This is a genomic window from Marinobacter halotolerans, assembly GCF_008795985.1.
GTDB classification, from domain to species: domain Bacteria; phylum Pseudomonadota; class Gammaproteobacteria; order Pseudomonadales; family Oleiphilaceae; genus Marinobacter; species Marinobacter halotolerans.
Genome location: NZ_VMHP01000002.1, coordinates 804,057 through 1,265,429 on the forward strand (window position 1 = coordinate 804,057; position 461,373 = coordinate 1,265,429).

Consider the following 461,373-nt stretch of genomic DNA (forward strand, 5'->3'; position numbering starts at 1 on the left):
GCCGGGTGGAAGAGAACCAGAAAGAGAAGATGTCCGGAATGATGTCAGGCATGGGTATGCCCCCTGGCTTCAAGATGCCGTTCTGATCGGGCCGAATGAGGAAAATCCATGGCGTTTAGCCCACTGGTAGACGAATTGGTGGAGTCGTTGCGTTGCCTGCCGGGGGTTGGCCAGAAAACGGCCCAGCGTATGGCGTTTCATCTGCTTGAGCGGGGCCGGTCCGGCGGGTCGCGCCTGTCGGAGGCGCTGGATAAGGCCATGACCGGCGTTCGCCGGTGTGATAGCTGTCAGAACTTCTCCGATACGCCTGTCTGCGGTATCTGCCAGACTCCCGAGCGGCGCAATGGCACTCTCTGTGTAGTGGAAAGCCCCTCTGATCTGCTGGCAATCGAACAGGCCGGCGATTACCGGGGCAGCTACTTCGTGCTGATGGGCCACCTGTCGCCCATTGACGGCGTGGGCCCGGAAGAGATCGGCATTGAACGGCTGCTGTCCCGCATCGGCGAGGAGGGCGTGACCGAGCTGATTCTGGCCACCAATCCCACGGTGGAAGGCGAGGCAACGGCTCACTACATTGCCGACCGTCTGGATGGAAGAAACATCCTGATTACCCGGCTGGCCCACGGTATCCCGGTGGGTGGTGAGCTTGGGTACGTCGATGGCTTCACCCTGACCCACGCGTTTCGCGGCCGCAAACCGCTGTCAGATTAAATCCCCAACGAGCTTTTATATGGACGTTACCTTTTAATGGGTGTTACCTGGATTACCGACCCGGCGGCACTCGACCAATGGCTTGAGGCCAACCCGGACGAACCCCTGGCCCTGGACACGGAGTTCGAGCGGGTAAGCACCTTCTATCCAATTCCCGGACTGGTTCAGCTCGGCCTGGGTGACGAGTTCCGCCTGGTTGACCCATCCGTGGCCGAGGCCAGCGCCGGTTTCAGGTCGATTCTTGCCGACCCGGGTCGGCGTAAGCTTTTGTACGCCATGAGTGAAGACCTGGAACTGTTCAGGCACTGGCTGTCGCTGGAACCGGCGGGCTTGATCGACCTGCAGATCGGTGCGGCCATGGCCGGCGCCGGTTTTTCCATGGGTTACGCGAGGCTGGTTGAGCAGCTCTTCGGCGAGACGCTGGATAAATCCGCCACCCGCTCCGACTGGTTGTCACGGCCCCTGTCTGCCGCCCAGGAAGAGTACGCAACAGACGACATCCGGTTTTTGAGGCCGATTTACGAGTGGGTCTGGAAAGAGCTTGAGCAGAAAGGACTGGTGGATGCGCTGATTGAGGAATCCACCCGGTTTGCGGAGGACCTGGCCAGCCAGGATGATCCGGAAAATCATTACCGCAAATTGCGGGGCGGCTGGACACTCAGCCGGCAGCAGCAGGGTGTGTTGAAATCCCTGGTTTACTGGCGGGAAACGGAATCCCGCAAGCGGGACCGGCCACGAGGCCGGGTAGTGGCGGATGCGCAGCTGATCGCCATTGCCGAGAAGCTTCCGGATTCGGTTCGCGCGCTATCCAACGTGCAGGGCCTGCCGTCAGTGGTGGTTCGTCGCTACGGTGAACAGATGATCGAGCTGATTCGTGTGGCAGCCAGTGAAGATAACTCTACAATAGAGGTAATCCAGCCGCCGCTGTCCCGGCAGGATCAGATGCTCTACAAACAACTCAAGCGCTTGATGGTGGAGGCAGCCGATGCGCGGGATATTCCCGTTGAGCTGCTGGCGCCCCGTAAAAGGCTGGAAGCGGTGGTTCAGACCCGCGACCTGGGCGCCGGCCTGTTCGGTGACGGCTGGCGGCAGCAAGTGATTGCGCCGGTCCAAAGCAGACTTCAGGAAGTATTGGCGCCATGAGCGAAAAAACATTTGTATCGGTATTTCGCAGCAGCAAAAAGCCGGGTACCTATCTGTTCGTTCGGCGCGGCCAGGTATGGGAAGATCTGCCGGACAGCCTGAAGGGCATTTTTGGCAAACCGGTTCATTCCATGGATCTGGTGCTGACCAACGAACGGAAACTGGCCCGAACCGACGGGCGGCAGGTGCTTCAGGCAATTGAAGACAAGGGGTTCTTTCTGCAGATGTCGGATGAGCAGAGCGGCTATGTGGTGGATTTTCGCCGCAAACCCGAGCAGCAAAAGGGTGAAAGTGACGGATGATTGCAGAGATTCCCTTCTGGCAGCGCAAGCGTCTGGATGAAATGACCGCCGCTGAATGGGAATCCCTGTGCGATGGCTGCGGCAAGTGCTGCCTGGCCAAACTGGAAGATGAAGACACCGGCGAGGTCTATTACACCGACCTGGTCTGCCGTTACATGGATCAGGGCACCTGCGGTTGTACCGTCTACCCGCAGCGGCTTGAAAAGGTGCTCGCCTGCACTGTGCTGACGCCAGACAACCTGGCGGATTTTCACTGGTTGCCCTATACCTGTGCCTATCGCAGGCTGGCGGAAGGCCGGCCACTGGCGGACTGGCATCCGCTGCGCTCCGGGGACCCGAACTCGGTTCACGAGGCAGGGGTTTCGGTCCGGCACCGGGTGCTGTCAGAAGCAGAAGTGCCGGAAGAAGATTGGGAAGAACACATTATTCACTGGGTTATATAAATTATGCTGGATGCTCAAGCCAATTTGGCCTACGGCCTGTTCTGGGCGCTTTACGCGGTTGCCTTCGTGGTTTTCTTCTATGCGATTTCGCGCCTTTTCCGGATCATTCCGGTTTATGGCATCCGCACGCTGTTACAGGCCGCCCTTGTGGTGATACTGCTGACGCCGGTTGAATCCAGCGAGGTTGATGGCTGGTGGATTCCGGCCTGGCTCCACGGCGGGTACGAAACCATTCTTGGCAATACCGATGAGGCGGGCAGGGCGATGCTTAACCTGGGCATTGCGGCTATCATCATGCTGCTGGTCTGGGTACTGGATATGGTCCGTTACCGTCTGGTCAAACGCTGATGCCTGCCTTCCTGCTGCTGATGTTTTTTGTGTTTGCGCCACAGAGCCACGCTCAGGAAGCGCAAACCCTGCAGTTGCCCGAGCAGGGGGATGTTCGCATCATTGTGGATATCTCCGGGTCGATGAAAGAAAACGACCCGCGCAATCTTCGTCAGCCCGCCGTAAGACTGCTTGCCAGAATGATCCCGGCAGGGGCGGAAGCCGGTGTCTGGACGTTTGGCCAGTGGGTTAACATGCTGGTGCCCCACGGCACTGTGGACGAAGCCTGGCGCCAGAACGCTCTTGCCCTGTCGGAGAAAATCAATTCCGTTGCCCTGCGGACCAACCTCGGCGAAGCCCTGGAAAAGGCCAGCGATGACTGGATTGGCGGCGCGGACCTGAGCAACACCGACTTTATTCTGCTCACCGATGGCAGGGTGGATATATCCGGCGACCCGGAGGTAAACGCCAAAGAACGCGAACGGATTCTGGGCCCCTTGTTGGACCGGCTGACCGCCCGTGGCGCCACCTTGCACACTGTGGCCCTGTCTGAAGAGGCCGACCTGAAGATGCTTGAGGCGCTGGCCACCGAATCTGGTGGGCACTTCTCACTGGCGTCGTCCGCCGAGGGCCTGAATCAGGCATTCCTCAAATCCCTGAACGCGGCGGTGCCCCAGGACCAGATTCCTCTGACCGACGAAGGCTTTACCGTCGACCAGGGCGTTGAGGAATTCACCGCGCTTATTTTCTGGGGCGAGAATGAAACATCCGCGACCCGCGCGCTGACACTGACCAATCCCGGTGGCGAGCGTTTCACCCAGGGCGCTGCGCCTGGGAATATGCGCTGGGCGGCGGAAACCGGTTATGACCTGATTACCGTGACCGACCCGCAGGCGGGGCAATGGCAGATCGACGGCGAGCTGGGTGAGGGCAGCCGGGTAACGGTCGTCAGTGACCTGCGCATGGTGGTCAGCCCGATACCGCCAACCTTTAATCCGGACGAGCCGATTGCCCTTAAAATTGCCTTTTTCGAAGAAGATTCGAGAATCCAGGACCCTGATTTTCTGAAGGTGATTGACGTAATAGTGAGGCTGACTTCCACGGATGGGCGCAGCGGCTCGAAGATTCTCAGTGATGATCAACCCCCGGCCGACGGTATATACCAGGATCAGATCGACAGCCTGCCGGCGGCGGGGGACTACAATATTGAAGTCATCGCGGATGGCACCACGTTCTCCCGCCGTTTTTCGGGGATCACCCGTTTTATTGCGCCGGAATCAGCCTCCCCCACGGATGAAAAAGCAGAGCCGCAGGAAAGCGCCCCGGCCCTGGAGTCGCCAATTGATATCAGTAACCTAGAGGAGCCCCCGGCGGATCCCGTGCCGGTGATTCAGCCAGAGCCAGCGCCCGAGCCAGCCCCCGAGACATCCGCTGTGCCGATCTGGGTCTGGGGAATGGCAGGGGGAACTGCGCTTGTGTTGATCGCGGGTGGTGTCTGGTTCTGGCTGCGTCGGAAGAAGACAGGCACTGAGGAAGCTGAGGCAGGCTCCGGAGAAGAGGAGCTTCCCGAGCTGGAGGAAGACATTCCGGAGCTTGAGCCCGAGGTTGAACCCGAGCCAGAAACGGAGCCTGAGCCTCAACCAGAGCCGGAGCCGGAGAAAACACCGGAGGAGGATGAGGATGAATTCGGACTGGAGGATTTCGATCTTTCCGAGTTCGATGATCTTCCGGAAAGCGACGAGCCGGGCTCTGACGATGACGACTACCTGCCGGAAGAAGATCCTAAAAAGGGTGAATGAGCGGAGGCTGCCGCTGCCGCTCATTCAACCCCTTATCAGAAGGCTCGCTCTTCTCTATAATCTGTCGCTTATTCAAACAGTCGTTTAATCCGATTACCAGACAGGAAAACACCCCATGAAGTTTACCGGTACTGAGAAATACGTCGCGACGGATGACCTGCAGATGGCGGTGAACGCCGCGATCACCCTTCAACGCCCGCTGCTGATCAAGGGTGAGCCAGGTACCGGCAAGACCCTGCTGGCCGAAGAAATGGCCTCGGCCCTGGGCATGCGTCTGATTCCCTGGCACATCAAGTCCACCACCAAGGCCCAGCAGGGCCTGTATGAATACGACGCGGTGTCCCGCCTGCGGGACAGCCAGCTGGGTGACGAGAAGGTCAAGGACATCAGTAACTACATTATCAAGGGCAAACTCTGGGAAGCTTTCGAGGCGGACGAGCAGGTGGTTCTGCTGATCGACGAGATCGACAAGGCCGACATCGAATTCCCCAACGATCTGTTGCTGGAACTCGACCGCATGGAGTTCTACGTCTACGAGACCCAGCAGTTTGTCCGCGCCAACAAGCGCCCGGTGATCGTGATCACCAGTAACAACGAAAAAGAGCTTCCGGATGCGTTCCTCCGCCGCTGCTTCTTCCATTACATCAACTTCCCCGATCACGACACCATGAAGCACATTGTGGATGTGCACTTCCCGGGGATTCAGCAGCAGGTGGTACGGGACGCCCTGGAAGTCTTCTTTGATGTCCGCAAGGTGCCGGGCCTGAAGAAGAAGCCGTCCACCTCGGAACTGATTGATTGGCTGAAGCTGCTGATGGCCGATGAGCTGTCTGCAAAGATGCTTCAGGAGAAGGACACCAGCTCGGCGCTGCCGCCGCTTTATGGCGCGCTAGTGAAGAACGAGCAGGATGTGCACCTGCTGCAGAAGCTGGCGTTTATGGCTCGCCGCCGCGGCTGAAATTCAGCAAGAGCGACAACCTATGTTGATTGATTTTTTTCTGGAAGTCAGACGCGCGAAAGTGCCGGCCAGCCTGCGGGAGTTCCTGGACCTGCTGGAAGCACTCCAGAACCGCCTGGCCTTCGCCGATATGGAAGAGTTCTATTATCTGGCCCGCGTGTGCCTGGTCAAGGATGAACGCCATTTCGACAAATTCGACCGGGCGTTCCAGGCCTATTTTGAAGGCATCCAGAACCTGGATGACCTGATGGAAGCGCTGATCCCGGACGACTGGCTGCGGGCGGAATTCGAGAAGCAGCTCACCGAGGAAGAGAAAGCCAAGATCGATTCCCTGGGCGGCCTGGAAGAGCTGATCGAAACCTTCAAGAAGCGCATGGAAGAGCAGGACGAGCGCCATGAAGGCGGCAACAAGTGGATTGGTACAGGCGGGACATCACCGTTTGGTGCCAATGGCTACAATCCGGAAGGTTTCCGCATCGGCCAGAAGAAAGGCCGGCACGGCCGGGCGGTCAAGGTCTGGGAAAAGCGGGAATTCCGCGATCTGGACGACAGCCTGACCCTGGGTATCCGCAATATCAAGGTGGCCATGCGCCGCCTGCGAAAGTTTGCGCGCCAGGGTGCCGCGGACCAGCTGGATATGGACGACACCATTCGCTCCACGGCCCGCAATGCCGGCTACCTGGACCTGAAAATGGTGCCGGAGCGCCACAACGCGGTGAAGGTGCTGATCTTTTTCGATGTGGGTGGTTCCATGGACCCCCACGTGCGGGTCTGCGAGGAGCTGTTCTCTGCAGCGAGGATGGAGTTCAAGCACATGGAGTATTTCTACTTCCATAACTTCATCTATGAAAGCGTGTGGAAAAACAATATCCGCCGGATGAACGAGACCATCGACACCTGGGAAATCCTCAACAAGTACACGCCGGATTACAAAGTGATTTTTGTGGGCGACGCCAGTATGGCGCCTTATGAAATATCCCATCCCGGCGGTTCCATCGAGCACTGGAACGAGGAAGCCGGTGCCACCTGGTTCCAGCGGATTACCGATCACTTCCGCAAGGTTGTCTGGCTGAATCCGCTTCCGGAAAGTTACTGGGGTAGCGGGGGCTCCATGGGTATGACCCGGCAGCTGGTAAATGACCACATGTACCCGCTGACCCTGGAGGGCCTTGAGTCGGCGATGAAGCAGCTGAGCAAATAAAAAGCCGGGCAAAAAAAAGCCGATGCGTTGAGGGCATCGGCTAAGCTCGGCATATCAAACGGGGTTGGTAAACCCTTCCCCGCACTCCTTACCCTGCAATTCCGAAGCCAGTAAATGAAACCTCATTTAAAACAGTGATCTGTCTCGGGATAGCCTGATTCTGCCGTTTTCGGGATCCTGTTTTCTGCCGGCGCATGTCAAATAATCCGACACCTTTGGATGCTCATTTGGTGATCTGGATACCGTTCTTGGCTGTTACCAAGTGTTACTCTCTCAGCGAATTCAGTTACAGAAGTTTGCAAGAGGCGTTTCGCTCATGGTTGGCACCTATCAGGCAATCAGGAAATCTATTGGTGTGCTGGCACTCTGCCTTGTTCTTGCAACGGGGCAGGCAATGGCCGCCGGTGCCGGAGAGCTGGATCGCGAAATTGCACAGATCAAAGCCGATGTCGCTGCCCTCAGCCAGACGCTGTTCGATCTGGAGGAGTCTGTTCTCCATCCTGCCGATACCCAGGTTGCGGTTTTCCTTGCCATGAAAGACCGGGAAGGGCTGGCGCTGGATGCGGTGGAACTCTACGTGGACGGCAGCCCGGTCTCCTCCCGTCTTTATACCGATCAGGAGCGGGAATCGCTCCGCCAGGGCAGCATCCAGCGACTGTATATTGGCAATCTTCCCCATGGCAGCCACGAACTGAAAGCCGTGCTCACCGCTCGCTCTGCAAATGACCGTTTCATCCGCCGGGAAGTCCGCCACCAGTTCCGGAAGCGTCCGGGGGAGTCCCGTATCCAGATGACCCTGGATGCTGCTGCGCCGGATTATGAGCCTGTTGTTTCGTTCCAGGAATGGAAGTAAGCCGGAGGCCTGGTTGTGATAGGAAGGATCCCTGACCTGAACGTCATTCGCTGCCTGGCACTGATGCTTTTTCTGAGCAGTGCAGAATCGGCAGTGGCTGCGACCGGCCACCCGGACCTGGATCTGGGCCTCGCCCGGTTTGCCCTGGACACCGGTGACTACGCCCGGGCCCTGCATTACACCCGCAATCCCGAAACCGAACATGAAACCCTGATCCACGCCAGAGCTTTGCTCGAAACAGGCCGGAAAGACCATGCGATCGGGCTGCTGGAGCAGCTTACCGACGGCCAGTATTTCCGCGGCGAAGCGGCGCTTCTCAGATCAACTCTGCTGGACGGAAATAACGAAACGGCAACCCGATTGCTGGATCTGGCCGCGGAAAAGGGCCATGGCGAAACTCGGCAGCGGGCGCTTTACCGGCTGGCCGAGATCGAGCGCATACAGGGATGGCCGGAAAGGGCGGGGCAGATACTGGCATCCATGGATTCCGGTTACTGGGCGGCACTGGGCTATATGAATATCGCCGCAGACTACGGCAAGCAGGATACCAACCCGTCCCGTGCTTTTATTGCCCTGCGAGTGGCCATGGCGATGGCGGAAGAGGATCCGGACAAGGCCCGCGGTGAAGCCCTGAAGGCTGAAATGTTGGTGAGGGCCGGTCTGCTCGCGTATGAGAGCAAGGACTACGACAAGGCCATCAGCTTTCTGAAACAGGTGCCGCTGGACAGCTACAGCACGCCCCAGGCGCTGTATCTTCACGGTCTGGCACTGTCTGAAAGCGGGAAGTATCGCGATGCCATGCAGTCCTGGCATCGGGCGAAGAAATACCCGTTGGCGTTTCCGGGCGTTGCCGGCTCCTGGCTGGGTACCGGGCGCGGATACGATTTGGCGGGCTACCTTGGCCAGGCGGGAGAAGCCTACCTGTCGGCCAGCGCCACTTATGAGAGTGAACGGGTAACGCTGCGGGATCTGAATGATCTGATCCGGGAGAAGGGCGCCTACGAGGCGTTGGTGGACGACGCGGGACAGGAGTTGGGCCAGTGGTTTCTGGAGGATAGCCGCGCGCTGACCCAGCCCCGCAATGCGTACCTTCTGAGATTCATGGAGGATGCACAGGCGCAGCACGCCGTTCAGCGTGTCCATGAGCTACGGGAAATGCTTCGCCGGATGGATGACCAGGCGCGCACGCTCAAAGTGTTTCGAGATGTGTTGCAGGACCGGATGGGGAGTTCCGCAAGCCCGTCGGCGGCGCTTCCCGCTGGTTTCAAAGACACAATAGCCAGCCTCAATGAGCGCATCAGCCGGCTACGTCAGTCGGTTCCTGACGAATCTGCCAATGCCGCGGAACTCCAGCAACTCTCGGCAACCCTGAAGGATCTTCAGACATCCGCGGATCGGCTCGATCAACGCCTCCAGAACCGTGATCAAAGGCTTGATGCGCAACTGGACGTTGTTAACCAGTCCCTGAACAGGCTGGCGCAGAATCGTAAGCGTGCCAGTGATGCGCTGGGCGGCGCCAGCGCCCTGCTGGACGAGCGTGTTCTTGCCTATCTGGCAGGAGAGCGCCAGCGCATGGTGGCATCGTTGGAGAAAGCCGAGCAGCAGATTGCCCATCTTTACGAATATCTTGCCCTGCAGAATCTTGATCGGAGCTCGCCATGATCCGCTTTGGTCACCACTCGCTGCACCGTGTTTTTGGGCTTTCTCTGGCCATCCTCTTTGCGGGTGTCGCCTCTGCGCAGGAGAGCTTCCGCGTCGAGCTGGGGCGTGATGGTGAAACTATTGGCGATATGCGCCCGGTGTTCCTCGAGTTCAAAACCCAGCCGATGCCAGCTATCTCGCCGGTAGAGGTCGCCAGGCGGTACCAGAAGCTGTTTGATAACTCCGAGGAACCGGAAGTGCGGGTCGACGCCCTGGCCCGGCTGTCCAATATCCAGCGGCTGACGGACAAGGACATCAGCGTGAGCCCGGAGGAAGAGCAGCGGATCTACCGCGAGGCGCTTTCCAGCTACGAAGCGGTGCTCAACAAAGGCTCCTTCCACGGCAAGCTGGACGAGTTGCTTTACCAGATGGCCAAGGCCCACGCGTTTGTTGGCCAGATTGAGCTATCAACGGATCGTCTCGAGCAGCTGGTGGGTCTCTATCCCAGTTCGGAACTGGTGCCTGAGGCGCGTTTCAGAATTGCCGAGCGGGCGTTTGCTACCGGAAATTATTCAGAAGCCGAGGCGCAATATACCAGGCTGATTTCCGGCGAAGGGCGGGACTCGCTGAAGACCAAGGCCCGTTACATGTTGGGCTGGAGCCAGTACAAACAGGGTCAGAGCGCCTGGCCGCGGGCGGCTCGGTCATTCATGACGGTGCTGGGCGGTTTCAGTGACCAGACGCAACAGTTCACCCGGGTACCGTCCGCGGACGCCGGCCTGATCGACGACACCTTCCGCATCATTGCCTTGATGGCGGCCGAAGCCGATGGCGTTGCCTCGATCAATGACTGGTCGTCGGCGACCGGCGACACCAGCCAATTCAGCGATCTGCTTTATGACCGGCTGGCGGATCTTTACGCCACCCGTGGTGACTATGCCCGCAGCGTCGACGTCAACTACGCCTTTATTGCCGATCATGGAGACCACCCCCGGGCGCCGGCATTCTATGCCCAGGCGGTCGAGGTCTGGCGCATGGCTGGCCGCGCGGACAGAATCCGTGATGTGCGCGCCGACTATGTGGCGGCGTTCAGCCCGTCCAATCGGTACCAGAGGCTTTCGGTTGCAGATCAGCAACGGTGGGTCGACTTTTCCAGAAGGCTGGCCGATTACCACTATGACCAGGGGGAAAGCGCCACTGGCAGCGCCCGAATTAACCATTTCACGGCGGCCGCGGAATATTATGACCAGCTTGCCCCCCGGAAGGTGGACGCCGGCGAAGTTCTTCGCCTGGCTGGGGATGCCTGGCTGCAGGCCGGACAGTACGCGGCTGCACGAGTCGCTTTCAGAAAAGCCGCCTATCAGGCTCCCGGATATGCAGACGCGGCAGACGCCGGCTGGGCAGCGCTGGTTCTTGAGCGAGAGGCCCTGGACGGTGAAAACCGGCTCGACGTCTCCCTTGCACAGTTCGCCGATGAGGCCGAAAAGTGGGCGGCTACCTTCCCTGCTGATGCACGGACACCGCAGCTGAGCTCTGATCTTGCCAACCGCCTGCTGGAGCAGGATCAGTTTGTACGGGCAAGGCAGTTCGCCCAGGCGGCTATCGACCACTCCACCTCGACCGCCGCCGCAAGCTTCAGCGCCTATCTTGCACTGGGCGAAACCCATGTTGCCGAGCAATCCTTTGGCCTGGCGGAAAACGCCTGGCGCAAGGCCCTGGGCATGATTGCGACCGGCGATGTCTCGGAAGTCAGCACCGACGAAGCCAGCACACTGCGCAGACAGCTGGCCACCAGCATCTACCGCCAGGGCGAACAGGCCGCGGAAGCGGGCAAAACGGATGCAGCGGTTGCCCATTTCCAACGCATCGACACAGTTCTGCCGGGGTCTGATATTGCCATCAAGGGTCGCTATGACGCCGCCAATACTTTGTTGAAAGCCAAGCGCTGGCTGACCGCCGTCAACGAACTGACCCGTTTCCGACAGGATTTCCCCAATCACCCCCTCACAGGGATGGTCAGCGAGAAACTGGTGTTCGCCTATCTGTCGTCGGATCGTCCGATACAGGCGGCGGATGAGCTGATGACCGCCCGTGAGGGTGTAGCGCCCGCCATGGAAACCCAGCTGAGGGCGGCCGAGCTCTACCACCAGGCGGGAGCCACCGGCCAGCGCAACGAGATCTATCAGGCCTATCTGGGGCAGGGCGACGCCGCAGTGGCGCCGACAGATGCTGATACCCACGTCCTCAACCAGACGATTCGTCAGCGCCTTGTTGAATCCGCTATTTCTGTCACTCGTCTGCGCGAGCAAATGGTGTCTGCGGAGCTGGACAGTGAGTGGCATTCCGAACAGACACTGGACTGGGCAGGGCAGGCCGCCATTGCTCTGGCGGAAATTCCCGCCAACCGCTTCGCCGCAGTTGAACTTCGGGTGCCGCTAGCGGATTCCCTTGCCCGTAAGCAAAAGTTTCTTGAAGCCGCCCGTGTCCGTTACGACCAGGCCCAGCAGTTTGGTGGCGAAGCCGTCGTGTCCCAGGCCACTTATCGGAGGGCCGAGCTTTACCGTGTATTGGCGAAGGATCTGATGGCGTCGCAGGCGCCACCGGAATTGAACGAAATGGAGGCCATGCAGTACCAGATGCTGCTGGAGGAAGAAGCCTACCCGTTTGAAGAAAAAGCCATCGCCCTGCACGAGAGCAATCATCAGCGCGTGGCCGAAGGCGTGTTCGACGAGTGGGTTCAGCAAAGCCTTGATGTACTGGCCACACTCTTCCCCGGTCGTTATGAGCGCAAGGTTCGCTGGATGGGGCTGAATGCCGGCAATGTAACCGGCTATGAAACAGGCAATGAAACAGAGAGCAACTCCAATGATGACGCGTAATCTGATTCCTGTTTTCTTGTGCGTTTTATTTGCAGGCTGCGCCGCCAGTCCTTCGGGGCAAGAGCCAAAAATAAAAACGGAAGCCACGAAGCAAGAGAAACGGGTAGCGATGCAGGAGGCCCGCCTGGCCATCACCGAACAGGACTGGAACAAGGCAATCGAGTCTTATCGGACGGTCCTGGAGCTTGATCCCCACGATGCAGTGGCGGTGAACAACCTGGCCCTGCTGCTTCGGGAAAAGGGCCGATTCCGCGAGGCGGCCACGCTGTTACAGGAAGGAATCGACTATTCACCGCAAACACCGGATCTGCACTACAACCTTGCGGTTATTGCCGAGCTGTACCTGTTGGATCTTGAACTGGCACTGGCCCATTACCGCCGGTTCCGGGAACTGACGGAACAGGAAGGTCAGCTAGTCGCTGGTTGGATTGCAGACCTTGAAAGGAGGCTGGAATGAGACTGGTTGAAAGGCTAGTGCTGCGCTGCCTGATCCCGGGTTTGTCGGCACTGGTGTTGAGTGCTGCCGCTTATGCCAGTGAATCCTCTGATGCCGGCTCTGCCATGGAAACCGTGGCTCTGAGCATTGAGGGCATCAGTTCTACCTCGAGTGAGGACAGCCCCGGTGTTGTCTATATTCTGCCCTGGCAACCGCCAACCCTGCCGAGGCGCACGCGTGATGCCCTGGAGGTGGATGCCCGGGGCCTGCGCGAGCCGATGGATCCGGTTGTTTTTGACCGGCATCAGGCCTTTCATCAATCACTGAATCCCTCTGCGGATTCCCCGAATTCCCCGCGTTAGCACCAGGAGTTTTGTCATGCTGGAAACCGTTGCCCGTTTTTTTCAGGAAGGTGGCACCTTTATGTATCCCATCGCCGTGGTTCTTGCCATTGGGCTGGCTATCACGCTGGAGCGATTCATCTATCTGTCGGGGGTGCGTCGCCGTAACCGGTTGGCGTTCGAGAAGGGCATCCTGCCGCTGTTGCGCAAGCGCGACTACCAGCGAGCGATGAAGGCGGCGAATGCCTCTGACAGTGCTATCGCGGAAATCATGAGCGCCGGTATTGGTCGGTTGTTGAACAACCACCGCCGGGAGGATGTTGAGTACGCCATGGAAGAGGGCCTGATGGAGGTATTGCCGCGGCTGGAAAAACGCACCCAGTACCTGTCAACGCTGGCCAACGTGGCAACACTGCTGGGATTGCTTGGCACAATTATCGGCCTGATTGCCGCCTTTACGGCAGTTGCCGCTGCCGATCCGTCCCAGAAAGCCTCGCTGCTGTCGGAAAGTATTTCCGTGGCTATGAACACCACAGCTTTCGGGCTGATGTCTGCTATCCCGCTGTTGATGTTCCACGCCGTGCTTCAGACTCGCACCAATGAAATTGTCGACACCTTTGAAATGGCCGGCGTGAAGTTGCTGAACATCATTTCTGAAAAGCCGGAGCCGGCTGCTGCATGAGACGCAAACACCGGAAGCTCACCTCCAGCGCGGATCTGGATATCACGCCCTTCATGAATCTGATGATTGTGCTGGTACCGGTTCTTCTGCTGGGCATGGTGTTCAGCCAGATCCGCATGATCGAGCTCAACTTTCCCGGTATGGAAGCCGGACAGGCGCCGGCCGCAGAGAAACTGCAACTGGCGGTTGTGTTGATCCCCCAGGGTATGGAGGTTGTTGATAGCGAGCGCGGTGTCATCCGCACACTGCCTCTGCTGGAGGGCGAACAGGACTTCGATGAGCTGAGGTTCACTCTCCAGCAGATCAAGAAGCGGGTGCCGGACAAGACCGATATCGTATTGGAAGTCAGCCCGGACATTGACTACCAGACGCTGGTCAAAGCCATGGATACGGTGCGTTCCTACTCCACCGTGGTTGCAGCGAGCGTGGTGGAAGGTGAGCTGTTTCCGGATGTGTCCCTTGCGGATGCCGCTGAAGACCGGGTGCTGACAAGCGGGCAGGAGGGCGTATGAAGGAGTCACGCCGGGCACACCGGATGCGTCGACACTATAAAAGAAACAGCCGGACCAACCGCGCCGGTGGCCTGAACCTGGTGTCGCTGATGGATATTTTCACCATTCTGGTGTTCTTCCTGATGGTCAATTCGTCAGACGTGAAGGTGATGCAGAACACCGCCGATGTGCCATTGCCCGAGTCCAGCGCTAAGAAGCAGGCGGATGAAACCCTGATTGTTCAGGTGATTGGCTCCGCCATTCTGGTTCAGGGCCGGGAGGTGGCCCGGCTTAGCGGAATCGAGACCGGTGACCGCACCATCGGCGGGCTGGCCGAGGAGCTGGCCTATCGGCGGGAACAAGGCCTTCAGAACGGCCGTGTTGTGCCGGACGCCGGGCGGGAAGTCACCATCATGGCCGGCCGTGAAACCGATTACCGGTTGCTGAGGAAGATTATGCAGACCTGTGTCGATGAGGATTACCGACAGGTGCGTCTGGCTGTCGAGTCGTCCGGGGAGGTGGCCAATGGCTGAGGAAAAGCGTTTTCATCTGGCCCTGGCACTGATGTTTGTGGTGTTTTTGCCGCCCGCGCTGCTGATTCCCTCACTGAATCTGCCCGAGCCGGACCGGCGCGAATCGGAGAAAATCCCGCCGCAGCTGGCCCGTCTGATCGAAGAAAAGAAGCCGCCTGAGCCCGTGGTCGCCCCAAAACCGGAGCCCGAGCCGGAACCAGAGCCCGAGCCCGAACCTGAAAAACAGAAACCGGAGCCGGTCGAGGAAAAGCCGGTGGAGGTTGCGAAAGCGCCCGAGCCCCCGGAACCCGAGCCCACGCCTGAGCCGGAGCCGAAAAAGCAGGCCCCGGCGCAGACTGTAGAGAAAGCCCGGGAGAAGGCGTCCCGTTCCGGTTTGCTGGCAATGAAGGACACTCTGGCCAGCATGCGCGGCCCGGAGCCTACGAAGAAAAAAACGCTGAGTGCCAACACCGGTAGCGGGCAATCCCGCCCGGAGGAAAGCAGTGACATGGCCGAAAAGGCCCTGGCAGGCAGCGGTGGCGTTGAGGTAGAGCAGGGCATAACCCGTGACGTGGCTGTGGCGGATCACCAGGTGCGGGACGTCGAGGTAGCCGAAGAAAAGGTGGCTGCACCAGCTGAACCGAAACAGCAGGTAGCCGATGCAGGCCCCTCAACCCGGTCCATGAAGAATATCCGAAAGGTTTTCGACGCCAACAAGGCCGCCCTGAATGCCATGGTTGGACGGGAACAAAGGAAAGATCCGCTGCTTCACGGCAAGGTGCTTCTGAAACTGGTCATCGAGCCAGATGGGTCCGTTTCCAGCTGCAAGGTGATTGATTCCGAGCTGGATAATCCGAAACTGGAGCAGCGTATTGCCCTGCGGGTGAGAATGTTCAACTTTGGCGCCGCTGACGTTGAGCAGCGCGAGCTGAACTTTCCTTTGGATTTTCTGCCGGGCTGAGGGCTCTTTACCCGGCTGGTGGCTCATGCTCAATGGTTATTTTGGGCAGGCGGGGTTTGTTGAAGGTCATTTTCTGGGTGGGAGCAATGACCTTGGCTTCACCAATGACAACCTGTTCGTCGTTCTGGTTGCGAACGTCGCAGGAAAAAATCACACGGTTTTTCCGTTCCTTGCTGATCACTTTCAGGTTGATCGTCAGGGTGTCATCAAGCTTCACTGGTCGCTTGAAAGACAGGCTCTGTTCCAGATAAATGGAGCCGGGCCCGGGCATCACCGTGGCCAGGGCCGCCGAGATCAGCGAACCGCTCCACATGCCGTGGGCAATCCGCTCCCGGAACATGGATTCCGCGGCGAACTCTGAGTCCAGATGCACGGGATTTACGTCACCAGAAACTGCGGCAAACAGCACCAGTTCGTCCTCGGTGAGTGTTCGCACGTAGGTGGCCGAATCGCCCTCCTGAAGCTCGTCGTAAGTGATGTTTTCAAGGATGTCGAGAGAGTCACTCATCGTCCGCTCCGTTGAGTTGGAATTGGGATTTTGCCGTTTGCCGTTACACGCTCAAAACTACCTCATCGTTCACAAAACTGCTATTCTCTCCCGGATTTTTTAACGCTTATACGTTCGTCTTGTTGCTTTTTTAGAATAAAAAAATACAGGTCAAAGACAACGACAACAATCAAAACGCCGAACAGGAGATTGTGATGGATTTCGAGCAGTTCTATCAGGACAAGTACCCCGCTGGTGTTCCCCGCAGTGTCGATCTGAAGAAATACACAAGCATGGTTGATGTGTTCGATCAGGCGGTCAAGAAGTTCGCGGATAAGCCGGCCTTCAGTGCTGTGGGCGCCACCCTGACTTATCGTGATCTGGATACCCAGAGCCGCAATTTTGCTGCCTGGCTGCAGAACCACACGGACCTGAAACCGGGTGATCGGATCGCCGTTCAGATGCCCAACGTCTCCCAGTATCCGGTGGTTGTTTTTGGTGCCATGCGCGCCGGCCTTATTGTGGTGAATACCAACCCGCTATATACCACTCGTGAAATGGAGCACCAGTTCAACGATTCCGGTGCCAAAGCGATCGTGGTTCTGGCCAACATGGCCTACAACGTCGAAAAAGTTCTGCCACAGACAGGTATCGAGCACGTGATCGTGACCGAACTGGCGGATATGCACTCACCGCTGAAGCGCACACTGATGAACGCAGCGGTCAAGCACCTGAAAAAGATGGTGCCGGCCTACAATCTGCCCCAGGCACACAAGCTGCCGGCCGTTCTCAGTGAAGGTAGCAAGGAAAAATTCACGGCGGTTGAAAGCAAGCTGGAAGATATCGCGGTATTGCAGTACACCGGCGGCACCACGGGCGTAGCCAAGGGCGCAATGCTGACCCACGCCAACCTGGTGGCGAACCTGCTGCAGGTTCGTCCGATGATGGGTGATTCCATCGAGGAAGGAAAAGAAGTCGTGATTGCGCCGTTGCCGCTGTATCACATTTATTCGTTCACCCTGAACTGCGGCATCATGCTGGAAGCCGGCGCCCACAACGTGCTGATTCCCAACCCACGGGACATACCCGGCTTCGTCAAGGAACTGCAGAAGCACCGTTTTACCGCGTTCCTGGGCCTGAACACCCTGTTTGTTGCGCTCTGCAACAACGAAGACTTCAAGAAGCTGGATTTCAGTGGACTGAAACTGACGTCTTCCGGCGGCATGGCGCTGACCAGCGATACTGCCAAAATGTGGCAGCGCGTCACCGGCTGTGAGATCAGCGAAGGCTACGGTATGACCGAAACCTCGCCGGTTGTTACCTTCAACCCGAACGTGGCCATCCAGCTTGGCACCATCGGGCTGCCGATTGCCGATACGCTGGTCAAGACCATTGATGACGACGGCAATGAAACCCCCATCGGCGAACCCGGCGAGCTTTGTGTCAAAGGCCCGCAGGTGATGCGCGGTTACTGGCAGCGGCCGGAGGATACCCAGAAGTCGTTCACCGAAGACGGTTACCTGCAGACCGGCGACGTTGCCCTGATCCAGGAAGACGGCTACATCCGCATCGTTGACCGCAAGAAAGACATGATCATTGTGTCCGGCTTCAACGTATATCCGAACGAGATCGAAGACGTAGTGAGCGGCCACCCGAACGTGGTTGAGTGCGCGGCCGTTGGCGTGCCGGATGCCAAGAGCGGCGAAGCCGTGAAGGTGTTCCTGGTGGCGACTGCAGAAGGCGTGACTGAAAACGAACTGAAGGAATTCTGCCGTGAGCGGTTGACCGCCTACAAGGTGCCCAAATCCTTTGTTTTCCGGGATGAACTGCCGAAAACCAACGTCGGCAAGATCCTCCGTCGTGAACTGCGGGACGAGGCAAACGCCTGATCAGCCTGAACGTCTGATATCATTGCAGTAAGTTCGAAGACCCCGCTTTGGCGGGGTTTTTCGTTACTGATCCGGATTCACCAACATTGAATGACCAAGATGACGCAAGCCTCTTCTGACAAGCGCGCCGATGCCAGGGTTCTGGCGCGGCAGGCGTTGCAAAAGCCGGTGACTTTTCCCGAGTCGTTGCCGGTGTCCGAGCGCGTTGATGACATTCAGCGGGCCATCGAAAATCATCAGGTGGTGATCATTGCCGGCGAGACCGGCTCGGGCAAGACCACCCAGATTCCCAAAATCTGCCTGAACATGGGCTTGGGTATCCAGGGTCTGATCGGCCACACCCAGCCCCGACGCATTGCGGCGCGCACGGTCGCCGGACGAATTGCGGAAGAGTTGGGGGAGCGAACCGGCGAGCAGGTGGGTTATCAGATTCGTTTTACCGATACCACGTCGGAACAGTCCCGCCTGAAAGTGATGACGGACGGTATCCTGCTTTCCGAAGTTCAGCATGACCGGTTCCTCAAGCGCTACGACACCATCATTATTGACGAGGCCCACGAGCGCAGCCTGAATATCGATTTCCTGCTGGGATATCTGAAGCAGTTGCTGCCCAAGCGGCCGGATCTGAAGGTCATCATTACCTCCGCCACCATCGAGGTGGAGCGCTTTAGCGAGTTCTTCGGCGATGCGCCGGTGATTGAGGTCAGTGGCCGCACCTTTCCCGTGGACGTGCGCTATCGCCCCCTGGCCGGGGACGAGGACGATCGTGACCAGAGCTGGAGCGACGGCGTGCTGCAGGCTCTGGAAGAAATCGAGCAGCATGAGCGCAGCGAGAAGAAGCCGCCCGGGGATGTGCTGGTTTTTCTGCCTGGCGAACGGGAAATCCGTGGCCTGAGCAAGACCCTGCGCCACGCCGAGCTGCGGCACACTGAAGTGCTGCCGCTTTATTCCCGGCTGAGCAACCAGGAACAGAACCGCATCTTCCAGAGCCATCCGGGCCGTCGTATTGTGCTGTCCACTAACGTGGCGGAAACCTCACTGACGGTGCCGGGTATCCGCTATGTCATCGACACGGGCGTGGCCCGTATCAGTCGCTACAGCGTCCGCTCCAAGATTCAGCGTCTGCCTATTGAGGCGGTGTCCCAGGCCAGTGCCAATCAGCGGGCAGGCCGCTGCGGCCGGGTTGCGCCAGGTATCTGTTTTCGGCTGTATGACGAAACCGATTTTATCAACCGTCCGGAGTACACCGATCCGGAAATACTGAGAACCAACCTGGCCTCAGTCATTCTGCAGATGACCACCTCCGGACTCGGCGAGATCCGGCGCTTTCCGTTTCTGGAGCCGCCGGATCGCCGGATGATCAACGACGGTTATAAACTGCTGGAAGAGCTGGGTGCGGTGGATGGCAAGCGCCGGGTCACAAAGCTGGGTCGAACCATGGCGCGGCTGCCGCTGGATCCACGGCTGGCCCGAATGCTGGTGACCTCGTCGGAGCAGGGCAGTCTGGCGGAAACCCTGATTGTCATTGCCGGGCTCAGTGTTCAGGACCCGAGGGAGCGGCCCCAGGACAAACAGCAGGCGGCGGATCAGGCCCATGCGCCTTTCACCGACAAGGAGTCAGACTTTGTCACCCTGCTGAATGTCTGGAATTTCTTTGAGGAGCAGCGCCAGGAGCTGTCCCAGAACCAGTTAAAGAAGGTATGCCAGAAGAACTTCCTGTCCTGGATGCGCATGCGGGAATGGCGCGATATTCACCGCCAGCTGACGCTGATCTGCCGGCAACAGAAGCTGAAGCTGAATGAGCAGACGGCCAGCTATCCCGCGCTGCACAAGGCTATTGTGTCCGGGCTGCTGGGGCAGGTGGCCGTCAAGGTTGAAAAGAAGGAATACCTGGCGACACGCAATCGTAAAGTGGTGATTTTCCCGGGGTCCAAGGTGTCCAAATCGTCGCCGAAGTGGATCGTGGCTGCGGAGATTGTGGAAACCAGCCGGGTGTTCGCGCGGATGGTGGCCCGGGTCGAGCCGGAATGGATCGAGCCCCTGGCCGGGCATGTGGTGAAACGTCACTATTTCGAGCCCCACTGGGAGCAGAAACGGGCCCAGGTTATGGGTTATGAGAAAGTGACCCTCTATGGCCTGGACATTGTTCCCAGCCGGAGCATCCCCTATAGCAAGGTGGATCCGGTGGAATGCCGGAATCTGTTTATCCGCCGCGCGCTGGTGGAAGGGGATTACCAGTCGAAGGCGCCGTTTATTGCCCGCAACCGCGAACTGCTGGACTCGGTTGAAAACCTCGAAAAGAAGACACGCCGCCGGGATCTGCTGGTGGACGATGAAACCCTGGTGGAGTTTTACGACCAGCGCCTGCCCGATGACATTGTCAGCGGTGCCCATTTCGAGCGCTGGTGGAAGCAGCTGGATGCGGAAACCCTTCAATCGCTGGAACTCACGGAATCAGACATTCTCCGGCGGCCGGTGGATGAGCAGGCGGACTCCCTCTATCCGGATTATCTGGAATGGGAAGGGGTCCGGTATCCGCTGAGCTATGAATTCGAGCCCACCAGCGAGCGGGATGGAGTGACGCTTCAGGCGCCGATTATGGCACTGAAACAGTTGCCCGCCCGAAGACTGGAATGGCTGGTGCCGGGCCTTTTGCGGGAGAAGTGCATCGCTCTGGTTAAGGGCCTTCCGAAATCCCTCCGGCGGAACTTCGTGCCGGTGCCGGATTTTGTGGACGCGGCGGTGGAGAACCTGCACCCGTCCAACGAACCACTGACCCTGCAACTGGGCGAGCAGCTACGGAAGATGACCGGCGTGCAGATTCCGCCGGATGCCTGGTCCGAGTCGGAATTGCCAAATCATCTGCGGATGAACCTGCGGGTTGTTGATGACTCGGGCAAGGCCATCGCGGAGGGGCGCGAAACCGAAAGCCTCCAGAATGAGCTGGAGGGGCGCGCTCAGGATGCCTTGAGCCAGGTCACGTCCAGCCAGAAGTCCAAACCGGATGCCAGGCCGGTGACCGACTGGCAGTTTGGTAAGCTGGCTTACTCGGAGACCACCGAAAAGGGGGGCATGGAGGTGACGGTTTATCCGGCGCTGGAAGATCGCGGCGATTCGGTGCGCCAGATCCAGTGCCTGGACCGGCTGACCGCCGAGGATTCCACGCGGCGGGCCATTGCCCGTCTGATGCTGATCCGTTTTGGCAACACCCTGGAAGGGCTGGAACGAAAGCTGCCCCGTTTCAAGGATTCAGCGCTGATGTTCGCGCCGGTGGGGCAGTCCCGGGTGCTGCTGGACGACCTGCTGATTTCCACTGCCATTGAGCATTTTCTGAGTGATGAACTGCCCCGCACGGAGTCGGACTTCAATCGCTGTTTTGACCAGAAGCGAGGGGACTTTATCCCCACCCTCGAAGCGGCGGACGAGCGGCTGCACCAGGCCATGACCGGCTACCATTCGGTGATGAAGCAGCTTAAAGGCAAGATTGATCTGGCGATGGCCAACAGCATGGCCGATCTGAAATTCCAGATGCAGAATCTGGTATATCCGGGCTTTCTGGTGGAAACACCGTCCGAGTGGTTGGCGTGTTTTGGCCGGTATTTCGAGGCGGCGGGCATCCGTTTCGAAAAGATGCGGCGGGAAATGGGACGGGAACGGGAGTTTCTGCACACGTTTGAACCGCTCTGGGCCCGCTATGCAACAAAACGGGAGCAGCAGAACCGGCAGGGCGTTCGTGATCCCGAGCTGGTTCTTTACCGCTGGATGCTGGAAGAATTCCGGGTTTCCTTTTTTGCACAGCAACTGGGCACCGCCATGCCGGTCTCGGTCAAGCGGTTGGACCGGCAGTGGGAAAAGACGCGGGTTTAAGACCTTTGTCGCCGGGGGCAAAAATTGCGGATTGTGTTAGTATTTGGTGCATAACCATTAAATTTTGGTGCCATTTTCACTATTTCTGATGAGGGGTTAGCGTGATCAAAGCCGTAATCAGCGGAACCGGGCTCTACACTCCGCCAGCGACCATCAGCAACGATGAGTTGGTTGACGCGTTCAATGCCTATGTTGAGCGCCACAATTCAGAGCACGCTGACGAGATTGCCAGAGGCGAGCGCGAGGCACTCCAGCCCTCGTCATCTGCATTCATCGAGAAGGCGTCCGGCATCAAACGCCGCCACGTGATCGACAAGGACGGCATTCTGGATCCGGAGCGAATGTGCCCACGCATTCCTGACCGCTCCAACGACGAGCCGTCCGTACAGTGTGAAATGTCCATTGCCGCCTGTAATGAGGCGCTGGAGCAGGCCGGCAAGACCCCGGCCGACGTTGATGCCCTGATCGTTGCCTGCTCCAACCTGCAGCGTGCCTATCCCGCCATTTCTGTGGAGGTTCAGGACGCACTGGGAATTGAAGGTTTTGCCTATGACATGAACGTGGCCTGCAGTTCCGCCACCTTCGGACTTCAGGCGGCGGTAAACGCGGTAGAAAACGGCTCGGCACGTGCCGTGCTGGTGGTCAGCCCGGAAATTTGCTCCGGCCATCTCAATTTCCGCGACAGGGACAGCCACTTTATCTTCGGCGATGCCTGCACGGCGATTCTGGTTGAGCGGGAAGAAAATGTGTCCGATGGCCAGGGGTTCGAGATTCTCGGCACCAGTCTGAAGACCAAGTTCTCCAACGCCATCCGTAACAATTTCGGTTTTCTGAATCGGGCGGACAAGGAAGGCGTGAACAAACCCGACAAGCTGTTTGTCCAGCAGGGCAGGAAAGTCTTCAGGGAAGTGTCGCCCATGGTTGCCGAAACCATCCTTGGCCAGCTTTCATCACTGTCCCTCACTGCGGAACAGATCAAGCGCATGTGGCTGCACCAGGCCAACCTCAACATGAACCAGCTGATTGCCCGCAAGGTGCTGGGCCGGGACGCCACCACGGAAGAAGCACCGGTGATACTGGATGAATACGCCAATACCAGCTCGGCCGGCTCGGTCATTGCCTTTCATAAGCACAAGGGCGATTTTACCACCGGTGAACTGGGTGTGATCTGTTCGTTCGGCGCCGGTTATTCCATTGGTAGTGTTGTGGTGCGGCGCCGGTAGGGATTATTGGCCGATCTAGCTCGCTGCCAGCGCTCTGAGGGCGTCGGGCAGTGGGGCGGACGTACGGGATTCGCGGTCAAACCAGACGATTTTGGCGTAGCCCTCGGCGTAAAGATCCCCGGTGTCGGCATCGGTGAGGGTATGGTAAGTATCAAGACTGGTATTGCCGGCCCTGTCAGCGTATGTTCGGACTTCCACGGTTGCCGGGTGGTTCAGTTCCTTCAGAAAGGTCGCACTGGTTGTAATGATGACCGGGCCGGTGGGGTCGCCCTCAGCCCCCAGTGACAGCGACGCGAGCCAGGTAATCCGGGCCTCTTCGAAAAAGCGAAAATAAACCGTATTATTGGCGTGGCCGTAAGCATCCATGTCGCCCCATCGGAGTGCCATTGAGAGGGTGCTTACCAGGTTCCCGGGTACGGACATCGTTTTCCTCCTGTTGCGGGATTTTCGGATTCGGGGATTAGATTCATTTTCAGTGCCGGTATTTTTGTCAGAACTCACGCGAATTCACAACACCAGGTCATCGAATGAAGCAAATAGCATATCGGCACGGCGCACTGCTGGTCTTCCTGGCGCTGTTCTTGGCCCCCATGGCTGGATTTGCGCAGACAGTCCAGCCCGCTAATGGTTATTCACAGCAGGATATCGACGAGCAGACGGCGGCCGAGCGAGATCCCTACGTGGACTGGAATCGCAAGGTTTACCGTTTTAACGAGACCATCGACAACTGGTTTCTGCGTCCGGTAGCCGAAACCTACCGCGCATTTATGCCAGGGGTGGCGGACCGTGCCGTTACCAACTTCTTCAATAACCTGACGGAACTGCGTAATTTTGCCAACAGCGTTTTTCAGCTCAAGCCCAAGTCGGCGGTAGTGGCGACAGGCCGCTTCACTTACAATACGATTTTTGGCCTGGGCGGCCTGTTTGACGTGGCCACGGCATTCGAGCTTCCCGAGCAACCGGAGGACTTCGGTCAGACACTGGGCTACTGGGGTGTTGGTTCTGGCCCCTATCTGATGCTGCCCTTTCTGGGCCCTTCGAATCCCAGAGACTTTGGTGGATTTGTGACTGATAATCTTCTGTTACCGTCAGCCTGGGATCTTGCGGAGGAACCGGAGGTCTATGCGTTACGGGGACTGCAGGTTGTCGATAAGCGGGCGGACCTGATTCCGGCCGAGAGTTTCATTTCCGGCGATCCCTACATCTTCGTAAGAAACGCCTATTTGCAACGCAGGCAATTCCTGATCAACGATGGACGCACGTTCAATGACCCGTTTGCCAGTGGCAATGACGAAGATCTCATGCTGGAGGATTTCTGATCCTGATGTCTGGGGTGATGTCAGGAGTCCCGGCAGGCAGAGGCTTGAGTGATGGCAGATAGCAGAATACGGAAATTTCGCCGGATGCTGGCTGAAGCACCGCATTATGAGGCCTGGAAGGCGGCGGCGCTGGAACTGGATTTTCTGGAAGGCAACGTGGAGTGGAAGGAAGATTTCGCGTCTGACCTCTACCACTACGAACTGATCTATGACCGCCTCAGCAATCTGCGCCATTACCGCCAGCAGAACGATATGGAAAGGCTCAAACGGGCCCTGCGGGAAGGTTTGCACCACGATCTCGGCAATATGGGCAACCGCGCGCTTTACACCCGCTCCAGAGTTGGCACCAAGCATCTCATCGAAGAGTACATCACCCAGGTTTGTGAATCGCTGGATTATCTGTGTGATACCCCTGATCCGGGCTTTTCCAACGCCAACAAGCTGCAATTCTTCCGCGACACCCTGACCAGCTTCGGTAGGCCTGCGCTGTTGCTCAGCGGTGGTGCCTCTCTTGGCATATTCCATTTCGGGGTCATCAAGGCGCTCTGGGAAAAAGGGTTGCTGCCCCAGGTGGTAGCCGGTTCCAGCATCGGGGCGATTATCGCGGGTATTCTGGGCGTTCACAGTGATGCTGAAATTCCCGACATGCTGGTGCCGGAAACCCACGACCTGAGAGCCTGGAAATGGCGCGGCCTGCTCAGCGCCGTGCGCGGTGATGGCCTGATGGACCAGCAGACGCTGAAGGAGTGCCTGCGGGCCAATATTGGTGAGTACACCTTCGAGGAAGCATTCGAACGCTCCGGGCGGTCCATCAATGTGAGTGTTTCGCCGGTGCAGAACCATCAGCAGGCCCGCCTGCTGTGCGGCTATACCTCGCCCTATTTGTTGGTGTGGAGCGCGGTGCTGGCCAGTGCAGCCGTTCCCGGGATCTTCCCGCCGGTCACCCTGATGAAAAAAGACATCGCCGGCAATGTGCTGCCCTATATGTCGCGCCTGAAATTCGTGGATGGTTCGGTGGTCAGTGACCTGCCCATTGAGCGGTTGATGCACTTGTACGATGTGAACTTCACCATCGTCAGCCAGACCAATCCTCATGTGGTACCTTTCCTGAACCGCCGGGGCCGGGACGAAAAGCTGAAGTTAAGCAACATTCCGATGCACCTGCTGAAAGCGGAAGTCCAGTTCCATGGCCAGGGAATGTTCGATTATCTGCGCAAGCGGGTGAAGCCGGAATTCCTGCGCCAGATGTCCGGCCAGATGCATTCGATTCTGGGTCAACGGTACTCCGGCGATGTCACCATTGCGCCGTCCTACCGCCTGAAGGACTATCGACGGATGCTGGCCAACCCGGACCCGGCCTGGGTCCGGGAAATGATCCTTCAGGGCGAACGGGCTACCTGGCCGAAGATCTCCATGATTCGTTCCCACGCCCGGATCTCGAAAACACTGGAACGCTGCATACGCCGCCTGAAAAGCGAACAGGGCCGGGCGACCGCGGAATTGCGCCTGGTAACCCATTCCGAAACCGGGCAGTCCTGAGATGTACTACGATTTTTTCGGCTTCCGTGAGCCGCCTTTTTCCATTGCTCCGGACCCACGCTATCTCTATCTGAGCGACCGGCATAAAGAGGCACTGGCGCACCTGATGTACGGCATCCAGGGGCAGGGCGGCTTTATCGTGATCACCGGAGAGGTGGGTACGGGCAAAACCACCGTCAGCCGCTGTTTTCTGGAGAATGTTCCGGAACAGGTGGACATTGCCCTGGTGCTGAACCCCCGGTTGTCGGCCCGGGAGCTGCTGTCATCGATCTGTGACGAGCTGGAGATTGCCCATCCGGCCCAGGCCTCCATCAAAGAGCTGGTGAGCCTGATCAATGACGACCTGCTTGAGGCCCACGGCGCCGGGCGTCACAAGGTACTGATGATTGACGAGGCGCAGAACCTGTCCACGGACGTGCTGGAGCAGCTGCGCCTGCTCACCAATCTGGAAACTACCGAGAAGAAGCTTCTTCAGATCGTGCTGCTGGGCCAGCCCGAGCTCCAGGATATGCTGGCGCTGCCGGAACTGCGCCAGCTGAATCAGCGAGTCACGGCCCGGTATCACCTGGAAGGCCTTGAACGGCGGGAGATCGACGCTTACGTGCGATATCGCCTCGGCGTATCGGGTCTGAAAGGGGAGATCTTCAGCGAAGGCGCGATCAAGGCCCTTTATCGGCACAGCGGTGGTATTCCCAGGCTGATCAACCTGATTTGTGACCGGGCGTTGCTCGGAGCCTACGCCCAGGGTGAGCACCACATCACCGCGGGGCACATTCGCAAGGCAGCGGCTGAAGTGAATGGCCGGCGTACGAGAACAGGACAGGGCGGCCCCGGGAAAGGGTGGCGGATAGCCATGGTATCCGGCAGTGCCATTCTTGCGGTGATTCTCACCTTGCCGCTGCTGGGGATTAACCTGTTCGGCGAGCCACCGATGGCATCGAACGACGAAGCCGCTGCGGTGGTTGGTAATCCAGAATTTGTGGGAACCGTGGAGCGGGTGGATGGCGCCTCTGGGCCTGAATCTGACGAGCCAGTCGCGGCAGAGGAGGTAAATGCCGGGCCGGGGGAATTCACCTTTGAACATCGCCTGGAATCCCTGGCGAGTGCCTTTGATGCCCTGTTTGGCGTCTGGAACCGGGAGTTTGAGGCTTCGGAATCGCCTATCGCCTGTGATTTTGCCCAGAGCCAGGGGCTACAGTGCCTGGAAACCCGCATGTCGAAACAGGGACTGGTGTTTCTGAACCGTCCCGCGATCCTGCATTTGCGAGACAGGTCCGGACAGACCGGCTTCGTGGTGCTGCAATCCCTGAACGGTAACAACGCGCGGATTATCGGCGAGGAGGGGATTGAAAACGTGACTTTTGAGAGCGTCGAACCCTTCTGGTACGGCCAGTCCACACTGCTATGGCGGCTACCCCCCGATGAGACAGATCGGCAGATCTGGCTTAGCGCCAGCCTGATGGAACTAGTCAGCGATCAGGCCGCTAACCGCACCGAGGAGGACCGGGTCGTTCGTCTGAGCACGGAAGAGCAGGTGCGGTGGTTCCAGTCCAAGAAAGGGCTCACGGTTGATGGTATCCCTGGAGCCATGACCATTATCCAGATGAACAACGATCTGAATGCCCGGGTGCCCCGGCTCGACCGAGCGGACCGATCGGATAGCCCGGACAGAGAGCGCTGAGATGTCCTATATCCTTGATGCACTGCGCAAATCCGAATCCGAGCGTCGCCAGGGACGGGTTCCGGATCTGGGGCAGCAGGTCCAGCTTGTTCACAAGCCGAAGAAAAGATCGTCTACCGTTGCTCTGTGGATTGGCATTGGTCTGATTCTGAATGCGGTTGTTCTGGCGGTGGTGTTCTGGCAACCTCCGCAGACTTTTACAGCGACTGATCAACCGGAGCCTGCCAGCAAGTCCATGCCCATCGAATCCGAGCCGGCTCCCCGGCCAGAAGCCCAGCCCGTCGCTGAACCGGCGCCTGAGCGTGAGAGCGAACCAGAAGCTGTACGCCCGGTAGAGCCCGAGCCCGAAACCAGCGTTGTGCCGAGCGATAGGCCCGTTCCGAGAGAAAGGCCAACCATCATTGTTCCGTCGCCAGCATTGTCCGGCCAATCTCAGCCGACTGGCGAGACGGCGACCGGGAGTCAGGTCCCCCATCTTCTGGAAATGCCCCTGGCGTTCCAGCGGGCTTTGCCGGATCTGGTGTTCAATAGCCACATCTATGCGTCAGAACCGTCTTCGCGGCGGGTAATGATCAACAGCCACTATCTGAAGGCAGGGGATTCGTTTGACGGCATACGGGTGCAGACGATTACCGAAGATGGCGTGGTACTCAGTAAAGACGGCCGCTCTTTCCGGGTGGGCATTGTGAGCAACTGGACGAGCCCGGACTGATATGGCGCTGACGGACGACACCAAACAGATTATCCAGCAGGCCTACCGGGATGTGCTGGCGGGCAAGGATATCAAGGCCCGTTATGGCCAGCGACTGATGATTGCCGAAATCGCCCGTTATATGGGCGGTATCACTTCGGACGATGGCCAGCGCACCTCGCCGGCGTCGGCCTGTGTGGTGGAGGCGGGAACCGGTACCGGCAAAACCCTGGCCTATCTGATCTCTGCCATACCCGTGGCCAAGGCTTTGGGCAAAACCCTGGTGATCTCCACCGCCACCGTTGCCCTGCAGGACCAGATCGTGAACAAGGACCTGCCGGACCTGCACAAACACAGCAAGATGGATTTCAACTGGACCCTGGCCAAGGGCCGCGGCCGCTATCTGTGCATGTCGCGCCTTGAGGCGCGGCTACACGACGAAGGCAATGGCGACAGCGATACCATGCCGCTGTTCCTGATGGACGAGCCGGGCAAGCAGGAGCCGGGTACGCGGGCCTTCTTCGAGGATATGCTGGCCAGCTACGGCGCGCGGAAATGGGACGGCGACCGGGACCACTGGCCGGATCAGATTCCGGATGATATCTGGCGGCAGGTGACCACCGACCATCGCCAGTGCACCAACCGTCACTGTTCCTATTTTGACAGCTGTGCCTTTTTTGACGCCCGTAAAGACCTGGACGATGCCGACATTATTGTTGCCAACCATGATCTGGTGCTGGCTGACCTTGCCCTGGGTGGTGGCGCGATTCTTCCGGAACCGGAAAATGCCCTGTTTATATTTGACGAGGCTCACCACCTGCCGGAAAAGGCCCTGAACCATTTCGCCGCGTCTGTTCCGCTGAATTCCACGCGGCAATGGCTGAAGCAGTTATCCCAGGCGATTGGCAAGATGCAGCCGTTTTTTAGCCCTGGCACCACGGCCGCCAAAACCATCGACAAGATCAGCACCGCCTCCCGTGATCTGGACAAGGCCTTGTCGGATATCTACACCGAGGCCGAGCAGAACACCGGCTGGGAATTCAATGAGGAACGCCGCACCGCCCAGTGGCGATATCCGGAGGGCGAGCTGCCCGAGGCCCTGGCAGAGCTTGCCGGCGAATCAAAAATTGCCACGGCCACGCTGGTGCGCCAGCTGGGCGTGATGGTGGACGAACTGCAGACCGCTTTTGACGAGCGCAAGGAAAGCGATATTGACCGGGATACCGCCGAGGCGTGGTACCCGGTACTGGGATCGTTCCACAGCCGCGCCGAAGATCAGTTCCGCCTGTGGACTGCCTGGTGCGAGAACGGAAAAACGTCCGGGCCGCCGGCCGCTCGCTGGGCGATCCGCCAGCGCTGGGAACACGCCGAGGACATCACCTTCTACAGCAGCCCGGTGCTGGCTGACAGCCTGCTGTATACCCGACTCTGGTCCCGCGCATTCGGCGCCGTGCTCACCAGCGCCACCCTGACCGCCCTGGGCAAGTTTGATCGCCTGAAAAGCCGCGCCGGCCTGCCGGAGGAAAGTCGCTTTGTGGTGGTGCCGAGCTCGTTCCGGTATCAGGAGATGGCCACGGTAGAGGTGCCGGCACTGAAGGTGATGCCCACCGATGACGGCTTTACGGATGCACTGGTTCAGCGCTTGCCGGACCTGTGGGCGGGGGAGAAGGCCACGCTTGTGCTGTTTACCTCCCGCCGGCAGATGAAACAGGTTCATGAACGGCTGGCGCCGGAATACCCGGAACTGATCACCACCCAAGACGACATGGCCAAGGGCGAGGTACTCCGGCGCCACTGTGCCCGGGTGGATGAGGGCTTGCCCAGCGTGCTGTTCGGCGTGGCCAGCTTTGCCGAGGGTATCGACCTGCCGGGGCATTATCTCAGCCATGTGGTGATCACCCGCCTGCCGTTTTCCGTGCCGGATGATCCTATTGAAGCCAGCCTGGCAGAATGGGTCACCCTGCGGGGCGGCAATCCCTTTATGGAGATCACGGTGCCGGATGCGTCCATCAAGCTGGTTCAGGCCGTGGGCCGCCTGCTGAGAAAAGAATCGGATACCGGACGGGTGACTATCCTGGACCGCCGGATCATTGCCCGCCGCTACGGCCAGCTGCTTCTGGATGCACTGCCGCCTTTCCGCCGTATCATTGAGCCCTGACCATTCGCCCATAAAAAAAGAGCCAGCCCAAATGGGATGGCTCTTGTGAAAAGGGTTCGATCTGAACCCGGGCGTCGAAACAACGCGAACAAGAAGACTGAAGGCCTGAGTTTCAGAATTCTTTCTGAGGTTTCCCTCAGCGTTGGGAGAATAATAGGGGAGTAGGGGGCGTATCCGGATCGTCCAAAGGGCGTAGAGGGTGCAAAAAAGCGATTAAAAGTGTGACGCAATTCACATTTTAATTCAGTAAGCCCAGTGTTCTTGCCTTTGCCAGCGCCTCTGTACGGGAGCCGACGGCCAGCTTGCCGTAGAGGTTGCGGATGTGGGCTTTCACCGTGGTGGGTGCCACGTTCATGCTGGCAGCAATGTCCTTGTTCGCCAGCCCCTGATTGATCAGTTCCAGTACTTCGATTTCCCGCTGGCTCAGCGGCTCCAGAAGTTGCGCGTTCTCTTTGCCTGGCTTTTTGTCGGTCGCGGGGGCCTTTTCTGCCAGTTCCTGGAGCATTGTCAGCACTTTGCGGTTCCAGCGCCCGGGTGCCTGTAGCGCTGGCAGATTCAGGCACAGGCTCTGCACGGTCCGGCTTTCTTCCGCCAGTAGCCGCACAAAACCGGCCTCGGATGCCCGTTGCAGGGCCAGCGTCAGCATCTGTTCGGCCTCCTTATCCTTGCCCTCGGCCGCCAGCGCTTCACTGTAGACCAGTTGGATTTCCGCCAGGTGCCGGTAATGCTGGTCTTTTTCCGCACTCAGGCGCAGCGGTACCAGTGTGGCGGTAGCTTCTTGCGGCCGGCCCATGGCCACCTGAACCCGCGCGACGCTGATCTGGTTCTGTTCCCGGTTCAGCGGATTGGTGAAGGTTTCCGAGTTCACCTGCTGCATCCATTCTTCCGCCTGGTTAAGATGCCCGGTTGCCAGGTAGCAGCGAGCCAGGAGCGCTGAGCAGGCGGGCGGCTCGAACAGGATCTGGTCCCGCTTGCGGCGGGCTACGCTGGCGGCGTCTTCGAGGACCTCGATGGCATCCTGATAACGGCCTTCGCTGAAGGCCAGATGACCTCGTACGAACTGGATAATGACGTGCTGCCCGGGCTCGGTGCCGCTCTTGACGTGGTCCAGCAGCGGAGCAAGGTAAGACGCGGCCAGTTGCAACTGGTCCCGTTCCCGGTATATTTCGATCAGCGCACTGTTCTGCCAGCAGGAAATCAGCATGGGCTGGCGGGGATCGCTGTGGTGCTGGTCTACCCACTGACGTACGGTGGTGCAGGTTTCCAGCGCGGTGTCGATATCTCCCCGGTTGTACTGTATCCAGGCCAGGAGGCCGCCGCTGGACAGTACGGTGCTTGGCTTGCGTTCCACTTCGCCGTAGCGCACGGAAGATTTCAGCGCCTCTTCCGCGTCTGCCAGGTCGCCTTTGCCGTAGTAGTCCAGCCCCAGGCCATAGTAGGTGACCGATTTCAGGGGGATACGGGTATGGTCGATGTCCCGCAGTACCTGGCGGGTCAGGTCACTGGCGCTTTTCTCGTCGCTTCTAGACCGTGCCAGATAGGAGCGGATCAGCGATATCTCACTCTGCAGGCCCAGAGCCCCTTCGGCGTCGGGATGGGAATCGGCGACCTGCTGGTCCAGCTTGTCTTCAAGCTCGTTCAGCAGTGGATCAAGCAGTTCAACCCGGTTGGCGAAAAACAGGGCCCACACCCGAAGCATCAGCAGCTGCGGGCTTTCGGCCAGGGTTGCGGAGGGCAGGGAGTCCAGCCAGTCCAGCACCTGAAGGTGAAAGCCGGCGTGAATCAGGTTATTGCCGTGCTCGGCCAAAACTCTCGCCAGCCAGGGCCAGTCCCGATGCTGAACAATCTGCCCGATACCTTCCTGCACATGGCCGTGCTCCAGGAGCCAGTCCACTACCCGCTGCCATTTCTTCTCCGCCTCTTCCGGGGCCAGCTGTCTTGAGCGCTGCAGCAGTGCTTCCCGGAACAGGTCGTGGTAACGGAACCATTCGTTACGGGTGTCCAGGGGAATCAGAAACAGGTTTTCACGGAGTAACTGCTCCAGCAGCGCCTGGCTGTTGGAGGCACCCCGCACTGCATCACAGAGCGACGCGCATAGCCTGGGGCAGAAGGCGGTATCCAGCAGGAAATTACGGACCGGTTCGGGCTGCTGTTCCAGGACTTCTGACAGCACATAATCGCTGATACGCCGTTCATCAATATCAATCTGCGAACCCGCAACGCTGCTTTCCCCGGGGCGGTTTTCCAGGCCGCCGCCGGACAGCGCCGACAGCTGCATCGCCGCGACCCAACCCTCGGTTCTGGCACAGATCCGCCGCACTTCCGACTCATCAAGGGCAATGCCCATGGTGTCGTGGAAAAAGTGGCGGCACTCTTCCTCGGAAAACGCCAGCAGGCCCGGGTGAATGTCTTGAACCCAGCGCCGGACCCGCCAGCGGGCCAAAGGCAGGGCTGGCTCGGTGCGGGAAACGAGGGTGACCAGTACGCCGGGGGGCAGATAGTCCAGGAAATAGGACATCTGACGCTGGATGCGCGTGTCCTGAATGAAGTGATAATCGTCCAGTACCAGCGACCAGGGCGATTGATCCGCCGTCAGGGCGTTAATCAGGGCGGTGATCGGCCCTTCAAGCTCCTGCAGGGAACAATGGGCGAGGGCCTGGCGGCATTCCTCCAACCCGGTCAGACCATTGGCTTCGAAGGCCCCGACAACATACTGCCAGTAGCGGCGGGGTTCATCGTCGTGTTCGTCCAGGGACAGCCAGGCGGTTGGCCGCGCACTCTGGGCGCACCACTGACACACCAGGGTGGTTTTGCCGAAACCCGCCGGTGCCACCACCATGTTCAGACGCTTGGGTTCGGTGGCGTCGAGCAGGGAAGACAGGCGTTGCCGCACAACGGAACGAGGGTCCGCGGAAGGCCTGAGAAATTTGGTGGTTAAGAGCATCGGGTCCCTGAATGCCGGTTAAGGATTTTGATAAGCGATTGTGTGCTTTGTCACAGTTAAGTCAAGGGCGCTTTGACGGCTGCGATTTCCAGGTTTTGGTCTAAACTGTGGAAAAAGGTTGTCGGTATACCTTTAAAGAATGAAAACAGCGTCTTTTATGCGTAGCATTCTGATTTTATGGGTTAAGCGCCAGGAGCGACATAATCAATGAAACTACAACAGCTTCGGTATATCTGGGAAGTCGCGCATCACGATCTCAACGTTTCAGCCACTGCGCAAAGCCTGTTTACCTCACAACCCGGTATTTCCAAGCAGATCAGGCTGCTGGAAGACGAGCTGGGGCTGGAAGTGTTTGCCAGGAGCGGTAAGCACCTGACCCGGGTGACACCCGGTGGCGAAATCATCATTCGCGAGGCCGGGGAAATTCTGCGCCGGGTGGAAGGCATCAAGAAGATTGCCCAGGAATTCAGCAATCAGCGCAAGGGTGACCTGAGCATTGCCACCACCCATACCCAGGCCCGATACGCGCTGCCGCCCATCATCAGTGGTTTTATTGAAGCTTTCCCGGATGTGTCCCTGCACATGCACCAGGGCACGCCCATGCAGATTTCCGAAATGGCGGCGGACGGATCGGTGGATTTTGCCATCGCCACCGAGGCCATGGAGCTGTTCAACGACCTGATCATGATGCCCTGCTACCGTTGGAATCGCAGCGTGATCGTGCCCCGCAATCATCCCCTGGCCCAGGCTTCCGAGCTTTCCCTGGAAGAGCTGGCGCAGTATCCGCTGGTGACCTATGTGTTCGGTTTTACCGGCAGGTCCAAGCTGGATGAGGCGTTTCAGGCACACGGCCTGACGCCAAAGGTGGTGTTCACCGCCGCGGATGCGGACGTGATCAAGACCTATGTCCGGCTTGGCCTGGGTGTGGGCATTATCGCCAGCATGGCCTTTGATGAAACGGCGGATTCCGATCTGGTGGCGCTGGATGCCCGCAAGCTGTTCCGGCCCAGCGTGACGCGCATCGGCTTCAGAAAGGGGACGTTCCTGCGGGGGTATATGTACGACTTTATCCAGCGCTTTGCGCCGCACCTGACCAGAGAGCGGGTGGATGAAGCGGTCAGCCATCAGGGCAGCCGGTCGGAGATCGAGGAAATCTTCTCCGACGTGGAACTGCCCACTTACTAAAGGCCATTCGTGAGGACTACTCGCTGGCGATGACGTTGCCGGCGTGCAGCCCGCACTCCTTCTTGGTGGCTTCTTCCCACCACCAGCGGCCTTCGCGCTCATGCTGTCCCGGCAGGACAGGGCGGGTACAGGGTTGACAGCCGATGCTGACAAAGCCCCGGTTGTGCAGTTCGTTAAAAGGCGCTTCGCTGATCCGGATATAGTCCCAGACGTCCTTTGAGGTCCAGTTCGCCAGCGGATTGAACTTGACCAGCTGCTTTTCATCCGTGGAGAAGGCGTCGTCCAGCTGTACCACCGGCACATCATGACGGGTGCCGGGGCTCTGGTCCTTTCTCTGGCCGGTAATCCAGGCGTCCACGGTTTTCAGCTTGCGGCGCAGCGGGTTGACCTTGCGGATGCCGCAGCATTCGGAATGGCCGTCTTCATAAAAGCTGAACATACCCTTGCGGTTTACCATGTCTTCGACTTCGGCGGCGTCCGGAAACAGGAATTCGATATTGATGCCGTAATGATTGCGGACTTTCTCGAAGAACTCGTAGGTTTCCGCGTGCAGCCGGCCGGTGTCCAGCGAGAAGACCTGCAGGTTGTCTGTCATCTTGTGGGCCATTTCGATCAGGGCGACGTCTTCGGCACCGCTGAATGAAATGGCAATGTTATCGAATTTCGCGAAGGCGGCCTTGAGGATGGCTCGTGGGCTCTGGCCATCCAGATCGTCCTTCAGCTGTGCAATGTTCGTCATTGAATCAGTAACCTGCGCCAATAAATGTGGGATCAATCTATCATTAACCGCCCCGGGGCTGAAGGAATCCCGGCGTATAACCTTATAGCTGCTGCATTCGTCGGCGGTTTTTCTTATCATGGCGTTCCTGATTGACCAAACCGACTTCACCGAAACAGGAGAGAACCGTGGAACTGGCCTGCCTTGACCTTGAGGGCGTACTGATCCCCGAAATCTGGATCGCTTTTGCAGAAAAAACCGGGATTGAGGAGCTCAAGGCGACCACCCGCGATATTCCTGATTACGACGTGCTGATGCGTCAGCGCCTGAAACTGCTGGATCAGCACGGTTTCGGTTTGCCACAGATTCAGGAAGTGATCGGTGAACTGGACCCGTTGCCTGGCGCCAAGGAATTTCTGGACTGGCTACGGGAACGTTTTCAGGTGGTGATTCTCTCCGACACCTTCTACGAATTCGCCATGCCGTTGATGAAGAAGCTCGGTTATCCGGCGCTGTTGTGTCACAAGCTTGAGGTGAGCGACAGTGGGCAGATCACCGATTATCTGCTGCGTCAGCGCGATCCTAAACGCCAGTCGGTGCGGGCGTTCCAGCTGCTGAACTACCGGGTGATCGCTGCGGGTGATTCCTACAACGACACCACCATGTTAAAGCAGGCGGAGGCAGGGATTCTGTTTCATGCGCCGGAGAATGTGATTGCGGAATTCCCGCAGTTTCCGGCTGTTCATACTTTTGAGGAGCTGAAGCAGGAGTTTCTGAAGGCGAGTGCCATTCATAAAGTTGGGTGAACGCCAGCAAGCGGACGGACCCTTTCAGAACACGCTATAAATACCTCCCTGTACGCTCGGCCTCCGCCATCCCTGGCTCCGGACGGTTCTGAAAGGCTCCGTCCGCTTACTGGCTGTCTAAGCTTTCGAGGAAATCCATCAGAGGTTTCACTTTGGTGAGTGTTTCCTGGTATTCCGCCTCCGGCTCGGAATCAGACACGATTCCACCGCCGCCGCAGCAGTGAATCCTGCCATCGCCATCACAGAATAGTGTTCGAATGGCGATGTTGCTTTCCAGTGTGTCGTCCAGACCCCGGAAGAACACCGATCCGCAATAAGGTCCTCGATCATGTGGTTCCAACTCGCGGATTATTTCCATTGCGCGGATTTTCGGGGCACCGGTAATCGAGCCGCCAGGGAAGGCGTCCAGTAGCGCTTTCATGGGGGTGACGCCCGGGGCGAGCTCGCAGCGGATGTGGCTGACCAGGTGGTGGACGTTGCGGTAGGACTCGAGTTGAAACAGCCCGTCTACCTCAACGCTGCCGTTTGCCGCGTTCCGGCTCAGGTCATTTCTTAGTAGATCCACGATCATCAGGTTTTCCGCGCGATCTTTTTCCGACTGCAACAATTCCTCCGCCAGGCGGGCATCCTCTTCTGGTGTGGTACCGCGCTGGCGGGTACCTTTGATGGGGCTGGTGGTGACGGTGTTTTCCCGGATTTTCAGAAATCGTTCCGGGGACACCGACAGTACGGCCTGCTCGCCTGCCCGGATGAACGCGCTGTGGGCCGTGGGGTTGGCGTCTGACAGGGCCCGGAAGGCCTCCCAGGAATCACCGGTGCAGTGTGCCGAGAATTCTTGTGACAGATTGGCCTGGTAGCAGTCACCCGCGGCGATGTAATCCCGGACGCGTGCGACGCTTTCCTTGAATGCCTCTCTGGATTGCAGGGCGCGGAAGGGCTGGGTGATCTTGAAGGGCATGGCGAACTGCTTGCTTGGCTCTGCCAGCCACTGATTCAGCTTCTGACGGGTTGTTTCAGAGCACTGTGGGTGAATCCAGAGGTAATGTTCGGAGGTACTGCGATTGTAACTGGCGACCCAGAGGTAAAGGCCGGCGCTGAGCAGTGGCATGGGAAGCGGGCGTCGCAGGGCATGGAGCCGGGGTTCGGTGTCGTAGCCCAGTTCATAGCTTATGAATCCGATCCAGCCTCCCTGGATGCAGGGCAAAGGCTCATCGCCGTGCGATCTGTAGGGCTCAATGGATTCCTCAATCTGCCGGGCAACTGTGTCCGGCAGAAGAGGGCGGTTCTCATCAAATCTGCTGCACAGCGTTGTCGCCGCCAGGGCGGAAAACGCGGTGTGGACGCCTCGGCTGTCTCCATCACCAACGCTGCCCAGATAGACAAAGTCCGGCTCGCCGGAGGCGTGTGCCAAAAGCTGCTCATAGGTTTCGCGGGTGATCGTTTTGTAACCAGAAAGACCCAATTTACCCTCGAAAAATAGAAAGAATGATAATTCGGCCACAAAACGGCCGTTGTCTGCATGGCCGGGCGATTGCTCTAATGACAGGCCTGCCACAGTGGCCGGATCAGATGCGACGATGATTTTACCCGATTACTGGCGCATAGGGTCCAGTTCTTCCGGGAATCCTAAAATAAAAGAGGTTATCCAATGCCAATGAAACAGACGTTAACCGCGGTACTTTTCACCATTCTTTCATCCTCTGTTTTCAACGCCTATGCAGCGGATGAGGCGAAGTCCCAGGTGACGCCCTCCCCGGAGCAAATAAAGCAAGAGGCCCAGGCGAATACCAAATATCTGGCGGCGCAGGCGCTCAAGAAAGCCAAGGCCGTCATGGAAGCCTACGGGGAATTCGCGCCTTTTGGTGCAGGGCTGTTTCAGGAAGGAGAAGTCAACTTTGTATGGGCAGTGAAGCCGGGTGAGAGCACCAAGGGCATAAATCCGGTGCTGGTGCTCAATGCGGTTCGATCCGCTCTAGGTACGCAGGCGGAGGCCGGACGGATTCTTGGCTCTGCGGTGGTTTACCAGTATCGCGGAACTTCAAACGATGGTGAGCCCCGGGAGCAGATCAATATCGAGCTGGAATACCTCAATGGCTATGCTGAAGTCATCGCCACCCAGTATGAGGAAGGGCCTGAGGGCATTGAGTTTACAAAAACGACGAACAGTCAGTACGAACCGAAGGTTTTTACTGGCGACCAGACCAGCTCTGAGGCTCAGTAAATAACGTCTTAGCAATATGCCGGATACCGCTTTAATGTGGACTAGTTCAAATTGTTACGGTTTGTATGAATTACGTCAGATTGTGTGCGCAAAATCTCAGAAATGTATCAGGGCCTCTGGGAAACTGAATTTGCGGTTTGGATAAAGCCGCAAACAAAAATAGAAATATCCTTCAAGGAGAAACAAATGAAAGGCCTGAAAAAAATTGCACTCTGTTCTGCAGTGGCCCTGGCGCCATTCGCAGCTAACGCTGACCTGAAAGCCCTGAACGATTCCGCCATGAGCGACGTTACTGGCCAGGCTGGTGTGACCATCGATCTGTCCGCCAACGTATCCATCGGCGAAATCGCTTATGAAGACCAGGGCTTCCTGGCAATCTCTGACGTAACCCTCGGCGGTGCCGCTCCTGGCTCAGCTCTGGATGACATCCGCCTGACCATCGACGTCGCTGGCGCTGACCCGCAGGATGATCTGGGTGTTGCCGCTCTTGGTGCTACTTACCTTGGTGGCGCAGGTTTCAACGTGAGCAACGTTAATGAAACCGACCAAGCTGTTAGTGATGGTGACCTGGTTATCGCACTGCGCTCCCAGAGCGGTGCTCCGGTTGATTTCGGCCTGAGCATTGGCGAAGTATCCCTCAACAAGTCAGCTAATGGTGCGGACTTGGGTTCATTCTCCGGCTCTGCTGATCAGGGTACTGTTCTGGTCTCAAATCTGAACATCACCGGCGCACTTGGCCCGATTGACATCGTGGTTCAGGAAGAGTCCAACGCGATGAACATCAACGCATACTTCAATGCCGCTGGTGACCTGACAATGCCGTTCATTGGCACCAGCATGGGCTTTGAACTGCACAACCGTCGTGGTGATTCTTCTGTTACTGGCCCTGCTGGTACGCCGCTTGAAGGTGTGAGCTTTGCCCACGCTCAGGTTGACGTTGGTGTTGCCGAAGACTACTTCGCAGCTGACCAAGACGCTCTGACTGTTAACGTTCAGGACTTCTCTGGTGATCTGGACCTGACCAGCATCACTATGGGTAACGGTGTATCCATCGGTTCTGTTTACATGACCGACCTGGCTATTACCGCCGACATGACCATCTACGGTCACTAAATAGTAGGCAACAGGATACGTTAGTAACCTGTGGAAAGGCGTCCCAGCCCGTTTGGGGCGCCTTTTTTGTTTAAGGCAACACGAAAAACACAAGAACTGAACAACCAAGAATTTTCTGGAGCTGCCATGTCCTCTTTTCTGAAGATGTTTCCCGTCGCCCTGGCGTTTGGCATGTCTCCGGCTGCTTATGCCGAGCTGGAATCCATTACCGATGGCGAGCTTTCCGGTGTTACCGGGCAGAGTGGGCTGACCATCGATTACAGCGGTCGCATGAGCATGCAACAGTTTCGATATGAGGATTCCGGCGAACTGGTTGCGGAAGACATTCGTTCCGGTGGTGCAGGTGTCACCGATGCAGGACTTGCTGCCGGTTACGGCGAAAACCTTGACGATGCCCGGCTGACCTTTGATATCGCCGCCGACGGTGGGTTGGATATTCTGTGGCAATCCCAGAGTGGTCAGTCGATGGACTGGGGTTTTGTAGCAGGAACCGTCGCCGTGGGTGACGGAGCACCGGGCCCGAGAACCCGTATTTTCAGTGATCTCCAGGGCTGGGGTCAGCTGCGCACGGCGCAACACAGTGTGCTGCCAGCTTCCGAATCGGCCCTGAACCGCAGCACTATTTATAACTATGCGGCGTTTACCACGGAAGCGCTGTCATCGTCCAAAACATCCGCCACCATCGGTATTGATGGCGGTTACATTAAAAGCCCGGATTTCAGTGGCAGTGGACTCGACGAGATGGACCTGACCGATCAGATTCCGGCCTGGGCCGGTGGCCAGCGAGCCCGTTCGACAACCCCTATGGACGATCTGCGCGCCGGTTTTGCAGCGGTGGAGACCTCAACCTATGCGGTTAACGCAGGCGAGGGCGCTGCCGTCAATGATTCTCTTGCCATCGAAGTGACCGGGTTCGCAGCGGATGTGGGCGCTCAGAATATTTCCGTCGGGCAGATGGATATGGGGAGCGTGGCGCTGGACAACATCCAGATCTCGGACACGATTGTCACGCTCACGCCCTGATCAGACAGGCCGGTTCAGTCTGTTACTGTTCCGGCACCTTGATGGACAGGTCAAACCCACCGCCCGGACGTGGTGTCAGTGAGATAGGCCCTTCGTTAATAGCCCTTGGCACCTGGATGTTATCAATGCCGGGCGGGGTGCCGATGCCGAAGTTCAGGTTCTCGCCGTCGTAGTTGATCCCCAGTTGGTTATTCAGGAAGTTCTGGGTAAACGGCTCGTCCGGTATCTGTGCCTGCTGGCCAAAAATGATCGGCGGTATCTGGGGCGTGAATTCCCGGGGCGGCTGCAATCCGGCCAGTTCGTCCTGGGAGAACGCCAACGCCCGTCTCAGAAACTCTTCCTCTGCACTTTCCAGTGCGTCCAGCTTTCCTTCCTGCTCCAGTCGCGCAAGAGCCTCACGGTAGGCCTGCTCTTCCGCTTCGGTCAGTTCGGGTTCTCGGGGCGAAATGGTCAGCGTACGCAGGATTTTCTGCCTTTCCGCTTTTTCCTCACGGGACGGTTCACGGGAATCGGGGTGCACCAGGATCAGCGCAGAGTCCTCGACGTAGGTGTCTACCATTTCGTCCTGTGAAAGGGTCTGGACTCCGGCCATGGCGGCGGGCGCAGAGAGGCTGGCAAGCATCACACCCAGTCCCAGGGGGGCAAGGGAATAAAGACGTAGCGAAGTTGGCCTGATCATGGTTGTGCCTATGCAGTTTATAGAGTGCCTTATATCTAGTATTTGCCCCCTCTCACACGAATTCAAGCCTTCACGCGCTGGTTTGTGATCAGATACAGGGTAAGGTAAGTATTATTGAACTCAATGGGATTCGTCGACTCAGGGGTGACATGAAAAAACGAATCAAAAGTCGCTGGCGGCGATGGATCAACAAGCGTATTCCAAGGCGCGACAGCCAGATTTTCAGTCAGCGCAACATCTTTATTTTACCCACCGGCGCTGGCGTGGTTTTCGGCATACTGCTGCTGATCATGTTGATTACCGGCATCAACTATCAGAATAGCCTGATTTATCTGCTCACCTTTATCCTGGGAGCCGTTTTCGTGGCGGCGATGCATCAGACCCACAGGAATCTTGCCGGGCTGGAAATCACGCTGCTGAGCGGTGGCGAGGGGTTTCCCGGTGAGGCGCTGCCGTTCCGGTTTCGCGCGGTGGTCAGTGGCCACGATTCGGTAGCCCTGTCGCTGTCCTGTCATGAGGCGCGGGTGGATCAGCAGCATGTGTTCGAGTCCGAACCCGCGAATCTTTCACTGTCGCTTTTATCTGCCCGCAGGGGTTATTTCCGGCCCGATCGCATTCGTGTAGAGACCCGCTTTCCTTTCGGTTTGCTGAAGGCCTGGTCTTGGCTGAGGCCGGTGTCGGCGGGCATTGTGTATCCTGCGCCGATTCCGGCACCGGAAGTTGCAAGCACCGTTCAGGACGGCGACCGGACCGACGACGCCCGCTCCGTTGACGGCAATGACCATGCGGATATCCGCCCCTGGCGTGAGGGAGACCCAAGTCAGAGAGTGCTTTGGAAGCGTTTTGCCCGAACCGGTGAGATGGTCATAGCCGACTGGGAGGGCGAGCAGGGCAGTCCTCAATGGCTGGATTATGAAGCCTTTCGTGGTGTCGATCAGGAGCTGCGGCTAAGTTACCTGGCGTACCAGGTAATAGAGCGGATGAAGACTAACCAGCCCTTCGGACTCAATCTGCCGGGGCAGGTGATCGAACCGGATGTGGGTAAGACTCACGGCAACCGTTGCCTCAAGGCCCTGGCGGTTTTCGGGATCGAGAAGCCACGGGAGGGCGACGCTCTGCCGTTCGGGACCCGCCGCAAAGACGCCGCAGCGGGAGCAGTCGCATGATTCGCCGTTTCCGACGAAAACAGACCTCCGAAAGCCGCGCGGATCTGATTCCGGGTGCGGCCCTGATCTGGCTGATGGCGGCGTTTGCACTGCTGTTGCTGCCTCAGTGGGATCGACTTCCCGTATGGCTCACCGTCAGCTGTGTGTTGCTTGCAGCATGGCGCTGGCTGGCCCAGACGGGAAGGCTGAGGTTGCCGGGCAAGTGGTCCCGGGCGGGGCTGATGATTGTTCTGGTGGGCGTTTATGTGGCCACAGTTCAGGGCCGGTTTACGGTGGAAACCGCCTCATCGTTTTTCGTGCTGGCGGTTGGGCTGAAATGGCTGGAAACCCGCTCGGTGCGGGACTTTTACGTTCTCTTATTTATCCTGGTCTATCTGGCATCGGTGAACTTTCTGTTCCATCAGGAAATACACTGGACCATCGTTAACCTGGCCGGTGTGATGGTGCTGTTTATCGGCCTACAGGTGCTCAATGCGCCGGGCATTCCGGGGTCGGCCCGGTCGAGTTGGAAGCGGTTGGGGCTGATGTTCCTCAAAACACTGCCGGTAGTGGTGCTTCTGTTCGTGTTTTTCCCGCGGATGGCGCCTCTCTGGAGCGTGCCGCTGGTGTCGGGTGAGGCCCGCACCGGTATCAGCGACACCATGACCCCCGGGGATATTTCCAGCCTTGCCCAGAGCAGTGAGCTGGCTTTCCGGGTGACCTTTGGTGACGACATACCGGCCCGCCGAGATCTTTACTGGCGTGGATTAATTCTGGATCGGCTGGATGGCGATACCTGGCGCCAAAGTCGGGGGCAGGGTTTTCGCCGCCCCGGCGAAGTGGCACTCGACGGCGGCGTTGGCCCGTTGAAACCGAATGAGTATGACGTACTGCTGGAACCTACCTACGAGACATGGGCCTTTGCCCTGGATGGCTCCGAGGCTGTGTCCGACAATGTCCGGAAGACAGACAACAGCCTTTTCCGGTTCAACCGGCCTGCCGACACCACGCTCCGGTATCGTCTGGCGTTGCCATCGGCGCCCCGGGTTGACTCCGAATCTTTGGGTGACGCGCGCCGGTATCTGCAGTTGCCCGCGTCTGGCAACCCCCGGGCCCGGGATCTGGCGCAGTCTTTGCGGCAGCAGTCCTCCGGGCCGCTGGAATTTGCCGAGAATGTGCTTAGCCGCTTTCGGCAGCAGCAGTACTATTACACTCTCAGGCCGCCGCAAATGCCGGACAATGGCATTGACGCATTACTATTCGACGTCAAACGGGGATTCTGCGCCCACTACGCCGGCGCCATGACGTTCCTGATGAGGTCGGCGGGCATTCCTGCACGGGTGGTGATCGGTTATCAGGGTGGCCAGCCGGGGGCAGATAGTGAATATCTGATTGTTCGGCAATACGATGCCCACGCCTGGGTTGAGGCCTGGATTCAGGGGCAGGGCTGGGTGAGGTTTGACCCGACGGCGGCCATTTCCCCGGCGCGCATCGAGTCCGGTCTGCGGGAAGCAGTCCAGGAAGAGGGATCCTTCCTTGAGAACGACTGGACCTCTCCCCAGCGATATGGCGATATGGCGCTGGTGCAGTGGGCTTCCCTGCAACTGGATAAAATGAACTACCAGTGGCAGCGCTGGGTGGTGGGTTATCAGGGCCAGTCCCAGATGGACCTGATGTCCCGATTGCCGGGCGGTATCGGATTAAGGGAGCTGGGTTACGTGACGGCTGCGGTGGTCGGCGGTGCCCTGTTGTTTGCCGGGTTATTCACGGCGCTGAAAGGCCGATCTTTTGCCCGACGAGATCCGTTTTCCCGGGTTCTGAACCGGTGGTACTCGATGTGCGAAGACGCCGGTGTACCGGTGCGCTACGGAGAAACCCCTTCCCAGCAGGCCTCCCGTCTGGCGCAGGCAGAGCCATCCGTGGCCGCGTCCGCCCGTACCTTTGCCGCTCTGGTCAACAGGCATTACTATGCCGGGGGGCAGGGGGCGAACGAGGACATCGGAAGGATGAAACGGCTGCTGGCCACCCTAAAAAGGCAATTGAAACGCGCGAATTCCTGACATTGACTGAGAGGTCCATTTGAACAACTCCACCACCCCCATGCCCTGGCTGGACGAGCCCAGGGAACGGCTTCGCCAGAGTCTGGCTGACAATCGGTTGCCCCACGCTTTGCTGGTCACCGGTGAAGAAGGGGTGGGCAAACGGGCTTTTGCCGACCGGTTCGCGGCCCTGCTGGTGTGCGAGCAGCCGGACATGGCCAAGGGTGTGCGCTGCGGTCGCTGCAAACAGTGTGAGCTGGCTTCCGCGGACACCCATCCGGATATCCGTCGCTATGCCCCGGAAAAAAGCCGGGTGATCAAGGTGGATCAGGTTCGGGCGCTGTCTTCCTTTGCGGTAGCGTCCCCCCAGGTAGCAGGTCGCAAGGTGGCGGTGATCGACAGGGCGGATCAGCTCAATATCAATTCCGCCAATGCTCTCCTGAAAACCCTGGAAGAGCCTGCCTCGGATCTTGTGCTGATCCTGTTGCAGGAAAGCGGCCGACCGGTTCTGCCCACTATCCGGTCACGCTGTCAGGTGCAGGGCATTGCCACGCCGTCATCGGCCCAGGCAGCACAGTGGCTACGGGCCGAGATTGAGCAGATGGCGCTGGAATCGCCGCCAACGTCAGAACAGTGCGACCGCGCTCTGCGGCTGGCGGCCAATGCGCCCAGGCTTGCCCTGGAATACGTGACCGGCGATTTTCTGTCGTTACGGGATGAGGCCTTCGAGCAGTTCCGGAGCTTCATGAAAGGCCAGATTTCAGTGGGTGACGCGGCGAAGCCGTTCAAGACACTCGGGCTGGAGGCGTCTCTATGGCTGTTTGAAGGCTGGGCGGGGGATCTCGCCCGGATCAAGGCCGGCGGCCTTGCCAGGGACGAAGAGGCGTCCGAAATGCTCGGATTTCTGGCCAGAACCAATCCGGCCTGGCGGGCTCACGAGCTGATTGATCTGGTGCATGAGGCGCGTTCTGCAGCGGTTTATAACGTCAGCCCGGATCTGGAGGCGGGCCGGCTGCTGATTGCCTGGCAGAAACTGATGCCGGTCAAGCGCGCCGCCGGTTAGAACGCCGGTGGACATGGCCGGTGCTTGTTCTAGGCACCGGTCAGGAAGTGCTGCTATGATTGCGAAATATCGAAAGTTTTAACACAGGTGTTTTCTATGGGCCCGGGTTTTGGTGCACGCAGTGGTATTCTCACCCTGACGATCAAAGACAAGGCCGTGTTGTACGCAGCCTATATGCCGTACATCCGCCAGGGCGGTCTGTTTATTCCGACCCAGAAGCAGTACCAGCTTGGGGACGAAGTGTTCCTGCTGCTGAACCTGATGGATGAACCGGAGAAGATACCGGTGGCCGGCAAGGTTATCTGGATCACCCCGAAAGGTGCCCAGGGCAACCGGGCGGCAGGCATTGGTGTTCAGTTCAATGGCGACGATGAAACCGCCCGTACCAAAATCGAATCCTATCTGGCAGGTTCCCTGAGCTCAGATCGCCCCACCCATACAATGTAAGGCCCTCAATGAATGAAGTTGCCCAGGGCCCCGCACCTGATTGCAGAACAATTCCACAGGAGATGTCCTGGCCGCTCAGGCATCTCACCCTAGCGGGCCTTCACTGGCCCGCATCCCACACTGACAGCCACACCCCCGACACGCCAGTGCTGATGATTCATGGCTGGCTGGATAATGCCCTGTCATTTGCCCGTCTTGCGCCTGTTCTGGCACAAGATCGTAATGTTTATGCCATTGATCTGGCCGGCCACGGGCAGTCTGGCCATCGCCCGCCGGGCCAGGGTTACCCGCTGACGGACTATATTGCTGATCTGGCAGAGCTGGTCGAGACGTACTTTAACGATGACGGGGCGCCTGCAAAGGTTGATCTGGTGGGGCATTCCCTCGGGGGCATCATCTCGCTCTTCTATGCAGCGGCTTTTCCAGAGCGCGTGAGAAGGGTGGTACTTATCGACAGTCTGGGCCCGCTCACGCGTCAGCCGTCGGAAGTAATCCCACAAATGCGAAAAGCCATACGCAAGCGCTTGGCGGGGTCGGGCAGGCCTGTCGTTTATGACACGATCAAGGAAGCGGCCAAAGCCCGGGAAGGCGGCATGATTCCGCTGTCCCATGAGGCGGCCATGACGTTGATTCCCCGAAACCTGCAAGAAGTGGCGGGAGGTTATGGTTGGTCTACCGATGCGCAATTGCGCCATCCGTCCATGATCATGATGGATGAGTCCCAGGTACAGGGATGTCTGGAACAGGTCAGAACGCCGACCCGGTTTGTGCGGGCGGAAAAAGGGTTACTTGCCAGTCGGCCGGAACTGAATTTACGTGCAGAGGCGATTGCCGGGCTTGATATTGTATCCGTGCCCGGAGGGCACCATTGTCATCTTGATGGCGATATCGGGCCGGTTGCCAACGCTGTGAGGGATTTTATCAATGTTGTTTGACCATGGTAGAACCGCCATTCGTGGCATCGTTAGCCTGTTGGCACTGGTTGCCGGGTTTGCACAGGCGACCCAGGTACCGCCGGAACCCTTCGAGGAGTCGGTTCTTGAGGAAACCGTCGAGATTTCTTCACCGGGGCGGCTGGTGCTGTTTAGCCCGGTAAGGGAAGTAAGCAATGAGATTCGCTCTGCGTCGCTCGCACGGCTGCCGGTCAAGGGCAAGGGACAGCTTTTCCGGGTGTTGGACGGGGCCAGTCGCGAGGAAGCTCTGAACCATTACCTCCGCCGGCTCCGTGATCGTGGCGCGACGGTTCTGTTTGAATGTTCCGGTGTGTCTTGTGGCGGTAGCAATGTCTGGGCCAATCAGATTTTTGATCAGTCAACGCTCTTTGGTTCGAACAGGGATCAGAATTACGTGGTCGCTGGCAAGATCGATGAGAACGGGAAACCCTCGCTGACGGTTATCTACACCGTCAAACGGACCAATCAGCGTGAGTATGTGTGGGTTGAGCAGTTGGAAGCGCCCGTAGGAACGACGATTCCGGGCCTCGGTACGGGGGGATCCAGAATCAAAGGCCCCATACTGGTGCCCTGGGAGGGTGGCATTACCTTCAGCTTCGACTGGACCACCACTGACCGGCGCCTGATTAACGAATGGTCGGCCACGGAGGATGCCCGGGTGGTTCTTGTGAGCTACAGTGAACTTGAGGATGACGAATCGTTTGGCGACGCCATGAAGCGGGCCGAAAATGCGGCAGAATCTCTGACTCGTCTGCTGACAAAAACCGGTGTTCCGGAAAGTCAGCAGGAACGCATTGTTGTGGGCCCGGCCGTGGTCATTCCCAACCCCGATCGTCAGGGCAATCGGGTTGAGGTAATGGTTATTCAGAGGTGATTCCGTGACCGTCAATGAGGAAAGGAAAACCGTGGCGCTGACTCTTGGCAGCGGCGGGGCGAGGGGATACGCCCATATTGGTGCCATCGAAGTCCTCTGCGAGCGTGGCTACGATATTATTGCCATTTCCGGCTGCTCCATGGGGGCTCTGATTGGTGGCGTCTACGCCGCCGGCCGGATGAAGGATTACAAGGACTGGGTGACCGGCCTGGGCCAGTTTGATGTTTTGAAACTGCTGGACGTGACGTTTAATTCAGTAGGCGCGATCCGTGGCGAGAAGATCTTTTCCGTGGTTCGGGAAATGATCGGTGATATCCGCATAGAAGACCTTCCGCTGGCCTACACAGCGGTCGCAACCGACCTTCTGGGCCATAAGGAAATCTGGTTTCAGGAAGGGCCGCTGGACCAGGCCATTCGTGCATCAGTCGCCATTCCCAGCGTGGTCACGCCGCTGGTTCTTAACGGCCGGGTTCTGGTCGACGGGGCGCTGCTCAACCCTCTGCCCATTATTCCCACGATCTCATCCCACGCGGATCTGGTGGTTGCGGTCAATCTGAGTGGCGAAGACGATCGCCGCAACCGTATCCCCGATGCTGCCTTCCACAGCAGTGGTGAAAGCAGCGGCGAGGGCGGTGAAATGGACGAGTGGGTCAACAAGCTGCGGGACAAGGCCAGCCAACTGTTCGACTGGGACGCGCTAAAGACCTTCACTGCCAGGCGGGACCGGGCACCCGGTGACGATACACCGGTGCAGGATAAAATCGGCGAGGCGCTTGCCCGCAAAGAGGTTTCCGACAGGAAAGAGGGATCGGAAAAGAAAGACCCTGCGAAAAAGCCACTGGTCAAAAAAATCGCGGAAAAGAAAAACGAGGATCACGAAACCATCGACTGGGACAAGCTCGGTATCGGCAAGTTCGATGTGATGAACCTGACCATCGAAACCATGCAGAGCGCCCTGGCGCAGTACAAACTGGCCGGGTACCCGCCAGATCTGTTGGTGAATATCCCCAAGAACGCCAGTCGCAGCTACGACTACCATCGGGCCCCGGAGCTGATTCAGCTGGGCCGCGAGCGCATGGCCGCGGTACTGGACCGTTATGAAAAGGACATGAACAGCTCCGGACCCATGGCGCTGTAGCGCTGGAATGAAAACGCGTATACTCCGCGTTTATTTTCAGTTATCTGCCAGAGAGATTGTGTTGTGGCCGACCCCGCTAATGAACTGCAGACCGTCCGTGATTATCTTCGATATGTGTGCTCCCGCTTCTCGGAATCGACACTCTTTTTCGGCCATGGCACCGACAATGTCTGGGATGAAGCCGTTCAACTGGTGATGCGAACACTGCACCTGCCGCTTGAGAACAACACGCTTTTTCTCGATGCCCGGCTGACACTGACCGAGCGGGAACTGATCCTTCAGCGCCTGTCGCGGCGTATTGACCAGCGTATACCGCTGGCGTATCTGCTGGGTGAAGCCTGGTTCATGGGGCTGCCGTTCTACGTGGATGAACGTGTGCTGGTGCCCCGGTCGCCCCTGGGTGAACTGCTGGAGAGTCGTCTGCAGCCCTGGCTGGGAGAGCGGGAGCCGGGCCGTATTCTGGATCTGTGCACCGGCAGCGGCTGTATCGGCATTGCCGCGGCGATGGTCTTCGAAGAGGCCATCGTGGATCTCTCCGATCTGTCGCCGGAGGCTTTGGAAGTAGCAGCGGTCAACATTGATACCCATGGGGTATCAGACCGGGTGTCCACGGTTCGCTCGGACGTGTTTGATACCATTGAAGGCCGTTATGACGTTATCCTGAGCAATCCGCCCTACGTCGACGCAGAAGATATGGCGGATATGCCCGCAGAATTCCGGCATGAACCCGAACTGGGTCTGAGTGCCGGGGATGACGGACTGGAGATTGCGCATCGGATTCTGGCGCAGGCGCGGGGCCACCTGAACCCTGGAGGCCTGCTGATCGTTGAGGTTGGGAACAGTTGGGTCGCGCTTCAGGAGGCGTATCCGGACCTTCCTTTCACCTGGCTGGAATTTGAAAACGGTGGTGATGGCGTGTTTTTGCTGACGGCGGAAGATCTTGAAACTGCCGGGCTTTAACTTTAACCAAAACATTAATTATCTGATTTAAGATATTGAATTATGTCTGGAAATAGCTTCGGAAAACTGTTCACGGTGACCTCGTTTGGTGAGAGTCACGGCGCCGCGCTTGGCTGCATTGTAGATGGCTGCCCGCCCGGGCTTGAGCTTTCTGAAGCCGACCTTCAGGGCGACCTGGATCGACGTAAACCTGGAACCTCGCGCCACACCACCCAGAGACGGGAAGCGGATGAGGTGCGGATTCTGTCCGGTGTGTTCGAAGGCAAGACCACTGGCACACCCATCGGCCTGCTGATCGAGAACACTGACCAGCGCTCGAAGGACTATTCCAAGATCGCAACCCAGTTTCGGCCGGCGCACGCCGATTACACTTACATGCACAAGTACGGTGTGCGGGATTACCGTGGTGGCGGCCGGTCCTCAGCGCGGGAGACTGCCATGCGGGTCGCCGCCGGTGGCATCGCCAGGAAGTTCCTGCACGAGCGGCTGGGCACCACCATTCGCGGCTACCTGTCGCAGTTGGGCCCGATAAAGATCGAGAAATTCGACTGGGCCCAGGTCCATCAGAACCCGTTCTTCTGCCCGGACGTGGACAAGGTTCCGGAAATGGAAGACTACATGGATGCCCTGCGTAAATCTGGTGACTCCATCGGCGCGCGAATCAATGTGGTTGCCGAGGGCGTGCCCCCGGGCTTTGGCGAGCCGATATTCGATCGGCTGGATGCGGATCTGGCCCACGCCCTGATGAGCATCAACGCGGTAAAAGGCGTGGAAATCGGCGCCGGCTTTGGCTGCATCGACCAGAAGGGCACCGACCATCGGGATGAACTGACGCCGGAGGGATTTCTGTCCAATAACGCCGGTGGCGTTCTGGGGGGAATTTCCTCCGGCCAACCCATTCTGGCGAGCATTGCGCTGAAGCCTACGTCGAGCCTTCGCCTGCCCGGACGCAGCATTGATGTGGACGGCAACCCGGTGGAAGTGATTACCACCGGCCGGCACGACCCCTGCGTGGGTATCCGCGCCACGCCGATTGCCGAGGCAATGATGGCCATCGTGCTGATGGACCACTATCTGCGCCATCGCGGCCAGAATGGCGACGTCAAAGTCTCAACCCCGGACATAGGTCAAGCCTGACTTAAAGGTAGCAAGTAGGTCGGATTAGCCACAGGCGTAATCCGACAACAAACCGGAGAATGACTATCTACTGGCGCCTCTCAAACCTCTACTTCTGGTTCTTCGCTCTTTTGGGCGGCTTGTTGCCGTACTGGTCGCTTTACCTCGAAGACCAGGGTTTTTCCTACCTTCAGATCGCCACCCTCATGGCGACCATTCAGCTTACCAAAATCATCGCGCCCAACGTCTGGGGCTGGCTGGGGGATCGCACTGGCCAGCGGGTGAGGCTGGTTCGCTATGGCGCTCTGGTTGGTTCGCTTTTCTTTGCCGGGGTGTTCATGGAGCCCGGATTTTACGGGCTGCTGCTGGTCATGCTGGCGTTCACTTTTTTCTGGAACGCTATCCTTCCGCTTTATGAAGTGATCACTCTGCGGGCCCTGGGTACCGCCCGGGAGAAGTATGGCAAGGTCCGGTTGTGGGGATCTGTCGGCTTTATCGGCGCTGTCGCCACCGTGGGGGCGATTCTCGAGCTGATTCCGGTGAGCAATCTGCCCTGGCTGCTTTTACCGGTCTTTGCGGGGATTGCCGTTTCGGCTTTTCTGGTGCCGGCAGAGCAGGGTGAACGCAAGCCGCCCGCTCCCAAAGGCAGCCTGAAAGCGATCGTGACCCATCCGGCGGTGGTCACCTTCTTTTTGATGAATTTTCTGCTGCAGGTGTCCCACGGCGCCTACTACACCTTTTTCAGTATCCACCTTGAACAGCATGGCTACAGCAAGCTTTCGATCGGACTGCTTTGGTCGCTGGGGGTGCTGGCGGAAATAGGGCTGTTTCTGGTGATGCATTACCTGACCCGGCATTTCACGGTCCGGCAGATTGTAATCGCGGCCCTGGGGTTGACCATGTTCCGCTGGATGCTGATCGCGGAGCTGACAGGATTCGTGTGGATCCTTATCTTCGCCCAGCTGCTGCACGCGGCCTCTTATGGCGCGCTTCACGCGGTGTCCGTTCAGTATATTCAAGGCTTTTTCGGCAAGCACCATCACGGCCAGGGGCAGGCGCTCTACAGTGGCCTGACCTTCGGGGCCGGCGGTGCCATCGGTGCCTGGCTGTCCGGGTTCCTGGTGGAAGGGTTCAGCACCTCGGCGGCGTTCTGGGGCAGTGCCGCCGCCATTGCTATTGGCATCGTGCTGACCTGGATCGGCCTGCGGCCACCCCCGGCCGAACATGACTGATCATTGCAGTTCCGAAGCGATGGCGAGCAATGCCTTCGCCTGCGGGCTCAATGACCGGCCCTTCAGACGGATGCCGCCCAGCAGGCGACTGACATCGTAGCTCACCGGCAGGCGAACCAGGCTGTCATCCACCATGCTCACCGGCAGAACACTCCAGCCGAGCCCCACTCCCGCCATGACCTTGATGGTTTCCAGGTAGTTGGTGGGAATCTGCAGTTTTAGCGCGAGCCCCTCGTCCAGAAACAGTCGGCTGACCGTGCGATAGGTCGCGGTACCGGTTTCCGGTAGCAGGGCGTCGTACTGCGCCAGGTCTGCCAGGGCGGGTTTCTCGATGGCCGCCAGGGGATGTTCTGGTGAGGCCACAAAGGCCATGGCATCTTCCCATCGTGTGGCTACTTCAAATGAGGAACCCATACTTTCGCTCAGGGTCACAAACGCAAGTTCCGCGGTGCGCTTTTCCATCAGGTCCAGCGCGCTTTCGGAATCCATGAATTTAAGTTCCAGCGAGACGTCTGGGTATTCCCGGTTCAGTCGACGCAGCCAGGCTGGTAAGTGGTGCAGCCCGATATGGTGGCTGGCAATGACCGAGAGCCGGCCGGCAACACTGCCCCGGCGATCTGACAGCGCCAGGCGGGCGTTGTGGACCTCGTCGATAATTCGTCGTGCGTGGGGCAGCAAACGGGCGCCGGCGTCTGTCAGCCGGATCGTCCGGTTGCTGCGGTCGATGAGGCGATTACCCACCAGGTTTTCCAAGGCCGAAAGCCGTTTGCTGATCGCCGGCTGCGTCAGGTGAAGACGTTCGGCGGCCTCGGAAAACGAACCCTGGTCAATGACGTTAACGAAGGCTTCCAGGAGGTGGGCATCCATGGGCTGTATTCCAGTTCAGAATGGACAATATAAAAAAACATGAATTGAGGTTATTCTGATGCTGGCGTTACAATAGATCAACAACAGCGATTAACGAACAGGTGAGAGAGTCATGGCGGGAAAAACCTTATACGACAAATTGTGGGACGATCATCTCGTCAAACAGCGGGATGACGGCTCAGCGTTAATCTACATTGATCGCCAACTTTTGCACGAAGTAACCTCGCCCCAGGCCTTTGAGGGCCTGAGGCTGGCGAACCGCAAGCCGTGGCGTCTGGATGCCAATCTGGCAGTGCCGGACCACAACGTGCCGACCACGGATCGTGAGAAGGGCGTAGAGGGCATTGTTGACCCGGTCTCCCGGATTCAGGTGGAAACCCTGGACAAGAACTGCGACGAGTTCGGCATCCTGGAATTCAAGATCAAGGACCAGCGCCAGGGCATCGTTCACGTGATCGGGCCGGAGCAGGGCGCAACCCTGCCGGGCATGTCCATTGTCTGTGGCGACTCCCATACCTCTACCCACGGCGCTTTTGGTTGCCTGGCCCATGGCATCGGCACGTCCGAAGTCGAACACGTTCTGGCCACTCAGTGCCTAGTGCAGCAGAAGATGAAGAACATGCTGGTGCGTGTAGACGGCGAACTCGGCCCGGGCGTGACCGGCAAGGACGTGGTTCTGGCCATAATCGGCAAGATCGGAACCGCCGGCGGCACCGGCTATGCCATTGAATTCGGTGGCGATGCCATTCGCGGGCTTTCCATGGAAGGCCGGATGACCATCTGCAATATGTCCATTGAAGCCGGTGCCCGGGTAGGCATGGTGGCTGTGGATCAGACCACCATTGATTATGTGAAGGATCGTCCCTTCGCACCAAAAGGCGAGATGCGGGACAAGGCCATCCAGTACTGGAATACCCTGCACAGTGATGAGGATGCCGTTTTCGATAAAGTGGTAGAGCTGGACGGCTCGGCTATCCAGCCCCAGATCAGTTGGGGTACGTCCCCGGAAATGGTAGCGGGCGTTGGTGGAAACGTGCCGGACCCGGCGGCGGAAGAAGACCCGATCAAGCGGGAAGGCATTGTCCGCGCACTCAAGTACATGGGGCTTGAGCCCAATATGCCTCTTGCTGATATCAAGCTCGACCGGATATTTATTGGTTCCTGTACCAACAGCCGTATCGAAGACCTTCGCGAGGTGGCAAAAGTGGTCAAGGGACGGAAAGTGTCACCGACCCTGAAGCAGGCCATGGTGGTGCCGGGCTCAGGCCTGGTGAAGGTTCAGGCCGAGCAGGAAGGACTGGATAAGATTTTCCTTGAAGCCGGTCTGGAATGGCGCGACCCGGGCTGCTCCATGTGCCTGGCCATGAATGCTGACAAGCTGGGCGATGGTGAGCACTGTGCGTCCACGTCCAATCGCAACTTTGAGGGTCGTCAGGGCTTTGGCGGGCGTACCCATCTGGTGAGCCCTGCCATGGCAGCGGCAGCGGCCATTCACGGCCACTTTGTTGATGTTCGCGAAATGATGAGCGGAACGACCGGAGAGACAGCGGGAGAGCAGGCATGAAAGCGTTGAAGCAGCACAAGGGCATAGTGGCCCCCCTGGACCGGTCCAATGTGGACACGGACCTGATCATTCCCAAGCAGTTCCTGAAATCCATCAAGCGGACCGGGTTCGGCCCGAACCTGTTTGACGCGGTCCGGTATATGGATGAAGGTCAGCCTGATCAGGATTGTTCAAACCGGCCAATCAACCCGGATTTCGTGCTAAATCAGGATCGCTACAAGTCTGCCAGCATTCTGCTTGCCCGCCGTAATTTTGGTTGCGGCTCCAGCCGTGAGCATGCCCCCTGGGCGCTGGAAGACTTCGGTTTCCGGGTGCTGATCGCCCCGAGTTTTGCCGACATTTTCTACAATAACTGCTTTAAGAATGGCTTGTTACCGGTTGTTCTTGATGAAGAAACTGTTGATCAGCTGTTCTCCGAAGTGGAGTCCGAGGAAGGCTATGAGCTGTCGGTTGACCTTGAGGCCAGAACGGTGACCACGCCATCCGGGAAGGTTCACAAATTTGAAGTGGATGATTTCCGCAGGCATTGCCTGTTGAACGGGCTGGACGACATTGGCGTTACGCTTGAGGATTCGGATGTGATTCGTTCCTACGAGGAGAGTCGCCGTAAAACTGCGCCCTGGTTGTTTGGCAGCGGGATATGATCGTTTGTCGAATTAGCGTCAGTGTAATTCGCTGAAAATAAAGTTCTGTAAGGAAACACTATGCCAAGAACAGTATTAATGTTGCCGGGTGACGGCATTGGCCCGGAGATCGTTACTGAAGCAGAAAAAGTGCTTCGCAAGGTCAACGAGAATTTCAATCTGGATCTGAATTTCGAATCGGCGCTCGTCGGCGGTGCGGCTATTGATGAATACGACACGCCGCTGCCGGAAGACACCATGGCAAAGGCGCGCAAGGCGGATGCGATTATCCTGGGTGCCGTGGGCGGTCCCAAGTGGGACAAGCGTCCAATGGCCAGTCGCCCGGAAAAAGGCCTGCTGGGGCTACGCTCCGGTCTGGAGCTGTTTGCCAACCTTCGTCCTGCGATTCTTTATCCTCAGTTGGCATCAGCCTCCTCGTTGAAGCCGGAGGTTGTGTCCGGTCTCGATATCATGATTGTTCGGGAGCTGACCGGCGGCATCTATTTCGGTCAGCCGCGCGGGCTCCGTGAACTTGAGAGTGGAGAGCGGCAGGGCTATAACACCTATGCCTATACCGAATCCGAGATTCGTCGTATCGGCCGTGTCGCCTTTGAAGCAGCGCAGCAGCGCGGCAAGAAGCTGTGTTCCGTCGACAAGGCCAACGTTCTGGAAGTGACCGTTCTGTGGCGGGAAATTATGGAAGATCTGCGCCGGGAATATCCGGATGTGGAGCTTTCCCATATGTATGTCGATAACGCCGCCATGCAGCTGGTGAGGGCGCCCAAGCAGTTCGACGTGATTGTGACCGGCAACATGTTTGGTGATATCCTTTCGGACGAAGCGGCGATGCTGACCGGCTCCATCGGTATGTTGCCATCGGCGTCGCTGAACTCTGAAAAGCAGGGCATGTACGAGCCCTGTCATGGTTCGGCTCCGGATATCGCGGGCAAAGGCGTTGCCAACCCGTTGGCGACCATCCTGAGCGTGGCCATGATGCTTCGTTATAGCCTGAACGAAGTGAAAGCGGCAGAAGCCATTGAAGCGGCCGTCAGCAAGGTGCTGGACCAGGGCCTCCGTACCGCGGATATCATGTCGGCGGATGGTCGCAAGGTGTCTACCCGCGAGATGGGTGACGCCGTTCTGGCGGCTCTCTAGCCGGTTTTTCAGACGCGGATTATTCAGTTCCCGACAGCAGCGCGATGCGGCTGCTGCGGGATAATTCATCCCGTCCCTGGCAGCGATACAGACAGCGGGCGGGCATAAAATGAGGTTCAAAGGTCGCATGAAGCGAGTTGGACTTGTTGGTTGGCGCGGTATGGTGGGCTCGGTCCTCATGCAGCGCATGCGTGAAGAAAACGACTTTGCAGATATCGAGCCGGTATTCTTCTCAACGTCCCAGACAGGCAAGCCAGCGCCGGACGTTGGCAAAGATGGCGTTCCGCCCCTGCAGGACGCATTCGATATTGATGCGCTCAAAGCGCTGGATGTGATCGTTACCTGTCAGGGTGGGGATTACACCGGTGCGGTTTACCAGAAACTGCGTGACGCGGGCTGGGAAGGCTACTGGATTGACGCCGCCTCGACACTGCGCATGGCGGATCACTCCGTTATCGTACTCGATCCGGTCAACCGTAATGTCATCGATGAAGCCCTGGGCAGGGGCGTAAAAGACTACATCGGTGGTAACTGCACAGTCAGCCTGATGATGCTGGCGCTGGGTGGTCTGCTCGAGCAGGACCTGATCGAATGGATCTCGCCCATGACCTATCAGGCGGCGTCCGGTTCCGGTGCCCAGAATATGCGTGAGCTGCTCAATCAGATGGGAGAGCTAAAGGACAGTGTCGGCGCTGAGCTGGCAGACCCGTCCTCGGCCATTCTGGAGATCGATCGCAAGGTGACCGAAACCATGCGTTCTGACGGTTTTCCGACCGAACACTTCGAGGTGCCGCTGGCTGGCAGTCTGATTCCGTTTATAGACAAGCAGCTTGATAACGGCATGAGCAAGGAAGAGTGGAAAGCGGGCGTCGAGACCAACAAGATTCTGGGTCGCAGCGACAGCCCGATTCCCATTGACGGAATCTGTGTCCGGATTGGCGCAATGCGCTCCCATAGTCAGGCGCTGACCATCAAGCTGAGAAAAGACCTGCCGGTTTCAGAGATCGAGTCGATCCTGGCCCGGGCCAATGACTGGGTGAAAGTGGTTCCGAACGAGCGGGACGCAACACTCCGTGAGCTGACGCCCGCCAAAGTGACCGGCACTCTGGGCGTACCGATTGGCAGGATCCGCAAGCTGGCCATGGGGCCGGAGTATATCTCCGCGTTTACTGTGGGCGACCAGCTGCTGTGGGGGGCCGCTGAGCCACTCCGCAGAATGCTGCGGATTCTTCAGGAGCAATGACCTGTGCACGCAGAAGGCATGTTTATGCCAACTGCGTTTGATTTCAGGAAGCCCGACGGGGGCGAAGGCTGAAATATGTCTTCGCCCCTGTTATTTTTGGAACAATCATCGTTGCCGAACAACATCTTCCCCAACAATAGTGAAAAAACGGTACAAGGAGTGCGGCTGATTGATTGATAAAAGAGGTTTTATCAACAATACTTGCCAGACTGTTTGTTCAAAACATTACATAATAACGATAGAAAATTCGGCGGAAGTCATCCAACCTCGTCCGACACTGTTCTGCAGAACAGTAACGAACAACGGAGACTGGTAAGGAAAAAGCATGAAGGTACGCAAGCTTGCGGTTGCTCTGGCTCTAGCGGGAGGACTTGGATCAGGTGTCGCACAGGCGCTGGGTCTGGGGGAAATTGAGTTACAGTCCTATCTTAACGAGCCTCTGGACGCGGAAATTGACCTGCGACAAAGCGAGGGCATTGCGCCGGGCAATGTGTTTGTAAATCTCGCACCCCAGTCTGCGTTTGACAGAGTGGGCATTGACAGAAACTATTTCCTTACCAAACTGGATTTTCAGGTAACGACCGCGCCGAATGGCAGTCTTGTCGTTAACGTCTCTTCCCGCGAACCTGTTCGCGAACCCTATATCAACCTCCTGATCGAAGTGACCTGGCCGAATGGTCGTCTGATGCGCGAATACGCGCTGCTTGTCGATCCGCCGGTTTATTCGGAGGAGTCGGGCGTTGAAGAGCAGGTGTCGGCCCCGACCGTCACCCAGGCCCGTCAGCCCGAACCGCAGGCCAGGCAGACCGCTCCGCAGACAACGCGGTCGACTGCTCCAGCCCGCACCTCTGGTGCGCGCACCCTTGGCCCCACCAATTCGTCGGATACACTCTGGACGATTGCGGCACAGGTACGCCCGAGCAATGACGTGACCATGCAACAGGTCATGCTGGCGATTCAGGACCTGAACCCCAACGCATTTATCGATGGCAACATCAACCGCCTGATGCGCGGTGAAATTCTGCGCATACCCAGCGAAAACCAGATTCGCAGCCGCAGTCGCGCCGAAGCGAATCGCGAAGTGGCCATTCAGAATCGGGCATTCTCGACTCCGGATCGTACGGTCGATGCAACTGCTGACGCCGGTACGGGTCAGGATGCTGCAGCGGGTGGAGCGGCTGGTGGCGATCAGCTCCGTCTGCTGGCCGCCGACGATGCTGCTTCCCGTGATGCGACCGAAGGTGGCTCCGCCGGTGGTGGTGGAGAGCTGCCTGGTGGTGCTGACGCAGGCACTGCCGTTGCCATGGAGCAACTGGAGAGCGCCCGTCGCGAGAATGAAGAGCTGACCGGCCGGGTAGATGATTTACAGGACCAGGTGCAGACACTTCAGCGCCTGCTGGAACTCAAAAACAGTCAGCTTGCAGAAATGCAGGATGCCCAGGTTGATGGCGAGCAGCCCCAGGCAACGGATGCGGCCGAGCCGGCGGCTACTGCCGATCCCGGTGACACCGCTGAAACGGCAGAAACTGCTGATGCGGCAGATTCCCAGGCCATGGATCAGGAACCCGGCGCGGGTGAAACGGACCAGCCGGAGGCCATTGACCAGGCTGCTGAGCCAGAAACAACTGACGACTCAGGGATGGCCGGTGGGTCTGACATGACTGAAAGCTCTGACATGGCCGAGAGCACCGAACAGGCTGAAGGCGCTGCACCCGAGAGCGCAGAAGCCCCGGCCGAGCCAGCAGAGCCCGCGCCAGCGGAGCCGGCCGAGCAAGAGCCCGCCCAGAAGCCGTTCCCGGGCAACGTCATTGACATGATCGCCAACAACTTTATCTATCAGATTGCGCTTGGTGGCGGCCTCATTCTGCTTCTTCTGCTCTTGCTGCTGTTGGCCAGACGCAACGCCAATCGCGAAAAGGCGTTCTATGAACAGCTCAACGGCGATTCTGCGTCAGACGATACCGATTCGTTTGATCTTACCTTTGACGAAGACGAGGATGGATCGGAATCGAAGGAAGATGCTGATGCCATCGCCGAGGCTGATGCCTACATCGCCTACGGCAGAAACGATCAGGCCGCACAGACGCTGGAGACCGCAATCTCCCGCGAGCCAAGCCGCGCGGACCTGCGCCTGAAACTGCTGGGCGTTTACGCAGACATCCAGGACCGGGAGTCGTTTGACAAGCAGTTCCGCGAAATTGAAGCACTGGAAGATGAACACGCCACGGCTGAAGCGGAAAACCTGCGGTCTCATATGGACGAAGCCGAATCCATGCCGAGCATTGACGATCTGGAGTCTCAACTCAGATCCGGCGGCTCCGAGCCGGAAGAGCGCACCTCCTACGAGTCTGACTACAGTCTCCAGCCCGAAGAGGAATCGGAACTTCTGGAATCAGAGTTCGCGGAAACAGACTTCGAGGAGCAAGAGAAGTCTGACGATCCTGAAGCTCTGGAAGAGGATGATATCGATCTCGAGGATATGGATCTGGATCTCCCCGATACGGACGATACCCTGGTAGAGAAATCGGTGGAGAAGTCAGGTGATGATCGGGATGACCTGATTGAATATGATCTTTCCGGTCTCGAAACCGATGAGGATGAATCAGACACGTTGGATGAGACCGCTGAAACTGAGGACGGTGACGACGAAGGCGCGTTTGATTACTCATTGGACGAAGACGATCTGACGGAAGAGGACGAAGACGACCTCAGCCTGGATTTTGATACGTCTGAGCTGGAATCAGAGGACGAGCTGGATTCCAGGGCCGAAGCGGCTCCGGAAAAGAGCGAGGAAAAGCCCGCGACAGAGAAAGCCGATGCCGAATCCGAGGAAGCCGGATTCGACGGCGAGTTGGATGAGTCTTTCCTTGATGAGCTGGACGCCGAGCTCGACAAGGTGGCTGGCGAAGACGAGGCCTCAGAAGAGGGCGGTGAATCCGAGCTGGACGACCTGGAGCTGGACGTATCTGACGAGGATCTGGCCCTGATGGAGGAGTTCTCTGAATCTGACGATGACGCTCCGTCCGAGAAGCCAGCTGATTCCGAGGAAGACGAGCTCTCTCTGGATGACGAGTTGGGGCTTGAAGATACTCTGAAGGGTGAAGAGCCTGCGGACCCGGAGCAGGAAATCGAAGGTGCCGAGGAAGCAAGCGAAGAGCTGACCGAAGGCCAGCCTTCAGAAGCTCCGGAAGAGGGAGAGCCTGAGAGTGGCTCAGTTGTTCCGCCGGTTGCTTCGGACGTTGCCTCGGATGAGGAAGCCTCGGGGCGGGATATTGATGAATCCGACCTGGGTGATGACGACGACTTCGACTTCCTTTCCGGAACAGACGAGGCGGCCACCAAGCTTGATCTGGCGAGAGCCTACGTCGAGATGGGTGACGTGGACGGGGCCCGGGATATCCTGGAAGAGGTGGCCCTGGAAGGCAACGAAGAGCAAAAGGCAGAAGCCCAGGATCTGCTCAAAAACCTGTCCTGATTCGTTATAATCAGACAGCGTAAAACCGGAACGCCGGCGACCCGTGCCAGAGGTATGGGTTAGGCCGGCGTTTCTCGTGTGTGATCTATCATTTCGGGAAGTCCATTGTTCCAGCAAAGTCAGGCACTGACTACGGATATCGCTATTGGCAATGGCCGGGTGGCCATCGCCTTTGAGTACGATGGCCGGGGATTCCACGGCTGGCAGTTCCAGAAGTCCGGTGTCAGAACCGTTGAGGACGAGCTCAGCAAAGCCGTGGCAAAGGTCGCCGATCAGCCTGTAGATCTGGTGTGCGCCGGCCGTACCGACGCCGGCGTGCATGCCAGTTACCAGGTGGCCCATTTCGAGACCTCTTCAGTGCGCAATCTCCGGTCCTGGGTTATGGGTATCAATACCGCTCTTCCTCCGGAAATTGCGGTGCACTGGGCGGGGCAGGCCGTTGGTGACTTTCACGCGCGGTTTTCAGCGGTTTACCGGCGCTATCGGTACATCATTTACAACCATCCTGTGCGGCCAGGTATCCAGCAGGGTCAGGTATCCTGGGTGTATCGTTCTCTGGACGCCGGTCGAATGCACAAAGCGGCGCAGGACCTGGTCGGTGAACACGACTTTTCAGCCTTTCGCGCCGCCGGTTGCCAGTCCCGCTCGCCGATACGGTTTCTGGAGTCGATCAGTGTTACCCGGAAAGGCCACTTCGTGATAGTGGACGTACAAGCCAATGCGTTTCTTCATCACATGGTGCGCAATATTGCCGGCGCACTGATTGCAATCGGTACGGATCAGAAGCGTACCGAGTGGATTCGTGAGATACTTTCTACCAGGGACAGACGGCTTGCAGGCGTGACGGCGCCGCCCCAGGGCCTGTATCTTGTAGACGTGGGGTACCCGGTCGAGTTCGGGATTCCTGCCGCTGAATGTGGGCCCGGATTTGCCGCCCCCTGGTTCAGTGAGGATCAGAACCGGCCAATTCAGCCCACGCACATACATCGCAAATCCCGGGATTGATATGAGAACACGGGTCAAAATCTGTGGGCTTACCCGCCCCCAGGACGTCGTTGCTGCCGCGAACGCAGGGGCTGATGCCGTGGGCTTTGTGTTCTATGAACCCAGCCCCAGAAGCGTTTCCATTGAGACGGCGGCCGAACTGATCCGATCTCTGCCGGCCTTTGTCACGGCAACAGGACTGTTTGTGAACCCGGAAAGGGGTTATGTCGAGGAAGTCCTTTCAAAAGTGCCGCTGGATCTGCTCCAGTTCCATGGTGATGAGACTCCGGAGTTCTGTCAGAGCTTTCCCGCTCGCTGGATCAAGGCAGTGCGGGTTCGGAACCGTGGTGATATCGAACAGGCATTCCGGGACTATTTTCGGGCCAGTGGGATTCTGGTAGACGCCTGGGTTGCTGATACTTATGGCGGTACCGGCCAGTCTTTTAACTGGGATCTGATTCCGTCCGTGCGCCCGCTGCCGCTGATATTGGCCGGTGGTCTGGCTTCTGATAACGTGGCGGCCGCGGTTCAGCAGGTCCGCCCATGGGGTGTCGACGTAAGCGGTGGGGTAGAGAGTGGCAAAGGCATCAAGCACACTGCAAAAATGACTGATTTCATAAGTGAGGTACACCGTGTCGATGAAACTGACTGAAGAAATGTTGAGTGGATTTCCGGATGCGCGCGGTCACTTCGGTGCCTACGGTGGCCGGTTTGTATCCGAGACCCTGTTCGATTCGCTGATGACCCTTGAGAAAGAGTACAAGCGGCTCAAAAACGATCCGGATTTCCAGGCGGCCTTTGACAAGGATCTTGCACATTATGTCGGCCGTCCCTCGCCGCTGTATCTTGCGGAGCGCCTGACACGGGAAACCGGCGGCGCGCAGATCTGGCTCAAGCGGGAAGACCTGAACCATACCGGCGCCCACAAGGTGAACAACACCATCGGGCAGGCGCTGCTGGCGAGTTTTCTGGGCAAGAAGCGGATTATTGCCGAAACCGGTGCCGGTCAGCACGGTGTGGCGACGGCAACCGTCTGTGCCCGCCTGGGCCTGGAATGTCACGTCTTCATGGGCGCCGAGGATGTTCAGCGCCAGTCCCTGAACGTTTACCGCATGAAACTGTTGGGGGCCACCGTGCATTCCGTTCAGGGCGGCACCAAGACCCTCAAGGACGCGATGAACGATGCCATGCGTGACTGGGTCGCCAACGTCGATGATACCTTTTACATCATTGGTACCGTAGCCGGGCCCCATCCTTACCCCTTGTTGGTTCGGGATTTCCAGTCGGTGATCGGTCGTGAGACCCGTCAGCAGTCGCTACACCAGGCCGGAAAGCTGCCGGATGCGCTGGTTGCCTGTGTCGGTGGTGGTTCCAACGCCATTGGCATGTTCTATCCCTTCCTGACGGATGAATCCGTTCAGCTTTATGGCGTGGAAGCAGGCGGTCTTGGCATTGAAACCGGCAAGCACGCGGCGCCCCTGAGTGCGGGACGCCCGGGGGTACTGCACGGCAACCGTACTTACCTGATGGAAGACGAAAACGGCCAGATTGCTGGCACCCATTCGGTGAGCGCAGGTCTGGATTACCCGGGTGTGGGTCCCGAGCACAGCTGGCTGAAAGATATTGGCCGCGCGCACTACGTCTCCGTCACTGACGACGAGGCGCTGGACGGCTTCCGTAAACTGACACGGGTAGAAGGCATCATGCCTGCGCTGGAGACCGCCCATGCGGTCGCCTATGCCATCAAGCTTGCCGCCACCATGGACAAGGATCAGGTGGTGGTTATTAATGTGTCTGGTCGCGGTGATAAAGACATGCAGACCATTGCCAAGATCGACGGCATCGAGATGTAACGGTAGTAAAGGACGAACAGGAGAACACATGAGTCGAATTGAAGGGGTTCTTAAATCCCTCAAAGCCCAGGGTCGTAAGGCGCTAATTCCCTACATCACCGCGGGGGATCCGCACCCGGACCAGACCGTTGATCTGATGCACACACTGGTTGCCGCTGGCGCAGATATTATCGAGCTGGGGGTGCCGTTTTCAGATCCGATGGCTGACGGCCCTGTTATCCAGCAGGCCTGTGAGCGCGCTCTGGTACACGGCACCTCTCTTCGCCAGGTCGTGGGGATGGTCAAGACTTTCCGCGAAAAAGATGACAAGACCCCAATCGTGCTGATGGGTTATCTCAATCCCATGGAAGCTATGGGTTATGAACAGTTTGCCAATACTGCGAAAGCTGCGGGTATTGACGGGATTCTTACCGTGGATCTGCCGCCGGAAGAGGCGGACGAGGTGGCGCCGCTGTTCACTGAACGCGACCTGGACGCCATTTTCCTGCTGGCGCCGACAACTACGGACGACAGAATTCGTTCGATTAGTGAGCACTGTTCCGGCTATGTGTACTATGTTTCATTCAAGGGTGTCACCGGCTCTGGCAAAATTGACATCGATGAAGTGGCTGCGAAAGTGGCGCACATTCACGAGCTGACGGCACTTCCGGTGGGTGTCGGGTTTGGTATCCGGGATGCTGAAACCGCCGCTGCGGTCGGACGGGTATCCGATGGTGTAATTGTTGGCAGTGTACTGGTGGATACAATAGCCCGTAATCAGGCAGATCCGGAGCAGTTAAAGCAAGCACTGACGGATTTGCTCCACCCGATGCGTGTGGCATTGGACAACCTGACTTCCTGACGGAAACGCATGCGTGGGGATCACAGGATAGGATGAGACCATGAGTAACTGGCTGGATAAGATCATGCCGAGCAAGATTCGCTCGGAGTCCAAACAGAGAATGGGCGTGCCCGAAGGGCTTTGGAAAAAATGCCCGAAGTGCGGTGCTTTTCTCTACAAGCCTGAGCTGGACAAGAATCTCGATGTCTGCCCCAAATGCAATCATCACCTGCGGATTACCGCTCGCCGCAGACTGGACGTATTCCTCGATCCCGACGGCCGCGAAGAGATCGGTGCTGATCTTGAGCCCTGGGACCGCCTGAAGTTCAAGGATAGCAAGCGATACAAAGACCGCCTGACCCAGAACCAGAAAGCCACCGGTGAGAAAGATGCACTGGTTGCGATGCGTGGCAAAACCATGGAAATTCCCCTGGTGGCTGTGGCCTTCGAGTTCGGTTTCCTTGGCGGCTCCATGGGTCAGGTGGTTGGTGAGCGCTTTGTCCAGGCTGCCAACGTCTGTCTGGAAGAACGTATTCCCCTGGTTTGTTTTTCCGCCAGTGGTGGCGCCCGGATGCAGGAAGCGATCCTGTCGCTGATGCAGATGTCCAAAACCGCGGCGGTTCTGGAACGCATGAAGCAGGAAGGTATTCCCTATATTTCGGTTATGACCGACCCGGTATTCGGCGGTGTATCCGCGAGTCTGGCGATGTTGGGCGATCTTAATATTGCCGAGCCCTACGCGCTGATCGGCTTTGCCGGCCCGCGGGTTATCGAGCAGACGGTTCGGGAGAAGCTGCCGGAAGGGTTCCAGCGCAGTGAGTTCCTTCTGGACCACGGTGCGATTGACATGATTCTGCATCGCCATCAGATGCGGGAGCGCATTGCGGCGCTGCTGGCCAAGTTCTCCGGCCTTGAGCAGACGGCCAAGGAGCAACCCATCGAACTTGAGGTATCCGAAAGACCGGAATCCGATGTCCCCACCGAATGACCCTCCGGCCCGCGCGCCCCTGGCGCCGGGCCCGGATGCCTCTCTTGACCAGTGGCTGACTTACCTTGAATCGATACATCCGGCGGAGATTGATCTGGGCCTTGATCGGGTTCTGGTCGTGTTTCGGCGGCTGTTTCGCACTAATCCGTCTGCGCGGATCCTGACGATTGGTGGCACCAATGGCAAGGGCAGTACGGTGGTCGCGTTGGAGAAACTCCTTCAAAGCGCGGGCCGAACCACCGGTGCCTATACGTCTCCGCATTTGGAGCGTTATAACGAGCGGGTGCGGGTTAACGGCATGGACGTGTCGGATCAGGTTATGATCCGGGCCTTCGAGGCGGTTGAGGCGGCAAGGCGCTCGACGTCGCTGACCTATTTCGAGTTCGGAACACTTGCGGCATTCGTTATATTCCAGGAGGCCGGCGTCGACAACTGGGTTCTGGAGGTCGGTCTTGGTGGGCGGCTGGATGCTGTCAATATTCTGGACGCGGAGCTTGCCATCATTACGTCGGTGGATATCGACCACCAGGCCTTTCTGGGCAACGACATTGAAACCATTGGATTTGAAAAGGCCGGTATCCTCAGGCCGGGCCAGACCGCTATTTTTGCAGATCTGAACCCGCCCCGGTCCGTTCTTCAGCAGGCCAGCGCCCAGAAAGTGAATCTGCTGCGCCCGGGACATGGCTATCAACTATTGGCCTCGCCAGAGCCGGTTCCGGACGCACCGGGCCCGACGGCAACAACCTCTGACCGTTGGCTCCACATCGACCAGGACTCCACCTGCATTCGCGTGCCGGATCACGGGCTTCCGGTCTACAGCCTGGCCGCCGCCGTTGTGGCCATCCGCAAGCTGGAGCCGGAGCTTTCACCCGCTCTTATCGAAAGTACCCTCGCGAACCTTACGTTGCCCGGCCGTTTCGAGCGTGTTCAGGAATCACCGGCGGTAGTGGTGGATGTGGGGCATAATCCCCACGCTGCCCGCTGGCTGGCTTCCCGTGTAGGGGCGATCAGGCAACCCGGTCAACGGGTGTTGGCTGTGTATGGTGCCCTGGGCGACAAGGACGTGGAGGGTGTGGTTGAAGCCATGTCCGGTCAGGTTGATCAGTGGTTTTTCGGCGCTTTGGACGTGCCCAGGGGCCTCGGATGTTCTGAACTGGTTAAACGAACGGGCCAATTGAATGAAAAGCAGGTCCAGGGCTGTTTCGGGTCTGTGGAACAGGCGCTTTCGTCAGCTCTGGCGGCGTGTAGTGAGAGGGACCTGGTGCTGGTTTTCGGCTCCTTCTTCACCGTGGCGGCCGCCCGTGACGCGCTGCTTTGACGCTATCTTAAAACTTCGTCATACCACCGGTGATGTTTTGAGTTCCGAGCCCGTGACAGTTAGTATCACCGTTAAAACCGGGCACTGCCGGCAAACAGGCATCAAGAGGGGTTATTCAGCGTGGACGGACTGAAACAGCGTATCATCGGAGCACTGGTGCTGGTTTCCCTGGCCGTCATCTTCGTGCCAATGATGTTCGACGAGCCACATTCGGAGCGTCAGACCACCACCATCAAGATTCCCGAGGAGCCGCCATTCCCTGAAGTGGACATGCCGGAGCCGGATACGACAGAGCCTCCCAGTTACCGGATTGAAGAACTGGACGGTGATTCTGCTGAGCAGTCCGCCGGGTCTGGTGCTGACTCCTCGCAAAGCGCCACTGAAAGCGTCGCCACCGATTCAGCCGTTAATCAGGCTCCGGCAGAGGCGCCCGAGCCGCCGGAGGCCGTTGAAAATACATCCTCCGCTCCGGAAACAGCCGCCGAAGCCCCGGAGCAGGAGCAGCTTACCGAAGAGTTTAGTCGCTCGTTGGAAGGCGCCTGGGTGGTTCAGCTGGGCAGCTTCGGCAGCAAGGAGAACGCCACCCGCCTTCGCGAAAAAGTGCGCGAAAAGGGATACAGCTCCCATCTTCAGCAGATTACCACCGGGGGCAGCGAGCTTACCCGGGTGTTCAGCGGTCCTTTTGCCGAGAAGGCTGAGGCGGAACGGGCCAAGCAGGCGCTGGACAAGGCATTCGGGCTCAATACTCTGGTTACCACCGGCGGCAAATAAAGTCGCCGGATTTCCTTCCTATGCTGTAAGTGTGGTTTGGTCAGATAGCGTTTCCTGATAGAATTCGCGCTTCCTAATTTGCACCGGATTTTTAATGGACGCGCTGATCTGGATCGACTGGGTCATCATTGCCCTGATAGCGGTATCCACTCTCATCAGTCTGAAGCGGGGCTTTGTCAAAGAAGCTCTGTCACTGGTGACCTGGGTGGGCGCCTTTATCCTCGCCCGTACCTTCCATCCGCAGATGCAGTCACTCCTTGAAAGCACGGTGGAAACCCCGCTGGTGCGGCTGATCGCGGCGTTTGCCATTCTTTTTTTCAGTACCCTCATTGTCGGGGCACTGATCAACAACATGATCGGGCATCTGGTGCGCGTTACCGGTCTGTCCGCCACCGACCGGGTTCTGGGTATGGGTTTCGGCCTTCTGCGCGGGCTGGTGGTGGTGATTGTGGCAATTGCTTTTACCCGTTATACGCCATTGGCAGAGGATACCTGGTGGCGTACATCAATCATGATAGACCGCCTTGCGGTGGTGGAAGACTGGTCAAGACGAACCCTGGGTGACGAGTTCGCCCGGTGGCTTGGCCCGGCCGGTGAGGGCAAAGAAAGCCCCGCCGGCCAGCAGACGGATGACGCCGTGGCACCTGCGTCCGCGTCCCGTTAACATTCAGTTCAAAACGCTTGGGAGAATACCTCAGCCATGTGTGGCATTGTCGGCATAGTCAGTACCTCGAACGTCAATCAGTCGCTCTATGATGCACTGACCGTTCTTCAGCACCGGGGCCAGGACGCAGCGGGTATCGTGACCTTTCAGGACGAGCGTTTTTACCTTCGCAAGGACAACGGCCTTGTGCGGGACGTCTTCCGCACCCGGCATATGCGCCGCCTGGTGGGCAACGTGGGTATTGGCCATGTGCGCTATCCCACCGCCGGCAGCTCCAGCTCCGCCGAGGCTCAGCCGTTCTACGTCAACAGCCCCTACGGCATCACCCTGGCTCACAACGGCAATCTGACCAACGCTGACGAATTGAGCAATGATCTGTTTCGCACGGATTTGCGCCATATCAACACCAATTCGGATTCCGAGGTACTGCTCAACGTGTTTGCCCACGAGCTGCAGAAGCTGGGCAAGCTTGACCCCACCAAGGACGATATTTTTGCGGCGGTGCGGGCGGTCCATCAGCGTTGCAAGGGCGCCTACGCGGTGATCGCCATGATTACCGGTTACGGCATCGTCGGTTTCCGGGACCCGAACGGCATTCGCCCGGCCTGTTACGGCGTTCGTCATACCGACAAGGGCGATGAGTACATGATTGCCTCTGAAAGCGTCGCCCTGAGTGCTGCAGGCTTCAGGCTGGTTCGCGATATTGCGCCGGGTGAGGCGGTCTATATCGAAACCGATGGTACGCTCTACACCCAGCAGTGCGCTGAAGAGCCGCACCTGTTCCCCTGTATTTTCGAGCATGTCTATTTTGCGCGGCCGGATTCCATTATTGACAAGGTGTCCGTCTACAAGGCCCGTCTGCGCATGGGCGAAACCCTTGCAGAAAAGGTCCTGAGGGAAAATCCCGATCACGACATTGATGTGGTCATGCCGATTCCGGACACCAGCCGCACGTCGGCCATGCAGATGGCCCATCGTCTGGGGGTCAAGTTCCGGGAAGGCTTTATCAAGAACCGCTACATCGGCCGCACCTTCATCATGCCCGGCCAGAAAATGCGGAAGAAATCCGTGCGCCAGAAGCTAAACCCCATTGACCTGGAATTCCGCGGCAAGAACGTGATGCTGGTGGATGATTCCATTGTGCGGGGCACAACCTGCAAGGAAATTGTCCAGATGGCTCGGGACGCCGGTGCCCGCAAGGTCTACTTTGCCTCGGCTGCACCACCCGTTCGCTACCCGAACGTTTACGGCATCGATATGCCCTCGGTGAACGAACTGATTGCCCACGACCTCAGTGTCGAGGAAATCGCCAAGGTGATCGGCGCCGACTGGCTGCTGTATCAGGATCTGGAGGATCTGATCACCTGCGTCAATGATGTGAATCCGGATATTGAAGGCTGGGAATGCTCGGTGTTCGATGGCAATTACATCACCGGAGACGTGGATGCAGCGTATCTTGATAAACTGGAGGCCGCCAGGAATGACGAGCAACGCTTCAGCGCCGGCTCGGTCGATTCCTCCGATAACGGCATTATTGATCTCTACAACGACGAAGACTGAAACCGGCCCAGCCTGAACAGGAGCAAGCCATGACCCATTACCGCGAACAGCACGTCCTGATCCCCGAGTCGGATCTTGAGGGCATGTCCGTGGATACGCTTGCCGTCAGAGCCGGTCAGATCCGAACCGGTGAGCTTGAGCACAGCGATGCCATTTTCCCCACCTCCAGTTTTGTCTACGCCAGTGCGGCTCAGGCCGCGGCGCGATTTGGTGGCGATGAGCCGGGAAATATCTACAGTCGCTTCACCAACCCCACGGTCCAGGCGTTTGAAGCCCGCTTGGCCGCGATGGAAGGCGGAGAAAGGGCGGTCGCTACCGCTTCCGGCATGTCAGCCATTCTGGCCACCTGCATGGCGCTGCTGACTTCCGGTGACCACGTTATCTGTTCACGGGGCGTCTTCGGCACCACCAACGTGCTGTTCCAGAAGTATATGGCCAGGTTCGGGGTGGAGACCTCGTTCGTAAAGCTAACCGATCAGGCGGGATGGGAAGCGGCAGTGCGGCCGGAAACCCGGATGATTTTCATCGAGACCCCGTCCAACCCGCTCTGCGAAGTGGCGGACATGGCAAAACTGGCGGATCTGTCCCGCGCCAATGATGCTCTGTTCGTGGTGGATAACTGTTTCTGTACACCGGTACTACAGCGGCCGCTGGAGCAGGGCGCGGATATCATTATCCATTCCGCCACCAAATACCTGGATGGCCAGGGCCGTTGTGTTGGTGGTGCGGTCGTCGGTCCGGCAAAGCTTATGGACGAGATCTTTGGCTTTCTGCGTTCGGCCGGCCCGACCATGAGCCCGTTCAATGCCTGGGTGTTCCAGAAGGGCCTGGAAACCTTACCAATCCGTATGCGCGCTCACTGTGACAATGCGTTAGAGTTGGCGACGTGGCTGCAAACGCAGGATACTGTTGAGGAAGTCTACTACGCTGGCCTGACCAGCCACCCGCAACATGAGCTTGCAAAAAAGCAGCAAAGCGGGTTTGGCGGCGTTCTGTCTTTCCGGGTAAAAGGCGGCCGGGAGCAGGCCTGGGCGTTTATCGACGCCACCCGTATGATTTCAATCACGGCCAATCTGGGGGATGTGAAAACCACCATCACCCACCCGGCAACCACAACCCACGGCCGTCTGTCTGATGAAGACAAAGAGCAGGCGGGCATTACCGAAAACCTGGTCCGGATTTCGGTCGGCATTGAGTCGGTATCCGATATCAAGACCGACCTTCAGAGAGGGTTTACGGTGCTCGAAAATCATCGTCAGGGAATCGTCTGAGCATTCATGGCCGAGAGTGAAAAAGCGAAGAAAAACCAGGAACTGTCTCCGAAACAGCTGAAGTTCCGGCGATATGTCTCGCAGGGTGCCCGGGAAGGCGCCGTGATTGCCCTCATTGCCCTGTGCATCTATCTGGGTATGGCCCTGGTGACCTTCAGCCCGTCTGATCCCGGCTGGGCATCGATCGGCCATGAAACGGTAGTGCAGAATCACGCCGGTCGCACCGGTGCCTGGCTTGCCAGTCTGTTGCGGGATTTTTTCGGTGATGTGGCGTTTCTGTTCCCGGTGATGGTGGCCGGCTATGCGCTGATGCTTATCCGCCTGCGCAACAAGCCCATCGATCCCCATATTCCTCTGTTTCTGGTCCGGTTTGGTGGTTTTCTGCTGATCCTGCTGTCCGCCACCAGCCTGCTTTCCCTTTATTCCGTGTTTGGTCTGGGTGTCTCATCCGGTGGTGTGTTGGGCGCTGCCGCCTCTGAATCCATGGTCAAGTTCTTTAATCTGCCAGCAACTACCTTGTTGCTGATTGCCATTTTCCTGTTTGCGCTAACCGTTAGCACCGGGCTTTCCTGGTTCTGGCTAATGGACCGCATCGGGGCCGGTACGCTCAGGCTGGGGCAGGGCATTGCCAGCCTTTTCCGCAAATCCGAAAAAGCCAAGAAGCCTATACCCCGTGCCAATCCGAAAGCCGAGCCCCCCATCGTTCAGGATGAACTGACCCACTACCCGGCCAGCGCCTCAAAGTCCGCCAAAACGCCCTGGTGGAAAAAATTTCTTCCCGGCGGTTCCGGGAAGAAGCCGAAGCCGGCGCAGAAAGAGCGTGTTGAGCCCGCCATTGACGGGGTATCCCCCGACATTGATTACGAGCAGCCCCGCCTGGAAAGCTTCAGTTCCCGGGACGCCGGCGACGCGCCAGCCAAAGCCTGGGCCAATGGGGCGGCGAACAAGAACAGCAAGCCGGCAAAATCTCTGAAAATTTCACCGTTCAAGCGGGACGATCAGGAAAAAACCGGTAAAACGGGCGAAAAGCAGGGATCGTTGCTGGAGGATATTGAAAGCACCATTCCGCCTATCTCTCTGCTGGATCCACCGGAGGAGCGCAAGGAGCGGGGCTACTCGGAAGAGTCCCTGCAGCATATGTCCCGCCTGCTGGAAGAGAAGCTGGCTGACTTCGGTGTGTCGGTCGAGGTGGTGGAAGTCAATCCGGGCCCGGTCATCACCCGTTTTGAAATCAAGCCGGCCGCCGGGGTCAAAGTCAGCAAGATTTCCAATCTGGCGAAGGATCTGGCCCGCTCCCTGGCGGTGCTTAGCGTGCGGGTGGTGGAAGTCATTCCCGGCAAGTCCGTGGTTGGCATCGAGATTCCCAATGAAGAGCGGGAAATGGTTCGCCTGAGCGAGGTACTCAACGCCAAGGTGTTCCAGGAATCGTCTTCCGCGCTGACCATGGCCCTGGGCAATGACATCGGCGGCAACCCGATGGTCGCCAACCTGTCGAAGATGCCCCACCTGCTGGTGGCCGGTACCACCGGTTCCGGTAAGTCCGTGGGGGTGAACGCCATGATCCTGAGCATTCTGCTGAAGGCGACGCCGGAAGAAGTGCGCTTTATCATGGTCGACCCGAAGATGCTGGAGCTGAGCATTTACGATGGCATTCCCCATCTGCTGGCACCGGTAGTCACCGATATGAAAGACGCCGCCAACGCTCTGCGCTGGTGTGTGGCGGAAATGGAGCGCCGTTACCGCCTGTTGGCAAGTCTTGGTGTGCGGAACCTTGCCGGTTACAACCGCAAGGTCAGGGACGCTGCAGCTGCCGGCGAGCCGATCCTGGACCCGATCTGGAAACCGGACGAGTACCTGGCAAACGACGAACAGGAACGCCCGGAGCTGGAGACACTGCCGTTCATCGTGGTGGTAATTGACGAGTTCGCCGACATGATGATGATTGTCGGTAAAAAAGTTGAGGAACTGATTGCCCGGATCGCCCAGAAGGCGAGGGCAGCCGGCATTCATTTGATTCTGGCGACTCAGCGTCCGTCCGTTGACGTGATCACCGGTCTGATCAAGGCCAATATCCCGACACGTATGTCGTTTCAGGTTTCCTCGAAGATCGACTCCCGCACGGTTCTGGATCAGGGCGGTGCGGAGCAGCTTCTGGGTCATGGCGACATGCTCTACCTTCCACCCGGTTCCGGTTTGCCGGTGCGGGTTCATGGTGCCTTTGTAGACGACGATGAAGTGCATCGGGTGGTCAAGGCCTGGAAAGCCCGGGGTGAGCCCGTCTATGTGGACGATGTGCTTAATGGCGCCGAGGGTGAGAGTCTTCCGGGCGTGCCCACGCTCAGCGAGGGTGGCGGCGACAGTGAGGGCGATGCCCTGTTTGATGAGGCCGTCGCCTTTGTCACGGAAGGCCGCCGGGTATCCATTTCGTCGGTTCAGCGCAAGTTCAAGATCGGATATAACCGGGCGGCGAACCTGGTGGAAGCCATGGAAGCCTCCGGTGTGGTCAGTGCCGCTGGCAACAACGGCGCGAGGGAAGTCCTCGCACCGCCGCCCCCCAGAGATTAGGAGCCTATTTGTGAGAGATCGTTTCAGCAGTGTTCGTTGGCTGTCGGTGGTGTTTGTGCTGGTGCTGTCCGTCTTTCCTTTATCGGCCCTGAAAGCCCAGGAGAACAGCAAGGAGCAGGCCGCGGAACTGGCGGGGCTTCTGCAGGACTACCGCTCCTTTGAATCCTCGTTTATCCAGATTGTGGTTAACGAAAACGGCAACCAGGTTCAGGAAACCCGCGGCAAGCTGAAAGCCAAGCGTCCGGGGCTGTTCTACTGGGAAACCACATCGCCCCATTCCCAGTACATCGTTAGCGATGGTAATCAGGTCAAGGTGTACGATCCCGACCTTGAACAGGTCACCATTCACGATCTCGACGATCGCGCAGCCACCACGCCGGCACTGCTGCTCAGTGGGCAGGTGGACAATCTGAACGAGAAATACCAGGTGTCCTCCTCGGCAGAAGGGGGAGCAAACCGCGAGTTTACCCTCCAGCCCCGTAACCAGGATTCCCTGTTTCTGTCCCTGACGCTGACGTTCTCCGGTGACCGTCTGCAGGAAATGCGGATGCGGGACTCGCTGGGCCAGCTCAGCGTGCTGAGCTTCATGGATGTAACGATTAACGGCAGTATTCCGGAACAGGCCTTCACTCTTGATTACCCTGATTCGGTGGATGTGATCGGGAAAGACACCTGATGCAGGAAGGTCTGTTTGAGGAAGCGCCGGGTTTTCAGCCATTGGCAGCCCGAATGCGACCAGGCAGTCTTGATGAATACGTCGGCCAGGGCCACCTGGTCGGTCCGGGGAAACCACTGCGCCGGGCGGTCGAACAGCGCCAGCTTCATTCCATGATTCTCTGGGGGCCGCCGGGTGTGGGTAAAACCACCTTTGCCCGGTTGCTTGCCAATCTAAGTGAACTCAGCTTCGAGACGGTATCCGCGGTGCTCAGCGGGGTGAAGGAGATACGCGCCGTCGTTGAGCGGGCAAAGGCCCGCAAGCGCTCGGAAGGCCGCGACACGCTTCTTTTCGTAGACGAGGTTCACCGCTTCAACAAAAGCCAGCAGGACGCGTTCCTGCCCCATATTGAAGACGGCACCTTCATTTTCGTCGGCGCCACCACGGAAAACCCTTCCTTCGAATTGAACAGTGCGCTCCTCTCCCGCACGCGGGTCTATGTCCTGAAAAACCTGGCCGACGATGAACTGTTGGAACTACTGGACAGAGCGCTGGTGTCCGAGCAGGGTCTGAATGGCGAGATAAAAATTGAACGCCCGGTTCTGGAGATGATTGCGGCGGCCGCCGGCGGTGACGCACGCCGGGCACTGAACATCCTGGAAGTGGCCACGGACCTTGCGGAACCGGACGCGGGTGGTAACCCCAGGATCACCAGCGACCATCTTGAGCAGGTGTTGCAGACGAGTCTCAGGCGCTTCGACAAGGGCGGCGATGTCTTCTATGACCAGATCTCGGCGCTGCACAAATCCGTCAGGGGCTCGGATCCGGACGGCTCGCTTTACTGGCTGTGCCGAATGCTGGATGGCGGCTGCGATCCACTCTATGTTGCCCGCCGGCTGGTGCGTATTGCCAGCGAGGACATCGGTAACGCCGACCCCCGGGCACTGCAGCTTGCCATGGACGCCTGGCAGGCCCAGGAACGGCTGGGCTCACCGGAAGGTGAGCTGGCGCTGGCCCAGGCAGTTACCTATCTGGCGATGTCACCCAAAAGCGATGCCGTTTACAGTGCCTTTAACCAATGCATGGCGGACATCCGCAAGGACCCGGACTACGAGGTGCCGGTGCACCTGCGCAACGCCCCCACCAAACTGCTCAAAAGCATGGGCCATGGCAGCGAGTACCGCTACGCCCATAGCGAACCTGATGGCTTTGCCGCCGGAGAATCCTATCTGCCGGAAGCGATCCACCAGCGCCGTTACTACCAGCCGTTGCAGCGCGGGCTGGAAATCAAGCTGGCGGAAAAACGCGACCGCCTCGACGAGAAAAACCGGAACAGCCCGCAAAAACGCTATCCGTCTCAGTGAATTACGGCTTCTGGCCCGCCCTTGAGTCTGGAGCGGTGTAGCCACACGGCCTGTCAAAGGTATAATGCCCCTTCTTGTATTGGGCCAGTAACCCTGCGCCGTTAATCCCGATTCCATCAGAAACGACAAACTCAGGATAACCATGCTCGATCCCAAACGCGTCCGCTCGCAGACTGAAGAAATCGCCCGTCAGCTAAAGGTCAAACATTTCACCTTTGACCGGGCGACCTTTGATCAACTTGAAGAGCGCCGTCGCGCCCTTCAGGTAAAGACCGAAACCCTTCAGGGTGAGCAGAACCGTCGGTCCAAGTCGATTGGTAAGGCCAAGGCGGCGGGTGAGGATATCCAGCCGTTACTGGACGAGGTCGAGCAGTTGAAATCTGAGCGTTCGGCGGCAGAGGACGAGCTGAAAGTCCTTCAGGAGGAGCTGAACGGTTTCCTTTCGGCGATTCCCAATGTGCCTGATGAGGCCGTGCAGGAAGGGGACAGCGAAGACGACAACGTTGAAGTCCGTAAATGGGGTGAGCCCCGGTCCTTTACGTTTGAGCCGAAAGACCATGTGGCAATCGGCGAACAGCTCGGCGGACTGGATTTTGAAACCGCGACTCGTCTGGCCCATTCCCGGTTTGCGGTTATGCGCGGCCCTGTGGCCCGCCTGCACCGGGCCCTGGCCCAGTTCATGATCAACCTGCACACCGATGAGCACGGGTACACCGAGGCCTATTTGCCATACCTGGTAAACGCCGACACGCTCTATGGCACCGGGCAGCTTCCGAAGTTCGAGGCGGATCTGTTCAAGATGGAAGGCGATAACCCGCTTTACCTGATTCCGACAGCGGAAGTGCCCGCTACCAACCTGGTCAGCGATTCGATTCTGGCCGATGACGAACTGCCGTTGAAACTGGTGTGCCATACCCCCTGTTTCCGCAGTGAAGCCGGCTCCTACGGCCGGGATACCCGCGGTATGATCCGTCAGCACCAGTTCGACAAGGTGGAACTGATCCAGATCGTACGCCCGGATGAATCAGACGCAGCCCTTGAAGCCCTGACCGGCCATGCCGAGAAAGTACTGCAGCTTCTGGAACTTCCGTACCGCCTGATGGACCTGTGCGGTGGTGATATCGGCTTCGCCGCCGCCCGCACCTTTGACCTTGAGGTCTGGCTGCCGGGGCAGGGCAAGTACCGTGAAATCTCTTCCTGCTCCAATACCCGGGATTTCCAGGCACGGCGCATGCATGCCAGATGGCGTAATCCGGAAACCAAAAAGCCGGAGCCGGTCCACACTCTCAACGGGTCGGGACTGGCTGTGGGAAGAGCGCTTATTGCCGTGCTGGAAAACTACCAGCAGGAAGACGGCAGCGTTCTTGTACCTGAAGTTCTGAAACCCTATATGGGGGGCATGGAAAAGATCCAATGAGCGATAAAGTCAGTGATGCACCATGGAAGGGCGTAGGGGCCAAATCGGCCCCGGTTCGGTACAGGAAAAACCCGGTCACCGAGAACCCGAACAGCTCTGAAGGTGAAGTGGCACTGGTGGGTGCGGGGCCGGGCGACCCGGAGTTGCTGACCCTGAAGGCCTGGCGTCTGATCCAGTCTGCCGAGGTGGTGCTGTACGACCGGCTTGTGTCGGACGAAATCCTCTCCCTGATTCCCGATTCTGCCGAACGGATTCATGTCGGCAAGCAGCGGGCGAACCACACCTTGCCCCAGGACCAGATCAATAACCGTCTGGTGGAGCTTGCGCAGCAGGGACGGAAAGTCGTTCGACTGAAGGGCGGCGACCCGTTTATTTTCGGGCGTGGGGGCGAAGAGATTGAAACCCTGGCGGCTGCCGGCGTCCGATTTCAGGTGGTCCCCGGTATCACGGCTGCTTCAGGTTGTGCCGCCTATGCGGGCATTCCTCTGACCCATCGGGATTATGCCCAGTCGGTGCGGTTTGTCACCGGACACCTTAAAAACGACACCTGCGATCTGCCGTGGAAAGACTTTGTTCAGAATAATCAGACGCTTGTCTTCTACATGGGCCTGGTGGGTCTGCCCATCATATGCAGGCAGCTAATCGCCCATGGCATGTCCGATGATATGCCTGTCGCACTGGTTTCGCGGGGCACAACGCCGGAGCAAAAGGTGGTGACGGGAAACCTGTCCAATATCGTTGAGCGGGTCGATAGCCAGGCTGTCTCGCCGCCAACGCTGGTGATTATTGGTCAGGTAGTGGCGCTGCGAAGCCGCCTTGACTGGGTTGCAAGTGTACCCATGCAACCCGGCCCGGCTTAACCTCTGCGCTTGGGCAGTACGTCTTTCAGCTTGTCGCGCATCTCGTGCAATGCTTTTTCTGTGGTTTCCCAGTCGATGCACGCGTCAGTAACCGACACGCCATACTTCAGGTCCTCCAGATTTTCAGGAATCGACTGGTTGCCCCAGTTCAGGTGGCTTTCCACCATCAGGCCCTGAATGGACTGGTTGCCTTCCAGAATCTGGTGGGCAATGTCCTGAATCACCAAAGGCTGGATCGCCGGGTCTTTGCTGGAATTGGCGTGGCTGCAGTCGACCATGATGGACTGGCGCAGTTTCGCCTTCTCCAGTGCCTGTTCGCACAGGGCCACATTCACCGAATCGTAGTTGGGCTTGCCGCCACCGCCGCGCAGAACCACATGGCCGTAGTTGTTGCCACGGGTACGGATGATGGCCACCTGGCCCTGCTGATTGATGCCGAGAAAACTGTGAGGGTGTGACACGGATTTCATGGCGTTTACCGCCACGTCCAGGCTGCCGTCGGTGCCGTTCTTGAAACCGATGGCCATGGACAGGCCGCTGCTCATTTCCCGGTGGGTCTGGGATTCAGTGGTGCGGGCGCCAATGGCGGACCAGGAGATGGTGTCCTGCAGGTACTGTGGTGAAATCGGATCCAGGGCTTCGGTTGCCGTAGGCAGACCCAGCTCGGAAATGTCCAACAACAGTCTGCGGCCGATGTGCAGGCCCTGTTCGATATCAAAGGTATCGTTCAGGTGCGGGTCATTGATCAGCCCTTTCCAGCCCACGGTGGTGCGGGGCTTTTCGAAGTAGACTCGCATGACAATCAGCAGGGTGTCACTCAGCTCGTCGGCCAGTTTTTTCAGTTTCTGGGCGTACTCACGGGCCGCATCGACGTCGTGAATCGAGCAGGGGCCGACCACTACAAACAGACGATGGTCCTTGCCATCCATGATGTCATAGATGGCTTGGCGGCCTTTTTCTACGGTGTCTGCCGCTTTTTCCGACAGCGGCAATTCCTGCTTGAGCGCTTCAGGGGTGATCAATCGTTCCTGACTCGCCACATTGAGATTCTCTAGTTTGGTGCCCGACATGCTTTTGTTGTCCCTGATTCTGACCTTTGCCATCGGGGATGGTGTATAACTGAGTGCGGCAACCCCGGGGCATGTAATCTTGTTCGGCGGGGTATGATTGCGGTAAACCCCTGTGAGGTGGTTATACTGCGTTATTTAACCCACCTTTTCAACGCTTCTGACGCGCGGAGAATGGATGCAGCAAGGCAGGCAGAACAGGCCCGAATTACTGTCGCTGGAACAGGCCACAAAACGGATTGACGACGTGCTTTCGGGTATCCGGGTTCCGGACCTTCCATACCCTGTCGGCAAGCTCGACAAAGACGCGATTAGCGACTGGACGCCCCTGTTGATGTCCTGCTGGACCGAACAGCGGGACGAGCCGGTGACGCATGTTCTACGATCGGTGTCCCTGACCTGGTCCGTGCGCCAGATCAACGCTGCTTATGTCTCCGACCGGATCATGGATGTATTCCTCAAGTCCAGCGGTCTTCACCCCGAGCTCGCCCGCCGCATTGCCCGCCTGCGTTTTTTCCTGGCCTGGCGGATGAACCTGGAAGGTGCGGACGTGTTCAGCGACACCTTACTGGAATGGCTCGACAGCCTTCAGGATCTCCGGGGCTGGAGTAACAGTGGCGGGCGCTCTGCAAAAATTCTCCTGGACCAGCTGGACTCGTTGACCATTGAAGTCTCCGGCTGTTTTGAGCACGGCGACAAGGAACCGGTGATGGCGTTCTGCCGTCAGTGGAAAGAAGACGCCGAAAAGCGTGAGCAACAGACCGGGCGGCTGCGGGAGCGGCTCTTGAAAACCGAGCAGGGGGCCGCCCGTCAGCGCCGGGCAGAGCACACGGCCCGTGCCCTGATTGGCCGGGCCATGAAAGGTCGGCAGTTGCCTGAGCCTGTGGTCAGCTTTGTGATGAACACCTGGTTCGGGCTGCTCAAACAGATTGTCTGGGAAGAAGGCCTGGATGGTGAGAACTGGCGCCACGCCAGCAAACTCCTCGAATGGCTGGTATGGATCGGCGACCCGACCCTGTCTGACAGGGACAGAAACCGGCTGTATACCGTGGGCGAACAGATCGGCGATCGCATTATTGATGTCTGGAACAGGCTTAATAAAGAGCCGCTTCCGGAGCAGGCCCTTGCCGGCATTCAGGATGTGATGGTTCAGCGGCTAAGGGGCGAAACACCTGAGCTGATGTCCGCCTTGCCCCCGCCAGACCGGTTTTCCTGGGATTCTGCCTGGCTGGCACTGGAGCCGGTACCGGAGTCGGAGTATCAGGAAATGAAGCACACCTGGTATGTCGAGGGCGAAGGGGCGAAAGAGCAAAGGCGCTTCTTTCTCGCGCTGCTTGAGGATACCCGTGAGGTGCTCTGGACCAATGGCGCTGGCGTCAGGCTCGGATTGCAGCCCTGGACCCGGTTCAAGGCCGAGTTTGAAAACGGCCACCTGCGCCGGCTTCCGCCGGTACGACCGTTCGGGGAAGTGCTCGCAGAAACGATGACTGCGCTTTCCAGCGTACTTCATCGGCAGATGGTGCAACGAAAAAAAGCCGCGGAAGACGCCCGCCAGCGTGCGGAAAAGCTCCGGCATGAAAAGGAAGAGGCGGAGAAACAGCGGGCGGAGGAACGCGCTGCCAAGGAAGCGGCTATAGAGAAGCAGCGCCAGGAAGCGGAAGCCCGTCGTCAGGCCGACGAGGAGGCAGAAGCCGAACGCCTGCGCGTGGAGAAAGAGGCTGCTGCCCGTACCCTTGTCGAAGGCATCAAACTTGGGGGCTGGATCGTTGTGGAAAACAGCGAGTCGCCAACAGAACCCCAGCGGCTGAAGCTGGCAGTCAGGATTAATGCCTCCCGAAAACTGGTGTTTGTGGATCGGCTGGGGCTGAACCGTCGGGAATTCCTGGAAGATGAATTGATCGAGGAGGTCGTCGGGGGCCGGGTTCGGGTGTTGGGCGCTTCCGCGGAATTTGACGACACCCTGTCACGGGTCGTGGGCCGAATTCGTGTCGGCCGGTAAGGATTCAGCCAATAATAAAAGCCCTTAAGGGCGTTCAGGGGTAAGAACGATGAGCGATATCGATTACAGCTTTGGCAATGATGAGGATGGGGCACCCGACATACCCGGGGACAACCGCTCTGAATACCGCTTGACTGGAAGCGCACAGGTGACGCTGGAGCTGGAATCTTCAGAGCCTGAGAACGACGATAACGCAGCGGAGTCGGCAGGCCGGACGCTGGTTTCGAAAACCCGCGATCTGTCTGCCCAGGGGTTTTGTCTCACCACGCGGGAACCACTAACGGAGAATGCGTTGCTTACCGCCTGGGTCCGGCTCGATAGCGAGCCGGAGGCGTTTCAGTTGACCGTGGATGTCGTCTGGTGCCGTCCGACGTCGGCAGGCCAGTGGCTGGTAGGCCTGCGTATTCTGGAGTCGGACGACACCTCGTACCTCGAATGGGTCGAGGCCGTGGCGAGCGCTATGTCGGAAAACTGAAGGCTCAGTCCTCCAGTTCACCCATACCGGTAATATTGAACCCGCCATCGACGTACATGATTTCACCGGTGATGCCACTTGCCATATCCGAGCACAGGAAGGCAGCTGCATTGCCCACTTCTTCGGTGGTCACATTCCGCCGCAGGGGCGCCCGCCTGGCGTTTTCCGCAAGCATTTTCCGGAAGCTCTTGATACCGGACGCTGCCAGGGTTTTGATCGGCCCGGCAGAAATGGCATTCACCCGGATGCCGTCCCGGCCCAGGCTGCCCGCCATGTATCGCACGTTGGATTCCAGTGATGCCTTGGCCAGACCCATCACGTTATAGTTCTGAAGTACTTTTTCGGCACCCAGGTAACTCAGGGTAAGAAGGGCGCTGTTTTCGTGCATCATGCCTCGGGCCGCCTTGGCCAACGCGACAAAGCTATAGGAGCTGATGTCGTGAGCAATGCGGAAGCCTTCCCGGGTGGTGACGTCGACAAAATTGCCGTTCAGTTCGTCGCCCGGCGCAAAACCGACCGAGTGCACGATAATATCGATCTTGTCCCAGTGCTTGTTCAGCTCGGTAAATACGTTCTCGATTTCCTCGTCACTAGCCACATCGCAGGGGAAAATCAGATTGCTACCCCAGCCCTCGGCAAACTGCGCAACCCGGGGTTTAAGCTTTTCATTCTGGTAAGTGAATGCCAGTTCAGCGCCTTGCTGATGGAATGCTTCGGCGATGCCGTGGGCAATGGAAAGTTTGCTGGCGACGCCGACAATCAGGGCCCGTTTACCACTGAGTAATCCCATAATGATTCTCCCTTTGATTCAGTTCAGGGCATTATCCCTGAACCGGCTTGATGTGAGTAACACTCAATTGGTCGTAGTATTCCGGGCGTCAGCTGTAGAACATCGACGCATTCAGCAGTTCCCGGGTGTAGTCGTCCCGGGGATCCTGAAATATGCTGGCGGCATCGCCGTATTCCACAATGCTACCGTTCTTCAGCACCATAAGGCGGTGACTGAGCGCCCGTACCACGGCCAGATCGTGGCTGATGAACACATAGCTTAGACCATATTTTTCCTGCAGATCCCGCAGCAGATGAATCACCTGCTTCTGGACGGTTCGGTCCAGGGCAGAGGTGGGCTCATCCAGAACAATCAGTTCCGGTTGAAGCACCAGCGCCCGGGCAATGGCGATACGCTGGCGCTGGCCGCCGGAGAACTCGTGGGGGTAGCGGTGCCGGGCGTCCGGGTCCAGGCCAACGTCCCGCAGTGCCTGGATGACTCGGCCATCCTGCTCGTCGGCGGTCGCTGGTGAATGAATCTCAAGGCCTTCCCGCACAATCTCGGCAACCGACATTCGTGGGCTGAGACTCCCGAAGGGGTCCTGGAAGACAATCTGAATCTGCCGCCGATAGGGACGGAACTCCTTCTGGGTCAGAGGCCCCAGTTCCCGCCCGCCAAGCCGGATGGAGCCGGTGCTGCCGGTTAGCTTAAGCAGGGCGTGGCCTATGGTGGTTTTCCCGCTGCCGCTTTCCCCGACGATGCCCAGTGTTTCCCCACGGTTGAGGGAGAAATCGGCCTGGTCGACTGCCTGGAACCAGGTTTTTGGCCGGCCGAATAGTGATCGCCGGATGACGAACCGAACGTCCAGGCCGGATACTTCAAGCAGGGGTGTGTCCTGAACCCGCACGGCTGAGGGCGAGGCGGGCGGCTCCGCGTCCAGCAGTTTGCGGGTGTAGGGGTGTTCCGGGTTCTGAAACAGGGTTTCCGTTGGTGCCGTTTCAACCACTTTGCCCTGTTCCATAACCACCACCTGGTCCGCGTAGCGCCGCACAATGGAGAGATCGTGGGTGATTAACAGAATGGCCATGCCCAGCTTATTCTGCAGGTCTCTGAGTAGTTCCAGCACCTGCTTCTGCACCGTCACATCCAGAGCCGTGGTGGGCTCATCGGCAATCAGCAGGTCTGGCTCATTGGCCAACGCCATGGCAATCATTACCCGTTGCTTCTGGCCACCGGACAGTTGGTGCGGGTAGCTGGACAGGCGCTCTTCCGGATTCGGTATGCCTACCAGTTCAAGCAGTTCAATGCAGCGTTTGCGGGCCTCGGCATCCCGGAGCCCCCGATGTAGCGCCAGGGTTTCCGCAATCTGCTTCTCCACCGTGTGTAACGGGTTCAGGGAGGTCATGGGTTCCTGAAAGATCATGCTTATTTTCCGGCCGCGGATCTGGCGCAGACGCTTGTCGCTGATGCTCAGCATATTCTCGCCGCGGAAAAGGATGCTGCCGGAGGGATAGCGCACATGGCGCTCGTCCAGCAGGCGGAGAATCGACAGAGCCGACACTGATTTGCCAGAGCCGCTTTCGCCCACCAGTGCCAGCGTCTGGCCTTCACTGATGGACAGGGAAAGACCGTCCACCGCCGGGGCCGCCCCGTCAAAGGTCAGTGAAAGATCGTTGATTTCCAGCAAGGTCGACATATCAGTTCTTTCTCGGGTCGAATGCATCACGGACGGCTTCCCCAACAAAAACAAGCAGGGTCAGCATCACGGCCAGGGTCACGAACGCGGAGATACCCAGCCAGGGCGCGTGCAGGTTGGCCTTGCCCTGGGCAATCAGTTCGCCGAGTGAAGGCGAGCCCGAGGGTAGCCCGAAGCCCAGGAAATCCAGGGAGGTGAGCCCGGTGATCGCGCCGGTCAGAATAAACGGCAGAAAGGTCAGGGTGGCCACCATGGCGTTGGGCAGGATATGCCGGAACATGATCTTGCCGTTGCCCAGCCCCAGCGCGCGGGCCGCTTTGACGTACTCGAAATTACGGGCCCGCAGAAATTCGGCTCGAACTACATCAACCAGCCCCATCCAACTGAACAGCAGCATAATGCCCAGCAGCCACCAGAAATTCGGCTGCACGATACTGGACAGAATGATCAGCAGATAGAGCACCGGCAGGCCGGACCAGATCTCGATAAAGCGCTGGCCGAGCAGGTCCACTTTGCCGCCGTAGAAGCCCTGAATGGCGCCCACTGCCACGCCGATAATGCAGCTGAAAAAGGTCAGAGTCAGACCGAACAGCACGGAAATGCGGAAACCATAGATTACTCTGGCGGCCACGTCGCGCCCCTGGTCGTCAGTGCCGAGCCAGTTCACCGGGCTGGGCGGCGCAGGGGAGGGTACATCCAGTTTGTAGTTGGTGGTGTTGTAACTGAACGGGATGGGGGGCCAGAGCATCCAGCCGTTTGCCTTGATCTCCTCGGCCACAAAATCGTCCCGGTAGTCCGCCTCCGTCGGCAGGAAGCCGCCAAAGGTTTCATCGGACACCGTTTCGAACACCGGGAAGTAAAGTTCCCCCTGGTAGGAAATGGCCAGTGGCTTGTCATTGGCAATCAGTTCAGCGCAAAGGGACAGGCCGAAGAGCGCCAGAAATATCCATAACGCCCAGAACCCCCGGCGGTTCCTGCGGAAGTTGCGAAGGCGGCGTTGCTGGATCGGGGTGAGGGTCATGCACCCTCCCGGCTTTCAAAATCGATGCGCGGGTCGACCAGCACATAGGTGATGTCGCTGATCAGTTTCAGCACGAGCCCCATCAGGGTGAAGATATAGAGCGTGCCGAAGACCACCGGATAATCCCGGTTGAGGGCAGCTTCAAAGCCCAACAACCCAAGGCCGTCGAGGGAGAAAATCACCTCGATCAGCAGCGAGCCGGTAAAGAACAGCGACACCAGCACGCCCGGCAGGCTGGCGATCACAATCAGCATGGCGTTGCGGAACACATGGCCGTATAACACCTGTTTTTCCTCAAGGCCCTTGGCCCTGGCCGTCACCACGTACTGTTTGCTGATCTCGTCCAGAAACGAGTTCTTGGTCAGCAGGGTGAGGGTGGCAAAGCCGCCGATGACATTGGCGGTGACCGGCAGCGCCAGGTGCCAGAAGTAGTCGCCGACCTGCTGGTACCAGGTCATCTGATCGAAATCGGAGGAGGTCAGGCCACGAAGCGGGAACCAGTCAAGGTAGCTGCCACCGGCAAACAGCACGATCAGCAGAATGGCAAACAGGAAGCCGGGGATGGCATAGCCGATGACAATCGCCGTACTGGTCCAGACATCAAAGCGGGAGCCGTCGGTGACCGCTTTGCGAACGCCCAATGGAATGGAAATCAGATAGATGATCAGCGTTGACCAGAGCCCTAGGGAAATGGAAACGGGCATCTTGTCGACAATCAGTTCGGTGACGGTCTGCTGCCGATAGAAAGACTCGCCAAAATCGAAGGTGGCGTAGTCCCCTATCATTTTTAGAAAGCGTTCGTGGGGCGGCTTGTCAAAGCCGTACATGACCCTGATTTCTTCCAGCAGTTCGGGCGGAAGCCCCTGCGAGGCGCGGCTGTCACCTCCGCCAGATACTTCTCCGCCGGAACCGCCCCCGCTGGCCCGGTCCAGAGCGCCACTGCCAAACCCCTCGATTTCAGCAATCATCTGCTCAACAGGGCCGCCAGGTGCGGCCTGAACAATAAGGAAGTTCAGCAGCATGATCCCCAGCAAAGTGGGAATGATCAGTGCCAGGCGTCTGAGAATGTAGCTGCCCATTTACAGGGACTCCATGTGCAATCTGTCAGGCAAGGGCAGCATGAATCAGCGTTCGACCCACCAGTTGTCTACATCGGCGCCGTCTTTAGGGACAGTTTCCGGGCGTTTCAGGAGAGACCAGTAGGCAATCCGGTCACTGGCAAGAAACCAGTTGGGAATGACGTAATGGTGATGCAATAGCACCCGGTCCAGTGCTCTGGTGCGGTAAACCAGTTCTTCGCGGCTGGGTGCCTGAATCAGGTATTCCACCAGTTCATCCACGACCGGGTCACTGACGCCGGCAAGATTGCGGGTGGCATCGCTGTCGGCAGAAGAGCTGTGCCAGTAGCCGCGCTGTTCGTTGCCCGGGGAGTCCGACTGGGGAAAAACGCCCACGGTCATGTCAAAATTACGGGTACGCCAGCGTTGGGTGTACTGGTTTGAATCCACCAGCCGCACGGTTACATTGATGCCCAGTTTTTCGAGGTTGTTCTTGAAGGGCAGAACAACCCGTTCAAAGGTCTTCTGGAACAGCATGATTTCGAAGGCCAGCGGCTCACCCGTGGCGGTGTGGGTCATGACACCATCTTTAATCGCGTAGCCCGCCTCTCGCAACAGTTGCAGAGCGTCTCGCAGGTTGCTCCGCATGGTGCGGTCGCCCTCGGTTGAAGGCGGCTGATATTCGGTGGTGAAAACGGATTCGGGAAGCTGACCCCGATAGGGCTCCAGTATTTCCAGTTCGCGGCCTTCCGGCAGGCCCGAGGATGCCAGCTCGCTGTTCTCGAAGTAGCTATCGGTGCGGGTATATTGGCCGTAAAAAAGGTTCTTGTTGGCCCACTGGAAATCAAAGCCGTAGGCCAGGGCTCGACGGACTTTCGGGTCCTTGAAAACATCCCGGCGAGTGTTATAAACGAAGGCCTGCATGCCGGCCGGGCGATTGTGCTCAATAGCTTCTTTCTTGATCTTGCCGGTTTCAAAAGGCTCGCCTGTGTAGGCCGTCGCCCAGTTCTTGGCCTGGGACTCCACGCGGAAGTCGTAATTACCGGCGCGGAAAGACTCAAGCGCGACGGTATCGTCGGTGTAATACTCGAAGCCGATGGTGTCAAAATTAAAGCGACCTTTACTCACCCCAAGGTCCTTTGCCCAGTAGTCTTTCACTCTCTCGTAATTGACAAACCGGCCCGCCTCGAACTTGCCGATGCGGTAGGGGCCGCTGCCTACGGGGATGTTGAGTCCGTTTTCACCGAACGTGCGCTCTGCCCAGTAATGTTTCGGAAGGATGGGCAACTGGCCAAGAATCAGTGGAAGCTCGTGGTTAACCGTGCTGGAGAAATCGAAACGGACCCGATGCGGGCCTTTCACGGTTACCTTGCTGACATCATTGTAATAGCTCCGGAATCTTGGATGGCCTTCGGTTGTCAGCAGTTCAAATGAGAACTTCACGTCTTCGGCGGTAATAGGCTCGCCGTCATGGAACCGCGCTTCCTTGCGAAGGTTATAGACGACGTAGCTTCGATCTTCCGGGGTTTCAATGGATTCGGCGATAAGGCCATAGACGGAAAAGGGTTCGTCGGCAGAGGAAACCAGCAGGGTGTCGTATACATAGGTGCCAACGCCCTCTGCAGCAATACCCCTGGCAACGAAGGGGTTAAAGGAATCGTAGCCATTGGCAATGACGGCCCTTTTCAGCGTGCCGCCTTTGGGCGCGTCTGGATTGACGTAATCGAAATGATCAAACCCTTCCGGATACTTGACCTCGCCATGCATTGCGAGGCCGTGCTGTGCCTCCACTTCCGCCGCGGCAGGCGCTGCCCCGATCGCAATAAGCATCAGGCTGGCGATGATCAGGAATGGACGAAGAACCGTTTCAAAGGGCGTTGAAGCATTATGTTGTCTGGTCATAGAGCTTGCGCGTTCCTTGGGGTTCAGAGACTCTGGGACTCAAGGTTCAGAGACTCAGGGGCTGTTTCTGACATCAACGTAGAGTACCAGACTTTGCCCGGGCTGAAGATAACGCGCCGTATTCAGGTTGTTCCAGCTTGCGATGTCGCTCACATTGACAGCAAAACGGTTGGCGATGCGGGCCAGGGAATCGCCTTTGCGGACACGATAGCCCACTTTCCTGACCATGGCTTCTGTCCGGGGGGCGGAGACCATCTGCTCGGCCTGGGGTGATTTGGACCAGATCACCAGATCCTGCCCCGGCATCAGCGGGTCGCCCGGCGCCATTCCGTTCCAGGAAGCCAGCTGCCGAACACTGATTTTATGCTCCCGGGCGATATCCCAGAAAGTGTCGCCGGAACGCACGCTGTAGTCGATCCGCGTGCCTTCGGCATCCTTGTCCAGTCGCTTCTGCTTCCGGCTCAGACGTTCCGCCGCGCTCAGGCTGTACGTGCCGGATTTCTTGCTGGCAGCGGGGATCATCAAACGTTCACCGATCTGAATGATGTGGCTGTTCAGCTTGTTGACCTGCTGGATGACCGAGGCAGTCGTTCCGTAGCGCTGTGCAATGGTGCTCAGCGTGTCACCAGCGGCCACTTTATAGCTGTTCCAGGAGACGCGGTCTGAAGGGTTGATATTCTTCAATGCGGTGCGGAAGGTGTCCGCTTTTTCCCTGGGAACCAGAAGCCGGTGTGGTCCGGTGGGTGACGTGGCCCAGCGGTTGAAAGACGGGTTGAGCAGGTAAATCTCGTCGATGTCGACGTCCGCGAGCCGGGCCGCCTGGGCCAGGTCGAGCTGGGAGCCGGTATCGACAACCTCAAAATAGGGTTCGTTTGCCAGCGGCGGAAGTTCAATGCCGTATTTTTCAGGCTCCGCGATAATCTTGGCCAGGGCAATCAGCTTGGGCGCGTAGTGCCGGGTTTCCCGGGGTAGGTCCAGTGACCAGAAATCCGTCGGCTGGTTGCGGTTCCGGTTCTTTCTCATGGCGCTGGAGACCGTTCCGCCGCCACTGTTATAGGCGGCCAGTGCAAGCATGTAATCGCCGTCAAACCGGTCCGCCAGGCGTTCCAGATAGTTGAACGCCGCATCGGTTGCTGCAACCACATCCCGTCGCTGATCCTGCCACCAGGTCTGCTCCAGACCAAAGTACTTTCCGGTGGACGGAATGAACTGCCAAAGGCCGGCGGCGCGGCCATGGGAATAGGCAAAGGGGTCGAACGCGCTTTCCACAATGGGAAGCAGCACCAGTTCCGTTGGCAGGTTACGCTTCTCTGCCTCGGTCAGGATGTAATGAAGGTAACGGCTTCCCCGGTCTGAGACCCGGTCAATGTAGCGTGGGTGCGATTTGAACCAGTTCAGTTGGGATTGCACCCGCGCTTCGTCGACGTCCAGATCCATGGCAAATCCGGATCTGAGGCGTGCCCACAGGTCCGGCTCGGGCTTTTCGACTTTCTCTGGTTTTTCCTCTGCCACGGCGGTGGCTTTTGCCGGTGCGTCCAGCTTTTCCCGGGCATTTTCGGCGGTTTCTTTCATGGACGGCTCAATGGCGTCGTCCAGTTTTGTCCGGGTCGCCTTGCCGGATGCTTCCTGCGGTGACTCACCGTCGCTCTCAACGGCCTCCTTGAGACCCTCATCACCGGCTGCGACCGTCAGCTTTCTGGATTCGAGGACGTTCTCGTCGGACTCAGAAGACAGCGAGGGCAGAAACTGACATCCGCCGAGAAATACGCCGATCAGGAGAAGGGTCGGCAGGGTGTGAAGGGTCATAGTGAAACATCCGGATGGCTGGTTACAAACGCTTCAGAGTCTATGGGAAGGCTTTCTGAGCGGTCAACCAGAGTGTTGTTACGTCCCGTACATAAAACGCTACGGACGGTCAGAAATTGTCCTTCCCGTGCCTCGTCGCCGCAAACACGTCGACGTCGGTACTGCAGGGCAGCCCATGCGTGCGGGCATAGTGGCTGGCCGACTCAATCACTGCGGGGTCATCCCAGCGGAGAAAAGGATTCAGCCGCTTTTCGGTGCCCAGCGTGGACGGCACGGTCGGGCGGTCTTCATCCCTAAGCGCCCGACACTCTGACTCAAAGCTTTCCAGCCCGGCGTCCTCCGGCAGCCAGTGGCGGGCAAAACGGAGGTTGGCAAGCGTGTATTCGTGGGCACAGTAAACGGCGGTTGCGTCGGGTAATTGGCGTAACGACTCGAGGGACTGCTTCATCTGTGCAGGGGACCCCTCAAAAAGTCGCCCGCAGCCGCTTACAAAAAGGGTGTCGCCGCAGAAGAGTACCGGCCGGTCATTGACCGGGTAATCACTATAGAAAGCGATGTGATCGAGGGTATGCCCGGGTACCGGGAATACCTTGAAGGTCAGATCTTGCCAGGTCACTGTGTCGCCGGCCCGCACGGTTTCGGTGACGCCCTTAAAAGGCGAATCGGTGGGCCCAACGATTCGGCAGTCGGGATAGAGTGAGGCCAGCTTCCCGACGCCGCCGGTGTGATCCGGATGGTGGTGGGTGACCAGGATCATATCAGGGGACAGACCTTCGGCATCCAGGTGCCGGATAACCGGGTCGGCCTGGCCCGGGTCGACAATCAGGGTTTTGCCGTCTTCACTATTGGCCAGGCACCAGATGTAATTGTCACTGAAGGCCGGAATCGGCGTTATCGTCAGCATAGGTTTACCCATGTGCAGTCGGAATGTGGCTGTTATGATAGTGCATTAACCCTGTTCTCCCAACATCGCGGAGAGCCCTGAAAGGAATGCAGCCATGCGTCAGGCCGGCGAGATTGACTATACCGCGCGCCATCGTAGTTTCGAGGACTGGTTTCAGACGCCTCTCGGCCGTGCGCTGCTTGCGGATCAGAGATCACAGGTCGATCGCCTGACGGGCGAGCTCACCGGTGCCCGTCAGCTGCACGTGGCACTGAGCCATCGTTTGCCACTGGCCACGGGGAACGATTTTTCGCAAAAGCTTCTCACAACCCCGCATTGGCATGACCGGATTCCGGACGGCGTTGCTGTGTGCGACGCTGACGAACTGCCGTTTCCTGGTGACTCGATGGATCTGGTGATCCTGCACCACACCGCGGATTTCTCGCCACACCCGCACCAGGCCCTGAGAGAGGCCTCGCGGGTTCTGCGTGGCGAAGGCAGCATCCTGTTGATCGGTTTCAATCCGCTGGGGCTATGGGGTTTGAGGCGATTGGTGTCCCGCCATCGGGCCGGTCCCTGGGGTGGCCGGTTTCTGCTGAAGTCACGGATGGAAGACTGGCTGCGCTTGCTGGATTTCTCCGTTGAAACCGTGGAGTCCAGTTTCTTTCGGACACCTCTCCAGGCGTCTGCTCACCGTGACGGACGAGGCATTCTTGAGCGGATTTGTGGTAACCGGCTCCTGCCAGTCGGGGCCTATTACTGTATCCTTGCCAAAAAAAGGGTTTACTCGCGGCTGCCGCGCAAGCCGGCGTGGCGAAGCCAGAAAGTCATTCCGCTACCTGCCAGGGGAACGGTTGGCGCCTCCCGTGGTTATTCCCGATCCGACAAGTCATGAATGAGTTAACAGGGGACACTGAATGCCCGCAAAGGTAGTTGTGTACACCGATGGCGCCTGCAAGGGAAATCCGGGGCCAGGCGGGTGGGGCGCGGTATTGAATTATAACGACGCCAGAAAACTGCTTCACGGCGGTGAGCAGCAAACCACCAATAACCGCATGGAACTGATGGCAGCAATCCAGGGGCTGAAAGCCCTCAAGCGGGCCTGCGAAGTGGAGCTGTTTACCGACTCACAGTACGTTCGCAAAGGCATTACAGAGTGGATGCACGGCTGGAAGAAGAACGGCTGGAAAACAGCTGCCAGGAAGCCGGTGAAAAATGAAGATCTGTGGCGTCAGCTGGACGAGGAAGTGGCCAGGCACAAGATCAATTGGCACTGGGTAAAAGGGCACGCCGGCAATCCCGGCAACGAACTGGCAGACGAGTTGGCCAATAAGGGCGTTGAAGAGCTGATGAAGGCCTGAGCCGGGTGAAACCGGACGCCGACAGACTGTGTGTGAATCGAATTAAATGAGACAGGGCTTATGAGACAGATCGTACTCGACACCGAAACGACCGGTATCGATCCGGCGGAAGGCCACCGGATCATCGAAATTGGTTGTGTGGAACTGGAGGAGCGTCAGCCCACCGGTCGCCACTACCACGTTTATATTAATCCTGAGCGGGAGGTGGAAGCGGAAGCCATCACCATCCACGGCATTACCAATGAATTTCTTGCCGACAAGCCGGTGTTCTCACAGGTTGCCGACGAGTTCTTCGAGTTCATAAAAGGTGCGGAACTGGTCATTCACAACGCGGCCTTCGACATTGGCTTCATGGACTCCGAGTTTTCCCGGCTCAAGCCCAAGCGCAAGACTGCGGATCACTGCAGTGTGGTGGATTCTTTGGCCATTGCCCGGAAAAAACACCCGGGGCAGAAGAACAATCTTGACGCACTGTGCAAACGCTATGGGGTGGACAACAGCAACCGCGAACTTCACGGCGCGTTGCTGGACGCGGAGATACTGGCCGATGTCTATCTTCTGCTAACCGGTGGTCAAACGGCGTTGTCGCTTGATGCCAACAGTGACATGGCCGGTGGCGGTCTGGGTGTGCGGCGTCTGCCCCGGGACAGACAGCCCCTGCCCGTGGTGTCGGCGAGCGAGCAGGAAGCGGCAGCGCACGAGGAGTTCATGACCGCACTGGCCGCCAAGGCGGGTGATACGGTATGGAACCGCGTCACAGCGTCAAAATAAGTCACGTAATGTTACATTTCCACTTTCTTGAGCTACTTGAGTTTTGTGTTATAAGTAATGGTTAGTTCGCGGTTTTTCAGGACGCGGTAGATTCCGCAACAAGAACAGGAAGCGTTTATGGTTCAATCGTCTCTGGCGACGAAATCACAGTCCTTTGATCTCGTAAAAAGCGAGATTGAACAGACCATAAAGAACGCAGAATCGAGCCTTGAGCGCTTTCAGGAAAACCGCGAGAGTGGAGAGGACCTGCAGAACTGTCTGGACTTCCTGAATCAGTTGCGTGGTATTTTCATCCTGGTGGAACTGCGTGCTGGAACGTTGCTTTGCCAGGAAGCCGTAAGCATGGCCAACGACGTTCCGGTTGGCGCCAACGACGACAAGAACATTCTTCTGACCACACTCAACAGCGCGCTTTTCATCCTGCGCCGCTACGTTGAATATTACCACCAGCAGCGCGCGGATCATCCGGAACTCCTGCTACCGGTTATCAACGACCTGCGCGAAGCCCGTCGTGAGAAACCCTATCCCGAATCCTGTTTCTTTGACGTCGACGTCAAGGAACGTCCGGATTTCTGCAGCAACATAACCGTAGACGCTTTCGAGGGTAACGAAGCCGAGTACGAGGTGCTTGCCAGAAGAATGCGCCTGACCTTTCAGGTGGCCCTTCTGGGGGTGTTGAGGGAAAAGAATCCGGTGGTCAGCCAGAAGCTGTTCGGCCGTGCGGCTCGTGGTTTTGTCAGGCTTTGTCAGGGAGCCCCCATGGGGCAGATGTGGTGCCTGGTGGCCATGGTGGCTGATGCCATGCTTGACCGCAGCATGAACTTCAGCAAGGCCCGCAAGCGATTGTTCATGCGGATCGAGAAATATTCCCGGGAAGTGGTCTACGTTGGCAAGGTGGCAACCGCCAAGGATGCGCCGGATTCGCTGATTCGAGACCTGGTGTATCTGCTCTATCGCAGTGGTTCCGCCAACCCGGAAGTCACCTCAACACTGTCTGCCTTTGGGCTTGCGCCAGCGGAATTTCCCGACAGCATGTTTGATGCCCATGCCCGCAGGCTTTACGGACCCGGGACAGACGTACTGCAGTCTCTGTCCACCGCGTTACAGGATGAACTCAACCAGCTAAAAGACAAGCTGGATATAGTGGAACGTGGCATTGAGCCGGATCTGGCTGAACTGAGCTCCATTGCGGAGGCGCTCGAGCGACTATCGAACACGCTGGTCATGCTGGATCTCAACCAGCTTGGCGCGATGGCCCGTAGTGAAGCTTCGAAACTGCGCGGCTGGGAAGAGGAGAACCGGCTGCCTGCGGAGAGCGAACTCTACCTGCTGGCAGACTCCGTGCTGGGCATTGAAGATGCCGTGCTCCAGATTGTGACCCGGGGCATTACGTCGGAAACCGACGCTCTGGCCGGCGGACAGCGCACGCGCGAAGAATCCCTCTACCTCCGTGAAGCTGCCTTTGTGGTAGCGGATGAGGCCAAAAGTGCGCTGACGTTGGCAAAGCGGGCTATTACCGCCTTTATCGAGTCGGATTACGACAAACTGCACCTGGCCAACCTTCCCGGCACACTTCACAGCATCTGGGGCGGCCTGCAAATGCTGGACGACCCGGAAGCGGCGAAGGTACTGGAGCGGGTGGCCCAGTCCATCCAGCACCGCTTGCTGGATTCACGAGAGCCGCCTGCACCGCAGGTACTGGAAGCGCTCGCGGATGGCCTGACGTCACTGGAGTACTACATCGAAAGTGTCGGCCGCAGAGAGGAACGCAACGCCGACCTCCTCAGGCTGGCGGAATCGTCTCTTGATGATGTCGGCCTATGACCGGCAGTCCATTTTCTGGTTTTTAAAACAAAGAAACCCTGCCCGAAGGCAGGGTTTTCTGTTTCAGCAGGGGCGAAAAATCAGCCCATGTCGAACAGCTCGCCAAGCTTGGTAGCCAGCATCATGTCGCCTTCAGCGCGCAGCTGACCTGCCATGAATGCCTGCATGCCGTCGGTTTCGCCGGACACGATACCCTGAAGGGTTTCCGAGTTCATGATCAGGGTAACGGAAGGATCGTCGTGAGGGCCTTCAGCCTTGGTGCAGGTGCCGTCCTTGATCACCAGGTGATAGGTCTTGTCGTCCTCGATGTCGAACTGGAATACCAGATCCAGGCCCTGGGCCGCGTCAGCATTGAAATTCTGTTCTAGTTTGTCGAATACCTGAGCTACAGACATTGTTTTACCCTTTTGTATGTGTGGTATTGGCGCGTTTGGAGCCGTTTTCGCCATTCGACTTTAGGGGCACAGAAAAGCGGTGTCAAGCTCGATCGAACGCTTGTTTTAATCTCTGCCAGCGTCCGAAAAGCCGAACGCCGCTTGTACCCCTGAATACCTCGGTTACAATCGAGCGCTAAAGATCAATCCTGGAGAAAAAACTTGGAATTCCTCACAGATTTCGGACTGTTCATTGCCAAAACCGTCACCCTCGTGGTGGCGATCCTTGTGGTGGTCACGGTGATTGCCTCAGCAGCCCATAAAGACAGGGGCGACGCCAGCGAAGAAGGCGAACTGAAAGTACGCAAGCTGAACGAAAAGTACCGCAAACTTCGCGAACACCTGCAGGCAAAGCTGCGCTCTGACAGCGAGCGGAAGCGATGGGAAAAACTGCTTAAAAAAGAAGCGAAGGCAAAGCTGAAAGAGGAAAAGGCCCGACTCAAGAAATCCGGCGACGAGCAGCCCGAGGAAAGGGCCAGGGTCTTCGTGCTTGATTTCGATGGCGACATCAAGGCCAGTGACACCGACCCGCTGAGGCGGTCCATCACGGCGGTGCTCAGCGTGGCTGACCCCGAAAGGGACGAAGTGGTGGTGCGTCTGGAAAGCGGCGGAGGCATGGTCCATTCCTACGGTCTGGCTGCGGCCCAGCTGGATCGTATACGGGCCAAGGGCATCTCCCTGACGGCTTGTGTCGACAAGGTAGCAGCCAGCGGCGGCTATATGATGGCCTGTGTAGCAGACCGCATTGTCGCATCGCCCTTTGCCATCCTGGGCTCTATCGGTGTGGTGGCCCAATTGCCGAACTTCCACCGGCTGCTTAAAAAGAACGACGTGGATTTTGAAGTGCTGACGGCCGGTGAGCACAAGCGCACCATGACCATCTTCGGGGAGAATACCGAGAAAGGCAGGGCGAAGTTCCTGGAGGATCTGGAAGATACTCACGTGCTGTTCAAGGATTACGTCAGCGAGCGCCGCCCGGGGCTGGATGTGTCGGCTGTGGCCAATGGCGATATCTGGTTCGGGCGGCGTGCCCTTGAGGTTAACCTGATCGACGAGATCAAGACCTCCGACGAATATCTCATTGAAGCCTGTGATCGTGCAGACGTAATCTCGGTGACCTACCAGCGTAAACGCTCGCTGCCCGAGAAGCTTGGTCTTGCCACCAGCTCCGCACTGGAGCACACGGTGTGGCGTATTATCGGAGCGTTCCGGAATCAAAAAATCCAGTAAAACCAACGTAAACGGGGAACAATGATGACAGACACAACTGAATTCAAAGCGTGGCGGGTGGAAGAATCCGACGGCGAGTACGTTGGCTCCGAGCAGACACTCAGGGTGTCGGACCTGCCGGAAAACGAAGTGCTGATCAGAGTCACTCATTCTTCCCTGAACTACAAAGATGCGCTTTCGGCGTCCGGTAACAAGGGAGTCACCCGGGAGTTTCCCCACACGCCGGGCATTGATGCCGCCGGTGAAGTTGTGGAGGCTTCCGCCGGGCCTCTTTCCGCGGGGGATCAGGTTCTGGTCACCGGTTACGATCTGGGTATGAACACCGATGGCGGCTTTGGCGAGTTCATTCGTGTGCCTGCAGCCTGGTGTGTGCCCATGCCCGCCGGCTGGGACGCCCGCAAAGCCATGATCTACGGCACCGCCGGGCTGACCGCGGGCCTTTGCGTGAAGAAGCTTCTGGCCATGGGTGCGGCCCCGGAGCAGGGCAGGGTCGTGGTCAGTGGGGCCAGTGGCGCGGTTGGCAGCGTGGCCGTAGAAATTCTGGCCGGACTCGGCTTTGAAGTCGTTGCGGTCAGCGGCAAGGCCGAGCACGCTGATAGCCTGAAAAAACTCGGTGCCAGCGAGGTGCTCGGCCGGGAAACCTTTGAGTCCACTAAGAAGCCCATGCTCAAGCCGGTGTTCGCCAATGGTATAGATACCGTTGGTGGCGGACCGCTTGCAGAGATGCTTAAACAGATTCTGCCGGGTGGTTCCGTCTCCTGCTGCGGTCTGGTCGCCGGGCCTCAGCTGGAAACCACTGTGCTGCCCTTTATTCTGAGGGGCAACAACCTGCTGGGTGTGGATTCGGTGGAAATTCCGCTGGCGGAGAAACAGATTGTCTGGAGCCGTCTGGCAGGCGAGTGGGCTTGCCCGCAAACCGAGGCGTCCGCCCGGGATATTGGCCGGTCGGAACTGCAAAGCGCGCTGAACGCGTTCTTGAAAGGGCAGTCTTCAGGAAAGATCGTTCTGGACCACAGCCGCTGATCCTTGATAGAGAGCCCTCAGTGGTCTCGAAGGAAAGAAATCAGCGGCCTGGCCAGAGAAGGCCGGGTCAGGAAGCGCGGCGGCGGAATAGCGGAACATCGGTGTCCGTTGCCGCCTGATAGCCCTGGCTGAAGAAGTTGAGGCATCGTGCCGCTTCTTCGGCGTTCTTGTCGGCTCGAAGCACAAACCGGTCGAAACCACAGCGCTTCATGAACTGGAGCTGGTCCAGCAGCACGTCACCGATCGCCCGCAGCTCATTTCTGTATTGGAGCCGTTCACGCAGAAGCCGGGCGATACTGTAGCCACGGCCGTCCGCAAATTTGGGAAAGTTAACCGCGATCACATCCAGTTCGTTGACCACGCCGGCCAGTATTTCCGGCTCCTGGTGGCTGTCGAACCAGACACCGATATCCTTCCGGCCTTCAAAGTGCTCCTTTCCCGCCAGCCACAGGTCAGCAGGAATGAGAGCGGGTTGCTCTGGAATATCCAGGGATTCTCCGTCAGCCGGGCGTTCAACCACGACCCACTCGTCCTGAATAATGCTTCCGTCTTCAGTGATGACCTTAGGCATAAACGCGCTCCTTGAATGGATCAATCCCGATGCGGCGATAGGTATCCAGGAACGCTTCCTCCTGGGTGCGGTTGTCGACGTACACATCAATGATGCGCTTGACCACGTCCGGCATGTCATCACGGGCGAAGGAGGGGCCCAGGATTTTGCCGATGGCCGCATCGTGGTGGGATGAACCGCCAAGGCTGATCTGATAGAACTCCTGGCCCTTCTTGTCTACGCCCAGCACGCCGATGTTGCCCACGTGGTGGTGGCCGCAGGCGTTCATGCAGCCGGAAATGTTCAGATCAAGATCACCAATGTCGTACAGGTAGTCCAGGTCTTCGAACTTGCGCTGTATGGCCTCGGCCACCGGGATTGACTTGGCGTTCGCCAGTGCGCAGTAGTCGCCGCCAGGGCAGCAGATCACGTCCGTCAGCTTGTTCAAGTTGGCCGTGGCGAAGCCCATCGGTGTAATCGCCTGCCAGAGCTCGTATAGGCGGTCCTGACGGACGTCTGCCAGAACGGCGTTCTGCTGATGAGTCACCCGGACTTCGCCAAAGCTGTATTCGTCGGCCAGGTCGGCAATCTGCTCAAGCTGGCGATCACTGACGTCCCCGGGGGGGATGCCGGTTTTCTTCATGGTCAGCGTCACAATGGCGTACCCGGACTTCTTGTGGGTATCCACGTTGTTCGCGATCCACTGATCAAACCCGCGGTTTTCGAAGCGCTGAGTCGCCAGGGATGCCTGCACGTCCGGTACCTGTTGGTAATCCGGCTCGGTAAAGTAGGTCTGGAATTTGTCGATGGCCTCGCGGGTCAGCTGGGTGGGCGAATCCTTGATGTGGGCCCACTCGGCTTCCACTTTTTCAGCGAAACCTTCCGGCGTCAGTGCTTTCACCAGAATCTTGATACGCGCCTTGAACTTGTTGTCACGGCGACCGTAGCGGTTGTAGACACGCAGCACGGCTTCCAGATAGGTCAGCAGATCTTTTTCCGGCAGGTATTCACGGATAACCGGGCCTACCATGGGGGTACGGCCAAGGCCGCCACCAACGTGCACACGGAAGCCCAGCTCGCCGCTATCACTGCGTACCAGCTGCAGGCCGATGTCGTGAACCTGGATCGCGGCGCGGTCGCTGTGCTCGGATGCGTTGACCGCTACCTTGAATTTCCGCGGCAGAAACGCGAACTCCGGATGAAAGGTCGACCATTGGCGAATAATTTCGCAGTAGGGACGCGGATCGGCAATCTCGTCTGCCTGCACACCGGAAAACTGGTCCGTGGTGGTGTTACGGATGCAGTTGCCGCTGGTCTGGTTGGCGTGCATCTCGACTTCGGCCAGTTCCGCCAGAATATCCGGCACGTCTTCCACTGCCGGCCAGTTGAGCTGTACGTTCTGGCGCGTGGTGAAGTGGGCGTAACCCTTATCGTAATCGCGGGTAATGCGCGCCAGACGGCGCAGCTGGACGGACCGCAACATGCCGTAAGGCACTGCAATGCGCAGCATTGGTGCCAGACGCTGGACGTAAAGACCATTCTGGAGTCTTAACGGAAGAAATTCGTCTTCACTCAGTTCTCCGGCCAGGGCCCGTCTGGTCTGGTCGCGGAACTGCTCAACCCGTTCGGCGGCTATCTGCCGATCGTGTTTGTCATAAACGTACATAGTGGGGTGTCCTGCTGAGGCTTCTCGTATCGGAGCTAGACTGGTATGGGCGGGAGAATATCACTGGGCCATTATTGTTAAAATGATTATTTTCAAATATGTTAATCGATTTAGGTGATAAGGCCTGTCGCAGAGCCAGACCGGCTCGGGGGTAGACTCGGGCCCGCTAAACCCCTAAATTAGGCGCGTTGAGTCCAAACAAAACTGAAAACAAGTACCAACAGGGAGAACACCATGAAAAAGTCCACGACAACTGACAGCCAGGTCGATGCCATCGCCGCGATTGTGCTTGTCGGTCTGGCCGTTGCCTTCGCCGTGATCTGGGTAGCAGGCCAGTAGTTTACTGGTTTGCCAGAACAATCTTTACCACCACAACCAGCGCTATCACGAAACCTGCCGTAAAGATGATGCCCGCAATGATATAGGGCCACGGACTATGGCTTGAGAAGTCTTCCTCCCGGCGTTTATCGGATTGCACTCCCAGAGCGCCGGCGAGGACGCTCTGGAGTACTTTCAGCACACCCGGGCCTTTTTTTCGCTCAGGTTGATCTGTTTTCTTTTTCAGGTCGTTCATGTTGTCTCCCCGACTATTCGGCCGGATCGTAAGCCAGGCTGGGTGCCAGCCACCTTTCCGCTTCTGCTTTGGACATACCTTTACGCTCAGCGTAATCCTCCACCTGATCGGCGCCGATTTTACCCACCGCAAAGTACTTGGATTCCGGATGTGAGAAGTACCAGCCCGACACGGCGGCGGTTGGATACATGGCAAAGCTCTCTGTCAGCTCGATACCGGCGTTTGCAGGTGCGTCCAGCAGGCTGAACAGGGTCGCCTTCTCCGTGTGATCGGGGCAGGCGGGGTAGCCCGGTGCCGGCCGAATGCCGCGGTAACGCTCCCGGATCAGGTCGTCGTTTCGCAGTTGTTCGTCGTCGGCGTAACCCCAGAATTCCTTCCTTACCCGCTCGTGCATGCATTCTGCAAACGCTTCCGCCAGACGGTCGGCCAGTGCCTTCACCATGATGGCGTTGTAGTCATCGTTTCTGTCCTTGAATTCCAGCGAGAATTCCTCGGCACCAATACCCGTGGTCACCGCGAAGCCGCCCACGTAATCCACGGGGCCGTCACCCTCCGGTGCAACGAAATCCGACAGTGCTGCCATGGACTTGCCCTTGGCCTTTTCATCCTGCTGGCGCAGGTGGTGAAGGGTGGTCAGCTCTTCGGTGCGGGACTCATCGGTGTAAAGCACGATGTCGTCGCCCCGGCGGTTGGCCGGCCAGAAACCGATCACGGCCTTCGCCGACACACGCTTGCCCTCGATCATCTGTCGAAGAATCTCCTGGCCGTCCTCGAACAGGCTCTTCGCGGCCGCTCCACGTTTGGGATCATCGAAAATGGTGGGGTACTTGCCCGCAATGTCCCAGGAAATAAAGAAGGGGGACCAGTCGATATAGTCGACCAGTGCCTCAAGATCATAGGTTTCGAAAGTCTTCACGCCGGTGAAGGCGGGCTTCGGGGGCTGATAGCCGTCGAACGAGATCTCCGGAGCGCGGGCTCTGGCTTCCTTCAGGGAAATGAGCTTGGTTCGTTCGCCCCGATTCTTGCGGCGCTCGCGGATCTCGTCGTATTCGGTCCGGGTGTTTTCCACCAGCTTGGGCTTGGCGGTCTTGCTCAAGAGTTGGGACGCCACGTTGACGCAGCGGGACGCGTCCGACACATAGAGGGAGACGTCGTTTTTGTACTGGGGTTCGATCTTTACCGCCGTGTGCGCTTTTGAGGTGGTTGCACCGCCAATCATCAACGGAATGTTGAAGTTCAGACGCTGCATTTCCTTGGCCACGTGCACCATTTCATCGAGGGACGGGGTGATCAGGCCGCTGAGCCCGATAATGTCCACATTCTCCTTGATGGCGGTGTCCAGGATCTTGTCGCAGGGCACCATGACGCCCATATCGATCACTTCATAGTTGTTGCACTGCAACACCACCCCGACGATGTTCTTGCCAATGTCGTGAACATCGCCTTTAACGGTTGCCATCAGGATCTTGCCCTTGGCCTTCTGCCCCTCGGACTTTTCCGCTTCAATGTAGGGGATCAGGTGCGCCACCGCCTGCTTCATAACGCGGGCGCTTTTTACCACCTGGGGCAGGAACATCTTGCCGTCGCCGAACAGGTCGCCGACCACATTCATGCCATCCATCAGCGGCCCTTCGATCACCTCGATCGGGTGTTCGGCGCGCTGACGGCAGGCCTCGGTGTCGTCAATGATGTAACTGGTGATACCTTTGACCAGCGCATGCTCCAGGCGCTTTTCCACCGGCCATTCCCGCCAGGCAAGGTCTTCTTCCTGGGTCTTTCCGCCTTTACCGCGGTAGCGTTCAGCGATTTCCAGAAGCCGGTCGGTTCCGTCGTCCCGACGGTTGAGTACCACATCTTCCACCAGCTCCTTGAGCTCGGGATCAATCTCGTCATAGATCACCAGCTGGCCGGGATTAACAATACCCATGTTCATACCGGCCTTGATGGCGTGGTACAGAAAGACGGAGTGAATGGCCTCCCGTACTGCGTCATTGCCCCGGAAAGAGAAAGATACGTTGCTGACGCCGCCGGAGATGGAGGCGTGGGGCAGGTTCTTGCGGATCCAGCGGGTGGCGTTGATGAAGTCCACCGCGTAGTTGTTGTGCTCTTCAATGCCGGTGGCAATGGCAAAGATGTTAGGGTCGAAAATGATGTCGCCCGGGTTGAAGCCAATACCCACAAGCACGTCATAGGAGCGCTTGCAGATTTCGGTTTTGCGTTCAAACGTATCTGCCTGGCCGTGTTCATCGAAGGCCATGACCACCACGGCTGCGCCGTAGCGCATGCAGTCCTTCGCGCGCTTGATGAACTCTTCCTCGCCCTCTTTCAGGCTGATGGAATTCACCACGGCCTTGCCCTGGATGCAGCGCAGGCCGGCTTCGATGACCTCCCACTTGGATGAGTCGATCATCAGCGGCACACGGGAGATATCCGGCTCGGACGCCACAAGGTTCAGGAACGTCACCATAACGTCCTTCGAATCCAGCATGCCCTCGTCCATATTGATATCGATGATCTGGGCGCCATTCTCTACCTGATCCCGGGCAACACTCAGGGCTTCCTCGTACTGTTCTTCCTTGATCAGTCGCAGGAAGCGCTTGGAGCCGGTCACGTTGGTGCGCTCGCCAACGTTAATGAACAGGGTGTTTTCATCGCCGGTGAAAGGCTCAAGCCCGGACAGGCGCAAGGCCGGTTTGGGCGAGGGGATCTTCCGGGGCGGGTACTTCGCCACTGCCTCGGCGATGGCCTCGATATGATCCGGTCGCGAGCCGCAGCAACCGCCGATGATGTTCAGGAAGCCGTCTTTGGCGAAGCCCTCGATGATCTCGGCCATTTCTTCCGGGGTCTGGTCGTATTCACCGAATTCGTTGGGCAGCCCCGCGTTCGGGTGGGCGCTGACATAGGTGTCGGCCTTGCCAGACAACTCTTCCACGTAGGGCCGAAGGGCATCGGCGCCCAATGCACAGTTCAGGCCGACGGATATGGGTCTGGCGTGGGCGACCGAATTCCAGAAGGCCTCGGTGGTCTGCCCCGACAAGGTGCGGCCGGAGGCATCGGTAATGGTGCCGGAAATCATGATGGGCAGAGTCGTGCCGCTGTCCTCGAAATACTGCTGGGTCGCGTACAGGGCCGCTTTTGCGTTCAGCGTGTCGAAGATGGTTTCGATCAGGATCAGGTCGCAGCCTCCCTCGACCAGGCCTTCAACCGCTTCGTAATAGTTGTCGACAAGGGTCTGGAAGTCGACGTTGCGGTAGCCCGGGTTGTTGACGTCCGGCGAAATAGAGGCGGTACGGGATGTCGGGCCCACGGCGCCGGCCACAAAGCGCGGTTTATCGGGATTGCGGGCGGTGAAGTCATCCGCGATTTTCCGCGCCAGCTCTGCGGCGGCCACATTGAGTTCTTTGGCAATGGCTTCCAGGCCGTAATCCGCCTGGGAGAGCTGGGTGGAGTTAAAGGTGTTGGTTTCAATAATATCGGCGCCGGCCTCAAGATAATCCGCGTGAATATTGCGGAGCAGGGCGGGCTGGGTCAGGTTCAGCAGGTCGTTGTTGCCCTGGACTTCCCGATCATAGTCAGCGAACCGGTCGCCACGGAAGGCCGATTCATCCAGCTTGAGGTTCTGAATCATGGTGCCCATGCCGCCATCAAGCACGATGATGCGTTCTTTAAGAGCTTGAGACAGCTGCTCGAGGCGGGTTTTGCGATCGGTCATAGCAGTAGTTCCGGGTTTCGTGTTTGATTCAGAGGCGCGGGATGATAGCAAAAATGGGGGATGTCGTCCCGCCGACAGGTTCAAGTTCTGTCGGACATTGCATTTTTGCGGCTACCCTATAAAGCCTGACTATTTTACTGGGTCTTTCATGTTGGCGCGAACTCACTTAAAATAAATGGAGATTTCCAACAGAACTCGCAAACAGGTTGTAATTATGGCTCTGGTGACTGTGACAGACCCCGCTCGGGACTATCTCGCGCAACTTATCGAAAAGCAGGACGTGGAAGGCATGGGTGTCCGGATTTTCGTGACCCAGCCCGGTACCAAGAATGCCGAAACCTGTCTGGCTTACTGCCCGCCCAACGAGGTGGTTCCCACCGATGAGCAGGTGGACCTGGAAAAGTTCACGCTCTATCTGGACCATAATTCGGTGCCCTTCCTGGAAGAGGCCTATGTGGATTACTCGAAAGACCAGATGGGCGGCCAGCTGACCATCAAGGCCCCGAATGCCAAGGTTCCCAAAGTCGACGACGACGCGCCTCTGCCGGACCGTATCCAGTACGTGCTGGCGTCCGAGATCAACCCCAATCTTGCGGCCCACGGTGGCGAAGTTTCCCTGGTGGAAATCGCTGATGAGTCGATAGCGGTGCTGCGTTTCGGCGGCGGCTGCCAGGGCTGCAGCGCGGTCAGTCTGACGCTCAAGCAGGGCGTGGAAACAACCCTGCGGGAGCGTGTCCCGGAGATTACGGCAGTTCGTGACGTAACGGATCATTCCTACACCGAAAACGCCTACTATCAGTAATGGCTCTGCCATGCTGGTGAGCAGAAAAGCCGACAAATGTCGGCTTTTTTGTGTCTGTTCGGCCAATGCTGTTTCCAGTGTGGTCCCCCATGATCGTCACATACAGATGAACTCAGGGCATGTACCATGCCCTTCTGATGTGTGACTATTTTGTGATTGGGGCACCACTTGGTTGATGTAGCGCTTTTTTCCGTGCCATTGATGGCGGCTATCGTAGGCTGGTTTACCAACTGGCTGGCTATTCAGATGTCATTCTATCCGGTTCAGTTTGCCGGCTTCGGCGTTATTGGCTGGCAGGGCGTAATCCCCCGTAAAGCGGAGAAGATGGCCCACATCTGCATCGATCGTACGCTGCAGCAGTTCGGTGACCTCAATGCCGTTTATCAGGAACTGGAACCCGAGAAGATCGTCAAGCAGGTGGTCTCCCAGGTTGGTCCGCGCATGGACGAATACATTGACGAGGTGATGTACGAGCTGCAGCCGGTCCTCTGGGACAACCTGCCACTGTTTGTGCGCAATCGCATCTATCGCTGGGGCCGTGAGCAACTGCCGGGGCGGATTGAATCCCTGGTTGAGGACTTCGGCGACGATCTAAACGACCTGGTGGACCTGAAAGCATTGCTAAGCCGTGAGCTGGCCACCCACCCGGACCTGATGAACCGTATCTTCCAGCAGGCAGGGTCTGCCGAGCTGCAGTCGGTGATTACCCGCGGCGCCATTATCGGTGGCCTGCTAGGCGCCGTACTTGCGCCGCTCTGGGCCCGATACCCGGAGCCCTGGCTGCTCCCGTTGGGCGGTTTTGTGGTGGGTTTCCTGACCAACTGGATCGCGATTAACCTGATCTTTCGCCCGCTGCGGCCCCGACGCATTCTTTTCTGGAAAGTTCAGGGTCTGTTCCTCAGGCGCCAGCCGGAAATCAGTGATGTCTGGGCCAGGCTTGTGGCGGAGGAGCTGATCACAGTTGAGAAGGTGGCCGATGCCATGATTAACGGGCGGCATGGCGACCGGACCCGTGCCATTATCCAGAAACATCTTCGACCCCTGCTGGACAATTCGGTGATCATGAAGCTGACGGCACAGGTGACTGTGGGTATGACCGGCTACACCGACCTGAAAAAAGCCATGAACCAGAAAGCCGTGCTTGCCACATCGGATGTATTTAGTGACCCTGACTTCAACCGCGAACGGGCCCCGGTGGTGGCCGGTGTACTGGCCCAACAGATGAAAGCGCTGGGCCCGGAAGAGTTCCAGGATATTTTGCGCCCCGCGTTCAGGGAAGAAGAGTTGCAGCTGATGCTGGTTGGCGGTGTGCTTGGAATGCTGGCCGGTGCGATGCAGTTTTTGGCCTTCAACTATCTGTAGCGTTGCAGGTGGGAATTCAGAAGTTACAGGAGAATTGAGATGCCATTAGGATGGATGCTTCTGGCAGTTGCCGTTACTACCGCACTCACGGTTCTGATTGTGCTTGCCGGGTTCTGGGCAGCCGTTGTGAAGCCGTTTCTGAACCGCAAGGTAGATGACATTATCGAGGCGGCCAACCGCATTGAGCCGGGGGTCAAAAGAGGCGTCAGGGAAGGGGTGGAGGAAACCCTGCGGGATATTCCCGAGAATACCCTGAAGGAATCGTCGCGCCAGTTCAGGCGTTTCGGGTCCGGCCTTTTCGAAAACGGCCTGAGTAGCCTTCTGGGAGACGCACCACGATCATCGGATAAAAAATCCGACGACTGAACCGTCTAGAGACAGTTGGTGGGCCGGGGTAGCCCGGCAATTCGGCAGGCGGTTTTGGCAGGTGTGCCCGGAAACAGCTGCATCAGGTAGATGCTGTTGCCCTTTTCTTCGCCAAACCTTTCTTTAACTGCTTTTACAAACAGCCGATTCGAGGGCGGCGATACTTCATAATCTGCATAAAAATCACGCAGAAATTTGATGATTTCCCAATGATTGTCTGAAAGCTGGATGTTGTCTTCCGCGGCAATCACCTCTGCCACTCCGGAGTTCCACTGGGTAGCATCCTCCAGAAATCCCTCGTTGTTGCGCTCCGGCATTGGGTTATCCGTCATGGTTCACCAACTGATTACGTTTTCTGCTGTGGCCGTCAGTTCTACCATCTGTTCGAACGATACGCTCTGAAACCTTCCTGGTCTAACGGTGAGGCCTCGTGCCTCAAGGTCCGGCCCCAGTGCGAAACATTGTGCTCGTTCCAGCGTTTCGAGGTTCTCAGGTGCCTGAGCCACTGCCAGTACCCCGTTCTCGATCAAAAGCAGGCCGTCTTCCGGCCCCATGGCAGAAAGGCACAGCTGAAAACGGCTGTGCTCCGGCGATTTGTTGAGTATGTGCAGGGTTTTCAGTGCCATTATGAGTCCAGAGCCTAGCCGGCAAACGCGACATGATCGAAACGAGCGGTGAGTTCCGGGCCCGGATCCGCCAGCGTAACCTGGTCGAGCAGACTATTCTGGTCCAGCCCATATTGCTCACAGGCTGCCCGGTCTGCCAGCAACGCTTCTACGCCGAATATGGGGGCGGCGGCGAGGTTTTTCTCAACGGATTTCTGTTGCACTCCAGCCGCATCCTGGCCTTTACGAAGCCAGTTAACGCCAGGGCCGCAGAAAAGCAGTGATACCGGCTGGTCAAAGGCCGCTAAGGAGAAAGCCATATCCAGCGCCTCCCGGCCTTCCCAGGAGCCATAGGGGGCCTGGTCGATAATGATCAGTGTGGTCATGTCAGCCTCCCCGGTGGAAATACAGGACACGGGTTTGCGAGCTCACGCTATCAACCCATTCTCCGAGCCCGGCAATCTCGTAGGGAGTGCGCAGATTGCTGCTGGGCAGTTCGTAGCGCTTCATCTCCGATTCGTTGATCAGGCCCCGTCTCAGGGCTGAGGCGATGCACGCCACGGCAGGAATCCGGTTTTCCATCAGAAAGTCGGACCAGGCTTTGGAAAGGTTCAGCTCATCCGCGGGCGGAGCGCTGAGCCCGGATGCCAGGTGCACACCGTCACCGTAAAGGAACACCCGCTCGATACGCTTGTTGGCAGCCAGTGCCGCACGGGCAAAATTCAGAGCAGTACCGGGGGCCTGGGACGAGTAGGGCGCACCGGTGATCACCAACGCAAAAACCCCGGCAGGTGCCGGGGTTTCTTTCTGCTCGGGTGAGCGGTTCTTCATTCGTTGGAGAACGCGCCAATGAGGTGGAGCAGGCTTACGAACAGGTTGTAGATGTTCAGGTACAAGCCTGTAGTCGCAAGGATGTAGTTGGTTTCACCGCCATTCACGATGCGGCTGGTGTCATACAGGATGAAACCAGACATCAGGAACACGATGGCCGCACTGAGCGCCAGGCTGAAGCCGCTGATGTCAACGCCGAACATGCCGGCGACCATGGCACCAATGGCAGCCACAATGACAACCACAAGACCGGCAACCAGCATGCCCCGCATGAAACTGAAGTCTTTCTTGGTGGTCAGCACATAGCCTGACAGCGCAAAGAACACGATACCGGTGCCACCGAGGGCCTGCATCACAATCTGCGTGCCGTTAGACATGGCCAGATACATTGAAAGGATCGGGCCCAGTGAAAGACCCAGGAGGCCTGTGAAGGCAAATACAACGGCGATACCCGCGGAGCTGTTGGCGGTTCTTGGAAGAACAAACCAGATCAGCGCAAGCGCGCCCAAGCTGCAGCCGAGACTTGCACCCCGACCCATGTTGATAGACATGGATACGGCCGCCATTACGGCACTGAACAGCAGTGTCATGGCAAGCAGCGAATAGGTATTGCGCAATACTTTGGTCGCCTCAGGACTAATCGCGGCAGTGGCAGAACCACGGGCAATTGAAGTGCCCCGATTTTGCTGGACGTTATACTGTCTGTTTTCCATTCTGAGTCTTCTCCGGTTAATAGCAGCCATTTTAAACAGCTTTTGTGGCTCGGGAGCGTTGGGCGCCCCGTGCCTGATCTTACCTCTATACTAATGGTGAAATCCCAACTTTCAATCGTTTCTGACCATAAAGGCGCCGAAAGATTCCCCATGAGCCCATTAACTTACATTTATACGTTCGCCAGGGTCGAGAGGTATCAACCACACATCCAATCATGACTACGGATCATTGCAGGGCGTTGACAGCACAGGCGATTCCGGTATCATGCTCACCGCTGTCGCAATGACGGCTGTGGAAAAACGGTGGGCTGGCAGAGTGGCTTAATGCAGCGGTCTTGAAAACCGCCGAAGGTTAGTAGCCTTCCCGGGGTTCGAATCCCTGGCCCACCGCCACTTTTCCTATCCTTTCAGTTGCTTACATCCCTTTCTCGAAGTTTTCAAACGATACACGCTCCCTAAAAAAGCTGTTGAACAGCCGTCGTTCATTCTGGGCGTCCGCCAGGTCCGTGTAGGCGAACCGGATTGTTTGGCCGGGTAGTCGCTGGGCGAGGCGATGGCAATCCAGTGAGGCGATCACGCCGGGTTTGGGGTAGCCGCCGATGGTCTGGCAGTCGTTCAGCAGAACGATCGGCTGTCCATCCCCGGGAATCTGCACCGCGCCTAACGCAATACCTTCCGAAATAATGCCCGGTGGTACCTCTTTCATTGGCTTCCCGCTCAGACGAAATCCCATCCGGTCGGACTGCTGGGTCAGCTCGTATTCTTCTGTGGTCAGCCTCAGCAGGTCGTCCCGGCTGAACTGATTGAACTGGTAGCCGGGAATCAGGCGAAGGGTAAGCTCTTCCCGGTAATTCGGTCGGAAGGCTTCCGGCACTTCACGATGGGCGGTGGTGCCGATGTTCCTGTTGGCAATCAGGTACATGTCCGCCGAAATGGGGTCTATCCCTTCTATTTTCTCTCGCGGCACTACGGACTGGCTGCCGAACCATTCGGGGCTGTTGAGGCCGCCTGGTAAAGCCAGATAAAGAATCCGGCCGCAGTCTGAGTGGCCGATGGAAAGCTCGTCTCCGGCCTTAAGTGCAATCGTTCGCCACTGGCTGATGGCTGATCCGTTAAGTTCAATGTGGGCGTGGGCGCCGGTGAGCGCGACGGTGATATCGGTTTCGGCGCGAGCCTGAAAGCCGCCAAGCATGATTTCAAGGCAGGCGGCGCCGGGCGGGTTATCAAGAAGGCTGTTTGCCCAATTGAAGGCGTGAAGATCCAGCGCACCGCCCACGGCCAGGCCGTGTTGTCTGTATCCGTAGCGGCCGGTGTCCTGAACGGTCGCGCTGGCGCCGGGGCGGATGACCCGCAACGCCGGGGCTGAAGGGCTCAAAGCTCGCCTCCACGTTCCAGATAGTCTTCCCGGCTTATCGAATAGAAGCGGACTTTGTCCCCAATGCGCAGTAGTGAAAGTTCGTTGCGATCAAACAGGCGGGTAGGGCATCGACCGATAAGCTGCCAGCCACCGGGTGAACTGACCGGATAGACCGCCGTCTGGCGATTGGCAATGCCCACGCTGCCCCGGGGAACCTGCTTACGGGGTGTGTCGAGGCGTGGGTGGGCAATGGCCGGGTCCACTTCACCCATAAAGGCAAAACCCGGTGCAAACCCCATGGCATAAACCTGGCAGGTAATCGCGGTGTGGCGCGAAATGACCTCGTCCACCTCAAGATCGCAGGCTTTCGCCAGGGCTGCCAGGTCCGGCCCGGATTCCTCACTGTAATAGACAGGCAGTTCGATGGTGCGGGTTTCATCACTCGGCTCATCCTGAGAGCCCGGCACCGATTGCTCCTGCCAATGCTCCAAAACCTGTCTGACGGCGGTGGTCGCCTGCCTGAAATCAAGCTGATCGGGATCATAAACAACGAGAAGGCTGGTGTAGGACGGAACCAGGTCCTGCAGCCAGGGCCAGCGCCGGGATTCCATCAGCTGGCAAAGCGCACGAAGCTTGCCCGGTAGATCATCGCGGATGTCTTCCGCGACGCAAATCAGCAGCGTGTTTTCTGAAACCTGGCTAATCATGCCTGAGGCGTGGAGTCGAGGGTGTCCCTGATCTGGCGGATGGCAGCGAGTGCGCCTTCGGTGTCTCCGTGCACACAAAGGCTGTCAGCAGGCAGATCAAGCCATTGGCCAGAGGTACTTTTTACTCCGCCCTTGTGGGCAAATGACAGCGCCTGAGCCACGATTGCCTCAACCGACTGGTGTACTGCACCGGGCAGCCTCCGGGATACAAGCTGTCCTTCGTCGTCGTAGGCCCGGTCGGCAAAGGCTTCCAGCAAAACCGGTATGCCAACGTAATTGGCCAGTTTCCGGTGGCGTTCGTGGTGTACGGTGGCGGGGATCATTAGCGGAAGGGTGCTGTCGTACTTGTGGATCGCGCTCATGACCGCTTCCAGTGTGGACATGTCCCGCATCATGTCGTTGTTCAGGGCCCCGTGGGGTTTCACATAAGAGAGTGTCAGCCCCTCTGCCCGGCAGATACCCTGCAAGGCCCCGAGTTGATAAAGCATCAGGGCTTCGATCTCTTCCGGCGTGTGAGGTATTGAACGGCGCCCGAATCCAGGCAGATCGTGGTAGGAAGGATGGGCGCCGATTTCAACGCCGTGGGATGCGGCCAGCGCCACAGTCTTGCGCATGACGCTGGTGTCGCCGGCGTGGAACCCGCAGGCGACATTGGCCATGTCGATCAGTGGCATCACTTTTTCATCCTGGCCCATCTGCCAGGCTCCGTAACTTTCACCAAGATCGCAGTTGAGCTTCATTACATATCCCGGCCCGGATACTGGGCGTTTTTCTGGGCTTCGGCCCGCTCGAGTCGTGCTGCAAGTTCCTCCGGGTTATTCTCCGGCACCTGCCAGCCCTGAAGGTTGTCCTCGATTAGCTGGGTCAGGGCCTTGATGTGCCCGTGGCTCGCATTAAGCGCGGGGATGTAGCTGAATCCTTCGCCGCCGCCTTCCATAAAGTACTCCCGGTTTTCTTCGTCGATTTCCTCGACGGTTTCCAGGCAGTCCGAGGAAAAACCGGGGCAGAACACATCGATGGACTTTACACCCTTGCCCGCAAGGGCTTTCAGGGTCTCATCGGTGTAGGGCTGGAGCCATTCCTCGCGACCGAAGCGTGACTGGAACGTTGTCATATACTCATCTTTGCCAAGACCGAGCTTTTCTGCAAGTAGCCGGGAGGTCTTGTGGCATTCACAGTGGTAGGGGTCGCCCTTCATCAGGTATTTCAGAGGCACGCCGTGGTAGGACAGGATCAGTTTCTGGTTGCGGCCGTGCTCTTCCCAGTGCGCCCGGATATGGTCCGCCATGGCTTCGATGTAAGGCGGGTAGTCCGGATAATGGGAAATGAATCGCAGATCCGGCAACCAGCGGCGACGGGTAAAGTCGTGGGCAATGGCATCAAAAGTGGAGGCCGAGGTGGAAGCGGAATACTGCGGATATAGTGGCAGCACCAGCAGCTTGCGGACGCCCTGGTTCTGAAGCTCGTTAAGCACCTTGCCAATGCCGGGATTGCCGTAACGCATGGCAAACGCCACCACCACGTTGTTGCCGTGCCGTGCCTGAAGCTCCTTGCGGATGCCTTCTGCCTGCTTGGCGGTGTGCAGCAACAGCGGCGATCCTTCCGGCTGCCATACGCCGGAATAGGCCTTTGCGGAACGCTTCGGGCGGATGCGCAGAATGATGCCGTGAAGGATCAACCACCAGAGCGGGCGGGGCAGTTCGACGACTCTCGGGTCCCAGAGGAACTCACCCAGATAGCGGCGCAGTGCAGAAGGCGTGGGCGCGTCCGGCGTGCCGAGGTTGGTAACCAGAACGCCGATTTTCTCCGGATGATCGTGGCTGAAGTCTGTGGTGCCCGTGAACTGCATGGTTGTGGATCCTGATGAAGGTGCGACTCGGGGAATGCGTGAACCCTATTTGCCGGACTGCTGGGACATCCTTGGTGCCAGTCCGCTGATATCGTAGCCAGCATTACGGGCTTTGCCGACAATGTCTTCTACGGATTCGCGGCGGGCAGTACTCAGGGCCCAGAGAACCGTGCAGCGGGTTCCGCTGCGGCAGAAGGCAAGTACGGGGGCGTCTGCTTCGCGGATCATTTCATCAAAGTGGTCCACGTCGGAATCGAGGATGTTACCGGACTCTACTGGCTGATAGACGAATGTCAGGCCATGCTCCCGGGCAGCCGTCTCAATGTCAGCCATAGCAGGCTGGCCGGGCTCTTCCGCATCCGGCCGGTTGGCGACCAGTGTCTTGAAGCCGAGCCTGGCCAGTTCCGGGATATCTTCCACCCTGATCTGCGGTGCTACGGCAATGTGGTCGTCAATCGGTCTGATGTCCATGTGTGCTCCTGAGCGTTCGGAAGTTGGTGTCATCATGCCACAGCAGGCCACGACTGTCAGAGCCCGCTGGGTAAACCGGTCAACTCTGGCTGCGACGTTTCTCGAGCAGTTCGAATACCGCCATCCCCGCAAGCATGGCGATCACAAATACAACGGCCTTGTGTTCTCCAGCGCCCATTGCAACCAGCCCCGGACCGGGGCAGAAGCCGGCAAGCCCCCAGCCCGCGCCGAAAAGCACGCTGCCCACGACCAGGCGGATGTCGATATCGCTTTTTGTGGGCAGCCGGACGTCTCCACCGAGCAATGTCTGTCCGCGTTTGGCGGCCAACCGGAAGGCCACGATACCAACCACAATGGCCCCGACCATCACCAACGCGAGGGATGGGTCCCATTGACCGGCCAGATCAAGAAAGCCGAGAACCTTCTCCGGGTTGGCCATTCCGCTGAGTAGAAGGCCAATGCCGAACGTCAGTCCCGCGATCAAGGAAAACAGAGTAAAGGCCATGGCTCAGAAACCTCCGATAAGGTGACGGATCACGTAGACGGTGATGAATCCGGCCGCCATGAAGGTGGCGGTCGCAACCAGAGAACGTGGGGATAGGCGGGATATCCCGCAGACGCCGTGGCCGCTGGTACAACCCGAGCCATAACGGGTGCCGATGCCCACAAGCAGGCCTGCCGCGATGATCACCGGATAGCCGGCATTGATCTGGATGGGCGGCAACCCCGCGAACATCATCCATGCCAGCGGGGCAAGAACCAGGCCTGCAACGAAAGCCGCCCGCCACGGAATGTCCGTGGGCGATGTTGTGAGAATGCCTCCCAGAATTCCGCTGATACCAGCGATCCGCCCGTTCAGCAGAAGCAGGATAGCAGCAGCAACGCCGATTACCGCGCCACCGGCGAGTGCGGTCCAGGGTGTGAATTGCGCCCATGCAACGTCAATCATGACTTTTCGCCTCGTAAATATAGTTATGCCAAACAGGTCTAAGTATATAACCAAAGAAACGCAAGGAGAAGAAGAAGCAGAATAGCGGCCACAAAAAAGCCCGGCACTGATGGCCGGGCAGAGGCGTGCGAGTAGTATCCATGAAAGACTTCCAGACAACCGACGTCAGCAGGGACATCGGTATGAGTAAGTATTGTCTAAAATCTGCACAGTTCAAGCGAGGTCGCCGCTTTGTTTGATCACATTTTTTCATATTCAGGCAGTGCTTATACCAATGCGCGCCACAGCGCGATTTGAGATCCAGGAAGGCGGATCGAGCCGTCGGCGTATTTCCACAATGAACTGAAATCACCACTGGCCTGTAATACAATGAACCACGTGCCCAGTTAACGCATTTTGAGGGTTTTGCATGTCTGAAGATAACGATCAAAAGCCGGATTCTGATCAGGGTCAGGAAACCGACGACCAGCTCGCCGGGCGAATCAAGGGGTCTGCAAGGCAGATCTGGCTCGCGGGTCTGGGAGCCTATACCAAAGCGGAAGACGACGCCGGTCGGTTTTTCGAGCGTCTGGTTCAGGAAGGAGAGCAGTTGGAAACCAAAACCCGCGGCGTGGTGGAAAAGCAGATCCGTTCGGTAGAAGACCGGGTGGGCGATGTGCGCCAGAAAGCCACGGGTACCTGGGACCGGCTGGAAACCATGTTTGACGAGAGGGTATCCGGCGCCCTGCGCAGGCTAGGTATACATCGTCGTGATGAGATAGAGGCGATGGAGCGACGTATCCAGGCCCTGGAAGCAGAGATCCACAAGCTGCGGGAAAAAGACGAGGAACGGTCCGAGGAAGAATGATCAGGCATCGCCTGATCAGTTCAGGTAGTCCTGGCTCATCATCGCAATCTGTTCCTGTTCGTCTTTACCAAAGTAGGGCAGCATCAGGTACATCATCTGGTAGACCCCCCGTCCGGGATCAACGGCATCCCGATCGTCCAGATGTGAAAGGCTGTCGAAACTGCTCCAATAACAAGCGGTTAGTGTCAGTTGTTGGCATAGAGCATTAAGTTCGCCATCGCTAATGGTCATCAATTTCTGGCGACGGAAGCTTTCACAGAGGGTGCGAAAGCCGTCTGTTTTCTTCTTCAGGATCCGGCGGAACCGGGTTTGCAGCTGGTCGTACCGGGACAGCACATTGACCAGATCCTGGTAGAGAAAGCGATAGCGGGCGACCGTCTCGAATAGCAGATGCAGGAAGAAGCTGTGCTGGTCCAGGGAAATATCCGCATCTTCGGGTACCGCAAGCAGATCGACCATCTCATGCTCGTAGCTGTCGAACAGTTCTTCAACGATATCGCCCTTGCTTTTGAAATGGTAATACAGATTACCCGGGCTGATATCCAGCTCGTCGGAAATCAGAAGGGTGGTCACGTTTGGCTCGCCAACACTGTTGAACAGCATAAGGCTGGCGTTGAGTATGCGATCCCGGGTTTTGACTTTTTTCATGTCCGGCGCCCGATCTGACGATTAGAGATCAAAGCTGGCCCACACCGGACAGTGGTCCGATGGCCGCTCCATGGCACGGATATCATAGCTTACACCTGCCGTCCTTGCGCGGGCAGCCAACTGTTCACTGGCCATGATTACATCGATTCTCAACCCGCGCCTGGGATCACGCTCGAACCCGCGGCTGCGATAGTCAAACCAGCTGAAGGTGTTGTCCTCATCGGGATGAAGTTTGCGGAACACGTCTGTCAGCCCACGGCTTTGAACCTGGGCAAACCACTCCCGTTCTTCCGGCAGAAAGCTGCACTTGCCCTTGCTTAGCCAGCGCTTGACGTTATCCGCGCCAATGCCGATGTCCTTGTCAGTTGGGGAGATGTTCACGTCGCCCATCACCATCAGGTCGTCGGTTTTTGGCTTTATCTCGTCCACGTAGCGCATCAGGTCAGCGTAGAAACGCTCTTTGGCCGGGAATTTCACCGGGTGGTCCCGGCTCTCGCCCTGGGGGAAGTAGCCGTTGATCACCGTCAGGGTGCGGCCATTTACCGTAAATTCGGCGCTAATCAGTCGACGCTGGGCATCTTCCGGATCCCAGGGATAGCCCTTTTGGACCTTGTCTGGTTCTTGTCTGGAGAGCAGGGCGACGCCGTAGTGGGTTTTCTGGCCGGAAAAGTACACGTGGTACCCCAGATCCCGAATTGCCTGCTCGGGGAACTCTTCGTCGGTGACCTTGGTTTCCTGAAGACCGATCACGTCGGGGTTGAGACTTTCGATCACGGCTTCGAGCTGGTGGAGGCGAGTACGGATACTGTTGACGTTGAACGATACGAACATCATTGGCGATCAGGCCCCTGGCATGCTTCAGTGGATAAAATCGTAGAAACAGAATCCTACCACACCGTGGGCCGGGGCTGGCTTTGGCCCACGGGTCTTATTCAGCGCGTCAGTTCACATTCCGGTGTTGTATTGATCGCATAGCGGATGTGGGCGTTGTAGTTGGTGTCTTGATTCTTGCGTATATTGGTCAGGCCGAGATAGTCCGTAAGAAGCCCCTGGGCGTTGTAACCCAACAGGATCGGGTCCACCAGCCAGCCGATGACCATGCTGGAGGGACGGATGCGGAAGGTATGAGCGGCACCGATGCGGGTGTCGCTGTGGGGTTCAAGAACAAATCCGTAGTAGTCCCCGCGGGTGGGCGCAACCATCTCGAATTGCACGGATTCCCCTTCGTTTACCAGCCTATTCCAGGACTGGCGGACCAGATTATCAAAACCCGCGTCGGCGACCAGGGAAGGCGTAATATTCAGGGTCGACTTTTCCGTCGCTCCCGAGGGCGACTGCCAGATAACCCGCAGCGTCTCGTCATTCTGGTTGATGAGCTCTACCACCTCGGAGAAGTCCGGCTGCCTGAATGTCACCGTCGGCCTGAGGACAGACTGTCCATACCGCAGGGTTTTTGTGGCAAAGGTGTCGGAGCCATCGCGTGTGTAATCCACCGACTGGCTTTGGGGAACGAACAGATCGTCAGTGCAGGTACCACTGACGGTATGTGCTTCCCGGTAGATGGGCTCGCCACCGTCGATGGGCTTGGCGGTTCCCACAAACCGTAGGTCTGCAGCTATCGCAAAGGCGGGCAGTGTCAGCAGCGCAAAAAGAGTCAATGTTTTCATTGCACCAGCTCCGGATACAGCGTTTTACGAATGTAAAGCAGAAGGGGAAACACGATAAACCAGCCCAAAGCCAGAGCCGCCAATGACAGGGTCAGATCCGGCAACTGAACCGCACCCATCTTGCTGGCGGACCAGTAGGCGAACGGGCCGGCAATCGGCGCACAGACATAGGGCAACCAGGGTTTGCTGCCTATCCAGGACAGCGAATGGGACAGGGTGGTGGTAAAAGCCGCCCAGAGCCCAAGTATCCAGATAGGCGTGAGCTGAAACCCACTAACGCCGTTGTCCATGACGCCAGTATTAAACCAGATGCCGTCCAGCACCCCGCCCAGCACAGTACCCACACCGATAAACTGGAGCTCGCTCATTCGAGCCTGGCTGATGAAGGCCAGATGGACAGTCACCAGTGCCACAACGAACCCCACCGCGGCAAGCCCGGGATAGAGCACACAGGCGAACCAGCCGGCCTGGAACAGCACGAAGTTGATGACGTTACGTACAGTATCGGACTGAATCATACGCTGAGAATGGCCTCGCGCTTGTTACCGGGCTTGGCAAACACGATCTGTGATACGCCGATTGCCCGCTCGCTGAACCCGGCCTCGCAATAGGCAAAATAGAACTGCCACAGACGACGGAAGGCGTCGTCATAACGGGTTTTGTCCAGGGAATCGATGTTAGCCATGAAGCGCTGGCACCAGTCGTTGAGGGTGCGGGCATAATGATAACCGATGTCTTCGGCATGGGTCATCAGCAGATCCGAGCCGGTTCTCACGGAGCCCAGAATGGCGCCAAACGACGGAATGAAACTGCCCGGGAAGATAAAGCGCTGGATAAAATCCACGTTCTTCAGGGCCCGTTCATAGCGCTGTTCGGGCATGGTGATTGCCTGAACCAGGGCCAGGCCCGTGGGCTTCAGCAGGCGGCTGATCTGGGAGAAGTAGCTGTCCAGAAACTGCGGCCCAACGGCTTCGATCATTTCAATGGACACCAGTTTGTCGAACTGGCCTTCCAGGTCACGGTAATCATCGAACAGCAAGGTGATACGGTCTTCCAGGCCTTCGGCCGCGACCCGTTCACGGGCCAGTTCCAGCTGTTCCCGGGAAATGGTAGTGGTGGTTACCTTACAGCCGTAGTGCTTGGCGGCGTGGATGGCAAAGCCGCCCCAACCGGTGCCAATCTCGATGACCTCATCGTCTGGCTGCAGGTCCAGTTTGCGGCAGATTGTGTCCAGCTTGTGCACCGCCGCTTCTGCCAGCGTCGCGTTCTCGCTCGGGTAAATGGCTGAGGAATACATCATGGTGGGGTCGAGGAAGGTCTCGAACAGGTCGTTGCCCAGGTCATAGTGGGCGCTGATGTTCTTCCGCGACCCGTCCCGGGTGTTACGGTTCAGCCAGTGCAGGCCTTTCAGGGCCGGTTTGGTGACCCAGCTGAAACGGTCTTCAAACTGGTTCATCAGGTCGACATTGCGGGTAAAGAAGCGCAACAGTGCCACTAGATCGGGAGTCGACCAGTCGCCCGCCACGAAGGCCTCTGCGGCACCGACGCTGCCGCCGGTCAGAAGGTCTTTCCACGTACTCTGGTGGTGAACAATCAGCTCGGCCGCGGGGAAGCGGGAATCGCCGTCCCCGAACGTGAGGGAATCAGTACCCTCGTGGACGGTCAGAACACCCTGCTGAAGCCGGGAAAGCTGCTGGCACACCAGAGATCTGGCCACACGGCTGGTGACGGTGGCACGGGTGCCACGGTCAGCCGATTCAAACTGCGTATTCAGGTTCTCCATGAACTTACCTTTCCGGTTGTTCCAGTTGTCTTTGTGCTTGTCTGTGAGCCCGAGTCGTCGGGCGACACCGTTTGCCCCGAATCGTCCGAGCCGCGCCGGAAATCCGGATCCTTCCCGGGCAATTTATCGGGATGGGTGAAAAAGCGTGCCCCCTTGAGTTTCAGTTTCAACGCGTGCCAGTAAATACCGGCAGTCACCTTGAAGGCTTCCAGCGGAAACTGTCTCAGGCTTCTGTGGAGGGTTTTACGATCCAGCGGGGTGCGCTGGACCACCAAGGTTGCGTCAAACTGTTTCTCGTCGTCCTGCAGCACGTTCATGTGGATCCGCAGTTCCGGCCCACGAAAGCTGAAGGTCCAGCGGTAGTGCTGGTTCATGGGGTTGAACGGTGAGACGTGGAACCGTTTGCTGAATTCGAAGCGCTCGCTACGCCATTCTGTTGGCGAAGCGGGTTGTTGCCGACGGGTTTCGAGGCAGTAGGTGTGCCGTTCTTTCCAGGGGGTGTTGGTGATCTGGGCAAGGATTACCCTGGGAACAGCCCCCTCCGACGGCGAATCACCGCGGTCATAACAGAAATAGAAGCTGACCGGGTTGAACACGTAGCCAAAGTACCGTGGATGGGTGATCAACTGAACCGCGCCATCGGGGCGCCAGCCTGTGGCAGTTTCGACGCGGTCGCAGACTGCGTCCAGAACAGGGGCGCCCTGGTCCGGTTCCAGATAGTCCTGACGACGCAGGGACAGCCAGTTGAACTTTTCCAGGGAGAAAAAAGGGCTAATGGCGGTGATGGAATCCCATTCCCGCAGGTCCAGCGCCAGCATGCCGGTGTGGTAGCTGAACTCATGGTTCACCGGCGCCTTTCGGCGGTGGCGAATGGAACCCTCCAGCCACTGGCTTTGAAGCCGCGATTCAACGATGTGCCGGCCCCAGTCGGCGGTCATGGCTAAAGCTCCACTCCGAAGGCTCGGGCGACCCGCAGTGCGCTGCAAACGCCGTCCTCATGGAAACCGTTGAACCAGTAGGCGCCGCAGAAATGGCTGCGGTTCTGGCCGCCAATCTCGTCATATCGGTTCTGCGCCGCAACGCCCTCAAGGCTGAACACCGGATGCGCATATTCGAAGCGCTTGATGATCTTTGCCGGGTCAATATCGTGTGCGCGGTTAAGCGTGACGCAGAAGGTTTCCGGCGCATCGTGAAAATTCTGCAGAATATTCATGTTGTAGGTGACGGAAACCGGCTCGGTGCTGTGCCCGGGTATAAAGTAGTTCCAGGCGGCCCAGGCGCGACGGTTGGAGGGCAGTACCGAGCTGTCGGTATGCAGCACAACGTCATTATTCTGGAAGGGGATGGCCCCCAGAATACTGGTTTCCGCGGTGGTCGGGTCTTTGATCATTTTCAGCGCCTGGTCGCTATGGCAGGCGAATACGACCTGGTCGAAGCGCTGCTGCTCGCCATTTACCTCAACCGTCACCCCCTCCGCATCGCGTGTGACGGCCGACACCGGGCTGTTCAGATGCGTGCGCTCGCCCAGCCGGTCCATCATCGCCCGTACGTAGGTAGCCGAGCCGCCGGAGATTACCCGCCAGGTGGGGCGATCATCCACTGAAAGCATGCCGTGATTGTTGAAAAACTGCAGGAAAAAGCGGATGGGGAACTGTTCCAGCACAATTTCCGGCGCAGACCAGATAGCAGCGCCCATGGGTACGATGTAATAGTTCCGGAAATACCGTGAATAGCCGTTGCGGTTGAGGTATTCGCCCAGGGTTTCTTCATCGTTGATGGCGCCGGAGGCCAGATCTTCCCGGGATTCGTTATTGAACCGCAGGATCTCGCGAATCATTTTCAGAAAGGGAAGGTTCAGTACGTTGGAGCGCTGGGCGAACAGGGTGTTCAGGCTGGTTCCGTTGTACTGAAGGCCCGAGGAATGGCAGTCAACGCTGAAGCTCATATCACTCACTTCCGAGGCAACCCCCAGACGATCCATCAGCTTCATGAAATTGGGATAGGTCCAGTCATTGAACACGATAAACCCTGTGTTCACAGGCCATTCCTTGCCACCGGTTTCTACCATTTCAGTGTTGGTGTGGCCACCGGCGTAGTCGCCCGCTTCGAACAGTTCGACGTCATGATGTTCCGCCAGCAGCCAGGCAGTTGTGAGACCAGAAACGCCTGCACCAATGACGGCGATTCGCTGGCGGGAGTTGCTCATTCAATATTCCTTGAAAAATTTGCTTATAAAGTCTGTTAAGTACGGTCTGATTAGTTCTGCTGACGGCTCATGCTTGCGGACATGCGGTCGATCAGCCCCTGGGGCAGGGCTCCCAGAATTTTCAGGCTCCAGGTAAATCGCTTCGGAAAGGCAATTTCCCGCTTTCCCTTCTGAAGTCCCTTGACAATACGGTCCGCTGCATCCTCCGCAGACACCAGAAATGGCATGGGGAAGTCGTTCTGGTCGGTCAGCGGTGTTTTTACGAACCCGGGCGATACGACCACGACATCAATACCTTCAGCCGCCAGATCCGCACGCAGCGCGTGGGCAAAATAAGTCAGCGCCGCCTTGGAAGCGCCATAACCCTCGGCGCGCCCAAACGGGAACCACCAGGCTGAAGAACTCACGATCACCAGCGTGGCCTTCTTGCCTTTCTTCACCGTGCGACGAAGGGCGGGCAGGGCAATATCCAGGCTGCGGGCTGTTCCCACTACGTTGGTGGTGACGTTTTTCTCAATAACCTCACTGTCGTACTGACTGATGTCCAGGTACTCGCAGGTGCCGGCGTTCAGCACTGCCATATCCAGATCGCCATTGGCTTCCAGTAAGCCTGCAATAGAAGCCAGTTCCTCGCGATTGGTGGTGTCGGCGCGGGCAGTGGTCACCCGTTCTCCGCCGAAGGTCTTCAGCTCATCCAGTGCTTCCTGCCGGCGCCCGGTCACAATCAGGTGATGGCCCTGTTGCAGCATGGCTTTGGTCACGGCCTCACCGATACCCGAACTGGCGCCGGTGATCCAGATGTTAGAAGGTGTCTGCAAGTGTTGATTCATCCCGCCTGGCTCCTTATCCAGCGAATGGCTTTACCCAGTACCGGAAGGTTTTCATACAGCAGTTGTCCAACGTCGAAGTAGTCCCGGTGACTGGTCACTTTCCCGTTGGAAATCTTGAGCTGGCTGATACCGTCCACGTTCACCTGGTGTCCGTTGCGAATGCGCTTGTGGCGCAGGCGCATGATCCAGGGAATGCACACGTCACGGCCGTTGATCACCGGCTCACCGAAATCGAAATGACAGGAAATCACGTTGGCGTAGGCACCGGAAAAGTACTCCACCAGTTCGTCGATTCCCTCTACAGCAGAGAACGGATCCCTGAACATGACGTCGTGGCTGTATACATCGCGAATGTCACGGATATTGCCAGCGGACAGGTTGTTGAACAGCTGCTTGAACTTTTTGAGCGCGTCAGTAACCGAAGCGCTACCTTTACTCATTTCAATGACTGAGGCAGTGCTCATTTTGACTTCCTCCTGGTCCTGTCGAGTTGGCGGGTTTCTTCCTGAATGTGTTCGGGAATCGGTTTCATGTCCCAGATAATCCCCAGTTTGGACAGGACCCACAATCCATACCAGGTCATGTCGATTTCATACCACCGGAATCCCTGCCGGACCGACTGGGGCCAGCGGTGGTGGTTGTTGTGCCAGCCTTCTCCCAGTGTAATCAAGGCAAGCCAGCCATTGTTGCGGCTGTCGTCCGGAGTTTCGAACCGGCGCTTGCCCCAGACGTGGGACAGGGAGTTAATCGATACTGTTGCATGGAAAAGCACAACCGTAGAGATAAAGAAGCCCCACACCAACAACTGCAGCCCGTTAGTGCCCAGGTGCGGCGCTGTGGCCGCAAGAAGCTCGCCCAGACCGTAAATACCCAAGGCGGCAGCGGTGGGAACCAGTGAGTCAAACCGGTTAAGGAACTTGAGTTCCGGAAAGCGCATCCAGTCTTTCACCCGGCGTTCGTCCATGGCGAATCCGGCGTCACAAGTGAACCAGCCCACATGGGACCACCAGAAACCTCCCTGGTGCGGCGAGTGCAGGTCTTCTTCGCGATCAGAATGCTGGTGGTGGTGACGGTGATGGGCCGCCCACCAGAGCGGGCCGCGCTGGGCTGCACTTGCCCCGAGCAGCCCGAACAGAAACTGTGCTACGCGGCTGGTCTTGAACGTTTTGTGGGCAAAATAGCGATGGTAGAAGCCGGTAATCGCGAACATCCGGATAACGAAGAAGCCGGCCGCAAAAGCAATGGCAAAGGCGCTTGTTCCGGTTACCAGAACCAGCAGGCAGGCAAGGTGTAATGCGATAAAAGGAAGAACTCGGATAACGTTGAACGATCGTGATTCGGTGTCCAGGTGATCCGAACCTGCGGCCGAATCGAACCACCTCAGAATGTTTGTCAGCCAGTTTTGCACTCGGGTCATACCCTGCTTGCCTTTTGTTTCATGGTTTAAACTATAACGCGCCCATTCATACGTTTATTCACCCGCTTCTGGATGCATCCTGAATGATGATTAACAATTCTCAGTCTTCCCCAAATTTACGTTCTATCGCGGTCATCGGTTCAGGGCTTGCGGGGCTTACCTCCGCACTTTTGCTCCAGGAACAGGGGCATCAGGTCACCGTTTTTGAAAAAAGTCGGGGCCCCGGCGGACGCCTGGCGGCCAAGCGGGTTGACGGTGGCTCCGCCGATATTGGCGCTCAGTATTTCACAATACGTAACCCGGCGTTTTATCAGTTTCTGGATGAACATGCCGGAACCGATGCTTATGCACCCTGGCAGGGACGTTTCGGGTATCAGACCGCGCCGGGGCAGTGGGAGCCGTTTCCGGATGAGACTCGCTACGTCGGCGTACCCAGAATGACCGCCATTACCCGGGCCCTGTCTGCAAAGACTGATATGGTTGCCCAGACCCGGATTGCCAGGCTGGAAAGCGATGAAAACAAGACTTGGGTACTGGTATCCACCGAGGACGAACGCTTCGGGCCTTTTGACGCTGTCATCGTCACCGCACCTCCGGCCCAGGCACAGGACCTGCTTGCCGACAGCAAGCTGGTTGACCTGGCGGCGGAGCTGGATGAGCCGGTTCGCCATGTGCAGCCGTGCTGGTCCGTGGCCGTACACTTTTCCCGGCCACCGTTCGAAAGCTATGAGGGAATGCGGGTAAAGAGCGACCTTCTCAGCTGGGTGGGCAACAATTCCAGCAAGCCGGGCAGGGATGACGCCGGACAATGGTGGGTACTCCACGCGTCCTCCGACTGGTCCCGGGCCAATGTCGACAGGCCGGCGGAACAGGTGGCCGGTGACATGATTCGCGAATTTCAGTCTGTCACCGGCTCCCGACAGGAGCCGGATAACGTGGTCACTCATCGCTGGCTGTATGCAAAATCCTCTGACACCGATACGCCGGGCCACCGCTGGTTTGCGGACCAGCGAATCGGACTGGCAGGAGACTGGCTCAGTGGCGGCCGCGTTGAGGGTGCATTTAATAGTGCCAGCGGCCTGGTCGATGCCATGGGCAATATTTCCGGTTAGCGGTCCCTGGTGGATGCAGGTGGTGTGTAGAAATGGGTGATGGTGCCGTCCTGAAATTTGCTGAAAAACGCGCTGACCTCGGTAATCTTCTTCAGCGAGCGTGAGCGGTTGATGGGGTCTTTCACGAGCACCTTGATACCGTTGAAGTTGTCCTGAATATTGGAAAAGCGCGCCCGCATCGAGCAGGTCACCACCTCGTCGGGGTCCAGCGCCAGTTGGGATGCCAGCCAGCGACTGTGATCTTCGATCCCCTGGGCGGTAAGGTCCTCTCTCGTGTCGAGGTGGTTGAGCTTAACCCGGTCGACAATACAGCGGGAAAAACTGCGGGGGTGGTTGCGGGAGACTTTCCGGAAGGCCTCCCAGAAAAAGCTGTCTGTCAGGTCGGCAAAATGCCGCATATCGCTGAGGCAGGTATCAACCCAGGCGAACATGTCTGGGTCGTCCAGCACTTCATTGATTGCCTCGCGCAGCAGCCAGTCAAAACCGAGCGCCGTTTTGTGGGCGTAGACCTTGCGGTACATCTGGTGACGGCTATAAACGAAATCTTCAAGCGCCCCAAGGCCCTTCTGGGTAATGGCCAGTCCCAACCAGGGCTCCCGCACGTCCCAGCCGAACCGCAGGTTGCTGAGCAGGTGGTCCAGATTGAAGCCACCAATCGTCACGGAGGAATGAAACCCGTCCCTTAGCATGTAATCCGCCCGATCCGCATCGATTTCACCGGAGACAATGGATGAAAGCAGATCCATTACCAGTCGCGGCGTGTCGGATTTGCTGAGAACGCCGGATTCTGCATCCTCGCCGGCAATAAAGTGCCAGAAGGTGCGGGCGTGCTGACAGAAGGTTTCGCTGGGCTGGACGTCGGTGGTTTCCATTATCCCGATGACGTCCCGGGCATCCAGGCCGGCTTCTGCCATGGATACCGCCGACAGAACGTCGTGGGCCACCCGCACGGAATAGTGCTCATGCTCCAGTTCGTGGGGCTTTTCGCTGTGATAGACGGTGTAGTCCGCATCTTTCCAGAGCTCTTCAAAACGCTCGGGCCGGGCCATCAGCTCGTGGATGCGTCGGGCCTGGGTGAACTGGTGGGAGAAACTGGAATGCCCGCTGTCATGCAGCAAGCAGCCGAGGCGGATGATTTTGGCAAGATAATCAATCGCATCCAACTGATTCATGCTGAGATCGTTCTGATCACTGAGTTTGCGCTCGCGCAGGTAGGCGTCAATCATTGAGCGAAACATCCGTGTTCCAACGTACATAACACCGATGCTGTGCAGAAAACGGGAGTGGGTGGCGCCGGGGAATACCAGGCTCAGGATGTCGTTCTGGCAGATATTGCGCAGGCGCTGGAACAGCGGGTGGTCAATCACCTGGATTTCGTGCCGGTAAAGAGGAATACCGCCATGGACGGGGTCCATGATCAGTTTATCGTAGGCACCGAGCAGGTCATTGACTGCACTTCGCATGGATCTGTTCCTCCAAATTCGGTAAAGATGGCTTGTTATATCACAGGGGCATGCCAGAATAGATGACGGATGGCCGAATTTCCTTTTACCGCTGGCAGTTTAGGGCACAACCATGACATCGCGCACCGAGCGCATTCTGATCATCGACTCAGACGAAAATGCCCGTTCAGAGCTTGGCCGTTACCTGAGCGCCCGGGGCTTCTACGTTTACGATTCCCCGGACCTGGCCTCCGCTCGCTCTCTGTTTGATCGCGACACCCCGGATATCATCTTTGCCGACCTGTCCCCCGCGGCTATATCGGAGCTGGTCGGCCGCCTGGATGATGCAGGTATCTTTGCGCCTATTGTTGCTGTTTCGGCCACCCACCGAGCCGCCGATATTGTAGAAGCACTGAGGGCGGGCGCCGCCGATGTGGCGCTCAAGCCCTGCGCCGACGACAAGGGCGCCCTGGATGATGTGATCGGCAAGCTGTTTGACCGGGTTCGCGTTAACCGGCTCAATCATCTTTACCGTCAGGAGCTGGAAGAGGCCAACCGCGACTTGCGCGACGGTATTGCCGAGCTCCGCGCCGACCAGAATGCCGGACGCAAGGTCCAGCTCAAGATGCTGCCTGACCACGAACAGGTCATTTCAGGCCTTAGCGTCGACCACCTTATCAAACCCTCGCTCTATCTGAGCGGCGATTTTCTCGACTATTTCCCGTTATCCGACGACAAAGTCCTGGTTTACATCGCCGACGTATCCGGCCATGGCGCCAGTTCAGCCTTCGTGACTGTTCTGCTGAAAAACCTGACCAACCGGCTGCAACGCAACCTGCGCCGCGGGTCCAGCAGTGACATTCTGCACCCGAATCAGTTCCTGGATCGTATCAATACCGAACTGCTGGATACCGGGCTGGGCAAGCACGTTACGGTATTCGTGGGCATTATCTCGGTTTCCGAGCGAGCGCTGCGCTACTCGGTCGGTGCGCATTTCCCGATGCCGATCCTGTCTTTCGTGAGCGGCGAGACACGGTTTCTCGAGGGCAGCGGGTTGCCGGTGGGGCTTTTTGAAGATCCCCAATGGGAAGTTTACGAGGTTCCGTTGCACGAACCTTTCAATCTGATTCTGTTTTCAGACGGAATTCTGGAAGTTATCCGGGAGAAGAGCCTGGATGAAAAGGAGCGGCAGCTACTTGAAGTCGTATCTGGAGGCCGTCACACTATTGGGGCATTAAGCGATGCTCTGAATCTGGAAGAGATCACAGAGTTACCTGACGATATTGCTATCGTATCGGTGACGGACTCGAAGTCCGTTATCAATGGGCCGACGTCGACATAGTGGCAGTGAACTCAATGGCTGGTTATAAAATCCTGCAGGCGGAACAACAGGGCATTTATGTCCTCAAGTTTATTGGAGAAATCCGGCTAAACCTCTGTTCAACGCTGGACAATCTTGTTGAGTCCATCACTCAGGACCCGGACTTCAAAACCGTAGTGGTTGATGTTACCGAAACCGACATCATCGACAGCACCACGCTCGGTCTGCTTGCAAAGATCGCCATGGCCGCCAAGAAGCGCAGCCAGTTCCTACCCACACTGATCTCCACCAATCCGGACATCACCCGTATCGCCATCTCCATGGGCTTTGACAAGATTTTTATTATTGTGAAAGAGCCCGCCTCCCGCATTGAAGAGCTTGAAGAAATCCCCGTGCTCAAGGCGAGTGAACAGGAAGTCCGCGACAAGGTCCTTGAAGCCCATCGTGTGCTGATGGGCATGAACAGCCGCAACCGGGAAGAATTCAAGAACCTGGTGCGCGCCCTGGAATGCGAAGAGCCCGGCTAAAGCCCGGGCCATACCCCATTGAAGGGATAGATTATGTCTCAAAACACTGATGCCCAACCGCAGAGGCCCGGGGCCAGCGGTCAGCATGTGGCTGTACTGGGTGGCGGCAGCTTTGGTACGGCCATGGCCAAGGTTCTTGCAGAGAACGGCCACACCGTCCATTTCTGGATGCGTGATCAGGCGCAGGCCGACCAGATCCGGGAAACCGGCTACAACACCCGCTATATGCCGGATGTAAAGCTTGAGGGCGATATCCGGCCTACCATACATCTGCCGGAAGCCGTGGCGAATGCCGGCACGGTTCTGGTTGCGATTCCCAGTAAGGCATTCCGTGCTGTGATCCGCGAGAACAGCGCCGCCTTCCGGGACGGTCAGATTGTGGTCAGCCTGACCAAGGGTATCGAAGAACACGGCTTCAAGCTGATGAGCGAAATACTGGTGGAAGAAATTCCCCGCTGCCGGATTGGCGTGCTCGGGGGCCCTAATCTCGCCGGCGAAATTGTCAGCCGTGACCTTACCGCCACCACCATTGCCGCAAAAGATCCGGATGTGCGCCGGGAACTCCAGTTGCTGCTTGGCTGTGAGTATTTCCGGGTGTACGCCAATGTCGACGTTTACGGCGTGGAGCTGGCGGGCGCGCTGAAGAACATCTATGCCATCATTGCCGGCCTGGCCTCGGCTCGTGGTCTTGGCGAGAACGCCAAAGCGATGCTCATTACCCGCGGCCTTGCGGAGATGAGCCGGTTTGCCGTCAGCCTGGGAGCAAACCCGATGACCTTTATGGGGCTGGCCGGGGTGGGAGACCTGATCGTTACCTGTACTTCCTCCAAAAGCCGGAACTTCCGGATTGGTTATGCTCTGGGTGAGGGCAAGGATCTGGATGACGCCGTGGCGGAACTGGGGCAGGTGGCAGAAGGCATCTATACGCTGAAACTGGTGAAACAGAAATCCGAGGCAATCGGTATCTACATGCCGCTGGTTCGCGGCCTGCACGAGATCATGTATGAGGGCGCCTCAATCAATGCGGTGATTAACAGCCTGATGATGTCGGTCCAGAATTCCGACGTGGAATTTATCTTGCCCAGAACGATATCCCAGTGAACGGCATCGGAATTGGGAGGTTATCGTGCAACTGATCATTATGCGACACGGCGAGGCAGGTTATCACTCCCTCGATCGTCAGCGGGAGCTGACCGAATATGGCCGGCAGGCGGTGGCCGAAGTTGCAGCACAGATTGCCGAATCGCCATGGCGGCCCAGAACGCTCTGGTGCAGCCCCCTGGTCAGGGCGCGCCAGACTGCGGCCATCGCCTCCGAAATACTGAACTGTCCGGTCTACGAAAAAGAGTTCATTACCCCTGATGACGACCCCGGCAAATGCCTGGATGCAGTGCTGGAGTCGTCGGAATCCAAATTGATGATTGTGTCCCACATGCCGCTTGTGGGCAGCCTGGCTACGCTTTTTGTTGACGGACACCGACAGGGCATACCGTTGATGACCGCCCAGGCTATTGTGCTGGATATGCCGGTAGCGGGCCCAGGCTGCGCCGATCTGAAAGCGCAGTTCCTGCCGTAAAACAGTCAGGTTACCTCATGCTGCAACCAAACAGGGCTGATATCTATGAGTCAGAAACCAGACGCCATTGCGAAGCAGATTGAGTCTGTCGCCGGTAAAAAGGCAAAGCCGCCGCTGGACAAATGGCACCCGGAACTGTCCGGTGATATCGATATTGTGGTTAATCGCAAGGGGCAGTGGCTCTATCGAGGCAAACCCATGGCTCGCGAAGCGATTGTCCGGCTGTTCTCTACCATTTTGCGTCGGGAAGAAGACGGCCATTACTACCTGGTCACGCCGGTGGAGAAGTGGCGCATCGAGGTAGAAGACGCTCCGCTACTGGCTCACAGCCTGAAGGTTGAAGGTGAGGGCAGGGAGCGTGCCCTGTCGGTGACCACCAGTGTTGGTGAAGAACTTCCCATTGACGAGCAACATCCGCTCTCCGTCGGCACCTATCCCGGGACGGACGAGCCGCGGCCGGTGATACTTCTGCCCCATGGCCTGGAGGCCAGGCTGGTGACGTCGGCCTATTACGAGCTGGCCGATCTGGTGGCTGCCGATAATCCGGATCCGGACGATCCCATGGGGGTCTGGAGTCATGGAAATTTCTATCGAATTGCCTGAAACGGTTGAAAACATCAGCCCCGACCCCACTATTTCACGGTAGAAAACGCAGCATGACACTTGTTAGACTGTATTTTCACACTTGTTACCGAGCCTGGCTCTCTAACGAGGCCCGGTGGTCGTAAGTTGCTCTGTGCAGTCTGGCTGTTCATGATTACTTTCGATTACCCACTCATTCATTAAACAGTCATTGCGACACGCAAGGAGATCACATGGCCCAACCACGTGTTGTCACCATCCATTACACGCTTACAAACGATCAGGGAGAAGAGCTGGACTCCTCCCGTGTAGAAGGTCGCGAGCCTCTGTCTTATCTGGAAGGTGCGCAAAACATCATCGGTGGACTGGAAAACGCCCTGAACGAGAAAGATGCTGGCGATCAGGTGAAAGTTTCTGTCGAGCCGGGCGAAGGCTACGGCGAAGTCAACGAAGAGCTGATTCAGCCTGTTCCGCTGACTGCATTTGAAGGCGTCGATACCATCGAGCCGGGCATGCAGTTCCAGGCACAGACTCCGGGCGGCCCTCAGGTCGTTCGTGTAGTAGAAGTTGGCGATGAAACCGTCACTATCGATGCCAACCATCCGCTGGCGGGCCAGACTCTGCACTTCGACGTAGAAGTTGTGGAAGCTCGCGAAGCAACGGATGAAGAGCAGGAGCATGGTCACGCTCACTAACTGAGTAGCGACGACCTTAGCAGGCGTAGCATTTTGCTGCGCCTGGCTTTATTCCCCTCCCGATTTATCCCGATGAGCAGCCGGCTCATTCGTCTCTGCGGTCGTTCCGGCGTGCTCCGTTTCGGCTTGTTTCATTAGACTCATCCCACCTTCTAACAGCAGTGATTTGAGTCTCGGGTCTGACTGTTCCACGACGCCTGCCGCAAATGCCGTCAAAGCCGCTTCGAGAGGATTTTCTCGAATCAGGTCGCGAAGCACGTCGATCCCAGACCGTGACGTTTCGCTGGCTTTCTCGCCCGACTTGCCCCGGCGAACCGGACGCGTAAGCCGCTGAAAAACGATCGCGAGTAAAAGCAGGCAGATAAAACCCGCCAGTGCCATGGCTCCCGCTTCGCCAAGAAAGGGCGACATGGCGATGAGGGAGGCCTGAACAAGAAGGTAGAAGCCGGTGATAAGTAGGGCGGTCAGCAAGACCATCGACAGCACCACGCCTATGATGGCAGCCGCAGCCTTGCGTAACGCACCCTGAATCTGTGCTGAATCAAGCATGATCAGCGATCAAACATCTTGCCTACGAGTATGCCCGCCAGAAACATAATGACGATACTCAGGAAGGGTCGCTCTTCAATCCGGTGTTCGACATCATGGACGGCCTTATCTCCGGCATCTCTTGCACGGTGCAGGGCTTCGTCGCCTTTCTGTCTGACCTGGTCAAAAGCTTCACGGCTTTCACGACGGATTTCATCCCGAAGACTGCTGATATTGCTCTTCTGGCTTTCCGAAACGGTCTTGGTTAATTTGGACAGATCTTCGCGTAGAGCTTGCAAATCCCGCTTGACCTGTTCGTAGTCGTCCTGGGTAGTTTTGGCTTCCATAGCGTGCCTCCTTAAACAACAAAGTGTTTGTTAATTTGGCGTTTCCAAGCATCACACTTTGTACCCGTCACTGCTTATTCAGATCAGCAATCCATCAACGAGTACAATAAAAACCCTAGCACAGAAAAAGGGGGCCTGCATGCATCTTGCCAGGCCCCCTTTAGCAATCTGACGGCCCTTTTTCGGACCGTTATCTGTATGTTGGTTACATGTTCGGGTAGTTGGGGCCACCGCCACCTTCCGGCGTTACCCAGTTGATGTTCTGGGCCGGATCCTTGATGTCACAGGTTTTGCAGTGGACACAGTTTTGGGCGTTGATCTGGAATTTCAGACCACTGCCATCGTCCTTTTCAACCACCTCATACACCCCGGCAGGGCAATAGCGCTGAGCCGGTTCGTTGTACTTGGGGAGGTTCTCCTCAAGCGGAATCGTCGGATTGGTCAGCTTAAGGTGAACTGGCTGGTCTTCCTCGTGGTTGGTGTTGGAAATAAACACCGAGGACAGCTTGTCAAAGGTCAGCTTGTTATCCGGTTTTGGATAGTCGATCTTTTTGGCCTGATCGGCCTGTTTCAGGGTTGCGTAGTCTGGCACCGTGTCGTGAAAAGTGAACGGCAGGGTTCTGTGCAGGATGTTCTGCTCGAAGAACGCGATGGCGCCACCAACAAAGTTACCGAACTTGTGCATGCCCGGGCTGAAGTTACGCTCGTTGAACAGCTCCTTGTAAAGCCAGCTGTCCTTGAAACGCTCCTCAAAACTGGTGATTTCTTCACCGGCCTTGCCTTCCTTCAGCGCTTCGAACACCGCTTCAGCGCCCAGAATGCCGGACTTCATGGCGGTGTGGGAGCCCTTGATCTTGGAGCTGTTCAGGGTGCCCGCATCGCAACCCAGCAGCAGGCCACCGGGGAAGCTCATCTTCGGCAGGGAATTGAAGCCGCCCTTGGTAATGGCGCGGGCGCCGTAGGAGACCCGCTTTCCGCCTTCCAGGTGCTTGCTGATTTCCGGGTGCAGTTTCAGCCGCTGGAATTCATCGAACGGGCTCAGGTGCGGGTTACTGTAGGACAGGTCCGTGATCAGCCCGACATAGACTTGGCCGTTTTCCAGGTGATACAGGAACGAACCACCGGTGGAGCCGGATTCGTTCAGCGGCCAGCCTGTGGTGTGGATGACCAGGCCCGGCTCGTGTTTGGCCGGGTCAATGTCCCACAGCTCCTTGATGCCGATGCCATAGTGTTGCGGATCCTTGCCTTCATCCAGCTTGAAATCATTGATGAGGCGCTTGCCCAGGTGACCGCGACAGCCTTCAGTGAACAGGGTGTACTTGGCGCGCAGTTCCATGCCAGGCATGTAGCCGTCTTTCTCGGAACCGTCGCGGGCCAAGCCCATATCGCCGGTAATGATGCCTTTAACCTGGCCGTCTTCGATAATGGTTTCGGATGCGGCGAAGCCGGGATACACCTCAACGCCGAGTTCCTCGGCCTGCTCGGCCAGCCAGCGGCACAGGTTGCCAAGGCTAATAATATAGTTGCCGTGGTTGTGCATGTTTTTGGGAACAAACGCGTTGGGGATCTTGCTGGCGTTTTTCTGGTTTTTCAAAAGGAAAATGTCGTCGCGGGTAACCGGCGTATTCAGCGGTGCCCCTTTTTCTTTCCAGTCCGGGAAGAGTTCATTGAGGGCCGTTGGCTCAAATACCGTGCCGGCCAGAATGTGGGCGCCGATCTCGGAACCTTTTTCTACCACACAAACCGTCAACTCCTGTTCGGACTCCTGGGCCATCTGCATGATGCGACAGGCTGCCGAAAGGCCCGCAGGCCCACCGCCGACGATCAGAACATCAAATTCCATCGATTCGCGTTCCACGTTGGTCTCCTCAAACATTTCTATTTATGGGTGCCTTTCGACACTTTCCTGATCGTGTGCCATCAGTTTCCTGAGGCTTTTTGCTGAGCCGTATGATAGCGATTTATGGCTCTATAAACGACCGCTTCTGCCTGAAAGTGCCCGATTCGTTTCAATCAGAGGATACCGCAAAACAGAAATCAAACAAACGTTTGTTTGAAATTTGGTCCGGGCTTTGGCATTGTTCGTACAGCAGGGTACATCAAGGTTGTTCTATTGACCCCACTGACCTTTGTGGGCAGTATTATGTCGCCCTGACAGACAGCAGCCCTGCGCATTGAAGCTGTCCTCAAACGTAAACTCATTGTAGAAGAACGAGGAATCTATGAAGGTTCTGGTCGCCGTAAAACGAGTTATTGATTACAACGTAAAGGTGCGCGTCAAGCCGGACAACACCGGTGTGGACCTTGCCAACGTCAAAATGGCAATGAACCCATTCTGTGAAATCGCGGTTGAAGAAGCGGTTCGTCTGAAAGAGAAGGGCGTTGCCAGTGAAATCGTCGTGGTTACCATCGGCCCCAAGGCTGCCCAGGAGCAGATCCGTACTGCACTGGCCCTCGGTGCAGACCGTGGCATTCACATCGAGACCGATGAGGAAGTCCAGTCTCTGGAAGCAGCCAAGCTGCTGAAGAGCGTTGTCGAGAAAGAAGAGCCCAAGCTGGTTATTCTTGGCAAGCAGTCCATCGATTCTGACAACAACCAGACTGGCCAGATGCTGGCAGCACTGACCGGAATGGGCCAGGGCACCTTCGCATCCGAAGTGGTTATTGAAGGGGAGAAAGTTCAGGTAACCCGTGAAATCGACGGCGGCCTGATGACGGTTGGCCTGAGCCTGCCTGCGGTTGTTACTACCGACCTTCGCCTCAACGAGCCGCGCTATGCTTCTCTGCCGAACATTATGAAGGCGAAGAAGAAGCCTCTGGACACCATGTCACCGGCTGATCTTGGCGTTGAGATTACATCGCGTCTGTCCACCCTGAAGGTTGAGGCTCCGGCTTCCCGTCAGGCGGGTATCAAGGTAGCGGATGTAGCTGAGCTGGTCGACAAACTGAAGAACGAAGCGAAGGTGATCTAAATGAGCATCCTTGTATTTGCTGATCATGATAACAGCAGCCTGAAGCAGTCCACGCTCAACGTGGTTGCCGCTGCTAAAGCCATCGGTGGCGATATCGACATTCTGGTTGCCGGTGAAAACTGTGGTTCCGTAGGCGAAGCTGCGGCACAGGCCGAAGGCGTGAACAAGGTTCTGGTTGCGGATAATGCCGCTTACGGTCACTCACTGGCAGAAAACCTGTCAGAGCTGGTGGCAGAAGTTGGCAAGGGTTACAGCCACATTCTAGCCTCCGCAGGCACCACCGGTAAGGATTTCATGCCGCGTGTTGCAGCATTGCTGGACGTTGCCCAGGTGTCGGACATCATGCGCGTTGAGTCCGAGGACACATTCGTGCGTCCGATCTACGCGGGTAACGCCATCGCGACCGTGAAAGCGACTGACAGCATCAAGGTCATCACGGTTCGTCCCACCGCCTTTGATCCGGTTGCTGCTGAAGGCGGATCCGCGTCTGTTGAAGCACTGGACGTTGTGAAGGATGCAGGCCTGTCCGAGTTCGTCAGTGAAGAGCTTGCCAAGTCCGACCGTCCTGACCTGTCCAGCGCCGACATCGTCATTTCCGGTGGCCGCGGCATGCAGAACGGTGACAACTTCAAGATGCTGGAAAGCGTTGCCGACCAACTGGGTGCCGCCATCGGCGCTTCCCGTGCGGCGGTTGATGCCGGTTTCGTACCGAACGATATGCAGGTCGGCCAGACCGGTAAGATCGTTGCACCGCAGCTGTACATCGCGGTGGGCATTTCCGGTGCTATCCAGCACCTGGCAGGTATGGGCGATTCCAAAGTGATCGCAGCCATCAACAAGGACGAAGAGGCGCCGATTTTTCAGGTAGCTGATTACGGCCTGGTTGCTGACCTGTTCGAAGCTGTACCACAGCTGGAAGAAGAACTGAAAAAGGTTCTTTGACCATCGGCGATTGAAAAAGGCACCTTAGGGTGCCTTTTTTATTGCCTGGCTCTTATTGCCGTGGCGGTCTGTCGCGATCTTTTGACCGGCGGGCGGTCAAACGTTTTTCTTTGCGGCTGATGAACAGAGTATCGGCAATCAGATGAATCGCTTTATTGGTCGTCTGGGCCGCTTTGTATATCTGGGCGCTGGTATTGTTGTGGGTTTCCCGGGCACGTCGGGCACTTTCACGGAATTCTTCGTCGGTGGAAAAGTGGTCGATCAGGCTGAAGGTTGTGGCGGCAATCGCCTTGTGCATTTTTTCCACGGCTGAAGTGCCCTGTTTCACCGTGTCTTCAAGCAATCGGGCCCGGTTGCGGGTTTCCAGCAGCTCCATGCGACTTTTCTGGATATGACTGTTGGCCGAACGCTGGGCCGCGCGCAAGCTTATCAGGACCCGGCGGTTACGGAGGTGTATCGAGAAGGCGACCGCCAGAAAACAGGTGGTGACCAGGATTAGAACAGTGCTGGTAATGAGCAGGGCGTTCATAAAGCTCCTAGCGATAGTCTAGTTGCATGGTGACTTGAATATCCCGTTCTTCCAGCTCTTTCTGTAATTCCTTCATAACCTCCTGATACACAAGCCTTGTTACCATCACCGGTAGTCGGTCTGCAAGCACTCTGGCAGAACGGGATTCCCGGCGGGCGACGGCAATCGGATCAACAACCTGAAGCGTAAGTACCAGCTGCGGTTCCCGGGTATCATCTGGCCCATGGCTCTCTTGCAAGGCGTCCTGGATAAGGGCTTTCTGCATGCGGACCTGCCAGAATAGCCAGGCGCTGATCAGGGTGAGAATTATGCTCAACGTGAGCAGCAGGGTGGTCAATGTAAAACCTCCATTGGTGATCGTGTGTTAGTGCTATGTTTAAGCAGTGTGCGCGATTGTACAGGCGAAACGATTGGCCGCTGCGACGTCTGAAATCAACTTACAGGGAAATATAGAGAAGGAAAATGACATGATCTGGTTAAAAGCATTCATCAGCGGCTTACTCGCCACACTTATTTTCCACCAGGGCCTTTTTGCGGTGTTCTATATGGCCGGTATGGTGCCATCCGCCCCGTTTAACCTCACACCGGTTCCGCCACTGGGGGTGCCTGCGGTGCTTTCCCTGGCATTTTTTGGCGGTCTCTGGGGCATGGTTCTTTGGCTTTTACTGGGCCGGCTGAAGGGTCTGGTGTTCTGGCTGGGTAATGTGATTGCCGGTGCAATCGGACCAACGGTTGTTGCTATGCTGGTGGTGTTTCCCATGAAAGGGCTGGAAGTGACCGCCCAGACCTGGACCGGCGGCCTGGTATTGAACGGGTTCTGGGGCTTGGGTGTTGCGCTGTTTATGGTGCTGATGGGCGCAAAAGCCGCACAAAAGGCCTGAAAAACTGACGAATTACGCTAACAGGATGAAAAATGAGCGATAAAACGGACACAAACTACGACATAGTGGTATTCGGAGCGACCAGCTTTGTCGGCCAGATTCTGACTGACTATCTGCTGAAAACCTACGGTACCGATAAGGAACTGAAATGGGCCATTGCGGGCCGTTCGCAGAACAAACTGAATGCCCTCAAGGCGGATCTGGGCAAGGCCGCAACAAAACTGCCCGTGATCGTTGCAGATGCCGCTGATGAGACTGCCCTCAAGGAGATGTGCGACCAGACCCGTGTGGTTATTTCCACCGTCGGACCCTACGCCTTGTTTGGCGAGCCGCTGGTGAAAGTCTGCGCGGAATCCGGTACCGATTATTGTGACCTTACCGGCGAAGTCCAATGGATTCGCAGGATGGTCGACAAGTACGAGGACGCCGCCAAGGCCTCCGGTGCTCGCATCGTTCACAGCTGCGGTTTTGATTCCATTCCGTCCGACATGGGCGTGTGGTTCCTGCAACAGCAGGCTGAGCAGACATTTGGCGCGCCCTGTCGCGACGTTCGCATGCGCGTGAAAGCGGCCAAAGGTGAGTTTTCCGGCGGCACCGTGGCCAGTCTGGTCAACGCCGTGAAAGAGGCCGCTGCAGATCCAGCGTTGCGCAAAGAGATGGCCAATCCTTTTTCAATCTGTCCGAAGGGCCATCGCTCCGAAACCCGCCAGCCCAATCTTAAAGGGGCTGCTTATGATAGTGAGCTGGGCGTCTGGCTGGCACCCTTTGTGATGAGTGCGATCAATAACCGTATCGTTCATCGCTCCAATGCATTGCAGGATGCCCGTTATGGCAAGGAATTCACCTACGATGAAGCCATGATCGTTGGCCGTGGCCTCCAAGGCCGTCTGACGGCCTACGGCGTCACCGCTGCACTCGGTGGTTTCGTGACTGCATCGGCATTTAAACCATCCCGCTGGTTGGTCGAGAAGTTCGTTCCCAAACCCGGTGAGGGCCCGAGCCCCGAAGCCCAGGAAAATGGCTATTACGACCTGCGTTTTGTTGGCAAAACCGAGGACGGCAAAACCATTAAGACCAAAGTGGTGGGCGATCGTGACCCGGGCTATGGCTCTACCAGCAAGATGTTGGGCGAGGCCGGTATGTGCCTGGCGTTCGATGTGGCCGACGCGCCTGGTGGCATTTGGACACCCGCCTCCCTGCTGGACGGCAAGCTGTTCGACCGCCTGACCAGCAAGGCCGGGCTGAAGTTCGAGCTTCTGGAAACCAGCTAGACGTTCAGATGGATCACGCGGTCGGTGCCCGGAAGGGCGTCCGGCCCGTGAGCCAGGCTGATAAAGGTTCTGCCTTCCAGAATCGCCTTCATCCGCTCTGAGATCCGGGCCCTTGTATCAACATCAAGGCCGGTGAAGGGCTCGTCCAGCATAACCACCGGCGCCGGATTCAGCAGTACCCGCGCCAGCGCCACACGCCGTGCTTCTCCTCCGGACAGCCGGCTGCCTCCGCTTCCAAGCCAGGTATCAAGCTGGTCCGCTTCCGAGTGAAATCGCTCCGCCAGTTCCATTTGTTGCAACATGCTCCACAGCTCCGTATCTGTGGCCATGGGCGCGCCCAGCAATAGATTGGCCCTTAACGTGTCCTCGAACAGGACGGTTTTTTGTGTCAAATACACCAGACCCCGGCACGCAACACGGCCATGCTGTGGAAGCAGCCCGGCAAGGGTATCCGCCAGCGATGATTTGCCGCTGCCGGAATGGCCAACAATACCGATATGTTCGCCGTCCTCAATCTCAATGTTGAAATGGGTAAACAGCGGTGCATGGCCGGGGTGTCTAACGGTCAGATTATCTGCCCGAAGGGCGACGCCGGGGAGCAGGTTAAAGGGCTCGCCGGTATCAAGTGGCTGCTGAGGCTGGCAATCCCGGTTGAGTCGCCGTGCGGAGGCCAGTGTAGACCCCAGCTTGCCGAAGGCGTCCGGCAACATGCCGTAGATTTCCGCCAGGCCCAGCAGGGTAATGGGCAAAAGTACCAGCACCGGCCCAGAAAGGCTGCCGGCCTGGTAAAGCGCAAACCCCGCCCAGAGGACGAACACCGCAGAAAGATTCACCAGGCAGTGGGTGGCGGCCAGATGCCAGCCAACACGGACATCAGCCCGGGCCTGTTCGGAAGCGAGCTGACGGGCCTGACGCATCAGCCGTGCTTCATGTTTGCCGGACCGGCCGGCGGCAGTGAGTTCTGCAAAGCCCTCAATGTGCTCGACAACGGAGTTTCGCAGCGCGTCCTGTTGGTCACTGTGTCGGCCGGCGATATGGCGGGTCCGAAGGTAGACGCCTATGGAGGCAACCACCAGCGCTGAAAGCAGGATCAAACCGGACAGCAGAGCGGTAAGCGTATTAGACAGTACAGCCACCAAACCCACTACCAGCAGCGTCACGAAGGCAGCAAGGGCAGTCGGGGCGATCAGCCGAAGATAGAGCGTATCCAGGGCGTCGACGTCGCTGGTCAGCCGCGACAGCCACTGGGCGCCGGTCAGCCCGCCGCGGTGGCTGCGGCCTGAGACCGCTAACGCCTGGAACAATGCCACGCGGATATCGGTCAGCAGGCGCATTACGGTGTCGTGGTTGTATACCCGCTCCAGATAACGGAAGACCGTACGGGAGACCGCAAAGAAACGGATGGCGCCGCCGGGAACATACAGGTTAATGGTGGCGGCAATGCCGGCGGCCAGCAGCAGACCCACCAGCGCCGTTTTGGTGATGAACCAGCCAGACACCGCAAGCAGGGCAATGCCGGAGAGCAGGGTAGCCAGTATCAGGAACCCGCCGGTCACCAGCCGCCGGGGGCGTTTGAAGACAAGTTGCAGCCAGGGCTTCAGTTCACGCATCCCGCACCTCGCCACCGGATACCAGCAGCACGCGGTTGGCCAGCGTCAGCAGGGCGTGATGATGGGTGGAGAAAACCAGGGTTTTGCCGGCCATGGCCAGTTTGTGCAGGGCTTCCAGCACGAACACCTCGCTGTCGCTGTCCAGCCCCGCGGTGGGTTCATCCAGCAGAATCAGGTCGTAGTCGGCCAGAAAGATCCGGGCCAGGCTCAGGCGCCGTGCCTGGCCGCCGGAAAGCCCCTGTCCGTCTTCTGATACCGGGCTGTGAATACCGGCCTTGCGGCTATCCAGCAGCGGCCCCAGGCCAACGTTGCGAAGGGCCGTTGCAATGGCGATATCCGAGGCATCCGGCGTGGTCAGCCTAAGGTTGTCGGCCCATGTGCCCTGAACCAGAAAACCTTTCTGGCCCAGCCAGCCAAAGCGGAAGCTGCCGGGCGCCTGACCGAACAGATGCATGGTGCCGCTGTCTGGCTTCATGAACCCTGCCAGCAGATGCAGCAGGGTGGATTTGCCGCCCCCGGAGGGCCCTGTCAGGGCAATGACCTCGCCTTGGCGGACGACCAGGTTTAGTTCTCGTAAAAGCGTCTGTTCTGCCCGGAAAGACTTGCTGAGGGATTTAAGTTCAATGACGTCGGAATTGGTTACATTGGCAGGTGCTTCAGGGAGAGGGTCGCTTTCCGTCGGGGTATTCAGCCGCTCCAGGATCTCTGCACTGGCGCCCATGGCCGCCGCCCGGTCATGGTAATGCTGGGAGAGAGTGCGTAGCGGCTGGAAGAATTCCGGCGCCAGCAAAAGGATTAATAGACCGGAAAAAAGCGTCAGCTTATCGGACGGGCCATAGCTGATATAACCCAGCAGGCCGAACCCGATGTAGATGGCAATCACGGCAATGGCCACCGAGGCAAAAAACTCCAGAACCGCCGAAGACAGAAACGCGACCCGCAGGGTTTTCATGGTGATACGCCGGTAATAGTCCGAGCGCTGGCGAATAAGCTCGGCAGCGCCTGTCGTCTGGCCAAACAGCTGCAGGGTTGTCAGCCCGCGCACCTTGTCCAGAAACTGGCCGGACAGGCGGCTGATGGTTTCAAAATGCTGCTGGTTCAGCTTCTCCGCGCCCATGCCCACCAGCGCCATAAACAATGGAATCAGTGGTGCTGACAGCACCAGGAAGACGCCCGCCAGCCAGTCCAGCCAGAACACCAGCGCCAGAATCATCAGGGGCAGGATCACCGACAGGGCCATCTGGGGCAGGAAGCGGGAAAAGTACCCGTGCAACGCGTCCACATGATCAATCCATTCCCGCGCCAGCGTGCCCGCAGAGGACTGCCCCAACGCGACCGGCCCGGTGGCCTGCCAGTGCCGGTGAATCTGTCGCCGGGCTTGGCGTCTTACCTGTTCACTGCAGCGGGCGGCAAACCGTGTCTGATAGCCCTGGCCGATAGCGCGCGCGAGGATGGCCAGAACCAGCCCAATGAAGATCGGGCCAAGCTCGCTAACGGCACCCTCGTCAATCACACCCCGATGAACAATCCATGCCAGCAGAACCATCTGGGTGATAGTGGCAACGCCCGCGACTGTGCCCGCCGTTACCGTCGCCCAAATCCAGCGCCGGTTGCCGCGGGCCAGTTCCGCAAGCCAGTGCTTTACCGCCTGCGGCTCCGACACCTAGTGGTAACCCTCGCCAGCACGGACCTTGCCGCGAAAGACCCAGTAGGTCCAGGCGGTATAGCCAAGAATGACCGGAAGAACGAATATCAGGCCAATTAAAAGAAAGAGCTGCGATTCCGGTGCCGAAGCAGCATCCCAAAGCGTATAGTCCGGCGGCACTACATAGGGCCAGCGGCTGACCACGAGCCCAAGATAGGTTGAGACGAACAAGCCCATGGTCGCCACAAAGGGCAAGCCTTCGAGCCGTTTACGTACAGATCGGAAAATCAGAAAGGCAAATCCGAGAGAGAACGCTGGCAGAACCCAGATAACGGTCAGATTTGAAAACCAGCGCTCACGGACCATCTCGTCTACAAAGGGGGTCCAAACGCTGATAACTGCAAATACAGCCAGAACTGCCATCAACAGCGGCACTGTGATGCGGTACGCCCATTCCTGAAGCTGGCCCTCAGTTTTCATGATCAACCATGTTGCCCCCAGTAGTGCATAGCCTGCCAGAAGCCCCATGGCGGTCAGCAGACTAAACGGGGTAAGCCAATCAAGCGCATCGCCCACGAACACGCCATTGGCGGTTTCAAATCCCTCGATATAGGCGCCGACAACTGCGCCCTGAGCCAGTGCTGCAACGGTGGAGCCGCCTGCAAACGACCAGTTCCACAGATACCGGGATCTATTCGCCTTGAACCTGAACTCAAAGGCCACACCCCGGAAAATAAGCCCTGCCAAAAGAAGAAATACCCCAAGATAGAGCGCGGGAAGCAGGATAGAGTAAACCAGCGGAAATGCAGCCAGTAATCCTGCACCGCCAAGCACTAACCAGGTCTCGTTGCCGTCCCAGACCGGCGCAACTGTGTTCATCATGATGTCTCTGCTTTCTTCATTCGGGGCAAAGGGAAACAGGATTCCCACTCCCAGATCAAAGCCATCCATCAGGACATACATGATGACGCCAAAACCGATGATGAATGCCCATATTAAAGGCAGGGTTAACTGCTCCATGACGACGGGCCTCCCTGATGAGTCGATTTGGTGTTACCGGTGCCGGCTGTGTCGAACTCGAAAGGTACATCGGCAGCCGAGAAAGGCCGACTCGGCCGTTTCGTGTCCCTTTCTCCGGATTCCTCGTGGTCTTCTAGGCCTACGTACAGCACCCGCATCAGATAATAGAGCCCCGCGGAGAAAACCAGGGCATAAACCAGCACATAGCCGATCAGGGTAAACAGGGCCATGCTGCCTGTCAGTGATGGGGTGAGGCCCTCGGCGTGAGTCATCATGCCGTAGACCAACCAGGGTGCACGGCCAATTTCCGTTACAAACCAGCCGGCAAGCACAGCGATAAAGGGCGTTATGCTCATTAACCGCAAACCCTGCAGGAACCAGTTGGTACGCCAGTATCGGCCGCCCGGGCGAAGAAGCAGACCTGCCACTGCAAACGCAATCATCAGAAGCCCGAGGCCGACCATCACCCGGAATGACCAGAACACAATGGACACCGGTGGCTGCTGGTCAACGGCTACTTCCTCAAGGCCTGGCACTTCACCATCCCATTCATGGGTAAGAATCAGGCTGGCCAGACCAGGTATTCCGACTTCAAAGTGATTCGTCTGATTTTCCTGATCAGGAATGGCGAAAAGTAACAACGGCACCTGGCGCGACGTCTCCCAGTTGCCTTCCATTGCTGCGACTTTCATGGGCTGATGCTGCAGCGTATTCAGCCCATGAAAGTCACCTATAACGGCCTGGGCAGGCGCGATTAGCAGAAGGAACCACAGGCAGATAGACAAGGCTTTTCGATTAGCCTCCACTTCCCGGCCTCTTAGCAAGTACCAGGCACTGACGCCGGCGACCACAAAGCTGCCGGTGAGAAAAGACGCCACGCCCATATGAAGAAACCGATAGGGAAAGGAGGGGTTGAAAATCGCCTCGGCCCAGGAGGTCACCTGGAAAACGCCGTCCCGCAGATCAACGCCGGCCGGGGTATGCATCCAACTGTTTGCGGAGAGAATCCAGAAGGTTGAAATGATCGTGCCCAAGGCGACCATCATGGCGGAAAACATGTGAATGCCAGGAGGCACCTTGTCACGCCCAAACAGCAATACGCCCAGAAAGGCTGCTTCCAGAAAAAACGCAGTGAGCACCTCGTAGCTCAAAACCGGACCAAGAAAGTTGGCCGAGGCCTGGGCAAAGTTGCTCCAGTTGGTGCCGAACTGGAACGACATCACAATGCCGGAGACCACGCCCATGCCGAAAACCACCGCAAACACTTTGGTCCAGAAAGTGGAGAGTTTGATCCATACGGGGTTCTTGGTCATAAACCCCAGCGTTTCCAGCGTGGCAATAAAGCAGGCGAGACCAATGGTAAATACGGGAAAAATAGCGTGAAAACTTACTACGAAGGCAAACTGTATCCGTGAGAGTATAAGGGGGTCGAGTTCCAATTGAGTCCCTCCCAAAACATTCAGGTCAAATCAAAGAAACGACAGGCCGTAATGCAGAGCCGACTTAATATTGAAAAAAGCATAGGTAAGAAAATGAGTTTTTACGAGGATCGCATACTCCCCCATCTCATAGATCGGGCCTGTTCCATGGGCCAGATCATGAAGCTTCGAAGCCAGGTTGTACCCCATGCGAAGGGCAGGGTGCTAGAAGTGGGCATGGGCTCGGCCATCAACATGGAATTCTACAACCCGGATCAGGTCGACATGGTCTACGGCCTGGAACCTTCGGATGGTATGCGGCGGAAAGCCAAACCCAATCTCGCCCGATCCCCGATTAAAGTGGAATGGCTGGACCTGCCGGGGGAGCAGATTCCGCTGGATGACAATTCTGTGGATACCGTTCTGCTGACCTTCACCCTTTGCACCATCCCGGACTGGAGCGCGGCCCTGGAGCAAATGGCGCGGGTACTCAAACCCGGCGGCGAACTGCTGTTTCTTGAGCATGGTGAATCCCCCGACCAGAGCATCCGCAAATGGCAGAATCGCATCACCCCTGGCTGGAAAAAGCTCGCTGGCGGCTGCCACCTTAACCGCAACATAGCGGAACTGATCCGCCAGGCCGGTTTTCAAATTCTGGAACTGGAGAATCTGTACGTCCCCAAAGCCCCGAAAATCGCCGGCTACATTTATAAAGGACGAGCCGTAAAGTCTGCCTGACTGCCGCGAATACCTGTCCGGATCTCAATTGCGTTACAGAGCAGGGCCTTATACAATCCTGCCCGTTCCATCCCCTCCCGTGCCCGGGTGGTGAAATTGGTAGACACTACAGACTTAAAATCTGTTGACCGTTAGGTCGTGCCGGTTCAAGTCCGGCCCCGGGCACCACTTCATCGTCGCAATGAAATAACTATTGCTTGCTTGTGCCTGAAGTGCACTATAATCAAAGCCTATAGGCCCGATTTAAAACAACGAAAAGAAAAGGGATCTTTCTGATCGCTCTTGCGCTCTTTTACCTTCAGGGTGAGCAATGTGGCAGAAAATCCCGTTTTTCCGCGCAAGCAAGAACCTGCGATTTCTTCTCCTCTGAAACTCATTGCTGCCACCGCCTTACTGGCGTTGTTAGCCGTTGCCGGTAACCTGTTGGCGGTTCCGCTTTTCTATAGTGTCCAGTTCATTTTCGGCTCGGTTTTCGTGCTGATCGCCATAGCGACGCTGGGCACCTGGCCGGCTATTGTTGTAGCGGTGGCGTCCGGGCTCTATACCGTGGTTCTGTGGGGGCACCCCTATGCGTTGCTGGTGTTTGTGGCGGAGTGCGTGTTTGTGCTTCAGGTCTGCCGCAGAACCGACAAATCGCTGCTTGTTGCAGACGCGCTCTTCTGGTTTCTGGTGGGTATTCCGGCAACGCTGGTACTTTACAGTTTTGCCCTGGGCATACCGATTGAGACGGCCTTTCTGATGGCATTCAAGCAAATGCTCAATGGCGTGTTCAATGCGGCTGTGGCCGGTATTTTCCTGTTTTTCTTCCAGCTTCTGCATCAACGGATCTCAATGGCCTATCTGGTCAGTGCTCAGATCCGGGGGATTATCTTTCACACTACACTAATGATTGCGCTGGTCGCCGGCACCATTCCCATCCTTCAATTCGCCGCTTTCCGCCAACAGACCCAGGAAGATCAGATCCAGAGGCAGTTGGCCTATACCCTGGAAAAGGTGGCAGGTTTTATCGAATCCAGTCCAGAGTATACCGAGTTGGCCTGGGCCGAGTTTGTCGACTCACTGCCACACAACACGACCGTGGAAATCCGGCCCGTGGGCGACAAAGGAGCGGCACCGCTCGACCCCAGGCTTGATCACATCAAACCAGCCGATGAGCCTTCCAGAATCAAGAGTTTCAGGCAGGGCAGTTATCAACTCGTTAAACGGGAGGAGACACAGCCGCCGGTGGATATTCTGGTGCGGCGCAGTGCCCGGTCGGTTTCCGAGGAGATGGATAAGGTCAGTCTTGGGTTTCTGGGGTTTCTCGGGGGTTTGCTCCTCCTGGCGGTTGCCGTTGCCCGATTGATGAGTAACCTGCTTACCCGCCCGATCTGGCGACTGTCGACCCTGATCAACAGTTCCACCAACGGCATCATTACCACGGATGTGGAAGGTCGGATTGAATGGGTAAACCGTGGTTTTACCCGATTCAGCGGCTACGAGCTGGACGAACTCCGTGGGCGCAGGCCCGGAGATGTTCTGCAGGGCAGGGACACCGACCCGACAACGGTTTCCCGAATCAGAGAGCACCTGGACCGTCGGGAGTCCTTTGAAGAAGAGCTTCTGAACTACAACAGGCAGGGCAATCCCTACTGGATCCGGATCAATTGCGAACCGCTGCTTTCCGAGACTGGCCAGTTAGCGGGGTTCATTGCCGTTGAGACGGACATCACCGAACAGAGGAAAATTGCCCATATTGAAAAGGTCGGCAGTGAAGCGCTTGAGCGTATCGCGGACAATGGTCTGCTTGATGAAATTCTGGTGGCACTGGCCCGCAATGTGGAATCCCTGGTTCCCGGCATGCGGTGTGCCATAGAGCTACGCTCGGAGGTCATGGAGGCGAACTGCGATCTGCACTTTGCCTGTTATCTGGATGTCACGGGGCGACCACTAAAGCACTACCGGCAATGTCCGCCAGCGTCCACTGAGATAGTGGATTCCGGCAAGGTACCCATTGGCAACGTGCATTCGTTCTATCGCGACGGATGTCAGTGGTCAGTGAACGACCTTGAAGTGGTCAAACGTGCCTCAAGCATTGTCTCTGTCATCATTGAGCGCTATTACGCCGAATACAAGCTTCGGGAATCGGCCAACGTGTTCCGCTGCGCCAACGAGGGCATTATTCTGACAGATGCCTCGGGCATTGTGATGGACTGTAATGCGGCCTTTACTTCAATCACCGGTTTCACTGTGGATGAGACCCGCGGCAGACAGGTTAGGGAGCTGCTCTCCGAGCTGGAGGTGGTGTCTGATCTCAGCCCGAGATTCGACGACAATCTGCCCAGGGATCAGTCGGTGACTGACACCTGGATACGTCACAAGAACGGCAAAACCAACTGTGTTCGTCAGAGCATCAGCTCGGTGAAGAACAATCAGGGCGATACCCACCGTTACGTGTACATCCTGAACGATATCAGCGAGCTGAAGGAGTATCAGAGCCAGCTGGAAAGCATGGCCAAGTTTGATCCACTGACGAAACTGCCTAATCGGACTTTACTGAGTGACCGTCTTCAGCAGGCGATGATTCATTGCGACCGCAACGGGTCGGAACTGGCGGTTCTGTTTATTGATCTGGACGGTTTCAAACAGGTTAACGATGGCCATGGCCATGCGGTTGGCGACGAACTGCTTAGGATCGTTGCCGGTCGACTGAAAGGCGTGATGCGGGAAGGGGACACCCTGGCGAGATTCGGCGGTGATGAGTTTGTGGTAGTTGTGCCATTGGCGTTTGGCGTTAAATCCTGCCAGGTGCTTCTGGACCGCATATTGACGGCGGTGTCCCGTGAAAGCCGGATTTTTGGTGGAGACATCTGCCTGACGGCGAGTATTGGCGTCACCGTTTACCCCCAGAGAGAATCCCTGGATGCCGAGCAGCTTCTTCGTCAGGCCGACCAGGCCATGTATTCGGCCAAGCAGAGCGGGAAAAACCAGTGCTGCTTCTACGATGCCGACAGCGAACGGGCGGTGCGGGATCTGTTCGACGATCTGAAACGGGTAGAGGGCGGGCTGAAAAACGACGAGTTCGTTCTTTTCTATCAACCCAAGGTCAATCTGAAAACCGGTGAACTGATCGGTGTGGAAGCGCTGATTCGCTGGCAGCACCCGGTCCGTGGCCTGCTGTCACCCGACCAATTCCTGCCGGTGATCGAGCGGCACTCGCTTGGTAACGCGGTGGGAGAGTGGGTGATCCGGACAGCACTAGAGCAGTCAGCGCAATGGCGGCAGAAGGGGCTGAACCTGTCTGTCAGTGTGAATATTGACCCGTTTCACCTGGCCCAGAAGGACTTCGTTGACCGACTGAAAGGTATCCTGGCAGGCTTTCCGGAGCTGCAGCCAGGGGATTTTGAAATCGAGATTGTGGAAACCTCTTCGTTGGAGGATTTTCAGTCGGTGTCCGGGGTAATCGAACAGTGTCGCGCCCTGGGCGTGACCTTCGGCCTGGATGATTTCGGTACCGGCTATTCATCACTCACCTATTTGCGCCAGCTACCGTTGGACTACCTCAAGATCGACATGAGCTTTGTTCGTGGCATGCTGGAGAATCCGGATGATCTATCGATTGTGCGCGGCGTATTGGGCCTGGCGAAATCTTTTAACCTGCCCGTGATTGCGGAGGGCGTGGAAACGTCCGCACACTATGATGTGCTGATAGACCTGGAGTGTGATTACGGCCAGGGCTACTGGTTATCCCGACCGATCCCTGGAGACGCGCTGCTGAGATGGGCGAGCCAGTGGCGCAAACCGGTTGTTGGCGCGCTGGAATCAGCCGCGTCCGCGAGCGCCGCCGCCCAGTTCAAACTGTAGCCTTTTGGCTTTGCGGTACCGTCGTACTTCAAGCCAACCGTGTATGGCCAGTGCCGTAAAGATGATAGCCCCGCCCACAAAGCTCATTTCCGGCGGTACCTCGCCGAGGAATATCCACACCAGAAGCGCCCCGAAGACGGTCTCCATCAGCAGCATCAGGCTCACCTCCGCAGCGGGAATATACCGGGGGCCGATCTGGATCATGATGCTCGACACCGGCAGGAACACCAGACAGAGCAGGGCGATGAACAGCAGGTCACGTGTTGAGGGTAAGACAGCACCGCCCAGCAGTGCTGCAACCACGGCCACCAGGGATGCGCCAAACATAAGCATCACACTCATGTCCGCTTCCGGTTTTGAGCGAGCGACGTTCAGGTTGGTCGCCAGGGCTGTGGCTGCGACACCGGCCATAATCAGGCCGATGGGGTCGCCGCGGCCCCATTCACTGATGGCCATCAGTGTTGCGCCGGCTACACAGACAATAATTACCACCCAGGTTCGCCAAGGCAGGGTTTCCTTCCACACAAGCCAGGCAATCAGCGCGGCGATCATGGGGGCCATGTTCAGGATGACCAGAACGTTGCCGGCGGCTGTGTTTTTCATGCCCATCACAAAGCCGAGCGTGCTGAGCGAAAAGGCCACGGCGCAGTAGATCCCCTTGCGGCCGCACTTGCGGACCTCCTGAGCCAGCCGGCTTCGATATCGCGCCGCACTGATCAGCAGAAAGCTGGTGGCCAGCAGCAGTCCCCGCCAGAACAGAAAGACGACCGGCTCTACGCTGGTGATCTTTACCAGCAACGCATCCGGGAGAATGAAGAGTACGCCCAGCGCAGCGATGGTCAGGCCTTTAACCCGCGTGTTTTCCAAAGGGTTACTCCGGGGCTGTATCGTTTGAGGCGCAGGCTTTCTCCAGCCTTGCGATGCAATCGCTGAAAGTGCGGCTGATGCGGGTCTGGTCACGAATCATGGCCAGGCGGGGCCAGGTCGCCTGTTCCCCAAGGCGGATATAGGTTTCCAGGTCATCGCTGTCCGGATTGGCAAGCAGCTTGCGGTACATCAAGGGCCGAAACGGAAACTGCACGTTGATATCCCCAAGGTAGGTTTGCGTGGCCATGGCATGTGCTTGTTCCAGTAACGGTCGAAGCATAGTTGACGACCAGCTGTTGCGGGTGAGTTTCAGTGTTGTGGCCACCTGGGCGTGCATCAGTGATGCCGCCGCCTGTTTTGCTGAGGCCCGCGGACCACGCTGGTGGTGATGGCTGATAAACGGCAGCACGTGAGGGTTAGCCTGGCTGACGATGGTGCGGTTGACGTTGTGTAGCCGGGCCATGCGCATGAGTGGCAGATCACCATGCACACTGCCGTCGATCCAGCGCTCCGTGGGCATATAGGGTTTGCGGCCGCTCTCGCCCCGATCACTATCCCTGGCCTGTAGGGTGACCGGCGGGTAAATGCCCGGCACCGCACAGGACGCCAGAATGGCAGAATCCACAAGAACCTCGGGAGAGGCCAGATTATTCAGCAACCTGGGCTTCTGGCGGGTTCTGGTGGGGGATACGGATATATTCAGGGTACGACCACTGTGAGCGGCCGCCTCCTGGAAACTGGTGCTGCCAATGTTGGTGTGGATATGGTGGAGCAGCTGCGACTGGTCCATTGCGTGGCCTTTACGCCAGATCCGCGCCGGTTCCAGCCAGCGGAAGGCTTCCAGATGAATCTCGCCGGGCTCATTGAAGAAGCGCTCCAACTGTTGGTTGTTCCGGGTGCAGATGGCGCCGGCCACAATCGCGCCCATGCTGGAGCCGGCGATGACATCCGGCAGCAGGCCCTGGCGCCACAGGGCGCGGGTCACGCCAATGTGGTAGATCCCGAAAGCGGCGCCGCCGCTGAGCATTAGTGCGGGGCGCCCGTACACCCTTTCCGCATCGCGGAAGAGCCGCAGTTTCTGTTGTTCGCTGACACCGGGCATGTCGTGGTCGCAGATGAAGTTCATGGAATTTTCCACTTCATCAAGAAACTCGGTGATCAGGTATTTCGTGCCTGTCCAGGCAACGGCGTATAGGTCCGGATTAGCGATTTCACCCAGGTGACGATACAGGCTTTCCTGAAGTACCCGTGTAAGGGCCCTGGTGTCGCCTTTTTCGCGGCAGCGCCTCATAGCGTCGATATGGTCGCGTATCAGGGTTTCATGTAAGAGCTCGCAACCACCCTCTGCACGCCACGCCAGGGTACCTTCCAGCTCATCAAGCTGGCTGGCGATGTCGTACCACTTATCGTAGGAGGTCGCCCTGGTCAGTTGCTTTTCCAGTTCACGACGTTGTTTTCTGGTATTTTTCATAACCTACAGGGTACATCAGTAGGCCCATGCAGGTCGCCTAGCGACAATCCGAAGGGTTACGGGAAAGCCGGTCGCCTATGCCGAATCCATTGGCCTCAAAGAAGCCCTGGTTCATTTCCAGGGCCTGGAAGTAGTGAACTCCGGCTGGGAAGGTGGGGCAGTCGTCGCCTTTTGCGGGCGGGCAGGGCGGCATCTGTTTAACCGCGCGGATGAAGCCTTGATCATCCATGTAGGCGATATCCAGCGGTATCAGCGTCCTGTACATCCAGAAGCTCTGATTGGGCTGGCGCTCGCTGGTGTAGACGAACAGCATTCCGGCGTCTGGGGCCAGTGTCTGTCTTTCCATCAGCCCCCGACTGCGCTGAGAAGGGGTTGCCGCGATTTCAACGGTTATCGGCATGGCCTGCCCTGAACCAACCAGGCACGCCTGTTCCACCGGTAGGGATTCGACGGCCGGCAGCGCCGCCAGGCAGCCTGAGAACAGCAGGCATAGAAGCGGAAGCAGGGTTCGCTTCACGAACGCAGCCGGTAGCCGGTTTTGAAAATCCACCAGACACCTACCATGCAAGCCGTAAGGAAGAAGAAGGTCATTCCCACGCTGATGCCCACGTGCACATCAGACACGCCGTAGAAGGCCCAGCGGAAGCCGCTGATCAGGTACACCACGGGATTGAAAAGGCTGATGGTCTGCCAGACTTCCGGAAGCATATCGATGGAATAGAAGGTACCGCCAAGAAAAACCAGCGGTGTGACAATCATCAACGGAACAATCTGGAGCTTTTCAAAGCCGTCGGCCCAGATGCCGATAATAAATCCGAACAGGCTGAAGGTTATGGCGGTCAGCACCAGGAAAGCAAACATCCAGAAGGGGTGCAATACGCTGTAATCCACGAACAGCCGGGCGGTAATCAGGATAATCACGCCGAGAATCACCGATTTCGTGGCAGCAGCGCCCACGTACCCCAACACCACTTCCACATAGGATACCGGCGCCGACAACACTTCATAGATGGTGCCGGAGAACTTTGGCATATAGATCCCGAAGGAGGCATTGGAAATACTCTGCATCAGCAGCGACAGCATGACCAGCCCGGGGATGATGTAGGCGGCGTAGCTGATGTTGTCGATATCGCCCATGCGGCTACCAATGGCGGAACCGAACACCACGAAATAAAGGCAGGTGGAAATTACCGGGGAGGCGACACTCTGCATCAGGGTGCGACGCATGCGGGCCATTTCGAATCTGTAGATTGCACTCACACCATGAAGGTTCATGAGGACAAGGCTCCTTGATGGTAGAGGTTATTCGTGAACCAGGTTGACGAAGATGTCTTCCAGGGAACTTTCCCGGGTCTGCAGGTCCCGGTATTCCAGACCGATCTCGCTGAGTTTTCTGAGCAGCCTGGCAACACCTGCCTGTTCTTCCTGGGAATCAAAGCTGTAAATCAGCTCGTAGCCATCGGCAGACAACTCCACCGGTTCAAGCAATAGCTCGCCAGGCATTTGGTCCAGCGGCTTCTGGAGGTGGAGTCGTAGTTCCTTCTTGCCCAGCTTGCTCATCAGGCTGGTTTTTTCCTCCACCAGGATAATCTCGCCGTCCCGGATCACGCCGATGCGATCAGCCATTTCCTCGGCTTCCTCGATGTAATGGGTGGTGAGGATGATGGTGACCCCATTTTCACGGAGTTTCCGCACCATGTTCCACATGTCCCGGCGCAGTTCGACGTCCACACCGGCGGTAGGCTCGTCCAGGAACAGGATTTTGGGTTCGTGGGACAGCGCCTTGGCGATCATTACGCGACGCTTCATGCCGCCAGACAGGGACATGATCCGGTTGTTGCGTTTGTCCCAGAGCGACAGGTCCCGCAATACCTGCTCAATGTGAGCGGGCGAGGGCGCTTTGCCAAACAGGCCGCGGCTGAACGTGACCGTATCCCAGACGGTCTCGAAGGAATCGGTGTTCAGCTCCTGGGGCACCAGCCCGATGCTCTGCCGGGCCTGGCGGTAGTCCCGGATGATATCGTATCCGGCGGCTTTTACCTCTCCTGAGGAGAGATTCACAATGCCGCAGATAATGCTGATCAGCGTGGTTTTACCGGCACCGTTGGGGCCAAGCAGGGCAAAGATCTCGCCGCTTTCGATGTCCAGGTTTATGTCTTTAAGGGCCCGAAAGCCGTCACCATAGGTTTTGTTCAGGTGTTTTACGGAAATGTCCGGTTGCACTGGGTTATCCTGTGGCTGCGGGTTAAAAGCAGGCTAGTTTCTCATGCCCACTGTTCATATAGGAAGCTTTGCAATTGGTGAAGAATTACCGCAAAGGATCCGGCAGATTGTGTAAAATTCTGCAATCACAGAAACGGATCTCCAATCAGAGATCTCCGAAAAGGGGAAAGCCAGACCATGGATTACGGCGATAGCGTACAAAAAGTTCTGTTGCGGAAAATTCAGAAGGCCGAGCAGGACCTGGTTCAGCTGAAACTCGACTACTGCCGCTTCATCTTCGGACTGAGTCACCGTTCAAAAGTGATCGTGGACGGCGTGACCTATCTGATCCGTTCGGTGGATGTTGACTCAATGATACGGAATGAAGACGGCAGCTTCGGCAAGCCGGACGTGGCCGGTATCCCCGAAAGCTCGGGCGACGAGTCGGATGTGCAGGGTTTGGGTAACGGTTGGGAACTGGTAAAAACGGATTAGATAAAGGCGTTCGACGTAATGGCGTCGAAAAGGCTCTTCTCACGGGGCACGAAGTGATGGGTTTGCCAGAATTCCGCGCCTTCAACCCCACTTCTGAAACATGCCAGGAATGTTGAGTGGCGTGTCAGCGTTGAAATGACCACCAGGGCATCCGGTTGTTTGATCCCCACTTTTCGGCTTGCAAACTGGCTGACGGTCATTGCCAACGAGTCAGCATTCCGGCTGCCAGGCCGGCTCAAGGCACAGGCCGCCCCGTAAAGCCAGCAAACCGCGTATTCCCGAATAGCCAGATGGGCCGCCTCGATTTCAAGTCCCTGTTGTTTGCAGTCCCGCTCCTGAAGGCTGGCCAGAATATGTAACTGGGAAATCAACTCGCACCTGTCCAGCTTGTGTTTCGCAGATGAACGTCCCGGCGAGGGGATTTTTGCGTCGTAGTCCCTGAACCCGGAAGTCACTCTGCTGGATGCGGACTGGAATTGATCGCGAGGCTGCTCGGACGACACAGCCGGTACCAGTGGTTCACTGCGATTCAGGCTCAGCACGCGAAAAGCCAGCAACAGCAAAAGCGAAAAAAGCCCCAGTTCCAGAAGAATGATCAGACTACTTAGCATCAGAGGTTCCTGACTGCTTTTACTCAAGCAGGCGTTCGTTGTAAGAAAGCATCGGCGTCGAATGTAAACGCTGGAAACCAATTGTAACCAAATGTTTCATGGGCCAAGAAATACTATTGGCCTGAATGACGCTTACAATCTCCGGAACTGTGATGGGGTAGGCAGGCTTAGCACGTAGGCATGGTCTGAAGGGCCAATTTTCGGCGGATATAGCGTCCGAGAATATCGACACCGATGTTCAGAAGAGCGGTGATGACAATCAATACCATGGCACGGTCGAACTGTATGTTCTGGATGGCGCTATCGACATAGAAACCCAAGGTGTAAATACCCAGAATGCCGAGAATGGCGGTCTCGCGCATGATGATTTCCCAGCGATAGAACAGAAACGCCAGGAACGACCGGTAAACTCTTGGTACCAGCTCATAGGTATAGCGGTTGAAGCCGACGGGGGCATCCGGCCGAAGCCCGATGGCACTGGATTGCCGGCCAATCAGATGCCCGATAATGCCGCCATTGTGAAGCGCCAGGGCGACAATGGCCGGCAACATCGACGGCCCCCATAGCTGGAGCATGATATAGGCAAGGATATACTCCGGGGTTGAGCGGGCAATAACCAGAAATATATGGCCGCCAGTACGCCGCACCGGACCACCAAAGTGCGTGGAAATCAACGGAAAAGCCAGCAGCGATAGGATGCCGGTGGCGACCAGCGCAATCTGCGTCAACACCACTGTGTTGAGGATGCCGGGCAGTGCCTCGGTCACCATCAGATCGTTCAACCAGGTCATCAGGCCTGACAGCCCTTCATTGTTTTTAATGGGTGACGGCACGATGTCCTGGGTAAAGAATCGCTCCACGTTGCCCCAGACAATGGGAAAACCCTCGCCGAGGAAAAAGGGTGCACCCAACACATAGACGGGCAAGAGTTTGGGTCTGACCCAGAGTGGCATGGTGGCGATTAGCACATAGAACAGGATGAGCATGGCGCCGGCTTCGGAATAGTGCCCTTGCGAAAAGGCAGACTCGAGGAAAAACCCGAGTGTCGGCAGACCCACAAACCCGAGAATCGCGCTTGAGCGCAGGCCGCATTCGAGGCGATAGGCTGTGTAGGTGCGCAACTGAACCCAGCAGTCGGGGATGCGCGTGAACAGAAACGCTGAAACAACACCGGTACCGGGTGGCAGTAGCCTGCCCGGCGTGGGATCGGCCTCGTCAAGAATCTCGGAATAGACCTTGGCAAAAATACCCGAGTAGGGAATAGCGATTGCCAGCACCCCGGTCAGGGGGTGAAAGCCGAAGAACTGCAGAAAGATCAACGCCCAGAAGAGCTCGTGAATGGCCCGGATGAAGGCGCAGAAGGTCCTCACTGCAACGTTGCGGTACACCAGCGACAAAAGGAAACCGCATACACTGCCCAGGGCGACACCTACGAAGGCAAACGCGACCGTCCTGAGAAGCGCGACGGCGACACCCTCAGAGCTGAAAAAATCTGGCGTTAAAACGCCCATGAAGAAGCTCCCCAGATCTCTCCAGGGGTTTGCGGCCGTAATCGCGATGTCAGCAAACGCCAGCCCGATAATGGCAATGGCAAGGAAAAGAAAGCTGATTCGTACCGTGGGTGAGGAGAACATGAAAGACATCAGTAAAGCGGAGTGATGTCTGAAGGCGCCAGTTTGTCACTGGGTTCATCCAGCGCAACCTGACCGTCCTGAATTCCCACGATGCGGGTACAGTACTTGAGTGCCAACTCCACATCATGCAATGCAATGACACTGGTTGAGAACCGCTCACTGAGCAGCTTCATGACCAGGTGTGCTGTGGGACCGTCCAGGGCCGACACGGGTTCGTCCGCAAGCAGCAGGGGAGACTGTCGAAACAACGCCCGGGCGATAGCCACCCGCTGACGCTGGCCACCCGACAGCGAAGCCGCAGGCATCCATATCTTTTCAGGCATGGACAGTTCTTTCAGCAGACCGCGTACTGCAGCCGCGTCTTTTGAAAACGGGCGAATCAGGGTCACCGAGTTGTACCAGACTGAATGGCTATCCAGTTGTCCCATGAACACGTTGTGGAAAACGGGGAGCGCATTGACCAGGCCGAGGTCCTGCGGCACCAGGGATGAGTTTCGGCCAACCCGCTGATGGATCAGATTAATCAGCGTCGACTTTCCTGCGCCACTGCGACCAACGAGGCCGACCCGTTCACCGTCTTTCACATTCAGAGAGAGCGGGCCGATGACCCGCTCTCCGCTGAACGATGCTGTCAGGGCATCAAGATCAAATCCTGACATCAATCAATGATTCCGATCTGTTTCCCTACGACTTCAATAGGCTTGTATGCGTCATTCGAGACAGGAATAAACCCGGAGCGGGGAAAGCTATTGAGAAGTTCTTTGTCTTCCATCGAAAGCAGTGCTTCCTGGACGCGCTGCATGAAACCATCGCCGAAACGCTCATCCACATCACCGCGGATGGTCCACTGATAGTTCGGGTAGCTTGGCGTTGTCCAGATGACTTTTACCGCATCGGTATCGATGTTGCCGTTTTCTAGCTCTTTGGTCCAGACAGAGTAATTGATGGCGCCAACGTCATAGGTGCCTGACTCCACAAGACGAAGTGTCTTGGTGTGGTTTCCACTGAAGCCAACACGTGAGAATACATCCTGGGGCGCCTCGTTAAACGCTTCGCGGATGTAATATTCCGGAATCAGACGTCCGGACGTGGATCCCTTCGAGCCGAAGGTGAATGTTTTGCCACGCAGCTCTTGGGGCAGATTTTCACTTTCTTCCAGACCAGTGCTCTTATGGGCGATGAAGTAGGAGTTAAAGGCCTGGTCTTCTACGCCCTGGGCAATGGCCTGTGAGCCTGGAACCAGAGACCGCGCCTGAACGCCGGATAGGCCCCCGAACCAGGCAAGCTGGACCTGGTTGTTGCGGAATGCGGAAACGGCAGCTGCGTAGGATTTAACCGGCACGTAGCGCACATCGACTTCCAGTTTTTCCTCCAGATAGTCCGCAATGCCACGGAAGCGCTCAACCAGTTTGGTTTCGTCTTCGTCGGGAATGGCTGTAAACACCAGCGTCTGGGCCGAAACAGTGGCCGATGAAGCAAGCAGCAACAAACTTGCGGCGGCCAATTTCCTTATTGAATTCAATACCATTTTGAATGTCCTTCGCGTCAGGGATTAGTTTGTTCAAGTTCTTTCCGGGCTGCCCTTGGGAAAAGGCGACCACAGGATACCGTTATTTACGCATACCCGGAACAGCTATACGATCGCACGAGCAAATCGGGTTTTCCTGTTTCTGAACTGGCCGTTGTGCCGGAGCGCATCACTCATGAATATTGTTCTCATTACGCCCGCGCCTGCAGGTTCCAAGGCCGGCAATCGCGCGACAGCAGAGCGCTGGGCCAAACTGTTGGAGCAGGAAGGTCACCATGTCAGCATTCTGACTGACTTTCAGGATGAGCCCTGTGATCTTTTAATTGCGCTGCACGCCTGGCGGAGCCATCTGGCGGTCAGACGTTTTCGCGAAGCTTTTCCTGATATCCCGTTGATCGTCGCGCTGACAGGCACGGATATCTACGACCACCAGCTCCGTTTTCCGGAGCAAACGCTTGAGACCATGGAGCAGGCTGACTGCCTGATCGGTCTTCATGAGCGGGTTGCAAGGGACATTCCGGAGCGATTTGGCGAAAAGCTTGTCACCGTTCTGCAATCGGCACAAATCCCGGAGCGACTCAGCGGTAAAAAGCGCGCTGGTTTTCAGGTCTGTGTTATTGGTCACCTCAGGGAAGAAAAGGACTCACTGCGCGCCGCCTTCGCCGCACGCCTTGTTCCCGCCAAATCGACGCTTAAAGTGATCAATGCTGGCAAACCCCATAACGAGCAGTGGGAGAGTCTGGCACGGGAAGAACTGGCCACTAATCCGCGTTTTGAATGGCTTGGGGAGGTCTCCAGGGAAGAGGTTCAGGCTCTTATGCTGAGCTCAGATGCGATGGTGATCAGTTCGATCATGGAAGGTGGTGCCAACGTGGTGTCAGAAGCCTGTCGGATCGGATTGCCGGTTCTTGCGTCGGATATTTCCGGAAACATCGGCCTGCTTGGCGACGGCTATCCGGGCTACTTCAAGACGGGCAGCGAAGAAGAGCTTGCCCGACTGTTATGGCAGGCGGAGAGTTCACCGGAGTTCCTGGCAGACCTGGCCGCAAAGGTTGGAGAACTTGCTGTGAACTTCACTCCGCAGCAGGAGCAGGCTGCGCTTGCCAGGGCTCTAAAAAAGGCGCTGGCAGCGCGTCAGGCAGGCTCTATTCAACCAGGCTGACTGGCTCTATGGGGCCAGTCTCGTCCTGGGCGGTAATGCGACCGATAATGGCCGTATGAGGATAGCCCAGGGCCTTTAGCTCCCGTACGCATTCCTCGGCCTTGTCCGCCGCAACGCTGGCGAGCAGTCCGCCGGCGGTCTGAGGATCGAAGATCAGCGGATAGCGGGGATGATTGACCCATTTATCCTGATCCCGAATGCCCCGGCGCAGGCGGATATTGGCCGGCTGTAGCGAGCTCAGAATGCCGGCTGCTGCGGTTTCCTCCGCGCCTGGAAGAATGGGCAGGGCGCTGAGATTCAGTTCGGCGTCGACTCCGGACGGGCGGGTCATTTCCACCAGGTGCCCGAGCAGACCAAACCCGGTTACATCAGTACAGGCTTTGGAACCGAACCGGTGCAGGCACTCGGCGGCGGCCTTGTTGGACTGAATCATGGACGCCAGCGCGCTGTCGATCCATCGGCCCTTGGCTTCAAGCTTGGCGTGGGCGGCAAACAGGGTGCCCGTACCAATGGGTTTGGTCAGAATCAGGGCGTCGCCGGCCCGCAGGCCGCCTTTGCTCATCACTTCTTTGGGGTCGATCAGGCCGTTCACTGCGAAGCCCAGCGCCAGTTCCTTGCCTTCACCCGTGTGGCCGCCAACCAAGGCACAGCCCGCTTCGTTAAGCACCTCGACGGCGCCGGACATCATCTGGAACACCACGTCCTCGACCTTGGATTCAATGCCGTAGGGCACAGTGGCGACGGCCGTGGCGCTCTGGGCTTCCGCGCCCATGGCAAACACGTCACCCAGGGCATGATTGGCTGCAACCTTGCCGAATGTGTAGGGGTCGTCGATAAACGCTCGGAAAAAATCCACCGTATGGACAACGGCTTTGCCTGGGGGCACTTCAAGTACAGCGGCGTCGTCCGGCGCGTGCAGGCCGATAATAATGTCGTCCCGCTCGATCGGCCTTAGCTCGCCGAGTGCCCGGGAAAGCACCGTGCTACCAACCTTGGCCCCACAACCACCACAGCGCATGGCGACAGCGGAAATGGCCTGGGAGGCCTCTTCGGGATTCTGGGCCGCGCCGGTATCCGGCACAGCGGCGGATTCTTCCATCTGTGGCAAGTGGTTAAACTTCGCCATAAACCGGTGATCGATCCAGTTTTTCCAGCGCCATACCCAGGCGCCAGAGAAAGACCGGTCTCCCCGGGAGGCAATCGCGTACTTGTCGCCTGTACTGATCAGCGCCAGCCATTTTTTCTGGGGCCGGAACGGCTTTGGCGTCTTCCCGAGAGCCAGCCGTTTGAGGTTATCGGCCAGGGGAGGGCCCTGGCGAACCGCAAACACGCCCGCTTTTTCCCGGGGGTAATTGATCACGTTGGCAATATCGCCTGCCGCAAAGATCGAATCATCGGTTTCGGTTTGTAATGTGTCCCGAACCCTGATAAATCCACCATCGTCCAGCGCCAGCCCGGTATTTTTAAGCCATTCGGGCCCGCCGGCTCGAGTGACCCAAAGCACTTGGTCGGCTTCCACAGTGCCGCCGCTATCGGTTTTCAGGGTGTTCGGTTCTACCTGGGATACGGCCGAGCCAAGATGGATCTTCACACCCCGGTCTTTCAGCGTTTTTTCGAAAAGCTGGCGAACATCGGCATTATGGGTGGGCAATATCTGCGGTTGGGCGTCCAGCAGGTGGAATTGAAGCTGAGCGGGGTCGTGGCCACGCTTTTTCAGCTCGTTGCGGAGGCGGAACTGCATAGCCAGCGTAAGCTCGACGCCACCGGCGCCCGCGCCAACGACGGCGATACTCAGGGGGCCGTCATGGTTCTCAAGCTGGGACAGCAGGGATAGCCACCTCTGGTTGAAGCCGTTTATGGGCTTCACCGGCACTGCATGTTCGCTTGCACCTGCTACATCGCTGACCCGAGGAGAAGAACCAATATTGACCGATAGAAGGTCGTAGGGCACATCCGGCCGGGACCGACAGATAACCTTTTTGGAATCGCGGTCGATACCGATTGCCTCATCCCGGTAAAACCGGGCGCCAGCGAACTCAGCCAGACGGCTCAGGTCTATATGGACCTCGTCATAGCTGTAATGCCCGGCAACATAGCCAGGCAGCATTCCGGAATAGGGCGTGTGGGTGTCGCGGCAGATGAGAGTCAGGCGGACACCGGGGACGGGGTTCATGGCAAAGCGCTTCAGAACCCCTACGTGGCTGTGCCCGCCTCCTATCAGGACAATGTCCCGTAATACAGGCTGGTCATTTTGTTGCATTAAAGAACTTTCTTAGCCTCCGCGCTGAAGGTGCTGAAGCCTTTAACATTGCTGAAGGCAGAAAGTTTTGCCTGATCATCCGCGGAAGGGTTGGCAATCTGCGAGATGTCAGTAATACCGGCATCTTTCATCTTCTTGGCCGTTGCAGGGCCAATTCCTTTCACGCGGGTCAGATCGCTGCTGTCTGCTGCTTTTGCCGCCGCTGCAGGTTTTTTGCTGGCTGCCGCCGGCTTGCGTGCTGTTGATGCCGGCTTTTTGGTAGCCGTCTTCTTTACAGCGGGCTTTTTAGTGGCGGTTTTCTTCGCAGCCGTCTTTTTGGCAGCCGGTTTTTTGGCTGTGGATTTTTTGGGAGCTGTCTTTTTGCTGGCACTGGACTTACTGCTGGAAAGTCCCAGACGCTCCATAACGCTATTCTGGAGCTCGTGGAACTCGTCCATACGACGGTCAAACTCGTCGGTGAAGCGCTTCACCTCGCGCTCCCGCAGTTCGTCAATTTCCTTCAGCAACTTTCTGACCGGCTCCTGAACCTGGTTCTGGACACCGTCAAACTGCTTGATGGCATCGTTCATCAGCTTTTCGATCCGCTGCGACGTTTTCTCAAACTCTTTGTTGACCTTTTCAACCACTTTATCGACGTTCTGCTTGCTGGCTTTCTTGCCCATGAGAGATCTCCCCTGATATGTCTGTTGATAGTCCGTTTAAACGTACAGTGATTACTTCATGATGGCGGTTCAGGCCGTGTGACGAACGCTGGAGGACGGTCCGGATGAGCGCCTCGATTTCAGGATCTGTTTCTTGCGAAGAACGTCCCTGATCCGGCGGAGCTTGCCTGAAAATCCGGTATCATTCCCAGTGCTTATCTTTGAAAAATCAACGGAATAGAAGAAATTGCTACAGTGCTTTCTACGCTCTGTGACCAGTCCGCTTATGCCATCAGCGCGGATGTCGTCAAACGGCATTTGCATAACCAGGTCAAACACGATGGTATCCCCCGGTTCGAACTGTTTGTCCGTTTTTATGACGCAACCATAATCGTCCAGTTCGAACAGCGCCGCCTGCACCAGCTCACGGCGGAACAGGCCCTGCTTTACGCTGAACTGTGCGAAGAGATCTGGTAATGCTTCCTTCAGACTCAACATATTCCTGATCTACAGATATCCTGTTTCAGTTCCATTAAAACCATTGAACCGCAAATGATAGACGGGTATTGCTTAAACAATAGCCATACTGCGGAAGTTTGGCAATTCATTCAGCAGTATACGAACAGTGTTTCATTCGGGTTTTAAGTCCCGCTTGTTTTATTCACTTTTGGTTCGCTTGTTGATGTCGTAAATATCAGTGCGCCGATCTTTCAGGTTTGTCACCGACCCTTCGTTTCGAACCAGTTTCAGTTTTTCCAGATCCATGTCCGAGAACATGATCATTTCGGTATTCGGCGTGGTTTCCGCCATGACCGCATCGTGGGGGAAGGCGAAGTCGGACGGTGAGAATACCGATGACTGGGCATACTGAACGTCGAGGTTTTCAACCTTGGGCAGGTTGCCGACGCTGCCGGTGATTACCACGTAGCATTCGTTTTCAATGGCACGGGCCTGGGCACAATGCCTGACGCGCAAATAGCCGTTCTTGGTATCGGTCCAGAAGGGGACCATGATGATGTCCACTTCCTCGCTGGCGGCCAGGCGGCCCAGTTCCGGAAACTCGATGTCGTAGCAGATCATGATGGCAACGCGGCCGGCATCAGTATCAAACACCTCAAACTTGTCACCACCCTCAAGAACCCAGTCGCGGCGCTCGTGGGGGGTAATGTGCACCTTTCGCTGTTCGTCTACACGGCCGTCCCGATGGCAGAGATAGGACACGTTATAGACCCGGTCATTCTCCAGCAAAGGCATGGAGCCGGTGATAATGTTGATGTTGTAACTGACCGCCATTTCTGACATTTCATTGCGGAACTGCTCGGTAAATCCGGCCAGGAAGCGAATGGCGCGGGTCTGGTCCACCTGGTCAGTCAGGCCCATCAGTGGCGCGTTGAAGAATTCGGGAAAAATGGCGAAATCGCTTTTGTAATCGGATAGCGCATCCACGAAATACTCGACCTGCTCAAGTACTTCATCGACCGAAGTGAATTCCCGCATCTGCCACTGAACCGCGCCCAGCCGGACCTGTGTTTTTTTGACATTGAGCACCGCGGATGGCGGTGTGTAGAGAATGTTCCGCCACTCCAACAGCGTGGCGTAGCCCTGGGACTTTTCGTCCTCGGGCAGGTATTTATGCATCAGGCGCGTGACCTGAAAATCGTTCGAGAGCTGGAAGCTCAGAATCGGGTCGTAAATGTCTTTGCGATCTACCCGCTGAATGTATTCTTCCGGAGAATACTGGTCAGCGTACTTGAAGTAGCCGGGAATCCGCCCACCGGCGAGGATGGCGCGCAGATTCATCGACCGGCAAAGTTCCTTGCGGGCTTCGTAAAGTCGACGGCCAAGGCGATATCCCCGGTATTCCGGGTGAACCAGCACGTCCAGCCCGTAGAGAGAATCACCTTGCGCGTTGTGCCAGATTTTTTCATTGCGCAGGATCAGGTCATCGTAGGTGTGCGGGTTGCTGAACCTTTCATATTTGACGCACACGGTCAGTGCTACCGCTACCAGCTCACCGGATTCCTCAATACAGATCTGACCATCGGGAAACTGTTCTACAAGAGCCTTGATGGTGTCTTCCGGCCATGAACCGCCAATATCATCGTAGATGCGGTCCATCAGGACCTGAAGTTGAGGGTAATCGTCGACTTCAAGGTTACGAAGATTGAGGTGCAGTTCTTCGTGGGCCATACGGGCAGCTCCAGTCAGGTGATAAGGGACCAATCAACAAAGAAAGATGATTAAAGAAAGGATGTTAACAGATAGCACTGGAGAGGTCCCATTCGGCGCCGGACAATCACCTATGTCCGGCTTTACGGATCAGTCCTGCATGCGATGAATGCGGGTGCGCAAATCCTGAAGTGTTCGTTGCCCGACCTGCCAGGAATCCCGGCTGAGAAAGGGGTTGTCCAGAACCAGAATGTGGCGCGCGCCCAGATTGAGCTCGCGGATTGGTTGTCCGTAGAAGCGGTCGAGAAAGGCGGCAAAGCTGCCGTCAAGAATGGCTCTTTCCATTCCCAGCTGAAGCCGATGTGCGAGGCTCTCATTGCCTTTGTTGACAAAGAAGAATGAGGGCATGGCATAGGCCAGCAGTATGTCGGGTTCGATCACGTAGTCCGTGTTGCCCTTCAGCCTTAGGTCATAGAGCACTTCGCTCACGCCGCGGGCGAAGCATTCAAAACGGTCGTTGTCCAGCATTCTGAACAGGATTTCGTAACGGGAGTGGGTGACAACCTCAATGCCGTTGACCTGCAGAATGCTGGAGTCCGGCCAGTGGGTGCCCTGGCCGATACGGATTCCGCTGTCGGCAAGATCCTTGAGGGTAGTGATGCCGTCGAATTTTGGCAGGTCCTCCTTGCGAACAACGCACACCCGCAGACCCAGCAGGCCACCATCAATAGGGATCGGCACGGCGGTCAGCTTCTTTTCCCGATCGGTACTGCTGGCAATATTGGCAATATCCAACAGTTTCGAGTCTGGCTTGCTCAGTTCCCGGACAACTCGTCCCTGGGACATTTCCGGGCTTCTGGCGAGCGTATAAGGGGGATATTCCGGAGTTTTTTGCAGTGCAAGTGATACCAGGGAGCGGACAGGCGGGCTGTCGTAGTTCCGATACCAGAGTAACAGTCGGTTTTCGGGCTGGTCGCTGGCTGCGGTGCCCGCTCCCAGTGCCAGAGGTGGCACTGCGGCCTGCAGAAAAAAAGCCGTCAAGAGGTAAATCACCGGTCGCCGAAACTTCATCCTTTCACAACTCTTGCTTCCTGTGCCCGAAACCCGGGATTATTCCGCTCTGGCTTACGTTAGCAGTCTAGATCACAATCTGCACAGCACCAGGGCCAATTTGTAAATCATTGTTTACCGGAGAGGCAATATGGCATTGATAGACAGTCTCATTGGCGCGACAGGCCAGTGGGTATCAGGATCCGATCCCGATGCGAGCCTGGGCTCGCCACTTCGTTGGCTTCGCAAGACCAGCAGCTACGCTGCAGTCAACCGTATTATAGGGATGGCGATTCCATTTGCACCCCGCAACGGGTTCCGGGTTATTGAGTTAAGGCCGGGTTACGTGAAGGCGCAGATTCCGCTGAAGGGCAACAAGAACCATTTTGGCAGCCTCTATGCCGGGGCCTACTTTCTGGTGGCGGAAATTCCGGGGGGCGTACTGACTCTGTTCGATCTGGGCCCTGCCTACACCCCCATCCTCAAGGAGATGACACTGCAGTTCCTGCAATCGGCCAATTCCGATGTGGTGGTGGAATTCTCACTGGATGACCAGACAGTGGAAGCCATCAAAGCGGAAGCTGACAAGACAGGCCGCGCGGCCTTTGAGCTGGAGGGCCTGATGTACGATAAAGAGGGCAACCACGTGGCGACGTCAATAGGCCATTACCGCGTGCGTAAAAAGGGTTTCAGCGCCGCCAGGAACTGATCGCCATACTTCTCCAGCTTGGCGGCGCCAACCCCGGTGATTTCCGCCATATCCGACAGTGATGCCGGCTGTTTCGCGAGAATCTCGAACAGCGTGGCATCGTGGAATATCACGTAGGGCGGCACGCCTTTTTCGTCCGCCAGGGCCTTGCGACAGGCCCGCAGGGCTTCCCAGGCGTCCTTGTCTTCCACTTCGTCCGCAAACTTGCGCCCACGATTCGATCCGCTGGTCTTGCCGGCACCGCCGCGGGCCTGGCCCGCTTTCTGGATGGGATCTTTGCGCAGTTCGATGGCCACTTCGCCTTTCAGCAATGGGCGACAGTCTTCCGTCAGTTGCAGAGCGCCGTAGCCCTCCGGGTCTGCCCGCAAGTAGCCGTTGGCCACCAGCTGCCGGAAGACGGATTTCCACTCGTTGGCGGACAGCTCCTGGCCTATGCCATAGGTGGAGACGGCCTGGTGGCCAAACTGCAGAATGCGTTCGTTTTCAGACCCCCGCAGCACGTCAATGAGGTAGGTCACGCCGAACCGTTGCCCGGTGCGGAACACGCAGGAAAGGGCCTTCTGGACCGCCACCTTGCCATCCCAGGTTTCCGGCGGGTTCAGACAGGTGTCGCAGTTGCCGCAGGGCTGGTCGAGGGTGTCGCCGAAATACCGCAGCAGCACCTGACGCCGGCACTGGGTGACTTCACAAAGCCCCAGCATGGCGTCCAGTTTCTGGCGCTCAACCCGTTTGAACTGGTCATTGCCCTGAGAGCCCTCCAGCATCTGCCGCAGCTTGATGACGTCCTGCAATCCGTACACCATCCAGGCGGTCGAGGGCTTGCCGTCGCGACCGGCACGGCCGGTTTCCTGATAGTAGGCTTCCAGGCTTTTGGGCAGATCCAGGTGCGCGACAAAGCGAACATCCGGCTTGTCGATGCCCATGCCAAAGGCGATGGTCGCCACGATAATCACGCCATCTTCCCGCAGGAACCGTTCCTGGTGCCGGGAGCGTGTCACGCCGTCGAGACCGGCATGATAGGGAAGGGCGTTGTAGCCCTGCTTCTGCAAAAGCTTTGCCGTGGCGTCCACTTTGTTACGGGACAGGCAGTACACAATGCCGCAATCGCCGCTGTGCTCGGTGCCAATAAAATCCAGCAACTGTCGGTTTGCGTTGGTTTTCGGGGCAATCCGGTACTGTATATTGGGCCGGTCGAAGCTGCTGATGAAGTGCCGGGCGCTGGTCAGAGAAAGGCGTTCGGCAATTTCCTTTCGGGTGCGTTCGTCGGCGGTAGCGGTCAGTGCGATCCGCGGTACGCCGGGGAATTCCGTCGCCAGGCGGCTGAGTTCTAGGTAGTCGGAACGGAAATCATGGCCCCACTGGGACACACAGTGCGCCTCGTCTATGGCAAAGAGAGACAGTGAGGCGTCTTTGAGAAGGTTCAGGGTACGGGGTTGAATCAGGCGCTCGGGAGCGCAGTACAGCAGGTCCAGCTCGCCGGTCATCAGGAGGTTTTCAGTTTCCTGGGCCTGATGAAAATCCATGGTGGAATTCAGGAACGCCGCCCTGACGCCCAGTTCCTTAAGCGCCGCCACCTGGTCCTGCATCAGGGCAATCAGGGGCGAGATAACGACTGCCGTACCAGTACGCACCAGGGCAGGCACCTGGTAGCACAGGGATTTACCACCGCCGGTAGGCATCAGAACGAGGGCATCGCCGCCACTCACCACCTCATGGATGATGTCGCCCTGAAGCAGACGGAAATTTTCATAGCCGAATACCCGGTGCAGAACCTCTTCCGGTGTCTGACCGGAGGTTTCAGGGCGAACGGTGCTTAACTGCTCAAAGTCCATAGAATGCCAGGATTCAGTCAAAATGCTTCCAGCCAGAGTGCGTTCATTGCAGGTGCCGAATAAGGGCGCAATAGTACCAGAAACAAGAGCGCCATAATGACCGCTGAGTCCATGACCGGGATGAATACCGAAAACAGTTTCAAAGACAGGCAGGTGGTTTGGAGTCTACAATACCGGTTTTTTCTGCAACCAACTGACAGGATATTCATGCAGGAATTCGATGCTATTCGTCCTTACAGCGACGAAGAAACCGGGGCCGCAATCGGTCAACTGGTCAGAGACCGCGAATTTCTTGATATGGTCGGTCGCTTCAAAACACCGACACTTGCCAGGTGGGCGCCTGCGCCGCTTCGAGCATGGGTACGGCGCTGGCTGGTCCGTCGTTTCGGCAATGTAACCCGGATCAATGACCTTCAGGCCAAGCTCTCGGGCTATGTCGCCGAACTGATTGGCAGCACTACCAGCCGTGTGACCCAGAGTGGCCTGGAAAACCTGAACAAGTCCGGCGCCTACCTGTTTATCTCCAACCACCGGGATATTGTGTTTGATCCTATGGTGGTGAATTACCTGCTGTTCGCCAACGGATTCAATACCACCCGCATCGCCATTGGCGACAACCTGCTGTCCAACCGCGTGTTTGCGGAAATGATGCGGCTGAACAAGAGCTTCGTCGTTCGCCGCAATATGACCAGTCCGCGGGAAATGCGGGACGCCTATCTGATGCTTTCGGGGTTCATCAATCACAGCATAGATAGCAACGAGAGCATCTGGATAGCCCAGCGGGAAGGGCGGGCGAAAGATGGCCTGGATGTTACAGACCCGGCCATTATCAAGATGTTCTACATGAGCCGGAAGAAAAGCGGGCTGAGTTTCGCAGAGGCAATGAATAGGCTCCACATCGTGCCGGTGTCCATCGCCTATGAATACGATCCCTGCGATCTGGACAAGGCCCGTGAGCTTGAAACCCGCGCCCGCACTGGTCAGTACGCCAAGGCCAAGGATGAGGACACAGAGTCCATCATGAAGGGCCTGACGGGCTTTAAAGGCCACGTTCACGTGCATTTCGGTCAGCCGATCGCAGACGCCGAGGACGACCCCAGGGCGCTTTCGGCCCGAATCGACCACGAGATGCACGCCAACTACCACCTGCATTCGTCCAACCTGGTGGCTTACCAGCAGCGGTCGATCCACCCCCAGTCCCACTTGACCGAGGGGTCGGAGAGCAGCTCGATCGTTACCGCGGAAACCTTTTCGCCGGCAGACATCGACGCGGCAGAGGCGGAGATCGAACGCAGGCTTGACGCCTGTACCCCCGAAGCGAGGCCGTACCTGCTGGACATGTACGCTAACCCGGTGGTTTCGGCGCTTGAAGCTAACCAGCGCAGTCAGCCACCCAGTGATTCTTCTAACTGAGAGCCGAGGTATCCGTGCAAGACCTGAAATACATTGAAATCGAGACCAACCCGAACCCGACGGCTTCTGTGATCTGGCTTCACGGCCTGGGCGCCAGCGGCCATGATTTTGAACCGGTGGTGCCGGAGCTGGGCCTGCCAGAGGATGCGGCGGTGCGGTTTATCTTTCCCCATGCCCCGAATCTGCCGGTAACCATTAACGGCGGCATGCGCATGCCTGCCTGGTACGACATCAAGGCCATGGATATTGACCGTGTGGTTGATAAAGAGCAGTTGATGGAGTCGTCTGATGCTGTGGCCCGGCTTGTAGACCAGGAAATCGAGCGTGGCGTGAACAGTGAAAATATTGTGATCGCCGGCTTTTCCCAGGGCGGGGCGGTTGCCTATGAACTAGGGTTGAGCTACCCGAAACGGCTTGCAGGTATTCTGGCGCTGTCTACTTATTTCGCCACAGCCAAAACAGTGACGCTGTCGGAGGCAAACCGCGAAATTCCTATCAAGGTGTATCACGGAACTTCTGATCCAATGGTACCTGAATCGCTTGGGCGCCTGAGTGTCGACCAATTGAAGGAACTTGGATACGCCCCGTCTTATCAGACCTATCCCATGGAACATAGCGTCTGCCTTGAGGAAATACAGGACATCGGCCAGTTCCTTCGCAGGCACCTGCTTTGAGATTCCGCCGTGCTCTGGAGTCAGGCCCAGAGCATGGCGCCCATTTCCAGTGGATGAGTCAACGATTCATGATGCGGATACATCCGCAACCTGAGGGTCTGCAGGCCGGGATAGGGTGGCTGAACACGAGTGGCGAATACGGTTCGGCCTTCTGTTTCACTCTCTTTCTCGAGTAGGAAGCTGTCAGGCCCGGGGCTGCTGTGGGTGCCGGTGCATTCCGGGCTGACCAGGCATTCCACCCGAACATCATCCGCTGACAGGCCATTGAGTGCAGCCTCCACCCGAAGTTCCACGGCACCGTCATGCGGACACGAGGACGCGACGCAGTCAACGACTCGCAGTTCAACCCCGGGCCAGGCGTGCCTTACCCTTGCCTTCCAGCCTGCGAGCCCGATCGCTACCTGGCCGCCGTCGGCCATAAGAAGCGCTCCCTGACTTGAAGCCGGCTGGTAATAATTATTCACATAGTCCATCACCATGCGCTGGGCATTGAACCGGGGCGTAATGGATTTCATCGAGGCCTTGGAGCGTTTTACCCAGCCCTTCGAAAAACCCTGGGAGGCACGATCGTAATACAGGGGCACCACCTCGAATTCGATCAGATCAATCAGGTCCCGGGCTTCTTCTTCATTCCGGAACTCCGGATCCAGTTCGGTGTCTCTTGGTGGAATGCCCCAGCCGTTTTTGCCGTCATAGCCTTCGCCCCACCAGCCATCCAGTACGCTCAAGTTGAGGGCACCGTTCAGCGCGGCTTTTTCGCCGGAGGTGCCACTGGCTTCCTTCGGGTATTCCGGGGTATTCAACCAGACATCCACGCCACTGAGTAGCCGGCGAGCCATGGCCTGGTCATAATCCTCCAGCAGGATTACGTGCCCCATCAAAGCGGGGTGCATGGACAGATCATGGATAACCTTGATCAATTGCTGCCCGGGTTTGTCTTTCGGGTGGGCCTTGCCGGCGAAAACCAGTACCACCGGGCGATCCGGGTTGGTGAGAATCTGCTCCAGCCGCTCCAGATCTGAAAAGATAAGCGTCGCTCGCTTGTAGGTAGCGAACCGCCGGGCAAAACCGATCACCAACGTGTCTTTTTCCGAAGAAATCAGCTGACGAGTCATCCGGTATGTCACGGAGTGGCCGGTGCCATTACGCTTATGCTGGCGCTTCAGGCGCCGGACGATGTATTCGCCCATTTGCTGTTTCAGGGCCTTGTGTACGCTCCAGTAATGATAATCCGGAATCTGGTCGATAAATTCCCAGAATTCCGGATTCCTAAGTTCGCTTTTCCAGGTAGGCGCCTGGATGTCAAACAGACTGGACCATTCCGGTGCCAGAAAGGTGGGCACATGCACGCCATTGGTGATGTAACCAATGGGATTCTCCCCGGGCGGCACCTGCGGCCAGATATCGCCTTCCATAAGCGACGCGACACCTCCGTGAATGCGGCTGACACCATTGTGAAAACGCGAGCCGCGGAGCCCGAGACTGGTCATATTGAAGGTGTCCCCGCCGTCCTTTGAGCCGAGTTTGAACACCTGCTCGAAATCCAGCCCGGACTCTTCCAGAAAACGACCAAGGGCATGTTGAACCAGGGAGCGTGGAAAAATGTCGTGTCCGGCGGCAACGGGTGTATGGGTGGTGAACAGGGTCGCGCCGGCAACCGCTTCCAGCGCAGCCTCGAACGCCAGCCCGGACGCCATGGTTTGCCGGCAACGCTCAAGAATCTGAAACGCAGCATGACCTTCGTTGATGTGCCAGACCGTCGGGATCAGGTTCAGGGCTTCCAATACCCGGGCACCGCCGATGCCCAGCAGCATTTCCTGGCTGATACGGGTGGATTCGTCGCCACCATACAGTTGGAGTGTAAGGTCCTGATCCTCCGGGCTGTTTTCCTCGGTATAGCTGTCAAGCAGGTACAGCCGGATATGGCCAACGCGTGCTTCCCAAACCCGCGCAACAACATCGCGACCAGGGAAGGGAACTGAAACTTTGAGCACTTCGCCGTTTATCTCCAGCGGCGTGATGGGCAGTTCATCGCTTGAATGAGACCGATAGCGCGCAATCTGTTGGCCATGGGCGTCGATACTTTGAATAAAGTAGCCCTGCCGATACAACAGGCCGACCGCAACGAAAGGCAAGGCAAGATCACTCGCCGCCTTACAGTGATCCCCGGCCAGAATGCCCAGGCCGCCGGAATAGATCGGAAAACTCTCGTGGAAACCGAACTCGGCGCAGAAGTAAGCCACCAGAGCCTTTTCCGGCTCCAGTTTTTCAGTCACTTCGGGGTCAGGCCCGGACTCAAGATAGGAGTCATAGCTGCTGAGCACTCGGCGATACTCGGCCAGAAACGCCCGGTCTTCGGATGCTTCATCGAGCCGGTCCTGGGCGACCCGGCGCAGGAAAAGCTTCGGGTTGTGCTCCACCTTCTGCCAGAGCCGAAGGTCAATCCTGGCAAACAGGCTGCGTACTCCATGGTCCCAACTGTAGAACAGATCGTTGGCAAGCTCTTCCAGTCGCTCCAGCGGCTCCGGAATCAGGGGGTTGGCTTCGAGTCGGAATTCCGTTGCTTTATGCATGTTGATTGCCTCCAGGCGGGCAAGCGCTCGCACTAATCCAGCTGTTATTGTTCACGTTCTTTGAGAATGCACTGATACAGATCGCCATAGGTACGAGCCCGTTGCTTCCAGGAATAGTCGGTTGCCATGCCGTTTCCCTGCAACTGTCGCCATTGTTTACGATTAGCAAAAACCAGCAGTGCGCGGTTGACGGTGGCGAGGAGCGACTCGGCGCTGGCGCCGGTGAAAACAAAACCGTTTGCCTTATCGATTCCAACATCCAGAGGGTCCTGAACCGTATCAACCAGTCCGCCAACACCGTGTACCACCGGAATCGTCCCGTACCTGAGGCTATACATCTGGTTGAGCCCGCAGGGTTCGAATCTCGAAGGCATCAGGAACAGGTCACTACCGGCCGTGATTCGATGGGACAACCCCTCGTTGTAGCCCAGGGTAAGGGACATTTGTCCCGGCCATCTCCTGGCCAATTGTTTCAGGGGTTCCTCGTAGCGGTCCTCCCCGGAGCCGAGGATGACAAACTGGCAGCCCTGTTCGAGCAACTCCGGCATCACGGACAGCAACCAGTCCACGCCTTTTTGATCCACCAGACGCCCGACGAACCCCATTAACGGGCCGCCTTTTACTTCCAGCCCAAGTTCCTGTTGCAAGCTGGCCTTGCACTTGGCCTTATTCTTCAGGTGATCCTGGCCGTAATGGAAAGCCAGTTCCGGGTCTTCCTCCGGGTTCCAGACCCGGGTATCGATGCCGTTGAGGATACCGCTCAATGCGTGCTGTCGGTGCCTGAGCAAACCATCCAGACCATTGCCGAATTCCGGGCTCTGTATTTCCAGGGCATAGGTGGGACTCACCGTGGTGATCCTGTCGCTAAACACCAGGCCACCCTTGATGAAGGATAGCTGGTCATGGAACTCCAGCTGCTCAAGTCGCCAGAGGGAGTCCGGCAGGCCAAGGGCCCGGAAGGTTTCGTGGGAAAAAAGCCCCTGGTAGGCAAGATTGTGAATGGTAAATACCGTTCCCGGCCTTGCCCGATAGGGCTCAAGGAAAACCGGAATCAGCCCGGTCTGCCAGTCATTGCAATGGACCAGATCGGGTTTCCAGGCCAACCCGGCTTCACCAGTGGCGATCATGGCGCCTACCTTGCCGAACAGTTCAAAACGGTGAGCATTGTCCCACCAGTCTTTCCCTTGCTCGTTCTTGTAGGGGTTGCCTGGTCGATCAAACAGCGGTGGGCAGTCCACGAGCCAGAGCGTTACAGCTGTACCCGGCAACCTGGTCTGCCAGAGGCTGACATTGTATTGACCAAGCTGGAATCGGACCTTTCTGCGGGAGCCGGCCTTTCTGGCAGCCTTGAGCGCATCCGGGTAACCGGGCAATAGAATCTGGACATCGTATTCAAGACGGCAGAGAGCTTCCGGCAAGCTGGCCGAAACGTCGGCGAGGCCGCCGGTTTTCACCATTGGGTAGACCTCACTGGTGGCGAAGAGAACCCGGATCATAGGGCCGGCCTCAGGATGATGGCCCCCAGCGGCGGCAGGGTCAGTTCCACCGACCAGTCACGGTTCATCCAGGGCTGTTGGTCCGCTGGCATAGGGTAGGGATTACCGAGGTTACTGCCACCGTAGTACTCGGAATCAGAATTGAAGATTTCCTGCCAGTTGCCTCCCTGCGGAAGCCCGATCCGGTAATGGTGCCTGGGCATCGGCGTGAAGTTGACGACAATCACCGAGGTCTCGCCCTTGGCCGTGCGCAGGAAACTGATTACCGACTGTGGAGAGTCATGGCAATCGATCCACTCGAATCCGTCCGGGGTGAAGCAGGCCCCGTGCAGCGAGACTTCCCGCCGGTAAACGCCATTCAGATCCTGAACCAGTTTTTTGATGCCCTGATGCTCTGGATAAGACAGCAGCGACCAGTCCAGCTCGCGGGATTCGCTCCACTCCCGCCGCTGGCCAAACTCACCGCCCATAAACAGCAGCTTGGCCCCGGGATAGCTGAACATATAGGTGAGGAGCACCCGTAGCGAGGCCCGCTGCTGCCACTCGTCCCCGGTCATCTTGTTGATCAGGCTGCCCTTGCCATGAACCACTTCATCGTGGGACAGCGGCAGCAGGAAGTTTTCCGAGAACGCATACAGCAGCCCGAAAGTCAGCTTATCGTGATGGTACTGTCGGTAAACCGGGTCCTGTGCCATATAATCCAGGGTGTCGTGCATCCAGCCCATGTTCCATTTGAGATTAAAGCCCAGCCCGCCGATTTCCGGCGGCCGGGTCACACGAGGCCAGGAGGTGGATTCTTCCGCGCAGACCAGCGTTCCGGGGAACCGGCTCTGGCAGACCCGGTTCAATTCCCGGAGAAACTCTATGGCTTCAAGGTTTTCGTGGCCACCATGCTCGTTGGGCAACCACTCGCCTTCCTTGCGGGAGTAGTTGAGGTAGAGCATGGACGCCACCGCATCCACCCGCAGCCCGTCAATGTGGAAGGCATCCAGCCAGAACAGGGCGCTGCCGATCAGGAAGTTGCGAACCTCATGCCGGCCGTAATTGTAAATGAGCGTGCCCCAGTCCTGATGGCGCCCTTTTCGGGGGTCTGCATGCTCATATAGCGCGCTGCCATCAAATTGGGCGAGCGCGTGTTCATCGGTGGGAAAGTGCCCCGGTACCCAGTCCAGGATCACGCCAATGTTGTGTTGATGGCACTGGTCTACCAGGTAGCGCAGATCGTCCGGGCTTCCGAAACGGCTGGTCGGCGCATAATAGCCGGTGGTCTGGTAACCCCAGGATTCGTCCAAAGGGTGCTCTGTGACCGGCAACAGCTCGATGTGGGTGAAGCCCATTTCCTGTACGTAGGGAAGCAGCTGGTCTGCCAGCTCACGGTAGTTCAGCCAACGGCCGGACCCATGATGGCGCCAGGAGGCGGCATGAACCTCGTAGATTGAGATGGGAGAGTCCTGCCAGTTCCACCGGCCACGTCTGACAAGCCAGTCACCGTCGCCCCAACCAAAATGCCCGCGTTCCGTCACCACGGCGGCCGTTGAGGGCCTCAGCTCAAAGGCTTGCCCATAGGGGTCGGTTTTCAGAAGCTGATGGCCTTTCTCGGTGGTAATGGCGAACTTGTAGAGAGCGCCAGCACCAATGCCATCAATAAAGCAGGACCAGACACCGGTTCCTTCGTGCAGATCCATTGGATGGGCGCTGGAATCCCAGTGGTTAAAATCGCCGATAACGGTGACCGCTTTGGCGTGTGGGGCCCAAACTGCAAACCTGACGCCCTCGACGCCTTGGTTTCTGCAGACATGAGCGCCCAACACATTGTAGATGTGCCAGTGCCGGCCTTCGGCAAAGAGATGGAGGTCGAATTCGCTGAGCGTTGGACTATCCATAGACCCTGCTATTCCTGACCGTGTGGAGCGCATTGGGCGTCTGTTCATTAGACGCGAACGAGCCTGTTCAAAAAATGACCCAAAACAATTTTACGTCATAATTCCGTGCTAGTGTTCTAATATAGTTTAAGGCGTCAAAAACGTGGCAATCCCTGACGGTTGAAAGACTGGTTGCAGGGAAGGTTTTCTTCAGGGAAGCAGCTATGCAAACGGCCAAGCGTTTCGTCAGTCGTCTCACTCGTCAAACCCTCGCCCTCGTGCTTGCGGGTGGTCGGGGATCCCGCCTCCACGATCTCACGAAGTGGCGCGCCAAACCGGCGGTTCCCTTTGGCGGCAAGTTCCGGATTATCGATTTCCCACTTTCCAACTGCATCAACTCGGGCATAGGCCAGGTTGGCGTGATTACCCAGTACAAATCCCATTCCCTGATCCGCCATATCCAGCGCGGCTGGGGTTTTCTGAGGGGAGAGCTGGACGAATTCGTGGAGCTGTTGCCCGCCCAGCAGCGAATTGAAACCTCCTGGTATGAAGGAACGGCCGATGCGGTGCTACAGAACCTCGACATCATTCGCAGCCACAGGCCGGAGTACGTACTGATTTTGGCCGGCGACCATGTCTACAAGATGGATTACGGCACCATGCTGGCCCATCATGTTGAGAACGATGCCGATATCACCGTCGGCTGTATCCAGGTACCGATTGATGAGGCCTCTGCGTTCGGCGTTATGTCGGTCGATGATGAACTCAGAGTTACAGAATTTGTTGAAAAGCCGGAGCAGCCCCAGCCGATGCCCGGTCAGCCTGGCAAGGCGCTGGCTTCCATGGGCATCTATGTGTTCAGCACCCAGGTGCTTTTTGATGAACTGATGCGTGACCATCAAATGGATGGGAACTCTTCCCACGATTTCGGAAAGGACATCATTCCGTCCGTGATCAAACGCCTTCGCGTGGTTGCGTTCCCATTCCGCAATCCCGTTCAGAACAAGCCGGCCTACTGGCGGGACGTCGGAACCGTTGATGCCCTTTGGCAGGCGAACCTTGAGCTGATCGGCATCAGCCCGGAACTGAACCTCTACGATTCCCACTGGCCCATCTGGACCTACCAGGAACAGTTGCCACCGGCAAAGTTCGTGTTCGACGATGACAATCGGCGTGGCATGGCGGTGGATTCCATGGTGGCCGGTGGCTGTATCGTGTCCGGGGCTGTGGTGAAACATTCCCTTCTGTTTTCGCAGGTTAAAGTTCATTCTTACAGTCAAGTATCAGATTCTGTTATCTATCCGGACGTGGATATTGGCCGCCACTGCCATATCCGAAATGCGTTGATTGATCGGGGATGCCGGATTCCTGAGGGCACACGCATCGGTTTTGATGCAGTTGAAGACCAGAAGCGGTTTTATGTTTCACCCAAAGGTATTGTGCTGATCACGCCCGAGATGCTCGGGCAGGATTACCCCCATGGCCTCTGACACAAAAACGCCGGTTGTCTTGTGCTGGCACATGCATCAGCCGTCTTACCAGGATATGCGCACCGACCAGTTTCTGTTCCCTTGGGTATACCTGCATACCATCAAGGATTACAGCGACATGGCAGCACATCTTGAAGGCAATCCGGAGGCGAGGGCGGTCGTCAATTTTGCGCCTGTTCTGCTTGAGCAGATTGAGACCTACCTGATCCAGATGGAGCGTTGGCGCCACGGTGCCGGGAAGATTGGCGATCCTCTGCTGGCCGCACTGGTGGCAGAAGAGCTGCCAGAAACCGGCACACCCGCTTTTCTTAGTCTGATGGAAAAAGCTCTTCGTGCCAATCGCGAGCGGATTATCAATCGATATCCCGCCTACGCACGGCTGGCAGAGCTGGCCGAGGTATACCGCAGTAAACCGGAGCTTCAAAGGTACATTTCCAGCCGGTTCCTGTCGGACTTGCTGGTTTGGTACCACCTCGGCTGGATGGGAGAGACCATACGCCGGGAAAGCCACTGCATCCAGAGTCTTCAGGAGAAGGGCCATAACTTCTCGATGGATGATCGGCAAGCGCTATTGGATGTGATCTTTGACGTGTTGTCCGGCATCGGCCCCAGGTACCGACACCTTGCCTGGAAGGGTCAGGTGGAACTGTCTGTGAGCCCCTATACCCATGCCATGCTTCCATTGCTGATCGATCTTGCGTCCGCCCGCGAAGCCATGCCAGACATTGCCTTGCCGGCGCAAACTCATTATCCGGGCGGTGAAGAACGCGCTGGCTGGCAACTCCAGAAGGCAAAAGCCGTATTTCAACGGTTCTTCGGGGTGGATCCATCCGGTTGTTGGGCCTCCGAGGGCGGCCTCAGCCAGGCCACCCTGGGCTTGCTCGACGCCCATCAGTTCCGCTGGACGGCCAGCGGAGATTCCGTCGTTCACAACAGCCTCAACCGCGCCCGGAAAACAGACCCGGAATTACCGGACTATGGCATCCACCGGCCCTACACCTTTGGTGAATCGGGTACGTCTGTGTTCTTTCGGGACGACGGCCTCTCCGACCTCATAGGGTTTACCTACGCGGACTGGCATGCCAAGGATGCCGTTGGCGACCTGGTTCATCACATGGAAAACATCGCCGGGCAGGGCAAAGGCAAGGCCCGGCCAGTCATTTCCGTGATCATGGATGGCGAAAATGCCTGGGAGTACTACCCGGAAAATGGCTTTCACTTTCTGAACGAGCTGTATCACGTGCTCGCACATCATCCGAAGCTGAAACTGACCACCTACAGCGATCTTGTGGCCCAGCCGACGGCCGAAACGGCTCATTTGCCACACCTTGTGGCCGGTAGCTGGATTTACGGAACTTTCTCCACCTGGATCGGCGATCCGGACAAGAACCGTGCCTGGGATCTGCTGTGTGAAGCGAAAACCCATTTTGACCGAGAGATGGATAACGGCAGCCTCAACTCCGAACAGAAAGAGGCCGCTATGCAACAACTGGCGATCTGCGAGGGATCCGACTGGTTCTGGTGGTTTGGCGACTACAACCCGGCGCAGATTGTCAGCGACTTCGAGCATCTATACCGCCGCCATCTCGTGAACCTCTATGACATGATCGGCTACCCGGCACCGCCTTCGGTATTCCAGCAACTAAGCCAGGGCAGCGGAGAACCGGCCCGTGGCGGAACCATGCGACCGGGACACGAAGTGGATAAACCGGCATGACGTTGAGCAGCGGCAATGATCTGTTCAGTGTCAGGAGAGCGGGTGTGCTGCTGCATCCAACCTGTTTGCCCGGCACCCTGGGTGTTCTTGGGGCCAGCGCGCGTCGTTTCGTCGATTTTCTGGCCGCCAGCGGTATCACCGTTTGGCAGACGCTCCCCATTGGCCCGACTCATCGGGATCTTTCTCCCTATCAATCTCTAAGCGCTCACGCTGGCAATCAGGATTTTATCGACTTGTCGGAAGTGCTGCAGGCCGGGCTGCTGGCGGACACGGAACTCACGAAGCCCATCGACCAATCCCGCCAGCAGCTACTGGACATTGCTGCCCAACGGTTCTTCGATGGCAAGGGGGAAGCCCGACACGGTCTTGATCTGACCGGTTTCGAGGAATTCCGGGCAAAAAACGACTATTGGCTGGATGATTTCTGCCTTTTCGTCGCGATCCGGGAGGTTCAGGAGTCGCCGGGCTGGCTGCAATGGCCAGAGCCGTTGAGAGATCGTGATCCGGTCGCGCTGCAGACCTTCATTGACCAGAATCGGGAACGACTGGCCCGGATACGGTTCGAACAGTTTCTGTTTCAGCATCAGTGGCAGGCACTGCGCGATTATGCACGCGGCAAGGGCATTCTGCTTTTTGGTGATATTCCTATTTTCGTCGCGCACGACAGCGCCGACGTCTGGGCCAATCGAGCTCTGTTCAAACTGAATGACCAGGGTGAGCCCACGGTCGTTGCCGGTGTACCGCCGGATTACTTTTCGTCCGACGGCCAACACTGGGGCAATCCGCACTACAACTGGCAGGCCATGGCGGAAGACGGTTACCGATGGTGGCTTGAACGGCTCGAAAGCAAGCGCCATTTTTTCGACCTGATCCGTATTGATCATTTCCGCGGTCTGCAAGCTTACTGGGAAATTCCGGCCGAAACGCCGCAACCAAGATTTGGCTACTGGGTTCCCGGCCCAGCCGATCATTTTCTCCAGGCCTGCTTCGACCGGTTCCCGGATTTGCCGCTGGTGGCCGAGAACCTGGGCATCATCAGCGAAGATGTGGAAGAGCTTCGCAAACGGTTTGGGTTGCCAGGAATGACCGTGATGCAGTTTGGTTTCGACGGCAGCCCCAACAATCCCCACCTGCTGCACAATCACCATGCCCGGGATCTTGTGTACACCGGCACCCATGACAACGACACGACCCTGGGCTGGTACCAAAGCCTGGACGATCATACCCGACGGTACGTGAACGATTACCTGGGAACCACTGGTGACGGTATGCCATGGCCCGTGATCGAAGCGGCATTCCGGTCCGTTTGTTCTCTCGCTGTTGTACCCATGCAGGATTTCCTTGCGCTGGGAACAGAGGCGCGATTCAACACGCCGGGCACGATGATTAACAACTGGATCTGGCAACTTGACTGGAATTTTCCTGAAGAAGACCTGTCAAAACTTATCTCTGAAGCGGTTCAGAGACATGGGCGCCTTCCTTAGAACTGACCATTTCTTGATCAGCATCAAGGAGTCGCTCCCAAACCTTCGATATAAAACACAAGCAGTATCAACAATTGGCGTTATTGATGAGTCACGAGGGGGGAATATGGAACACAGACTCAGTAAACGCGTACAGGGAAAGCTTGGCTTGTTGGTCTATAAACGCGGCATGCCCGTGGCAACCGGTCTGATCCGGAACGCCTCCAAGCGGGGATTGTTTATTGCCACGGATTACACCGATGTTCAGTTAAACCAGACCGTAGAATTGGAATTCCGCTTTCCCGATACCCAGGAAAAGCGGTTCCGGCGCCTCAAGGCCCACGTGGTCCGGAAATCAGACAAGGGACTGGGTGTCGACTTTGAAGGCGTTGAGAACGACAGTTTCACCATCTCGTCGCTGATGCACTGGCTGAAAAGCCATCACATGCCGGTCAATTATTTCCCGGTTCGCCGGCAGCAAGCCTACTGATTCCACCATGGAAAGAACGATCATGGAACGACTCAAAGGTAAGGTAGCCGTGATCACGGGCGGCTCCGTTGGCATCGGGGCTGCGACAGCGACCCGAATGGCCGAAGAGGGCGCCGCCGTGGCCATTCTTGATTGCCGTGATCCGGACGGCGAGGCATTGGCAGAGGAGTGGGATCTTGTTCAGAATGTGAACGTGAAAGGTGTGTTTTTCTGTACCAAGCACGCCATTCCCAACATGAAAAAAGCAGGCGTTGGCAGCATTATCAACCTGTCCTCCATCTATGGCCTGGTCAGTGCGCCTGATATTCCTCCCTATCATGCATCCAAGGGTGCTGTTCGTCTGATGTCCAAAACCGATGCCCTGCTGTATGCCACCGAGAACATTCGGTGCAACTCCATTCATCCGGGCTTCATCTGGACACCACTGGTTGAGACCCATCTCCAGACAACCGGAATGGACCTTGAGGAGGCGAAAAAAGCGACAGCGGTACTTCACCCGGTTGGTCATATGGGGGAACCGGATGACATTGCCTGGGGTGCGGTTTATCTCGCCTCGGACGAATCCAAGTTTGTAACCGGCAGTGAACTGGTGATTGATGGCGGATACACCGCCCACTGACTTTTTTACCGACCTGACCGGAGTATCAACTTGACCCTGGCAGCCTATACCCCCCGGTCCTTGCCGGAATCCCTGAATGGACTGTTTCAGCTGGCACTGGACCTGCGGTGGAGCTGGCACCACGGCACAGACGAGCTCTGGCGTGCACTTGATGCTGAAATCTGGGACACCACCCGAAACGCCTGGCTGGTGCTGAACAGTGTGTCCGGCGACAGGTTGGAGGAGCTTGCCGCGGACCCGGAATTCCAGGGCAGCTACAACGCACAGATCTCGGCACATCAGGAATTTATCGAGGCGGACACCTGGTACTCATCCGAGTGCCCGGGTGACCTCGGCGAAGGCATTGCCTATTTCTGCATGGAATACGGGTTGAGTGAATCCCTGCCGCTCTACAGCGGCGGGCTGGGCGTACTCGCCGGGGATTTTCTCAAGGCGGCGAGTGATCTTGGCGTACCGGTGATGGCGGTGGGGTTGCTCTACCAACAGGGGTATTTCCGCCAGGCCATTAGTACCGACGGCGAACAGCTCGAATTCTACCCGTACAACGATCCAACGATGTTACCGGTTTCCCCCCTGCGTGATGACGGCGGCGAGTGGGTGAGGGTGGTTGTGCCTTTCCCCGGCCGCAACGTGCGACTGCGAGCCTGGAAGGCTCAGGTGGGACGCTGCGAACTACTGCTGCTCGACAGCAACGACCCAAGAAATGAACCCGGCGACCGCGGCATTACCAGCGAACTTTACACCGGTGATCCGGAAAAGCGCCTGCAGCAGGAAATGGTGCTCGGAATCGGTGGCTGGCGCCTGCTGAAACAGCTGGGCCGACAGCCGGGCTTGTGCCACCTCAATGAGGGGCATTGCGCATTGGCGCTGATCGAGCGGGCTTTCAGCTGGCAGGATGAATGCAAGAGCGATTTCGAGACGGCCCGCACTGCGACCCGGTCTACCAACCTGTTCACGACCCACACCTCGGTAGCCTCCGGATTCGACCATTTTTCACCGCCGCTGCTTCGTTTGTATCTGACGCCCTGGCTCAAAGGTCGTGAGCTTGATGTCGACCATCTGCTGGCATTGGGTAGCGAACACAGTCAAGCCAGTGAAAGCGCCGACAGTCCAAAGCTCAACATGGCCTTGCTGGCGCTGAATATGAGTGGCCGGTTCAATGGTGTCAGCCGCATCCACCAAAAGGTTACCCAGACCATTTTCCAGCCGTTCTTCCCGCGCTGGCCGGCCGCGGATATTCCTGCAGACTATGTGACCAATGGCATCCACACGCCCAGCTGGGATTCACCGGAATCCGACGCTATCTGGACTCGCGCCTGCGGCAAGGACCGCTGGCGCCGGCCGCTCCAGACATCCTGTCCGATGACAGACATCACCGATGAAGCCTTATGGGAGATGAGGCGCCTGCAACGCACCCGACTGGTCGCTTACCTGCGCCGACGGCTTGCAAGCCAGCATTGCGAGCAGAAGCCGGGAACCAATCACGAAGCCGCCTGCGGTCTCTTGCTGGATCACGAGACTCTGACGCTGGGATTTGCCCGGCGTTTTACCGAATACAAACGACCGGATCTTTTGCTCAAAGACAAGGAAAGGTTGCTCAGGCTTCTGGAGAGCAGGGATCGCCCCATCCAGATTGTGCTTGCTGGCAAGGCTCACCCCTATGATCGACGCGGCAAGGAAATCATCCGACAGTGGAAGGCGTTCTCACGACGGCCGGATGTGGAAGGCAAGGTGGTGTTCATTGAAGACTATGACCTGGGCGTGGCCAACCAGCTGATCCAGGGTGTGGATGTCTGGCTGAACTGCCCACGGCATCCCTGGGAGGCCTGTGGCACCAGTGGTATGAAGGTGCTGGTTAACGGTGGCCTGAATCTGTCCCAGTACGATGGCTGGTGGGCAGAGGCCTGGAATCCCGATGTGGGCTGGGCCATTCGCCCCGGCGCCACCTTCGATGAGCTCAGTGGTTCAAACAACCACGATCACGATCTTTCAGACAGAGATGAGCTGTTTGACCTGCTGGAGAATGAGGTCATTCCCGGCTTCTATGACGTGGACAGCGATGGTATTCCGCGACAATGGCTAAGGCGGATGCGAGCGAGCATGGACCGGCTGACAGCGGCATACTCTGCCAATCGAATGGTGCGTGAGTACGTGGAACGGTTTTATCTGCCCATGGCCGAAAAAGGCAGCAAACGCACGCAGGAAACCTCGAAGGCACTGCTGGAAGAATACAACACCTTAAAAAGGCACTGGCCGCGGCTGAGATTCAACAGCTTTACGACCAGCAAAGTCTCCGAAGGGCAGACTTTCGCGGTCGAGGTCTATCTGGATGGAATCGACGAGCAGCGGATTGCGGTTGAGCTTGTCGCGGAACAATCCGAATATGGGCCAAGAACCGTAGCCGCTATGACAATCAAACGCCTGCTCAGTGGTTCTGCCCACACTTATGTTTACGAATGTGAGGTGCCCTCACGGCCGGAGGGGCACTATACCCCCAGGATTCGCGTGCGCGATGATCGGCTGAACCTGCCCCTCGAAAACCCCGCGATACTCTGGCTCAAGTAATTTTCAGGTTCGCCAGAAGGCCGGAGAGAGCACGATAACAACGCTTATTATCTCAAGCCGGCCCATCAGCATCCCCACAGAAAGAATCCACTTCGCCATTTCCGGCATGGGTGCGAAATTGGTGGCTGGCCCACCAATCGGGCCCAGCCCGGGGCCAACGTTCGTCAGGACGGTAAGCGCACTTGTCAGGCTGGTGATGAAATCCAGCTGCAGGGCCGCCATGGCCAGCGTAATCAGCAGCAGACTCAACAGAAAGATAAAGGTATAGGCGATCATAGACGCAATGATTTCGTCGCTGACCGGCCTGCCGTTGTAGTTTCTGGTGAACACCGCGCGGGGATGCAGCAACCGCATCAACTGCTCGCGCAGAACAATCAGGGACAGCTGGAAACGGAATATCTTCATCCCGCCTGCGGTTGAGCCCGAGCAGCCGCCTACGAACATCAGGAAGAAAAACACCACAAAGGCCAGTGGCCCCCAGGCCGAATAATCGCTTGAGGCATACCCGGTTGTCGTCACCACGGAGGTTACGTTGAACAGGGTCTCGACATAACCGTCGATCAGATTCAGGCTTCCGTCCGAAATCGTGTAGCGGTAAGCGGTTAGCAAAGCTGGGATGACCAGCAGGATGGTCAGGAACAGTCGTACTTGCTGATCCCTGAACAGAACCCCGTGCTGGCCGTGCATTTCCCGCACAAACAGGAAAAACGGCAGGCTGCCGAGCATCATGAAGAATGTCGCTTCCAGCAGGATGAGGTTGGAGTCGAATTTTCCCATGGACAGGTCGGAGGTTGAGAACCCGCCCGTGGCAATGCTGGTCAGACCGTGGTTAAACGCGTCAAACAGGGTCATGCCGGAGAACCAATAGGTGAGCACGGCAATGATGGAAAAGGCCAGGTAGACGACCAACAGGCCCCGGCTCAGCGTTTTCATTCGCGGGAGCGCCTTGTCCGTCCATTCCGACGATTCAGTGGCAAAAAGCCGCATGCCGCCTACGCGCAGAAACGGAAGAACCGCAACGAACATGCCGATAATGCCGATCCCGCCCAGCCACTGTAGTATCGAACGCCAGAGCAGAAGATCCTGGTCCATCGAATCCAGCCCCGACAGAATCGTGGCGCCGGTCGTTGTAATGCCGGAGGTGCTTTCAAAGAAAGCCTCGGCGAGTGTCAGGTTCAGATCACTCAGGTAAAAGGGAAGGCCCGAGAGCATGGACAGGATAAACCAGCTTGAGACCGTCAGTACGAACATGAAGCGGGGCTTCAGGTCACTGGCGCTTCCGCGGGTCAGCAGAATGCCAATAACCCCGACGCCAAGACAAATGGCAGCAGACTCGGCAAACGCGAGGGCGTTTGGCGCTTCAGAATTTGCTAGAAGTAACACCGGCAACACCATGAAAATACTCAAAAGTATAAACATGACGCTGACAATGAATATGACAGGAATCAGATTTCTCAAAGGATGCTCAAGCCGGCTTGACAGAGAGGGCGTCAGAATACATCTACTTGCAGTAACATGACAATGTACCCACGACTCATTAGGAGGTCGGTTGAATCATCTTGCGCACATGTATCTTGCACCGGATAGCGAGCCGTATCGGATCGGCAGCCTAATGGGGGACTTTGCCAGGGGTCTGAATACGCAAGCGCTACCGCATTCCGTCCATGAAGGTTTACGGCATCACCGGGCGGTGGATGCCTTTACCGACCAGCATCCGGACGTGATCGCCAGCAAGCGCCTGTTTTCGGACCAGCGTCGGCGGTTCGGCGGGGTCGCGCTGGATATTCTCTACGACCACTACCTGCTGCGGCACTGGAATCGCTTCAGCTCCGTGGAGCCCGACGAGTTTATTGAACAGGTTTACCGCGAATTAATGGATAACCGCGCGGTAATGCCGGAAAAGATGCAGGCGGTGACTAGCCAGATCGTGCGCTACGACTGGTTCCGCTCTTATCAGGATCTGGACAATATTGGGTATGCGCTGGATCGAGTGGCAGGGCGCATTCGATTCCGGCATTCCTTTGCCGGCATCATTGAAGAGATAAAGGCCCTGGATGAACAGCTAGAATCGCTGTTTCTGTCCTTTTTCCCTGATCTTCGGGAACACGCCAGAAATTGCTTAGACGATTAGATCTTACGAGTCAGTCGAGTCTGGCTCTCTTCTGTAGGCCGTGTCAGTCTCTTGCACTCGATGTAATCCATTGCGTCTTCATTCAGAGGCAACCGCAGCGCCCGGAGGATATCGTAACGCTGGTAGCCGATATCGTTCAGAATCTGGTCGCGCTCTGCCAACAGAGGAATGAACGCCTTGCGGAATTCATACCTGCGGGCCATTCGCCGGGCCAGGGTTGCTGGCGCATGCACCATTCCTGAGAACATGGCTTTGGGGTGAAGACCCATAGTGTGAAGCTGCGCAGTGGTCATGGTGGGCCTCCTGTCGTGCTGATGTGTTTGTCTGTTTCAGTGTTCATGATGGGATATGGTCAAAGTTCAATCAAACGAAAAGAACTGATACTCTGGTTAAGCAAAATTGAACGGGTCACAAACATGCAATTACTCGACAACGACCTACTGAAAAGCTTCGTGGCGATTGCCGAGCATGGCAGCTTTACCCGCGCCGCCCGGCAGGTTCACCGTACCCCCTCCGCAATCAGCATGCAGATCAAACGCCTGGAAGAAACGGTGGGCAAAACACTGTTTGTTCGCGACGCGAAACAGGTGAGGTTGACTGCCGAAGGCGAAGTGCTGCTCAGTTATGGCCGGCGGCTTCTGAAACTGAACGAGGAAGCCATGCAGCAGTTTTTCAGCCCGAAGCTCGAGGGCAGGGTCGGGTTTGGTACTTCCGACGACGTGGGTACGCGGATTCTTCCGCGCCTTTTGTCACAGTTCTCCCGGTCCTATCCGGCTGTTCAGATTGACGTTGTAGTGGGCAGTAGCAGGGCCAACCAGCAGAAAGTGGATGCCGGTGAGCTGGATATGGCTCTGGTTGTGGTTGGCAACGAAGGTCAGGAGACCAGGGGCGAAATTGTCCATTCCGAACCGCTCGTCTGGGCCGGACTGGAGGGTGGCATCGCCATGCACCAACGACCTCTGCCAGTGGCAGTCGCAAACCAGGGGTGCGTCTGGCGCTGGATGGCCATGAATTCACTGGACCAAGCGGACATACCCTATCGCGTTGCCTACACCTGCGAGCATTCTTCCGGTCAGGAGGCGGCCATGCTGGCCGATCTGGCCATCGCCCCTTTCCCGCTGGGCCTGGTGCGGGCGCCATTACGCAAGCTGGGGGAAGATTTGCTGCCGGAGATGGGCAGCTATCAGATTTCGCTGGTGCGCGGTGGCAATAACCCGATCAACGAAGCGCTGACCGCCTACGTGAAAGAGGCTTTCGCCGATTTCAACAGCTGATGCAGGATCCGGCGGCACCGGCTCAATCATGTTATTGATGTGCTTGAAATCCAAGGAAAACCAGCCATAGTGAATCAGAGGGTCTGAATGGTAAAAGAGAAGCAGCCAGCCAAGAGGTATCTCATACGGGAAGCCGAGGAAAAAGACCTGCCAGTGTTGGTAGAGTTTCTCGCGAAGCTTGCCCTGCACGTGTCTGGCGCGCCTCACCAGAGCCTGAAGGAAGACGAAAGTGCTCGGCTTCTCGAGGTATTACGCTCCGCTCTGCCTGATGGCAACAAGCAACTGGTCGTGGCGGAAGTGCCCGGGGAAGGTCTGGTAGGTATGGGCTATATTTATGTATTACGCAGCCAGGGCATCTGGGAGCAGACCAGCCACGTTGAGTTCCGGTCTGCGTTTATCGATGATGTATGGGTTGAGACGGATTACCGCAGCTTGGGCATTTTCCCGGATTTGCTGCGCAAGCTGGTTGCATTCGCTGAAGCAAGGGGCGCCTACGAGCTCATCCTGGAATACTCGGCGTCCAACAAAGAGGCGAAGGCCGCCTGGTCCCGCCTGGGCTTCAAGACGGTTGGCGTGCGTGCCGCTGCATTCACAAGCTCAGTGCAGGAAGCCCTGGCAAACCGGCCATAGCGCCGGAACCGAATCAGATTCGCAAGGAAGAAGGAGAGGGTGGTGATAGGCGACCGTAGTGTTGATGTTTTTACCGATGAAATTATGCTGGGCCACAATCCAGAGGTAGACCTACCGTTTATGCCAAGCCGGGTCGAAAAACGGGTCAGGCATATTCTCAAGGGCCTGGATTTCACCTGGAGTTATCCAGAGCACCCTGGACGCCTGACGGCGATTACAGAGCACCTGGAGCAAAATCCCATTCCCGGTGTCCAGTTCAAGAAGGGAGGCAGCGCTACCTATAACCAGCTTGCCCGAGTGCACACCGCGTCTTACCTTGATCACATCCTTTCACTGGCAGGGCAGAGTGTCTGGCTGGATTCGGACACCACCGCAGTCTCGCCCAACAGTATCAATGCGGCCCTGGCGGCAGCTGGCAACGCCATTTCGGCGGTTGAAAGTGTGGTGAAAGGTGATTGTCAAAGCGCGTTCGCGCTGGTGCGCCCGCCCGGCCATCACGCTGAGCCGGTTCGGGCGCGGGGCTTCTGTGTTCTGAATAACGTTGCTGTAGCGGCAGCTCATGCTCAGGCAAAACTCGGCTGCGAGCGGGTTTTGATCATCGACTGGGATGCACATCACGGTAATGGTACCCAGGGTATCTTCTGGGCAGACCCGGACGTCCTGTTTTTTGATTCCCATGTTGCCGCCCCATTCTATCCCGGTTCCGGAGATATAGACGAAGTCGGTGCCGGGTTTGGTGAGGGCTACACTGTCAATGTACCGCTTCCGGAATCAGCCGGGGACATCGCTTTTGAAAAGGCATACCGGGAAATACTTGTACCGGCGGCCGACTATTTTAAGCCCGATCTGGTGCTGGTCTCGGCAGGATTCGATCCTCACCGTAATGATATGGCCCTGAATCTGTCCTACGACGGTTTCAAGGTTATCACGCGCATTATCCAGGAGGTCGCTGACAAGCACTGCGACGGCAAGTTGGCATTGGTGCTGGAAGGTGGCTACAACCTGACATCCCTGGCAAAGGGCGTTCACGCCGTGCTTGAGACACTCTCGGGGGGAGATGTTCCGGAGTTGTACGAGGCGGGTGTAAAAGAAGTGGAAGAGGCTGCGAAATTCCACCTTTCCGCTTTCAGTGATGAAGACGAGTAACAGGGGGCTGCTTTAACGAAGAACGCCCGTGATTCTGAAGTCTTGTTGACCAGAATCACGGGCGTCTAAACTGCTACAACTTATTGACTTCTAAATTCGCTGTGCCAGTCACTAGACGTAGAAGTCCAGGTCCTCCTGAGCTTTCAGCAAGTCCCGCATCTTGATCGGATCGTCCCCGAAGAAGAACACAAGACCCCAGTGAGTACCGAAGGCTGACCGATCAGGAACGGTTTCTTCCGTCGGCGCCACCAGCTCGTGGGACTCGAAGTAGGGGTGGTCCACACATTCAGGCGGCATTTCCAGCTTGCTGACCACACGACGGCGAGGATAAACACCGAAGCAGCCTGCATAACCTTTCGCGCCCTCGACTTCTTTCGGGAAGAACGCAGCAACTTCCTCTTTTGTACTCTTCGGATCGAAAACAAGCATGGACGCCTGATAAGCACTGAACCCGTAGGCTTTTTCAATCAGTTCGAAGGCTTTGAAGCCCGGTGGGCGATACGCTACCTCACCAAAGTACATCTCGCCGTCTGCGGTTACGAAGTACTCTGGGTGAATCAGGCCGAACTTGATATCGAAAGTCTTAATCAGCAGTTCGATCTGCTTGGTGATTGCATTCCTCCAGCTCTCAAGCTCCTTGGTTGCCGGCACAAATACCGAATAACCCAGAGTGACGTACTCGGAAATGTTGAGGAACTGGATCTTGCCATCGTGAATCCAGGCTTCGACCGCGAATTCCCAGCCACTCAGGTGGCTTTCCATCAGCAGGGGATATTCCTCATCCGGAATATGCTCGATTTCTTCCAGAGTCCGGATCATCCGGTGGCCCAGGCAGCCGGCCTTGTCGAACGCCTTGACGTGGATCGGGTCATCCGGGTCGCCGTCGAGTTTCAGCAGGGTCTGGTTGACGCGCTTCATAAAGCGGACGATGTCTTCTTTTTCGTGGGCTTCCTCAAAGATGCCTACACGAATGCCGCCAAGCTGGGCGCGGCGCTTCATCAGGGCCTTGTCGCGGAACAGAATGGACTGTCCATACATGCGAGGGCTGTCCATAAGGACAGAGTTGATCGCACCGGACCATTCAACCGTCTCTTCAAAGAGCGGGATGGCAACATCAACGCCTTCTTCTTTCAGCCGTACGGCGATCTCCATCGAGCGATCGTTTAACCGGATAAAATCCCATGGAATGAACGGTATGTTGTTGGCGGTACAAAAATCTGCAGCCCACTCCGGCGCAACAACAATATAGCGACGGTCAAAGTTCTGTGCAGCCTTGATCGCATTGACGCTCCAGCCGAGCAGGGCGATGTAGCCTTTGTTCGGATCCTTCGGCTTCTCTGTGCCTTTGACCGAGGGCATCTCCGGATCGCGCCATGCTGCTACTTCTGGAGCCAGTTCGCTTGCTGGTGTTATCGACATTCATTGTTCTCCTTGCTGTCTACCCGAACTAATTGCGCCGACATTAAAGCGCGCCAGGTAATCTGAGCGTTTAGACAATGTCGTTTTACTGGATTTATGAATCCCAATCAGCCTTACCAATATAGTCTCTGTGGTTACAAATAGAAAACAAAAGTCCGGAAGTGTTTGCCACCAGATCCCCTGAAGAGCATCGTTGACCTACGATGGATAGCCGATTCATACAATTTGGAGCAACCATAGGTACGAACAAATATACTTAAGAGATCAATGCCTTACTGGCGGCCTTTGACAAGGCTCTTGAGGAACTTGCAATTACGCCAGGCCAACCCTGCGGCGCCTAACACTGAGGTGCTGGCAGCGTCGCTGAAAGTTATGGCAGCCCCCGGTGGACTGCACGGTCTTTACGCACGTGTGCCCGAAATGGAAGCCCTGAGTGAACTGCGCCTGCTTGCCGTAGCCATGGGCGATTACCGCCATTCCGGAATTTCCGCAGAGCGAGCCAGAAACTTTCTGACCCAGGTGACGGCATTAAACCTGGATCTGTTATCCGGCCAGATGAGCGAAGCCGACCGGGAACGACCGGACGGCCTGGGCGAAATCGTCAATGCACTTTATCAGTTTCTGCTTACCAGACTGGGTTATGAGAGCATTCTGGACCGTCTTGTGGACGAAGTGGGGCGGCTGAGCGGCGTGCGTGATGACGATCTGCACCGCTGGATCAACCCGGAAATGTATGGCTGGTGGGTAGGGCACGGATTTCTCAGCGTTATAAGCCGGGAAACCGGTAAAATCCAAGAATATGAGGACTTTATCCGCCACTTTTATGCCTGTTATCACCCCTGACACCGTGGACATTAATCGCCGGGGTTGCAAATGGAAACGAATCCACTGAAATCCACCAGCTTGTGCCGCAGCATTTCCGCGGTTGCTGGCTGACTGTTGGCGGCAATCGCGTTGGCGATGATGGCTTCATACCGCCCACTTTCACGAAGCTCGGCCAGTCCCTGGTTGAATGCGCGCCTCAGCTCCGGGGCTTTGGTAGAGTCCTTATCAAACAGCAGGTGGTAGTGCGCCTGTCGTAGGGGTTTTGGATGAAACGCAAGCCGGAAAGACTGGGCTGGAAGCTGATTTTTAATGATTGCTTCGCCGACCACCGGGTCCATCGGGAACAGGTCGATGCGCCCGAGTAGCAGTTTCTTGAAATTTGCCAGATCAGACGTTGTTACATCTGCCGTAATAAAGCCGCTGTCGATGGTACCGCTGAGCGTGGTGCCGTAGCTGTAATCCTGAGTCAGACCGACGCTTTTGCCTTTCAGATCGTCAAAAGACGACCATTCGAAATCCTCATCAGCCCGGTGATAGAACACATACTGGTAGGGCAGGATGGACGCTGAATACAAAAACTCCCGGCTTCTTGCTTCAGTACAGGACCAAACCGCCGACGCCGCATAACGACCCGCCTTAACCATCGCCAGTGATCGCGACCAGGGAAGGAATACCAGCTCGACGTCGTAGCCTTGAACGCGGAATGATTCACTGACGATCTGCGCAAGAAATCCGTTTTCCGGCAACGCCTGGCTCAGATAGGGAGGCCAGTGTCCGGAGGAGATCTTTATTTTCCCGGCAGAGGTCGAACTCTGGCTGAACAGGATCAGCAACAGTGCCGCAAACAGTGGGAAGTACCTTTTAGAGGTCATTAAATCGAGACGTCCTGAGTGGTAGTCATTGCAGAGTAGTATGTTTGGGGAGCAAATTAAACGTTGGTGGTTAATCGTGTGAATGGCAATACCGTGAGATGTCGACGCCATTGTGGTAAAATTAATGTGCCAAATGCCGGGAGGTTTTATGTCAGCAATCACCGAGAAAAAACAAAGCCCCAAAAAGCACGTTGGGCCCGCCAAGGCGAATATAAAAGCCGTGTACTCGGGTCGAGATGCCGCGAAAGCTCATCGCGGAACCGCTACGGGCAAGTTTGTGTTTTCCGGCGTCCAGGGCGTGAAAAAGATCCGCCGCGGCGGCAAGGCCAGAGACCTGGATGCTTTGAAGGCCCTATACGACATAGACGACGCCACGCTGTGCAAGCTGTTGGATATTTCCCCGCGCACCCTGGTTCGACGTCGTGAAGAGGGCGTCGTGAACAAGGCGGAACTGGATCGGGTAGCCACTTTACAGCTGGTGATGCGTAACGCTGTGGAACTGTTTGAAGGTGACCGGGAAAAGGCACAGCGCTGGCTGAAGTGTCCGGCGCGAGCTTTGGAGCACCAGTGCCCGATTGATCTGCTGGATACCGAGGCCGGTATTCGTATGGTACGGGATCTGATCGGGCAGCTTGAGCACGGCGTGTACCCGTGAAGGCGTACCGGATCACCAAACGGAAGCACAAGGACACCGCGTTTTCTGGATTTGGTGCGCGCCAATATGGAGGGCGCTGGAATCTCCCCAATTATCCCGCGGTATATCTGTCCGAAAGTATTGCACTTGCTCAGTTGGAAACACTGGTGAATCTGGGTGACGAGGACAGCCTGAAGAACTATGTGCTGCTCCAGCTTGAGGTGCCGGACAATCTGGTTATGGTCCTGGCAGACGACGCTTACCCGAAAGACTGGAAAGGTACACGAGTGTCCGCGGGCACCCAGGAGATAGGGACTAACTTCCTCATGGACGGAGCGGCGCTTGCACTAGCAGTCCGTTCATGTGTTGTGCCGCAGGAATATAATCTCGTTTTTAATCCGGAACATCCTGACGCAGAAGCGGTTATCGAAGAGGGCGTTGAGGTAACGTTCCAGTTTGATGATCGGCTGGTTTCTGATTGAGGGGTTTCTATTGTGTGGTTAATATTGTATTTAACATAATATACATTATACGCAGTACGATATACGTTTGAATAATATTATTACGGATTTTTGGACGACCACAGAAAGTGCTAAAGAATAGCCACAGAAAGTACTAAATTTTCACAGGAAGTACTAAATTCGTCGCCCACTTTTCTATATCCATGATTTTGAACGTTTTTAGGTTCTTTCTCGAATAGCGCTTATGGGACGTTCAGTGCCCTGGATTATGGCGGTTAATTTCGATTGTGGAATGGCGTCAGCTCCGACGGAACTCCGCAGTTTTAGATAATGCCCTAGGCGCGAAAGGTATTAAGCGATGCCAGTGAAAGACATCCCCTAGACCTCTCGATAAGTATCAGGTGAATCGGAGCGCGGATTTTTGTTATGGCAGCCTCGCAACCTCTCTGTGATATGAGAGAAAACTAGGAGCGGTGTTGTCGATAATCCGGTTTAGACGAGATCCGTCTCCTGACTATTGAAAACTGTAGTCGTCAGCTCTCGAAGAAATCGACGATACGACGCGCAACCAATGTCATTTTGGGATGATTGGGTCTGCCTGGGTGCCCTGAGCACAATAACTCTCTACTTAACTTCAGAAATCCGTTAAAAAACATTATTACGGATTTTATCTTTACCCTCTCCTTGCATCCTTGCGGCTTACCGGGAGCTTATCCGATGAGCAAAACCGGCCAGGCACGCGTGCTCACGCCCGAACAGTTCGCCCACCTCTTGGGTGAGATCAAAGAGCATCGTTACCCGGAAAAGAATACGGCTCTGGTTCAGATCAGCTTCAAGCTCGTACTTCGAGTTCAGGAGATCGCGCTACTCCAGATCAAAGACGTCGCCGAGCTTGGCCCTGGGAGTTCGGGTTCTGGTCAGCGCTCTTTCAAACTTAAGGAAATCCTTGCGTTGCCTGCGGCTTACACTCAGGGTGCCGATGCGTTGAAGCGGTCCAAATCCGCGTATCAGCGGCGTCGGATCAGTTTTAGTGTGCACGACTTCCACCAGCTTGTTCAGCAAATTGAAACCATGGCCAAGGCCGGCGCCGAGATCAAACCTGAGGATTTTTATCCTGAGGTCAAAAAACATCGTGGTAAATCGCGTGATCTTCCAATGGATGACATCGCGCTGAGAACTGCTATCGAAAATCACCTTGCAATCCGCTTGGCCGCGCGACCTTCAGTGAAAAAGACCGATCCCCTATTCCTGACTCAAAAAGGAGGCCCCTATTCTCCCAATACTCTCCAGGAACACTTCGCTCTCATGCAGCGGCATTGGGCAGGTATTGAGCGAGCCAGCTCCCACAGTGGCCGAAGGACTTTAATGACGAATATCATTCATGAACAAAAGAAGTCCGTTAAAGGTCGCTCAAAAGATTGCTGGCCATGTGTCACCGTCAACAACGCTTATCTACGAAGAATCTCCTGAGGAGTCGTTAAAGGAAGCGTTGCAGGATGCCGGCTACAAATATGTTGGTTAGTCCAACACCCGAATAACATTTGAAGCGCAGTCGTTATTAGTTTCCACATGCCTCGAATGCCCTTGGTCTGCGTACATGACCGGTTAAAATTTTCAGCTCACTTGTCATGAAACTTTTTGATAGCGCCGGATACAGATAGCTGCCCTGCCCCTTCGACATCGACTCATATGACGACTCCGACCCACCCAACGTGGATTTCATTGCTAATGGGATACGCCAGACTGAAGAGCGAGGTTGGGTTTGGTCGCAAAGCGAACATTCATATTCGGCGATAACGCGTAACCGGTACCAGAACGTTAGCCAGGTCTTCGATCGTTTAAGACTCGAACAACATCCTGACAAGACATTTATTGGCAGGATCGAAAAGGGTTTCGATTTTCTGGGCTATCAGTTTGGAGAAGGTAAACTCACTGTTTCAGCACGAACACATCAGAACCACATTCGTCGCTACACCCGGCTTTATGAGCAGAAGCTACGCCAGCGCTCTTCACGAGAAGATATACTGGCGCGCCTTGAGAGGTATCGACGTCGCTGGATCCAATGGACCTTTGCAGGATTACAACCATCGACTTTACACGTAGACCTGCTACATGACTTACAGGGTTTTACGATGAATTCGGCGCTTCAATCCCAGCCCCAGAAGACCTAGCGACAACAACGCGAAGGTGCCGGGCTCGGGCACAGACACCGACCTGACAAGGGCAACGCCATAATCACCATAGGTGATGTTCGTAGAAAAAGGAAATATCGCAAAAGTGGTGCGTGCGTCGCGTAATTGCGGATATGCAGGATTTAACACGGTTGTATCTTCATCAACCCGAACAAAGCTGAAGAAATCGCCGTCGGCAGCTGAGCCATACCATGCGGCAGCTCTGGAATATGGGTCAGCCGTGCCGTAATCATTATCATCCTCGAAAGCGGTGCGTCCGAAAAGGTCTACGAAATCACGGTGTGGGCCAGTTTCAGCGGTATTCCATGACGTGTCAACGGTCTGGCCCGGACTTTCGATAGTTGAAAAATTCAGTCCGAAGGTAAAAGAGTTGAAAAGGGCGGCCATTTCAGTGTACGAAGCTAAACGCCAGCCGTCGCTCGCATATGTCCCAAGTGCGGTGTCGATAGACTGTCCGTCAGTTTCACTCCACTGTAACCATTCTAATCCACCGCCCTGTACGATATTGGATGAAGAAACGCGCGTGTAACCAGTGTCGTGGTCGATAAGAACCGCGTGAGTCGTAACGGGCATGGCCACGATGCACGCGGCCAACAAAATCTTTTGGATACACTTATTCATTGCCTAACTCGCTATTTGGGTGGTGTGTGCGATTCGACATCCATGTCTCAGAATTAATTACTCCCAAATGTATCGGCAAAAAGCGTACCGGAATCTATATATAACTGTTTTTTATAACAAATATAATTTTTAGTCTTTTCTTGTATGGATAGAGTGTAAATTAGCCCGACACTTTACGCCGTTGATCAGCGCCGCAAGTCATCGTTTATCAGTGCAGATAATTGCTTTTATTGAACTGCGAAAATAGAGAGGAAGAGCATAAATATCACCAACGACCTGCCGCATTAGCCAACCTCACTCGCAGCGGTTTCAGCAGCAGGCTCTTCAAATAAGACAATATTCTCGGACCCGACTCCTGCCGCTGGTCGAGGCCTTGGCAGTTCTGGCCCTTGAGGCCCATTTGTGACCTGACCTGCTTTTTGGACTCCTCGACAAAAAGAGAGATGAACTCGGTGCCTAGACCCCCCTCTCTCTCATCCCTTTCCAGCACAGACACTCATCCCACTACTAAAGCTATAAGGACCGCTTTTATCGGGCATTAGGCATTTGTGAAAAACGTATCGGCAAGTCATTCGAATGTTCGCTTTTGTTTAATAGCGTCCCTTGCTACAAATGCCTGTTGCTCGCCCCTAATCTTTCGGTTCCAGAGAGACTAATCCGAACCCTGAGTCGGACGACGAATTTAGCACTTTGTGTGGAAACCAGAATGACCACCCTATTCTCGAATCTACTTTAAGTTTGTTTAGCACTTTGTGTGGATTTTGGTGGGTAAGATACTGATGTTTGGTTGCAGAGGTTTAGTACTTTGTGTGGTCGTCCAGTACTCAGGTTATTAATACGATTTTCTCAACCTCGGACACTCGTTCGGACTAGATCTATGCCTAGGCCTTTGCTTCTGCAAAGGTGTCCGGTTTAAATGGGGCTACTACAACAACGGATTGCCCATGAACCAGGACGACAGAACACCCCACCGGGTCGCACCAAAACTCGCATCGTTGGCGCTCCTCCTGCTGGCAACCCTGATGATGTACGTAAGCCAGGGATTAACGCATACGCTGGTTCCGCTTCGGCTCGCCAGTGGCTCTGTCTCAGGTTTTGTCACAGCGTGTTATTTCGTGGGGTTCGGCCTGGGTGCTTTTCTGGGCCCCCTGCTTATCCAGCGCGTTGGCCATATCCGCGCCTTTGGCGGCCTGTTGGGTATTGCCATCTTTGCCGTGTTGTCCCTCGCGCTGATCGACGCCCTCTGGTTTTGGGGAATGATCCGACTACTGCATGGCGCAAGTATTGCTGCTGTAGCAGTTGTGGTTGAAGCCTGGTTGGTCAGTGCCTCCGGCCCCGGGGCACGCGGACGGGTACTTGCAGTCTACACCCTCGCAGTTTACGGAGGCATTGGCATCGGGCCACTGTTTCTGATCTTCTTGTCAGACACTCTCTGGCAACCATTCAGCGTCGCGGCAATCGTCCTGTGCCTGGCAGCGGTGCCGGTACTGTTCTGGCGCACCGACGCGCCGGCAATACCCACCCGTGCCCCAGCCAGCTGGCGACGCATCGTAAATGTCTCGCCAGTCAGCCTGGCAACGGCCACTGCGGCCGGCTTTTCGGGGGGTGCCCTTACCGCACTGGGGCCGATCTACGCGCTCTCATTGGGCCTGGACACGACCGGCGTCGCGCTTATGATGAGCGTGCCCGTTATTCTCGGCCTGATTCTGCAATGGCCAGTGGGAACGCTATCCGACCGTTTCGAGCGCCGCCGGGTAATGTCCGGCGCAATACTGGTCAGCGCCTGTTTCGCACTCACGCTCATCTGGGGTCAGAGCCTGGGATTGGTCGCGATCTACTGCCTGCTGGCGGGTCTCCACGGTATTCTTTACGCGCTTTACCCCCTCGCCCTCGCCCATGCTAACGACCGCGTCGGGACGCCCACCGATACCGCTGACATCGGTGCCGGGCTACTGTTGGGCTACGGTATAGGTGCGGCGGCGGGACCCGCCATTGCTGGCGGCGTTGCTCTTGCTATGGGAGCTGAATCAGGATTCCTCGTGGCCATGGTAGCCTTGGCGCTGACGGGCTCCTACATCCTGCTGGATGTTCACCGCCATGCCCGGGTCGCCATTGTCGATAAGGGCGCTTACACCAACCTTCCTTCCTCGACGCCGGAGGTGTTTGAACTGGAGCCGCGGACCGTACCCGATAACGTGACTGAAAACGACCTAACCACTTCCCTCACCGATGAGCAAAAGGGCCCGAATTTATGATGGTCAGGGGGAAGTCCACATTACACTTCTGGTCAGCCCGATACCCTGGTTGAGCATATACTCTTATGGTTATCCATTCTGACCCCAGGAGGTTTGGACATGGCGACTCCCAGCCGTGAGGAGCTTCTGGATGAGCGCCAACCTGGCTGTTGATGGCTTCAGCATGGCGGTGAGCAACTACGAGGCAGGCCAGGCACAATTGGCTCAGATTGCTAGCGCTAAAAAGGTCGAACTGACCTGCTCCCTTTTATCCAAACCACTCTCTGACTAGGAAGGGCCACATCCAGGCGGACGACGAATTTAGCACTTTGTTTGGTCGCCCAAACGGACTCAACTCACCTGCTTTGCGATCACATTCCTTAGTGATAGGAACGATCAAAAACCCGACAGACATATCGAGCAACGTCGCTGTTAGACATCAAACCGACCGGCATGCATTCCCGCAGCCCAATGGGCGAGCGCTGCTGCATGAGGAAGTTAATGAACTGTTGTCTCGACTTGTCGGGCCCGATAAGGACAAGTTCATCCGCCGTTTTGATGCGTCGGTAGATTTTGCGGAAGTAGTCCAGCATCTCCGCAGCGTACTTGGGTTGTCGGTGATTCTCGGCGGCTACATCCTGATGCGGATATGGGGCTTGCTGTCGATGCCCTCCCGAGGTTCTTGACGGTAATTCTGCATCCAATTCGATGATGGACATATCTAGGCTATCCTTGCCCAGGATAACAGTGACCGCCTTCCTTTGGTCGATCCAAATGCCAGCGAAAATACTCATGCCCCGCCTCCGCCCTTTAAAATGCCAGTTGCTTCTCAAGGACTTTAATGCATTTTTAAAACGCGAATTTGATTAAGCTCAAACTTCAGGAAGGTTTTGGGATAATCACTTGCCTCTGTCAGTGAGACTGGATGGAACCCAGCCCTTCGGTAAAGGCCTTCCAATCGATGATATTGCCTTCAGCGTCGAAATGGACAAACCCAGCGTAGTCGTCTTCGTGGCGCCAGGTCTTGATGTAGCCAACAACTTCGCCATCCTCGGAAAGCATTTCGAAAGAAACGCGATTATTTCCACCCGACTGTACATCAGACTTGTCGTGGCTGATTTCACTGAGTGTGTGATTCGGATCTTTTAATACGGCAAAGGCAAGCAAATCAGGGTCCATTGGGAAGCTCCCATTCATTGGTCAAGGTGGGAATTTCTACTCAAAAATATGAGCCAAGCATCGGCTATAAAGTTCTGAGAAAAATGAAGAGACTCAAGACTGTTTTTGCATAAAAAATAGCCAGACCATAACCTTGTCCGTCTTTCACTCCATGTGTGATCACAGGTGGGCTTGGTCTATTTTTATTTGGAATAGCTTAATAAATAACAAAGTAACTTAAATAGAGACGGCACCCTTACATTCAGCCATCGAAGGAGCCACCGATGAGCAACCTTGAGAGATCCATGGAGGTCGAATGCGATTTTGTCAGATCCCGTGGGGCCATTGAGTTACTGATACAGTCCAGAACGAAGGATCTCGGCGGGTTTTCTGTACGAAGGGTGTTACCAACGAGGGAACGACAGATGGTCGGTCCCTGGATATTTTTCGACCACATGGGGCCGGCCCGTTTCTCTGCCGGGGACGGTATCAATGTCCGCCCTCACCCGCACGTTAATCTGGCCACCGTAACCTATCTGTTTGAGGGAGAAATTCTACACCGGGATTCACTGGGCAATTTGCAGCCAATAAAACCGGGTGACATTAACCTCATGGTGGCCGGTAGGGGCATAGTGCATTCCGAAAGGGAACGCCCTGAAGTCACCGCCTCCGACCATACCCTGCACGGCCTGCAATTGTGGTTGGCGCTGCCAGAAGACAAAGAGGAAATGGACCCTGCGTTTATGCACTATCCGAGCGACCAGATACCGGCCACTGAGGTTGATGGTGTGCAGGTGCGGGTCATTATGGGTAGTGCCTTTGGCCTGACCTCACCGGTCGCGGTATATTCAGACACTCTTTACGTCGAAGCCCACCTGCAGCCCGGACAAAAGCTTACCCTGCCCCACGCCGAAGAGCGGGCGATCTATGTTGCACAAGGCTCGCTTGCCGCCCGAGGTACCGACATCCCAACATTTAACATGGCGGTTTTGGGCCCCGACTCTGACATTGAAGTCGTCGCCAGCGAAGACACACGAATAGCGCTGATTGGGGGGGAACCATTCAAGCCACGCTTTATGGCCTGGAACTTTGTTTCCAGCCGTGCCGAACGAATCGAGCAGGCAAAATCAGACTGGAAAACGGGGCGCTTTCCACTCGTCCCCGGCGATGAAAACGAGTTTATTTCGCTACCGGAGTAGTCTTTTCCGGTATGGTGAAATCCACGTTTTCCAGAATTCTGGCCGCCTTACGTATCCGTGCAAAAGAAGGCCCGGAGATTTTAATCACCTTGCGTCTGTAGAGCGAACCCACCGACAGCAGAAAGGGCTTTTGCTCATTCGGTTTGGCGGAAGCTTCAATTTCCTTGGCGGCAGTCTGCGCTTTTTCCATGATGCCCTCTTCCCTGGGAGCTCGGGCTTCCTTGCGCTGGAATTCTTTGATGGCAACAGGGATTTTGTCGAGCATGGCCATAGCTTCCTGCTTCAGGGGAAGGCTGGCCCCCGGGAAAATAATTCGAAAGAGAACATGATTCAGCGGCTTAACCGTTGGTACATCAACTATCGAACCCGTCGGCAATTGGCAAGGCTTCCCGACGCCATGCTTAAAGACATCGGTGTGTCACGAATTGACGCTGAACAGGAAGCGAGTAAGGCTTTCTGGAAAGATTGATGATCGCAGGGGTATGCAGAAACGAAACAAACCAATCACGGATGAGGGATTGTTACTACATGGGCCACATTCCAAATGCTATCAGTCATTGAAAATTGGGTTCATACTGGATATTGGAAGTATGGGCATCAGACAAAGGTGGACAGCATGAGTAAAGGCCAGGACAGAAAGAAAGACACGAAAAAGAAACCGCTCTTAACCGCCAAGGAAAAGAAGAAAGAGAAAAACGCAAAGAAAAACGAAAAGGATGTACTGGGGCATTGATTCAAAGGGGAGATTGATATCTCCCCTATCCCAAAAAAACGGCCAATAGCTCGGGCCTGCAATGGGTAGTCACGACGAGCAGCTATAGTGTGACAATCCACCAACATCAAAGAACTCGGGTGGCTTCAGCCTGTAGTATTTCGTCTCTATACCCTCCGATTGCTCGGCGTATGGCTGCGTCATCACGTCCTGCAGCTCTCGAAGCAAAGTGTAATCCCCCGCTGCTGCTCGCTCATAGGCAGGCGCGACGAACCACTCTTTCAGACTATACTTCGGGTTCACGAGCTTCATCTGACGGGAAAGCTCTTCACGTTTGCCGGGGCTTAGGCGCGATTGCCAATCTGTCAGCCACGCTGACCAGCGTTTGTCCATCCCATCGGGGTCTGCGTCATAAGCTCGGCCTTTGTAAAAGCTCTTCTTGAGCGGCTCAATGTCTTCCGGCAACGATGAGAGTTCCCGGAAAAATAGCGTGTAGTCCACGGGCGTTTGCATCATCAACGTGGCCAGTTCGCGAAACAACGCCGAGTCAAATGCGTTGAGTCCGAGCTTGTCAGCCCACATCTTCTCCATCTGCTCTTGCATCACCTTGGGAAAATCACCTTGAATCTCCTCCAGTTGCTGCAAGTAGTCTGGATGCCCTGTCAATAACGGCCGAACCGCCGAACAGAACGATTGGAAGTTGCGTTCCGCCGCTGCTGGCTGGTTGAGGAACGCAAAGTGTTGGCCGCCCCCGGTCCATGGTTGGAACTGAGGATTGAATGCATCGCAGAACCCAAAGGGGCCATAGTCGAGCGTGAATCCGCCCACCGCACAGTTGTCGCTGTTGAAGTTGCCCTGGCAGTAGCCAACACGGATCCAGTTCGCAATCAGCGAGGTCAGCCTGCCGCGAAACTCACGTGCAAGCAAAACCACTTTTTCGGCGGTACCCATTGTTTGTTTGCTCAGGTCACGGTATTCACGTTCAATCACGTGCAGGACGATTTGCTCAAGCTCCTGAATCGCGTTCGGATGTTCCTGCTTGCGGGCACGACGACCAAAGAGCTCTAGCTGCCCTACCCTAATAAAGGACGGTGCAACCCGCGTGGAGATGGCAACCGGCTCGGAGATAAGCACATCCGGATCAAGTGAGTGTGAGCCCTCCGAATACCAGGGACGCCTGACAGTCTCGGTTTTCGACACGTACAGGCTTAAAGACCGCGAGGTGGGCACACCGAGCGCATGCATGTGCTCCTGTGCCAGGAATTCCCGCACACTGGACCGCAAAACGGCCCGGCCGTCGCCGCCGCGGCAGTATGGCGTGCGCCCTGCCCCTTTCAATTGCATTTCCCAGCGCTGCCCGTTGATGACAGCCTCGAGCACCGAAATAGCGCGACCGTCGCCGTAGCCATTGCCGGTCTGGAACGGACACTGCTGGTAGAATTCGTTGCCATAGATAGAAAGCGCGTAGCCACAGGCCCACCCGACCTTGCGCAAAGGCTCCGGAGCCCGGGACAAGTCACCCGAGAACATGCGCACGAAGTCATCTGACTGCGCCAGACTATTGGCAAGACCCAGCTGCTGAAACAGATTTTCGCTATGGGCGACGTATTCTGGGCTTTCGATGGGCGTGGGCTTGACTGGAACATAGTGGCCCGAGAAAACCTGTCTTGGCGCATGGTCGGCTCCGCTTGCCCTCCCTTCCGGATCGCAGTTGAGCGTGTCCATGAATGAATAGTCTGCCAACGGTGCGAGATCGTCGAGGGTCGCGACAGTTTTGGGTATTTCCCGGTGACGTCGCGTTACCATAGGGGCTCCTCATACATTGGTTTGATTATGGGTAACAGTTTGAGTGTACATTATTTGCGTCTACGACTGCGTTCAGTAGGCTGATTGCAGCCAATCTTGAACTTAGCGCGTATGAGTAAGTCTCATAGCGTGAAATGCAACGTTCTTTTTATCGACAGCACATAAGGACAACAAATGAAACTGCAAAACAAATCGCGTATAGGACCTTCTCTTGCTCTTTGCCTGGGGCTCCTCTGCACTGCATCCTTGGCCAACGCACATGAAACGTCGACGGGATCTCCTTCAGGCCCAGACGCGGGTCAGGCCGGCGGCGACAAAGCGGCTGGCATGAATCGCCATCACTCTTACGGCGATGACCATAATGGACACCACGGCAAGAACGGATACTCCGGTCATCACGGCAAGAGCGGTCATGGCGGGATGCAGACGGCCCCCACCATAGAATTGGATCTTGATGCTGATCAGCTAGAAGACATTGCTGAGATTCAGCGGGAACTTCGCTCAGATCTAACGGACCTGAAAGTTGAAAGGTACGAAGCATCGCTCAAGCTTGAGGAACTCTACGCCGCGGAAGAGCTGGATGCCGGCGACATTGTCGATCAACAGCAAAAGGTTTTTGACGTCATCAAGGAAATCACGGAACTGCAGGTGGAAGCCCAGCAGGACATCCGCGATCTGTTGACCGACGAGCAGAAAAATAAGCTGCTGCAGTCGGGTGACTGGCTCATGCCAAACTAAACCCATTGGGTTTAGCTGACTCTGATCGACTAATGCACAGGCAAGACTCAAGGATTATCAACGATGACAGATGGCATCGTGACACCGGTGAGCCAGGCGCTGGCAGAAGGCAAGTTGACCCGTGACGAGTTGAAATCCCTGATGCAGCGCTCGGACGGCCCGGCGTTTCGACATCTGGCCGTCTGGGTGCTGGTTCTGGCCGGCACGACGACGCTAATCACGCTGGCCTGGAACAGCTGGCTGATCTGGCCCGCCATGTTCCTGCATGGCATCGTGCTGGTGCATCATTTCTCGCTTCAGCATGAATGCGTGCATTACACCGTGTTCCGCACCCGCGAATTTAACAATATCGCTGGGCAGATCTGCGGGCTCATTATAATGCTGCCACACCGTTTCTTCCGCTATGAGCATTGCGATCACCATACCTACACGCAACTTGACGGCGAGGATCCAGAGCTGATTCCGATGCCGGAAACCTATGGTGAATACCTGCTTTACCTCTCTGCAATTCCCTACTGGAAGACAAAGTTCAGCGAGATAACAAGCCACGCCCTGGGGCGGCTGTCGGATGCTGAAAAACGGTTCGTTCCGAAAGAGGAGCATGGGTCGATATACCGCGAAGCGCGGATCATGCTGGGAATTTATGCGCTGATCTTTGCGGGCATGGCAGTCACCGACTGGTGGGGACTGGTCTGGTACTGGCTCATCCCGTTGTTTCTTGGCGAACCGGTCATGCGTTTCATCCGGATGACGGAACACGTGGGTCGCCCGACCGTGACGAAGATGACTGAAAACACCCGCACCAACCTGGTCTCGGCGCCCTGGCGGTTTCTGTGCTGGAACATGAATTATCACGCGGAACATCACTATGTGCCCCTGGTGCCCTACCACACCCTGCCTCTCCTCCATGAAAAGCTGCGTGACCATATTCACATAGAGCCCGGCGGCTATCTCGGCGCGCATAGGGACATCCTGGGGAAGATCCACGAGGCACGGGCATGACCGACAAACCATGGCGCGATGTGATCGCGGTGAACGAGCTGGAAACTAACTGGGTTACTCGGGTCGAGGTCGGGCGGAAAACCATCGCTGTCTATGATACGCCCAACGGTATCTATGCCTCGCTGGCACTTTGTACTCATGCTGGGGCGGATCTGTGCGACGGCTATTTTGACGATCATGTGATTGAATGCCCGTTGCACCAGGGCGCCTTTGACGTTCGGGACGGAAAGCCCGTCGCGGCGCCGGCAACTCGGCCTTTGCAGGTACTGGAGGTTCGCGTGCGAGATGGCATGGTTCAGATACGGGTTTAAAACAGCATTCCAAGCGTCGCGAAATGCGCTTGTCAGGTGGCTTGTTGGCGCCTCGCCCAATCACAGAATTCGTCAATTGGCATGGGTTTGGCGAAGTGATATCCCTGTACGCGATCGCACCCCAGCTTGTGCAACATTGCCAGGGTGTCGGCATCCTCAACGCCCTCGGCCACCGTTTCCAGGTTGAGGGTCTGTGCCAGTTTCAGGGTATTTTCGACAATGGAAAGGTCATGGCGGCTGGAACACATCTGGCTGACAAAACAGCGGTCGATTTTCAGCTCGTTTATGGGAAGGCGGCTGAGATAAGCGAGGGATGAATACCCGGTGCCAAAGTCATCCAGAGCCACCTTGCAGCCAGCGTCCGAAATCAGAAGCAGTGAGCCGACTACGGCGTCTATGTTGTGCATCATCGAGGTTTCAGTCACCTCGAAAATCAGAAGATCCATAGGGATGGCGTGCTCTTTCGCATCGCTCAGCAGGTAGGACACAAAGCCGCTGTTGGTCAGGTTCTGCACAGACAGATTAATGCTGCAGGTGATGTTCAGATTATGCGATTGCAAAGCCTTGATAGTTGCCCAGGCCTCGCTGATGACGAAACGGGACAGCAAATCCATCAATCCGGCATTTTCCGCAATATCGATCAACTCACCGGCAGGGACGGGACCGAAGCGTGAGCTGTTCCAGCGTATCAGAAGCTCAACGCCTACCAGTCTTTGCCCCGACTCGTTCATCTGGGGCTGCAGATACAGCTCCAACTCGCCTGCTTCAATGGCGGGCGGCAAAGCTCCCATCAACGCCAGGCGGCGTCTTGCAAAGGACGAAATATCCTCGTTATACACCCGTACAGGCACGGTTTCCCGGGCACTACTGTCCCGGGCGGCAGAGGCATTCTGAAAGAGCACTTCGGCTTTTTCACCATGCTCCGGGTAGATTGCCACACCGCAGTGAAGGTTCATAAACAGTGGCAGCCGTATGGAGTTAACCGACACCTCGTGATAACCGACTACCTGTTCAATAAAGGGCTCCAGTCGGGCGTCCCACCCATCGAGATCCATCAGAAAGGCAATGGAGCCAAACTCGGGGGTTGCCAGGTACGCTGGTCCGGTATTTTCAAGGCAGATAATACAACCCGGGCCGGCAAGGGCGTGATTGAAGTTACGCACCAACTGGCGGAACATTTCCTCGGCCAGGCTACGGCCCATGCTGGAGGCAATCTCTTTCACCTGGGGATAGTGAACCAGCACCAACGCTACCCTTTCGCCCTTTTGGGCCGTTTCCTGCAACCGACGGTTGAGCAGTGAGGTGTTCGGCATCTTGGTCACCGAGTCATGCGAGGCCTCGTCAAGGGACTTCAAGTGCAGTGTTCTGACCTGTCGTTCAGCGTCCTGTTGCAGCTGAAGCGCAGAGATCTTGTGAGCCCGTTCCTCTTTGATTCGATGGGCCAACGCAAAGGATAACAGCAGCACTTCGGCGGCGGAGCCTGCTGCCAGCGCGTTGCTGGTAATGGTATTAACTGGCAATACGTCGAAAATATTCAACAGGTAGGTGAAGGCGCCAACGGCAAAGGCCGTCCAGGCGAGCACGAAATAGCGGGCGATCGCTACTCCCGCACGCAAACCGCCAACGCCTGCAGTGATCAGAAGTGCCACCACAAGCGCGCCGAGGAGCCCTGCCAGCCTTGCGCCACTGATTGGATCAAACAGCGTGTAAACAATCAGCACCCCAGCCAGGCCGGCGGCTACTGTCATGCTGCGGTTCAGTTTCGGGGAAAACCCGGGCCACTTCAGGAATTGCCGCGCGAAGAACAAGGCCCACAACGATAAAAACCCGGTACCTATCGGCAATGCATAGCGTGTAAACAGAGGGTTATGAGGCCAAACAAACGTTGTGCCCACCCCCGAAATGCTAAGCATGACAAAACTCAGTGCGCCCAGGTAAAGCACGTAGTAGCCATAGGCCGGGTCACGAATCGACAGGAACAGAAACAGGTTGTAAACCACAAGGGCTACAAGAATTCCGAAGTAGCCGCCCCAGTAAAAGCTTTGCTCCGAATATTGATCAATCAGGTAGTCCTCGCGCCAGAATTCGAGAGGAACTTGCAGCGATGTGGAGGAATCCGCGCGAAGTACCAGATCAAGATTTCCGCTCAGCCCCTCGGGGAAAGGCAGGCTGACGGAATAGCCATCGGAGTGTTTGGGTCCTTGCAGAACCTGTTCGCGAGTGATCTGGTAAATGGCCGGTAAACGACCGTCCTGAAGTACGTGCAGTTCTGCCTCTTCCAGCAAAGGATAAGGAATCACCACGTACCACTGTTCATCGGTCGCTTCTGGGATACGGATCGACGCTTTGACCCACACAGGCGCAATCGTGAAGCCCAGGTTCAGTACACGCTCAGACTTCTCAAGCCACTCGCCCTGCTCCATTACTTCCTGCAGGGTCGCCTGGCCGGTGGGGTCGACTGAATAGACCAACCCCTCGTTCAGTGAGTAATGATCAGTTTCGTCCTGAACGACTACTTCCGCCGCCAGGGCGGGACAAATGGCCACTGCCAGAGCCAGGATCATCAAGCTCGACCACATTCTTCCAATCATAATTCATCCCTGTCTCACCCCTATTCCGCCAGGGGCTTGATCAGCCGACCAGTAAATCCCATTCCCTCGGCCTGTTGACAGAAGGAAAGAAATTCACCCCCCTCAAGTTCGGGTCGTTGTAGCAACACCAGAGCCTCTACAAGGCAGCCCGGGATGTCACGGCGGTTCCAGGATGGCATGCGCGGCCACATTAGAAACTCCGAATGCGAGAGTACCACTTTCTCGACGGTAATCTCCCTTTCAAGCAATTTTTCCCGAACATTCAAGCTGATGCATGGGTGAGTGTCGTCTGCTATTAGCGACCCCTTGGGCATATGTTGAAACATATCCAGGACAACATCACCGTGGGACATTAGCCCGATGTAGAGTTTTTGATCATGCAGTCGGGCGACGTTGGATGTGCGCAACACAGTTCCCTGATCTGTCGTTATCTCTTCATCTTGTTCGTAGCGCGGGTCGTAAGCGATCACTTTTTCATAAAGCCCGCTCAGATCGTCACAGACCGCATTGCCAATGCGCCCTGCTCCGCCTAGCACGACAATACTGGTCTCTTGTGAATATTCCGGACGCGCTTTCATCTGCTTGGCCACATCCCAGATCATATAACGCGTGCCCAGACTGCCCTCGACAAGAGGATCTGAAATGTCGATGCCGGCCTTCTTGACGAAGTTGGGCAGTCGACCTACCAGCGCAATCCGCTTCACATCCGGAAAATCCCGTTGGAGCTGGCCCATATACTCACGGACTTTGTCCGAATCCGCCTGCAACTCGTGCTCAAGGGTTTGCGAGGCCACCAGAAGCCCTCGCGCATTCTGGTTCCGGATAAAGCCCAACACCAGATTTGGCGGCATTCGTTTTGCCAGTTCGGGCGAAAAATAGGTGTCAGCGTCCCGTCTGTTGCCATAAACCGCAAACACGAAATCCGGTTTGGTAAGCCGGATGATCAGCGAACGAAAGAAGGTGTTCGCAAAGAAAACCGCAAACCGGCGGCTGTCTCTCCAGAGCCGACGCTTGCTATTAACCAGCAGCCGCTGCCAGGCGGGGGCCAGGTCATAGAGCTCCCTGAGCTCGAAATCCGAGAAGCGTTTCTCGTCAAACTGAATGCCGATATGGGATTTGCCCATATTGGCCACCAGGGCCGGCATTGGTTCCAGGCTGGCGCCCCGGAAGGAGATATCAATCGTTTTTCCGGGCTGGATAAATAGCCCGCTAGGCCGCTTTAACCGTAGTCCGCCGGCGGACATGTTCAGCGAACTGGTTTCAATCGTCGCTTCTGCGTAATTGAGATTGACCGGCAAACGTATACCTAATCGCCGGTCGCGCCGCCGCTCTCTCTGAGTCCTGTTTGTCATCCTGATTCCCTTTCGAAAGTTTGGCTAAGTATATGACTTTTATGCAGATCGGATATGTGATCTAAGTCGACATATTCACCCAACCCCCCGGGGAAAGCCTTGCTCGCTATCCCTCGGGATGGCTGGCCAGCTCTTTCAGTGCTTCCATGGCTTCGTCGATTCGATCGCTGGGTACAAACATGTGGTCATGATAGAACCCGGCGATGACATTGGTGGTAATGCCTCGCTCGGCGAGCAGGCTGGTTACCACGGAGGTAAGCCCGAGGGCTTCAAGGCTTGAGTGCCCCTCAAGTGTGATACGGCGGAACACTCGGTAGTAGTCCAGGCCTTCGGCTTTGGCCTGTTCCAGAGGAATGACCAGGGTGAGGCCTTCCAGTTCGGCAATGCTGACAATGGGTTTGAGCTTTTCGAGCTCACCATACTTTGCGCGAGCCACCGTACAGTAGACGTAGGTGGTCGAATCCAGGGTTGGCGAGAGCTGCTTGATTAAATCCTGTAGAAACTGTGATCGCTTCATCTTTTGGCTATCCTCCGGGCCGACGTTATGGTTACTCGGTATAGGTACCTGGTAAATGTAGCAGTCACTCGATCCGGTAGCGCCCCATTTCCTCTCTTAACTGCTTCGTCATGTTCGCCACTCTCTGACTTTGAGATGTGGTGTCCTTTGCAGATTCGGTATTGCTCTTGGCGGCCTGGGAAATATGGTCGAGGGTTTCGCTGATCTGGGCAGACACCTGGCTCTGTTCTTCAGCGGCACTGGCGATATCGGTATTGCGCTCACCGATCATCGACATGGCGCTGTTGATTTTGGCCATTGCCGATAGGCAACGGGCTGCCAGTTCGTTAAGGGTTTCTGAATGCTCTCGCGCGCTGTTGATATTGTCGGACATGGATTTCGAGCTGCTTTGAAGCCCGTCAATGCGTGACCGGATATCTTCCACGGCATCCTGGGTACGCTTTGCAAGGTTTCGTACTTCGTCCGCAACCACCGAGAAGCCCCGTCCGTGTTCGCCGGCACGTGCGGCTTCAATGGCTGCATTCAGGGCCAGCAGGTTGGTCTGCTCTGCAATGGAGTTGATCATGTCCAGCACTTCCCCGATGCCATCTGACTGACCCCGAAGTTCATTCACGGACGAATGGCATCTGGACACTGCGTCCAGCTGTTTTTTGATGCTCTGAACAGTTGCTTCCAGCTGCTCTTCACCGTCTTTTGCTTCCCGGGATCCTTCTCTGGCGACATCCTGGGCGTGTACAGCGCTCTCGGCGACGGAGGTGGCGGTTGCGCTCATTTCGTGAACGGAAGTCGACGCCGTGCCCAGGTCCTCGCCCTGACGCTCACTGGACTCAAGCGTGGCTTTTGCCATGTCCGAAAGATGTCCGGAGACGTCAGCAAGTTCGTGCCCCAACCCGTTGACGGTTTTCATCGTGGACTGGAATTTCTCCAGGACCGAATCAAAACCATTCGCCAGCTCGCCAAATTCATCTCGGCGCTTCGAATTGAAGCGCACGGTCAGATCGCCCTCGCCGCTTGAAAGGTTGCTTACTACCTCTCTAAGTGCGCTCAGTGGCCGCTCAACGATGAGTTTGATGGCGACACCCAGGCTGGCAAGAATAATCAGTGCCGCCAGCCCAATAAACCCTGCGGTACTCATTGACTCAGAAAGAATCCGGGAAGACACCTCGTTACGAGAAGCAACGGCAACCACCTGGTAATCCCATGGCTCAAACTGAGCAACTTCAATGTCCCACTCGTCATTGGTTCCCGCTTCAATGATCTTTTGTGCCGCCTCCACGCCACCTTCAAGATTGCTGCTAACGGTGCGAACGCGGTCCTTGTCATCGACCAGGACCACGAATCCGCGATCCAGTACATGCAGCTTGGAAATAATGTCTTCGATAAACGTAAGATCGGCGCTGTAGCCCACATACCAGATGCCGATAACCTCACCCCTTGCATTCAGCATGGGGACGTATCCCGTCAGATAGGGTGAATTAAGGATATCGATCTGGCCGAAATAGGATTGTTTGTTCTGGATCTTCTGATAGACCGCGCCGCCGGGTGTAAGAATGGTGCCGGTTGCACGGGCGTCGCCTTTTTTGACATTGGTGGCCACGCGAACAAAGTCTTCACCGGATTTCACAAAAAGGGTTGCCGTGCCGCCCATTTTTGCGGTCAGCTGGTCCACCAGCTCGTAATCCAGAGCCTGCGGAGAATCGCCCAGATACAGTTGCGGCACGGTGCGGTCGCCCACCCTCACCTCTTCATTGCCCAGGCGGGGTTGGCCGAGGCGAAGGCCGTCCTCGATCAGCTGCTTCATACTAGCCTGGACTCGCGCAGACATAAGCTCGTCACTGATTGTCAGCGCCCGGGATACGTCATTGATAGCGCTTTGCTTGGCAGTTTTCGCTTCCCTCTCAAGGCTTTGGGAGGTGGCAAATACGCTGAAAAGAATGGCTGCAATGCCTACTGTGGCAATAACTCCAATAACGACCAGGAACAGCTTTACGCGAATCGACATAACCAACATCTTCCTTTTGCAGGTCCCATCCAGGCGACGACTACCCTTCAGCGTAAAAACGCTGTTCTGTCGGGAGTAAGGCTCCCATCCTTCACTTAACGACCTGTTGTCGGGGTTCTGAACAGGAATCTGATTTTATTTCTGGATTTCACCCTGTCGGAATCCTGTTCGGCACTATTACGGGCAATGATCCCGGAGGACCTGAACCGCGTACTCAAAGAGGTTCAAACCAATTTAGAACAAATTGAAAGGATCCGATCTATGAACCTGTCCAGTCCAGAAAACCGTGTGCCTACCACTCTGGCCAAGTCTTTCGCGTTTGCCGCGCTTTTGGTGCCCGCAATGGCCGGCGCGGCAGATGCGCCCAGCGCTGACGCGATCGCCAACGCGGTCAGCAATCATTCCTACCAGGGCAGCATGAGTGAAGCTAACTCCGGCTTCAACGAATATTACGCGCCGGACGGTACAATTCATGGGAAGGGCTATAAAGGCAAGTGGACCACCAAAGACGGCGAAATGTGTTTCGCCTATGGGGAAGCTCCCACCTGTTATGGTGTCAGCATTGACGGGCCATCCATGGTCCTGCGCCAGGACGGTGACATTAAAGGCAATGGTATGTTGATTGAAGGCAATACCGTTAAATGAATGATCAGGGCTGCCTGCATCGGGCAGCCCTGTTTCTGAGGGCGATTACGCCTCGGACTTGTTGATGCCCAGACGCTGGTTCACCGCATCACGTATTTCCCGGTACCGATCAGCATCATTGGCCAATCGTTCAAGATTGTCTTCCGGGAAGATTTTCTTGATCTTTTCTTTGACCTCGTCTTTCTCATAGACCGCTGGCAGCAATTGTTGCAGAGCCCTCAACATAACCTCGGGCGATACCGAAGCCCCGGGCGATGCCCCGAGCAGGGTGCCGTAGGTCTTGTCTCTGGACACCAGAATCTCTGTACCCATCTGCAGATCTCCGTCCTTGATGATCTGCACCCGCTGACCGGCTTCGATCGGTTCCCAGTCGAACTTCTTGCTAAGACCGGGGGCAAAGGACTCGAGTTCCTCCATCATGCTCTTTCTGCCCTTGAAGGTTTCGGACACCAGGTATTTCACCAGCGGGAAGTGCTCAAGGCAGACATTCAGCAGGCCCGGAATATCGTGCAGGCGAATCGATTTGAGGTAATCAAAAAATCCGCGGCCCCGCTCAAGCACCGGTTTGAAGGATGCAAACGGACCGAACAGCAGATAATGCTTGCCGTCCACGACCCGCAGATCCAGATGCGGAACCGACATGGGAGGCGCACCAACCTTGGCTTTACCGTAGGTTTTTGCACGGTAGTCTTTCGCCTGTTCTTCAGTAAGAGGCGCCTGGAGGAACCGCCCGCCCACCGGGAAGCCGGTGAACCGGTTGCGGAACGGCAGGTGGCTCTTTTTCAGCAAGGGGAATGCGCCGCCGCCGGCACCGACAAACAGAACGTCTGCTTTATGCTGAACCGGCCGCCCTTCCTGCTCGGCCTCAATCACCCAGCGTCCGGTGGGGCTTTTATGGACGCGCTTTACGTGAGTGCCGTATTCAATTTTTACGCCCAGGTCATTCACCGCGTGAGAAGCCATCTGGCGGGTCAGGGCGCCAAAATTGACGTCTGTGCCGGTTTCAATAACGGTCGCTGCCATTTTTTCATGGCGTGGGCGCCCTTCCATTGTGTAGGGAATCCACTCCTTGATCTGGTCGAAGTCCTCGGAATAGCGCATGTTCTCGAAGAAATGGTGGGCGGACATTTCTTTATAGCGTAACCGCAGCTCCTCTATTGCCGGCTCCGGAACGATGGTGCAGTGCTTGGTCTGGTTAATGAAGCTCTGCGGGTCCTTGATGGCGCCCTTCTCGACCAGGTGGGCCCAGAACTGTTTGGCCACGTTGAACTGGGCGTGAATCTTCAGCGCCTTTTCGACTGAAATAACCTCTTCATCCACCGGAGTGTAGTTCAGCTCACAGTTGGCCTCATGCCCTGTGCCGGCGTTCCAGAAAGCCGAGGAGTTGCCCTCGCCGGGTCCCCCGAGCCTTTCCAGAATGGTGATGTCTAGATCCGGTGCCATTTCCTTTGCCAGTGTCGCAAAGGTGGTACCCATGATCCCTGCGCCGATGATGATTACGTTCATAGAATCTGCCCGTCAGTGTGCATTTTTCTGAATTTAAACAACAAAGTCTTATGGTTGAAGGGTATCGGTGTCAATCCGGACATGGTGTTTCCCACGCCTGACCCGCACGATATCCGCCATGATGGACAACGCTATTTCGGCCGGTGTCTTGCTGCCGATGTCCAGTCCGATCGGCATGTGAATGCGGGCGATCTCGGCCTCACTCAGCCCCCCGGTGCGCCGCAGACGCTCTGCCCGCGCACCGCTGGTGCGCATTGAGCCCATCACACCGATATAGCTGGCGCCGGTCTTGACCGCTGCCATCATCGCCAGGTCGTCAATCCGGGGATCATGGGTTACGGCAACCACCGCGGTCGAAGCACCACAGGCACCGTCCGAGGCAATATACAGGGAAGGAAGCAATGGCACGAACTCAACGCCCTCCGGCATCGCAAGCCCTCGGGTCACCTCTTCCCTTGGGTCACAGAGCACCACTTCGTAGCCCAGACTGACCGCAAACGTGGCGCAGGCTTCCGCAACCGTTGAGTACCCGGCAAGAATCAGTCTGGCCACAGGGCCAACACGAATTTCGACACGGTCTTCAGCGTTATCTCTGACAACCCTGGGGCCGATGGGGGCACCCTTTTCCAGCCAGTGGGTACCATCAGCCAGTCGAACATGCCGGGTCTGGTCTCCTTTGCCGGCAAGCGCTGCTTTTACCAGTTCCAGGTGGTCAATGCTTTCCGGTTGGGGTGATAACCGCTCCACTAATACGTCAAGAATGCCGCCACAAGGTAGGCTGATGCGGGAATTTTCCTGACCATCAGCAGGGTCGCCATAACGCACAACAACCGTTGGTAGTAAATATTCGCCGTTCGTCACCCGTTCCAGAAAATCGTCTTCGACACAGCCACCGGACAGCGATCCCAGATGCTCTCCGTCGGATGCGGCAACCATCATTGAACCCGGCTCCCGGGGTGACGAGCCAAAAGTGGACAGCACGGTGCACAGCCATACCGTTCTGTCGCTGGCCAACCATTCGACGGCCTGTTCGATAACCCGATAATCCAGGCTTTGCATGGTCATCCGTTCAGTTGATCAGTTTGTAGGGCCGGTCTGGAATTCAGGCGGCAGTTCAGCCTCTTCCGGTACACGCAGTTCAAAACCTGACTGCAGTGTCAGCGTTGCACCGGGTTCGATCGTCCGCTGCCATGCAAGTATTCCCTTGATGTCCCGGGCATTGCGGGAAACCGGTTCAGTTATTTCCAGGGGCTCCACGGTCAGGCTGTCCTGTCGGGAGACCGGAAGCCTGTCAAACACCCGAACGGCCACCGATTTCGGGTGGTTGTTGGTGATTTCGTAACGATTGATATGGCGGACGTATTTTTTGCCATTGAAGATGCCCCGCTGCCCCTGCTGGTTCTGGACATTAACCACCTCTGCAACCACGCGGTCGTTAACTCCGAAGCCCATGGACAGCTCACTTCCCGCTGAAAGCTTTTCAATAAAGACGCGACCTACCGACTGCCCGTCACGATAGAGGGTAACCGGGCCTGACTGCAGCGATACCTCACCATCGTAGGTGCCGGTGGCATGAATGAACCCGTTGGTGTCCATCGCGGGAAAGAAGCGTGTCTCTATGGAAACCGGCATCTTGTAGGTGGCAACGGCAACGAACTGTTCCTGATTTCCACTGGCCAGTGTTACCGGTGCTTCCAGTCGGTAGCTTTGGGTGAACGCGCCTTCGTTCTGAACGCTGGCGCTCCGGGGAGCACTCATGGCCTCTGACTGGATCATGTCCATGGACGCAGGCGCACCTTTTGCCCGATACAGCGAGTTCACGCCGGGCGATACCACCCAGGGGTTAAGAGGCGGAATGTCGGTTCCCAGGTTGGTGTTTGCAGTGGAAAGGGAAAGCCGGATATCCGTCCAGTCTATTCCCGTGGCCTGGCGGATGGATGCCAGATGCTCCAGCTTCAGGCTTCCGTCGGTGCCACTCTGCTCCGTTGCAAGCCTCGCATTGTACTGGCTGTGCCAGCCCGCATCCGGGGTCTGGTACTGAAGTTCAATGGTTGCCTGCCCTGCTCTTGGTGCCTGATAGACGATGGTTACGTTCTTGGTGGCCCTGGCATTCTGGGATGTGGCGGCGAGCTCTCGCTTGATCCGGTCCCGTTCAGCGATGTCGTTGGCCATGGCCTGTCTGATCTCGCGAATTCTGGCCAGAGCCTTGCGGGTGCTCTCCTGTACCGTATTTGCCAGTGATACCAGCTCCGATGCGGTGACTTCCCCCGGGGTAGCGGCCGCTTTGGCCATCAGCGTCACCTGTTGATTCCAGGCCTGGATCTCGTCTTCCCGGGTACCGATCGCCTGTTCTACCTTTTCCAGCGCGAGTTGCAATTGCCGGGTGGATTCAGCGACAACTTCCGCCTGCTCCACCTGCCGAATCCCGACCCGTTGTATCTGAACGCCGGTAACACCCTGTAACTCTGCCATCAGGGTCTGGTCCTGCATGGAAACAGGCAGCCCACGAACGGTTATCTCGCCGCCGCCTTCTTTGAGGGATGCGGTTTCCTCCCACACAACCTGCGCATGGGATGGAAATAGCGTGGCGGATGTTACCTTTGCCTGGGCTGAAAACGGCAGGCCGAGAACAAGCAGAGCGATTGGCAGTTTCATAGTGTTTCCATCTGTGTCAGCGAAAACCGGGGCTCAGGGCGCCCATGAATTGGTCCAGCAGCCCGGATGCTGTGACCGGTTCTGAACGAATACGTTCGTTGTAATAACGGCTGAAGCGCCTGAAATCTGCCAACTCCCAGTTTAGCGGGTCCATCACCTGGCGGACGGCAGGCAGGTTACTCTGGTCCGCCACGGTGAACCGATAATTCATGGACACGTTACCCTGATCAGCAAAATCGTATCCGGAGTGAAAATCGCGAATCAGCAACAGGGCCAGGCCGCCCCCCATGAAGTGTCGCCCCAGGCTGAGTTCCAGCCGGCCTTCTGCAATCTCATCAAGTGCCCGGGGTTCCCAGTCTATACCGCCCACAAACGCATCCTGTCCCGGGACGAGTCCTTTGTTTTCGAGGGCGGCAATCGCCCCAAGCGCCATACCGTCACTGGCGCTCCAGACCAGATCCAGTTGCGGGTATCGATCGATCAGCCGCCCCACCTTTTCAGCCGCTTCCTGGCTCTCCCAGTTGGCGAAAACTACTTGGCTAACCAGAGGCGAATATTCCGAAAGCGCAGTGTACAGGCCCTGGTTTCGGTCAACGGCCGCCGAGGAGTCTCGTGTACCGGTAAGGCCGATCAGCGCCTGGGGTGCTGCCCCGTTCAGGTGCCAGTGTCGCTGATAGAGTTCATTGGCCAGGGTGTAACCGGCCGTAAAATTGTCAGGAGAAACGTGGCCGATCCAGTGGGCGAGCTTTTCCCTCGGTTGCCCGGTCAGGCGAATTTCTTCGTCCGGAACTGCTGTATTGAAAGTGAACGCCTCGACCCCGGCTTCACCGATCATGGTGAGCATCTCGTGTGTCACCTTTTCTTTACACATCAGAATAATGTAATCGGGCCGGTCTGGGCGGGAAAGTACGGTTTCCAGTAGTTCGCGATAACTGTAACGGTTCTTGCTCTGGTCCGTATAGATGGTGAGATCGATTTCAAGATCGTCGGCAACGGCTTCCATGAATCCGCCAACCAACTGCCAGAAACGCGAAGTGTCCGGAGACAGGAAGACAACCTCAATGGATGATGACCCGTCCGTCGCCCTGGCCGGTGAAGTGAATAAAAAGGCATGACTCAGGATCAGAATGGCAAACGCCTTTAAACGCACAATAACTCCTCGGAAAGGTTGCCGGTTTACTCGGCCTATTATCAACCGAAATAAACTACCACTGCCACTGAACCGCCTTAAAGCTACCTTTTGAAACACTTCATTACTTTTCTGCAATTGTTAACTGCGTCATGGGTTGGTGCGGCGTTTACTGATACTTTGAAAACTCAATAAAAAAGCACCGTAAGTCTTCCATGGAGGATGACCTCATGAGACGTCGACTGGCTGTTGCCCCTGTTTTGAAAGGCGCCTGTTTGTCCGCCGCGCTGACAGCCTGCTCCATTGCCCAGGCCGCATCGGTACAAGCGGTATTTTCCGCGGAAAACGCACTTTATGGCGCTGGATACAGCATCGGTCAGGCGGATGGCTGGATCGATGACAGCTTTCGCCAGGCACTCCGCAAATTCCAGGCAGACCGGCCGGGGCTCGCAGCCACCGGTGAACTGGATTCTGACACGCTGAATGCGCTGGGTATTTCCGGGCAGTCGTCCGAGTTGATGGGTGGCAATGTCGTGGCAAGCCGAGAGGCAGCGCGGAAAGAACTGGGGCTTGTTGCCGCTTCCCTGGCCAAGCCGGCGCCCCGAACCGCCCCGGAACCGCAGCCCCGTTCGAGGCCTGAACCTCAGCCAGAGCCAGAGCCTGTGGTCGCGGCTGTGAGTGCACCGGTACCTGAACCCGAGCCGAAGCCAGCACCGGAACCCGTGGTCGTGGAAAAAGCGGCGCCGGTGGTGAAGAAAGCTCCAGAAACCCGTTCAGAGCCCGAGCCTGAACCACAAGTCGTCACTGCACCGCCTGAGCCTGCCAAACCTGAAGCCAATGCACAGACTCCTGTTCAGAAGCAGCCTGAGTCGGAGCCGACGTCGGAACCCATACAAATTGCATCAATCACTCGATCTGACAACCAGCCGATTGACAAAAACAAGCCTGAGGCCAAACAGGCGGACGCTGAGGATGCCGGGGATAAAAGCGTTGAAGTGGCCGGTGACGATGTAAACGATGTGGCGAGCATGGAAGCGACGCAAGGCGTTCAACAAGCTGCGGAGCGGCCCCTGGAAAGCAGTTCCCCGGAGCGCCCCGCGTCATCAGAAAGCAGTGGTAACTTCCTGACGAAGATGTTCGATTTTCTGTTCGGATGGATGGTCTGAGCCGCGTTTCCGCAGGTTCAGACAAATTTCCAGAATGGTGTTTTGAGACGCTGCTCAATGATTTCGGGCCGATAACCCACGTCGTTGAGTAGTCTTGCGTCTTTAGTCAGCACCAGGTTAATGAAGTCCCGCTTTTTACGCCAACCTTTGAATACTGATACCGCCTTCTTCATTTCTTTTCTGTCCTCTGAGTGATCAATCCGGCATTGCCGGAGGTTTATCTGAATAGGTTGCTATTGTATGGAATCTGCCCAGCCGCCCCCATACTTGGATACACCTATTAAGCCTTTGACAAATCGCTAATAGCTGCGGGAGGTTTCGGGGGTATAGGATGGTTGCAGACTTAATCCGAAACCATCCGTGGACCTGAAGGAAAACTGCATGACCTATGCGCGAATTGCCGGGACGGGTTCCTATCTTCCCGACAATGTCATGACCAACCGGGAGATGGAGAAGCTTGTTGACACCAGTGACGAGTGGATTCGTGAACGCACCGGCATTGAGCAGCGCCACATAGCGATTGAAGGTCAGACCACGGTCGATCTTGCCGAGCAGGCGTCGCGGCGGGCAATCGAAGCGGCTGGCATTAATCCGTCAGACATTGATCTGATCGTATTCGCCACCTCTACCCCGGACAAGATCTTCCCCAGTTCGGCGTGCATTCTTCAGGCCCGACTGGGCATTCACGGCTGTCCGGCGTTTGATATCCAGGCTGTCTGCAGCGGTTTCGTCTACGCCCTATCGGTGGCGGACAAATTCATCAAAACCGGCAGCAGCAAGAAAGTTCTGGTTGTGGGGTCTGAGCTGTTCTCCCGGATTCTCGACTGGGAAGACCGCGGCACCTGTGTTCTGTTCGGGGACGGCGCCGGCGCCGTAATCCTGGAGACCAGTGAGGAAACCGGCATTCTGTCGACCCACATTCACGCCGATGGCCAATACCAAAACCTGCTTCACGTGCCCTACGGGATTGGTGACGGTTTTGACCAGGTACGTGCTGGCAAGGGCCATGTTCACATGAAAGGCAACGAGGTGTTCAAGATTGCCGTCAATACCCTGGGCAAGATTGTGGATGAAACCCTGGAAGCCAATCAGATGCAGAAGTCCGATGTAGACTGGCTGGTGCCTCACCAAGCCAACCTGCGTATCATTTCTGCAACGGCCCGAAAGCTTAATATGTCCATGGACCAGGTGGTGGTTACCGTGAATAAACACGGCAACACCTCCGCCGCCTCCATTCCCCTGGCGCTGGACGTTGCCGTTCGCGACGGCAGAATCCGGCGCAACGAAGTTGTTTTGCTGGAAGCCTTCGGGGGCGGCTTTACCTGGGGCTCGGCACTGCTGAGATACTGATTCTCACGCCACGCTTACCCACAGGCCATTGTCGTAACGCTCGGCGCCGTTAGCCGCCAACCGGTGCAGGCATACCCACTGGTTATCGACCAGTGCGGCGACATCCGGCTGGCGCTGAATCACCGATTCGATCCGTTCAGCGGGTGCATCGATCAATACCGTCAGGCGCAATGGCTCATGGCGCCAGTGCTTGCCATCATGTACCGATTGAATCGGTAGGCCGATTCTGAGCTCGCTGCTATTGCCCTCCACAACCCCCAGATTTCCCCCGACGACAGAATGAAGCAGCTTGTTCCCCGATCCGTAGGTATCGGGACCGGTCACCGACGCAAAGTACTGAAGGTTGATCCAGTTGGCGACGACCATCGGAGCGGCCAACAGGCCTTCCAGCAGGCTACCGTCCTCATCCTGCGTGGGGTCATAGTCGTGCAGGAATACCCGTCCGCCCAGATTCCTGCCGCGGGTTCGGCTGCGTTTGGCGAAAATGATGGCCGCGTTATTCGCCAGGCCCCATTCCGGCCGAACTTCGGACCAGTCACGGGTTCTCATCTCCATGGCGTCTTTCAGATCCTGGTCGCCCAAACCGTTCAGCTTCAGCGCGGTGGCGCGTTCCCGGCGAACCGCCAGACCTGCTTCTGCAAATGCGTTCTCCAGGTCGGCCAGTCTCTGGATATGGGAATCAGGCACCTGATGGCGATCGGCAATGGACACGGTATCGGTGACCGTGCAGTGTTCGGCAGCAATCGCCCAGGTGTAATCGGGAATCCGGATGCCCTGCTCTGCCAGCCCGGCCCGCACCTGAGGATCGTTCACCAGACTGGCTGCAAGACGGGCGTTCACGCCACCGCTCTGGCCGCCACAGGCACCGCATTCCAGCCCGGCATGATTCGGGTTGTTATTGGTATGGCTGCCATGCCCGACAAATGTCAGCAGCGGCGCAAATCCGCTGGTTAATGACATACCGCGAAGCATGTTGGCGACCATTGTTGCTTTCTCTTTGTCGGACAGCGGGTCGCCGCTGTAGCCGTGTACCAGCCGCCCTTCGACAGTTTGCTGAGAACTGCTGCTCGGGCCAATTTTGAGGCTGTCCCTGAGCAGTTTCCAGGCCCAGGCCAGGCCAGTGGTCTCCACCAGAGTGAAGGTGGACAGGCTGCCGTACTTGGCCTCCCGGACTGACTCCCGTGTGATCTCCTTCTGGTCTCTGGCTCTGTTCTCCGCCATGTCCTCTTTAAGACTACCTTTGGTATCGACCAGGCGGCAGGAGGAAGGCAGCAACCCGGGAAGGCGTCGTTTGGGTTCGAATGGCCCGTGCTGGTGGTGTTCGATGGGCATGCCAAAGAAGCCGGCAAAGCCGATCGTCTGCACACCCGGGTAGGCCTGCTCGAGGTGCCGGCGAATCACTTCAGAGCGCACATCGATACAGAACACCGCCTGGGCTTCAGGTGCCGCCGGCTCCGGCAGTGACGGTGGCTTTTCCTTCGAACCAGACGAGTCCAGTGCGTGCCACAGACTGCGCTGATAGCCAATCTCCAGGGCTCGCTGCCAGACCCATAGTGCGGCACGGTCGGAATGATTGCCGCCTCGATGGAGATGGGTTTTGCGCTTTTGCCAATCGGCCTTCTGGCTGGTAGACGCAAAATGAAAGCCCAGGGATTCCCAGACCAGCATGATGGCCAGCAATTCGCCGCAGCGGTAGGAGGATTTTCCCTCAAGCCCGGCACGCCAATCCACTCCGCGGCACCACGAGGCCCAGCCATTGATTCCGAGAAGCAGGCTGTGACTAAGCGCTTCGAGATCTCGACCGGAGACGCCGATCGCTTTGACGGCGTTGGCAATCGCATCATCCATGGTATCCGGTACGGATTTGAAGAACGCCCGGGCGCCAGTAAGGCCGGTGCTGAAATCCAGGGACCGGTCCTCACGTACAGACTCCAGCCAGAAGGCAAAAAGATCAGTCTCAGAGCCGCATTTACCTGTGGACCAGCGGCCCTGCCTCTGGTCAAAGAAGGCTCCACATGCTTTGGACACCTTATCCCGGGCGGTCTGCGCCAGGTTTCTGTCCAGTATCGAGAATTGGCCGGGTTCTGTGGACGCAGCAGGGCGTTTAATCAAGGCAAGATAATCAGCGGCAACCCGCCCGTCCTGTCCAATCTCCTCAATGCTCGCTTGCAGATCCTGTTGCTGGATCCGCCCGCCCTCCCAGGCCTCACGATAGAAATCCCGGGGCATAAGCGTACTGATACCCGCTCTTTCCTGCAGCAGCCCGTCAACCCGTGACGCTGGCAGGTGTCTCAGCCCCCAGAACGGGTTCACGGCAATCCATTGATCCAGGGGCCAGACTGGAGCCACAAGATCGCAAGCTTTGCTAAAAGAGTCCCGCCAGTTTTCCAGACCGATCATGACCTTTTCTCCAGTGTGAAGGGATGATGAGGAACCCGGCGAACCATGGAAGGTACTTCCAGGGCTTTCGTCGCAAGCCGGCCCGTTAGCCGGTCGAACGGCAACTCAAGATACAAGCCATGACGGAAATGTCCGCAAAGCCGCCGGGCAAAACGGTAACGGCTACCAAGCTGAATGAGCAGTGAAAGAGTGGCCAGCAATCCCACCATCATGGTGCCAAGCACATAAGCGACTGCGGGTATCTGTATTGGCGAGTCGTGGGCACCAACCGCAGGTCCCACCAGCAGATGAAGGAGCGAATAGACCGGCACGAGCAATAGCGCCATCAGGGCCAGTCGGAAGCGGAGTGCTGGCCCGGCTCCTGCGGGTATGCCAAGAGCCGAGGCGGTAACGGCAAACACTAGCAGTGAACCGAGAATCGCGTTTTCTTCCACAATCCAGGGAGCCTGAACCAGTATCAGGGCCGCTACCAGGCCAGTTGAACCCGCCAGGAACAGACGCCTGGCAATTGGTGCCTGGGGGAAACCTCCACTGGCAGAAACAGCGACCGTCCGACCGGCAGCGAGAAAGGAGTGGGCCTTGTAAAGGGAATGGGCCAAAAGATGAAGAAGCGCCAGGGTGTAAGCGCCCATGCCGATCTCAAAAAGCATGAACCCCATTTGGGCGCAGGTAGACCAGGCAAGAGCGTGCTTTACCGAGTGTTGGGTCATCATGGTAAGCACCGCCACCAGCGCGGTAAATCCACCAACGGTCAGCAGTATCAGATGGCCGAGGGTAAAGCCGTCAAATACGGGGAAAAGACGCAGCCACAGGAAGCCACCAAGGTTGATCACTCCAGCATGCAGCAGAGCTGAAACCGGCGTCGGCGCCTCCATCACACGGATAAGCCAGCCATGAAAGGGTATCTGGGCGCATTTGAGTGCCGCCGCCAGTGCCAGAACGACAGAAGCCATGGTCAAATGCTCTGAGCCACCTGCCCTTGCCGACTCGTTAGCGATCATCTCGGGCAGGTAGAAGGTTCCGTAATGCAGATACAGGAAGATAACACCGGCAACCACCATCAGGTCGCCGATGCGGCTGACGATAAATTTCTGGACCGCGGCCATTCGCGCCTGGGGCCGCTCCTGGTAGAGCGTCAGCAGATGGTGTAACGCCAGGCTGACGCCGATCCAGGCGCCGGTCATGACCAGCAGATGATTGGTAAACACAAGCACCAGAACCGACGCAATGGTGACCAGGAACCAGGGAAGAAACCGGTCACGCCCCGGATCCTGGCTAAGGTAGGTATCGGCGTACCGCAGGATTACCCAGCCAACAAAGGCAACCATCAATGCCATCCAGACTGCGATGCCATCGGGATACAGGCCGATCCTGTTACCAAGCGTGGCAAGAGTCGTGTTACCCGAACCGGCCGACGGCTGGATAACGAGAAGCAGCGCAACGATCAGTGAGGCAGCCATGGAACCCAACAAGAGGCCACCGGCGATACGCCAGCAGTGATCAATTTTGAGCGGGTTTTTGAGCCAGCTACTCAACCCGGCAAGAAAAAAGAGTGCAACCGGCACCATCAGCCAGAGTGTCAGGCCCAGCAACGTTGTAAATTCAGCGAGCGGATTCATGGGGCAAACTTCCTGTTTTCCGTTACGTTCGAAGGATTCCGCTACTCTGCCCCAGCTAGAATCATATAAAAAATGGTTTATAATGAACGCTTCATTCGTTTTTAAAGAACGTTATTCGATGAAGCTCAATTATCATCATCTTTACTATTTCTGGAAGGTGGCCCGCACTGGCCATCTCACAAAGGCGGCTGAATCCCTCCATATCTCCCAGTCTGCCCTGTCCGGCCAGATCCGGAAGCTGGAGGAGAGCCTCGGCCACGACCTGTTTATCCGGGAAGGCCGCCGACTTAAATTGTCCGAAGCGGGTCGCATGGCGTTTTCCTACGCAGAAGAGATTTTCCGTCAGGGAGAAGAGCTGTCTGCGCTGTTCGCCAACGGTGCGCAGCCGAACCGGGAAATCCTGCGGATCGGTGCGGTGGCGACTCTGTCGCGAAATTTTCAGGAGGGGTTTCTTCAGCCGTTGCTGAACCGGGAAGACCTCGAGCTGAGCCTGCAGAGCAGCCATATCGATGAACTACTGAGGCGGCTATCGGCTCACCGGTTGGATCTGATTCTCTCCAATCAGGCCGTTCAGGGAGATGAACAGAACCCTTGGCGGTCCCGACTGATTGCGAAACAACCCGTAAGCATTATTGGACCGCCTGGAGTAACGTTTACCGGCGATTTTGTGGGGATGCTGCGGGGGCAAAGCCTTATCGTTCCCGGTCAGAACAACAATATTCGCCAGGCCTTTGATCAGCTTTGCGAGTACCACCTGCTTCGCCCAAGCATCGCTGCCGAGGTAGATGACATGGCGATGATGCGCCTGCTTACCCGTGATACTGGCCATTTCGCCATTCTGCCACCGGTTGTGGTGCGGGATGAACTGAAATCCGGTGCACTGGCAGATTATGGCGCCCTGCCCGGCGTTTTCGAGGAATTCTATGCCATCAGTATCCGGCGGCAGTTCGAGACACCGGCCCTGCGGGAGCTACTCGCCCAGCCAGCCGACAGCTTCCTGAACTGGCCGGCCGGTGATCATTCTGACTAGCCGGGCTGTTGTGAAAAGTCATCTCACTATTGAATCACTCCCCTTATACTACCGTCGGAGATAAGATCCACCACCCTGAGGACAGCCATGCCGATGAATCACCAGAGCAATCAAAGAGATCCGTCGATTCTGATTATCGGAACCGGGTTTGGCGGCCTCTGCATGGCGATCCAGCTCAAAGAGGCCGGATTCAGCCAGTTCACGTTGCTGGAAAAGGCGTCTGAGGTTGGCGGCACCTGGCGGGATAACACCTATCCCGGGGCAGCCTGCGACGTGCAGTCCCATTTTTATTCGTTTTCTTTCGAGCCGAAACACGATTGGTCCAGGAAATTCGGGCTGCAGCAGGAAATCCTGGGCTATATGAAGTCCTGCGTGGATAAATACGGCCTGGCAGAACACATCCGGCTCAACCAGGAAGTGCTTTCGGCCAGTTTCAATGAGTCCACCAACCAATGGCGGGTGGAAACCTCTGGGGGTGACGCTTACATCGCCGACATTGTGATTACCGCGACGGGTCAGCTCAATCAGCCAGCCTGGCCGAATATTCCGGGCCTGGATTCGTTTAAGGGGAAGCTTTTCCATTCCGCCCGCTGGGACCACGATTACCCGCTTGAGGGGCGCAATGTTGCCGTGATCGGCACCGGTGCCAGCGCCATCCAGTTTGTGCCGGAAATTGTTCCGAAAGTGAAATCCCTGAGCCTGTTCCAGCGATCTGCGGCCTGGGTTCTGCCGAAACCGGATCGCCCTTTCAGGAAATGGGAGCAGACGCTGTTTCAGAAGATTCCAGCCTGGGACAGGCTTTATCGGTTCCTGATCTATTGGAAGAACGAAAGCCGTGCACTGGCCTTCACACGGTTTAACAGCCTGCTGAATATTTTCGCCTGGCAGGCCAAACGCTTCGCCCGTAGCCAGGTTCGCAACCGCCAGAAACGCAGGGATCTGATCCCTGATTACCAGATTGGCTGCAAACGCATACTGATATCCAACGATTGGTATCAGGCTGTGGACCAGGAGCACGTTGACCTGGTTACCACTGACATCGAGCGTGTTGTTCGTGACGGTGTGGTGACCACCGATGGCGCGCTGCACAAGGCCGATACACTCATTCTTGGAACCGGATTTGCCGCATCACAGTTTCTGACACCCATGACCATTGCCGGGCGTGATGGCAAAAGCCTGAACGAGGCCTGGCGCAATGGTGCCGAAGCTTATAAAGGTATTACCATATCCGGCTTCCCGAACTTTTTTATGCTCTATGGCCCCAACACTAACCTGGCCCATAACAGCATCGTTTTCATGCTGGAATCCCAGGTACGCTATGTGATGAGCTGTATCACCCGATTGCAGGAGACTCCGGGACTGGCAATGGACGTAAAACCCGAGCGACTGGAACGGTTTGCCTCGCACATACAGGAACGACTGACCAACAGTGTCTGGGAATCAGGCTGCCATTCCTGGTATCTGAACAAGAACGGCAAAAACACCATTAACTGGCCGGGGTTCACCTTTACCTATCGCCGAGAGACTGCCAGCGTGGATCCGGAAGATTTTGATTTCTTCCGGCCCACTGGCTAATGGGTCAGCGCTGCTAACCGCCACCACCCATGCCACTGAACAGGGTCGCGAGGACAGCCAGTGCCACAATCCAGCCCACCACCGCAGGCCAGAAATTTACCATCTGTGGTTGCTGATCGTCCGACGCTTCCGCTCTGCCTCCCTCCCGCTGCTGAGGGTCATCCTGCAGATCCTGAACCTGCTCAGAGCTGAACCAGCCAAACCAGTTCCCCAGGTATTCGGCGACTGGTGCCGGGAAGTTGCCGTTTTCAGCCATCGGCCGCAGCTGCGGTTCAAGCTGCCGGCCAATCTCGCGACGAAGCGGTGGCTGGTCTGCAGGCGGCTCGTTAAGAATAGCCTTCCAGATGCCCAGGTCACGGGCCCGGGATGAATCGTTCAGCAGGGCCTTGATCTGAATGACCACTTCCCGCACCACCTGGCTTTCATTGCCATCCAGGGCGCGGTCTTCCCCTTCTGTTATCTGTTTCGACTCGCTCGCCTCTTCAACCAAAGGCGCTGAATTGTCCCCCACTGCTTCACGGTACGCCTCTTCAAGGCGACGAGTCTCTTCTCCGGAAGCAAACCGCAGCTGCTGCTCATAAGCATCCTGGATACGGCGGCGATCATCCGTAGGTTCAATTCCAAGGATTTCCCAACAATTCATACAGCTGCCACTCCCCGGCCTGAGATTCATTACATTTTTGAGAGACAAAAAGCCCGCAGTCCCCTACGATAGCCTGTAAATATAATAAACAGACTTACACGTCTTCCACTCGGCAGATTATAGAACGACAACCATGGCCTTTACGACCGACCGACGCGCCAAAACACAGAAAACATACCCCATCCGACCGCCGCTTCCATTGTCCCCGCGCCTTTTTGCATTTGCCGCTGGCCTGACACTGGCTGCAGTGCCGGCTTACGGTGCTGAACCCGGTAACACAGACAGTGATGGAGGCTTTTACGGCTTTAGCGATTCGCTACCGGAAGTGCTGACTACCACCCGCCTTCGTCAGCCAAAAACCCGCGTTCCCGGTTCCACCACCGTTATCGAAGGCGACATGATCCGGGATTTGGGCATCATGCATCTGGTGGAGGTGTTTCGTTTGGTTCCCGGTATGGTGGTTGGCCATGTCGGTAGCAGTACGCCGGTAACGACTTACCACGGCACCGTACACTACGAACAGAGACGAATGCAGGTCCTTGTAGACGGGCGAACTGCACATCGTGCAACGCTCTCGGACATGGACTGGCAGACCATGCCAGTACCGCTAGAGCTGATTGAGCGGATTGAAGTCAGCCGAGGCCCCAACTCTGCCGCCTACGGCATCAACGCCTTCCTGGGAACTATCAATATCATTACCCGGGATCCGGCGGATACGGTCGGGGCCGAAGTACGAGCGGTCCGGGGTTCCCGACAATATATTCGCACCTTTGCATCCATTGGTGATGCAAGCCAGGATTACGACTGGCGGCTGGCCTTTGAAAAACGTCAGTTCGAGGGTTTTGATTACCAGTTGGTAGATGACCCCGTCACCGACGAGATCATCAGAGTTCCTTTCAATGATGGTCACGATATCAATGTCCTCAATTACGATTCCCGGCTGACAGTCAGCCCGGCGTTCAATGCGGAATTCCGTGCTGGTGTAGTTGATGGTGAGAATGAAGAAGACGTCAACAAAAGCGGTGAACTTGGTGCAACTGCAAATCCCGATATTGATGTGCGGGACTATTACCTTCAGACCCGACTGAACTTTACCCCTTCAGAGCAGCATTTTTACCATCTGCAATTCAGTTTCGAAAATTTTAAACGTCGCCAGAGCTGGCCAATTTCGATCCCGGAATCGGCGGTTAACTGTCTACGCAATGGAACCCTCGTATTCTGGCGGGAAAATCGGGATGTATGCTTTGCCGAACCAGCTCCTGGGGCGACACCGCTGACCGCAGATGTCAATGCGCATTCAGAGGATTCACGCCTGGAATTCGAGCTCCAGGACACCATCATTTTCAACAGGGACCTGAAGCTTGTGACCGGCGCCGGCTATCGGCAGGACATCTACCGCTCGGAAACCTATTTCAACGGTCGCGGAAGCAACTACCAATCCCGTGTGTTCGGCAATGTGGAATACACACCCGTCCGCTGGCTGACCCTCAATGGCGGCGGTAACTGGGAACGGACAACCACCACCGACGAAAGCTACTTTTCCCCGAGAGTCGCAGCGAACTTCGTGTTCACCCCCAATCATGCGCTACGCTTTGTCTATTCAAAGGCAGTGCGAACACCAGATGGATTTGAACAGAATCCCGACTACGGATTCACGCTCAGGAACGTGGAGCCCGCCCAGTATTCAGATTTCGAGGGTTATCGGGTGGAGAACACCGATGTCTGGGACAACCCCTCGCTGGTTACCCTTGGCCGGGAACTAGAAGAAGAACGGATAACCTCGAAGGAAATAAGCTACTTCGGCCAGTTTCCCGCCGGGGCTGCACTTTTCACATTGGAAGTGCGAGCATTCAGGGATCAGTTGCGGGACATGATCAGTGGGATAATCCAGTTCGATGACTGGACCATTGATAACAACGTCGACCTCAATCAGAAGGGCTTTGAAGTCGAGGCGTCGATGGAGTACCCGGGTACAACCCTGCGTACGAGTTACGGCTATCTTGATCAGGATGGCTCGTACAATGGTCCCCAGATTTTCGACGACGACGGCAACGTTGATGCCGGTGAAAAGCAGTACAACGTTGATTTGCTGGGACGCCTGTCAGTTCGACATTCGGGAAGCGTTGCACTGATACAGGACCTGACTGCCGGATTTCTGGGATCTGCTGCTTTCTACTGGGCTGACGAGTTCGAACGAGGTACGCATTCTGAAAGGCTCGATCTGCGGTTGGCGAAAAAGATCTTTCAGCCCAATTACACGGCCGAGATTGCGCTTACTATGCAGCATTGGGTGAATGAACAGCCAGATCTCAGTGCGGATAACAACATCAAACACCAGAACCAGTTTTTCATAGAAGCGGGCGTCCGCTTCTAAGACCAGTCATGGACGGTTCCAGACCCGGGATGGTATGACAGAACACAGGTATCGGTTTGCATCGCTGATCTCCAGGGTAGCCAGGCTTTCCAACGCCTGGCTCGCCGCTGTGCTGTTTACGCTGGCGTTGACGCTTCCTTTCTCCACTCCGCTATCCGCCAGTGAAACTATCCCCAGGACCGTCTACTTTGTCGGGTCCGGTAACGCCGAGCTGGACCAGCACATTACCAGCCTGTTCAGAGAAACTCTGCCAGAGCAGATCTCGCTGGAAGTGATCGGGAGTGATCAGTTAACAGCCATCCGCGATTCAGTAGTGATTACCATTGGCCCAGGCACCTTTTCAAAGGTTCGGCAGGCCAACCGCAATGCCGCGATTGTTGCGATGCTGACAGAGCGCGAGTTCCTGCAGGACTACGCTCAGAGAGCCCCGGGCCAGGTCTCCGGTGTTTTTTTCGATGTCCCACTGGTACAGCAAGCGCTGACCGGCAAGGCCATTCTTCCACATGCCACACGGATTGCTCTGCTGGCCACGCCGGAATCCCTGGCCCTTTACGAGCCGCTGATCGATAAGCTGCCAGCCTATGGTCTATCCGCCAAAGCTTTCCTGGTAGAAAGCAGAGATCGCCTTATCCCTACACTGATAAGGGCACTGGATTACGGTGACTTCCTGCTGGCCGCACCGGACAGCGCCATTTATAATCCGCGTACCATTAAACATATCCTGCTGACCGCTTATCGCCGGAATAAAATCCTGATCGGCCCCACCCAGGCTTATGTAAAAGCAGGGTCCCTGGCTTCCGCTTATGCGCCCTTTTCAGAGATGGTGCAGCTGGCAAGTGAATTTACGAAGACCTACCTCGAAACAGGAAAGCTGCCGCCGCCAGCCTATCCGGAACAATACCAGGTTGAAACAAACAGGCAGGTTGCCCGTTCGCTGAATATTCCAATGCCTGACCGGGAGGAGATCATCAACTGGGTCAATGAGCAGCTTCACGCCGATGGGGAGGCATCCGATGAGTAATCTGATCAGACAGCAACGTCCCCTGTCCCGTAAGCTTCTGCTGCTTGGCGCGCTACCGGCCGTTGTCATGTTTGTGGTGCTGATGGTGTTTTTCACTTCGGCTCGCCTGGAGGATGCCCGACGGGATCTTTCCAATAGCAGCCAGATGCTGGCCGACAGCCTGGCGCCAGCGCTTGAATACGCAGTTGTAGCGGGCAATACCAGTGCGCTTGATCAGATACTTTCCCAGTCGCTGCGCCGCAGCCGTGCAGACTGGGTACGGGTAACCGATGTGATGGGAGAGCAAGTCGGATTTGTGTCCCACAACCCGGTCAACCTGCCAGAGAACCTGGATCGATTCAGGGTTTATGAGGCGGAAATTCTCCAGCAGCCGCTGGAGGTGGGTTCGGATCGTTCCGCCGAATGGTTCGAGCCGGATTATGGCCTTGGTTCCGGTTCATTGCGGGTTGGCACAGTGGAGGTCGGCGTAGACGTAGACGAGTTGGCAAGCCGTCGGCAAGATATCATCTGGACCTCTACTGCCGTAGGCGTGGCGTTATTGTTGTTCACGATGCTGATCATAAGCCATTTCCTCGGTGCCATTCTCGCGCCGATCCGGGATCTGGCCGGTCGGATCGGCAGACTGACCGCCGGCGACTATGAAGAGGCACCGCTTAATACCCACCGAAGCTCGCAGGAAGTGGTGGCCATCGAAGAGCAGCTGAACCAGCTTGCGGCCCACCTTTCCAGCCTCAAGCACGCGCGGGACAATACACTGGCGGCGTCCGAAAATGCCCGCGAAAAGGCAGAGATGGCGAATCACGCGAAATCCGAATTTCTCGCGACCATGAGCCACGAACTTCGCACCCCGCTGAACGGTGTTCTGGGTATGGTGGAACTGATTCAGGACGACCCATTGACCCATCGCCAGCGGGATTACCTGAACACGGCGCGTCAATCCACAGAAGATCTGCTGACGGTAATCGACGACATCCTGGATTATTCCCGACTCGACAGCGGCACCCTGAGCCTGGAAAACCAGGCCTTTGACCTGAAACAGCTGGTCTCCAACTGCTCTGCCACCTACCGGCATGTTGCGGAGCAACAGGGGCTGGCGCTCAACCTCAAGTTCTACGGCGACTGGCCGGATTCACCGGTGGTCAATGGCGACCCTGCCCGCCTAAGGCAGCTGCTGGCCGGTCTGATTGACAACGCTATCAAGTTTACCAATGACGGCTTTATCAATATTCAGGCCGGCTGTTTCGATCTGGAGGGCGACTGCGTTCGGTTCAATTGTTCAGTCAGTGATTCCGGCTCCGGCATCCCCACGGAACGTCTGAGTGATATTTTCAACTCCTTTGAACAGCTTGATGGCAGCAATAGTCGCGCCCATGGGGGCACAGGGCTGGGACTGTCTTTGGTTCAGCGGCTGGTTGAGCTTATGGGCGGGCACATCCAGGTAGAAACGGACCTGGGGAAAGGTTCATCTTTCCGGTTTGAACTGCCCCTTGAACTGGCAAAGACGAGCTCTGACCCTGTCCAGAAAGTCATTCCCGCCCGGGAACCGGTGAATGACACTCGCTATGCGTTGGTGGTGGAGGACAACCCGGTGAATCAGCGTGTGGCGACCGCAATGCTGGACCGGCTGGGTTTCATGACGGATTCAGCCAATAACGGCGATGAGGCTGTGCAGAAGGTCAGGACCAATCACAAAGGTTACGATGTGATTCTTATGGACTGCCAGATGCCGGTGATGGACGGTTACGAGGCGACGCGAAATATTCGTGAGTGGGAACAGAGCAACGGGCAATCCGGCACTCCGATCATCGCTTTGACCGCCGACGTGCTGCCAGGTACCGAGAAAACCTGCCTGGGGTGTGGCATGAATGACTATCTGGCCAAACCCGTGCGCAAGGAGAACCTGCGCGAAGTATTGAGCCGCTGGATATTACTCTAGGGGTGGCAAAGCCGGCGGTATCAGAGCACCGGCTCGCGCATGGTGACAAACTCTTCGGCAGAGGTCGGATGAATGCCAAGGGTGCTGTCGAACTGAGCCTTGGTGGCACCAGCCTTAATGGCTACCGCCAGACCCTGGGTGATTTCGCCCGCCTCCGGGCCCACCATATGGGCGCCCAGCACCCGATCGGTTTCGTCATCAACCACAAGTTTCATCAACGCCCGTTCATCCCGGCCCGTGAGGGTATGTTTCATCGGTTTGAACTCTGAACGGTAGATTCGCAGCGTGTAGCCCGCCTCTTGCGCTTCTTCTTCGGTCAGACCCACCGTACCGATGTTGGGTTGACAGAACACTGCGGTGGGGATGCTGCTGTAATCCATCTCGCCCTGACCATCCCCGAACAACCGACGCGAGAGCACCATGCCCTGCCCCAGCGCCACAGGCGTGAGCTGAGGAGTGCCAATGACATCACCAAGCGCGGTAATGGACGGCACGGCGGTCTGGAAATGCTTGTCGACCGCAACATGGCCCGAATCGGTCATGTTCACGCCCAGGGCTTCCAGCCCGAGACCTTCCACCAGTGCTCGCCGACCGGTGGCCGCCATGACCAGGCCGGTGCTCAATTTGCTGCCGTCCGTCAGATGCACCTGGTACTGGCCACCCTCACTTTCAACTCGCTCAATATTGACGCCAAAACGGAGATCAACGCCCTTTTTCACCATTTCCTGGGCCATGAAACGTCGGATATCGCCGTCAAAGCCCCGAAGGAAGAGATCGCCGCGATACAGCAAGGTGGTTTCCACACCCAGTCCCGCCAGAATCCCGGCAAATTCCACCGCGATATAGCCACCACCCCAGACCACGGCCTGACGGGGTAGTTGCGGCAGAAAGAACATTTCATTGGAAGACAGCATGTATTCGCTGCCCGGCACGTCGGGAATCGATGGCCAGCTGCCGGTCGCAACGGTGATATGTTTAGTGGAATAGCGTTGATCCCCCACCACCACGGTATTAGGATCTGCCAGCGTGGCGGTGCCATTGATCACGGTGACCCCGGCATTGTCGAGCATTCGCGCGTAGATACCGTTCAGCCGGTCAATTTCAGCATTCTTGTTGGCCACCAACCGAGCCCAGTCGAACTTTACCTGGTCTCCTGGAACGCTCCAGCCATAGCCCGCGGAGTCTTCAATATCCTCACCGGCATGGGAACCGTAAACAAAGAGCTTTTTGGGAACACATCCCACGTTGACACAGGTGCCACCCAGATAGCGGGATTCAACCACTGCTACCCTGGCGCCTTTGGCAGCTGACATCCGCGCCAACCTCACGCCGCCGGAGCCGGCTCCAATTACGATCAGATCAAAGTCCTGATGGTCAGCCACGATGTCTCCTGTCATTGCCGGAAATAATTAATCGACGGACGTTTCGCCGGCCCCGGTCGGCCAGACTTCACGGAAGAGAATATGATCTTCAAAATCGCCCAGCTTAACGGTTCCAATACTACGGAAGCCTTCGGATTCGTAGAACGGCAGGTAGGCGCTGCTTCCGGTGTCCAGAACCAGGCCACTGCCCCGCGGATTTTCCGCGCACAGAGTTTCGACGGTTTTCAGAAGCATGCGGCCGTAGCCCTTGTTCTGATAGGCCGGATTGACCCCCATCAGCGGCAATTGATGAGCCTGGGGTTGGGGCAAAAGCGCCTTGATCCGCTCATGATAATCCATGTAACGCCGGGTGCTGGCGAATCCGGCGGTCAGGGTCATACGGATGCGCCAGCTTATCTGATCACTCAGGTTAAGACGCAACTCTGGCTCGCCGATAAACGCGACTGCAACAAGGGAATCGTTAACCAGGATTCCGATGGCTTCCTGGTCCAGTTCAAAATACAGGTCGATCAGTTCGCGTACGGTCGCTCGCACCCGCTGCTGATAGCCGGGCTTGCGGTGGTCAAACAGATAACGAAAGGTCGGTTCGTCCCGATAGGCATGGACCAGAATCGAGATTGCCTCGTTTCGCGCACTGGCATCAAGGCGCACAATCGTTGGTTCTGCGGGTTTGTTCTGGGTGGCTGTGCCAGCGCTCATAATCGGTCTCTTCTATTGTTATTGGCGATACTTTCTTCGTCTGCCTTCATCTGGCTTCGTCTGGACCGGTTATCTAGATAGTCAGTGTCAGCCTGACGGACACCATTCCCGGCTCATCCTGTCGATCCATTGAGGCCTGCTCGATCTCGACGCCATATTCGGTGTTCAATCTCTCAAGCCAGCCTGCGACCTGGCTGAAAGGTACCTGCTCAAGCCAGACCCGGATGGCATCGTCGCCACTGGGTTCGAAGCGCTGGAGGGACAGACCGGAGGCGCCGGCCGTGCGCGTCACAACAGCCATCAGGGCGCGGCCATCGGCAGGTTTGTCGGGGCTGCCCGATGCGCCGGCAGAGGCCCCGCTGGACAGCCGCTGTAGCAATTCACGGTTCGCGCCCAACCAGGCCTGTAGCTCTTCCGCGTTCTCGCGACTGTTCAGCGCACTATCATGATAGGACACCGCAGGCCGCCAGATGGCAAAATACAGGATGCCCAGAAAAACTGCGATAGCCAGCACAAACAGCGCTTGCTGATCACGCCGGGGTAGCTGATCATACTGGGCGGTGAGTTTGCCCACCAGAGGATGCTCTTTCAATCGATTCATCATGTTATCCCCCGGAGACCGTCAATCGACCACGAGCGCCATCGGGCTCATTCACCACAGATCCGATTTGGGCCTCAAGACCTTTCCCGGACAAACCGGTACGCAGCGCGCTCAATTTGTCGTAGCTGTCGGCTCGCACATCCACCACCAGCTCTCCCCTGCTCTGGCTGTAATTAACGGAGTTAAAGACAACGGAGCCGGCACCGGACAGGTTCGAATACTCACTTCCCGTGTATTTCATAAGGGCGATGAACCCCGCGTCCGTGCCGCTCTCTTGTAACTGGTTCAATTGGCCCTGAACAACCCGTCTTACATTGCCAGCGTGGGTTCTGGTGTCGCCGGGGAAGGCATTGCGATAGATTTCCATAGCCTGTGCCCGCGCCTGCTCAGCCTGCTGAGTGTGGTAATAGCCAAAACCGACTTCCACTGCAACCTGAATGACAAACCAGAGGCTGGCCACAGCGATCAGCGGTTTCCAGACCCCGAACAGGCCGGAGGACTCGCGTTTCAGGGAGTAAGTACCCTGGCACAGGTTGATCGGGTGGCAAAGATGATGGTGGTGAGCGTGGGCCAGAAGCTCCAGTGGTATCAGTTCCAGTGTCTTCTCCGCCACCGCAAGCCTGGGCGATGCTTTGAGGACGCTGATGTCCGACTGAAGATGTTCGAACTCGGCATCGGTTCCAAACAGGGTCACCGGAACCTCCGCGACTACATCCTCTGAGGGAGGCGCGGCCAGTGTCTGGGCAAACATGGCCAGGTTGCGGGACTGGACACTCAGCCACTCGCCCTGATCGCTGGCCAACATGACATTATCGCCATCGAGGCAGATTGACCATCCGCCGTCTGTCACCGGCAAAAGCGCTGCGTCCGGATAGATAGCCTCGAGCCGCGCGGACTCCCAGTCGCTGAACAGGCGTAGCCATTGGCCCATCTGCTGGTGATCAATCGCGGCCACCCGGTAGCCGGCGGCTGAGTGGGAACCAATAGCGAGATGAACTGATTCAATGTCCTGGGCAATCTGTTCTTCTACCGCGAAAGGCAGGGCCTGCTGGATAAAGCGGCTCTGTTTAGCGGGAATATCCGCGACACAGAACAGGGCATCCTCGCCGGGAATCAGGCCGATCAGCCGCACCCCTTCAAGATCGTTCTGTGCCAGAGTCTGCTCAATTGCATCCCGGGTGTCACCGCCCCCATGGGCCTGGCTGTCGCCACTGGCATCCAGCAGAGCCCAATTGTAAAGCTGTTCGACAGGCTCCGCCCCTGGCGCGGGGAACGGTGCTATAGGCCTGACATAAAGGCGATAAGACATACTTAATCCAGATCCTTGATGCTAATCGGGAACACTGACCGGTTCCTTGGTTATTCGATTTTTCTGACCGGTATCCCGGCGAACGGTCTGTACTTCACCTTCCGGGTTCCGGTAAACAAGGCTAACCAGGTTAACGACCCGGTTATCGTAAGTAATCCGTGACACAACCTCAAAAAAAGCGGTTCTGACCTGTAATCCCGATGCTTTCAGGCCAAGGCCCGCAAACTCAGGAAGCGCCAGAAACTCCTGCACTGTCTCGAACGGCTCTTCCGCGCGCTTTTCGATCACGGCCTCGGCCTGCGCCAGTGTCAGCTCATTATGCAACGACGCGATCACCTCCGCTGTCGCCGTATTCACATTAATACCGGCTCCGGAAACGGGCAAGGCGGCAACATGCGGCAAAAGCGCACGATAGGCTTCTTCGGTCATCCCTTCGATCAGTCGCAACTCGGAAACACTGGTGAAGAGCTGATTGGCAGCACGGTAGGCAGGCTCTGCCAGCAGGTACGCGCCATCCTCGGCACCGTAGGCCGTGACCGTCTGATCGTTGGCGTCAATCCAGTCGATAAGGGCGTCGACCCGGAAGCCGGTAATCTCCAGAACTGCCAGTAAATTGGCTACCCGCTCTTTGGTGACCGGCTCCACGGCTTCTCCACCGCGAACAAGATCGTTAAGGTTGATGCGGCCACCCAGGCCGTCGATCTGTACCTCGGCCACGGCGATAACCCTTGGCGTGCCTTCGTTGGTGCTTTCTACCGGAAGTACAGCGGAATTGGCCGCCCAGACCTCTTCCAGATTGTCCACCAGGGCATTATCTTCCTTGTCGTCCTCATAGTCCCGTACCAGAATCCGCTGGGCAAAGGCTTCAGCGCCCAACGCAATGCTATAACCCTGCTGCTGTGCCAGATAGTGGCCGGCACTGAAAATGCGCAGTTCCTGCTTGGGGACCATACCGGCCGCAACCAGCGTGACCAGTGCCATCGCCAGGAGCACCATGATCAGCGCCACGCCGGATTGCTTTGTGCAACCGACTGTTCTTATCGACCGATCAACCACCACTGCCCCCGGCCGGCTCACCGGTGTTGCCCGCCCCGGTTTCACCCTCGGCAGGGTCCGCCTCTTCGTTGGCCTGATTCAGCGCCGCCTCCGGATCGAAATCCGGTAACGGGAAGGTGCGGGTCAATGTCCCGAACCGTTCATGATTGATCGTGACTTCGATGCCGGTTGGCAAAGGCACTTCCGGCTTTGCTCCCAGTGCCTGGCTGGCCAGGCTCTCGTCCGTCGGCCAGTCGTCGCGCCAGTTTCGCTGCTGGTCCATAAACCGGATGCTGAAATTGGTGACCCTCTCCAGCATGAGTGTATCCGTGCTTTCGTCTTCCTGTCCCTGATCCACCGAGACCCAGTACCTGCGCCGGACTTCGTCGCCAGTATACTCCCAGGCCACCCGCTGAAGGCTGCTGCGGCGCAGGCCCAGGGGGTTGCGCCAACCCTGGCGCGTTAGCATCAGGGCATAATCGGTTTCGCGGCTGGTCAGTGCCAGTTCGTAATCCCCATAGATATTTCGCGCCGGACGATTGACCACCTGGGTAATGTCTCTTTCCAGCAGCAGCATCGTGCGCTGAAGTGCTTCAAACTGAGTGGCCAGTTCATCAACCCGATCCCGGGACTGCACTATACCCGACAGCACCTGCCAAACCCCCAGGCCGATCACCGCGGTAATGCCGATGGCAATCAGCACCTCGAGCAACGTGAACCCGCGTTGAGACCGCATTAGTTGGCCCCGATAAAGGCAGCAAGGGAATGAAGCTGTACCGGCTCGGATCCATCACCACGGAACTTTGCTACCGACACTTCGACACGGCGTATGGTCGGGTCCTGGGTATTAATGATCGCGGTTTCTATCTGCCAGCGGAACGGGCCATATTCGAGGTTTCTGCTGGTTTCGGACACCGGGGGCAGCTTTGCCTGCAGGCGGAGCTCGTTGATGCGGTTATCCGCGACCCAGCCAGCCAGGGTCTTGTCGCGAACCCGCTCATAGGTAGCAATATACTGGCTGCTCATCTGCGCGGCGATGGTGGCAATAATGCTGAAAACCAGCAACGCCACCAGCACCTCGATCAATGTAAAACCCCGGGAAGCCCTCATTCCACTGGCGCCTCTTCCTTGCCGGGATTATCCCAGACGATGCCCGAAACACCGTCGGACAAAAGGCTGTGTGCGTAGTCGCTGTCAGTCAGGGTTTCCGAGCCAATGGTAAGCTCAAGTTCGAAGGGCGTGGTTTCGCCACTGGAAAACAGAACGACATCCGGCGTTACGCGTTCCTCGCCATCGTCATTACCTCTGGCAAGGCGCGGTGCGTCGCTCTCAATGTACTTTGTCACCACCAGCCATTCCGGCAGACTGCGCATGCGGAAAAGGCGTTCCTGAGGTGGTTTCCAGGTCCCACTCTGCTCATCGTAGGCCAGAAACCGGTACTGTTCTTCGTCAATAACCAACCCGAATTCGGTGTTATTGAGCACTGCCTGTTCGGATACGGTCTGCATCAGCAAAAACAGCTTCTGCGCCTCGTTATCCAGGTCCCGCCGCAGTGAGTTGCCACCCATGGTGAAAGTGGCAAGCGCCACCAACATGCCCACCACAACCAGCACCACCATGATTTCTATCAGGGTGAAGCCGGCTGCGTTCTGCGGTGACCGTTTAATCACTTACTCCTTAACCTGCCAGACGCTGATGTCGGCGTTGTCTCCCTCGCCACCCTGTACGCCGTCGGCGCCAAAGGAATAGAGATCGTAGGGCCCCTCGGTACCCGGGCTGATGTACTGATACTCCGTTCCCCAGGGGTCTACCGGAACGGCTTTCATATAGCCGTCGGGGTTCCAGTTACGGGGCTCCGGGCTGCCGCTGGGCTTTGACACCAGCGCTTCAAGACCCTGCTGCGTCGACGGATAGTGACTGTTATCCAGACGATACAGGTCCAGGGCGTTGGCAATCTGGCGCATCTGGGCCTCGGCGGCGGTTACCCGGGCCTGGTCACCACGGCCGATGATGTTTGGCGCAACGATGGCGATCAGCAGGCCAAGAATAACCAGCACCACCATGATTTCGATCAGAGTGAAACCGCGCTGCGACGGGTGGGTTACAAGTCGTCTGTTTTTCATTTTCAACTGCCTCTTACTCCATAAATTGATCGGGTCGCCGGGACGGCTCAGGCGATCAGGTTGCTCATATTCAGTATCGGTAACATGATGCCCAAAACGATGATCAGCACGACCCCGCCCATGAAAAGCAGCATCAGGGGCTCGAACAGGCCGACCATCGTCGCGATTTTCGCCTGCAGTGCGTTCTCCTGCATGCTGGCCGTCCGTTCAAGCATGTTATCCAGCTCGCCACTGGCTTCACCACTGGCGATCATGTGCAGCATCATCGGTGGAAAATAGCCCGTCTGGTCCAGCGCACGGTGCAACGAGCCACCCTCGCTGACCTTGCGGGCCGCATCTTTCAGAACCAACCGCAGGTGGTCATTTCCCAGTACTTCGCCGGCAATTCTCATGGCGTCCACCAGGGGAACACCGCTGGTGGTAAGGATACTCAGTGTGCTGGCGTACTGCGCTGTACTCACCCCCCTGACCATATCCGAGAAAAGCGGCACGTTCAGCAGGCTCTGGTGGAACCGCATTCGGAATCCCGGCTTACGGAGGGCAACCCGGAACCCAGCAATGCCCGCCACAATCAGCAGAAAAACGTAGAGACCGTAATTGGCAATAAAGCCGGATACCGACAGCAATGCCCCGGTCAGCGCGGGCAGATCCTGCCCCTGGTTCACGAACACTTCGATAATGTCCGGCACCACATAGGTCAGCAGGAACACCACGATGGCGATAGCGACCACGCTCAGAATAATCGGATAAATCGCCGCCAACTGGATCTTCTGGCGCGACTCCTGCCGGGTCTGGGTGTAGTCCGCCAGGCGGTTCAGCACCAGATCCAGATGCCCCGCGTGTTCCCCCGCTGCCACGGTTGACCGGTAGAGCCGCGGGAAGGCTTTGGGAAACTCACCCAGACTATCCGCAAGGCTGTAGCCTTCCATTACTTTGGCGCGGATGGCAATCAGCATACTGCGAATGCGGGGTTTATCAGATTGGCGGGACGTCGCCGACAGAGCCTGCTCGATCGGAATGCCGGACTGGATCAATGTGGCAAGCTGGCGGGTAATCAATGCCAGATCAGGAACACTGATCGAACCGCGGCCAGCCAGCGGACTGCCGCCCTTCTGCGTTTTTTCCGTGGCATGCTCCACTTCCAGGGGCGTCATGCCGCGTTCCCGCAAAAGCTGACGCACGGCTCTGGCCGCGTCGGCTTCCATTACCCCCTTTTTCTGCTTGCCTCGACTATCAAGCGCTTTGTACTCAAATGCGGGCATCTGGCTATCGGCTCCGGTGGGTAACGCGCAGGACTTCTTCCACCGTTGTCACCCCATCCAGGATCTTCTGCACGCCATCGGCATGGATGCTGGGGCCGTGACGTCGGGCTTCGTGCTCAAGATCCAGTTCACCGGCGCGCTTGTGAATCAGGGCGCTGATTTCCTCGTTGACCTCGACCACTTCATAGATACCAATACGGCCTTTGTAGCCCAGCTGGTTGCAGGCGTCACAACCGGTGGCGCGATAGAGTGTGGGAGGATTGGCAGGATCTTTCTGAATGAACTCGCAGTGTTCTTCTGTCGGCGTGTAGGGCTCCCGGCATTCCGGGCACAACACACGAACCAGTCGCTGGGCCACCAGACCCACCAGGCTGGAAGAGATCAGAAACGGTTCGATACCCATGTCCATCAATCGGGTGATCGCACCGACGGCGGTATTGGTGTGCAGGGTCGAGAACACCAGGTGGCCGGTCAGACTCGCCTGAACGGCAATTTCTGCGGTTTCGATGTCGCGGATTTCGCCGATCATCACCACGTCCGGGTCCTGACGCAGAATCGCCCGCAGCCCCCGGGCAAAGGTCATGTCCACTTTGGTATTGACCTGGGTCTGCCCGATTCCGGGCAGATTGTATTCAATGGGGTCTTCCACCGTCAGGATGTTGCGAGTGCGGTCGTTGATTTCCTGCAGCCCCGCGTAAAGAGACGTGGATTTACCTGAACCGGTCGGGCCGGTGACCAGCAGAATGCCATAGGGACGCTGAATCAGTCGCCGCAGGACTTTCAGATCCCATGGGGCCATACCCAGGGATTCCAGGCGGATGGCGCCGGCCTGTTTATCCAGCAGTCGCAGTACCACCCGCTCGCCGCTGGACGATGGCATGGTGGACACTCGCAGGTCGATCTCGCGCCCGCCGACACGAAGTGCAATCCGGCCGTCCTGGGGAACGCGCTTTTCAGCAATGTCGAGTTTGGCCATAACCTTGATCCGCGAGACCAGCAAAGGCGCCAGCGCGCGCTTCGGTTGAACCACCTCGCGAAGCACCCCATCAACCCGGAATCTCACAACCAGGCGCGTTTCGTAGGTCTCAATGTGGACATCCGATGCACCGGTCTTGACGGCTTCCGTAAGAATGGCGTTAATCAGCCGGATGATCGGCGCGTCGTCTTCCTGCTCAAGGAGGTCCTCGGTTTCAGGTACAGAATCCGCAAGTGACGCCAGATCCATTTCATCGCCAATGCCCTCCACCATTTGCATGGCTTCGGCGGAATCGCTCTGGTAGGCCGCGTTCAGGGCGGAATCAAACTGGCTGGGGTCGATAGTGGCAAAGCGGGCATTTCCCCCACTCATGCGGTTCGCCTCGGCCAACGCCGAGTGGCCCGCACCGGGTTTAACAAGGATCACTGGATCGCCGTCGTCGTCCCGCGTCAGAATGACACCGTTACGCTTGGCGAACATAAACGGAAGTCGCCCTAGCGGAGCATCCTGCGCCTGTAATTCTGTGTCTATATCCACTATCGGTGGAATCCTTATAATTCAAATAATTCTGAAGGCTATCACAGGAATTGGAACCGCTGAATAACCCGGTACACTATACTGCCAATTAAACTTTACAGTCTGATAACTTGTGGACTTTTTCACGTCTGCTTGACACCTGCTATCGCATTTCAGGACCGCACATGCCCCAGATAAGTCCAAGGTTACCACTGCTACTGGCGCTCGCAGCAGCGTTGGCAATGGTTTTCATCACCGCCTGGCAGGGTTATGCTTTCTGGCAGCCCGAGATAGACGCATCAACCGCTACGGGCCGATACGGGATGGCAGAGAGACCGCAAACCGAAGCCAAGGTTCCTGATATCGACCTGGCGTCGATTTCACTGTTTGGTAGTGAGGATCAGACCGTTGCGCGCCCCGAGCAAGATATCGAAGATCTTCCGGAGACCAATCTGCGGCTTGTGTTGAGAGGGGTAATGGCAGCCTCAGGTGATTTTCCGGGCAGTGCCCTGGTTGAAGATAGCAAAAACCAGACCGAAGCCTATGTAGTCGGCGATGAGCTACCTGGCAACGCCACCCTCAGAGCGGTGCGGCCAGATCGGATCATTATTGAGCGGGCTGGCGCCCTTGAAAGTCTGTTTTTCCCTGAGAATGAAGATCGCTCCGGAATGGAGCTGGCGACTAATGAAGATCAGGGTGAGCCGGAATACGTCGAACAGCAGGCAAGGCCTGCCAGCTTCCCAGGCCCGGACAACAACCCTACCAGCGACGCCAGGCGGGAGGAAATCCGGCAACGCCTGGAGCAACTGCGTAACCGGCTAAGAAATAACTGATAGCTAACTGAGGCAAACTAATGTCAAGAATCCACTCTTTCGGTCGCTCCCTTATAGCGCTTTTTCTGGCGGTCTTTGCCCTGGCCCTGCTGGCCGGCTGCTCCAACAGCGACCAGAACTGGAACGCAAAAGACATCAGTGGACTGATGCCCGAGCTGGCTTACCAGCTTGTGGACACGTCCGGGGAATCGGTCTCGGCCCAGGACACGGGCGGGAACATAAGACTGATGTTCTTCGGATTCACCTCCTGTCCGGATATTTGCCCGACCACGCTCCAAAAGCTGTCCAAAGCGGTCAATGGGCTGCCTGAACCCATGCAAAAGGACGTTCGGATTCTTTTCGTCAGTGTGGACCCGAACCGGGACACTCCTGAACGGATTAAAAGCTATGTCGAGTTTTTCAGCGACCAGATTGTTGGCCTGACCGGACCTGAGGAAAACCTGAGAGAGCTCAGCAAACGCTATCGCACCACCTTTGGCTACGAAGATCCGAATGAAAACGGCAACTACGCTGTTTCCCACAGTAATGCGGTGTATGTCTTTGACCGTCAGGGCGAAGCCCGGCTGCTGGTTCGCCCGGATCAGACCATTGAAGCCCTGCAGGACGACCTAAAGGCACTTGCCAACGAGGACGCGTGACGATCTGGTTCAATTAAGAACCACCCAAAACGAACTGACGCCAGAAACGGCACTTTAGCGTCGCAATTTCTTGAATAACCAGCCGCCTCGACTAATATGAAACCAGTCATTCAGAACCGGGGCAGCTAACTTGCGAATCCACGCTTTCCTTGATGCCAAGGGCTCAAACCAGAGCCTGCCTGAGATCAGGGACCTATTTGAAACCTTTGCCCGGCGCAAGGGGCATGGTATTTCAGCCTTCTATAATGAGCAGGATCTTCCAGAAACCCGCAGCAGTCTGATCCGACTCCTGCGGGATAAAGGACTCGCAATTGCATCACCGGGCCGCCGGGAAACGCAGCCCCGCCTGGATGCCACCGACGAACTGTTCCGGCTTTTGAAGCAGGCCCGCCCGGGAGACGTGTTGCTGATTCAGCGCATCGGCCTGTTCGGTTCACTGAGCCACAAGCAATGGCAGAGCTTCCGTCAGCAGATCAGAAACCGGAAGATCCGGATTGTCTCAATGGATGTGGAAGCATCCTGGATGATGGTCAGCAGTGAAAGTGCCATGGCCCCGCTGGCAAAACAACTGACGGCAACGATCATGGATATGGTTGACGCTCTGGGTGCCAGTGAAAAGCAGCACCACCGCGCCCGCCAGCTGGAAGGCATCGCCCGAGCGAAGTCGCAGGGCAGATACAAGGGCCGTCCCATTGATCAGGGAAAACACCAGCGTATTCGCGCCCTGCTTGATGAAGGTTTTAGCTGGTCAGATGTGTGCAAAAAAACCGGTGCATCAAGGTCAACCATTGCTCGGGTGGTTAAATCTGATGGGTAGTGCGAAAAATGGAGGCGCGGGTCGGAATCGAACCGGCGTTAACGGAGTTGCAGTCCGCTGCATAACCACTCTGCCACCGCGCCGGGAAAAGTCCGAAGGGGATTCGTAACTTTTTGCTCTCAGGTGGGCATTGAGAGACTGTGTTAATTGGAGCGGGAAACGAGATTCGAACTCGCGACCCCAACCTTGGCAAGGTTGTGCTCTACCACTGAGCTATTCCCGCTTGATCAACGTGGGCGTATTCTACGGATTCGCCCGATTGCGTCAACCTCTTTTTGAAAATTTTGTTTTACTTCAGGTGTTAACGACATGCCCCCACAGGACCAGCTTGTTTTAGAAAACGAACGCATGATTCTGGGAGGCAACTGGACGCTTCCCCACTATGCGGATCTGAAAGCCAGGATTGAACACACAGGCCCCATTCAATCAACCGTCCTGAAAACCGCCAACCTGAACGCCATTGATGCATTGGATACCGCTGGCGCTTCGCTGCTAGCCGAGCTGTTCGGAGTTGAACAGCTGAAACGGTTGATCCGGGATGATGACCGTCTGAGCGAGGAACGGAGGGCCCTGATTGATATCGTACTGCAGTCGGTGGCCACCACCGATAAGCCCGCTGCCAAAGAGGTCGCAGGTGTTCGGGAGTGGCTTGCCACAGTTGGAAAACGCGTCATCGACGCAGGTCTTCAGTTTCGATTACTTGTCGGGTTTGGCGGCCAGCTGATTGTCACGGCTTTGGCCATTCTACCCCGGCCCTCCCGTTGGCGAGTCACCTCTTTCGTCACCCATGTCCACCAGACCGGGCTCAATGCTCTGCCCATTGTGGCGTTACTGTCGTTCCTGGTGGGTGCGGTGGTTGCCTTTCTTGGCGCCACCATCCTGGATGATTTCGGGGCCACCATTTACACGGTGAACCTGGTCGCTTTCTCTTTCCTGAGGGAATTCGGGGTGATGCTGGCCGCCATTCTTGTCGCCGGCCGGACAGCCAGCGCCTATACGGCACAGTTGGGGTCCATGAAGGCCAATGAAGAAATCGATGCCCTTAAAGCCCTGGGCCTTAGCCCCATGGAGTTGCTGGTTATTCCGCGAGTGCTGGCCATGGTTGTATCCCTGCCTATCCTGGCGCTCGTTGGGATTATTAGTGGGATTATCGGCGGCTCACTGGTGTGCATATTCGTGCTGGATATCGCCCTGCCCCAGATTCTTAACATCCTGGAAGAAAAAATTCCGGTCATTCATTTTTACGTGGGCATGAGCAAGGCCCCGGCCTTTGCCTTTGTGATTGCTATCATTGGCTGCCTTGAAGGATTTAAAACCAGCGGTAGCGCACAGTCTGTCGGTGAGCACACCACGTCGGCCGTGGTACAGTCCATCTTTATGGTGATACTGCTGGATTCAATCGCGGCAATCTTTTACATGGAGATGGGATGGTGACCAATCCCCCGGACACCCCCCAGGCGGTGATCAGGGTCAAGGGACTGAGCAACCGGTTTGGCAACCAGGTAGTCCATAACAATCTCGATCTTGACCTTTTCCGCCGCGAGATTCTGGGCGTGGTCGGCGGGTCCGGCACCGGTAAATCCGTGCTCCTGCGCACGTTGGTGGGTCTGCATGCTCCGGACGAGGGAACAGTCGAGATCTTCGGCCAGCAGTTGCACAAGCTTAGTGGTAAGCGCAGGTCGGGGCTCGAACGGCGGCTGGGGGTTCTGTTTCAGAGCGGCGCTTTATTTACGTCGTTGACCCTTCTTGAGAATGTCGCGCTGCCTTTAATTGAACACCTGCAACTGAGTCGAGCGGACGCAGAGCACCTGGCCCTTACTAAACTTTCGCTGGTGGGCCTGCCGCTACACGCTGCGGACAAATACCCGGCCATGCTGTCAGGCGGGATGGTCAAGCGCGCCGCTCTGGCCCGGGCCCTTGTGCTGGATCCGGAAATTCTGTTTCTTGACGAGCCTACCGCCGGCCTCGACCCGATCGGGGCGGCCGCATTCGACCGTCTGATTGTGACCCTGCGCAATGCCCTGGGGTTTACCGTCTTTCTGGTGACTCACGACTTGGATACACTTTACGCCAGTTGTGACCGGGTCTCCGTCCTGGCGGACCAGCGCGTCCTGATAACCGACACCCTGTCCAATGTGGAAGCCATGGACAATGACTGGGTCAAAGCCTATTTCCATGGACCCCGGGGGCGGCAGGCCAAAGCTTCCAGAGAAGCCGGCAACGCAACCGACACTGTCAGAAAGGAAGCCTGATTATGGAACCAAGGGCGCATCACGTACTGATCGGCCTGTTTGCCCTGGCGGCGGTCGCCAGCGGGCTGTTTTTTGCGCTGTGGATGAATAACTCCGAGGGCGACCGGGACTATTCCTGGTATGAAATCGTTTTTGACCAGGGCGTAAGTGGCTTATCAGAGGGCAGCCCGGTCAAATACAGCGGTATTCGGGTTGGCAACGTTGACAGGCTGAGATTGGATCCGCAGGACCCCCGCAAGGTCAGGGCCATGGTCAGAATCTACAGCTACGTTCCGATTCGGGAGAACACGACGGCCTCACTTGCACTAACCAACATCACCGGCAGTATGAGCATCGAGTTGAAGGGCGGAACCCCGGACAAGCAAATTCTGCAGGGGTCCCGAAGCGAACCTCCCCAGATATATGCCGAGCCGTCGGCTTTGAATTCGTTAATGGACACCGGCGAGAATTTGCTGGCGAAGCTGGACCGCCTGCTGACTAATTCCAATCAGGCGATGTCCGAGGAGAATATCCAGAACCTGACCCGCAGCCTGGCCAATCTTCAGGCGCTATCCTCTGGCTTGATGGACAGACGGGACGAGGTGAACGACGTGTTTACTCGCCTGAAGCAGATTACCGTCGAAACCCGGGCCACACTCGACACCTTCCAGCAGGTTGGAACCAAAGCGGATTCACTTCTGGATAACGAGGTTAAAACGTTTGTTGATTCAGCCCGAACCGCCACCGCAACCCTGAAACAGTCAGCGAGCCGGATTGACCGGCTACTTGCGGAGAATGAACAGGCCCTGAATCAGGGAGTGCAGGGAGTCAGTGAACTGGGCCCCGCCCTGCGGGACATGAGGTCGACCCTTAAAAACCTGGACGGGCTGATCAATCGCCTCGAGGAAGATCCTGCCGGCCTGTTGCTGGGGAACGAACCCCTGCCCGAATTTCAACCGTGAACAATGCCATGATGAAACGTCCAGACATGAATCCACCACTGAAAACAGGTATTGCTGCTCTGCTCGCGGCCACCCTGCTTGCCGGTTGCACCCTTCTGCCAGAGCGCGCAGCCATCAGTACCTTTCGGTTGCCGGATCCGCAGATGCCGACTGCGGATGAGGCGACTGTACCCATGACGCTGCGCGTGCTGACACCAGCGGCCACGCCTCCATTGAACAGCACACGCATTCTGGTCAATCCCCGCGGACTGGAAGTACAGGCTTACAGCGGCGCCCGGTGGAGCAATCCTCCACCGTTACTGCTGCGCGACTACTGGATAGACAGCTTTCGACAAAACGGTAATCTGAAGGCCGTCATCAGCGACGCCAGCAGTGCCGGCAGTGAGCTGTCCCTGACCAGTGATCTGATGCGATTTCAGCTTGTCTACAACCAGGGAGAACCGGCTGTGATGGTACAGGTGGATGCACAGGTGTTGGCGACCGACTCGCGGCGGGTGCTGGCAGCCCGGCGTTTTCAGTCACGACAGCCGGTGGAGGATCAGCCTGTGGAAGCCGTGATTGCCGGCTTCGCCGTTGCCAGTGAGCGTGTCACCCGGGACATGGTCAACTGGCTGCACTCGGTCAGTCGTGACTTTTACGGGGAAACAGATCCGGCCAGGCCGCCTTCAGGTACAGGATCATTGACCAGAGAGTGAGGCCTGCAGCGACGTAGAGCAGTGCCAGACCCGCGTAGGTCCAGGTCTGGCCCACGGGAAACGCCAGCAGGAGCGTAATCGACGTCATCTGTGCCGTAGTTTTGATTTTGCCGATGTAGGACACCGCCACACTGGCACGGCTTCCGATCTCCGCCATCCATTCACGCAACGCTGAAATCACGATTTCGCGCCCGATGATCACCGTGGCGGGAATGGTAAGAATAAAGCTGGCATGGGCTTCAACCAACACAGTCAGCGCCACCGCTACCATCAACTTGTCGGCAACTGGGTCCAGGAACGCTCCGAAAGGCGTGCTCTGGTCAAGACGGCGAGCAAGATAACCATCCAACCAGTCAGTTGCCGCAGCGAGTGCAAAAATGGCGGCGCTGACAAAGTAACCCCACTCCCCCGGCAAATAGAAAATGATCACGAACACCGGGATCATGATGATTCGCGAGAGGGTCAGTATATTCGGTAAATTCATCGGGTTCCTACTCGCCATGGAGCGCTGCGTAGATGGTTTCCGCCAGGTTTCGGCTGATGCCCTGGACTTTGCTCATTTCTTCAATGCTGGCCTTTTTCAAGTCCTGGATGCCGCCGAAATAGCGGATCAGATCCCGCCGGCGCTTCGGCCCTACCCCTTCGATTCCTTCAAGGGTCGAGCTGCGGCGTTTCTTGTCTCGCCGTGCCCTGTGACCGGTGATGGCGAATCTGTGGGATTCGTCCCGAATGTGCTGAATCAGATGCAGGGCCGGTGAATCGGCGGGCACCCTGAACACGGTGTCGGTCATGGCATCAATCAACTGCTCCATGCCGGCACGACGGGTGATGCCCTTGGCAACGCCGATCAGCGGTATGTCCAGCAATCCCAGCTCATCAAAGACCGCCTTGGCGATACCCAACTGTCCTTTGCCACCATCAATAAACACCAGGTCCGGCCGTTTTCCCTCGCCAGCAACCACGCGTTTGTATCGGCGGGTCAGCACCTGTTGCATGGCCGCGTAGTCGTCCCCCGGCGTTACCCCTTCAATATTGTAGAGCCGGTAGTCACTTTTCAGGGGTCCATTCTCGTCGAAAACCACGCAGGATGCGACCGTGTTTTCCCCTTGACTGTGGCTGATATCGAAACATTCCATTCGCGACGGGGTTTCCGGCAATTCCAGCAAATCCCTCAGTGCCAGCAGCCTGCGATACACGGTTTCCTTGCTGGCCAGGTGTGTCAAAAGCGTCTGCCGGGCGTTGGTCATTGCCAGCTCCACCCAACGCCGTCTTTCCCCGCGAACGTTCTTGCGGATACGGGTATCGCGCCCCGCTGTTTCCGTCAGCGCCTGGGATAGAAGCTCCTGTCCGTCGACATCCAGCGGCACCAGAATATCCGGCGGGATTTCCCGGCGGGTGCTTCCGCCGAAATAGTACTGGCCCAGAAAGGCACTGAGCAGCTCGCCCTCGGACTGTTCAATACTGTAGCGCGGGAAATAGTCCTTGGTGCCCAGCACGCGGCCACCGCGGACAATAATTACCACGATACAGACCACACCCGCGTCCTGGGCAATGGCCACCACATCAGCATCACCACCTCCGCCGTCGACACTCTGCTGCTCCTGCACATGGCGCAGATAATTAAGTTGGTCACGGTAGGCCGCGGCTTTCTCGAATTCGAGTGATTTTGAGGCTTCTTCCATTGCCGCCATCAGGTCCTGGAGAATCGCCGGGTTTTTTCCTTCCAGAAACATGGTCGCCCGACGCACATCCGCCAGATAGTCCTCTGGAGCAATAAAGCCAACACAGGGCGCCGTGCAGCGATTGATCTGGTACTGCAGACAGGGCCTGGTTCTATTCCGGAAAAAGCTTTCGCTACAGTCTCTTATACGGAATATCTTTTGTAGAATATTAAGACTTTCCTTGACCGCGCCGGAACTTGGAAAAGGCCCGTACCAGGTGCCGCCGCCCTTTTTGGTTCGCCCTCTCCTGAACGTCAGTGATGGGTAGTCATCGTGTGCGGAACGATAGATATAGGGGTAGGATTTGTCGTCCCGAAGGAGAATATTATAGGGCGGACGCAGCGACTTGATGAGGTTCTGCTCAAGCAGAAGAGCCTCTGTTTCACTGCCGGTAATGGTGACTTCGATGGACTCGATACGCGATACCAGCGCTTCGGTTTTCGGCGCCAGGCCGGATTTTCTGAAGTAGCTGCTAACGCGCTTTTTGAGATTGCGGGCTTTTCCCACATACAGAACGCCGCCAGAGGCGTCATACATGCGGTAAACCCCGGGCCGCTCGGTCAGCCGCTTGAGGAAGTGCTTTACATCAAAGGATTCGCCGGATGACTTGTCCGTCGATTCGTCAGCCGGTTCTTCAGACCTGGTCCGCATCAAGTAACCCAAGCCTGACTGCCATGAGCGCCAATTCCACATCGCTGGAGATTTCCAGCTTCTCGAAAATCCGGTAGCGGTAGCTGTTTACCGTTTTGGGGCTCAAACAGAGTTTGTCCGAAATATCCTGTACCTTCTGGCAGTCGACCACCATCATGGCGATCTGCATCTCGCGCTCGGAAAGCCTGTCAAATAGCTGTAACTGGCCGTCCTCGTCCCTTACATCGCCCCCCAACTGCTTGAGCGCCATTTTCTGGGCGATTTCCGGGCTGATGTAACGCTGGCCGGAGTGGGCCATGCGTATGGCACGTACCATCTCCTTGATGTCCGCGCCCTTGGTGATATAAGCGGTGGCGCCCGCCTGCATCACCCGCGTGGGATAGGGGTCGTCGGCACAGGCCGTCACCACGATAACGCGGATGGAATCGTCAATGCGCAGAATGCGCCGTGTGGCTTCCAGGCCGCCAATTCCGGGCATGCGGATATCCATTAACACGATGTCGGGCCGGTCCCGACGGACGGCGTCAATGGCTTCCTCTCCGGAGGACGACTCGCCGATGACCTCGAGGTCCGGGTTGTCGGCCAGCATCCGGGTGATCCCGGACCGGACCAAATCATGGTCGTCTACAACCAATACCCTGATCAAACTTCACCTCACATGCGGCATGTACTGAAACGATCCGGATTGTACCGGTTAAGCCGCGCATTCGATAGCTGCACAATGAGTACACAAACACAAAAACACTAGCGCGGCGGGCTAAGACCCGCGCTGTTCTCGACGGGATCAAACCATACCACCAGATCGCCCCGTTTTACCGCCGCCCTGACTCTCTCCCGCTCTTCCATGGGGTTCTCGGTGTCATTCAGCCCGTGATAGCGGGTGCAATATTCATCAATCAGGCCGTCGAGCTGGTCTTTCGTAAGCAACTCCGTTTCCACCACGAATTTCTCTTCACGTGGGTCCGGCTGCGCCTGCTGGCCTGTTTCATCATTCATTTTCAACTCCGCCCAATCAGGCAATGGTAATGGGTTTGGGACCTATGTAGAAGGCCGAATCAGGCTTTTACCCGGCCCTCGGGACGCGATAACCTAGGACTAAGCAACCGTCGGTCGATCAAAGGAGGAGCCGGACTATGACCTATCAAAGACGGACTCTACTCATAAGTGGCAAGGTTCAGGGCGTGAGCTACCGAGCCACTGCTGCCGACAAGGCCACAAGCCTTGGCCTGACCGGTTATGCTCGCAACCTGCCGGATGGGCGTGTTGAAGTGGTTGCCGAGGGGGCGCCGGAATCGCTTGATTCCCTCAGGCAATGGTGTGAAGACGGGCCACCTGCCGCGGTCGTGGAAAACATCGACTCATCCGAAACTGCCGCAACCGGTGAGTTCAATGACTTTGGAGTCTGGTAATCACCGACTGAATGACGCTTCTAGACACGTTTGCCCACACCCTTGAAACCACCCTGCCGGTCTTCGCCATGGTGTTTATCGGCCTTGGACTCAGGCGTCTCGGCTGGATAGACACGACCTTCATTAACACAGCGTCGGCCCTGGTTTTCCGGGCCACGCTGCCAACGCTTGTGTTTCTCAGTATCGTACGCGCAGACCTGGACATCGCGCTGAACCCGGTGTTACTGGGTTTTTTCGCTGCCGCCACGCTGGCGAGTTTTCTGTTTAGTTGGCTCTGGGCGCTGAGAGCTGTTCCGGTGGCCGATCGCGGTGTTTATGTCCAGGGTGCGTTCAGGGGCAACTGCGGCATTGTTGGCCTGGCCCTGGCAGCCAGTCTTTACGGTGATTTCGGCCTGTCCGCCGGCGGCCTGCTGCTGGGCGTTGTAATCGTTACCTACAACGTGCTTTCCGTCATCGTTCTGACCACCTATTTACCGGGTAAAACAGCTGGTTGGGACAGGATCTTCAGAGATATTTTAAGAAATCCTCTGATTCTGGCTGTGATCCTGGCCCTGCCCTTTGCCTGGTCCGGTCTCCGCCTGCCGGTCTGGCTGATGACCACTGGCAACTACTTCGCATCTCTGACGCTGCCCCTGGCACTGATGTGCATCGGCGGCACGCTATCCCTGAGCGCCGTGCGCAGTGACCGCAGAATCGCCACCAGCGCCAGTATCCTCAAAATGATCACGCTGCCGGCATTGTGCACCCTCGCTGCCTGGTTGGCCGGATTTGAAGGAAGAGAGCTGGGCCTGATGTTTCTGTTTTTCGCCAGCCCGACGGCGGCGGCGAGCTTTGTTATGGTCAAAGCGCTGAATGGTAACGATCGTCTCGCTGCTAACATTGTCGCCCTGACCACCCTTATGGCCAGCATCACCGTGACGGCCGGGGTTTTCCTGTTGCGTTCCGCAGGCGTGGCCTAAAGGGGCTTCAACCAGAACGTCATCGGTTTCGCGGTTTCCTCGCTGTTGCCCACATCTTTCCAGTGATACTCGGTACTTAGCTCCGGCTCTTTGCGATAACCCCGCTTGTGCCAAAACTCGTCCAGAGGCTGGTAGTCAGCCGGGCGCATCGGATGGTCGGAAGGTCGTTCGACCGCGCAGAAGCAGCAATGCGAGAAACCGCCCAGCTCCTGCGCATAGGCTTCCCGCCGATCAAAAAAGGCCACCCCGATACCCTGCCCCCGGTACTCCGGCATCAGCACGGATTCACCGAAATAGAATATTTTCTCCGGGTCGTAGCCCTGGTCTATAAACGGCTTTTTGAAAGCATTGGTTTCATCGGCCATGGGAATGCCCGTTGCGGCCCCCACCACCTGATCTCCGTCGATGGCCAGCACAAACAGGCTGCGCGGTGACTGCGAGTAGGTCTCCAGGTAGCGAACCTCGTAGGCCATATCACCGTCATAGAGGTATGGAAAACTTCGAAACACCTCGATTCTCAGATGAGCCAGATTCTCGATATAGGGGTGGATTTCAGCGCCGACCTTGATTTCAAGCCTTACAGTCATTCATGCCTCGCAAATGCATCATTGGCTCATGGGCGTTACAATGTTGTTATTAGAACTCTATTAAGACGAAAACCTCTGGGCGCGAGCCCGGTATTACAAGGGGGACCCCGTAAGAAATGGATAAAGTTTTACACAAGCTTGCTACTGTGGTTACCGAAGACGGTGATCTGGAGGCGCTTGTGCGCTCTTTGCTCGAGTTGCTTGAGGCTGTGACCGGCCTGGAGTCCACCTATCTGACAAGTATTGATACCGAATCCGGTATTCAGACTATTCTGTTTGCTCGAAACAGCAAGACACTGCAGATACCGGAAGGCCTCACGGTCCCTTGGGGCGACACCCTTTGCAAACGCGCAATGGACGAAGGCAACACCTACACAACCGACGTGGCAATTCAATGGGGCGATTCAAGCGCGGCAAGAAAACTTGGCCTGACCACCTACGTCAGTGAGGTAATTCGCATTGGTGACAATGAGCTTTTCGGAACGCTCTGTGGCGCCAGCCGGCAGAAAGTTCTGGTTTCGGACGAGGCACGCCGGCTGTTGTCCATGTTTGCCAGCCTGATCGCGCGGCAGATTGAGCGGGACCAACTGCTTCAGACCCTTAGACGGGAACAGATCACCCTGCGTCAGTACGCCCTCGCCGACCCGCTGACAGGTGTGGCCAACCGGAGAGCGCTTGAAAATGAACTGAAGCGCGCGCTGGCCAACGCGGACCGGGCGAAACAGGCGCTGCATCTGGCCTTTATTGATCTGGACGGCTTCAAGGGGATTAACGATGAGTATGGCCATGATGCGGGCGACCGCTTTCTGATCGAAATTGCCAAGGCGCTCAAATTTGGTGTCCGGGAGGGAGATTACGTTGCCCGTATTGGCGGCGACGAATTCGTGGTTTTCGGGCATGCCCATTCAGAGGATCTGGAGGGCAGTCGCCTGGCGATAAAAAAAAGACTCGAGAGGCTCACCCGTGGCAATTTCTCTATCGGCTTGACTGGTATCGATTACACTGGCCCGAGCGTTGGTGTAGTGACCACGGCACCAGGCGAAAGAGATCCCGCAGGGCTGATCGCCCGTGCAGACAGGGCAATGTACGCCGTCAAAAAAGAACGCCGCGTTTACTTCAGCCAATAAAAAAACCCCAGCGATTGCTGGGGTTCTGTGTTGGCGGAGAGGGAGGGATTCGAACCCTCGAAACGCTATTAACGTTTACACACTTTCCAGGCGTGCGCCTTCAGCCACTCGGCCACCTCTCCTTTAAACTGTTTCAAATCAGCACACTTGTCGCTCATTTGAGGTCGCAAACTCTAATCGTTTTACGGCCTTTTAGCAACCTTCAATTTCATTGGCATGGTTTCACGGTTGTCTGCGTATACACTTTGAGATAAACATCCAAAGCAGTCAGCCAGGTGGAGGGCTTTGAATTGCTCAATATGGATTTCACAAAGAAGGTCGTTGTGCGTAGCCAGGAAATGGACTGGACGCCGAGCCCGGCGGGCGGGGTTCTACGCAAACCTCTGGCGCGGGAGGAAGCCGAGCGCGGTCATGCAACCAGCATTGTGCGCTACGAACCCGGCGCCCGCTTCTCGCGGCATGAGCACCCTCTGGGCGAGGAAATTATGGTTCTGGAGGGGGTATTTTCAGATGAAACCGGTGACTACGGGCCCGGTACCTATCTGCGCAACCCTCCCGGCAGCGGTCATTCGCCTTTCAGCGTTGAAGGCTGCCTGCTGTTCGTGAAGCTTCATCAGTTCAACCCCAACGACTTCAATACCGTGCGGCTGAACACCCAGGCTACCTCCTGGCTGCCCGGTCAGGGAGGCCTGGAGGTGATGCCGTTGCATGAATTCGAGCAGGAGCACGTTGCGCTGGTGAAATGGCCAGCCAGGGAACGGTTCCAGCCTCACAGACACTTTGGAGGGGAGGAAATTCTGGTGCTGTCTGGCGAATTCTGCGATGAACACGGGCGCTATCCCGCAGGCACCTGGATCCGCAGCCCCCATCTGAGCCAGCACCACCCGTTTGTAGACGAGGAAACCGTCATATGGGTGAAAACCGGGCATCTTCCCTTCTGAATGGAAGGCACGAAGTATCAGTCGGCGGCCGGGCCTTTGCCGATGTTGCGGCTTTGGTCCACCAGAATAAGCTCGCTGAGATCAAAGCCTTTCGCTTTGGCTACTGCTTTGAAATCCTCAATGGTTTCATCATCCACGTGGGGGCTGCGGGCCAGTAGCCAGAGGTAATCCCGATTGTAGCCGGTGATGTAAGCGGTCTGATAGTCCTCGTTCAGCCTGAACACGACGTAGGAGGCGTAAAACGGACCGAAGAAAGAGACTTTCAGGTGACCTGCTGCCGAATCCTCAACAGGCACCGCATGGCCATCTGCCTCCTGCCAGGCGCCCTCTTCCGAGGAATAACCACGGTTGATAACGGCAATACTGCCGTCCGGGTTCAAAGAGTATTCGGCCGTGACATTGGAAAGGCCCTGCTCAAAGGAATGGTCGAGCCGGACAATTTCGTACCAGGTGCCCTTGTACCGCTCCAGATCAAGCTCCGAGACCGGCTCAATGCCATCCGGCAGACCGGTGCAACCTGCCAACAGAACCATAGACAGCAGAACGCCCAGGCGTAACAGTTTCATAGGTCACTTCTTCCGGTAGATGATTCCCGGGCTGCAATGCACCATTTCATAAAGATGCGGCAGCCCGCTGAGAGATTCAGACGCACCCAGAATCAGGTAGCCACCCGGGTTCAGCGTGGCATGGATCCGCGTGAGGATGTCCTTCTTCAGCTCGGCTGAAAAATAGATCAGTACGTTCCGGCACATCACAATGTCGAACTTGCCCAGCATGTACCGCTCAAGCAGGTTGAGCTCCCGAAACTCCACCATGCTCTTGATATTGGACTTGATCTGCCAGCTTCCGCTCAATGAGGGGGTGAAAAACTGCTTCTGCCGCTCAGGAGACAGTCCGCGGCCGATGGCGATCATCTCGTATTCACCACTTCGAGCCACTTCCAGCACGCTTTTAGAAATGTCCGTTGCCGTAATTTTGACGTCACGGAGCTTTCCGGGACGCTGGCGACGGAATTCCTCAATGATCATGGCCACCGAATAGGGTTCCTGACCTGTGGATGCTGCTGCGGACCATATCCGTAGAGACTGGCTCGACTTTTTGTCGGCAAACTCGGGTAGCAGTTTTTCCTGCAGTATCCGGAACGGGTGATTATCCCGGAACCAGAGCGTCTCATTGGTGGTCATCGCATCGATGACCACTTCCCTCAGGTTGCTTCGCCCCGAGCGTTTGATGCGCTCCAGAAGCTCGCCCAGGGTCGACAGTTCATGCTCCTCCATGATCCGGCGCAATCGGCTTTTCACCAGATACTGTTTGTTTTCGCCTAGCAGGATGCCGCATGCCTCCTGCAGAAACGATTTAAAGGATTCGTATTCCTGTGGCGTTATTTCAGCTTTCATCGAAACCCGATTGTGGATGAGTCAGAATTTGACGTCAGGCTCACTGCTGGCCGTCGACGATTTCCATCACCCGCTCAGCGAGCTCATCAGGGCTGAACTTGGCCATGAAATCATCGGCCCCGACTTTGGTCACCATCGCCTTGTTGAACACGCCACTCAGGGACGTATGCAGCATGATGTACACGCCCTTGATTGCATCATCACTTTTGCAGCGCGTGACGAGAGTGTACCCATCCATCTCCGGCATTTCGACATCGGAGATAATCAGCGATAAATGGTCTGTCGCTTTGGAGCCGTCCGCCGTGATCTCCTTGAGAAAATCAAGCGCTTGCTTACCATCGTTCTTGGTGATCACTTCCATGCCAATAGCGGTCAGGCACCGTTCAATCTGTCTCCGTGCAACTGATGAATCGTCGACCACCAGGACTGGCAGCAGGCCGGGTGCACGGCTTTCACTTCGGGTCCGGAGTTCATCGGTAACGTCTGCTTCAAGGGGCGCCACTTCCGAGAGAATCTTCTCAACGTCTATGATCTCTACAAGCTTCTCATCAATGCGGGTCACAGCTGTGAGATAAACGTCCCTTCCCGCACCCTTGGGCGGCGGGAGTATGTCTTCCCAGTTCATGTTCACGATCCGGTCGACGCCGGCCACCAGGAACCCCTGGGTCTTGCGGTTGTATTCAGTAATGATCACAAAGCTGGTGCTCAGATCCTGCTGGGAAATGCCGGGAAGGCGGATCGACATGGCAAGATCGATGATCGGAATGGTCTCGCCACGAATATGCGCCACCCCTTTAACCATGGCTCGACTATTCGGTATCGAAGACAGCTTCGGGCACTGCAGTACCTCCTTAACCTTGAATACGTTGATACCGTATACCTGCTGCCCCTTTAACCGGAACAGCAGCAGCTCGAGCCGGTTCTGACCGACCAGTTGGGTACGCTGATTAACACTGTCTAGAACCCCTGCCATTCTTGTTCTCCTTCGCATATGTGCCGGGGGCGGCATACATCTTGCTCAAATTCTGTTTAAAGGCCTGCCAGAGGCAAAGCGGCGCCAGATAAATGGCGGCCAACCAAGGGCTTTACCGTATTAGTGACAGCATAGGACAAACCGAAGCATATGCGCATCATCATTTTCTTTGTCTATTTGTTAACCGCGACGCTCGCCAGCGCTTCGACCTCATCCGCGCAACAGATACACACGTCGGCAAAGCGTTTCCTTGAAGCCTTTGCTAAAGAACAGGCCGCCGAAGGCTATACCGTTAACCACAGTATTGGAAAATTGGATTCGCGGCTTTCCCTGGCGACCTGCAAGACATCACCGGCCGTATCGTTCAGTGGCGACCCCTGGGACACAACACACCCTTCCCTGCTGGTTTCCTGCGAAGGCGCACGTCCCTGGAGAATGTTTTTGCCGGTCACGCTGACTATTCGCGGCGAGGGACTGGTTGCAGCCAGGCCCCTGGCCCGTGGCGAAAGAATTACCGAAGCTGCAATAACTACCCGGTCGATTGAGCTGAACTCAACCCTGCGAGACCCGATACGGGACGCAAAACAACTGATTGGCATGGAAATGCGCCGCGGTGTAAATAGTGGAACCGTGTTCACCGCCAGCCTGCTTGAGGCTCCGGAAGCCGTTTCCCGGGGAGATCATGTCGTTATCTCTGCGGAATCGGGAGGCTTTTCCGTCAGATCCCGTGGCAAGGCCCTCGGCAGTGGCAGCATCGGTGAGCAGGTGATGGTGGAGAATCTTTCCAGCGCACGCACCGTACGGGCAAGAATTATTGCCCCCGGGCAGGTTAAAATACACATGTAACCTCAGGCAGTGGTTTGCCGGAACCGGCAAGTTTCTGCCGCTATTCAGAGTGTTAATCCCGAATGTGTTACATTCTGAAAGATTGTACTAAAGGTCTTTCGGGATCTGCCGTTAAAAAGATATAAACTTTTAGGGCCATTCCGATGGCCAGACAGCGAAGCAGGTATGATTATGTCAGTTGACTTTAATGGAATTGGCCCCGGCCAGGTCAACACTCAGCGGCCATCAGCGGACAAGGCGTCCGGCTCCCAAGCCCCCAACCAGGCTGGAACAGAGCAAGCCAAGTCCCAGGCCTCCAATAGTGCCCGTGGTGAGAATGTTAATCTGAGCAGCCAGGCAAAGAATCTGAAGCAGCTCGAACAGAAACTCGCCGACTTTCCGGAAATGGACGACGAGCGCATCGAACAGATTCGAGCGGCACTCGAAGATGGTTCCTACAAGGTAGATGCGCAGAAGCTGGCCCAGAAAATGCTTGAGATGGATGAAAGCATTTTCGGGTGAGTGAGCCATGTCGAACATTGATGAACTGAAAGACCTTCTGGGCCAGGATATCCAGCAGTTAGCCACACTGAAAGACATTCTGGCCCAGGAAAAGACCCTTCTCTCCAGCTCGGATGTCAAAGCACTGACATCCGTGACCAAGCAGAAAGATCATCATCTGAATCAGATTCGTGAGCGTGCAAAGGTAAAAATCCGGGTTCTCGTTGCCATGGGTTTTCGGCCAGATCTGGGCGAACCCTCACGCTTTCTGAGAAGTGCCGGTCTGGATGACGCCGTTTCTATGTGGGAACAGGCTTCCGAGGCTCTCAAGCAGTGTCAGGCGCTCAACCAGACCAACGGCCGCATCATTTCCCATCTGCAGAAGCGTCTGTCCAGACTGACGGAAATATTCCGGGGTGCCACCGGACAGGAAAAGCTATACGGCGCAAAAGGCCACGAAGAGGCCGTCTCGCACAGCAGTATACTGGCGAGCGCCTGATCGGAGGCCGTCAAGGCCGGTAAACGGTTAGCGGGTGCGGATCGTCATGCTGGAGCCGGCATGAAACTGAACGTCACTGATGATGATGTTGCCCATTGACGCGCCGGCTGAGCCCATCACCCGTATCTTATCCATGCGAATCTGCTCGATCCGCTCTGGCATCGCCAGCTCCAGGGCACCGTCATTGCGGATGGCAAACTTCGGCGCCCCTTCCCTGTAGTGAACACCGGTAACCGACAGGTCGGATTCCAGAAAATTCAGCACGGGCACGAACACATTGGCCGCGAACTCGAGCGCCTTGAGGGCATCGGGCCCTTTCTCGCCGGAATTTTCGGCCTGCTGAGCATCCGCAGGCATTGCGCTGATCTCGCTGACATGCTGAAAAAGACCAGCCTGGCCGCCCTGACCGGCCACACCGGCCATTTCTGCTTCGCTGAGAGGCTGGAACTTGCCCTCACCCATCATCTGCCCTGCATCCGCCGGGCTGAGCTCGCTTCCACTCTGGCTATTGGCGGCAAAGCTGATCATTGGCTGGAACGGTAGAACTGCCATGGTAACCAGTGCTGCGGCGTTGCGGTAACGGCTCTGATGGCGCAGAACGCGGTGAAGGTCGCGCTCGGTGAGCCATCCGGCCTCAACCAGAACTTCGCCCAGGCGCTTGCCGGAATCGCGTTGCAACCGGAGGCCGTCGTCCAGTTGGGTTTCCGACAGATAGCCGCGATTAACCAGCAATCGACCTAATCGAGATTTTTCCTCAATGCCCGGACGGTTTTTCACGGCTTGTATCCCCCAATTGTTGATCCAGGATGCCCACTGGTTGCGGACGCCATCCTGACCTATTTCTGGTAGCATTCTTTGCAAACCCCGACTGCCATTGCAGTATCGCAAGATCCTGCGCACAGCCAACCATGAGGACGAGTATAGAATGACAAATCTGGTAAAACCGTTTCGTTGTGTGATCCCTCTCCTGTTCTGTGTAACGACACTTCTGGCCTCAGGCCACGTGACTGCCGCAGAGCCCCTTCCAAAAGTGCTGGTAGAGACGAATATGGGCTCGTTCGAGGTCACGCTTCGCCCGGACCTGGCACCCAAAACCGTTAACAATTTCAAACAGTATGTGGCGGATGATTTCTATGACGGCACCATATTCCATCGTGTGATCCCCGGATTCATGATTCAGGGCGGCGGTTTCAACCGTGATCTGGAGCGACAGCCGACTCGTGACCCGGTAGTGAACGAAGCCAAATCCACCGCCAAGAATCTTCGCGGGACCGTTGCGATGGCAAGAACCAACGATCCTGACTCTGCCACCTCCCAGTTTTTCATTAATCTGGCTGACAACGGGTTTCTGGATGCCGGGGTTCGCGGTGCTGGCTATACCGTGTTTGGCAAAGTGACCGATGGCATGGGTGTGGTCGATGCTATCGCCTCGAAACCGACCGGGAGACAGGGTGGTATGGCGGATGTTCCTGACCAGCCCATTGTCATCACGAACATTTCGCTACTGCCGTGACCCTGCCTGAACAACCAGACCATGCGTTTCTCCGGCAGGATCGACTGGCGGAGCGATTCTCCGCCCTGAAGGCCGGCGAGCACTTTGTGATTGCAGAAACCGGCTTTGGCGATGGTCATCGCTTTCTGGCCACCTGGCAGCTATGGCGGGAATCAGCAGCCAGCAGCCAGGCCTGTCTTCACTTTATAACCGTTGTCGATCGCCCCCCGGCGCCGGAGGACGTAAAAGCTGCCGCGCGCGGACACTCACGTCTGGCTGAGGAACTGCTTCTGCAGTTTCCGCCCGCCATCGCCGGCCCACAACGGCTTGTTCTGGATGAGGGTCGGGTAAGACTGACACTCTATTTTGGTGAGCTTACCAGTGCCCTGACGGATCTTGATTTTCGCGCCGACGCCTGGTTTTTTGAGGATTTGAGCCATGGTCGGGATCAAGAGCTTATTCATAGGCACAGCAGCCAGGCGCTTGCCGGCGGCATAAACCAATCTCTGCCCGGGAAGATTGGCATCGTTGGTGCTGGTATTGCCGGCACACTGCTGGCCGCCAACCTTGCCGGGCGCGGCTTTCAGGTGACACTGATCGATCGCGCCGACTCCGTAGCGTCAGAAGCTTCCGGGAATCGCCAGGGCGCTCTATACGTCAAACTCGGCGTTGATTATAACGACCAGACCCGGCTCGCCCTTTCCTCTCTGCTGTTCAGCCAGCGATTCTACCAACAGTTCAAGGGTTACGGATGGCATCCCACCGGCCTGCTGCAATTGGCCTACAGCGCTACCGAAGCGGACCGCCAGGCAAGATTTCTTGCCAGAAACCAGTTCCCCAACGAGATTCTGGAGCCAGTCAGCGCGGACCAGGCAAGCCGTCTTGCCGGTATTCCGGTCCCCCATGCCGGGCTGTGGTTTCCACGCAGCGGCTGGCTTGAACCGGCGGCACTGTGCCGGAGCCTGTCGGACACACCCGGCGTTACCTATCGACCGGGTTTCGACACAAAGACCCTGGCAAAAAATGGCGAGAACTGGACGCTGAGGTCAAGCGAGGGGGAGTCTCTAGTTTTCGACCAGATCGTGCTCTGTGCAGGGGCGGATACCCCAGGGTTGATTCCGCTGGATGGCCAATACCGCATCAAACGGATCCGGGGACAGATTACCGAGGTCCCGGCGGGAAACGTCAATCCACCGGCACTGGTTGTCTGCGGCCCCGGGTATCTCAATCCGGTCCATAAGGGCAGCGCACTGGTGGGCGCGACCTTCGACCTGCATGATTCCTCACCGGCAGTGACTGCCGAGAGCAACCGCGAAAACCTTCGAATGCTCTCCGACTTTCTGCCAGAGGCCTTGAAATCAGCCGATATAGCGACCATTGCGGACCAGAGCTCAGGCCGGGTTGCCTTTCGATGCACAACCCACGATTATCAGCCAATAGCGGGGCCGATGAAAAACCGGGATGGCAGCGCCCTTGAGGGGCTGTGGTTATTCACGGGCCTGGGAAGCAAAGGCCTGACCTACTCGCCACTTCTGGCGGAATATCTGGCAGACCTGTTATCCGGGCAACCCCCCTGCCTTCCCCGAAATCTGATGAGGCGGGTAGAAACACAACGGTGTCATCGGCCGGGAAAAACAGAAAACTGATTGTGCGGCTGAGGAAACCGGGCTGTCGGCCGTTAAGGAATAAAAGGGCCTTGCCACAGGGAGCAGAATCCAATGTCTATTCATGTCAGTGAACCCGGGCGCCCGGTAGGCACCCGGCTGCCGGAAATATTCCGGGGGCGCCGTGTGGGAGATGTGACTGAACTGGAAGAGCTCCAGGACATCAATACCCGGCACAGCGAAGCTACCGACGCAGAGTTTCAGCAAGCCGCCAATTTCGGGCGCCATAAGGCTCTTGAGGAGTACGGCGCGGCAGCAGCAGGCGAGCCCAAGGAGCAAAGACCCTATCTCCCGGTATCCCGTATCTGTACACCCGCCATCGTCTCGCTCGCCGCAAGCGCCTCGGTAGATGAAGCACTGACTGTGATGGATGAGCGCGGCGTCAGCCATCTGGTCATCACCTCAGAAGATGTAGTTGCAGGACTGGTGGAATTACGGTGGCTGCTGGGCTGGCTATACGAAAACCAGGAAGCGTCGGCAGATTCCAGCCTGATCAATATCGAACTGCCCGCCTTCCTGACGGCGTCCCCAGAGACGGACGCCCACCAACTTGCCCGTCTGATGCTTGCTCACCAGTTGAATGCTGCATTGATTATCAATCCCGATGGCCGCCCAAAGGGCATTGTGACCAGCACCGATTACCTGAGGCTTTACGCCGATGCTGGCCGCCATGAGGGCGAGGTCTGATCAGGGGCCGGCGGGTTCGTTCAGCGGCTTACCCTCTGGGTTGAACAGGTTCAGTGTCCAGACCGTGCCTCCGGTCACATCCCGTTTGATAAGAGCGGTGATTTCGTCATTCCGATAGTTCGTTAAAGCCTCAACGATGCCGATGCCCGGGTCAGCAATGGCTATCTGCCGGTTCCATTGCTGGGAGGGTTCGATAATCGGCGTTTTGTCGCTGACGTCATCATTGTCGGCATCGTCGTCTTCATCTTCCTCGAATCGGGGCTGCCGGTTTCGACGGAACAGCGCCGGGTCCTTCAGCGTATTGGTCTGAACCGCCGGATCGTCAGTCAACACGCCATCCGTGGAGCCAGCGGCAACCAGGTCATCATTGAAGATCATGGCAGTTCGCAGTGTCTCGGTGGAAACGTCCTCTTCATCATTTGCCAGGTAGGTTTCCATCGCGGAACCAGCGGGCGTATAACCTAAAAGAAACCCGGCCTCGCTCTCCGTTGCGGTCCGGCGAAGCACTTTGACGCCCGCCTCCGTCACTACCCGGTAATTGTTGTTGCCGTTGCCAATAAGCCAGACAGTTCCTGCAGCGAAGAAGCCGTCCACCAGGCTTTCGTCAGCGTCGGTTCCCACCTGCTGCACATCGATTTCCTCACCGATGACCTGAAGGGTATAGAAGAATCCGTCTTTGCCACCAAACTGTGACTCACCTCCAACGGATCCGGACGAGTCACCAATCACTATGGGGATGGTATTCTGGATGCCACCGCCAACCACGCGCTCGTCATGGCTGACAGATTCAACCTGGCGCGCCCAGGCCAGTTCCGGTACCAAAAGCGGACCGTCCGGTTCGGTATCAATTCGCTGAACAAAGCTGGCAAGGCGGCCGCCAGGGGTATCTTCGGTGTCGAAAACGCCGCGGGTCACCCCGGTGACCAGAACCTCTCCCGAAGTTGATGTAATGCCGACCCAACGCGGAAAGTCATCTTCATCCGTGCCATTGACGAACTGCCAGTCCCGGGCGTAGTCCGCCGGTGCCAGGGCGCTGTCGTAGAACCAGCGCTGGGTCACTATATTGACGTTACCCGGTGTTGGGTTTCCGGCGTCATCCTCTTCCACCCCGAAAGACACTGCGAACTCGTAACGCAGCACGTCCTCGTCGCCGGATTCCACGTCCCGGGCAGCAAAAGCAATGACTGGCGGCGCGTCCAGGCTGACTGCCCGCGGGTACAGGCTTTTTTCGGATACCTGACTCCCCTTCTGGTCAATGACCCGCACCATCGGTCTGTTGTCGTCCGCCGAATCATAGCCGGCAATAAAAACCCGCCCGTTCTGGCCCATGGTCATGTCTGTGGGCACAAATCCACTTTCGGAACCGACCTCGGGCAAAATGGCCAGTTCATTGATGCTTACACGCAGTTCGTCATCCCGCTTCGATGCAGCGTAGTTGCTTCTGCCGGACTGATAGTTCGAATCCAGGCCCAGCAGCACGAACCGGTCGTTATCCGCAGGGTTGTTATAGGAACTGGCCGGGCTGGTGCTGACCCGGAAAGCTACCTCGTCGGTTCCAACAGGGAAAGTGATCAGGTCGGCATTGACCCAGTCTCCGGCGCCAGGGGTGGTTTCCAGCTGGAGCTCAAAATCCGTTCCCTGTATGGCATCGGACCCATCCTGTGGCCCGATCTTCGCGAAATAGACCTCTTCTTCCCGGTCGCCCTCAAGCTTTGCCACATATTCAGTCTGGGCACCCAGATTGACTACATCGCGCTTGCCACCGAGTCTGGTCTGTAGGCTGACCGTGGGCTCATCATCCTCAATCCGCAACGGTTCACTGACCCCGGTATTGGATGATCCAAGGCCTGCAATGCCAGAACGGACTTCGGTTAATGCAAAGCTGAACGCTTCAAGCTTTTCCGGTTCAAGATCATCAATCACTTCCAGACGCACATAACACTCGGTAATCCCCGGCTCAAGAGTCAGGACGCCTCTGGTAAGATTGCCGTCTTCATCCGACTGGTATTGTACATAGTCCGGTGTTGGCAGAACGCCGCCACTCCCGCTGCCAAGTCCGACAATGTCCCGCCCAATAATGGCTTCGTCGGAGTTTGCCAGGCCGGTATCACAACGCTGGTGATCAGGTGTAAATCCCTGGTCGCACCGGTTCGGATTGAAACCGGAACGCAGCTCAAAAGAAACGCGGATTCGGGTTACGGAAGGCTGGTCAAGATTCACCTGCACAAGAATCGGACGGGTGGTGGAGGTTTTCTCTTCACTACCGGTCACATTACCCGACTCATCGTAAAGGTTGATCGAGTAGGTATGCTCGCCCATGGGCTCGGTGACGGGTTTGGCACACTGGAAATCGGGAATCTCGTCGTCCTCGCCCTGACCGCTTTCCGGATTTTCTTCCGGCTCGGGAGCGGATTCCGAGTAATCACGGCTGACAACACTCAACTGGTTTTCCTGCACATCAATGCTGAAAGGCTGTGCGCCAGCAGTCGCTTGGTCATTACCGACGAGATTGATTCTGCTGGTCACGCCAAGATCTGCCCGGCCGCGCTGTCCGCCGGTGATGCCGGGCACACCGCGCATGATAATACCCTGGCGCGCATTGTTGGTGATGTCTTCCAGGGCGAGCCAGGACGGGGCGTTCGTCAGGGAATAGTTGAGGATGTCGTCCTCGTCCACGGCGCCAAAGTTATAGGAATATTCAACCCCAAGATAGGCATCTTCCGGTGGAACACCCAGTATGACGGGGTCTTCGGAGTCCCTCTCCGTTTTGCAACCCGCGACAACCAGCGCCAGCATGGCACAGGTCGCCAGACGCATCATGGAACCCTGGGCAGGAATAAGAATCCGGAAAAAGGAATCGGCGCGCATAAAAAGTCCGTTTCAGAGCTTTGTTTTTATGGGTGCTTTACACACCGTTACAGAACGGACTTATGGTAATCAATTTAGTCGGGCCGGGATCTGCGCGAGTTCTCAGATTCAGCCCACGAGCGTCCAGTGGCCCTTCAGGGCAGGTCGTGGCGGGACAAAAAGTCGATAAACGCTGAATCATCCAGCACCTGCACACCGAGCTTTTCGGCTTTGGCAAGCTTGGACCCGGCGGCCTCTCCGGCGACAACACAGGATGTCTTGGCCGAGACACTGCCGGCCACTTTTGCGCCCAGGCTTTCCAGGCAGGCCTTTGCTTCATCACGAGTCATGGTGGACAGGGTTCCTGTCAGTACCCAGGTTTCGCCGCTAAGGGGTTTTTCACCGGCGGTGATTTCCTCTTCCTGCCATTGGACACCGGCTTTGCGAAGCGCATCGAGTGTATCGATATTGTGCTTCTGATCGAAAAAGCTGCGGATATGGCCGGCGACCACAGGGCCAACGTCCGGAACAGCCTGAAGCGATTCCTCATCAGCGCGGCTGATCGCTTCCAGCGTGCCAAAATGGCTGGCAATCGCCTTGGCGGTCGCTTCACCGACTTCCCGGATACCCAGAGCGTAAAGAAACTTCCAGAGCACCGGCTTTCTGGACTGGTCAATGGCATTGATCAGGTTGTTGGCGGACTTGTCCCCCATCCGCTCTAACCCCGTCAGATCGGATTTCTTCAGCAGATACAGGTCTGCAACGGTATTAACCAGTTCCCGGTCAACCAGGATATCAATCCACTTGTCACCCAGCCCCTCGATATCCAGCGCCTTGCGGGACGCATAATGCCTGATAGCTTCCTTGCGTTGGGCGGGGCAGAAAAGGCCGCCGGAGCAACGGGCGACAACTTCGCCCTCGATCTGCACAATGTCCGAACCACAGACCGGGCATGTCGGCGGCAGACTGACCACGGACGCGTTTTCCGGTCGCCGCTCCGGCAATACCTTCACGACCTGGGGGATCACGTCCCCCGCCCGGCGAACAAATACCGTGTCGCCAATGTGGGCGTCCAGCCGGCGTATTTCGTCCATGTTGTGCAGTGTTGCGTTGCTGACCGTCACGCCACCGACAAACACCGGTTTCAGCCGGGCAACCGGGGTGATGGCCCCAGTGCGCCCCACCTGAAACTCCACATCCTCGATGACCGTGAGTTCTTCCTGGGCCGGAAATTTCTGGGCGATCGCCCAGCGCGGTGCTCTGGACACAAAGCCCAGCTTCTGTTGCAGCGCCAGACTGTTGACCTTGAATACAATACCGTCGATTTCGTAAGCCAGCTCGTTTCGTTTATCCAGCAGGCTTCGATAGGCTTCAAGACACTCATCGACACCGATCACCAGCCGCATTTCCGGGTTGGTGCGAAAGCCCCAGGTCTTTACCCACTGCAGGCTGTCCCAGTGGGTGGACGGCATCTCGCTCTCATCCTCAAGCGCCACGCTGTAGGCGCACACTTCCAGCGGTCGACGGGCGGTTACCGTTGGTTTCTTCTGCCTAAGGCTGCCGGCGGCCGCATTGCGCGGGTTCACAAAGGTCTTCTCGCCTTTCTGCCCCAGAACGCGGTTCAATTCCTCGAAGCCGGCTTTCGGCATATAAACCTCGCCGCGAACCTCAACCAGGGCTGGAATGGAATCGCCGCGAAGCTTCAGTGGGACCGACGGAATGGTGCGGATATTTTCAGTTATATCCTCTCCGGTGTAGCCGTCACCCCTGGTTGCTGCGCGAGTCAAAACGCCATTCTCGTAATGCAGGCTAACGGCAAGGCCATCAAGCTTGGGTTCGCCCACGTATTCGATGTCGTCGTCTGTTTTGAGGCGGTCTCTTACACGGCGATCAAACTCTTTAAGTTCGTCATCGGAGAAAGCGTTGTCCAGCGACAACATGGGAATGCGATGGGTTACTGACTCAAAAGACGTTTCCACGGAACTGCCCACCCGGTGGGTCGGTGAGTCAGCGGTGCGAAGGGATGGATACCGGTGTTCCAGTGATTGAAGCTCACGAAACAGTCGGTCGTACTCGGCATCCGGAATCGCTGGATTATCAAGCACATAGTACTGATAGTTGTGTTCGGTCAGCTGCTGGCGCAGCTCCTCGGCTCGCTGGGAAGCGTCTTTATCAGGTTGGTCTGTCATTGTCCCGGGGATCGTTTCTTACGCTCGAATTCGCGAATACGTTGACGGCAGTGCTCTATGGTTTGTGGCGTCATCACGCTCCGACGCTCGTCTTTAAGCTCACCGCCAAGATTCCGCACCACGCACTGGGCGGTTTCCAGCATGAATTCGAAAGCCTGAAGGGAATTGGACGGCCCCGGCATACTCATGAAAAAGCTGATTCCCGGCGTGGAGAGTGTCGGTATGTCCTCTGGCCGGAAAGTGCCGGGTTCGACAGCACTCGCCACACTGAACTGGACCGGGCTATGAGTGTCTGCCTGCTCGTGGCGATGGTAGATGTCCAGATCACCATGTTGCAGGCCACAGGCTTCAAACAGATCCCTGAGCTTTTCGCCACTGAAATTCTCACCGGTTTTGGCAAGTACGTTGATAACCACAACTTCCCGCGCTTCCGGGCGATTGGCACCGGCCAGCGGCTGATCCGAGGCCTTACTGGCCTGCTTGCGCCTTGCGGTATCTTCTTCCACCTCGGTAGTCACGGTCGGTGGCTCCGCCTTCTCAGCAGGCTTTGTAGCCCAGCCGGCCTCGATTTCGAGGTCTGTATCGTCGTCGGTGGCGGAAAAGCTTTCCTCATACCCGTTCGCTGACTCTGACTCTGTTTCCGGCTGACTCTGAGGCTCAGAGTCAGGCTCGGGTTCAGGCGTCGGTCTGGTGTCTTTTACCGGGCGGGTCGGTTTGGGGGTCGGGTTACCGAAACGGGGTTTTTGAGGCTTTACGTAGCCACGATCTTCAAGGGTGTCCCTGGAGATGGTTCGGGCGCCGCCGTTGGGCAGCTCCGGATTAAATTCATCATCCAGCGGTGATTCATCCAGGTCGTCGGCGCCCATCCCGGACGAGATAGCCACAGATTCCTTGCGCGCCCGACGCATACGCCGGATGCCATCTATAACAACCCCGATGACCACGAGGGAGCCAATGGCGATTAACCATTCCCTTAGAGACATAGTCTTACTGTCCTGTTTGCGATATCGACAACGCTGTTACTCTATGAAAAGGCTCAGTTGAATACAACGCTTACCGGGCCGAGATGGCCGTTTTGTCATCTGTAATCAGGCGATGGCGAAGCCATTATCGAATCAGGCTTCCGCCAGGGCCGCCGCCTCGTCCACATCAACAGACACCAGACGCGAACACCCGGGCTCGTGCATGGTTACCCCCATCAATTGATCCGCCATTTCCATGGCAATTTTGTTGTGGGTAATGAAGATGAACTGCACCTGTTTGGACATTTCTTTAACCATATTGGCATAACGGCCCACGTTGGCGTCGTCCAGGGGCGCATCTACCTCGTCCAGCATACAGAAAGGCGCCGGATTGAGCTGGAAAATCGAGAAAACCAGGGCAATGGCAGTCAACGCCTTTTCGCCACCGGATAGCAGATGAATGGTGCTGTTTTTCTTGCCAGGCGGTCGAGCCATGATCGCCACGCCGGTCTCCAGCAGATCTTCCCCGGTCAGCTCGAGGTAGGCATTGCCACCCCCGAAAACCTTTGGAAACAGCGCCTGTAGGCCGCCGTTTACCTTGTCGAAGGTCTCCTTGAATCGCTGACGGGTTTCCCGATCTATTTTGCGGATGGCGGTGTCCAGGGTTTCCAGTGCTTCCATCAGGTCCTCGTTCTGGCTGTCGAGGTACTGTTTCCGCTCGCTCTGAACCTGATACTCCTCAATGGCCGCCAGGTTGATGGCGCCCAGGCGCTGAATCCGCGCGCCGATCTTCTCCAGCTCTTCCGACCAGCTTTGCTCCGAGGCATCCTCCGGCAGGGAGTCGATCACATCCCGCAGCTGCACGTCCAACTCGTTGAGCTGCTCCAGATGCTGGGTCGCCCGAATCTCCGTGGCCTGGGATTCCATCTTCACTTTCTCGAGACGGGCACGCACGTCCTGGATCAAATGCTCCACGCGGCTGCGGCCCTGTTCCCGCTCCCGCACTTCCCGGTCAATATCTTCCAGGGCGTCCCTGGCCACTGACAGCTTCTGCTCTTCGGCAAGACGGCGGTCCAGTAGTCCTTCAAGCTGCATTTGCAGGTCTTCGATGGGCTCCTCGGCGGTTTCCCGGCTTTCCCGCAGGAAGTCCAGCCTTTCCTCCAGCCGCTCCTTCTGTAACTGCATCCGGTCCAGGGTCTGCTTCAGGCCATCACGCTGGCTGTGTAATGATTGCAACTGGAGCTGTAACTGGTGGGCTCGATCACGATCATGGCGGGCTTCCTGCCGCAGTCGGTCCAGGGTTTCCCGCAGGCTGTCACGGCGCTCCAGCAGTTGTTCTTTCTCTTCATCGCTGGTCTCGGTCTGCGCCAGGGCCTGCTGCCACTCTTCCCTCGCTTCCAGCAGTTGCTCCTGTTGTTCTTCCAGTTGCAGGGCCAAATCGCTCATGTCTTCGCCAATGCGCTGCAACCGGTCTTCAATCTGTTCGGCTCGTGCCCGTATCCCACTGATTCGGGACGACAGCGAGGAAAGTTCCCGGTCGATATCCGCCTGGTCCGCCTGGGCCGTTTCCCGGGCAGCCTCTGCTTTTTCGGCCTTTTCCTGGATCTGTTCAAGCTTAGCTTCGGCCGATTCCAGGCGGGCCTCGGCTTCCTCAAGCTGTTCGGTCAGTTCCGTGACCTTTTTCTGACGCTCAATCACGCCCACATGAGATGACTCGGAGTCCGGCATCAGTATCCAGTCTCTCGACAACCAGGCGCCATCGCGGGTAATGATGCTTTGGCCAGGCTCCAATGATTTGCGGCGTCCAAGCGCATCGTCGAGGGTTTCAGCGGTGTCCACCAGCGCCAGCACAGACGTAAGGCCGCCGGCGCCTCTCACCTTCGCGGCGAGGCCGCTGTCGCCTGTGGCCGAAGAATTTTCCTGCTCACTGACGATGGCCAACCCCCGTGGCGCCTCGGAAAGCGCGCCCTGAAACTGGTCGAAACCGGGCACGCTCATGCCCTGACTGAACCGGCCGATGACCTGTTCGACGGCATATTCCCAGCCATTGTCGATCTGAAGTCGTTTGGCCAGACGGTCCGTGTCATTGAGATTTTGACCGGATAACCAGGTTTTCAGGGATTCGTTCTCGCCTCCAAGCTGTTCATCAAGCAAGCCCTGCTGTGAGTCAAGGCTCGCCCGCAAATTCTGAACCGCCTGTCGCGCTTCAGTAGCCCCATTCTCCGCTTCCCGTTGCTGGTAGCGAGCATCCTGAAGATCGTCCTGCAAACCGGTAATGCGTTCGGCAACCTCCTCACGACGAAGCATCAGTGTTTCCTGCTGCTCCAGCATGTCATCCAGTTCGTCGCGATCGATCTGTCCATCGAGCAGCGCCCGTTCATCTCCCATGCGCTGCTGACGGTTACGAAGCTGCTCTATCGCCGCCTCCAGCGATTGAATGCGGGACTGGGAGAGCTCTGCCTGACGCCTGGAATCCGACGCCCGGGCGCTGAAATCTTCCCACTGGTGCTGCCATTCGCTCATGGCTTCTTCCGCCTGCTGCAGCTTTTCTCCGGAATTCTCAGACGTAAGACTCAGGGACTCCTGCTCCGGCTCCAGCTCATCCAGTTCTTCCTGGATGGACGTCAGTTTCTGCTCGTCCTGCTCAAGCTCCCGGGCCAGTTCACGCTGGTTCGCCATGGCCTGGTCAAGTTCTGCCGCAGTCTGCCGGCTGCGTTCCTTCTGGTGTTCCAGGCTCTGTTCAATCCGCGCGATGTCGGCACCGGCTTCATAGTATTTCGCCTGTGCCCGATTGAAGTGTTCGTTGCGCTCCTGGTGGCCTTCCCGCAGTGACTCAAGAGATGTTTCCAGACTTACACGCTCGGTCAGGTGTTTTTCCAGTTCCAGTTCGGTATCGCGAATGCGGGTACGGGAGCTTTGTAGCTCCTGGTCCAGGGATTGCCAGCGCAGGACCGTCAGTTCGGCTTTCTTCCGTCGTTCTTCCTGCTTGTAAGCCTTGTATTTCTCGGCGGCCTCGGCCTGGCGCTCAAGGTGCTGAAGCTGGCGGCCCAGCTCATCCCGCAAGTCGGTCAGACGTTCCAGGTTTTCCTGGGTGCGGCGGATCCGGCTTTCCGTTTCCTTGCGGCGCTCCTTATACTTGGATATACCCGCAGCTTCCTCGATATACACTCGCAACTCTTCCGGCTTGGCTTCGATCAGGCGAGAGATCATGCCCTGCTCGATGATAGCGTAGCTGCGGGGGCCCAGACCGGTGCCCAGGAAAAGATCGGTGATGTCCCGGCGACGACATTTTGACCCATTGAGGAAGTATTCGGACTGCCCTTCCCTGGACACCCGCCGACGCACGGATATCTCGTTGAAACGGACAAATTCACCGGGTGCCGAGCCATCACTGTTGTCGAACACCAGTTCAATGGAGGCCTGGCTGACCGGTTTGCGGGCGCTGGAACCGTTAAAGATGACGTCGGTCATGGATTCGCCGCGCAGATACTTGGCGGAGCTTTCCCCCATGACCCAGCGAACCGCGTCGATAATGTTCGATTTACCGCAGCCATTGGGTCCAACGACCGACGTCATATTGGTAGGGAAAGGCACTGTGGTGGGATCAACAAATGATTTGAACCCGGCAAGTTTGATGGACTTGAGTCTCATGTCAGGCGTTCACCCCTGTCTGGAGAATGCTGAGTACCTGATGGCGCTGATGTTCGCCGAATTCGCGGATCACTTGCTCAAGCCTTTCCGGGTCATCGGCCGTTGCGGCGTCCGCAAGTTGCCTGAAAAACCGGGCCGTTGCTTCCAGTTCGTCACGGAAGTTCTCCAGAGCAACAAAATAGGTGCGGCTGATTGCCGGCTTGAAGTTCTCAAGGGTTTCCTCGAGAAACGGATTTTCGACCAGATCATAGGCATATCGCATCACCCCGAAACCCGACTCAATCACTTTCTCCGCCGCGTCACTGTCGGAGGAATTCAGCGCATCGATAACCGCCTGTAATTCCCTGACCTGCCCCATTACACCAGTCAACTCCTTGCCAGACCAGCGTTCGAGCACTTTGCGGCCAAGCATGCACAGCAGGTTGATATAAATATCATAAAGGCTATTAACCAGTTCCGGTGTCAGCCGGGAAACTACTGCGCCGCGGCGCGGAAAGATTTCCACCAGATGCCTGCGCTGCAGAACCAACAGGGCCTCACGTACCGATCCGCGGCTTACGTTCAGTTCTCCGGCCACCCTCAGCTCCTGGATCCTGGAACCTGGCGGCAGATCGCCGGTTACGATCCGCTGGCCAAGGTGCTGGGCAATCTGTTCCGACAGACTTTCGGGGGCCTGAAACCTCATAGCTGCGAATTATCCCTTTCCATGGACGCCTGAACGTAAAACACGGGAGTTTATCACAGGCACCGTCGAGCCCAATCCTTTTACCGGGAATTTCCGGTGCCACCTAACAGCGGAACGAATTTGCCAGATTTTTGGCAGTGGCTGTTCCAGCCCGGTCGATATCATTCAAGTAGTCTCTGGAAGTCCGGTTCAGAACATTGTTTTAAAACAGGTTTTAAATATTGGCAAGGCCTGTGCTTCGTGTACTGAAAATACTGACCAGGCCGAGAACCGTGAAGCAGATTCCGACCATTCCAAGATCCGCCCAGAATACCCACAAGCTCGCGACGCTGCTGCAAACGCACAAGCACTGGAGCGAATCTCCGGACGTGCTGACTCGCCTGACCCGCAGGCTTTCAACGACCCTGAGTCTTGAGATTCAGATGGGCGTGCTCGCGGAAGAAATGGCTTCGGTGATTCCCTTTGACTGCATGACCTACCGCCACAACATTGCATCGCGGGATTTTGTCTACGCCACAGGCATGGGCGGGCCACACCGCTGTGACTACCGGCTGAATCTTGAAGGTCAGTTCTACGGTTCCCTGACGTTCAGCCGCAAGAAGCGCTTCACCGAGAAAGAGCTTGAAGGTATCGAACTGATTCTCAGCGCCGCTATCTGCCCGATTCGCAATGCCTGCATGTACATCACCGTTGAGCAGGCTGCGTTAACCGATTCGCTGACTGGGGTCCCCAACAAACGGGCCATGGACGATGCTTTGGAAAGAGCCACCTCTCTCGGGAACCGGCACGGCCAGGAACATTCGCTGATTCTTTGTGACCTGGACAGATTCAAAGCCATCAACGACCAACACGGACATGTTGTCGGCGACCATGTGCTGCAGCTTGCCGCCAAGGAACTGCAAAAAGCGATCCGCACGTCGGACGAGGTATACCGGTTTGGTGGTGAGGAGTTTGCCATTCTGCTGCCCCAGACCAATGAGAGTGACTCCAGGGCAGTCGCGGACAGAATCCGCCATTTCATGAGCACCATTGTGGTTAACTGTGGCGAATCGAATATCCACGTGACCACCAGTTGCGGTGTTGCGATGCGGCTTCAGGATGAGGACGCAGGCCAATGGCTGGCGCGGGCTGACGAAGCGCTATACCGCGCCAAGGCCGGCGGGCGCAATTGCACCCGCGTGTCTGCGGCCATTGCCAGCAACTGAACCCGGTTGGCTATCCCCGCCGGGTCGTTGGAGTGCCCTTCCTTCCTGACTTCGGTTCCTCATTCGAGGATCCGGTTACCTGCCAACGCGGTGTCCCCGGCTTACGCCTTGCAGGTCCGCCCTGCTTTCGACGTTTGCGATCATCCGCTTTCTGTTCTGACGGCGTCTTTGATGGGATATCCACCGGTGCAAGGTCGACCGACCGGCTGAGTGCGTCAACCGCTTTCTGGTCCAGTTCTTCCCATTTTCCCATGGTCAGCCTGCTCGGCAGGAAAACCGACCCGTAGCGCACCCGCTTGAGACGGCTCACCCTCACGCCCTGGGATTCCCAAAGACGTCTGACTTCCCTGTTGCGGCCTTCCATCAGGGTGACGTGAAACCACTGATTGATGCCTTTGCCACCGGCCTCGGAAATGTCGGTAAAACGGGCAATGCCATCCTCCAGCAAAACCCCTTCGGACAGCCGCTTGATCATGGCATCGTCAACTTCCCCGAAGACCCGCACCGCGTACTCCCGATCGACCTGGCGCGAGGGGTGCATCAGGCGATTGGCAAGCTCCCCGTCGGTGGTGAACAGAACCAGCCCGGTAGTGTTGATATCAAGTCGCCCGATCGCGATCCAGCGGTGATCCGGCAACCTTGGCAGCCGATCGAAGACCGTCGGCCGACCTTCGGGATCACGACGGGTGGTCACCTCGCCTTCCGGCTTGTTATAGATCAGTACCCGCCGAAGCACTTCGGCACCGGCCGCAATATCCAGGCGCTTTCCGTCCAGCTCGATCCGATCCCGGATGGAGGCCTTCTGCCCGGGAGTGACGGGCTCGCCATTGATCTGCAACCGTCCGGCTTCGATCCAGCTCTCCACTTCACGCCGGGAGCCGACGCCGGCCCGGGCCAGAAGCTTCTGGATGCGCTCGGGCTCGTCAGAGCTTGCGGTTTTTGACGCGTTTGATTCCGGTTTTCCGGGGCGATCAGCCGCCATGAATAAATCCTTTAGAATGCCGAAGTGGCAATGTCAGTGAAGTGTTTGGTTGGACTCGGAGCCCGGATCTTCGGTGGGCTCCCGGCTCTCGTCTGAGTTCGAGCCTGCATCGAACTCAATTTCAGCCTGCATGTTCTTTTCGATCTCCCGGCCGATCTCTTCCAGATCGCGGATCTCTGACAGCGGTGGCAGCTGGTCCAGGCCCTGGAGGTTAAAGTAATCCAGAAACTGACGTGTGGTGGCATACATGGCGGGACGACCGGGCACATCCCGATGTCCGACCACTCTTACCCACTCCCGCTCCTGCAGGGTGCGAATGATGTTGCTGCTGACGGTCACGCCACGAACATCCTCGATTTCGCTTCGGGTTATAGGCTGACGATAGGCAATCAGGGCCAGGGTTTCCAGCAGCGCCCGGGAATAGCGCTGGGGTTTTTCCTCGAACAGTCGACCGACCCAGGGCGCGAAGGCCTCGCGCACCTGCAACCGGTAGCCGCTGGCCACCTTTTTCAGCTCGAACCCGCGCCCCTCGCAGGCACTGTCCAGCAAAACCATTACGTGCTCCATGACCTGACGCGCGGGGCGTTCATGCTCGTCAAACAGATCCCGCAGCTGATCCAGGGACATGGGTCGGCCCGCAGCCAGCAACGCCGCTTCTGTGATGGCCTGTATTTTCCGGAGATTCTCTTCGTTCATAGGCTCTAAAAATCCAGCTGATGGCTCCTGGTTTAACGTGCGGCTCTCGCCCGGACATGAATCGGACCGAGTACTTCCGCCTGAACCACTTCAATGAGCTGTTCTTTCACCAGTTCAAGTGTCGCAAGAAAGCTGACAACGACGCCGAGTTTGCCTTCCTCGGCGGTGAACAGGCTTTCGAAGGTCACGAACTGGTCGTCATTCAACATTGCAAGGATCGCGGACATTCGCTCCCTTGTGGACAGCCGCTCCCGTTCTACATGGTGACTGGTAAACAGATCCGCCCGGGCCAGAACACCCCGTAACGCCAAAAGCATTTCCCGTAAATCCACATCCGGATGGGTCTGGCTTGATGGGAGTTGGGGCAGAGCAGCCGACGCGGCAAAGGAATCACGTTCCAGCCTAGGCAACTGATCAATATCCTCGGCTGCCTGTTTGAACCGCTCATACTGCTGCAGGCGTCTTATCAGCTCGGCACGGGGATCGATTTCTTCCTCGTCTTCGGATTCCTGGCGCGGCAACAGCATGCGGGATTTGATCTCCGCCAGGGTCGCCGCCATCACCAGATACTCGGCGGCGAGTTCAAAGCGCATGGCTTCAACCGCGCCGATGTAGTCCATGTACTGCCGGGTAATCTCGCTGACATCGATGTCCAGGATGTCCATGTTCTGCCGGCGAATCAGATAGAGGAGCAAATCCAGGGGGCCTTCGAACGCCTCCAGAAAAACCGCAAGGGCATCGGGCGGTATGTACAGATCATTGGGAAAATCCACCACAGGCTTGCCTGAGACGCGTGCACGTGGCGATTTGTCTTCCGCCGCAGCAACCGGCTCTTCGAAGGGCGGGCTTCCTGTGGTCTCTTCTGTCATGAAATCTCCCGGGGCAAATGTCCCTTAACTCCGTCTAGCGGTAGTTCAGGCCCATGGCAGCCCTGACTTCATCGAGCGTATCCCGGGCGGCATCCCGGGCATGCTCATTGCCTTCTTCAATAATCGCCCGTACAAGATCCGGGTTGTTTTCGTATTCTGCGGCCCGTTCGTGCAGTGGTTTCTGCTCTTCCACGATGGCATCAATCAGAGGCTTCTTGCAGTCAAGACAGCCAATGCCTGCCGAACGGCAGCCGGTCTGAACCCACTCCTGCGTCTTATCGTCGGAGTACACTTTATGTAGACCCCAGACCGGACACTTCTCCGGCTCGCCCGGATCGCTCCGGCGAACCCGTTGGGGGTCGGTCTGCATGGTACGGATCTTTTTGGCAACGCTGTCCGGGTCCTCGCGCAGACCTATGTAATTATTGTAGGACTTGGACATTTTCTGTCCGTCCAGGCCGGGCATTTTCGATTCCGGCGTCAGCAGCGGCTGAGGCTCGGGAAGAATGACTTTGCCGCCGCCTTCAATATACCCGTACAACCGCTCACGATCGCCCAGGGAGATGTTCTGTTGTTCTTTCAGCAGCGCGCGGGCAGTCTCCAGCGCGTCCATGTCGCCCTCTTCCTGATACCGCTTTTTCAGATTGCGATAGAGCTTCGCGTTCTTCTTGCCCATCTTGACGATGGCGCCTTCCGCCTGCTCTTCAAAGCCCGGCTCCCGACCGTAAATGTGGTTAAAGCGGCGGGCAATCTCCCGGGTAATTTCCACGTGGGATACCTGGTCAGCGCCCACCGGCACGCGCCCTGCCCGGTACGTCAGGATATCGGCGCTCTGCAGCAACGGGTACCCCAGAAAGCCGTAGGTGGCCAGATCTTTCTCGCGCAGTTTTTCCTGCTGATCCTTGTAGGTGGGGATCCGCTCGAGCCAGCCCAGAGGAGTAATCATCGACAGCAGCAGGTGCAATTCCGCGTGTTCAGGCACCTTGGACTGGATAAACATGGTGGATGAACCGGGATTGACACCGGCAGCCAGCCAATCGATCACCATATCCCAAACGCTGTGTTCAATACCGCTGGGGTCGTCATAATTTGTGGTTAACGCATGCCAGTCGGCCACGAAAAAGAAACATTCGAATTCATGCTGAAGCTTGACCCAGTTTTTCAGGACACCGTGATAATGGCCAAGGTGCAACTTTCCGGTGGGACGCATTCCGGACAGTATCCGCTGCTGGGAATCTACAGAACTCAAAGCAAGAACTCCTTTTTATAGAGGTAATCCGCCTTCTTTTAGAGGCGGACGGGGCATTATAGTCTTATGAGGGTCCTGCGATAAACAAAAAGCCCCCGGAAGTCCGACAGGCAGACCCGGGGGCTTCATGTAAACTGACCGGTTTACCAGCCAGTGACTTCCTTCAGTGCTTTACCGATCTCGGCCAGGCTACGGACGGTTTTGACGCCGGCATCGTTCAGTGCCGCGAATTTCTCATCCGCCGTGCCCTTGCCACCGGAAATAATGGCGCCAGCATGGCCCATACGCTTGCCAGGAGGTGCGGTTACACCGGCAATATAGGCAACCACAGGCTTGGTGACGTTCGCCTTGATAAAGGCAGCAGCCTCCTCTTCAGCGGTGCCACCAATTTCACCGATCATCACGATCGCTTCGGTTTGCGGATCGTCCTGCAGCAGTTGCAGGATGTCGATGAAGTTTGAGCCCGGAATCGGGTCGCCACCAATGCCCACACAGGTCGACTGGCCGTAACCGAAGTCGGTGGTCTGCTTGACCGCTTCATAGGTCAGGGTACCGGAGCGGGACACGATGCCCACTTTGCCAGGCTGGTGGATGTGGCCAGGCATGATACCGATCTTGCTCTGATCCGGAGTGATCACACCCGGGCAGTTCGGCCCGATCATGCGAACACCTTTACGGTCCACATATTCCTTGGCGTAAAGCATGTCGATGGTAGGGATCCCCTCGGTAATGCAGACGATCAGCTCGATACCTGCATCAGCGGCCTCAATGATGGCATCTTTACAGAAAGGGGCCGGAACGTAGATAACCGTGGCTTCAGCACCGGTTTTCTCCACCGCTTCACGCACGGTATTGAATACCGGCAGGCCCAGATGCTCGGTACCGCCCTTGCCGGGGCTAACGCCACCGACCATCTTGGTGCCGTACTCAATGGCCTGCTCTGAATGGAAGGTACCCTGTGCGCCGGTAAAGCCCTGACAGATAACCTTGGTGTCTTTGTTAATCAGGATGCTCATTATTTACCCCCTGCGGCTTTAACGACTTGCTCTGCCGCATTCGACAGACTGGTAGCGGCAATGATGTTCAGGCCGCTGTCGGCGAGTACCTGGGTACCCTTCTCAGCGTTGTTGCCTTCAAGGCGAACCACAACAGGAACCTTCACGCCCACTTCCTTCACCGCACCGATGATGCCTTCGGCAATCATGTCGCAGCGCACGATGCCACCGAAAATGTTCACCAGAACCGCCTTAACGTTCGAGTCGGACAGGATGATCTTGAACGCTTCGGAAACGCGTTCTTTGGTCGCGCCGCCGCCAACGTCCAGGAAGTTGGCAGGCTGGCCGCCGGAGAGCTTGATAATGTCCATGGTACCCATGGCCAGCCCAGCACCGTTCACCATGCACCCGATATTGCCTTCAAGCGACACGTAGTTAAGCTCCCACTTGGCCGCCTCGGCCTCACGGGAATCTTCCTGTGACGGGTCGTGCATCTCATGGACTTTTTTCTGGCGGTATAGCGCATTGCCATCCACGCCAATCTTGGCGTCCAGGCAGTGCAGGTCACCAGCAGGTGTGATCACCAGTGGGTTGATTTCCAGCAGTGCCAGGTCGCGCTCTTCAAAAAGCTTGGCCAGGCCCAGGAAGATCTTGGTAAACTGACCGATCTGCTTGCCTTCAAGGCCCAGCTTGAAGGCCAGTTCCCGACCCTGGTAAGGCTGTGCACCTACCAGCGGGTCAATCTCGGCCCGGAGGATCTTTTCGGGCGTTTCTTCAGCCACCTTCTCGATCTCAACGCCGCCTTCGGTAGACGCCATGAAAACAATACGGCGGCTGCCACGGTCGACAACGGCACCCAGGTAGAGTTCCTGATCAATATCCGTGAGGGATTCAACCAGAATCTTGCTGACCGGCTGGCCGTGCTCGTCCGTCTGGTAGGTCACCAGGTTTTTGCCAAGCCACTGCTCGGCAAAGGCACGGATTTCGTCTTTGCTCTTGACCAGCTTTACACCGCCGGCTTTACCGCGGCCACCGGCGTGTACCTGAGCCTTCACAACCCAGGCATCACCCCCGATCTCGTCAGCGGCCGCAACCGCTTCCTTTGGCGTATCACAGGCGATGCCCTTGGATACCGGCAGGCCATATTCAGCGAATAGCTGTTTGCCCTGATATTCATGCAAATTCATAGTTTATGTCCCGCTATTTGGTGGAGGATAGCAGGGGGGCGCCGTCGTTGGCGCCCCCTGTTTTTCCGATTCGCGTTACTTCTTTTTGCGGCGGTTGGCGACGTGGATCGCCCCGTTGTCGACGGCCAGTGCCGCTTCATGGACGGACTCAGACAACGTTGGGTGCGCAAAGCAGGTCAACGCCAGATCTTCTGCGCTGGAGCCAAACTCCATTGCAATCACGCCCTGGGCCACAATTTCTGAGGCCTGTGGACCAACCACATGGAAGCCAAGGATCCGGTCTGTCTTTTCGTCTGCAATGATCTTGACCATGCCCGCCGCCGAGTTCGCGGCCATGGCGCGACCATTTGCTGCAAACGGGAACACACCGGTTTTGTAGGCTTCACCCTCGGACTTGAGCTCTTCCTCGGTCTTTCCGACCCAGGCAACTTCCGGGAAGGTGTAGATAACATTGGGGATGCAGTCATAGTTGACCTGGGGCTTGTGCCCGGCAATACGCTCTGCAACCATAACGCCTTCTTCGGACGCCTTGTGCGCCAGCATCGGCCCGCGAACCACGTCGCCAACTGCCCAGACGCCCGGCACTTCGGTCTTGCAGGTATCATCCACGTAGATGAAACCACGCTCATCCATCTGCACGCCGGAATCTTCGGCCAGCAGGTTGTCGGTATAGGGCCGGCGGCCAACACAGACAATCAGCTTGTCGAATTTCTGCTCATGCTTGCCCTTGGCATCTTCATAAGTCACGTTGACCAGCTTGCGCTTGACCTCAGCACTGGTAGCGCGGGCACCCAAGTGGATGTTGAGGCCTTTTTTCTGGAATTGCTTCAGCGTGTCCTTGGCTACCTGCTGGTCTACTGCCGGCAGGAAAGTGTCCAGCGCTTCCAGCATGGTCACTTCAGAGCCAAGGCGTGCCCAGACGCTACCCAACTCCAGACCAATTACACCGGCACCGATCACGCCAAGCCGTTTGGGCACTTCATCGAATTCCAGGGCGCCCTCGGAGTCAACAATGTATTCACCATCGAACGGCGCAGGTGGAATCTGGATCGGCTTGGAACCACTGGCCAGAATGACGTTATCGGCCTCGTAAGTGGTGGCCTTGCCATCCTTGTCGGTGACTTCGACCTTGCGGTTGGCCAGCAGCTTGCCATGACCATGGATTGAGGTAACGCCGTTGGCCTTGAACAGCCCTCCGATACCCCCGGTAAGCTGCTTCACGATCCCCATTTTGCGTTCCATCATCTTCCCAAGGTCGATTTTCACATCCTTGGCGATGATGCCCTGCATATCGAAATCGTGGCTGGCTTCCTCGAACTTGTGAGAAATCTCCAGCAGCGCCTTTGACGGAATACAGCCCACGTTCAGACAGGTGCCGCCCAGTACCTGGCTCTTACCGTCCTCAGACGTCCAGGATTCCACGCAGGCCGTTTTCAGCCCCAACTGTGCTGCCTTGATGGCAGCGACATAGCCACCGGGACCTGCACCAATGACAATGACGTCGTACTTATCAGACATAGTTAACCCTGTTTCCTGATTCGTTAAGTGAACGCTTAGACATCCAGCAGAATGCGGGCCGGGTCTTCAAGCATTTCCTTGATCGCTACGAGGAACTGCACCGCCTCTTTACCATCGATCATGCGGTGGTCGTAGGACAGCGCCAGATACATCATGGGCTGAATCTCGACCTTACCATTCACTGCCATCGGCCGTTCCTGGATCTTGTGCATGCCAAGAATCGCAGTCTGCGGCGGATTAAGGATCGGCGTCGAGATCAACGACCCGAAAATGCCGCCATTGGTGATGGTAAAAGTACCGCCGGTCATATCTTCAATGCCCAGCTTACCGTCTTTGGCCTTGGTGCCATATTCGACAATTTTCTTTTCGATATCCGCCAGTCCGAGGCCATCAACGTCGCGCACAACCGGCACAACCAGACCGCGCTCGGTGGACACGGCAACACCAATATCCTGGTAGCCATGGTAAACCATGTCGTTGCCGTCGATAGACGCGTTGACTGCCGGGAAGCGCTTCAGTGCCTCGGTGGCGGCCTTGGCAAAGAACGACATGAAGCCAAGCTTGATGCCATGACGCTTCTCGAAGCTCTCTTTGTATTGCTTGCGCAGCTCCATCACCGGGCCCATGTTGACCTCGTTGAAGGTTGTCAGCATGGCTGCCGTCTGCTGGGCATTGACCAGGCGCTTGGCAATGCTGGCGCGCAGGCGTGTCATGGGAACACGCTTTTCCGGGCGCTCACCCTGCTGCACGTTCACTTCAGGCATGTCGCCTGCTGGCGCCGCAGTAGTTGAACCACCACCTGAAGGCTTTCCAGTATCTACATGATTCTGAACGTCTTCTTTGGTCACTCGACCATCTTTGCCGGTGCCCTTGATGCTGTCAGGATTGACATTGTTTTCTTCGGCCAGCTTGCGGGCTGCAGGGCTGAGAATTGCCTCACCAGAAGATTTTGAGGCGGAATCATCAGCACTCTTGGCGGACTCTTTCTCTTCCGTCTCTTTCTTCTCACTACCCTTGTCAGCACTACCGGTCTCTTTTTCTGCCGGCTTGGACTCTCCGGCGGCGCCTTCTTTGAACTTGCCGATTACTTCGCCGCTTTCGACAGTATCGCCCTCGCCCTTGATTGCTTCTTCAATCACGCCATCGGCAGGGGCAACAACTTCCAGTACAACCTTGTCGGTCTCGATATCGACGATCAGCTCATCACGTGAACAGGCTTCGCCTGGCTGCTTGTGCCAGGTCGCAATGGTGCCTTCTGCGACCGACTCTGGAAATACGGGGGCTTTTATTTCAGTTGACATCTCGGATCCTTAGTTCGGTAGCTCGTCAGATTTCAAAAGCGTCGTTTACGAGTTTTTTCTGCTCTTCCACATGAACAGACATATGACCACAAGCAGGTGCCGCAGAGGCATCACGACCGGCATACTGCAGATAAAGCTTCGGGTTATGCCGGTAGAGTGCATTGCGCATATGGTGCTGACTACAGTACCAGGCACCCTGGTTCATGGGCTCTTCCTGACACCATGCTACATGCTTGAGCTTCGTGTACTGGCTGAGCAGCTCATCCAGATCCTCACCGGGGAACGGATACAGTTGCTCGATGCGCAAAATGGCGACATCGTCACGCTCATCATTCTTCTTGCGTTCGAGAAGGTCAAAATACACCTTACCGCTGCAAAGAATCAGTCGGGTGACTTTTTTCGGGTCTGACGGCTCTTTTTCCGGCAGTACCGTCTTGAAGGTGCCCGACGTCAGATCCTCAAGATCAGAGGTCGCTTCCTTGTGTCGCAGCAGACTCTTCGGCGTAATAGCCACCAGCGGCTTGCGCAGCGGGCGCTTGACCTGGCGACGCAGCATATGAAAAACCTGAGATGGCGTAGTCGGCACGCAAACCTGGATATTATGCTGTGCTGAAAGCTGCAGGAAGCGCTCAAGCCTCGCAGAGCTATGCTCTGGCCCCTGCCCTTCATAGCCATGTGGCAACAGCAGTGTCAGACCGCACAGGCGGCCCCACTTGTGCTCGCCACTGGACAGGAACTGGTCGATAACCACCTGGGCGCCATTGGCGAAGTCGCCGAACTGGGCTTCCCAGACCACCAGACCTTTTGGAGAGGTGGTCGAGTAACCGTATTCGAACGCCATGACCGCTTCTTCGGAAAGCAGCGAATCATAAATCTCGAATTTCGGCTGATCTTCAGCAATATGCTCAAGTGCAATATGGGTTGAGCCGTCTTTCTGGTTATGCAGAACCGCGTGACGGTGGGAAAAGGTTCCCCGCCCCACGTCCTGACCGGTAATCCGGATCGGGTGACCCTCGTCCAACAAGGTGGCATAGGCCATGATCTCGCCATAACCCCAGTTGATAGGCAGCGCACCGGCGGTCATTTTTTCCCGGTCGCTGACAATCTTCGAAACCTGACGCTGAATACTGAAACCTTCCGGCAGTGCCGTCAGCTTCTTGCCCAGTTTCTGAATGGTTTTCAGAGCCACGCTGGACTTGCACTTGGCGGTCCACTCATGGCCGAGATACGGTGTCCAGTCGACGTAAAGATCCTTGTTGGGCTCTTTCACCAGCGACTTCACTACGTGATCACCCTTGTCCAGGGCATCCCTGTATTCCAGCTCGATCTGCTTGGACTCGTCCTCGGTAATGACGCCGTCAGCAATCAGCTGTTCGGCATAGATTCCGCGAGTGGTCTTCAGCTTGCGGATCTTCTCGTACATGACCGGCTGGGTGGCCGCCGGCTCATCGGCTTCGTTGTGACCACGACGACGGTAGCAGACAAGGTCAATCACCACGTCTTCCTTGAACTCGTGGCGATAGTCCATCGCCATCTGGGTTACAAAGAAAACCGCTTCCGGATCGTCTGCGTTCACGTGCAGGATTGGCGCCTGGATCATCTTCGCCACATCGGTACAGTATTCCGTGGAGCGGGCGTCTTCCTGCTTGCTGGTGGTAAAGCCAACCTGGTTGTTAATCACAATGTGGATGGTACCGCCAATGCCGTAGCCCCGGGTCTGGGACATCTGCAGAGTTTCCATCACCACGCCCTGACCTGCAAACGCAGCATCACCGTGCATGATAATCGGAACACACTGGGCGCCGTCGGTGTCGTTGCGGCGGGTCTGGCGGGCTCTGACAGAACCTTCAACCACTGGAGACACAATTTCCAGGTGCGACGGGTTGAAGGCCAGCGCCAGGTGGATTTCGCCACCGTCGGTCATGACGTTGGACGAGAAACCCTGGTGGTACTTCACATCGCCGGAGCCGGAATCGGCAAGCCGTTTGCCCTCGAACTCGTCAAACAGTTCCTTGGGATTCTTGCCCAGGGTATTCACCAGAACGTTAAGACGGCCCCGGTGGGCCATGCCAAGGACAATTTCCTTGGCGCCATAACTGCCGGCACGCTGAATAAGCTCGTCCAGGCATGGAATCAGGCTTTCAGCACCTTCAAGGCCGAAACGCTTCACGCCGGGGTAACGGGAGCCAAGGTATTTCTCGAGACCTTCCGCTGCGGTCAAACGTTCCAACAGGTGTTTGCGGGTGGGCACTTCAAAATTTGGACGGGATTTCACCGGCTCCATGCGCTGCTGAAACCAGCGCTTGATGCGGGTATCCACGACATGCATGTATTCAGCGCCGATGCTCTCACAGTAAGTCTGGCGCAGACCCTCTACGATGTCCCGCAACCGCATGGTTTCGCCGCCGAAACACAGTGAACCGGTCTGAAACTCAAGGTCATTGTCGGCTTCGGTGAGTTCATGGAACGCCGGATCCAGATCTTCTACAGACGGCCGGTTCCAGACGCCGAGAGGGTCCAGCTTCGCTTCCTGATGGCCGCGGAAGCGGAAGGCGTTAATAAGCTGAAGAACACGGATCTGCTTTTTGTCGGCATCAACGGTTGCACTGGCCGGAACGCCACCGGTGGCAAGAAAACGCTGATTGCGGGAGATGTGTTCGAACTGTTGCCGGATAGACGCATGACTGACGTCGCGTCCTTTGTATCCGTCAACACTGGGAAGTCTGTCGAAGTAACTACGCCACTCTTCGGGAACGGCGTTGGGATCAGTCAGGTAGGTCTCGAAAAGCTGCTCGACGTAGGCCAGATTTCCACCTTGTAAGTGGGAAGTCTGCCACAACTGCTCCATTATGCTTTCGTGCATCTTGAATAGCTCACCTTGGGCTGGTGCGGGGGAGTTGCATATGGTCTGCCAGGGGTAATTCGCAGTCAATACGGGTTATTACGGGATCGACTTTGGCAACCACATCCAGCATGGATGTTTTCCATTCCCCGGTAGTTTAACTCTGCAAAAGCCGTGGCAGGACTTTTCAGCCCCAACCACGGCTCGCGTAGTCTGCACCCCCAGAGTACTTATGACCATAAGCCTTTGGTTGAAGGGCCCGCCTCGTTGCGAGCCCTTCCGGGTGCGTGCCTTAACAGCACAGTATAGCGGTTCTGTCAGATTCTGCTCAGGTCGCCCTTTGCAGGAGCAGATCGCGGATGTGGCCGATCGCCCTCGTGGGGTTCAGACCTTTCGGGCAGACACTCACACAGTTCATGATACCCCTGCAGCGGAACACGCTGAATGGATCATCAAGATTGGCGAGACGCTCTTCCTGTGCATCGTCACGGCTGTCCGCCAGGAAACGGTAGGCCTGAAGCAGTCCGGCCGGGCCGATAAACTTCTCCGGATTCCACCAGAAGGAGGGACACGCAGTGGAGCAGCAGGCGCACAGAATACACTCGTACAGACCGTCCAGCTTTTCCCGCTCTTCCGGCGACTGATAACGCTCAATAGCCGGAGGTGGATTATCATTAACCAGATACGGCATTACCTTCTCGTACTGTTGATAGAACAGGCTCATATCCACCACCAGGTCCCGGATGACCGGCAGGCCTGGCAGGGGGCGAAGTACCAGCTTGTTCTTTTTCACCACATCCGACAAAGGCGTAATGCAGGCAAGACCGTTCTTGCCGTTCATGTTCATGCCATCTGACCCACAGACACCCTCACGGCAGGAACGACGGTACGCCATGGACGTATCCCGCTCCTTAATCAGGTTCAGGACGTCCAGAACCATCAGGTCTTTACCTTCCGGAATCTCGACTTCCACGTCCTGCATGTAGGGCGCGTTGTCTGTCTCCGGGTTGTAACGATAGACGCTTACCAACATTGTTACATCCCCCTTTTAATAGGTCCGGATCTTCGGTTCGAAGGTCGGAACAGTCTTCGGCGTGAAATTGACATCCCGCTTGCCCAGCCGCTTCTCAAGCGGGAAGTACAGGGAATGCTTCAGCCAGTTGTCGTCGTCACGCTCGGTATAGTCGTTGCGGGCGTGAGCACCACGGCTTTCCTTACGCTCGAAAGCGGAAACGGCCGTCGCCAGCGCAACCTCATAGAGGTTGTCCAGCTCGAGCGCTTCGATTCGCGCGGTGTTAAAGGCATTACTGGTATCAGAAAGCTTGGTGTTCCTGACCCGCTCGCCAATGGCCTCAAGCTTTCGCAGCCCCTCTTCCATGGCATCGCCGTCGCGGAATACGCCAAAGTAAAGCTGCATACAGCTTTGCAGATCCTTGCGAACGTCAGCAACGCTCTCGCCTTCAGAAGCCGAATTCAGGCGATCCAGACGGGCCATTGCTGCCTTGATATCTTCCTCGCTGGCGCTGTCTGCTTCGAAGCCACCACGTAGCTGCTCTTCGATATAGATACCCGCAGAACGACCAAACACAACCAGGTCAAGCAGTGAGTTACCACCAAGACGGTTGGCGCCATGTACGGAAACACACGCAGCTTCGCCACAGGCAAACAGCCCCGGAATCGGCTGATCTTTACCGTCTTTATCCTGAGACAGAGCCTGACCACCGACGGTGGTGGGGATGCCACCCATCATGTAATGGCAGGTAGGCACTACCGGCACCGGTTCCTTGACCGGATCGACATGGGCAAAGGTGCGTGAAAGCTCACAGATACCCGGCAGTCGCAGGTTCAACGTTTCCTCACCCAGGTGATCCAGCTTCAGAAGCACGTGATCCTTGTCCGGGCCACAGCCACGGCCTTCAAGGATTTCGATCACCATGGCCCGGGCCACGACGTCACGGCCGGCAAGGTCTTTGGCGTTCGGTGCGTAGCGCTCCATGAAGCGCTCACCCTCGGCGTTGATCAGATAACCGCCCTCACCCCGGCAACCTTCAGTTACCAGTGTACCGGCGCCATAGATGCCGGTCGGGTGGAACTGCCACATTTCCATGTCTTGCATCGGGAAGCCGGCGCGCAACGCCATACCGATACCGTCACCGGTATTGATCAGGGCATTAGTGGTTGACGCGTAGATACGCCCTGCACCACCGGTGGCCAGGACGGTCGCTTTGGATTTGATGTAGGCCACTTCGCCAGTTTCGATCTCGATGGCAACAACACCAACCACTTCGTTCTTGCTGTTTTTGACCAGATCTACGGCGTACCACTCATTGAGAAAGGTGGTACCGCCCTTGAGATTCGCCTGATAGAGCGTGTGCAGCAGCGCGTGACCGGTACGGTCAGCAGCGGCACAGGTTCGAGCCGCCTGTGTGGGATTATCCGGCCCTTTGGACTGGCCACCGAACGGACGCTGGTAGATACGGCCCTGCTCGGTCCGGGAGAACGGTAGCCCCATGTGCTCAAGTTCGAACACCGCCTGCGGGCCAACTGAACACATGTATTCCACAGCATCCTGGTCCGCAATATAGTCGGAGCCCTTGACCGTGTCATACATGTGCCAGCGCCAGTCGTCATTGGGATCGGCGCTCGCAATGGCACAGGTGATACCGCCCTGGGCCGACACAGTATGCGACCGGGTCGGAAAAACCTTGGTGATACAGGCAGTGTTGACGCCGGATTCTGTGAGCTGCAGTGCGGCACGCATGCCGGAACCGCCCCCACCGATCACAATTGCGTCGTAAGACATGGTCTTGATGTTAGCCATTAATTAAAGCCCCCACAGAATCTGAATGCCCCAAACGAAATACACGAACATAATCAGTCCACACGCAGCCTGGAACAGAAACCGCGGCGCCGCTGCCTTGATGTAGTCCGTTGAAACTGTCCAAAGGCCAACCCAGGCATGGGCTCCAATAGATATCAGTGCCAGTAGAGTGAAAATGCGGAACCAGGTCTGGCTGAAAAGCCCTGACCAGGTTTCGTAGTCCACGTTCGTCGTGAGGATGAATCCAAATAGAAATAACGTGTACAGAGCAAGTACGTAGGCGGTGACACGCTGGACCATCCAGTCAAAAACACCGCTGCGGCCGAGGTTCGTTACGCTGTTTACCATACCCAGACTCCTGCCAGAATGATGAGAATGACCGACACTGCGATTGTCGCCTTGGCGGCGATACGACCGCTTTCGAGTTCTTCGCCGATACCCATATCCATTAACAGGTGCTTGATGCCGGCAACCAGGTGATAAAGCAGAGCAGACAGAATGCCCCAGGTGATCAGCTTCGCGAGGAAGCTGTCCAGCAAGTCATTCACCTGGCTGAAGCCTGCTTCTCCACTGAGGGAGAGCTGGAGCCCATACAGCATGAACGCAACACCAATAAATATAAGGATGCCACTGATGCGATGCAGAATGGACGTAATGGCCGGCAGCGGAAAATGAAACTTGCTGAGATCGAGATTTACTGGTCGTTTACTATTCACAGCGCTCTCACACTCTCTTTTGATTCCACAGAAGGGGTGTTCTCCGACTGCAGAGGGTTGGTATGTAAGGATCATGGTGCGGTCAGGAACCGTCACCCGATTGGCTCAGGAGGGAAACCGGGCCCACGCTCTTATGAATTCGGCGCTGTACACGGTTAGTTCCCAATTACGGGCTAGAGATTATAAGGAGTAGGCCTTCTGATTACAAACGCGAAAGCTGGCAAAACCCCGTAAAATCAGGGGTTCGGACTTTATGCCGAATCAGGGCCGCCGCGGCCTGTGGCCGGCTTTTGCGGCCTGGTTCATTGACAAAAAAAGCCAACACCCTATATTTTGCCGCCAGTTTTGCGATAATACGCGCCTTCTAATACTCCCAAACGCTGACCCAGCATCCAAACGTTGATAAATAGGAGAGCACCATGACCGATAAGAAAGCCACGCTTTCGGTGGGTGACAAGTCCATAGAGCTACCGATGTATTCCGGCACTGTCGGCCCCGACGTCATTGATGTACGCAGCCTGGTCCAGGAAGGCGTTTTCACCTACGACCCCGGTTTCGTTTCCACAGCAGCCTGTGAATCCGAAATCACGTTCATCGACGGCGCAAACGGCGTTCTCCTGCACCGTGGTTACCCCATTGAAGAGCTGGCCGAGAATTCCGACTATCTGGAAGTCTGCTATCTGCTGCTTAACGGTGAGCTGCCAACCGCCGAGGAAAATACGCAGTTCCATCAGACGATCAAGAACCACACCATGCTTCATGATCAGATGCGCAACTTCTACCAGGGCTTCCGCCGCGATGCCCATCCCATGGCCATTATGTGCGGCGTGGTTGGCGCACTGTCAGCGTTCTATCACGACCAGATGGACGTAACGAACGAGCACGAGCGGGAGATTACCGCTCACCGCCTGATCGCCAAGATGCCGACTATCGCAGCCTGGAGCTACAAGTACAGCATCGGCCAGCCGTTCATGTATCCGCGCAACGACCTGTCCTATGCAGAGAACTTCCTGCAAATGATGTTCGGCGTGCCCTGCGAGGAATATGTTCCGAACCCGGTCCTGGCCAAGGCCATGGACAAGATCTTTATCCTGCATGCAGACCACGAACAGAACGCCTCAACCTCGACGGTGCGGCTTGCGGGCTCAACCGGCGCCAACCCCTACGCATGCATCGCTTCCGGCATTGCAGCGCTCTGGGGCCCGGCTCATGGCGGCGCAAACGAGGCCGTACTGGATATGCTGGCTGAAATTGGCGACGAAGCGAACATCGAGAAGTACATTGCCAAGGCCAAGGACAAGAACGACCCGTTCCGCCTGATGGGCTTTGGACACCGGGTCTACAAGAACTTTGACCCGCGGGCCAAGGTAATGGCAGAGACTGCCCACGAAGTACTGACAGAACTTGGACTGGAAAACGACCCTCTGCTGAAGATCGCCCAACGCCTCGAGAAAATCGCACTGGAAGACGAGTACTTTGTTGAGCGTAAGCTCTACCCGAACGTGGATTTCTACTCCGGCCTGATTCTGAAGGCGATTGGCATCCCGACCTCCATGTTCACCGTGATATTCGCCCTGTCCCGTACCATTGGCTGGTTCTCCCACTGGAACGAGATGGTCAGTGGCAATTACCGGATTGGCCGTCCACGCCAGCTCTACACCGGCTCGGATGTCCGCAAATACCCGAAAAAATAACCCGATAAACAGACAGCCCGACTCAACGCAGGGTTAAAATAGGAAAGGCCGCCGACACAGCGGCCTTTTTTGTGCCCGGACATTCTGTAATGATGATCCTCTTCCAAAAACAACATGACTTCGGAGAATAACCAATGAGCATTACTGCTGCCTTTCTGGGACTGGGCGTTATGGGCTACCCAATGGCCGGACATCTGGCCAAAGCCGGCATTTCGGTCAGCGTATGGAACCGCACCGCCGCAAAAGCCGAGCAATGGGCCTCCGATTATTCAGGCACTGCCTGCGACACCATCGCATCCGCGGTAGCCCAGGCCGACTTCGTCTTTACCTGCGTGGGCGCTGACATTGACCTGCAGGAGATATTTGAGGGTCCGGGGGGTATCATTGAAAACGCCAAGCCCGGCGCGGTGTTGGTTGATCACACGACCGCGTCAGCCGGCGTTGCGGAGCATCTGGCTGAGTTGGCGGCACAGAAGCAACTGGCGTTTGTTGACGCACCGGTGTCCGGGGGGCAGCAAGGAGCCGAAAAGGGTCAGCTCACAATTATGTGTGGTGGCAAGGCTCAGGCTTTTTCCCAGGCTCAGCCGCTGATGGAGCACTACTCCAAGGCTCTGAACCTGATGGGCCCTGTCGGCGCCGGCCAGCGCACCAAGATGGTCAACCAGATTGCCATCGCAGGCCTGGTTCAGGGACTATCCGAAGCATTGCACTTTGCCGAACAGGCAGACCTTGACGTTCAGAAGGTCGTTGACGTTATTTCCAAGGGCGCCGCCCAGTCCTGGCAGATGGAAAATCGCTCAACCACAATGATCGCCGGGGAGTTCGAGCACGGATTCGCGGTGAACTGGATGCGCAAAGACCTGGCTATTTGCCTGGAAGAAGCCCGCAAAAACGGCGCCAGACTGCCCGTGGCAGCGCTAGTCGACCAGTTTTACGGAGATGTTCAGGATATGGGCGGCGCCCGCTGGGACACCTCATCGCTGATCCAGCGACTGCGGAAGAAATAGTGATCTACTTCTTTTTGTCCTGAGGCACCCAGCGTCCGTTCTGGTACCAGGCAGACCAGCCAGTGGCCTTGCCATCCTTCTCGGACATGACGTACTGCTCTTTTGACTTGCGGCTGTAGCGAATTACCGTCGGGTTGCCCTCCGGGTCTTTCTCCGGCGCATCCATCAGGTAATCGTATTTCGGGTCGATTTCCTTGCGGTGCGGTTTGATTTCCATCACCAGGGGCGGCCGGGTTTCCCGGTTTTTCGGGAACTTGCTCGCAGCCAGGAAAAGACCTGACGCGCCATCACGCAGAACGTAGGTGTCATCCACCTTCTGACAGGGAAGCTCTGGCATCGGCACGGGATCCATCTTGGGGGGTGCCGGCTCGCCGCTTTTCAGAAGTTTCCGGGTGTTCTTGCACTGGTCATTGGTACAGCCGAAGTACTTACCAAATCTTCCGGTTTTCAGCTGCATTTCCGAGCCGCACTTGTCGCATTCAAGCGTCGGGCCCTCGTAGCCCTTGATGCGAAACGTGCCCTTCTCCACTTCAAAGCCCGAGCAATCCGGGTTGTTACCACAGACGTGCAGCTTGCGGCCTTCATCCACAAGGTAACTGTCCATCGCAGTGCCACATTTAGGGCACCGACGTTTCTTGCGCAGCAGGCGTGTTTCGCCCTCGCCTTCTACGTCCTCGTCCGCACTGACCACCTCATCCCCGGAGACCAGGTTAATGGTGGTTTTACAACGTTCTTTCGGGGGCAGCGAGTAGCCCGAGCAACCCAGAAAAACGCCGGTGCTCGCCACCCGAATCTGCATCGGACGGGCGCAGGTAGGACAAGGAATGTCAGTTTCCGTAGGCGTGTTCGCCCGCATTCCACCCTCGTCACCACTTTCCGCCTCTTCCAACTGTTTCCGGAAGCGACTGTAAAAGTCGTTCAGAACCTTTTTCCACTGAACATCACCGGACGCAATTTCATCCAGCTCGTCTTCCATTCGGGCAGTGAAGTCGAAGTCCATCAGGTTCGGAAAAGACTCTGACAACCGCTCGGTGACGATTTCGCCCATCTTCTCGGCGTAAAAACGACGGTTCTGCAGCCGCACATAGCCCCTGTCCTGAATGGTGGAGATGATGGAGGCATAGGTTGAAGGCCGACCGATACCCTGTTTTTCCAGCTCTTTTACCAGGCTTGCCTCGGTATAACGGGGAGCAGGCTTGGTGAAGTGCTGAGTCGGGTCAAGTTTCTCAAGACCCAGGGTCTCGCCCTCTTTGATGTCCGGCAAAGCGATGTCTTCGTCTTTTTTGGAAGTCTGCGGGGCCGCTTTCAGGAAGCCTTCGAATTTTATAATTCTGCCACGGGTTCTCAGCTCATAATCACCATTGGCAACCATGATGGACGTACTCAGGAACTCGGCATCGGCCATCTGGCAGGCGATAAACTGGCGCCAGATCAGTTCATAGAGCTTCTCAGCGTCTTTTTCCAGGCCCTGGATACTCGCAGGGCGACGGTCCACATCGGTTGGCCTGATGGCCTCGTGGGCCTCCTGAGCGCCCTCTTTGCTGCCGTACACCCTCGGCTTCTCAGGCAGGAACTTGTCGCCAAACTGATTTTTGACGTATTCCCGGCAACTGGCCACCGCATCCTGGCTCAGGTTGGTGGAGTCGGTACGCATGTAGGTAATGAAACCTGCCTCGTACAGACGCTGGGCCAGCATCATGGTTTTCTTGACGCTGAAACCCATCCGGTTACTGGCAGCCTGCTGCAGAGTTGACGTAATAAATGGTGCAGACGGACGCGACCGTGTGGGCTTGTCCTCGCGCTTGGCGACCTTGAAGCTGCCGGCCTTGAGCCGCTCGACATGCTCGTTGCTCTGCTGCTCCGTCGCGGGCCGGTAGGCCTTTTCATCGTACCGGGTGACCTCAAAACGGATTGCGCTGTCTTTTTCGCTGCGGGTCAGATCCGCGTGCAGTTGCCAGAATTCCTCCGGCACAAATTTGCGGATTTCCCGCTCCCGCTCAACGATCAGCCGGACGGCAACCGACTGAACCCGGCCCGCGGACAGACCACGTGCGATTTTCGCCCAGAGCAGCGGCGACACCATATAACCAACAACCCGATCCAGAAAGCGGCGGGCCTGCTGCGCATTTACCCGATCATTGTCGAGACTGCCCGGATCATTGAAGGCTTCCTGGATGGCACGCTTGGTAATTTCATTAAACACCACCCGGCGGTATTTCTCGGGCTCACCACCGATGGTTTGCTGCAGGTGCCAGGCGATGGCCTCCCCTTCACGGTCAAGGTCCGTCGCGAGATAGATATTGTCAGCGGATTTCGCCAAACGCTTGAGCTCACTGACGACCTTTTCTTTGCCCGGCAAAATTTCGTAGCGCGCATCCCAGTCACGGTCCGGATCCACACCCATGCGGGCAACCAGTTGCTCACGGGCCTTCTTCTGTTTGTGGATGGCTTTTTCGTCGGGGCTCATCTTGCGGGTGATTGCCGCCTGCCGCGCCCGCTCTTTCGGATCGCTGGTGGACCCGGAGCCACTGACCGGAAGGTCACGAATATGACCGACACTGGACTTAACAATAAAGTCAGGACCGAGGTATTTGTTGATGGTCTTCGCTTTCGCTGGCGACTCGACAATAACGAGGCTTTTACCCATATCGGAGTTCTATATCCTTTGCGATGATCGGTTAAAAATTCAGCAAACCGGAAACTCGCTGTAAAATCAGTCGGCTAGAAAAGTCTCAATAGCCGCCATATTTGTATAAGTGCATTGTTTTACAGGGTCGGGAAAAGCAAGACAACCCATTCGTAAAAAATGCCGACCGCTTTCAGGGCACCCACAGACAAGAAAGCCCGGCATTTGCCGGGCCTTCTGTGAACGCGTTACTGATTCAAATCAGCGAATCAGAGACGCTCCCATACCGTTGCAATGCCCTGACCCAGGCCGATACACATGGTGGATACACCAAGCTTACCGCCTTTGGCCTGCATAACGTTCAGCAGGGTTGTGGAGATGCGCGCACCGGAGCAGCCCAGTGGATGCCCGAGGGCAATCGCACCACCGTTCAGGTTCACTTTCTCTTCCATCACGCCCAGCAGCTTCAGGTCCTTCAGAACCGGCAGCGACTGACCCGCGAAGGCTTCGTTCAGTTCCCAGAAGTCGATATCTTCAACTTTCAGGCCTGCGCGCTTGAGTGCCTTCTTGGTAGCCGGAACCGGCCCGTAACCCATAATGGCCGGATCGACACCGGCAACCGCCATGGCGCGAACCTTGGCAATCGGCTTCAGGCCCATAGCTTCAGCACGCTCGGCAGACATCAGCACCATGGCAGAAGCGCCATCGGTGAGCTGGGAAGACGTACCCGCAGTAACGGTACCGTTTTTCGGATCAAACGCCGGTTTCAGCTGCCCGAGGGATTCGACGGTGGTCTCCGGACGGATGGTTTCGTCCTCTTCAATCAGCTTCTTGAAGCCATTCTCGTCATGACCTTCGATCGGAACGATTTCGTTCTTGAAACGGCCCTCATCGGTCGCTTCCTGGGCGAGGCGGTGAGACCTCGCGCCGAATTCGTCCTGCTGCTGACGGGTAATGCCGTGCATTTTCGCCAGCATTTCCGCGGTCAGGCCCATCATGTTGGACGCTTTGGCGGAATACTTGGACGCGGCCGGGTTATGGTCAAAGCCGTCGGTCATGGGAATGTGGCCCATGTGCTCTACACCACCCACGACAAACACATCGCCGTTTCCGGTCTGGATCGCCTGGGTAGCTGTGTGGATCGCGCTCATGGCGGAACCACACAGACGGTTGACGGTCTGCGCCGCGGATTCATGGGGAATGCGGGTCAGCAGTGAGATCTGACGCGCCACGTTGAAGCCCTGCTCCTTGGTCTGATTCACACAGCCCCAGATCACATCTTCAACTTCTTTCGGGTCGAGCTTGGGATTACGCTCAAACAATGCTTCGATCAGCGCTGCCGACAGGGTTTCCGCGCGCACATTGCGGAAACAACCGTTTTTGGCACGCCCCATCGGAGTCCGCACGCAATCGACGACGACAACGTCTCTCGGATTAAGGCTCATAGATCGTTCTCCGTTCGGAAATCTCGTTCAGGGTTAGCCAAAGAACTTTTCGCCAGTTTTGGCCATCTCACGCAGTTTCTCGGTCGGGTGGTATAGAGGACCGAGATCTGCAAACTTGTCTGCCAGTTCGACGAACTTGTCGACACCCATATCGTCGATATAGCGCAGGGCACCACCGCGGAACGGCGGGAAGCCGATACCGAAGATCAGGCCCATATCGGCGTCTGCCGGGTCTTCAACAATGCCGTCTTCCAGGCAGCGAACGGTTTCCAGACACAGGGGCAGCATCATACGGGCGATGATGTCCTCGTCGCTGAAGTCGTTCTTGCCCTGAACAACCGGTTCAAGCAGCTTGTAGGTTTCTTCGTCTACAATCTTCTTCTGCTTGCCCTTGCGGTCCAGTTCATATTTATAGAAGCCCTTATCGTTCTTCTGTCCATAACGGTTGTTGTCGAACATCACGTCGATGGCAGTCGTACCCTCGTGCTTCATGCGATCCGGGAAGCCGTCGGCCATCACTTCGCCGGCGTGCTTGCCGGTGTCCATGCCCACAACGTCCAGCAGATAGGCCGGGCCCATCGGCCAGCCGAACTTTTCCATGACCTTGTCGACGTGCTGGAAGTCAGCGCCGTCACGGACCAGGTTCACAAAGCCGCCAAAGTAGGGGAACAGAACGCGGTTAACCAGGAAGCCGGGGCAGTCATTCACCACGATCGGGGTCTTGCCCATAGCCTTGGCGTAAGCCACGGTGGTGGCAATGGCCTTGTCGCTGGTCTTCTTGCCACGGATAACTTCAACCAGCGGCATCATGTGCACCGGGTTAAAGAAGTGCATGCCGCAGAAGTTTTCCGGACGCTTCAGGTTCTTGGCCAGAAGGTCGATGGAAATGGTAGACGTGTTGGTGGTCAGGATCGCGTCTTCGCGAACGTTGTCCTCGGTCTCACGCAGAACCGCGTCTTTTACCTTCGGGTTCTCGACAACGGCTTCTACCACCAGATCCACGCTCTTGAAATCGCCATAGTTCAGGGTCGGCGTAATGCTGTTCAGAACGTCGGCCATCTTGCCGGCATCCATCTTGCCCTTGTCCACGCGCTTGGAAAGCAGCTTCTTGGCTTCTTTCAGACCCAGCGCAATGCCTTCCTGGGCGATGTCTTTCATGATGATCGGGGTGCCCTTCAGTGCAGACTGATAGGCAACACCGCCACCCATGATGCCGGCACCAAGAACAGCTGCCAGCTTCACTTCATTGGCTTCTTTTTCCCAGGCTTTCGCTTTCTTCTTCAGCTCCTGATCGTTCAGGAACAGGCCAACCAGGCAGGCCGCCACGTTGGTCTTGGCCATCTTTGCGAAGCCTTTCGCTTCTACTTCGATCGCCTTGTCGCGGGTCAGACCGGCGTGCTTCTGCATCACCTTGATCGCTTCAACCGGCGCCGGGTAATTCGGGCCAGCCTGGCCGGCAACGTAACCCTTGGAGATCTCGAAGGCCATCATGCTTTCCATGGCGTTCAGCTTGATCTTGCCCTTCTTCTCTTCACGACGGGCCTGATAATCCAGCTTGCCTTCGTTGCACTGGTTAATGATGGCGATAGCGCCTTCAACCAGCTTGTCGCTCTCAATCACCGCGTCCACAGCACCGACCTTCAACGCCTTGTCTGCGCGGTTCTCGGTGCCGCCACAAATCCACTCAACGGCATAATCCACACCCACCAGGCGTGACAGGCGAACGGTTCCGCCGAAACCGGGGAAGATGCCCAGCTTGACTTCGGGGAGACCAACTTTCGCTTTCGGGTCGATTACCCGATAGTCGGTCGCCAGGCACATCTCGAAACCGCCGCCCAGCGCCATGCCATTAATGGCAGTCACGGTGGGGAAAGGCAGATCCTCGATGGCGCTGAAAACTTCGTTGGCCTTCAGGTTGTTCGCTACCAGATCTTCTTCCGAGCCGGCAAACAGCTCGGTAAATTCGTTGATATCGGCGCCAACAATAAAGCTGTCCTTGGAACTGGTTACCACCAGGCCTTTCAGCCCTTTCTGTGCTTCCAGTTTGTCAGTCGCGGCGCGGAGCTCTTCTATCGTCAGACGGTTGAACTTGTTTACCGACTCGCCTTGCAAGTCAAAGTTCAACTGAGCGATCCCGCCTTCGATCTCTTTAACCGTGATGGCTTTACCTTCGTAAATCATCAACTGATCTCCAGTCTGTGTTTGGAACTGCTGAAACAGCCGCACGAGCGTTTCGCGAGGCGACCGCCGATGCAGCATTTTCGGTCACTACCCGATCAAGCGATCCAAAATTCATACAGTCGTTTGAATCGTGGGCTGACACCTTGGAAAAAAACCGGCCATTTGTCAATTTGTTTCTGGAGGAATCAGGAATCCGGATAGACCCGGCTGGCCTGGAAATTCCTGAGCCCACCGAATGGACTTGTTGTATTTCAAACAGCTATCACGCATTATTCATAAAATGAAGTAATCTGAGTCAATGATTTCATAACGATTGACATTTGCTCTCCATAACCGGCTTGAAACCGCTTGATTGGAGGGCCCGGTTACTTTAACTTCGGCATCAGACTTTAGTCTACAATAATAACATGGTACTAAACGGAGACTCATCCGATGAAAGACGCTCAGTTGCGAGTCCGCTCCCTGGTCACCGCCCTTATTCTTCTGCTTGTCACCTCGCTTGGTGCCACCGCTCAGGAAACGGACAACGACTTTCTATCCAACCTTCACCAGTTCCGGGTGAGTAACTACAAATCCCTGGATGCTTACTACCGGTTCAGTGCCGTTGGTGACACCGAAACCCTGAACGAGATCGTCTCGAACATCAATGCAGCCAATGAGGCAATGAATGTCGTTGCTGATAGCGAGAAAGGTATTCTCTCAGCTGAGCAGACAGAAAGACTGAATCAGGAGTTCGACAAGTTCAAAACCCTGATGAGAACTAATATTAATGATGTGCGCAAAACCGGCTATCCCGATCTGAGAATGGTCTCCGATATGGCCAACCACGCCCTGACGATGAACCAGACCGCAACCGAGCTGTACGAGGTCGCCAAGGAAAGCACCGGTACCGTTGTGAACGAACGCATCGAGGCGGCCCGCTCTGCCGCGGTAACAATCGCGCAGATGATGGCGAAGTACTCGGCCCGTACCAATTCCCAGGTAGCACAGACATTCCAGGGCTCATCCTCCGAAGTTCCGCTGGATGAACAGGCGAAGGTGTTTGATCAGATGCTTGCCAACCTCCGCAAGGGCGAAGCCAGCGGAGAGCTCAAGGCGGCGCTTGAGAACCTGACGTCGAAGTGGCAGTTCATCAGGGGGTCGTATATTAACTATAATGACAATAACGTGGCTTTCGTTATTGACCGCTATTCCAAAGGTATCCTTCAGGGCCTCGAAACCACGATAGATCTTTTGAAAAGCAACGCCTGATACACGCAACAGCCCGGTGCTATTCCGCCCGGGCTTTCAAGGAGTGAACTGATGGCCGTTTATCAAAAAATGCTCGTCGCAATCGACCTCACCGAAGAAGCGCCGGTGGTTCTGGACAAAGCCGCGGAAATCAGCAAGGCCCATGGCGCGCAGATTACGCTGGTTCACGTCGTGGAACCTGTCGGCTACGCCTATGGCGGTGATATTCCAATGGATCTGACGGAACTGCAGGACCAGCTTGATAAAGCCGCCAGGGAACAACTGCAGAAGTACGGTGAGAAATATGGAATCCCGGCCGACAATCAGGTCGTTCTGGTGGGCCGGCCCGAATCCGAAATTCACCGACTGGCCAAGGAGTACGGTACTGACCTGATCGTCGTCGGCAGTCACGGCCGTAAAGGTCTGCAGCTGCTGCTTGGCTCTACGGCTAACGGTGTGCTTCACGGAGCGGTCTGTGATGTTCTGGCGGTACGAATCGAGAATTAACCAACCGCCCCGCTAGAGAACACCGTCTCCTTTCATGCGGGCTTCCAGCTTGCGCAGCTGACTCTCCAGTGAAAAGCTCACGCTGGAAGCCATGGAAAAGAAGTTAAGCAACGCTTTCAGGTTGCTGTCTCCCTGACAGACCGAATGAATGCGCTGCCACAGCGCCTGATTAACCAGTTGCAAACGCTGATTGCGAGCAACCAGGCCCTTCAGATCCCAGTCCGGCTCCTCTTTGTTCCGCTTGGCAAGGTATTGCTGCAGCAGATAGTGGGACACACTGCGCATGATGAACTCATCACTACTGGCAAACGGCAGATGGTGAATCGCCATTGGCTTGAGTTCTGATAGCACCGGGCAACCACTGGTGGCCATCTTCAGCCCCAGCAGAGAGCGCAGGGCCTCTTCCAGAGTTGTTGATTTGGAATAGGTCCGGCGCTCATCCTGAACCACAACCGACACCTTCTGGTAGGCATCTTCCGCCTGGAACTCCGACACAACAGGCAGTATCTCCACCGCCGCCGGGCAACGGGGCGATTCGGCTGTTTTCAGCGGACAATTCGCGCACTGGCAGTGTTCCAGTTTCGTCCAGGCCGGCAGATTGGCCTGATCAGTATTCGCCGGCTGGTCAGTAACCTTGAATTCAGCAGGCGCCCGGTCCTGAAATTCGAATCGATAGGTAACGTTCATTGATTTGCCTGTTCTTCCAGTTCCATCCAGCGTTCCATCAGTGAATCAAGCTGGCGTTGGGTTTCCGACATCTCTTCGAGGGTTTCTGATACCACCTCTGCCGCGCCGGAATAGAATTCCGGGTCGCCCACCTTGCCTTGAAGCCGCTCAAGCCGAGTCTCCAGAGTCTCAATCTTTGCCGGTAACTCTTCCAGCTCAAGCTTCAGCTTATAACTCAGCTTCGGCGTGCGTGGTTTCGAAGCGGGCGGAGCCGCCGGTGCCGGCGTCTTGCTGCTTCTGGAGGACCGCTCGCTGGCTTCAGCCGGGAAACGCCCGCCCTGACGACGCCAGTCCGAATAACCACCGACAAACTCGCGCACCTTACCGGAACCATCGAGAAAGACAGTGTCTGTTACCACATTATCGAGAAATTCCCGGTCGTGACTGATCACAATGACGGTTCCGGCAAACTCCACCAGCCTAGCCTCGAGCAATTCAAGGGTTTCCACGTCCAGGTCGTTGGTCGGTTCGTCCAGAACCAGGACATTGGCCGGTTTGCTAAACAGCTTGGCCAGCAACAGTCTCGCCCTTTCTCCCCCTGAGAACACACGCACGGGGGACCGGGCACGTTCCGGACTGAACAGAAATTCCTGCAGATAGCCAAGAACGTGTTTGCTCTGCCCGTTGATCTCGATGAATTCCCGACCTTCCGCCAGGTTGTCCAGAGCGTTCCGGTCCAGATCCAGTGCCCCGCGGAGCTGATCGAAATAGGCCACCTGAAGGTTGGTGCCAAGGCGGATCTGCCCTTCTGTGGGCGCCAGGTCGCCCAACATCAGGCGAACCAGCGTGGTCTTTCCGGTGCCGTTTTCGCCAACGAGGCCTATCTTGTCCCCTCGAATGACGGTCATATTCATGGATGTAATCAGAGGCTTAGCGGGGTCATAGGCAAACCCTGCCTCGCGGGCCTCGACCACCAGCTTGCCGGACCTGGCAGCATCCTCCACCGCAAACGAAGCCGTACCACCGCGCTCACGCCGCTGACGACGCTCTTCCCGCATGGCCTTGAGCGCCCTTACCCGTCCCATATTGCGGGTACGACGGGCCTTTACACCCTGACGGATCCAGGCCTCTTCCTGCTTCAGGCGCTTGTCGAACAGCGCGTTCTGCCGCTCCTCGTCTTCCAGGGCCTTTTCCTTGAGATCAAGATAACGATCGTAAGTGGCCGCGAAACTCACCAGGTGGCCCCGGTCGAGCTCGACAATCCGGGTTGCCATGCGGCGGATGAACGCCCGGTCGTGACTGACGAACAGAATGGCGCCCCTGAACTGGCTCAGAGCCTCTTCCAGCCAGGCGATGGCAGGCACATCAAGGTGGTTGGTGGGCTCATCCAGCAACAGGATACTGGGCTCTGTTACCAGTGCTTTGGCCAGCAGAACCCGCCGCTGCCAGCCGCCAGACAGCGTATTCAGAGTCTGATCCGGGTTAATCGAGTACTGAGCCAGAATATCACTGACTTTCTGGTCAAGGCGCCAGCCATCCAGGGCTTCCAGCCTTTCCTGCACTTTCATCATCCGGTTCAGGCTTTGCTCATCTGCGGACTGGGTCAGCTTGTGAAACTCAGCCAACAGCTTTCCTGTCTCGGGAAACGCAGACGCCACCACTTCATAGGCGGTACGGGGGTCGTCAACGGGTAGGTTCTGCGGCAAAACAGACAGAATTGCGCCATCGTCCAGGCGGACAGTGCCGCCATCCGGCTGAATTTCCCCGCTGACAATACGCAACAGGGTGGATTTGCCCTCTCCATTGCGGCCCAACAGACAGATGCGCTCGCCCTGCTCAACCGTTAGCGTGGCCTGGTCAAGAAGGGGTTGCATGCCGAACGCAAGTGAAACGGCATCCAGGGTAAGCAATGGCACGGTGAACAGCTCCTGTTATGAAAGTGAAACCGGGTCACCCACGGACAGGCTTCCCTGGGCGTTATGAACCCCGTTGACGCCGAAAATGACGCCATCGGGCGTTCGGCGGTAACCTGTAAGCGTTTTTAACGGCTGCCCATCTGGGGAACGGACCCCCGTGTCCGGATCAACCGTCGTGACTATACATCGCGAACAGGGTTTAACGAGGCTGAGCGAGATATTACGGATATTCAGTGTTTCCCAGCTATCCTCTTCCCAGGGCTCTGCGCCGGAAATCACAATATTGGGGCGGAAACGCCGCATTTCCACCGGCTCCGAAAGCCGGGAGTTCAGCTCGTCCAGGGATGCTTCGTTGGTCACCAGCAAGGGGTAGCCGTCCGCAAAACTGACCCGACGATACGCGGGAACCCTTTCCGGATCAACGCGGCGGAAGGCGTCATCAGCCATGTACACGAACGTTACCGGCCTCCCGCAATATCGTGATAGCGCTTCCGAGGCCCCGGTATTCCCCGGTACCGCATTGACGTCGTCTTTCCACACGCCTACCTCGCGAACCTGGCCATCCGGCACCAACCGGAATTCTCCTTCTTCGGGAATTGTGACGACAACCTGGTTGCCGTCAAACCTGGTGCCCACGAGCGCCAGTTCGGGGTGAGCGCGCTGGGTTACAAACCGGTCTTTATCATCGACTATCATCCAGCGCCGATCCCCTACCGGGCCGAAGTCGTCCAGTTCAAAGGACTCTACAGCAATGCCAGCGAGAGATTTGACGGGATAGAGATACAAAGCGTGGACGTTCATGGCGACCCCAGGTCTGTGGAAGGTTCAACAAGCCCTGAAGTATAAAACGAAAAAACCCGGCATGGCTGCCGGGTTTTCAAATTCTGGAGCGGGAAACGAGATTCGAACTCGCGACCCCAACCTTGGCAAGGTTGTGCTCTACCACTGAGCTATTCCCGCCTGATCAACGGACGCGTATTCTACGGATTGAACCCCTGCCGTCAACTTTTTTTTTGCGCTACTGGCCAAATCGCTTACCGGTTTCCAGGTAGAGTCTTTCCTCCGATGTTGAGCGACGCTTCAGGGCCGCATTGCGATGGGGAAATCGGCCAAAGGTTTCGATAATCTCCCGATGATCCTTCGCAGATTGCAAAAAACTGTTCATGAAATCCCCCGCAATGCCATTCGTTGCAGCCGCCAGCTGTTCGTAGCATTCCACCGACAACGCCTGGTCATCCCGATTCTCGGAGTGCTGCAGCGGCATGTAAAGAAAGCCCCTCTGAACGGCCGGCAATGCCATATCATGCCCCCGTCTCATAGCCTCTTTGCATAGCCTGATGGCCTGGGAGTCATTATCGAACGCCATGGCCGACCCACGGTAAATCTGACGGGTGAACTGATCCAGCAACAGTATTTCCGCAAGTGCTCCGCCGGGCTCTGAACGCCAGTGGCTGAGGCCGTCCTCGGAGGCAAATAATACCATCGAGAGAAAACGACGACGGATCTCCTGGTCAAACGCCCGCGTTGCCCGAAACCATCGATTGCGATGGAAGCTGTCAGGCAGCCCATGCTCATCCAGCTCGCCGAACCAGAAATCCAGAATCTCCTTCCAATCGAACATATACGTTATCCTTACTATTAACTGACAAAGTCAAAGGAGCAGGCATGAGCGGCGATCCGGCCATTATTCTTCTAGCCCATGGTAGCAGCGACCCACGCTGGTGCGAGACTTTTGAAAAGCTTGCCGGCCCGACACTTCACTCCGTGCCCGGCTCCCGCATAGCCTATATGGAGCTGGCCGAACCCTCCATCGAGGCCGTGGTGTCAGAAGGCGTAGCCGACGGCAAACGAGATTTCACGATTGTGCCCCTGTTTCTCGCCGCTGGACGTCATTTACGCAAGGATGTACCCGGCATGATCACCGAACTGGAAAAAACCCACGGTGTTACTATCTCACTGGCTGCACCGATTGGGGAAAACCCGCAGCTCGGTGACGCCATCTGTGATGTGGTCAGGCAGGAACTGGCACGGCACAGCTGAATTCGGCGCAAATTCAACAGGAAGGGAGTCAGTTGGTATGGATAAGAAAATCCTCGTAACAGGCGGCACCGGCTTTATCGGCCAGGCGCTCTGCCCGCTTCTGATTTCGAAAGGATACGCGCTGACTGTGCTCAGCCGGCAGCCCGAGGGCGACGTTCACGCTGTCTGTGGGCGGGTTGAAGCGCTAAGCGATCTCCGGCTTCTGAAAAACCATGCCGGCTTTGATGCGGTGATTAACCTTGCTGGCGAGGGAATCGCCGACAAACGCTGGTCGGATAGCCGCAAACGGGAACTTCTGGACAGCCGCATCGCGCTCACCCGCACCCTCGCCGAGGTGATTGAAACCTGGAAGAAAGCGCCAGAGGTGGTTGTCTCGGGCTCTGCAGTCGGATTCTACGGCGACCAGGGCAGCAACCCCGTCACGGAAGACACGGCGCCGGAGAATGAGTTTACCCATCGGATGTGCCGTGACTGGGAAAAAGAAGCACTGGCACTGGAAAGCGAGCAGACCCGAGTTTGCCTGTCCCGGACCGGCATCGTGGTTGGTCCCGGCGGCGGTTTCCTCAAACGCATGCTCTTGCCATTCAAGCTTGGACTGGGTGGCCGCATTGGCAGTGGTCATCAGTATATGCCGTGGGTTCACAGAGACGATGTGGTCTCTGCGCTGGTCTGGATGCTGGAGACGCCGGACGCCAGCGGGCCTTACAACGTGGTCAGTCCCAAACCGGTCACCAACCGTCAGTTCACGGCTACCCTGGCAAAAGTCCTCAACAGGCCGGCTATATTTCCCGTTCCGGCGAAGGTTCTTGAGGTGGCACTGGGGGAAATGGCGCGCCTGTTGTTAACGGGACAGCAGGCTTTCCCGAAGAAACTGACCGATGAAGGCTTCAGCTTCAAGTATTTCGATCCGGAAACGGCGCTGAAAGACGCAACCCGATTCTGATAAAAAACTGTTTGACAGCGCCCATCGCCTTTCTTAATATACGCGCCACCTCGACGAGGCAAGGCAAGAAGCGATGCGTCCCCTTCGTCTAGTGGCCTAGGACTCCGCCCTTTCACGGCGGCAACAGGGGTTCGAACCCCCTAGGGGACGCCATTATCGCTTAAACGCCCATCTGCTCCACTGCGCTCTGCGCAGGTTCCTTATCCCGCAACATCCCGCAACGTTTTTCTCCGCCACCAGTAAACAATTTTCTGATTTTTCGGGCATTTGCGAGGCATTTTCCAAAGACTGCTGCTATAGTCGGGAAGTCTTCCAATAATCCGATCTGGCCTGAAAAGTTAGAGCATGCCAAAACTTCTGACTCGTCTGAAGCGTTTTAAATCCGGATCTCCCCTGTCCTTCAGGCTTCTGGCCTATATCCTGCTGTTCAGTTCGGCGTTCACACTTGTCAGCTCGGCCATTCAGCTTTACTCCGATTTCCGTCAGGACATCTCCCAGATCGACCGTCGCATGCACGTTGTGGAGACAGGTTACGCGTCGAGCCTGGCACGCAGCCTATGGGCACTGGACCAGAAACTTCTTCAGACCCAGCTCGAAGGTATTCTGAGCCTTCCGGACATTGTTCATCTGCGCCTGAAAATCGAACCGGATTCGGAGCTGGTTCTGGGATCCATTCCCAGAGACACGGAACTGACCCGTCACAGCTTTGACCTGATCCACCAGGGCGATGAAATGTTCAAGCTTGGGGAACTGACCATCACCGCCGATCTTCGTCGGGTCTATTCCGACATGAAAGACAAGCTTCTGGTCATCCTTGCGACGCAGTTTCTGAAGACGTTCTTCATCTCCATTCTGATCGTATGGATTTTCCAGCATTTTGTGGCCCGACACCTCACGTCCATGGCCAACTACGCCCGCGAATTCTCGCTGAACAATCTGACCGAGCCCCTGAAGCTCGACAGACCGGATACCGGCTTGAACCGAAGCGACGAGCTGGCTCAGGTGACAGAGGCCATCAACCAGATGCGCAAGCGCCTGGCCGAGGACGTCGAGCGTCAGGAACGGGATGCCCAGGAGATCCGCAAATTCTCCAAAGCCATAGAGCAGAGCCCCTCTTCTGTTCTGATCTGTGATCGTAAATGGCGGATTGAATACGCCAACCAGAAATTCACCCAACTAACCGGCTACGACCTGCAATCCATCGCCGGAAAGCATCCGGGCACCCTGAGCGACGACATCAATACCCACAAGGAAGGCCAGCATCTATGGCAATCCATCCGGCTTCAGGTCCAAAGGGTCGGCGTCTGGCAGGGAGAAGTAAACAGCGCCCGCAAGAACGGCGAACGCTTCTGGGAGCAATTGATCGTCACGCCCATAAGGGATCGTGACGGCGATGCCACCGGTTACCTGATCCTGGGTGAAGACATCAGTATAAGGAAGCGGTATGAACAGCAACTGCTCAGACAGGCCAACTACGACATTCTCACCGGCCTGCCCAACCGCATGCTGGCGCTGGACCGTCTGAAGCTGGCGCTCGCCCAGGCCCGCAGGGAAAATTCCCTGGTGGGAGTCATGTTTCTGGACCTGGACAACTTCAAACACATTAACGACACCCTGGGCCACGATGCCGGCGATAATCTGCTGATCGAGGCCGCGAGGCGAATTTCCAGCTGCCTCCGCGGCACCAGCACGGTGGCCCGGCTTGGCGGTGACGAGTTTCTGGTGGTGCTTCCCGGGCTGACCAATGTCGACGCGACCACCCAGGTGGCGCAGCGGATTCTGTCGACGTTCGAACCGCCCTACCTGCTCAATGGGCAGGAGGTCTTTGTGACCACCAGCATTGGCATATCGATCTTCCCCCATGACTCGGACAACAGCGGCATGTTGCTGCAACATGCCGATGCGGCCATGTACCAGGCCAAGAACAAGGGCAAGAGCGCCTACGCGGTGTTCGCACCGGAAATGACCGAAGTGTCCCACGAGCGCCTGCAAATGGAATCCCTGATGCGCCGGGCACTGGAGCAACAGGAATTCGAACTCTATTTCCAGCCCATTGTTTCCACGGGCAGTGGTCAGTTGTCATCCGCCGAAGCGCTGTTGCGTTGGAATAACCCCAGCCTGGGCATGGTAATGCCGGACCGTTTCATACCCCTGGCCGAAGAAACCGGCCTGATTACGCCCATTGGCGAATGGGTACTGAAGGAGAGTTGCCTGGCCGCCATGCGCTGGCGCGAGCAGACGGGTATGAAGATCGGGATTGCGGTCAACGTTTCGCCCCGTCAGTTCCGGGACCCGTCATTCGTCCAGACCGTCATGCAGGCGCTTGAGCAGAGCGGCCTGGAGCCGGATCAACTGGAACTGGAAATTACTGAACGGCTGATCCTCGACAATACCATCGAAACCGCCGATATCCTCCGTGAACTCGACCAATCAGGAATCCGGCTTTCAGTGGATGATTTTGGTACCGGATATTCCGCACTCAGTTACCTGAAGAGCTACCCGTTCGATACACTGAAGATCGACAAATCCTTTGTTCAGGATGTCATGAAAGAAAACGACGATGCGTCGCTGGTCAAGGCCATTATCAATATGGCTCACAGCCTCGGCTTACGTGTCATTGCGGAAGGCGTGGAAGAAGAGGCCCAGACTCACTTCCTCGAAAAGGAAGGCTGTGACTTCTCCCAGGGCTACTACTACAGTCGCCCGCTGCCAGCGACAGATTTCGAGGCCTGGCTGGCCATCAATCACCGCGTATAAGTACCAAGTCAGAACTGCAGGAATGTCTCCGCCATGGAAGAAACGCTACTTGTCGTAAACTGCGGCAGCTCATCACTGAAACTTGCCCTGTTTGACGGTCAGCAACGGAAACTGGCCTCGGCCCTGGCCGAACGTCTGAATCAGTCAGACGCGTTTGCCCGGATTGAAGGCGACAAACAGGCAATTCATCTCGGGCCCGATGCCTCCCACGAACGCGCCCTTGAGGTCCTGGTGGCGGCATTAAGAGAACGGAATCTGATGGCTTCCGACCCGACTGCTATTGGCCATCGCGTTGTTCATGGCGGCGAAACCTTCCGCGAAGCGGCCCTGATCGACGATGACGTACTATCGGCTATCGACGAATGTGCCGGGCTTGCCCCACTGCACAACCCGGTCAACCTTGCGGGCATCCGCGCAACCCTTGAGCAATTTCCCGGAGTTCCACAGGCCGCGGTTTTCGATACTGCATTTCACCAGACACTCCCTGAACATGCGTACCTGTATGCCGTTCCAGGCAAGTGGTATCGCGAATGGGGGGTTCGTCGCTATGGCTTCCACGGCACCAGCCATTCATTCATGGCGACCGAAGCCGCCCGGATTCTTGACAGACCACCGGAACAAACCTCGATCATTTCCGCACATCTGGGGAATGGTTGCAGCATCACCGCCATCCGCGATGGCTGCAGTGTTGACACCAGTATGGGGCTGACACCACTTGAGGGCCTGGCGATGGGCACCCGCAGCGGCGACGTGGACCCCGGCCTGTTTGATTTTCTTCGCAGCAAAGGCATTGAGGCCGAGGAAGTCCATCGCTCCCTGAACCAGCAAAGCGGGCTGCTAGGGCTCTCCGAAAAGACCAACGATATGCGGACGCTCTGCGAGTCGGCCGATCAGGGCCATGCACCCTCCCGGACCGCTATTGAGGTTTTCTGTTTCCGTCTGGCACGGTACGTGGGCGCAATGATGGCCTCGCTGGATCGGCTGGACGCGCTGGTATTCACCGGCGGTATCGGTGAGAACAGTGCCCGCGTGAGGGAAAGAACCATCGCCCATCTGCAGCTTCTCGGTTTTCATCTGGACGCCAACCGGAATGACAGCCACGGTAAAAGCAGCAGCGGCCACATAGAAAGCGCCAATTCCCGCTTCCCGGTTCTGGTGATACCCACCAACGAAGAACTGGTTATTGCCCGGGAGGCCTCCCGACTGGCCAGCGCGCGGAACAAAACCTAACCATTTCCCATCATCAGGGACAGGATCATGGCAAAGAGTCTCTTTTTCTCGCCAACGTCTATGGATTCCGGGCTGACATCCGTCTGCCTGGGTATGCTGCGGGCTCTGGAGCGGGTCGGTGTAAGCGTGGGCTTCTACAAGCCTTTCAGCCAGTCGGTACACCGCGCGGAATCCGTGCATAACGATGGCCAGGATTCATCAGTCGCCTTCGTCCGGTCAAGCAGCCATCTTAACCCCCCGGACCCCATTCCGCTCAAGGAAGCACAGCAGCAGCTGAATCGTGGTAAATCCGATTACTTGCTGGAAACGGTGGTGGGTGAGTATCACAAAGTCGCCAGTCATTTCGACGTGGTGATTATTGAAGGCCTGGTCCCGGATCAGAACGAAGCTTATATCGCCCGCCTGAATGTGGAAGTAGCCCGCAATCTGGGTTCGGATGTGATTCTGGTCAGCACGCCGAAAGCGCTTGATGCGCCCGAGCTCGACGAGGAGCTTGATTTCTCTGCTCGTCTTTTCGCCGGCGCCAACGACCCTGATGTGATCGGAGTCGTGCTGAACAAGATTGGAGAACCCGAAAGATCCGGGCTCGAACCTCGATCGACCGCCGCCCGGCCTGTACTGCCAGCAATGGATTTTCGAGGGCGCTGCAAGGTTTTCAGTGAAGGCCGTTTCCGCCTTCTGGCGGAAATCCCCTGGCAACCGGAGCTTCTGGCCCCACGGGTATCTGACATTGCCCGGGAGCTGGAACTGCCCGTTCTCAGTGAAGGCCAGATGCATTCCCGGCGGGTACATAAGGTATCCGTTTGCGCCCGCAGTATCCGCAACATGACCGACACCCTGCGGCCCGGCACCCTGATGGTCACGCCCGGAGACCGGGAAGATATCATCGTGACCACCGCTCTGGCGGCTCTGAATGGTGTACCCCTCGCGGGCCTGATGCTCACCGGGGGGCTGATGCCTGACCAGCGGGTAATTGATCTTTGCCATCGCGCGCTGGATACCGGGCTGCCGGTACTTGGCTCCGATACCAACACCTATGAAACCGCTCATATGCTGGCAAACCTATCGTCAGCCACGCCCATTGACGATCCGGAACGCATTGAAAAGGTGATGGAGGCCGTAGCAACGCGGGTTGATACAGACTGGCTGCAGGCCCACCTCAAGGTGGAGCGTCAGAGCCGCCTTTCGCCTCCGGCCTTCCGCTATCAACTTTCCGAGCGTGCAAGGGCGGCCAACAAGCGAATCGTACTGCCGGAGGGAAGCGAACCCAGAACCGTTCAGGCTGCGATTATCAGTCACAAACACAAGCTTGCCCGGTGCGCGTTGATCGGCAATCCGGCTGAAATCCGCCGGGTGGCAGATTCCCAGGATCTGGAACTACCTGAGGACATCGAAATTATCGACCCCGCCGAGGTTCGCCAGCGTTATATCGATCCAATGGTGAAGCTCAGAAAGAACAAAGGCCTGGCACCGGATATGGCGGAAGCCATGCTGGAAGACAATGTGGTGCTCGGCACCATGATGGTCGCTTTGGACGAAGCTGACGGGCTGGTGTCCGGCGCTATTCACACCACCGCCAACACGGTGCGCCCTGCCCTGCAGCTGATCAAGACCCACGACCACGCCAAAGTGGTGTCATCCGTTTTCTTCATGCTCTTACCTCAGCAGGTGGTGGTGTACGGCGACTGCGCCATCAATCCGGACCCGAACGCGGAGGAACTGGCGGATATCGCAATCCAGAGTGCCGAATCCGCTGAGGCCTTCGGTATTGATCCCGTGGTCGCGATGATCAGCTACAGCACGGGAGAATCAGGAAGTGGGCAGGATGTGGATAAGGTCCGGGAAGCAACCCGCATTGCCCGGGAGCGACGCCCGGACCTGCTGATCGACGGTCCTCTGCAGTACGACGCCGCCGCTATCGAAAGCGTTGCCAAGAGCAAGGCCCCGGACAGCAAGGTTGCCGGCAAGGCAACGGTGTTTGTGTTCCCGGATCTGAATACCGGCAACACCACCTATAAGGCAGTCCAGCGCAGCGCCAACGTGGTCAGCATCGGCCCGATGCTGCAGGGGCTTCGAAAACCAGTAAACGACCTGTCACGGGGCGCGTTGGTGGAAGACATTGTCTTTACCATTGCGCTGACCGCTGTACAGGCCAAACAGGTTGAAGATGCGGGGCTGAGCAAGAGCTAGCGCTTGAGACTCTTCTGGCGCTTTTTCTTGGGGGCTGGCCCTTGCTTCTGGTCGTTATCCTTTTTCACCTTCTGACGCGGTGTCAGACGATCGACCTTCTTGGCGTAGGGGTTCTCGCCGGATTTGAACTCGAAGCGGATGGGTGAACCACTCACCTTCAGCACCTTGCGGAAGGTATTCTCAAGGTAACGCTTGTAGGCGCCCGGAAGGGAGTCCACCTGGTTGCCGTGAACCACAATCACCGGAGGATTGGAGCCACCCTGGTGGGCGTAGCGCAATTTGATACGGCGGCCCTGAACCAGTGGGGGCTGATGCTGGGCGGTTGCATCCTGCAGAATGGCTGTCAGCCGGTTGGTCGGCCACTTGGCCATGGCCGATTCGTAACAGGCCTCCACCGATTCATACATGACACCAACACCGGAGCCGTGCAGCGCCGAAATGTAGTGCTTGTCGGCGTAATCCAGAAAATCGAGGCGGCGGGCGACCTGTTCTTTCACTTTTGCCCGGTCGTCCGGGTCCATGCCGTCCCACTTGTTCACCGCAATAACCAGTGAGCGGCCAGCGTCCAGAACAAAACCGATAAGATGCAGATCCTGATCCACCAGCCCTTCCCGGGCATCAATCACCAGGATGACCACGTGGGCGTCTTCGATGGCTTTCAGGGTCTTGATGATCGAGAACTTCTCCACCACCTCGCTGACGTTCTTGCGACGACGAACACCGGCTGTATCAATCAACGTATATTGCTTGTCGTGCCTTTCATAAGGCACATAAACGCTGTCACGGGTGGTGCCGGGCATATCAAACACAATGACCCGCTCTTCGCCCAGCATGCGGTTGACCAGCGTGGACTTGCCAACGTTCGGGCGCCCGACAATACCTATACGGATTCCCGGATACTGATCGGCACGGTCCTGCTCGGCGCCATCTTCAAGGGCCGGTAGCAGAACCTCAAGCATGGAACGAATGCCCCGATTGTGGGAGGCGGCAATCAGGAAAGTGGACTCAAAACCCAGACCGTAAAAATCAGAGGCCGCAATGTCCGGGTCCTGGCCGTCGGTCTTGTTCACCACCAGGTGAGCGCGCTTGCCGGTCTTTCGCAGATGGCTTGCGATGACTTCATCGCCGCCGTTCAGGCCCGCCTTGCCATCCACCAGGAACAGCACAATATCGGCCTCTTCAACGGCCAGCATGGACTGCCGGGCCATTTCCGCATCCAGGCCTTCTTCATCGCCTGTCAGACCACCGGTATCAATGGCGATAAAACGCTGTCCCTCGTAATTGCCTTCGCCGTACTTGCGATCACGGGTGAGGCCAGGGAAATCCGCAACCAGCGCATCCCGCGAACGGGTCATCTGGTTGAACAGCGTCGACTTGCCAACATTGGGCCTTCCGACCAGAGCAATTACCGGTGTCATTTAGTTTCGCCGCGCTTTTTAATGGTGAACGCACTCATCTCGCCACTGTTGCCATAGACAAGCAGACGCTCACCCGACATCAGTTTGATCGGTACCCGTAGGCCTTCATCATCAAACTCGAGTTGCCCCAGCAAGGACCCATCCTCCAGCGACAGGATGTGGATGTATCCCTCGAAGTCACCAACAAACAGATGATCGCCGAGGACAATAGGCTGGGTCGGCTGTCGCCAGGCCAGTTTTTCCTGCCGCCAGAGCTCGCGGCGATCTGAACCCCTCAGTTTGATGATGTCGCCGTTGGACGCGGCAAGAAAGATATTACCGTTACCGATCATCGGCGAATGCAGACTGGACGCGCCACGGCTCCAGATTTCCCGGCCGGACTGAATGTCGATCAGGGCCAGTTTGCCCTGGTAACCAACCACCATGGCGGCGCTATCAATAATCAGAGGTTCACCGGCAACGTCCACAAGCCGCTCGAGTTCGGTGCGCCCGGTTGGCTCGGCTACCTGATATTGCCAGACCGGCTGTCCTGTTTCCGTGCTCAGGGCCATCAGCCGGCCGTTAGCCAGGGCTGCCAGCACAAGATCCGCGCCGACTAGAGGAGAAGCCGCAGCCCTCAGGGAGAGGGCCGGTACGGCGCTGTCGTACTGCCAGAGTTTTTCTCCGCTACCGGCATTGAACGCATGTACCTTGCCATCGATGCTCTGAGCCACCACCATTGCGCCGTTGGACCGCGGCGCTGCCAGCGCCTCGTTAGGCAATGTAGCACTCCAGATCTGCTCGCCGTTCTCTCGGGACAGCGCAAGCAACTCGGCGTCGCGGGTCACCAGATAGATTCGTGAGCCGTCGCCGCCAACCCCGGCCATCAGCTGACGGTCCATGTCCTTTTCCCAGACAACCTTACCGTTTTCCGGGTTCACCGCGTAGACTTCACCGTCAGCTGACGCGGCATAGACCATGTCGCCGGTGTATAGCGGCTCCAGGTACAGAAAACTGCCATCGTGCCCGTCTCCTACCTGGATATTCCAGACTTCTTTCAATACGACCTTCGACACTACTTCCGGCACCGGTGCCGGCTGTTCAAAGGTGTCAGTAGAGCTGCAGGCTGCAAGCAGGGTAATCAGCCCTACCGCAGCCAAAGATTTCAGAGTCTGCAGGTTCATTGCCTTCAGCGCTTGCGCTTTCAGGAGCTGCACCGGCATCAAGCCCCACCCCCGACACCAAGATCCGCAAGTTTAAGTTCCAGCACACCACTGCGCTGAGCACTGCTCTGCTCACGGGCGCTCACGTAAGCCTTCCGGGCCTCGTCAGTATTGCCCTGGGCCAGCAGAATATCCCCACGAAGCTCGGAGAAAATCGCGTCAAAGCTGCCGGCTTCCTGAGCAGATTCGATAGTACTCAACGCCGCGTCATACTGCTGCGCGTCGAACTGTGCGCGAGCCAGCCGGCTACGGATAACCAGAGAAAGCGGGCCGCTCGGGTCCGCTTTGCTATTAGCCCATTCCAGAGTCGCGATGGCGGCTTCAGCATCGCCCTGGTCCATCAACTGCTGCTTGGCCAGAATCAGGCTGCCGTAGATCGCATAGGCACTGTCGGAATAATCCTCACGGAGGGTCTCGGCAACAAACGCCACAGTCTCGGCGCTGTCTTCCTGCGATGCATCGCCATACGCGTTAATCAGGTTCGCAAACTCCGACGCGGCTTCGGTGCGGTGCTGCATCTGCTGGTTCTGCCATGCCTGCCAACCGAAAACGATCGCCAGCGCCGCAGCGATACCGATCAGCAATGAGCTGCCGTTCTTTTTCCACCATTGTTTGATGGCTTCGACCTGCTCTTCGTCAGTGCGTATTTCTGCCATGATGACTCCCGTCTAATACCCTGTTTTGTTTGTAATCTGTCGGCGGCCTCAGCTTCAGGCCAGCATACCCTTGAGCACCGAAGCCAGCTCGGTCATACCGATATCCCGCTGATCTTCGTTCGACCGCAGGGGCTTGAGCCCCACGGTTCCCGACGCGACCTCGTTTTCGCCGAGTATGACTGCATAGCGTGCGCCGCTTTTGTCAGCCTTCTTCATCTGGCTCTTGAAACTGCCGCCGCCGCAATGGCTGATCACGACCCGACCGTGCAACGCGCTTCGCAGTGATTCCGCCACCGAGAACGCTGTTGCCATTGTGCTTTCGCCCATCGCAGTAACGTAAACATCGGCATCGCCATTAACCGACTCCGGAATCAGGTCCAGTGTTTCCAGAAGCAGAATCAGCCGTTCGAGCCCCATGGCAAAACCAACGGCTACAGTGGGCTTGCCGCCAAGCTGCTCAACCAGACCGTCATAACGGCCACCGGCACAGACGGTGCCCTGGGCCCCCAGACTGTCGGTAATCCATTCGAAAACGGTCTTGCCGTAATAATCCAGCCCCCGAACCAGCCGAGGATTCACCGTGTACTGAACTCCCGCGGCTTCAAGAAGCGACCGCAGGGTTTGGAAATGCTCCTTTGATTCGTCATCCAGATAGTCATCGAGCGCCGGGGCCTGCTGCAGAATTTCCTGGGTGCGGGCGTTTTTGCTGTCCAGGATGCGCAGCGGGTTGGATTCGAGACGGCGCTTGCTGTCGTCGTCCAGCTCGTCCACAAAATCGGAAAGGTATTCAACCAGTGCCGAGCGAAAGCTCCGACGCGCCTCGGCCGTACCGATGGAATTAATTTCCAGACGAGTATGCTCAGCCAGACCCAGGGCCTGCCAGAGCCGGGCTGTCAGAATCAGAAGCTCCGCATCAATGTCCGGACCGGCCATGCCGAAGCATTCCACACCAATCTGGTGGAACTGGCGATACCGACCTTTCTGCGGGCGCTCATGGCGGAACATCGGGCCGGTGTACCACAGCCTTCGCGTCTGGTTAAACAGCAGGCCATGCTGCTCGGCCGCACGCACGCAGCCAGCTGTGCCTTCCGGGCGAAGGGTCAGGCTGTCGCCATTACGATCGTCAAAGGTGTACATTTCCTTTTCGACAATATCCGTCACTTCGCCGATGGAACGTTTGAACAGCTCGGTCTGCTCGACCACCGGCATCCGGATCTCCTGGTACCCGTACTGGGACAAGACCTTTCGGACCGTATCTTCTACATACTGCCAAACCGGCGACTGCTCGGGCAGGATATCGTTCATCCCGCGGATTGCCTGGATCTTTGCCAATGTAAAACCTTTCCCTTAATTAAATTCCCGACGCCATTTCACACTGCAGTGGAGGTCAATCCACCGAGCGGGTAATGATCGACTCTTCCCGTTCCTGTTTGCGAGCAACCTCTTCGCGAATCAGCCGCTCAAGGTCATCGGTCAGGGTGGCATTGTCCAGTTTCTGGTTGGGCTTGCCAGACATATACAGGAGGTTTTTCGGGCTGCCGCCGGTCAGGCCCATATCGGCGACCTTTGCTTCGCCTGGACCGTTAACGATACAGCCGATAATCGCCACATCCAGGGAGGTGTTAACGTCCTCAAGCCTGGCTTCAAGATCGTTCATGGTCTGGATAACATCGAAATTCTGGCGCGAACAGCTCGGACAGGCCACAAAGTTTATGCCCCGGCTGCGCAGGCGCAGACTCTTGAGGATGTCGAAACCCACTTTCACTTCCTGGACCGGGTCCGCCGCAAGAGAAACGCGTATGGTGTCACCGATACCGTCCATCAGCAGCATGCCCAGACCAATGGATGACTTGACCGTGCCCGAGCGCAGACCACCTGCCTCGGTGATACCAAGATGCAGGGGCTGTTCAATCTGCCGGGCGATCTTGCGGTAAGCCTCTACCGTCATGAACACTTCAGAGGCTTTGAGGCTGACCTTGAAGTCCTGGAAATCGTGCTTGTCCAGAATATCAATGTGTCGCATGGCCGATTCCACCAGCGCGTCTGCGTTAGGCTCGCCATACTTGCGCTGCAGTGCCTTTTCCAGAGAGCCGGCGTTCACGCCGATGCGAATGGGGATATTGCGATCCTTGGCCGCACTGATCACTGCGCTCACGCGGTCGTCGCGGCCGATATTGCCCGGATTGATGCGCAGGCAGTCCACACCCAGCTCTGCGACTCTCAGGGCAATCTTGTGATCAAAATGGATATCCGCCACCAGTGGCACAGAAACCCGCGAGCGGATCTTTCCGAAAGCTTCTGCAGCATCCATGGAAGGCACGGAAACCCGGACAATGTCTGCACCGGCAGCCTGAATGGCTTCTATCTGCGCGACCGTGGCGTCCACATCGCAGGTTTCGGTATTAGTCATACTTTGGACTGCAATCGGAGCATCGCCGCCCACGGGCACATCACCCACCATGATCTGACGGGACTTGCGTCTAACGATTGGAGATTCCTGTTTCATAGCCTTTTAACCGCGGAATAGGTTTTCAGAATGTCAGAGCGTAAGGGTTAATTCAGTACGGTTGTTGGTCACCCGGGACCTTCTTACATTTACCGGCTCGCCGTCAAAGGTCATGCTACTGACGGCATCTACGGCACCGATAACAACCTTAAGCGGCGCCTCGCCGGACACATTAAGCTGGTCGCCAGCTCGCTGAAGAGAGGCAACCAAACGAGTGCCTGTGGCATCGGTTACCTGCACCCAGCAGTTTTCGATAAACGACATGGTGAGGACAGCTTTCGGTAACCCTGGTTCGGTTGCCTCAGCATCCCCGGCAACCACTGTCTCGACGTCATCGCCCACCACAACGGTAGGATCTGAGGGCGATTGGGCAGTATTTCCGGGCTCGGGTTCGACCGTCAGATCAGTGCTCTGCCCAGGCACCTCGGACTCGTTGACAGCCAAAGTTTGTTCGGTCACCGGCGCCTCGGCGGAAACCTCGGTCGCTGGTGCAACGTCACTACCGCTTTCAGCCAACTCCTGAGCAGATTGGCTCTGTGGCTCGGATTCCACCTCCGGAGTCTGCTCTTCAGACTCGGGCAACTGTTCTTCAGGCTGAGGCTGTTGCGTTTCAGGCTGAGGCATCGTCGCTTCGGGCTGGGAAGGAACGTCCTGGCCTGGTGCCAGAACCATCTTCCACGCGGCGAACGCAATGCCGCAAAGTACCGCAACGATCAATAGCGCCTTGGCCACCTGACGCTTCTTCCGACGACGACGCTCAATATCAATCAGCGGATTTTCCTGTTCCTGTTTTGCTCTCTCCTCGCGCAACGGCGCCAACTCAACGTCCAGCGATTCAATCATCGCATTGGCATCGGCCTTTACCTGCTTCGCATATCCTCGGACATACCCTTTCAGGAAGAGTTCACTGTCGATCTGCTCGTACGCGCAATCTTCAATCGCCTGAATAATGGAAACACGCAAATGCTGGGCATCAGCGACATCTTTCTGGCTCAGACCAAGCTGCTCCCGGGCCTTCCTGAGCTGTTGCCCGACAGGCTCGCCTGCGGCAGGCTGTTGTGGATCGTCACTGTCCATCGGCTATCAACACCTTGTATTGTTGGTATTCTAAGGAGTCAGGGAAATCGCTCTTCAAAAGCAGACCAAGACTGGACACCCGGTTCTGGTCGCCAAGGTGATACGCAATCCTGATTCCCGTAATCAGGCTCTGGGGAGAATGTCGGAGATTGGGGTTTTTGTCCATTAAATCCATAAGATAGCTGTAATAACGGGACGCTTCCGCGTAATCACCGCTGTTGGCCAGAGCACGGGACAGGGCCAGAATGGCTTCAGTATTGCCACGGGACAGATCCAGTGACCGCTTGTAGGCTGTCGCAGCCTCGGCGGGCTTCTCGAGCTCTTCGTAGGTCCGCCCCAGATTGTAAAAAACCGACGCCCGGTCTTTGTATTCCGTATCCCGCGACGCGGCGGCGAACTGAACGCGGGCTTCCTCGAATCGCCCCCGGCTAAACAGAAAGGCACCGTAGTAAACCCGCCCACGGGTGTACCCCTCGTCGTTATCGATGGCTTCCCGGTAGGACCGCTCTGCCAGTTCCGCTTCACCCTCAGCCTGCAGAACCAGGCCCCTGGTGGCCAGCACTTGAGGATTCTCCGGTGCTATTTTCGTGGCCCTTTCCAGGTGAAACCGGGCACGATCGAGATTATTCTGACCAATGTAGGCCGTTGCCAGTTGAATATAGTTTTCAACGATCTTTATTTTGTCAGCCTCACGGGCAAAACGGCTGTCGGTGGTAGTGACACAACCTGCAAGCAGCGCAATAGCGAGGGCTGCGACCAACCAGCATGAACCTTTACCTGACAGCCGCGCTGCTGTTATCACCGGAAACCTCTCTAAAGATTGTCTGCTATGAATCAAGTAGCAACCTGCTGAACCTGAATATACCGCTGGCTGCGTTTGGTACGATCTTCCACGCGCCCGACCAATTGCCCACAGGCCGCATCAATATCGTCGCCGCGGGTCGTGCGAATGGTCGCAACGTAACCGGCTTTGTTCAGTACGTCCTGAAATCTGCGGGTCGCATTCATGCTAGGCCGACGGAAATCGCTTTCCGGGAACGGGTTGAACGGAATCAGATTGATCTTGCACGGCAGATCTTTCAACAACACGGCCAACTCCCGGGCATGCTCCGGCTGGTCGTTCATCCCTTCAATGACGGTGTACTCGATGGTCGCCTTGCGCTTCTCCGGCAAACGGTCAAAGTATCGCCTGGTAGCGGCCAGCAGCTCCGCAATCGGGTACTTTTTATTCAATGGAACCAGCTTGTTACGCAGTTCATCATTCGGGGCATGCAGTGAAATGGCCAGTGAAACATCGGTAACTTCTGCCAGGCGGTCCATGGCCGGCACCACACCCGATGTGCTGAGCGTCACCCGACGCTTGGAGATACCGTAAGCCAGGTCCTCCATCATCAGGTTCATGGCATCCACTACATTGTCGAAATTCAGCAGCGGCTCACCCATTCCCATCATCACCACATTGGTGATGGGTCGGTCCGGGCCTGGCTCAAACGGCATGAAGGCTTTCCGGGCAACCCACACCTGGCCGATAATCTCGGCGGCGGTCAGGTTCCGGTTAAAGCCACGCTTCCCGGTGGAACAGAAAGTGCAATCCAGGCTGCAACCAATCTGGGAGGACACACACAGGGTGCCGCGCTCTCCGTCGGGAATGAGCACTGTTTCAACGCTGTTGCCGTTGTCCATCCGCATGACCCACTTCCGCGTACCATCTTTGGACGTCTCGTCAAGGACAACGTCCGGTCCGCGAATTTCAGCAACCGCTTTCAGCTTCTCGCGTAGCGCCTTGCTCATATTGGTCATTTGATCGAAGTCATCGGCGCCACGCTGGTGAATCCACTGAAGCACCTGAGTTGCGCGGAAACGCTTTTCCCCCAGGGAATCAAAAAACGCCTCAAGCTTTGCTTTGGGCATTCCCAGCAGGTTGGTTTTTTCCGCAACATCCGTCATGTAATAACCTCGATCAGATAACCAATTCGGACCAGGCGACAACCGCCTGGTCCGATACGACCGAATCAGCCCCGCGGGCAGATTTCGTTGTCGTTGAAAAAGTAAGCAATTTCACGTTCTGCAGACTCGGCAGAGTCCGAACCATGAACCGCATTGGCGTCAATGGAAGACGCGAAATCAGCGCGGATGGTGCCGGCATCGGCGTCTTTCGGGTTGGTAGCACCCATCAGATCACGATTCTTCAGGATGGCGCCTTCGCCTTCCAGAACCTGAACGACAACCGGACCGGAGGTCATGAAAGCAACCAGATCGTTAAAGAACGGACGCTCTTTGTGCTCTGCGTAGAAGCCCTCAGCCTGCTCCTGGGTCAGGTGCATCATTTTTGCTGCAACGATGTTCAGGCCAGCTTTCTCAAAACGGGAATAGATTTCACCGATCACGTTTTTTGCTACCGCATCGGGCTTGATAATCGAGAGCGTGCGCTCATTTGCCATGATATTTCTCCGGTTGGTTTCCAATAAAAATTCAGGGTTGGGATTATACGCAGTCCGGGGCCTACTGCCTACCGCACAGCACGCAGGCGCGTCACTACGTCAACAATCCGGGACACAGCAAATTCAACATCTTCCGGCTGCGTGTAACGTCCGAAGGAAAAGCGCAGTGCCTGATGGGCATGGCGCTCATCAAGCCCTATGCCTCGAAGCACATAGGAGGGCTCAACCGCTGCGGAAGAACAGGCGGACCCGGAGGACACCGCCAATTCCCGCAGCCCAAGCATCAAAGATTCCGCATCGACTCCATCAAAGGACAGATTGATAATGCCTGGCACACGGTATTCCGTGCTGCCGTTAACTGATACGCCTTCGAGCGCGCCAAGACCCTCGAAGAGCCGTTCTCGCAGGGATTCAAGGCGGACAGGTTCTTCTTCAATCAGTCCGGCTGCAATCTCAAAGGCCTTTCCCATCCCCACAAGCTGGTGAGTGGGCAAAGTACCCGAGCGCATACCGCGCTCGTGGCCGCCGCCATGAATCTGCGCCGCCACCCGCACCTCCGGTGCCCGCCGGACGTAGAGCGCACCGACGCCTTTCGGACCGTACACCTTGTGGCCAGACAGCGACAGCAGATCCACCTTCAACTGGCCAACATCCACCGCCATTTTGCCCGCTGCCTGGGCTGCATCCACATGAAACAACACGTCGCGTTCCCGCAACAGGTCGCCTATGGCTGCAACATCCGTCACACAGCCGAGCTCATTGTTCACCAGCATAAGGCTCACCAGGATCGTATTGTCCCGCAGCGCCTCCTGGACCTGCCTGGGGGAAATACGGCCATCGGCAGACGGGGCGAGCCAGGTAACCTCAACGCCCTGTTTTTCAAGCCACTTACAGGTATCGACCACGGCCTTGTGCTCGATCAGCGACGTGATTATGTGGGCCTGACCAGGGCGCTCAACAGCGGCTTCGACGACTCCCTTGATCGCCAGGTTGTCGGATTCGGTTGCACCGGAAGTCCAGACAATTTCCCGCGGATCGGCGTGAATGAGATTCGCCACCTGGCGCCTGCTCTTCTCGACGGCGGCCTCGGCCTGCCAGCCGAATCCGTGGGACCGGGACGCCGGATTACCATAGACCCCGTCCGACGTGAGGAACTTGATCATTTCGTCAGCAACAGACGGATCGACGGGGGTTGTTGCCGCATAATCCAGGTAGACAGGATTCTTCATGAGGTTGTCAGAACTATACTCGGAAATGGTTCGGGCATTCAGGCCGGAGCCTGGTTGGTAAGGCGCTCGGTGTTGATGGCCTGCGAATCCTGCTCGGCCTGGCGGAGATTCTGCCGGGCGGCCACTACCTGAATTTCACGCTTCTTCATTAGGTCTCCGAGGCTGATGTCGCTCAGAAACTGATGAATCTGGTCACTCAGATCCGACCAGAGATGGTGGGTAAGACATTTCTCACCATTCTGGCAGTCGCCTTTGTTCCCGCAGCGGGTTGTGTCCAGAGATTCGCTGACCGCATCCACAACTTCGGCAATGAACACCGCATCGGCACCACGGCTTAACTGATAACCGCCGCCGGGGCCTCGGATACTGGACACGAGCTGCTTTCGCCTTAGCCTTGAAAAGAGCTGCTCAAGGTACGAAAGCGAGATGCCCTGACGCTGGGATATATCAGCAAGACTGACCGGACCCTGGTCTCCGTGAAGAGCCAGATCAAGCATTGCTGTTACCGCATAGCGGCCTTTGGTGGTCAGTCTCATAGAGTCAGCACCGCTCCGGTTTTATCGCAAAAATACAGGTTCGAGTATGAATTGACCCAGTATTTCAGTCAAGTATTCACCGCTGGGGCGGTTCATCATCCCGGACACAGTCAAAGTCCTCTTCTTCCAGCGGTGGAAGTGCGCCGTTCTGGTACTCGCTGTTCACTTTCCTGAGTGCCTTGCACATGTTCTCGATCCGATCGTCCACGACGTGCATATGATCCAGCAGGCTGCGCATGGCGCGGGCAACCGGGTCCGGCATCTCCTCGGTGACGCCATAGGCATCGAAGCCCATGCGCTCTTCCATCTCTTTACGGCGTTGATCGTCTTCACCCTTGCGCTTGGCCACGATGCGGCCGGGGATGCCCACAACGGTAGCGCCCTCCGGCACCGCCTTGGTCACCACCGAGTTGGAACCGATCTTCGCGCCGGCCCCCACTTCAAAGGGGCCCAGGATTTTCGCACCGGCTCCGACCACCACACCATTACCCAGCGTTGGATGGCGCTTGCCCTTGTTCCAGCTGGTTCCACCCAGGGTAACGCCCTGGTAAAGCGTTACATCGTCGCCGATCACCGTGGTTTCACCAATAACCACGCCCATACCGTGATCAATGAAAAAGCGTCGACCGATGGTAGCGCCAGGATGGATCTCGATGCCGGTAATCCAGCGGGCAAGAGTAGAAAAGGTTCGGGCAAGCCATTTAAGCCCCAGGCCCCAGAGCCAGTGCGAAAACCGGTGACACAGCAGCGCGTGGAGTCCGGGATAGTTGGTCAGCACCTCAAACGTATTTCTGGCCGCCGGATCGCGATGAAACACGCTTCTCACATCTTCCCTCAAGCGCTCAAACATAATGTTATTCCTGTTCACCTGGGATTGTTTTCACCCGTGAGCCGTTTCCGGGCCCGCCTGCGGATTTCTGAACGGCCGTCAGGATACCCCGGAGTATGTTGATTTCCATCTGGTCCATCTGAGCCCGCTGAAAAAGCCGGCGCAAACGGGTCATTAGCTGGCGGGGTTTCTCACGACGATGGAACTCCACGTCCACCAACACCTGCTCCAGATGCTCGAAAAAGCTCTCGACATCCTGAACCGGCGCCGGAGAAACATCCCAGCCCGGATCGCTCGGGGCTACCATTGGCCTTAAATAGGGGCTCTGCTCCCCTCCTTCAACGCCGCGAAGAAAATACATTCGTAATTCGTAACACACCACCTGCACAGCCATGGACAGATTCAACGAGCTGTAGTCCGGATTCGAAGGGATATGGATGTGAAAATGGCACCGCTGTAGCTCGTCATTGCTCAGCCCGTGATTCTCCCGCCCGAAGACCAGCGCAACCGGCCCGGCAACGGACTGCTCAAATGCCTTTGCAGCGGCATCCGGGGGCGCAATGACCGGCCAGGGCACTTTTCTTCCCCGGGCGCTGGTACCCATCACGCAGACGCAGTCTGAAATAGCCTCATCAAGGCTTTCACACACACGGGCGTTGTCCAGCACATCAGACGCGCCGGCAGAGCGTGCATATGAGGCTTCATCCGGAAAGGAAGCCGGATTGACCAGATACAGATTACCCAACCCCATGTTTTTCATTGCGCGGGCGACTGCGCCAATGTTGCCGGAATGAGAGGTTTCAACCAGAACAATGCGAATCTGGTCGGTAAACCCGCGGTTGCTGTCCTGAGGCAATGCAGACTTGTGCATGTGAAGACGATCTCTGTTTGCGTTTGGAAAAGGCGGCCAGCATACCAGATTTGCCCTTTACACGGTCCCCCGGGATAACACCGACACGCAGCAGTCGGTGTTATCGCGCATGTTAAAACCATACAAGGGGGTTTGGTTTTTGTTATGCTATGCGCCCTTCACACACCTGGGAAATGATCACTCAGATGCAACCAGCGATTAAAATGGCCCTCCGCGTAGCACGACAGGGCTCCGATTACCTCAAAGCACATTTTGAACGCCAGGAACCCAATGGCGACAGTGATGACCGTGCAAAGCAGCTTGAGCGAGTGGAACAGTCGGTTTACGACAACTTTTCCGAACAGCTCGAGAAGGCCTATAAAGACCACACCATTGCCGCTCTGAACGAGTCTGATGCCGGGCAGAGCGAGAAGAGCTGGCATATCTTCCCCGTTCTGGGTCGCCAAAACTTTCTGCGAGGCATTCCCGACTTTGCGTTGGCCCTGGTACAGAAGCGGAACAATCGCACCGAAAACCTGTTGCTGATCAATCCGGTCACCGGCGAGGAATACTCGGCCAGTCGCGGACATGGCGCGGCGTTGAACAGCCGTCGGGTTCGGACCAGTGAAACCAAGCACGCAGACCGGGCTGCCATTGTCAGCAACCTGCTGGACCAGACCCGCCGTGGCGATGACCCGCTGATCTGGGGTGAAATGGCGTCGATGCTGGCAAAAGACAGCAGCATGTTCAGAACCGCAGGCTGTGTTGCGCTGGATGTCGCCCGAGTGGCGTCCGGCCACCTTGACGCCGCTGTCATCTTCCGCCCGGAACCGGCTGATCTGGCTATCGGCGTCACACTGGCGATGGAATCCGGTGCACTGACCGGCGATTTCTCCGGCAACCCGTTTACCGACAAAGCCAAACAACTGGTGGTGGCCAATCCGAAGCTCTTCCGCGAAGTTCTGAAAACACTTCATCCCTTCCGTGGCCGCCTCCCCCAGTAAAGACAGGTAAGATCCCGGAAAAGATGGCCGACCAATAAAAAAGCCGCTTCCTTAACAGAAGCGGCTTTTTTGTGCCCGTCAGGCGAACCTTACATGCGGTTCAGCCATTCCGGCGGCTCTTCAGTCTCTTCCTCGCTTCCCGCCAGGCCTTCCTTCGGCGGAACAACCAGGTCTTCCCTGTCGACGCCCATGGCAACCAGCAGGTTGGCCGATACGTAGATGGAGGAATAGGTACCTACCAGAACACCGATAATCAGCGCGATGGAAAAGTTGTTGATCGCTTCGCCGCCCAGAAAGAACAGAGCCAGAAGCACAACCAGCGTGGTACCAGACGTATTAAGAGTCCGGGTAATGGTCTGGTGAATGGATTCGTTGATAACGTGTGAAGAATCACCCTCGCGCATTTTACGAAAGTTTTCACGGATACGGTCCGCTACAACGATGGTGTCGTTGAGCGAGTAACCGATAACCGCTAGCAAGGCTGCCAACACACTCAGGTCGAAGGTCCACTGGAACAGCGAGAATACGCCCAAAACAATAATCACATCGTGGGCAAGCGGCACGACCGACGCGATGCCGAATTTGAACTGGAATCGCATACCGACGTAGATCAGAACCACTGCCAGAGCTATGAGCAGCCCCAGGCCACTGTCCTCTTTCAGCTTATCGCCAACCTGGGAGCCTACGAACTCGGAGCTCACCAGCTCAAGCTGATCTCCTCCGGCCTTTAGCGCCTCGACAACCTGGGGAGCCAGTTTGTCATCAGATGCCTCTGCCATGCGGACCAGCACAGTAGTATCAGCGCCAAAGTTCTGAACCACGAACTGCTCGTAGCCGGCCTCGTTGAGGGTTTCCCGGATATCGTCCAGCTCCGGAGAAACTTCGTACTCCAGCTCGACGGACGTGCCACCGGTAAAGTCCAGGCCATAGTTCAAGCCCCGTACGGCGAGCAGAGCGATGGAAATGACCACCAGGGCAATGGACAGAACGGAAGCAATTTTCCGAAAGCCCATGAAATCAATGGGTTTCTTGTCAACTTCAGACATTGGCTTGCTTCCCTCCAATCGAGAGCTTCTTGATGGTTCGACCGCCGTACACAAGATTGACAATGCTTCTACTGACCATCAACCCGGAGAACATGGACGTAAGGATACCGATGGACAGAGTAATGGCGAACCCTTTCACCGGGCCAGAGCCCATGGCGAAAAGAATCACAGCAACCAGAAGCGTCGTAATGTTGGCATCGACAATCGAGACAAAGGCCCGGGAGTAGCCCGCATTGATAGCCGATTGCGGCGGCACGCCGGTTTTCAGCTCCTCTTTTATCCGCTCGAATATCAGAACGTTGGCGTCCACCGCCATACCTACCGTGAGAACGATACCGGCAATACCCGGAAGCGTCAGAGTCGCCGACAGGATGGACATGCAGGCAATCAGCAACATCAGGTTAAGGGTAAGCGTGACACTGGCGATCAGACCGAAGCCACGGTAGTAGACCAGCATATAAGCCAGCACCAGGGCGAAGCCGAGAATGACCGACATCAAACCAGCATCGATATTTTTCTGGCCAAGGCTCGGTCCGATGGTGCGTTCCTGTACAAAGTACATGGGTGCCGCAAGCGCACCGGCCCTCAGCAGCAGCGCAAGCTCAGATGCTTCGGTGACTGAATCCAGTCCGGTAATCCGGAAACTTGAGCCCAGTGCCGACTGAATGGTCGCCAGACTGATGATGCCCTTCTCGACCACCCGCTCCTCGACGGTGCGTGACTCGCCATCCACCATGACTTCTTCGGTTTCGGTGCGGTATTCGATAAAGAGAACGGCCATTCGGCGGCCAATGGCATTGCGGGTCGCCCGGTTCATCAGGTCACCGCCAACGGAATCCATGGTGATGTTGACCTGCGGCTGCCCGTTCTCGTCAAAGGCCTGCTGGGCGTTTGACACGTTATCGCCGGTCACGATCACTTCCTCGTCCAGGCGCGCGGTCCGGTTCGGGTTATCGCGGAACGGGAACACCTCGACCTCGCTGGAAGCGGCATCCTGGCGTGCTTCCAGGCGGAATTCCAGGTTCGCCGTCGCGCCAAGTACCCGTTTCGCGGCGGCTGTATCCTGAACACCCGGCAGCTCGACAATGATCTTGTCTGCACCCTGACGCTGGACCAGCGGCTCGGCAACACCCAGTTCGTTGACCCGGTTGCGGATGGTCGTCAGGTTCTGTTGCAAAGCGTAGTCCTGGATTGACTGGACTTCGGCTTCGGACAGGGTCAGTTCAAGCTCAAATCCACCCTCTTCGGTCTCGTTCTCGTCGATCTGGAACTGAATGAATTCATCGCGGATCAGACTGAGGGCCTCCGCCCGATCTTCAGCATCGCGGAAGGTAAAGGCAATGGAACGACTGCCTTCGACCTCACCACCACGGTAGCGGATGCGCTCATCACGCAATTGGCGCTTGATCTGGCCGGCAACGGCTTCGAGACGCTGCTCGAGGGCGGTTTCCATATCCACTTCCAGCAGGAAGTGAACACCACCACGAAGATCCAGGCCCAGCTTCATCGGGCCGGCGCCCAGGGCACGCAGCCAGTCTGGCGTGGATGCCGCCATGTTCAGAGCCACCAGATAGTCACGTCCGAGCGCCTGCTGAACCACGGGGCGCGCCCGAAGTTGCTGTTCAGCGGTAGTAAAACGGATCAGTGCGTCCCGCTCCTGGAGACTGGAGCTCTTGACCTCTATACCTTCGGCTTCAAGTGCATCAACCGCGCGCTCAAGAATGCGCTGATCAACAACCGTGGTGCTTCTGGCACCGGTGATCTGTACGGCGTAGTCATCGGGGAACAGGTTCGGTAAGGCATAAATAAACCCGATCACCAACGCAAACACGATGATCAGATTTTTCCAGAGCGGATACTTGTTCAGCATGGGGTCCCTTTAAGCCGGCCGGGAGGCCGGCTGTATTTCTCAGCTTGGCAACGAAAGATCAGGCCCGCCTGGGCCAACCATCAGATGTTATTCTCAGACGTCTTTCAGGGTGCCTTTAGGAAGAGCGGCTGCAACAGCTACTTTCTGAACTTTCACTTCAACGTTGTCAGAGATTTCCAGAGTGATGAAATCATCAGCAACCTTGGTGATTTTGCCGGCAACGCCGCCAGACGTGACCACTTCGTCACCCTTGTTCAGGCCTTCCATCAGTGCTTTATGTTCTTTGGTGCGCTTGGACTGGGGACGCCAGATCAGGAAATAGAAAATCAGAATGAAGCCGGCAAAGAAAATCACCTGCCCCATAACGCCCATACCCTGGCCGGCTGGTGCGCTTTGAGCCAGGGCGAGTGCCGGCATTACGGCAAGAAAAGCGGCAACAAGCAGCTTGATAGATTTCATGGTTACATCTCCGTTGGTCATTAGATTCGGATAGCTAAGACACCCGGCTGCCAGAGGCCATATCAGTCCGCAATTGGCGGTACGGTCTCGCCCCGGCGCGCGTAGAAGTCGCTTATAAAGTCCGACAATGTACCTGCTTCAATGGCCCCACGCAATCCGGCCATGATGTTCTGGTAGTAACGCAGGTTATGGATGGTATTCAGCTGTGAACCCAGCATTTCCCCACACTTATCCAGATGATGCAGATAACTTCTCGAAAAATTCTCACAGGTGTAACAGTCACACAGGTCATCAAGAGGCTGGGTATCATGACGATGCCGGGCATTGCGGATTTTGACAATGCCGGTTGAGGTGAACAGATATCCGTTCCGGGCGTTGCGTGTAGGCATCACGCAATCAAACATGTCGACACCTCTGCGAACCGCCTCCACCAGATCTTCCGGGCGCCCCACTCCCATCAGATAACGGGGGCGGTCCTCCGGCATTCGGGACGGGAGGTGATCGAGTATCCGGATCATGTCTTCTTTGGGCTCGCCCACCGACAGCCCACCGATTGCATAGCCGTCAAAACCGATGTCAGTCAGACCTTGCAAAGACCGATCCCGCAGGGATTCATACATACCGCCCTGCACAATACCGAATAGCGCAGCCGGATTGCCCTCATGGGCTTTTTTGCTGCGTTCAGCCCAGCGCAGTGACAGCTCCATGGACTCCCTCGCCTCGGTTTCCGTGGCTGGATAAGGCGTGCACTCATCGAAGATCATGACGATGTCGGAGCCAAGGTCCCGCTGAACCTGCATGGCGATTTCCGGGGATAATTCCACCGGCGACCCGTCGATGGGCGAGCGGAAGGTGACGCCCTGCTCTGTGATCTTGCGCATCTCACCCAGACTGAATACCTGAAAGCCCCCGGAGTCCGTGAGGATCGGACCCTGCCACTGGGTAAAATCGTGTAGATCACCGTGAGCCTTAACGACTTCCGTACCCGGGCGGAGCATCAAATGAAAGGTATTACCCAGGATGATCTGAGCGCCAATGCCCTCGATATCCCGGGGCAGCATGCCCTTCACGGTGCCGTAGGTGCCAACAGGCATGAAGGCCGGAGTCTCCACCACACCACGGGGAAAGGTAAGCCGGCCGCGACGCGCGCGCCCCTCCTCGCCAAGCTTTTCAAAAGACATAAAGCAGGATGTGTTCATTAAGCGGCTCCGGTGATAAACATGGCATCGCCGTAACTGAAGAATCGATAACGCTCCGCTACGGCCGCCCGATAGGCATTCATGGTGTGGTGATACCCGGCAAAGGCACTGACCAGCATAATCAGAGTGGATTCGGGCAAGTGGAAATTGGTAATCAGAGCGTCTACCGTTCGGAACCGGTAGCCGGGATGGATAAAAATATCGGTCTCGCCCTGAAACGGCATCAACGTGCCGCTAATACTGGCAGACTCCAGTGAACGAACCGACGTGGTACCAACGGCGACCACGCGCCCACCACGGGCTTTTGCCGACTCAACCGCGCGGACAGTGCTTTCCGGAACCTGCGCCACTTCACTGTGCATCACGTGATCTTCAACCCTGTCCACCCTCACCGGCTGAAATGTGCCTGCGCCGACGTGAAGTGTCACGAAGGCCTGCTCAATGCCTCGAGCTTTCAGTTGCTCAAGCAGCTCGTCATCAAAATGCAGGCCGGCGGTCGGGGCTGCGACAGCGCCGGCTTCCCGGGCATAGACGGTCTGATAGCGCTCCCGGTCGGTGGCCTCGTCGGGACGATCAACATAGGGTGGCAAAGGCATATGGCCGACGCGCTCAAGCAGTGACAGAAGCGGCTCGGCTCCTGCCAGACGAAGATGAAAAAGCGCGCCTTCACGCCCCAGCATCTCAAGCACAGAGCCATCTTCCAGAACAATTTTCTGCCCCGGGCGCAATGCTTTTGAGGCTTTAACATGGGCCAGCATCTCGTACCTGTCTTCAAGCAGCCGCTCCATCAGCACTTCGACCTGGCCGCCGGTTTCTTTGCGGCCGAACAGGCGCGCTGGAATCACCCGGGTGTCGTTAAACACCAGCAGGTCACCGGGGTTCAAAAGCTCAAGGATATCTGCAAAAACGCGATGACAGAGGTCGCCGGTTTTACCATCGAGGGATAGCAGGCGTGAGGCGCTGCGCTGCGCCAAAGGATACCGTGCGATAAGTTCATCGGGCAGGTCAAAATGAAAATCGGAGACGTTCATGGGCACAGTTGCACAAGCATGTTGGCTGGAAACGTGGTGGCCGGAGACCTGGCTGGGGAAAATCTGCTTTCTCTGGTGGTAGCGGAGGCCGGACTCGAACCGGCACGCTCTTGCGAGCAAGGGATTTTGAATCCCTCATGTCTACCAATTTCATCACTCCGCCAATTCTAGAGTGCTGGCGATTATACTGACGTGGAGTGCGAAAGCAATAACCGGCGCATCAACCGGTTAACCATCCTCAGCCGACTACAACTGATCAAACAGGGACAACCCTGAGACCCGGGCAAAAGATTGTTGAGCAGCCTGCAGAACAAAGCTCTGAAAGCTAAGATTGCTGATGGCTTCGGCGTAATCAACATCCCTGAGTTCGGAACGTATTTCCTCGCTATACACCGACGAATCCTCGAGAAACCCCCTGGTGGATTCCACGGCATTCAGGCGGCCGCCCAGTTCAGTCTGTTTCAAAACCACACTTTCCTGAGCGTTATCGAGGTTGGCCAGGCTGTTGGCAATCAGATCGTTGTATTCATCCTGGCCAGCTGGCGTGCCTTTGTTGATGCTGTCGAGCCCGGCAATGAGCTTTTCGATTGTACCAAAAACCGACTGTCTTCCAGCGGTGTCGATCGTAAACTGGTCGCCAACTGCTTCATCACTGATGGTTGCTCGAACCCCTGCAATTTCAAATGGTTCGCCACTAGTGTAAGGCACTGGTGATCCCGGGAGCGGGTTGCCGGTGCGGCTGTTGGTCACCGTCAGCGAACCAAGGCCCGCATCAACGGTAATCACAATATCGTCCGGAGCTACTGTGGAATAGAGTTCCTGATCGATCACTTCAACACTGTTAATTCGCCCATCAGTTAGCGGTGCCGTTGGGGTAGTGTTCTCTCCGGAAACGGCAGCCGATATCGTTGAAAATATCCCTTTCCCGTGATCACTAATGGGCACGGTCACCCCATCATCAATCTCCAGTGACCGCTGGCCCTCATCTCCCTGATAGACCCAACTCCCGCTGGCATTCTGTGCAAACGCCGGCGTGTCGCCCTGGAATCCACTGAATATATACTCTCCGGACGCATCCCGGGTGTTGGTAATATCCGCCAGCTGTCCCAGCCGTTCTTTCAGTTCCGCAGAAATGGACCTGCGGTCGTTCGGGGACAGGGCCCCGCTACCAGCCTGTACGGTCAGTTCGCGGACCCGCTGGATAACGTCAACGGATCGTCCCAGAGCGTCCTCCTCCTGTTCCAGACGGTTCTCCGCAAGGCTCACATTGCGCTGGTAGGTATCGATGCGCTGCAGTTCCTGGTCCAGCTTCAGGATGCGGGCAGCCGCCACCGGGTCGTCAGACGGTCTGTTCACCCTCTTACCCGTTGAAATCTGCTCCTGGGTCTGCGCCAGGTTACTGTTAAGATCCTGCAAACGGTTAATACCGCCTGAAAAAATCTGCTGTGATGATACCCTGATCATGTCAGTTCACCTCTCGTATCAACCGTCATTTAACGGAAACTCTGCAGCAACGTGTTGAACAAATCCTGGGCGACGCTCATGACCTGCGCCGAAGCGTTATAGGCGGCCTGATACTGGATCAGCCGGCCCGCCTCCTCGTCCATATTCACACCGGAAACCGATTCTCTTTGATTCTTTGACTGTTCCAGCAGTGTTTGCCCTGAATCCTTGTCCAACTGGCTCTGCCGGGTTTTCACACCGATCTCGCCGACCAGGCTGGAATAGCCCTCGGAAAAACTCTGGTTGCCGTTGTTGAGGGTATTTTTCGTGCCCAGCGCAGCCAGCTTTTCGGCATTACGGTTGTCAGAAATGCCATTGGTGTTGTAACTGATGTTGAAAGAATCGCCGGGGCTGGGCCTGCCGGAGATTTCAAACTGGAAACCATAATAATCGGGCGAGCGCGGATCTTCGGTGAACAACTTGTTCGACGTACCCGGCTGGAACACGTTGACCGGCGGCACCGCCGCGGCATCGCCTGCCTGCAGAACCGCGCCGGAACTGGCGTTGACCACGTCATACACCAGCTGGCCGCCATCTTCGCGGAACTGAATCTGCAAAGGCGGCGAAAGCTGCCCTGCCTGCCGGAAGTTCGGTAGCAGAGAGTTGGTGAACGGGTCGCGAACATTCAGCATGCTGCCCTGGGTAATGACCCCGTCACCACCATTGCTGCTGCTTGCCTCGGCCCGCACCGGGCTGGCAAAGGCGATGTCTTCCTCGCGATTGATCGCCAGGTCAAGATTGGCCGCAGCCTGTCGGGTGGGTTCAATCAGGAAGCTGTCGCCAGCGTTGAATGTGCCGCCCTCAATCCGGATATTGAAACCGGGCATCGAGATCTCGGACTGCACCGGGTCCGGCAACCGACCCTGGTTCACCACTTTGCCAGAGGCGCGATCAATCAGTTCGAAATCCCGGCCATCGCCGCCAAACTGCAGTGACCAGCTTCCGCCCGGCAGTTTGGAGCTGTCAATAATCTCTACCGCCAGCTGGGCGTTTCCGGGCGCGGCGTTATTGGCGTTCGGCACCACACGTCCCCGCTCGGCTGCCAGGCTGTTAATGTCCGAAAAGAACTGCCCGCCCAGGTCTCCTTCGAGATCCATCCCGATCTCATGCTGGTGGTTGACAGTATCCGCAAGGGCAATCGCAATACGCCCAAGTTCAGCTGCTGCAGGGCGCAGGCCTTCCTCGGCAAAGCGTCGCAAACCGCCGAGCTTGCCACCATTAATCTGTTCATCAACACCGAGGGTTCGACCGCCACTGGTCAGGGTGAATTCCAGATAGTTCGGGTCTTCAGCATTGTCCCTGGTCCCCAGTTTGGCCGCCGTGGACTCCAGAACAAGGGACTGCCCGTTCTGTAGAGACACGTTGACCTGACTTCCCTCGGCTGCCACCACGCGGATACTCACAAGCTCGGAAAGTTCACGGAGCTTTTCATCCCGTTGGTCCAGCAACGCATTGGGTTCCTTGCCCTGAGCCAGCCCAGGGGACTGGGCGATCGCCCGGTTAAGGTCGGCAATACTCTGGATCAGCGTGTTTGCGTCATCGACGCCCTGGCGCATCTGGGTCTTGATGGACTCCCGCTGCTGGGTGAACTCGCTGTTAATACCCTGAAACCGGTTAATAATCTGTTGCGCTTCGCTAAGCACCAGCTGGCGTTGTGGCAGCGATGTCGGGTCTTCCGCTGCATTCTGCAAACTGGAAAAGAAATTGTTCAGGGCATTGCTCAACCCCGTGGCGTTGCCGCCCAGCAGGTTATCCAACCGGTTGAATTCCGAGTTCAACGCGTCCTGCTCACCGAACAGGGAGCTGTCCTCCCGGATCTGTTGGGTCATGAATTCGTTCGCCAGCCGGCGCACGTCGGTTATCTGGACACCCGAACCAATATAGCCGGCGCCCGTATTCTGGCCGGGCTGGGTCTCGAACTGAACTTCCTGACGGCTATAGCCCGGGGTATTGGCGTTGGCGATGTTGTTGCCGGTGGTGTTCAACGCGGATTGATGCCCAAGCACACCCGTCAGACCAATATTGATCAAACCTGCCATATCATTACTCCCCGTTGCCGCTCAGGCCCATGGACACCGTGTCCATGGTGTCGGTATTCAGGATACGGCGGATCTTCTCGCCATAGTTCGGATCGGTGGCATATCCGGCTTCCTGCAGTCTGTCGGTGAACAGCTCCGGGTCATCCGCCGCCGCCAGCACATCCCGGTAACGGGGGTTCGATTCCAGGAAAGACACATAGTCCCGGAAGCTGGATTCATAATCCGGATAGGACCGGAAGGACGCCCGCTCACTCATGGGCACGCCTTCGCGGAATTCCGTGGTGGCAATATTGACCGAATCACCGGACCAGCGCTGATCGGCCTTGATGCCAAACAGGTTGAAGCTAGGGGAACCGGACTGCCCTTCAATCATGTGTCGGCCCCACCCGGTTTCCAGAGCGGCCTGGGCGACCATCACCCGGGGATTGATTCCGGTGGACGCTGCGGCACGCTCGGCCATCGGCAACAGATGACGCACAAACGACTCGGGTGAATCGAAGCGCGCCGGTAGCGCTGGCACTTCGTCTTTTAACGAGGAAGAGCTGACGGACTCGGCCACAGCGTTCACCTTGTCTACCTGCTCCGGCAACCGCCTGGTGAGCACTGGCAGGCTCCGGTCGTAGTCTCTCAGTTCCGCTTTGTGAGATGCCATCGGGCTGCCCTCGACATCCATGCCGGGAATCTGCCGGCTGAGCTGGCGCACCAGCGCTTCCGCAAGGCCCGTGCCCTGCTTCTGGGACATGCTCAGGCTCAGCTGGCTATCAAACATTTCCTGATAGAATTTTGACTGGCTGCTGTTCAGGTAATTGCCCTCAGCAAACACATCCCCTGCCTTACGCATGGACTTGACCATTTCCGAGAGAAACAGGCCTTCAAACTGCTCCGCGACTTCCCGCAGCGCGCCCTGCTTGTCGGTGCGCGCCTGGGTTTTGAGCCGGTTCAGGCCTTCAAACTCGGTATAGATCTGTGCTTTCTGAACGCTGAAGTCCTGCATCGCCGCACCTATATAACAATCAGCTCGGCACGAAGCGCGCCGGCCTGCTTGAGTGCTTCCAGTACCGCCATCACATCCCCCGGGGCCGCGCCCACCTGGTTCACTGCCTGGACGATCTGGTTCAGGGTAACCGCGGGCCCGAACTGGAACATTCGGGCCGGCTCCTGGGTAATGGCAATCTGGGTATTGGGTTCAACCACCGCGTCGGCGTCAGTAAACGGGTTGGGCTGTTCTACTTCAGGGTTTTCCTGGATGGTCACTGTCAGATTGCCATGAGTCACCGCAGCGGCCGTCACCTGCACATTCTTGCCCACCACAATGGTGCCGGTGCGGCTGTTGATGACGACTTTCGCGGCTTCCTCGGCCGGCTCAACGTTCATGTTTTCCAGAATCGATAGAAAGCTTACCCGCTGCGACGGATCCCGCGGTGCCCTCACAGATACCGACGTGGCATCGTGGGCGTAGGCCATATCCGGCCCCAGGTTGCCGTTGATGGCCTCAACCACTCGCCGGGCCGTGGTGAAATCCGGGCGCAGCAGGTTAAAAGTGATGGTGTCGCCCTGAGCGAACACCGAGTTGACCTCACGTTCAATGGTTGCACCGTTGGGAATACGACCGACACTGGGGATATTCACGGTGATACGCGAACCGTCGGCACCGCCAGCCCCGAAGCCGCCAACCAGAAGGTTGCCCTGCGCCATCGCATAGACCTGGTTGTCCGCGCCTTTAAGCGGCGTCATCAACAAAGTGCCGCCGCGAAGACTGTCAGCATTGCCGATGGAAGACACGGTAATATCCATTTCCTGACCGGGCTTGGCAAAAGGCGGCAGATTGGCCGTCACAGTTACCGCGGCCACGTTAGCCAGACCCAGGCTGGCGCCAGGCGGCAAAGTGATGCCGAACTGGTCCATCATGTTGCGGAAGGTCTGGTTGGTGAACGGGGCGGAGTCCCCTGTGCCGTCAAGGCCCACCACCAGGCCGTAACCGACCAGCTGGTTGTTACGCACACCCTTGATGCGTGCCAGGTCTTTCAGGCGGTCCGCCAGCACCGGCGCGGCAATCACCGACAACATAATCAGGGCAACAAAAAACCGAAGTGTTTTCATAGCGGGAACCACTCGCTGTTAAAGAAGCGTGCCAGCCAGCCCATCTGATTGGCCTGGTCGAAATCACCGGTACCGCCGTAGGCAATACGGGCGTCGGCTATGCGATTCGAAGCCACCGTATTGTCTGGCTCAATATCCTGCGGGCGCACAAGCCCTGTCAGGCGAATGTATTCATCACCATTGGTCAACGACAGCCATTTCTCGCCACGAACCCGAAGTACGCCGTTGGGCAGAACCTGGGTAACGGTCACAGTGATACTGCCGTCCAGGCTGTTGCTCTGATCCGCTTCCGCCGAGCCTTCAAAATCCCGTTCCATATTCGCCTCTGTTGCCACGCCCAGATTGGAGCGGTTCAGAATCTGAGGATTGGGCAGGGAAATCTCGTTGTCCTTGGTAATACTGCTTTCGGCATTCTTGCTGGCCTGGGTGGACTCCTGAAGCTCTACCGTCAGGATATCCCCCACATTCAAAGCCACCGTATCGCCATACAGGCTGAAATTGCGGGAAGGCTGGTAGATCGCGCCGGAGTCCGGGTCGCGCTGCATCATGTTGTCCGCAACCACCGGCGCATAAGCCGGGTCATTGGGCATCGGCCGTTCACGGTTCAGCGCGGTGCAGCCCTGCAGCAGCGCGAGGCCGCAGATCAGCAATAGGGTGCCAACCCGGCGATCGCTTCTGGATGTGAATATGATGAACGTCATAACCTGTCCCCCGGCCGCCACTCAGTGCTAGCCGATATTATTCGTGATGAACTGAAGCATCTGGTCAGTGGCAGACACCACCTTCGAGTTCATCTCGTAGGCCCGCTGCGTGGTAATCATGTTGACCAGTTCTTCCACAACCTCGACGTTTGAGGCTTCAACCATGCCCTGCTCGAGCGAACCCAGGCCTGAAAGACCTGGCTCGCCTTCGGTGGGGTCACCGCTGGCGTTGGTGGCCTTGTAAAGGTTGTTACCAATGGCCTGCAAACCCTGGGGATTAATGAAATCCACCAGCGTAATCTGGCCCAGGTTCTGGGGCGCGGACTGATCATCAGTGATGGCCGTTACCGTTCCATCCTTGCCGATGGTGATCGTGGAGGCGTTCTCCGGGACGTTGATATTGGGCTCAAGGGGGTAACCGGACGGACTCACAATGTCGCCATCGGAGTTCAGCTGAAACTGACCATCCCGGGTATAGGCAATCTGCCCATCCGGCTGCAGCACCTGCATAAAGCCCCGGCCATCAATCGCCAGGTCCAGCGGCTGCTCTGTCACCTCCAGATTGCCCTGGGAAAACTGCTTTGCCGTTCCCACGATGCGCACACCGGTACCCAATTGCAGCCCCGATGGCAGTTCGGAATTCTGGGTATTCAGGCCGCCCGGTTGACGGTCGATCTGATAAAGCAAGTCCTGGAATACCGCCCGGTCCCGTTTGAAACCCGTGGTGTTTACGTTGGCCAGGTTGTTGGAAATGGTGGCCATGTTGGTATCTTGGGCGCTAAGCCCGGTCTTGCTGACCCAAAGTGCTGGATGCATGTTCTTCTCTCCTTGCCGAGGCGTTCAGACAGCGGCCAGAATTTGCCGCTTCAGCCCGCCCGGCCGAGTTTCGATCGGTTTATCAGAGGTTCTGCAACAGTCGTGCCGAAGCCTCGGAATTCTCGTTTGCCGTGGTCATAACCTTCACCTGCATTTCGTACTGCCGTGACAACTGGAGGTTGGAGATCATTTCCTCTACCGCGTTAACGTTGGAACTTTCAAGAAAGCCAGACACCACACGCTGGTCGCCCACTGCTGGCTCCGGGCCATCAATCGCCTGGTCGGGTTTGCGCTGAATAAAGCCCTCCAGTCCCTTTTCCAGAGCCTCGCGGGGTGGATTCACCAGTTTCAGGCGATCCACTTCCACCAGCTGGTCTGGCGGACCGCCTACTGGCACAACCGAGATGGTGCCGTCAGAGCCAATCTGGACGTTGTCAAAGGGAGGGAGTGCAACCGGACCACCGTTGCCGAGAACCATTTCGCCGCTGGAAAGGCGCACCAGGCCGTTAACATCTACCTGCAAGCTGCCGGTACGGGTAAAAACCTCTTCACCCTGCTGGTTCTGAACCGCCAGCCAGCCTTCACCGTCTACCGCGATATCGAGCTTGCGGCCGGTATCCTGAAGGGCACCTGCTGACAGATCGGTACCCGGGCGTTCGGACATGGCATAGGCGCGGGTCGGATGATGTTCGCCGAACACCGGCATACTCCGGGCCTGGGCGAAGTCCCGCTTGAAACCGGTGGTGCTGACGTTAGCCAGGTTGTTGGCATGGGCGCGCTGGGACAGCATGTTCTGCTTGGCGCCGGACATTCCAATATAGAGGGCTTTATCCATGGGAAAACTCCTGCCGGAATATTGACTGTTTCCAGTCCTTTTATCCTATTCCTGCAGGAGTTGTGCCAGATTTCGTTTCAGGTGTTATCTGAGGTTGATAATGGTCTGGGTCACCGCATCGGACGTCTCGATGGTCTTGGCATTCGCCTGATAGTTTCGCTGGGCGATAATCAGGTTAACCAGTTCCGCCGACAGATCCACGTTGGATTCTTCCACCGAGCTTGCCTTGATCGCACCCAGGGTGCCGGTGTCAGGCGCGCCGATAATCGGCTGACCGGACTCGAAGGTTTCAACCCAGGCGGTATCCCCTACCGGCGCCAACCCGTTGGTGTTGCTGAACGAAGCCAGCGATACCTGTCCCAGGGACGTGGACTGTCCGTTGGTGTAGCGGGCGAACAGCACGCCCTCACCGGAAACGTCCAGGCCTGACAGCCGACCGGTGGTGTAGCCGTTCTGCTGCTGATCCGTCACCCCGAATTCACTGCCGTACTGGGTCGTCTCTGACAGGTTCAGCACGAAAGCGGATGTGGTTGGCGGCTCCGGAATCGGAGTGGTGATCGGGTTGCCAGGCGCAGGTGGGCCGTCAGCCCCGTTGGGGGTTCCATCCGCGCTTTTCGGGACCCAGTCATCAATCAGGATTTCGCCACTGGGATCTCCGTTTATAGACTGCAGATTACCATCCTGGTCAAACCGCGCCTGATACGGATTAGTGTCGGTACCACCAACGAATTCCCCGTCAATCTGCAGGTAAATCGACCACTCACTGACGCCTATTCCATTGCCGGGTGCCGGCTGCTTCACGTAAAACTGGCTGATCTCGTGGGAGTTGCCAAGACTGTCGTAGATTGTCGTCGTGGTGGCGTGGTTATAGGTGCGCTGATCGTTCGGGTTGAACTGGTTGGTGATATTGATCGAGCGGCTTGTCCAGGAATCAGCAAGGTTGGTACTGCCGGCCGTCGAGACAATGTTGGTAATCTCGCGGTCCGCCTGGGGACGCACAGTGCCTACGGTAGTTTCCGGCGCCTGAGTCAGGCCGGTGCTTGAGAAGCCTGCTGTCAGGTTGTTGCCGCGATTATCCACCAGACGCAAGTTGCCACCTACCAGGGAAGCGTTAATGGTCGGCGCCTGGGCGGTGTTGATAGCGTTTACCAGAGACTGGGCGTCGGTCACGCCCACGGTGTCCACGGGCACGTTCACATTACCGACAGCCAGATCGAACGAGAAGCTTCCCGAGCCAATCGCAGTGTTCAGATCAGCCTCGCTGATACCTTCGTACTGGGTGGTAGCCGAAGCCGACAAGCCGTCCACACCGTTGAGTACATCCACAACATCTGACGCAGAGTAGTCCGCCACGTTGGCCGGATTAATGGTGGTCGTTACCGTCGATCCGTCATCATAGGTGATCTCAAACGTTTCCTGAGGAAGTCCCGCCGTTGACGGCGTTGTCGCTGGTACCGTGAAACCGCCGAAATCGCCCATGTCTGCGACGCGACGCTCCAGGACCGTCTCTCTTGAATCTAGGTTGAGATCGGACTGTAATTCAGTGGTGCGACGTGGCGCCAAGTTGCCGGATTCAATCTGCAGGTCACCACGAACACCGGACAGGTTGCCGTCTTCATCTGCCGTAAAACCCTGGAGCCGCATGTTCTGGTTGTTGGTGATAAACCCTTCTTTATCGAGGCCAAACTGCCCAGCGCGGGAATAGCGAACTTCGCCACCGTTGCTTAGCGTAAAGAAGCCGTCGCCGTTGATAGCCATATCAAGGCCGCTATCAGTGAAGCTGATGTTGCCCTGACTGAACGATTGCTTGACGTCCTGCACCCGCACACCATCGCCAATATTCGCGTTGCCGGAGCTAAGAAACCCGCTGGCGTAGAGATCGCCAAACTGGGCCTTGCTGCCCTTGAACCCCACGGTACTGGCGTTCGCAATATTATTACCGGTAACGTCAAGATCAACCGACGCTGCCCTTAATCCACTAAGACCCGTGTTAAAAGCCATACTTCACCTCTTGATCTGTTCCGGTATTAGTTAATCTGTTGAACTTCAGACAGGGCGATCGAGCCCATGCCTGCCAGATTTAGCGTGACACTGCCACCCTGCCCCAGCGACACACTGTCAACGTTCGCACTTACCATGGTGCCCAGCTGCTGCTGGCCATCCGGGTAGGAGGCTTCGGCAACAATCCGGTAAGGCCCGGGCGGCAAACTGTTGCCGTTACCGTCCTTGCCATCCCAGTCGAACCCGGCAACCCCCGGCTGCTGTGCTCCCAGATCCATCTGTCGCACTCTTTCACCGGCGCTGTTCTCGATGGAAACCCGAAGCCCTGACGTAGTGGCCGGCACCTGGACGTTACCGGAGATCTGTCCCTCCGGGCCCAGAATGCCGATCTGCGATGGCGCCAGAACCGTTCTGCCAACCATTGCTGAAGCCTGCAGTGCCTGGGTTGACCGGAACTGACTGACGACGTCATCAACGCTGCCGGAAAGCTTCTGCATCTCTTCAAGAGAGCTGAACTCCGCCAGCTGGGAAATAAATGCTCCGTTATCCTGGGGCTTGAGCGGATTCTGATTCTTGAGCTGGGCAATCATCAGCTCCATGAACTCGTTCTTGCCAAGCGCATTCTTGTCGCCGGCCTTGTCCTGGTCCAGCCGGTACTTGCTCAGCACATCCGAGGCGTCTGTCGGGTTAATGACACTCATAGGGAAATCCTCGCTCGATTATTGCTGACCCAGGGTCAGGATGCGCTGCATCATGGTCTTGGCGCTGTTCATGATATCCACGTTCATTTGGAAGCTACGGGACGAGGACATCATGTCTGCCATTTCCTCAACCACGTTGACGTTGGGGTAGAAAACATAGCCGTCCTCGTTAGCCGCCGGATGGTCGGGCTCGTAGCGCATCTGCAGTTCGGCGTTGCTTTCCACAATGCCGTCAACCTGGACACCGGCTCCCGGCCCTTCGCGCTCACTGGCAAAGGCCAGATTCTGTTGGGACGGATTCATCAGGGACTGCTGAATCGCGGAGAAAACCGGCTTGCGAGCCCGATAGGTCTCATCGGTGCTGGAACTTGCGGTTTCCGCGTTGGCGATGTTGGATGCGGTCGTGTTCAGTCTCAGTGACTGGGCCGTCATGCCGGAACCCGCGATGTCGAAAATGTTACCCAGAGACATTGTCATGCTCCCTATTCAAAAGATCGCGGTCCGATTACTGACCGGAAATGGCCTTCTTCAGCCCGTTAATTTTGCCGTTGAGAAACTCAAAACTGGCCTGGTAATCCATGGCGTTGCGCATGAACCTTGCCTGCTCCTGCTGGGCATCCACGGTATTGCCATCGACTGATGGCTGATGCGGGACGCGGTACAGCAGTTCACTGGGCATTCCCGTGGAGCCAGATGACGTATCCATGTGGCGCGCGTGGGTTTTTTCCATACCAACCCCGCCCATAGCATGCTTCGCCTGGTCCACCATCGAACTGAAGTCGATGTCCCGCGCCTTGAAGCCCGGGGTATCAGCGTTTGCAAGATTGTTGGCCAGCACCTCAGCACGCTTTACCCGCGCATTCAGTGCCTGTTCGTGAATTCCCATTGCGCTGTCGAGGGAGATCGCCATAATTCCTCCAGATCCTGAGCATACCGGCAGAGTTGTTGTTGCCGGTTTTCCGCTTTGAAGAGGTCAAAGCAAGCAGGATGCCAGTTTGGAGATTATCCCCGGTTGTTGATCCGGGGCCGCCCGGGACGGGCGTTTCAGGGCGTACTTATAAGAACAAGACGGGGTTTGGCGGCAAGCTGGCAGGATAGCCAGCGGGCAGAAGCGGCAATAGATTTCCCCAGGGTGGCCTGGGGCAAGATCAGCCCGGCCAGCGCTGCACAAAGCTGGCCTGGTCGGGCCTTGGCACGGCGGCTTTTTCACTGGCCACGGTTCCCACATACAGAAAGCCGGTAATCAATTCGTTACTACCCAGGCCAAGGCCAGCCGTTACGGTCGGATGGTAGGCCATGGCACCGGTCCGCCACATGCCACCGAAACCGGCAGACTGAAGTGCCAGCAGCATATAGCCCAGGCCGACCGCCGCAGACATCGTCTGCTCTAGCTCCGGCACTTTCGGGTGGGACTGATGGCAGGCAATACCGACAATGACCATCGGAGCGCGCAGTGGAGACTGCAACAATTTGTTCCGCTCTTTCTCTGTTGCGTCCGGCCCGCAGGTTGAAGCAAAAAGCTCACCCAGGGACTTCAAGCCTTCACCTTCTACCACCAGATAGCGCCAGGGTCGAAGAAGAGCGTGGTCTGGCGCGCGGGCCGCACAATCAAAGGCCTGGCTCAAAGTTTCGGGGTCGGGTGCAGGTGCTTCCAGCCTGGGTTCGGAAGAGCGTTTCAGAAGCGCATCTATTACAGCCGTCATAGGATCTCTCTATTGCCGTTGCCAGAGTGTTTATTATGCCCTGCCTGATCGCAAAGCATGGTTTATTATGTGAATTGTGACACAAACTGTTTACTGTTAGTCTTTAGTCGTAGTCTATTAATAAATAGTGAAGTAAGAGAAAACTTCTTCTAATAAAAAGACTGTTTTTCGGCCATGTCAGACATTGAATGATGAACGCACCTGTTGAGCTCCGGAGCGCCAGCTCCAATACAAGCAAAAGCGCTGTTCTGGACTCTCAGAACAACCCGGTGGCCATACCGCCGATGCCGGACTATAACGGCAGAATTCTGGCCTATACCGCCACCGGAAGCGTCATCGCAGCCGGCCTGGCCCAGGGGCTGTTCGCCGGCTGGATGATATGGACCCTGGTTGCCGCCCTGATCTGGCCCCACGTTGCCCACCAGTTAACCCGTCGTACTTTTCTGCGCCATTCAAATCGCATCCGACAGAAAATGCTGCTAGTGGACTGTGCCATTGGCGGCGGGTTTATAGGAACCATCGGTCTGGTGGTCATCCCGTCTATATCCGTTCTGCTGATGCTGATGTTCAGCTGCCTGATCATCGGTGGTGTGCGCCAATGGGTCTTCGGCAGCCTGATCACCATTGCCGCCGCCGGAGCGGCCGTATCGGTTGTCGGGCTTGCACCCTCACCCCAGTCGCCTTTGCTGACCAGCATCATCGCGATTCTGGCCACCGGGTGCTACATCTGCGTGACCGCCTTCTATTCCCATCAGCAGGCCCGTGCGCTGATGCTGGCAAAGACCCAGATCCAGAACCAGCGGGAACAATCGATTGCGCTTTCCCACAAGCTGTCAAAGTACCTTTCGCCCCAGGTCTGGCAATCCATCTTTACCGGCGAGCGGGATGTCCGTCTTGAAACCCAGCGTAAAAAATTGGCGGTTTTTTTCTCCGACATCAAGGGCTTTACCGAACTCTCCGAGGAAATGGAGCCGGAAGCCCTGACCGAGCTGCTGAACCACTACTTTAACGAAATGTCGGAAGTAGCCCTCAAATACGGCGGCACCATCGACAAGTTCGTGGGTGATTCCATCATGATTTTCTTTGGTGACCCCACCAGTGAAGGCCAGAAACAGGACGCCCTTTCCTGCGTGTCCATGGCCATTGATATGCGCAAGCATATGAAGATCATGCGCCAGAAATGGAGAAGCCAGGGCATCAAAACGCCTCTGGAGATCCGCATGGGCATCAGCACCGGCTACACCACCGTTGGCAACTTCGGCGCCGAAAACCGGATGGATTACACCATCATCGGCAAGGAAGTGAACCTTGCCAGCCGGCTGGAATCCCTGGCCGAACCCGGAGAGATCCTGATTTCCTACGAGACCTTCTCCCTGATCAAGGACCGGATCATGTGCCGCGACAAGGGCGAAATAACAGTCAAGGGCTTTGGCCGCCCGGTGCCCATCTATGAAGTGGTGGATTTCCGGCGCGACATGGGGCCCCACCGCAGCTTCCTGGAACACGAACACAGCGGCTTCGCCATGTATCTGGATTCGGACAAGATCACCGAAAAAGAGCGGGAATCCATTCTTCTTGCCCTGGAAGACGCCGCCGACCGGCTGCGTCGCGAGGAAGAATAATTACTGCCGGATCAACCGCGGACCGGGGCTGGCATCCGGTACGGTACTCCGCAGCGGATTGATGTCCAGCCCGCCCCGGCGGGTGTAACGCGCGCATACCGTCAGGTGCTCCGGCCGGAACCTGGCCATCAGATCCGTAAAAATCGTTTCCACACAGTGCTCGTGAAAATCCTGCGTCTGGCGGAAACCCACCACGTACCGCAGCAATGACGCCCGGTCGATCGCCGGGCCAGTGTATTCCACCAGCAAGGTCGCCCAGTCCGGCTGGCCGGTAACCGGGCAATTGCTTTTCAGCAAGTGGGAACAGAGCCGTTCGGTAACGATCTCATCAGAGGCCTGGCCAAGCACCCCCGGGTCGTACTCGTATCCAATTTCATCAACAGATTCGTTGTCAATCAGCACGAAACCTTCCGGCCGGCCCGCCAGTCGCACCCCCTCGTCGACACTGTGAAGCCGCACCGAAACCGCTGCGCCACTGGCGCTGGACAGATCCTGGGCAATCACCTCACCCACTCGCTCGGCAGAGGAAAATACCGCCTGATTCAGCGAGTTCAGATAAAGCTTCATGGACTTGGATTCGATGATCGACGGTGACGCCGCGGGCACCAGGATTTCTGCCCAGGCCACGGCCGGCACTCCGTCAGAACGCAACCAGGAAATCTCCCAACCCTGCCACAGGTCCTCTCCGAACCAGGGCCAGCGGCCATCCTCAAGCCCGATCTTGCGACGGTTGACGTCACGGGCCACAGGGAACAGCAGCGCCGGGTCGTAGCTGTCCGGGTATTCGCTGGATTTGCCCAATGGTGCATTGATTAACGACATAAGCGGCCCCCGGCCCGTAAAAGACTAGCTGCGGATGCCCTTGCCACGCTCCAGCATGCGAAGCGCTACCGCAGAAAAGAGCGTAATAAACACCAGAATCATTCCCAGGGCAATATAGGGATTAACGTCAGACACCCCAAGAATGCCATAGCGAAACGCGTTCACCATGTACAGGATCGGATTGATCATCGACACGCCCTGCCAGAAGGCCGGCAGCATATCGATGGAGTAGAACACCCCGCCGAGATAGGTCAGCGGCGTCAAGACGAAGGTTGGCACAATCGAGATATCGTCGAATTTGGTGGCCAGCATCGCATTGATAAAGCCGCCTACTGCAAACAGCGCCGACGTCAGAAACACCGTCAGAATAACCATAGGCAGGTTGTGAATCGACAGATCGGTAAACGCCAGGGACACCAGGGTGACGATCAGACCGATACCCAGCCCTCTTGCCATACCGCCGGCCACGTAGCCGGCCAGAATGATCCAGTTGGGCACGGGCGACACCAGCAGTTCTTCAATGCTGCGCTGGAACTTCATGGAGAAGAAAGACGACACCACGTTGGCGTAGGAGCTGGTAATCACGGCCATCATGATCAGCCCGGGAACAATGAACGCCATATAGTTGAAGCCGCCCATCTCACCAATGCGCGAACCGATCAGGTTGCCGAAGATAATAAAATAGAGGGTCATGGTGACCGCCGGCGGCAGCAGTGTCTGCGGCCAGATCCGGGTAAAGCGTCGCACTTCCCGCAGAACAATGGTGTTGAACGCGGTAAACATGGCGTCTGTTCTCATGCCACACCCTCCCGGGCCGGTTTGGGCTGCCGGGCGTTGGCGTTCTCTTCAACCATGCGCAGGAACAGCTCTTCCAGGCGGTTGGCCTTGGTTCTCATGCTCACCACGCGAATGCCCTGGGACTCCAGTTCGATAAACATGCCATTCAGGCTGTGGCCTTTCTGGACTTCCACCAGCAAGGCGCCTTCGGAATCCAGCCGGCCGTCGAAGTTTTTGAGCTTGGGCGCTTCCGTCAGTGGCTTGTCTGTGTCCAGCACAAAGGTTTCCACGCTCAGCTGCTGAAGCAGCTCGCGCTTGCTGGTGTGCTTGAGGATCTTGCCATGGTCGATGATGGCAATGTTCCGGCACAGGGCCTCGGCTTCTTCCAGGTAATGAGTGGTCAGAATAATGGTGGTGCCCTGACGGTTCATTTCCTGCAGGAAGGTCCACATGGAGCGGCGCAGTTCGATATCAACACCGGCCGTGGGCTCGTCCAGAATCAGCAACTTGGGCTCATGCACCAGTGCGCGGGCAATCATCAGTCGTCGCTTCATGCCGCCGGAAAGCATCCGCGCGGGCGAATCCCGCTTGTCCCAAAGGCCAAGTTTGCGAAGGTACTTCTCTGCCGACACCGCCGCCTTTTTTAGCGGTATGCCGTAATAGCCCGCCTGGGTGGTGACAATGTCGAACACTTTTTCAAACTGGTTGAAATTGAACTCCTGGGGCACAACCCCGAGGTTCAGCTTGGCATCGGAAAGATGGGTATCAATGTCAGACCCGAACACGCGGACCTTGCCCGAGGTCTTGTTAACCAGCGAGCACACAATGCCCAGGGTGGTGGATTTGCCGGCGCCGTTGGGGCCCAGCAGGGCAAAGAAGTCCCCTTCCGCCACGTTCATGTTGATGCCTTTCAAGGCTTCAAAGCCATCCCCGTAGGTCTTTACAAGGTTCTCTATCTCAAGTGCGTTGGTCATAGCCATTCCATCTGGAACCGAACATCGGAAAACCACTTGATGGCGGCCGAGCGGGGAAATTTCAAGTACAGCCGGACATTCGCGCCCGCCAGCCAAAAGCTGAAACTGCGACAGGTTTCCCGATATGCTCGAACGACCATCCCTATAATGCCGGTTACAACAATTTACAAACGGTTCTGCAGCCACCTGTTGCAAGGCTCACCGCAGGATCCGAAGCAGGGATGTACGCGCAATCATGAGATCCGTTCACCTGAAAACAGGCTATTTTCTGCTGATGTCCACGTTTGTGCTGGCAGGCTGTCTGGGCGGCGACGGAAACGGCGGCAGAGGTGATGGATCAAAAGTCGGCCAGATCACCCCTACCGGCATTTCCGGCCTCACCTACCAGACCGCCAGCCGCAGTGGAACCACCGGCGAGGAAGGGCAATACCGCTATTTCCCCGGAGAAGAACTGTCCCTTTTAGTTGGCGACCTGTCCCTGGTGAGCGGCGTACCGGTAGAGCCCGTCGTCACCCCCCTGGAATTCTTCGAACCCGAGCGGGACGCCCTGAAAATTGCAGGTACCACAGAGGAAGGCCTGCAAAGCCATCGAATCACTGAACAGCAGCTGATCCAGACATCCGATTCCGTCATCAACCTGACCCGGTTTCTTCTGGCCCTGAACTGGCGTCTGAGAGTGTCCGACGGTAACGGTGTCGAGATACGCCAACGTGTCATCGACCAGTTGAACGCTACCCTGCCCACGCTTCCGGAACCTATCGATTTCAATGTATCCAGAGGGGAGTTTGCCTTTGAAGAGGAAGACGCTCTTTCCCCTGCGAACCAGCTGCTGGCGGAAATCTGTTTCTATCCGCCGGGGGATGAGCTGTGCGAGGAACCACCAACACTGGAACGAATCGAGAACGCGCCGCCCCGGCCGGAAGATCCGGAAGACCGGGACCCCGAGGTCGAGTACAGCGAGGATCTGCAGGCAAAGCGGGACCGGATTCTGAAGTCAATCCGCAGCATCGACAGCGTAGATGTGGAAACGGCGGAAGGTTACCTCACCCGGGAACTGGACATCATCAGCACCGAACTGGGCAAGCGTTACTATCTGAAAGAGTTTGTGGCGCAATTTCCTGAATCGGATACATCCATCAAGACCGTCAGGGTAAGAAAGATTGCCGGCACGCCTGAGCTTGCGGATATTGAAGCGATAAGTACCCGGCCAGACGATGTGGAGGTGCACTCGTTCGGCTGGCAGTCCGCATCGGTGGAATACTTTCTGGCAGGCGAGGCACCCGGCGAATCGGAACTTCTGATCAATTTCAAACCCGATGACACTTACCGCTGGGTGAAGAAATCCCTGCGGGTTGTCATCACGCCCTGATCAGGCGGGAAAACGCCCAGCGGGATTCTGCGCCGGTTACGTCGTAATGCTCCGGGTGCAGCCCCTCTGTTCCGGCGGGCAGGCATTCGGCAATCGAGACCGTTTCCTCAGGCATCTTGCCTTCGTTATACCGGGCCAGGTCAATAATGCGCGCTGCCTTTAGCGGCTTTCTGGCACGGTCAGTCATTACCATCACCTTCGGCCACAGACGCCGTTCGGCAGAGTGGGACACCACAACACCGCGCTGGCCGTCGTTCAGTTCCACCAGGCTGCCGGTCGGATACACCCCAACCGCCGCGATGAACTTTTCCACCAGATCTTCCTGGAATTCAATATTCCGAAGCTCATACAGCAGGCTTACGGCGCGGGCGGGCGTCATTGCCGCCGCCGAATCCCTCGGACTGACCAGCGTCTCGAAATACTCTGCTAGCCCGGCAACCTTGCCCAGCAGCGGAATCCTGTCGCCGCGGATACCCTCGGGAAAGCCGGAACCGTTGTGCCGCTCGCGATGATTCTGCACAACACTGACAACTGCTCGGGACACACCGGAATCTTCCAGGCTATGAACGCCCTTCTCCACATAGGAGCGGTAGAGCGCAAAGTCATCGGAGTCCAGGCGCATCTCGTTTTCAATCAGCTTGCGCGGAAGCAGCAGCTTGCCCACCTGTGACAGCAGACAGCCCATGCCCAGGTGGTTCAGCAGCCCTTCGTTCAGGCCCAGTTCGCGGCCACACACCAGCGCCCACACGGCGGTGTTCAGGGCATGCTGGTAGGTGAAGTCGTCATGTTGACGGGTACGGCTCAGCCACAATACAGCGTCCGGATTTCGAACAACGCTGGACACCATGCTGCGGGTGACCCGGGCGACCTCCGTAAAGTCCGGCACCTGATGATCGCGGATGCTCTGGAAAACCCTGTGAAGAGAAGCGTCCGCGTCGAGCATCAGCTTGCGGGACACCTTCAATTCCTTGCGCAGGGAAGACACTTTCGGGTGCTTCACCGGCTCACGGATATTAAGCGGAGGCAGTTTCACCTCCTGGCGTTTTTTGGCTTCAGAGGATTTGAAGCGCCCGAAAACCAGCTTGCTGTTACCGGAGCTATCGATTGAGTCGCGGGTTTCTGCAACATCCACCGACACCCACTTGCAATGGCTCATCAGTGCACGGATGTCATCCTGGGACCGAATGTGAAAACCCTGGATCGGAAACGGGGTCTGGTGCCACGGACGATCCAGGTCAGACACAAACATGCCTAACTCCAGATCATGCACAAATACTTTCTTCTGTTGGACTCCCACGGGGCACCTCTCAATCACAACTATGAGACAGTTCCATTCTGACGCAACCGCCGCCAGAGTCCATTACATTTCTGTAGTACCTGGTAACCCGAAAGGCACAATCAGTAACCAAAACTATCAACGGGCAACAAATTGTAGTGTTGTGACACTCCGCACAAACAGAACTGGTCCGTTGCTGGTTATTCCTCGTCACAGACCGAATCGTCAAACTCCGGCGGCTTGCTGGCCAGCCGGCCCCGCGGGCCTTTCCGACTGTAAACCGTATAGGGAACCGGCGAGGCCCGCAGATAATCAATGTTCTGGGTCTCCCCTCCACTCTTTCGGGCGGTTTGAGCCGGACGACAGTTCACCAGCAGTTCCAGGGAAGATGAAAGTTCTGTCACGAGGGCGTCAGTATCAGAAGGATTGACCCGGATACAGGCCCGCTCGTCAAAATCCGTACTGCCTTCAGTGGCTACCACATCCATGCCTTTCGTGCCGCAGGCGCGAATGCCGGGCGCACAGGATTCTGCCGCAGCACCGGAGTGGGTACGGTCCACAATTCGCCATTCCCGCTCGCTGCACTGGGCTGACAAGGTAATGGGCGTGGACTTGTCTTCAGCGATCCACCAGCCCGGGTAGTCGGCGGTTTGCCAGGTCATTTTGAACTGCCGGTCTTCGCCGGCGGAATTCTGGGCGGGAAACATGGCGTAATGGGTGTAATAAGACGCGCAACCGGAAAACAGAACGGGAATGACTGCAATCAGTCCTTTTGCAATAGCTGGGTTCATTGTCGTGCTGTGCCTGCAGATTTTGGTAGTAGTCAATCGATCGTGGGCTGTGAGCGGCCCCGTTATTCGTCGGCAAACTGAAGGCCGAACCCGTCGACGGTTTTGCGGACAACCACCATCTCAAGAACCGGTGCCGGAATCGGCAAGCCCTGAACCTGAACCTGGATTTTGTCGCCGATAGCCGGCTCAAAAGGCTCGGTGTCCACCACAATGAAAACGCCGCCGTCGGAAATGTCCCTTGTGGAGAATACAAATTCGCCCAGGGTTTCGTGGGTCACTTTCACTTTTGCACTCATAGCAGTGCGGGTATGTATACGTCGATCGTTATCAGCCATAGTGCCGGCGCTCACCACTTTTTTGCATAGTTTTTATAGTCTTCCGAAGCATAGCACTATTTCAAAGAGAAGTTTGCCGCAAGCGCTTGACACGGAATACAACAGTAATGAGAATAGTTGCGTTTTATAATATAATTACAGAGCGAAATACTCGTTCTGTAATTGCCATGAACCCTGACCATCAGATCAAAGGCTGACTATGAACCGCATGAAGCTTGCTAGCATTTTCACTGCTGCCGCACTGACCCTTCCGATGACCGCCAGCGCCGAAGGCGACGTGAATATCTATTCCTATCGCCAGGCCTACCTGCTCGAACCACTGCTTGAAGCCTTCGAAAAAGAAACCGGCATTGAAAGCAATGTGGTCTTCGCCAAGAAAGGCCTGGCTGAGCGTCTGGAGCGCGAAGGCCGTAACAGCCCCGCCGACGTGGTAATGACGGTAGACATCTCCCGCCTGAGCGAACTGGTTGACCGTGACCTGGTCCAGGCCGTTGACAACAAGGTGCTGGAAGACAACATCCCGCAGAACCTGCGCCACCCTGATGGCAAGTGGTTCGCCCTGACCACCCGCGGTCGCCTGATCTACGCATCCAAAGAGCGTGTAGAGCCCGGCGAAATCACCACCTATGAAGAACTGGCAGACAATAAATGGAATGATCGCATTTGCACCCGCAGCGGCCAGCATCCCTATAACATTGCCCTCTTCTCCTCCATGATTGCCCATCATGGAGGAGAAGACGCCGAGCAGTGGCTGGAAGGCCTGAAAGACAACCTGGCCCGCAAGCCCCAGGGCGGCGACCGTGACCAGATCAAAGCCATCCACGCCGGTGAGTGTGATATTGCCATCGGTAACAGCTACTACTACGGCAACATGCTGCAGGACGAAAACCAGCGTGAAGCCGCCGAGTCCGTGCGCCTGATCTTCCCCAACAACGACGGTCGTGGCACGCACATCAACATCAGCGGCATTGCCCTGACCAAAAGCGCACCGAACCGCGACAACGCCGTGCGCCTGATGGAGTTCCTGAGCACGCCGGAAGCCCAACGCATCTACGCCGAGGCCAACACCGAATATCCGGCCAATCCGGCGGTAGAACCGTCCGGCATGGTCGCCGAATGGGGCGACATCAACCCGGATGACCTATCCCTGCAGAAGATTGCAGACCTCCGCGACGAAGCGGTGAAGATGGTCGACCGGGTCGATTACAACAACTGATCCGGACAGGCAAAAGCCCGCGGAACATTGCGGGCTTGCGCCTACCACACTAGAATCAGCCCTTCGTTTGACCACCGTCCTTTTTCACGCTGTTACGAAGGAAGATCATGTCCGAGGCGAGCACTGCCAGCCAGACCGTCAGCCAGCAAGAAGCCGGTTCGGTCCTGCTGTCAAAGCGAACCTCGAAACCCTGGGTCATTACCGCCGCGATAACCACGGCCATTGTGGCACTGCCGGTATTGTCGGTCCTGTTTCTGGCATTGTCGCCCGAACAGAACGTCTGGCCCCATCTGATCAGCACCACCCTTCCCCGCTACGTCTTTACTACCCTACAGTTAATGCTGGGAGTCTCGATACTGACTCTGCTTATCGGGCTTTCCACCGCCTGGGCGGTGACTACCTGTGAATTCCCCGGCCGCCGGTTCTTCGAATGGGCGATGCTGTTGCCCTTCGCCGTGCCTGCCTATGTGATTGCCTATGTCTACACCACACTGCTGGATTATGCCGGCCCCGTGCAGACTGCTATGAGGGACTGGTTCGGCTGGCAGAACGCCACCGACTACTGGTTCCCCGAGATCCGCACAGTGGAAGGCGCCACAGTGATGATCGGGCTGGTGCTTTACCCCTACGTTTACCTGCTGGCCCGGGCGGCCTTTATGGAACAGTCGCCGTCGCTATTTGCGGTCAGCCGCAGCCTGGGGCACTCGGCCCTCAGCACCTTTTTCCGGGTGGTGCTACCCATTGCCCGGCCAGCGGTGGCCGTTGGCCTGTCGCTGGTGCTGATGGAAACCCTGAACGATTTCGGCACCGTGGATTTCTTCGCCGTACAGACCCTCACCGCCGGGCTGTTTGATACCTGGATGGGCCTGGGTAGCCTGGGCGGCGCGGCCCAGATCGCCACGGTCATGCTCGCCTTCGTGGTGATTCTGGTCACCCTGGAACGCTACTCCCGACGCAAGCAGCAGCAATTCGCCGCCCGGGATAACCGCGACCCGATCCGTCGTTTCCGGCTTTCACCGGCGCGCCAGGCCCTGTGCGTCGTAATCTGCTCCGTTCCGGTGATTCTTGGCTTTGTCATTCCTGCCGCCACCCTGGGCCAGTTTGCGTGGGAATACTTTGACGAAAGCTGGAACAACACGTTTATTACCAACACCTTCAACAGCCTGTTCCTGTCCGGCGCGGCCGCGATGACCACGCTGGTTATCGGTGTGATTCTGGCCTACAGCCGACGGCTGCACGATACCCATGGAATGCGCGTGATGATGCGCCTTTCGAGCCTGGGATATGCCATGCCCGGTGCGGTGCTGGCTATTGGCGTGATCATTCCCCTGGCGGGCTTTGACAACTGGCTGGACAGCATTACGCGCAGCGCCTTCGGTTTCAGTACCGGCCTGCTTCTAAGCGGCTCGGCCTTCGCCCTTGTCTTTGCCTACACAGTACGGTTTCTGGCGGTATCGGCCGGAAGCGTGGAAAGCGGACTGCAGAAAATCACCCCCAGTATGGATATGGCCTCCCGTTCCCTGGGCCACTCCCCGGGGCGAACCCTGATGCGGGTTCATCTGCCGATGTTGCGGGGCACACTGCTCACAGCGGCGCTGGTGGTATTCGTGGACGTGATGAAGGAACTGCCGGCGACGCTGATCCTGCGCCCTTTCAACTTCGATACTCTGGCCACCTATGTGTACCAGTACGCCTCTGACGAGCGTCTGGCCCGCAGCGCCCTGCCGGCGCTGGTGATTGTGCTGGCGGGTATTATTCCGATCATACTGATGAGCCGGTCAATTTCCCGGACACGGTCAATTGGTTAGGCGGGAATGTATTTCCTGCACCACAAACCGGCCCTGAAAGATCGCCGCCGGCTCCGCGGATGGCGCCAATGAGGGTTTGCCACAGTAGATTTCAGCAATAAGCGACAGGCGTGCGCGCCCATGGCGGGCCAGGCTTTTGCGGAAGCGGTCCGGCACTTCCCCACCAGGCAGGCGACACAGAGCATAAAAGTCGGTGGTCACAGGCTCCAGATGCTCGATTTCGCCCACCTGAATCACCACATTGCCCTTCAGTCCGAGGTCCCCCAGCACAAGCTCCACCAGTCCCCAGGCGGATATCACGGCCACAGAATAGACGCTGCCGCCGAAACCGGTGCCCTGATGATTACGGTTGGGTTCAAGGGGCGCGCTGACCAGTAGCGCGTGACCATCGTAAGACTCCAGGCGGACGCCCAGAGCCTCAGACAGCGGAATGATTTCGTTAATACGTTTCTGAAAACGAGCTAACTGGGGCATATTTCCTCCTGAAATCTGCCCCAGTTTATGCACTGCGCGTCTATTTCCCTATGCGACTTATGTCGGTTATTCCTACTTACTCCCAGATCACCGGCTGACGCTTGGCGTACCAGGCATCCACCTTGTCCTGATAGGCGTCTTCCACCACATTCCGCTTCAGTTTCAGGGTGGGTGTCAGGAAGTTGTTCTCGATGGACCACTCATCGCTGACAACCACAATAAACGCCAGCTGTTCGTGGGGGTCGACCGTCTTGTTTACATCGGTGATAAGCTGCTTGAAGCCTTCTTCAATTTCCTTACGGAACGATGCATCGCTAATCTTCGGACGAAGCTCCTCACTCAGCATCACCAGCGCACAGGGCTGGGTCTGGTTAGCACCAGACACGCACACCATCTCGATGGCTTCGTGAGACATCAGGCGGTTTTCAATCGGTGCCGGGGCAATGTACTTGCCCTTGCTGGTCTTGAAAATTTCCTTGATGCGGCCCGTCAGCTTCAGGCGGCCCATTTCATCAATCTCGCCCTTGTCGCCGGTTTTCAGGAAACCGTCTTCGGTGAAGGTCTCTTTGGTTTTCTCTTCATCCTTGTAGTAGCCCATCATCGTCGCCGGGCTTTTCACCAGAACCTCGCCCGCGTCGCTGATCTTCACTTCAACGCCCGGTGCGGCCTCGCCCACATAACCAGTGCGCGAGCGGCCCGGCTTGTTCATGTGGGAATACGCGAAGTTTTCAGACATGCCGTAGCCTTCAAGCAGCTCCAGGCCCAGGTTGCGGTACCAGTCCAGCACATCGTGGGATAGCGGCGCGGAACCACTGCCGGCCAGCTTCACCTGATCCAGGCCCAGGCCCTTCAGAACCTTCTTCTTGATCAGTTTGTTAACCAGCGGGATCTTCAGCAGCTTGTCGAGCTTCTCTTTCGGCAGCTTCTGCAGCACGCCGTGCTGGAATTTCACCCACAGGCGCGGCACAGAAAGGAACAGCGTCGGCCGGGCCCGCTGCAGATCCTGCACGAAAGTATCCAGGGACTCGGCGAAGTACAGCTGGAACCCGTTATAGATGGAGCCCAGTTCCACAAAGGTGCGCTCGAATACGTGGGCCAGCGGCAGGTACGACAGCATGCGGTCATTCGGGCCTACGCCAAGCACTTCGGCACCACCCTCTGCGGCAAACGCCATGTTATTGAAGCTCAGCATTACGCCCTTGGGGCGACCGGTGCTGCCGGAGGTGTAAACGATGGTGGCCAGCTCGTCCGGCTCGCGCTGTACGTTTTCCTCAAGCGGCGGATACTTGGCAATAATGTCGTCCCAGCTATCGAAATCCGTGGGCGGGCTCAGCGGGAAAGACACGCAACGCATGGATTCGGGTACACCGGGCTTCATCATGTCCCAGTCGTCCAGCTTGCCTACAAACAGCAGCTCGCACTCACTGTGGTCCAGGATGTAGCTCACCGTATCGGCGTTCAGCGTCGGGTAAAGCGGCACGGAAATGTGGCCGGCCATCCAGATCGCCCAGTCCGACATAATCCACTGGGCACAGTTCTTGGAAATAAGGCCAATCTTGCTCTTTTCAGGCAGATTCAGTGACTTCAGATAAGACGCCATGCGCCGTGCTTCATCAACGGCACGCTTCCAGGTGTACTCCACAACCTGGCCGTTGCCGACGGGCTGTGTCATGTACAGGGAATCGGGAATGGTTTTTTCCCAATGGTAAACCATATCGAGGGGCAGTTTATTGGTGGTATCCATGGACCTTCCTTGCTTTCTGTTTTTAGTGTTTTCTGGCTCTTTTATAGTCTTCTATGCGCCAACGCTAGCGCAACGTCTCTACCGGACGTTCAGGCACTTAAATCGAGTATTAGACTTTAGTCTGATACAGCTACTTATACTAAACCATCAAAGCATGAACAATCTAAAACTCTATCAGACAGTTGCATAAAACTACGTGCAGACGTCACTTATTTTGCACGCATCTTTTTCCCCGGTCATTTACTGAACAATTCCTGACCACTACATGTTGTGCTTTCTAAGTAAATGGCTCAACAGCGGGATTTTACAGGCTTTCCCGCAGTTTCAAGGCTTCTGCCATTGATTTTCTTTGCAGTTTCCACCGCTATCCATAGTTCCGTTCTTATTCACAGAACACTATATACTGTTATACTCTTCGCAGATTCGCCCATATATGGTGTTTCGGGGAACCACCCCGCAACAACCGGCAACCGCAGTTTTGGTAAGCGCAGTGGGCAATACGCTTTTCCAGCCGCCTGGCAGCATTAGCGGGCCGACGGCAGAAGCCAGGCAGCAGCATTACCAGATCTAGTGGTTGATCAAACGTAAAATCAAGATAGTTTTTAAAAAAACGACACAGCTGAACATTTGAACAACATTCGAGTAAAGAGGGTGGCAATGAACGCTAAAGCACAGGCCGTGGTAACGACTATTCCCATGCAGGAAGCTTCGCTGGATATCTGGAACAGCAAGTACCAGCTTAAAACCAAAACCGGCGAACCCGTCGACAAGGACATCGAGGCGACCTACACACGCGTTGCCACCGCCCTGGCCGAAGTGGAAAACAAAGCCGACCGCGCAAAGCACATGAAAGATTTCGTCTGGGCCCTGCGCCACGGCGCCATCCCTGCCGGCCGCATTACCTCCAACGCTGGTGCTGAGGCTCACAAGCCTGCCACGTCCACGATTAACTGTACCGTGTCCGGTTCCGTTCAGGATTCCATGAACGACATCCTGGAAAAGAACCACGAAGCCGGCCTGACTCTCAAAGCAGGCTGCGGTATCGGCTATGAATTCTCGACCCTGCGCCCGAAAGGCGCCTACGTCGCCGGCGCCGGTGCCACCACATCCGGCCCGCTGTCGTTCATGGATATCTTCGACCGCATGTGCTTCACCGTGTCTTCCGCCGGTGGCCGCCGTGGCGCACAGATGGCTACTTTCGACGTTCACCACCCTGACGTCATCGACTTTATTCAGGCCAAGCGTGAAGACGGCCGCCTGCGCCAGTTCAACCTGTCGCTGCTGATCACCGAAGACTTTATCGAAGCCGTGCGCAACGATGCCGACTGGCACCTGTCTTTCCCGGTGACTGAAAAAGAAGTGGCCGATGAAGGCATGGACCTGAACGACGCCAGCCAGTTCGTCTATCGCGACTTCCCCATCCAGAAAGGCTACGTGGTTAACGATGAAGGCAAGGTGGCGTGCCGCATCTACCGCACCCTGAAAGCCCAGTTCATCTGGGACACCATCATGACCAGCACCTATGACTATGCCGAGCCGGGTTTCATCCTGATCGACAAGGTCAACCAGATGAACAACAACTGGTTCTGCGAAGACATCCGCGCTACCAACCCCTGCGGCGAGCAGCCCCTGCCCCCTTACGGCAGCTGCCTGCTGGGCTCTGTGAACCTGACCATGTTTGTGGACTACCCGTTCACCGAAAAGGCCAGCTTCAACTATGAGAAGTACCGCAAAGTTGTGGCCATCTTCACCCGCATGCTGGACAACGTGGTGGAAATCAACGGCCTGCCGCTGGAAGAACAGCGCCACGAGATTACCTACAAGCGCCGCCATGGCATGGGCATTCTAGGCCTGGGTTCCACCCTCGCCATGCTGCGTATGCCTTACGGTTCTGCGGAATCCGTACAGTTCACCGAAGACGTTGTGCGGGAAATGGCCGTTGAAGGCTGGCGCCAGTCCCTGGCCCTGGCCGACGAGAAAGGCCCGGCGCCGATCATGAACGACGAGTTCGAAGTAACGCCCAAGATGCTGACCAAGTGCCCGCAGCTGTCTGCCGATGGCTACAAACTGGGCGACAAGCTCAAGGGCAAGGTACTGCACGCGAAGTACAGCAAGTACATGCAGCAGATTGGCAGCGTGGAACCAGAGCTGATTGAGCAACTGGCCGAGAAAGGTGGCCGCTTCACGCACCACACCTCTATCGCGCCCACCGGCACCATCAGCCTGTCGCTGGCCAACAACGCCAGCAACGGCATCGAGCCGAGCTTCTCGCACCACTACGCGCGCAACATTATCCGCGAAGGGCGCAAGACCAAGGAAAAAGTCGACGTGTTCTCCTTTGAGCTACTGGCCTACCGCCACATGGTGAATGCCGGTGCCATGCCCTTCTCCGAAGAAGAAGACAAGCGTCTGCCCCACTACTTCACCACCTCTGAAGACGTGACGCCGGCCCAGCACGTGGATATCCAGGCCGCAGCGCAGGTATGGGTGGATTCGTCCATCTCCAAAACCGCCAACGTGCCCCAGGACTTCGCGTACAAGGATTTCAAAGACATCTACATGTACGCCTACGACAAGGGCCTGAAAGGCTGCACCACCTTCCGTTTCAACCCGGAAGCCTTCCAGGGCGTACTGGTGCAACAGAAAGACCTTGAAAACACCCTGTACGAATTCACCCTGGACGACGGCAGCAAAGTGACTCTCAAAGGCAGCGAAGAAGTCGAGTACGACGGCGAACTGCATTCCGCCGCGAACCTCTTCGATGCGCTTAAAGAAGGCACCTACGGCAAGTATTGATCTGCGATAACCGACACAGACAGGACAAGACATCATGACAGTTAAAATCAGCAACAAAATCGTCGGCTACCGCGTCAAGAAAGCCGACCCCGAAGCGACCCAGGAACAGGCGGCGCCGAAGGAACTGCAGCCGATTCAGATGAACGAATACATCGAACGGCCGGACTTCCTACTGGGCACCACCTACAAGATCAAGCCGCCGATCGCCGAGCACGCGATGTACATTACAATCAATGACATCCTGCTGAACGAAGGCACCGACCACGAAAGCCGGCAGCCGTACGAAGTGTTCATCAACTCCAAGTCGATGGAACACTTCCAGTGGGTTATCGCCCTCACCCGCGTAATCTCTGCGGTGTTCCGCAAAGGTGGCGACGTAACCTTCCTGGTGGAAGAGCTGCGCAGCGTGTACGACCCCAACGGCGGCTACTTCAAGAAAGGCGGCGTATTTATGCCGTCCCTGGTGGCTGAAATCGGCGCCGTAATCGAGAAGCACCTGAAGGCCATCGGCCTGATGGAAAGCGAGGAAATGAGCGAAACCACCAAGCGCATCCTCGCCGAAAAACGCGCCGAATTCGAAGCCAGCCACAGCACCGCCACCAACGACGACAAGGCCGGCGAATTCCCGCCCAACGCCACCATGTGCGGCAAGTGCAGCACCAAGGCGGTGATTGTGATGGACGGGTGTGCGACTTGTCTGTCTTGCGGCGACAGTAAGTGCGGCTAAGGTGAAAACAGCAAGGTGAGAAAACGGGCCCGGGGTGCGAACTTCGGGCCTTTTTTGTTTGGGGCGATGGATTTGGTCGTTGCGATCGAAAAGCGCCGAATATTGTGGAAAAGGGTCTTGGTGACAGGTTTTGCTGGTCAATTCGGTTTAATACTTGAAGCTAAAGTATTGAATGAAGGACTTTTCTTTTTCGGTTTACAGGATTGCCATTTGGAAAGTTAGTCGTGAAAGCGATCAACAGGACGGCTATACAAATGTTATGAGTTCTGAGTGGTGCAGATGTTCAAAGCTTACGATGAGCTAATTGAGAGCAGTGAATACGTCTCAATTGATGAGCTGCTGGCTCATGGTTTTGATCCCGGCCAGCCGGATAACGATGGTCTATTTGTCCTTGAGCCTGTGTGCCGGGCGCTAGACCTGGATTTAGCCCGTGAATTGATTAGGGCCGGAGCGGATGTGAATTCAAGAGGCAGCACTGGATTTACTCCTCTGCTCTCAACAATTGACTGCGCCAACCAAGACCCAAAGAAAGCTGTTCAGCTTGTCGAGCTATTGCTGGAACAAGGTGCCAACATCGAGGGAAGAGGTGATTGGGATAAAACGCCCTTTCTCAAATCCTGCACGCGAGGCGTCGCCGAGTTAACACGGCTGCTTGTATCTAGAGGTTGCGACATACATGCAACCGCTGCTGAAATTGGGGGCAATATGGGAGCTATGGAATTCGCTGACACGCCGTCAAACAGTAGGGAATTTCGGCAATATGTCGGTAGTTTGTTCCACTCATAACAAGGTGGTCAACGGGACGCCAACTACGCTGCGCTCCGTTGCCGCCCATTACCACTGGCGTTAGGACATGAGCTCGAGGTACGTATGTCGGTGATTTCGATTACAGTTCTTGGTGGCTCCAAATCGGGAGCTGTCGTGAAGGCAGTCCGATGTCTGACTAAGGCAAGCATCGCTGAAGTCACCTGGGCCCTCGAAACCGAGGCGCCTGTTTTCGAGCGTGAGATTTTTGACAATGAGACTGAAGAAACTTTTGCTCTAGTAAGGGGCTTGCTGGATCAGTCAGAGAACTTGAACCTTTCGCTGGCTATCAAAGAGGACGGTGTGGAAATCTCACCGCAGATCCTTCGCAACATAATGTCATCTTCCGATGAGATCGGACTTGAGGTGCGACGACTTGATGAATTCGGGCATAGTTGATTGTCCTAACCATCGCAGGCACGGCGACGGCTTTTCCATTGCGGCTTCGCCTCCATTCCAAAGCCGCGCATGCTGCGGGCGTTAGACGCTGGGTTCGAACAAGGAGAGGAAATGAGCACAAGACAGATCCACGTTTTCATCAGTCACGCCTGGAAATATTCAGGACATTACAAAACACTTGCAAGTTGGATCTTCGAAGAAAACTGGAGTGTGGGTCAAGCGTCCCTGGACTTTCGGAATTATTCTGTACCAAAGGATAATCCAATTCACAATGCACCTAACGACAAGCAGCTCAAACAAGCGATATTAAAACAAATTGCTATGAGTCACGTGATAGTGATTCCGACAGGGATGTATACCGGATATAGCAAATGGATCGCAAAAGAAATCCAAGGTTCTACCGACTACGGCAAGCCAATTTTAGCAGTTAACCCACAAGGTCAACGTCGCACCTCGGGCGTGGTAGCTAATGCATCATCGATGTCGGTTGGCTGGGCAAAAAAATCCGTAATTGGAGGGATCTGGGAGCTGTACAAGTAATGGCCTCTATCGATATCGACTCAGAAGATTTACCTGGACTATATCAATCAGCTAATCAGGCGTCACTTAGCTCGCAGAATGTCTACTACACCGGTTTGAAGTGGTACCTTTTTCTGTTAGTGCTTGCAGCATTCGTTTCGTACTTGCGCCCAACTGATGCTGTGGGAGCATTAGTTTCGGCAAGCCTCTTCCTGATTACGCTCGGAATACTCATTTTCATCCGGGTTAAAAGACCCGATGACGTTTGGTACAACGGTCGCGCGGTTGCGGAATCGGTCAAAACTATCGCTTGGCGCTGGATGATGAGGGCCGAGCCATACGAAGACGATGAGAACATCGAAATTGTATCTCGAACATTTCTAAGTGACCTCAAGACGATACTAGATCAGAACAAAAGTCTTTCTCATTCACTTCAGGCAGGAATTGCCTTAAATGACCCAATATCTGAAAAAATGCGAGAGGTCAGAAAGCTCCCAGTTGCGGATAGGTTGCTTGTCTACGTGAACCATCGGGTAACCGACCAAGCGAACTGGTATTGGATGAAATCGCGGTTCAATAAGCGCCGTGCTCAACAGTGGTTCTGGGTATCTGTCGTGTTGCACTCCGCCGCGATCCTTATGCTGCTTTACAGAATCAAAGATCCTTCCTTGGCTCTTCCCGTTGAAGTATTAGCGACCGCTGCTGGTGCCGTACTAACTTGGCTTCAGGCTAAGAAGCACAATGAATTGAATTCTGCATACGCATTAGCCGCCCATGAGATTGTAATAATCAAAGGTGAGTCCACGTCGGTGCATGATGAAGGGCAACTGTCCGAGTTCGTAACCAATAGTGAATCAGCATTTTCAAGGGAGCATACACAGTGGGTCGCACGCAAGGGAGACTAGCCCCTAACAAGGCGCATCAATACGCGGCCCGTCGCCGCCGGACGCCCTTTTCATTTCGGCTGCGCCTCCATTTCAAGAGCGCCGTTGTGCGCTGGCGTTCAAAGTCTTTTTCTGTCGCGCTCTGAGAAAGGAAATTGATGAATTTCATTCGGGAAGTAGTTTGGGGAGTCCTCGGTTGGGTCTGGCTTGTGTTAACTGGCTTGGCGTCAATAGCTAGCTGGCTTGGGCTTCCTTCAGGTATCAGTGATCGTGAACGAGTCCTCGCCGTTGTAGCTCTAGCGTCTGCATTGGCAGCGGTGATGCTCCTCTACAGGTGCCATCAGATTTATGCTCAAGTGAGAGCGCCGGTGACGGTTCGAAAGATTGCGGACGGCAAACATCATTACCTCGGGTCGATGGTTCTCATACTTGACCGATCAAACTGGATTCATGCGGAGCAAATATTGGTACTTCTCCAAACGACAGACGACGTTCAGACACCCATCGCCTTGTTAAGAGTCGAAACGTTTACAACCAAAAAGTTCCCCCAATGTGTGGTGCTGAGGTCATTAACTAACGAATATCTAAAAGATTATTTGTCAGACCCGTCTCGTTGGGCAAGCATGAGTGTAGTTCCAGAGATACGGTCCCGGTTTCTAGAGGATAATGCAGATGTCGAATAAGCAAACTGAAGCCGATGATGTTGTTTTTGAGGGTCGCATCGCTCAAATCATTGATGATCATCGGATCGTTCTTAACAAAGGCCGCGAGCATGGAGTCCGAATAGGGCAGCGTTTCCTGATTTTGGCAATCGGTGATGAGATATTTGATCCGGAAACGCATGAAAGCCTGGGTCAGGTCGAAGTCGTCAAAGGAAGAGGCGAAGTTACTCACGTGCAAGAGAAAATGTCGACTCTCCAAACAACGGAAACCCATGAAATTAGGCGGAAACCATCTACATTGTTTGCACTAACTCAAGGAGCTGAGGTCGCCCACGAGCCAAAAGCGTTTATCGACCCAGAGATAGGCGATATTGCGCGGCGCCTCTAATGGATTTGCACAAGTCGCTGTTGTCGGACAATTTTCCCCGCCGCTTCGCGTTAGTTGGAAGAGTACATGGAGCATGTCGTAAACATCATAAATGCATTAGCTTGGCCAGCCGCAGTTATCTGGCTGGGCTACCTCTTCCGTTCGGATCTTCGAAAACTACTTGGCCGCGTGACATCTCTGAAATACAAGGATGTCGAAGCAAACTTTGAAAAAGAGCTCGCTGCAGCAGAGGAAGAGGCAAGAAAGGTGTTACCGCAGAAAGAGAAACCGTCATGTCCTGCCGACGAGGAACCCGTTTATCCTCCCCCCTACGATGAGCGGTATGAGCGTTTGCTTCGCATCGCCGATGAGTCGCCTCGCGCGGCTTTGCTCGAGGCATGGGTTGAGGTGGAGGCATCTCTTTCCGAAGCCGCAGAGAGAAACGGTATCCAAAACTCTCGCAGGATTTCGGCTCGAAAGGTTGTACTCGAGCTAATAAATACCGGAGGTTATGCGAAAACATTGCTTCCGTTTTTTGAGGATCTAAGAAGATTACGCAACGAAGCTGCTCACGCTCCCCATTTTGTGCCTACGAGTAAACAGACTCGCAGGTATCTGCAAATGGCGATTGAACTTGCTCTCACATTGCAGAATCCTTTGGAACCGACTAACCAGTCACGTATGGCGGACGCATGAGACGCGCCGCTTCGTTCAACGTTGTCTATTAGGGGTCTTATGAAGATTTTTAGGTTTTTGCCGCTGCTTTCCTTGGTTTTACTACAAGCCTGCGCAAACCCGTCAATTGTAAATGTTCGTGAGCATATGGTCTCGGACATCCCACCTGAGGCGGTAATTTTTGTCCCGAGATTTGAGGGTAACCCGAATTTCGTTGAGGAAAGTACCGATTATTATGTATCCCGACTCGAGAGCTCTATAGATAATCGCGTTGTTCAAGGAAGTGTGTTGAGGCAAGAATCGACAGATATCATTTCGGGGGGCAATCTGGCTCCTGTTGAAATCGCCCTGAAAGTATCTCGCGGACAGAACTATGACTTACTAATCATGGGCAAGGTCACAAGCCATAGCACAATGGGCACTTTGAATGGTTTCTCGACAGTCAGAGTTTATGATGTGGCGACAGGAGAGCGCATCGCAAATTTCCACCGCCCTAGCGGTCTGCTGATGGCCTACAGCGAGCACCAATGTGTAATGGCAGCTGTCGAGAGAACAGCGGAGGATTCTGCTTCTATTTTTAATCGGTAGAACCAGATACAACGAGGCAATCAAATTCTTTCCAGCCTACGGCCTCCACCGGACGCTCTTGTCATGGCGCCGTTTGTTGCTGGCGTTATCTGAATCGATACCCCAGAGAGATAGAAAAATGCTAGTCCCCAGCCATTTTAAAGAAGAAAACCAGGAACAACTTCAGCAGTACATCAGGGACTATAGTTTTGGTGTGCTGGTGGTTGCGGACGGCAATGGTATCGACGCAAATCACCTGCCCTTCCATTTCAGTTGCGACGAAGACCGGCCACTTGGAACGCTGAGATGCCATGTCGCCCGTGTGAATCCTGTTTGGCAGCGAATTGAGAACGGCGCTTCGGTTCTGGCCATTTTTCAGGGGCCGGATGCCTATGTATCACCGTCCTGGTATGAAACCAAAGCCGAAACGGGTCGGGTTGTGCCAACATGGAACTATCTGGCTGTCCATGCGCAAGGCAAGGGTTTAATCTTTCAGGAACACGCCTGGCTTACCGAGCATCTCCATCAGTTAACGGATCTTCACGAGTCCGGTAGAAAAAATCCCTGGTCTGTAGACGATGCACCTTCCGAGTTCACCAGTCGCCTGGTTAAGGCCATTGTCGGTATCGAGATCAGAATTGAAACGCTCACAGGACAGGTCAAGGCAAGCCAGAACCACCCTGAGCGCAATAGAGCCGGTGTGAAGGCTGGCCTTGCAGATGGCTCTGCCAGTGATCAGGCAATGTCTGAGTTTATCAGCTAACAATACCTGGCACTCTGCCTTTAACTTGCGCTGGCTTCCTCGAAAATGCGCTTCGGCAATCTCTTCAGGCTTCTGTATTCTGAGCGCTATCCACTCATCCCAGGAAAATCTATCAACCAAGAGCTACCCAACACCCATGACAAGAAAGACATTAGGCTTAACCCGAAAACCAGCCAAAAACGCCAAACCAGAGTCTGAGGAAGTCGGGGCTGCGGTTGATGTTGAAGTTGAGACTGATCCGCAAAAACGTTTTCTAAACGGTGTGGCCATCAATCCCGCGCCGGGGATTCGCCTGGAGTCTGGTTCAGACAAACTCACGGTGCGCGCGATGGATTTGATCACGCCGATTGGAGTGGGGCAGCGCGGTTTGATCGTTGCACCGCCGGGGTCTGGAAAATCGACCATTTTAAAAGATATCTGCCAGGCGGTGGGAAAGGCGTATCCCGAGATTAAGCTTTACGCGTTATTGATTGATGAGCGCCCCGAAGAGGTCACTGATTTCAAGCGCAGCGTCCCGGCTGAGGTACACGCTTCTTCTTCGGATGAAAGCTATGCCAATCACGCCCGCGTGGCCGATGAGCTTCTTGATACCGCTCGCCAACAGGCTGGCGAGGGTCATAACGTCATGATTGTGATTGATTCTCTTACCAGGCTTGCGCGTGTGCACAATGCCGAGCGAAAGAGCAGCGGTCGTACTATGTCGGGCGGGGTTGATGCTCGGGCGATGGAGATCCCGCGGAGGTTGTTTGGCTCTGCACGAAACCTTGAGAACGGCGGCTCGCTTACCATTCTGGCCACCGTACTGGTGGATACCGGCAGCCGTATGGACCAGGTGATATTTGAGGAATTCAAGGGCACGGGCAACATGGAGCTGGTGTTGTCCAGAGAGGTCGCGAATCAGCGCATCTTCCCCGCCCTGGATATTTCCAAAAGCAGCACACGCCGTGAAGAGCTGCTGCTGGAACCGAAGGATTTAGATCAAATTAGAGCGTTGCGCCGGGCGCTTGGCGGCCTCAAACCGCTAGAGGGCACAACAAAGCTGGTTGAGCTGCTTGAAAAGTACCCGACCAATGCCGAGCTTCTGCAAAACATTCCGGGGGCGCCCATCAATTGAACCCGCGCTGCGGCGGCAGGGTTTTGATCGTTTACTTGAGGAATAGATTATGAAGCTTGCAGGTGGGTGTCATTGCGGCGGTGTCCGCTACGAAGTTGAGGGAGAGCCATACACTCATGCGCTCTGTCATTGCTCGGATTGCCGGCGTCATGCTGGCGCGCCAATGGTTGGGTGGACCATGTATCCCCAGGAGGCTCTGAGCATCACCAAAGGAACACCAAAGGTTTATGAATCGTCTGAGCACGGAAGGCGACAGTTCTGCCCGGATTGTGGGACCGGTCTGTTTTATTCCAATGCCAGGATGCTGCCCGGCCTGATCGATATTCAGAGCGGTACCTACGATACGCCGGGAGAGATCCCGGCGAGGATTCATATTCAGGTCGCGGAGAGAATAAGCTGGATGGAGCGGGTTCACGAACTGCCGGTATTCGATCGGTTCCCGCCGACTGAGTAAGTCAATGAAGCTCAGCCCCGGTTGTCCATATCAGCCCAAGAACTTATCGGCTCTTAAGCTCTGCGACGCAGAGCAAGGCCGATAATGCCTGAGAGCAGCAAGATAAAGGTGCCTGGTTCCGGCACACGCGCAACAAACATCTCACCAAAGAATTCATTATCAATGCCGCCGGTGGTTTCCGTGACGGTGACCGAATCGAAGGTCTGGTTAAGGATGGCGCCGAAGAAATTCAGTTTGTCCTTTGCTGCCACTAAATTGACGTCGTCGACGTAGCTTCCACCCAGTGAAAACTCGAGATTGAAGATGGAGTCCACGCAAGTCGCGTTGCAGCCATCCAGCTGCGCAGAACTTTGGCTGGGCTCGTGGAAATAAAAACCAAACGCAGTCGACGCTCCGGTGTTAATTGAAATACCCAGGTTTTCCTTACCGCTGATGGCGATCGCATTTCCACCAGGCATGAGGCTGGACCAGCCACTGCCAACGAAGATTGTATTGCCTGCCGTCAGCGTTGCGCCGCCCAAAGTAACAGACGTACCCTGGGCGCCCAGATTCGGGAGTGCGCCGGTCAGGCTCGTGGCGCCGGAAGCGGCGGCGAATGCGCCGTCATTCACGTAGGCACTGAATGTAACAATGCCAGCGTTCGCCAATGAGCTGAACGCCACTAAGGTGATCGCTGCAAACCAGGTTCCCATGGTCTTCATGGTTTCCGCTCCTTTTGAATATGTCTCAGAGAAGAAGCAATTAAAGGACCATGATTATTTTTTGACTTGTTTTTATGACTTTGAGCGTTTTGTATCGACAATAATCTTTGAAAAGCGTAAAGGAACCTGACGCCAAATCGTGGCGTTCAGAAGGCTCTGGCTAATCCCCCAACGTAATCACGGAACCATTGTTAGCCGAGCCTTCAATGATCACCGGCACGTCGTTGTCGAGGCGCACTACCCGGATCTCTGCCAGGTCTACGCTGAACTGCGCCCCGGCGCTGGTGTCCGGACCGTCAGACGACCCACCGCCGCCACAGCCGCCCAGCAATACGAGGACGGCTAGCGCAACGCTCTGTCGACTGAGGCTCGTTGCTATTCGAGTGCTGAATGTTGCCATGGGCGTCTCCTAGAAATCGTATCCGACGAGGTAATGGCTGGTTCCCAACGGCAGCAGGAAAAGCTCCTGTGATTTCAGGTTCAGTTCGCCGTTGTCCTGGTTGAAGCGGCCATTGCCGAGCTGTGTATCCTCCGGATCAATGGCGCCGTTGTTGTTGGTGTCGTGCCAGAAACGCACAGCGCTGATAGCCGCGGCGTCGTTTCCGCTGCCCCTGGCTCTGAGTACGATTTCCTCCAGCCTGCTGCCGGCATAATTGTTGTCGATGGCGAATTGCAACGCGACGACGTTCTGGCTGCCTTTTCGGCTGGATTGATTGCTCTGGTCGACGGCTGCAAGCAACACTTTTGGCGGGCCAGAGCTGTCAGTGCAGGCATTGCCCACCCCATCGGCGTCGCTGTCCTGCTGCCCTGGATTGGCAATGAGCGGGCAATTGTCGACCAGATCGCAGATACCGTCGGCATCCTCATCCGCCACCGGTGAGGCAATACAGGGATCGACAAGCAGCGCCCTGGGGTAACCCGGCAGGCCGCCCACACCGATGCGAAGGGGCGAGGTGGTCTCCACCCCGACCCCCATTGCCATGTGATAGCTGTTCGCGGAACTGTCGACGGCGAGCATGGTGTCTCGCTCGTCAAATCGCCAGTAGCCCAGAAGGGTCGATGGGAAGAGCGTAAGCGGTGCATCAAAGTGATCCGCGATGTCGCCTGACGTACGGGCCGTCGACCAGAGGCGGACGTCATCAAGGGCGCCCATCAGATCTTTGCCCAGCACAATCTCGTCCCGTTCAATGTCTGTGTCTCCCAGGGTTCCACTGGCTGCATTCTGAAAGACTGGTTGGCCGTTCAGATAAAGAGTGACTCCGTCACCTGTGCCGTCATAGGCCATGGCCACATGGCTCCATTGCTCTGTAGGCACCTCCACACTGCTGTCAATCAGGGCCCAGCCGGGGTTGGCAGTGGCGAGCTCGTAGGTCAGTGTGTTGCCCGGGGAAAGGCCAAGGGAGAACACGCCACTGTTGCTGGCCAGCGTAGCGGCAGGTGCGCCCTGGTCCACCCAGATCCATGCCTCAAGGGTGAAGGTGTCGCTGTTGTCCAGGCTTGCCAGAAGGAGGTTGTCATCAGTGCCGAGATGCATATCACCGTCAAAGCGGATGGCCCCGGAGGTCAGTCGGTTGCCGTCCGCTACCGCCGGCGTGGCAGTTGTCGATACGCTGTTCAACAGGATGTCGAATTCAGCCGAATTGGCCAGTGCCACGCCGTTATCGAGCTCCTCGAACTGCCAACGGGCAACTAACCCCGGCAAAGGTGCAATGCCACCATCCAACACCTGCTGTATCTCCGTTGGCGTCAGGGACCGCGACCAGACCTGAACATCGTCAACGCGACCCTTGTAGGTGGTAGATCCGGAAAGCCGCTGACGCCCGCCAATATGGAAATCATTCTGGGTAGAGTGGAAATCGCCGATAGGGCCAACGCCATCCAGTACATGCAAAAGCCTGCCGTTGACGTAGGCCCGCTGGTTGTCGGACGGGCCAAACTGGTTCTGGTAGGTAACCGCCACGTGGGTCCACTGGTCAGGTTTCGGGAAATACCCGGTCTGAATCCAGGTACTCCAGCCCGGATCGGTGTTGGCGATTGTGTAGGAAAGCTCGCCGTCAATCATTGCCAGTTGGTACTCACCTTCCTTGCTGATGAAAGAGGTGTTGCCATCATTGTCTGAGGGGTTGATCCAGGCGGCAACGGTCAGCGCATCAGTCTGTCTCAGTGCGGCCAGCGCGGTTGGGTCGCGCAACGCAATCTGGTCGTTGTCACCATCAAAATAGACCGCGCCCTTGCCTGTTGGTATGCCGGTGGCCGGGTCCGGCGCCGGTTGTGGCGGAGGTATAAGAACGGCTGCCGAACCAGCGCCGGACACATCCAGCTCATCCACCGTTGTAGTACACATGGCGATACCACCGGCAACGGGCAGAGGGCTGGGAAGGCCCAGGCCAAACGCATCTGCCGTGCCAATCAGCCTGGCCGGTGAATCAACCGACACCGTCACCTTTGCCCCACCGGTAGGGTCGGGTATCTGAGTGCCCGCAAGAATCTGGGAGGTATTGAAAGACACCACTTCGAACGCAGACACACCCTGGAAGATATTGAACGACGCACCAGCAACGTCGGTGAAAAAGTCGTAAAAGCCGATGGCACCATAGACATTGGCACCGAGATCAAGGCCGGCAGTGTTGCACTGCGTGCGGTAGCAGCCGTATTCCCCAAGCGGGCTGTACACCGTACCAACTTCCAGTGAAAAACCTTCGCCAGCCGCAATGGCGCTACCCGATCCGTAGGTTTGTGTCAGGGGGAAAGACTCGTCGGTACTCATTAGCTGCCGCCGGATGGCCGGCGAGAACAGCTCTTGGCACTGCTGCGCGGTAATCGCGCCCTCGTTCGGGTTGGGGAAACACTGGAACGGCGCGTTGCAGCCTTCCGTAAAACAGGCCTCGCAAGAGGTGCCGCTGACACAGGGATTGAAAGCGGAACAGCCCTCGCCTACTACCCTGCGGGCAACACACCGTTGTGGCAGCCCCGGCTGACAGAACAGGCCGTCGCCGCAGGGGTTGAACGCGTCGCAGGTCTGGCCGAGCCGTGCGGGTGAATTGGAGCATTCCAGTGCACCCGTGCAGGACAGGCCGTCTTCGCAGCCCACGAAGGGGTTAACGCAGGATTGACCGGCTTTGGCTTTGCCGACGCATTGGAGCCGGCTTTCATCACAGGTAAGCCCGTCCTTACAGGGGAAACCCGGCGCACAGCTGGCCCCGAGATTGCCCGGGGGAATGCCTGCCAGGCCCACTGTGCCGCATAGCTGCGTTGTCTTGTTGAGTTTGAGGCCGCTGTCGCAACCTACCGGGCAGAAGGCAGCCGCTTCGACAGGACAGGGCACCTGACCGGAGGCGCTGCAGTCGTTACAGGACGGGCGCCTATCGTAGCAACCAGCCGTGATGGTTTGATCGGGAATGGGCCAGGGGCAGTTGATTTTGACGTTGATGCCGTAACTGTTGAAACCGGCGTCACAGATGGAGCCACTGGTGCATTGGGGCTCCAGGTGCCCACCACAGGCGCGTTTGACGACACCGCAGAAGGTTCGGGTTCGATCTTCCGGTCCGGCCACCGCTTCAGTGACCGCGGTGGTAGCCAGCGCTGTAACAAAGAGCATTATCAAGATTCGGGCTGGACAGAGCAAAGACAGTGCAGATGACATCCTGGTGCCTCCGGTGACTGGCGTACATGGCCCTGTCGGAGATTCCCCTCATCGACTGCTTGCAGCTCAAACTGGCGGGGGCGCCCCAATTCATTCGACTGGTTCTTGCGCGCAATAGTTTGATACGTTTCAGGCGGACACAAATCCGGTTGAATTGGCCGCATACGATGTGCCATTCAGACCTTTTCAAATGGATTACAGTGTGTTGTTGCGGCGGATCACGGGAATAACGGGCGGTCAGTCACCCGTGGTGTCAATTTTTCCGACACCTTTAGCACATCCTTTCAGCCCGGGGTTCATCCTTTGATGCCCGCATAATGTACTATCGATTGGTGACGAACCTTATTCACGAACCCGGAAACGTGACCTCACATGCCTGATCTAACCTACCTCCGCCCTTTCGATCCCTCCCGGTTCAATCTTCGCGTCGACCAACCAACGATGAAAGCGGTGGTCACCACCGGCAACGGCGGTTATGAAAAGCTGGAATACCGCGATGTTCCCATTCCTGTGCCAGCACCGGGAGAGGTGTTGCTGAAGGTGTTAGCGGCCGGGGTCAACAATACGGAGATCAATACGCGGCTTGGCTGGTATTCATCTTCGGTTGAAGGAGGAACCGAGCAACTATCGGAAACCGAGGATGAGCCCGCGGTTGAGGACGGCGGCTGGAACGAATCCACGCCCTTCCCGTTCATTCAGGGCACCGACTGTTGTGGGGAGGTTGTGGCCTGGGGCGAAGGTACGCAGGGGCCGGCTATTGGCAAACGGGTGCTTGTGCGGGCCTGCATGCGCCTTAACGGCTTTGATTCGCTGGATAACATCTGGATGGCGTCGGATTTTGACGGCGCCTTTGCCCAGTACGTGACGGTGCCCGCCAGCGAGGTATTTGAGATTGATTGCGACTGGAGCGACGTGGAACTTGCCACTATCCCCTGCGCGTATGGCACGGCAGAGAACATGTTGCACCGGGCAGGCGTTACAAACGTTAGCCGCCTGTTGGTTACCGGAGCATCTGGCGGGGTCGGTTCTGCGGTCGTCCAGCTGGCCAATCGCCGGGGTGCCTATGTGATTGCCGTAGCCGGCGAAAGCAAGCTGGATTTGGTCAGGAGCCTGGGGGCGGACCAGGTGGTTGCCCGTGGACAGGACCTGTCTGCTGAAATTTCGGATTCGTCAGTGGATGTGGTGATCGACAATGTCGCCGGTGACCAGGTGGGAACGCTGTTGAAGCTGATGGCCCGTGGTGGCCGCTATGCTTCCTCCGGCGCCATTGCCGGGCCGATCACCACCATCGATATGCGCGATTTTTACCTCAAGGATCTGACGCTGATTGGATGTACGGCCTGGGATGAACCGGTCTTTCCGAACCTTATCGGGTACATTGAAAAGGGTGAGATCCACCCGTTGGTTGCAAAGACCTTTGAGCTGAAAGACATTGCCACGGCTCAGCAGGAATTTCTCAGAAAGACCCACTTTGGAAACTTTGTTCTGGTGCCACCGCACTAAAAGCATCGTTTGAGTGCAAAGGCTTAGATGCTACATTTCAGTTAAACCCCTATTCCAGACATCGGAGGGCACTATGGCAGGTGGATGGTCCCGCGATGGCGCGGTTCAGGATCAGATCGACGCAAGCGTTGAGGATGAGGTTCAGCGGGCCCGCAGCCAGCTGACCAGCGGCGATAGCCTGAAGGAATGCGAGGAGTGTGACCGCCCTATTCCGGAAGCCCGTCGCAAGGCGATTCCAGGCGTCCGGCTTTGCGTCGAGTGCCAGGCTGCGCTTGAGCAGCAGAACAGCCAGTCCGGCGGCATCAACCGCCGTGGCAGCAAAGACAGTCAGCTGCGCTGAATCTGCGCCAGGCCGGTGGCAATATCCTCACTGTTTTCAGGGCGGACCAGGCGTGTGACTTCCTCCCCGTCCTCCAGAAAAATCAGCGTCGGCCAAAGTTTGACGCCAAAAGTCCGGCCCAGCCGGCGCCCCTTGCCATCTTCGACCTTCACATGCTCAACCCCAGAATAGCTCTCCATAGCCGCCTTGATTCGCGGCTGCGCAGCCTTGCAGAAGCCACACCAATTTGTGCCGAACTCGATCAACAACGGGCCTTTGCTGTGCGCGACCTCTTCTGGCGTTAAGGACTCGGGTGTGTATTCGTGCTTAAACGGCATAGTGATTTCCCGCCAGGTGTGAGGCAACGTTAGACCATCGGAGTTGTTATGGTACCGATTTAAAGACTCAGTCATCCAGCCATCTGGCTAATACGGATATTTTCAACTCAAAACTTGCAAATATTTGTAACAGTAAAACATTGAAAAATCTATGAATTCTATTTTCAATTGTTCACTTCCAACGGTAACTTCTCTTTGGAGTCGGCCCCATTAGCTCGGCCCGAAATTTCGATTAACCCTTCCTTGGTCAGATGTTGGCGTCAGCAATGTAAGAGGTGCCCGCTGCCGCTCATTGCCCTCGCACCAAAGGCTTAAATCTCTACTGGAGTAGGTCAACAATGGACTCACGCACTGATTTGCCGGTTTTAACAAAACCTGGTTTCTTTAAGCTCACGATGGGCTTGATTGTTCTCGGAACCATGACGGCTTGCGGAGGTGGTGGGAGTGGAAGTGAGTCCAGCCCCGCACCCGTTGAGAATCAGCAGAGTTTGATCATCGAAACCCAGGAAAACACCGTCGAAACACGCCAGCTCAACGGAGTTGTTGAGCCGGAATCGGTCAACCCGGTGCCGGGCTTCGACAGCCCACAAATTACAACGGACATTTCCGACGATACAGTTTCGATAACGGTGGGCGATCTCTCCAACAACTCAAGCGAACGCTTTACTCTGGTTACCGAAGCAGGCACTGAATACACCATCGTTATTAACGCTCTGAACGCCAGTGCAGAAGCGTTAGTGCAGCAAGCCGAAACACTTACCGAAATTACGTCGCCGCAGACGCTGGCCAGCGATGACCTCCGTTTGCTGAATACCGTGCTTGAAATTGAATATCTTGCAGGCCGCATCAGCGAGTCCGAAAAGACAAGCACAAGCACCGCGGCAATCAACGCGTTGAATAACTTTGCCAACACCCTCGAAAACGAAATAGCCCTGCTGACTCTTGCTCTTTCCAACTACAAAGCGGGCGATACTCCCGAGTCTGACCTTGATCAGCGCCTCTCTGCCGCCGCAGCGGCACTGAGCGATGTTGGCGGTGCGGGCGAAGCTGCTCTGGATAATGTTTCAAACACGCTAAACGAGATGGGAATGCCACTGCCCGCCGATCTTGAGGCGACCAACCCACTGGCCTATGTCCAACAGGCAGACCGGTACAGCCGGTTTATGAATGCCGACTACGGCACCTTCGATGCCGAGGGCAACTTTTCGTTTAGCAGCAGCTATGACTTCTTCAATGCTGTTTTCCACTACGCCAGCCAATAAGTCGCAGGGGCACTGAATTATGAAAGTCGTCAAAACAGGTTTTTCGTTGTCCATACTGGCAACTGTGTTGAGTGCAGGCGCATTCGGCACCGGGTTTGTTTCGGCAGAACCCGTTGGCATAAGTGTCCAGACGCTCAATGGCGACGTTCGCCTGATCGTCAAACGTCAGTTGCCTAACGGCGAAATACGCTATGAGAAATTAACGGTGCCGGCTACCGAGGCAGACGCCCGCGAAGCCCTCCTTCTTCAAGATCCATCAGTGTTGCTTGTAGAGCGCGACACTATGACCTTTAACCCCGTTCCATTGAGCAGACCCGCCCCTGTCACCGCTATGGCGATTCTCGATGGCGGCGACCCGGTTGATTACAGTGATCCGGACTATTCGAATCAGACTTATTTCCGCGCTGGCGAGACGTTCAACACTCGCTTGAGTGAGGCGCATGGCCGCATCCGATTCACCAACACGATTCGCATCGGCATCATCGATGGCGGATTTGTAAAATCGCCGGAAGTTACCTACGCAGAGGGCTCCTCTGTCACTTATGGCGTGAAATCGGATCAGTTCTACAATAGCGATCAGGAGACTGCCTGCCCAGAAGGGTCATCAACCCATGGTGACCAGGTGGCCCAGGTAACTGCAGCCAACTCCAATAATGGTCTCGGGATCGCAGGGGCAACTCAAAACGTCGAGATTGTCGGTGCCCGTGCCCTCGGATGTGATGGCAGCGGATTTTTGAGCGACGCCTCGGATCAAATTCGATGGCTGTCTGGGGATACGGTTGTAGGGTTGGCTGATATCAGCAGCCCGGTAAACATTATTAATATGTCTCTGACCGCACCAACGAGTTGCCCCACTTACATGCAGGACGCCATCGACGCGGCCCGCGGTAAAAACATAACCATTGTCGTAGCCGCGGGCAACGATTCAGGAAACGCCGTCAGCTATGCGCCGGCTAACTGTGATGGGGTGGTTACCGTGGCGGCCACGGAACGAGATGGCGCGATTGCGTTGTACTCTAATCTCGGTGCGCCGGTTGCCGTATCAGCCCAAGGCTCCTCCATGCCAGTAATCATCAATGGTGAGCCTAGACGCGCATTTGGAACGTCATTCGCCTCGCCGCTGGTAACCGGTGTTATTGCCGCCGCTCTCTCTGAAAGGCCCAAGCTGACGCCGTCTGAAATCGATACGATTATTGCTCAATCCGGCAAACCCCTGAACGATGATGTGACCGGTTTTGGCTCTGGTATTCTCGATTCGATGCTCTTCATGGATGGCGCAGGTGTGCCCCGCGAGGCGGTTACTGCCCAATCCGCGCTGACCGGCGAACGGGAACAGTACCAGGCGGCGCTGACCCACCCGGTGGCCACCGCCTATCTACAGGCGAAAACCGGAACCGCGGGCGCCTGTGAGCTCTACCAGGCAGACGGTCAGTACCTGGAAAGCCCAGGCACGGATGACTCGATTGCGGTTTTCAGTGTGGCTGACGGCGAACCCTTGAATCCGACAGACTCAACGGCAATGATCATCAACAGCACGCCCGGGGCTGATAAGCTGATCATCTCACAAGCGGATATCGACGCGGCCACCGGCAGTAACCGGCAGCTTGGCGTTGCACACTGCAATCTGGCGACAGGCGCGAACTGTTCGGTGAAGGATAATGTAAAAGCCTTTGACCCGGCAGATATTGCCTTGCCTGCCATCTGCAGCTAATGGCCTGGGGGCGCCCGGGCGCCCCCAAGCATATTCTCTCTGATCAACCTGCTAACAGCGAGATCCTTCCATGCCGAAAAACCGCGCCCCGATCTTGATGGCATTGACCGGCATAGCCCTTTCCGGCTGTCTGGCTTCCACTGAAAAATTGCCAATGCTGCCCGAACCTGAGGGAGAGCGTTCTTTTATCGTCGGTTGGCAGGCAGATAGGGCCGGGATCTCGGATAAAGAAGTCCACAAAAGCCTGCTCGCCAAATACAATCGGGCGGTCGAGACTGCGGCCTCTGAGATGGGCTGGACATTAAAGCCCCGGATCTTAACAAATGCCAGCAACCTGTCCACAACCTTTGATCCGGCTAAATATCGGTCTGCTGCCCTCTATGGAATCAGTGCGCCTGACCTTGGCTGCGAAGTGACGGTAAATGAGGACGAGCGCGTATCCTCAAACTGCCTGATCAGCGTCAATGTTGGTGGCCTGAATGCCATGGAAACGCCAGAAGGCGTCGAAGTAGGTTCAGCCGATTCCTGGGCATTCGGCGAAGCCATGCGCCATGGGATTACCCTCAAATCGTCTGATGAGCGTAAGCTGCCAGTGCTGGCTTTCTCAAAGCTGGTGTCGGCCAGCCTGCCAGGTTCCATCTATCTCTATTTGCCGCAAGACGATAGGGGGTTTTGGCTCCATCAAGGACAAAGGATTCCCGCTTCAACGGATTAGTCTATTCCCCGGCGTAGGATGTTCTTCCAGGAAGCTCATCGATTCGTTGATTTACTTGCCGCTTCAGACTGTTATTCAGAACGGAATCTGATGCCACCGGATTTACCGCGCCAGTTATTCTGCGTTAGGAACACGCCTCGCACAGAGACGAATTCGAGACAATGTTCGACGACGCTCTCGCGTTGCTTTTTTGTCGCAGTGGCGCCGTCAATGGGGACGGTGGCAGGGATGAGTATCTCGGCCCGGCTGTGGGGCGTCTGAAGGAAGGTCTGACACGAGTTCAGCACACAGTCTTGGCGAAAAACTGGGCTATGCTCAAGGCTTATTACAGCCTGGCACAGTAAAAGCCAATAAATACCGAGAAAGAGGAGAACCGAGTTGCTGAACCAATGGTTACCCATTGAAGGCTCCGAGGTAGCGCTGAATACCGTTCTGTTAGGCATCATTCTGTCGACAAGTATTCTTGCAGATACGGTGGCACGGCGAACCGCTGTGCCACGCATCTCTATTCTGATGGTCATTGGTATTGCCATCGCCTTTGTTCAGCAAGTCTGGATGGGACAAGCAAATGATGACTTGCTGGGCGAGCTGAGCCAGCCGTTAATCCAGTTGGCGCTGGTGATGGTGGCGTTTATTCTGGGCAGCGAACTGAGAATAAGCAGGTTACGTCGCACCGGCCCAATGATCCTGGCCATTTCGCTGTTTGTGATTATTGGCGGCGGGCTGGTTGTGGGCGCTGGTTTGCTGGCACTGGGGTTTCCACTGGTGGTGGCGGTTTCACTGGCGGCGATTTCAGTCGCGACAGACCCGGCAGCCGTTAGCCAGTCGGTACGGGAAAGCGGGAAAACCGGGCTGGTGCCCAAGGTACTGCTAGGCATAGTCGCTATTGATGACGCCTGGGGAATTCTTGTTTTCGGGCTCAGTATGGCGGCGCTTGGCTGGGTCATTGGTACAGATGGCGACCTGGCTTTCCTGCACGCTCTCTGGGAGTTGGGCGGCGCGGTTCTGCTGGGTGTCGCCGTTGGCCTGCCTGCGGCCTGGCTAACCGGCCGCCTGCGGCCCGGCGAGCCCACACAGGTGGAAGCCATCGCCCTGGTGCTGCTGCTGTCGGGGCTTTCTTCACTGATGGGGATTTCCGCACTGTTGGCATCCATGATCGCGGGCTGCCTGATTGCCAACCTATCTTCCCATCACACCCGATCATTCCGGGAGATCGAGCATATTGAATGGCCGTTTCTGGTGTTCTTTTTCGTGCTGTCTGGCGCCAGTATCGACCTGTACAAGGTGAACGATGCATTACTGCTCACTCTCGCCTACATTCTTCTGAGGCTGGCAGGCCGGGTTCTGGGCGGTTTTATGTCCGTTAAGCTCAATCGTTCTACACACCAGACTCTGCCCTCGAATCTTGGCCTGGCACTGACTCCGCAAGCAGGTGTCGCTATTGGTATGGCGCTGCTGGCTGCCCAACGTTTTCCTCAGTACAGCGACACCATCCTTCCGGTTGTGGTTGCATCAACCATTGTCTTCGAACTGATCGGCCCCGTTTTTGTCAGGCGGGTTCTGAATGGGATGGGGCCCGGTTCACTTCCTTAATTCCGCATTTATGCTAATTTACCCGCCGTTGATCACAACGGTTAAATTCGATTGATATGTTTCAGGGCACAGCCGGGTATGACAAACAAAGCGTTTAGTGAACGGCTGAACTATCAACTGCTGGATAGCTTTGTCGCCCAGACCTCCACGGTCATTCTGGGGCATCTACTGGTCGGAGCTATCAATCTCGCCCTGTTCTGGAACCAGATTAACCATCTTTTTATGGTCGGCTGGGCATGCTTCGTTCTGTTAGTGGTGTTGTGCCGGTGGTTCATGACAAGACGCTATAAACAGAACCAGCAGCTTGTGACGGCCAATCAATGGTGGGCGCTGTTTGCGATCAGTTCGTTGTCGCTGGGCCTGGTCTGGCTGGTGTGGTCTCTATACGTCAGCTCGGTGATTGATCTGCACGGCACGGGTATTTCAATCCTGCTGATCACCGCCGCCGGACTGGTTGCCGGGGCTGTGGCGTCCACGTCTTCTTCCATCTATTCCTATCTCTGCTTCTCTATTCCGATACTGCTTCCCCTGAGTGCGGTCTTGCTAATGAACGATGAGATCCAAATTCAGGGCATCGGTCTGCTAATAGTCGCTTTCTTCATCATTACCCTGCGGCAGGTACTGAGAATTCATCGGGTTTTGCGGGAAAGCATTCTGAACGGACTGGAGCTTGAAGCCTCTAAAGAGGAGACAGAAAAGCTCGCCAAGGAGCTGTACAAGATATCCACAATGGACGCCCTCACCTCGGTCATCAATCGCCGCGGCTTCAACGAGGCCCTGAGCGCGGAATGGTCCCGGGCCATGCGGGCCAGAACGCCGCTGACGCTGCTTATGATCGACGTCGACTATTTCAAACCTTTCAACGACACCCTCGGCCACCCTGCCGGTGACGAATGTCTGCGCCTGATCGCCTCGGCGTTGCCCCTTTATGTCAGAAGAGCGGGTGAAACCATCGCGCGCTACGGCGGCGAGGAGTTTGCCGTTCTGCTACCCAATACGGCGGCACCCGAGGGCGTAAAAATTGCGGAAGATATTTGCGAAGGCGTCGCCAGACTGGACATCCGCCACCCTGCCTCTGAAATATCAGAACGGGTCACCATCAGCATTGGCGTGTGCGGCGCAGTGCCAGGAGAAGTGGAAACCAGCCATGAACTGATCCGGCTGGCTGATAAAGCGCTCTATCAGGCCAAGAATTCGGGACGGAATTGTGTGCGTTCTTACGACGCGTCAATTGAAGATCAGTAAACCAGACGGAAAACATCGCGACTTCATTTCACCGGCTATACTCTCAGATGACCAACCTATGTGAGGAAGTGAAATGAACAGGTTCGCAACTACTTTCTACTTTGCGCTGCTGGCTATTCCCTTAATGGCATCCGCAGACAGCATGGTCTCGACAGCTCCGGAAAATGCCGATGTGTACTTCATTCAGCCACCTGACGGTGCAACCGTTGATAGCACCTTCAAGGTGGTGTTCGGCCTGCAAAACATGGGCGTCGCCCCGGCCGGTGTTGAAAGGGACGGCACCGGGCATCATCATCTACTGATTAATACCGACGCACCTTCGGATATGAGCAAGCCACTGCCAGCCACGGACCAGATCAGACACTTTGGCGGCGGGCAGACCGAAACCGAAGTCACCCTGCCCCCGGGCAAGCATACCTTGCAGTTGTTATTGGGCAACTATGCCCATGTGCCCCATTCTAAACCCGTTGTGTCGGAAAAAATTACTGTTATGGTTAAGTGATCAAAGGGGCCTGCTGGTCCTGAGACTGCACTTGTTTCGTATGCCAGAACGGCGGCCGAGAGGCGGCCGTTTTTTATGAAACAGCCTATGACCAACCAGGAGCATTCGAATGACCGGCCCTCTTGATGGAATCCGGATAATCGATCTGACGGCCATGATCTCCGGACCGCTGGCCACCATGATGCTGGCGGATCAGGGGGCAGAGGTGATCAAGGTGGAGAACCCCGCCGGTGGCGATTTTACCCGCTCTGCGGCAAACCGACAGGGCGATATGTCGGCGCTGTATCTCAATAACAACCGCAACAAGAAATCCGTAGCGCTTAATCTGAAAGAGCCTGAAGGGCGCGAGGCGCTGCTGAAACTCGTCGCCACGGCTGACGTGTTTGTGCAGAACTTCCGGCCGGGCGTGATCGAAAGAATGGGTCTGGGCGAGGAGGATCTTCGCAAAGTGGCACCGGATCTGATCATGGTATCCATCAGCGGTTTCGGTGACAGCGGCCCCTATGCCCAACGCCCGGTTTACGATCCGCTGATCCAAGGCCTGTCTGGCCTTGCGACGGTTCAGGCGGGCTCCGATGGGCGCCGACCTCAACTGGTCAGAACCATCCTGCCAGACAAGCTCACCGGTGTTACTGCGGCCCAGGCTATTACCGCTGCCCTGTTCGCCCGGGAGCGCACCGGCGAGGCTCAGCATGTTCGCCTGTCCATGCTGGATGCCATTATTGCGTTTCTGTGGAGTTCCGACATGGGTAGCCAGACCTTTGTTCACGCCGACCTGCCCCAACAGGAAGCCGCCAGCTTTCAGGACCTGATCTACGAAACCACCACCGGCTACATCACCATCGCGGTTCAGAATGATCGGGAATGGCAGGCGCTGATCCGGGCGGTCAGCCGGCCGGAATGGGCTGAAGACCCACGCTTCAAAACGGCAGAGTTGCGTCAGCAAAACATCGATGCCCGGCTGGAACTGATCCAGTCTGTGATCAGGACCGAATCGGCGGAACACTGGTTGGCGGTACTTGAAAAAGAGCAGGTTCCCTGCGCACCGGTACTGACCCGCACGCAGATGCTTAACCATCCCCAGGTTCAGGCAAATGAACTTCTGGTGAACTACGACCACCCGAACGCGGGCACTGTTCGACAGACGCGCGGCCCGGCCCGGTTTTCCCGATCGGCCAAGCAGCAATATCAGGGTGCGCCTGCCCTTGGTCAGCATACCAGGGCGCTTCTGAAGGATTGTGACTATTCTGACAAAGAGATTGAGGCAATGATCACCTCGGGTGCAGCAAGCGATCCCGGGCACTGAGACCAATAAAAAGGACAAATATGAGCGCCTACGCCATCGGGCAGATCACCATTAAAGACTCCGCCAAATGGGCGGAATACCGGGGCCTGCTGCCCGAAACACTGGCTCCCTGGGGCGGGGAAATCCTGTTGCGGGGTAAACAGGCAGCAGTTCTGAGCGGCCAGCACCGGCACACGGATACCGTGGTAATCCGGTTTCCAGACCTGGAGTCCCTGCAGCGCTGGCATGATTCGCCCGCCTATCAAGCCCTGGTGCCGCTGCGGGATTCCGCTGCGGATGTGGACTTGATTCGCTATGAGGCGGATTCCTGAACGGAGTCTGGTATCACGACCGAAGATTCAGCCTTGAGGATCCATTCTAGGATCGGTCCTGTTCCTGGCGAACAGCGTCTACGGCGGAATCGGCGATCAGTCCCTCGGCGGCGGCATGCTCGGCCATCGCAAGATTATCGGCGGCCAGTATCAAGTCACAGCCAGACTCTCTGGCTTCCCGGGCGAGCCGGTCGATGGATGCGGAGCGCTCGCGACAATTGCTGACGTCCCGAATATAGATACCCAGTATACGGCCCGGGTGTTCACGGAGGATGTAGGTGTAGATCTCCGGATCGCGCTGCCCCGAATCGCCGACCAGAACAAACCGCATCTCGGGATACATACCAAGAATATGGCGGATCGCGTCCAGCTTATGGTCTTTATCCCTTCTCGGCAGCAAGCTGCCCCGCTTCATTCCCCACTCCCGCAGGATCAGGATCGGCCCGTGGGGGATGCAGTTGCGACGGAACACCTCCGCCAGAACCGCATAGATGCTCCAGGGTGCCCGTGAAACATAGAACAGGGGGTTGCCCTGATGGGGAACCTGGCCGGCATGGAATGCCTGGTAAAGCGCGGGGACGCCGGGAAACACCTCACGCCTGTCGGCACCCTGGGCGAACAGACGCCACATCATTCTGGCAGTATTGGCGACGCCCGTGAACACGACGGTATCGTCAATGTCGCTGATCACCCCGTACTGGGCGCTGGACATGGGCGTGAAAAATTCTCCGGTCGTAGCGGCTCGCTCGTCGACCGGGCTGTCCAGCGAAAGGTCCATCTCGTGCCAGGCGACGTCCGACGGCATGTTGCCCAGTTCCATATCCACGCGAAAATAACCGTGCTGGTCGGTGTAAACCACTGTATTGGTGTCTTTGTAGCGAATGCGCACGCACGCACTGACAATGGGCTTGCGAAGCAGCCTGCGGATCAGGTCGATGATGTCGCGGCGCAGCAGGTCTTCTCGCAACGAGGCACCAAAACCCGGCTGCCGGAATACCCGCCCCATCAGGAACAGCCGATTGCGGGAACCGAAACCCCGGTACGCCTGGATGAAAAGCCCGCCCCGGCCATTGTCGCCCTTGACCGGCGCTGCCAGTATATGGAGACCGCGACGAAGGGATCTCAGGTAACGGTTGAAACGACGCTGAAACGACATCAGATCCTCTTGCGCATAAACGAAATACCGCAACCCTGAAACAGAGCTCGGCAGGCCACTCCCTGGTATGGATGGCCGCCATTGTAGTGCAGATGCAGTGGGGTGTAACCACTGGGACTCCCCACCCGGACTCCTGACAAGAGGCCCGAAACGTGAACGACTTCAACATTGCCCTGGCGTTGGCCGGCGCCACGGTTCTGCTGATTGGCATGATGTCCCGATTGCTGAACCGTACCATTCTGTCACCACCCCTGCTGGCATTCACCCTGGGGGTGTTGGTTGGCCCGGTACTGGGCCTGATAGATCCCCAAGCCTGGGGCAACAATTTTCTGATTCTCGAGGAAGCGGCCCGCCTGACACTCGGCGTCAGTCTTATGGGCATCGCCCTGCGGCTGCCACAGCGTTTCGTGTTCGACAATGCCCGGGCCCTGACGGTGATTCTGGCAATCGGGCTGCCGCTGATGTGGCTGGTAACCAGCGGACTGACACTGGGCTTTCTCGACGTCGGGCTGATTACCGCACTGATGTTTGGCGCCTCGGTCTGCCCGACCGACCCGGTGGTTTCGAGTTCAATCGTTACCGGCGGTGTGGCCTCCGACAACCTACCCGGGCGCTTCCGCCACACGCTTTCTGCAGAGGCCGCCATCAACGATGGTCTCGCCCTGCCTTTTGTCATGCTGCCGATTCTGCTGATCAAAAGTGCCGATACGGCACTATCCCAGTGGTTGATCCACGTGCTGCTGTGGGAGGTTGTGGTAGCCGTCGCCCTTGGCGCCCTGCTGGGCTATCTGGCCGGTACGGCTCTGCGTGCGGCGGAAGCCCGGGAACTTATCGACCAGCCCTCTTTTCTGGTGACCACCCTGGCACTGACTTTTCTGGCACTGGGGGCCGGTAAACTATTGGGGACGGACAGTATCCTGGCAGTGTTTGTAACCGGCATAGCGTTTGATCAACAGGTGGGCGGCAAGGAGCGAAGTGAAGAAGGCAATGTTCAGGAAGCGGTGAACCTGCTGTTTACACTGCCGGTTTTCATTCTGGTGGGCCTGATGATCCCCTGGTCCCGCTGGCTTGATCTTGGTTGGACTGGCCCTGGCCTTGCGCTCGGGGTGCTGGCCCTTCGGCGGCTACCGGTAATATTGCTGTTACGCCCCGCGATTCCGCCCTGGCGGGAGCTACCGGTGGCTTTGATGGCCGGCTGGTTCGGGCCCATCGGTGTGGCGGCGGTTTTCTACGCCATGCTGGTTCAGCGCGAAACCGGCAATGAACTGGTCTGGGTGTGCGCCAGCCTGCTGATGACCAGTTCGCTTGTTATCCATGGCATAACCGCCGCTCCGGTAGCGAAGTACTACGGTCGCCGCTATGGTTAAACCAGTGCCGCAGGTCAACTTTTCCCTCGCTATGAGAGGTCGCCATGAACAACAAACTACAAAAACCACTCTACATTCCCTACGCTGGCCCCTCCTTACTGGAACTGCCATTGCTGAACAAAGGCAGCGCCTTTACCAGACAGGAACGTCTGGATTTTAACCTGATTGGCCTGCTGCCACAGAACGTGGAGACCATCGAGGAACAGGCAGAGCGGGCCTACCGGCAATACCAGCTTTGCCAGAATGATCTTGACCGGCACATTACCCTGAGGGCGATTCAGGACGATAACGAAACGCTTTTTTACCGTTTGCTGGAAGATCATCTGGAAGAAATGCTTCCGATCATCTACACGCCAACCGTGGGCGCAGCGTGCCAGGAGTTTTCCAACATCTATCGCAACCACCGCGGCCTGTTTGTGTCCTATCCGGACCGGCAGCACATGGACTACCTGTTGCACAGTGCCACCAAGGAAAAGGTAAAAGTCATTGTGGTGACCGACGGCGAGCGGATTCTGGGGCTGGGCGACCAGGGAATCGGTGGCATGGGCATCCCGATCGGCAAACTTGCTCTGTACACCGCCTGTGGCGGTATCAGCCCGGCTAATACGCTGCCGATCATGCTGGATGTTGGCACCAATAATCAGGACCTGCTTGATGACCCAATGTATATGGGCTGGCGCCATAAACGCATTAGTCAGGAAGAATACGACGAATTCGTGGCTGAATTTCTGGACGCCGTTAAGCGCCGCTGGCCCAACGTACTGGTTCAGTTCGAGGATTTCGCCCAGAACAACGCCATGCGCCTGCTCAGGCAGTATCGCGATCAGGCATGCTGTTTTAACGACGATATCCAGGGCACTGCGTCCGTCTGCCTGGCCACCCTTCTCGCAGCCTGTAAAACCAAAAACGAGAAGGTCAGCGATCAGACAGTGGCTTTTCTTGGCGCCGGTTCAGCGGGGTGCGGCATTGCCGAGCAGATCATTGTTGCGATGACCAACGAAGGCCTGACTGAACAGGAAGCCCGCAAAAGGGTATTCATGGTTGACCGGGCCGGATTGCTGACTGAGGACATGACCAATCTGCAGGATTTCCAGTCTGCCCTTGCCCATCCACGTGACCGTGTCAGCGAGTGGCCGGGAACGGAACTGATTGATGTGGTCAAGCAGGCAAAGCCGACGGTGCTGATTGGTGTATCGGGCCAGCGCGGCCTGTTCAGCGAAGAAGTAATCCGGGCCATGCATGCGGGCTGCAGCCGCCCTCTGGTGATGCCGCTTTCAAACCCGACCTCGCGGGTGGAGGCAGAGCCCGCCGACATTCTGGCCTGGACCAACGGCCAGGCACTGGTCGCTGCTGGCAGCCCATTCAGACCGGTGGAACTGGGTGGCCACACCTACCCGATTGCGCAGTGCAACAACGCCTATATATTTCCGGGTATTGGACTAGGCGTGGTAGCCTCCGGTGCCTCACGGGTGACCGATGCCATGCTGATGGCGGCTGCAAACGCGCTGGCAAAACAGGCACCTATTGTCCAACAGACCGGGCACAAGCTATTGCCAGACCTGTCTGACATCCAGCAAATCAGCCGCAATATCGCGTTTGATGTGGCCTGGCAGGCCCAGGAAGATGGCGTGGCGCTACGTTCAGATGAGGAAACCATCCACCGGGCCATTGACCGCAATTTCTGGCACCCCAAATACCGAAACTACCTGCGGCGCTCGATCTGACGCGTTAATGCCCGTTACGGCAGTATGACCAGATGGTTGGGAAGCTCGTTGCGTTCGTGTGTCGCGGGCAAATGATCTTTCAGAAGTTTGCCGCAGGCTTCAATACACTCCAGGAATCCCTCACGGGTTTTGCCCTGCTTAACCCTGGCGGTAAAGTCCGCCACTATTTCTTCCCACATCCTGTTATCCAGAACGTCGGCAATGCCCTGATCCACCAGAATCTCGACGTAGCGTTCGGCTTCCGACACAAAGATCAGCATGCCCGTTGAGCCTTTGGTGTGGTGCAGGTTCTGCTCCAGGAACTGCCGCCGTGCCAGGTTGGATGCCCGCCAGTATCGTACCTGACGGGGGATCAGACGGGTGTTTATGCCGTCCAGTCTGAACAGCAGGCTGAGCAGGATGAACACGCCCCACTGCACCAGCATCAACAGATCCGCCCCGAACCAACCACCAAAGTAATTGGCAAAGCCCGGCACCAGAAGGGCCAGAATGCCGGCCCAGAGCAGGGGGATATAGCTGTAGTTATCGGACTGGGCCGTAAGCACGGTTACCAGTTCTGCATCGGTCTCCCGCTCCACGTCACTGATGGCGGCGGTAACGGCTTCCTGTTCATTTTTACTTAATAACGTCATGATTTTGTCTTTCTCATTGTCAAATGTGGGATCCAGCATGCGCTATGACGGGTACAGGGCCTACCAGCCACCGGACGCACCACCGCCCCCGAAGCCGCCTCCGCCGCCGCCAAATCCGCCACCGCCGAAGCCACCGCCACCGCGGCCACCACCCATCATGCCGCCGAGTAATGCTGCGCCAACCAGGGCGGCGCCCCCGCGTCCGCCACGGCCACCGCGACTGCCAATAAAGAAAACCACCGACATCATGATGATGAAGAAAAGAGCTACCAGTCCAGCATTCGGCTTTTCATGGGTCGGGCGGGTTTGCTGGCCCTGAGGAACCGCCAGGGGCTTGCCCCCAAGAACCTGGATCATGGCGGCAGCGCCATTAACGATACCGGCCTCAAAGTTCCCCTGGCGAAAAGCAGGGGTGATAATGCTGTTTATGATGACAGAGGATTCGGCATCGGTGAGTCGGCCTTCAAGGCCATAGCCTACTTCGATGCGCACTTTCCGCTCTTCCCTGGCAACGATGAGAAGCGCGCCGTTGTCTTTGTCTTTCTGGCCGATACCCCACTCCCGGCCCAGCTGATAACCGTAGTCTTCAATCGGAAATCCCTGAAGATCTGGGAGTGTGACAACCACAACCTGTTCGGTACTGGCCTGTTCGTGGGCCTGCAGCATCTGGGTCAGGCGACTTTCGACCTCGGGGGACAGCATTTCTGCGCGGTCGACTACCCTACCCGTCAGTTCGGGGAAATCTGGCGTTGACTGGGCAGAGACCGTCGCCGGGAGCAACAAGAGCAGCGTCAGCATCAGGCCTTTGCGGTTCAAGGAAATCATCAGAATTCCACCGCAGGCGCTTCTTCTGCATTCGGGGTTGTCGCTTCAAAGTTGGCCCGGGGCTCAAGATCGCTATACAGAATGCTGTGCCAGATCTTTCCGGGGAAGGTACGCAGTTCGGTGTTGTAGCGCTCTACCGCCTGAATAAAATCACGACGCGCAACGGCAATTCGGTTTTCCGTGCCTTCAAGCTGCGCCTGCAGAGCCAGGAAATTCTGGTTCGACTTCAGGTCCGGATAACGTTCAGAAACGGCCATCAGGCGGCTCAGAGCGCTGCTTAGCTCACCCTGTACCTGCTGGAACTGCTGTAATTTCTCCGGATTATTGAGAATACTTTCATCCACCTGGATCGAGGTCGCCTTGGAACGCGCCTCAATCACCGCCGTTAAGGTTTCCTGTTCCTGGGCGGCAAAGCCCTTGACGGTTTCCACAAGGTTGGGAATCAGGTCGGCTCGGCGCTGATACTGGTTTTCCACCTGAGCCCAGGCGGCGGAGACTCTCTCATCGTAGGTGGGGATGTTGTTGATACCGCAGCCGCTAAGTAGCAGAACCAGCGCCATCAGTGACGGCAACTGCCAGAGAGTTCGAATTTGAGAAGGTTTCTGAAGGGTTTGCATAGAGCTCTTTCCGTGAGGTGGTTGCATGGACAGGTGATGTGGGCAGTAAAAAGACACTAGCCTCTGTTGACGCCATAGTTTGGGGCAAGGCGACTGTTTTCAATGGTCGGTCGATCTGCCAACCCAAGGAGGCGGTTGAAGCTCAGGGGGTTTCCGGCAATTCCGGAACGTTCAATTGATAACTTCCCAGAATGGTATCGAAGGTATCGCTCGCTTTAACGGACTGAAGCGCTTTATCGAAGGTTTCCACATAAGCCGGGTCAACACTGCGACGGGAGAACGCCACATAGGTGTCGGACGTGGAAACCACCAGCGGCAGGCCGGACTCCTTCTCTGTAACAATAGAGATTTCATCCTCAAGCCCCAGCTTTTTGATGTAGTACAGGGTTGGCAGCAGGTCCCCGACAAACACATCGATTCTATCAGCTCCCAGTAGGCGGAGGTTGCGGGGTATGGTCTGGTTGACTTCCACCGCGTGAAACGGCCGATCCTTCAGCATCTGATCAAAGCGCTCTCCGTAGTAGTAGCCCAGTTGAATGCCCACACGCAATTGAGCAGCTTCGTCCAGTGTTCTGGTCAGCGCCTTGGGCCCGCGGGAAAAGAAAACAAAGGTCTCATCAATTAGCACCGTTTCGCCGTACATGCCCCAGGATTTGCGTTCTTCCGTGACCCCTGCGTTGAACGCTGCATCTGCGTTGCCTTCAGACACTTCCCTGATGACTCGCTTCCAGGGGTCAATCCGGAATTCCACCTCATGCCCGGTGCGGCGCGCGGCTTCACGAATAACCTGCACCAGAACCCCGGTTACACTGCCGTCTTCATGGGTATAGGCCAGTGGAGGATTTTCCAGGGTCAACATCAATAGTGGTTCGGCCACACCCTGACCAGTGTTGGCAGAAGACTGAGCTTCGCCAAAAGCCGGAATACAGTAGAACAACGTAGTAAGTGCCATTGGAAACGCCTTGGCAATCCAACGACTGCAAAACGTCTTATTCGTGCGGTCAACAAACACTGATAGATGTCTCCTGCTTATGTACTGAAAATAGGCACTTCAGCTTACCACTAATCCCAATATATCTGCATTAGACAACTTTTTCATGCGGATCAACGCAAAAAAGGACCCCGAAGGGTCCTTGATGGTTTCACCGTATCCACGCCCAGGACTTTATTCCGGCTGGGTCACGGTGTTCCCCTGCAGTGTGACGGCTGTCTGGGACAACAGCCTACCGTTAACCGTCGCGCCAGTTTTGACTGATACGGCTTTTTCGGCAAGGACGACACCGTTGAATGTTGCACCGGTATCAATCACTACACCAGTGCCGCCACCGACCTGCCAGAAGACGTTTTTCGCCAAGGCACCGCCCGTTAACGACACCTGGGTATTACTGGCCTGAAGCACGTCACCCGCTACCTGGAAAATCCAGACATCATTTGCGCCACCCGAAAGCGTCACATCCGTGTTGATCAGTACGTTTGTACCCCATTTGTACAGGCCGGGGACCAGCGTCTTGCCGCTGACATCGCCAGCGTGCAGCTCAGTGTAGTCGGGTGTTGTTCTGCCAGAAGCATCAGCATAGGCCGTGCCCATATCCAGAACTGCATTGGCAACCAGCGTGTTGTCAGGCGCTGCTCCGGCAAAGCAGGTTACGTCGCCACTGCCGCTATACGCCGCATCAGAGCCGTATATAGTGCCGGTGATTTCCGTGCAGGATACATTGTCCATCGCAGCCGCAGTGATAGGGCTGGAACCAATATCGCCGGTAATGGCAGAGACAGGCACGTTGGTAATACCGGTCTTTGTCAGTATGACAAAATCTCCAGCCGTTCTGAGATTAACGGGTTCAGGGCCTTGCGCCACAGCATCACCAGTGGTGAATGTCCACACCTCGTCTGCTGCCAGTGCCACCGCCGCAAGATCCGTCACATCAGTGTTAAGTGTGGCTGTATAAAGCGTACTCGTGGCCAGGTTGTTCTCTGGGGTGAATACTGCAGTGGAGCCAGTCAGTTCCACGGTGCCGATAACCGGACTGCTGCCATCCGTGATCGAGAACGTCGAGCTGTTGATCGACGCAGCGTTCATCGCTTCACTGAAGTCAGCGCTAATATTACGGTTGATAGCGACATCGGTGGCGGTATCCTCAGGATCGGTTGAAATAACAACCGGAGGAGTGCTGTCTACGCTGACACCTGTGGTAAAGCTCCACTCGTAGTTGCCCGCCAAAGATTTGCCACCCGCAGACTCAACCGCCGTCGTGATTACCGCGGTGTAGGCGGTGCTGTCTGAAAAGCCGCCGCCGGCAGTCTTAAAAGTGCCCGTATTGGTATCGGCATCAAGACTGACGCTGCCCGTCATCGGTAGACCGCCAGTGACACCCACCGTAAAGCTGGAGGAATCCAGCGTTGCCGCGCTGATTGCCTCACTGAACGTAGCAGTGACGAGCGTGTTGGTGGCTACACCGACCGCTTCAGCAGCCGGACCGGTAGCCATCACCGTCAGAGCGGCCGTTGTCCCCGGGCCGTTGTTGTTGCCATTGTTGCTGTCGTTACACGCGACCAGTGATACAGAAATGAGTGCGATTGAGAAGGCCATGATCGACCGGGAGTATTTTGAAAAAATACCCATAATTAAACCTGCTATTTGAAACCAGCCGTACACTGAGCGTGCAAAAACCGGTTGATGGAATTGAGCAACACGTACTCATTCTCGGAAGCCTAGTGCTTGGACGAGATACTCTTCGGAGGCACAGAGGTTTATCTGAATGCGCTTAGGTTTGCGCTTTTGGAGAGACCGTGTAAGCACACGGCTAACGACTGTTATACACCCTATTCTGCCTAAAAACAGTTTTATAAATATTTGTTTTAAAAAGCGGCTTGGCCTGGCAAACACAAGCCGCGTTTCAGATCACACGGACGTAGCACCGCCATCCAGCGGTAAGGCCACGCCCGTGGTGAATGCTGCTTCGTCAGAACAAAGGTAAAGCACCGCCCCAGCGATTTCCTCCGGCTTGCCCAGGCGCCCTACCGGGTGCATGGCAGCGGCATATTCAGCCTTGCGAGGGTCGCTTTCTGCCGCCCGGCGGAACATGTCGGTATCGATCACCGCTGGGCAGACGGCATTAACCCGGATGCCTTTTTTCGCGTATTCAACCGCAGCGGACTTTGTCAGGCCAATGACCGCGTGCTTGCTGGCGCTATAGATGCTCATTTTCGGGGCCGCGCCCAGGCCGGCAATTGATGCAGTGTTTACGATGGCGCCTTCGTCCCGGGCCAGCATGACCGGAATCTGGTGTTTCATGCATCGCCAGACGCCCTTCACATTCACGTCCATGATGCGATCGAACTCCGATTCGTTGCCTTCTGCAAGTTTGCTGTGTTCGATTTCAATGCCTGCATTGTTGAAGGCAAAATCCAGCCGGCCGTAGTCGTTGACGGCCAGGGCTACCATTGCCTCGACATCAGCGTCTTTGGTGACATCGCACCGGATGAACTGTGCTTTGCCCCCGAGCTCAACGATCTGCCCGGCGACGGCTTCACCTGCTTTTTCATCAATATCCGCAACGATAACGGTTGCGCCCTGCTCCGCGAACGCCAGGGCTGTCGATTTTCCGATACCCGCGGCAGCGCCGGTAACTATGGCGACCCGGTTTTCAAATTTTTGACCCATCAGGAAATTCCTCAAGAGGATGATTGACTGTTTTCGCTAGATTAAAAGGTTCTCTCTTGCTCTGGAAATGGATCTTACTGATGAAGCCGCATAAGAATGATTGATGGTACTGACTGAGCCCCTCACTGATCGGCGTTTTTATTGGTAGACTTTGGTAAATAGCACTCAGACTGAAACAAATCGCAGGAGGAGCACGGCATGACGGTTCAGGAAGAATTGCAGGCAACCATTCGGGATCTGGTTCAACCCGGCAAAGGCGTTCTTGCAGCGGATGAAAGCCATCCGACCATTGCCAAGCGGTTCAAGGCGGTTGGTGTGGAATCAACGGAAGCCTTGCGACAGGAATACCGCAGCATCATCTTTTCGGCCCCGGGTTTGAATGAGCACATAAGTGGCGTAATCCTGTTCGAGGAAACGTTAGAGCAGCAGAGCCTGGACGGCATTCCCATGCCGGACCTGCTGTCCCGCCAGGGCATTGTGCCAGGCATCAAGGTGGACAAGGGCAAAGGCCCCCTGGCCCATGCCCCGGGGGAAGAGATCACCGCAGGGCTGGACGGATTGGAACCCCGGCTTGCTGCGGCTAAGGAACTCGGGGCGCGGTTTGCCAAGTGGCGGTGTGTATTCCATATTTCCGACACCCTGCCCTCTGATATGGCTATCCGTGCCAACGCAGAAACCCTGGCCCGCTACGCGGCTATCTGCCAGGCGCTGGGCATTGTGCCCATTGTCGAGCCGGAAGTTCTGATTGACGGCGACCACTCGATTGAGCGGGCGGCGGAAGTTGGCGAGCAGGTCATCCGTGGCGTCTTCGACACCCTGATTCTGCATCGGGTCAACCTGGAAACCATGATTCTGAAGCCAAGCATGATTACCCCGGGCAAAGACTCCGCCAAGGCGGCGCCGGAGCGCGTAGCGGAGATGACGATTCGCACTTATCGTCGCTGCGTGCCGGCCGCAGTGCCGGGCATCTTCTTCCTGTCGGGGGGCCAGACGCCGGAAGAAGCCACGCAGAACCTCAATGCCATGAACATGCACGCTGACCTGCCCTGGACCATGACCTTCTCCTACGGTCGCGCTTTGCAAGAACCTGCCCAGCACGCCTGGAAGGGAGATATTGCCAACCGCGATTCGGCCCATAAGGCTATGGCCAAGCGCGCAAGGCTCAACGGCTCTGCCGCGCTTGGAAGTTATCTGCCGGAGATGGAAAAAGAAGGCTGAGCGTAGCGCTCAGCCCAGGCTCATCAGCAGCCGGCGGTGCAGCTACCGTCGCCGCCAAAGGCCATGGTCTTGCCACTCAGCGGTACGTGAACCGGCATGTCGGCATGCTCGATAAACTCAGCGGTTCTTGTGCCGTCTATTACCTTACCGTTCTCGGTGGCCGCTTCGTTTGCATGTGAGGCGATCACCGAGGCAGGTTTCACCAGGTCATTCACGACGTAAGCGGCCTGAGACGGACCAGTGGTGTAGGTGTCGCCAATATTCATCACCACCAGGTTAGCCTTGTAGTGCCCGCCAACCACTACCTGCTGCTCGGCAGTAATACCGGTATCGCCGGACAGATAAGCAACCAGGCCATTGGAGAAAGTCACCACGTAACCTGTGGGCGGCCCTACGCTGGCACCTACGCCGGCTGCAGCCAGGTACTCTGCCAAAGGCCCGGTCAGGAATCCGGGTGCCACGCCGTTACTGTGCACGGCTGGAACCGTGGTGAACGACACCCCGCCAATCGTTTTATCGGCGCCGAAACGCACCAGAGCGGATTTGGAAGGGTCGCCACCACCGTTCTTCAGTTTGGCGGCAAAAAACGCCGGCATTTCGCTACCGGTGAGAATGGTCGAATTCTTTTTCAGGGCGATATCCACGGTGTTTGACTGGGGCAGCGTCACCATGGGGGTATCGGGGCTGCCGCAGGTTCCGGCGTTGGTTTTGGTAATCCGACGGTCACCGACATGGTCCCCGTGCATGTGGGAAACCAGCACCACGTCGATCTTGCCCAGGCGTGGGTCGTCAGGACCGGCCACGGTTCGCCCGGCATCGTAAAGAATACGGGTGCCGTTGGGGTCTTCAAATACCAGGGCCCGGTCACGGCTGCAGAATTCACCATCGTGGCTGCCCAGGGGCGTTATCTTTACCTCATGATCGTCCGCTGACGCAGACATGACAGTCCCCAACGACAGAATCATCCCCGTAAGAATCGACGTCAGGCCGATGTTCGGTTTCAGGTGGTTCATGATGCCTCCTTTGCTTGGTTTTTATTTCTTCTGGCACGCTATTAAGTACGGACCAGCTCGGAAATAAACGCAACTCAGGAGGCAGATTCTTTTAGATCAGGCGGCACGAATACCGGGGACCGGCTGATTGAGGCAAGCGAGCATCGGGGCAACGTCGCGAATTTTCCGGGCGTTGGGCCAGAGTATTGCGGCTTCGGCGTAACCGCCGCGCAGGTAGTTCAGCCACTGTTTGATCCGACCGGTGACAAAACGGTCTTCCAGGCGGGTCTGGAGCGCGGCGGCGTAGTCCTCAATTAGAGTCACGACTTCGGACCAGACAAGATCGGGGACCACTTCGCCCCGCTGGCTGGCCCGGATCTGGCGGGCCAGGTCCGGGCGGGCGATGAGGCCCCGCCCGATCATCACATCGTCACAGCCGGAAACTTCCCGGCAGCGCCAGTAGTCCGCCACCGTCCAGATCTCTCCATTAGCGATAACGTGAGTCTTGACCCCTTCCCTGACGCGGGCGACCTCTTCCCAATAGGCCGGCGGTTTGTAGCCGTCGACTTTGCTGCGGGCGTGAACGACGACCTCTGAGGCACCGGCGGCTTCCAGCGCCTGCGCACAAGCCAGGCCCATGGAGCGGTCATCGTATCCAAGACGCATCTTGGCGGTCACGGCAATGTCTGACGGCACGGCCTGGCGTACGGCAGCGGTAATGCCGTGCATCAGTTCGGGTTCACGCATCAACACACAACCGCCCTTGTGTTTGTTGACGGTTTTTGCCGGGCAACCGAAGTTGATGTCAACCTGTCGCGCACCCAATTCCGCGGCGCGAGCGCCGTGAAGAGCCATTTGCCCCGGGTCTGAGCCCAGCAACTGAACGGCTACGGGAACGCCAACACGGGTCTGGCACCGGTTGTCCAGCTCCGGTGCGAACTTGTAGAAGATGCGGGGGGGCAACATGCCATGAGTGACGCGAATGAATTCGGTCACGCAGCGGTCGATACCGCCCACGCCAGTCAGCGTTTCGCGGATGGGCGCGTCAACCAGACCTTCCATGGGGGCAAGGATAATTCGCATCGGGCATGTCCAACAGGTGATCAGAATTCAGGCAGGGCGCCATTGTAATCAGGCCAGGCGCTCAACGCTAACAAATTTGCCGGCGTCGTCGAACAGAATGCGGAAGCTGCCCTTGATGCCATTTTGCAGGTAAAAGCGGGAGAGAATACGAGCCGGGAAACGGACAGAGCGCCCGTCCCGGGCCGTGGTGTGAACATCAGTGGCGGAACCCTGGTAGAGCTTGATCCATTCGTCAGGGCTGATGGTGATGTCCACGATTATTTGCTGCATCGGATTTCCGTGAGGTTGTCGGACTACGTTTTGCTAATCCGACCTACAATCTCCCGTAGGTCGGATTAGGCGAAGCCGTAATCCGACATCAGTTAGCCAGTTCAAGCAACAGCCGGTTCAGGCGACTGACATAGGCACCCGGGTCCGGCAGCTGCTCACCGCTGGCCAGGGTGGCCTGGTCCAGCAGTACCGCTGACAGTTCGCTGAACCGTTCTTCGCCCTGCTCTTTCTCAAGGCGCTGAACCAGCGGGTGGTCCACGTTGATTTCAAAGATCGGCTTGCTGTCCGGAACTTTCTGGCCGGCCGCTTCCATGATCTTCTTCATCTGCGCACCCATGTCGAAATCGCCAACCACCAGACAGGCCGGTGAATCGGTCAGGCGGTTGGTGACCCTTACCTCCTGCACACGGTCATCCAATGCTTTCTTGATGCGCTCGAGAAGCTCTTTATGCTCCTCGGCGGCTTCTTCCTTGTGCTTCTTGTCTTCCTCGGTTTCCACATCGCCGAGATCAAGGTCACCACGGGCCACGTCCTGGAATTTTTTGCCGTCATAATCGGTGAGGTAGTTCATCATCCACTCATCGATGCGATCAGTGAGGATGAGCACTTCCACGCCTTTCTTGCGGAATACTTCCAGGTGCGGGCTGCTCTTGGCGGCCATGAAGTTGTCGGCGGTGATGTAGTAAATCTTGTCCTGGCCTTCCTTCATTCGGGCGATGTAGTCGTCCAGTGACACGTTCTGGGCCTGCTCACCGGTGTGGGTGGAAGCAAAGCGCAGCAGCCCGCCAATCTTCTCGCGGTTGCTGAAGTCTTCCGCCGGGCCTTCCTTGATCACAGTGCCAAACTCGTTCCAGAACTGCTGGTACTGTTCCGGCTCTTTCTTGGCCAGCTTCGACAGCATATCCAGAACCCGCTTGGTGACAGCGGTGCGGATGCTTTCCACGGTGCTGTCGTTCTGCAGGATTTCACGGGATACGTTAAGAGACAGATCGTTGGAATCGATCACGCCCTTGGTGAAACGCAGGTACAACGGCAGGAACTGCTCGGCGTCGTCCATGATGAACACACGCTGAACGTAAAGTTTCAGGCCACGAGGCGCTTCACGGTTATACAGGTCAAACGGCGCACGGCCGGGAATATACAGCAGGCTGGTGTAGTCCAGCTTGCCTTCCACCTTGTTGTGGGACCAGGTCAACGGGTCCTCAAAATCGTGGGAGATGTGCTTGTAGAATTCCTTGTACTCTTCATCCTTGATCTCGCTACGGGAGAGGGTCCACAGGGCCGTGGCGTCGTTGACGGTTTCGTCTTTGCCCTTCTCGCCTTCTTCCTCGGACTCGGACTTCATCACCACCGGGAACGAAATGTGGTCAGAGTACTTCTTCACCAGATTGCGCAGACGGAAGCCGTCAGCAAATTCCTTGGCGTCGTCTTTAAGGTGCAGGACGATTTTGGTGCCGCGCTCGTTCAGGTCGACGTTTTCAATGGTGAACTCGCCGTCGCCTTTGGATTCCCAATGCACGCCCTCTGAAACCGGTGCCCCCGCACGACGCGTAAACACTTCAACCGCGTCGGCAACGATGAACGACGAATAAAAGCCCACACCAAACTGACCAATCAGCTTGCTGTCTTTCTTCTCGTCACCGGAGAGTTGCTTGAGGAATTCGGCGGTACCGGAACGGGCGATGGTACCCAGGTTCTGAATCACGTCATCGCGGGTCATTCCGATGCCGTTATCGGAAAGTGTGACGGTGTTTTTCTCGGCGTCATAATCCAGGCGGATTTTCAGATCAGGATCGCTCTCGAAAAGGCTGTCATCCTTTAAAGCTGCAAAGCGAAGCTTGTCTTCCGCATCTGATGCGTTCGAGATCAGCTCGCGGAGAAAGATTTCTTTATTCGAGTACAACGAATGGATCATCAGGTTAAGCAGTTGCTTAACTTCCGTCTGAAAACCTAACGTTTCTTTCTGAGTTTCAACTGTCATAGCGCTCTTCTCTCCCGGTATTACCCAAAGTTCGAGGCAGGGAGCGAAGAGACCGTTCCGAAACCGTGCGGAGCCATGGATGGCGGAGCCCGAGCGTACAGGGACGTATTTACAGCGTGTTTCGGAACGGTCTCTTCGCTCGCTCCTGCACAAAATTTTCAATCTTGGGCAGGATTTGGGGACACCCCCGACGTTTTCAAGCCCCGCGACTGCGGCAAATTCAGTCTTCCAAAAGGAAGTGAGCCCTGGCAGTAGCAATCGGTTGGGAGCGGGATTTTTGCCATGCGGTGATCATCACATTGGCAACCCGATTACCCTGCCGGGTCAACTGGCATTCGGCAAAGGTCTCGCGGTCCAGCCCGGCGCGCAGGTAATCCAGGGAGAAATCCACGATTCTTGGCATGCGCAGAGTCTCCTGGGCCATCATCAGGTAAATAACCGCCGAAAGCTCCATAAAACCACCGATTACCCCGCCGTGAATCGCCGGGAGTATGGGGTTGCCCAGGTTCTGTTTTTTGCGGGGCAAACGAAAGATCAGGTCGTCACCAAAGCGGTCGCATTCCAGGCCAATAAACCGGGCGTAGGGAATGCTTTCCAGCATGCGGGAGAAATCACCGGTTTCCTGGGTGTACTTGAGGATCTCAGGATTCGTCATCTTCGGCTCCTGTGATCAGGTCCCGGTAGGCCTTGGGGGTGGCATCCTTCCCGATGCGCATAAAGGTGCCGACGCAGTTGGCAATGGTTTCGCCCGTGTCCTGATAAGCCTCGCAGCGGGTAAAGATGATGTTTCGGGTGATTTTGTAGGTTTCGGCCCGTGCGAACACCGGTCGATGAGGTTCCGCCGGGCGCATGTAGTCGACCCGCAGGTCCAGCGTGGGGCACAGCTCGAAATCGTTCAGCGCGCACATGATGACCGAGCCGGAGGCCGTGTCCATCAGGGTGGTGATGGCGCCGCCGTGAATCACACCGGTGTCGGGGTTACCCACAATGAAATCGCTGTACGGCAGCCGGAGGATCAGCTCGCCCTCACGGGCAGATTCAACCGCCAGGCCAAGCTCACAGGCCTGGTTCAGTGTTCCGATAAACCGGCGTACCCGGTCCATTCGCAAAGAGTCGTTCATATCAGTCAGAAGCTTTTCCCTTTTCCGTATCGGCTCTGGCCACCGGATCTTCAAATACTTTACCGGCACGCAGGGCCACCAGTGCATCGGAGCGGAATTCGCGGCGGTACAGAATGATGACAATCAACGTCGACGCCCCGATAAACGCCACCGGGTGTATGAACCACGCCACAACGGCCAGCGCATAGTAGTAGGAGCGCAGGCCGAGGTTAAAGGCATCGCCGGCTTGGTTGCATACGGTGGCGGCGCTGCGTGCAAAAGCATCCCGGGCGGCAGGGCTGGTTTTGGTGTCGCCCGCCAGCGGCGCTGCGCCGATCAGCACAGCCAGGAAGTTGTACGTACGCATGGACCAGGTAAATTTGAAAAACGCGTAGATGAAGATAACCATCAACAGGATCATCCGCATTTCAAACACAGGACGCGACGGCAAAGTACCAAATGGCATGGTGCTGAACACTTCCATCACCTGCTGGGTATAGCCCAGGGCGGTAATGATACCGGCCAGAATCAGTAGGCAGCTTGACGCAAAGAAGGCGCCATTGCGTTCCAGGTTACCAACCACGGACGCATCGGATATGCGGTTTTCACGGGACAACATCACTCTCATCCAGTCTGTCCGGTAGAGGTCCAGTGTGTTGGACAGGCAAGGGCGTTTATCCGCTGCGTGTTGGGAGTAGAGACTGTAGCCAAGCCAGCAGATTAAGAACCAGACCAGAGCGGCCAGTTCGAGATAAATACCCATTCAGAGTTTCCAGAGGTCAGTCGTCGGATGTTTTGATGTAGCCGTAAAGGATAACGTATCGGCCTGACAGCCTCCACCAGAGCGCGGTTATTGCGTACATGTCACTGACTGCTGCAGGACTTTGGTATAACCTCTGAAAATAACAGGACGAGACCCAGGAGAGGATTCCAATGATGCCCAGACGCTATAAAACCTTTATCGCCGCAATCGTGTCAGCTTTTGCACTGGCGGGCTGCTCGGTAAACCCGGTCACCGGCGAAAAGCAGTTGTCGCTGATACCTGAAAGCCAGGCGCTGGCCATCGGAGAGGAGCAGTACGAGCCAACGCAACAGACTCAGGGCGGCCGTTTTTATCTGGACCCGGAGCTCAACCTTTACGTAAAGGAGGTAGGCATGAAGCTGGCCCGGGTGAGCGACCAGCCCGACCTGCCCTACGAGTTTGTGGTACTGAACAGCGGCGTACCCAATGCCTGGGCCCTGCCCGGTGGAAAAATCGCAATCAATCGAGGACTGTTGACGGAATTCGACAACGAAGCACAGCTGGCGGCGGTTCTGGGGCACGAAATTGTTCATGCCGCCGCCATGCACGGGCATCAGCGCATGCAGCAAAGCACTCTCATCAGTCTGGGGGTTGCGGGGTTGGGCTACGCCATTTCCGACAATGAATGGTCCAGTCTGATCATGGGCGGCGCTGCGATGGGCGCTCAACTGGCGCTGGCCCAGTATAGCCAGGGCGACGAACTGGAAGCAGACCGCTACGGCATCCGTTACATGAAAGAAGCAGGCTACGATCCCCAGGCCGCCGTTGAGCTGCAAAAGATTTTCGTGCGCCTGTCCGAAGGGAACAATCCCGGTTTTGTGCAAGGGCTATTCGCCACGCACCCGCCGTCAACCAAGCGGGTGCAGGAGAATCAGGAACTGGTCAACAAGATCGGAGCCGGTGGCTATATTGGCCGGGAAACCTACCAGAAAAAACTCTCCTATCTGCGAAGCGTGCAGCCTGCCTATGAAGCCTTTGACCGGGCCCGGGAATTCGCGGGCAATGATCAGCTCGACAAGGCCATGACCGAAATCAACGAAGCCATCCGCATCGAGCCGGAAGAAGCGGCCTTCTACGCCTTCAGAGGCAAGATTTACCGGGCCCGGAAACAGCTTGAACAGGCGGCCGCAGATTTCAACAAGGCCACCTCTCTCTACCCGGAAATGTTTTCGTATCAGCTCAATCAGGGCCTGAACGCTCTGGCACTGAACAACCTTTCGAAGGCCCGGGAGAGCCTGAACCGCGCCAATGAAGTTGTACCGACTTCCATCGCGTTTCTCCGTCTTGGTGACATTGCCGTGAGACAGGGCCGCCGGGAGGATGCTATCAACTATTACAGCACCGCGGCCAACGCCAGCGGCGAGGTTGCCGCCGAGGCGAAAAAGAAACTTGCACAGCTGACAGCAAACTAGCGTCATTAACTACATTGACTTCTAGAGCAAAAACTCTAAAAATTGGAATACCCAATCAACAAGGAGTTTTGCCATGTTCGCAAAACGTATCCAGCCGATGGTATTCCAGGCTCGGCGACTTTATGTGGAACTGATGTTTCAGGTTATGGGTCGCGCCCTCCAGGCGGTCAGCGAATTCGATTCGACCGTACAGGCCGAGGCCCGTTCGCTACCTGAAGGCTTTCTGTTTGAAATGATGGTAATGCCCAACGGCAGCCGAATGATTGTGGAACATACCGGCAACGGTCGCCTCCACTACCACGGCGACAAGGCTCCCCGCCCGATTGACCTGTCCATCCAGTTCAAACACGTCGCCCATGCTTTTCTGGTGCTGTCGTTCCAGGAAAAGACCTCGGTGGCATTTGCCAACGACCGCATGCTGGTGGACGGCGATATCGGCTACGCCGTGCGGATGACCCGGGTTCTGAACCGGCTGGAAGCCTTTATTCTTCCCAAACTGGTGGCCGAACGCGCGGTCAAGGAATATCCGGCGTCCCTGCATCTGCCGGAGAAACTGATCAGCGCTGCCCGCATCTATCTGAAAGTCGCCACCAATTTTGTTGAGACAGCGAGAGCATCATGAGCAACAAGTACTACGAATTTTTCTGCCCGGTCAAAGTCATTGCGGGTAAAGCCGCACTGGAACATATTCCCTATGAACTGACCGGCATGGCCGCAAAGCGCCCCATGATCATTACCGACAAGGGGGTGCGTGCCGCCGGCCTGCTGGAACCGGTGATTGCAGCCTGCGAAGAAAGCGGCCTGGAAATCGTGAGCATTTACGATGACGTGCCTCCGGATTCCTCTACCGATGTGGTCAGGGACATTGCCGGCATATACCGGAGCGAGAAATGCGATTCGCTGATTGCCGTGGGGGGCGGGTCCGCCATCGATACGGCAAAAGCCGTGAATATACTGGTCTCCGAGGGCGGTGATGACATTGCCAAATATAGCGGTGCCGGCGTTATCAAAAGCCCGCTCAAACCCTTCCTGGTGGTACCAACCACTGCCGGCACCGGCTCGGAAGTGACTTCGGTGGCGGTGATCACCGATACCAGAAAGTCCGTGAAACTGCCATTCAGCTCGTCATTTCTGCTGCCAAACGCGGCCGTGATTGACCCGCGGATGACGCTGACCCTGCCGCCCCATGTCACTGCGGCAACGGCCATGGACGCCATGACCCATGCTACGGAAGCTTTTACCTGCATGGCGAAAAACCCGCTGAGTGATGCCTACGCCACTTCTGCCATCAAGAAAATCAGCACCCATCTGCTGGCAGTGATGGACAGCCCTAAGGATGCCGATGGCCGCTTGGAGCTTGCCCAGGCCTCCACTATGGCTGGCATTGCCTTTTCCAACTCAATGGTAGGGCTGGTGCACGCCCTTGGTCACGCCACGGGCGCTATCTGCCACCTGCCCCACGGCCTGTGTATGAGTCTCTACCTGCCCTACGTGCTCGAGTACAACCTGGAATCGATCCGCGAGCCGCTGGGTGAACTCCTGCTGTACCTCGATGGGCCGGAAGTATACGCAGCCACGCCGTCGAACCGCCGCGCCGAAGCAAGCATTGCATCACTGCGCAAACTGCGGGACGAACTGCACAAGCGCTGTAAATTGCCGCGCACCCTTAAAGAAACCGGCAGCGTCACTGAAGACCAGCTGGAACACATTGCCGAAATGGCCCTGGACGACGGCTCTATCATGTTTAACCCCAAAGAAGTTCTGCTGGAGGACGCCAGGGCTGTCCTGAAACGTGCCTGGGCGTGAAAACCGGGCATTGAAACCGGCGGACCAAAGAAGGACAATCCATAGTTGCTGGCAGGGACCCGCCGGATGAGTGAGACACGTTCATCAATCAGAGCCAATCGCCTATGGTTAGTCCCCGACCCAATTCGTGGTTTGTCCTTCTTGTTTTCAGTTTTATGCTTCCCGCCTTTGCCGTTGCGGAGACCGGGGCTACTGACACCAAAGTTCTTCGCTTCAACGTCTCCCCCAACGGCTATCCCCCTTACCTGATCACTGACGGCGAACAGACCTCTGGCATCATGTGGACCGTGCTTGAGGAAATCGCGGGACGCCTCGGTTATCAGTTGGAAGCACAGAAGGTACCGCGCAAGCGGGTAGATCAGATGTTGCTGGAGGGGTTTATTGATGGCACCTCCCGGGCAAAAGAGTGGACCAGCCGCCCGGAAGACTTTGTTTTTACGGACCCGATAGTCACCATTGAAGAAGTGGTGTTTTTCCCTTCCGGCTCACCTCACGATTTCGAAGTCGTTGAAGATCTTTTCTCACTCACGCTGGTCACCCATCTCGGCTACCACTACCCGACGCTGAAACCTCATTTCGAGTCCGGCAGGATTGAGCGATTCGATGTGGCCCGGGATCAGGATCTTTTCGTCTACGTACTGAAAGGTGATGGACTGGATGCCGCTGTTGCCGATCGTCTTGTTGGCCAATGGATTCTGTTTACCAAAGACATGCGGGACCGGTTCCGTGCCAGCGAAGCAACGCTGAGCGAAGTGGGCTTCCGGATCATGCTGCGGCCCGAGTGGCAGTCCTTTGCCACGGCCTTCAACAGGGAATTGGCTTCCATGCGACAGAACGGCGAAATTGAGGCCATTCTGGCGCAGTATCGTTAACGAACGTCTTCGTTAATAGCCCATTGCTCTACTCCAGTCTTCTGAGCAGGAGCATGGGGGAAACACTCAATACCGGTTTGAGCTGCCAGCGACCAAAGAGCGCAAGCACCAACGCACTCACCACGGGTATGGGCAGAATGGCCTGCCAGTGCCAGCGGAACTCCCCTTCAAACATCCTGAACTGCAGAGCCCAGACGGCAGCTTCCGCCGCTGCCACGCCCAGAACTCCCGCAAAGAAGCCCAGGAACGCGAATTCCAGCATAGTGCTACGCACGAGCAGCGACTGGCGCCCGCCCAGGGTTCTGAGCAGCGCGCCCTCTCGCTGACGCTCCTGCATGGTGGCGCTGACCACTGCCGCCATCACCACCAACGCCGCAGCGAGAATAAGCGCAAGAATGGCTTCTATCGCCTGGGTCACCTGGCGGACGATCTCCTGGATGCGTTCAATGATGTTATCGATGGCCAGCACGGACACGGTCGGAAACTTGCGGGAGAACTCGTTGAGCGCACCCTTCTGATCCTTGGGCAGGTAGAAGGCCGTTATCCAGGTTGCAGGCATGTTTTCCAGCCCGCCACCCGGAGGAAACGCCATGTAGAAGTTGGGCTTCATACTGTCCCACTGCACCGTGCGGATGCTGGTCACCGGTTCGGTGACCTTGTCCGAGCCAATGGTGAATGTGAGTTCGTCCCCCACCTGGATGCCGAGTTTACCGGCCAGCTCTGCTTCGATAGACACACCACTGGTCTGTGAGGGCTTGAACCACTGCCCGCTGACAATCTCATTGTCGTTGGGCAGATCTCCCATCCAGGTCAGGTTAAGCTCCCGGTTCAGGGCACCTACCCGCTCCTCCTTGGTGACGGCTTCCCTGACTGGGTTACCGTTAAGCTCGGTAAAGCGTCCCCGTACCATCGGGTAGACCTGTTTCAGAGGCTGGCCGCGCTCGGCCCAGAACTGCTCCACTTCATCCACTGCTTCCGGCGCAATATTGATCAGAAAGTGATTTGGGGTGTCTTCCGGAAGCTGAGCCTGCCAGTCATCCAGCAGGGACGTTCGTACCAGAATCAGTGTGGCCGCCAGCATCAGTGTCATTGCGAATACGGCAATCTGAGACAGGCTCGCGCGGCGGTGCCGGTACAGCCCCACCAGGGCCAGCCGCCAGGCATTTCCGCCACCGCTTATTTTCCGCAGTGTGCTGACCAGAACCCAGCCCAGCAATGCCAGTGTGCCCAGCAACAATGCCAGCCCGCCCAGCAGGGACAGCACAAGGGAGACTTCTCGGGCATAGAGCCAGACCAGCCCGAATATCGCGACAATGGCAATTACCATATCGGGAATGGCTTCCCGCCCGGCTTCGCCCGGCTGGCTTCTCAGCACCCGCATCGCCGGCACGTTTTTCAGGCGGCGAATAGGTGGGTAAGCGAACGCGAAGAGCGAGACCAGCGCCGTCAGCAGCGCCGGTACCAGCGCATTTGGGTCCAGCTGATAGTCGATTTCCTGCTCCAGCACATCCCCCAACACACTGGTGAGCAGCCAGTATAGCGGCAGAGCCACCACCAGCCCGCCAATAGCGCCGGCCAGCCCCCAGAGTCCCAGCCGTCTGACATAAAGCCGGCCGATACCCTGGCTGTTCACGCCCAGGGTTTTGAGCAGCGCCACGGTGTCCCGCTGGGACAGGGCGTATTGCCGACTGGCGACCGCTACTGCCACAGCGGCAAGCATGACCGCCAGGCTTCCCCCCAGTAACAGGAAACGCTCCGCCCGCTCCAGGGATTCGGAGAAGGTCTCACCGTCTCTCACGCCTTCCCACTCATGACTGGCAGTGAGTTTCGGTTCCAGCCAACTGTAATAACCCTCCAGGGCTTCCTGCTCGCCGGCGAACAGGTAAACGTATTCGACCCGGCTTCCCTCCTTGATAACTTCGGTAGACGGCACATCGCTCGCGTGCATCATCACCCGGGGGGCAAGGGCCGACATATTGAAACCGCCATCCGGCTCCCTTACCAACAGCCCGGACACAGTCAGGGACCGGCTGCCCACATCCAGGGAATCGCCGACCTCAAGGTCCAGCAGGCGTAACAGTCGCGGATTGATCCAGACTTCACCAGGCACGGGCCCGTTTGCAACCAGTTGCCTTGGCGCATCGCTGCTTTGCTGGATTTCCAGCTGCCCCCTGAGCGGATAGGCATCACTGACCGCTTTTACCGACACCAGCTGAAAGTCATTGGCGCCGTAGACCATGGTAGAGAACTCCACCATCCTGGCGGTTTCAAGACCGCGTTGCTGGGCCTCGTCGATCCAGGTCTGGGGTACCTCCCGGCCGTTTTCCGCCTCCAGCTGACGATCTGCGGCAAGAAAGGAGCTGGCCGATGTTACCAGTGTGCGTTGCAACTGGCTGGCGAACAGGGCAATGGTGGCAACCGTCGCCACGGCAATGATCAGTGCGGAGAGGACCACGCGCACATCCCGCTCGCGCCAGTCCCGACGCACCGACATGAGTTTCCGGGAAGCCGCCATCAGTTAGCCGCCTCGCTCGCAGCGGCCGCCGATTCAGGGGCGTTGCCCGACGGTTCGGTGAGAATGCCTGCTTCGATAGAGAACTGGCGGGAACAGCGGGCGGCCAGACGCTCGTCATGGGTCACCATCACCAGGGTTGTGCCCTGCTCGCGGTTCAGCGTCATTAGCAGATCCGACACCTCGGCGCCGGTGCGGTTATCAAGGTTGCCAGTGGGCTCATCGGCGAACAGCACGGCCGGCTCCGAAGCAAACGCACGGGCAATCGCCACCCGCTGTTGCTCGCCGCCGGAGAGCTGACGGGGCGTATGAGTCAAACGCTCACCAAGGCCAACCCGTTCCAGCAGCTCTCGAGCCTTGGCTTCCGGCTTGTCAGAGCCGCTGAGCTCCAGCGGCAGCATGACGTTTTCAAGGGCGGTTAGCGCTGGCAACAGCTGAAAGGACTGGAACACAAACCCGACCCGCCGGGATCTGAGCTGCGCCCGCTCGTCTTCGCCCAGCTCGCTGATCACGGCGCCATCCAGCTCAACCCTGCCGGCAGACGGTGTATCAAGCCCGGCCAGAAGGCCCAGCAGAGTGGTTTTGCCCGAACCGGAACGACCGACAATGGCCACGGACTCGCCACGGTTGATTTCAAGGTTGACCCCCTGCAAGATCGTCAACGTATCTGTTTCGAGACTGACCTGATGGGTCAGATCGGTAACTTTCAGCATTGGTCTGGCATTTTCTGGCTGGTGTTCACTCAGGTCGCTCACGGGCTCTCCAACGAAATGACTCATTTGCTTGATTTAATAAACAGGATCTCTATGGATACGGCATTCCGACGTCTGAGATCAATAGTTTTCATCGCTTTAATCTTTGTGGTTGCGCCGGTTTCCGGCAATGGGACCAGTTCCGACAAGCACCTGCTGATTATGGGTGACAGCCTGAGCGCCGCTTACGGCGTGCAAACCGAGGAGGCCTGGGTAACCCTACTCAGACAGCGGCTCGACAACCGCGGATTCACGGGCTGGGAAGTGATCAACGCCAGTATCAGCGGCGAGACCACCGACGGCGGCCTCAGACGTCTGCCTGAACTGCTGAACCGCCACCAGCCAGAGATCGTGATGATTGAGTTAGGTGGCAACGACGGGCTGCGGGGTTTTCCACCGCAGGTCATACGCCAGAATCTGGCGAGCATGATCGAACAGTCCCAACAGGCCGGAGCCAATGTGCTCGTGGTGGGCATGCAGATACCCCCAAATTACGGCCAGCGCTACACCGAGGCGTTCGCCAACATATTCCCGGAGCTGGCTGAACAGTACGACACTCGATTGGTACCCTTCTTCCTGGCGAATATCTACGATAAAAAAGGCTTGATGCAGGACGATGACATCCATCCTACGGCTGAAGCCCAGGGCCAGCTTCTGGACAATGTCTGGCCGGTGCTTGAGCCCATGTTGACGGAATGACCGGGCCCACAGGTCAGGCCAGAAGGCGGGAAAAGTGCTCGATGGCGCGACGTTCGGACCAGTAATAGCCGTCTTTCGCCTGCTCTACAAAACCCACATGCCCGCCCCACCTCGGAAATTCGGCGCGGGTGTGTCTGCCCAGCAAATCAGGGTCCGTCGGAAAACACCGTGCTGAGAGAAAGGGGTCGTCGCTGGCATTCACCATCAATGCGGGTACGCGGATGTCTTTCAGGCGCCACAGCGCAGAACAGCTGTTCCAGTAATCCTGGGCATCGTGAAAGCCATGCAGTGGCGCGGTGAAGCGGTCATCGAACTCGTGGAAGGTCTGTATCCGGTCGAAGCCAGTGGTATCGATCAGATCCGGGAATCGCCGGGACTTCTCTTCCATTTTTACCTGTAAATCCCGTAGAAACCGCTGCATATAGATTTTGCGGCTGGGCCTGGCCAGGGTATCGGCACTGCCAGCCAGGTCGCAGGGGACGGAGAACGCAATACCACCGCACACCCGACTGTCTATCGTCTCCGACTGCTCGGCCAGGTACAGAAGCGTGAGATTGCCCCCCATACTGAACCCCGCCAGGCCAACGGTCTGATAACCCTGAGACAGACCGTGTCTGACTACCTGGTCAAGATCGCCAGTGGCCCCACTGTGGTAGAAACGTGGCTGGTGGTTCATTACTCCGCCACAGGAGCGGAAATTCCAGGCTAACACGTCCCATCCCTCCCGCAGGAGCGCACGGGCCAGGCCCTGGATATAGGGCCGCCGGCTATGGCCTTCCAGACCATGGGACAGAATTGCCAGACGCGAACTGCCCTGGCGGTACCAATCCAGATGCAGTTCGTCGCTGTCGTCGGTGGGCAGGATCTCCCGCTCCGGCAACGTCACGTCCACAGTCCGGAAGAGCGATGGCCAGATCGACTGAACGTGTCCGTTGCGGAGCCAGAGCGGGGGTTTGTATTCGAGTGCCTGGTTGTACAAAATTTCGCCTTTCAATTCATGGTCTTGACGCATTCGCGGAAAGACCCTAATATGCGCGCCATTCCAGCTTTGTTCCCCGATAGCTCAGTTGGTAGAGCAACGGACTGTTAATCCGTTTGTCGCTGGTTCGAGCCCAGCTCGGGGAGCCACTTCCTCTTCAGCCTGCCTTTTCTAGAAAAGCATTTTCCTCTGCATGAATGCCCGCAGTACCTGATAAAGCGTAACGCCATCTTTTGCGCCCGCCGTCTCCCGAATGGAATGCATGGCAAGTTGCGGTACACCGATATCCAGCGTTGTCACACCCAGGTTAGCCGCAGTCAGTGGGCCAATCGTGCTGCCACAACCCATATCGCTACGCACCACAAAGGTCTGGTACGGCAGTTCAAGCTCGTCACTGATATGTCGGTAAATCGCCGCTGAACGGCTGTTACTGGCGTAGCGCTGATTGTGGTTGACCTTGATCACCGGTCCCTGATTCAACAAAGGCCCGTGGTTTTCATCGTGTTTTTCGATGTAGTTCGGGTGAACGCCGTGGGCATTGTCCGCTGAAATCATCATTGAGCGAGCCAGTGAACGTCCACGCCCGGCGCCGCACCAGCGATCCAGCACCGACGCCAGGAACGGCCCCTGGGCACCTTCGGCAGACATGCTGCCCACTTCCTCGTGATCGTTGCACACCAGCAGCGCGGGTTCGTCGCCGGAGGCATCCAGCAGCGCCCGCAGGCCGACAAAGCAGCTCAGCAGGTTATCCAGCCGTGCCGACGCAATGAAATCCTCGCAGAATCCCACCAGTGCCGCCGGCTGTGAATCGTAGAACCCGACCTCGTACCCCAACACTTTTTTGACGTGGACGCCAGAGTGTTCAGTTTCGATCTGTTTTTTCAGCAAATCAGCAAACTGCGTGGTATCGCCTTCTGGAACCTGCATGAGGACCGGCGGCATATCGGTCTGGGGATTAACCGTACGGCTGCTGTTGGCCTCCCGGTCCAGGTGAATGGCCAGGCTGGGTATGGCGGCTATCGCTCTGCGAAAATCCACCAGTGCATCTTTGACTGCTCCGTCACCGTCCAGATAACTGACACGACCCGCCAGCGACAGATCCCGGTCAAACCAGGGGTTAAGCAGAACACCGCCGTACACTTCCACTCCGAGCTGCAGATAACCTTTGCGGCGCAGCTCCGGGTTGGGCTTTACCTTCAGACACGGGCTGTCGGTGTGGGCGCCAACCATACGAATGCCGGCCTCATCTGTAGGGCGTCGTCCGGTGCGGAAGGCAACAATGGAGGAGCCGTTACGGATCACGTAGTAGCCCTTGCCCGACTCCAGGTTCCACTCTTCTTTTTCGTCCAGTGCCTCAAAACCGGCGCTGTCCAGTTCCTGCTTCATGCTGGCAACGGCGTGCCAGGGCGAAGTTGAAGCGTTAAGAAATTCGATCAGTTGTTGATTAAAATCCGCGTATTCCATGATGCCCCTGATAGACTGATTTTAGCAGCGCCAGTATGGCATGATGGCGCCTTCGGTCCTACCTGGAGAGCCTACTTTGCCTGAACCGCGATTTCTCGATATCGAGTACTGCCAGACTGAAGACGCCCTGTTTCCCGTGGCAATGGCCTGGTCGGTAGAAAATGGCCAGATGAAAACCGTGGTGATCGCACCCGATGACGCCTGGATACCCGACGACGGTGACCTGGGGGATTTTGACCTGCTCTACCTGGAAGAACAGGGCGTGCCACTGATCGAGATTGTTCACGAGCTTCACCAGGACCTGCCAGACCAGACTGTCTATGTGGATGGCATGGACCCGGACGAAGTCCTTGTCGATATGATCTTCGACGCCGTGGGCTCCGATGTTCCTTTCGAGATTGTCGGCATCGAATCCTTGGTCACGTCTCTGTCCCGGGAAGCGCTGGATGACCGCCGACGGAAGCTACTGACTGATGAGGGCCTGGAGCCACAACTGCCGGAAAACGGCGTTTACGCTCTGCTACTTATCGCCCGGGAAGAAGGTTTCTTCAACTGACCCGGAGCCTGCCCCGGCGAACTGTGACTTGTGTCGACGTAACAATCAGTTACAGAAGGCAGAATCATGCGGAATCTCAAACCTCAGGAACCGCATGATCATGAATTTTCCGCTGCGAATGTCCCTTGTACTGGCACTGCTTCCAGCAACCCTGCTCGCGCCCCAGTCCACCAGCGCCCAGGAAGAGATGCGGGAAGGTAAAACCTATATCGGCCTGATGGGCACCCGGCTCAACTACCGCTCGGTAGACGAGGAGCTTCTGGGCCAGGGTTGGTCATCCATGGCCGCGCTGGTTCTGGGCACGCACGTATCGGAATATTTCCACGCCGAATTGAGGGGCGGCAGCGGCCTGGCCGCCGGCACGATAGACGACCAGCTCGAAGTAAATATCGAGTATTTCGTCAGCTGGTATTTTGGCGGCCACTACCCAATCAGCAGTTATGCCAACATCTACGGCCAGTTCGGTTTAACGCACCTGCAGGGAGAAGCAGAACTGGTTCCAGGCGCTCAGGGACAAGCCTACGCGGAAATCGCGCGGAAGGAATACCCGGGCAGTTCATTCTCCACCAGCTGGCTGGCCGGCCTGGATTTCGAGGTCGTCGATGACGGCTTTGTATTCCTCGAAGCGGGCAAGTTCTTCGAGGACACTGACAGCAACTCCAACGTGTTCCAGTACAGCTTTGGCCTGAAATACGAATTCTGAGGCGCTTTCGCCTCAGATCTTGTGCCTGATATGCCAGCAACGATGAATCCGGGCATTACGTTGGAAATCCCGATCCAGGGTGTCGGCGCTGACTTCTTCAACCGCAAACTCATCCCCGATATCATCGTCCAGTTTGAACCGCCGAAAATTGTTGGAGAAGATCAGGATCCCTTCTGAGGTAAGCCGATGCATGGCCTGACGAATCATCCGTCCGTGATCTTTCTGGATATCCAATACGCCCGCCATCCGCGCGGAATTCGAGAAAGTCGGCGGGTCCATGAAGATCAGGTCGAACCGTTGGTCCTTGGCCGGCCGGTCCGCCAGCCATTGCAGACAGTCCGTCTGTTCTACCCGATGATGGGCCGGGTCAACGCCATTGATGGCCAGATTTTCCTGCGCCCACTTCACGTAAGTGTTGGACATATCCAGACTCAGTGAACGACTGGCGCCGCCGACAGCAGCATGAACAGTTGCCGCCCCGGTGTAGCAGAACAGGTTGAGAAAACGCTTGCCCGCCGCATTACGCTGTATCCAGTGGCGCACCGGGCGATGATCCAGAAACAGCCCGGTGTCCAGATAGTCCTTCAGATTTACCCTTAGTGCACAGCCATGCTCATGTACGGTGAAGAACTCGCCGCTGGCTTCCTGCTTTTCATACTGGCTGAGTCCCGCCTGGCGCTGACGCTGCTTGCAGACCATGTCCTCGGCGTCTATTCCTAGCGCCTCCGGAATCACCGCCAGCGCTTCGGCCAGCCGTTCCCGGGCAGACCGCTCGTCGACGGATTTGGGCGCCACGTATTCCTGCACATGTACCCGGCCTTCGTAGATATCAATCGCCAGCGCAAATTCCGGCATATCGGCATCGTACAGGCGATAGCACCCAATATTCTGCTTGCGCGCCCACTGCCCAATGGTTTTCATGTTCTTTTTCAGACGATTGCGCAACATGGCTGCGCGTTCCTGATGGGTGATGCGCGGTGTGACCTCCCCCGGCACGTCCGGCGCACGGGACGTTCGGGTACTCGCCTCGTCCACCGTAAACAGCAGAAGCTGGGCCGGCAATTTGCCGTTGTACAGTCGGTACTGTTTATAACTGCGCAGCCCCAAGGATTTGCCATATTCAGGGGCTCCGGTGAAAACACCAAGTCGCCAGCCGGGCAAGGCCCGTTTGACCGCTTCACCAAGGGATTGATAGAGCGCCCCCAGTTGCTTGCGCTCGCTCAAACGCTCGCCGTAGGGCGGGTTAACCAGCACCAGGCCGGGCGCCTCGCCTGAAGCGTCAGGAAGCGCTTCGATGTCGCGCTGCTCCAGAGTAATCTGCTCACCCAGTCCGGCCCGCTGGACATTGTTGCGGGCGGTGGCAATCACCCGAGGGTCCTGATCCGACCCCATAAATCTGATTGGCTGCTGACTGACCCGCTGCCTGCCGTCATGGGCGCGTTTTTCCGCCTCCTGCCTCAGGCCCAGCCAGAGCTCTGCATCGTGTCCGGGCCAGCGGGTAAAGCCCCAGCGCTCACGCTTCCGACCGGGTGCCAGATCCATAGCCATCATCGCCGCTTCAATCACCAGGGTTCCGGAGCCGCACATCGGATCAAGGAAATCTCCCCCGGCACCGGCAATCGCCGGCCAGCCGGCTCTCAGCAACAACGCTGCTGCCAGGTTTTCCTTTAGCGGCGCTGCGCCCTTTTCGGTGCGGTATCCGCGCTTGTGCAGGCTGTCTCCGCTCAGATCAATGCCCACCGACAGGATGCCCCGGTGCAGACGCGCTGAGACAGTCACGTCGGGATCCTTGGCATCGACGGATGGTCGCTGTCCGCTGGCCGTCCTGAGCCGATCCACAATGCCGTCCTTCACCCGTTGGGCGCCGAACTGGGTGTTGCGGATCTCGTCATTCTGTCCGACAAAATTCACCCTCAAACTGCCAGTCACCGGCACATGATCCTCCCAGGGCAAATCGGTCACTGCGCCGAGCATACGGTCTGCGGAGGTAGCGTCCACATCCGCCAGATGCAGAATCACGCGATTCGCCAGCCGGGACCAGAGACAGGCGCGATACCCCGCCTCCAATGAACCGTTCGCCCAGACGCCAGCAGGGGCGTTGCGCAGGGGCTCCATGCCAAACGACTGCAATTCCTCTTCCAGAAGATACTCCAGCCCCTTGGGACAGGTTACGAAAAAATTAAGTTCGGACACGGGTATCTCCTGAAAACATCAACAACGCTAACGTCATGGAATGGTACATTTTCTGATAATTGGCGGGCGTTTTTATACCTCATGGTGATAAAAACGCGAAATATAGATGAAATAATTAGTGTACAAGTTCGTCAGCTTCGTCTTACCTTGTAAGTGACGCGTCGTTCCGGTGAGCCATTTGTTCACCGTTAACAGGATCCTGACTGCTCTGGTCGCAAGTGACAATAGCGGGTTACCCCGGAAGGGTGTCCCCGGTCACTGGTCACGGCAGGTGCGCACACGCATGTTCTGTTAATCAATCAGTGAGGAACGGCATGAAAAGACAGAAAAGAGATATGTACGCTCGTGCATTCAAACGGGGTTACCTGGCCGGAGTATCCGGTAAAGCCAAGGACAGTTGCCCGTTGGATCAAGCTGAACACCGCCAGGAATGGCTGAACGGGTGGCGAGAAGGTCGCACAGATCAATGGGAGGGCATGACCGGCGTATCCGGCATTCACAGGATGGCCAACGTCACGGCCTGACATACCCCGAATCTTGACTCTGATCTTTTAATCCAAACACGACAATCAGGCGCAATAACGAAAAAACCGAGACGGGTCCTCCTGACCCGTACCATTCGACAAAACGCCACGGGGTTTATTCCCCGCACGGGCCCGCTACGCGGGCCCATTTTTTTGCCCGGCTAGCCTTCCTTCAATGCCCTGATGGCCTCGACCGACTCTCTGATCAACGCCGGGCCCCGGTAAATAAAGCCGGTGTAAAGCTGCACCAGGCTCGCGCCGGCGCGAATCTTCTCAGCGGCGCTGTTACCGTCGGTGACACCCCCTACCCCGATGATGGGTACCGCCTCACCCAGTTCAGCATGTAGCAACCCGATAACGTGGGTAGATGCATCACGGACCGGCAGGCCGCTCAGGCCACCCGCTTCATCGGCGTGCCGGTGCCCCGAAACCGCCTCGCGGCTGATGGTGGTGTTGGTGGCAATTACCCCGTCCATGGCACTTTCTCTCAGAGCGGCAGCCACAAACTTCACGGCCTCGTCATCCATATCCGGTGCAATTTTGACCGCTATGGGCACGTAACGGCCGGTTTCCTTCTGGCACCGCGACTGCTCATCCTTGATCGCAAACATCAGGCCCTTCAGCGAATCCCCAAACTGCAGGTCGCGAAGGCCCGGCGTGTTCGGGGAGGATACATTTACTGTGATGTAGTCCGCCTGTGGATAGACCGCTGCAATGCCCTTGCGATAATCGGACTCGGATTCTTCATTAGGCGTTGCTTTATTCTTGCCGACGTTAATGCCCAGTACACCGGAGTAGCGCCGGTGCTTTACCCGGTCCAGCAGATGCTCAAGCCCGTGATTGTTGAACCCCATCCGGTTAATGATGGCTTGATGCTCTTCCAGGCGGAACATCCGTGGCCGCGGATTGCCGGGCTGGGCAACCGGAGTCACCGTACCCACTTCGATAAAGCCGAAGCCCAGAGCGCCCAGGGCATCCAGATGGTCAGCATTTTTATCCAGACCCGCCGCGAGACCCACGGGATTGGGGAATTCCAGCCCCATTACCCTGACCGGCAGATCGCCAGGCCGGCGAACCAGCTTATCAAGCAGGCCGAGCTTCTGGACCAGATCAAGCCCGGACAGGGATAGATCGTGAGCGGTTTCTGGCGGCAGGCGAAACAGCAGGTTTCGCATAAGCTGATACATAAAATGCCTCGCTGACTGGAACGAGGCGGAGTATACCGAATCTTTTACAGCGCATCTTCCTAGAGAACGAATGTGACGGTGAAATGTCTGTTCCATGAAGGTGTTGTGATCTTTTCCACGGAATCTGTGGATAACCCTGTTGAAAATTGCGGGGCAACGCTGTCCAACCCTTGATATCCGCGCCAGTCTACAGATTGATTATTTTTTAACCAGTTATTTTTTCATTTATTATCAGTAGCTTATAAAGTGTTTGCCGAAAATTGTCGCGAAAATGACACAAACAGTTACGTCAGGGCGCAACCTCCAGCATGTGCATAAATCGCACAATGCCTGTTCGTTGATCCTTTTGGTAACACCCAGGAAAATAGGGGCTATACTGATTCTCAAATTCCGCGAGACTTTTTAATGAATAACCCCCTGACCCCGCCCTCCGATCGTCAGAGTCAGCTCAGTGTAGAGCGGTCAGAAGCAACCAGAATCACCGTAGTAGGAATGATACTCGATGCGTTTCTTGGTGTCCTTAAGGTTATTACGGGCCTGTTTTTTCACTCCCAGGCGCTGATTGTCGACGGCATACATTCCTTCAGCGATGTCGCTTCCGATCTGGTCGTCATTGGCGTAATGCGAATGTCCCGCCAGGAACCGGATCAGGATCACCCTTACGGCCACCAAAGAATCGAAACCCTCGGCACCATGATCCTGGGCAGCATACTGATTGCCGTTGGCGCCGCCCTGGCCTGGGACAACACCCTGCGCCTGCTGAACCCCGCCGCAGCGATCCTTCCAGAATGGCCCATCCTGGTGGCTGCCTTGATCTCCGTATTGAGCAAGGAATGGATCTACCGATACACCCGGCGGGTGGGGCTGGCGATCCGTTCCGATCTGATCGTCGCCAATGCCTGGCACAGCCGCACGGATGCTTTTTCCTCCGTTGTGGTTCTGGCATCAACCGCCGGCGCCATGATGGGCTACCTCTGGCTGGATATTCTGGCGGCTATCATTATCTCGATAATAATCGTGCATATTGGCTGGAAATTTACCTGGGACAGCGTGAAAGAACTGGTGGACACCGGTCTCTCCCCGGAAGAAACGGAACTTTTGCGGAATACCGCCATGACCATCGAAGGCGTCCGGGATGTGCATGAATTGCGCAGCCGACGCATGGGACAGGACATCCTGCTGGATATTCATCTGGTGGTACGACCCGAAATCAGCGTTTCCGAGGGCCACCAGATCGGCATGAACGTCGCCGCTGCTATGCGGGGCGCCATGGACAACATTCTGGACATCAACTTCCATGTGGATGCCGAGCGGGATGACGATCAGGCACCAACGTCAGAGGAATTACCAGATCGCGAAAAAGTACGGCAGGTACTTCAGAAACAGCTGCCGGTGGACCTGCCGCCCAACAGCCGGATTCGACTGCACTACCTGAAAAATCACGTTCACATGGAACTATTTCTGGAGGCTGATCAGGAACACCAGTTACCGGATGCCCCCACCCTCAATCAGCGAATGCAGGACTACACCTGGTTTGGCAGCCTGCGTATCTGGTATTCCCGATCCTGAGCGCGGAACGATTCCGGCGCTTAACGGCGCCGGTTGGCCTCCATGCGGGACAAAAATTCCTGCATGATCAGGGTGTAAAGCTCGCCGCCAAGGAATCCGTCTTCCACATCTGAATCAATGCTCGGGTTGTCATTCACTTCGATCACCGCCACGCGATTGCCTGACTGTTTGATGTCCACGCCGTAAAGCCCGTTACCGATCAGCCTGGTCGCATTCAGAGCGGCCTGAATCACATTCTTCGGCACCTCGTAGGTCGGCATGGTTTCAAAACCGCCGCTGTCCACTTCAGTGCCGCCATGCTGGTAAATCTGCCAGTGGCCTTTAACCATGAAGTACTTGCAGGCGTAGATGGCCCGTCCACCCAGTACGCCAATACGCCAGTCGTAATCGGTGTAAAGATATTCCTGGGCCAGCACCAGTGCCGACTGTTTGAACAGGGCCTTCAGCCCGTCTTTCAGAGACTTTTCGTCTTCGGCTTTGGTCACGCCGCGGGAAAAGGCGCCATCTGGAATCTTGATGACTGCCGGGAAGCCGATCTCGCGAATCACCTGTTCGGCGCTGTCCTTCTGGTCCTTCGACAGAATCAGGGTTTTCGGCGTGGGCACCTTGTTGTTCTTCAGCAAATCCGCCAGGAAGACCTTGTTGGTGCAACGCAGAATGGAAACCGGGTCATCAATCACCACCATACCTTCGGCCTCCGCCTTACGGGCGAAGCGGTAGGTGTGATGGTCAATGGCTGTGGTCTCACGAATAAACAGGCCGTCGTATTCCGGCAGGCGCATGTAGTCCCGACGGTTGATCTGCTCAACATTGATACCCAGTTTGCGCCCCGCTTTTTCGAAGCGGTCCAGAGCCACCTTGTCGCTGGGCGGCATTTCCTCTTCCGGGTTGACCAGCATGGCCAGGTCGAAGCGATAGCGGCGGCGAGCCCTTGGCTTGCGCCACACCATGCTGCTGAAACGGTCGAAGGCTGCCGCAAAGTGATCCTGCTCTTCGCCCTTCAAATCCGCGGGGCAGCCTGGTTTCATGGAAACGATCTGCCAGGTTTTGCGACGACGGAAAACGATCTCGAGAACCGGACAGGGAAAACGATCAAAAAGCGCCCGGGCGACCGGCTTGAGCTCGGAGGTTTCGGCCTGGCCAAAATAGGTCTTGATTCTGACTTCGTGGGTGGCCTGTTTGTCGTCCTTGTCCGGACTGATCTCGGCGCCGGATGCTTCCAGCCACTGCAGCACGCTATCGTCCAGTTCTTCCAGCTGAAGCGAGAACAGCCCCTTCCGGCTCAGGTCGTTCAGCGTCATGACAGAAGGAACCACGTTGTGTCCCCGGGCCTCTGCAAGCAAAGAACAGTAGTAGCCGCGGCTCAGATAGCGAGCGCTCTGGCACAGGTTGATCACCCGGGTGCGGCTGTTGGGAGAGACGGACAACTGGAGGTACTGATCAAAGGTCAGCACATCCTCGCTCGGATAGTAAGGCGCCCAGTCTTTCTCTCGGTCTACTACAATCAGTAATCGGGACATCAGTGGTGTTCCTTCCTTGATAATGGTCGCAACAATAGCCCGTAAATCAGTAACTCACAACGATGCACCGGTGCGTGTTTCTACTCACGCCGGCGGATCTTGCGCATCTGCAGGATTGCCCCATACTACGCCGGCAACTGCTTCTGTCTAGCAGGGCTTATAAGGTCATTCGTAAATGGATCAGGTTCAGTATCGTCAGGCAAGCGCTCAGGATCTCGACGCACTGGTTGCGCTCGAGAATCGCTGCTTTTCTGAAGACCGACTGTCCCGCCGAAGCTTTCGGCGTTTTCTGGATATGCCCCGGGATCGTCTGGTTGTCGCGCAAACGGCAGAAGGCCTGGTGGGCTATTGCCTGGTACTGATGAGCGCCGCCACACGTCTGGCCCGAATATACTCCATTGCGGTTTTGCCGTCGGAGCGGGGCCGGGGCGTGGGCGAACGGTTGATCGCCGAGGCAGAAAAAGTCGCGGTCAACGCAGGCCGGATTATCATGCGTCTGGAGGTCCGGGAGGATAACGCCGGCGCGATCAAGCTTTACCGGCGGCTTGGCTATCGCCAGTTCGGCACCTATCGTGACTATTATGAAGACCACGCCAACGCTATCCGGTTTGAACGGCGTATTCTTTTCTACGAGCCGTCCCACGATTTCCCGGCGGTGCCCTACTATCCCCAGACAACCGAATTTTCCTGCGGCCCGGCGGCTCTGATTATGGCGATGGCGGCCATGGACGAACACGCCACCATGACCACGATTGAAGAGCTGCGAATCTGGCGGGAAGCCACCACCATTTTCATGCTGGCCGGTCACGGCGGCTGCGGCCCCCATGGTCTCGCCCTGGCGGCCTGGAAGCGTGGATATCACGCCAGCGTTTATATCAGCAAGGAAGGCGCCCTGTTCAAGGATACCGTGCGCAATGACGACAAGAAGCGCGTGCTGGAACTGGTCCACGAGGGCTTTATTCACGATATGGCGCAGACCGGCATCCAGTTGCACCACGATCCGCTGTCTCTGGAGGGCATGAAAGCCGCTCTGGAAGACGGACGAGTGCCGGTCATCCTGATCAGTACCTGGCAGCTCAACCGCAGCCGCGTACCCCACTGGGTAACGGTCTGCGCCATTGATGATCAGTTCGTATATCTGCACGACCCGGAAATCGACACCGACCTGGGCGAGACCGTGGCCGACAAACAGTACTTGCCGATTGACCGGCGGGTGTTTGACCGCATGTCCCGCTATGGCCGCAACCAGCCACTCCAGGCGGCGGTAATTATCGGGCCCAGGCGCAAGGACTAACCGGTCCGGATTGCCGCTTCTTTCAGTTCGGCAATTTCGTCCCGTAGCCTGGCGGCTTTCTCGAAATCCAGATCCGAGGCCGCCTTGTACATATCGTCCTCCAGCTTGCCCAGGTCCTTGAGAATCTGCTCCGGTGATTTTTCGCCGATTTTGGTGCGGTAGCGTTCTGCTTCCTCGGCCGCTTTTTCGCCAGGTCTCTCGGGCTTGCGACGTCCGCGGCCGCCGCTGCTGGCGCCTTCCATGATATCGGCAATCTTCTTGTTCAGTCCCGTGGGCGTGATGCCATGGGCTTCGTTATGCTCGGCCTGCTTGGCCCGGCGGCGTTCCGTTTCATCAATCGCCCGCTGCATAGAACCGGTTATGCGGTCACCGTAAAGAATAGCCTTGCCGTTAATGTTCCGGGCAGCCCGGCCCATGGTCTGGATTAGCGACCGGTCAGAGCGCAGGAAACCCTCTTTGTCGGCGTCCAGAATGGCCACCAGCGAGACTTCCGGCATATCCAGACCTTCCCGCAGCAGGTTGATGCCCACCAGAACGTCAAACTCGCCCCGGCGCAGATCCCGGATGATCTCCACCCGCTCCACGGTATCAATGTCGGAGTGCAGGTATCGCACGCGGATATCGTGTTCCATCAGGAAGTCAGTCAGATCCTCCGCCATCCGCTTGGTCAACGTGGTGACCAGCACCCGCTCGCCAACTTCGGTGCGCAGCTTGATCTCTGACAGCAGATCATCCACCTGAGTCGAAGCCGGCCGGACTTCAATTTCCGGATCCAGCAGCCCGGTGGGCCGGACTACCTGCTCTACCACCTGGCCTGCATATTCCGCTTCGTATTTACCGGGGGTTGCCGATACGAACACCATCTGCGGGGCGATGCGTTCCCATTCATCAAAACGCATGGGCCGGTTATCAAGGGCGGACGGCAGGCGGAAGCCGTATTCCACCAGGGTTTCCTTCCGGGACCGGTCACCCTTATACATGGCGCCGATCTGGGGAATGGTGACGTGGGATTCGTCCACCACCAGCAGAGCATTGGGTGGCAGGTAATCAAACAGCGTCGGCGGCGCTTCGCCGGGCTGACGCCCCGACAGATAGCGGGAGTAGTTCTCGATGCCGTTGCAGTAACCCAGCTCCAGCATCATCTCGATATCATATCGGGTGCGTTCTTCCAGCCGCTGAGCCTCGACCAGACGATTATTGTCCCGGAGCTGTTTCAGACGCTGATCCAGTTCTACCTTGATGTTTTCCACTGCATCGAGCACCTTTTGGCGCGGCGTGACGTAGTGGGACTTGGGATAGATGGTTACCCGTGGCACCCGGCGCAGGATCTCACCAGTCAGGGGATCGAAATAGCTGAGGTTTTCCACCTCGTCATCGAACAGCTCGATCCGGATGGCCTCTTTTTCTGATTCTGCTGGGAACACATCAATGACGTCGCCACGAACGCGATAGTTGGCGCGGTGGAATTCAACGTCATTGCGGGTGTATTGCAGCTCTGCCAGGCGGCGCAGAATATCCCGCTGGTCAATCTCGTCGCCCCGGTCCAGGTGCAGCATCATCTTCAGGTAGGACTGGGGATCGCCCAGGCCGTAGATGGACGACACTGTGGCCACAATGATCGCATCCGGCCGCTCCAGAAGCGCCTTGGTGGCGGACAGGCGCATCTGCTCGATGTGTTCGTTGATCGACGCGTCCTTTTCAATAAAGGTATCCGACGACGGCACATAAGCTTCCGGCTGGTAGTAGTCGTAATAGGACACGAAGTACTCAACCGCGTTGTCCGGAAAGAATTCCCTGAATTCCCCGTAAAGCTGGGCCGCCAGAGTCTTGTTATGCGCCATGATGATGGTCGGCCGCTGTATCTGCTCGATCACATTGGCGATAGTGAAGGTCTTGCCGGACCCGGTGACACCCAAAAGGGTCTGATGGGCCAGGCCGGAATGAATGCCCTCCACCAGTCCCTCAATCGCTTTAGGCTGGTCACCAGCGGGCTCGAACGGTGAGGCAACGGTAAACGCCCCGTCTTTCCTGTGCGCGCCTTTTTCTGAAGTCGCCATACGAATGCGGCATCCTCTGATCTGTTTAAGTGGGGTCTGGCCGGGTGAAAACCGTCGAGAAACTTATCGTTGCAATGGCATCATGGTAACATCTGATCCATTCATCGCCGCAGCTTTAAGGAGCGCAAGTTTGGACCTTCAACTATCCAGCCGAGTACAGGCAATCAAGCCCTCTCCAACTCTCGCCGTTACCAACAAGGCCGCAGAACTGCGTGCCGCAGGCCAGGACATTATCGGCCTGGGCGCTGGTGAGCCTGATTTCGATACGCCGGACCACATCAAGGAAGCGGCCATCGAAGCCATCAAGGCAGGGCAAACCAAGTACACCGCCGTTGATGGTACGCCTGCACTGAAAAAGGCGATCATTGCCAAGTACAAACGGGACAATGGCCTGGATTACGAAGCCAACCAGATCCTGGTAAGCAGTGGTGGCAAACAGAGCTTTTTCAACCTCGCCCTGGCAACTTTGAACAAGGGCGACGAAGCCATTATCCCGGCGCCCTACTGGGTGTCCTACCCGGACATGGTGCTGGTAGCCGAAGGCAAGCCGGTAATTATCGAAACCGGCCCTGAGACCCGCTTCAAAATAACGCCGGAACAGCTGGAAAGCTCGATCACCGATCGCACCCGTCTATTCGTGATCAATAGCCCGTCCAACCCCAGCGGTATGGCCTACACCCTGGAAGAGCTTCAGGCCATTGGTGAAGTGCTGAAAAAGCACCCTCAGATCATGATCGCCACCGACGACATGTACGAACCAATCCTGTGGACCGGCGCGGCCTTCTGCAACATCCTGAACGCCACACCGGAGCTTTACGACAGAACCTTTGTGCTTAACGGTGTGTCCAAGGCCTATTCCATGACCGGCTGGCGCATCGGCTACGCCGCGGGCCCGGCGAAGATCATCGGCGCCATGAAAAAGATCCAGTCCCAGAGTACTTCGAACCCGTCGTCCATTTCCCAGGCTGCCGCCACGGCCGCCCTGGATGGCCCGCAGGATTGTGTGCAAGAGATGGTCACCGCGTTCAAGGAGCGTCACGATTATCTGGTTGCAGCGCTGAATGAGCTCCCCGGTGTGGAGTGCCTGGTTGGCGACGGTACGTTCTATGTCTTCCCCAGCTTCCAGGGCGCCATCGACGCGGATTCGGCAGTCAGCAATGACGTTGAGTTTGCGGAAAAGCTGCTCAAAGATGCCGGCGTTGCGCTGGTGCCAGGCTCAGCTTTTGGCGCGCCAGGTCACATGAGACTGAGCTTTGCAACCAGCATGGACAACCTGAAGCAGGCGATTTCACGCCTGAAAAAAGCCCTTGGCTAAAATTTGAATCAGAGGGTTGACGGGGCCGCGGGGTAATCTTAATATACGCGCCTCGTCTAAAGACGACGTTCCCCGATAGCTCAGTTGGTAGAGCAACGGACTGTTAATCCGTTTGTCGCTGGTTCGAGCCCAGCTCGGGGAGCCACTATTCCGAAAAGCCGCTAGTCCTCTGGATTAGCGGCTTTTTTTGTTCCTGGGTTCTTGCGTGATATCCGAGAGGTCCAAACGGTGTGGTGGGGCCTCACTCACAAAAATGTGCGGAGCCATGGATGGCGGAGCCCAAGCGCACATGGATGTGCTCGTCGCGTTTTTTGTGAGGGAGGCCCCACCACACCAGAGCACCAAAATCACCAGGCTAGGGCCAGACTAAAAGGCCACACAAACGTCAGACCGAAGCGACCTCACGATAAATAGCCTCCAACGCACCCAGAGGATCATCAGCCTGGGTTATAGGCCGACCGATCACCAGGTAGTCAGAACCGGCCTCGATGGCATCTGTGGGGGTCATGATGCGTTGCTGGTCGCCTTTGGCGGCAGACAGCGGGCGGATGCCGGGGGTTATCAGTTTGAAGTCGGCGCCCTGCTCTGCTTTCAATGCCGGAGCCTCTTGAGCTGAGCAAACCACGCCATCCAGGCCGCAGTTGCGGGTCAGGGTTGCGAGACGCGATACCTGGGCCTGCGGGGAATCGGAGATGCCGATACCCGACAGATCGTCCGCACCCATGCTGGTCAGTACAGTGACCGCGATCAACAATGGACGGCTCTTGCCGAAGGTTTCCAGTCGTTCCCGACAGGCGGTCATCATTTTCTCGCCGCCGGAGGCGTGAACGTTCACCATCCACACGCCCAGATCCGCCGCGGCAGCGACGGCGGCCGCAGTGGTATTGGGAATATCGTGGAATTTCAGATCCAGAAAAATCTCAAAACCCCGACCCTGAAGCGCCCGAACCAGCTCCGGGCCCGAACGGGTGAAGAGTTCTTTGCCCACTTTCAGGCGGCATTTTGACGGGTCAAGCTGGTCAACCAGCGCCAGTGCCGGTTTGTCGGAGGGAAAATCCAGGGCCACGATAATGCGCGGGCTATCAGTCTTCGACACGGGGGTATCCTGCAATCGGTTGCTGTTCAATTATTAAGGCTGGGCGTTATTCGGCTTCCACGCCCTGTATCGGGCGGACGGTTTCCCACTGCTTGCAACTGGGGCACAGCCAGTGCAGTTGCTGGCCCGAGAAGCCGCAGTTCACGCAGCGGTAGACCGGTCGATTGGCCAGCATCATGTTGCCAATGCGGCTGACAAGGCGTTCCTCATCGGTGCTCATGCCTTTTTCATAGCCAGCTAGGGCAACCAGCCGCAGCAGGCCACGAACACTGGGCCGCAGCTCCAGTTCCCGGCGCAAAAGCTCGATTGCGGCCATTCTGCCGGATGTGCGTTCAACGGCCTCAACCAAGGCGAGTAAAAGACTGGTGCTGGGCCAGGATTCATAGAGCTTGCTCAGTTTTTTGCTGAGCCGTCCCACGTCGCCGTGTTCTCTCTCCAGTTTCAGCAGCCGGTCAACGGCTTCCGGCCCAAAATCCGGGTTCTGCTCAAAAACCTTCAGGCTCTGACTCGCCGCCTCTTTATAACTGCCCTGGCGAATCAGAAGCCGCATCAGGATAAAGGTGGCGCGGACGCAGGAGCGATCAAAATCCAGCGCTTCCTTGGCCAACTTCTGGGCCTGCCAGCGGTCGTCCTGTTTCAGGGCTTCCTCGGCAAGCTCGCAGGTGATGTAAGCCAGCACCTTGAACATGGCGCCATCATGTTCGCCGGTTGTCAGAGTATGGGCGACCTGGGCGGCCTTGCTCCACTCCTTTTCCTGCTGATAGAGCTCAATCAACTGGACCGATGCTTTACGCCCGTATTCACGATCGCCCATCAGTTGATGCAACAGAGCTTCAGCACGGTCAAGAAGGCCGGCGTTCAGATAGTCGACAGCGAGTTCATAGGTCACCTGGTGCGAATACCGGGGCGGAAGCTCGGGGCGTGCAAGGAGGTTCTGGTGAATCAGGATGGCGCGGTCAGTCTCGCCCTTGTGACGAAAATGCGCGCCAATGGAAAGGTGGAGGCCGACCGTATCCCGGTTAACCGCCAGGGATTGGACGAAATTCTCGACCGCCTGATCCGAGTAGTTGGTAAACAGGAACTGAAGCCGATCCCTGACCGAATCCTCGTCAGAAATGGGAACCTTCGAGCGGTCTTTGCTGCCACCCATCCGGCCCACAAACCAGCCGGCTGCTACCGCGATGGTCAGCAGCAACCATTGAAGCACCATATCCATTAAAGCGTCCGGTCGTTCTGAGCTCTCGATTTCTCCAGTGCCTGCTCGGTATGAGCAAGCCGTTTTTCCAGGTGACGGCGGGAAACCGAAGTACGCACGGTCGCAAGCATTGTTATCAGCACCCCGATCAGCGCGCCAATCACGAACGCCATGATAATCCAGACGGCCACGCCATGGGGCTGGGTCTGAAAAAGCAGGAAATTAAGGGAGACTGTGGTTTGGTTATTCAGAGAGAAGACAAGTGCGACCAGGACCAGAAAAAGCACCAGTAGAATAAGGAGGACCTTCTTGAATCCGGCCATAGTGATAAAGCTCCAAGTGAACCTGAAAAAATCAGGCCCGGGTTAAAAACAATCCCTGAACCACTTATAGAATCAGAAGCCTTTCTTGAGGCTGTCGTTGACCTGTTCTCGCAGCTCTTTGCCTGGCTTGAAATGCGGTACAAATTTCGCAGGTAACTGAACGGCTTCCCCGGTTTTGGGGTTTCGTCCGGTTCTCGCTGCGCGGTGATGCAATGAGAAACTGCCAAAGCCGCGAATTTCAATTCTCTGGCCATCGGCGAGGGACTGAGACATATGCTCGATGACAGTTTTCACAGCCAGTTCCACATCCTTCACTGAAAGCTGCGTCTGCTTGGACGCAATGAGCTCAACCAGTTCAGATTTTGTCATGGGGCTATTCTCTCTTCACATTATTGTTGGACAGCCGGTTTTCAGCGCCATGACTCCTAGTTTAGCCAAACCCAAAAAAAACACAAAAAAAACGGGCTCTTAGAGCCCGTTTTTTCATACCAACCGGAAAGTTTATTCCTTGTTGGCGTTTTTCTGCTGCATCTGTTCCTTGATCAGGTCACCAATGGTGGTGGCGCCTGAACCGGTTTCCGCAGCCTTCGCACGAACGCCTTCGATTGCCTGCTTGTCGTCTTCAACGTCTTTCGACTTGACGGACAGGTTAATCACGCGATTCTTACGATCAATGCTGATGATCTTCGCTTCTACTTCATCGCCTTCGTTCAGTGCGTTACGCGCATCTTCAACGCGGTCACGGCTGATTTCAGAGGCTTTCAGAACAGCTTCAACTTCATCATTCAGAGTGATGGTAGCTGCCTTGGCATCAATGGCAGAAACCGTGCCCTTCACAATGGAGCCCTTGTCGTTCAGCTGAACAAACTCAGCGAACGGATCGCTTTCAAGCTGCTTGATGCCCAGTGAGATGCGCTCACGCTCAGGATCAACAGACAGGATGACGGTTTCAACTTCGTCACCCTTCTTGTATTCACGAACGGCTTCTTCGCCAGTCTCGTTCCAGCTGATGTCTGAAAGATGAACCAGACCATCGATTCCGCCGTCCAGGCCGATGAAGATACCGAAGTCAGTGATTGACTTGATCTTGCCGGAGATACGATCGCCCTTGTTGAAGCGGCTCGAGAAATCTTCCCAGGGGTTGGACACGCATTGCTTGATACCCAGGGAGATACGACGACGCTCTTCGTCGATATCCAGAATCATCACGCCCACTTCATCGCCAACCTGAACAACTTTGGAGGGGTGGATGTTCTTGTTGGTCCAGTCCATTTCGGAAACGTGAACCAGGCCTTCGACACCCTCTTCCAGCTCGGCAAAGCAGCCGTAGTCGGTAAGGTTGGTTACACGTGCAGTAACCTTCGTGCCTTCCGGATAACGACCCTTGATGTCAACCCACGGATCTTCGCCCAGCTGCTTCAGACCCAGTGATACGCGGTTGCGCTCACGGTCGAACTTCAGAACCTTTACGCTGATCTCGTCGCCCACGTTGACGATTTCGCTCGGATGCTTGATGCGCTTCCAGGCCATGTCGGTAATGTGCAGCAGACCGTCAACACCGCCCAGATCCACGAATGCGCCGTAGTCGGTCAGGTTCTTGACGATACCCTTGATTTCCATGCCCTCGGTGAGGGTTTCGAGCAGAGCTTCACGCTCGGCGCTGTTTTCAGCTTCCAGAACGGCGCGGCGGGAAACAACCACGTTGTTACGCTTCTGGTCGAGCTTGATAACCTTGAATTCGAGTTCCTTGTTCTCCAGGTGCGCGGTGTCGCGAACCGGACGAACATCTACCAGAGAACCGGGCAGGAAGGCGCGGATACCGGCCAGATCGACGGTGAAACCACCCTTGACCTTGCCATTGATAATACCCTTGACCACTTCTTCTGCTTCGAAGGACTTCTCCAGTACCTTCCAGGCCTCGGCGCGCTTGGCTTTTTCGCGAGACAGACGGGTCTCACCGAAACCATCTTCAACAGCGTCGAGAGCCACATCGACGGTATCGCCGATAGCAATTTCCAACTCGCCTTTTTCGTTGAGAAACTGGGAGGCGGGGATAACGCCCTCGGACTTCAGTCCGGCGTTAACGGTGACCCAGTCGTTATCGACGTCTACAACGGTTCCCTGGACGATGGAACCTGGTTGCATGTCAATTTCTTTTAGGCTTTCTTCAAAAAGATCCGCAAAGCTCTCGCTCATTATGTGTCCTATGTGATCAACGCAAGTTTCTCCGCATTACCAGCAACACGGTCTGTGAGTTTTGATCCGGATTTGACCAGTGGCTGGCCGATAACGCCAAATCCGGAATTTCAACGACAAAAAGGTGTAGTCAGGCCTGGCCTGCTGCGGCCATGCACCTGTCCAACACCTCTTCTATGCTTAAACCTGTTGAATCAATGACTTGCGCATCGTCAGCAGGCTTAAGCGGGGCGGCCTCGCGGTTCATATCCCGCTCGTCTCGCACCCGTATCTCCTTTAAAAGGGCGTCAATATTAACATCGACCCCAGCGTCCTTCAACTGGCTGTAACGTCTTTGCGCCCTTTCCTCGGCGCTGGCAGTGAGGAATATTTTGACCGGCGCATCGGGAAAGACAACTGTGCCCATATCGCGGCCATCCGCCACCAGACCAGGAGCCACTCGAAAATCCCGCTGGCGCTGCAGCAGCGCGTCCCTCACCGGCTGAATTACAGCCACTTTTGACGCGTTATCGCCGCAGGCTTCTGTGCGAATTTCCGAGGTTACATCATCGCCTGCAAGCAGAACTCTGACTGGCTCTCCCGACGGCGTTGGCTCAAATGCCACATCCAGACCAGCCGCCACTCTGACCAGCTCTGGTTGATCATCAAGAGGCACGTTCTGGCGCATCGCAGCCAGTGCCGTCAGACGGTACAGAGCGCCACTGTCCAGCAGGTGCCAGCCCAGCTTTCGTGCCAGCATCTGGGTAACCGTCCCTTTGCCGGAACCACCGGGACCGTCCACGGTAATCACCGGAACTTCGGTACTGCCCATCATTCCTCCCCCTCGGCATCAATCCGGATGCCGGTGCGGCGGGCCAGCTCGACAAACCCCGGAAAAGAGGTTGCTACATTGGCACAGTCAGTAACTTCAATGGGGCCACTCGCCCGTAACGACGCCACGGCAAAGGCCATGGCAATACGGTGGTCGCCGTGGCTGTCCACCACGCCCTCTTTCATCTGCTGGCCGCCATCAATCACGATACCGTCCGGGGTTACGGTGGTCTGCACGCCAATGGCTTCAAGTCCGTCGGCCATGACCTGAATCCGGTCACTCTCTTTCACCCGCAGCTCTTCCGCGCCGCGAAGCACGGTCCGACCGGTGGCGCAGACAGCGGCTATAAACAGGACCGGAAATTCGTCAATTGCCAGGGGCACCTGGTCTTCCGGAATATCGATACCGGACAACTGCGCCGAGCGCACCCGCAGATCAGCCACCGGCTCACCACCGATCACCCGCTCATCCAGCACGTCAATATTGGCGCCCATCCTGCGCAGGATATTGATAACGCCGATGCGGGTGGGATTCATTCCCACGTGCCGGAGGACAAGGTCTGAGTCTGGAGCAATACTGGCCGCCACCAGAAAAAATGCCGACGACGAAATATCGGCCGGCACATCGATGGCAGTTGCGGTGAGCTTGCCACCCCCGGCCACGCTGGACGTGGAGGTATCCCGGTGAACGTGATAACCAAACCCTTCCAACATTCTTTCCGTGTGATCCCTGGTTGGCGCGGGCTCGGTAACGGAGGTCAGGCCATCGGCATAGAGCCCGGCGAGCAACAGACAGGACTTCACCTGGGCACTGGCGACGGGCATGTCATAGTGAATGCCGGTAAGGTTCTGCCCACCGCGGATTTTCAGTGGTGGCCGACCGCCCTCAGCGGTTTCAATGACCGCGCCCATGGCACGCAAAGGGTCAGCGACCCGCCCCATGGGGCGTTTTGAGAGGCTTTCATCGCCGGTCAGCTCGGAATCGAACGCCTGGGCGGCGAGAAGACCGGAAAACAGCCGCATGGCGGTACCGGAATTGCCGAGATAAAGCGGGCCACGAGGCGCCTGAAGTCCGTGAATTCCTACGCCGTAAATTTTCACATAACCGTCGTTGGGGCCTTCGATTGTGACACCCATATCCCGGAACGCCTGGAGGGTCGCTAGGCTGTCCTCGCCTTCCAGAAATCCTTTTACTTCGGTTACACCGTCGGCGAGCGCGCCCAACATGATGGAACGATGGGAAATGGATTTATCACCCGGCACCCGGATATCACCAGTCACCTGGCCACCCGGCTGAAGCCGGAACCTTACCTGTTTCTGAGGGTTCTTTGTCACGTAAGCCTGCCCTGAAAGCATCTTGGAAAAATGTTCCCGTGCCGCTTTGGCACGGCTGAAAACCTGCAGCAGAGTTGCACTGTCCTGATCGGCAATGGCGGTGCGTAGCCGATCCAGGTCGTGGCTGAAATGATCAATTACCCGGAGCACGGCGTCCCGGTTAGACAGAAAGATATCGTGCCACATCACCGGGTCACTGGCCGCGATGCGGGTAAAGTCCCGGAAACCGCCCGCTGCATATCGGAAGATGTCCAGGTTCTCATCCTCGCCCGCCAGCGTATCCACCAGCGAGAACGCGATCAGATGGGGAAGATGGCTGGTGGCTGCCAGCACTTCATCGTGATAGGCCACCGACATGGTTAGCACGGTGGCGCCACAGCCTTCCCAGAGCGCTTTAAGGCGGGCAACATCAGCCTCATCCACTCCGTCTGCTGGCGTCAGAATGACTTTATGATTCCTGAACAGTTCAGGATTGGCCGCCCGGATACCACTTTTCTCGGAACCGGCAATCGGGTGGCCGGGAATGACCTTGGCCGGCAGGTTACCGAAGACGGCTTTCACATCCTCCACGAAGCTGGTTTTGGTACTGCCAACGTCGGTCAGTATTGCGTCATCGCAGATACAGGTCCGTATCTGCTCCAGCACCGCCCGGGTGGCTTTCACCGGCACGGCAAGCACCACCAGATCGGCCCCCTTCACCGCCTCCTCAACCGAGGTGGCGATCTCATCAATCACTTTGAGCTCTTTGCCTAGCTCGAGCTCTTCCGGTCGTTTGTCAGTGCCGACCACTACCTGCGCGAGGCCGTTTGCTCGAATGGCCGCCGCGAGCGAACCGCCGATCAGGCCGAGACCAATAATGGCAACACGCTTGAATAAAGGCTGACCGTCCTGCATTCAGGCACCCGCCCTGTCGGTGACATCAACTTTCTTCAGCGCCCGGGCCAGCGCCTCGATAAAGCGCTGGTTTTCCTCGGCCAGGCCGATGGAGACCCGCAGATGCCGGGGCAGTCCATAACCACCAATGGGCCGGACAATGACGCCCTGCGCAAGCAACGACTGGTTGATCTGTGCGGCCTGATCGCCTACATCCACGCTGATGAAATTGCCCGCGGACGGAATATAGGCCAGGTTCATTTCTCTGAAAGCGGATTCCAGCTGGACCATCCCCTTCGCGTTAATTTCACAGGAACGGCGCAGATAATCCTCATCACCGAGTACCGCCGTGGCCGCTGCCATCGCAATGGAATCCACATTAAAAGGCTGACGTACTCGATTGAGAACATTGGCAATTTCTGGAGAGCTTACGCTGTAACCAACTCTCAGCGATGCCAGGCCCCAGGCCTTGGAAAACGTCCGGGTAACAATCAGATTGGGATAGCGATCAAGCAGTGAAAGACCATCCAAAACATCCCCGCCCTGCAGGTATTCGCAATAAGCTTCATCCAGAACTACCAGCACCCGAGCGGGCACCCGATCGAGAAAGGCCTCGATGGCACCGGCGCCATGGACCGTGCCCGTCGGGTTGTTCGGGTTGGCAACGAACACCAGCCTGGTGCGTTCGTTGATGGCGCTCGCCATGGCCTCCAGATCGTGACCGTAGTCTTTGGCCGGCACAGCCACACCGGTGGCGCCGATGGCCTGGGTGACCAGCGGATAGACCGCAAACGCATATTGCGAGAAGACAACCTGATCACCGGGGGCGGCAAAACAGCGGGTAATGACTTCCAGCACATCGTTGGAGCCGTTCCCCAGAGTGATCTGTTCGGGTCGAATACCATAGCGCCCGGAAAGGGCCTGCTTCAGATTGTAGCCATTGCCGTCCGGGTACCGGCACAGATCTGCCAGCGCATCCTGGACAGCTGACAGGGCCTTCGGACTGGGGCCCAGCGGGTTTTCATTGCTGGCCAGCTTTACAATGGACGCCGGGTCCAGACCCAGCTCCCGAGCCAGCTCATCAATGGGTTTCCCAGGCTGATAAGGCGACAGTGCCTGAACACCCTTAACCGCAAGGCTTTCAAAATCTGTCTGCATCTGGCCAACCTCTGTAAGCAATCGCCCGGTTACAGGACCCCGATGGGGTAAGAGCCCAGGCGTTTCAGTTCAACGGCTTCTTCGTCTATCTCTTTCAGTACCAGGCTTACCTGCTCATCTTCATAGTGGCCTTCAAAATCGATATAGAACACATAGGCCCAGGTGCCGCTGGGCGAGGGACGGGTTTCGATTCGTGTCAGGCTCAGGCCATGCTTATGAAAAGGCTCAAGCAGTTGGTAGAGCGCACCGGGCTTGTTCCGCATGGACACCAGAATGGACGATTTGTCATGACCACTGAGGGGCACTTCCTCCCGCCCGATAATCAGGAAGCGGGTGGTGTTGTCCGGCCGGTCTTCAATGCTGGAGGCAATCATATCCAGACCATAGAGCTCTGCGGCCATATCGCCGGCAATGGCCGCTGTACCCGGTTCCTGTGCGGCCCGGCGAGCCGCTTCGGCGTTGCTGCTGACGGTAACCCGTTCGACGCCATGGCGGTGCGTATCCAGCCACTGGCGACATTGGGCAAAGGACTGCTGGTGCGAGTAGATGCGCACTATGTCCTGATCCTGATGCTTCGGCGACACCAGCAGATGATGATGAATGCGCAGCTGAACCTCGCCACAGATTTTCAGCGGCGACGACATGAACATGTCGAGGGTGTGGTTGATCATACCCTCGGTGGAGTTCTCCACTGGCACCACCCCATAGTGGGCGGCGCCGGATTCCACCTCGCGGAAGACTGCGTCAATTGCCGGCAACGGTACACTTACCACGGAATGGCCGAAATGCTTTAGCGCGGCTGCCTGGGTAAAGGTGCCGATCGGCCCCAAAAACGCAATATGCATCGGTTTCTCAAGAGCAAGGCAGGCGGACATGATCTCGCGGAAGAGGCGCGCCATTTCCTCTCCAGACAAGGGGCCCGGATTATTCCCCTTGATCCGTCGCAGAACCTGGGCCTCCCGTTCCGGACGATAGAAAAACACGTCCTCCCCGGGATTGGCCTCCATCTTGACCCTGGCCACTTCCTGGGCACACTGAGCCCGGCGGCTGATGCGATCCATTATTTCCTGATCCAGCCGGTCGATTTCTTCCCTCAACTGGCCCAGCCGGGCCTGCTCGTCACTCATGATCAGCCACGCTCCCGGGCAAATTCCGTCATGTAGTCAATCAGGGCATCCACCCCGGCTTCAGGCATGGCATTGTAGAGGCTGGCCCGCATGCCGCCGACGGAGCGATGCCCCTTCAGGTTCAGCAGTGACCTGGCGTTGGCACCGGCCAGAAAATCATTGTTCAGCGCGTCGTCTGCCAGAGTGAATGGCACGTTCATCCACGAACGGAAGCGCGGCGCGATTGGGTTTGCGTAAAAATCGCTGGAATCCACGAAGTCGTAGAGCTTCTGGGCTTTGCGCTGATTCATCCGGCCCATGGCTTCAACGCCGCCCTGGGCTTTCAGCCATTTGAATACCAGCCCGGCCAGGTACCAGGAATAAGTAGCAGGCGTGTTGAACATGGAATCGTTATCCGCCATCACCTGATAGTTCATCATGGTGGGAGTTTCTTTGCGGGCTTTGCCCAGCAGATCCTTGCGGATAATGACGACCACCAGGCCAGAAGGACCAATATTTTTCTGGGCACCCGCGTAGATCAGCCCGAATTTCGAGACGTCCACGGGCCGGGAAAGCATGGTGGAGGACATATCCGCAACGAGCGGCACAGAACCGGAGTCCGGCACGAAATCAAACTCCAGACCCCCAATGGTTTCATTGGGGGTGTAATGCAGGTAGTCTGCCTCCGGCGACGTGCGCCAATCCGCCTGATCCGGGACGGAGGTAAAACCTCCTTCCTCAGTACTGGCAGCAACGTTTACCCGGCCGTAACGACTGGCCTCGGCGATCGCCTTTTTTGACCAGATGCCGGTATTGACGTAATCAGCAGACCCGTCCGCGCCCATCAGGTTCAGCGGAACCGTGGCGAACTGGCTGGACGCCCCACCCTGCATGAACAGTACGGCGTAGTCATCTGATACGCCGGCCAGCTCTCTCAAGTCCTGCTCGGCGGCTTCGGCAATACTGACAAACTCATCGCTGCGATGACTCATTTCCATCACCGACATGCCGGTGCCCTGCCAATCGAGCATTTCGTCCCGTGCCTGCCGCAGGACTTCCTCCGGCAAAGTGGCGGGGCCGGCACAAAAGTTATACGCCCTGGTCATTGTCCTCACCATTTGCATCATCAGCGGGAGAGCTTTCTGAGCCCTCTGACGTTTCAGCGCCATCTACTGCTTGAGCGCCCTCCACCGTTTCAGCCTCGTCCAGATCGTCGTCGTCAGTTTCAGCAATTCGCTCAACGCCGACCAGACGCTCGTCTTCCTGGCTTAACTTGATCAACCGAACACCCTGCGTATTCCGGCTCAGCACCGAGACTTCATCGGTCCGCGTTCTGACCAGTGTGCCCTTGTCAGAGATCAGCATCATTTCGTCGCCTTCCCACAACTGCAGCGCAGTCACCAGGTTGCCATTGCGCTCAGAGCATTGCATTGCAATAACGCCCTGGCTTCCGCGGCTATAGGTGGGGAACTCATCGAAATTGGTGCGCTTGCCATAGCCGTTCTCACTGGCCGTCAGCAGAACTGTATTCTCCTGCGGAATAATCAGTGAAACGACATGGTGTCCTTCCGGCATTTTGATACCACGCACACCACGCGCGGTGCGGCTCATCGGACGCACGGCTTCTTCATTAAAGCGTACAGCTTTGCCAGCGGTGGAGAACAGCATGACCTCGGCATCACCCTTGGTGATAGCGGTGCCGATCAGGGTGTCTCCTTCATCGAGATTCAATGCGATCAGGCCACTGCTACGAGGACGGGAAAAGTTCGGCAGCGGTGTTTTCTTCACAACACCCGCGGACGTAGCCATCAACACGTACTGGTCTTCCGGATAATCCCGGACGGGCAGGAAGGAGGTGATGCGCTCACCCTCTTCCAGCGGCAGGATATTCACCATCGGACGACCACGGGACGCGCGGCTGGCACGGGGAATCTCGAACACCCGCAACCAGTAGACCTTGCCGCGGTTAGAGAAACACAGAATGGTATCGTGGGAGTTAGCGACCAGCAGTTTCTCGACAAAATCCTCGTCTTTCATGGACGTTGCCGCCTTGCCGCGGCCACCACGGCGCTGGGCCTGGTAATCTTCCACCGCCTGGGTCTTGGCATAACCACCATGGGAGATGGTCACCACCAGATCTTCCTCGTCGATCAGATCGGCGATGGTCAGGTCCCGTTTGGAACTGGTGATTTCAGTCAGGCGCTTGTCGCCGAATTCAGTAACGACGGCTTCCAGCTCCTCACGGATAACCTCCATCAGGCGGTTCGGGTTGCCCAGAATCTCCAGCAGTTCCGCGATCTTCTCCAGAATTTCCTTGTATTCGTTCTGAAGCTTCTCGGTTTCAAGGCCGGTCAGTCGATGCAGACGCAGATCCAGAATGGCCTGAGCCTGTTCCGGTGACAGATGATAAAGGCCGTTACGAAGACCAAAGATCTCCGGCAGGTCGTCCGGGCGGCAGGCGTCTTCCCCTGCGCGCTCCAGCATCGCCAGCACGTCACCCGGGGACCAGCCCTGGGCCATCAGCTTTTCCTTGGCTTCCGCGGCGGCCGGCGAGGATTTGATCAGCGCAATGATTTCATCGATATTCGCCAGCGCAACGGTCAGACCTTCCAGAATGTGGCCGCGCTCACGGGCCTTGCGCAGCTCATAGATGGTGCGGCGGGTGACCACTTCCCGGCGATGGCGGATAAAGGCATCCAGCATCTGCTTGAGGTTCAGGATCTTGGGCTCGCCGTTGATCAGGGCGACCATGTTGATACCGAACACGGTTTGCAACTGGGTATGGGCAAACAGGTTGTTGACCACCACGTCCGGGTTTTCACCGCGGCGCAGCTCGATCACTACCCGGATACCTTCCTTGTTGGACTCGTCCCGCAGCTCGGAAATGCCCTCAAGGCGCTTCTCTTTAACCAGCTCGGCAATCTTTTCGATCAGGCGGGCCTTGTTGAGCTGATACGGCAGCTCGGTAATGATGATGGCGTCGCGATTGGTCTTGTTGTCGTGCTCGATTTCGTGGCGGGCGCGGATGTAAATGCGACCACGGCCGGTACGGTAGGCTTCAACAATGCCGGCACGGCCATTAATGATGGCCTCTGTAGGGAAATCCGGGCCGGGAATGTATTCCATCAGATCATCGACAGTCAGGTCCGGGTTGTCGATCAGCGCGAGGCAGCCGTTCACGATCTCGGTCAGGTTATGGGGCGGAATGTTGGTCGCCATACCCACCGCAATGCCGGAAGACCCATTCACCAGCAGGTTGGGAATCCGCGTCGGCAGCACATCGGGAATCTGTTCGGTGCCGTCATAGTTGGGAACGTAGTCAACGGTTTCCTTGTCCAGATCCGCCAGCAGCGAGTGGGCAATCTTTTCCATGCGGATTTCGGTGTAACGCATGGCGGCCGCGTTGTCGCCGTCAATGGAACCAAAGTTACCCTGACCATCTACCAGCGGATACCTCAGGGAAAACGGCTGAGCCATACGAACGATGGTGTCGTAGACAGCAGAGTCACCGTGGGGGTGATACTTACCAATAACGTCGCCCACCACACGGGCAGATTTCTTGTAGGCCTTGTTCCAGTCGTTGTTAAGCTCGGACATGGCGAATAGCACACGGCGATGCACCGGCTTGAGGCCGTCCCGTACATCCGGAAGTGCCCGGCCGACAATAACGCTCATAGCGTAATCGAGGTAGGACTGCTTCAGTTCGTCTTCAATATTTACCGGCAGGATCTCTTTGGCTAGTTCACCCATCGAGAAAGGTTCCTTTGCATTTGCTGGAAGTCGTTTCAGGACCGTTCAACCGGCCCCATAGTTATTCTTTAACAAACCGCCAATACTACCACATTCAATCCCTTAGCGGGCCACGTGGGTTGCCTGGTCCGTCAAAAGTCAGTCAAAAACTACTGTCTTGTTTTCATAGGTGATCACACGGTCTTCAATGTGCGCCCGGAGTCCCCGCGACAGCACGCTTTTCTCCACATCCTTGCCCAGGCGCACCATGTCTTCGATAGAGTCGCTGTGGCTGATGCGGATCACGTCCTGCTCGATAATGGGGCCTTCGTCCAGATCCTGGGTCACGTAGTGACAAGTGGCGCCAATCAGCTTTACGCCACGGCTGTATGCCTGATGGTATGGCCGGGCGCCGGCGAAGGACGGCAGAAAGCTGTGGTGAATATTGATGATTTTCCCCGCGTATTTTTCGCACAGACTGGCGGGCAGTATCTGCATGTAACGGGCCAGCACCACCACATCGGTTTCGTGATGCTCGATCAGCCTGTCAATCTCGCCGAATGCCTCGTCACGGTTATTCTGGTTCACCGGCAGGCAATAGTATGGAATGTCGTGCCACTCCACCATTCGCCTCAAATCTTCATGGTTGGAAATCACTGCCACGATTTCGGCGTTAATTTCGCCGCTGTGCCAGCGGTGGAGCAGATCCGCGACGCAGTGGGATTCCTTGCTGCACATCAGAATGACTTTCTTCGGCCTGGCCGAATCGGCGATATGCCAGTCCATACTGAATTCGCGAGCTATGGGCTCGAAGGCTGCGCGGAACTGGTCCAGGCCAAAGGGAATCGAACTGGCCTTGATCTCGTGACGCATGAAAAACCAGCCGCTGTGGGTGTCGGCATGGTGACTCGCCTCAGTAATCCAGCCATTATAGGTCGACAGAAAATTACTGACCTTGGCCACGATTCCCACCCGGTCCGGGCATGAAATCACAAGACGATAGGTGTGCTCCATCTAAGCCTTTCCTTACTCTTTATCTGGGAGAGCGGGCACCTGAACAGGCACCCTTAAAATCGACCGGCTATCATAGCCTATCTGAGCATCAGAAACGAGGCAGAATGAGGTACAGCAGCATGGACAGACGCCCCCCAAGGGTCACGCCGGTAAAAGCCTCAGCGGGCCGCTCAATGGCGACGATGTTAATCGCCGGAACCATCCTGCTTTGCGGTTCCGCCCTGGCCGGAGCGCAGGCTATTCTCGAAGGCGAACGCTTTCATCCGGTCACCGCCAGCCAGGGCATGGTAGTCACCAGCCATACGCTGGCCACAGAAGTTGCACTTGAGGTCTTGAAACAGGGCGGCAATGCCGTCGATGCCGCGGTAACCGCCGGGTTTGCCCTGGCGGTTACCCAGCCTCGCTCCGGCAACATTGGCGGCGGTGGTTTCATGCTCTATGCCCCGGGCGATAGCGGTGAGGTGGAAGCAATTGATTACCGAGAGAAGGCCCCGGTAGCCGCCACTGAAACCATGTTCCAGGATGAGGACGGCAATGTGGTCCAGAACCGCAGCCGCTTCACGCACAAAGCCGCGGGCGTGCCCGGCACGGTGGCAGGGCTAGCCCTGGCTCTGGACAGGCATGGCACCCTGACACTCAAGCAGGCACTGGCACCGGCCATTCGCCTGGCCCGCGACGGCTTTATCGTACCGGCCCGTTTCACCGAAGGCCTGGAGCAGGCCCGGGAACGCCTGGCGCGATGGCCCGCCACCCTGAATACCTTCTATAAAAAAGATGGAACTGCCTGGCAGCCGGGCGAACGTTTCGTTCAGCCGGATCTGGCCAATACCCTTGAGCGGATAGCCAACCACGGCATCGATGACTTCTACGAAGGCGAAACCGCAAAACTGATTGTCGCGGAAATGCAGCGTCACGACGGGCTGATTACGCTGGAAGACCTGCGTAACTACAAGCCGGCCGTGCGTCAGCCCATTCACGGCACCTATCGCGGCCACGATATCTACTCCATGTCTCCGCCCTCCTCCGGCGGCACCCACATTGTCCAGATCCTTAACATCCTTGAGGGCTACCCGATCGCTGCCATGGGCCATAATTCCGCGGCCGGGATTCATCACCTGGCCGAAGCCATGAAGCTGGCCTATGCCGACCGGGCAAAGTTTCTGGGAGACACCGATTTCGTGGAGGTGCCACTTGCCGGTCTGACCAGCAAGGCCTATGCAGAAGAGCTCCGTAATGGCATTGATCCGAAGCGTACCCGCCCTTCCGTAGAGATCAGTGCCGGCGACCCGACGGCTTTCGAGAGCCCAGAGACCACGCATTTCTCCATCGTGGACCGCTGGGGTAATGCCGTTTCCAACACCTACACCATCAACTTCAGTTACGGTTCAGGTATCACAGTGGCGGGCGCCGGCTTTCTTCTCAATAACGAGATGGATGATTTCTCCGCCAAACCCGGTGTCCCCAACGCCTACGGATTGATTGGCGGCGAAGCAAACAGAATCGCACCAGAGAAGCGCATGCTCAGCTCCATGTCCCCCACTATTGTCCGGCGGGAGGGGCGGAACTATTTGGTTGCCGGCAGCCCTGGTGGCTCGAGGATTATTACCACCACCTTGCAGGTACTGCTGAATGTGATAGACCATGGCATGAATATACAATCTGCCGTCAGCGTTCCCAGAATCCACCACCAATGGCTGCCGGATGAAATCCGCATTGAGCAGGGCATCAGCCCTGACACCGTTGAGCTCCTGGAAGGGATGGGCCACAAGGTGGTTCAGAAGAGCGCCATGGGCGCTATTCAGAGTATCCTGATCGAACACGACGGCACCCTGAACGGCGGTGCAGATCCCCGCCGCAGTACATCTTCAGCCATGGGTTATTGACCCAGGAGGTCTTATGTATTTATCCGTGCAATTAAGCTGCTACCCCCTAGCCGATGACTATAAACCGCCCATCCGGGCGCTGATCGAACGACTGGAAAAAAGTGGTCTCGAGATTTATCCGGGGCGCATGAGCACAGAAATGTTCGGGGAGTACGATGACGTGATGCAGGTGTTATCCGACACCATGAAATGGTCCTTCGAGACCTATGGCAAAGCGGTGTTCGTGGCCAAGATCATGGAAGGTGATCGTCGGCCACGAAACTAGGGGCCGGATCAGGCGGCCATTGTCTGACGCATCATGTTCAGCAAACCACCCGCGATGATCATGCGAACCTGCCGATCGCTGAGATCGTGGGTGAGCTCATGGCGCTCGCCTGAGCGGCTGTTTTCGGCAAGGATTGTGTCGCCTGCTTCCAGCGCCTCCACCAGCCCGTGAAACACCAGCCCGTCACCCTGCTCAATACTGTCAAAGGTTTCCGGGGTGACGAATCGCAGGGGCAGCACACCGAAGCTGCACAGGTTCTGCCAGTGAATGCGCGAATAGCTCTTGGCAATCACCACCCGTACGCCAAGATAGCGGGGAGCCAGTGCCGCATGCTCCCGGCTTGAACCCTGCCCGTAGTTGTCGCCACCTACAATCACCGACCCACTGGCCTGGTAACGCTTTGCCCGCTCCGGATAACCAGTATCCAGCCGGGTATAGGTGAACTCACTGATGGCCGGGATATTACTGCGAAGCGGCAGTATCTCGGAGCCGGCCGGCAGGATATCGTCGGTGGACACATCGTCACCCACTTTGAGCAGAACCGGTGCCTCCAGCGATTCCGGAAGTCCGTTAAAGCTCGGCAAGGTGCTGATGTTCGGCCCTTTTTCAACCATGCTCAGCTCGGGGTGCCGGGCGGGAGGACGAATGTTCCGGTCTTCCACATAGAAGGTCTTGCGCTCGTCGAAGACCGGATAGTCCATATCCAGGTCCCGCGGATCGGTAATCACCCCTGTCAATGCGGAAGCAGCGGCGGTTTCCGGGCTACAGAGGCACACCTTGTCCTCGCTGGTGCCGGAGCGGCCGGCAAAATTTCTGGGTACTGTGCGCAGGCTGATCTGATCCGTTGCCGGTGCCTGGCCCATGCCAATACAGCCGTTACAGCCGGTCTGATGCAGGCGCGCGCCGGCACTCAGCAGATCCGTCAGATGGCCGAGCTCCACCAGATTTTCCAGGACCTGACGGGAGGTGGGGTTAATGTCGAACGACACCCGCTCATGCACCTGGCGCCCTTTCACCATTAACGCCGGGACCGCAAAATCACGCAGGCCGGGATTCGCGGACGAACCTATGTAGGCCTGATAGATGGGCTCACCTGCCACTTCTTTCACCGGGAACACTTTGCCGGGGCTGCTTGGCAGCGCAATGAGAGGCTCCAGCTTGCTCAGGTCAATCTCATCGTGAAGATCGTAGGTGGCGCCGGTGTCGGCTTCCAGTCTCTGGAAATCTTCTTCCCGATTTTGCTGCCTGAGAAAATCACGCACTGCGTCGTCCGCCGGAAATACCGTGGCGGTATGGCCCATTTCCTGGCCCATGTTGGCGATCACATGGCGGTCCATGGCCGAAAGCTGTTTCAGGCCCGGCCCGTAATATTCGATGATCTTTCCGGCGCCACCCTTGACCCCGTGGCGGCGAAGCATTTCCAGAATCACATCTTTAGCGCTCACCCAGTCCGGCAGTTTGCCGGTGAGCTTCACCCCCATTACCCGGGGCATATTCAGATAGAAGGGCTCGCCGCACATGGCCATGGCCACAGACAGGCCGCCCGCGCCCATTGCCAGCATACCCAGAGAGCCTGCAGCACAAGTGTGGCTGTCGGAACCGAGCAGGGTCTTGCCAGGCTTGCCAAAACGTTCCATATGGACGGGATGACTGACACCGGAGCCTGCCGGGCTGAACCAGATTCCGAACTTTTCGCAGGCGCTTCGCAGGAATACATGATCGTCAGGATTGCGGTGGTCAGTCTGCAACAGATTGTGGTCGACGTACTGGGCGGAAAGCTCGGTCTTGACCTGGTCCAGCCCCATAGCCTCGAGCTCCAGCATAACAAGCGTGCCGGTGGCGTCCTGGGTCAGAGTCTGATCAATGCCAAGCCCGATTTCCTCGCCGGGTTTCAGCTTTCCGGAAACCAGATGCGATTCGATCAGCTTGGTGGCTACGTTACGCGGTTTACTCTTCGTCTGTTTCGTCACGGGATAACCTCCATACGAGCCAGATTTCAGATACTCATACCCTTAATGATAGCTTCCAGATACACATTCTGCTGAGAAACCGTACAAGGCACTTGCCCTACTTCGGTGTCACCCGCAGTACACGCCCGTCAGCGCTGTCTGTCAGCAGGTAAACAGCCCCGTCCGGGCCGGTTTCCACGTCTCTGATACGCTCATCCAGCCCACCAAACAGGATGCCGACCTGCTTTGCCTCGCCATCTTCGAGCCTGACGCGATGTACCTGCCGCGTGACCAGGCCGCCAATCAGCAGATCGCCCCGCCACTGGGGAAACAGGTCGCCGCTGACAACCGTCATGCCAGAGGGCGCGATGGACGGCGTCCAGTGTAGAACCGGGCCCACCATACCCTCGCGCTCCTGATAGGGGGTTACACGGGCGCCGGTGTAATCCAGCCCGTAGCTGGCAACAGGCCAGCCATAGTTGGCACCGGGACGAATAATGTTGATCTCGTCACCACCACGGGGACCGTGCTCATGCGCAATCAGAAGGTCACGTTCACTGTCGTAAACCAGCCCCTGCACGTTTCGGTGCCCATAGCTGTATATCTCGCCCTGATACTGGTCGCTTCCGGCGTATGGATTATCGGCGGGCACACTGCCATCGGGATTGAGGCGGACAATGCTGCCGATATGGTTTTGCCGTCGCTGGGCCTGCTCCCGGTAATCAAAGCCGTCACCAAGGGTGAGCACCAGTGTGTTGTCCTGCAACCAGGCAAGGCGCCCGCCGTAGTGGGCGTTACCCGCCTTGGCCGGCTGCACCCGGAAAATCTCGGAAACGTCACTCAGCCCTTCTTCCCCGAGTTTCCCCCGGGCCAGACAGGTATGATTGGCTTCCATGGTGCCGCAGGCATAACTCAGGTAGATCATTCTGCTGCTCTGGAAATCCGGCGCGGGGAGCACCTCGAACAGCCCCGCCTGGGCCGAGGAAAACACCTCTGGCACGCCTTCCAGCGGGCCTGACATCACCTCGCCATCCGCCGTTAACAGGCGCAGTCTGCCGGCCCGCTCGGTCACCAACATTCGCCCATCTGGCAGGAAAGCCAGCGACCAGGGGTGCTCAAGGCCTGCGGCCAGTGTTTCCACCTTATAGCCAGGCACTTCTTGCGCCACAGCCTCTGACTGCGGAAGAGCCAGGCCGGCGCCTACGACAAGCAACATGACCGGTATCGCAGAATACCCATTGTGGCGGCGGGCGCCAGTCACCAGACGCGCAAACAGCCAACCGGCAAACGCCGCAGCCAGGAGCATCGACACCAGGCCCGCAAAACCACGTGTGGCGGCAATAAGCGTGGGCATGGGCGCCAGGGTATTCACCAGCACCAGAGTCGCCCAGAGCCCGATGGCGGCCGCGAGCGGGTAAAGCCACAGCCGGCTCACCTTGGCCGTGAACCTGACTACCAGCGACGCCAGCCCCTGGGAACACAGAAAACTGAGCCCGAACAGAATGGCGTATAGAGGCGCAAAATTAAGCAGATCCTGGACACTGGTTTCCAACCGGGTCCACAGACTGATCTCTACCCCCAGTGCTTGTAGCGCATACAGGTTGAACTGGGTCTGTATGAGACTGCCAAGTACCGAGCCAACGACCAGTGCCACTATGAAAGACGGTATCGCTTTCCGCCAGGTCACAGAATCTGCCATGATTTTTCCTTACGAATGCCCGAGTGCCGCGGCCAGTTTATCCTGGGTTTTGTTTTCGAAATCACTGGCGTCATGCCGCTCTGGCAACTGCTTCTCCGGTTCGCCCCAGATGCGGTTGACCATCAGCCCCCGCTTGACCGCGGGCCGCTCGTCGATTTCATCCGCCCAGCGCATAACGTTCTTGTAGGTGTGGGCCTCCAGAAATTCCGCTGCCTCGTATACCCGGTTTTTCACCAGTGCGCCATACCAGGGCCAGATGGCCATATCCGCAATGGTGTATTCGTCCCCGGCGATATAACGGTTGTTGGCGAGCTGACGATCCAGCACGTCCAGCTGACGCTTCACTTCCATGGTGTACCGGTTGATGGGGTATTCGTACTTCTCCGGTGCGTAGGCATAGAAATGCCCGAAACCGCCTCCCAGGAAAGGTGCGCTGCCCATCTGCCAGAACAACCAGTTCAGTGTTTCCGTTCTGCCGGCAATGTCTTTAGGCAGGAACTCACCGAACTTCTCCGCCAGATAAAGCATCATCGAGCCGGATTCGAAAATTCTGAGGGAAGGTTTGACGCTCTGGTCCACCATGGCCGGAATCTTGGAGTTGGGGTTAATCTCCACAAAGCCACTGCCGAACTGCTCGCCGTCTGGAATCTTGATCAGCCAGGCATCGTACTCCGCTCCGGTAACGCCCTTTTCCAGCAGCTCTTCCAGCAAAATGGTGACCTTCACACCGTTGGGAGTGGCCAGTGAGTACAGCTGGAACGGGTGCTCGCCCACCGGCAGCTCTTTATCGTGGGTAGGACCCGCGATTGGCCGGTTGATGCTGGCAAACCGTCCGCCACTTTCCGAATCCCATTTCCAGACTCTGGGCGGCGTGTAAGTGCTGTCACTCATAATGCTATCTCCGGTTCCGGCATGCGCGAACGCATGGGTTAGTGAAAAGTCATCCACAGTCTACGACGGATTTTGTTAACTGGGTGTCCTCAGGGAACAGAATTCAGGCCCGATACGCAATAGAAGCTTTCCACATTATCGTTCTGTGTCGATTTATTTTACATGTATGACAGGGATTCTGCTCCCCTCTCCCAGCAAGCCCCTTCCAGCGAATAGAAAAAATGCTTCTGGCACAAAATGTGTATATGAATCAATTGATATGGAAATTTATACATACAATAAACAACGGAGTTGCGTCGTGCGGAATGTTCTCTTCCTGTCTTTCTTGCTGGTTTCTTTTTCCTCTGTAGTCAATGCTGAAGTAATCGGGCTGGATATTGAAGCTAATGGCTCATTGCTGAACCCTGCATCACAAGCAACACAAAGTGATTACACCCTTGGATGGGAATTTTCGCTTGGCGAAGACGTTGTCCTGACCGCACTTGGTCTCTGGGACCAGGGCGCCGATGGCCTCAATATGCCGCAGACCGTCAGTCTCTGGCGGGTAAACGGCGATCTTCTTGCCTCTGCACAGGTTTACGATTCGGCAATAGCAGTTGCTTCGGCCAGCGAACAGGGACAGTGGCTATTTACCGATGTAACCGACATTTTTCTTTCTGCCGGTAATTACGTCATCGGTGCTGACCGGCTGGAGGATTCACTGGACGCGGTTCAAAAAGGTAGCACCGGCATCTCCACCGATCCGAGACTGGCCTGGATCGAAGCCAGATACGCCGGACTCGACAAGTTCGGGTTTCCCGGCGAAACCGCCAGCGGTAGCCAGTATTTCGGACCAAACCTGATGCTCAGGAGCGTGAGTGTTCCCGAACCGGGCACTCTGGGGATTCTGGGGGTCAGCCTTGCGGGGCTTTGGATGGCCAGAAGGCGCGAGACCAAGTGATCTACACGGTGGCTTATTAACCGGAATCACTGGCATGACGGTTTTTTTTACACCTTTGCGCAAGAGCTTTGAACAATCTTTGCACAGGCCTCTGTAAATAAATGCATTTTTATATTTGGCCTGACTAATGCAGTAAAACAACGAGAAGAGTTTCTAGCCATTCCGGCTCTAGAAAACGGACATTACTGGAGTATGAAAATGATCAACCATCGGTTGTTAATGGACACGCTAAAGGTTTCAGCCGTATTGCTCAGCTTCGGGTTGATGAGTAGTGGGGCCAATGCTGCTCCGATTTATTGCAGCAGTGGTCCAAGTCAATTCAGCGTTAATGATGTCACCTGGGACGGTAGCGCAGCGGACGATTGCTATTTTGATGATGGTGAGAGTAGTGCTGGTGGCGGCAATCCCGTAGATCCCTATGAAAATGACTGGGGAACGTTCACGTCTATCGCCAAGCAAGACGGAAGTGGAAGTTCCTCAGGCTCGATTGCCGGAGTGAATTTCTCGATTGAAGGCGATATCAATTCAACGTCAGGAAATTGGTCCTTAACGTGGCTAGCGGCAGATCCTGCTGATTTACCACTGACTCTGGACTTTTTTATTGCCTTCAAAGGCAGTAATTCCCATGTCTCTTACCTGTTCGAAGATGTCATGTTTACAAGCAATCCGTTGAACGGCAGCGGAACATTCGAGATTAAATTGACTACGGGAAAAACCAGCATCCCTGCGTTATCAAACATCAATTTTTTCGCGAAAGTCGGCACACCTGTTGAGGTTCCAGAGCCCGGCACCATTGCACTTATGGCGGTTGGACTGGCAGGCCTTGTGGTAGCCCGTCGTCGCAAGACATCGGTTCAATAACCTTCGCTTTCATAGCAAAGGTGTTCTGAGAAGCAAAATGCCCCGGGTTTTCCCGGGGCATTTTTTATGCACGGAACAAATTAGTCGTAGCCGCACGCTATGCGTTAAACGCCTCATCTGTGCGCGCTGCCATAATAAAGTCATTCTTGTGCAGCCCGTGAATCTCATGGCTCCACCAGTGCACCGTCACCTTTCCGTATTCCAGAATAATCACCGGATGGTGGTCCACTTCTTCCGCCAGATCCCCTACCTTGTTGGTAAACGCCTGGGCCTGGGCAAAGTTCTTGAGCTTGAACGTGCGCTTTAACTGTTCCTCGCCGTCGACTTCCACAATCTCCCAGTCCGGAACATTCGCGCCCAGCGACTGCTTCTCTTCTTCCGTCGCTTTCGGTGCATCGGGGCTGCAGGCCTCGCACTGTTGCTTCGACAGATCGCTCATTTCAGTCTCCTTTTCTGTGCTGCTTTTGCAAGTGACATTACAAGGGTGGGCGCGAGCACTCCTTTTATCAACCGGCGCTTGAAATCACTGACCGTTCAGAATACTGTATATTTAAACAGTATTTCTGGAATTTCCCATGAGCAAGATTCTGAACACGCTGATGCAGGACGACCGCATCTGGCAGGGCCGCAGGCACAGACAAAGTACACAACCAGCAGAGCCCACCGGCTACCAGGTGCTGGACAACCAGCTCGGTGGCATTGGCTGGCCGCGGGGCGCGCTGAGCGAATGCCTGCTGGACGCCCATGGCATCGGAGAACTGCACCTGTTGCTGCCACTGATGCAAAGGCTGACCGCAAGCCGCAAAACCGTATTCTGGTTGAACCCTCCCCATACGCCCTATGCCCCGGCGCTGGCCAGGGAAGGTATCGATCTGGACCAGGTTGTTATGGTTCATACCCGTGACGACAGCGACTTCCTCTGGACACTTGAAAACTGTCTGCGCTCACCGGTGACCGGGCTGGTCATGGCCTGGCCCGGCAAACTGATGTCCAGGGACATAAGACGACTGCAGCTGGCAGCCGAAGCAGGCAGCAATGTATGCGTTCTGTTCCGGGAACGCCACTATGCCGGGCAGAACTCCCCTGCAGCCCTGCGGCTTGATCTGGAGCCGGACCAGCAACAGAACCTGACCATCAACATTATCAAGCGGCGGGGTAGCTGGCCCGGCCAGCACTGTGCTCTGACAATGGGTCACCGGGCCGACCTGTCTTTCTGCGAGGCGCCCCGTATTGTTCAGGGACCCTGGCCCGATTCCGGGCGTTAATGTCACCATGCTCTGGCTCTACCTGCACTTCCCTCACCTGTTGCTGGACCACCTCCGCCGTTCCCATGAAAACCAGGGAGCCCTGGCGGTTGTGGAAGGTGCTGGCCATAAAATCATCCAGGCCTGCCCCTCTGCAAAAGCACAGGGTGTGCGTGCGGGTATGCGCCTGAAAACCGCCCTGAGCCTGAGCCCGGAACTGCATATCGTGCAGGCAGACGAACAGCAGGAAGCGCGAATTCTGGAAGATCAGGCCCGCTGGCTGTATCGCTATGCCGCCTATATCGTACCGGTGCCGCCGGATGGCCTGCTGGCTGAGATAGGCAGCCTGCAGAAGCTGTATGGTGGCCTGCCTGCGGTCTGGCAAACGGTGGAACAGGGCCTGAACGAGCGGCAGCTCAATGCCTGGATTGCCATCGGCCACACCCCCCTGGCCGCCCGCCTGATTGCCCGTACCGGCCAGGGCGAGTGCACCGCCGATACCGGCCATATAATGCGCACACTGAACCGGCTGTCCCTGTTCGATGCCGGCTTTGACGATCAGTCCTGCCTCAGGCTCCAGCGCCTGGGCCTGAACACCCTGGGGGAAGTGTTCACCCTGCCAGCTGCAGAGCTGGCAAAACGGCTTTCGCCAGAACTGCTGGCCCGGACCCAGAAGATTCAGGGCACACGAGCAGACCCGCAAACATCCTGGCAACCGCCCCATCGATTTCGCCAGCAGGCAGACTTTGTGCAGGAAATCGAGCATGCCCAGGGGCTGCTGTTCCCGCTTCAACGCATACTCCGGGAACTGGAAGACGATCTCTGCTGGCGGCAGCAGGATACCGACAGCCTGCTACTGGTACTGCAACACCGCCATGAAGAGCCCACCCGACTGCGTATCCGCACGTCCGGCCCCGAACATCGGGCAGAGACCTTTCTCAAGCTGAGCCAGATACGGTTCGAGCAACATCCTCTGCGGGCGCCAGTCATTGCAATCATTCTGTCAGTGAACCGCTTTATTCCACGTGAAGCACCGGATGAGCGGGACCTGCTGGGAGAGACACAGGACCTCAATGAAGCCTGGCATACCCTGATCAGCCGCTTACAGGCCAGGCTTGGCAGTGATTCCCTGAGACAACTTTCGCCCCAGGCGGACCATCGTCCGGAACGGGCCTGGTCCGCTTCGGATGTTATCCGGAACAGTCACCGGCGGGCGCACGTTGAATCCAGCCAATTGCCGAGGCGGCCGCTCTGGCTTTTGAAAGGCCCACAACCCCTGACAGAGCCGCCGGCCACCTGGTTTTCCGGGCCGGAACGAATCAGCGGCGGCTGGTGGGACGGGCAACGGGTACACCGGGATTACTATATTGCGCAACTGCACACCGGCCAGCTGGCCTGGGTGTTTCACGATGCCCGAGACGGCTGGTTCGTCCATGGATGGTTTGGCTGATGCACAATGCCGCTTACGCTGAGCTTTTCTGCTTCAGCAACTTCACCTTTCTGACGGGGGCATCCCACCCTCATGAACTCTCCGAGCGGGCACTGGCGCTGGGGTATCAGGCACTGGCGATCACCGATGTCTGCTCTGTCGCGGGCATTCCCCGGGCGTGGGCGGCGGTCAGGGATCAGCCGATCAAACTGATTACCGGAAGCTGGTTTACGCTGGAGGATGCTCCCCCCGGGGCGATCAGCCCCTGTTTTATTCTGCTGGCGAAAACCCGGAAAGGCTACGGCCAGCTCTGCCAACTGATCACCACCGCCCGACGCCGGGCGGATAAAGGGCAGTTCCGGCTGTTTGCAGCCGATGTGGAAACCCACAACCTGAGCGACTGTCTCTGCCTGTGGCTGCCGCCTTCGCCCGCGGAAGCCGATGCTGACCAGGCGCTGGCCTGTGGCGAATGGTTGAATCGTCTGTTTGATCCGGGGTTCTGGATTGCCGCATCCCGCTGCCTGGAACCCGGCGAGAAGCAGCAGCTGGCAAGGATTCGATGGCTCGCCGACCATCTGCGCTGCCCCATCACCGCCACGGGTGAAGTGCACATGCATAAGCGGGAAAGGCAGCCGTTGCAGGATGTGCTGACCGCCCTTCGCCATCGCACCCCCCTGGAACAGGCCGGCCACTGCCTGTTCCAGAATGGCGAGCGTTACCTGCGCCCACTGCCGGTGCTGACAAAACTGTTCCCTGCCGCCTGGCTGGAAGAAACCGTGACCATTGCCAATCAATGCACGTTCGAGCCCGGCAGCCTTCGCTACGAATACCCGCCGGATCTGGTGCCGGAAGGCGGTACGCCGGCCGGTTATCTGAAGCAACTGACTCGTGAAGGTGAAAAACGGCGCTACCCGGAAGGAACCCCGTTAAAAGTCCAGGGGCTGATCCGCAAGGAACTGGCCCTGATCTCCGAGATGGCTTACGAACACTATTTTCTGACCATCCACGATATCGTTGCCTTTGCGCGCAGCCAGGGCATTCTCTGCCAGGGCCGGGGCTCGGCCGCCAATTCCGCGGTGTGCTATTGCCTGGGCATTACCGAAGTGAACCCGGCCCGGGTGGAACTGCTGTTCGAACGCTTTATTTCCAGAGACCGGAACGAGCCGCCGGATATTGACGTGGATTTCGAGCACCAGCGCCGCGAGGAAGTCATCCAGTATATCTACCGGCGTTACGGCCGGGAGCGGGCAGCCCTGGCGGCAACGGTCATTCGCTACCGCCCCAAAAGCGCCATCCGCGACGTCGGCAAGGCTCTGGGCTTCGACCCTGCCCTGATAGAACAGCTGCTGGACGGCATCGACTGGCGCGACAGGGCCACTGACTGGCGCCAGCAGATTCTGGACAAACACTTGACCCGGAACCCCAAAACCGCCGATCAGTTTTTCATTCTGGTGAATACCCTGCTGGGTTTCCCCCGACATTTATCCCAGCACGTAGGTGGATTTGTCATCAGCGCCGGCCCCCTGGCTGATCTGGTGCCGGTGGAAAACGCTGCCATGGCCGACCGGACGGTCATCCAGTGGGACAAGGACGACCTGGAAAGCCTGGGCCTGATGAAAGTCGACGTGCTTGCCCTGGGCATGCTTTCTGCCATTCGTCGGGCACTGGAACTGATCAGTGAACAGCGAGGCGAAGACTTCCGTATCCAGGATGTACCCCAGGAAGACAAGGCCACCTACCAGATGCTCCAGCAGGGCGACAGCATAGGCGTCTTCCAGGTGGAATCCCGCGCCCAGATCAACATGCTGCCGCGCCTGAAACCTGCCACCTATTACGACCTGGTGGTGGAAGTAGCGATTGTGCGTCCCGGCCCGATTCAGGGCGATATGGTGCACCCTTACCTTCGCCGGAAGCACGGCCTGGAGCCGGTGAACTATCCCAATGACGCCATTCGCAGCGTTCTTGAGCGCACGCTGGGAGTACCCATTTTTCAAGAACAGGTGATCAAACTGGCCATGGTGGCCGCCGGGTTCTCTGCCGGTGAAGCCGACCAGTTAAGGCGTGCCATGGCCGCCTGGAAGTCCCACGGGGACCTGACGCCTTTCCGGGAAAAGTTGATGGACGGCATGCTCGAACGGGGTCACGACGCCGAGTTCGCGGAACGCCTGTACCAGCAGATCTGTGGTTTTGGCGGCTACGGTTTCCCGGAATCCCACGCTGCCAGCTTTGCCCTGCTGGTCTATGTCTCCGCCTGGATCAAACGTCACTACCCGGCCGCGTTTTACTGTGCGCTACTGAACAGCCAGCCCATGGGTTTCTACTCGCCTTCACAGCTGGTGCAGGACGCCCGGCGCCATGATGTGGTGGTTCTTTCACCGGACGTAAACCACAGCCAGCCGGACCATACACTCGAGGGGCCGGATCGCCATCTGAGACTCGGCCTCCGACAGATTCAGGGACTGTCTGGTGAAGGTGCCGAGCGACTATTCCAGAACAGGCCTGCCGGCGGCTATCAAAGCACGGACGAAATTCGACGGCTTGCAGGCCTGAATCAGCGCGACCTGGAATTACTGGCCGGCGCCAACGCCATGCCGGATTTTACCGCCAACCGCCATCAGGCCTACTGGCAACTGCTTGGCCATGAACAGCCAAGTGCCCTGTTTGCAGCCGATGCGGCACCCGTATACGCCCCAGACATCTGCCACCAGCTTCCCGAACCCACCGAAGGCCAGAATATTCTGGCCGACTACGCCAGCCAGGGACTCACATTGCAGCGACACCCGCTTGCCCTGCTTCGAGAACAGGGGCACCTGCATTTTTGTCACACGTCAGAACAGCTTAAAGACATCAAACCCGGCGTTCCGGTTCAGGTGGCAGGGCTGGTTACCGGCCGGCAGCGCCCGGGGACTGCCTCCGGCGTTACTTTCGTCACCCTGGAAGATGAAACCGGTAACGTGAATGTGGTGGTGTGGCTGGCTACGGCGCGCAAGCAGCGCAAGCCGCTGCTGACTGCGCGGTTATTACATGTGAAAGGTGTATTGGAAAGACAGGGGAATATTGTGCATGTAATGGCAGGGAAGCTGTCTGATCTTAGTCACTTGATTAACAGCCTGCCGGTTCATGCCAGGAATTTTCACTAAGTTGTCGGATTACGGCTTTGCCTAATCCGACCTACGGTGGAGCTGCGTTAACTCAAAGCCTGGAAGGCCTTCGCAACGGCGCCTACACCAAAATTAACAGGCTATAAAAACAAGAAAACCCCGCATAAGCGGGGTCTCCTTAATTACCTGAGCGAGACGATCAGCCAAGCAGCTTGATCATCACACCGGCAGCCACCGCAGAGCCGATCACGCCGGCCACGTTCGGGCCCATAGCGTGCATCAGCAGGAAGTTCTGCGGATTCGCCTCCAGGCCAACCTTGTTGGATACCCGTGCTGCCATTGGCACCGCAGACACACCGGCGGAACCGATCAGCGGGTTGATGGGCTCTTTGGTGAATGCGTTCATCAGTTTTGCCATCAGAACACCGCACGCCGTGCCCACACCGAAGGCCACAATGCCCAGGCCCAGAATACCCAGGGTCTGGCCATCCAGGAACTTATCAGCAATCAGCTTTGAACCGACAGACAGACCCAGGAAGATGGTCACAATGTTGATCAGGGCGTTCTGGGCGGTATCGCTCAGACGCTCAACCACACCACACTCGCGCATCAGGTTACCGAAGCAGAACATGCCCAGCAGCGGTGCCGCATCCGGCAGGAACAGAACCACGGCAATCAGTACGACCAGCGGGAAGATGATCTTCTCTTTCTTGCTCACCGGGCGCAGCTGCTCCATCTTGATCGCGCGCTCTTTCTGGCTGGTCAGAGCCTTCATGATGGGCGGCTGAATCATCGGCACCAAAGCCATGTAGGCGTAGGCCGAGACCGCAATCGCACCAATCAGATGCGGCGCCAGAACACTTGATACATAGATCGACGTCGGACCGTCCGCACCACCGATGATACCGATGGCTGCCGCCTCAAGAATGGTAAATTCAAGGATGCCAAGCCAGTCAAGCAGAGCTGCACCCAGCACTGTACCGAAAATGCCGAACTGAGCTGCAGCGCCCAGAAGCAAGGTCTTCGGGTTTGCCAGCAATGGACCGAAGTCCGTCATGGCGCCCACACCCATGAAGATCAGCAGAGGACCGATGGTACTGCCGATAACCACGGTGTAGAAGTTATAGAGCATGCCGTTGCCATAGCCGTTGTCCTGTGCGATGGCATTCGCAGCACTGACGGCTGAATAACCGGCATCGTTGTAGGCAGCCTTGAACGCTTCCTTGATTTCCGGGGTCACTGCCTGGCCAGCCTGGTAGGCAACATCCAGCGTACCCGCCAACGCAGCTAACACCTGCGGCTTGGCAAAGTGGAGAGCGTTTTCCGCGGCCGACAGGGCAAGCCCTGCCTCCGGAATGTTCGCCAGAATGCCGCCAAAACCGATCGGCACCAGCAGCAACGGCTCAAAGCCCTTGCGGATCGCAAGGAACAGCAGAAGAAGGCCGACAGCAATCATAACCGCCTGGCCGAGTTCGAGATTGAACAGGCCACTACCTGTCCAGAGTGTCATTAACTTTTCCATGGAATGCTGGCCCTTATCCGATTGTCAGCATTTCATCACCAACGGACACGGCATCACCGACCTTGATGAAAATGTCGCCGATAGTGCCGGCCTTCGGTGCGCGGATTTCTGTTTCCATTTTCATGGCTTCGAGAATAATCAGCACATCGCCTTCTTCCACGGCTTCGCCGGGCGAAACCAGAACCTTGAAAATGTTACCGCCCAATGGAGCCGGAACCGGATCACCGCCGCCAGGCGCAGGCGCCGCAGCTGGCTCTGAAGACTGGGCACCGGAGGTTGAACCGTCACTGCCCTGAATCTGGCTGATCTCACCACCTTCATTCACGGCAACCACGTACTTCTTGCCGTTCACTTCCACCGTGTAGGTCTCTGGTCCATCCTGCTTCGCAGGGGCGGAGGCAGCCACATCGGCCGTGGGAACCGGCTCGAAAGCGTCAGGGTTGTCGCGGTTTTCCAGGAACTTGAGACCGATCTGGGGGAACAGCGCGTAAGTCAGCACATCATCAATCTTGTTCTCGGAAAGCCTGATGCCCTTTTCTTCGGCAATCTTATCCAGCTCCTCGGTCAGCCGGTCCATTTCCGGATCCAGCAGATCCGCCGGGCGACAGGTCACCGGCTCTTTGCCTTCCAGCACCCGCTCCTGCAGTTCCTTGTTGAACTTCGCCGGGGCAGCACCATACTCGCCTTTCAGGATTGCAGACGTTTCCTTTGAGATGGACTTGTAACGCTCACCGGTCAGCACGTTCAGTACCGCCTGGGTGCCGACAATCTGTGAGGTCGGGGTCACCAGCGGGATAAAGCCCAGATCCTCACGGACCTTCGGAATCTCGGCCAGAACTTCATCGAACTTGTCGCTGGCGTTCTGCTCCTTGAGCTGGTTCTCCATGTTGGTGAGCATGCCACCGGGCACCTGGGCAATCAGGATGCGGGAATCGGTGCCGCGCAGGCTGCCCTCAAAGCGAGCGTATTTTTTGCGCACTTGCCGGAAGTAGCTGGCAATTTCTTCCAGCAGGGTGAGATCCAGGCCAGTGTCGCGTTCCGTGCCCTCAAGAATCGCTACGACCGCTTCAGTGGGCGAGTGACCGTAGGTCATGCTCATTGAAGATATAGCGGTATCCACGTTGTCGATACCCGCTTCCGCAGCTTTGATTGCGGTTGCAGTAGACATGCCAGTGGTGGCGTGGCACTGCATGTGAATCGGAATATCCAGCTCTTTCTTCAGACGGCTGACCAGATCGAAGGCCACGTAGGGTTTGAGAATACCGGCCATGTCCTTGATAGCGATAGAGTCGGCGCCCATGCTGGCCACCTCTTTCGCCATATCGACCCACATCTCAATGGTGTGAACCGGGCTGGTGGTATAGGCAATGGTGCCCTGGGCATGCTTGCCGGTTTTCTTCACGGCCTTGATGGCAGTGTCCAGATTACGCGGATCGTTCATCGCATCGAAAATGCGGAACACGTCGATGCCGTTCTCAGCCGCACGATCACAAAAACGCTCTACCACATCATCCGCGTAGTGCCGGTAGCCCAGAAGGTTCTGACCACGAAGCAACATCTGCTGCTGGGTATTTGGCATGGCCTTCTTCAGTTCACGGATGCGCTCCCAGGGGTCTTCGCCCAGATAACGGATACACGCATCAAATGTGGCACCGCCCCAGGATTCGAGGGACCAGAAGCCAACCTTGTCGAGCTTCTCGGCAATGGGCAGCATGTCATCAAGGCGCATACGGGTCGCCAGCAGGGACTGGTGTGCGTCGCGCAGGATAACGTCCGTAATCCCTAACGGTTTCTTTGTGTCAGTCATCGTGTCAGCCTTCTGTTTAAAGGTTCTAATCTGTCTTCCGGGTCACTTCTTGTGGCGGGCCCGGAATTGTGCAATCGCTTTTTTAATGGCTTCGGCGGTGTCAGGATCGACCGACGGAGATGCCGAAGGCTTTGCACGTGGAGTTTTCGCCGGGGCGACCGGTTCGTCAGGACCGAGCCGCAGGATCAGTTTGGACATGAGCAGGGTTGCGAATACCAGAATAATCAGGAATACGAACACAAACCCCATGCCTGCGACCATCAGATCGACGGCTTGTGACATCAGCTCACTCATACCGAATAGCTACCTGTGTTGAACGTTGATTTCCCCGAAAACCGCATCATCAAAGGCCTTAGACTTTAGGCTAAGGTAATGCTGGCCCGTTCGGGAGGCAAAATCCCGCGTAATTTACCGTTTTCCGCCCCCCTGAGCAAGCAAATGACATCTTTCAATAAGTGGTTTCCGAGCATAAATAGCCGGTTTCATGCATAACGCACGCGCATTTTCCGGCCCTTGATACGACCGTTTTCCAAACGCTTCAGGGCCGTCGCTGCCGCAGACTTTTCCACGGCTACAAAGCACTGAAAATCAAACAGATCAATCTTGCCAACTACATTACCTGGCAACCCTGCCTCACCGGTGAGAGCGCCCAGGACATCCCCCGGACGCACCTTGTCCTTCCGGCCACCGGCAATACAAAGCGTTTTCATGACTGGCGTTACCGGCTTCAATGGCGTGGCAAGAAGTTCTGCGGTGTTTCCCCACTCCACCGCAAGTCCGCGCCGGGACTCCAGACGATTTATCTTATGAGACTGGGCGGGGGTGCAGAAAGTAACGGCAAGCCCCTGCTCGCCGGCGCGGCCAGTACGGCCGATTCGGTGGATATGAACTTCGCTGTCCCGCGCTGGTTCGACATTCACCACCAACGGCAACGATTTGATATCCAGCCCCCGGGCCGCCACGTCTGTCGCCACAAGCACCGAACAACTCTTGTTGCCAAACCGGACCAGTACACTGTCCCGATCACGCTGCTCAAGATCACCATGCAACGCCAGCGCCGAAAAACCACGCTCGTTGAGGGCAGCGGACACCTCATCGCACTGCTGTTTGGTGTTGCAGAAGGCGATGCAGGAATCCGGCTGATGGGTCGAGAGAAGTGCCTGTAGCGCCTCCAGTTGTTGGCCGGGCGAAAGCTCGTAAAAAGTCTCGGAGATATCCGACACCACATCCGCCTGTTCGATCCTCACGTCCACAGGCGCTCTCTGATAACGCTCACTGAGCACACGGATCGCTTTGGGCCAGGTAGCCGAGAACATCAGTGTCTGACGGTCTGCGGGTGCCTGACCGATGATATCCTCGACGGCTTCTTCAAAACCCATATCCAGCATCCGATCTGCCTCATCAAGAATAAGCGTGCTGAGGCGGTTCAGTTTCAAAGTGCCTTTACGTAGATGGTCCTGAATTCTGCCGGGCGTACCCACAACCAGGTGAGCACCATGACTCAGCGAACCGATCTGGGGCCCGATAGAAACACCGCCACAAAGCGAAATAATCTTCACGTTATCCTTAGCTCTGGCAAGCTCACGGAGCGATTTGGCCACCTGATCGGCAAGCTCGCGGGTGGGACAGAGCACAAGGGCCTGCACCGAAAAGCTAGCCACATCAAGCTTCTCTATGACCGGTATTCCAAACGCCGCGGTTTTACCACTGCCAGTCTGGGCCTGAGCGATGACATCCCGACCCTGCAGAGCAGGCGGCAGAGCCGATGCCTGAACCGGAGTCGGGTTGTCGTAGCCCAGCTTCTGCAGGTTGGCGCGCATGGACGCGGAAAGATCAAGCTCGCTGAAAGACGACATAAACAGGTTTCCCGGAAAGGTAGGCAGATAACTTCAAATGGTGAACGGCTTCGACGTGACATCATTGGTGCGTATAATCAACGTAGTCTACCAGAATTCGACATCCGCTACGGAGCTGTTATGCCATCCCTTCAGGATCAACTCTTGAAAGCCGGCCTTGCTGACGAAAAGAAAGCCAAGGCAATAAAGAACGAGAAACGGAAAAAGCGCAAGCAACAGCCCAAAGGCACGGCAGAAATCAGCGAAACCGAGATTCGCGCCCGCCAGGCCAGGGAAGAAAAAGCTGAAAGAGACCGCCAACTGAACCTGGAACGCCAGAAACAAGCCAATAAAAAGGCGATTCAGGCGCAGATCCGTCAACTGATCGAAACCAACCGGATTGAACGGTCCGGCGGCGAAACCGCCTATCAGTTTGTGGATAACAAGAAGATCAAAAAGTTGTATGTGACGGAGACGATGGCGGATCAGCTGGCGAGGGGGCGGTTGGCGGTGGTTCTATTGAACGGTTCCTATGAAATCGTGGCTGAAGGGGTTGCCCGGAAGATTATGGAAAGGGACGAGTCAGCTGTGGTTGCGCTTCATGAGCGGCAGGAAGACGACCTTGGGGATGACGATCCCTATGCAGGATATGAGATTCCTGATGATTTGATGTGGTGACGGGAGGGAGGATTATTCGGGCTAGCGCCCTCACCCCTTCGGGGCCGTCGTCGCTTTGCGACGACGTTCCTCAGCACACACTGTGTGCTTCGGTCGAACCTCTTTCGGCTCAAATCCTTTCCAGCTCCGAGACATACAAACAAAAAACCCCGCTGGAAGCGGGGTCTTTCGTTTGATATGGCGCGGCTGGGAGGATTCGAACCTCCGACCGCCTGGTTCGTAGCCAGGTACTCTATCCAGCTGAGCTACAGCCGCTTAAAAACTGCTAAATCTTTAATGCTCACTTGAAGCATTTGAATAAATGGCGCGGCTGGGAGGATTCGAACCTCCGACCGCCTGGTTCGTAGCCAGGTACTCTATCCAGCTGAGCTACAGCCGCGCAATATTCTTTCGAACTGCCACATCGTAAATAGTGGCGGAGAGGGAGGGATTCGAACCCTCGATACGCGCAATGCGTATGGCTCCTTAGCAGGGAGCTGGTTTCAGCCACTCACCCACCTCTCCTTCAGAACGGGGCGTATACTACCATAATTTTTCTGTTTTCATAGGGTTGACAGAAGTTTTATCAGCTATTGCCCGGTTCAGGTTCTTCGGAACCCTTTTCACTCTGAATGCGCTGATAAATTTCTTCCCGATGCACAGCAACCTCTTTCGGAGCATTCACACCGATACGGACCTGGTTTCCCTTCACCCCAAGAACAGTCACGGTAATGTCATCACCAACCATCAGGGTTTCGCCAACACGGCGAGTCAAAATCAACATGCTCTTCACTCCCTTTGCGCAAACTTGCCTACGTGGGCAAATGTATACTTTCTATTTATATGGTGGGATCACTTGTCTGACTAAATCCGTATAAGGACCTAGCCCCAAGACAAAAAGCTGTCGCTTGCAAATGATGCCCTTCTAATTACCCGGATCCTTCCACCAAAGATTCAGTGAAGATCAGGCTTCTTCTATCCCCGGCTTATCCAGCTCAAACGCACTGTGCAACGCACGAACCGCAAGCTCAAGATATTTCTCGTCAATCACAACGGAAATCTTGATTTCCGATGTTGAGATCATAAGGATGTTAATCCCCTCGTTCGAGAGAGCCGCAAACATCTTCGTTGCTACCCCTGCGTGGGACCGCATCCCGACACCAACAATACTGACCTTCGCGATCTTGCTGTCACCTGTAACCTGTCTGGCGCCCAATTCATCGGCCACTGCCTGGAGTATAGACTGGGCACGCTTGAAGTCGTTCCGGTGCACGGTAAAAGTGAAGTCAGTGCGATTGTCCGCACCCACGTTCTGCACAATCATGTCTACTTCGATGTTGGCGTCACTGACCGGTTTGAGAATGCGCAGCGCGCTACCCGGGGTATCCGGCACGCCGGCTATAGTGACTTTGGCTTCATCGCGATTGAAGGCGATGCCGGAAACGACCGGTTGTTCCATGACGTTTTCATCCTCAAGAGTAATCAGAGTTCCTTCCCCTTCTGCAAAGCTGGAAAGGACTCGTAAAGGAACGTTGTATTTACCTGCGAATTCGACCGCCCGGATCTGGAGAACCTTGGAACCGAGGCTGGCCATTTCAATCATTTCTTCGAACGTAATCCGTTCAAGCCTGCGGGCACTGTCTACCACTCTCGGATCGGTCGTGTAAACGCCGTCAACATCGGTATAGATCTGGCACTCGTCGGCTTTCAGTGCCGCTGCCAACGCCACGGCCGTGGTATCTGAACCGCCTCGGCCAAGCGTGGTGATATTCCCAGTGTCGTCAATACCCTGGAATCCGGCAACC

General features: G+C 56.8%; 417 protein-coding genes, 13 tRNA genes and 1 pseudogene (2 of these 431 running past the window's edge). 201 read left to right on the forward strand and 230 right to left on the reverse strand.

The annotated features are described in order from the left end of the window. From FPL19_RS14020 to FPL19_RS14105, 18 genes are all read left to right on the forward strand, one after another. Positions 1–86: the end of a YbaB/EbfC family nucleoid-associated protein gene (locus FPL19_RS14020; RefSeq protein WP_150913257.1), read on the forward strand. Its footprint begins 235 nt before the window's first position; only the last 86 of its 321 coding nucleotides appear in the window; the start codon falls outside the window, past its left edge; it ends in the stop codon at positions 84–86. A 22-nt stretch (positions 87–108) separates the two neighbouring features. After that, on the forward strand, positions 109–711 hold the full coding sequence (gene recR / locus FPL19_RS14025; protein ID WP_150913259.1) for a recombination mediator RecR: 603 nt from the start codon (positions 109–111) through the stop codon (positions 709–711). A 36-nt stretch (positions 712–747) separates the two neighbouring features. Next, positions 748–1,854 (forward strand): ribonuclease D, encoded by a 1,107-nt coding sequence (locus FPL19_RS14030; protein ID WP_150913261.1) that lies wholly within the window; start codon positions 748–750, stop codon positions 1,852–1,854. Then, complete coding sequence (locus tag FPL19_RS14035; protein WP_150913263.1) at positions 1,851–2,156, forward strand: YcgL domain-containing protein; 306 nt, start codon at positions 1,851–1,853, stop codon at positions 2,154–2,156. Before FPL19_RS14030 ends, FPL19_RS14035 begins: the two co-directional genes overlap by 4 nt. Continuing rightward, positions 2,153–2,599, forward strand: a complete 447-nt coding sequence (locus tag FPL19_RS14040; protein WP_150913265.1) for a YcgN family cysteine cluster protein — start codon at positions 2,153–2,155, stop codon at positions 2,597–2,599. The genes FPL19_RS14035 and FPL19_RS14040 overlap by 4 nt, the downstream gene beginning before the upstream one ends. A gap of 3 nt (positions 2,600–2,602) precedes the next feature. Further along, positions 2,603–2,947, forward strand: coding sequence for a hypothetical protein (locus tag FPL19_RS14045; protein WP_150913267.1), 345 nt, complete (start codon positions 2,603–2,605; stop codon positions 2,945–2,947). Beyond that, positions 2,947–4,725, forward strand: coding sequence for a vWA domain-containing protein (locus tag FPL19_RS14050; protein WP_150913269.1), 1,779 nt, complete (start codon positions 2,947–2,949; stop codon positions 4,723–4,725). Before FPL19_RS14045 ends, FPL19_RS14050 begins: the two co-directional genes overlap by 1 nt. 115 nt (positions 4,726–4,840) lie before the next feature. Continuing rightward, a complete protein-coding gene (locus FPL19_RS14055) occupies positions 4,841–5,683 on the forward strand; it encodes an AAA family ATPase (protein ID WP_150913271.1) in 843 nt (280 codons plus the stop codon). Between the two features lie 22 nt (positions 5,684–5,705). Next, entirely contained in the window at positions 5,706–6,884 is a 1,179-nt protein-coding gene (locus FPL19_RS14060) for a vWA domain-containing protein (protein ID WP_150913273.1), read from the forward strand. Between the two features lie 316 nt (positions 6,885–7,200). After that, entirely contained in the window at positions 7,201–7,737 is a 537-nt protein-coding gene (locus FPL19_RS14065; RefSeq protein WP_225314435.1) for an AraC family transcriptional regulator, read from the forward strand. 15 nt (positions 7,738–7,752) lie between these two features. Beyond that, a complete protein-coding gene (locus FPL19_RS14070; protein WP_150913275.1) occupies positions 7,753–9,399 on the forward strand; it encodes a hypothetical protein in 1,647 nt (548 codons plus the stop codon). Further along, positions 9,396–12,257: an outer membrane protein assembly factor BamD gene (locus tag FPL19_RS14075; RefSeq protein WP_150913277.1), complete on the forward strand. Its 2,862-nt coding sequence runs from the start codon at positions 9,396–9,398 to the stop codon at positions 12,255–12,257. The genes FPL19_RS14070 and FPL19_RS14075 overlap by 4 nt, the downstream gene beginning before the upstream one ends. A gap of 109 nt (positions 12,258–12,366) precedes the next feature. Then, on the forward strand, positions 12,367–12,714 hold the full coding sequence (locus FPL19_RS14080; RefSeq protein ID WP_225314436.1) for a tetratricopeptide repeat protein: 348 nt from the start codon (positions 12,367–12,369) through the stop codon (positions 12,712–12,714). Beyond that, entirely contained in the window at positions 12,711–13,055 is a 345-nt protein-coding gene (locus FPL19_RS14085; protein ID WP_150913281.1) for a hypothetical protein, read from the forward strand. Before FPL19_RS14080 ends, FPL19_RS14085 begins: the two co-directional genes overlap by 4 nt. Before the next feature lie 16 nt (positions 13,056–13,071). Further along, complete coding sequence (locus tag FPL19_RS14090) at positions 13,072–13,716, forward strand: MotA/TolQ/ExbB proton channel family protein (protein ID WP_150913282.1); 645 nt, start codon at positions 13,072–13,074, stop codon at positions 13,714–13,716. Continuing rightward, positions 13,713–14,228, forward strand: a complete 516-nt coding sequence (locus FPL19_RS14095) for an ExbD/TolR family protein (protein WP_150913284.1) — start codon at positions 13,713–13,715, stop codon at positions 14,226–14,228. Before FPL19_RS14090 ends, FPL19_RS14095 begins: the two co-directional genes overlap by 4 nt. Next, positions 14,225–14,740: an ExbD/TolR family protein gene (locus FPL19_RS14100; RefSeq protein WP_150913286.1), complete on the forward strand. Its 516-nt coding sequence runs from the start codon at positions 14,225–14,227 to the stop codon at positions 14,738–14,740. The genes FPL19_RS14095 and FPL19_RS14100 overlap by 4 nt, the downstream gene beginning before the upstream one ends. Next, positions 14,733–15,680 carry an AgmX/PglI C-terminal domain-containing protein gene (locus FPL19_RS14105; protein ID WP_225314437.1) on the forward strand — a complete coding sequence of 316 codons (948 nt, stop codon included), beginning with the start codon at positions 14,733–14,735 and terminating at the stop codon, positions 15,678–15,680. Before FPL19_RS14100 ends, FPL19_RS14105 begins: the two co-directional genes overlap by 8 nt. 7 nt (positions 15,681–15,687) lie before the next feature. Here the strand turns inward: FPL19_RS14105 and FPL19_RS14110 are convergent, their stop codons facing one another. After that, positions 15,688–16,188, reverse strand: coding sequence for a MaoC/PaaZ C-terminal domain-containing protein (locus FPL19_RS14110; protein WP_150913288.1), 501 nt, complete (start codon positions 16,186–16,188; stop codon positions 15,688–15,690). 194 nt (positions 16,189–16,382) lie between these two features. On the opposite strand from FPL19_RS14110, the gene FPL19_RS14115 reads away from it, so the two are divergent. The 3 genes from FPL19_RS14115 to FPL19_RS14125 all read left to right on the forward strand — a co-directional run bounded on the left by FPL19_RS14115 (position 16,383) and on the right by FPL19_RS14125 (position 23,146). Beyond that, the gene (locus tag FPL19_RS14115; protein ID WP_150913290.1) at positions 16,383–18,056 is read left to right on the forward strand and encodes an AMP-binding protein; all 1,674 of its coding nucleotides are present in this window, start codon (positions 16,383–16,385) and stop codon (positions 18,054–18,056) included. Between the two features lie 90 nt (positions 18,057–18,146). After that, entirely contained in the window at positions 18,147–21,923 is a 3,777-nt protein-coding gene (gene hrpA / locus FPL19_RS14120; protein WP_150913292.1) for an ATP-dependent RNA helicase HrpA, read from the forward strand. Positions 21,924–22,024: 101 nt separating this feature from the next. Continuing rightward, positions 22,025–23,146, forward strand: coding sequence for a beta-ketoacyl-ACP synthase III (locus FPL19_RS14125; protein ID WP_150913294.1), 1,122 nt, complete (start codon positions 22,025–22,027; stop codon positions 23,144–23,146). A gap of 15 nt (positions 23,147–23,161) precedes the next feature. On the opposite strand, the gene FPL19_RS14130 is transcribed toward FPL19_RS14125, so the two are convergent. Beyond that, the gene (locus FPL19_RS14130; RefSeq protein ID WP_150913296.1) at positions 23,162–23,569 is read right to left on the reverse strand and encodes an acyl-CoA thioesterase; all 408 of its coding nucleotides are present in this window, start codon (positions 23,567–23,569) and stop codon (positions 23,162–23,164) included. Positions 23,570–23,673: 104 nt separating this feature from the next. Here FPL19_RS14130 and FPL19_RS14135 point away from each other — a divergent pair, with 104 nt between their 5' ends. The 5 genes from FPL19_RS14135 to dinG are packed head-to-tail and all read left to right on the forward strand — an operon-like array spanning position 23,674 to position 30,534. Beyond that, complete coding sequence (locus FPL19_RS14135) at positions 23,674–24,465, forward strand: MlaA family lipoprotein (protein WP_150913298.1); 792 nt, start codon at positions 23,674–23,676, stop codon at positions 24,463–24,465. 51 nt (positions 24,466–24,516) lie between these two features. Beyond that, complete coding sequence (locus tag FPL19_RS14140) at positions 24,517–26,004, forward strand: DUF3336 domain-containing protein (RefSeq protein ID WP_225314438.1); 1,488 nt, start codon at positions 24,517–24,519, stop codon at positions 26,002–26,004. Position 26,005: 1 nt separating this feature from the next. Continuing rightward, positions 26,006–27,685, forward strand: a complete 1,680-nt coding sequence (locus FPL19_RS14145) for an ExeA family protein (RefSeq protein WP_150913302.1) — start codon at positions 26,006–26,008, stop codon at positions 27,683–27,685. Position 27,686: 1 nt separating this feature from the next. Continuing rightward, positions 27,687–28,397 carry a general secretion pathway protein GspB gene (locus tag FPL19_RS14150; RefSeq protein WP_150913304.1) on the forward strand — a complete coding sequence of 237 codons (711 nt, stop codon included), beginning with the start codon at positions 27,687–27,689 and terminating at the stop codon, positions 28,395–28,397. A 1-nt stretch (position 28,398) separates the two neighbouring features. After that, positions 28,399–30,534, forward strand: coding sequence for an ATP-dependent DNA helicase DinG (gene dinG / locus FPL19_RS14155; protein WP_150913306.1), 2,136 nt, complete (start codon positions 28,399–28,401; stop codon positions 30,532–30,534). Between the two features lie 238 nt (positions 30,535–30,772). Here the strand turns inward: dinG and FPL19_RS14160 are convergent, their stop codons facing one another. Beyond that, positions 30,773–33,478, reverse strand: coding sequence for a LuxR C-terminal-related transcriptional regulator (locus tag FPL19_RS14160; protein WP_150913308.1), 2,706 nt, complete (start codon positions 33,476–33,478; stop codon positions 30,773–30,775). Between the two features lie 207 nt (positions 33,479–33,685). Between FPL19_RS14160 and cysB the strand changes: the two genes are divergently transcribed. Further along, positions 33,686–34,663: an HTH-type transcriptional regulator CysB gene (gene cysB, locus FPL19_RS14165; protein WP_150913310.1), complete on the forward strand. Its 978-nt coding sequence runs from the start codon at positions 33,686–33,688 to the stop codon at positions 34,661–34,663. A gap of 16 nt (positions 34,664–34,679) precedes the next feature. Here cysB and FPL19_RS14170 read toward each other — a convergent pair whose 3' ends face one another. Continuing rightward, entirely contained in the window at positions 34,680–35,402 is a 723-nt protein-coding gene (locus FPL19_RS14170; protein ID WP_150913312.1) for a phosphoadenylyl-sulfate reductase, read from the reverse strand. A 167-nt stretch (positions 35,403–35,569) separates the two neighbouring features. On the opposite strand from FPL19_RS14170, the gene thrH reads away from it, so the two are divergent. Continuing rightward, on the forward strand, positions 35,570–36,187 hold the full coding sequence (gene thrH, locus FPL19_RS14175; RefSeq protein WP_150913314.1) for a bifunctional phosphoserine phosphatase/homoserine phosphotransferase ThrH: 618 nt from the start codon (positions 35,570–35,572) through the stop codon (positions 36,185–36,187). 106 nt (positions 36,188–36,293) lie between these two features. Here thrH and pabB read toward each other — a convergent pair whose 3' ends face one another. Next, on the reverse strand, positions 36,294–37,688 hold the full coding sequence (gene pabB / locus FPL19_RS14180) for an aminodeoxychorismate synthase component I (protein ID WP_225314440.1): 1,395 nt from the start codon (positions 37,686–37,688) through the stop codon (positions 36,294–36,296). Between the two features lie 147 nt (positions 37,689–37,835). Between pabB and FPL19_RS14185 the strand changes: the two genes are divergently transcribed. The 3 genes from FPL19_RS14185 to FPL19_RS14195 all read left to right on the forward strand — a co-directional run bounded on the left by FPL19_RS14185 (position 37,836) and on the right by FPL19_RS14195 (position 40,544). After that, positions 37,836–38,408, forward strand: coding sequence for a hypothetical protein (locus FPL19_RS14185; protein WP_150913318.1), 573 nt, complete (start codon positions 37,836–37,838; stop codon positions 38,406–38,408). Between the two features lie 186 nt (positions 38,409–38,594). Continuing rightward, the gene (locus tag FPL19_RS14190; RefSeq protein WP_150913320.1) at positions 38,595–39,521 is read left to right on the forward strand and encodes a DUF6160 family protein; all 927 of its coding nucleotides are present in this window, start codon (positions 38,595–38,597) and stop codon (positions 39,519–39,521) included. Between the two features lie 126 nt (positions 39,522–39,647). Beyond that, entirely contained in the window at positions 39,648–40,544 is an 897-nt protein-coding gene (locus tag FPL19_RS14195; RefSeq protein WP_150913322.1) for a DUF6160 family protein, read from the forward strand. Positions 40,545–40,566: 22 nt separating this feature from the next. Here FPL19_RS14195 and FPL19_RS14200 read toward each other — a convergent pair whose 3' ends face one another. After that, positions 40,567–41,223, reverse strand: a complete 657-nt coding sequence (locus tag FPL19_RS14200; protein ID WP_225314441.1) for a hypothetical protein — start codon at positions 41,221–41,223, stop codon at positions 40,567–40,569. A 149-nt stretch (positions 41,224–41,372) separates the two neighbouring features. Between FPL19_RS14200 and FPL19_RS14205 the strand changes: the two genes are divergently transcribed. From FPL19_RS14205 to FPL19_RS14250, 10 genes are all read left to right on the forward strand, one after another. Then, positions 41,373–42,389: a DUF58 domain-containing protein gene (locus FPL19_RS14205; protein WP_150913324.1), complete on the forward strand. Its 1,017-nt coding sequence runs from the start codon at positions 41,373–41,375 to the stop codon at positions 42,387–42,389. Then, complete coding sequence (locus FPL19_RS14210) at positions 42,386–44,428, forward strand: transglutaminase TgpA family protein (protein WP_150913326.1); 2,043 nt, start codon at positions 42,386–42,388, stop codon at positions 44,426–44,428. The genes FPL19_RS14205 and FPL19_RS14210 overlap by 4 nt, the downstream gene beginning before the upstream one ends. A gap of 19 nt (positions 44,429–44,447) precedes the next feature. After that, on the forward strand, positions 44,448–45,470 hold the full coding sequence (holB, locus tag FPL19_RS14215; RefSeq protein ID WP_318527390.1) for a DNA polymerase III subunit delta': 1,023 nt from the start codon (positions 44,448–44,450) through the stop codon (positions 45,468–45,470). 96 nt (positions 45,471–45,566) lie between these two features. Next, complete coding sequence (locus FPL19_RS14220) at positions 45,567–45,917, forward strand: PilZ domain-containing protein (protein ID WP_008171779.1); 351 nt, start codon at positions 45,567–45,569, stop codon at positions 45,915–45,917. Positions 45,918–45,979: 62 nt separating this feature from the next. Beyond that, on the forward strand, positions 45,980–46,852 hold the full coding sequence (locus FPL19_RS14225; protein ID WP_225314442.1) for an alpha/beta fold hydrolase: 873 nt from the start codon (positions 45,980–45,982) through the stop codon (positions 46,850–46,852). Beyond that, a complete protein-coding gene (locus FPL19_RS14230; protein WP_150913330.1) occupies positions 46,842–47,744 on the forward strand; it encodes a DUF4892 domain-containing protein in 903 nt (300 codons plus the stop codon). The genes FPL19_RS14225 and FPL19_RS14230 overlap by 11 nt, the downstream gene beginning before the upstream one ends. A 4-nt stretch (positions 47,745–47,748) precedes the next feature. Continuing rightward, entirely contained in the window at positions 47,749–48,882 is a 1,134-nt protein-coding gene (locus tag FPL19_RS14235; protein ID WP_150913332.1) for a patatin-like phospholipase family protein, read from the forward strand. Between the two features lie 63 nt (positions 48,883–48,945). Continuing rightward, on the forward strand, positions 48,946–49,842 hold the full coding sequence (gene prmB, locus FPL19_RS14240) for a 50S ribosomal protein L3 N(5)-glutamine methyltransferase (protein ID WP_150913334.1): 897 nt from the start codon (positions 48,946–48,948) through the stop codon (positions 49,840–49,842). Positions 49,843–49,884: 42 nt separating this feature from the next. Then, positions 49,885–50,979, forward strand: coding sequence for a chorismate synthase (aroC, locus tag FPL19_RS14245; protein ID WP_150913336.1), 1,095 nt, complete (start codon positions 49,885–49,887; stop codon positions 50,977–50,979). Between the two features lie 59 nt (positions 50,980–51,038). Further along, positions 51,039–52,190, forward strand: a complete 1,152-nt coding sequence (locus FPL19_RS14250; RefSeq protein ID WP_150913338.1) for an MFS transporter — start codon at positions 51,039–51,041, stop codon at positions 52,188–52,190. Here the strand turns inward: FPL19_RS14250 and FPL19_RS14255 are convergent, their stop codons facing one another. Continuing rightward, positions 52,191–53,057, reverse strand: a complete 867-nt coding sequence (locus FPL19_RS14255; protein ID WP_150913340.1) for a LysR family transcriptional regulator — start codon at positions 53,055–53,057, stop codon at positions 52,191–52,193. It abuts the gene before it with no gap. A gap of 112 nt (positions 53,058–53,169) precedes the next feature. On the opposite strand from FPL19_RS14255, the gene leuC reads away from it, so the two are divergent. The 20 genes and pseudogenes from leuC to cobA form a co-directional block, all read left to right on the forward strand. Next, positions 53,170–54,621, forward strand: a complete 1,452-nt coding sequence (leuC, locus tag FPL19_RS14260; protein ID WP_150913342.1) for a 3-isopropylmalate dehydratase large subunit — start codon at positions 53,170–53,172, stop codon at positions 54,619–54,621. Beyond that, positions 54,618–55,265: a 3-isopropylmalate dehydratase small subunit gene (leuD, locus tag FPL19_RS14265; protein WP_150913344.1), complete on the forward strand. Its 648-nt coding sequence runs from the start codon at positions 54,618–54,620 to the stop codon at positions 55,263–55,265. Before leuC ends, leuD begins: the two co-directional genes overlap by 4 nt. 60 nt (positions 55,266–55,325) lie before the next feature. After that, positions 55,326–56,399 carry a 3-isopropylmalate dehydrogenase gene (leuB, locus tag FPL19_RS14270; protein ID WP_150913346.1) on the forward strand — a complete coding sequence of 358 codons (1,074 nt, stop codon included), beginning with the start codon at positions 55,326–55,328 and terminating at the stop codon, positions 56,397–56,399. Between the two features lie 127 nt (positions 56,400–56,526). After that, a complete protein-coding gene (gene asd / locus FPL19_RS14275) occupies positions 56,527–57,642 on the forward strand; it encodes an aspartate-semialdehyde dehydrogenase (protein WP_150913348.1) in 1,116 nt (371 codons plus the stop codon). 325 nt (positions 57,643–57,967) lie between these two features. Next, the gene (locus FPL19_RS14280; protein WP_150913350.1) at positions 57,968–61,117 is read left to right on the forward strand and encodes a FimV/HubP family polar landmark protein; all 3,150 of its coding nucleotides are present in this window, start codon (positions 57,968–57,970) and stop codon (positions 61,115–61,117) included. 105 nt (positions 61,118–61,222) lie between these two features. Continuing rightward, a complete protein-coding gene (truA, locus tag FPL19_RS14285; protein ID WP_150913352.1) occupies positions 61,223–62,122 on the forward strand; it encodes a tRNA pseudouridine(38-40) synthase TruA in 900 nt (299 codons plus the stop codon). A gap of 1 nt (position 62,123) precedes the next feature. Further along, a complete protein-coding gene (locus FPL19_RS14290) occupies positions 62,124–62,753 on the forward strand; it encodes a phosphoribosylanthranilate isomerase (RefSeq protein ID WP_150913354.1) in 630 nt (209 codons plus the stop codon). Continuing rightward, a complete protein-coding gene (gene trpB, locus FPL19_RS14295) occupies positions 62,740–63,954 on the forward strand; it encodes a tryptophan synthase subunit beta (RefSeq protein WP_191965286.1) in 1,215 nt (404 codons plus the stop codon). Before FPL19_RS14290 ends, trpB begins: the two co-directional genes overlap by 14 nt. 28 nt (positions 63,955–63,982) lie before the next feature. Next, entirely contained in the window at positions 63,983–64,795 is an 813-nt protein-coding gene (trpA, locus tag FPL19_RS14300; RefSeq protein WP_150913358.1) for a tryptophan synthase subunit alpha, read from the forward strand. Between the two features lie 40 nt (positions 64,796–64,835). Continuing rightward, positions 64,836–65,762: an acetyl-CoA carboxylase, carboxyltransferase subunit beta gene (gene accD / locus FPL19_RS14305; RefSeq protein ID WP_150913360.1), complete on the forward strand. Its 927-nt coding sequence runs from the start codon at positions 64,836–64,838 to the stop codon at positions 65,760–65,762. Then, on the forward strand, positions 65,746–67,080 hold the full coding sequence (gene folC / locus FPL19_RS14310; protein WP_150913362.1) for a bifunctional tetrahydrofolate synthase/dihydrofolate synthase: 1,335 nt from the start codon (positions 65,746–65,748) through the stop codon (positions 67,078–67,080). The genes accD and folC overlap by 17 nt, the downstream gene beginning before the upstream one ends. 120 nt (positions 67,081–67,200) lie before the next feature. Beyond that, positions 67,201–67,851 carry an SPOR domain-containing protein gene (locus tag FPL19_RS14315; RefSeq protein WP_150913364.1) on the forward strand — a complete coding sequence of 217 codons (651 nt, stop codon included), beginning with the start codon at positions 67,201–67,203 and terminating at the stop codon, positions 67,849–67,851. 94 nt (positions 67,852–67,945) lie between these two features. Continuing rightward, the gene (locus FPL19_RS14320) at positions 67,946–68,515 is read left to right on the forward strand and encodes a CvpA family protein (RefSeq protein ID WP_150913366.1); all 570 of its coding nucleotides are present in this window, start codon (positions 67,946–67,948) and stop codon (positions 68,513–68,515) included. A gap of 36 nt (positions 68,516–68,551) precedes the next feature. Beyond that, entirely contained in the window at positions 68,552–70,075 is a 1,524-nt protein-coding gene (gene purF, locus FPL19_RS14325) for an amidophosphoribosyltransferase (protein WP_150913367.1), read from the forward strand. Between the two features lie 29 nt (positions 70,076–70,104). Beyond that, entirely contained in the window at positions 70,105–71,346 is a 1,242-nt protein-coding gene (locus FPL19_RS14330) for an O-succinylhomoserine sulfhydrylase (protein ID WP_150913369.1), read from the forward strand. A 6-nt stretch (positions 71,347–71,352) separates the two neighbouring features. Next, the gene (locus tag FPL19_RS14335; protein WP_150913371.1) at positions 71,353–73,911 is read left to right on the forward strand and encodes a DNA translocase FtsK; all 2,559 of its coding nucleotides are present in this window, start codon (positions 71,353–71,355) and stop codon (positions 73,909–73,911) included. Between the two features lie 10 nt (positions 73,912–73,921). Beyond that, positions 73,922–74,587: an outer membrane lipoprotein chaperone LolA gene (lolA, locus tag FPL19_RS14340; protein WP_225314443.1), complete on the forward strand. Its 666-nt coding sequence runs from the start codon at positions 73,922–73,924 to the stop codon at positions 74,585–74,587. Further along, a complete protein-coding gene (locus FPL19_RS14345; RefSeq protein WP_150913373.1) occupies positions 74,587–75,930 on the forward strand; it encodes a replication-associated recombination protein A in 1,344 nt (447 codons plus the stop codon). Before lolA ends, FPL19_RS14345 begins: the two co-directional genes overlap by 1 nt. A gap of 142 nt (positions 75,931–76,072) precedes the next feature. Then, positions 76,073–77,347: a serine--tRNA ligase gene (gene serS, locus FPL19_RS14350; RefSeq protein ID WP_150913375.1), complete on the forward strand. Its 1,275-nt coding sequence runs from the start codon at positions 76,073–76,075 to the stop codon at positions 77,345–77,347. Positions 77,348–77,445: 98 nt separating this feature from the next. Next, positions 77,446–78,207 (forward strand): annotated as a pseudogene (cobA, locus tag FPL19_RS14355) (uroporphyrinogen-III C-methyltransferase); the annotation flags it as partial. On the opposite strand, the gene FPL19_RS14360 reads toward cobA, so the two are convergent. After that, on the reverse strand, positions 78,204–79,277 hold the full coding sequence (locus FPL19_RS14360) for a 3-deoxy-7-phosphoheptulonate synthase (protein ID WP_150913379.1): 1,074 nt from the start codon (positions 79,275–79,277) through the stop codon (positions 78,204–78,206). The pseudogene cobA and the gene FPL19_RS14360 overlap by 4 nt on opposite strands. Positions 79,278–79,452: 175 nt before the next feature. On the opposite strand from FPL19_RS14360, the gene FPL19_RS14365 reads away from it, so the two are divergent. Next, positions 79,453–81,273, forward strand: coding sequence for a cell envelope integrity protein TolA (locus FPL19_RS14365; protein ID WP_150913381.1), 1,821 nt, complete (start codon positions 79,453–79,455; stop codon positions 81,271–81,273). Between the two features lie 49 nt (positions 81,274–81,322). Then, positions 81,323–81,748 (forward strand): PilZ domain-containing protein, encoded by a 426-nt coding sequence (locus FPL19_RS14370; protein ID WP_150913383.1) that lies wholly within the window; start codon positions 81,323–81,325, stop codon positions 81,746–81,748. A gap of 4 nt (positions 81,749–81,752) precedes the next feature. Here FPL19_RS14370 and FPL19_RS14375 read toward each other — a convergent pair whose 3' ends face one another. The 7 genes from FPL19_RS14375 to gloB all read right to left on the reverse strand — a co-directional run bounded on the left by FPL19_RS14375 (position 81,753) and on the right by gloB (position 90,904). Next, a complete protein-coding gene (locus FPL19_RS14375) occupies positions 81,753–82,538 on the reverse strand; it encodes an enoyl-ACP reductase FabI (protein ID WP_150913385.1) in 786 nt (261 codons plus the stop codon). Between the two features lie 88 nt (positions 82,539–82,626). Further along, a complete protein-coding gene (locus FPL19_RS14380; RefSeq protein WP_150913387.1) occupies positions 82,627–84,213 on the reverse strand; it encodes an ABC transporter ATP-binding protein in 1,587 nt (528 codons plus the stop codon). 1 nt (position 84,214) lies between these two features. After that, positions 84,215–85,234: an ABC transporter permease gene (locus FPL19_RS14385; RefSeq protein ID WP_150913389.1), complete on the reverse strand. Its 1,020-nt coding sequence runs from the start codon at positions 85,232–85,234 to the stop codon at positions 84,215–84,217. Then, on the reverse strand, positions 85,231–86,313 hold the full coding sequence (locus tag FPL19_RS14390; protein WP_150913391.1) for a microcin C ABC transporter permease YejB: 1,083 nt from the start codon (positions 86,311–86,313) through the stop codon (positions 85,231–85,233). The genes FPL19_RS14385 and FPL19_RS14390 overlap by 4 nt, the downstream gene beginning before the upstream one ends. Positions 86,314–86,358: 45 nt before the next feature. After that, complete coding sequence (locus FPL19_RS14395; protein WP_404802829.1) at positions 86,359–88,194, reverse strand: extracellular solute-binding protein; 1,836 nt, start codon at positions 88,192–88,194, stop codon at positions 86,359–86,361. 54 nt (positions 88,195–88,248) lie between these two features. Continuing rightward, the gene (locus FPL19_RS14400) at positions 88,249–90,000 is read right to left on the reverse strand and encodes a LysM peptidoglycan-binding domain-containing protein (protein WP_150913393.1); all 1,752 of its coding nucleotides are present in this window, start codon (positions 89,998–90,000) and stop codon (positions 88,249–88,251) included. Positions 90,001–90,109: 109 nt separating this feature from the next. Continuing rightward, a complete protein-coding gene (gene gloB / locus FPL19_RS14405) occupies positions 90,110–90,904 on the reverse strand; it encodes a hydroxyacylglutathione hydrolase (protein ID WP_150913395.1) in 795 nt (264 codons plus the stop codon). Between the two features lie 94 nt (positions 90,905–90,998). Between gloB and FPL19_RS14410 the strand changes: the two genes are divergently transcribed. The 4 genes from FPL19_RS14410 to FPL19_RS14425 all read left to right on the forward strand — a co-directional run bounded on the left by FPL19_RS14410 (position 90,999) and on the right by FPL19_RS14425 (position 94,839). Beyond that, positions 90,999–91,778, forward strand: coding sequence for a class I SAM-dependent methyltransferase (locus FPL19_RS14410; RefSeq protein WP_150913397.1), 780 nt, complete (start codon positions 90,999–91,001; stop codon positions 91,776–91,778). Between the two features lie 22 nt (positions 91,779–91,800). Further along, the gene (rnhA, locus tag FPL19_RS14415) at positions 91,801–92,244 is read left to right on the forward strand and encodes a ribonuclease HI (RefSeq protein WP_150913399.1); all 444 of its coding nucleotides are present in this window, start codon (positions 91,801–91,803) and stop codon (positions 92,242–92,244) included. A gap of 60 nt (positions 92,245–92,304) precedes the next feature. Next, a complete protein-coding gene (dnaQ, locus tag FPL19_RS14420) occupies positions 92,305–93,015 on the forward strand; it encodes a DNA polymerase III subunit epsilon (RefSeq protein WP_150913401.1) in 711 nt (236 codons plus the stop codon). Between the two features lie 117 nt (positions 93,016–93,132). Continuing rightward, a complete protein-coding gene (locus FPL19_RS14425; RefSeq protein ID WP_150913403.1) occupies positions 93,133–94,839 on the forward strand; it encodes a chemotaxis protein in 1,707 nt (568 codons plus the stop codon). A gap of 80 nt (positions 94,840–94,919) precedes the next feature. Here FPL19_RS14425 and FPL19_RS14430 read toward each other — a convergent pair whose 3' ends face one another. Then, complete coding sequence (locus FPL19_RS14430; protein WP_135802000.1) at positions 94,920–95,234, reverse strand: SCP2 sterol-binding domain-containing protein; 315 nt, start codon at positions 95,232–95,234, stop codon at positions 94,920–94,922. Between the two features lie 201 nt (positions 95,235–95,435). Here FPL19_RS14430 and sohB point away from each other — a divergent pair, with 201 nt between their 5' ends. After that, a complete protein-coding gene (gene sohB / locus FPL19_RS14435) occupies positions 95,436–96,503 on the forward strand; it encodes a protease SohB (protein WP_150913405.1) in 1,068 nt (355 codons plus the stop codon). A 24-nt stretch (positions 96,504–96,527) separates the two neighbouring features. After that, positions 96,528–97,526: a YhdH/YhfP family quinone oxidoreductase gene (locus tag FPL19_RS14440; protein ID WP_150913407.1), complete on the forward strand. Its 999-nt coding sequence runs from the start codon at positions 96,528–96,530 to the stop codon at positions 97,524–97,526. A gap of 67 nt (positions 97,527–97,593) precedes the next feature. On the opposite strand, the gene FPL19_RS14445 is transcribed toward FPL19_RS14440, so the two are convergent. From FPL19_RS14445 to metH, 4 genes are all read right to left on the reverse strand, one after another. Further along, complete coding sequence (locus tag FPL19_RS14445; RefSeq protein WP_150913409.1) at positions 97,594–98,097, reverse strand: DUF934 domain-containing protein; 504 nt, start codon at positions 98,095–98,097, stop codon at positions 97,594–97,596. Further along, complete coding sequence (locus FPL19_RS14450; RefSeq protein WP_150913410.1) at positions 98,090–99,742, reverse strand: nitrite/sulfite reductase; 1,653 nt, start codon at positions 99,740–99,742, stop codon at positions 98,090–98,092. Before FPL19_RS14450 ends, FPL19_RS14445 begins: the two co-directional genes overlap by 8 nt. Positions 99,743–100,082: 340 nt before the next feature. After that, positions 100,083–100,316: a DUF2970 domain-containing protein gene (locus FPL19_RS14455; protein WP_150913411.1), complete on the reverse strand. Its 234-nt coding sequence runs from the start codon at positions 100,314–100,316 to the stop codon at positions 100,083–100,085. Positions 100,317–100,329: 13 nt separating this feature from the next. After that, entirely contained in the window at positions 100,330–104,028 is a 3,699-nt protein-coding gene (gene metH / locus FPL19_RS14460) for a methionine synthase (protein WP_150913412.1), read from the reverse strand. 214 nt (positions 104,029–104,242) lie between these two features. Here metH and nfuA point away from each other — a divergent pair, with 214 nt between their 5' ends. From nfuA to FPL19_RS14475, 3 genes are all read left to right on the forward strand, one after another. After that, positions 104,243–104,830, forward strand: a complete 588-nt coding sequence (gene nfuA, locus FPL19_RS14465) for a Fe-S biogenesis protein NfuA (RefSeq protein ID WP_150913413.1) — start codon at positions 104,243–104,245, stop codon at positions 104,828–104,830. A gap of 168 nt (positions 104,831–104,998) precedes the next feature. Then, positions 104,999–106,192: a hypothetical protein gene (locus FPL19_RS14470; RefSeq protein WP_191965287.1), complete on the forward strand. Its 1,194-nt coding sequence runs from the start codon at positions 104,999–105,001 to the stop codon at positions 106,190–106,192. A 39-nt stretch (positions 106,193–106,231) separates the two neighbouring features. Continuing rightward, a complete protein-coding gene (locus tag FPL19_RS14475) occupies positions 106,232–106,558 on the forward strand; it encodes a hypothetical protein (RefSeq protein WP_150913415.1) in 327 nt (108 codons plus the stop codon). A gap of 5 nt (positions 106,559–106,563) precedes the next feature. On the opposite strand, the gene FPL19_RS14480 is transcribed toward FPL19_RS14475, so the two are convergent. From FPL19_RS14480 to FPL19_RS14500, 5 genes are read right to left on the reverse strand one after another with little or no spacing between them, the layout of a single operon-like run. After that, the gene (locus tag FPL19_RS14480; RefSeq protein ID WP_150913417.1) at positions 106,564–106,890 is read right to left on the reverse strand and encodes a TusE/DsrC/DsvC family sulfur relay protein; all 327 of its coding nucleotides are present in this window, start codon (positions 106,888–106,890) and stop codon (positions 106,564–106,566) included. 3 nt (positions 106,891–106,893) lie between these two features. After that, entirely contained in the window at positions 106,894–107,184 is a 291-nt protein-coding gene (gene tusB / locus FPL19_RS14485) for a sulfurtransferase complex subunit TusB (protein ID WP_225314445.1), read from the reverse strand. 14 nt (positions 107,185–107,198) lie between these two features. Then, entirely contained in the window at positions 107,199–107,549 is a 351-nt protein-coding gene (locus tag FPL19_RS14490) for a DsrE family protein (protein WP_150913421.1), read from the reverse strand. Between the two features lies 1 nt (position 107,550). After that, on the reverse strand, positions 107,551–107,994 hold the full coding sequence (gene tusD, locus FPL19_RS14495; RefSeq protein ID WP_150913423.1) for a sulfurtransferase complex subunit TusD: 444 nt from the start codon (positions 107,992–107,994) through the stop codon (positions 107,551–107,553). Continuing rightward, on the reverse strand, positions 107,991–108,707 hold the full coding sequence (locus tag FPL19_RS14500; RefSeq protein ID WP_150913425.1) for a Bax inhibitor-1/YccA family protein: 717 nt from the start codon (positions 108,705–108,707) through the stop codon (positions 107,991–107,993). Before FPL19_RS14500 ends, tusD begins: the two co-directional genes overlap by 4 nt. Before the next feature lie 302 nt (positions 108,708–109,009). Between FPL19_RS14500 and FPL19_RS14505 the strand changes: the two genes are divergently transcribed. Further along, positions 109,010–109,100, forward strand: a tRNA-Ser gene (locus FPL19_RS14505). 22 nt (positions 109,101–109,122) lie between these two features. Here the strand turns inward: FPL19_RS14505 and FPL19_RS14510 are convergent. From FPL19_RS14510 to FPL19_RS14540, 7 genes are all read right to left on the reverse strand, one after another. Continuing rightward, positions 109,123–110,082: a 5-oxoprolinase subunit C family protein gene (locus tag FPL19_RS14510; protein ID WP_225314446.1), complete on the reverse strand. Its 960-nt coding sequence runs from the start codon at positions 110,080–110,082 to the stop codon at positions 109,123–109,125. After that, entirely contained in the window at positions 110,079–110,771 is a 693-nt protein-coding gene (gene pxpB / locus FPL19_RS14515) for a 5-oxoprolinase subunit PxpB (protein WP_150913427.1), read from the reverse strand. The genes FPL19_RS14510 and pxpB overlap by 4 nt, the downstream gene beginning before the upstream one ends. Continuing rightward, positions 110,768–111,511, reverse strand: a complete 744-nt coding sequence (locus FPL19_RS14520; RefSeq protein WP_150913429.1) for a 5-oxoprolinase subunit PxpA — start codon at positions 111,509–111,511, stop codon at positions 110,768–110,770. The genes pxpB and FPL19_RS14520 overlap by 4 nt, the downstream gene beginning before the upstream one ends. Continuing rightward, the gene (gene hemH / locus FPL19_RS14525) at positions 111,511–112,620 is read right to left on the reverse strand and encodes a ferrochelatase (RefSeq protein WP_150913431.1); all 1,110 of its coding nucleotides are present in this window, start codon (positions 112,618–112,620) and stop codon (positions 111,511–111,513) included. The genes FPL19_RS14520 and hemH overlap by 1 nt, the downstream gene beginning before the upstream one ends. 45 nt (positions 112,621–112,665) lie before the next feature. Continuing rightward, positions 112,666–113,091, reverse strand: coding sequence for a TIGR01244 family sulfur transferase (locus tag FPL19_RS14530; protein WP_150913433.1), 426 nt, complete (start codon positions 113,089–113,091; stop codon positions 112,666–112,668). Positions 113,092–113,170: 79 nt separating this feature from the next. Beyond that, entirely contained in the window at positions 113,171–113,596 is a 426-nt protein-coding gene (locus tag FPL19_RS14535) for a YeeE/YedE family protein (RefSeq protein ID WP_150913435.1), read from the reverse strand. A 3-nt stretch (positions 113,597–113,599) separates the two neighbouring features. Then, complete coding sequence (locus FPL19_RS14540; RefSeq protein ID WP_150913437.1) at positions 113,600–114,040, reverse strand: YeeE/YedE family protein; 441 nt, start codon at positions 114,038–114,040, stop codon at positions 113,600–113,602. Positions 114,041–114,449: 409 nt separating this feature from the next. Here FPL19_RS14540 and FPL19_RS14545 point away from each other — a divergent pair, with 409 nt between their 5' ends. After that, on the forward strand, positions 114,450–114,887 hold the full coding sequence (locus FPL19_RS14545) for a phasin family protein (RefSeq protein WP_150913439.1): 438 nt from the start codon (positions 114,450–114,452) through the stop codon (positions 114,885–114,887). A gap of 15 nt (positions 114,888–114,902) precedes the next feature. On the opposite strand, the gene FPL19_RS14550 is transcribed toward FPL19_RS14545, so the two are convergent. The 10 genes from FPL19_RS14550 to FPL19_RS14595 all read right to left on the reverse strand — a co-directional run bounded on the left by FPL19_RS14550 (position 114,903) and on the right by FPL19_RS14595 (position 123,438). Next, the gene (locus tag FPL19_RS14550; RefSeq protein WP_150913442.1) at positions 114,903–115,535 is read right to left on the reverse strand and encodes a TetR/AcrR family transcriptional regulator; all 633 of its coding nucleotides are present in this window, start codon (positions 115,533–115,535) and stop codon (positions 114,903–114,905) included. Between the two features lie 21 nt (positions 115,536–115,556). After that, on the reverse strand, positions 115,557–116,369 hold the full coding sequence (gene xthA, locus FPL19_RS14555) for an exodeoxyribonuclease III (RefSeq protein ID WP_150913444.1): 813 nt from the start codon (positions 116,367–116,369) through the stop codon (positions 115,557–115,559). A gap of 98 nt (positions 116,370–116,467) precedes the next feature. After that, the gene (locus tag FPL19_RS14560) at positions 116,468–117,202 is read right to left on the reverse strand and encodes a hypothetical protein (protein WP_150913446.1); all 735 of its coding nucleotides are present in this window, start codon (positions 117,200–117,202) and stop codon (positions 116,468–116,470) included. After that, on the reverse strand, positions 117,199–117,720 hold the full coding sequence (locus tag FPL19_RS14565) for a DUF2878 domain-containing protein (protein ID WP_150913448.1): 522 nt from the start codon (positions 117,718–117,720) through the stop codon (positions 117,199–117,201). The genes FPL19_RS14560 and FPL19_RS14565 overlap by 4 nt, the downstream gene beginning before the upstream one ends. After that, complete coding sequence (locus FPL19_RS14570; RefSeq protein WP_150913450.1) at positions 117,717–118,985, reverse strand: SAM-dependent methyltransferase; 1,269 nt, start codon at positions 118,983–118,985, stop codon at positions 117,717–117,719. The genes FPL19_RS14565 and FPL19_RS14570 overlap by 4 nt, the downstream gene beginning before the upstream one ends. Continuing rightward, a complete protein-coding gene (locus FPL19_RS14575) occupies positions 118,973–119,923 on the reverse strand; it encodes a DUF1365 domain-containing protein (RefSeq protein WP_150913452.1) in 951 nt (316 codons plus the stop codon). Before FPL19_RS14575 ends, FPL19_RS14570 begins: the two co-directional genes overlap by 13 nt. Positions 119,924–119,925: 2 nt before the next feature. Further along, on the reverse strand, positions 119,926–121,191 hold the full coding sequence (locus FPL19_RS14580; RefSeq protein WP_150913454.1) for an NAD(P)/FAD-dependent oxidoreductase: 1,266 nt from the start codon (positions 121,189–121,191) through the stop codon (positions 119,926–119,928). A gap of 50 nt (positions 121,192–121,241) precedes the next feature. Beyond that, positions 121,242–122,021 carry an SDR family NAD(P)-dependent oxidoreductase gene (locus tag FPL19_RS14585; protein ID WP_150913456.1) on the reverse strand — a complete coding sequence of 260 codons (780 nt, stop codon included), beginning with the start codon at positions 122,019–122,021 and terminating at the stop codon, positions 121,242–121,244. After that, positions 122,018–122,485: a nuclear transport factor 2 family protein gene (locus FPL19_RS14590; protein ID WP_150913458.1), complete on the reverse strand. Its 468-nt coding sequence runs from the start codon at positions 122,483–122,485 to the stop codon at positions 122,018–122,020. The genes FPL19_RS14585 and FPL19_RS14590 overlap by 4 nt, the downstream gene beginning before the upstream one ends. Further along, positions 122,482–123,438: an acyl-CoA desaturase gene (locus tag FPL19_RS14595; protein ID WP_150913460.1), complete on the reverse strand. Its 957-nt coding sequence runs from the start codon at positions 123,436–123,438 to the stop codon at positions 122,482–122,484. The genes FPL19_RS14590 and FPL19_RS14595 overlap by 4 nt, the downstream gene beginning before the upstream one ends. 83 nt (positions 123,439–123,521) lie before the next feature. On the opposite strand from FPL19_RS14595, the gene FPL19_RS14600 reads away from it, so the two are divergent. After that, the gene (locus FPL19_RS14600; protein WP_318527391.1) at positions 123,522–124,550 is read left to right on the forward strand and encodes an NAD(P)/FAD-dependent oxidoreductase; all 1,029 of its coding nucleotides are present in this window, start codon (positions 123,522–123,524) and stop codon (positions 124,548–124,550) included. Here FPL19_RS14600 and FPL19_RS14605 read toward each other — a convergent pair. Continuing rightward, positions 124,547–126,013: an HD domain-containing protein gene (locus FPL19_RS14605; protein WP_150913462.1), complete on the reverse strand. Its 1,467-nt coding sequence runs from the start codon at positions 126,011–126,013 to the stop codon at positions 124,547–124,549. The two genes, FPL19_RS14600 and FPL19_RS14605, sit on opposite strands and share 4 nt — an antisense overlap. Before the next feature lie 112 nt (positions 126,014–126,125). Here FPL19_RS14605 and FPL19_RS14610 point away from each other — a divergent pair, with 112 nt between their 5' ends. The 6 genes from FPL19_RS14610 to FPL19_RS14635 all read left to right on the forward strand — a co-directional run bounded on the left by FPL19_RS14610 (position 126,126) and on the right by FPL19_RS14635 (position 130,693). Further along, the gene (locus FPL19_RS14610) at positions 126,126–127,334 is read left to right on the forward strand and encodes a PP2C family protein-serine/threonine phosphatase (RefSeq protein WP_150913464.1); all 1,209 of its coding nucleotides are present in this window, start codon (positions 126,126–126,128) and stop codon (positions 127,332–127,334) included. 14 nt (positions 127,335–127,348) lie between these two features. Further along, positions 127,349–127,840, forward strand: a complete 492-nt coding sequence (locus FPL19_RS14615) for an STAS domain-containing protein (RefSeq protein WP_150913466.1) — start codon at positions 127,349–127,351, stop codon at positions 127,838–127,840. Between the two features lie 33 nt (positions 127,841–127,873). Beyond that, on the forward strand, positions 127,874–128,941 hold the full coding sequence (locus tag FPL19_RS14620; RefSeq protein WP_150913468.1) for an NAD(P)H-dependent glycerol-3-phosphate dehydrogenase: 1,068 nt from the start codon (positions 127,874–127,876) through the stop codon (positions 128,939–128,941). A 25-nt stretch (positions 128,942–128,966) separates the two neighbouring features. Further along, positions 128,967–129,416 (forward strand): SixA phosphatase family protein, encoded by a 450-nt coding sequence (locus FPL19_RS14625; protein ID WP_150913470.1) that lies wholly within the window; start codon positions 128,967–128,969, stop codon positions 129,414–129,416. A 45-nt stretch (positions 129,417–129,461) separates the two neighbouring features. Continuing rightward, positions 129,462–130,019 carry a DUF1285 domain-containing protein gene (locus FPL19_RS14630; protein ID WP_150913478.1) on the forward strand — a complete coding sequence of 186 codons (558 nt, stop codon included), beginning with the start codon at positions 129,462–129,464 and terminating at the stop codon, positions 130,017–130,019. Positions 130,020–130,231: 212 nt separating this feature from the next. Then, positions 130,232–130,693, forward strand: a complete 462-nt coding sequence (locus FPL19_RS14635) for an FKBP-type peptidyl-prolyl cis-trans isomerase (RefSeq protein ID WP_150913480.1) — start codon at positions 130,232–130,234, stop codon at positions 130,691–130,693. A 48-nt stretch (positions 130,694–130,741) separates the two neighbouring features. Here the strand turns inward: FPL19_RS14635 and FPL19_RS14640 are convergent, their stop codons facing one another. The 3 genes from FPL19_RS14640 to FPL19_RS14650 form a co-directional block, all read right to left on the reverse strand. Next, positions 130,742–131,242 (reverse strand): hypothetical protein, encoded by a 501-nt coding sequence (locus FPL19_RS14640; protein WP_150913482.1) that lies wholly within the window; start codon positions 131,240–131,242, stop codon positions 130,742–130,744. Between the two features lie 2 nt (positions 131,243–131,244). Beyond that, positions 131,245–131,568 (reverse strand): DUF883 family protein, encoded by a 324-nt coding sequence (locus FPL19_RS14645; RefSeq protein WP_150913484.1) that lies wholly within the window; start codon positions 131,566–131,568, stop codon positions 131,245–131,247. Positions 131,569–131,773: 205 nt separating this feature from the next. Then, positions 131,774–133,426 (reverse strand): electron transfer flavoprotein-ubiquinone oxidoreductase, encoded by a 1,653-nt coding sequence (locus FPL19_RS14650; protein WP_150913486.1) that lies wholly within the window; start codon positions 133,424–133,426, stop codon positions 131,774–131,776. 364 nt (positions 133,427–133,790) lie between these two features. On the opposite strand from FPL19_RS14650, the gene FPL19_RS14655 reads away from it, so the two are divergent. After that, entirely contained in the window at positions 133,791–134,540 is a 750-nt protein-coding gene (locus tag FPL19_RS14655; protein ID WP_150913489.1) for an electron transfer flavoprotein subunit beta/FixA family protein, read from the forward strand. Next, positions 134,541–135,482: an electron transfer flavoprotein subunit alpha/FixB family protein gene (locus FPL19_RS14660; protein WP_150913491.1), complete on the forward strand. Its 942-nt coding sequence runs from the start codon at positions 134,541–134,543 to the stop codon at positions 135,480–135,482. It abuts the gene before it with no gap. A 52-nt stretch (positions 135,483–135,534) separates the two neighbouring features. Here FPL19_RS14660 and FPL19_RS14665 read toward each other — a convergent pair whose 3' ends face one another. After that, the gene (locus tag FPL19_RS14665; protein WP_150913493.1) at positions 135,535–136,011 is read right to left on the reverse strand and encodes a hypothetical protein; all 477 of its coding nucleotides are present in this window, start codon (positions 136,009–136,011) and stop codon (positions 135,535–135,537) included. A gap of 7 nt (positions 136,012–136,018) precedes the next feature. Beyond that, positions 136,019–136,348 carry a hypothetical protein gene (locus FPL19_RS14670; protein WP_150913495.1) on the reverse strand — a complete coding sequence of 110 codons (330 nt, stop codon included), beginning with the start codon at positions 136,346–136,348 and terminating at the stop codon, positions 136,019–136,021. Positions 136,349–136,478: 130 nt separating this feature from the next. Here FPL19_RS14670 and FPL19_RS14675 point away from each other — a divergent pair, with 130 nt between their 5' ends. Both FPL19_RS14675 and FPL19_RS14680 read left to right on the forward strand, forming a co-directional pair. Next, positions 136,479–136,892, forward strand: a complete 414-nt coding sequence (locus FPL19_RS14675) for a hypothetical protein (RefSeq protein ID WP_150913497.1) — start codon at positions 136,479–136,481, stop codon at positions 136,890–136,892. 32 nt (positions 136,893–136,924) lie between these two features. Further along, on the forward strand, positions 136,925–138,163 hold the full coding sequence (locus tag FPL19_RS14680; protein ID WP_150913499.1) for a saccharopine dehydrogenase family protein: 1,239 nt from the start codon (positions 136,925–136,927) through the stop codon (positions 138,161–138,163). Here the strand turns inward: FPL19_RS14680 and cydC are convergent. Genes cydC through FPL19_RS14700 form a run of 4 tightly spaced genes read right to left on the reverse strand, consistent with a single transcriptional unit; the run spans position 138,160 to position 143,877 of the window. Continuing rightward, positions 138,160–139,773, reverse strand: coding sequence for a thiol reductant ABC exporter subunit CydC (gene cydC / locus FPL19_RS14685; protein WP_150913501.1), 1,614 nt, complete (start codon positions 139,771–139,773; stop codon positions 138,160–138,162). The genes FPL19_RS14680 and cydC overlap by 4 nt on opposite strands. Continuing rightward, entirely contained in the window at positions 139,766–141,436 is a 1,671-nt protein-coding gene (gene cydD / locus FPL19_RS14690) for a thiol reductant ABC exporter subunit CydD (protein WP_150913503.1), read from the reverse strand. Before cydD ends, cydC begins: the two co-directional genes overlap by 8 nt. After that, positions 141,437–142,438 carry a cytochrome d ubiquinol oxidase subunit II gene (gene cydB, locus FPL19_RS14695; RefSeq protein ID WP_150913505.1) on the reverse strand — a complete coding sequence of 334 codons (1,002 nt, stop codon included), beginning with the start codon at positions 142,436–142,438 and terminating at the stop codon, positions 141,437–141,439. After that, the gene (locus tag FPL19_RS14700; RefSeq protein ID WP_150913507.1) at positions 142,426–143,877 is read right to left on the reverse strand and encodes a cytochrome ubiquinol oxidase subunit I; all 1,452 of its coding nucleotides are present in this window, start codon (positions 143,875–143,877) and stop codon (positions 142,426–142,428) included. The genes cydB and FPL19_RS14700 overlap by 13 nt, the downstream gene beginning before the upstream one ends. 93 nt (positions 143,878–143,970) lie before the next feature. Here FPL19_RS14700 and FPL19_RS14705 point away from each other — a divergent pair, with 93 nt between their 5' ends. From FPL19_RS14705 to FPL19_RS14715, 3 genes are all read left to right on the forward strand, one after another. Next, positions 143,971–144,594: a class I SAM-dependent methyltransferase gene (locus FPL19_RS14705; protein WP_150913509.1), complete on the forward strand. Its 624-nt coding sequence runs from the start codon at positions 143,971–143,973 to the stop codon at positions 144,592–144,594. An 81-nt stretch (positions 144,595–144,675) separates the two neighbouring features. Then, positions 144,676–144,762: transfer RNA gene (locus FPL19_RS14710), tRNA-Leu, on the forward strand. Positions 144,763–144,906: 144 nt separating this feature from the next. Continuing rightward, positions 144,907–148,437: a GGDEF and EAL domain-containing protein gene (locus FPL19_RS14715; RefSeq protein WP_150913511.1), complete on the forward strand. Its 3,531-nt coding sequence runs from the start codon at positions 144,907–144,909 to the stop codon at positions 148,435–148,437. On the opposite strand, the gene FPL19_RS14720 is transcribed toward FPL19_RS14715, so the two are convergent. From FPL19_RS14720 to FPL19_RS14740, 5 genes are read right to left on the reverse strand one after another with little or no spacing between them, the layout of a single operon-like run. After that, positions 148,396–149,304, reverse strand: coding sequence for a DMT family transporter (locus FPL19_RS14720; protein ID WP_150913513.1), 909 nt, complete (start codon positions 149,302–149,304; stop codon positions 148,396–148,398). The genes FPL19_RS14715 and FPL19_RS14720 overlap by 42 nt on opposite strands. A 4-nt stretch (positions 149,305–149,308) precedes the next feature. Next, on the reverse strand, positions 149,309–150,775 hold the full coding sequence (locus FPL19_RS14725; RefSeq protein ID WP_150913515.1) for a patatin-like phospholipase family protein: 1,467 nt from the start codon (positions 150,773–150,775) through the stop codon (positions 149,309–149,311). A 37-nt stretch (positions 150,776–150,812) separates the two neighbouring features. Then, complete coding sequence (locus tag FPL19_RS14730; protein ID WP_225314447.1) at positions 150,813–151,292, reverse strand: DUF192 domain-containing protein; 480 nt, start codon at positions 151,290–151,292, stop codon at positions 150,813–150,815. Next, positions 151,289–152,050, reverse strand: coding sequence for an ABC transporter permease (locus FPL19_RS14735; protein ID WP_150913517.1), 762 nt, complete (start codon positions 152,048–152,050; stop codon positions 151,289–151,291). The genes FPL19_RS14730 and FPL19_RS14735 overlap by 4 nt, the downstream gene beginning before the upstream one ends. Before the next feature lie 27 nt (positions 152,051–152,077). Further along, entirely contained in the window at positions 152,078–152,998 is a 921-nt protein-coding gene (locus FPL19_RS14740; protein WP_150913519.1) for an ABC transporter ATP-binding protein, read from the reverse strand. A gap of 177 nt (positions 152,999–153,175) precedes the next feature. Between FPL19_RS14740 and FPL19_RS14745 the strand changes: the two genes are divergently transcribed. Further along, entirely contained in the window at positions 153,176–153,472 is a 297-nt protein-coding gene (locus FPL19_RS14745) for a hypothetical protein (RefSeq protein WP_150913521.1), read from the forward strand. Here the strand turns inward: FPL19_RS14745 and FPL19_RS14750 are convergent. The 4 genes from FPL19_RS14750 to FPL19_RS14765 form a co-directional block, all read right to left on the reverse strand. Further along, positions 153,469–154,083: a hypothetical protein gene (locus FPL19_RS14750; RefSeq protein WP_150913523.1), complete on the reverse strand. Its 615-nt coding sequence runs from the start codon at positions 154,081–154,083 to the stop codon at positions 153,469–153,471. The genes FPL19_RS14745 and FPL19_RS14750 overlap by 4 nt on opposite strands. 167 nt (positions 154,084–154,250) lie before the next feature. Beyond that, positions 154,251–155,717, reverse strand: a complete 1,467-nt coding sequence (locus tag FPL19_RS14755) for a PhnE/PtxC family ABC transporter permease (RefSeq protein ID WP_150913525.1) — start codon at positions 155,715–155,717, stop codon at positions 154,251–154,253. A gap of 8 nt (positions 155,718–155,725) precedes the next feature. After that, complete coding sequence (locus FPL19_RS14760; protein ID WP_150913527.1) at positions 155,726–156,376, reverse strand: ATP-binding cassette domain-containing protein; 651 nt, start codon at positions 156,374–156,376, stop codon at positions 155,726–155,728. After that, the gene (locus tag FPL19_RS14765) at positions 156,376–157,245 is read right to left on the reverse strand and encodes a putative selenate ABC transporter substrate-binding protein (RefSeq protein ID WP_150913529.1); all 870 of its coding nucleotides are present in this window, start codon (positions 157,243–157,245) and stop codon (positions 156,376–156,378) included. The genes FPL19_RS14760 and FPL19_RS14765 overlap by 1 nt, the downstream gene beginning before the upstream one ends. Before the next feature lie 175 nt (positions 157,246–157,420). On the opposite strand from FPL19_RS14765, the gene senB reads away from it, so the two are divergent. Further along, entirely contained in the window at positions 157,421–158,407 is a 987-nt protein-coding gene (senB, locus tag FPL19_RS14770) for a selenoneine biosynthesis selenosugar synthase SenB (RefSeq protein ID WP_150913531.1), read from the forward strand. On the opposite strand, the gene selD is transcribed toward senB, so the two are convergent. From selD to FPL19_RS14795, 5 genes are all read right to left on the reverse strand, one after another. Next, complete coding sequence (gene selD / locus FPL19_RS14775; protein WP_150913533.1) at positions 158,391–160,667, reverse strand: selenide, water dikinase SelD; 2,277 nt, start codon at positions 160,665–160,667, stop codon at positions 158,391–158,393. The two genes, senB and selD, sit on opposite strands and share 17 nt — an antisense overlap. After that, positions 160,667–161,329, reverse strand: coding sequence for a helix-hairpin-helix domain-containing protein (locus tag FPL19_RS14780; RefSeq protein ID WP_150913535.1), 663 nt, complete (start codon positions 161,327–161,329; stop codon positions 160,667–160,669). The genes selD and FPL19_RS14780 overlap by 1 nt, the downstream gene beginning before the upstream one ends. A 69-nt stretch (positions 161,330–161,398) precedes the next feature. Continuing rightward, positions 161,399–161,797: a hypothetical protein gene (locus FPL19_RS14785; protein ID WP_150914267.1), complete on the reverse strand. Its 399-nt coding sequence runs from the start codon at positions 161,795–161,797 to the stop codon at positions 161,399–161,401. Between the two features lie 168 nt (positions 161,798–161,965). Beyond that, positions 161,966–163,498 (reverse strand): bifunctional GNAT family N-acetyltransferase/carbon-nitrogen hydrolase family protein, encoded by a 1,533-nt coding sequence (locus tag FPL19_RS14790; RefSeq protein ID WP_150913537.1) that lies wholly within the window; start codon positions 163,496–163,498, stop codon positions 161,966–161,968. A gap of 129 nt (positions 163,499–163,627) precedes the next feature. Continuing rightward, positions 163,628–164,548, reverse strand: a complete 921-nt coding sequence (locus FPL19_RS14795) for a type 2 periplasmic-binding domain-containing protein (RefSeq protein ID WP_150913539.1) — start codon at positions 164,546–164,548, stop codon at positions 163,628–163,630. Positions 164,549–164,678: 130 nt separating this feature from the next. Here FPL19_RS14795 and FPL19_RS14800 point away from each other — a divergent pair, with 130 nt between their 5' ends. Further along, a complete protein-coding gene (locus FPL19_RS14800; protein ID WP_150913541.1) occupies positions 164,679–165,236 on the forward strand; it encodes a PaaI family thioesterase in 558 nt (185 codons plus the stop codon). Here the strand turns inward: FPL19_RS14800 and recQ are convergent. Further along, the gene (gene recQ / locus FPL19_RS14805; RefSeq protein WP_150914268.1) at positions 165,194–167,068 is read right to left on the reverse strand and encodes a DNA helicase RecQ; all 1,875 of its coding nucleotides are present in this window, start codon (positions 167,066–167,068) and stop codon (positions 165,194–165,196) included. The two genes, FPL19_RS14800 and recQ, sit on opposite strands and share 43 nt — an antisense overlap. A 207-nt stretch (positions 167,069–167,275) precedes the next feature. Between recQ and FPL19_RS14810 the strand changes: the two genes are divergently transcribed. Together FPL19_RS14810 and FPL19_RS14815 are read left to right on the forward strand one after the other, a co-directional pair. After that, positions 167,276–168,481, forward strand: coding sequence for a lysophospholipid acyltransferase family protein (locus FPL19_RS14810; RefSeq protein WP_150913543.1), 1,206 nt, complete (start codon positions 167,276–167,278; stop codon positions 168,479–168,481). A 14-nt stretch (positions 168,482–168,495) separates the two neighbouring features. Beyond that, positions 168,496–169,155, forward strand: coding sequence for an alpha/beta hydrolase (locus FPL19_RS14815; RefSeq protein ID WP_150913545.1), 660 nt, complete (start codon positions 168,496–168,498; stop codon positions 169,153–169,155). Positions 169,156–169,175: 20 nt separating this feature from the next. On the opposite strand, the gene glgP (FPL19_RS14820) is transcribed toward FPL19_RS14815, so the two are convergent. From glgP (FPL19_RS14820) to glgB, 3 genes are read right to left on the reverse strand one after another with little or no spacing between them, the layout of a single operon-like run. Then, entirely contained in the window at positions 169,176–171,728 is a 2,553-nt protein-coding gene (gene glgP / locus FPL19_RS14820; protein WP_191965288.1) for an alpha-glucan family phosphorylase, read from the reverse strand. A 44-nt stretch (positions 171,729–171,772) separates the two neighbouring features. Continuing rightward, positions 171,773–173,224 (reverse strand): glycogen synthase GlgA, encoded by a 1,452-nt coding sequence (gene glgA / locus FPL19_RS14825; protein ID WP_150913549.1) that lies wholly within the window; start codon positions 173,222–173,224, stop codon positions 171,773–171,775. Continuing rightward, positions 173,221–175,107 (reverse strand): 1,4-alpha-glucan branching protein GlgB, encoded by a 1,887-nt coding sequence (glgB, locus tag FPL19_RS14830; protein WP_150913551.1) that lies wholly within the window; start codon positions 175,105–175,107, stop codon positions 173,221–173,223. The genes glgA and glgB overlap by 4 nt, the downstream gene beginning before the upstream one ends. 203 nt (positions 175,108–175,310) lie before the next feature. Between glgB and glgC the strand changes: the two genes are divergently transcribed. From glgC to glgP (FPL19_RS14860), 6 genes are all read left to right on the forward strand, one after another. Next, entirely contained in the window at positions 175,311–176,576 is a 1,266-nt protein-coding gene (gene glgC, locus FPL19_RS14835; protein WP_150913553.1) for a glucose-1-phosphate adenylyltransferase, read from the forward strand. Further along, positions 176,566–178,293: a glycoside hydrolase family 57 protein gene (locus FPL19_RS14840; RefSeq protein WP_150913555.1), complete on the forward strand. Its 1,728-nt coding sequence runs from the start codon at positions 176,566–176,568 to the stop codon at positions 178,291–178,293. The genes glgC and FPL19_RS14840 overlap by 11 nt, the downstream gene beginning before the upstream one ends. Then, a complete protein-coding gene (gene malQ, locus FPL19_RS14845; protein ID WP_150913558.1) occupies positions 178,290–179,777 on the forward strand; it encodes a 4-alpha-glucanotransferase in 1,488 nt (495 codons plus the stop codon). Before FPL19_RS14840 ends, malQ begins: the two co-directional genes overlap by 4 nt. A 106-nt stretch (positions 179,778–179,883) precedes the next feature. After that, the gene (locus tag FPL19_RS14850; protein ID WP_150913560.1) at positions 179,884–180,246 is read left to right on the forward strand and encodes a PilZ domain-containing protein; all 363 of its coding nucleotides are present in this window, start codon (positions 179,884–179,886) and stop codon (positions 180,244–180,246) included. 22 nt (positions 180,247–180,268) lie between these two features. Further along, a complete protein-coding gene (locus FPL19_RS14855) occupies positions 180,269–180,865 on the forward strand; it encodes an SDR family NAD(P)-dependent oxidoreductase (RefSeq protein ID WP_150913562.1) in 597 nt (198 codons plus the stop codon). 30 nt (positions 180,866–180,895) lie between these two features. Further along, on the forward strand, positions 180,896–183,430 hold the full coding sequence (glgP, locus tag FPL19_RS14860; protein WP_150913563.1) for an alpha-glucan family phosphorylase: 2,535 nt from the start codon (positions 180,896–180,898) through the stop codon (positions 183,428–183,430). A gap of 3 nt (positions 183,431–183,433) precedes the next feature. On the opposite strand, the gene FPL19_RS14865 is transcribed toward glgP (FPL19_RS14860), so the two are convergent. Continuing rightward, positions 183,434–184,849, reverse strand: a complete 1,416-nt coding sequence (locus FPL19_RS14865) for a TrkH family potassium uptake protein (RefSeq protein WP_150913565.1) — start codon at positions 184,847–184,849, stop codon at positions 183,434–183,436. A 130-nt stretch (positions 184,850–184,979) separates the two neighbouring features. Here FPL19_RS14865 and FPL19_RS14870 point away from each other — a divergent pair, with 130 nt between their 5' ends. Continuing rightward, positions 184,980–185,561, forward strand: a complete 582-nt coding sequence (locus FPL19_RS14870) for an acyl carrier protein phosphodiesterase (RefSeq protein WP_150913567.1) — start codon at positions 184,980–184,982, stop codon at positions 185,559–185,561. Here FPL19_RS14870 and FPL19_RS14875 read toward each other — a convergent pair. Then, positions 185,558–185,854, reverse strand: coding sequence for a hypothetical protein (locus FPL19_RS14875; protein ID WP_150913569.1), 297 nt, complete (start codon positions 185,852–185,854; stop codon positions 185,558–185,560). The two genes, FPL19_RS14870 and FPL19_RS14875, sit on opposite strands and share 4 nt — an antisense overlap. Before the next feature lie 123 nt (positions 185,855–185,977). Here FPL19_RS14875 and FPL19_RS14880 point away from each other — a divergent pair, with 123 nt between their 5' ends. From FPL19_RS14880 to FPL19_RS14890, 3 genes are all read left to right on the forward strand, one after another. Continuing rightward, entirely contained in the window at positions 185,978–186,835 is an 858-nt protein-coding gene (locus FPL19_RS14880) for a LysR family transcriptional regulator (RefSeq protein WP_150913571.1), read from the forward strand. A gap of 87 nt (positions 186,836–186,922) precedes the next feature. After that, positions 186,923–187,465, forward strand: coding sequence for a GNAT family N-acetyltransferase (locus tag FPL19_RS14885; protein ID WP_150913573.1), 543 nt, complete (start codon positions 186,923–186,925; stop codon positions 187,463–187,465). Positions 187,466–187,507: 42 nt separating this feature from the next. Continuing rightward, on the forward strand, positions 187,508–188,611 hold the full coding sequence (locus tag FPL19_RS14890) for a histone deacetylase family protein (protein WP_191965289.1): 1,104 nt from the start codon (positions 187,508–187,510) through the stop codon (positions 188,609–188,611). Between the two features lie 111 nt (positions 188,612–188,722). Here FPL19_RS14890 and FPL19_RS14895 read toward each other — a convergent pair whose 3' ends face one another. Further along, entirely contained in the window at positions 188,723–190,030 is a 1,308-nt protein-coding gene (locus FPL19_RS14895) for an ATP-grasp domain-containing protein (RefSeq protein ID WP_150913575.1), read from the reverse strand. A gap of 306 nt (positions 190,031–190,336) precedes the next feature. On the opposite strand from FPL19_RS14895, the gene FPL19_RS14900 reads away from it, so the two are divergent. Further along, entirely contained in the window at positions 190,337–190,873 is a 537-nt protein-coding gene (locus tag FPL19_RS14900) for a hypothetical protein (RefSeq protein ID WP_225314448.1), read from the forward strand. A gap of 11 nt (positions 190,874–190,884) precedes the next feature. Here FPL19_RS14900 and FPL19_RS14905 read toward each other — a convergent pair whose 3' ends face one another. Next, entirely contained in the window at positions 190,885–191,727 is an 843-nt protein-coding gene (locus tag FPL19_RS14905) for a substrate-binding periplasmic protein (protein ID WP_150913577.1), read from the reverse strand. Positions 191,728–191,875: 148 nt separating this feature from the next. On the opposite strand from FPL19_RS14905, the gene parS reads away from it, so the two are divergent. From parS to FPL19_RS14920, 3 genes are all read left to right on the forward strand, one after another. Further along, complete coding sequence (gene parS / locus FPL19_RS14910; RefSeq protein ID WP_191965290.1) at positions 191,876–192,382, forward strand: type II RES/Xre toxin-antitoxin system antitoxin; 507 nt, start codon at positions 191,876–191,878, stop codon at positions 192,380–192,382. Beyond that, a complete protein-coding gene (locus tag FPL19_RS14915; RefSeq protein ID WP_150913581.1) occupies positions 192,379–192,843 on the forward strand; it encodes an RES family NAD+ phosphorylase in 465 nt (154 codons plus the stop codon). The genes parS and FPL19_RS14915 overlap by 4 nt, the downstream gene beginning before the upstream one ends. Before the next feature lie 696 nt (positions 192,844–193,539). After that, a complete protein-coding gene (locus FPL19_RS14920; RefSeq protein WP_225314449.1) occupies positions 193,540–194,292 on the forward strand; it encodes a site-specific integrase in 753 nt (250 codons plus the stop codon). A gap of 647 nt (positions 194,293–194,939) precedes the next feature. Here FPL19_RS14920 and FPL19_RS14930 read toward each other — a convergent pair. Then, positions 194,940–195,635, reverse strand: a complete 696-nt coding sequence (locus tag FPL19_RS14930; RefSeq protein ID WP_150913583.1) for a PEP-CTERM sorting domain-containing protein — start codon at positions 195,633–195,635, stop codon at positions 194,940–194,942. Between the two features lie 944 nt (positions 195,636–196,579). Here FPL19_RS14930 and FPL19_RS14935 point away from each other — a divergent pair. Next, positions 196,580–197,890, forward strand: coding sequence for an MFS transporter (locus FPL19_RS14935; protein WP_150913584.1), 1,311 nt, complete (start codon positions 196,580–196,582; stop codon positions 197,888–197,890). Positions 197,891–198,020: 130 nt separating this feature from the next. Continuing rightward, positions 198,021–198,161, forward strand: coding sequence for a hypothetical protein (locus FPL19_RS17555; protein WP_191965291.1), 141 nt, complete (start codon positions 198,021–198,023; stop codon positions 198,159–198,161). An 88-nt stretch (positions 198,162–198,249) separates the two neighbouring features. On the opposite strand, the gene FPL19_RS14940 is transcribed toward FPL19_RS17555, so the two are convergent. Next, positions 198,250–198,663 (reverse strand): hypothetical protein, encoded by a 414-nt coding sequence (locus FPL19_RS14940; protein WP_150913586.1) that lies wholly within the window; start codon positions 198,661–198,663, stop codon positions 198,250–198,252. Between the two features lie 118 nt (positions 198,664–198,781). Beyond that, positions 198,782–199,048, reverse strand: a complete 267-nt coding sequence (locus FPL19_RS14945) for a hypothetical protein (RefSeq protein WP_150913588.1) — start codon at positions 199,046–199,048, stop codon at positions 198,782–198,784. 263 nt (positions 199,049–199,311) lie between these two features. Here FPL19_RS14945 and FPL19_RS14950 point away from each other — a divergent pair, with 263 nt between their 5' ends. Further along, positions 199,312–200,226 carry a pirin family protein gene (locus tag FPL19_RS14950; RefSeq protein ID WP_150913590.1) on the forward strand — a complete coding sequence of 305 codons (915 nt, stop codon included), beginning with the start codon at positions 199,312–199,314 and terminating at the stop codon, positions 200,224–200,226. Here the strand turns inward: FPL19_RS14950 and FPL19_RS14955 are convergent. Continuing rightward, complete coding sequence (locus FPL19_RS14955) at positions 200,207–200,491, reverse strand: hypothetical protein (RefSeq protein ID WP_225314450.1); 285 nt, start codon at positions 200,489–200,491, stop codon at positions 200,207–200,209. The genes FPL19_RS14950 and FPL19_RS14955 overlap by 20 nt on opposite strands. A 60-nt stretch (positions 200,492–200,551) precedes the next feature. On the opposite strand from FPL19_RS14955, the gene FPL19_RS14960 reads away from it, so the two are divergent. After that, the gene (locus tag FPL19_RS14960) at positions 200,552–200,695 is read left to right on the forward strand and encodes a DUF1127 domain-containing protein (protein ID WP_150913592.1); all 144 of its coding nucleotides are present in this window, start codon (positions 200,552–200,554) and stop codon (positions 200,693–200,695) included. 333 nt (positions 200,696–201,028) lie between these two features. Here FPL19_RS14960 and FPL19_RS14965 read toward each other — a convergent pair whose 3' ends face one another. Further along, positions 201,029–202,744 carry a protein adenylyltransferase SelO gene (locus FPL19_RS14965; protein WP_150913594.1) on the reverse strand — a complete coding sequence of 572 codons (1,716 nt, stop codon included), beginning with the start codon at positions 202,742–202,744 and terminating at the stop codon, positions 201,029–201,031. A gap of 174 nt (positions 202,745–202,918) precedes the next feature. On the opposite strand from FPL19_RS14965, the gene FPL19_RS14970 reads away from it, so the two are divergent. The 3 genes from FPL19_RS14970 (at position 202,919) to FPL19_RS14980 (ending at position 204,795) form a co-directional block, all read left to right on the forward strand. Beyond that, on the forward strand, positions 202,919–203,482 hold the full coding sequence (locus tag FPL19_RS14970) for a Spy/CpxP family protein refolding chaperone (protein ID WP_150913596.1): 564 nt from the start codon (positions 202,919–202,921) through the stop codon (positions 203,480–203,482). A gap of 63 nt (positions 203,483–203,545) precedes the next feature. Beyond that, positions 203,546–204,484, forward strand: a complete 939-nt coding sequence (locus FPL19_RS14975) for a fatty acid desaturase family protein (protein WP_150913598.1) — start codon at positions 203,546–203,548, stop codon at positions 204,482–204,484. Beyond that, a complete protein-coding gene (locus FPL19_RS14980; RefSeq protein WP_150913600.1) occupies positions 204,481–204,795 on the forward strand; it encodes a non-heme iron oxygenase ferredoxin subunit in 315 nt (104 codons plus the stop codon). The genes FPL19_RS14975 and FPL19_RS14980 overlap by 4 nt, the downstream gene beginning before the upstream one ends. Before the next feature lie 32 nt (positions 204,796–204,827). Here the strand turns inward: FPL19_RS14980 and FPL19_RS14985 are convergent, their stop codons facing one another. The 4 genes from FPL19_RS14985 to FPL19_RS15000 all read right to left on the reverse strand — a co-directional run bounded on the left by FPL19_RS14985 (position 204,828) and on the right by FPL19_RS15000 (position 211,257). Continuing rightward, entirely contained in the window at positions 204,828–207,386 is a 2,559-nt protein-coding gene (locus FPL19_RS14985; RefSeq protein WP_150913602.1) for an EAL domain-containing protein, read from the reverse strand. A 20-nt stretch (positions 207,387–207,406) separates the two neighbouring features. Continuing rightward, a complete protein-coding gene (locus FPL19_RS14990) occupies positions 207,407–208,738 on the reverse strand; it encodes a PilZ domain-containing protein (RefSeq protein WP_150913604.1) in 1,332 nt (443 codons plus the stop codon). Positions 208,739–208,844: 106 nt separating this feature from the next. Further along, on the reverse strand, positions 208,845–209,255 hold the full coding sequence (locus tag FPL19_RS14995; RefSeq protein WP_150913606.1) for an ACT domain-containing protein: 411 nt from the start codon (positions 209,253–209,255) through the stop codon (positions 208,845–208,847). Between the two features lie 64 nt (positions 209,256–209,319). Further along, positions 209,320–211,257, reverse strand: a complete 1,938-nt coding sequence (locus FPL19_RS15000) for a methyl-accepting chemotaxis protein (protein ID WP_191965292.1) — start codon at positions 211,255–211,257, stop codon at positions 209,320–209,322. Positions 211,258–211,518: 261 nt separating this feature from the next. On the opposite strand from FPL19_RS15000, the gene FPL19_RS15005 reads away from it, so the two are divergent. Next, positions 211,519–211,902 (forward strand): hypothetical protein, encoded by a 384-nt coding sequence (locus FPL19_RS15005; protein WP_150913610.1) that lies wholly within the window; start codon positions 211,519–211,521, stop codon positions 211,900–211,902. A 45-nt stretch (positions 211,903–211,947) separates the two neighbouring features. Here the strand turns inward: FPL19_RS15005 and FPL19_RS15010 are convergent, their stop codons facing one another. The 4 genes from FPL19_RS15010 to FPL19_RS15025 are packed head-to-tail and all read right to left on the reverse strand — an operon-like array spanning position 211,948 to position 217,213. Beyond that, positions 211,948–213,408, reverse strand: coding sequence for a malate:quinone oxidoreductase (locus FPL19_RS15010; protein WP_150913612.1), 1,461 nt, complete (start codon positions 213,406–213,408; stop codon positions 211,948–211,950). A 48-nt stretch (positions 213,409–213,456) separates the two neighbouring features. After that, complete coding sequence (locus tag FPL19_RS15015; RefSeq protein ID WP_150913614.1) at positions 213,457–214,467, reverse strand: XdhC family protein; 1,011 nt, start codon at positions 214,465–214,467, stop codon at positions 213,457–213,459. 18 nt (positions 214,468–214,485) lie between these two features. Beyond that, positions 214,486–216,063: a DUF4139 domain-containing protein gene (locus FPL19_RS15020; protein ID WP_150913615.1), complete on the reverse strand. Its 1,578-nt coding sequence runs from the start codon at positions 216,061–216,063 to the stop codon at positions 214,486–214,488. Positions 216,064–216,079: 16 nt separating this feature from the next. After that, complete coding sequence (locus FPL19_RS15025; protein ID WP_191965293.1) at positions 216,080–217,213, reverse strand: ABC transporter substrate-binding protein; 1,134 nt, start codon at positions 217,211–217,213, stop codon at positions 216,080–216,082. 209 nt (positions 217,214–217,422) lie between these two features. Here FPL19_RS15025 and FPL19_RS15030 point away from each other — a divergent pair, with 209 nt between their 5' ends. After that, positions 217,423–218,358, forward strand: coding sequence for a peptidoglycan-binding domain-containing protein (locus FPL19_RS15030; protein ID WP_191965294.1), 936 nt, complete (start codon positions 217,423–217,425; stop codon positions 218,356–218,358). A gap of 17 nt (positions 218,359–218,375) precedes the next feature. On the opposite strand, the gene FPL19_RS17560 is transcribed toward FPL19_RS15030, so the two are convergent. Further along, a complete protein-coding gene (locus tag FPL19_RS17560) occupies positions 218,376–218,531 on the reverse strand; it encodes a hypothetical protein (protein WP_191965295.1) in 156 nt (51 codons plus the stop codon). Positions 218,532–218,739: 208 nt separating this feature from the next. Between FPL19_RS17560 and FPL19_RS15035 the strand changes: the two genes are divergently transcribed. Then, positions 218,740–219,708 (forward strand): beta-ketoacyl-ACP synthase III, encoded by a 969-nt coding sequence (locus FPL19_RS15035; protein WP_150913621.1) that lies wholly within the window; start codon positions 218,740–218,742, stop codon positions 219,706–219,708. Between the two features lie 3 nt (positions 219,709–219,711). On the opposite strand, the gene FPL19_RS15040 is transcribed toward FPL19_RS15035, so the two are convergent. Beyond that, positions 219,712–222,108: a YbcC family protein gene (locus FPL19_RS15040; RefSeq protein ID WP_150913623.1), complete on the reverse strand. Its 2,397-nt coding sequence runs from the start codon at positions 222,106–222,108 to the stop codon at positions 219,712–219,714. Next, the gene (locus FPL19_RS15045; RefSeq protein WP_150913625.1) at positions 222,105–223,727 is read right to left on the reverse strand and encodes an NADH-quinone oxidoreductase subunit L; all 1,623 of its coding nucleotides are present in this window, start codon (positions 223,725–223,727) and stop codon (positions 222,105–222,107) included. Before FPL19_RS15045 ends, FPL19_RS15040 begins: the two co-directional genes overlap by 4 nt. 118 nt (positions 223,728–223,845) lie before the next feature. Between FPL19_RS15045 and FPL19_RS15050 the strand changes: the two genes are divergently transcribed. Together FPL19_RS15050 and FPL19_RS15055 are read left to right on the forward strand one after the other, a co-directional pair. Beyond that, a complete protein-coding gene (locus tag FPL19_RS15050; protein ID WP_150913627.1) occupies positions 223,846–224,757 on the forward strand; it encodes a LysR family transcriptional regulator in 912 nt (303 codons plus the stop codon). 87 nt (positions 224,758–224,844) lie between these two features. Then, positions 224,845–226,332 (forward strand): flavin-containing monooxygenase, encoded by a 1,488-nt coding sequence (locus FPL19_RS15055; RefSeq protein WP_150913629.1) that lies wholly within the window; start codon positions 224,845–224,847, stop codon positions 226,330–226,332. A 13-nt stretch (positions 226,333–226,345) separates the two neighbouring features. Here the strand turns inward: FPL19_RS15055 and FPL19_RS15060 are convergent, their stop codons facing one another. Continuing rightward, entirely contained in the window at positions 226,346–226,975 is a 630-nt protein-coding gene (locus FPL19_RS15060; protein WP_150913631.1) for a J domain-containing protein, read from the reverse strand. Between the two features lie 133 nt (positions 226,976–227,108). Here FPL19_RS15060 and FPL19_RS15065 point away from each other — a divergent pair, with 133 nt between their 5' ends. The 3 genes from FPL19_RS15065 to FPL19_RS15075 are packed head-to-tail and all read left to right on the forward strand — an operon-like array spanning position 227,109 to position 232,306. After that, positions 227,109–229,349 carry a TonB-dependent receptor plug domain-containing protein gene (locus FPL19_RS15065; protein ID WP_150913633.1) on the forward strand — a complete coding sequence of 747 codons (2,241 nt, stop codon included), beginning with the start codon at positions 227,109–227,111 and terminating at the stop codon, positions 229,347–229,349. A 34-nt stretch (positions 229,350–229,383) separates the two neighbouring features. Then, complete coding sequence (locus tag FPL19_RS15070) at positions 229,384–230,370, forward strand: ABC transporter substrate-binding protein (protein ID WP_225314451.1); 987 nt, start codon at positions 229,384–229,386, stop codon at positions 230,368–230,370. Next, positions 230,363–232,306: an ATP-binding protein gene (locus FPL19_RS15075; protein WP_150913635.1), complete on the forward strand. Its 1,944-nt coding sequence runs from the start codon at positions 230,363–230,365 to the stop codon at positions 232,304–232,306. Before FPL19_RS15070 ends, FPL19_RS15075 begins: the two co-directional genes overlap by 8 nt. A gap of 20 nt (positions 232,307–232,326) precedes the next feature. Here the strand turns inward: FPL19_RS15075 and gorA are convergent, their stop codons facing one another. The 11 genes from gorA to gspE all read right to left on the reverse strand — a co-directional run bounded on the left by gorA (position 232,327) and on the right by gspE (position 242,230). Then, a complete protein-coding gene (gene gorA, locus FPL19_RS15080) occupies positions 232,327–233,703 on the reverse strand; it encodes a glutathione-disulfide reductase (protein WP_191965296.1) in 1,377 nt (458 codons plus the stop codon). A gap of 12 nt (positions 233,704–233,715) precedes the next feature. Beyond that, the gene (locus FPL19_RS15085) at positions 233,716–234,387 is read right to left on the reverse strand and encodes a GNAT family N-acetyltransferase (RefSeq protein ID WP_150913639.1); all 672 of its coding nucleotides are present in this window, start codon (positions 234,385–234,387) and stop codon (positions 233,716–233,718) included. Positions 234,388–234,460: 73 nt separating this feature from the next. Beyond that, on the reverse strand, positions 234,461–234,991 hold the full coding sequence (gene gspM / locus FPL19_RS15090) for a type II secretion system protein GspM (RefSeq protein ID WP_150913641.1): 531 nt from the start codon (positions 234,989–234,991) through the stop codon (positions 234,461–234,463). Position 234,992: 1 nt separating this feature from the next. After that, on the reverse strand, positions 234,993–236,297 hold the full coding sequence (gene gspL, locus FPL19_RS15095) for a type II secretion system protein GspL (protein ID WP_150913643.1): 1,305 nt from the start codon (positions 236,295–236,297) through the stop codon (positions 234,993–234,995). A gap of 21 nt (positions 236,298–236,318) precedes the next feature. Then, positions 236,319–237,305 (reverse strand): type II secretion system minor pseudopilin GspK, encoded by a 987-nt coding sequence (gspK, locus tag FPL19_RS15100; RefSeq protein WP_263656806.1) that lies wholly within the window; start codon positions 237,303–237,305, stop codon positions 236,319–236,321. Positions 237,306–237,345: 40 nt separating this feature from the next. Further along, positions 237,346–238,068, reverse strand: a complete 723-nt coding sequence (gspJ, locus tag FPL19_RS15105) for a type II secretion system minor pseudopilin GspJ (RefSeq protein WP_150913645.1) — start codon at positions 238,066–238,068, stop codon at positions 237,346–237,348. Beyond that, a complete protein-coding gene (gene gspI, locus FPL19_RS15110) occupies positions 238,068–238,442 on the reverse strand; it encodes a type II secretion system minor pseudopilin GspI (RefSeq protein WP_150913647.1) in 375 nt (124 codons plus the stop codon). The genes gspJ and gspI overlap by 1 nt, the downstream gene beginning before the upstream one ends. Continuing rightward, on the reverse strand, positions 238,439–239,002 hold the full coding sequence (gspH, locus tag FPL19_RS15115) for a type II secretion system minor pseudopilin GspH (RefSeq protein WP_150913649.1): 564 nt from the start codon (positions 239,000–239,002) through the stop codon (positions 238,439–238,441). The genes gspI and gspH overlap by 4 nt, the downstream gene beginning before the upstream one ends. Next, positions 239,003–239,455, reverse strand: coding sequence for a type II secretion system major pseudopilin GspG (gspG, locus tag FPL19_RS15120; RefSeq protein ID WP_150913650.1), 453 nt, complete (start codon positions 239,453–239,455; stop codon positions 239,003–239,005). Between the two features lie 47 nt (positions 239,456–239,502). Further along, complete coding sequence (gene gspF / locus FPL19_RS15125) at positions 239,503–240,717, reverse strand: type II secretion system inner membrane protein GspF (protein WP_150913652.1); 1,215 nt, start codon at positions 240,715–240,717, stop codon at positions 239,503–239,505. Positions 240,718–240,721: 4 nt separating this feature from the next. Continuing rightward, positions 240,722–242,230, reverse strand: a complete 1,509-nt coding sequence (gspE, locus tag FPL19_RS15130; protein ID WP_150913654.1) for a type II secretion system ATPase GspE — start codon at positions 242,228–242,230, stop codon at positions 240,722–240,724. A 164-nt stretch (positions 242,231–242,394) separates the two neighbouring features. On the opposite strand from gspE, the gene FPL19_RS15135 reads away from it, so the two are divergent. The 3 genes from FPL19_RS15135 to FPL19_RS15145 all read left to right on the forward strand — a co-directional run bounded on the left by FPL19_RS15135 (position 242,395) and on the right by FPL19_RS15145 (position 244,497). Beyond that, on the forward strand, positions 242,395–243,042 hold the full coding sequence (locus FPL19_RS15135; protein ID WP_150913656.1) for a type II secretion system protein N: 648 nt from the start codon (positions 242,395–242,397) through the stop codon (positions 243,040–243,042). A gap of 20 nt (positions 243,043–243,062) precedes the next feature. Further along, positions 243,063–243,680, forward strand: a complete 618-nt coding sequence (locus FPL19_RS15140; protein ID WP_150913658.1) for an SCO family protein — start codon at positions 243,063–243,065, stop codon at positions 243,678–243,680. Between the two features lie 130 nt (positions 243,681–243,810). Beyond that, the gene (locus FPL19_RS15145; RefSeq protein ID WP_150913660.1) at positions 243,811–244,497 is read left to right on the forward strand and encodes a helix-turn-helix domain-containing protein; all 687 of its coding nucleotides are present in this window, start codon (positions 243,811–243,813) and stop codon (positions 244,495–244,497) included. Between the two features lie 9 nt (positions 244,498–244,506). On the opposite strand, the gene FPL19_RS15150 is transcribed toward FPL19_RS15145, so the two are convergent. Next, a tRNA-Cys gene (locus FPL19_RS15150) sits at positions 244,507–244,580 on the reverse strand. Between the two features lie 65 nt (positions 244,581–244,645). Further along, positions 244,646–244,720: transfer RNA gene (locus FPL19_RS15155), tRNA-Gly, on the reverse strand. 86 nt (positions 244,721–244,806) lie between these two features. On the opposite strand from FPL19_RS15155, the gene FPL19_RS15160 reads away from it, so the two are divergent. From FPL19_RS15160 to FPL19_RS15175, 4 genes are read left to right on the forward strand one after another with little or no spacing between them, the layout of a single operon-like run. Next, positions 244,807–245,931 (forward strand): MlaE family ABC transporter permease, encoded by a 1,125-nt coding sequence (locus FPL19_RS15160; RefSeq protein WP_150913662.1) that lies wholly within the window; start codon positions 244,807–244,809, stop codon positions 245,929–245,931. Beyond that, positions 245,925–246,749 carry an ABC transporter ATP-binding protein gene (locus tag FPL19_RS15165; RefSeq protein ID WP_191965297.1) on the forward strand — a complete coding sequence of 275 codons (825 nt, stop codon included), beginning with the start codon at positions 245,925–245,927 and terminating at the stop codon, positions 246,747–246,749. The genes FPL19_RS15160 and FPL19_RS15165 overlap by 7 nt, the downstream gene beginning before the upstream one ends. Before the next feature lie 2 nt (positions 246,750–246,751). Next, positions 246,752–247,690 carry an MlaD family protein gene (locus FPL19_RS15170; RefSeq protein ID WP_150913664.1) on the forward strand — a complete coding sequence of 313 codons (939 nt, stop codon included), beginning with the start codon at positions 246,752–246,754 and terminating at the stop codon, positions 247,688–247,690. Positions 247,691–247,698: 8 nt separating this feature from the next. Next, entirely contained in the window at positions 247,699–248,385 is a 687-nt protein-coding gene (locus tag FPL19_RS15175) for an ABC-type transport auxiliary lipoprotein family protein (RefSeq protein WP_150913666.1), read from the forward strand. On the opposite strand, the gene pgsA is transcribed toward FPL19_RS15175, so the two are convergent. From pgsA to FPL19_RS15195, 4 genes are all read right to left on the reverse strand, one after another. Further along, positions 248,312–248,869 carry a CDP-diacylglycerol--glycerol-3-phosphate 3-phosphatidyltransferase gene (gene pgsA / locus FPL19_RS15180; protein WP_150913668.1) on the reverse strand — a complete coding sequence of 186 codons (558 nt, stop codon included), beginning with the start codon at positions 248,867–248,869 and terminating at the stop codon, positions 248,312–248,314. The two genes, FPL19_RS15175 and pgsA, sit on opposite strands and share 74 nt — an antisense overlap. 7 nt (positions 248,870–248,876) lie before the next feature. After that, positions 248,877–250,757, reverse strand: coding sequence for an excinuclease ABC subunit UvrC (uvrC, locus tag FPL19_RS15185; RefSeq protein WP_150913670.1), 1,881 nt, complete (start codon positions 250,755–250,757; stop codon positions 248,877–248,879). Then, entirely contained in the window at positions 250,741–251,403 is a 663-nt protein-coding gene (uvrY, locus tag FPL19_RS15190; protein ID WP_150913671.1) for a UvrY/SirA/GacA family response regulator transcription factor, read from the reverse strand. The genes uvrC and uvrY overlap by 17 nt, the downstream gene beginning before the upstream one ends. Before the next feature lie 98 nt (positions 251,404–251,501). Next, positions 251,502–251,753, reverse strand: a complete 252-nt coding sequence (locus FPL19_RS15195) for a YheU family protein (RefSeq protein WP_150913673.1) — start codon at positions 251,751–251,753, stop codon at positions 251,502–251,504. 137 nt (positions 251,754–251,890) lie between these two features. Here FPL19_RS15195 and FPL19_RS15200 point away from each other — a divergent pair, with 137 nt between their 5' ends. Together FPL19_RS15200 and FPL19_RS15205 are read left to right on the forward strand one after the other, a co-directional pair. Then, a complete protein-coding gene (locus FPL19_RS15200; protein WP_150913675.1) occupies positions 251,891–252,166 on the forward strand; it encodes an acylphosphatase in 276 nt (91 codons plus the stop codon). Between the two features lie 11 nt (positions 252,167–252,177). Then, on the forward strand, positions 252,178–253,125 hold the full coding sequence (locus FPL19_RS15205) for an AEC family transporter (protein ID WP_150913677.1): 948 nt from the start codon (positions 252,178–252,180) through the stop codon (positions 253,123–253,125). On the opposite strand, the gene FPL19_RS15210 is transcribed toward FPL19_RS15205, so the two are convergent. After that, a complete protein-coding gene (locus tag FPL19_RS15210) occupies positions 253,122–253,712 on the reverse strand; it encodes a GNAT family N-acetyltransferase (RefSeq protein ID WP_150913679.1) in 591 nt (196 codons plus the stop codon). The genes FPL19_RS15205 and FPL19_RS15210 overlap by 4 nt on opposite strands. A 116-nt stretch (positions 253,713–253,828) precedes the next feature. Here FPL19_RS15210 and FPL19_RS15215 point away from each other — a divergent pair, with 116 nt between their 5' ends. Next, positions 253,829–254,839, forward strand: a complete 1,011-nt coding sequence (locus FPL19_RS15215) for a sensor domain-containing diguanylate cyclase (RefSeq protein WP_150913681.1) — start codon at positions 253,829–253,831, stop codon at positions 254,837–254,839. A 31-nt stretch (positions 254,840–254,870) separates the two neighbouring features. On the opposite strand, the gene FPL19_RS15220 is transcribed toward FPL19_RS15215, so the two are convergent. Next, positions 254,871–254,961, reverse strand: a tRNA-Ser gene (locus FPL19_RS15220). Between the two features lie 168 nt (positions 254,962–255,129). Here FPL19_RS15220 and FPL19_RS15225 point away from each other — a divergent pair. Beyond that, a complete protein-coding gene (locus FPL19_RS15225) occupies positions 255,130–255,780 on the forward strand; it encodes a cupin domain-containing protein (RefSeq protein ID WP_150913683.1) in 651 nt (216 codons plus the stop codon). 17 nt (positions 255,781–255,797) lie between these two features. Here the strand turns inward: FPL19_RS15225 and FPL19_RS15230 are convergent, their stop codons facing one another. From FPL19_RS15230 to FPL19_RS15240, 3 genes are read right to left on the reverse strand one after another with little or no spacing between them, the layout of a single operon-like run. Further along, the gene (locus FPL19_RS15230; protein ID WP_150913685.1) at positions 255,798–256,346 is read right to left on the reverse strand and encodes a lipocalin family protein; all 549 of its coding nucleotides are present in this window, start codon (positions 256,344–256,346) and stop codon (positions 255,798–255,800) included. A 3-nt stretch (positions 256,347–256,349) separates the two neighbouring features. After that, positions 256,350–257,177 (reverse strand): CheR family methyltransferase, encoded by an 828-nt coding sequence (locus FPL19_RS15235; protein WP_150913687.1) that lies wholly within the window; start codon positions 257,175–257,177, stop codon positions 256,350–256,352. 40 nt (positions 257,178–257,217) lie between these two features. After that, complete coding sequence (locus FPL19_RS15240; RefSeq protein WP_150913689.1) at positions 257,218–258,150, reverse strand: chemotaxis protein CheV; 933 nt, start codon at positions 258,148–258,150, stop codon at positions 257,218–257,220. Positions 258,151–258,300: 150 nt separating this feature from the next. Here FPL19_RS15240 and flgA point away from each other — a divergent pair, with 150 nt between their 5' ends. The 3 genes from flgA to FPL19_RS15255 all read left to right on the forward strand — a co-directional run bounded on the left by flgA (position 258,301) and on the right by FPL19_RS15255 (position 259,975). Beyond that, positions 258,301–258,996 carry a flagellar basal body P-ring formation chaperone FlgA gene (flgA, locus tag FPL19_RS15245; RefSeq protein ID WP_150913691.1) on the forward strand — a complete coding sequence of 232 codons (696 nt, stop codon included), beginning with the start codon at positions 258,301–258,303 and terminating at the stop codon, positions 258,994–258,996. Positions 258,997–259,167: 171 nt separating this feature from the next. After that, positions 259,168–259,497, forward strand: a complete 330-nt coding sequence (gene flgM, locus FPL19_RS15250; RefSeq protein WP_150913693.1) for a flagellar biosynthesis anti-sigma factor FlgM — start codon at positions 259,168–259,170, stop codon at positions 259,495–259,497. Positions 259,498–259,504: 7 nt separating this feature from the next. Beyond that, positions 259,505–259,975: a flagella synthesis protein FlgN gene (locus FPL19_RS15255; protein WP_150913695.1), complete on the forward strand. Its 471-nt coding sequence runs from the start codon at positions 259,505–259,507 to the stop codon at positions 259,973–259,975. Positions 259,976–260,002: 27 nt separating this feature from the next. Here FPL19_RS15255 and FPL19_RS15260 read toward each other — a convergent pair whose 3' ends face one another. After that, entirely contained in the window at positions 260,003–260,752 is a 750-nt protein-coding gene (locus tag FPL19_RS15260; protein WP_150913697.1) for a pilus assembly protein PilB, read from the reverse strand. Between the two features lie 148 nt (positions 260,753–260,900). Between FPL19_RS15260 and FPL19_RS15265 the strand changes: the two genes are divergently transcribed. The 3 genes from FPL19_RS15265 (at position 260,901) to FPL19_RS15275 (ending at position 263,818) form a co-directional block, all read left to right on the forward strand. After that, positions 260,901–261,488 carry a peptidylprolyl isomerase gene (locus FPL19_RS15265; RefSeq protein ID WP_150913699.1) on the forward strand — a complete coding sequence of 196 codons (588 nt, stop codon included), beginning with the start codon at positions 260,901–260,903 and terminating at the stop codon, positions 261,486–261,488. Further along, the gene (gene mnmC / locus FPL19_RS15270; protein ID WP_150913701.1) at positions 261,485–263,113 is read left to right on the forward strand and encodes an FAD-dependent 5-carboxymethylaminomethyl-2-thiouridine(34) oxidoreductase MnmC; all 1,629 of its coding nucleotides are present in this window, start codon (positions 261,485–261,487) and stop codon (positions 263,111–263,113) included. The genes FPL19_RS15265 and mnmC overlap by 4 nt, the downstream gene beginning before the upstream one ends. A gap of 72 nt (positions 263,114–263,185) precedes the next feature. After that, entirely contained in the window at positions 263,186–263,818 is a 633-nt protein-coding gene (locus FPL19_RS15275) for a CBS domain-containing protein (RefSeq protein WP_150913703.1), read from the forward strand. On the opposite strand, the gene FPL19_RS15280 is transcribed toward FPL19_RS15275, so the two are convergent. From FPL19_RS15280 to FPL19_RS15300, 5 genes are all read right to left on the reverse strand, one after another. Beyond that, positions 263,819–266,686 (reverse strand): hypothetical protein, encoded by a 2,868-nt coding sequence (locus tag FPL19_RS15280; RefSeq protein WP_150913705.1) that lies wholly within the window; start codon positions 266,684–266,686, stop codon positions 263,819–263,821. Between the two features lie 134 nt (positions 266,687–266,820). Next, complete coding sequence (gene ligA / locus FPL19_RS15285; protein ID WP_150913707.1) at positions 266,821–268,854, reverse strand: NAD-dependent DNA ligase LigA; 2,034 nt, start codon at positions 268,852–268,854, stop codon at positions 266,821–266,823. Then, positions 268,851–269,837: a cell division protein ZipA gene (zipA, locus tag FPL19_RS15290; protein WP_150913709.1), complete on the reverse strand. Its 987-nt coding sequence runs from the start codon at positions 269,835–269,837 to the stop codon at positions 268,851–268,853. The genes ligA and zipA overlap by 4 nt, the downstream gene beginning before the upstream one ends. 132 nt (positions 269,838–269,969) lie before the next feature. Then, positions 269,970–273,467: a chromosome segregation protein SMC gene (smc, locus tag FPL19_RS15295; protein WP_150913712.1), complete on the reverse strand. Its 3,498-nt coding sequence runs from the start codon at positions 273,465–273,467 to the stop codon at positions 269,970–269,972. A 1-nt stretch (position 273,468) separates the two neighbouring features. Further along, complete coding sequence (locus FPL19_RS15300) at positions 273,469–274,152, reverse strand: GntR family transcriptional regulator (RefSeq protein WP_150913714.1); 684 nt, start codon at positions 274,150–274,152, stop codon at positions 273,469–273,471. A 272-nt stretch (positions 274,153–274,424) separates the two neighbouring features. Between FPL19_RS15300 and FPL19_RS15305 the strand changes: the two genes are divergently transcribed. Further along, positions 274,425–275,357 (forward strand): GGDEF domain-containing protein, encoded by a 933-nt coding sequence (locus FPL19_RS15305; protein ID WP_150913716.1) that lies wholly within the window; start codon positions 274,425–274,427, stop codon positions 275,355–275,357. A 10-nt stretch (positions 275,358–275,367) separates the two neighbouring features. Here FPL19_RS15305 and rluB read toward each other — a convergent pair whose 3' ends face one another. From rluB to sdhC, 13 genes are all read right to left on the reverse strand, one after another. Next, positions 275,368–276,339 carry a 23S rRNA pseudouridine(2605) synthase RluB gene (rluB, locus tag FPL19_RS15310; protein ID WP_150913718.1) on the reverse strand — a complete coding sequence of 324 codons (972 nt, stop codon included), beginning with the start codon at positions 276,337–276,339 and terminating at the stop codon, positions 275,368–275,370. 33 nt (positions 276,340–276,372) lie between these two features. Beyond that, entirely contained in the window at positions 276,373–277,035 is a 663-nt protein-coding gene (gene scpB / locus FPL19_RS15315; protein ID WP_150913720.1) for an SMC-Scp complex subunit ScpB, read from the reverse strand. A gap of 32 nt (positions 277,036–277,067) precedes the next feature. Next, positions 277,068–277,904 carry a segregation and condensation protein A gene (locus FPL19_RS15320; RefSeq protein WP_150913722.1) on the reverse strand — a complete coding sequence of 279 codons (837 nt, stop codon included), beginning with the start codon at positions 277,902–277,904 and terminating at the stop codon, positions 277,068–277,070. 34 nt (positions 277,905–277,938) lie between these two features. Next, complete coding sequence (locus FPL19_RS15325; protein ID WP_191965298.1) at positions 277,939–279,153, reverse strand: tryptophan--tRNA ligase; 1,215 nt, start codon at positions 279,151–279,153, stop codon at positions 277,939–277,941. A gap of 143 nt (positions 279,154–279,296) precedes the next feature. After that, on the reverse strand, positions 279,297–280,169 hold the full coding sequence (sucD, locus tag FPL19_RS15330) for a succinate--CoA ligase subunit alpha (protein ID WP_150913724.1): 873 nt from the start codon (positions 280,167–280,169) through the stop codon (positions 279,297–279,299). Continuing rightward, positions 280,169–281,335 (reverse strand): ADP-forming succinate--CoA ligase subunit beta, encoded by a 1,167-nt coding sequence (gene sucC / locus FPL19_RS15335; RefSeq protein ID WP_150913726.1) that lies wholly within the window; start codon positions 281,333–281,335, stop codon positions 280,169–280,171. The genes sucD and sucC overlap by 1 nt, the downstream gene beginning before the upstream one ends. Positions 281,336–281,410: 75 nt before the next feature. Then, positions 281,411–282,853 carry a dihydrolipoyl dehydrogenase gene (gene lpdA / locus FPL19_RS15340; protein ID WP_150913728.1) on the reverse strand — a complete coding sequence of 481 codons (1,443 nt, stop codon included), beginning with the start codon at positions 282,851–282,853 and terminating at the stop codon, positions 281,411–281,413. Between the two features lie 35 nt (positions 282,854–282,888). Continuing rightward, entirely contained in the window at positions 282,889–284,154 is a 1,266-nt protein-coding gene (gene odhB / locus FPL19_RS15345) for a 2-oxoglutarate dehydrogenase complex dihydrolipoyllysine-residue succinyltransferase (RefSeq protein ID WP_150913729.1), read from the reverse strand. 25 nt (positions 284,155–284,179) lie between these two features. Continuing rightward, positions 284,180–287,017: a 2-oxoglutarate dehydrogenase E1 component gene (locus tag FPL19_RS15350; protein ID WP_150913731.1), complete on the reverse strand. Its 2,838-nt coding sequence runs from the start codon at positions 287,015–287,017 to the stop codon at positions 284,180–284,182. Between the two features lie 307 nt (positions 287,018–287,324). Then, positions 287,325–288,029 (reverse strand): succinate dehydrogenase iron-sulfur subunit, encoded by a 705-nt coding sequence (locus FPL19_RS15355; protein ID WP_150913733.1) that lies wholly within the window; start codon positions 288,027–288,029, stop codon positions 287,325–287,327. A 15-nt stretch (positions 288,030–288,044) separates the two neighbouring features. Next, positions 288,045–289,817: a succinate dehydrogenase flavoprotein subunit gene (sdhA, locus tag FPL19_RS15360; RefSeq protein ID WP_150913735.1), complete on the reverse strand. Its 1,773-nt coding sequence runs from the start codon at positions 289,815–289,817 to the stop codon at positions 288,045–288,047. A gap of 3 nt (positions 289,818–289,820) precedes the next feature. After that, a complete protein-coding gene (sdhD, locus tag FPL19_RS15365) occupies positions 289,821–290,165 on the reverse strand; it encodes a succinate dehydrogenase, hydrophobic membrane anchor protein (protein ID WP_150913737.1) in 345 nt (114 codons plus the stop codon). Then, entirely contained in the window at positions 290,159–290,533 is a 375-nt protein-coding gene (sdhC, locus tag FPL19_RS15370) for a succinate dehydrogenase, cytochrome b556 subunit (protein ID WP_150913739.1), read from the reverse strand. Before sdhC ends, sdhD begins: the two co-directional genes overlap by 7 nt. A 419-nt stretch (positions 290,534–290,952) precedes the next feature. On the opposite strand from sdhC, the gene gltA reads away from it, so the two are divergent. After that, positions 290,953–292,227 carry a citrate synthase gene (gene gltA, locus FPL19_RS15375; RefSeq protein ID WP_150913741.1) on the forward strand — a complete coding sequence of 425 codons (1,275 nt, stop codon included), beginning with the start codon at positions 290,953–290,955 and terminating at the stop codon, positions 292,225–292,227. 134 nt (positions 292,228–292,361) lie between these two features. Then, positions 292,362–293,234 carry an NAD(P)-dependent oxidoreductase gene (locus tag FPL19_RS15380; RefSeq protein ID WP_150913743.1) on the forward strand — a complete coding sequence of 291 codons (873 nt, stop codon included), beginning with the start codon at positions 292,362–292,364 and terminating at the stop codon, positions 293,232–293,234. Between the two features lie 4 nt (positions 293,235–293,238). Here the strand turns inward: FPL19_RS15380 and topA are convergent, their stop codons facing one another. The 3 genes from topA to fadB all read right to left on the reverse strand — a co-directional run bounded on the left by topA (position 293,239) and on the right by fadB (position 299,486). After that, positions 293,239–295,881, reverse strand: coding sequence for a type I DNA topoisomerase (gene topA, locus FPL19_RS15385; RefSeq protein WP_150913745.1), 2,643 nt, complete (start codon positions 295,879–295,881; stop codon positions 293,239–293,241). A gap of 248 nt (positions 295,882–296,129) precedes the next feature. After that, the gene (fadA, locus tag FPL19_RS15390) at positions 296,130–297,305 is read right to left on the reverse strand and encodes an acetyl-CoA C-acyltransferase FadA (protein ID WP_150913747.1); all 1,176 of its coding nucleotides are present in this window, start codon (positions 297,303–297,305) and stop codon (positions 296,130–296,132) included. 33 nt (positions 297,306–297,338) lie between these two features. Beyond that, the gene (fadB, locus tag FPL19_RS15395; protein WP_150913749.1) at positions 297,339–299,486 is read right to left on the reverse strand and encodes a fatty acid oxidation complex subunit alpha FadB; all 2,148 of its coding nucleotides are present in this window, start codon (positions 299,484–299,486) and stop codon (positions 297,339–297,341) included. A gap of 432 nt (positions 299,487–299,918) precedes the next feature. Between fadB and FPL19_RS15400 the strand changes: the two genes are divergently transcribed. Together FPL19_RS15400 and FPL19_RS15405 are read left to right on the forward strand one after the other, a co-directional pair. Further along, positions 299,919–300,737: a hypothetical protein gene (locus FPL19_RS15400; protein ID WP_150913751.1), complete on the forward strand. Its 819-nt coding sequence runs from the start codon at positions 299,919–299,921 to the stop codon at positions 300,735–300,737. Positions 300,738–300,788: 51 nt separating this feature from the next. Further along, positions 300,789–301,223: a universal stress protein gene (locus FPL19_RS15405; RefSeq protein ID WP_150913753.1), complete on the forward strand. Its 435-nt coding sequence runs from the start codon at positions 300,789–300,791 to the stop codon at positions 301,221–301,223. A gap of 12 nt (positions 301,224–301,235) precedes the next feature. On the opposite strand, the gene FPL19_RS15410 is transcribed toward FPL19_RS15405, so the two are convergent. The 5 genes from FPL19_RS15410 to FPL19_RS15430 form a co-directional block, all read right to left on the reverse strand. Next, a complete protein-coding gene (locus tag FPL19_RS15410; RefSeq protein ID WP_150913755.1) occupies positions 301,236–301,910 on the reverse strand; it encodes a DUF6901 family protein in 675 nt (224 codons plus the stop codon). Then, a complete protein-coding gene (locus tag FPL19_RS15415) occupies positions 301,907–303,805 on the reverse strand; it encodes an ATP-binding cassette domain-containing protein (RefSeq protein WP_150913757.1) in 1,899 nt (632 codons plus the stop codon). Before FPL19_RS15415 ends, FPL19_RS15410 begins: the two co-directional genes overlap by 4 nt. Before the next feature lie 15 nt (positions 303,806–303,820). Next, on the reverse strand, positions 303,821–304,606 hold the full coding sequence (locus FPL19_RS15420) for an MOSC domain-containing protein (RefSeq protein WP_150913759.1): 786 nt from the start codon (positions 304,604–304,606) through the stop codon (positions 303,821–303,823). Between the two features lie 84 nt (positions 304,607–304,690). Next, positions 304,691–304,765: transfer RNA gene (locus tag FPL19_RS15425), tRNA-Gly, on the reverse strand. A 58-nt stretch (positions 304,766–304,823) separates the two neighbouring features. Next, the gene (locus FPL19_RS15430; RefSeq protein ID WP_150913761.1) at positions 304,824–305,426 is read right to left on the reverse strand and encodes a DUF924 family protein; all 603 of its coding nucleotides are present in this window, start codon (positions 305,424–305,426) and stop codon (positions 304,824–304,826) included. Between the two features lie 44 nt (positions 305,427–305,470). On the opposite strand from FPL19_RS15430, the gene FPL19_RS15435 reads away from it, so the two are divergent. The 6 genes from FPL19_RS15435 (at position 305,471) to pta (ending at position 312,965) form a co-directional block, all read left to right on the forward strand. Then, complete coding sequence (locus FPL19_RS15435; protein ID WP_150913763.1) at positions 305,471–305,845, forward strand: sirohydrochlorin chelatase; 375 nt, start codon at positions 305,471–305,473, stop codon at positions 305,843–305,845. Positions 305,846–305,882: 37 nt separating this feature from the next. Further along, positions 305,883–306,788, forward strand: coding sequence for a TIGR01777 family oxidoreductase (locus FPL19_RS15440; protein ID WP_150913765.1), 906 nt, complete (start codon positions 305,883–305,885; stop codon positions 306,786–306,788). Positions 306,789–306,865: 77 nt separating this feature from the next. Further along, positions 306,866–306,941: transfer RNA gene (locus FPL19_RS15445), tRNA-Glu, on the forward strand. A 192-nt stretch (positions 306,942–307,133) separates the two neighbouring features. Beyond that, positions 307,134–309,545: a bifunctional diguanylate cyclase/phosphodiesterase gene (locus FPL19_RS15450; RefSeq protein ID WP_150913767.1), complete on the forward strand. Its 2,412-nt coding sequence runs from the start codon at positions 307,134–307,136 to the stop codon at positions 309,543–309,545. A gap of 33 nt (positions 309,546–309,578) precedes the next feature. Next, positions 309,579–310,775 (forward strand): acetate kinase, encoded by a 1,197-nt coding sequence (locus FPL19_RS15455; protein ID WP_150913769.1) that lies wholly within the window; start codon positions 309,579–309,581, stop codon positions 310,773–310,775. Positions 310,776–310,802: 27 nt separating this feature from the next. Then, positions 310,803–312,965, forward strand: a complete 2,163-nt coding sequence (pta, locus tag FPL19_RS15460; RefSeq protein ID WP_150913770.1) for a phosphate acetyltransferase — start codon at positions 310,803–310,805, stop codon at positions 312,963–312,965. Here the strand turns inward: pta and der are convergent. The 13 genes from der to trmJ all read right to left on the reverse strand — a co-directional run bounded on the left by der (position 312,962) and on the right by trmJ (position 325,730). Next, a complete protein-coding gene (gene der, locus FPL19_RS15465) occupies positions 312,962–314,383 on the reverse strand; it encodes a ribosome biogenesis GTPase Der (RefSeq protein WP_150913772.1) in 1,422 nt (473 codons plus the stop codon). The two genes, pta and der, sit on opposite strands and share 4 nt — an antisense overlap. After that, a complete protein-coding gene (gene bamB, locus FPL19_RS15470) occupies positions 314,380–315,546 on the reverse strand; it encodes an outer membrane protein assembly factor BamB (RefSeq protein WP_150914280.1) in 1,167 nt (388 codons plus the stop codon). The genes der and bamB overlap by 4 nt, the downstream gene beginning before the upstream one ends. 38 nt (positions 315,547–315,584) lie before the next feature. Continuing rightward, positions 315,585–316,241, reverse strand: coding sequence for a YfgM family protein (locus tag FPL19_RS15475; RefSeq protein ID WP_150913774.1), 657 nt, complete (start codon positions 316,239–316,241; stop codon positions 315,585–315,587). A 54-nt stretch (positions 316,242–316,295) separates the two neighbouring features. Then, entirely contained in the window at positions 316,296–317,573 is a 1,278-nt protein-coding gene (hisS, locus tag FPL19_RS15480) for a histidine--tRNA ligase (protein WP_150913776.1), read from the reverse strand. A 55-nt stretch (positions 317,574–317,628) separates the two neighbouring features. Further along, entirely contained in the window at positions 317,629–318,747 is a 1,119-nt protein-coding gene (ispG, locus tag FPL19_RS15485) for a flavodoxin-dependent (E)-4-hydroxy-3-methylbut-2-enyl-diphosphate synthase (RefSeq protein WP_150913778.1), read from the reverse strand. Positions 318,748–318,780: 33 nt separating this feature from the next. After that, positions 318,781–319,824 carry a RodZ domain-containing protein gene (locus tag FPL19_RS15490; protein ID WP_150913780.1) on the reverse strand — a complete coding sequence of 348 codons (1,044 nt, stop codon included), beginning with the start codon at positions 319,822–319,824 and terminating at the stop codon, positions 318,781–318,783. Next, positions 319,814–320,584 (reverse strand): tetratricopeptide repeat protein, encoded by a 771-nt coding sequence (locus FPL19_RS15495; RefSeq protein ID WP_150913782.1) that lies wholly within the window; start codon positions 320,582–320,584, stop codon positions 319,814–319,816. The genes FPL19_RS15490 and FPL19_RS15495 overlap by 11 nt, the downstream gene beginning before the upstream one ends. Before the next feature lie 74 nt (positions 320,585–320,658). Beyond that, on the reverse strand, positions 320,659–321,771 hold the full coding sequence (rlmN, locus tag FPL19_RS15500) for a 23S rRNA (adenine(2503)-C(2))-methyltransferase RlmN (RefSeq protein ID WP_150913784.1): 1,113 nt from the start codon (positions 321,769–321,771) through the stop codon (positions 320,659–320,661). A gap of 65 nt (positions 321,772–321,836) precedes the next feature. Continuing rightward, positions 321,837–322,265 (reverse strand): nucleoside-diphosphate kinase, encoded by a 429-nt coding sequence (ndk, locus tag FPL19_RS15505; protein ID WP_150913786.1) that lies wholly within the window; start codon positions 322,263–322,265, stop codon positions 321,837–321,839. 68 nt (positions 322,266–322,333) lie between these two features. Next, positions 322,334–323,494, reverse strand: coding sequence for an IscS subfamily cysteine desulfurase (locus FPL19_RS15510; RefSeq protein WP_150913788.1), 1,161 nt, complete (start codon positions 323,492–323,494; stop codon positions 322,334–322,336). A gap of 38 nt (positions 323,495–323,532) precedes the next feature. Next, positions 323,533–324,030 carry a Fe-S cluster assembly transcriptional regulator IscR gene (gene iscR / locus FPL19_RS15515; RefSeq protein WP_150913790.1) on the reverse strand — a complete coding sequence of 166 codons (498 nt, stop codon included), beginning with the start codon at positions 324,028–324,030 and terminating at the stop codon, positions 323,533–323,535. 76 nt (positions 324,031–324,106) lie between these two features. Beyond that, entirely contained in the window at positions 324,107–324,880 is a 774-nt protein-coding gene (gene cysE / locus FPL19_RS15520; RefSeq protein WP_150913792.1) for a serine O-acetyltransferase, read from the reverse strand. Between the two features lie 4 nt (positions 324,881–324,884). Further along, complete coding sequence (gene trmJ / locus FPL19_RS15525) at positions 324,885–325,730, reverse strand: tRNA (cytosine(32)/uridine(32)-2'-O)-methyltransferase TrmJ (RefSeq protein WP_150913794.1); 846 nt, start codon at positions 325,728–325,730, stop codon at positions 324,885–324,887. 185 nt (positions 325,731–325,915) lie between these two features. Between trmJ and FPL19_RS15530 the strand changes: the two genes are divergently transcribed. Beyond that, a complete protein-coding gene (locus tag FPL19_RS15530) occupies positions 325,916–326,713 on the forward strand; it encodes an inositol monophosphatase family protein (RefSeq protein ID WP_150913796.1) in 798 nt (265 codons plus the stop codon). Between the two features lie 89 nt (positions 326,714–326,802). On the opposite strand, the gene secF is transcribed toward FPL19_RS15530, so the two are convergent. The 18 genes from secF to FPL19_RS15620 all read right to left on the reverse strand — a co-directional run bounded on the left by secF (position 326,803) and on the right by FPL19_RS15620 (position 344,717). Beyond that, positions 326,803–327,759, reverse strand: coding sequence for a protein translocase subunit SecF (secF, locus tag FPL19_RS15535; RefSeq protein ID WP_150913798.1), 957 nt, complete (start codon positions 327,757–327,759; stop codon positions 326,803–326,805). After that, positions 327,752–329,629, reverse strand: a complete 1,878-nt coding sequence (gene secD, locus FPL19_RS15540) for a protein translocase subunit SecD (RefSeq protein ID WP_150913799.1) — start codon at positions 329,627–329,629, stop codon at positions 327,752–327,754. The genes secF and secD overlap by 8 nt, the downstream gene beginning before the upstream one ends. A 93-nt stretch (positions 329,630–329,722) precedes the next feature. Beyond that, complete coding sequence (gene yajC / locus FPL19_RS15545) at positions 329,723–330,088, reverse strand: preprotein translocase subunit YajC (RefSeq protein ID WP_150913801.1); 366 nt, start codon at positions 330,086–330,088, stop codon at positions 329,723–329,725. A gap of 62 nt (positions 330,089–330,150) precedes the next feature. Beyond that, positions 330,151–331,269, reverse strand: coding sequence for a tRNA guanosine(34) transglycosylase Tgt (gene tgt / locus FPL19_RS15550; RefSeq protein WP_150914282.1), 1,119 nt, complete (start codon positions 331,267–331,269; stop codon positions 330,151–330,153). A 17-nt stretch (positions 331,270–331,286) separates the two neighbouring features. Further along, positions 331,287–332,318 (reverse strand): tRNA preQ1(34) S-adenosylmethionine ribosyltransferase-isomerase QueA, encoded by a 1,032-nt coding sequence (queA, locus tag FPL19_RS15555; protein WP_150913803.1) that lies wholly within the window; start codon positions 332,316–332,318, stop codon positions 331,287–331,289. A 76-nt stretch (positions 332,319–332,394) separates the two neighbouring features. Then, a tRNA-Leu gene (locus FPL19_RS15560) sits at positions 332,395–332,481 on the reverse strand. Between the two features lie 83 nt (positions 332,482–332,564). Further along, positions 332,565–333,782 (reverse strand): flagellar hook-associated protein FlgL, encoded by a 1,218-nt coding sequence (flgL, locus tag FPL19_RS15565; protein ID WP_150913805.1) that lies wholly within the window; start codon positions 333,780–333,782, stop codon positions 332,565–332,567. A 29-nt stretch (positions 333,783–333,811) separates the two neighbouring features. Then, positions 333,812–335,860, reverse strand: a complete 2,049-nt coding sequence (gene flgK / locus FPL19_RS15570) for a flagellar hook-associated protein FlgK (protein ID WP_150913807.1) — start codon at positions 335,858–335,860, stop codon at positions 333,812–333,814. A 4-nt stretch (positions 335,861–335,864) separates the two neighbouring features. Beyond that, positions 335,865–336,854 carry a flagellar assembly peptidoglycan hydrolase FlgJ gene (gene flgJ / locus FPL19_RS15575; protein WP_150913809.1) on the reverse strand — a complete coding sequence of 330 codons (990 nt, stop codon included), beginning with the start codon at positions 336,852–336,854 and terminating at the stop codon, positions 335,865–335,867. A gap of 8 nt (positions 336,855–336,862) precedes the next feature. After that, entirely contained in the window at positions 336,863–337,960 is a 1,098-nt protein-coding gene (locus tag FPL19_RS15580) for a flagellar basal body P-ring protein FlgI (protein WP_150913811.1), read from the reverse strand. After that, positions 337,957–338,661 carry a flagellar basal body L-ring protein FlgH gene (gene flgH, locus FPL19_RS15585; protein ID WP_150913813.1) on the reverse strand — a complete coding sequence of 235 codons (705 nt, stop codon included), beginning with the start codon at positions 338,659–338,661 and terminating at the stop codon, positions 337,957–337,959. The genes FPL19_RS15580 and flgH overlap by 4 nt, the downstream gene beginning before the upstream one ends. 27 nt (positions 338,662–338,688) lie before the next feature. Continuing rightward, a complete protein-coding gene (gene flgG / locus FPL19_RS15590) occupies positions 338,689–339,477 on the reverse strand; it encodes a flagellar basal-body rod protein FlgG (RefSeq protein ID WP_150913815.1) in 789 nt (262 codons plus the stop codon). Positions 339,478–339,559: 82 nt separating this feature from the next. Beyond that, complete coding sequence (locus FPL19_RS15595; RefSeq protein ID WP_150913817.1) at positions 339,560–340,312, reverse strand: flagellar basal body rod protein FlgF; 753 nt, start codon at positions 340,310–340,312, stop codon at positions 339,560–339,562. Between the two features lie 84 nt (positions 340,313–340,396). Further along, positions 340,397–342,313, reverse strand: coding sequence for a flagellar hook protein FlgE (locus FPL19_RS15600; protein WP_150913819.1), 1,917 nt, complete (start codon positions 342,311–342,313; stop codon positions 340,397–340,399). A gap of 26 nt (positions 342,314–342,339) precedes the next feature. Further along, complete coding sequence (locus FPL19_RS15605; protein WP_150913821.1) at positions 342,340–343,014, reverse strand: flagellar hook assembly protein FlgD; 675 nt, start codon at positions 343,012–343,014, stop codon at positions 342,340–342,342. An 18-nt stretch (positions 343,015–343,032) separates the two neighbouring features. Then, positions 343,033–343,485, reverse strand: coding sequence for a flagellar basal body rod protein FlgC (gene flgC / locus FPL19_RS15610; protein WP_150913823.1), 453 nt, complete (start codon positions 343,483–343,485; stop codon positions 343,033–343,035). A gap of 34 nt (positions 343,486–343,519) precedes the next feature. After that, the gene (gene flgB, locus FPL19_RS15615; protein ID WP_150913825.1) at positions 343,520–343,924 is read right to left on the reverse strand and encodes a flagellar basal body rod protein FlgB; all 405 of its coding nucleotides are present in this window, start codon (positions 343,922–343,924) and stop codon (positions 343,520–343,522) included. A 238-nt stretch (positions 343,925–344,162) separates the two neighbouring features. Continuing rightward, on the reverse strand, positions 344,163–344,717 hold the full coding sequence (locus FPL19_RS15620; RefSeq protein ID WP_150913827.1) for a nitroreductase family protein: 555 nt from the start codon (positions 344,715–344,717) through the stop codon (positions 344,163–344,165). Between the two features lie 188 nt (positions 344,718–344,905). Between FPL19_RS15620 and FPL19_RS15625 the strand changes: the two genes are divergently transcribed. After that, complete coding sequence (locus FPL19_RS15625) at positions 344,906–346,339, forward strand: adenylate/guanylate cyclase domain-containing protein (RefSeq protein ID WP_150913829.1); 1,434 nt, start codon at positions 344,906–344,908, stop codon at positions 346,337–346,339. On the opposite strand, the gene queF is transcribed toward FPL19_RS15625, so the two are convergent. The 3 genes from queF to FPL19_RS15640 are packed head-to-tail and all read right to left on the reverse strand — an operon-like array spanning position 346,340 to position 348,912. Further along, positions 346,340–347,161, reverse strand: a complete 822-nt coding sequence (queF, locus tag FPL19_RS15630) for an NADPH-dependent 7-cyano-7-deazaguanine reductase QueF (RefSeq protein WP_150913831.1) — start codon at positions 347,159–347,161, stop codon at positions 346,340–346,342. It abuts the gene before it with no gap. Between the two features lie 24 nt (positions 347,162–347,185). Continuing rightward, a complete protein-coding gene (locus tag FPL19_RS15635) occupies positions 347,186–347,959 on the reverse strand; it encodes an ABC transporter permease (protein WP_150913833.1) in 774 nt (257 codons plus the stop codon). Further along, positions 347,956–348,912, reverse strand: coding sequence for an ABC transporter ATP-binding protein (locus FPL19_RS15640; RefSeq protein WP_150913835.1), 957 nt, complete (start codon positions 348,910–348,912; stop codon positions 347,956–347,958). Before FPL19_RS15640 ends, FPL19_RS15635 begins: the two co-directional genes overlap by 4 nt. 235 nt (positions 348,913–349,147) lie before the next feature. Between FPL19_RS15640 and FPL19_RS15645 the strand changes: the two genes are divergently transcribed. Continuing rightward, positions 349,148–350,281: an organic solvent ABC transporter permease gene (locus FPL19_RS15645; protein ID WP_150913837.1), complete on the forward strand. Its 1,134-nt coding sequence runs from the start codon at positions 349,148–349,150 to the stop codon at positions 350,279–350,281. On the opposite strand, the gene FPL19_RS15650 is transcribed toward FPL19_RS15645, so the two are convergent. The 3 genes from FPL19_RS15650 to FPL19_RS15660 all read right to left on the reverse strand — a co-directional run bounded on the left by FPL19_RS15650 (position 350,271) and on the right by FPL19_RS15660 (position 352,683). Further along, positions 350,271–351,596 carry an HD-GYP domain-containing protein gene (locus tag FPL19_RS15650; protein WP_318527393.1) on the reverse strand — a complete coding sequence of 442 codons (1,326 nt, stop codon included), beginning with the start codon at positions 351,594–351,596 and terminating at the stop codon, positions 350,271–350,273. The two genes, FPL19_RS15645 and FPL19_RS15650, sit on opposite strands and share 11 nt — an antisense overlap. A 161-nt stretch (positions 351,597–351,757) precedes the next feature. Continuing rightward, positions 351,758–352,348 (reverse strand): hypothetical protein, encoded by a 591-nt coding sequence (locus FPL19_RS15655; RefSeq protein ID WP_150913841.1) that lies wholly within the window; start codon positions 352,346–352,348, stop codon positions 351,758–351,760. A 62-nt stretch (positions 352,349–352,410) separates the two neighbouring features. Further along, a complete protein-coding gene (locus FPL19_RS15660; RefSeq protein ID WP_150913843.1) occupies positions 352,411–352,683 on the reverse strand; it encodes a PilZ domain-containing protein in 273 nt (90 codons plus the stop codon). A gap of 199 nt (positions 352,684–352,882) precedes the next feature. Here FPL19_RS15660 and FPL19_RS15665 point away from each other — a divergent pair, with 199 nt between their 5' ends. Next, positions 352,883–353,899: a Fe(3+) ABC transporter substrate-binding protein gene (locus tag FPL19_RS15665; protein ID WP_404802830.1), complete on the forward strand. Its 1,017-nt coding sequence runs from the start codon at positions 352,883–352,885 to the stop codon at positions 353,897–353,899. 107 nt (positions 353,900–354,006) lie between these two features. After that, positions 354,007–355,707 (forward strand): ABC transporter permease, encoded by a 1,701-nt coding sequence (locus tag FPL19_RS15670; RefSeq protein ID WP_150913847.1) that lies wholly within the window; start codon positions 354,007–354,009, stop codon positions 355,705–355,707. Here the strand turns inward: FPL19_RS15670 and FPL19_RS15675 are convergent. Then, complete coding sequence (locus FPL19_RS15675; protein ID WP_150913849.1) at positions 355,696–356,181, reverse strand: thioesterase domain-containing protein; 486 nt, start codon at positions 356,179–356,181, stop codon at positions 355,696–355,698. The genes FPL19_RS15670 and FPL19_RS15675 overlap by 12 nt on opposite strands. A gap of 76 nt (positions 356,182–356,257) precedes the next feature. After that, positions 356,258–357,925 (reverse strand): AMP-binding protein, encoded by a 1,668-nt coding sequence (locus FPL19_RS15680; protein ID WP_150913851.1) that lies wholly within the window; start codon positions 357,923–357,925, stop codon positions 356,258–356,260. A 657-nt stretch (positions 357,926–358,582) separates the two neighbouring features. Here FPL19_RS15680 and FPL19_RS15685 point away from each other — a divergent pair. The 12 genes from FPL19_RS15685 (at position 358,583) to FPL19_RS15740 (ending at position 368,656) form a co-directional block, all read left to right on the forward strand. Further along, positions 358,583–360,721 (forward strand): adenosylcobalamin-dependent ribonucleoside-diphosphate reductase, encoded by a 2,139-nt coding sequence (locus FPL19_RS15685; protein ID WP_150913853.1) that lies wholly within the window; start codon positions 358,583–358,585, stop codon positions 360,719–360,721. Positions 360,722–360,755: 34 nt separating this feature from the next. Next, positions 360,756–361,448: a TSCPD domain-containing protein gene (locus tag FPL19_RS15690; protein ID WP_150913855.1), complete on the forward strand. Its 693-nt coding sequence runs from the start codon at positions 360,756–360,758 to the stop codon at positions 361,446–361,448. 279 nt (positions 361,449–361,727) lie between these two features. Then, the gene (locus tag FPL19_RS15695) at positions 361,728–362,234 is read left to right on the forward strand and encodes an ankyrin repeat domain-containing protein (protein WP_150913857.1); all 507 of its coding nucleotides are present in this window, start codon (positions 361,728–361,730) and stop codon (positions 362,232–362,234) included. 84 nt (positions 362,235–362,318) lie between these two features. Continuing rightward, entirely contained in the window at positions 362,319–362,651 is a 333-nt protein-coding gene (locus FPL19_RS15700) for a hypothetical protein (RefSeq protein WP_150913859.1), read from the forward strand. A 111-nt stretch (positions 362,652–362,762) separates the two neighbouring features. Next, positions 362,763–363,191, forward strand: coding sequence for a TIR domain-containing protein (locus FPL19_RS15705; RefSeq protein ID WP_150913861.1), 429 nt, complete (start codon positions 362,763–362,765; stop codon positions 363,189–363,191). Further along, positions 363,191–364,075 carry a DUF4231 domain-containing protein gene (locus FPL19_RS15710; protein ID WP_150913863.1) on the forward strand — a complete coding sequence of 295 codons (885 nt, stop codon included), beginning with the start codon at positions 363,191–363,193 and terminating at the stop codon, positions 364,073–364,075. The genes FPL19_RS15705 and FPL19_RS15710 overlap by 1 nt, the downstream gene beginning before the upstream one ends. Before the next feature lie 651 nt (positions 364,076–364,726). Beyond that, positions 364,727–365,104 carry a hypothetical protein gene (locus FPL19_RS15715; RefSeq protein WP_150913865.1) on the forward strand — a complete coding sequence of 126 codons (378 nt, stop codon included), beginning with the start codon at positions 364,727–364,729 and terminating at the stop codon, positions 365,102–365,104. A gap of 66 nt (positions 365,105–365,170) precedes the next feature. Further along, on the forward strand, positions 365,171–365,779 hold the full coding sequence (locus FPL19_RS15720) for a hypothetical protein (RefSeq protein WP_150913867.1): 609 nt from the start codon (positions 365,171–365,173) through the stop codon (positions 365,777–365,779). A gap of 39 nt (positions 365,780–365,818) precedes the next feature. Continuing rightward, a complete protein-coding gene (locus FPL19_RS15725; RefSeq protein ID WP_150913869.1) occupies positions 365,819–366,346 on the forward strand; it encodes a hypothetical protein in 528 nt (175 codons plus the stop codon). A 73-nt stretch (positions 366,347–366,419) separates the two neighbouring features. Then, positions 366,420–367,088 carry an FMN-binding negative transcriptional regulator gene (locus FPL19_RS15730; RefSeq protein WP_225314454.1) on the forward strand — a complete coding sequence of 223 codons (669 nt, stop codon included), beginning with the start codon at positions 366,420–366,422 and terminating at the stop codon, positions 367,086–367,088. 136 nt (positions 367,089–367,224) lie between these two features. Continuing rightward, positions 367,225–368,202, forward strand: coding sequence for a transcription termination factor Rho (gene rho / locus FPL19_RS15735; RefSeq protein WP_150913871.1), 978 nt, complete (start codon positions 367,225–367,227; stop codon positions 368,200–368,202). A 49-nt stretch (positions 368,203–368,251) separates the two neighbouring features. Further along, positions 368,252–368,656, forward strand: a complete 405-nt coding sequence (locus tag FPL19_RS15740) for a GFA family protein (RefSeq protein WP_150913873.1) — start codon at positions 368,252–368,254, stop codon at positions 368,654–368,656. A 53-nt stretch (positions 368,657–368,709) separates the two neighbouring features. On the opposite strand, the gene FPL19_RS15745 is transcribed toward FPL19_RS15740, so the two are convergent. The 3 genes from FPL19_RS15745 to FPL19_RS15755 all read right to left on the reverse strand — a co-directional run bounded on the left by FPL19_RS15745 (position 368,710) and on the right by FPL19_RS15755 (position 372,955). Beyond that, positions 368,710–369,357 carry a PEP-CTERM sorting domain-containing protein gene (locus FPL19_RS15745; protein ID WP_150913875.1) on the reverse strand — a complete coding sequence of 216 codons (648 nt, stop codon included), beginning with the start codon at positions 369,355–369,357 and terminating at the stop codon, positions 368,710–368,712. Positions 369,358–369,517: 160 nt separating this feature from the next. After that, entirely contained in the window at positions 369,518–369,757 is a 240-nt protein-coding gene (locus FPL19_RS15750; protein ID WP_150913876.1) for a hypothetical protein, read from the reverse strand. 9 nt (positions 369,758–369,766) lie between these two features. Further along, positions 369,767–372,955, reverse strand: a complete 3,189-nt coding sequence (locus tag FPL19_RS15755; RefSeq protein WP_191965299.1) for a LamG-like jellyroll fold domain-containing protein — start codon at positions 372,953–372,955, stop codon at positions 369,767–369,769. Positions 372,956–373,372: 417 nt separating this feature from the next. Here FPL19_RS15755 and FPL19_RS15760 point away from each other — a divergent pair, with 417 nt between their 5' ends. Together FPL19_RS15760 and FPL19_RS15765 are read left to right on the forward strand one after the other, a co-directional pair. Next, positions 373,373–374,503, forward strand: a complete 1,131-nt coding sequence (locus FPL19_RS15760) for an alcohol dehydrogenase family protein (protein WP_225314455.1) — start codon at positions 373,373–373,375, stop codon at positions 374,501–374,503. 73 nt (positions 374,504–374,576) lie between these two features. Further along, positions 374,577–374,843: a DksA/TraR family C4-type zinc finger protein gene (locus FPL19_RS15765; RefSeq protein ID WP_150913880.1), complete on the forward strand. Its 267-nt coding sequence runs from the start codon at positions 374,577–374,579 to the stop codon at positions 374,841–374,843. Here the strand turns inward: FPL19_RS15765 and FPL19_RS15770 are convergent. After that, complete coding sequence (locus FPL19_RS15770; protein ID WP_150913882.1) at positions 374,831–375,160, reverse strand: thioredoxin family protein; 330 nt, start codon at positions 375,158–375,160, stop codon at positions 374,831–374,833. The two genes, FPL19_RS15765 and FPL19_RS15770, sit on opposite strands and share 13 nt — an antisense overlap. 338 nt (positions 375,161–375,498) lie before the next feature. On the opposite strand from FPL19_RS15770, the gene FPL19_RS15775 reads away from it, so the two are divergent. The 8 genes from FPL19_RS15775 (at position 375,499) to FPL19_RS15810 (ending at position 383,805) form a co-directional block, all read left to right on the forward strand. Beyond that, on the forward strand, positions 375,499–376,422 hold the full coding sequence (locus FPL19_RS15775) for a hypothetical protein (protein ID WP_150913884.1): 924 nt from the start codon (positions 375,499–375,501) through the stop codon (positions 376,420–376,422). Between the two features lie 19 nt (positions 376,423–376,441). Continuing rightward, on the forward strand, positions 376,442–378,133 hold the full coding sequence (locus tag FPL19_RS15780; protein ID WP_150913886.1) for a S8 family serine peptidase: 1,692 nt from the start codon (positions 376,442–376,444) through the stop codon (positions 378,131–378,133). A 70-nt stretch (positions 378,134–378,203) separates the two neighbouring features. Further along, complete coding sequence (locus tag FPL19_RS15785; protein ID WP_150913888.1) at positions 378,204–378,848, forward strand: hypothetical protein; 645 nt, start codon at positions 378,204–378,206, stop codon at positions 378,846–378,848. Between the two features lie 378 nt (positions 378,849–379,226). Next, positions 379,227–380,441, forward strand: a complete 1,215-nt coding sequence (locus FPL19_RS15790) for a cation:proton antiporter (protein WP_150913890.1) — start codon at positions 379,227–379,229, stop codon at positions 380,439–380,441. A 78-nt stretch (positions 380,442–380,519) separates the two neighbouring features. Then, positions 380,520–381,686 (forward strand): GGDEF domain-containing protein, encoded by a 1,167-nt coding sequence (locus FPL19_RS15795; protein WP_150913892.1) that lies wholly within the window; start codon positions 380,520–380,522, stop codon positions 381,684–381,686. A 73-nt stretch (positions 381,687–381,759) separates the two neighbouring features. Then, positions 381,760–382,188 (forward strand): DUF4399 domain-containing protein, encoded by a 429-nt coding sequence (locus tag FPL19_RS15800; protein WP_150913894.1) that lies wholly within the window; start codon positions 381,760–381,762, stop codon positions 382,186–382,188. 109 nt (positions 382,189–382,297) lie between these two features. Next, positions 382,298–383,494, forward strand: coding sequence for a CaiB/BaiF CoA transferase family protein (locus tag FPL19_RS15805; RefSeq protein WP_150913896.1), 1,197 nt, complete (start codon positions 382,298–382,300; stop codon positions 383,492–383,494). Positions 383,495–383,514: 20 nt separating this feature from the next. Continuing rightward, positions 383,515–383,805: a DUF1330 domain-containing protein gene (locus FPL19_RS15810; protein ID WP_150913898.1), complete on the forward strand. Its 291-nt coding sequence runs from the start codon at positions 383,515–383,517 to the stop codon at positions 383,803–383,805. Positions 383,806–383,851: 46 nt separating this feature from the next. On the opposite strand, the gene FPL19_RS15815 is transcribed toward FPL19_RS15810, so the two are convergent. Continuing rightward, positions 383,852–384,961, reverse strand: coding sequence for an App1 family protein (locus FPL19_RS15815; protein WP_150913900.1), 1,110 nt, complete (start codon positions 384,959–384,961; stop codon positions 383,852–383,854). A 152-nt stretch (positions 384,962–385,113) separates the two neighbouring features. On the opposite strand from FPL19_RS15815, the gene FPL19_RS15820 reads away from it, so the two are divergent. Together FPL19_RS15820 and FPL19_RS15825 are read left to right on the forward strand one after the other, a co-directional pair. After that, the gene (locus tag FPL19_RS15820) at positions 385,114–386,328 is read left to right on the forward strand and encodes a cation:proton antiporter domain-containing protein (protein WP_150913902.1); all 1,215 of its coding nucleotides are present in this window, start codon (positions 385,114–385,116) and stop codon (positions 386,326–386,328) included. Between the two features lie 44 nt (positions 386,329–386,372). Next, entirely contained in the window at positions 386,373–388,052 is a 1,680-nt protein-coding gene (locus FPL19_RS15825) for an NAD-dependent malic enzyme (RefSeq protein WP_150913904.1), read from the forward strand. A 14-nt stretch (positions 388,053–388,066) separates the two neighbouring features. On the opposite strand, the gene FPL19_RS15830 is transcribed toward FPL19_RS15825, so the two are convergent. The 6 genes from FPL19_RS15830 to FPL19_RS15855 form a co-directional block, all read right to left on the reverse strand. Continuing rightward, complete coding sequence (locus FPL19_RS15830) at positions 388,067–388,684, reverse strand: TPM domain-containing protein (RefSeq protein ID WP_150913906.1); 618 nt, start codon at positions 388,682–388,684, stop codon at positions 388,067–388,069. Positions 388,685–388,744: 60 nt separating this feature from the next. Continuing rightward, positions 388,745–389,509, reverse strand: coding sequence for a TPM domain-containing protein (locus FPL19_RS15835; protein ID WP_150913908.1), 765 nt, complete (start codon positions 389,507–389,509; stop codon positions 388,745–388,747). Continuing rightward, a complete protein-coding gene (locus tag FPL19_RS15840; RefSeq protein WP_404802834.1) occupies positions 389,509–390,069 on the reverse strand; it encodes a LemA family protein in 561 nt (186 codons plus the stop codon). The genes FPL19_RS15835 and FPL19_RS15840 overlap by 1 nt, the downstream gene beginning before the upstream one ends. A 199-nt stretch (positions 390,070–390,268) precedes the next feature. Continuing rightward, positions 390,269–391,078 (reverse strand): substrate-binding periplasmic protein, encoded by an 810-nt coding sequence (locus FPL19_RS15845; protein WP_150913912.1) that lies wholly within the window; start codon positions 391,076–391,078, stop codon positions 390,269–390,271. A gap of 213 nt (positions 391,079–391,291) precedes the next feature. Beyond that, positions 391,292–392,749: an ice-binding family protein gene (locus tag FPL19_RS15850; protein ID WP_150913914.1), complete on the reverse strand. Its 1,458-nt coding sequence runs from the start codon at positions 392,747–392,749 to the stop codon at positions 391,292–391,294. A 279-nt stretch (positions 392,750–393,028) separates the two neighbouring features. Beyond that, complete coding sequence (locus FPL19_RS15855) at positions 393,029–393,790, reverse strand: SDR family oxidoreductase (RefSeq protein WP_150913916.1); 762 nt, start codon at positions 393,788–393,790, stop codon at positions 393,029–393,031. A gap of 198 nt (positions 393,791–393,988) precedes the next feature. Between FPL19_RS15855 and FPL19_RS15860 the strand changes: the two genes are divergently transcribed. Next, positions 393,989–395,008 carry a class I fructose-bisphosphate aldolase gene (locus tag FPL19_RS15860; protein WP_150913918.1) on the forward strand — a complete coding sequence of 340 codons (1,020 nt, stop codon included), beginning with the start codon at positions 393,989–393,991 and terminating at the stop codon, positions 395,006–395,008. Positions 395,009–395,031: 23 nt separating this feature from the next. Here the strand turns inward: FPL19_RS15860 and FPL19_RS15865 are convergent, their stop codons facing one another. The 7 genes from FPL19_RS15865 to FPL19_RS15895 all read right to left on the reverse strand — a co-directional run bounded on the left by FPL19_RS15865 (position 395,032) and on the right by FPL19_RS15895 (position 401,197). Then, positions 395,032–396,021 (reverse strand): MBL fold metallo-hydrolase, encoded by a 990-nt coding sequence (locus tag FPL19_RS15865; RefSeq protein WP_318527394.1) that lies wholly within the window; start codon positions 396,019–396,021, stop codon positions 395,032–395,034. A gap of 96 nt (positions 396,022–396,117) precedes the next feature. Then, positions 396,118–397,083 carry a tRNA dihydrouridine synthase gene (locus FPL19_RS15870; protein WP_150913920.1) on the reverse strand — a complete coding sequence of 322 codons (966 nt, stop codon included), beginning with the start codon at positions 397,081–397,083 and terminating at the stop codon, positions 396,118–396,120. A 48-nt stretch (positions 397,084–397,131) separates the two neighbouring features. Then, positions 397,132–397,353 carry a DUF2835 domain-containing protein gene (locus tag FPL19_RS15875; RefSeq protein WP_150913922.1) on the reverse strand — a complete coding sequence of 74 codons (222 nt, stop codon included), beginning with the start codon at positions 397,351–397,353 and terminating at the stop codon, positions 397,132–397,134. Positions 397,354–397,441: 88 nt separating this feature from the next. Then, on the reverse strand, positions 397,442–399,334 hold the full coding sequence (gene htpG / locus FPL19_RS15880; RefSeq protein WP_150913924.1) for a molecular chaperone HtpG: 1,893 nt from the start codon (positions 399,332–399,334) through the stop codon (positions 397,442–397,444). A gap of 220 nt (positions 399,335–399,554) precedes the next feature. Further along, the gene (locus FPL19_RS15885) at positions 399,555–399,989 is read right to left on the reverse strand and encodes a PaaI family thioesterase (protein WP_150913925.1); all 435 of its coding nucleotides are present in this window, start codon (positions 399,987–399,989) and stop codon (positions 399,555–399,557) included. After that, positions 399,976–400,455, reverse strand: a complete 480-nt coding sequence (locus FPL19_RS15890; RefSeq protein ID WP_150913927.1) for a PaaI family thioesterase — start codon at positions 400,453–400,455, stop codon at positions 399,976–399,978. Before FPL19_RS15890 ends, FPL19_RS15885 begins: the two co-directional genes overlap by 14 nt. A gap of 1 nt (position 400,456) precedes the next feature. After that, a complete protein-coding gene (locus tag FPL19_RS15895; RefSeq protein WP_150913929.1) occupies positions 400,457–401,197 on the reverse strand; it encodes a DUF599 domain-containing protein in 741 nt (246 codons plus the stop codon). A gap of 173 nt (positions 401,198–401,370) precedes the next feature. Between FPL19_RS15895 and FPL19_RS15900 the strand changes: the two genes are divergently transcribed. The 4 genes from FPL19_RS15900 (at position 401,371) to FPL19_RS15915 (ending at position 405,326) form a co-directional block, all read left to right on the forward strand. Further along, on the forward strand, positions 401,371–402,648 hold the full coding sequence (locus FPL19_RS15900) for a M48 family metalloprotease (protein WP_191965306.1): 1,278 nt from the start codon (positions 401,371–401,373) through the stop codon (positions 402,646–402,648). Between the two features lie 73 nt (positions 402,649–402,721). Further along, entirely contained in the window at positions 402,722–403,270 is a 549-nt protein-coding gene (locus tag FPL19_RS15905; protein WP_150913933.1) for a hypothetical protein, read from the forward strand. Then, positions 403,267–404,454: an iron-containing alcohol dehydrogenase gene (locus FPL19_RS15910; protein ID WP_150913935.1), complete on the forward strand. Its 1,188-nt coding sequence runs from the start codon at positions 403,267–403,269 to the stop codon at positions 404,452–404,454. Before FPL19_RS15905 ends, FPL19_RS15910 begins: the two co-directional genes overlap by 4 nt. Positions 404,455–404,609: 155 nt before the next feature. Continuing rightward, entirely contained in the window at positions 404,610–405,326 is a 717-nt protein-coding gene (locus FPL19_RS15915) for a substrate-binding periplasmic protein (protein ID WP_225314456.1), read from the forward strand. A 28-nt stretch (positions 405,327–405,354) separates the two neighbouring features. On the opposite strand, the gene FPL19_RS15920 is transcribed toward FPL19_RS15915, so the two are convergent. Further along, positions 405,355–407,841 (reverse strand): ABC transporter permease, encoded by a 2,487-nt coding sequence (locus FPL19_RS15920; protein ID WP_150913940.1) that lies wholly within the window; start codon positions 407,839–407,841, stop codon positions 405,355–405,357. After that, the gene (locus FPL19_RS15925; RefSeq protein ID WP_150914290.1) at positions 407,841–408,551 is read right to left on the reverse strand and encodes an ABC transporter ATP-binding protein; all 711 of its coding nucleotides are present in this window, start codon (positions 408,549–408,551) and stop codon (positions 407,841–407,843) included. Before FPL19_RS15925 ends, FPL19_RS15920 begins: the two co-directional genes overlap by 1 nt. Before the next feature lie 93 nt (positions 408,552–408,644). Between FPL19_RS15925 and FPL19_RS15930 the strand changes: the two genes are divergently transcribed. Then, positions 408,645–409,289, forward strand: a complete 645-nt coding sequence (locus FPL19_RS15930) for an arylesterase (RefSeq protein ID WP_150913942.1) — start codon at positions 408,645–408,647, stop codon at positions 409,287–409,289. 13 nt (positions 409,290–409,302) lie between these two features. Here FPL19_RS15930 and FPL19_RS15935 read toward each other — a convergent pair whose 3' ends face one another. Then, a complete protein-coding gene (locus tag FPL19_RS15935) occupies positions 409,303–410,301 on the reverse strand; it encodes a YheT family hydrolase (RefSeq protein WP_150913944.1) in 999 nt (332 codons plus the stop codon). Between the two features lie 40 nt (positions 410,302–410,341). Between FPL19_RS15935 and FPL19_RS15940 the strand changes: the two genes are divergently transcribed. Further along, a tRNA-Asn gene (locus FPL19_RS15940) sits at positions 410,342–410,417 on the forward strand. Positions 410,418–410,439: 22 nt separating this feature from the next. Here FPL19_RS15940 and FPL19_RS15945 read toward each other — a convergent pair. Further along, the gene (locus FPL19_RS15945) at positions 410,440–411,732 is read right to left on the reverse strand and encodes a M18 family aminopeptidase (protein WP_150913946.1); all 1,293 of its coding nucleotides are present in this window, start codon (positions 411,730–411,732) and stop codon (positions 410,440–410,442) included. A 76-nt stretch (positions 411,733–411,808) separates the two neighbouring features. Here FPL19_RS15945 and FPL19_RS15950 point away from each other — a divergent pair, with 76 nt between their 5' ends. Both FPL19_RS15950 and FPL19_RS15955 read left to right on the forward strand, forming a co-directional pair. Next, complete coding sequence (locus FPL19_RS15950; RefSeq protein ID WP_150913948.1) at positions 411,809–412,288, forward strand: hypothetical protein; 480 nt, start codon at positions 411,809–411,811, stop codon at positions 412,286–412,288. 100 nt (positions 412,289–412,388) lie between these two features. After that, a complete protein-coding gene (locus FPL19_RS15955) occupies positions 412,389–412,991 on the forward strand; it encodes an outer membrane beta-barrel protein (RefSeq protein ID WP_150913950.1) in 603 nt (200 codons plus the stop codon). Between the two features lie 12 nt (positions 412,992–413,003). Here the strand turns inward: FPL19_RS15955 and rlmKL are convergent, their stop codons facing one another. Further along, on the reverse strand, positions 413,004–415,184 hold the full coding sequence (gene rlmKL, locus FPL19_RS15960) for a bifunctional 23S rRNA (guanine(2069)-N(7))-methyltransferase RlmK/23S rRNA (guanine(2445)-N(2))-methyltransferase RlmL (RefSeq protein WP_150913952.1): 2,181 nt from the start codon (positions 415,182–415,184) through the stop codon (positions 413,004–413,006). 314 nt (positions 415,185–415,498) lie between these two features. Here rlmKL and rmf point away from each other — a divergent pair, with 314 nt between their 5' ends. Next, on the forward strand, positions 415,499–415,708 hold the full coding sequence (gene rmf / locus FPL19_RS15965; RefSeq protein WP_150913955.1) for a ribosome modulation factor: 210 nt from the start codon (positions 415,499–415,501) through the stop codon (positions 415,706–415,708). Positions 415,709–415,869: 161 nt separating this feature from the next. Here rmf and FPL19_RS15970 read toward each other — a convergent pair whose 3' ends face one another. Next, positions 415,870–416,895, reverse strand: coding sequence for a quinone-dependent dihydroorotate dehydrogenase (locus FPL19_RS15970; RefSeq protein ID WP_150913956.1), 1,026 nt, complete (start codon positions 416,893–416,895; stop codon positions 415,870–415,872). A gap of 405 nt (positions 416,896–417,300) precedes the next feature. Between FPL19_RS15970 and FPL19_RS15975 the strand changes: the two genes are divergently transcribed. Beyond that, entirely contained in the window at positions 417,301–418,464 is a 1,164-nt protein-coding gene (locus FPL19_RS15975) for a cation diffusion facilitator family transporter (protein ID WP_150913958.1), read from the forward strand. Between the two features lie 20 nt (positions 418,465–418,484). Here the strand turns inward: FPL19_RS15975 and FPL19_RS15980 are convergent, their stop codons facing one another. Beyond that, positions 418,485–419,984, reverse strand: coding sequence for a RimK family protein (locus FPL19_RS15980; RefSeq protein WP_150913960.1), 1,500 nt, complete (start codon positions 419,982–419,984; stop codon positions 418,485–418,487). A gap of 175 nt (positions 419,985–420,159) precedes the next feature. On the opposite strand from FPL19_RS15980, the gene rimI reads away from it, so the two are divergent. Further along, on the forward strand, positions 420,160–421,278 hold the full coding sequence (rimI, locus tag FPL19_RS15985; RefSeq protein WP_150913962.1) for a ribosomal protein S18-alanine N-acetyltransferase: 1,119 nt from the start codon (positions 420,160–420,162) through the stop codon (positions 421,276–421,278). Here rimI and uvrB read toward each other — a convergent pair. Continuing rightward, positions 421,275–423,335, reverse strand: coding sequence for an excinuclease ABC subunit UvrB (gene uvrB / locus FPL19_RS15990; RefSeq protein WP_150913964.1), 2,061 nt, complete (start codon positions 423,333–423,335; stop codon positions 421,275–421,277). The genes rimI and uvrB overlap by 4 nt on opposite strands. A 130-nt stretch (positions 423,336–423,465) precedes the next feature. Between uvrB and FPL19_RS15995 the strand changes: the two genes are divergently transcribed. Together FPL19_RS15995 and FPL19_RS16000 are read left to right on the forward strand one after the other, a co-directional pair. After that, positions 423,466–424,650 (forward strand): pyridoxal phosphate-dependent aminotransferase, encoded by a 1,185-nt coding sequence (locus tag FPL19_RS15995; protein WP_150913966.1) that lies wholly within the window; start codon positions 423,466–423,468, stop codon positions 424,648–424,650. A 69-nt stretch (positions 424,651–424,719) separates the two neighbouring features. Beyond that, positions 424,720–424,795: transfer RNA gene (locus tag FPL19_RS16000), tRNA-Asn, on the forward strand. Between the two features lie 240 nt (positions 424,796–425,035). Here the strand turns inward: FPL19_RS16000 and pyrF are convergent. From pyrF to purU, 12 genes are all read right to left on the reverse strand, one after another. Further along, positions 425,036–425,746 (reverse strand): orotidine-5'-phosphate decarboxylase, encoded by a 711-nt coding sequence (gene pyrF, locus FPL19_RS16005; RefSeq protein WP_150913968.1) that lies wholly within the window; start codon positions 425,744–425,746, stop codon positions 425,036–425,038. A 46-nt stretch (positions 425,747–425,792) separates the two neighbouring features. Further along, on the reverse strand, positions 425,793–426,962 hold the full coding sequence (lapB, locus tag FPL19_RS16010; RefSeq protein ID WP_150913970.1) for a lipopolysaccharide assembly protein LapB: 1,170 nt from the start codon (positions 426,960–426,962) through the stop codon (positions 425,793–425,795). Then, a complete protein-coding gene (locus tag FPL19_RS16015) occupies positions 426,962–427,264 on the reverse strand; it encodes a LapA family protein (protein WP_150913972.1) in 303 nt (100 codons plus the stop codon). Before FPL19_RS16015 ends, lapB begins: the two co-directional genes overlap by 1 nt. 72 nt (positions 427,265–427,336) lie before the next feature. After that, positions 427,337–427,633: an integration host factor subunit beta gene (locus FPL19_RS16020; protein ID WP_150913974.1), complete on the reverse strand. Its 297-nt coding sequence runs from the start codon at positions 427,631–427,633 to the stop codon at positions 427,337–427,339. Between the two features lie 132 nt (positions 427,634–427,765). Next, a complete protein-coding gene (gene rpsA, locus FPL19_RS16025; RefSeq protein WP_150913976.1) occupies positions 427,766–429,460 on the reverse strand; it encodes a 30S ribosomal protein S1 in 1,695 nt (564 codons plus the stop codon). A gap of 130 nt (positions 429,461–429,590) precedes the next feature. Beyond that, complete coding sequence (gene cmk / locus FPL19_RS16030) at positions 429,591–430,271, reverse strand: (d)CMP kinase (RefSeq protein ID WP_150914292.1); 681 nt, start codon at positions 430,269–430,271, stop codon at positions 429,591–429,593. Next, positions 430,271–432,499: a bifunctional prephenate dehydrogenase/3-phosphoshikimate 1-carboxyvinyltransferase gene (locus FPL19_RS16035; RefSeq protein WP_150913978.1), complete on the reverse strand. Its 2,229-nt coding sequence runs from the start codon at positions 432,497–432,499 to the stop codon at positions 430,271–430,273. Before FPL19_RS16035 ends, cmk begins: the two co-directional genes overlap by 1 nt. Then, a complete protein-coding gene (hisC, locus tag FPL19_RS16040) occupies positions 432,500–433,636 on the reverse strand; it encodes a histidinol-phosphate transaminase (protein WP_150913980.1) in 1,137 nt (378 codons plus the stop codon). It lies immediately after the preceding gene. Positions 433,637–433,665: 29 nt separating this feature from the next. Continuing rightward, entirely contained in the window at positions 433,666–434,763 is a 1,098-nt protein-coding gene (pheA, locus tag FPL19_RS16045; protein ID WP_150913982.1) for a prephenate dehydratase, read from the reverse strand. Between the two features lie 2 nt (positions 434,764–434,765). Beyond that, positions 434,766–435,848: a 3-phosphoserine/phosphohydroxythreonine transaminase gene (gene serC / locus FPL19_RS16050; protein WP_150913984.1), complete on the reverse strand. Its 1,083-nt coding sequence runs from the start codon at positions 435,846–435,848 to the stop codon at positions 434,766–434,768. Continuing rightward, positions 435,832–438,492 (reverse strand): DNA gyrase subunit A, encoded by a 2,661-nt coding sequence (gene gyrA / locus FPL19_RS16055; RefSeq protein WP_225314457.1) that lies wholly within the window; start codon positions 438,490–438,492, stop codon positions 435,832–435,834. The genes serC and gyrA overlap by 17 nt, the downstream gene beginning before the upstream one ends. Before the next feature lie 138 nt (positions 438,493–438,630). After that, positions 438,631–439,485, reverse strand: coding sequence for a formyltetrahydrofolate deformylase (purU, locus tag FPL19_RS16060; RefSeq protein ID WP_150913986.1), 855 nt, complete (start codon positions 439,483–439,485; stop codon positions 438,631–438,633). Positions 439,486–439,667: 182 nt separating this feature from the next. Here purU and ggt point away from each other — a divergent pair, with 182 nt between their 5' ends. Together ggt and FPL19_RS16070 are read left to right on the forward strand one after the other, a co-directional pair. After that, positions 439,668–441,368, forward strand: coding sequence for a gamma-glutamyltransferase (ggt, locus tag FPL19_RS16065; RefSeq protein ID WP_191965307.1), 1,701 nt, complete (start codon positions 439,668–439,670; stop codon positions 441,366–441,368). A 13-nt stretch (positions 441,369–441,381) separates the two neighbouring features. Further along, positions 441,382–441,633 carry a thiamine-binding protein gene (locus tag FPL19_RS16070; RefSeq protein WP_150913990.1) on the forward strand — a complete coding sequence of 84 codons (252 nt, stop codon included), beginning with the start codon at positions 441,382–441,384 and terminating at the stop codon, positions 441,631–441,633. An 8-nt stretch (positions 441,634–441,641) separates the two neighbouring features. Here the strand turns inward: FPL19_RS16070 and FPL19_RS16075 are convergent, their stop codons facing one another. From FPL19_RS16075 to yghU, 3 genes are all read right to left on the reverse strand, one after another. Then, complete coding sequence (locus tag FPL19_RS16075) at positions 441,642–443,603, reverse strand: aconitate hydratase (protein WP_150913992.1); 1,962 nt, start codon at positions 443,601–443,603, stop codon at positions 441,642–441,644. Positions 443,604–443,700: 97 nt separating this feature from the next. After that, positions 443,701–445,281 (reverse strand): PQQ-dependent sugar dehydrogenase, encoded by a 1,581-nt coding sequence (locus FPL19_RS16080; RefSeq protein ID WP_150913994.1) that lies wholly within the window; start codon positions 445,279–445,281, stop codon positions 443,701–443,703. A gap of 9 nt (positions 445,282–445,290) precedes the next feature. Beyond that, the gene (gene yghU / locus FPL19_RS16085; RefSeq protein ID WP_150913996.1) at positions 445,291–446,172 is read right to left on the reverse strand and encodes a glutathione-dependent disulfide-bond oxidoreductase; all 882 of its coding nucleotides are present in this window, start codon (positions 446,170–446,172) and stop codon (positions 445,291–445,293) included. 298 nt (positions 446,173–446,470) lie between these two features. On the opposite strand from yghU, the gene FPL19_RS16090 reads away from it, so the two are divergent. After that, on the forward strand, positions 446,471–447,112 hold the full coding sequence (locus FPL19_RS16090; protein ID WP_191965300.1) for a PEP-CTERM sorting domain-containing protein: 642 nt from the start codon (positions 446,471–446,473) through the stop codon (positions 447,110–447,112). 192 nt (positions 447,113–447,304) lie between these two features. Next, positions 447,305–447,973 (forward strand): PEP-CTERM sorting domain-containing protein, encoded by a 669-nt coding sequence (locus tag FPL19_RS16095; RefSeq protein ID WP_150914000.1) that lies wholly within the window; start codon positions 447,305–447,307, stop codon positions 447,971–447,973. A gap of 97 nt (positions 447,974–448,070) precedes the next feature. On the opposite strand, the gene FPL19_RS16100 is transcribed toward FPL19_RS16095, so the two are convergent. Then, positions 448,071–448,412, reverse strand: a complete 342-nt coding sequence (locus FPL19_RS16100; RefSeq protein ID WP_150914002.1) for a 4a-hydroxytetrahydrobiopterin dehydratase — start codon at positions 448,410–448,412, stop codon at positions 448,071–448,073. Positions 448,413–448,548: 136 nt separating this feature from the next. Here FPL19_RS16100 and imuA point away from each other — a divergent pair, with 136 nt between their 5' ends. From imuA to FPL19_RS16115, 3 genes are read left to right on the forward strand one after another with little or no spacing between them, the layout of a single operon-like run. Further along, the gene (gene imuA / locus FPL19_RS16105; RefSeq protein WP_150914004.1) at positions 448,549–449,238 is read left to right on the forward strand and encodes a translesion DNA synthesis-associated protein ImuA; all 690 of its coding nucleotides are present in this window, start codon (positions 448,549–448,551) and stop codon (positions 449,236–449,238) included. 7 nt (positions 449,239–449,245) lie between these two features. Beyond that, the gene (locus FPL19_RS16110; protein WP_150914294.1) at positions 449,246–450,667 is read left to right on the forward strand and encodes a Y-family DNA polymerase; all 1,422 of its coding nucleotides are present in this window, start codon (positions 449,246–449,248) and stop codon (positions 450,665–450,667) included. Next, positions 450,667–453,786 (forward strand): error-prone DNA polymerase, encoded by a 3,120-nt coding sequence (locus tag FPL19_RS16115; protein WP_150914006.1) that lies wholly within the window; start codon positions 450,667–450,669, stop codon positions 453,784–453,786. Before FPL19_RS16110 ends, FPL19_RS16115 begins: the two co-directional genes overlap by 1 nt. A gap of 160 nt (positions 453,787–453,946) precedes the next feature. On the opposite strand, the gene FPL19_RS16120 is transcribed toward FPL19_RS16115, so the two are convergent. From FPL19_RS16120 to dbpA, 4 genes are all read right to left on the reverse strand, one after another. Beyond that, the gene (locus FPL19_RS16120) at positions 453,947–455,269 is read right to left on the reverse strand and encodes a sodium ion-translocating decarboxylase subunit beta (protein ID WP_263656807.1); all 1,323 of its coding nucleotides are present in this window, start codon (positions 455,267–455,269) and stop codon (positions 453,947–453,949) included. 13 nt (positions 455,270–455,282) lie between these two features. Beyond that, entirely contained in the window at positions 455,283–457,076 is a 1,794-nt protein-coding gene (oadA, locus tag FPL19_RS16125) for a sodium-extruding oxaloacetate decarboxylase subunit alpha (RefSeq protein ID WP_150914010.1), read from the reverse strand. A gap of 42 nt (positions 457,077–457,118) precedes the next feature. Next, a complete protein-coding gene (locus FPL19_RS16130) occupies positions 457,119–457,370 on the reverse strand; it encodes an OadG family protein (RefSeq protein ID WP_150914012.1) in 252 nt (83 codons plus the stop codon). 188 nt (positions 457,371–457,558) lie between these two features. Beyond that, positions 457,559–458,932: an ATP-dependent RNA helicase DbpA gene (gene dbpA / locus FPL19_RS16135; protein WP_150914014.1), complete on the reverse strand. Its 1,374-nt coding sequence runs from the start codon at positions 458,930–458,932 to the stop codon at positions 457,559–457,561. 120 nt (positions 458,933–459,052) lie between these two features. On the opposite strand from dbpA, the gene FPL19_RS16140 reads away from it, so the two are divergent. Further along, complete coding sequence (locus tag FPL19_RS16140) at positions 459,053–459,589, forward strand: DUF2058 domain-containing protein (protein ID WP_150914016.1); 537 nt, start codon at positions 459,053–459,055, stop codon at positions 459,587–459,589. Positions 459,590–459,767: 178 nt separating this feature from the next. Here the strand turns inward: FPL19_RS16140 and FPL19_RS16145 are convergent. The 5 genes from FPL19_RS16145 to FPL19_RS16165 all read right to left on the reverse strand — a co-directional run. After that, a tRNA-Arg gene (locus FPL19_RS16145) sits at positions 459,768–459,844 on the reverse strand. A gap of 47 nt (positions 459,845–459,891) precedes the next feature. Then, positions 459,892–459,968 (reverse strand) — tRNA-Arg (locus FPL19_RS16150). Positions 459,969–460,002: 34 nt separating this feature from the next. Beyond that, a tRNA-Ser gene (locus FPL19_RS16155) sits at positions 460,003–460,093 on the reverse strand. Between the two features lie 61 nt (positions 460,094–460,154). Beyond that, on the reverse strand, positions 460,155–460,352 hold the full coding sequence (csrA, locus tag FPL19_RS16160; protein ID WP_008172808.1) for a carbon storage regulator CsrA: 198 nt from the start codon (positions 460,350–460,352) through the stop codon (positions 460,155–460,157). Positions 460,353–460,532: 180 nt separating this feature from the next. Then, positions 460,533–461,373, reverse strand: partial view of an aspartate kinase gene (locus FPL19_RS16165; protein ID WP_150914018.1) — the 3' portion only. 395 nt of this gene lie beyond the right edge of the window; only the last 841 of its 1,236 coding nucleotides appear in the window; its start codon lies off the right edge, out of view — the gene reads right to left on this strand; its stop codon occupies positions 460,533–460,535.

Coding starts and splice junctions, on each gene's coding strand:
- recR (WP_150913259.1), top strand. CDS start 109: ATGGCGTTTAGCCCACTGGTAGACGAATTGGTGGAGTCGTTGCGTTGC.
- FPL19_RS14030 (WP_150913261.1), top strand. CDS start 748: ATGGGTGTTACCTGGATTACCGACCCGGCGGCACTCGACCAATGGCTT.
- FPL19_RS14035 (WP_150913263.1), top strand. CDS start 1,851: ATGAGCGAAAAAACATTTGTATCGGTATTTCGCAGCAGCAAAAAGCCG.
- FPL19_RS14040 (WP_150913265.1), top strand. CDS start 2,153: ATGATTGCAGAGATTCCCTTCTGGCAGCGCAAGCGTCTGGATGAAATG.
- FPL19_RS14045 (WP_150913267.1), top strand. CDS start 2,603: ATGCTGGATGCTCAAGCCAATTTGGCCTACGGCCTGTTCTGGGCGCTT.
- FPL19_RS14050 (WP_150913269.1), top strand. CDS start 2,947: ATGCCTGCCTTCCTGCTGCTGATGTTTTTTGTGTTTGCGCCACAGAGC.
- FPL19_RS14055 (WP_150913271.1), top strand. CDS start 4,841: ATGAAGTTTACCGGTACTGAGAAATACGTCGCGACGGATGACCTGCAG.
- FPL19_RS14060 (WP_150913273.1), top strand. CDS start 5,706: ATGTTGATTGATTTTTTTCTGGAAGTCAGACGCGCGAAAGTGCCGGCC.
- FPL19_RS14065 (WP_225314435.1), top strand. CDS start 7,201: ATGGTTGGCACCTATCAGGCAATCAGGAAATCTATTGGTGTGCTGGCA.
- FPL19_RS14075 (WP_150913277.1), top strand. CDS start 9,396: ATGATCCGCTTTGGTCACCACTCGCTGCACCGTGTTTTTGGGCTTTCT.
- FPL19_RS14080 (WP_225314436.1), top strand. CDS start 12,367: ATGCAGGAGGCCCGCCTGGCCATCACCGAACAGGACTGGAACAAGGCA.
- FPL19_RS14085 (WP_150913281.1), top strand. CDS start 12,711: ATGAGACTGGTTGAAAGGCTAGTGCTGCGCTGCCTGATCCCGGGTTTG.
- FPL19_RS14090 (WP_150913282.1), top strand. CDS start 13,072: ATGCTGGAAACCGTTGCCCGTTTTTTTCAGGAAGGTGGCACCTTTATG.
- FPL19_RS14095 (WP_150913284.1), top strand. CDS start 13,713: ATGAGACGCAAACACCGGAAGCTCACCTCCAGCGCGGATCTGGATATC.
- FPL19_RS14100 (WP_150913286.1), top strand. CDS start 14,225: ATGAAGGAGTCACGCCGGGCACACCGGATGCGTCGACACTATAAAAGA.
- FPL19_RS14105 (WP_225314437.1), top strand. CDS start 14,733: ATGGCTGAGGAAAAGCGTTTTCATCTGGCCCTGGCACTGATGTTTGTG.
- FPL19_RS14110 (WP_150913288.1), bottom strand. CDS start 16,188: ATGAGTGACTCTCTCGACATCCTTGAAAACATCACTTACGACGAGCTT.
- FPL19_RS14115 (WP_150913290.1), top strand. CDS start 16,383: ATGGATTTCGAGCAGTTCTATCAGGACAAGTACCCCGCTGGTGTTCCC.
- hrpA (WP_150913292.1), top strand. CDS start 18,147: ATGACCAAGATGACGCAAGCCTCTTCTGACAAGCGCGCCGATGCCAGG.
- FPL19_RS14130 (WP_150913296.1), bottom strand. CDS start 23,569: ATGTCCGTACCCGGGAACCTGGTAAGCACCCTCTCAATGGCACTCCGA.
- FPL19_RS14135 (WP_150913298.1), top strand. CDS start 23,674: ATGAAGCAAATAGCATATCGGCACGGCGCACTGCTGGTCTTCCTGGCG.
- FPL19_RS14140 (WP_225314438.1), top strand. CDS start 24,517: ATGGCAGATAGCAGAATACGGAAATTTCGCCGGATGCTGGCTGAAGCA.
- FPL19_RS14145 (WP_150913302.1), top strand. CDS start 26,006: ATGTACTACGATTTTTTCGGCTTCCGTGAGCCGCCTTTTTCCATTGCT.
- FPL19_RS14150 (WP_150913304.1), top strand. CDS start 27,687: ATGTCCTATATCCTTGATGCACTGCGCAAATCCGAATCCGAGCGTCGC.
- dinG (WP_150913306.1), top strand. CDS start 28,399: ATGGCGCTGACGGACGACACCAAACAGATTATCCAGCAGGCCTACCGG.
- FPL19_RS14160 (WP_150913308.1), bottom strand. CDS start 33,478: ATGCTCTTAACCACCAAATTTCTCAGGCCTTCCGCGGACCCTCGTTCC.
- cysB (WP_150913310.1), top strand. CDS start 33,686: ATGAAACTACAACAGCTTCGGTATATCTGGGAAGTCGCGCATCACGAT.
- FPL19_RS14170 (WP_150913312.1), bottom strand. CDS start 35,402: ATGACGAACATTGCACAGCTGAAGGACGATCTGGATGGCCAGAGCCCA.
- FPL19_RS14185 (WP_150913318.1), top strand. CDS start 37,836: ATGCCAATGAAACAGACGTTAACCGCGGTACTTTTCACCATTCTTTCA.
- FPL19_RS14190 (WP_150913320.1), top strand. CDS start 38,595: ATGAAAGGCCTGAAAAAAATTGCACTCTGTTCTGCAGTGGCCCTGGCG.
- FPL19_RS14195 (WP_150913322.1), top strand. CDS start 39,648: ATGTCCTCTTTTCTGAAGATGTTTCCCGTCGCCCTGGCGTTTGGCATG.
- FPL19_RS14200 (WP_225314441.1), bottom strand. CDS start 41,223: ATGATCAGGCCAACTTCGCTACGTCTTTATTCCCTTGCCCCCCTGGGA.
- FPL19_RS14205 (WP_150913324.1), top strand. CDS start 41,373: ATGAAAAAACGAATCAAAAGTCGCTGGCGGCGATGGATCAACAAGCGT.
- FPL19_RS14210 (WP_150913326.1), top strand. CDS start 42,386: ATGATTCGCCGTTTCCGACGAAAACAGACCTCCGAAAGCCGCGCGGAT.
- FPL19_RS14220 (WP_008171779.1), top strand. CDS start 45,567: ATGGGCCCGGGTTTTGGTGCACGCAGTGGTATTCTCACCCTGACGATC.
- FPL19_RS14225 (WP_225314442.1), top strand. CDS start 45,980: ATGTCCTGGCCGCTCAGGCATCTCACCCTAGCGGGCCTTCACTGGCCC.
- FPL19_RS14230 (WP_150913330.1), top strand. CDS start 46,842: ATGTTGTTTGACCATGGTAGAACCGCCATTCGTGGCATCGTTAGCCTG.
- aroC (WP_150913336.1), top strand. CDS start 49,885: ATGTCTGGAAATAGCTTCGGAAAACTGTTCACGGTGACCTCGTTTGGT.
- FPL19_RS14250 (WP_150913338.1), top strand. CDS start 51,039: ATGACTATCTACTGGCGCCTCTCAAACCTCTACTTCTGGTTCTTCGCT.
- FPL19_RS14255 (WP_150913340.1), bottom strand. CDS start 53,057: ATGGATGCCCACCTCCTGGAAGCCTTCGTTAACGTCATTGACCAGGGT.
- leuC (WP_150913342.1), top strand. CDS start 53,170: ATGGCGGGAAAAACCTTATACGACAAATTGTGGGACGATCATCTCGTC.
- leuD (WP_150913344.1), top strand. CDS start 54,618: ATGAAAGCGTTGAAGCAGCACAAGGGCATAGTGGCCCCCCTGGACCGG.
- leuB (WP_150913346.1), top strand. CDS start 55,326: ATGCCAAGAACAGTATTAATGTTGCCGGGTGACGGCATTGGCCCGGAG.
- asd (WP_150913348.1), top strand. CDS start 56,527: ATGAAGCGAGTTGGACTTGTTGGTTGGCGCGGTATGGTGGGCTCGGTC.
- FPL19_RS14280 (WP_150913350.1), top strand. CDS start 57,968: ATGAAGGTACGCAAGCTTGCGGTTGCTCTGGCTCTAGCGGGAGGACTT.
- FPL19_RS14290 (WP_150913354.1), top strand. CDS start 62,124: ATGAGAACACGGGTCAAAATCTGTGGGCTTACCCGCCCCCAGGACGTC.
- trpB (WP_191965286.1), top strand. CDS start 62,740: ATGAAACTGACTGAAGAAATGTTGAGTGGATTTCCGGATGCGCGCGGT.
- trpA (WP_150913358.1), top strand. CDS start 63,983: ATGAGTCGAATTGAAGGGGTTCTTAAATCCCTCAAAGCCCAGGGTCGT.
- accD (WP_150913360.1), top strand. CDS start 64,836: ATGAGTAACTGGCTGGATAAGATCATGCCGAGCAAGATTCGCTCGGAG.
- folC (WP_150913362.1), top strand. CDS start 65,746: ATGTCCCCACCGAATGACCCTCCGGCCCGCGCGCCCCTGGCGCCGGGC.
- FPL19_RS14320 (WP_150913366.1), top strand. CDS start 67,946: ATGGACGCGCTGATCTGGATCGACTGGGTCATCATTGCCCTGATAGCG.
- purF (WP_150913367.1), top strand. CDS start 68,552: ATGTGTGGCATTGTCGGCATAGTCAGTACCTCGAACGTCAATCAGTCG.
- FPL19_RS14330 (WP_150913369.1), top strand. CDS start 70,105: ATGACCCATTACCGCGAACAGCACGTCCTGATCCCCGAGTCGGATCTT.
- FPL19_RS14335 (WP_150913371.1), top strand. CDS start 71,353: ATGGCCGAGAGTGAAAAAGCGAAGAAAAACCAGGAACTGTCTCCGAAA.
- FPL19_RS14345 (WP_150913373.1), top strand. CDS start 74,587: ATGCAGGAAGGTCTGTTTGAGGAAGCGCCGGGTTTTCAGCCATTGGCA.
- serS (WP_150913375.1), top strand. CDS start 76,073: ATGCTCGATCCCAAACGCGTCCGCTCGCAGACTGAAGAAATCGCCCGT.
- FPL19_RS14360 (WP_150913379.1), bottom strand. CDS start 79,277: ATGTCGGGCACCAAACTAGAGAATCTCAATGTGGCGAGTCAGGAACGA.
- FPL19_RS14365 (WP_150913381.1), top strand. CDS start 79,453: ATGCAGCAAGGCAGGCAGAACAGGCCCGAATTACTGTCGCTGGAACAG.
- FPL19_RS14370 (WP_150913383.1), top strand. CDS start 81,323: ATGAGCGATATCGATTACAGCTTTGGCAATGATGAGGATGGGGCACCC.
- FPL19_RS14375 (WP_150913385.1), bottom strand. CDS start 82,538: ATGGGATTACTCAGTGGTAAACGGGCCCTGATTGTCGGCGTCGCCAGC.
- FPL19_RS14380 (WP_150913387.1), bottom strand. CDS start 84,213: ATGTCGACCTTGCTGGAAATCAACGATCTTTCACTGACCTTTGACGGG.
- FPL19_RS14385 (WP_150913389.1), bottom strand. CDS start 85,234: ATGACCCTCACCCCGATCCAGCAACGCCGCCTTCGCAACTTCCGCAGG.
- FPL19_RS14390 (WP_150913391.1), bottom strand. CDS start 86,313: ATGGGCAGCTACATTCTCAGACGCCTGGCACTGATCATTCCCACTTTG.
- FPL19_RS14395 (WP_404802829.1), bottom strand. CDS start 88,194: ATGACCAGACAACATAATGCTTCAACGCCCTTTGAAACGGTTCTTCGT.
- FPL19_RS14400 (WP_150913393.1), bottom strand. CDS start 90,000: ATGACCCTTCACACCCTGCCGACCCTTCTCCTGATCGGCGTATTTCTC.
- gloB (WP_150913395.1), bottom strand. CDS start 90,904: ATGCTGACGATAACGCCGATTCCGGCCTTCAGTGACAATTACATCTGG.
- FPL19_RS14410 (WP_150913397.1), top strand. CDS start 90,999: ATGCGTCAGGCCGGCGAGATTGACTATACCGCGCGCCATCGTAGTTTC.
- rnhA (WP_150913399.1), top strand. CDS start 91,801: ATGCCCGCAAAGGTAGTTGTGTACACCGATGGCGCCTGCAAGGGAAAT.
- dnaQ (WP_150913401.1), top strand. CDS start 92,305: ATGAGACAGATCGTACTCGACACCGAAACGACCGGTATCGATCCGGCG.
- FPL19_RS14425 (WP_150913403.1), top strand. CDS start 93,133: ATGGTTCAATCGTCTCTGGCGACGAAATCACAGTCCTTTGATCTCGTA.
- FPL19_RS14430 (WP_135802000.1), bottom strand. CDS start 95,234: ATGTCTGTAGCTCAGGTATTCGACAAACTAGAACAGAATTTCAATGCT.
- FPL19_RS14440 (WP_150913407.1), top strand. CDS start 96,528: ATGACAGACACAACTGAATTCAAAGCGTGGCGGGTGGAAGAATCCGAC.
- FPL19_RS14445 (WP_150913409.1), bottom strand. CDS start 98,097: ATGCCTAAGGTCATCACTGAAGACGGAAGCATTATTCAGGACGAGTGG.
- FPL19_RS14450 (WP_150913410.1), bottom strand. CDS start 99,742: ATGTACGTTTATGACAAACACGATCGGCAGATAGCCGCCGAACGGGTT.
- FPL19_RS14455 (WP_150913411.1), bottom strand. CDS start 100,316: ATGAACGACCTGAAAAAGAAAACAGATCAACCTGAGCGAAAAAAAGGC.
- metH (WP_150913412.1), bottom strand. CDS start 104,028: ATGACCGATCGCAAAACCCGCCTCGAGCAGCTGTCTCAAGCTCTTAAA.
- nfuA (WP_150913413.1), top strand. CDS start 104,243: ATGGCTCTGGTGACTGTGACAGACCCCGCTCGGGACTATCTCGCGCAA.
- FPL19_RS14475 (WP_150913415.1), top strand. CDS start 106,232: ATGCCATTAGGATGGATGCTTCTGGCAGTTGCCGTTACTACCGCACTC.
- FPL19_RS14480 (WP_150913417.1), bottom strand. CDS start 106,890: ATGACGGATAACCCAATGCCGGAGCGCAACAACGAGGGATTTCTGGAG.
- tusB (WP_225314445.1), bottom strand. CDS start 107,184: ATGGCACTGAAAACCCTGCACATACTCAACAAATCGCCGGAGCACAGC.
- FPL19_RS14490 (WP_150913421.1), bottom strand. CDS start 107,549: ATGACCACACTGATCATTATCGACCAGGCCCCCTATGGCTCCTGGGAA.
- tusD (WP_150913423.1), bottom strand. CDS start 107,994: ATGAAGAACCGCTCACCCGAGCAGAAAGAAACCCCGGCACCTGCCGGG.
- FPL19_RS14500 (WP_150913425.1), bottom strand. CDS start 108,707: ATGGAAAACAGACAGTATAACGTCCAGCAAAATCGGGGCACTTCAATT.
- pxpB (WP_150913427.1), bottom strand. CDS start 110,771: ATGATTAGCCAGGTTTCAGAAAACACGCTGCTGATTTGCGTCGCGGAA.
- FPL19_RS14520 (WP_150913429.1), bottom strand. CDS start 111,511: ATGAAGCTCAACTGCGATCTTGGTGAAAGTTACGGAGCCTGGCAGATG.
- hemH (WP_150913431.1), bottom strand. CDS start 112,620: ATGCAGTTCACGGGCACCACAGACTTCAGCCACGATCATCCGGAGAAA.
- FPL19_RS14530 (WP_150913433.1), bottom strand. CDS start 113,091: ATGGACATCAGACCGATTGACGACCACATTGCCGTAGCACCGCAGATC.
- FPL19_RS14535 (WP_150913435.1), bottom strand. CDS start 113,596: ATGGCCTTTACTCTGTTTTCCTTGATCGCGGGACTGACGTTCGGCATT.
- FPL19_RS14540 (WP_150913437.1), bottom strand. CDS start 114,040: ATGATTGACGTTGCATGGGCGCAATTCACACCCTGGACCGCACTCGCC.
- FPL19_RS14545 (WP_150913439.1), top strand. CDS start 114,450: ATGTCTGAAGATAACGATCAAAAGCCGGATTCTGATCAGGGTCAGGAA.
- FPL19_RS14550 (WP_150913442.1), bottom strand. CDS start 115,535: ATGAAAAAAGTCAAAACCCGGGATCGCATACTCAACGCCAGCCTTATG.
- xthA (WP_150913444.1), bottom strand. CDS start 116,369: ATGATGTTCGTATCGTTCAACGTCAACAGTATCCGTACTCGCCTCCAC.
- FPL19_RS14560 (WP_150913446.1), bottom strand. CDS start 117,202: ATGAAAACATTGACTCTTTTTGCGCTGCTGACACTGCCCGCCTTTGCG.
- FPL19_RS14565 (WP_150913448.1), bottom strand. CDS start 117,720: ATGATTCAGTCCGATACTGTACGTAACGTCATCAACTTCGTGCTGTTC.
- FPL19_RS14570 (WP_150913450.1), bottom strand. CDS start 118,985: ATGGAGAACCTGAATACGCAGTTTGAATCGGCTGACCGTGGCACCCGT.
- FPL19_RS14575 (WP_150913452.1), bottom strand. CDS start 119,923: ATGACCGCCGACTGGGGCCGGCACATCGTTGAATCGCGGCTTCAAAGC.
- FPL19_RS14580 (WP_150913454.1), bottom strand. CDS start 121,191: ATGAGCAACTCCCGCCAGCGAATCGCCGTCATTGGTGCAGGCGTTTCT.
- FPL19_RS14585 (WP_150913456.1), bottom strand. CDS start 122,021: ATGAATCAACACTTGCAGACACCTTCTAACATCTGGATCACCGGCGCC.
- FPL19_RS14590 (WP_150913458.1), bottom strand. CDS start 122,485: ATGAGCACTGCCTCAGTCATTGAAATGAGTAAAGGTAGCGCTTCGGTT.
- FPL19_RS14595 (WP_150913460.1), bottom strand. CDS start 123,438: ATGACCCGAGTGCAAAACTGGCTGACAAACATTCTGAGGTGGTTCGAT.
- FPL19_RS14600 (WP_318527391.1), top strand. CDS start 123,522: ATGATGATTAACAATTCTCAGTCTTCCCCAAATTTACGTTCTATCGCG.
- FPL19_RS14605 (WP_150913462.1), bottom strand. CDS start 126,013: ATGCGAAGTGCAGTCAATGACCTGCTCGGTGCCTACGATAAACTGATC.
- FPL19_RS14610 (WP_150913464.1), top strand. CDS start 126,126: ATGACATCGCGCACCGAGCGCATTCTGATCATCGACTCAGACGAAAAT.
- FPL19_RS14615 (WP_150913466.1), top strand. CDS start 127,349: ATGGCTGGTTATAAAATCCTGCAGGCGGAACAACAGGGCATTTATGTC.
- FPL19_RS14620 (WP_150913468.1), top strand. CDS start 127,874: ATGTCTCAAAACACTGATGCCCAACCGCAGAGGCCCGGGGCCAGCGGT.
- FPL19_RS14630 (WP_150913478.1), top strand. CDS start 129,462: ATGAGTCAGAAACCAGACGCCATTGCGAAGCAGATTGAGTCTGTCGCC.
- FPL19_RS14635 (WP_150913480.1), top strand. CDS start 130,232: ATGGCCCAACCACGTGTTGTCACCATCCATTACACGCTTACAAACGAT.
- FPL19_RS14640 (WP_150913482.1), bottom strand. CDS start 131,242: ATGCTTGATTCAGCACAGATTCAGGGTGCGTTACGCAAGGCTGCGGCT.
- FPL19_RS14645 (WP_150913484.1), bottom strand. CDS start 131,568: ATGGAAGCCAAAACTACCCAGGACGACTACGAACAGGTCAAGCGGGAT.
- FPL19_RS14655 (WP_150913489.1), top strand. CDS start 133,791: ATGAAGGTTCTGGTCGCCGTAAAACGAGTTATTGATTACAACGTAAAG.
- FPL19_RS14660 (WP_150913491.1), top strand. CDS start 134,541: ATGAGCATCCTTGTATTTGCTGATCATGATAACAGCAGCCTGAAGCAG.
- FPL19_RS14665 (WP_150913493.1), bottom strand. CDS start 136,011: ATGAACGCCCTGCTCATTACCAGCACTGTTCTAATCCTGGTCACCACC.
- FPL19_RS14675 (WP_150913497.1), top strand. CDS start 136,479: ATGATCTGGTTAAAAGCATTCATCAGCGGCTTACTCGCCACACTTATT.
- FPL19_RS14680 (WP_150913499.1), top strand. CDS start 136,925: ATGAGCGATAAAACGGACACAAACTACGACATAGTGGTATTCGGAGCG.
- cydC (WP_150913501.1), bottom strand. CDS start 139,773: ATGCGTGAACTGAAGCCCTGGCTGCAACTTGTCTTCAAACGCCCCCGG.
- cydB (WP_150913505.1), bottom strand. CDS start 142,438: ATGGAGCAGTTAACCCTGCCTTTAATATGGGCATTCATCATCGGTTTT.
- FPL19_RS14705 (WP_150913509.1), top strand. CDS start 143,971: ATGAGTTTTTACGAGGATCGCATACTCCCCCATCTCATAGATCGGGCC.
- FPL19_RS14725 (WP_150913515.1), bottom strand. CDS start 150,775: ATGAAAAATACCAGAAAACAACGTCGTGAACTGGAAAAGCAACTGACC.
- FPL19_RS14735 (WP_150913517.1), bottom strand. CDS start 152,050: ATGAACCTTCATGGTGTGAGTGCAATCTACAGATTCGAAATGGCCCGC.
- FPL19_RS14745 (WP_150913521.1), top strand. CDS start 153,176: ATGGATTACGGCGATAGCGTACAAAAAGTTCTGTTGCGGAAAATTCAG.
- FPL19_RS14750 (WP_150913523.1), bottom strand. CDS start 154,083: ATGCTAAGTAGTCTGATCATTCTTCTGGAACTGGGGCTTTTTTCGCTT.
- FPL19_RS14755 (WP_150913525.1), bottom strand. CDS start 155,717: ATGTTCTCCTCACCCACGGTACGAATCAGCTTTCTTTTCCTTGCCATT.
- FPL19_RS14760 (WP_150913527.1), bottom strand. CDS start 156,376: ATGTCAGGATTTGATCTTGATGCCCTGACAGCATCGTTCAGCGGAGAG.
- FPL19_RS14765 (WP_150913529.1), bottom strand. CDS start 157,245: ATGGTATTGAATTCAATAAGGAAATTGGCCGCCGCAAGTTTGTTGCTG.
- senB (WP_150913531.1), top strand. CDS start 157,421: ATGAATATTGTTCTCATTACGCCCGCGCCTGCAGGTTCCAAGGCCGGC.
- selD (WP_150913533.1), bottom strand. CDS start 160,667: ATGCAACAAAATGACCAGCCTGTATTACGGGACATTGTCCTGATAGGA.
- FPL19_RS14780 (WP_150913535.1), bottom strand. CDS start 161,329: ATGGGCAAGAAAGCCAGCAAGCAGAACGTCGATAAAGTGGTTGAAAAG.
- FPL19_RS14790 (WP_150913537.1), bottom strand. CDS start 163,498: ATGGCCCACGAAGAACTGCACCTCAATCTTCGTAACCTTGAAGTCGAC.
- FPL19_RS14795 (WP_150913539.1), bottom strand. CDS start 164,548: ATGAAGTTTCGGCGACCGGTGATTTACCTCTTGACGGCTTTTTTTCTG.
- FPL19_RS14800 (WP_150913541.1), top strand. CDS start 164,679: ATGGCATTGATAGACAGTCTCATTGGCGCGACAGGCCAGTGGGTATCA.
- recQ (WP_150914268.1), bottom strand. CDS start 167,068: ATGGACTTTGAGCAGTTAAGCACCGTTCGCCCTGAAACCTCCGGTCAG.
- FPL19_RS14810 (WP_150913543.1), top strand. CDS start 167,276: ATGCAGGAATTCGATGCTATTCGTCCTTACAGCGACGAAGAAACCGGG.
- glgP (WP_191965288.1), bottom strand. CDS start 171,728: ATGCATAAAGCAACGGAATTCCGACTCGAAGCCAACCCCCTGATTCCG.
- glgA (WP_150913549.1), bottom strand. CDS start 173,224: ATGATCCGGGTTCTCTTCGCCACCAGTGAGGTCTACCCAATGGTGAAA.
- glgB (WP_150913551.1), bottom strand. CDS start 175,107: ATGGATAGTCCAACGCTCAGCGAATTCGACCTCCATCTCTTTGCCGAA.
- glgC (WP_150913553.1), top strand. CDS start 175,311: ATGCAAACGGCCAAGCGTTTCGTCAGTCGTCTCACTCGTCAAACCCTC.
- FPL19_RS14840 (WP_150913555.1), top strand. CDS start 176,566: ATGGCCTCTGACACAAAAACGCCGGTTGTCTTGTGCTGGCACATGCAT.
- malQ (WP_150913558.1), top strand. CDS start 178,290: ATGACGTTGAGCAGCGGCAATGATCTGTTCAGTGTCAGGAGAGCGGGT.
- FPL19_RS14850 (WP_150913560.1), top strand. CDS start 179,884: ATGGAACACAGACTCAGTAAACGCGTACAGGGAAAGCTTGGCTTGTTG.
- FPL19_RS14855 (WP_150913562.1), top strand. CDS start 180,269: ATGGAACGACTCAAAGGTAAGGTAGCCGTGATCACGGGCGGCTCCGTT.
- FPL19_RS14865 (WP_150913565.1), bottom strand. CDS start 184,849: ATGTTTATACTTTTGAGTATTTTCATGGTGTTGCCGGTGTTACTTCTA.
- FPL19_RS14875 (WP_150913569.1), bottom strand. CDS start 185,854: ATGACCACTGCGCAGCTTCACACTATGGGTCTTCACCCCAAAGCCATG.
- FPL19_RS14880 (WP_150913571.1), top strand. CDS start 185,978: ATGCAATTACTCGACAACGACCTACTGAAAAGCTTCGTGGCGATTGCC.
- FPL19_RS14885 (WP_150913573.1), top strand. CDS start 186,923: ATGGTAAAAGAGAAGCAGCCAGCCAAGAGGTATCTCATACGGGAAGCC.
- FPL19_RS14895 (WP_150913575.1), bottom strand. CDS start 190,030: ATGTCGATAACACCAGCAAGCGAACTGGCTCCAGAAGTAGCAGCATGG.
- FPL19_RS14905 (WP_150913577.1), bottom strand. CDS start 191,727: ATGACCTCTAAAAGGTACTTCCCACTGTTTGCGGCACTGTTGCTGATC.
- parS (WP_191965290.1), top strand. CDS start 191,876: ATGTCAGCAATCACCGAGAAAAAACAAAGCCCCAAAAAGCACGTTGGG.
- FPL19_RS14920 (WP_225314449.1), top strand. CDS start 193,540: ATGAGCAAAACCGGCCAGGCACGCGTGCTCACGCCCGAACAGTTCGCC.
- FPL19_RS14930 (WP_150913583.1), bottom strand. CDS start 195,635: ATGAATAAGTGTATCCAAAAGATTTTGTTGGCCGCGTGCATCGTGGCC.
- FPL19_RS14935 (WP_150913584.1), top strand. CDS start 196,580: ATGAACCAGGACGACAGAACACCCCACCGGGTCGCACCAAAACTCGCA.
- FPL19_RS17555 (WP_191965291.1), top strand. CDS start 198,021: ATGAGCGCCAACCTGGCTGTTGATGGCTTCAGCATGGCGGTGAGCAAC.
- FPL19_RS14940 (WP_150913586.1), bottom strand. CDS start 198,663: ATGAGTATTTTCGCTGGCATTTGGATCGACCAAAGGAAGGCGGTCACT.
- FPL19_RS14945 (WP_150913588.1), bottom strand. CDS start 199,048: ATGGACCCTGATTTGCTTGCCTTTGCCGTATTAAAAGATCCGAATCAC.
- FPL19_RS14950 (WP_150913590.1), top strand. CDS start 199,312: ATGAGCAACCTTGAGAGATCCATGGAGGTCGAATGCGATTTTGTCAGA.
- FPL19_RS14955 (WP_225314450.1), bottom strand. CDS start 200,491: ATGCTCGACAAAATCCCTGTTGCCATCAAAGAATTCCAGCGCAAGGAA.
- FPL19_RS14960 (WP_150913592.1), top strand. CDS start 200,552: ATGATTCAGCGGCTTAACCGTTGGTACATCAACTATCGAACCCGTCGG.
- FPL19_RS14965 (WP_150913594.1), bottom strand. CDS start 202,744: ATGGTAACGCGACGTCACCGGGAAATACCCAAAACTGTCGCGACCCTC.
- FPL19_RS14970 (WP_150913596.1), top strand. CDS start 202,919: ATGAAACTGCAAAACAAATCGCGTATAGGACCTTCTCTTGCTCTTTGC.
- FPL19_RS14975 (WP_150913598.1), top strand. CDS start 203,546: ATGACAGATGGCATCGTGACACCGGTGAGCCAGGCGCTGGCAGAAGGC.
- FPL19_RS14980 (WP_150913600.1), top strand. CDS start 204,481: ATGACCGACAAACCATGGCGCGATGTGATCGCGGTGAACGAGCTGGAA.
- FPL19_RS14985 (WP_150913602.1), bottom strand. CDS start 207,386: ATGATTGGAAGAATGTGGTCGAGCTTGATGATCCTGGCTCTGGCAGTG.
- FPL19_RS14990 (WP_150913604.1), bottom strand. CDS start 208,738: ATGACAAACAGGACTCAGAGAGAGCGGCGGCGCGACCGGCGATTAGGT.
- FPL19_RS14995 (WP_150913606.1), bottom strand. CDS start 209,255: ATGAAGCGATCACAGTTTCTACAGGATTTAATCAAGCAGCTCTCGCCA.
- FPL19_RS15000 (WP_191965292.1), bottom strand. CDS start 211,257: ATGTCGATTCGCGTAAAGCTGTTCCTGGTCGTTATTGGAGTTATTGCC.
- FPL19_RS15005 (WP_150913610.1), top strand. CDS start 211,519: ATGAACCTGTCCAGTCCAGAAAACCGTGTGCCTACCACTCTGGCCAAG.
- FPL19_RS15010 (WP_150913612.1), bottom strand. CDS start 213,408: ATGAACGTAATCATCATCGGCGCAGGGATCATGGGTACCACCTTTGCG.
- FPL19_RS15015 (WP_150913614.1), bottom strand. CDS start 214,467: ATGCAAAGCCTGGATTATCGGGTTATCGAACAGGCCGTCGAATGGTTG.
- FPL19_RS15020 (WP_150913615.1), bottom strand. CDS start 216,063: ATGAAACTGCCAATCGCTCTGCTTGTTCTCGGCCTGCCGTTTTCAGCC.
- FPL19_RS15030 (WP_191965294.1), top strand. CDS start 217,423: ATGAGACGTCGACTGGCTGTTGCCCCTGTTTTGAAAGGCGCCTGTTTG.
- FPL19_RS17560 (WP_191965295.1), bottom strand. CDS start 218,531: ATGAAGAAGGCGGTATCAGTATTCAAAGGTTGGCGTAAAAAGCGGGAC.
- FPL19_RS15035 (WP_150913621.1), top strand. CDS start 218,740: ATGACCTATGCGCGAATTGCCGGGACGGGTTCCTATCTTCCCGACAAT.
- FPL19_RS15040 (WP_150913623.1), bottom strand. CDS start 222,108: ATGATCGGTCTGGAAAACTGGCGGGACTCTTTTAGCAAAGCTTGCGAT.
- FPL19_RS15045 (WP_150913625.1), bottom strand. CDS start 223,727: ATGAATCCGCTCGCTGAATTTACAACGTTGCTGGGCCTGACACTCTGG.
- FPL19_RS15050 (WP_150913627.1), top strand. CDS start 223,846: ATGAAGCTCAATTATCATCATCTTTACTATTTCTGGAAGGTGGCCCGC.
- FPL19_RS15055 (WP_150913629.1), top strand. CDS start 224,845: ATGCCGATGAATCACCAGAGCAATCAAAGAGATCCGTCGATTCTGATT.
- FPL19_RS15060 (WP_150913631.1), bottom strand. CDS start 226,975: ATGAATTGTTGGGAAATCCTTGGAATTGAACCTACGGATGATCGCCGC.
- FPL19_RS15065 (WP_150913633.1), top strand. CDS start 227,109: ATGGCCTTTACGACCGACCGACGCGCCAAAACACAGAAAACATACCCC.
- FPL19_RS15070 (WP_225314451.1), top strand. CDS start 229,384: ATGACAGAACACAGGTATCGGTTTGCATCGCTGATCTCCAGGGTAGCC.
- FPL19_RS15075 (WP_150913635.1), top strand. CDS start 230,363: ATGAGTAATCTGATCAGACAGCAACGTCCCCTGTCCCGTAAGCTTCTG.
- gorA (WP_191965296.1), bottom strand. CDS start 233,703: ATGACAGGAGACATCGTGGCTGACCATCAGGACTTTGATCTGATCGTA.
- FPL19_RS15085 (WP_150913639.1), bottom strand. CDS start 234,387: ATGAGCGCTGGCACAGCCACCCAGAACAAACCCGCAGAACCAACGATT.
- gspM (WP_150913641.1), bottom strand. CDS start 234,991: ATGATGAATCGATTGAAAGAGCATCCTCTGGTGGGCAAACTCACCGCC.
- gspL (WP_150913643.1), bottom strand. CDS start 236,297: ATGTCTTATCGCCTTTATGTCAGGCCTATAGCACCGTTCCCCGCGCCA.
- gspJ (WP_150913645.1), bottom strand. CDS start 238,068: ATGCGGTCTCAACGCGGGTTCACGTTGCTCGAGGTGCTGATTGCCATC.
- gspI (WP_150913647.1), bottom strand. CDS start 238,442: ATGAGGGCTTCCCGGGGTTTTACATTGATCGAGGTGCTGGTGGCGTTG.
- gspG (WP_150913650.1), bottom strand. CDS start 239,455: ATGAAAAACAGACGACTTGTAACCCACCCGTCGCAGCGCGGTTTCACT.
- gspF (WP_150913652.1), bottom strand. CDS start 240,717: ATGCCCGCATTTGAGTACAAAGCGCTTGATAGTCGAGGCAAGCAGAAA.
- FPL19_RS15135 (WP_150913656.1), top strand. CDS start 242,395: ATGCCCCAGATAAGTCCAAGGTTACCACTGCTACTGGCGCTCGCAGCA.
- FPL19_RS15140 (WP_150913658.1), top strand. CDS start 243,063: ATGTCAAGAATCCACTCTTTCGGTCGCTCCCTTATAGCGCTTTTTCTG.
- FPL19_RS15160 (WP_150913662.1), top strand. CDS start 244,807: ATGCCCCCACAGGACCAGCTTGTTTTAGAAAACGAACGCATGATTCTG.
- FPL19_RS15165 (WP_191965297.1), top strand. CDS start 245,925: ATGGTGACCAATCCCCCGGACACCCCCCAGGCGGTGATCAGGGTCAAG.
- FPL19_RS15170 (WP_150913664.1), top strand. CDS start 246,752: ATGGAACCAAGGGCGCATCACGTACTGATCGGCCTGTTTGCCCTGGCG.
- FPL19_RS15175 (WP_150913666.1), top strand. CDS start 247,699: ATGATGAAACGTCCAGACATGAATCCACCACTGAAAACAGGTATTGCT.
- pgsA (WP_150913668.1), bottom strand. CDS start 248,869: ATGAATTTACCGAATATACTGACCCTCTCGCGAATCATCATGATCCCG.
- uvrC (WP_150913670.1), bottom strand. CDS start 250,757: ATGCGGACCAGGTCTGAAGAACCGGCTGACGAATCGACGGACAAGTCA.
- FPL19_RS15195 (WP_150913673.1), bottom strand. CDS start 251,753: ATGAATGATGAAACAGGCCAGCAGGCGCAGCCGGACCCACGTGAAGAG.
- FPL19_RS15200 (WP_150913675.1), top strand. CDS start 251,891: ATGACCTATCAAAGACGGACTCTACTCATAAGTGGCAAGGTTCAGGGC.
- FPL19_RS15205 (WP_150913677.1), top strand. CDS start 252,178: ATGACGCTTCTAGACACGTTTGCCCACACCCTTGAAACCACCCTGCCG.
- FPL19_RS15210 (WP_150913679.1), bottom strand. CDS start 253,712: ATGACTGTAAGGCTTGAAATCAAGGTCGGCGCTGAAATCCACCCCTAT.
- FPL19_RS15215 (WP_150913681.1), top strand. CDS start 253,829: ATGGATAAAGTTTTACACAAGCTTGCTACTGTGGTTACCGAAGACGGT.
- FPL19_RS15230 (WP_150913685.1), bottom strand. CDS start 256,346: ATGAAACTGTTACGCCTGGGCGTTCTGCTGTCTATGGTTCTGTTGGCA.
- FPL19_RS15235 (WP_150913687.1), bottom strand. CDS start 257,177: ATGAAAGCTGAAATAACGCCACAGGAATACGAATCCTTTAAATCGTTT.
- FPL19_RS15240 (WP_150913689.1), bottom strand. CDS start 258,150: ATGGCAGGGGTTCTAGACAGTGTTAATCAGCGTACCCAACTGGTCGGT.
- flgA (WP_150913691.1), top strand. CDS start 258,301: ATGCGCATCATCATTTTCTTTGTCTATTTGTTAACCGCGACGCTCGCC.
- flgM (WP_150913693.1), top strand. CDS start 259,168: ATGTCAGTTGACTTTAATGGAATTGGCCCCGGCCAGGTCAACACTCAG.
- FPL19_RS15255 (WP_150913695.1), top strand. CDS start 259,505: ATGTCGAACATTGATGAACTGAAAGACCTTCTGGGCCAGGATATCCAG.
- FPL19_RS15265 (WP_150913699.1), top strand. CDS start 260,901: ATGACAAATCTGGTAAAACCGTTTCGTTGTGTGATCCCTCTCCTGTTC.
- FPL19_RS15275 (WP_150913703.1), top strand. CDS start 263,186: ATGTCTATTCATGTCAGTGAACCCGGGCGCCCGGTAGGCACCCGGCTG.
- FPL19_RS15280 (WP_150913705.1), bottom strand. CDS start 266,686: ATGCGCGCCGATTCCTTTTTCCGGATTCTTATTCCTGCCCAGGGTTCC.
- ligA (WP_150913707.1), bottom strand. CDS start 268,854: ATGACAGACCAACCTGATAAAGACGCTTCCCAGCGAGCCGAGGAGCTG.
- zipA (WP_150913709.1), bottom strand. CDS start 269,837: ATGTCTCTAAGGGAATGGTTAATCGCCATTGGCTCCCTCGTGGTCATC.
- smc (WP_150913712.1), bottom strand. CDS start 273,467: ATGAGACTCAAGTCCATCAAACTTGCCGGGTTCAAATCATTTGTTGAT.
- FPL19_RS15300 (WP_150913714.1), bottom strand. CDS start 274,152: ATGAGGTTTCAGGCCCCCGAAAGTCTGTCGGAACAGATTGCCCAGCAC.
- rluB (WP_150913718.1), bottom strand. CDS start 276,339: ATGGCGGCTGATCGCCCCGGAAAACCGGAATCAAACGCGTCAAAAACC.
- scpB (WP_150913720.1), bottom strand. CDS start 277,035: ATGAACGAAGAGAATCTCCGGAAAATACAGGCCATCACAGAAGCGGCG.
- FPL19_RS15320 (WP_150913722.1), bottom strand. CDS start 277,904: ATGACAGAAGAGACCACAGGAAGCCCGCCCTTCGAAGAGCCGGTTGCT.
- sucD (WP_150913724.1), bottom strand. CDS start 280,169: ATGAGCATCCTGATTAACAAAGACACCAAGGTTATCTGTCAGGGCTTT.
- sucC (WP_150913726.1), bottom strand. CDS start 281,335: ATGAATTTGCATGAATATCAGGGCAAACAGCTATTCGCTGAATATGGC.
- lpdA (WP_150913728.1), bottom strand. CDS start 282,853: ATGTCTGATAAGTACGACGTCATTGTCATTGGTGCAGGTCCCGGTGGC.
- odhB (WP_150913729.1), bottom strand. CDS start 284,154: ATGTCAACTGAAATAAAAGCCCCCGTATTTCCAGAGTCGGTCGCAGAA.
- FPL19_RS15350 (WP_150913731.1), bottom strand. CDS start 287,017: ATGCACGAAAGCATAATGGAGCAGTTGTGGCAGACTTCCCACTTACAA.
- FPL19_RS15355 (WP_150913733.1), bottom strand. CDS start 288,029: ATGTTGGTAAGCGTCTATCGTTACAACCCGGAGACAGACAACGCGCCC.
- sdhA (WP_150913735.1), bottom strand. CDS start 289,817: ATGGCTAACATCAAGACCATGTCTTACGACGCAATTGTGATCGGTGGG.
- sdhD (WP_150913737.1), bottom strand. CDS start 290,165: ATGGTAAACAGCGTAACGAACCTCGGCCGCAGCGGTGTTTTTGACTGG.
- gltA (WP_150913741.1), top strand. CDS start 290,953: ATGACCGATAAGAAAGCCACGCTTTCGGTGGGTGACAAGTCCATAGAG.
- FPL19_RS15380 (WP_150913743.1), top strand. CDS start 292,362: ATGAGCATTACTGCTGCCTTTCTGGGACTGGGCGTTATGGGCTACCCA.
- topA (WP_150913745.1), bottom strand. CDS start 295,881: ATGGGTAAAAGCCTCGTTATTGTCGAGTCGCCAGCGAAAGCGAAGACC.
- fadA (WP_150913747.1), bottom strand. CDS start 297,305: ATGAGCCTTAATCCGAGAGACGTTGTCGTCGTCGATTGCGTGCGGACT.
- fadB (WP_150913749.1), bottom strand. CDS start 299,486: ATGATTTACGAAGGTAAAGCCATCACGGTTAAAGAGATCGAAGGCGGG.
- FPL19_RS15400 (WP_150913751.1), top strand. CDS start 299,919: ATGAAAGACGCTCAGTTGCGAGTCCGCTCCCTGGTCACCGCCCTTATT.
- FPL19_RS15405 (WP_150913753.1), top strand. CDS start 300,789: ATGGCCGTTTATCAAAAAATGCTCGTCGCAATCGACCTCACCGAAGAA.
- FPL19_RS15410 (WP_150913755.1), bottom strand. CDS start 301,910: ATGAACGTTACCTATCGATTCGAATTTCAGGACCGGGCGCCTGCTGAA.
- FPL19_RS15420 (WP_150913759.1), bottom strand. CDS start 304,606: ATGAACGTCCACGCTTTGTATCTCTATCCCGTCAAATCTCTCGCTGGC.
- FPL19_RS15430 (WP_150913761.1), bottom strand. CDS start 305,426: ATGTTCGATTGGAAGGAGATTCTGGATTTCTGGTTCGGCGAGCTGGAT.
- FPL19_RS15435 (WP_150913763.1), top strand. CDS start 305,471: ATGAGCGGCGATCCGGCCATTATTCTTCTAGCCCATGGTAGCAGCGAC.
- FPL19_RS15440 (WP_150913765.1), top strand. CDS start 305,883: ATGGATAAGAAAATCCTCGTAACAGGCGGCACCGGCTTTATCGGCCAG.
- FPL19_RS15450 (WP_150913767.1), top strand. CDS start 307,134: ATGCCAAAACTTCTGACTCGTCTGAAGCGTTTTAAATCCGGATCTCCC.
- FPL19_RS15455 (WP_150913769.1), top strand. CDS start 309,579: ATGGAAGAAACGCTACTTGTCGTAAACTGCGGCAGCTCATCACTGAAA.
- pta (WP_150913770.1), top strand. CDS start 310,803: ATGGCAAAGAGTCTCTTTTTCTCGCCAACGTCTATGGATTCCGGGCTG.
- der (WP_150913772.1), bottom strand. CDS start 314,383: ATGACACCGGTAATTGCTCTGGTCGGAAGGCCCAATGTTGGCAAGTCG.
- bamB (WP_150914280.1), bottom strand. CDS start 315,546: ATGAACCTGCAGACTCTGAAATCTTTGGCTGCGGTAGGGCTGATTACC.
- FPL19_RS15475 (WP_150913774.1), bottom strand. CDS start 316,241: ATGGCAGAAATACGCACTGACGAAGAGCAGGTCGAAGCCATCAAACAA.
- ispG (WP_150913778.1), bottom strand. CDS start 318,747: ATGAAACAGGAATCTCCAATCGTTAGACGCAAGTCCCGTCAGATCATG.
- FPL19_RS15490 (WP_150913780.1), bottom strand. CDS start 319,824: ATGGACAGTGACGATCCACAACAGCCTGCCGCAGGCGAGCCTGTCGGG.
- rlmN (WP_150913784.1), bottom strand. CDS start 321,771: ATGACGGATGTTGCGGAAAAAACCAACCTGCTGGGAATGCCCAAAGCA.
- ndk (WP_150913786.1), bottom strand. CDS start 322,265: ATGGCAAATGAGCGCACGCTCTCGATTATCAAGCCCGATGCGGTAGCA.
- FPL19_RS15510 (WP_150913788.1), bottom strand. CDS start 323,494: ATGAAGAATCCTGTCTACCTGGATTATGCGGCAACAACCCCCGTCGAT.
- iscR (WP_150913790.1), bottom strand. CDS start 324,030: ATGAGACTGACCACCAAAGGCCGCTATGCGGTAACAGCAATGCTTGAT.
- cysE (WP_150913792.1), bottom strand. CDS start 324,880: ATGTTTGAGCGCTTGAGGGAAGATGTGAGAAGCGTGTTTCATCGCGAT.
- trmJ (WP_150913794.1), bottom strand. CDS start 325,730: ATGCACAAGTCTGCATTGCCTCAGGACAGCAACCGCGGGTTTACCGAC.
- FPL19_RS15530 (WP_150913796.1), top strand. CDS start 325,916: ATGCAACCAGCGATTAAAATGGCCCTCCGCGTAGCACGACAGGGCTCC.
- secF (WP_150913798.1), bottom strand. CDS start 327,759: ATGTCTGAAGTTGACAAGAAACCCATTGATTTCATGGGCTTTCGGAAA.
- secD (WP_150913799.1), bottom strand. CDS start 329,629: ATGCTGAACAAGTATCCGCTCTGGAAAAATCTGATCATCGTGTTTGCG.
- yajC (WP_150913801.1), bottom strand. CDS start 330,088: ATGAAATCTATCAAGCTGCTTGTTGCCGCTTTTCTTGCCGTAATGCCG.
- tgt (WP_150914282.1), bottom strand. CDS start 331,269: ATGTCTTTTGAAAAGCTTGGCGAGGAGGGGCGCGCGCGTCGCGGCCGG.
- queA (WP_150913803.1), bottom strand. CDS start 332,318: ATGAACGTCTCCGATTTTCATTTTGACCTGCCCGATGAACTTATCGCA.
- flgL (WP_150913805.1), bottom strand. CDS start 333,782: ATGATCAGGGTATCATCACAGCAGATTTTTTCAGGCGGTATTAACCGT.
- flgK (WP_150913807.1), bottom strand. CDS start 335,860: ATGGCAGGTTTGATCAATATTGGTCTGACGGGTGTGCTTGGGCATCAA.
- flgJ (WP_150913809.1), bottom strand. CDS start 336,854: ATGCAGGACTTCAGCGTTCAGAAAGCACAGATCTATACCGAGTTTGAA.
- FPL19_RS15580 (WP_150913811.1), bottom strand. CDS start 337,960: ATGAAAACACTTCGGTTTTTTGTTGCCCTGATTATGTTGTCGGTGATT.
- flgH (WP_150913813.1), bottom strand. CDS start 338,661: ATGACGTTCATCATATTCACATCCAGAAGCGATCGCCGGGTTGGCACC.
- flgG (WP_150913815.1), bottom strand. CDS start 339,477: ATGCATCCAGCACTTTGGGTCAGCAAGACCGGGCTTAGCGCCCAAGAT.
- FPL19_RS15595 (WP_150913817.1), bottom strand. CDS start 340,312: ATGGATAAAGCCCTCTATATTGGAATGTCCGGCGCCAAGCAGAACATG.
- FPL19_RS15600 (WP_150913819.1), bottom strand. CDS start 342,313: ATGGCTTTTAACACGGGTCTTAGTGGATTAAGGGCAGCGTCGGTTGAT.
- FPL19_RS15605 (WP_150913821.1), bottom strand. CDS start 343,014: ATGAGTGTCATTAACCCGACAGACGCCTCGGATGTGCTGAGCAAGTAC.
- flgC (WP_150913823.1), bottom strand. CDS start 343,485: ATGTCTCTGGGTAACATTTTCGACATCGCGGGTTCCGGCATGACGGCC.
- flgB (WP_150913825.1), bottom strand. CDS start 343,924: ATGGCGATCTCCCTCGACAGCGCAATGGGAATTCACGAACAGGCACTG.
- FPL19_RS15620 (WP_150913827.1), bottom strand. CDS start 344,717: ATGACGGCTGTAATAGATGCGCTTCTGAAACGCTCTTCCGAACCCAGG.
- FPL19_RS15625 (WP_150913829.1), top strand. CDS start 344,906: ATGATGAACGCACCTGTTGAGCTCCGGAGCGCCAGCTCCAATACAAGC.
- queF (WP_150913831.1), bottom strand. CDS start 347,161: ATGTCGTTAATCAATGCACCATTGGGCAAATCCAGCGAATACCCGGAC.
- FPL19_RS15635 (WP_150913833.1), bottom strand. CDS start 347,959: ATGAGAACAGACGCCATGTTTACCGCGTTCAACACCATTGTTCTGCGG.
- FPL19_RS15640 (WP_150913835.1), bottom strand. CDS start 348,912: ATGACCAACGCACTTGAGATAGAGAACCTTGTAAAGACCTACGGGGAT.
- FPL19_RS15645 (WP_150913837.1), top strand. CDS start 349,148: ATGAGATCCGTTCACCTGAAAACAGGCTATTTTCTGCTGATGTCCACG.
- FPL19_RS15655 (WP_150913841.1), bottom strand. CDS start 352,348: ATGAACCCAGCTATTGCAAAAGGACTGATTGCAGTCATTCCCGTTCTG.
- FPL19_RS15660 (WP_150913843.1), bottom strand. CDS start 352,683: ATGGCTGATAACGATCGACGTATACATACCCGCACTGCTATGAGTGCA.
- FPL19_RS15665 (WP_404802830.1), top strand. CDS start 352,883: ATGAACCGCATGAAGCTTGCTAGCATTTTCACTGCTGCCGCACTGACC.
- FPL19_RS15670 (WP_150913847.1), top strand. CDS start 354,007: ATGTCCGAGGCGAGCACTGCCAGCCAGACCGTCAGCCAGCAAGAAGCC.
- FPL19_RS15675 (WP_150913849.1), bottom strand. CDS start 356,181: ATGCCCCAGTTAGCTCGTTTTCAGAAACGTATTAACGAAATCATTCCG.
- FPL19_RS15680 (WP_150913851.1), bottom strand. CDS start 357,925: ATGGATACCACCAATAAACTGCCCCTCGATATGGTTTACCATTGGGAA.
- FPL19_RS15685 (WP_150913853.1), top strand. CDS start 358,583: ATGAACGCTAAAGCACAGGCCGTGGTAACGACTATTCCCATGCAGGAA.
- FPL19_RS15690 (WP_150913855.1), top strand. CDS start 360,756: ATGACAGTTAAAATCAGCAACAAAATCGTCGGCTACCGCGTCAAGAAA.
- FPL19_RS15695 (WP_150913857.1), top strand. CDS start 361,728: ATGTTCAAAGCTTACGATGAGCTAATTGAGAGCAGTGAATACGTCTCA.
- FPL19_RS15700 (WP_150913859.1), top strand. CDS start 362,319: ATGTCGGTGATTTCGATTACAGTTCTTGGTGGCTCCAAATCGGGAGCT.
- FPL19_RS15705 (WP_150913861.1), top strand. CDS start 362,763: ATGAGCACAAGACAGATCCACGTTTTCATCAGTCACGCCTGGAAATAT.
- FPL19_RS15710 (WP_150913863.1), top strand. CDS start 363,191: ATGGCCTCTATCGATATCGACTCAGAAGATTTACCTGGACTATATCAA.
- FPL19_RS15715 (WP_150913865.1), top strand. CDS start 364,727: ATGTCGAATAAGCAAACTGAAGCCGATGATGTTGTTTTTGAGGGTCGC.
- FPL19_RS15720 (WP_150913867.1), top strand. CDS start 365,171: ATGGAGCATGTCGTAAACATCATAAATGCATTAGCTTGGCCAGCCGCA.
- FPL19_RS15725 (WP_150913869.1), top strand. CDS start 365,819: ATGAAGATTTTTAGGTTTTTGCCGCTGCTTTCCTTGGTTTTACTACAA.
- rho (WP_150913871.1), top strand. CDS start 367,225: ATGACAAGAAAGACATTAGGCTTAACCCGAAAACCAGCCAAAAACGCC.
- FPL19_RS15740 (WP_150913873.1), top strand. CDS start 368,252: ATGAAGCTTGCAGGTGGGTGTCATTGCGGCGGTGTCCGCTACGAAGTT.
- FPL19_RS15745 (WP_150913875.1), bottom strand. CDS start 369,357: ATGAAGACCATGGGAACCTGGTTTGCAGCGATCACCTTAGTGGCGTTC.
- FPL19_RS15750 (WP_150913876.1), bottom strand. CDS start 369,757: ATGGCAACATTCAGCACTCGAATAGCAACGAGCCTCAGTCGACAGAGC.
- FPL19_RS15755 (WP_191965299.1), bottom strand. CDS start 372,955: ATGCTCTTTGTTACAGCGCTGGCTACCACCGCGGTCACTGAAGCGGTG.
- FPL19_RS15760 (WP_225314455.1), top strand. CDS start 373,373: ATGCCTGATCTAACCTACCTCCGCCCTTTCGATCCCTCCCGGTTCAAT.
- FPL19_RS15765 (WP_150913880.1), top strand. CDS start 374,577: ATGGCAGGTGGATGGTCCCGCGATGGCGCGGTTCAGGATCAGATCGAC.
- FPL19_RS15770 (WP_150913882.1), bottom strand. CDS start 375,160: ATGCCGTTTAAGCACGAATACACACCCGAGTCCTTAACGCCAGAAGAG.
- FPL19_RS15775 (WP_150913884.1), top strand. CDS start 375,499: ATGGACTCACGCACTGATTTGCCGGTTTTAACAAAACCTGGTTTCTTT.
- FPL19_RS15780 (WP_150913886.1), top strand. CDS start 376,442: ATGAAAGTCGTCAAAACAGGTTTTTCGTTGTCCATACTGGCAACTGTG.
- FPL19_RS15785 (WP_150913888.1), top strand. CDS start 378,204: ATGCCGAAAAACCGCGCCCCGATCTTGATGGCATTGACCGGCATAGCC.
- FPL19_RS15795 (WP_150913892.1), top strand. CDS start 380,520: ATGACAAACAAAGCGTTTAGTGAACGGCTGAACTATCAACTGCTGGAT.
- FPL19_RS15800 (WP_150913894.1), top strand. CDS start 381,760: ATGAACAGGTTCGCAACTACTTTCTACTTTGCGCTGCTGGCTATTCCC.
- FPL19_RS15805 (WP_150913896.1), top strand. CDS start 382,298: ATGACCGGCCCTCTTGATGGAATCCGGATAATCGATCTGACGGCCATG.
- FPL19_RS15810 (WP_150913898.1), top strand. CDS start 383,515: ATGAGCGCCTACGCCATCGGGCAGATCACCATTAAAGACTCCGCCAAA.
- FPL19_RS15815 (WP_150913900.1), bottom strand. CDS start 384,961: ATGTCGTTTCAGCGTCGTTTCAACCGTTACCTGAGATCCCTTCGTCGC.
- FPL19_RS15825 (WP_150913904.1), top strand. CDS start 386,373: ATGAACAACAAACTACAAAAACCACTCTACATTCCCTACGCTGGCCCC.
- FPL19_RS15830 (WP_150913906.1), bottom strand. CDS start 388,684: ATGACGTTATTAAGTAAAAATGAACAGGAAGCCGTTACCGCCGCCATC.
- FPL19_RS15835 (WP_150913908.1), bottom strand. CDS start 389,509: ATGATTTCCTTGAACCGCAAAGGCCTGATGCTGACGCTGCTCTTGTTG.
- FPL19_RS15840 (WP_404802834.1), bottom strand. CDS start 390,069: ATGGCGCTGGTTCTGCTACTTAGCGGCTGCGGTATCAACAACATCCCC.
- FPL19_RS15845 (WP_150913912.1), bottom strand. CDS start 391,078: ATGGCACTTACTACGTTGTTCTACTGTATTCCGGCTTTTGGCGAAGCT.
- FPL19_RS15850 (WP_150913914.1), bottom strand. CDS start 392,749: ATGGGTATTTTTTCAAAATACTCCCGGTCGATCATGGCCTTCTCAATC.
- FPL19_RS15855 (WP_150913916.1), bottom strand. CDS start 393,790: ATGGGTCAAAAATTTGAAAACCGGGTCGCCATAGTTACCGGCGCTGCC.
- FPL19_RS15860 (WP_150913918.1), top strand. CDS start 393,989: ATGACGGTTCAGGAAGAATTGCAGGCAACCATTCGGGATCTGGTTCAA.
- FPL19_RS15865 (WP_318527394.1), bottom strand. CDS start 396,021: ATGAACCACCTGAAACCGAACATCGGCCTGACGTCGATTCTTACGGGG.
- FPL19_RS15870 (WP_150913920.1), bottom strand. CDS start 397,083: ATGCGAATTATCCTTGCCCCCATGGAAGGTCTGGTTGACGCGCCCATC.
- FPL19_RS15875 (WP_150913922.1), bottom strand. CDS start 397,353: ATGCAGCAAATAATCGTGGACATCACCATCAGCCCTGACGAATGGATC.
- htpG (WP_150913924.1), bottom strand. CDS start 399,334: ATGACAGTTGAAACTCAGAAAGAAACGTTAGGTTTTCAGACGGAAGTT.
- FPL19_RS15885 (WP_150913925.1), bottom strand. CDS start 399,989: ATGACGAATCCTGAGATCCTCAAGTACACCCAGGAAACCGGTGATTTC.
- FPL19_RS15890 (WP_150913927.1), bottom strand. CDS start 400,455: ATGAACGACTCTTTGCGAATGGACCGGGTACGCCGGTTTATCGGAACA.
- FPL19_RS15895 (WP_150913929.1), bottom strand. CDS start 401,197: ATGGGTATTTATCTCGAACTGGCCGCTCTGGTCTGGTTCTTAATCTGC.
- FPL19_RS15900 (WP_191965306.1), top strand. CDS start 401,371: ATGCCCAGACGCTATAAAACCTTTATCGCCGCAATCGTGTCAGCTTTT.
- FPL19_RS15905 (WP_150913933.1), top strand. CDS start 402,722: ATGTTCGCAAAACGTATCCAGCCGATGGTATTCCAGGCTCGGCGACTT.
- FPL19_RS15910 (WP_150913935.1), top strand. CDS start 403,267: ATGAGCAACAAGTACTACGAATTTTTCTGCCCGGTCAAAGTCATTGCG.
- FPL19_RS15915 (WP_225314456.1), top strand. CDS start 404,610: ATGCTTCCCGCCTTTGCCGTTGCGGAGACCGGGGCTACTGACACCAAA.
- FPL19_RS15920 (WP_150913940.1), bottom strand. CDS start 407,841: ATGGCGGCTTCCCGGAAACTCATGTCGGTGCGTCGGGACTGGCGCGAG.
- FPL19_RS15925 (WP_150914290.1), bottom strand. CDS start 408,551: ATGCTGAAAGTTACCGATCTGACCCATCAGGTCAGTCTCGAAACAGAT.
- FPL19_RS15930 (WP_150913942.1), top strand. CDS start 408,645: ATGGATACGGCATTCCGACGTCTGAGATCAATAGTTTTCATCGCTTTA.
- FPL19_RS15935 (WP_150913944.1), bottom strand. CDS start 410,301: ATGCGTCAAGACCATGAATTGAAAGGCGAAATTTTGTACAACCAGGCA.
- FPL19_RS15945 (WP_150913946.1), bottom strand. CDS start 411,732: ATGGAATACGCGGATTTTAATCAACAACTGATCGAATTTCTTAACGCT.
- FPL19_RS15955 (WP_150913950.1), top strand. CDS start 412,389: ATGAATTTTCCGCTGCGAATGTCCCTTGTACTGGCACTGCTTCCAGCA.
- rmf (WP_150913955.1), top strand. CDS start 415,499: ATGAAAAGACAGAAAAGAGATATGTACGCTCGTGCATTCAAACGGGGT.
- FPL19_RS15970 (WP_150913956.1), bottom strand. CDS start 416,895: ATGTATCAGCTTATGCGAAACCTGCTGTTTCGCCTGCCGCCAGAAACC.
- FPL19_RS15975 (WP_150913958.1), top strand. CDS start 417,301: ATGAATAACCCCCTGACCCCGCCCTCCGATCGTCAGAGTCAGCTCAGT.
- FPL19_RS15980 (WP_150913960.1), bottom strand. CDS start 419,984: ATGTCCCGATTACTGATTGTAGTAGACCGAGAGAAAGACTGGGCGCCT.
- rimI (WP_150913962.1), top strand. CDS start 420,160: ATGGATCAGGTTCAGTATCGTCAGGCAAGCGCTCAGGATCTCGACGCA.
- uvrB (WP_150913964.1), bottom strand. CDS start 423,335: ATGGCGACTTCAGAAAAAGGCGCGCACAGGAAAGACGGGGCGTTTACC.
- lapB (WP_150913970.1), bottom strand. CDS start 426,962: ATGGATATGGTGCTTCAATGGTTGCTGCTGACCATCGCGGTAGCAGCC.
- FPL19_RS16015 (WP_150913972.1), bottom strand. CDS start 427,264: ATGGCCGGATTCAAGAAGGTCCTCCTTATTCTACTGGTGCTTTTTCTG.
- FPL19_RS16020 (WP_150913974.1), bottom strand. CDS start 427,633: ATGACAAAATCTGAACTGGTTGAGCTCATTGCGTCCAAGCAGACGCAG.
- rpsA (WP_150913976.1), bottom strand. CDS start 429,460: ATGAGCGAGAGCTTTGCGGATCTTTTTGAAGAAAGCCTAAAAGAAATT.
- cmk (WP_150914292.1), bottom strand. CDS start 430,271: ATGGGCAGTACCGAAGTTCCGGTGATTACCGTGGACGGTCCCGGTGGT.
- FPL19_RS16035 (WP_150913978.1), bottom strand. CDS start 432,499: ATGCAGGACGGTCAGCCTTTATTCAAGCGTGTTGCCATTATTGGTCTC.
- hisC (WP_150913980.1), bottom strand. CDS start 433,636: ATGCAGACAGATTTTGAAAGCCTTGCGGTTAAGGGTGTTCAGGCACTG.
- pheA (WP_150913982.1), bottom strand. CDS start 434,763: ATGAGTGACGAGCAGGCCCGGCTGGGCCAGTTGAGGGAAGAAATCGAC.
- serC (WP_150913984.1), bottom strand. CDS start 435,848: ATGACCAGGGCGTATAACTTTTGTGCCGGCCCCGCCACTTTGCCGGAG.
- gyrA (WP_225314457.1), bottom strand. CDS start 438,492: ATGGGTGAACTAGCCAAAGAGATCCTGCCGGTAAATATTGAAGACGAA.
- purU (WP_150913986.1), bottom strand. CDS start 439,485: ATGGAGCACACCTATCGTCTTGTGATTTCATGCCCGGACCGGGTGGGA.
- ggt (WP_191965307.1), top strand. CDS start 439,668: ATGTTAATCGCCGGAACCATCCTGCTTTGCGGTTCCGCCCTGGCCGGA.
- FPL19_RS16070 (WP_150913990.1), top strand. CDS start 441,382: ATGTATTTATCCGTGCAATTAAGCTGCTACCCCCTAGCCGATGACTAT.
- FPL19_RS16080 (WP_150913994.1), bottom strand. CDS start 445,281: ATGGCAGATTCTGTGACCTGGCGGAAAGCGATACCGTCTTTCATAGTG.
- yghU (WP_150913996.1), bottom strand. CDS start 446,172: ATGAGTGACAGCACTTACACGCCGCCCAGAGTCTGGAAATGGGATTCG.
- FPL19_RS16095 (WP_150914000.1), top strand. CDS start 447,305: ATGAAAATGATCAACCATCGGTTGTTAATGGACACGCTAAAGGTTTCA.
- FPL19_RS16100 (WP_150914002.1), bottom strand. CDS start 448,412: ATGAGCGATCTGTCGAAGCAACAGTGCGAGGCCTGCAGCCCCGATGCA.
- imuA (WP_150914004.1), top strand. CDS start 448,549: ATGAGCAAGATTCTGAACACGCTGATGCAGGACGACCGCATCTGGCAG.
- FPL19_RS16110 (WP_150914294.1), top strand. CDS start 449,246: ATGCTCTGGCTCTACCTGCACTTCCCTCACCTGTTGCTGGACCACCTC.
- FPL19_RS16115 (WP_150914006.1), top strand. CDS start 450,667: ATGCACAATGCCGCTTACGCTGAGCTTTTCTGCTTCAGCAACTTCACC.
- FPL19_RS16120 (WP_263656807.1), bottom strand. CDS start 455,269: ATGGAAAAGTTAATGACACTCTGGACAGGTAGTGGCCTGTTCAATCTC.
- oadA (WP_150914010.1), bottom strand. CDS start 457,076: ATGACTGACACAAAGAAACCGTTAGGGATTACGGACGTTATCCTGCGC.
- FPL19_RS16130 (WP_150914012.1), bottom strand. CDS start 457,370: ATGAGTGAGCTGATGTCACAAGCCGTCGATCTGATGGTCGCAGGCATG.
- dbpA (WP_150914014.1), bottom strand. CDS start 458,932: ATGTCGTCTTTCAGCGAGCTTGATCTTTCCGCGTCCATGCGCGCCAAC.
- FPL19_RS16140 (WP_150914016.1), top strand. CDS start 459,053: ATGCCATCCCTTCAGGATCAACTCTTGAAAGCCGGCCTTGCTGACGAA.
- csrA (WP_008172808.1), bottom strand. CDS start 460,352: ATGTTGATTTTGACTCGCCGTGTTGGCGAAACCCTGATGGTTGGTGAT.